This is a genomic window from Sphingobacterium hotanense (assembly GCF_008274825.1).
In the GTDB taxonomy this organism is placed as follows: domain Bacteria; phylum Bacteroidota; class Bacteroidia; order Sphingobacteriales; family Sphingobacteriaceae; genus Sphingobacterium; species Sphingobacterium hotanense.
The window spans coordinates 3458220-3919592 of record NZ_CP030848.1 but is presented as its reverse complement, the minus strand read 5'-3'; the positions used below and the strand labels follow the sequence as shown (position 1 = coordinate 3919592).

Sequence of the window (461373 nt, the reverse complement as noted above, 5' to 3'; positions counted from 1 at the left end):
TTACTCCAACTTTAGCCGGTTGGATTTTGCTTTGCGCATGGCTCATGCCGATAAACGCAAATACACAAACTAGCAATGTAATTAACTTTTTCATATCTATTTTCGAATAAATTCAAACTTGCCGCTCGCATCGATCTTCATAATTGTAGAAGCCTGATGTTTGCTCATATCCGTTTGACCATATTGCACAACGTAATCCACGCCTTCTTTGATCTCATCAGCGATCTCCGCAAAGTTCTGCGCGGTTGCATCGCCCGAGATATTGGCTGAGGTAGAAACTATTGGCTTTCTGAAACGTTGAATCAACTCCTCGCAAAATGGATGTTGAACCACGCGAATTCCAATACTACCATCTTCAGCAACAACATTTGGCGCTAAGTTCTTCGCCTTGTTATAAATAATGGTCAATGGTTTGTCCGCAACTTCAATCAATTGATAAGCGACTTCGGGTACCTCCTGTACATAGCCCTCGAGCTGATAATCATTCCCTAAAAGAACAATCATGCTCTTCCCCTTATCGCGACCTTTCAATGCAAAGATCTTCTCGACGGCTTCTGGATTCGTCGCATCGCAACCTATACCCCAGATCGTATCAGTCGGATATAAGATGATTCCACCAGCCTTCAAGGTGTCCAAGGCTTGCTTCATATCATCTTTGTCGTACGGAATTCTCATTTCTTATGACCCCAAATCAATTAAACCGCTACGTTATGATCACGTAGAGCGTCGTTCAATGATGTTTTCTTATCTGTTGATTCTTTACGCTGTCCGATAATTAATGCACAAGGAACTTGGTATTCACCTGCAGGGAATTTCTTCGTATAAGAACCTGGAATTACAACCGAGCGCGCAGGAACATAACCTTTGTACTCCTTAGGCTCCGGTCCAGAAACATCGATAATTTTTGTTGAAGCGGTCAAAACTACGTTTGCGCCTAATACGGCTTCTTCCTCTACACGAACGCCTTCTACAACGATTGCTCTCGAACCTACAAATACGTTGTCTTCAATAATAACTGGTGCCGCCTGTACAGGTTCTAAAACTCCACCAATACCAACACCACCACTTAGGTGTACATTTTTACCGATCTGCGCACAAGAACCAACCGTAGCCCACGTATCAACCATAGTTCCTTCGCCTACATAGGCACCGATGTTAACATAGGAAGGCATCATAATCACGCCTTTAGACAGGTAAGCACCATAACGAGCAGAAGCACCAGGAACTACACGAACACCTAGTTCCTTGTAATTAGTCTTCAACTTCATTTTATCGTGGTAAACAAAAGGCTCATTCTTGATTACTTCCATATTGCGGATAGGGAAGTATAAAATCACAGCTTTCTTGATCCAATCATTAACGAACCATGTTTCGCCCATGGGCTCAGCAACGCGAAGTTCACCTTTATCTAAGTGTTGAATCACAAATTCAACAGCTTCATAATATTCTTTATATTCTAATAATTGTCTATTTTCCCAAGCTTCTTCAACTAGTTTCTTAAGGATTGTGCAGTCGATCATAACTATTGTAAACTAAATTTTGTTAATCACAAATATGGAGATTTTTACTGATATGTCGGTCAAAAACAGGCTAAAATTAAGAAGATATGTATATTTTTGTTAAATGGCAGAAGCAGAAAAATTAAGGATCGATAAGTATTTGTGGGCGATTCGTATTTTTAAGACACGTAGTTTAGCTACTGAGGCTTGCAAAGCTGGTCGTGTGAAATTGAATGGACAAAATGTGAAGCCTTCTTATGTGGTTAAAGTCGGCGAGACCTACCAAATACAGAAGGGGATTGAGCGCAAGGTCATCTTAGTGACAGGCTTGTTGGAACGTCGTGTAGACGCAAAGACTGCTGTGCAATTCTACGAAGACCATACACCGATAGAAGAAACCTATGCATTCAAATCAACTTTCCATGCCCCAGTATTGAAGCGTGATCGAGGAACAGGAAGGCCAACGAAGAAAGATCGTCGTGAAATCGATGATCTGAAGAGCGATTGGTGGGATAATGAAAATGAGGATTAAACGTAAGAAATCATACTCATTCTATTTATATAGCTGTCTTTTGATAGTTATGTGCTACTCCCATGCCTTTTCTCAAGGTAATAATCAAAAGTTTCCGCTGGACTCTATCGAGCGAGAACTCAACAAAACCTTAAGCCGGAAGACCGCTTACGATAGCGAAAAGGTCGGAAAGCTGAATCAACTTAAATTACGATTAAAACAGGCGAAGACTGATAGCGAGCGCTATGAACTTCAAAAGGCTTTGTTCCATGCTTACCAATCCTATCAAATCGATTCGGCTATTCGCTATGTTTCTGCAAACGAGCAGCTTGCAAATAGCTTGAAGAATCCGAAGTTACAATATGAATCGTCTATACAATTAGCAGGACTGTATTCCTATGCAGGTCGTTTCATTGAGGCAAATGATATTCTTAAAGCCATTCCCCGTGCAACCCTGTCTGCGGACCAGTTGAGCAATTATTTTAGAACATATTCTGATTTTTATTCACATTACGGTCAGAGCACGAACTTCCATGAATACTTTTACCATAGTGGTCGGTATAGAGATTCCTTAGTAACCACGTTGCACCAAGATTCTTACGAGTACAGGCTATCTGCTGCAACCAAGAACCTTTTTGGAAATGATGAGGAAACCGCTGAAAAACAATTGAAGGAACTTCTGACCGAATTGGATGAAACGAATAGAGAGAGAGCGGTCGTTGCCTATCTGATTGGATTAATTTATAAACAGCGGAACGACCTGGATGGCCAAATCTATTACTTTGGGTTGTCTGCACTCACCGATATTAAGAATAGTATTCGTGATAATGCGTCATTACAAAGCCTAGCGTTGGCTTATTTCGAAAAGGATAATATAGATATGGCCTATATTTTTATCCAAAAGGCCATGGAAGATGCGATTTTCTGTAATGTCCGCTTTCGTACCGTTGAAAATTCCTCCTTCTATCCGATTATCAATTCCGCGTTCCAAGAGAAAGAGGCTCAACGCAAGAATGAATTGAAGACACTTCTCTATATCATCTCCGTGCTCTCTATTTTGCTCTTCGTCGTGTTTGTGATTGTCTACTTACAAATGAAACGCCTGAAGGTTGTCCGTAAAGATCTTAAAAAGGTTAATGAGGAGCTGTTTAGCTTAAACGAGCAATTACTGGGAACCAATAGAGATCTGCAGGAAGCAAATCACCTCAAAGAGGAATATATGGCGCAGTTTTTCGAAATATGTTCGTCCTACATTGATAAACTCGACTCCAGTCGAAAAGGTATGCTGAAGAAATTGTCGAATAAACAGTATGAAGAAATCAGCAAAGAACTGAAGTCGCCAAACTTTATTAAAGGCGAGCTGGAAGACCTTTACCATAACTTTGATATTATTTTCCTAAACCTATACCCAACCTTTATTCAAGATTTCAATAAGTTGCTGAAAGAAGACGAGCGGATAGTGCTGAAGCAAGACGAATTGTTGAACTCTGAACTTCGAATTTTTGCATTAATCCGACTCGGAATTTCAGACTCTACCAAGATTGCTCGCTTCCTTCGATACTCCTTGCGAACGGTTTATAACTACCGCGTAAAGGTTCGAAATAAAGTCGAAGGATCGAAAGAAGACTTCGAAGAAAGTATCAAAAGCATAGGAAATCTTAACCTTTAGCACTAAAATAGGGTTACTTTTATCCATTGTAATTCATCGTTAACAATCTGTTTTTTAATAGGTTAATATTGAAATGGGTTACTTTTTTAGTTTAGCCTCCTTGAAATCGATTGAAGTTGCATAGTTGCTCTCTACTTTTGTCTAAGAGGAGACTCTACCTAAGTTATTTTAAATCAACAAACAATTATAAATCCTATGAGGCTTTTTACAAAAGTAACATTTGGTCTATTCCTGTTCTTGTTTACTGTGCTAGGTTCCTTGGCTTTCGGTCAGGCTAGCAATACGATTCAAGGTCGAGTAATAGATGCAACAACCCAGGAGCCTATCGCTGGGGCAACGGTTGCTGTCATTGGAGGGGATATCAGATCTTCATCAGATGGTGAAGGACGATTCACATTGACAGGCGTACCGAACAACGCAAGACTTCGCGTATCCTATTTAGGGTATGACAATAAGGAAGTCATCGCACAATCTGAAGACATGACAATTAGTATGACAGCCTCAACGAATGCGCTGGAAGATGTAGTCGTTATTGGTTATGGCTCAGTAAAACGTAAGGATGTCACGACCGCAATTGCCTCGGTATCCTTAGAAGATATCAACGAGCGCCCGATTGTCAATGCTGCACAAGCTATCCAAGGTCGTGCCGCAGGGGTTACAGTCACTCAACCGAGTGGTGCTCCCGGAGGCGGGACAGCAATCCGTATTCGCGGTACAACTTCTTTTAACGGTAGTAACAACCCTACCTATGTCGTTGACGGAGTGCCTGTCGATAATATCGATTTCTTAGCTCCAACCGACATTGCAGATATGCAGATCCTTAAAGACGCATCCTCTGCGGCTATTTACGGTTCGATGGGAGCGAACGGCGTGGTACTAATCACTACAAAAAAGGGTCGCGTTGGAGACGCGAAAATTGGTCTGAATCTGCAAACGACCCAAAATAGAATCACCAGTAAGATCGATCCGTTGAATACGGCACAATATAAAGAGTTGATGGACGAGATCGGTTTAGTTGATCTTCCTGTAAACCTTACAGACCAAACAGACTGGTTTAATGAAGCCTTCCGCAAAGGCGTAACCCAGAACTATCAAGTTTCCGTTTCTGATGGTACTGAAAAGCTGCAATATTTCCTATCAGGAGGTTATCTGAATGAGAAAGGGATCTTGAATACCGCTTTCTTCAGACGCTATAGTTTCCGCGCGAACATTGAAAACGATATCCGTAAATGGTTAACGGTCAATGCAAACTTCTCTTATACCGATAATAACCGCAATGGTGTGTCAGAAGGTTTAGGTTCTAACCGTGGCGGTACGGTATTGTCAGTAATCAACACTCCAACTTACGCGCCGATTTGGGATCCTTATGAACCTAATCGCTATTTCAACGAATTCTACGGTATCAATAATATCACGAGCCCATTAGAAAATATGGCTAGAAGCAAGAATAACCGCGACCGCGAGAACCGTTTATTAGCTGCTGGTAGTGCTGTGGTGAAGTTTATGCCGGAATTGCAGTTCAGAACATCTTTCGCCCTAGATAGAAGAAATGGCTTGAATACGCAGTTCTTAGATCCATATTCTACGGCATGGGGTAGAGAGAACCGTGGTTTAGCATTCGACGGCCGCAATATGAATACCGTGTTGACTTTCGATAATGTATTGACGTATAACAAGTCATTCAACTTACATAACCTGGAAGCCATGGTTGGTAGCTCTTGGGTAAGTTCAGACTATACCAATAGCTATATCAACGCCTCACACTTCCGTGATGATATCATCCAAACGTTAAACGCTGCTAACAAGATTATCTGGGACAACACAGGGTCTGGCGCATCAGATTGGGCAACCATGTCTTACTTTAGCCGCCTGTCTTACAACTACGACGGTAAATACCTTGTGACAGCGAACTTCCGTGGTGATGGCTCTTCAAAGTTAAGCCCGGAAAATAGATGGAAATATTTCCCTTCTTTCTCGGCAGCATGGCGCTTGTCATCTGAAGAGTTTATGCAGGATGTATCTTGGATCAACGACTTAAAGATCCGCGGAGGATGGGGTAAAACCGGTAATCAGTCTGGAATCGGTGATTATTCCTACTTGATGCAATACAATATCCGTCGTATCGAATGGTGGCTAGAGAACCAACAAAATGCTTTGGCGACTATCAGTCCGGCGAACTTAAGAACACGCGACTTAACTTGGGAGACCACTACACAAACCAACATAGGTTTAGATTTCACAGCTTTCCAACAACGTCTGACAGTGAACATGGATTACTATTACAAGTACACTACTGACATGTTGACTTATATCAGCCTTCCAGAAGGTCAATCTTTTGCTAATACGATCCGTCGTAACGAAGCAGAGATGAGCAACCGTGGTTTTGAGGTCAATGTGAATAGCAAGAATCTGGTTGGCGATTTTAAATGGAATACCAACTTTAACATCTCATTTAATAAAAACAGACTTGAGCATCTAGATTTCCAACAGATTTATGATGCAGCAAGAACATCAGATGTTGTCAATGCCAATGTTGTTCGTAATACACCGGGACGCTCCATGAGTAATTTCTATGGATATATCAGTGATGGCGTTGATCCGGAAACTGGCGAGCTCAAGTATCGTGATTTAAACAACGATGGTCGACTTTCGGTATCCGATCGTACCTTCATCGGAGATCCTAATCCGAAATTTACTTATGGTTTAACGAACGACTTATCTTACAAAGGGTTCAACTTAAGTTTATTTATCCAAGGTTCTCAGGGCAATGATATCTTCAATGCCTCCCGTATGGAAACGGAAGGTATGTATGATGGCAAGAATCAAACAACAGCGGTTTTACAACGTTGGAGAGTGCCTGGACAGATTACAGAAGTGCCAAAAGCGAATTTCAATATGTTAAACTCTACTTATTTCGTGGAAGATGGTAGTTATCTACGTTTGAAAAACGTATCACTTTCTTACAATATCAAATCTGAGGTATTGAATAGAGCAGGCATCAACAAATTGCAGCCTTTCGTATCGGCGACCAATTTATTCACCCTAACGAAATACAAAGGATTCGATCCTGAGGTAAATCAATGGGGAAATAATGGAGCAATCCAAGGTATTGACTGGGGAACTTATCCGCAGAGCAAATCTTTTGTTGTGGGATTAAGCATGGAGTTTTAAGATTTAAACTTGCTAATGATGAAAAGAAATTTCAAATATATATTGTTAATGCTAGGTGCAGTAGGCTTCATGGCTAGCTGTTCATTGGATAAAGATCCTTTGGGAGATTTCTCTGATGTAACCGAAGGCATCAACGAGGAAGGAAAAACAGTCGTATTCAAAGATAAGGCAGCGGTGGATAACCAGATGACCACTATCTATAACCAATTGCGGGATAGACAAGAACACTGGTATATGGATCAGTTACTGATTGCTGAAGCTCACTCTGATAATGCTTACGCAGGTACAACAGGGGCAGAGGTCGTTCCCTTTGAGAATAATGGCATCGAGGGTTCTAATTCCGTAATCGAGCGTGATTGGAGAAGATTTATGGAGGATATTGGTCGGGCGAATGTATTGATCGTGAATATCGACTCGGTAACCGATCAGTCATTAACAACGACGCTACGCAACCAATATAAGGCTGAGGCAAAGATATTCCGCGCGATGATCATGTTCGATATGGTGAGGTTATGGGGTAATATCCCAGTAACAACAACTGTAGGTGGCGATATTACAGAGGAGACATTGGAAGAGGTTTATGATGACTACTTCCCGGAACAAAAAACAGAGAAAGAAGCCTACGAGCAAATCGTGAAAGACTTGACCGAAGCGATTCCTTACGCGCCATCAAATAATAGCAGCGATAAAACGAAACTTTCGAAATCAGTTGCGAAAGCGATCCTTGCGAAAGTGTATGCCGAGAAGCCTGTACGTGATTACAGTAAAGTAATTCAATATGCAGATGATCTTGCGGCTGATGGTTTCGATTTGGAAGCCGACTACACGGATTTATTTGGCGTTGTAGAAGGGTCTGCAGATCCTAAGAAACGAAACACAAGAGAGGCAATCTTAGAAGCGCACTACTCACAGGGTAATGGAAACTGGGTGACCTGGATGTTCGGACGCGATTTATCAAACTGGGATAGTAATTTTACCTGGGCAAAATGGGTAACTCCATCCCGCGACTTGATCAAAGCTTTCCAAACTGAGAACGATCAGATCCGCTATAGCGAGTCAATCGTCTATTATCAGACCAGCTGGAGCAACTACTACCCATCGAGCAATTATCCATTTATGTACAAAACGCGTTCTGCATTTAGCAATATCATTAAATACCGTTATGCGGATATTCTCTTGCTAAAAGCGGAGGCCCTAATTATGGGAAATACGGCTAACCTAGCAGCGGCAGCGGAAATTATCGATAAGGTAAGAGCTCGTGTTAAGCTTCCTAAGTTGACCAGCAGCGTCCGTGGAAGCAAAGACGCGATGTTAGAAGCGCTATTGAAAGAAAGACGTTTAGAATTGGCATTTGAGGGGCAGCGCTGGTATGATTTGGTACGCTTAGACAAAGTAGAATCTGTGATGAACAGTGTTTTTGCGAAAGATTCAGGACGTAAACCACAGATCTACCCTTTCAATGAAAACTCGTATAAGATGCCTATTCCACAGGCGATTATCGATCAGAACCCTAAAATCAATCAAAACCCAGGTTATTAAAATTGTGAATTATGCTTAATATCAAGAAACTATTATTATTCGGAACTATATATAGCTCAGTGTTGACCGCTTGTGGCAATGATGCCATCAATGTTACGCCGGAGCCGCCAACAGGCCCACAATCGGGGGATGTAAAAATTTATACAACAACGGCATCGCTAAGCCATGATTTCCAAAAAACATTTGTGGACTTCAGCAAAACATCGAATATGTCGCCGAAGACAATCAAATTAGTCGAGGGAACGAAGTTCCAAACGATGGATGGATTTGGCTCGGCGATTACGGGTTCAACAGCGTACAACCTCCTGAAAATGACGGCGGCAGATCGTACGAAGTTCTTAACAGAGACCTTCTCTCCAACAGAGGGCATGGGACAAAGTTATATTCGTATAGCAATTGGTTGTTCGGATTTCTCCTTGAGCGAGTACACCTTGAATGATAAACCAGGCATCGCGAATTTCGCATTGCAGGAGGAGGAGTTAAAATATGTAATCCCGGTATTAAAAGAAATTTTAGCGATCAACCCGAGCTTAAAGATCATGGGTTCTCCATGGACAGCTCCATTGTGGATGAAGGTGAATAACCTGGCTGACCTTGCGCCTTATGAATCATGGACCGGCGGACACTTAAATCCGAAATATTATCAAGATTATGGTACATACTTCGTAAAATGGATTCAAGCGATGGCAGCAGAGGGTATCAAAATTTATTCGATTACGCCTCAGAACGAGCCTTTGAATCATAAGAACTCCGCTTCAATGGTCATGTTCTGGCCAGAGCAACTTGCTTTTGTAAAAACTTCCCTGGGCCCGAAATTAAAGGCGGCAGGATTGACAACGAAAATCTATGCATTCGACCATAACTACAACTATGATGATATGGCCGATCAGCAGGATTATCCGGTTAAGATCTATGAAGATGCGGTAGCAGCAGCATTCTTTGCGGGAGCGGCTTACCACAACTATGGTGGCGATAAAAAAGAACTATTGGATATCCACGATAAAGCGCCAAACAAGGAATTGATCTTTACAGAAACGTCAATCGGTACTTGGAATGATGGCAACAACTTGGCGAAACGTCTGACAGAGGATATGCGCGAGGTTGCTTTAGGCACAGTGAATAACTGGGCTAAAGGCGTAATCGTTTGGAACTTGATGCTTGATACCGATAAAGGGCCTAATCGCGAAGGCGGTTGCCAGACTTGTTATGGCGCTGTTGATATCAGCAAGCATGACTACAAAACTATACGCAAAAATTCACACTACTATATCATAGGGCATCTGTCATCAGTTGTTAAACCGGGGGCGGTTAGAATAGGAACAGAGGGATATTCGGCTAATGGCCTAGTATACTCAGCGTTCAAAAACACTGATGGCAGTTATGCCTTTGTATTGCTGAATGACACAGGCGAGGCAAGTCGCGTAACCTTGAATGATGGTAAGAACCATTTCAGCTATGAAGCACCTGCAAGTTCTGTTGTATCTTATACTTGGAAGCCATGAGAAAATTAATCAATTATTCCTATTTATTGATGCTCTTTTCGATCCTTGTAGGATGTAAAGAAGAGTTCATTGTGCCTACTGGGGGTGGTAGTCCAACCATTGAGATTGTTACTAAACCGAATGCTGCATTCTTTGCGGATAGCATTAGCTATAAAGTGAAGGTCGCGGATCAAGGGGTCGATTTATCGACCTTAAAAGTCGAGCTTTTATACAGTGAGGATGTTGTCGCGAGCCAGACAATCCGCACCAAAGAATACGGAGAATACCAAGGGAAACTATTTGTTCCATTCTTAAAGAATGTTGCAAACGGTACAGCGACCTTACGTTTTACTGTGCAGAACGTGGAGCTTACAAAAACAGAAGCGCTTGCTGATTTACCTTTGACCCGACCGGATTTCCCTTTCTTGAACTTAATTGTTGAAGGTAAAACCTATAAAATGTTGCGTAAAAGAGCGAATCAGTATGAGGTATCTGATAATTTCGCTACTAAAGTGAACGGATATATCGAAGCACCTGCCTTTGGGGCGAACGGCAACACCGTACAATTTGGTTGGGATGGCGAAGCCATAACCCAAGGAGTGACGGCTAATATTCCATTCTCGAATATCATTGAGGGCGTATACCCGATCAGCTTCAATACCATGACTTATCAAGCAAGTCCATTTGTTGCTTACAAATTGAACGGCGAGGATATGACGATGGTTGCAGAAGATGTTTATAGCATCGATATGGATATGGACAAAGATCAGGAGCTGGTTTTCGAAGGTCTTCAGGGCTTAGACACTTGGTGGGTTGACAGCGATTTCTTACGTAAAGACGGTGATAAGTTCTTATTCAACGCCATCAAAGGAAGATACCGCATCACCGCAGATCTGAAGAAGAAGTACTTTATCGTCGAAGCGATGAATGGAAGTAATCTGGCTTCGTTGAATGCTGATGGTACAGGAGCAATCTGGATTATTGGTGAAGGTATTGGTAAACCGAGTGTGGCGAGCAATGAAGTGGGCTGGAACACCGATAAAGCACTTTGCTTAGCACCGATCGGCGGCAAGAAATATCGCGTAACAGTGGTTGCCGGAACGTCGATCAGAGCGAACTCGATCAACTTTAAATTCTTCCATCAAAAAGGATGGGGCGGAGAATTTAAAGACGCGGATATTTCTACGACGAGCGATATTATCTTCGTTGGAAACGGTAGCAATGGACGCGATCCTGGAAACTTAGGTATTGTCAATGGCAAGCAATTAGAAGCAGGAGCAACCTATGTATTGGAAGTCGACCTATCGCAAGGCAACAACAAAGCTGTGTTAACTGTAAACAAACAACAATAGTAATATATTAAACTACGGGGGTTAATTCTCCAACCAAGAAGCTGTCCGAAAGGGCAGCTTTTTTTTGTAGTGGTTAGTAGTAAGTATTTAGTATTTAGACGTTTGTTTTGAACCAGGAAAGGAAGGATGCAAGGGTTGGCAGGATCGTGTATGGCGTTGGGTGATGGGAAGGGCAGCGTTCTATTCATTTTGAAGACGTTTAGTGAAACGTCTCTACGCATTGGCGTCCTGTAGGCTTCTATACAGTTTTGGACTATATAGGTGGTAATTATGACGAACCGCGTAGAGCCCTTTCACTAAAGGGCTCCTGATACGTACATTTTTTACACCATCATCCCACAAATATCTGATCCTGACAACCCTTTTATCCTTCCTTTCCTGGTTCAGAAACGAACCCCATTTTTTCTTTCAACATGATCCTGCCAATCCTAAAATCCTTCCTTTCTTGGTTCAAGACGAGTCTAATGTCTTATATCTAACCTCTAATATCTAATAAACCAACTACTACCCAATCCCCTCGTAAACCCATTGCTCTCCCAATACATAACCAATTCAGAACCATTCTGAAAGGGCTTTGATTTGGGTTTATATTGGGCGATAAAAGGTTTTGACTCTTTTTAGGTCGCTGTTTCTATTTATTCGCATTTATATTAAAAAACTGCTAATTTGGACTTAAATAAACCTCACATGAAAATACGTTCAGCCGTTATGGCGATTTTAATTTTAGGCATTATGACGCTGTCTTCCTCTAGTTTTGCACAGAAAAAAGCACCCACAAAATATATTTTAGTCATCCATGGTGGTGCTGGAACCATCTTGAAGAAAAATATGACCGATTCGCTTGAAAAGGCCTATATAGCGGTTTTGACGCAGGCTTTGGAGACTGGATATAAACAATTGGCGGCGGGTAAATCGAGTTTAGATGCCGTGGAAGCCACGGTACATGTAATGGAAGATTCCCCTTTGTTCAATGCAGGGAAGGGTGCTGTATTTACCAATCAGGGGAAGAACGAAATGGATGCATCGATTATGGAAGGCGCAACGTTGAAGGCAGGTGCTGTTGCGGGGGTTACAACAATTAAGAATCCGATATCGGCAGCTCGTGCTGTGATGGAAAAATCAGAACACGTGATGATGATGGGAGCAGGGGCTGAGGAGTTTGCCAAGCGTGTGGGCCTGACCATCGTCGATCCTTCGTATTTCTGGACAAAATCACGTTATGATGCTTTGCAGAATATCTTGAAACGCGATGCAGAAAAGACGGAATTAGATCATTCAAATCCGCAAACATCGATTGCTCCATTCGTAAAGGATGAGAAATTTGGAACTGTGGGCGCTGTCGCATTAGATAAACAAGGTAATCTAGCCGCTGCAACCTCTACCGGCGGGATGACGAACAAGAAATTTGGGCGCATAGGTGATTCTCCGATTATTGGAGCGGGCACCTATGCTGATAATAACAGTGTTGCGGTGTCATGTACCGGCTGGGGTGAGTTCTTCATTCGTGCAAATGCTGCCTATGATGTTGCTGCCCGAATGAAATATGGGAAAGCTTCCTTGAAGGATGCTTCGCAGCAGGTCATCGATCGTATAGGTAAGATGGGTGGCGATGGAGGTTTGGTCGCCTTGGATAATAAAGGTCAGGTGGCCATGCCATTCAATACCGAAGGCATGTACCGCGGAACGGTGACCGAAGATGGAAAGATAAGTGTAGAGATCTATAAATAGAAAAAGAAATCCCTGAGCTGCTTACTCAGGGATTTTATAATAATTGATATAGCGAACAATGCTATTGGCTCTTCGATTGATATAGGCCGATGGTCTTCTTGCATCCCACTTTTGTGGACTTGGCAAAATGGCAATGATAAGCGCTGCTTCCTTTTTCGTTAAGCTTTTGCCCGATTTGTGGAAGTAGTATTGTGCGGCAGCCTCAGCGCCATAAACGCCTTGCCCCATCTCGATAACATTTAAGTACACCTCCAATATCCGCTTCTTGCTCCAAAATAACTCAATCAAGCCAGTAAAGTATGTCTCCAAACCCTTCCGCAGCCAGGAGCGCTCCGGCCAAAGGAATACGTTCTTCGCCGTCTGCTGGCTGATGGTGCTTCCACCACGCAATTTCTTGCCTTCCTGATTTCTTTCAAAAGCCTTTTTTATCGCATCGGTGTCAAAACCATTGTGCGTCATGAAATGCGCATCCTCGCCAGCGATTGCTGCGCGCTTCAGGTTATCCGACATATCTTCATAGGCGAGCCATTTCCTGTCAATCTTCCATTCCTTACCGGCTTCCTTACGTTCAAAACCGCGTTGAAGCATTAAATATGTAATTGGTGGATTAATAAAGCGTAAGGCAATCACCCAGAGTATGGTAATTGCAAAAAAAGCTAATATCCCCTTGAGAACCCAACTCAGGGTCTTCTTGGATAAAGAGGAATTGGATTTTGGTTTGTTTTGCTTTCTCTTGTTTGTATTCGTAGCACGCTTAATAGCCATCTGCACTAATTTTGATGCAAAGCTACTAGGTATTTTTTAATTTCCATGTCATAAACAATAATCTTCCCGCATTTTTGAACTGCTCTGCACCGCTCGCCTGTCCATCTTCATCCCGCGACTCTCAATCCTGCAAAGTTGTAAAATCTAAAATCTAAAGTCGTACCTCTAATGTCTCACATCTAAAATCTCATATCTAATGTCAGCTCTAAAATCTTTGGCAAATCGGCACAATTCTCCTATTTTTACAGCTTAGATAAATAAAGAGACTACCTTGGCAAAAGAAAAGAAGCAAACCCCTTTAATGCAGCAATATAACACGATTAAGGCGAAGTATCCTGGCGCGTTATTGTTGTTTAGAGTGGGCGATTTTTACGAGACATTTGGAGAGGATGCGATGAAGGCGGCCAAAATATTAGGAATCGTTTTAACGAAGCGTGGGAATGGCTCGGAATCGGAGACTGCTTTGGCGGGATTTCCGCATCACTCATTGGAGACCTATTTGCCGAAGTTGGTGCGTGCAGGACAGCGGGTTGCCATTTGTGATCAATTGGAGGATCCTAAGCAGACCAAGACAATTGTGAAGCGTGGGGTGACAGAATTGGTGACGCCAGGGGTCTCCTACAACGAGAATATCGTTCAACAGAAATCGAATAACTATTTGGCATCCCTGTTTATCGATAAGCAGAGCATTGGCATCTCTTTTTTGGATATTTCAACGGGTGAGTATCTGGTTGCACAGGGCAGTTTTGGCTATATCGATAAATTGCTTCAAGGTTTTAAACCAACGGAAATTATTCTTCCGAAAAAACAATATAAAGAATTTGTGGAGCATTTTGGCTCTTCCTATTATACCTATACGCTAGACGAATGGCCTTATACAGGTGACTATGCAACGGAATGCTTGTTGAAGCATTTCGAAGTCAATTCGATGAAAGGCTTTGGTATAGATCGACTGCCAGTTGGTATCATCGCTGCGGGTGTAGCCCTACATTACTTGAATGAAACGGAGCACCGTAATCTACAGCATATATCGAACATCTCGCGGATCGAGGAGGATCGGTATATGTGGCTGGATCGCTTTACGATTCGGAATCTGGAGTTGATCGGCTCGCAGAATGAAAATGCAACTACGCTTTCGGACGTTTTAGATGAGACCTCCTCACCGATGGGGGCGCGTTTGCTGAAACGCTGGATCGTGATGCCGCTGAAAGATGTAAAGTCGATCAACGAGCGTCTGCAGGTGGTTGAATATTTCCATAAGCACCGCGAATTGCGCGAGCAATTGATCGGCGAGATCAAGCAGGTCGGCGATTTAGAACGTCTGATCAGTAAGATAGGCTTGCAGAAAGCAAACCCACGTGAGATAAGCCAGTTGAAGCGGGCCCTGTACGCGGTAGAGAAATTAAAGACATTATGCGATGTACCGGCATCAGAGTCTTTACGCATTATCTCGGAGCAATTGAATCCTTGCGTTTTGATACGTGAGAAGATTGAGTCGACCATACAAGCCGAACCTCCTGTAGCGCTGAACAAGGGTAATGTAATTGCTGATGGCGTTGATGCGGACTTAGATAAATTGCGTAAGGTGGCTTTTGGAGGTAAGGATTATCTCTTGGAGATCCAAAAGCGCGAATCGGAAGCGACGGGCATTCCATCGTTGAAAATTGCCTTCAATAATGTATTTGGCTATTATTTAGAAGTTACGAATACACATAAAGACAAGGTTCCTGAGGGTTGGATCAGAAAGCAGACTTTAGTGAATGCGGAGCGATACATTACCGAGGAACTTAAAGAATATGAAGAACAGATTCTAGGAGCTGAAGAGAAGATTCAGCAAATAGAAAATAGATTATACGGCGAACTCTTAATTTCAATTGCGGAGTATATCAAGCCGATTCAACTGAATGCGCAATTGATTGCGAAACTGGATGTGTTATTGAATTTCGCGACCATCGCGGAGAAGAATTTCTACGTGAAACCGGAAGTCAATAATAGCAAAGCCTTGGATATTAAGGGCGGTAGACATCCCGTTATTGAGAAGAACCTGCCTATTGGTGAGGATTACATTACTAACGATACCTACCTGGATCCGGAGACACAACAAATCATCATTATCACCGGTCCGAACATGGCGGGTAAGTCTGCCTTGTTGAGACAAACGGGATTAATTGTGCTGATGGCTCAAATTGGATCGTTCGTGCCTGCCAAAGAAGCAGAGCTAGGGGTAGTGGATAAAATCTTCACCCGGGTGGGTGCTTCTGACAACCTGTCCTCGGGCGAGTCGACCTTTATGGTGGAAATGAACGAGACAGCGAGCATCATGAACAATCTTTCGGATCGTAGTCTGATCTTATTGGATGAGATTGGTCGTGGCACAAGTACTTACGATGGTATCTCCATTGCATGGGCTATTGCAGAATATTTACATTCGCATCCTGCGGCGCGCGCAAAAACCTTATTCGCAACGCATTATCATGAGCTAAATGAGCTTTGTAACTCCATGCCTCGTATCAAGAATTACAACGTCAGCGTGAAGGAAGTGAACAATAAGGTCATCTTCCTGCGTAAGTTGGTTCCTGGCGGATCGGAGCATAGCTTCGGTATCCACGTAGCCAAGTTAGCTGGTATGCCGCCAAAGCTTATCGGACGTGCGAGTGAGATTTTGAAACGTTTGGAGCAGGAGCGTACCGGTGGAGAGAAAATCAAGGATAGCATGCGGAAGATTCAGAAGCAGGCGTATCAGCTGCAGATGTTTGCGATAGATGATCCAGTATTGGAGAAGATTCGTGATATGCTGAACAATCTGGATGTCAACACCCTGACACCGGTAGAAGCGTTGATGAAGTTGGATGAGATTCAGCGCTTGCTGAAGAATTAAGGAATCGATCGATGGGAAGTATTTTCCAATTTAAGCAGTTTGCGGTAGATCAACAGGATTGCCCCATGCGCATCAATACGGATGGCGTGATTCTGGGCGCTTATGCGTCTGCAGATTCCCCACAGCATATTTTGGATATTGGAACGGGGACCGGTGTGATTGCTTTAATGTTGGCACAGCGCTTTGAAGACGCTACGGTTACCGGGGTAGAGATCGATGAACTAGCCGCGCATACCGCCAAAGAGAATTTTACGGCATCTCCATTCGTAGATCGTTTAGAATTGGTGAACTCCGATATTTTCCTTTGGAATCCCTCAATTAATTACGACCTGATTGTTTCGAATCCACCTTTTTACATCAATTCCCTGCACAACCCCGATGCTAGACGTAAAACGGCCAAACATACGGATGTTGCGTTCTTCGAAGGTTTATTACGCTTCGTCGCATTACATTTAAAGAGTACTGGGAAACTGCAGATAATCGTTCCTGTGGAGCTTAAAGACTTTCTGGTCAGCATGGCAGCAACTCAGGGTTTACATTTGCTAGAGGAGCTTAAAATACGTTCATTCGACGACGCAGAGCCCATTCGCTTAATCTTAAGCTTCGCGAAAACGCAGATAATAGAAATTTCATCGGAAAATTTTGTGATCTACAGGAATCGGGGCGAGCATTCAGATGCCTATAGACAATTATTAAAACCCTTCTTTTTAGCTTTTTAGAAATGAAGATAGGACTGATATCGGATACACATAGCTACTTGGACCAAGCGGTATTTACCTACTTTGAGCATTGCGATGAGATTTGGCATGCTGGTGATTTCGGAAGTATGGAGGTCATTGAACAACTGCGTGATTTTAAGCCCTTGCGTGGCGTATTTGGTAATATAGACGATAAGGCTATTCGACTAGAATATCCAGAAAACTTGCGCTTCCACTGTGAGGGTGTTGATGTTTGGATGACGCATATCGGTGGTTATCCAGGGAAATATTCGCCTTTGGTTCGTGAGGAGATCAAGAAAAACCCGCCCAAGCTTTTTATATGCGGACATTCCCATATTCTGAAGGTTCAATTTGATCAGAAACTAGGTTTATTGCATCTCAATCCGGGTGCTGCCGGGAAACAAGGCTGGCATCAAGTCAGAACACTGATGCGCTTTGACATTAATGGCGATAAGATTGAAAATTTGGAAGTGATTGAGCTGAATCCGCGTTATTAGACCTATAAGCTATCGCGGACTTCAATTAAGAAACTCTTTAGTTTTTCTAGGGAATCTACCACACGTTGGTTTTCTTTCGCTTCGTTCTTGTTGCTACGTAAGAAGTCGCGCGCACCTTGAAGGGTGTACCCTTTATCTTTTACTAAGTTAAAGATGATCTTGAGATTAGAGATATCATTCTGCGTGAACAGGCGATTTCCTTTTTTGTTCTTCTTAGGTTGTAGGATATCGAACTCACGCTCATAGAATCGGATTTGTGAAGCATTAACGCCGAACATTTCGGTTACCTCTCCCATTGTATAATACAATTTATTAATTTCTCGATCTTTATAAGGCATGTGTTTCCGCGTTGATGATATTAACAAATATACAACCTAGTTTTGAAAATCAAAAAAAGCGAGCCTTTTATAAAGTTGGTACCTATTTTGTAAATTTAACAGCATGAAAGGTAAGGTGATTGTCAGCAGCTTTTGGACTCGTTTTTTTTCCTTCGGAAAAGCACAGGCCATTACGATATTCCCCTTCATCTTTCTGCGCTATCGTATCGATAAAGCGGATAAAATCCTTATAAACCACGAAAGGATACATATTATCCAAGCCCTCGAGCTGCTCGTCATCCCTTTCTATATCTGGTATCTCAGCGAGTTCTTATATCGCTATATTCAACATCGAGACTTTAATACTGCGTATTTCCATATCTCCTTTGAACGTGAGGCTTATAGCAATCAGCACGATATGAACTACCTGAAGAAAAGGAAGCGATTTGGGTTTTTGGCATATTGGCAATAGATATTAGAGAATAGACATTAGATTTTAGACTTTTCCGGTATGGTTTATTTTTTTTACAGGAAAGGAGGGGGCAAGGGGGGATTGTCTTGAACCAGGAAAGGAAGGATGCAAAGATTGACAGGATCCTGCTAATCCTTATATCCTTTTTTTCCTGGTTAAAAACAAACTATCCTTCCTTTCAAAACAAACTACTCCTTCAAATATTGACACCCTTCTACTGTCTTAAATCTAATGTCTTTAATCTTATATCTAATCTAAAATCTAAAACCTAAACGGCGAAACCGGCAATCCTCTGCTGTTAAACAAATTTGGCATAGCTGTCTCGGAGAATCCGAACTTGACAGACACTGGGTTTTTCACTTCTTTGGATTGTACAATCAGCTTATCGCCTTTAATGGTTCCCTTTGCGGGGTAATATTTATTGTCGGCGCCGGCGATTTCCAGTTCGGTGATATCACCCTTGGATTTAAGACCGCCTTCGGCGTAGTAGAAGGATACCTCGATTTGATTCCCTTTGATTTCGTGGGATTTGTATATCGGTGATTTATAGTTTTTGATGGGTTTGTCGTAGACTTCTGCTAATGTCATATCAGATAGGCGTTTTGCAACCTCTTTCTTTTGGTTGGGGTGAATGTTCTTGACATCGTCGACTAAGTCCGTGATGACAACCATTCCAGTTTTTTGGAGTTCGAGGGCAGTTTTTGATTGCAGTTCGCGCAATAGTGCACCTTTTGGTTCACCCTTACTATTGTATGCGTATGGTGCGATCTGAACAAAGTAGAAAGGGAAGTCGTTGTTCCATGCATTTCTCCAGGCGGTTACTAAAGCTTTCATAAGTTTGTCATAGCTAGGGTAGTACCCGACGTTACTTTCGCCCTGGTACCAATACGCTGCAGTCAGGTTGTATCCGGCATAAGGATGGATCATGCTGTTCCATAAAACGCCACCTTCGTGCGGACGATAGGGGTTTACATCCTGCATTTTCGCATATTTCAGTAGAAAAGGGTCATTGACGATCAGGTGGTTTGGCGTCCATACTTCAGCACCCGTTCCACCCCAGCTGGCATTGATGACACCAATTGGGACATTTAATTCCTTATTTAGTTCCTTGGCGATAAAGTATCCGATAGCGGAGAAAGGTTTCAATGTTTCAGCGCTCAGGGTAGTCCAGCTATTGTTGATATCCTCTTGCGGATAATTTGCTGCGATGCGGCTTACTTGTAATAAACGGATATTGGGATTATTGGCCGTCGGCAGCTCGTCCATGATTTCTTTGAGGTTTTGATTCCCGCCCCATTCCATATTAGATTGTCCTGAACATAGGAATACATCACCCAATAGAATATCGTTAAGGCTGATGGTCTCATTATTCGAGATTATTTTTACTTGGTATGGTCCGCCAGCTTGCCCTGCTGGAAGTTTAACCGTCCATTTGCCGTTGTAATCTACTTTAGTCGATACAGTATCTTTAAACCATGATCCGATGACTTTAACAGGTCGATTCGCACCTCCCCATCCCCAGAAATTGATTTCTGTATTACGTTGAAGAACCATGTGGTCGGATAGGAAATGTGGTAAGCGAAGTTGTGCTACAGCAGTTTGCAACATGGCAATGCTGGCAATGAAGCCTAGCGTTAGTGATTTTAGTTTCATTGGGTTTGATATAGGTTTAAGTTATAAAAGTAAGAAAAGTTAGGGATTAGCCATCCTGTGCTATCAGGATATTCTTAAGGTCACGGCTATTGGGAAATCAGTTGATTCAATGTGTGGGAAAGTGGCGTGCAGGAAAAGCTTCTAAAACAACAAAGCCGTCTGAATAGACGGCTTTGTAATATTTTATGCTTCTTGCTTATTTGACTAGCTTCAAGAAGGTAGATACTTTTTCTTTCAATTGTCTTCTGTCAACAATAAAGTCTAAGAATCCGTGCTCTAATACGAACTCTGAAGTTTGGAATCCTTTTGGAAGATCTTTTTTGATGGTTTCTTTGATGACGCGTGGTCCTGCGAAACCGATTAATGCGCCAGGTTCTGCGATATTGATATCACCTAACATGGCGTATGATGCGGTTACACCTCCTGTTGTTGGGTCTGTTAATAAACAGATGTAAGGAAGTTTAGCCTGCGCTAATAAAGCTAGTTTTGCTGATGTTTTCGCCATTTGCATCAATGAGAATGCGGCTTCCATCATACGTGCGCCACCTGATTTCGAAATCAACATAAACGGTAATTTATGCTCGATACAATAATCAATAGAACGTGCTATTTTCTCACCTACTACAGATCCCATAGACCCCCCGATGAAGGAGAAGTCCATACAAGCAACAACAATCTCTTGTCCGTCTAATTTACCTACAGCAGAGCGCAAAGCGTCGTTAAGTCCTGTTTTCGCTTGGCTTTCAACAAGACGGTCTTTGTAAGGTTTTGAATCGACGAAGTTTAAAGGGTCACCAGCTTTAAGATTAGGGAAAAGCTCTGTGTACTCGTTGTTGTCAAATAATATAGAGAAATAGGCGGTAGAACCTATACGGATATGGTAATCGCAGTAATGGCAGACAAACTTGTTTTCTACCTGCTCAACGTTTAAAAGGGGCTTTTTGCAATTGGGACATTTGTTCCACATGCCATCAGGAGCCTCTTTTTTGTTTTCTGTAGCAGTATGAATTCCTGCTTTGTTTCGTTTAAACCAACTCATAGACTATTGTTAATCGGATTACAAATAAACAAAAAATATCTAATATGTAGAGGGTGAAATCGAAATGAAGGATGGTGTGGGTAGGTTATAAATAAAAAATGGGTAAGCCCCCTTTATCGCACCGCTCAACCAAATACCCTTGCTTTGTTCCCAACCTGGGGGAGTCAATGGGAGCTGGTCGTAAAGGACTTACCCACGGCAAAATTAACAAATTTTTAATGTTTCCGAAAACATATTTGCAATGCCGACTTATCCTGCTGACTGTCAGCCAGGAAAAATTACATTTTATCGTTATGATACTCGCCTTTGAGGGCATAATATCCAAATATTCCCAAGCCACAGGATATAATCGGTGTCAGGATAAACAGAATAATAATGCCGAAAACAACATCTTCTTGATGTCCGGATACAATTTTAGGGATACCAAATTTGGCGATACAGAAATATGCGGTTAGAATTGCAAGGACGATCCAAACGATTCCTAATAGTTTTTTTAGTGCTTCCATGTTAATCAAGATCTTTAGCTACCATGTTTTTGTTAATATACAATGCTCCAATAATAAAGCAGACTGCCGATATTATGATCGGATACCACAAGCCTTCTAAATAGAACGTTGGGTTATTTGATAGTTTGGCGTTGCTCGCTAAGTAGGTTGAAACCGCCGGCAACAGGCCACCAAATATTCCGTTTCCGATATGGTATGGCAAGGACATCGAGGTATAGCGGATTTTTACCGGGAATATTTCCACCAAAAAGGCGGCAATTGGTCCATACACCAAAGTGATGTAGATAACTTGGATAAAGATCAGGAATATCAGATAGAAATAATTTGCCCCTTCGATGTGGACTGTGTTTTTAACAACCGTATTGACGCCTTCGCTGTTTTTGCGCTCCACGCCATCCTCGAAGAAGTGCGCTATTTCGGTTGATTTTAATACGGTTCCATCGCTATAGGTCGTTACGCTTGTTGTTGTTTTATCGTATCCTCCTTCCGTCGGTACTTCAACTGGCTCTGACTTTGTCGGTGCGGCAAGTTCTGTTTTGTTTTGCAGATTGGTGACCTGATACATGGCTTCATAAATAGGACGATAGGTCAAGACGGCGAGCAACATTCCTGTTAGCATGACCCATTTTCGACCTACACGGTCAGAAAGCTTACCAAAGACGACAAAGAAAGGTGTAGCAAACAGAAGCGCAATGCCCAGTATCATATCTGCTTGGTCAGAATCCAAGTTCATGACTGTCTTCATATAGCTCATGGAGTAGAATTGGCCGGTGTACCATACGACACCTTGGCCCATCGCTGCACCAAATAGAGCGAGTAATACGAATTTAAGGTTGTATTTGTTACCAAAGCTTTCTTGAAGCGGGTTTTTGGATGTTTTACCTTCTGATTTCGCTTTTTGGAATTCGGGAGATTCATCCATGTTTTTCCGGATCAGGTAAGACACATAAACCATCAAGATGGATAGTAAAAATGGAACACGCCATCCCCAGGTGTCAAACTGCTCCTCACTAAGGAATGCGCGAGTAACTAGGATTACGACGAGGGATATAAAGAGCCCGAAGGTAGCGGTTGTTTGTATCCATGAGGTCCAATAACCTCTTTCGCCTTTAGGAGCATGCTCTGCAACATAGGTTGCTGCCCCCCCGTACTCTCCGCCTAGTGCTAACCCTTGTAATAGTCTCAGAACGAGTACAATGGCGGGTGCAAAGTAGCCTATGCTATCGTAGCTGGGGATACATCCGATGAGGAAGGTGGCACCACCCATCAACACCAAAGTAACCATAAAGGTATATTTACGTCCGATCATATCGCCCAGCCTACCAAAGAATAGTGCGCCAAATGGTCGCACGACGAATCCGGCGGCAAAGGTAGCGAGCGTGGATAAGAACGCTGCTGTGGGGTTGTCTGATGGGAAAAACTTCGTCGAGATGACGATGGATAAACTTCCGAAAATGAAAAAGTCATACCACTCGATGAGTGTTCCTAAGGAGGAGGCGCCGATGACTTTCCAGATTCCTTTCTTACTTACTTGTTCTTGCATTTTAGTTTAGGTTTATTAGGTATTATTCGTTGTTAGTTGTTTTTGTAGACTTTTCCGGGGAGAGCGACGATGTGTCCGGCCATTTCCATTTCGAGTAGCACGATTGCGAGTTTGCTTTGCGGCCAATCGCTGTGGAAGGCAATCTCATCGACACTTGCTTCATCGCTCTCGCGGAGAAACTCATGGACGATTCGTTGGTCGTCGGAGAGGTCGGGCATTAAAGAAAGCTGTATGCCTTTTTCCTTCTTGCCCTCGTCGATATCATGCCATTGCATTAAATCGAGCAGGTCGAGACTATTTCGTATAAGGTGTGCCTGGTTATTTTTGATGAGCTGGTTGCATCCGGCGGAATACAGTTGATCGACGGCTCCCGGATAAGCACAGACATCACGATTATAGTCGTTTGCCAAGCCTGCAGTAATCAGGGCTCCGCCTTTTTCTCCTGCTTCCACCACGACCGTCACATCGGCCATGCCTGCAATAATGCGATTGCGCATGGGGAAGTTATTCTTGTCGGGAATGGTATTGAAGGTGAATTCGGTTAGTAAGGCGCCGTTATTGATGATTTCACGGGAAACATCGCGGTGATGTGCCGGGTAGATTCGACTCAAGCCATGTCCAAGTACCGCTATATTGCTAATATTGCGTTGTACACTGCCCATATGGGCCATGACATCAACCCCCATCGCTAGTCCGCTTACGACCAGAACATCGAGGTCTTTAATACCTTCCAATAGTTCGTCTATGATGCGCTTTCCATAATGTGTGGCATTTCTGGTTCCGACGATGCTGATTACCTTTTGTTTGTTGTAATCTGCATTTCCATAGCTGTAGAGTACAAGCGGGGCATCATCACCATGCCTTAAGCGTTGCGGATAGGCTTTGTCTTCTAACCAAAGTAAATCAATGCCGTGTTTTTCAATATGATGAAGTTCTTCCTCGGCCTCTTGAAAACATGCCTTGGTCTGGATTTGTTGAATTACAGAAGTACTAAGTCCGGGAATAGATTTAAGTTCTTGGGTTGAGCTTGCGAAAAGGTCTGCTACATTGCCGAAATAAGCCAACAACAGTCGGCTATATTTAGGGCCAATGCCCTTTATTTTAGTCAAAGCAATCTTTTCTATTGCACTCATAAACGGTTAGTTCTGTTAAAGATAATTAATCAGCTTCCCTTCTGCAAGCCTCTTATTGAATTTTATAGTTAACTTTGTTTTGGATTAAATAGTTGATTATGGAGTTACAAGAGCCCTTTGATATTGAAGTAGGAGAGATTACTTACTCGGTTTTTCCGGATGAGAAAGACACTTATACGGTTTTTAAAGATGGGAAAGAGTATGTGCAGATTATTAAGGATACTGACACCACTTGGTTGAAGCTAAACCCAGAGACAGGATTGCCGATGTTTGGGATGGACGAGGAGATTAATCTGATCGGAACAGCGATTAGCAAAAATTTAGGGTAGTTTTTTGAGCTCAATCTTGCAGCTTTTTATTAATTCCATTGTTCTTTCTGGAACACCTGATCTATGGGAAACGTCTTTGATTAAATCAAGTTTCTTTTCAATATAGATTCCTGACAATAGCTGCGGAGTCTTATTTTGATTATGCTTGGATTTATTAATTTTCATTTCGTACAATATCTAAGTTTATATCTAAAGGTATCTCAAACGTCTTTTCTTTCATATTTAAATTTGAACAAAAAGACGTTAAGTAATTTTTAAGAAAAAACTTTTATGATACTTTGTGAAAATCAGAAGTTTTAAAACAACTTACATTGGAACATAGACTACATACTTTGTATCAAAGAACTCGTCTTTAAAATATGTAGATAGTGGGTGTAATTCTGCCTTTACTCTGGCTTCTTTGATCTCTTCTTTCAAGTCTCCACCTTTTAGATATAATATTCCGTTCGGAATACCATTCTTATCCTGTTTTTCGAATTTATTTCTGATCCAAGGTATAAACTCAGCAAGTCTTGTAACTGCTCTGGAAACCACGAAATCATATTTATAATCGATTTGTTCAGCACGCATATGGTCAGCTTCCACATTGGTTAACCCGATAGCTTCAGCCACGCCACGTACAACCTTTATTTTCTTACCTATCGAATCGACTAAGTGAAACTGCACCTGCGGAAACATGATAGCTAAAGGAATCCCTGGGAAGCCTCCGCCTGTACCCACATCTAGAATGCGCGTTCCAGGGGTAAATTCAGTGACAAACTTGGCTATACCTAGTGAATGCAGTACATGCTTTAGATATAAGCTTTCAATATCTTTTCTGGAAACAACATTGATTTGATCATTCCAGAATGGGTATACTTCCGCGAGCTTAGCGAATTGCTCTTTTTGAGTTTCAGTAAGGTTTGGAAAATGCTGATAGATTATGTCGACTGTTGGATTCACGTTATTTCAATTTGGTTATTATTTCCAACTTACCTGTTGCTTTGAACGATTGAACAGGCCGTTGAAACATATGTAAAAATAATAATATATATCAAGTATTGGGAGCCATATCAAGATGTCTAATACGGCTAGTTTCTTGTAGATAGGATAGAATACGAGGAACTGGCAGATCAGACGAAGTAGGTATGCACTTAGACTGATATACCATAAACTCGGAAATACAGCAAGACACACAAATAGAGCAATATAAAACAAAAGCGCAGTAATCAGTTGGGTCGCCAGCATACGCTTATGCCTTCCCTTGTAAAGTACCGACGCGCCTGCGTGTCTAGCTTTCTGCTTGTAATAGCTTTTCCATGTTAATTTCGGCGCAGAATAAATATGCGCGTCCGGGTGTATGGCAATTTCTACGTTGGATTTCGTCGCATTCTGGTTGACAAACAAATCATCGTCGCCAGACTTGATATGCATATGTGCATTGAAGCCCTTGCCTTTGAAAAATAAAGCTTTCAAATACGCTAAGTTCCTTCCTACGCCCATATAGGCATCCTTTTTCAAGGCATAAGAAAGATAGCTCATTGCTGTATGCGTGGTTTCAAAACGAATGAGTTTATTCAGGAAACCTTTATGTTTAAAGTATGGTGAATAGCCCAATACGACTTCTTTCTTATTCTTGAAGGCCCCTGCCATCTCTTTTATCCAATTGGGACTGTTCGGCTGGCAATCTGCATCACACATGAGTAAAGTTTCATGTTTAGCACCTTTGATTCCTATCGTCAGAGCAAACTTCTTGCTGTGTTTCAATTGCACATGTTCTTTGATCTCTACGACCCGCAATTGCGGATATTGTTCACATAAATCCTTTAATACCCATTTGGTGTCATCTTCAGAGCAATCATTCACTACGATGACCTCAAAATCAGGATAATCTTGCTCCAGAATGCTGGGTAGATATTCTTTGAGATTCTCTTGCTCATTATGCGCACAGATGATGACCGATACGGCCGGATATTCTTCTTGCTCTTGATAAGATTTTACAGTATACCGAGCTAATTTGCTGTAGACAAATAGAATGAAGTATAACTGAAATAATAGAAGGATTGCTAAAATTCCGAAAGGAAAGTAGCTCATTATGATGTTTATGTACAGTTCGGTGTCCATAGAATTGGGGCAAAGATACGGTATATCCGTGCAATTCTGTCGACTGTATGTTAATAAATGCGAATTAAATGAGGCAAATGCGCCACGCTCGAAATTTTATAGTATTTTTGCGCTTGATTAAGGATTAGTATGAAATTTACGCTTCAAGCACAAGATAAACTCTCGAGAGCCAGGGCAGGAGAGATCGAGACCGCCCATGGAACAATAAAAACACCGATTTTCATGCCAGTTGGTACAGCTGGAACCGTCAAAGCCGTGCATCAGCATGAGCTCGTAAATGATATTCAAGCGCAGATTATCTTGGGGAATACTTACCATTTGTATTTACGCCCGGGATTAGATGTGTTGAATAAGGCAGGAGGTTTACATAAGTTCATTAACTGGGACAGACCAATTCTAACAGATTCTGGTGGCTATCAAGTTTACTCATTAACTGAAGTTCGTAAAATTCGCGAGGAGGGTGTTACTTTCCGATCGCACATCGACGGCTCAAAACATTTATTCACTCCGGAGAATGTGATGGATACTCAGCGCGTAATTGGAGCTGATATCATCATGGCTTTTGATGAATGTACGCCTTATCCATGCGACTATCGCTATGCTCGTCGTTCGCTAGATATGACGCATCGCTGGTTGAAACGTTGTTGCGATCGCTTTGATTCAACGGAACCATTGTATGGTTATGATCAGACGCTTTTCCCAATTGTTCAAGGGTCGGTATATAAAGATCTTCGTGAGAAGTCTGCAGAAACCATTGCTTCTTTCAATAGAGAAGGAAATGCAATCGGCGGACTTTCGGTAGGTGAGCCTGCAGAAGAAATGTATGCCATGACTGAAGTCGTAACGAATATCCTACCTAAAGAAAAACCACGATATTTAATGGGCGTCGGAACTCCTGTGAATATCCTGGAGAATATTGCGTTGGGTATTGACATGTTCGACTGCGTTATGCCGACTAGAAATGCCCGTAATGGTATGTTATTTACACAGAACGGTATCATCAATATCAAAAACGAGAAGTGGAAAGACGATTTTAGTCCGATTGAAGCAGAAAGTGATTTATTAGTCGATCAGATTCATACCAAAGCATACCTTCGCCATTTAATCCGTTCTCAAGAAATCTTAGGAGCGCAGATTGCTTCGCTTCATAACTTGCATTTCTACCTATGGTTAGTAGATCAAGCGCGTGAGAAAATCATCGATGGCACGTTCTATGATTGGAAAAATAAAATGGTTAAAATCTTAGGCCAACGCTTGTAATATTGAAATGAACATCATCGATCGTTATATCATAAAGAAATATCTGTCAACATTTGCGTTTACAGTAGCCATCTTTTGTGTGGTTATTGTGATCTTCGATGTTTCAGAGAAGATTGATGATTTCAACAAGTATAAGGCCCCTATGTCGCGCGTATTTCTTGAATACTACGCACTCGGCAGCTTGCCTTTCTTTATCAATATGCTGACGCCGCTGTTCAATTTCATTGCCGTAATCTTCTTTACATCGAAGATGGCGGATCAAACAGAGATTGTTCCAATCCTAAGTGGTGGCATGAGCTTTAACCGCATGCTTCGTCCGTACATGTTTTGCGCGGGGATAATCTTTGCGCTGACATTAGTCTCCAATATCTACATTATTCCATTTACCAACACGATCAAAGTAAATTTTGAGAATGTCTATGTCAAGCCTGATAAGGTCAGCACCTCGTCTACCTCGACCCACATGCAAATCGATTCAAATACCTACGTTTATATGGGTTCTTTTGATACGCAGGGTAAGGTGGGCTATAACTTCTCGCTCGAACGATTCGATGGTGATAAAATGGTTGAGAAACTGATGGCTGATCGGATATCTTGGGATTCTGTTGCTAACAAATGGAGCGTTCATGCCTATACCAATCGTGTGATTGATGGCTTTAAGGAAACGATGGAGTCCGGAGAGAAAAGAGATACCACATTAGACATGCGACCTCAGGATTTCGAAGTGTATGAAAATATCTTCACAACGATGAATCAACTCGACTTGGAGGAGCGTATCGCCAAAGAAGAGATTCGAGGTACTGGAATGATGAACGACCTCTTGTTGGAGAAATATAAGCGACTTATCAACCCTTTTTCAGCGTTTATTCTTACACTTATCGGTGTTTCCCTTTCTTCAAAAAAGGTGAGAGGTGGTATTGGACTAAGCTTAGGACTTGGTATTGGATTAAGCTGTATCTATATCGTTCTAGAGCGTTTCTCCAGTATGTTCTCCTTGAAGGGGGGGCTAGATCCACTAATTTCCGTATTAATACCAAACGTTATTTTCTTATTATTGAGCTTTTATCTACTGAAAAAAGCCCCTAAATAGTTTCTTCGTACATGTCAAAATTGGCAACCAATCGCAATATCCTGATATTGCATTTCACTGTGTTGATTTGGGGATTCACTGGTGTACTAGGTGAATTGATTTCTGTATCCGCGATGCACCTCGTTTGGTACAGGGTACTCATTGCTGCCATCTCCCTATGGGTTTACTTTTTGATTGCGAAGAAGCCTATTCTAGTCTCTAAATCACAATTGATTCAATACCTAGCCGTAGGCATGCTAGTTGGGCTGCATTGGGTGCTGTTCTTTCATGCGATAAAGATCTCGACAGTATCCGTGACACTGGTCACCTTGTCGTCCGTTACGCTCTTTACAGCAATTCTCGAACCTATCATTAATCGGAAGAAGATATCGATTGCCGATATACTCATCGGGCTGGTTATTATTTTCGGAATCTATCTCATCTTTAAATTTGAATTCCAATACTTTTGGGGGATAGTCTATGGGCTATCTTGTGCCTTTTGCGCAAGTATTTTCTCCATCTTCAATGCGCGTATGGTAAAAAAGGGGAGTCCTACGTCCATTACTTTTTATGAAATGATTGGTGCATGGATCGGGGTTTCTATAATCATGCTTATATCGGGACAGTTTGACGAGCAGATGATCTTAAGCCAATCAGATTTAATGTATCTATTAGTCCTTGGTGTTGGATGTACCGCAATAGCCTATGTTCTTGGAGTTGCAGTGATGAGGGAGCTATCCGCCTTCACAGTAGCACTAACCACCAATATGGAACCTGTTTATGGGATTATTCTCGCTTTACTGATCTTTGGACAAAAAGAAGCGATGAGTACAGGGTTTTACTTCGGGGCAATTATTGTTCTTGTAGCGGTGTTTATTTATCCTTATCTTAAAACAAAGTTAAAGTTCTAAACGTCGATTCCTCTTCATTTTTACCAACCCTTTCAATAATTTTGATGAAATAGGGCGATGCGCTCGGGAAATTTAAGCCGGAGCTCCCGATATATTCTACTGCCTTTTAAATTATTTAATTTTTCTTAACCAATGTAAGTGTCGATGTAATACTACAATTAGTTAATAATATCCTATCGCTTACTCTACGAAATCGATTTCGTAATCTTTTCTTCTTGTCGGGTAAGTGATTTCACTGTATCTTTTTCAAAAAATTTACAAGAGTTATTTTTTAAGGTTAAAAAAATAAGTAAAGACTACCTTGTAAATTTAAAAATGCTAGTGTTGCTGGATTTACGCTGGATTATAAAAATGACTTGCGTCATTTTTCCGCACTTAATATTTTCAACAAATAATTTCCAGTGAATTAATAACACTATTATTACCATCACTCGCTAAAACTTGCACGAAAGTTGCAATTAGTTTAGGAGAGTTTAAAAATGCAAACTATAAAAACGGTTAATTTTTAAATCAACGGTTTTTATTCAATAGAATCTCTAACTATTAATTTTCAAAACGAGAAATGAGGCTGCTTTTCACACAAGCAGCCTCTCTTTCTTTATGCTTTTACCGTTCTGTCATCTCTGAATAAATATTCCATTGATTTTGGTATTGTATCACCAAGATGTTCGATTAAATCGTAACTTTGTACCTTTACAAAAAGCTGAAATAATAAGTTGCCGAGAGGGTAACGAATCAATAGAATAATATGGCAAATATCGTAGCAATTGTTGGAAGACCGAATGTTGGTAAATCTACCTTATACAATCGATTAACAGAAAGTCGTAAGGCTATCGTGGATGACTTCAGTGGAGTAACCCGCGATCGTCATTATGGACAAGCCGAGTGGATCGGCAAGAAATTTACAGTAATAGATACTGGTGGTTTTGTACATGGTTCAGACGACGTATTCGAAGCGGCAATTCGTGAGCAGGTTCATATCGCTATCGAAGAAGCTTCTGTCATCTTGTTTGTCGTTGATGTAACAACAGGTGTAACAGACTTAGATGATGAGATTGCCGATATCCTACGCCGTAGTAAAAAGCCGGTATACATTGTCGCTAACAAAGTAGACAGTGCGAAGCAGGCGAATGACTCGGCAGAGTTCTATTCGTTCGGACTTGGCGAACCTTATGATATCTCATCAATGACCGGATCCGGAACGGGTGAGTTATTAGACGAGGTGGTTAGCCATTTCGAATTGGAAGACGAAGAAGAATCCACGCTACCTAAGTTTACAATCGTTGGTCGTCCAAACGTGGGAAAATCCTCGCTAACAAATGCGCTATTAGGTAAGGAGCGTAACATCGTTACGCCAATCGCTGGTACTACACGTGATGCCATCCGCATCCATTACAATCAGTTCGGACATGAATTCTTGTTAGTGGATACTGCAGGTCTTCGCCGTAAGTCGAAGGTGAATGAGAACATCGAGTTCTACTCCGTAATGCGTACAATCAAGGCCTTAGAGGATTCTGATGTTGTTATCTTGATGATTGATGCCAAGGACGGTATTGAAGCACAAGATATCAATATCTTTCACCTGGCAGAGAAAAACAAAAAAGGTATTGTGATTCTTGTTAACAAATGGGATACCATTGAGAAAGATCATAAAACAGCGAAGCAATTCGAAGACACCATCCGTAAGAAGATTGCTCCATTCTCCGACGTCCCTATCTTATTTACTTCCGTAACAGAGAAGCAACGTATCTTCAAGACTGTTGAAACGGCGATGGAAGTGTATAATAATAAGACGAAAAAAATCCCTACGTCGAAACTAAACGACGTGATGTTGGATATCATTGAAAACTTTCCTCCACCATCCACAAAAGGGAAATATATTAAGATTAAGTATGTAACACAGTTGCCAGGCAGATCTCCAATGTTTGCTTTCTTCTGTAATCTTCCTCAGTATATCAAAGATCCATATAAGCGTTTCGTTGAAAACAAACTGCGCGAGAACTTTGATTTCTCAGGAGTTCCTATTCAAATATTCTTTAGACAAAAATAAGCTACCGCCAATCGTATGCAGCACAACTTAGTATTGTACAATACCCTGACTCGTAAAAAGGAGAAATTCGAACCTATACACCCCAACTTGGTTGGTATGTATGTTTGTGGTCCGACTGTTTACAGTGATGTACATTTAGGGAACTGTAGAACCTTCGTGTCGTTTGATCTTATCTTTCGCTACCTGCTTCATCTAGGGTATAAGGTGCGTTATGTACGCAATATCACAGATGCGGGACACTTAGAAGGAGACAATGACGAGGGCGATGATAAGTTTGCAAAGAAGGCGAAATTAGAGCAGCTGGAACCCATGGAAATTGTACAAAAGTACACCATAGGCTTTCATGATGTTTTGCGCTTATTCAATACCATACCACCGAGCATTGAACCAACGGCAACGGGACATATTTCCGAGCAGATCGAAATGGTTCAACAGATCATAGCAAACGGATATGCTTATGAGGTGGATGGCACAGTTTATTTTGATGTAGAAAAATACGTTAAAGAACATAACTATACGATCCTAACGAATCGTAATCTAGAAGATCTGTTAAATAACACGCGCGAGTTGGGCGGACAAGATGAGAAGCGCGGTCGTCTAGACTTTGCATTATGGATTAAGGCTAAACCAGAACATATTATGCGCTGGCCATCGCCTTGGGGCATAGGGTTCCCCGGTTGGCATATCGAATGTTCCGCCATGAGCAGAAAATACTTAGGCGATCAGTTCGATATCCATGGCGGCGGAATGGACTTGGCGGCTACTCACCACACCAATGAAATCGCACAATCGCAAGCTTGTAACCACACGACTCCAGCGAAATACTGGATGCATACCAATATGCTTACCGTCAATGGAGCGAGAATGTCGAAATCCGCAGGGAATGGCTTCTTGCCGGGCGAGCTGTTTACAGGAGATCATCCTCTATTGAATAGAGGCTATTCGCCGATGGCAGTGCGCTTTTTTATGCTGCAAGCCCATTACAGAAGCACTTTAGATTTTTCAAACGAAGCTTTGGACGCTGCTGATAAAGGATTTAAGCGCCTAATGACGGCGATCAGCTTGCTCGATAAGATTACGGTATCCGCTAAATCTAACTTTGCAGATCTAAAAGCAATTAAAGAGAAATGCTACGCCGCGATGGACGATGACTTCAACAGCCCGGTACTTATTGCGGAGTTATTTGAAGTGGTTCGTATCATCAACTCGATTTACGATGGTAAGCTAACAATCAACCAGGCTGATCTGGAAGACTTAAAAAGCTTTATTCACGCCTTCGTATTCGACATCCTAGGATTGAAGGATGATCAATTAGAAAACACAGACAACGTCGATGATTTGATGCAAATCATCATTGACTTGCGTAACGACGCTAAGAAAAATAAAGACTTTGTTACCTCAGATCGTATCCGCGAACATCTAACTGCTATCGGTATTCAGTTGAAGGACAGCAAGGATGGAACACTTTGGAATAAGATTTGATTAGTAAGGTAAAATTTGTACAATGATTAAAAAAAAGGCCTTTACTGTATTAACAACTGCATTAATAGCCTTATCAAGTTATGGTCAATTACCAGACAAGATAGGCGGACTGTTAACAGTAGATAGAACGGCAGCAAATCTTTCAAAAACTGAAAATCCACATACCGGATTAAAATACATGGTAGACAAACAGTCTACTTTCTTCGTGCCATCACCGGTAAACGCGGTAAACTATTTAGATAATCGTCCGAATATTCCAGATGTATTGACCTGGAACCCCAACTTCGTATTGGTATCCCGAAGCTTAGATTGGGGCGTAACGTCAGGACCTTTAGAGTTTCAAAAAGTTGGCGCCATCAAACGCTACGGCCAGTACTTAACCGTATGGAGAAGAGATAAAAAAGGAAACTGGAAAGCGCATATCCGTGCGGAAGTAGAAAACTTCGGAAAGGGCAAAGCAAGCCCATTAGAATATTACGAGCCGGATGATAAGGCTTATCTTAAGCATCGCTCGGATAAGCGATTGGCACAGCGTGAAGAAGTCGTTCTACAAACGGACGAATTGTTCTCCACAATCTTAAAAGCGGACACCAGAACGGGCTATAACGAGTTTATGGCAGATGACGCACGCTTTTACTTTCCTTGGCAATCAGAAATCGAAGGCAGAGACAAAATATTAGCATTCCTGAAGAAAGAACGTATTGAGATCGATACGGACCCTACTGGGGTAGGACGAGCGTATAGCGGTGAATTTGCCTATACGAACGGAACGGCAACAGTCGGCATGAAAGATAAAGTCGTTAAGTTTAATTATGTGCGTATCTGGCAATTGAAAGAAGACTTCCAGTGGAAGGTGATCTTAGAAATGATGTTCGAGAGATAATCGACAAAAGAGACATAAAAAGAAAAGCGAACCAATCGGTTCGCTTTTTCTTTTTATCTATTAGCCGTCTACTTCGCGGCGATATCATTATCGGTAGGAGTAAGCCATACTTTTAGTTCTTCACATTGCTGGAAATCATCGCTCACGTGTACAAAAGTTGCTTTGGTCTTTTTCTCAAACCACTCGCTCAGCTTTCTACGGGTCTTATCCTCTTGAGCAGCCTCTTGTATCTTGGCAAAATCTTGCTCCAAGCTTGCTTTATGTGGGGGAATACGGGTTTTTAAGTAATTGAACTTGTAAGCCACTTGTCCTGTTCTATCCGTAAATTGGAACGGCTTCGAGTATTCTCCAGGTTGTAATGGATCAATCGCTACGAACAATTCCTTCTCTAACATATCCACCGGGATAAGTGTCGTTCTGGATTGCGACTGTTCATTGATTACCATACCCCCGTTAAATTTTGTCTCTTTATTATCAGAGTATAACGAAGCAGCTGTATGGAATGGAAGTTTCCCTGAAGATACTTTATCATAGATACTATCGATCTTCGCTTTCGTGCGCTCTAAGCTAGCTGTGGTTGGCTTAGTTTTGATCAAGACGTGTCTTACATTCACCTCTTCACCACGGCGCTCTAGCACCTGTAGGAAGTGAAATCCGAACTGTGTCTCAAACACCGGTGAAACTTCACCTTCTTTTAATTTGAAAGCCATTGCCGAGAATTCTTTTACATAGGCATCACGTGTTGCGAAACCTAACTCACCACCGTAAGGGGCAGAACCATCTTCAGAGTAGAAACGCGCAACAGTACCGAAGTCTGTTCCGTCGATTACTTGCTTTCTATATCCCTCCGCTTTCTCACGGAATACATTTTTCTCTTCTTTTGTCAATACCGGATTAACCACGATCTCGCCAATCTCGACCTCTGTATTGAAACTAGGTAAGCTATCCTGATTCAAAGCCTCGAAGTAGCGTTTTACTTCTTGTGGTGTAATCGTGATTTTCTGAACGATTGTACCCTGAAGCTTATTAGCCTTCAATTGTTCAGAAAGAATAGGTCTCATCTCTTCTTTGTACTGTAACAAAGAACGTTTTAAGAACCCTTCTAAGCGCTCTTGACTTCCTGCGCGACGAACCATTTCCCGCATACGAGCGTTCAATTGATCATCAACCTCCGATTCCGTTACTTCAACTGAGTCGATTACCGCTTGCTGAGCAAGCAATTTTGTCATAATCAATTGTTGTAATGCCGTACATTTGAAATCGTCGTCCGGTGTTCCGCCGTTTGCAAGATACTGCATGTACTGGTTATCAATATCGGATTGTAAGATAATCCCCGAGCCCACAGTTGCAACCACACGGTCAATAAGCCTTTCCTGAGCATTCACTCCGATGGAACAGAACGTCAGTAAAAGTGTTATTATAGTAAAAAGGTTCTTCATTCTTTTATAGTCAATCTAAATGAGATAGTCTAGGGGCAAAATTATTAAATATTATGCCTTTTTTCTACATTTATACCATAATAAATAATATAAATAAAAAACGCTATCCTCACGCTGGCGCTAAAATACCTATTTGAAGATAAACTTACTGTGTTTTAACCATATTTAACAGATGAAAAAGACTTGCCTGATAATACTAATTTCGATGATGACCGCACATTTAACACATGCACAAAACCAACTTGTTCCCATGTTCGTTGGAACCTATACCTCCGAGGGCGGAAGCCGAGGAATTTATTCTTATTTGTTCGATCAGGTCACTGGGAATTCAGATTTGATAAGTGAAGTAGAAACACCAAGTCCATCATTTTTAGCACGAACAGATAAGTTTTTAGTGGCAGTAAATGAGTCGGGCGATGGCAACCAATCGATTTCATCCTTTAACCTGGCTGATGAAACCCTGACCTTCGAAAATAAAGTCTCGACCAAGGGAGGAGCACCCTGCCATGTGCTATTGGGGGATAATGGCCGCTATGCCGTCGTTTCCAATTACTCCGGAGGATCCTTAGCATTATATAGCATTGATGAAAACGGACATATATCCGAAATGGACGATTATCGTGAGTTTAAGGGAAGCAGCGTCGACCCTAAACGACAAACCAAATCGCACATCCACTCGGCGTTTATGGGACCCGACAAATCAATCTATGTCTCTGATTTAGGTGCAGATATGATCTACGTCTTTGACGTCGTAAAAGATGGAACAAAGTACCAATTCAAAGAAAAAGAATTAATTACTGTTACAAAGGGAGGTGGACCAAGACATATTGCATTCCATCCTAAAGGAAAAACGATGTATTCCTTGCAAGAACTAACCGGAGATATCGTAGTTTTTAACAAAGAAAAGAATGGCTGGAAGCAATCGCAGATCATCAATATGATTACCGCAGAATTCGAAGGCCAACATGGCGCTGCAGACTTGAAAATATCACCTGATGGCAAATTCCTGTATAGTACCAATCGTGCTGATGCAAATACGGTATCGGTCTTTGCAATCAAAAAAGACGGTTCCTTAGAATTAAAGCAATTGGTATCTGCCTTAGGGACAGGTCCTAGAAACTTAAATTTAACACCAAACGGGAAGTTTGTCTTGGTTGCCAATCAAGTGACGGATCAAATCGTGGTGTTTGCGAGAGATGCTAAAACAGGCTTGCTGACGGATCACGGTAGAAGAATCGTGCTGTCCAAACCGGTCTGTATTATCTTTTAATCCGTAGCATCTTCCGTATCGGCAATATTATCATCTTCCGTTTTATCTGCTTTATTAGGGTCGCTCTCTAGTATATTCTTTTCGTGATTATACATGCCTTGCAGTTGATCGATGATGGTACCTTTCCATAGTGGCGTGTCCGTTGTATAAGCTGCACGCCCAATCATATGTGCGGCGATCGGAGCCGTCAGAATTAAAAAGAATATGATGGCAATAGACTTCGTGGTTACCGAAACATCATCAGGGAACATAATGGCCGCGCAGATCAATAATAAACCTACGCCCAAGGTCGATGCTTTGACCGTAACAGATAGGCGAAGGTAAAAATCAGGCATCCGGAGCACACCAATGGATGCAAAGAGGATGGATAGTGCACCTACCGTACTTAATACTGCTAAAATAATATCAATCATCGCGTTGTTTTTCTATGTAATACGAAAAGGCGATAGTACCCAAAAAGGCAATAAGCGCCAAAATAATAGCTACATCCAACAGCACTTCCTGCTCTTGTCGGATACTATAAACCGTGATAATACCAATACCAATAGTGATGATAAGATCCAGTGCAATCACGCGATCTACCACCGTCGGCCCTTTGAACAAACGGATAAAGACCAGCAACACCGAAATGGTCAAGATGGGTAAAATCACAAAATCAAAATACGCTTCTAAACTCATCTTATGATCTCTAATAATCTTCGTTCAACCCCTGTTTTTAACTGACGGATAAATTGCTGCTCATCCTTTAGATACATCACGTGGATATAAATAGCCTTTTTGTCATCGCTAATGTCGATAATCAACGTCCCTGGCGTCAGGGAAATAAAGGTAGATAGCAAATTGATCTCAAAATCTGTCTTGGTATTCACCGGATAGCGCACGATGCCAGGCTTGAAGAAATACTTCGGCGTAACAACGTCATAGGCTACCTGAATATTCGCTTTGAGCAACTCGTAAAGGAAATAGAAAAAGAAGGAAATAATCTTCGGTACACGATAGAAGTAGCGCTGATCCGTCTCATTCCTATTCATGATCCACAGCACGCCAAACCCTAATAAATAGCCAAACAAAAAGTTTGAATATAAAAGGGAGCCCGATAATGCTACCCAGATAAAGGATAGCAATAAGTTCATCAAGAAAAACTTAATCATTTCTCAAAAACTTTATCACCCAATACGGTACGTATGTATGAGCTTGTATCCAACAATTCGTTACTTATGCGATCTACAGCAATGACAATGTTCTCTGCATTTAAGCCGATGTATAAAGTTACCGAACATAAAAGTAGGATTGGCATCACTAGCAATACTTTCTTAAAAGGAGGAAGCTCCATAAACTTATCCTCCATCACGCTCTCATCAGGGCATTTCTTCCAGAATACGTCCGCCCACATCTTCGCGATGACGTACATGGTCACTAGACTACCCACAATCAATGCGCCAACAAAAAAGTAGTGCTTGCCCACGAATGCTTCCTGAAAAAGGTAGATCTTAGGCCAAAAACCTGATAATGGAGGCACCCCAACTAAGGAGAAGAGCACCAAAGCGATAATCAATGATATCAGCGGATAGGAAGCATATAATCCCCCTAATCGATTCATGTCCATCGTTCCTCTCACTTGGCGGATGTATCCGGCAATCAAGAACATATTCGTCTTGACCATAATATCATGAATCAAGTAGAATACCGCGCCCATTAATGCCGCTTTGGTAAACATCGCAATCCCGCCCAGCATAAAACCGATATGACAGACAATCAAATAGGAAAACAATCGGCGGATATTGGTTTTGATCAGGGCGCCAAAGGCTCCCGTCAAGATGGTTAAAACCGCCATCACCATCAGCAAATTCTTCGTAAACTCATCAGGGATGAACATCAAACTGAACACCCGTAAGATAGCATAGACCCCGACTTTCGTCAATAAGCCACCAAAGGTTGCTGCAACTGCGGAAGGCGGCGTATGATAGGATGAAGGCAGCCAATAGTAAAGCGGGAACACTGCAGACTTAATACCGAAGCCTAATAGAAAGAAGATTGCCGCAATATCAATTAAAGACTGATTATGGAATTCACGAATGCGAATCGAAAGATCAGCCATATTCAATGAACCCGTGATACCGTAGAGAATACCAATACCGGTTAAAAAGAATGTCGACGCTAGAATATTCATCGCCATATACTTTACGGCACCTTCCAGCTGTGCTTTACGGCCTCCCAGCGTCATCAACACAAATGAGGAAATAATGATGACTTCGAACCAAACATAGAGGTTGAAGATATCGCCCGTTAAAAATGCACCATTCAACCCCATCAAGAGGAAGTGGAAAATAGGGAAGTAGCCATACAGCATCCTTTGACGAGCAATTCCAACCGATGAAAATATCGAAACAGCGAATCCTGCAATAGAGGTTAGCAAGACCATACTGACCGCCAATAAGTCGGCAACAAAGACAATCCCAAATGGTGCTTCCCAATTGGAAGCATTCATCGATAAAGTTCCTTCTGTGTAGACCTTTGCAAAAAGACGGATTGCAATCAACAACCCGATAAAGGCTCCCCCGACGCTAATAAAGCGCTGCGTCACGGTCTTCCGCCAGGCAATAAGCTGCAGAATAGCCGTAAACAAGTGGATAAAAACGGGAGCTAAAATGTGGTTATCAATCATATATCTTCTTCTTCCGGCGTATTTAAATCATCTAAATCGTCTGAATCAACCAAGGCGTACACCCTTTTCAACAATACAATCGCAAAAGCCGTTAAAGCGAAACTGATGACAATCGCCGTCAGGATTAAGGATTGTGGAATCGGGTCTGCATAAATATCTTCGAAAACATTGTGGTTCGGATCGATTACAGGGGGCTTTCCCTTCGTAATGGTTCCTAAAAGGAAAATCAGGATGTTCGTACCATTGCCTAAGAGCATAATCCCTAAGAGCAATTTCACCATACTGCGCCGTAGAATCAAAAAGATCCCCGCAGCATATAGAAAGCCTAAAACAACGACTAATAATAACTCCATATGCTTAGTCCTTGGTTAATGAAATGGTGAACAATATCGTAAGAACCACACCGACGACGACCAGATAAACCCCCAGGTCAAAGAACAGCGCGGAACCAATGGAGCCGATAACAGGAATTTTTTCCTCAAACCATAAGCCCGTCATTGGTGGAAGACCAAAAAAGGTAGGCGAAATAACAGCCAATGAGGCCACGCCAAGGCCGATAGGAATCAATGATAAAGGCTTTCTGCCTAATAATTTCATCGTTTCTTCGGTCCCATGTGCAAAACTATGTAACACAAAGGCAATTGACGCAACTAGCCCCCCAACGAAGCCTCCTCCAGGGAAATAATGCCCTCTTAACAGTAAAAAGAAAGAGAACAGCAATAAGATCGGTAGCAGATACCGAGTAGCGGTCTGTAAGATAATACTCTTCATAAACTTATTCTTTCTCCGACGACTTTAATCTTAATTTTAATAAACTATACACTCCGACTGCGGCAATACTCAATACAACCGTTTCGAACATCGTATCGATACCCCTAAAGTCTGCCAAGATTACATTGACCACATTCTTGCCTTTTGCTAGGATATAGGCATTCTCGCCATAGAAATTCGTCGTATCCTTAGACACCGGTTCGTAAAGCACCTTCAAAGCGATAATAGAAAGTATGGTTCCGAAGCCAAGAGCAACGAACATATCTCTGATCTTTTGCCGTGGGGATGCTAAACTCAAGAAAGTTGGTAATTTATAGAGAACCAATACAAAAAGTACGGTCGTCAAGGTGTCGATAGTAAATTGCGTCATTGCCAAATCCGGCGCACTGTAGAATACGAACATCAAACAGATACAATAGCCGATGACACTCATGGAAACAACGGAAGTCAGTCTAGATGGGGTAATGATGACGATCAGTAGGGCGCCAAGCAGGATAATAGCCACAGCTACCTCATATATCGTTAGTGGAGAAAGATTATCGAAATTGATCTGAATAGGTCCGCTGAGCCATAACCTATAGATCAAAAGAGCCTCCGCGAATAATATAATCTTTAAGTGATACGATCGCAGGTAGCCATTATGAAGGCTGTTGGTATACCAGGTCGAAAACTTGAATATATCGTTGCTGTAACGCGTAAAAAACGTTTGTGCAGAGAAAGTATTCCATTTCTCTACCAGTCTCACTTTCGCTTCACTTGGTTTATTGATCAGGTATAGGATCGTACCAACGACTAACGTAATCCCACTTAACAATAATACCGTATTGAAACCATGCCAGATCGCCAGATGCATTTCCGTATCCTGCCCAAAAATCGCATTAGCGGTTTGATAACTCAGCAAGTCGCCTACAATACCCGGGAATACCCCAAAAAGTACACTCAAGATGCCCAGTATCAGTGCTGGAAGCCACATCGAAATATAAGGTAAATGCAGTTTACTATATTTCTCCGGAAGCTCGCCAAAGAAGGGGTTGAAACCCGCCATAAAACCTGCAGCAAGCAAACAAATATTCGTCACTAAGGCTAATCCCGTCAATATAATGCTCAAATGAGGCACGGCATGCAATGTAGACTCATAGATTAAGTCCTTTCCGATAAATCCAAAAGTCAGCGGCACACCAGCGCTGGAAAGTGCAGCTAAACCTGCAGCAATACCAACAGGTAAGAGTACCTTCCGTAGTCCCGATAATACGGTAATATCCCGAGTCCCGGTTTCATGGTCAATAATACCCGTAACAAGGAATAATGTCGCTTTGTATAAAGCATGCACCAATATGAAGACACTGGCAGCAATAATTGCTTCCTTCGTTCCAACGCCTAGCAGAAACACCAATATACCGAGTGCTGATATCGTCGTATAAGCCAATATAGATTTTAGGTCGATGCGGAATAAGGAATGTACGGCTGCAAACAGCATGGTGAAACCTCCGACAATCATCAATGGATAAGACCACATCTCGGTACCTCCCAAAATAGGGAAGAAGCGAGCAAGTAGGTAAATACCCGCCTTCACCATTGTCGCTGAGTGTAGATAAGCCGATACCGGTGTCGGTGCCTTCATCGCTCCCGGCAACCAGAAATGGAATGGGAACTGTGCAGATTTGGTAAAAGCACCAATAAAAAGAAAACCTAATATCAATGGATACAGCTCATGCTGTATAATCATATCCCGCTCATTGATCAAAGCAGAAATAGAATATGTACCTGCAATATTGCCAATCAATACTAATCCCGCAACCAAGAAGAACCCGCCCATACCGGTTATTGTGAGGGCGGTCAATGCGCTTTTTCTAGATTCTGCCTGCTCGTTGTTAAAACCGATCAGGAAAAATGAGCTGATGCTCGTCAGCTCCCAAAAAATAAATAGCAACAGCAGGTTGTCCGAAAGAACAAGCCCCAACATCGCCGACATGAAGAGTAACAAGTAACCGAAAAAACGATCAAAATAGGGATGCCCCTTCAGGTAAGTCCGCGCATAAAAAAAGATCCCTGTACCGATCCCAGTAATCAATAAGCTAAAAAGTAAGGAAAGACCGTCCAGGCGAAAATCAAAATTGATATTTAAGGATGGAACCCAGTCTAAATGTTGGATAAATGTACTGCCAGCCGATATTATTGGAATGTATCCTAGGTAGTATGCAAATAAACATGCGGGCACAATTGGTAGGATAATACTCCATTTCGATTTGATTTTTTTGCCGAACGGCACAAGAAATAAAGCAGTTATTAAACCAAATAAAATTGTAAAAAGCATGAATATTATTATAGTTAATTTGGGAATCGCCCTAAAAATAGTAAAAAACTACGATTTTTCCATGTTAAATTCATGTGAAAGATCAATTAAACTCGGAAAAACATACATTTATTGTTAGCTTTAAACAATCAATTACTCGAATTGTTATGAATAAACTACCTAGACCTATGCTTGGCCTCATTCTGGGCCTTTTAATCTTTGCATTGCCAACTTTCGCACAGCAAGCCTATGTAAAACCGAAGCTTTCAAATCCCGACTCTTGGTCATTTGTCTTGATCCCGGATCCACAAACCTATATGAAGTTTGAACGAAACCTCGGAACCTTTCATACCATGATTTCCTGGATTAAGGAAAATAAGGACTCTTTGAATACGCAATTCGTCCTATGTACCGGTGATCTCGTGGAGCAAAACGATTTGCTGAACCCTAACGGCAAGCAAGCAAATCAGACAAGCAAGCAGCAGTGGACAAGCATCAGCTCTGCCTTCCATCGCTTGAATGGACTGGTACCTTATGTTCTCGCTACAGGAAATCATGACTACGGACATGTGAGCGCCGAATATCGCGCTACCCAATACGATAAATATTTCTCCGTGGAACAAAATCCACTTAATGCAGCCGCAATCCGCGAGGTGGGACCAAATCTTAATGGAGCATCAACCGGGGTGAATGCTGTTTACGAATTTAAGACCCCACATCAGCAAAAGTTATTGGTCATGGTCCTGGAGTTCGCTCCTCGAAACGAAGTCGTTGAATGGGCTAAAAAGACCTTAGATCAACCAAAATACGCCGACCATAGCGTTTTCCTATTGACCCACACCTATCTAAACAGAGATAGCAAACATATGCCTAGAGAAGGCTACAAGATTGAAGACGCAAATTACGGCGAAGCCCTTTTCGAGAAACTTGTAAAACCTTCTAAAAACATTCGTATGGTATTCTCAGGGCATATCGGCGCACCAGATAACTGGGGCGGCCACTTGGGCTTCCGCGAAGACAAGAATGCCGCAGGCAAGTCGGTCGTACAGATGGCATTTAACGCCCAAGCAATGGGTGGCGGATGGCATGGCAACGGCGGCGACGGCTGGCTTCGTTATCTTGAATTCCTCCCAGACGGCAAAACCGTAAAAGTGAAAACATTCTCGCCACTCTTCGCCATTTCCCCCGCAACAAGACACCTAGCTTTCGAAAGAAGCGCAACACAGGAGTTTGAGTTTAAACTGTGAGGTAGTAGTTAGTATTTAGACCTAGGGCGGGGAGGAAGTTTTGTCTTGAACCAGGAAAGGAAGGATTTTAGGATTGTCAGGATCTGATATTGTGACATATGAAGGGATGGATTGTATTTTTTATATGAGCCGTTTCAAACTATCTCAGCATTAGCTAGTACGAACCCCGTAGAACCCTTTCACTAAAGGGCTCAAACTATATAGGTTCAAACTACACAGGTCAAAACTATACCGACGCAAATTATACAGGTTCTATTAATACAAGAAACCCATAACGACAAATATCCGCTATCCTGTATGTCGGAGCCCTTTAGTGAAAGGGCTCTACGCATTGGCGTCATATATAGCGCCAATAAATTCCGATCAAACTATATAGGCATATCGTCCACCCGATCCTGCCAATCCTTGCATCCTTCCTTTCCTGGTTCAGAACTAGTATTTAGTAGTTAGTATTTAGTATAAAGACCTATGGCGTCCGATCCTGTCCATCCTTTTTAAAATCTATCGCCCGCCCTAGGTCTAAACTGATATATGAATTTGTAGAATTATAACTGCGTGGAATAAAAATCAAGAAGACCACAACTTTGTTTCCATTATAGTATTAATTATAGAACATAATTATGGAAAAATTTTGTGGTCTTGATGTACATAAAGATAGTGTTTTTATGTGCATTCTAAGTGAAAACAACGAAAAGTATGAAGAGGTTTTTAAGACTTTAACCCCTGACCTTGAACGGCTTCGTGACACGCTTGTTGATCATGGTGTCGGACTTGTTGCCATGGAGAGCACCAGTATCTATTGGTACCCGTTATGGAATATTCTAGAATCGGATTTTGATGTTAAATTGGTCAATCCACTGTTCATCAAGCAGGTTCCTGGAAGGAAGTCCGATGTCAAGGATGCCGAGTGGATCGCTACGGTTTTGATGAAGGATCTGATTAAAGGGAGCTTTGTTCCTCCTAGCATCATCCAACAATTGCGGCTTTACAACCGTAAGATTACCAAGCTCAACAAACAATTGCGTCGCAGTGAACAGGAAATGGATGAGATGCTTCAAAGATGCAACATCCGTTTGAGTAATTACGTCTCTGATATCGGCTGCAAGTCCATGAAGAAAGTTGTTCAGGCTATCGCTAAGAATCATTTGAACCCGGATTATTTATTGAGCTTGGTCCATGCTCGGATTGTTAGGAAAAGCGGCGCGGAAACGATCCGAGCTTCGCTTACAGGAACATTCACTTCAGTAGACATCGAGATATTGAGGATGATCGTGGAGGATATCAATTTCCACCATGATCAGCTCGAATTCTGCAAGAAAGAGTTACTGAAGCTATGCTATCAGCATTTCAATCTTCAAATGGAACTATTGGTGACCATACCTGGAGTGAAAGAGCACGCAGCTGCCTGTATCATTTCTGAAATAGGGACGGACATGAAATTCTTTACATCGGCAACAGCCTTAGTAGGCTGGACCGGTCTTAGACCGCGGAACGACCAAAGTGCGGGTAAGATTAAAGGAAGAAAGACCCTACACGGAAATAAATATCTTCGCTTGATGCTCGTACAATGTGCTTGGGGAGCATCCAGAACAAAGGGAAGCGCTTTTATGGCGCGATATCAACGATTCAGAAAAAGAATGCACCACAACAAAGCGCTTATAGCAAATGCTAGAAAGCTGTTGGTGATAATTTGGAACATATTAGCCAAAAAGGAACCCTATTTTGCCCAAGCAATCTAGCAGGCCTTTTAAAGGAAAGTACCAAGGCCCTAGTATTTATGGTGGACTATACCCCGATTTCTAAACTGGCATAATAAGGAACTTTCTGGCAAGAAATTGCGTGTGAGCTAAAAGCTCGTAGAGGAAATTATTATTATTTAAAAGCGGACTAGGCAAATGCCTGGTAAAGCAAGACTATGCCTAATCAAATAGAAACAAGCCTTTAGATGATCTTTAAAGGCTGGTTCGATTAGTATTTATAGAGGAAATACTAACTACTAAATACTAAATACTACCCCAATCAAATCCCAATCAAACCCGCTTCCAAGCGGGTTTGATTGGGATTTGATTAGGGTTTGAAAGGGCTTTGAAAGGGTTTTAAGCAAAAGCAGGCTGGTACAAAAAAACATTCATGATACTCGGGTATCACCAACAGCCATGAAAGTCACGGGCTCATAGTCCCAATAGGCATTTAGCCAAAACGGTATCTTAGTACCAATAAATATAAGACCTATGGCTGTCAGCGGATTACCCTTTATTCTTGATCGTGGCTGTGGACTGGATGTCCATAAAGACACAGTAGTTGCTACCATTAAAGGTAGTGATTTTGATACAGAGACAAAAACCTTCTTAACTTTTACGGATGACCTGTATGATTTAGTGCAATGGCTTCAATCCCATTCCATTACACAGGTTGCCATGGAGAGCACCGGTGTTTACTGGCGACCGGTTTACGCGGTTTTGGAAGATTACTTTCACATTTTGTTGGTCAATGCCCGCCACATCAAGAATGTTCCGGGGCAGAAGACCGATAAGAAGGATAGCGAATGGATCTCCAAACTGCTTCTTTCCGGTCTACTGAAGGGTAGCTTCATTCCAGCACAACATATCCGGGAGCTCAGGGAGCTCTACCGACATAGACGCAAGCTGATCGCGATGCGGACTGCAGAAAAGAACCGGTTGCAGAACATCCTTGAATCTGCCAACGTCAAACTGCGGAGCGTGGTCAGCGACGTATTCGGTGTAAGCGCCATGGAAATGGTCCGATCCATGGCTAAAGGTCAGAGCGATCCTTTGCTGTTGGCAAGCATGGCCAAGGGTTCACTGGTCAAGAAACACGCAGAACTGATTAAAGCACTTACTGGCAAGGTCACAGATCACCACCGCTTCATGTTGACCCTTATACTGCAATCCATCGATCATATCAATCTACAAATAGCACAATCAGAGGCTCAGATGGAACAGTACGCAAGGATCATGTATCGGGAGCTGGAACTACTGGAGACTATTCCGGGAGTGTCTTCCAAAGTAGCATTAGGAATCGTCTCAGAGATCGGTACGGACATGACCCAATTTGCAACACATCAGAACCTTTCCTCATGGGCTGGTGTTTGCCCGGGCAACAATGAGAGTGCAGGAAAAAAGTATTCCTCCAGAACAACACATGGAAATAAGTATCTCAAGACGACGCTCGTAGAGGCCGCATGGGTAGCTTCTAGATCCAAGGCCAATCCCTTACTTGCAGTCAAGCATCACCAGATCGCTGCCCGAAGAGGACATAAGAAGGCGACAATAGCCATTGCACATAAGATATTGACCGCTGCATACCATGTGCTGAGGGACATGGAACCCTATCAATTACATCCCCAGGATATAAAAATACTGGAAAATAGAAGACTTAAAAGAATTGACAGATTACAGAAACAATTGAGTACCCTGAAGAACACGTCTTATAAATAAAAGATCGACCTTTTTTTGGTGGTTAGACTCCCCGTGAAAAAAACTGATAACAGACGTTTAAGAACCAACAGTTGATGCCTTTAGAGCTCGAAGAAAAAATTATACTCTTGTTTTTAGTAATAAAGTCCTTTTTTTGATCAAGAAGAATACTTAAGAAACAGAAACAAAATATTCCAGACAAAAAAATAGACCCTTGAACACTGGTCTGATTTTTTATTGGTTTAGATTGAAAAAACAACAATAACTTTCAGAAAAAAGAGGCTAACCATTGGTTAGCCTCTGCTGTATCTCTTCGTAGTTTTTACTTACGATTGCGATCTGAATTCTTCTGCTCCTTTGATAATCGCGTCCACTACGGTTGGATCTTGTAGGGTCGATGTATCTCCGAGGTTGTTCAATTCGCCTTCGGCGATTTTTCTCAGGATTCGGCGCATAATCTTGCCGGATCTTGTTTTTGGTAAGTCTTGCACGAATTGGATGATATCTGGTTTTGCGATCGCTCCGATAATACGTTGAACGGTCTGTAAGATATCTTGACGTGTTTTTTCGGCGTCGATATGGTGGTTCGCGATGACGTAAGCGTAGATGCCTTGGCCTTTAACAGGGTGCGGATAGCCTACGATTGCTGATTCTACTACGTCGGCGTGCATGTTGATGGCGTTTTCAACTTCGGCAGTACCGATACGGTGTCCCGATACGTTCAATACATCATCCACACGGCCCGTAATACGGTAATAACCTTCCGGGCTGCGGTAACAGCCATCCCCGGTGAAGTACATATTCTCGTAGGTTGAGAAATAAGTCTGTTTACAACGCTCGTGGTCTCCCCAAGTGGTGCGTAGCATACCTGGCCATGGGAACTTGATACATAAGTTACCCGACACATCATTGCCTTGAATTTCTTCACCGTTTTCATCCATCAAGGTAGGTTGTACTCCCGGCAATGGCAACATTGCATAACCTGGAATTTCAGGGGTAATACCTGCAATAGGAGTGATCAAATGACCGCCATTCTCCGTTTGCCACCAAGTATCGGCAATCGGACATTTACCTTTGCCGACTTTGTTATGATACCATTCCCACGCTTCTTGGTTGATAGGCTCACCAACGGATCCTAAGACACGCAGCGAAGAAAGGTCTTTATTTTCTACATACTCATCGCCAAATGCCATTAACGAACGTAGGGCAGTTGGTGCGGTATAAATAATATTTACTTTATGCTTATCGACGATATCCCAGTAGCGACCAGCGTCAGGGAAGGTCGGAATACCTTCAAACATTAATGAAGTTGCTCCTTGCGATAATGGACCGTAGACAATGTAGCTATGACCGGTGATCCATCCGATATCTGCTGTACAGAAATAAACTTCGCCTGGTTGGTACTGGAAAGTATTAGCAAAAGTATAGCCGGTATAGACCATATATCCTGCAGTCGTATGCACCACACCTTTTGGTTTTCCGGTCGATCCGGATGTGTAAAGAATGAACAATACATCCTCTGCATCCATTTCTTCTGCCGGACAAGCAGGATTGCCTTGCGTTTCTACTTTTTTGATCTCATCTTCCCACCATACATCACGTCCTTTAATCATGGAGATAGGCGTGCGTGAGCGAGTCAATACGATTACTTTTTCTACAGACTTGCATTGCATCAAGGCGTCATCTACGATAGTTTTCAGTTCCAACACTTTCTTGCCACGGAAACCGCCATCTGCAGTGATCACCAATTTACATTCCGCATCGTTGATACGGTCGGCGATTGACTGTGCGGAGAATCCACCGAATACCACCGAATGGATGGCGCCTATACGTGCACAAGCAAGGACAGCAATAACAAGCTCAGGAACCATCGGTAAGTAGATACATACACGATCACCTTTGCGGATGTTGTTGTTCTTCAGTACATTCGCAAACTGCTCTACCTTCTGTAGCAATTGCTTGTAAGATAATATACGGTGTGCTTCGTTCGGGTCGTTAGGTTCCCAAATAATAGCAGGCTTATCACCGTTCAAATAGATATGACGATCTAAACAGTTCTCGGTGATGTTTAATTTTCCACCTTCGAACCATTTGATCTTTGGCTCATTGAAATTCCAGTCAAGAACATTCGTCCATTTTCTCTTCCAAAAGAAGTTGTCGGCAATCTCTGCCCAGAATGCTTCAGGTTGTTCTACACTCTTCTTATAGGCATCTTGATACGCCTCAAAAGATTTAATTTGAAAACTCATTTTTAATAAAAAAATATTATAGGTCTACATTATCTTTATAGAAGGTTTTATTATTTTCGGTCAAATTGTTATTAAAAACGAAAAAATAATACCTCTTTAGCACTAATCTAGCGATTTTTGTGAAGATTTGCTAATTTTTGTGTTCGCGAATCAAAGCAGCATTGTCAATTGTTTGCAAGAAAGAGCATTGAAATACATCCGAGCGACATATCATTTTTTCGTCCACAGCAATCTTTTGATTGCCCTTGCTGCGGTGGCTCAATGCGCGCTGACGTATTACGTGCTGGACTTCGATATTAACCCGGCTATTCTATGGATAGAAGGGACCACTACGCTCTTGCTGTATAACTTGAGTTTATATCTTTCGAAACCGGCGAATCCTCAGCAATCGCCATATTTAAGAACACGTTGGGTATTTAAGTATGAGTGGTTATTGTGGTTGAACAGTATATTGGCTGTTTTCTTACTTATCTATGCTCTTTTACAAATCCATCCTTATACCTTTTACTATTTAGCCTTCGTCGGCTTGGTCAGTATGGCTTATGCAGTTCCGTTTCTTCGGATCAATGGACAGCGGCGCGGCCTGCGTTCGGTGCCAGGGCTCAAGCTCTTCTACATTGCATTGGTATGGTCGCTCAGCAGTGTGGGCTTGCCCGTCGTCGAGCTTTACGTGGAAGGAGCGACAATAGACTGGTTTATGGCGAATTATTTGGGCTTGGTGAAGATACTATTTCTCCTGATCTGCACCCTTCCATTTGATATTCGCGATATGGAACAGGATACCCATTATAATCTAAAGACCGTGCCCACGATGTTAGGCGAACCTGCTGCAATTAATCTAGCCTATATTCTTGGGATTGCACACTTATTTTTGATCGCCTTTTCGCCATACAGCATTCCGGTAAAGGCAGGGATGTTACTTACCACGCTGCTAATATTGGTGCTGATGAAATCTGTTGTTTTTACAAGTAAACGCAACTACCATACGGTCTATTTATTGGATTTAGCACTTATTGTGCAATGGTTTTTGGTTTTTCTGTTTCGACTGTCCTAGATTTTTATTGTAATAATTGTTTGATGTTGTAGGAATTTTTGTAATACAAAAATATTTTCCCTCCTTTTGTTAAATAATTATTAATAATATCCTAAAATACATCTATCGTTTTAGCGAATCACTTATCAATGCGGATCTGTATTAGTTTCTAAAGCTGATATTAACGGTTTTTAGTGATTTTTTTGAGTTATGATTGAGATTGACTTATGGAATTTACTGCAAGAGGGAGATGAAGAAGCTTTTGCGTAAGTGTACCAACAACATGTTGACGCACTATATTCCTATGGTCTGAACCTTGGATACAGTCCGGATGATGTTCAGGATAGTATTCACGATTTATTTGTTAATATTTATAATAAGCGCGGTCGTTACACGGCCGTAAAAAATGTAAAGGTTTATCTCTTCATTGCTTTAAAGAACACGTTGTTGAATCGAAGCCCTAAGATGGCGACAGTTACCTTGAATCCGGAGGAACATGACAGCGGTGAAGCAAGCGTTGAAGAATTCTGGATTGCCTCGGAATCGGAAGGCGATTCGCGCGAAATGCTGAAACGAGGTATTGCACAATTGAGCAGACGGCAGAAACAAGTGTTATATTTTCGGTATTATAAAACCATGAGTTTTAAAGAAATTGCTGAACATCTGCATATCAACCCCCAATCTGCAAAGAACCTGGCCCAGTCGGCGGTCAAGAAATTAAGAGCATTTTTGATGATGATCTTGATTTTAGCCTTCCTCATAGAACCCGAGTGGCGGCTATAAGATGCTTGCCAAGTTTAAAGAAGGTAAGGTGGAATTAGCATCTGAGCTGACTACAAATAAAGTGAACGCGGGGACTTCCCAAACTTCGACTTACACTTTTGTTTCTGACAATGGTCCAGTTTTGAGTTTTGATAGTTAACCCTATTCTTCATTATTATTCAGAGGCTTCACCATCCTCTCCGGATGGACTAGGTGGAGATTATGAATTTATTATGGAGTCCGTAACGGCGGAAAAAATTGTAATGCGTGGCAAGAAATTCGGCAATACCATCGTAATGCGTCCTCTTGGTGAGGAGAAGGACTTCGTAGCGTATGTGAATGAAGTTAAAGAATTGAAAAACATCTTCAGCAAATTGATGCGTTTTGATATTCAAACTGCTGGTGGAACTACTGGTGGAGCAATTAACTTGGATCAAAGCAAGTGGTACAACACGGAGAGTCCAGATGAAGTAACATATTATGCAGTTTCTGACGAAGGTATTGATTTGCAATTCTCGGTGACTCTAGATGGTAAAGAGTACGATAGTTTTATCTTCAATAAGGATACAAAAACCTTCCAAGCTAGGGGAAATAGTGCTATCACAATTAAAAGTGTCCGCTTAGAATATGCAGATATTCCAGGTAGTTACAAGTTAACTTATATCAGTAATCGTGGTTCAAAGAGCGAGATTGTTACTATAGCAGCAAAAGAAGAGGGTAAGTCCTATACGCTGACGTCTGAGACATTTATTCGCCCTATTCAGTTAGACTATGAAAATGGTAACTTAATTTTCAAGCCACAAAATTTAGGTAGAACGCCAGATGGTTCTTCGGGTAACTTGTGGTTGACGGTGGGTTACGAGATGAATCTATTAGGTTACATCAGCCAAACTTACCAAAACACTCCAGAACACATTATGGGAGGTTTATGGATGCAAGGTACGCGTGAGAAACCGTCATTAACGGTTATGTCTCAATATACTAAGCCAGGTATTTTTGGTGCATCGCCGATGAAATTTTTAGGCTTACATAAGATCGTTGGAAGCACAAAAACATTTTATGATAATAAGGATGGGGTAAACTTCCTTTACAATATTAAACTCGTTAAGCAATAAGAATAATGACGATGAGAAATTTATTTAAATACATTTTCTTTTTAGGCGTCATGGCTACGGTCATGGTATCCTGCAAGAAGGATAATTCTGCCCCTGAATTGTCTGTTGTTGAGACAAAATTGGGAACTGGGCCCCTAGAAAATAAAGGGACGATTCAGCTAAGTTCAGCAGATTACACGGCAAGTGTCGAAGATGCTTGGTGTAAAATTCAGCAAGATGGAAACATCATTCACATCACAGTTGAACAGAACGACGATAAGACCAATCGATCAACGCTGATACACATCACATCGAATGATGGCAAAAAGCTAGTTGTTCCGATTACTCAGAGAGGGCTATTGTTCGACATCAACTCACCGATTAAAGATTTGAATTATTCATTCAAAGGAGGGGTTAAGAAAATCAATATCATCAGTAACGTCGATTATAAGGTGGAATTTGATCAGGATTGGTTAAGCTATAAGGTGGAAGGAGATACCCTCTATATCACAGCGGATAGCTATCAGCCTGCTGACAAAAACACGAAACGTACGGCGAAAGCGACAATCATCTACGGTACTGACGAGGCCGTTTTAGATCTTACACAGCTGAATATTTTGTCTTATGAAGAATTCCTCGGCCCTGGTCGTTTATCATTTATCGATAACGCCACGGTCAATGAAACTTATCGTAAAACTTTGTCGGTAAATATTGTCGAGAAAGTTAATGGTTCTGTGTTTACGGTATTGACCGGACCAATAGCAACGCTTAGCAACAGATCTATTAAGATTGACGTCACGTATAATCCAGATGGGTCGATTCAGATTAATTCGGGTCAATTGCTGTTTGAAGACTACTATGATGAAAGATCGAAAGAGATTAACACGAACAAATTAGTTCGAGTTTATGGTATGATGTATAATATTGCTGCTAAGGCGTATAGCTCAAATTTTGACCCTTTGTTGAAGGCAATAGCTGAATCTTCACCTACGGCTATGGTTTATAGTTTTAATGCATTCAATAAATGGAACAATGGTTCTCCACTTGAGATTTTATACAGAGAATACGCTGCAGACGGCATGGCGTTTCCAGCTTATAAGTTGAATACAACAACGATCAGTAGGTTTACCAACATCCCTCCATATGTTTATATGCTAGGGATGCGTTTAGAAAAGTAATTTCATTGTTTAGTTAATAATTGCTTAGAAGCTGTCCCTAGGGGCAGCTTCTTTTTTTATGGGCGTGTCTCTTTTCAGAGGCCATCAAGAACTTTCATCCCTGTTGGTGTTTCAAAGGAAACATGAAAGGTTTTGTGTCTAATGTTACATGTTGGTAAGATATTTTTATATCAGTTGGGTACACAAGAAAGATAGAATCCTGGTATCAGATATTTAATATTTGGTTAATACTGTTTGGTGTAAAATTGAGTTAGTTTTGAAATATAAGAGGGATAAAATTGATGGGGAATAATATAGAGCTTGCTGTATGTCGTTCCGGGAGGAATTGGCAAAACACGTTCTTTGACAGCATAATAGGGGACAAGTCGGATGTCTCCTTCGTTTCAAATGAGCGGAGATTAAATCTTTTAGTTTTTTATAGGATCGCTTACTTTTTGATGTAAGCGATCATTTTTTCTGCCAAGACGCTCGAAAGCTTATAATAGCTTTCGAATGTCCAGCCTGCGACATGCGGACTTAACAATACATTGTCTCGGCTGATAAGATCTTTGTACCAAGCTTGTTCGGCTAGCGAGGGGAATTTTTCAATCGGCAATACGTCGAATGCTGCTCCTAATATTTTGCCTTGATCTAAATATTTCAATACCGCCGGTATCTGTGCTATGCCACCACGTGCTCCCATGAGGAAGAAGATTGGCTTACGGAAATGGAACAAGTATTCCTCGTCTACCATGCCTTTTGTTTCTCTTGTTAAGGGGATGTGGAAGCTCAGGACATCGGCCAATTTAACTACTTCCTCCATAGAGACCTCGCGGGCATATTGGTCGGAGAAGCCAGTTTTGTATTTATCGTAGGCAATGACATTGACCTCAAAGCCGGATAGTTTCTTTGCCATGGCCTGTCCGTTATGTCCATATCCTATGATCGCGACTGTACGTCCTTTGAGTTCATATCCACGATTTTCTTCACGCAACCATTTTTCCGAACGAACTTCCTGGTCGCCACGGCGGAAGTTATTCATTAATGATAGTAACATACCGATCATGTGCTCACCTACAGCATCCTTATTGCCGTCGTTGGCACTGAACAAAGCGATGCTTTTGCTGCCGGCATATGCTTCGTCGATATTATCCATCCCGGCTCCGGCGCGGCCAATAAGCTTGAGCCTGCTGCCTAGGTCGATAAAATCAGCATCTACCTGAAACTTCGAGCGGATGACTAATCCCTCGTATTCGGGAATCAGCTGCTCGGCTTTTTCGCGGGTAATATCAGGTTGATAGTTATAAGGAATCTTTGCTTGGTCTAATTTTTCTAAGAAGACTTCATGAAGGTCATCGACGATTAGAATATTCATTTGTAATTAGGTGTTAAGAGTCATGAAATCTTGTTTAAAAAGCTTCTCTAGGGCTTTTTGATTTGCTTTGGCGGGCAGCATTTTCATCATCGTGTTTCGGACACTGATCATGATCGGATTTTCCCACTGCGACACCTGTCCGATCATCTTGGAGGTGTCGGTAATATATTTCGTTCGTGCCAGCCTTCTGTGTTCAAAGGACTTGAAGGCCGCAACAACATCGTTTTTCTTTTTCAGTTCATCTTGTAGCACAACGACATCCTCTAAGGCTTGGCAGGCACCTTGTCCCATGTTTGGGGTCGTGGCGTGTCCAGCATCGCCTATCAGCAAGATATGGCCATAGGCGAGGTTTTTCAGCGGAGCTATATCGATGATGTCGCTCCATATGAGGTCTTCATCGCGTGTATTTGCAAGGAGGGTTGGAATAGGATGGTGGTACTCTGCAAATTGCTTTTGCAGATCCGCCACGCGGTATTTGCTAAATTCAGGATGATTGCGCGGCCCATTGATACATGCATACCAATAGATGCGGTTGTTTACGAGCGGTGTCATCCCGAATCTACCGTCTTTCCCCCACGTCTCCGTTCCTAAGCTCAGCTGGATTTCACTGTTGTCGATCGTTGCACGCCAGCAACTGTATCCGGCATAGCGAGGGGTAGAAGAAGGGACTAGCTGTTGACGAAGTGGCGACTTCACGCCATCGGCAATGATAAGGTATTTGCATTCGTGCTTGCTGCCGTCGGCAAAGGATAATAGGATACTCTCGGATTTTTGTTCTAGCTCGATGGCTTGTTTCCCGAGCTGCAAACGTTCGGGTTGCAGTTTGCTCAATAGAAAGAGATGAAGATCGGCTCGATGTATGGCGAAGTTCTGCTGTTTATACTTATCCGAAAGCGTGCTTGTATTGGGATTGACGAGGATATCTCCCTGTTGATCTAAAATGGCAAAGGACCCGAGGTAATAGCCTATTTTCTCTACTTCAGGGCGTAGGCCTAATATTTCCAAAGCTCGCATGGCGTTGGCGGCTAATCCGAAGCCGGCACCTATTCCCTTTACTTCTTTGGTTTGTTCAAAAAGGCTGAAGTCGCGCCCCAGTTGTTCGAGTGCAATACCAGCGGTTAAGCCGGCGACTCCTCCTCCTACGATCGCAAACTCACTTTTTGTTATCATATCATTTGGTATTCGAGATCTCGTTTGTTAGCAATTCAAAATCAGCAACGCTTAATCGCTCCGCACGAAGCTCATATAGTGGATTATCGCTCATTTTGTCTTTCGGTACAACAGCGGATAGGGCATTCCTCAAGGTTTTGCGACGCTGGTTAAAGCCTGCTTTTACAACACGCCAGAACAGCTTCTCATCGCAGTCCAAAGTTTCGCGATTGTTTCTAACCATGCGCATAACGCCCGATAGTACTTTAGGCGGCGGGTTAAAAGCGCCAGCTTTGACCGTGAAGAGGTAGGAGACATCGTAATACGCTTGCAGGAATACGGAAAGTATACCGTATTCTTTGTTGCCTGGTTTTGCGACGCAACGTTCGGCGACTTCTTTTTGAAACATACCGACCATCTCGACAACGCGATTGCGTTCTTCCAATATCTTGAATAAGATTTGTGAAGAGATATTGTAAGGGAAGTTTCCAATAACCGCCATCTTTTCATCGAAATACTTGCTGAAATCCAGCTCTAGGAAGTCTCCATGGATCAATCGCTCGCCTAATTGCGGGTATTTATCGGCAAGGAATTCGATGGATTCATCATCGACATCGATTAAGAAAGTTTCGTATTGCTCGTTCTGCAGCAAGAAATCGGATAGTACGCCCATTCCTGGTCCTACTTCCAATACCTGTTTAAAGCCTAAACTCGGTGTTAGAGCATCTACAATGCGTTGGGCTGCATTCTTATCATTTAGAAAGTGTTGACCTAGGTGTTTCTTTGCGCGTACTGAACTCATACTGTAAATTTATCAACAAAGATACTATTTTATGTCGGCTACTGTGTTAGGTTACAAATAAGTATTTAAATAGGATTAGAAACTGCTCTTTTAGGTTTTTTTGTTATTTTTGACATACTAAAGAGCTATTAAGATGAGTGAAAAGTTAAAAATTGGTATTTCAATAGGTGATATTAATGGGATTGGTTTAGAGGTGATTATTAAGTCTTTGCTGGATAATCGCATTCTGGACTTCTTTACGCCGATTGTTTATGGAAATACGAAAGTTGCTTCTTTTCACCGTAAAGCAATCGGAGTGAACGACTTTAGCTTTAATGTCATTAACTCTGCGGATCAGGCGAATGCTAAGCGTCCGAATATGATCAACTGTTGGCAAGAGGATGTGAAGATCACCTTAGGCGAACAGAACGAGATCGGCGGTAAATACGCGTTCCTTTCCTTGCAAAGAGCGACGGAGGATTTAAAGGCCGGCTTGATCGATGCTTTAGTAACAGCTCCTATCAATAAGCATAATATTCAGCAAGAAGGTTTCAATTTTCCAGGGCATACCGAGTATCTGCAGGCCGCGTTTGAGGCCAAGGATGTTTTGATGTTTATGGTGAGTGAAGATCTTCGCGTAGGTGTGGTGACCGGGCATATTCCAGTCAAGGATGTTGCTGCCGCAATTACTGTAGACAGCATCTTGCATAAGCTACGCATGATGAATGATAGTTTAAAAGCCGACTTCTGGATTCAGAAACCGAAAATTGCAGTTCTAGGCCTGAACCCACATGCTGGAGATGACGGACTGATCGGAACGGAAGACCTGGAGATTATCCGTCCTGCTATTGAAAAAGCGAATGAAGAGGGTATTTTCTGCTTTGGACCTTATCCGGCCGATGGCTTCTTTGCGGCAGATGCTTATACGAAGTTTGATGCGGTATTAGCGATGTACCATGACCAAGGCTTGATACCATTTAAGCATATCGCTTCCAGAACGGGAATTAACTTTACAGCTGGATTGCCAGTCGTTCGTACCTCTCCGGATCACGGAACAGGTTATGATATTGCTGGACAGAATCTTGCGTCGCATACTTCTTTTGTTGAAGCGATGTTTGAAGCTGTACATATCGTTAATCGCCGTAGAGAACAGGCTGTATTAACGGAGAATCCACTTTCTTTCCGTCGATTATCGAAAGATAGAGATTAAGAGATCGTTGTTTCCTGCTTATCGCAATAAGCATTTTCTTTTATTTTTCCTTACTTTTGCACTTTGTTGCTATGAGTGAAGATTTAACACATCCCATATTTCCCATTATCAAAGATTTGGCCGAGGAGCTACATGTTGCTTGCTATGTCATTGGTGGCTATGTGCGGGATAGATTGATGGGGCGTCCCTTCAAAGATGATGTCGATATATTGGTGCTGGGGAGTGGTATCGAGTTTGCTACGGCCCTGGGCGAGAGACTGCATACGAAGGTGGCAGTTTTTAAATCCTTTGGCACGGCTATGTTGATGTATCAAGGCCTTCAGGTGGAATTCGTAGGAGCTCGTAAAGAGTCGTACCGATCGGAATCCAGAAAGCCTATTGTGGAGGATGGCACCTTGGCCGATGACCAGAATCGTCGCGACTTCACCATCAATGCGATGGCTTTCTCCTTGAATGAGGCTAGCTATGGCGAACTCGTTGATCCTTTCCAAGGACAAGAAGATATTGCGAACCGCATTATCCGCACGCCGCTAGAACCGGGGATTACCTTCTCAGATGATCCTTTAAGGATGATGCGTGCGATCCGCTTTGCGACTCAATTGAACTTTAAGATTGACGCTGTTGCCTTGAATGCTATTCATGAGCAAGTGGAACGAATTAAGATCATCTCCAAAGAACGTATTGCCGACGAGCTTAATAAAATTATCCTTTCAGACAAACCATCTATTGGCTTTAAGTATTTATTTGATACCGGTTTGCTGGAACATATATTTCCTGCGATGCAGCAATTGCATGGCGTTGAATACATTGATGGCAAGGGACATAAGGACAACTTCTATCATACCTTAGAAGTGCTGGACAATGTAGCAGAGCTGTCAAACGACTTGTGGCTTCGCTGGGCTGCTATTATGCATGACATTGCTAAACCTGCTACAAAGCGTTTTGACAAGAAAAGCGGATGGACCTTCCACGGGCATGAGGATAAGGGTGCGAAGATGGTACCTAAGCTTTTTGCCGAGTTGAAGCTTCCGTTGAACGAGAAGATGAAGTTTGTTCAGAAGTTAGTGCTGCTTCATTTACGTCCTATTGTATTAGCAAAGGATATCGTAACGGATTCAGCAGTTAGAAGACTTTTGTTTGAGGCGGGCGATGATATCGATGCGCTGATGATGCTTTGCCATGCGGATGTAACGACGAAGAACGAGTTCAAGAAGAAGAAGTATAGGGAGAACTTCGAACTGGTGAAGCAAAAGTTAAAAGATGTGGAGGAGCGAGATCATCTACGTAATTGGCAGCCACCAGTCGATGGCGACGACATCATGAAGACCTTTAATATCGGGCCGGGCAGACATGTCGGTATGATTAAAAATGCCATCCGTGAAGCCATCCTAGAAGGTGAGATCTCAAATACGAGAGACGCTGCTTTTGCGTTTATGATTGAGAAAGGCATAAGCTTAGGGCTACAGCAAGTAGAGAAAGCGTAAAAGCAAAAAAATTATTAACTTTAGCGGTTGAATTTAAACCACAGACAACTTTATATAAGAAATGGCAATTTATAGATTTAGAGTAACCTTTGAGGATTATGAGGATGTATATAGGGAGATAGATATGCCTTCGAAGAGCACATTCCTAGAATTACATCACGCAATACATACCGCTACAGGTTACGACGTAGAGCGTTCATCTTCATTCTATGTGAGTAATGATCAATGGAAAAAAGGAACGGAGATCGCTTATCAACCGAATGACCGTAAGAAAGCCGCCGGCGTATTGGAGATGGAACTTATCAAAATGAGCAAGTTCATCGACGATCCGCATCAGAAATTCTATTATATCTATAATTTTGACCGCCCTTACGATTTCCATGTGGAACTAATCAAAATCCTGAAAGAGGAAGACGGTAAAACCTATCCGGCAATCTTTAAATCTGTTGGTGAAGTTCCTAAGAACATAACTGCTGCGAATTTCCCTGTAGCAGGTGCTGACGACGATGATGATGACGATTATGTAGATGAATCCGGTGAAGAGTATGGTGTAGATGAGGAGGATGACTACGATATGTTCGATGATGAAGAAGAGGGTGGAGAGGAAGACGGACAAAGCGAAAAAGGCATGAGCGACGATTATTAGTCGATAATAAAATAAAGATCTACTTGAGGAACTAGCGACTTTAATCTTTAGCTGCTAGTTCCTTATTTTTTCTAATAGTGTTTGTATTCCATGCCATCAAGAACTTTCGTTCCTGTGGATGTTGAAGTAGAAACATATATATACCCCCATTAAAGCATGGAGTTTCCTAAATCCCTGATTGTTGTTGTTGGTCCTACGGCTGTTGGTAAAACAGCAATGGCTATTGCTTTAGCAAAGCATTATCAAACATCCATTATTTCAGCGGATTCAAGACAATTCTATTCAGAGATGAGTATCGGCACAGCCAAGCCTTCCGCTCAAGAACTTCATGAGGCACCACATTATTTTATCAATTCGCATTCTATCTCGGATGATTACTCGGCGGGCGACTTCGAAAGAGAAGCGCTTATGCAGGTGGACAAGCTCTTCGTGCATACGGATAAAGTTGTCGTAGTCGGAGGCTCAGGCTTATTTGTCAGAGCATTATGCGAAGGATTGGATGATCTTCCTAAAGCTCCGGATGAGATCAGGGAAGCTTTGAATGCTGCTTTAGAGCGAGATGGCCTGCCTGCACTACAAGATCGCCTGCGTGCGATAGATCCAGATAACTATGATCAAATGGATCATGATAACCCGCAACGTGTCGTTCGTGCCTTAGAAGTCTATGAGGCTACGGGAAAACCAATTTCCTATTATCAGAAAAATCAAAAGAGCAAACGCGATTTCAATATTATAACTGTAGGATTAAACACCGACAGAGCATTGCTGTACGACAGAATCAACAAACGTGTAGATCTGATGATGCAAGAAGGATTATTGGAAGAGGTGAAGAACCTTATTCCTTATCGTAATAAACCCGCGCTGCTCACGGTTGGATATGCTGAGCTCTTTGATTATTTGGATGGCAAAATCAGCTTAGAGCAAGCTGTCGATAGTATTAAGCAAAACTCGAGACGCTATGCCAAGCGACAGATAACCTGGTTCAAAAAATATGGCGACACAACTTGGTTTGAACCCAATCAACGGGAAGATATTATCAAATTTATTGATAGCAAGACGAACAAATAAGTCTTAGGAGAATCTCCCAATTGGCAGCGTCCAGTCTCATCATTCTTTGTTGAATTCCGCCCAATGCCTATTTTCAAACAATCAAAAGAACTAAACTTCGCTTGTCTATTGTTAAAATTCTTTACACGATAGTATAAAACGTTAAGTGAAAAACGATTTCGTAGATTGTGCAATCGATTGAATTCCTTTAGGCTCAATTAAATGTTTATTTTAGAAGATTATAACCCAAATAATCTATGAACAAATTTACTAGCCTGTTTGCGGTAGCAGCTGCACTCTTACTAGGTAATCAATGTATCGCCCAATCTCGTGTAGTACAGTCGTTTAACGACGATTGGAAGTTCTATAAAGCAAATAACTCAACATTCTTTACTGATTTTGAGAATGGTCAGAAATACTTCGAAAGTCAAAGCCAATGGACGAAGCTTGAGGTTTGGGAGGACGTGACGCTTCCGCATACCTACAACCGTACGGATATGCAAACCGACCGAAACTTCTTTGAAGGCAAAGCAGTCTATACCAAAACCTTTTCCGTGAATCCTGCATCCAAAGATAAACGCACGTTCATTAAGTTCGAAGGCGTTGGAGCGATCGCTAAATTATATATCAATGACAACTTTATTGGCGAGCATAAAGGCGGATATAGCATGTTCACTTACGAGATTACTAATTCGGTGAACTATGATAAACCTAATACCATCACTGTTATTGCAGACAACGCCTCTCGCAAAGATATCATTCCAATCAATCAGTTCTTATTTCCAGTATATGGTGGGATATACAGACCTGTACACTTGATCACGACCAATAAGACCAACTTTGTAGTTACAGACCGTGCTGCTCCAGGTATACAAATTCGCCAGCAGAATGTGTCTGCAAAGAATGCTGATATCGAAGTTTCCGCAAAACTGGAGACCAAAGAGAAGACAGCACAACAGGCGGAGCTATGGGTAGAAATCAGAGATTATGATGGCAAGCTCGTTCAAACCGAAAAGCAGCCCGTGAAGATCAGCCCTCAGGGAGTTACCTATGTGAAGCAAGCGGTAAAAATGAAATCGCCACGATTATGGGACGGTATCCGCGATCCTTATTTGTATTCCGTAACGGCTAAAATTATGTCGGGTGGGAAAGAACTGGATGTTGTAAAACAACCTTTAGGAGTCCGTAAGGTAGAAATCAACGGTGGTCAGAACGTGTTGTTGAATGGAAAGCCGTATCCTATGTATGGTGTTTGTAGACATCAGGACCGTGAGGGTTTCGGATCAGCATTGAGTTTCGCTCAACATAAGGAAGACATGCTGATGATCAAAGAAATGGGCGCAACGACTATTCGCTTGGCGCATTACCAGCAATCGCCAGAAGTATATTCCCTTGCAGATACACTAGGTTTCCTGACATGGGCGGAAATCCCATTCGTTAATCGCGTGTCCTACTATGAAAACGATAATGCGAAGCAACAGATGACCGAACTTGTGAAGCAAAATATGAACCATCCCTCCATCTATATCTGGGGAGTTCATAATGAGGTTTATTCTAAAACAGCAGACGAACAAGTACCGGTGCTTTCGCGCGAATTAAATGATATTGCAAAGACATTAGATCCTGATCGCTATACGGTAGCAGTGACAGGCTACAACGTCGTGGACAGACAAGAGAACTTATCTACAGATGTTCAAGGAATCAACCATTATTTCGGTTGGTATGGTGGCAAGATCGAAGATCTTGGACCATGGGCAAAGAAAGTGCAACAAGACTTCCAGGGATACAAAATCATGCTTTCCGAATACGGGGCGGATGGAAATATGGATATAGGCCAGGAAGAGTTGAAGATGCCGGATAATGTCGTTTCCGGAAAGTCATTCCCAGAAAACTATCAGACAGAAACACATATTCAGCAGTGGGCTGCGATCCAGCAGAACCCTATTATTGTGGCGTCATATGTTTGGAATATGTTTGAATTTGCCGTGCCTGCATGGAATCGCGGCGGTGTGAATGCTCGAAATCTAAAAGGATTGGTGAGCTTCGACCGTAAGCGTAAGAAAGATTCCTTCTACTGGTATAAAGCGAACTGGAATCCGGAGCCGATGATTTACCTAGCAAATAGGAGAGATAATGAGCGTACGAAGGCACAAAGCAAAGTACAGGTATTCTCCAATCTAAATGATGTGAAGTTAGAAGTCAATGGCAAGAGCTACACAGCGAAACAGGGCGTAAATGATAAACACTGGGTTGTGGAGCAGGTTGATCTTAAGCAAGGTCAAAATACGATAGTTGCTGTTGGAAAAGATGGTTCAAAGGAACTCAGAGATGAAATGGTTTGGAACTTAAAATAAGTTAAGTAATGAAAGTATTAAAATATTCAATGCTCACCCTTTTAGGAATGGGTTTAGCGTCGGGACAAGTGTCAGCGCAATGGACGGGACCAAAGCAGAAACCCGCAGAACGCAAAGAAGTGAAATACGGGCCGATTACACCGAAGAATCGAACCGATGCAAATATGGAAGCTTTCCGTAATTATGGTCTAGGTCAGTTCATTCACTGGGGATTATATGCTATTCCTGGTAATGAGTGGGAGGGAGTTTCTGCACGCAAAGGAGCGGCAGCATCTGAGTGGATCCGCACTTGGTCTGGACCTAATGCCCCTAAAAACTGGAAAGAAACTTACGATAACCTGTATAAGCAGTTTGATCCAAAGTCATTCGATGCCAAAGCTTGGGCAAAGCAAGCTAAGGATATGGGCGCGAAGTATATGATCTTTACCACCAAACATCATGACGGATTTGCTTTATGGCCGACACAGTATTCTGATTATGATATCATGGCATCGCCTTATAAAAAGGATATTGTAAAGGAAGTTGTCGATGCTTATACCGCAGAAGGTATTGACGTGTATTTATACTTCTCGGTTTTGGAATGGAATAATCCGGACTACTTAACAAAAGCACCAGTAACGGCTGAAGAAAAAGCGAAATACAATAAATTCTTACAATACACGAAGAACCAGTTAATGGAATTATTGACCAATTACCCACAGATCAAGGGCTTTTGGTTCGACGGTACTTGGGATCAGTCTTGGGTACAGTCCTATGATTTCACTTACAACCTAGAAAAAGAACTAAGAGAAAAACATCCCGGATTAATCATCGGTTCCCGTTTTCGGAATGATGAATTCGGCAAGCGCCATTTCGATAGCAACGGCGATATCCTAGGCGATTACGAGCAAGGTTGGGAACGAAAGCTGCCTCAGGCTTACGAGTGGCTGGACGGCAATGATTGGGATGCGGTTATGACGATTCCTCCAAACGGTTGGGGCTATATGAAAGACTGGTCTGGCTTGTACACCAAAACGACAGACGATCTATTGGATATGTTGATGCAGTCCGTTTCACTGAATGGAAACTTTGTATTGAACTTTGGACCTGATGGACAAGGAAAGATGCACCCAGGAGAAGACAAGATTGCAAAAGAGTTGGGCGCATGGATGAAAGTCAACGGCGAGGCGGTACACGGCGCGCGTCATGCCGACCTTCCGGTCTCGAAGTTAGGCTACTATACAGAGAAAGGAAATACGCTTTATCTATCCGTATTCAACCGCCCTGTCAATAATATCGCACGCATCGCTGTACCAAAGAAGAGCAATCGTGTTCCTGTATCTGCTCAGATATTAGGGAATAAAGCACAGTTGAAAGTCGTTCATTCGGATATAGGTCTAGACTTAGATAAGAATACATATTACGATGTCATTATTCCTAAGGGTTATAAAAGCCACAGAGCTTTTGTAATCAAGATGGAATTAGGCGAGCCAAGAAAAGCTACAGACAACCTGATGGATGCTAAGATGTAATAGCTGAACCTTAAAATAAATTAAGAAGCCACCGCTCTTTTTTAGAGCGGTGGCTTTTTTTTGTGATATAAATTATTGTTTTTTAGTAAGCTAGATAGACCAAAATAGTCTATCTAGCTCAATAGCTATTAGCGATTTTACTGTGTCACATTGACAACATACCATACTTGTAGGTTGCCCAATTTGATAACAACCGTATCCTTGCCTACACTAACGCCAGTTACCAAACCTGAGTTAGAGAAGGTAGAGATTTCCGGATGCTTATTCGAATATGTCGCGTCTGTAACGGTTCTATTGCCCGGTGTAACAGCGAGATTTAATTGCAATGGTGTACCAATTTTTACCGGAATCTGCATATTACCCCCAGAATTGACAGCCTCTCTTACCGTTAAACTCTCTCCAAAATCCACATTGTCCTTTTTGCAAGAGTAAAGTAACGACATCCCGATTCCCGCAACGAGGAATAAGCGTGTTATATATTTAGTTTTCATGATCTTTCTATTAATTGATAAATAAATTACTCACCTAACCATCCTGGATTCTGCTTCAACTGACTGCCTTCCAACGAAAGTTCAAACAACGGAAGCGGCCAATAGTAACGGTAGTCTGACCAAAGGGCTTTCCCTTGAACAATATTAGGGCTTCTTGGATAAGCAATGATAAAGCCTTCGCTATCCACAAATACATCCTTGTCAAGTTGTTCTTTCAATGCGATGATCGGTTTTTGTAGCTTAGTACCATCATATAACTTCTGTTTTTCGGCAGTAAACTTCATACCACGGTAAGGGATAGTTAAAAATTTACCTGCTTTCCAACGCATTAAATCTTCATAACGACGGTCTTCCAATACCATTTCTACTCGACGCTCACGTCTGATCTCGCGCAGAATAGGGCTTATGTCGTATTCTAACAATTCCGCATTGATTGCATCCATACGTGGGTCTTGAGGCACGTTTGCTAATTGTAAACGGCTATTCGGATAAGCAGCGAAATCAAAGCCCGCACGCTGTCTAAGCGCGTTGATTGTACGATCTAGGTCATTTTGAGTCAGTGTACCTAAGATTGCTTTTGCTTCCGCTAACATCAATAAAACCTCGCCATAGCGAAACTCGATAGCGGTCTGCTGTCCACTTGTTGTTGCGTCATGTTCTTTCTTATCGCCCATCCAATGTTTAATCGCCATGTACCCGGTAACCGTGGTTCTGTCAGCTACATTATAAGACAATCTAGGATAAGTTACTCCATTCTCCGCCGCACTGGTCAAATCATTATTCACATTGTATATCGAACGGTTTTCTCCAGGATAGTTGATCGTTTGTTTCAGACGTGGATCTCTGTTCTCCAATTCTGTCCACATACCATCATATCCTTTAAATAGAGGATTCGCTGTATAGTTACCCTCCGAACCAGATAGATAGATCGGGCGTCCATCAATACATAGGTATTCATCCACTAAATTACGTGTTGCTCCACCCGCTGGACGCGCACCGCTGATACTGTTGTTCTGCTGCCAATAACGCTGCGTAGCATGTCCAACTTTAACACCGTCATAAACACGCGCTAAAATTGCTTCTTTGTTCTGATCGGCCTCGGGATTGTTCTTAAACGTAAAGAGCTTCCGGTATGGGTTTGTTCCCGCGCTGTACAATTGATATTTTCCCGAGCTGATGATTTTCTCACAAGCATCAACACAAGCCTCTAAGAAAGGAGCTGCGGTACTCTTCAATTGCAATTCGCTATGGTATGTTCTGAATGAACCTTCAAACAAAGCAATTCTTGCTTTTAGGAATAAGGCCATGTTCTGGTTAATGCGTCCGTCTGCGCGTCCGCTTACTCCCTCCAGCTTGGTGATTGATGAATTAATGGTGCTCATCAATGAATCAACTACCAACGTTCGCTTGTCGCGTGCTTTGTATAAGTCTTCATTGTCAATATTCATTGTCGAATTATACCATGGCACATCGCCGAATAGCATCAATTTTCTGTAATAGTCCCAGGACTTGAAGAATAAAGCCTCACCAACATATTTATCAAGTTTGCTAGCATCATTGTTAACCGACGGTAATGCATTCTTATAGTTTTCTAAGAAATAATGTACAGAGCGAAGATCCTCCCATACCCAACCCACATCAGTTCCGTTGGTTGGTGTTTTGTAAGTCTGGTCTAAGATACTATGTATATTCCCATACTTCACCATATTGTCCGTCATAAAGTCTCCTGCCAATAAGTGGCTACCGCCAGTGATGGAAGGATTTAATCTTGTATCTGCCCAACCATCAAAATGCCCCTTGATATAGCGTCCGTAAAGGTTGTTTAAGTATAGCGTTAATTCTGTTTCTGATTGTAAGGAATTACCGACCGCAAGTTCCGTTTCCGGATTAAGATCTAAGAAGTCTTTCTTACAAGACTGTAGCAAACTAACCGCTACAACTCCTGATAATATATATTTAAATGTTCTTTTCATGATGTAGAAGGTTAAAAAGTAATCTGTGCACCGAAAGCAACCGAACGTTTTTGCGGGTATGCTGATGATATTTGATCAACATCAAAAACATTAGGGATTTCTGAGATTTCGAATAAATTAAATCCAGAAAGCGTAAAGCGCAAGCGGTCTATTTTTAGTTTTTCAGTAACCGTAGAAGGTAAAGTATATCCTAGTACAGCTTGTTTTAAACGTAAATAAGCACCGTTGATCATATATTGATCATTAACTGATGGAGCTGCACCATACATCGGAAACTCTGCATCTGTACGCTCTGGCGTCCATGAACGTTCCAGCATCCAGCGCCATCCGGCACCTCCGCCCCAATATGCAGAACTACCTGTCCATACATCACGTTTTATCACACCTTGCACCAATACGTCTAAGTCAAAGTTTTTGAATGCTACATTTCCAGTAATACCAAAACGATAGCGTGGTGTAGAATTGCCTAGTACGACTCTGTCTCCGGTGTTGCCGATTTTGTTTAAGCCAGCATCAATTTTTCCGTCAGGGATACCATCAGGTCCACCGATATCCTGATACCGCAAGTAGCCTGGGTATAAGTTACCTTGGTATGGCCCCGAATAAATCCAATTGCCGTTTGCAGGGTTTTTACCGTTGAAATCCGATTCCTGTAAAATTCCGCCGCTCTTGTATCCCCAGATCTCGCCAATGGTTTTTCCATCATACATGATTTCTCTGTTGTCGGCATTAGTAATGAGCAATCCTGAGTTTCCGGCATAATGCACCACTTTGGTCAAGTAGTCGGATAGATTAACGCCTACGCGATAGCGAAGACCATTGTCTAAAGTTTCTTTCCAGCCAATAGCCAATTCCAAACCTTTCGTTTCCAGTATTCCAGAGTTAACGTATGGTGCCAGCGTACCTAGCGTATTCGGGAATGTCGCATCTCCTCTCGTTAGAATATCCGTTGTTTTTCTGTTGTAGTACTCAAATGTCACATCAAGTTTGTTTTGCAGGAATGCTGCATCCACACCAATGTTCCATGTTCTTGCCTTCTCAAAAGTTAAATGTGGAGAAACTAAATTAGGAGGGTTAATGTAGACAATTTGTTGTCCGTTAATCAGGAAGGCCGCACGACCGGAACCTAAAGTCGCCTGAAACGGATAGGCTTCACCTGGTTGGTTACCTAGCTTACCCCAGCTTCCACGAAGTTTTAGCTCGTTAACCCACTCGCGAATACCGTCCATAAAGGATTCTTGAGAGATTCTCCAACCCGCTGAGAATGATGGGAAAGCAACGAAACGCTCGTCTTTCGTGAATTTTGCATTTCCATCGTAACGTAAATTGCTCTCTAGAAAATATTTCTCCGCGTAATTATATGCGATCCTACCAAATACTGCTCTACCCGCTAGTGTCTCGGCATATCGAGTAGATTCATTTAACGTAGGGTCTTCTACTGCATTCGGATTCTGAACATTCGGGTTGATCAACCGACGATACGTGTTCGTCAGCTGCTCATAAGTCGTTTGCTCTTGGTTGTAACCTAAGATTGCAGAGAAATTATGCTTTTCTGCCCATGTCTGCTGATAATCCGCATAGATGTTGATCAAGTAATTATCACGCTTATTATTGTCAAGATAGGCTCTGTTTTCCTGTGCCTCTGTTTGGTTGGTTCCTAAACTGCTCCAAGACTCCAGCACCTGCGCCATTTTTGGACTATACCTGTTCAAACTATAGCTCTGTGGTTGGTACGCCAAATCAGCTTTTACCTTCAATTTATTTGGAAGAATGATAAATTCTGGCGATGCTAATAAAGACATACGTCTATTCACCGATCTATTTCTTGCACCATAGCTAATCCAAGATAGAATGTTGTCTGTATATGCATTTGGAAGCGGATCATTTGGTCCGGTCATCAACGGTGTGTTGATGTTTCGCGCAGGATCGGTCATCATGGCTTCCCAAAGATTTCCTTTTCCGCCCACTAAATAAGGAGTTTCGTAATGTGTTTGATCGAAACTTACCTTTCCAAATAAATTGAACCAGCTAGTAATTTTCGCATTTACATTGATCAATGCATTATAACGCTTGAACTCATCGGTGTTAATTTTATACATCCCAGACTGATTTTGCAGACCTGTCGATATATAATAATTTACCGCTTCGCCACCACCGCTGAAGTTCAAGGTATGCTTCTGCATAGGTGTCCATTTTTTTACTGCCGTTTCATAAGGATTCACATTGCCTACCCAAATAACTCTTCCACCCTCCTCGTACCAAGCATTCTCAGGAACTGGGTTATCCAGATATTTTTGGATCATGTTCAATTTGTTCTCTTCCGAATTGCTCACCGAGCCATTCGTCCATAAGGTACGATCCATCGATGCACGCTGGATTTGATACGAATTTAGTACGTCAGGTAATGCAGTAGGCGTGTCAAAGTTGGCATCGAAGTTATAAGATATCCTGCCTTTTTGGTTGAATTCACCAGTTTTCGTGCGAACCAAAATAACGCCATATGCTGCCTTCGTACCATAAATAGCACCTGCAGAAGCATCTTTGATGAACGACATGTCTCTGATATCATTCGGATTCAGCTGATTCAAAGCAGCAGTCGTATTTTCAACACCGTCAATAATGACTAAAGGGTCACCATTAACCGTTTCGAATTCTTTGGTGTTTGCATTATAAGCCATCGACGTTCCACCACGTAAGTTGAAACCTGGCGTCGTATTTGGCGCTCCATTTCCGAAGCTGATGTTTAAGTTGGGAACTAAGCCCTGTAAGGCTTGACCAATATTGGCAACCGGACGGTTCTCGAAAGCCTCTTTACCAACATGCGCAATCGCACCGGTTAGATTTACTTTCTTCTGCGTCCCGAAACCCACGACTACAACTTCCTCAATCTGATCTTCCGCTGCTTGTAAGCTAATAGATGAAGCTTCCATCGCTGGAACCTCTTTTTGTCCAAAACCAATCGAGCTAACGACTAGAATAGAACTGCGTGATGACACTTGAAGCGTAAATGTACCATCTTCCGCACTTTGTGTTGACTGATTCGTGTTTTTCTCGCGGATCGTGGCTCCTGAAATAGGAGTGCCCTGTTCGTCGACAATCTTACCCTTGACCTCTTCTTGGAAGCGACCCAGGTAGGAATCATTTAAAAACAGCGGCGATTCCGCGATTGGACTATGACCGATCGTTTTTGTTTCGGCATAGGAGGGAAGGGAACTCAAAAATGCTAGGCTATAACATAGGGGTATCCACTTCATCCTGGAATTTGTAAAGAAAATTCGCATGATTCGATGTATTAATAGTTATGATAGATGTACCTATTGGTTATCGATGCGAATGTGATGAAAAAAGCGTCAGGTTGCATGTAGAAATGCAACGCAATCGTTTGAGTAATCTACGAAAACGATGTAATTTTATATACTATGAGGAATTTATAAAGAAACTATCGGTTTAAAATTGTAACTAGTGATACGTTGGTCCAAGAGGGTATTTTTGGATGCGTGCAATGCTTTTCGGATCGGTATTATAGTTGTATGTTGCTGATTGTAAGTAAATTAGTCTTTTAATAAGGTGGATTCAATAAGAATAACAAAGGGGCTTTTTTTCAAGAAAAAAGCCCCTTTGTTAAAATTCTTTATGACTATGGTAAATTACTTTACAATTAAGTTCCAGCCATGTGTATCTTCACTCTTTCCGTATCGTAAATCGTTCAAGTACGAAAGTACTTTCAACGAGAACTCTCTACCTTCAACAGGAGGAAGCGTATAGTCCTGTCCTTCAAATCCGATACGGTCAATATGTGTAATCGTAGCGGCAGTTCCTGCTGCGAAAGCTTCCGTTACTGTTCCTGCTTTGATACCGTCAATTAACTCTTGAACAGATACTTTGCGTTGTTCAGCTTTGTAGCCCCACTCTTCTGCCAATTCCATGATCGTACGACGCGTAACACCATGTAGAATCGTGTCACCATGTGGCGTAATAATCGTATCACCAATACGGAAGATTAAGTTTGCCGTACCTGCCTCCTCAATGTATTTATGTTCGTTGGCATCAGTCCACATAATTTGGTCATAGCCTTCGTTATTTGCCAATTGCGTTGGGTATAAAGAGAGCGCATAGTTACCTGCGTTTTTCGAGAAACCTACACCACCTTCGGCAGCACGTGTATAATGTGTCTCCACTTTCAGACTGATTGGTTTGCTATAGTAAGCACCAACCGGACAAGTGATGATAATAAACTTATAAGAGATTGATGGGTGAACGCCTAAGGCTGCTTCTGTCGCAAACATAAACGGACGGATATATAATGCAGTACCTTCGATAGATGGGATCCATTCACGGTCAACATCCAATAACTTCGTCAAACCATCCATGAAGATCTCTTCCGGAACTTCCGGCATCTGTAAACGAGCTGCTGATTTGTTAAAACGCTCCCAGTTTTTATCCGGACGGAAGATACTAACCGTACCATCTGCAAATTTGTAACCTTTAATTCCCTCAAAAATTGCCTGTCCATAATGTAGTGCAGACATCGAAGGGCTCAATGTCAAATCGCCGTAAGGGACGATAGCTACGTCTGTCCATTGTCCGTTCTCATAATTAGCGACCAGCATATGGTCCGACATGATCTGTCCAAATTTTAAGTTGTTGAAATCTACTTGCGAGAGTCTTGATGTTTTTGTTGGCTCTACGCGAATTGAGATTTGTTCTGTCGCGCTCATATCAATTGATTGTTTTTATGCCCGCAAGTTAGCAAAAAAATAAAACCTAAGCTTTATAACCCGCTAAAATTTATTAGCAACTAGACCTTCAAAACATAGCTATTGTTAACGTAATATTATGTGTTTCAACATATAATATTATGCTTTATATCTCTTTTTTTACAATCTGTATGTTTTCCTATGCAATACTGTCTACTGTTTGCTATAGTGAAAAAATCGGGATATCAGTTAATACCATTGTTGGCAAGGATTCTAGTTCTCGGTATTGTTATTGTATATAGGTCAATGAATTTGTGGCAAGCTGTCTACAGATTCTTAATTTAAATATTGAAGCAAGTCGTAGAAGTTTATTGATGATGTGGTTGACTTTGAAGGAATCAAATAGCCTAATGCTTTATTCCGATTCAGATTAGCGTACTACAACTTGTCAATCAGTTTTTAAGTCAACCAAAGAAATAACTTATGGAAAGAGAATTAGCAAATATCAATACGCCAGAGACCAAAGAGGTCGGCGTTTTTAAGTTCATCATCGGTTTTATCGTATTCTTGTATAAAACTGCTATCCGCCCATAAGGGTAGCATTCCTCCAAAAAGGTTTTTCCAAATTGACGCTCTCCGAGGGTCAAATCCGCACTATTATGACTTGATGAGCATTTCTAAATGCCCTATGTCATCCTACTTATACTTCAATATTTTCGATTAACAATAGAGCAGTCTTCCTTTTTGTTGGGAAGTATAGCTTTCGCTCTAGGGTCTATATTAAGTAGAGGCATTCTCCTTCTACTTAAACCCCTTTCAAAGCCCTTTCAAACCCAATGTAAAACCCAATCAGAGCCGCTCGGAATGGGCTATGATTGGTTTATGAAATGTCTATGATTTAGGTTTGACTGCACGCAGGTATTTGCCACTACCTTGTCCGGATAGCAGAATAGAAATAACATTAAAATAGAAGTGTATATTACGAAAGTAGCTTTAGGATTGGGTCCAAGTATTCTCTACTGTTTGCCAAACGCGGAACCTTGTTCTGTCCACCTAATTTCCCTCTAGACTTCATCCATTGATAGAAGGTATCTGTTGGGGCATTGTGTATGATCGGTGCAGAGAGCGCCATGTTTTTATAGCGTTTTGCATCGTAGTCAGAATTAATTTCGCGAAGAGTTTGGTCTAGTATTTCGCAAAATCTGTTGAAGTCTTGTGGTTGTTTATCGAATTCGATGACCCATTCATGGGCCCCGGCGCCTTTGTCTTTAAAATAGACTGGCCCGGCAGTATAATCTTTGATGCTTGCTTCAGTTGCTTTACAGGCCGCTTCCAGTGCGTGATCGGCATTGTCGACAATAACTTCCTCACCAAAGGTATTGATATATTGTTTTGTGCGTCCTGAGATCTGAAAACGGTATGGGGATAGGGAAGTGAATTTAATCGTGTCTCCGATTTTGTAGCGCCATAGCCCTGCATTGGTGGTAATGATTAAGGCATAGTTCTTTCCAATTTCCACTTCATGCAGACCCAAGGTTTTTGGATGCTCTTCATGAAGGCTCTCCATCGGTAGAAATTCATAGTAGATTCCATAATCCAACATCAACAATAGATCATCCGAGTCGGAGCGATCCTGCAGACCAAAATAGCCTTCTGAAGCATTGTAATTCTCCAGATAGTACATATTGTCCGTTGGAATTAGTTTTTTGAATTGCTCACGGTATGGCTTAAAGCTAACGCCGCCATGGCTATAGAATTCTAGGTTAGGCCAAACTTCCAAGAGGTTGTCCTTGCCTGTTATTTCTAAGATACGATTGGCCATGACCATGTTCCAGGTCGGAACACCAGCAAGGCTCGTTACGTTTTCTTTTAAAGTGATCTGGCAAATCTGCTCGATCTTCTCCTCAAAATTAGGGTTCAAGGTTACCTCAATATTTGGCGTTCTTTTGAACTCTGCCCAAAAGGGAAGATTACGAATCAGGATGGATGATAAATCGCCGTAATAGGAGTCAGGGCTGAAGTTGTTGATCTGCGATGAGCCGCCGATCACGACTGATTTTCCAGTAAATACTTTGTTTTCGGGCTTATTGTGGCAATAGATGGAAAGCATGTCTTTACCGCCCTGGTAGTGACATTCTTCGAGCGCTTCGATACTAACAGGAATAAATTTGCTACGGTCGGCTGTTGTCCCCGAGGATTTTGCAAACCATTTGATATCCGATGGCCAGAGAATGTTTTGTTCGCCTTTGATCATCCGATCGATATAGCCTTTTAGGCTATCATAGTCCTGGATGGGTACTCTTTCTTTATATTGCTCGGGAGTCAGTATGCTATTGTAGTCATATTTCTTGCCCCATTCGGTTGCTTCAGCTGCAGATATAAGACTTTGGAACCACTCTTCTTGTACGTCGTGTGGATACTTCATGAAAAGGTCGATTTGGTGCATTCGCTTTTTCATGATCCACGTAAAGAGAGAATTTAGTAAGGCCATATGATGTGTAAAAACCTAAATTTAAAACTTTTTACGTCTTAATTCAAAATGTCGACCTAGATAAAACTTACGTGCAAGCTCATTATTGGCAATTTCCTCTGGCGTTCCTGTCAACATGATCTTTCCTTCGGTCAACAAGTATGCACGATCGGTAATGGATAAAGTTTCCTGTACGTTGTGGTCGGTGATTAGAATTCCGATGTTGCGAGTTTTAAGTTTGGCAACGATGGTTTGGATTTCCTCTACCGCAATAGGGTCTACCCCGGCAAAGGGTTCATCTAATAGAATAAAGTGTGGGTTTGCAGCGAGCGCACGTGCAATTTCTGTACGGCGTCTTTCACCTCCGGACAATAAGTCGCCACGGTTCTTGCGAACGCGGTGTAAACTAAATTCCGTTAATAGCTCTTCCAGCTTTTCTTTACGTTCTGCTTTGTTCGGATAATGGATTTCAAGTACCGAAAGGATATTATTTTCTACGGAAAGCTTCCTAAAAACAGAGGCTTCCTGTGCGAGATAACCGATTCCGCGTTGTGCGCGACGATACATGGGGTCTGCCGTAATTTCCAGATCATCTAAATAGACGTTGCCTTCATTAGGTTTAATCAATCCTACGATCATATAGAAAGAGGTCGTTTTACCGGCACCATTCGGGCCGAGCAATCCTACAATCTCTCCTTGTTCCACATGAAATGATACGTCGTTAACAACAGTACGTTGTTTATATTTCTTGATTAGATGTTCTGCTTTAAGAATCATGGGCTTAACCTTTCCTTGCAAAGATATTTTTAAAATCGAATTGCTTTTATATTTAATTGCAAATTCTTCTTGCCGCGCCAGTTATTTTCCTCTATGCTATAGCATATGTCGAATGGCTTTCCTTCGTTTATCACATTGACATGCTCTCCAAGGCCAAATCCTATACACTCGAAGGCATATGAATCTTCCTGCTTCACGCTGAATTTAAGATGCGTAGAACCGACAATATAAGCCGTTCCTGCAGCTGTTACGCGTTTAGTCATGAAAATTGGCGCTTCATTTTGTGGGCCAAAGGGCTCAAACTGTTTTAATATACGGTAGAATTTACTGTCGATGTCCATGAGGTTGATGTCTTTTTCTATCAAAACCTCCTGTTGCAACATCTCCGGTTTGATTGTTTTGCTGACAACCTCTTCAAAACGCTCCTGGAAGAGGGCGACGTTACTATGTTGCATGGTGAGGCCGGCAGCATATTTATGCCCACCATATTGGTCCAATAGATCGCTGCATTCGCTCAAGGCTTCGTATAAGTCAAAACCTATTACTGAACGTGCCGATCCGGCAATATGTCCGTTGGTTTCCGTCAGGATAATCGTGGGACGGTAGTAGCGTTCCGTCAGGCGCGACGCGACAATGCCGATTACGCCTTTATGCCAATCGGATTTATACAGTACGGTTGTTTTCTTGCTGTGCTGCAATACATCATTATCCAACAGGGATAAGGCTTCTTCCGTAATGCGCAGGTCGAAATCCTTACGGACATTATTTTGATCGTCTATATTGACAGAAAACTCCTTGGCATCGGACAGGGATTTGGCGATCAATAGCTGTACCGCGTCTTTAGCGTGGTCAATTCGTCCGGCCGCATTGATGCGAGGGCCGATTTGAAAAACAATATCATTTACGGAGAACTGTCCGGTTTTGTGCGATGATAGGTTGATTAATGCTTGAAGTCCGCAGCTTGCATTGCCGTTGAGCTTAATTAAACCAAAGTGTGCAAGAATGCGGTTTTCACCCGTGATAGGAACAATATCAGAAGCGATACTGACCGCTACTAGATCCAAATATTGATATGCAAGCTCCATATCCATACTATTCTGCTTGATAAAGGCTTGTATAATCTTGAATCCAATACCGCAGCCTGAAAGTTCTTTGTAGGGATATGGACAATCGGAACGCTTCGGGTCAAGAACTGCGACTGCATCCGGGAGTTCATCACCCGGTAGGTGATGGTCGCCGATGATAAAGTCGATATTCTTGGAATTTGCATAAGCAATCTTATCGTTGGCCTTGATACCGCAGTCTAATGCAATGATTAGTGAGAATCCGTTCTCGTGGGCATAATCGATTCCGGCTGTAGAAATTCCGTAACCTTCTTTGTAACGGTCGGGGATATAATACTCGATTCTAGAATGGAAATCGCGGAAAAAACTATAGACTACCGCAACGGCTGTTGTACCGTCCACGTCATAGTCACCGTAAATCAAGATCTTTTCGTTATTGCCGATTGCTTTTTCGATTCGAGCAATGGCAACATCCATTCCTTTCATCAGAAATGGATCGTGCAGATAGTCTAAAGAAGGTCTAAAAAAAATGCGTGCCTGCTCAAAAGTTTCAACGTCGCGATTTAATAATAACTCTGCAATAATACTATTGACGCCCAACTCATCCCTCAGTTTATTAATCTTCCCGACATCTTTTTTTGGTTTCAGCACCCACCTTTTTTGCATATCTTTGCATTAATTTTAACGTGTAAATATACATTTTATAGCGCTACTAACCTAATTGGAGCGGGGCTATATATGGGCACACTTACTTAACTCGCAAGTAAACAAATAAATAGATATGGTTAGAGCATATTCCCTTTACGAGGGCTCTTATTCTGTAGATAAATCCAAGAAATTCATTCCGTTTGATCCGAAAAAAGATGATCCGAAGGATCGTCCGGGCTCTTTGTTTATCCATGTTCACCCCTTTTTGGTAGAGACAAAGGGAGGTTTGGTTTTGTTAGATACGGGGCTGGGCCGTCGCACGGAGGACGATGAATTGATGATTCACGCGAACATTAAAAAGTTGGGATTTGATATTGAGGATGTACGTTATGTATTGATGTCGCACCTGCATAAGGATCATGCCAATGGGATGGTTGATTTTAAAGACGGTTCTAAGCGTGTCGCTTTCCCGAATGCCGAATATGTGATTCAAGAGCAGGAGTGGGAAGCCGCTTTCAGCACCGAGTCACCTTCTTACCGTACCGATGTTTTTGAAGTGTTACAGCGTAGCGGAAACTTATTGTTTGTCAATGGTGATGGTCGCTTGAACGATGAGATCCGTTATGAACTGTCGGGTGGTCACTCGGAGTTTCACCAAGTGTTTCACATCGGAACTGCTGATGAGCATTTTTTCTTCGGTGGGGATGAATTGCCGGAGCCTGAGGAGATTTTCCGTAATTTTATTGCGAAGTATGACTACGATGGTCGTCGTGCGAAGCAACTACGGGAAGAATACTGGGCTGCTGGAGCACCAGAAGGCTGGGTTTTCATGTTCTACCACTCGAAAAGCATTGCGATCGGTCGCCCGGAGCAACGCGAAGATGGTACTTACAAGATCGTCGATGCCACGAAATAAAAGGAGAATCCTTATATTTGGTAGAGCCGAGTTTTAATATTCTTAAGTTTTATTTTAAATAGAAAGTTAACATGTCGATAGTTAGAGAAAGTGATCTAATAGGCATTGGGAAAAAATATCAAATTGAAACCGAAGCTGGTGACAATATGGTTGTTGTTATTCATGACGATGGTCGTCGCGAGTTATACCGCCACGAAGATGAAGACAACGAAACCCATTGTGTAATGACTTTGTCCGATGAAGAATCTAGACAGGTAGCCGGTATTTTAGGCGGATTGTCCTACAAACCGAAAGCGCTAGAAACCATTGAAGTTGCTTTAGACGATTTACGTATTGAATGGTATAAAGTAGAGTCATCGAATGATGGAGTCAACAAGAGCATCGGAGAGCTGGAAGTTAGACAGCGTACCGGAGCATCAATCATCGCCGCTATTCGCGAGGATGAAACCATTATTAACCCAGGTCCAGACTATGTTATCCAACCTGGAGCGACACTAGTAATCGCTGGTAAGCTAAAAAATATCAAACTTTTAAAAGAAATCCTTCTGTAATATTCGCCTATGCCTAATACTATTATTATTGAAATTGGAATTGCCGTTCTACTGGTAGCCTTGGTTGGCTTGCTAGCCAACAGACTTCGTTTTTCTGTTATTCCCTTTTTTATCGTAATAGGTATGGTTCTGGGCAATGAATCCTACCCGGGGTTTGTTGCTGATGGGCTAGCGAGCATTGGAAACGAGGGATTTACCCAAGCTGTCAACTCCGTATGGAAGTTCTTTACTTTTACCGAAAGTAAGCCTTTCATCGACTTTATGGGTAGGCTAGGGGTCTTGTTCTTGCTGTTTTACTTAGGCTTGGAGTTTTCGGTTGGCCGATTGATCAAGTCTGGGAAATCCATCGTTGCGGGGGGAAGCTTTTATGTAGCCTTAAACTTTGTATCGGGCCTTTTGGTAGGCTGGATGATGGATCTGCCTTTTAAAGAGACCATGGTGCTATGTGGTATCATGACCAGTTCTTCTACCGCTATCGTGGCGAAGGTATTGACGGATCTGAAACGTACCGCCAATCCGGAAACGGAAGTGATCATGGGGATGATCATGTTCGACGATTTATTCATCGCGATGCATATCTCGTTCCTATCTGGTTTGATCCTCACGGGAAGTAGCTCATTTTGGGCAGTCGCGGGTACCTCATTGTTGGCGCTAGGTTTTATACTGACCTTCCTCATTCTGGGTCGAAAACTGATTCCTTTTATTGATAAGATACTACAGGAGAAGTCTTCCGAGCTATTCATTCTGATTATTTTCAGTTTGCTATTTACTATTGCAGGCTTTTCGGAGACTATCCACGTCGCTGAAGCTATTGGGGCTTTAATGGCGGGATTGGTATTTGCAGACTCCAAGTATCTAAAAAAGATTGAGGGAATGGTTTTGCCATTTAAGGATTTCTTTGGGGCCATGTTCTTCTTTAGTTTCGGGCTTTCTATTGATATGTATTCCCTAGGCGGAGCAGTAGGCTGGGCAGCCTTTGCAGCCTTGATTACGATTATCGGTAATGTGGCGTCGGGTTATTTTGCGACAAGGTTCTCGAACGTAAAGCCGAAGAATTCGGTGGATATTGGATTTACCCTTTCGGCACGAGGTGAGTTTTCCATTATTATGGCAAACATCGGTAAGGCAGGCAAGCTGTTGCCGGTTATACAATCCTTCGTCGTAGTCTATGTATTGATCTTATCGATCGTTTCGCCGCTTCTAACGAAAGAATCTAGAAATATATGGAATAAGCTGTCGGGACAAAAAGAAGCTCCTAAGCGGGCTAAGAAAAAGCTTAGCGACTTAGAAGCTGCTGTTCAGGAACCATAGGTTCTATGTTTAGTTTAATTTCGCGTATTGCGAATAACTTAATCGTCGTATCCGAAACGTTTTAAGTAGTTTTTCTTACTTCGCCAATCTGGTAACACTTTGACGAACATTTCTAAGAATACTTTTCCGCCGATAAATTCTTCAATATCCTGGCGGGCATAAGTTCCTACCTTTTTGATCATCGCTCCGGCTTTACCGATAATAATGTTTTTCTGAGAATCGCGCTCTACAATAATCTCTGCTGCAATGCGCGTAATCTTTGGCTCTTCCTTAAAGGAAGTGATAATGACCTCTGTACTATATGGAATTTCTTTGTCGTATAATTTGAATACTTTCTCACGAATGATCTCCGATACGAAGAAGCGCATAGATTTGTCGGTCAACTCATCTTTTTCGTAATAAGCCGCATGCTCCGGTAATTTCTCTTTGATGTATGCCATAACGGATTCTACGTTATAACCCAATAAAGCAGAAATTGGGAAGATAACATCGGGATTGATTTTCTCTTTCCAGAATTCGATCTTCGCTTTTACTTCTTCTTCTGAAGATTTATCCACTTTGTTGATGACAACTGCAACCGGCGAGCTGGTATTACGAAGTTTTTCTAACACATCGTTTTCATCGTATTTCTCGTTGATGTCTGTAACAAATAAAAGAATGTCGGCGTCAATAATGGATCCCATAACGAAATTCATCATCGATTCTTGTAAGGAATAGTTCGGTTTGATAACACCCGGAGTATCCGAAAAGACGATTTGATGGTCTTCATCATTGACAATTCCGATAATTCGGTGTCTGGTAGTTTGTGCCTTCGGCGTGATGATTGACATCTTTTCTCCCACTAACGCGTTCATTAGGGTAGATTTACCCGCGTTAGGTTTCCCTATTATACTTACGAATCCAGCTTTATGCGACATTATTTTCTTTTTTATTTGTTTTACAAAGAAACAAATAATATCTTTGTGCTCCAATTCGGAGATAATATAATCTGCATCTACGACGCAACGAGGTCAGATTTCATAAAATATATTGCGGGGTGGAGCAGTTGGTAGCTCGTCGGGCTCATAACCCGAAGGTCATCAGTTCGAGTCTGGTCCCCGCTACTAAACGGATTAAGCGCGAGGCTTAATCCAAAGACATTCAAAAATATATTGCGGGGTGGAGCAGTTGGTAGCTCGTCGGGCTCATAACCCGAAGGTCATCAGTTCGAGTCTGGTCCCCGCTACTATTTAAGGTTTCAATCGAAAGATTGGAACCTTTTTTTGTGTCTAGATATTAGACGTAAGATTTTAGATATTAGAGTATGGCGCTGGATAGGCGCCTTTTTTGTTGGTGGAATAGTTGTTTTGGATCAGGAGAGGAAGGAGGACTTGTCTTTGAACGGGATAGGAAGAGATGCTTTGTCTGGATCATACCGAAAGTTTGGGGGGAATAGATTTTTAAGCATACAATTTCATCACTCTGTACAGGAAGAATGTTGTGTCCCTAACGCCACGGAAGACGCTTCTGAAAGCTTTGAGTTTTGCATTGAATGATTCTGCGGAAGCATTAGTACTTCTGTTGTCGAAGTAATGGAGAATGTATTGATGATGAGCTGCAATGGATCTTGCTACGCTCTCAAAGGAAGCAATGCCCGCATTCTCAACCTGATTATGCCACAGGCCTAGTTTGGTAAATGCGACCTTTTTGTCCCGGCATTTGTTGAAGATGTCTCCTAAGGCAATTCCAAGATCATAAGCCTGTTTTAGCTTAGGAAACCGCATGAACAGCAATTCAGCCCGGTTTTTCTGGCTTTCTGACCATCGGCTGGGATGCTTGAACAAGAGGTGTCTGGATCTAGCCAATAGCTGTTTGAGCGTATCGCCATTGGGCAATAACTCGGGTTCATATGGGGTTCCTCGCTTTCGCGATTCCATAATCTTCTTGCTTTCTGCATCCAAGACTTCCCAACGATATTTGATACGGAGTTCCTGAACGGCATCGTAAGCTAACTTTTGGACATGGAACCGATCGACCACACGCCTGGCATTCCTGAAACATCTACGGATTGCCTTGGCCATGTTGGGAGCCATATCCATGGTCACCTCCTTTACCTTATTCCTGGATCGCAAGGGTATTCGCTCGAGAACAGCCATGATATCCTCAGCCTGGGTACCCTTTATAGTTGCTAAAATCGTTCCTTTACGCCCTTTTGCCGATTTACTGCTAACAATGGTATATAATTCACCGTTGCTGAAGCTGGTCTCATCGATGCTCAGGTGTTCCGAAATGTTTTCAGGAAACAATGTCCAGCTCTCAGCATGAGGTTTTTGGTCCCAGTCATGGAAATCACTGAGGTGGTTCTTGTACTGATCCTGTAGTTGCTTGCCGTCCATTTGGAAGAATAATCCTACCAATTGGGCGCTTACAGGATAGCTATCCAAATATCTTCTTTAAAAAAAGCCCGAATTCCGTAGTCATTCGAGCGCCCTCACGCACTAGGTTCCAATCTCTTGTGATGATATCTCCGGTATCCAAGACTGTCCAGCGACGACGGCGGATATGTAGCGTAACTTTCTGGCCTCGAATAGGAAAGTCTGAAATTTCAGTAGAAGGCATAAACCCCTTTGACTCCAACTTGCTGTTCTCATAGCCTGTCGGAGCAATATTAAGTTCATCTAAATAAATATGGAGTTGATTGTCGACCTGATCGACTTCTAAAATCTGGAAGTATTCCAAAAGCCCTTCGGGCATCAATAGGGATAGTAATTTACGTTCGGCTTCTTGCAAGGGATATCTGTATTAAGGACGCTAAACTAAGAAATTTTTAACATTCCCCCCAAGAATTCAGCTTGATCCCTTTGTCTTTGAACCAGGAAAGGAAGGGTGCAAGGATTATCAGGATCGTGTGGAAAGGAAGAAGGGTTTTGTCTTTGAACCAGGAAAGGAAGGATGCGAGGATAAGCAGGATCGTGTGGAAAGGAAGAAGGGGCTTGTCTTTGAACCAAGAAAGGAAGGATGCAAGGATAAGCAGGATTTTTCGTCGTAGGTCTTTATACTAAGTACTAGCTACTAAATACTATTTCTGGTTTAAGACAAACGTTCATGTTTCCATTGAGACACCAACAGAGATGAAAGTTCTTGATGACCTTTGAAAACAGAAACTTTGAGAAGAAAATAGGCGCCATAGTCTTGTGGTGCCAGCGAAGTGAACTTACAACTGATAATAATCCGTATTTATTTTTCTAGGATAGAAATACCCCTTTATACAATTTGGATTCCTGATACAGAGCTGGATATGGTCTTTCTCACGGAATCCCGCGTTGGGGTATAACTCAGCGCCTTCCCAGAAAACACCTCGCACGCTATCAAACTCCCTTAACGACTCTTCTCTTCGCACTTGATGTATCGTTTGTATAACTGCGCAATCCAGCTTACGAACCATAAGTTCATTCAATTTTCCAATAGCAATATTTTTAGGGAGTTTGTCCGTTGTAGCTTTTAGAAGCTCAAAACCAGCTTTTAAGATTTTAAGGTTTTCATAATCCAGTAGATCCAAGCAATTTCCCAGATGAAGAATAGCACCTATTATACAAGGATCCTTAATAGGTTGTTTCGCTTGCCTAGGGTTTTCCTTTAGGTTCTCAGCATACTCAAGTGCTCGCGAAGGACTATTTTCCCAAAAATACATGCCATTTCCCAGCCAGTCATATTCGTTTTTACTATTTTTGAGTGTTAATTTTTGGTTTATAATTTTTTTACCGAAAGACCGGTCACATCCGTGAAATCTGTATACTATCCCTGTTCCTGCGGAATACATAGATTTTTATATTTTTTTTCCAGTTTTCCACTCTTATCAATAATTCCCACTTTAGTCAAAAATATCTTCGAAGACTCTTCGGTCTTAGATACCTTCTTCTTATATTTTTTAAGAATCGCAACAAAAGAATTTGTATCAATCTCTTTTCTATTCACTTTATTGTTCTTCATGATCTAAAATCTTATACAACAAATATATGAAAATGTTGCTTTAAGGCTTGATATTTAGCGTCTTACAGATTGATGGTGGAGGAGCTTTTATGGGTTCTGATATCTAATGTCTAATTTCTAGTCTGAAGACTGAAAGAATTATCAGGATCTTACGTCATGGGGCTTTAGACTAAGTACTATTTCTGAAAAAAGGATCAGCGGTCCGGTAAAAGTTGGAGACGTTTAGTGAAACGTCTCCTATAAAACATGCTCTCCCCCCTTCATTCAGCACCTTATATGATCCTGCCAATCCTTGTCTCCTTCCTTTCATGGTTCAGAAAAGTAGTTAGTATTTAGTACTTAGTATAAAGACCTATGACTGCCAATATTGACGATAAAAATATGTCGTGCGAAAGATCCTGCTTATCCTTACATCCTTCCTTTCCTGGTTCAAAGATTAAACACCAATAAAAAAGGCGCCTATGCGGCGCCATACTCTAATATCTAAAATCTAATGTCTATTCTCTAATTCCGATTTCCCCATCAAAAACTCATCTACCTTTCGGGCGCATTCGCGGCCTTCGGAGATTGCCCATACGACGAGGGACTGTCCTCTGCGCATATCGCCGGCGGTGAATACGTTGCTGAGGTTTGTTTTATATTCTGCTTCGCTTGCCAGGACATTGCCTCTCGGGTCAAGATCGACGCCAAGTTGTTGCAATAAGCCTTCGTGTTGCGGATTCAGGAATCCCATGGCTAGTGTTACAAGTTCGCAAGGGATTTCACGCTCGGAACCTTCGACCTCGGCAAATTTGGTTGGGCGTCCGTTCTCATCGGTCTCCCAAGATAGGTCTACCACCTTTGCAGCGCGGAGGTTCCCATTTTCATCACCTAAGAATTCTTTGGTGCTGATGCTCCAATGTCTTTGACAGCCTTCTTCGTGCGAGGTTGTTGTTTTTAATAACATGGGGTATGTAGGCCATGGCATCGCGTCTGTACGGGATTGTGGCGGCGTCGGCATTAATTCGAACTGTGTTACGGATATTGCGCCATGACGGTTGGAAGTTCCCACACAGTCAGAGCCCGTATCACCACCGCCGATAACCAATACATTTTTGCCGGCTGCGTGGATCTCTTCCACTTCGATAGGGGAATTGCCCACCCTTTTGTTCTGTTGTTTTAAGAAGTCCATCGCAAAATGCACACCCTTCAATTCGCGACCCGGAATCTTTAAGTCGCGGGGGATAGTTGATCCGCCCGCAAGAACGATAGCATCGTATGCTTTTAGCTCCTGTGCCGGCACGTTCTTGCCAACTTCTGCATTAGTTCTGAACTCTACACCCGACTGTTCCATGATTGAGATTCGGCGATCAATGACCGATTTATCTAGCTTGAAATCAGGGATGCCGTATCGTAATAATCCGCCAACCTTATCGTCACGCTCATACACGACAACATCATGTCCTGCTTTGTTGAGCTGTGCAGCAGCAGCCAAGCCCGAAGGGCCGGAACCAACAACAGCCACGCGTTTTCCTGTTTTTAAATAGCTTTTATTCGGTTGTACATAGCCTTTTTTGTAGGCTATTTCGATGATATGTTTCTCAATTTCTTCGATAGCAACCGGCGATTTGTTGATTCCAAGTACACATGCCGACTCACAAGGAGCAGGACATATACGGCCGGTGAACTCCGGAAAGTTGTTGGTAGAGGAAAGAATCTGATAGGCTTCTTCCCATTTACCATCATAAACAGCATCGTTGAATTCGGGAATAACATTCCCTAGTGGACATCCTGAGTGGCAGAATGGTATTCCACAGTTCATACAACGCGCTGCCTGATTATTTAATTGATCGTCCGTATAAGGTTGTACGAACTCTTGATAATTCTGTCTTCTGCTTTCCACAGCATCTTTCTGAGGAAGCGTTCTTTCATATTCTAAAAATCCTGTTGCTTTTCCCATGATAATTTTCCTCCTTGATTATGCTGTTACTAACTTTACCTGAATCACTTGTTTGTACTCTCTTGGGAATACCTTGATGAACTTGCTCTTTTCTGCAGCCCAGTTCGTAAGAATGGTATTTGCCCTTTCGCTCTTCGTTAGTAATATGTGTCTTTTCAGCAGGTTGATAATTGCCGTTTCGTCCTCTGCATCCAATGGGTCCAAGTCGACCATTTCTTTATTGCAGTTTTCGCGGAAGTTGCCATCTAGATCATATACCCATGCGATACCACCACTCATTCCGGCGGCGAAGTTTCTACCTGTTTCGCCAAGAATAAGGGCTCTACCACCGGTCATGTATTCACATCCATGATCGCCAATGCCCTCAACTACTGCTGTTGCACCTGAATTCCGTACGGCGAAGCGCTCACCAGCACGACCATTGATAAACAAATGTCCGGAAGTCGCGCCATAGAGCGCCACATTACCGATGATGATATTTTCATCAGGCACTAAGCTACTTTCGGCAGCAGGGTAGATCGCCAATTGCGCTCCTGAAAGACCTTTGCCCACATAATCATTTGCTTCACCCTCCAGCTCGAAGGAGATTCCCTTGGTGTTGAAAGCACCGAAGGATTGGCCAGCGGATCCTTTAAATTTAAAGTTGATGCTGTTGTCTGGCAAACCTTCCGATCCATATATTTTTGAAATCTCATTGGAAAGTAGGGTACCGATCGTTCTATCCGTATTCTTCACATGGAAGGTTCCGAACACTGGTGTTTTGCTTTCCAATGCAGGTTTCGCCTGTGTTAGTAGTCCCCAGTCTAAGATCATGCTCATGCCATGATCTTGTTCTTCTGTATTGTATAGGGTCTGTCCGCTAGCGTTTGCAGCCACATGTAAGATTCCTGAGAAATCAATTTTGGACGCTTTCCAATGTGGTAAATCTTCCCTTTTCTTCAAGAATTGAGCTCTACCGACCATTTCGTTGATGGTGCGGAAGCCTAATTGCGCCATAATCTCGCGCATTTCTTCAGCAAGGAATCTAAACAGATTGACTACATCTTCCGGTTTTCCGGAGAATAGTTTTCTTAATTCAGGATCTTGTGTAGCAACACCTACAGGGCAGGTATTGAGGTGACACTTGCGCATCATGATACAGCCGCCAGCCACTAAAGCTGCCGTTGCTACGCCCCATTCTTCAGCGCCTAAGAGCGTCGCGATGACTAAATCCCTACCGGTTTTCATTTGTCCGTCAGCCTGTAGTACAACGCGGCTACGGAGTTTGTTTTGTACTAATGTCTGATGTGCTTCAGCGAGTCCGAGTTCCCAAGGGAGACCCGCATGCTTGATAGAGCTGATGGGGGAAGCACCAGTCCCCCCGTCATAACCAGCGATTAAGATTACGTCAGCATGCGCCTTTGCCACACCTGCAGCGATGGTACCAACGCCGGCCTTGGAAACCAGTTTTACGTTGATACGGGCGTCTCTATTAGCATTTTTCAAATCGAAGATAAGCTGTGCCAAATCTTCGATAGAATAAATATCGTGATGTGGAGGTGGCGAAATTAAGCCCACTCCAGGTGTGGAGTGTCTTACTTTTGCAATCCAATCGTCCACTTTATGTCCCGGTAATTGTCCGCCTTCACCAGGTTTAGCACCCTGTGCCATTTTGATCTGTATTTCATCTGCCTGGGTTAGGTAGTTTGACGTTACTCCAAAGCGTGCAGATGCCACCTGCTTGATGGCAGAACGCATGGAGTCGCCGTTTGGCAATTTCGCATAGCGGATTTCGTCTTCACCACCCTCTCCGGTATTTGATTTACCACCGATGCGGTTCATGGCAATTGCCAAAGTGCTATGTGCTTCGTGGGATATCGAACCGAATGACATGGCGCCGGTCGCAAATCTTTTCATGATATCGCTCGCCGGCTCGACCTGGTCGATAGAAATTGGCGTGCGATGTTTAGCGAATTCTAACAGTCCACGAAGAGTAAACATATGCTCTTTTTGGTTGTTGATCAGGCTCGCATATTTCTTATAGGTATCAAAACTATCCGTGCGACAAGCTTGCTGAAGCAAATGTACTGTTTGTGGGTTCCATAGGTGTCCTTCGCCACGACGTTTCCATTGGTATAATCCACCCTCAGGAAGTAAAGTCGACGTCACTCGGCTATGCTCAAATCCTCGCCAATGTTTTGCTAACGCTTCTTTGGCGATGTCATCTAATGTTAATCCTCCAATACGTGAAACAGCGCCACAGAAGTACTTGTCGACAACCGAAGAGTCTATTCCCAACACTTCAAAGATTTGGGCACCATGGTAGGATTGCAGCGTCGAGATACCCATCTTTGAGAATATCTTCAATAGGCCATTGCAAACAGCCTTCACATAGTTTTTCTTAAGGTCGTCCCACGTTAAATCAGTATCTAGTTGACCTTGCTCGCGCATAGTACGGATGCTTGCCAGCGCCATATAAGGGTTGATTGCTGTAGCACCGAAAGCCAGTAGACAAGCAAAATGGTGAACTTCCCAAGCATCTCCGGCTTCAACAACTAAGCCTACTGCACCGCGGTTTCCAGTTTTGATTAAATGGTGATGAACGGCAGAAACGGCAAGTAGGGAAGGAATCGCGCAGTGTTGCGAGTCGATCGCTCTATCTGAGAGAATGATAACTTCAAAACCGTCCTTTACAGCATCGTCGGCATAGCGGCAAAGTCTTTCCAGACCGGCTTCTAAGGAGCCGGATTTGCCATCTGCACGAAAATAACTTTGTATGGTTTTCGCTTGGAATACCCCCGTATCAATTGATCGCAGTTTCTCGAGTTCGCTAGAAGTTAAGATAGGGTGTTCCAGGGTAACACAATGACAGAATTTTTTGTCCTCAATCAATATGTTGCCGGCATTTCCAATAAAGGTTGCTAAACTCATCACTAAACGTTCGCGTATAGGGTCGATCGGTGGATTGGTTACCTGTGCAAAGAATTGTTTAAAATAGCTAGAGATATGTTGCGGTTGATCGGATAGGACTGCCAAGGGCACATCTGTACCCATTGAGCCAATGGGCTCATAGCCGGTCAGAGCCATCGGTGTAAGAATGGTTTCGATATCCTCGCGAGAATAACCAAAGGATTGCTGATACTTGAATACCGACTCTTTAGATAGGTATGTAAAAGTAACGCGGGGGTCTGCGAGCTCTTCTAGTTTGATTTTATAATTATTGATCCACTCGCCATAAGGTTGCTGACGAACTAATGCGCCTTTCACCTCTTCATCTGAACGAATCTTTCCCGCTTCCATATCCACGACGAATATTTTACCAGGTTGTTGTCTTCCTTTTTTAATAATGGTAGCTTCATCGATTGGCAATGCACCAGCTTCTGAGGCTACAACAACGCGATCGTCGTTGGTGATGGCATAGCGTAGCGGGCGAAGACCATTGCGATCTAATGTTGCACCAATAATATTACCATCGGTAAAGCAAAGTGCTGCCGGTCCATCCCATGGCTCCATTAAAGTTGCATGATATTCATAAAATGCTTTCTTCAGCGGATCCATTTGATCATTTCCATCCCATGCTTCCGGCACGAGCATCAGCATTACATGTGGTAGGCTTCTGCCACTGTGCAACAATAACTCAACAACGTTATCTAAGCAAGCTGAATCCGATTGTCCACGATCTACAACCGGCAATAAGATCTCCATCTCCTCATCTGTAAAATACGGTGAGGATAGGGCACGAACGCCCGCATAGAACCAGTTCAAGTTTCCGGTCAATGTATTGATCTCGCCATTATGGGCAATCATCCGGAAAGGTTGCGCGAGCGACCAAGATGGAAATGTATTGGTTGAGAAGCGCGAGTGCACTAATCCGAAAGCGGACACTACACGCGGGTCATGTAAATCTTTGAAGTATGAACCTACCTGATAAGTGGTCAGCTGACCTTTGTAGACTATTGTTTTGCAAGAAAGTGAGGCAATATAAAGTGGTAGAGGGTAGGCTTGGTGAGTTTTTATTTTCTGGATGATTAAGCGTCGGAGGACATATAACTTCCGTTCAAAATCTTCGGTGTTTCCTACGCCTTCCGGTCTGGAGATAAAGAACTGTACGATTTCCGGTTCTGCACTCAAGGCTGTTGGGCCAATTCCGGCACGATCCACTGGCACTGGACGGTAGCCCAATAGTTCCATATTGCGCTCGGCTGCAGCTTCTGCGATTACTTGTCGGCAAATAGCATTCATCTCTCCTTCCTTCGGAAGGAACAGCATGCCGACGCCATAATAGCCAGGCTCCTGTAGTTGAATTCCTAGATTAATACATTCTTCCCAAAGAAATTCATGCGGTAACTGGATCATGATACCCGCTCCGTCTCCCGACTCCGGGTCGCATCCGCATGCCCCGCGGTGCTCCATGTTCTCTAACATCGTCAGTGCATCTTGCACTTGTCGATGTGATTTTTGTCCTTTTATATGGGCTACAAAACCTACCCCACAGGCATCATGTTCAAACGCTGGATTGTATAGTCCTTCTTGCTGCATCGTGTTGTGAATATTTTATATTTTAACAATAGGTTTGCTAATATACGAATAAAATTAACAGTTTATTGAAAAACTAATAAAAAATAAACTAAAACGTTGAGTATAATATAAAATTATACGTTTTTATTATTGAAATTGTATTTGATTCGCTAAACGATTGTAAAAATGGAATATCATTCGCTAAATTTGATGATATAACAAACGAAGTCATGACCATAACCGAAATTGAAATCTATAGACTCAGTATTCCGATGGAGCCTTTTGTGATTGCCACAGGGACAATGGATTACGCCCAGAATACTTTTATTCGTGTAAGAACCGATAGCGAGCACTTCGGTGTTGGGGAATGTTCTGCTTTTCCGATGATCGTTGGGGAAACGCAAAATACCTGTATTGCGCTGGCTAAAGATTTCGCGAAAATATGGTTAGGGAAAGACCCCTTGCAGATAGCAGAACGGATGGCGGAACTGCATCTATATATCGCTGGCAATGCGACGATCAAGTCGGCCTTTGACATGGCTTTATATGACTTGGCAGCAAAAGCTGCAGGGCAGCCGCTGTATCAGTTTTTAGGCGGAAAAGTCCGTGACATCGTTACGGATATAACCTTAGGTATTGCTTCCCCGGAAGAAATGGCTGCCAAAGCACTGAAACTTCATGAAGGCGGCGCTGTTGCCTTAAAAGTAAAGCTTGGGAAGAAGCCTCAGGATGATGTTGCACGAATCAAAGCGATTCGACAAGTGGTCGGCTTTGATATTCCGATTCGTATCGACGCTAATCAGGGTTGGACTTATGAAGAGGCGGTGGAAGCATTGCAAGGCTTAGAGCCTCTAAAGATACAGTTCTGTGAGCAACCTATGCGTACTTATAATGATCATTTATTGGCCCAATTGCGTAGTGAAACCATAGTGCCGATTATGGCTGATGAATCTGTTTATAATCATCATGATGCCGAGCGCTTATGTCGTACGGATAGTTGCGATTATATCAACATCAAATTTTCTAAATCATCGGGGATTACCGAGTCGTTGAAAATTCAAGCTGTAGCGCAGGAATACAATATCCCTTGTATGATCGGCGGTATGTTGGAAAGCCGTTTGGCATTAGCTGCAAAGGCGCATTTTGCTTATGCCGCGCCAAATGTGAAGTTCTTTGATCTGGACACCTGTATGGTGGGGCATCTGGAAGATCCTGTAATTGGCGGGATTCGATACGATGGCTACCAGATTCATATCGGAGAGGGATTCGGTATTGGAGCAGACATGGATCCTGCATTTTTGGAGACCTGCGATAAATGGGTGATCTCTTAAAATCCTAGGATTCGGTACATCAGGATATAAATACATCGTCGAAGATTGACAGATATAAAATTTTAATAAATAAAATATCATATGTTAAATAATGATACTTGGAGTTTAGGCTTAACGGAGATACTGATATTGGCCATTTTGGTTATTATATTGGCTTTTTTCGCTTATATTTTCAAAAAATTGCTACGTAGAAAGTAAATCGCTAGGCTTGGACTGTTTAGGGAATAAATCAGTACCTTTGTCCCCAATATCAGATATAAAAAAACATGAGCACACAACGCGGACCTATTTCTCAATTTATCGAGAAGAATTATCTTCATTTTAACGCGGCTTCTTTAGTAGACGCGGCAAAAGGATATGAAACGCACCTTGCTGAAGGTGGTAAAATGTTGGTTTCTTTAGCAGGAGCAATGAGTACTGCTGAATTGGGTATTTCATTAGCTGAAATGATCCGTCAAGATAAAGTCGCTATCATTTCTTGTACTGGAGCGAACTTAGAGGAAGACGTGATGAACTTGGTAGCACACTCTCACTATAAGCGTGTTCCTCACTACCGTGATTTGACTCCTCAGGATGAGTGGGAATTGTTAGAAAACCATTACAACCGTGTAACGGATACTTGTATTCCTGAAGAAGAGGCGTTCAGACGTTTACAATCGCATTTAGAAAAAGCGTGGAAAGACGCAGAAGCAGCAGGCGAGCGTTACTTCCCGCACGAATTTTTATACAAAGTAGTGTTGTCTGGTGATTTAGAGCAATACTATGAAATCGATCCTAAAAACTCATGGATCCTTGCAGCTGCAGAAAAGAATATTCCAATCATCTGTCCAGGATGGGAAGATTCAACGACAGGTAATATCTTCGCTTCATACGTTATCAAAGGTGAGTTGAATGTACATACCGTTAAAACTGGTATTGAGTACATGATTTACTTAACAGAATGGTACCGTGCGAACTCAGGAGGTAAAGGTGTAGGATTCTTCCAAATTGGTGGTGGTATCGCTGGTGACTTCCCGATCTGTGTTGTTCCGATGATGTACCAAGATTTAGAATGGCATGATGTTCCTTTCTGGTCATATTTCTGCCAGATCTCTGATTCAACGACTTCTTACGGTTCATACTCTGGAGCAGTTCCAAATGAGAAAATTACCTGGGGTAAGCTAGATACAGAATCTCCGAAATTTATCGTTGAATCTGATGCAACAATCGTTGCACCGTTGATCTTTGCTTGGGTATTAGGTCAATAAGATAATTACAGAACAATAGGATTGTACATTGGAATCGAATTTAACCACAGATAATGTTGCGGCCTTGCAGGCATTGATGTCTGAGACCATCTTTACGATGGGCGAGGAGACTGCCTTGCCTGGCGGTTCGATCCATAACTATCCTAATCAAGATATTCCTCAGGCTGCTGCTGCTGAAACAGCAGCTGAGGAATTTATTTTTCAGGGCGATAAGTCGACGGGCGTACTGTTCATCCTTCGTTATCCTGAATATCCGTATTTCTCGCCAGCAGCAGAGGAGGCGTTCTTAAAAACTATCGGCGCCTTGCAACTCAATGCAAGCAATGTTGCCGTTGTTAATTTGGCCAATCCGCATAACCCCAACGATTGGACCCGCATCATGAAGTTCTTTCAACCGAAGAAGATTACCTTGCTCGGTGTAGAGCCTACTTCGCTGAAGCTTCCTACGATTGCGCATAATTCTTACATGAAGGGCAAAATCGCTACGGTATTCAATACCTTCAGTTTTGAGGAGATGTTTGCCGATGTGCAGAAGAAGAAACTCTTCTGGGGCGAATTCAAAACCTTTATAGGCTCGTAATTCCTGATTTTTTTTATGTTTTTACCTATCCATATTGCTATTTTTGGCAATTATAGATAGACTATGGAATTAATATTCGCGACAAACAACGCACATAAATTAGAAGAGGTACAACAGATGGTTGGGGAGCAATTTACTCTTAAATCATTGGCAGATATTGGCTGTGAGGATGATATCCCCGAAACTGGAGTTACCTTTCAAGAAAATGCTCAACAGAAGACGGACTATTTGATTGCCAAATATGGAGTGAACTGCTTTGGGGATGATTCAGGGTTGGAGATCGACGCTTTAAATGGTGAGCCTGGCGTGTACTCTGCACGTTATTCTGGTTCTCGCGATATGGAAAAGAATATCGATTTGGTATTGGAGCGTTTGGGCGATACTGAAAATAGATCAGCGCGCTTTAAAACAGTGATTTCGCTCTTCTTAAATGGCGAGCAGCACTTTTTCGAAGGCACGGTAGAAGGAAATATCATTAAAGAAAGAATAGGGACAGCAGGTTTTGGCTATGATCCAATCTTTATTCCTCACGGTTATGAGCATACCTTCGCTGAGATGAGCATGGAAGAGAAGAACAGAATCAGCCACCGCGCGCAGGCTATTGCCAAGCTAGTTGAATTTTTAAAAGGCTAAGCGGAGGGTGAGAAAGTCACTTCTTTCAAAGCTCTTGCCTCGTAATGTTACATTCGTTGGAAGGCATCGATAAAAAGACAGGTACACATTTTCTTTAAAATAGATTTCAAGAATAAATCAATTTGTTAATTATTCTTTTCGAGTATGTAGCTATAGATTTAGATGCAGTTATTAGCCATGTGAGAATAATTGTATGTAGAATAATTAGCTTGTCATACCGTGAGGAATTGGCAGATAGTGTTCTTTGACATCTTGTGTGTAGGGGTTCAAGATATTTGGGTAAATAAAAAGCAACCTTTAATTTTCGGTTGCTTCTTCTAATATTTTCTCGGTCTGTTCAGCTTTTTTAGTGTCTATGGACTTTGTTGCTTCCGTTTTTATTTCCCCAGTGTTTTCATCGCCTTCATCTTCATCGTCCGGTTCAGAAATTAGGGATTGCCCAGCCCGCTTCCGATTTAACATGTCCTCGACAGACTTTGGCCGGTCTTCGGGTTTCCATTGGAAACCAGGCAGTACTTCCAGTTCCTGCGTGACTAGCTTGAAAGGATATATTTTCTGGTCGATCTTTCGAATCGAAACATAATCAATAATCTTATTGTTTTCCATGGTAATTTTAATCCGACTGCTGCGGTCATGGAACATCTCTGTGATGGTATTGGTCTTGTCGTTTGTCGAGAAAACTAGGTTTTCTGCATTTCCATCGACAAACAGGCGCTCTATAGCATTATTAGCGAAGAATGCAGTAATCTTTCTGCCCTTGAGCTGATTGAACTTGAGCGTGTCTAGAACAGCATTTACCATAAAGGCATTCTGTTTTAACAAAGCATTATCCATCTTGCCGTTTTTAATCTGCATAAAAATGGTGTCTGCTGAGATTTGCGATCCGTCGGACCAGATCATCGGTTTGCCCATAAAGCGGAACATGGAATCGACCATGCCGTAATAAACGGAGTCTGCCACGGCTTGTAAATCCGATTTGAATACTCTAACATTATAGTTTGCTCGCACGATACGGGTTCTCGCCGTATCGGCAAAGATCTGTGTGGAGTCCTTTAATAGGGTATCCGCCGTTTGAGCAGTTTTCAGTGCATCGGACAATAGGTCGTCGTGCTCTGTTCCTGTTGGCATTTCAGCCTTCCTCCGTAGAACACTGTCGGCTTTTGTGGTGACTTCAATATTCATGGAGTCAGGCACTTTGGCTTTTGCGGGAGCTTTCTTCGCAGGTGTAACCGGTTTCACCGTTTCTGATTTTTTGAGAATTTTAGGCTCGGCGGTTTCCAATGTCTTTTCTAGAATCGGCTCGCCGATACTAAGGCTGTCAGTATCATCAAACGAGGTTGAGTCATCCATATCGCCATAGTCTACTTCCGTAGATTCCTCAATCTGTCCGCCGTTGCGGTCGAGTTTGAGGTCTAAGGGTTTATAATCCCTTACAAAAATCACCTTGGAATAGAGGGTGTCTGCGGTCATATAGGCCGTATCCACTTTGGGAGGTTCTTTGATCGGGACAACCGCCTTATTTTCTGTAGAATCGGTCGTGCTGCTAATATCTTTTTCTGTAAGCTGCTTTTCTTGCGCTTTGAGTTCTTTCTCTTTTTCTTTTTCCAGCTTTCTGATTTCTCGTTTCGATAGATTTTTATTGGCCTGTAGGCTGTCTGTACTTAACGAGTCTGCTGCCTGTTTTGTGGTGTCATTCTGAATGACGTATTTGACAAGAGGTTTGTCTGTCATGAGGATGGACTGGTCGGCTTCAATATATTTTCCATAGCCTCCGTTCGAATAGAATTTATCCAGCGTATCCACGAACACAACATTACGGAAGGCTTCGCCAATCCCTCTGTTTCGATCATAGAACAAACTATCGCCTTTTAAGAAGCGGCTGCCTTCGGTATAGAGGTTGTTTTTGTTGAATTTAGCAATCCCGAAAGCGGTATTATACGTTCCTTTTTCGGTGTACAAGTTTTCCCCTTTACGTCCTTTGATATTTGTTGGCCCGAAGAAGAAGGCATCTCTATACATGGTGTTATACTGCATCGTATCGGTATAGATAATGACATTGGGCGATCTCACAACGACTTTGTTGTTGAAGTAAGCATCTTTGGAGGTTTCGAAATAATAAGCGTTTTGGGAAGTGATGGTGTCGCCCTGTCCTTCAATACGACCTCCATTGCGGTATGTTCCGCGTTGGCTGCGCATGTTGTAGGTGAGGTAATTCGTAGTAAGGGTTGTCTGCCCGTCTACCATACGTACATTCTTAGTCAAAACGGCTTGCTGTGAGGCGGCGTCATAATGTAAATGGGTGCCGTAGATTACCGACCCGGAAGTTTGCGTGATTACAATATTGCCATGGGCTTCAAAGAATTCACGTCCGATATCGTCCTTATACAGATCTCCGCTATCGGCAGAAAGCGTAGACCCTTTATGTTCGTAGACCGGATGATAACTGCGTAGGATTTTTTGATTGATGAATCTACTGCTCGAAGAGGATAATAAACGCATTTCGCTGCCGGTAGGGGCAGGTGTAAGTGTTGTTTGTCCATAGCCGGAAATACAGCACAGAAGCGTTAGAAGAATGAATAGATACCTCACAAGCGCAAAAATATATAAATAATTAGCAAAAAATTGTTAAAGGCTAAATTTTAATCTACAAATCAACATATTGTAGATATTAGCGAAAAGCAGACCAATTTTCGTGATGAAATTAGTGCTCAAGAAATGGATTGCGTATTTTTGATGTATGGCTACCATCAATAAGTTAAAAAGCTTTATCAAAGAGAAGCAACTGCTGTCTACGGCAGACAAGGTTCTATTGGCCGTGAGCGGGGGTAAAGACTCCATGTTGATGGCTTGTTTATTTCACGATTTGGGTTATCAGTGCATTATTGCACACTGCAATTTCCAGTTGCGAGGCGAAGATTCTGATCTGGACGAGGCGCTGGTTCGACAGTACGCCGATGAACTGGGGTATCCGTGTTTTGTAAAGCGTTTCGATACGGAGAAATATGCTAAAAAGCATAAGGAATCCATTCAAATGGCTGCAAGGACGCTACGTTATGCTTGGTTCGAGGAATTGAAGGCCGCGGAACGATGCACCGTTATCTGCATTGCCCAACATCTGAACGACCATATTGAAACTGCTCTGTTGAATTTAACGCGCTCTACGGGCCTGCAAGGTTTGCTAGGTATATCGCCTCGACGTGAGGATATCGTCCGACCACTACTCTGTTTAACGGCTGAGGAGGTGGAAAAAACCGTAGGTGAGTATAATGTTAGGTATCGGGACGATCAGTCCAACTTTTCGACTAAGTATGCAAGGAATAAAGTACGCTTGGAGATAATCCCGAAGTTTAAGGAAATACAGCCCGAATTTGAAGCTATCATGATACAGAATATCAAGCATTTTGAAGATAGCTATAACTTTATAAAAAAACAGGTGGAGGCTATTCGTGCGCAAGTATTTCAGGAAGAAGAGAGTCGTACTGTCATAACAATGGAATCACTGGCGCCGTATATAAATGATAGCTACCTCTTGTTTGAACTTTTTAAACCTTATAATTTCAACAAAGAGATACTGATCGATTTGCAGGATTGCTTTGACAGAGGGATGGGGCAGCTGTTTGAATCCAATAGCCATGAACTGTTACTGGATCGCGATAAGTTGATTCTTCGATCTAGAGGAGATGTGGGAAAGCTAGAAATTAAGATCGAGAAGGGGATGAAGGTTGTGGATCTTGGGAATGCGAAATTGAAGTTGAAGAAGGGGAGTATTGATCTTCTCCATAAAGAAAAGCATCAGGTGGATGTGGATGCCGATCTCTTAATTTATCCACTAGAGATCAGGAATTGGCGCGAGGGCGATGTCTTTGTGCCTTTAGGTATGAAGGGGAGAAAGAAGCTGAGCGATTTTTTCATTCAGCAGAAAATAGATCGCTTCGAAAAGAACCGTGTGCCAATATTGCTGAATGGAAATGGGGAGATTATTTGGATTATCAACCATCGCCTAGATAATCGGTACAAAGTGACTGAAAATACAAAGAAAGTACTTACTTTAGTGTACAAATAGGAAGTATGGAGGAACAATTACTTTTTAAAGAGAAGCAATATTTAGGTAGAGATATGACATGGATCAGTGTTCGTTTGATCCTCGCCTTGTTCTGCTTCATTGCCTACTACATCAATTTAGAGCATATGCTTTCCCGGCAATTGTTCTTCATCGTTGGTGGTGGTATTTTGATTGTATCCATCATCATGCTTTACATGATTAGTTATAGAACTAAGGTTTTCCCCACCCATGTATTGTTAAGCGGCTTATGGACAACCTCTGTTGTTAAGATTGATTTGAGTTCTATCGTTAAAGTCGAGAAGAAACGTTATTCCAGCTTTATTTTCAACAATCCGGTCTACAACTTGCACAAGAATGGGAAGATTCGTTTTTATTCCGGTGGCAAGGATGCCGTATGGTTAACCGATCGCGATGGACTCATTTATGTAATTGGCTCACAGCATCCTCAAGAGTTATTTAACGCGATTGAAGAGGCTAGAGGCAAATCGTAAAAATTTGTTAACTGATATTTGCCTGACAATAGAATTTAGTTTGAAACCAATATTTTTTTAAATTTGGTAAAAAGCATTAAAAATGACATTTATCTATTTCCTTATATCCATTATTTTATTTTACTACCTTTTTAAGTTTGGTATGCGTCTGCTCATGCCGTTCTTTATGCGTAAGCTAACAGAGCGTTTGATGAACAAACAGCAACAATATGCCAACGAAGGTCCCTTCCAACAATCTTATGGCGATCCGTTTAGAGAATACAATCAACGTGAGACGCGTCATGATGGAAAAGTAAAAGTCGAGTTTACTCCGCCAAAGCAATCTCCGAAAAAAGGTACTGCTACTGCGGGTGAGTTCATCGATTTTGAAGAGGTAAAATAAGATAGAGCAACATAAAAAGCCTATCTTTGTGTTGCTATGTGGCTCAAACACCTTTCGGTATTAAACTTTAAAAACTATACGGAATCTACATTAGAGTTTCTTCCTGATACCAATGCCTTCACAGGGCAGAACGGTGCAGGGAAGACTAACTTGTTAGATGCTATCCATTATCTTTCTCTTTGTAAATCCTATTTCAATCCTATTGATTCTCAACATATCAAGAAGGGGGAAGATTGGTTTATGGTGCAGGGTGAGTTCGATAGGGAGCTGATGGCCGATCAGGTTTCCTGTAGTTTAAAGCGGAACCAAAAGAAGCAATTTAAGAAGAATAAGAAAGAGTATGGCCGCTTAGCAGATCATATCGGACAATTCCCCTTGGTGATGATATCGCCTAATGATTCTTTTATTATCATGGATGGCAGTGAGGAGCGTCGTAAGTTTATTGATAACGTCATCTCGCAAACGGATAACCATTATCTGGACTATCTCATCAATTACAACAGAATCTTGTTACAACGAAATACAGTGTTGAAAAACATTCGTGAAACCGGTGTCTTTGATGTTGGATTGTTGGAGGTTCTTAACCTGCAGTTGGTGGAGAGCGGTGAGCGAATCTTTAAAAGACGACGTGAGTTTATGGAGGCTTTCCTTCCGGAGTTTCAGCGGTATTATCAGTTTCTATCCGACGACTCAGAGCAGGTGAGCCTCATCTATGAATCGCAATTGCTGAGTAATGATTTTCTGCAACTATTGAGTTCTCAACTTGATAAAGATCGTGCGCTAGAGCGGACAACCGTTGGAATCCATAAAGATGATTTACTGTTCAGTATACATGAAGGGATGCCATTAAAGAAATTTGGGTCGCAGGGACAACAAAAGTCTTTCTTAATTGCACTAAAGCTTGCCCAGTACTCATTCTTAAAGAATAAAAAGCATTTCAAGCCGCTATTATTACTGGACGATATCTTTGATAAGCTTGATGATCAGCGGACTAAGAAGCTGATGCAATTAGTTTCGGAGGATGAGTTCGGACAGATTTTTTTAACCGATACGGATTCCTCAAGAATCGAGCGCATTTTTAAAGAAATTGAAAAACCTATTCGTATCTTTGAAGTAGAAGGAGGACAGGTTCATGGCGAAATATAGCGACGATGCATTTAGACGAAGTGACGATATCACGATTAAACAAGCCGTGGATAAGTTACTTGATGTGTACCGTCTGCGCCGTAAATTCGACGAAACTTCTATTATATCTGCATGGCCTGAGTTAATTGGCTCAGCCATCGCCAACCGAACCCAACAAATTTATATTCGCGATAGAAAGTTGTTTGTAAAAGTAGAGTCTGCAGTTATCAAGAATGAGCTAGCCATTATGCGCCGTCAGATAATAGGGCGTGTTAATGAATATGTGGGTCAGGTAGTGATCGAAGAATTCGTTATCCTTTAGTTCTTTTTATACTGTTTTTCTCTATCTATGAAGTACTATACATCAGCATTGCTGGGGTTTATTATTTGGGGTACTTTCGCCTTAGTACTAAAACCCCTCAGTGCGTTCGGAGCGCTTGACATCCTTATTCATCGTGTTATCTTTGCTGCAATTTCTATTGTCATCGCTTGCTTCTTATTCAGGAGAAAGCAAACACTCGCTAGCATTCATTATATAAAAACACTAGATAGAAAAGGGCAATTGAAATTGATTGCCAATGTTGTTTCTTCAGCCGTATTTCTTGCATTCAATTGGTTTTCCTTTATCTACGTCATGAACGCTATTAGCGTCAATGCCACGTCGCTAGCATACTTAATTTGCCCCATTCTAACCACTATTTTAGCCAGCATATTTTTGAACGAGAAGTTGAATAACGGACAATGGTTAGCTGTTGTTTTGGCGGCCCTTAGTTGTGTCATTTTAGCTTATGGACATTTCATGGACTTGTTCTACAGCATGATCATCGCATTGTCTTATGCATTCTATCTAATCTTACAAAAGAATAGCTTCCAAATTGATAAGTTCTTTTCTTTGACAATTCACATCGTGGTCAGCATGTTCCTTCTTTTGCCGCTATTAAGTATTGTAGATACAGCTACTGTGAAAACAAATGAGTTTTATTGGCTTGTACTTATTATTGCCGTTGGTTATACCATCATCCCTTTGTTCATGAATATCTTTGCTTTGAAAGGCTTGGATTCTTCTGTCGTTGGGATTCTAATGTATCTAAACCCCATAATTAGTTTCTTTTTAGCCGTTTTTTATTATCATGAACCAATCAACACACAACAGATTATCGCTTTTTCCATGATTATGTTGGCTATATTAGTATTCAATATAGCCTATATATATGAGCGGAAGCGAAAGTTAGGTGTGCAAACCATAAAACATGAACTTTAAGGAGTCTTTATTTCAGATGTTTGAAGTGTCGGATGATCAGGCCGACTTAATCTTATCTAACTTCAAAGAGGAACATTTAGATAAGAATGCCATGTTCTTGTCGGAAGGTAAGCAATGTGAGAAGTTAAGCTTTGTAAGTTCAGGCTATTGTCGAGTGTTTAAGATAACACCAAATAAGGAAGTTACTCAATGGATTGGTGGCAACGGATATTTTATAACTGACTTGGCATCCTTTCTTTTTGACCAGAAGGCTATCTGGAGTATTGATGCTCTAACACCAGTAACTCTTTGGACACTAAACAAGCAGGATTACCTAACATTAGAAAATGAGATTCCAGATTGGAATGTATTAGAAAAACGTTTTATTGCCAAATGCTTTATGGCTTTAGAGCAACGTATTTTTAATTTCATTGCACTATCCGCAGAGGAGCGATATCAGCAGTATTTTGAGCAACAAAAAGATCTGTTCAATCAGGTTCCTTTACAGTATATCGCTTCAGTATTAGGTATGAGTCCTGAAACGCTATCTAGGATACGGAGTAAGGGCTAATAGTCAAAATCCTAATAGAAAGAGATTAAATTCTGCACATCGGCTAACAAGACCTCTAACATGCCGATACTTGGACTGTCCTGCTCATATAATCTTCCAAATATTTCATTAATCCGTTCTTCATACTTACTTGGAGCGAACTCAAAGCGATCAATACGTTGAATCGCTTTTTTTTCGTTTAAAAAGTACACTTTATTCTTAGCGAAAATGACTTGATTTAATGCAGATACCATCCTGAAGATATGTCCACTGAGATAATACCGATCCGCTGAGGAAATAGCCTTCTTAGCAAGCATCAAGGAAAAGTCGGCTTCGAATAAGTAGAATTGTATTACCGAAGCCTGTAGATTGTCCGGATACTGCTGTGCTAATGCTTTAAGATCTCGAAAGCTATGGTCTTTGGCATATTGTATTTTACTCGCTGCCAATTCCCCACGATACATAAAACTGAGGTAGGCGTGTGGATGTCCTAAATGGTAATTGTTAGAAAATATACCAGCATTAGTCTGATCGATAACATTTTCTACCCGCCCTAAATCTCTAAAAATAAGATCTACCGCCTTTCCATCTATCTGCAACCACCCTCCAAAATTTACCCATTGCCCCCAATCGCCTTCCTTTCCTATTAAATGATTCCGATGTTGATCATCTAGGGATTTCGCTATACTATTCAGCTCATCATAATCAAGACAGTGAGGTTTGTAATACAAACCAATGTCAATATCAGAGTCTTGGTTAAAGCTTGCTGTTGCTCTAGAACCTCCGAGGACTATACCTTCGATGCACGATAAAGCTGAGAATGCCGATGTTACTTTCTGTAGAATGTTATCCTCCATAGAGATCTCATATTGATTATCCAGCTTTAATTTACAAAAAAATCTTCTTGATAAATGTCAAGTGGCTTTGGAGTTTCTGCCACTACCTTTGGAGTATGAAAGAAATACTAGAAACTCAGGTGATGATTAATGCGCCAGCAGCAGCTGTTTGGGATGTATTGAGCAATTTTAAAGCATATCCGGAATGGAGCCCCAGCGTTCGCGAATTTGAGGGAACTCCAATTGTAGGGAAAAGAACGAAGGTTCTTTTGCAACAACCCGGAGGCACTTCCATCAAGATGAATCCTATTTTCTTGAAAATCGACAAAGATAAAGAATTGCGTTGGAAGGGTAGGTTAGGTATCAGTGGTATCTTCGATGGTGAACATTATTTTTTCCTCGAGGAAATTTCGGCGGAGCAAACTAGACTAATACAAGGCGAGATATTCTCGGGTATCCTTGTGCCATTCCTGAAAAAAATGATACATGGAAACACATTAGCCGGCTTCGAGGCCTTCAACGCCGCTATAAAGAACAGGGTAGAGGAGCAGGGACTATAAATATAAGTCCAAGTCGCCTTTTCCTTCCCTGATAATCTCAAATTCGCCGGAAGTCACATCAACAACCGTGGATGCAACGTTGTCACCATATCCGCCATCAATAACAAGATCTACTTTCTCCTGATACTTCTCATAGATCAATTCGGGATCAGTGGAGTACTCGATGATTTCGTCTTCATCGTGGATGGATGTCGTTACGATAGGATTACCTAAAGCTTTCACGATATCCCTCACGATATTATTATCGGGAACACGAATACCTACCGTCTTTTTCTTCGAGCTCAATAGTTTCGGAACCTGTGAACTCGCATTGAAAATAAAGGTAAATGGGCCAGGAAGAGCTTTCTTCAACACCCGGAACACCGTCGTGTCAAAAGGCTTCGTGTATTGAGAGATATCCGTTAGGTCATAACAGATAAATGAAAGGTTAGACTTGTCTGGCTTTAAACCGCGGATAGCACAAACCCTTTCAATTGCCTTCTGATTCGTAATATCGCATCCCATACCATAAACTGTATCCGTAGGATAGATGATTACCCCACCTTTGCGCAGGATTTCTACCGCCTGATCAATAGATTTAGGATTCGGGTTGTCGTTGTATATTTTTACTAGCATAGCCATGTCTAATCGTAATGTGTTTCTTAGGATAAACAAAAACCGTCAAAATTAGTTTGTTTTGACGGTTTTTGTGTTTATATGCAATGCGGTTTAAAACTCCGCATTATTAGGTGTTCTTGGGAAAGGAATTACATCCCGTATGTTCGTCATTCCTGTAGTAAACAATACTAAGCGTTCGAAGCCGACTCCAAAACCAGAGTGAGGAACTGAACCAAAGCGACGTGTATCTAGGAACCATTCCATCTCTTCCGTTGGAATACCAACTTCGCCCATTCTGGTAATTAGTTTTTCTAGGTTTTCCTCACGTTGTGAACCCCCAACCATCTCGCCAATACCCGGGAACAAGATATCCATCGCACGAACAGTATTTCTACCTTCCGCATCTACCGGATTCTGTTTCATATAGAAAGACTTAATCTCTCTAGGATAGTCTGTAAGAATTACCGGCTTCTTAAAATGTTTTTCCACCAAATAACGCTCATGCTCAGACTGTAAGTCTGCTCCCCATCCTTCAATCAAGTATTTAAATTGTTTCTTTTGATTTGGCTTGCTCTTCTGCAAGATCTCTACCGCTTCCGTATAAGTTACGCGTTCGAAGTCATTGCCGATTACGAAGTTCAACTTCTCTACTAAGTTTAATTCAGAACGTTCTGCTTGAGGTTTTGATTTCTCTTCTTCCAACAAACGGTTCTTCAAGAATTCAATCTCCTCCGGGCAAGTGTCAAGGGCATAACGGATAACATATTTCAATAAGTCTTCCGCCAAATCCATATTATCTTCCAACTCGTAGAAAGCCATCTCCGGCTCAATCATCCAGAATTCCGCTAAGTGACGTGTCGTATTCGAGTTCTCGGCACGGAACGTAGGACCGAAGGTATAGATATTACCAAAGGCCATAGCCGCTAATTCTCCCTCTAACTGGCCAGATACGGTTAAGTTAGTTGCTTTACCGAAGAAATCTTCTTTAAAGTCTATCGCACCAGACTCTGTGCGCGGAGGATTATTCAAGTCTAAGGTAGTCACTTGGAACATTTCACCAGCACCTTCAGCATCCGAACCCGTAATAATAGGCGTATGCATATAAACGAAATCTCTTTCGTTGAAGAATTTGTGCACAGCGAATGCTAGCGCATTACGAACTTTAAAAACCGCATTGAACGTTCCTGTGCGGAAGCGTAGGTGCGCAATCTCACGTAAGAACTCCAAGCTATGTTTTTTCGGTTGCAAAGGATATTTCTCAGGATCAGAATCCCCAATAATAGAAACTTCCGTAGCTTTTACCTCTACGCGCTGTCCCTTTCCTTGCGACTCTACCAAAGTGCCTTTCACACGTACCGCCGCACCAGTAGTAATACGTTTTAAGATCTCATCTGCTGTATTCTCAAAGTCAACAACAGCCTGTATATTATTGATGGTCGAACCATCGTTGATAGCAATAAATTGATTATTACGGAAAGTACGAACCCAACCCTTTACGATTACTTCTTTTCCGAATTCTTCCGATTTTAATAAGTCTTTAATTCTAGTATGTTCCATTGTATTCAAAAGAATGATAGTAGGCTAATTTGTAAGCCCTACAAAAATAGCCATTTAATTGATTTATCAGCTATTTCACCCAGCCTTTTTCGATCACTTCCTTCGCATGATAGGTCAGGATAGAAGTTGCTCCGGCGCGTTTAAAGCTCAATAGCGTCTCCAAAATAACCTGCTCACTCAACCATCCGTTAGCGATAGCAGCCTTTAACATAGCATATTCACCAGAAACGTTATACGCAGCAATCGGTAAATCAAAGTTGTCGTGAAGTAATTTAATCACATCTAAGTATGGAAGACCAGGCTTCACCATTAAGAAGTCTGCACCTTCTTCCATATCCAATTGCGCTTCAATTAGTGCCTCGCGGCTATTCGCCGGATTCATTTGATAAGTTTTCTTATCACCTTTTTTCGGAGCCGAACCCAAGGCGTCGCGGAAAGGACCATAATATGCCGATGCGTATTTCGCTGTATAAGACATCAGTGAAACATTTGTGAATCCATTCGTATCCAAAACATCACGTAAATAACCAATACGGCCATCCATCATGTCCGAAGGCGCGATAATATCAGCACCCGACTCAGCATGTGCTAACGCCATCTTTCCTAATACCTCTAAGGTTTCATCATTCAAGATTTCACCATTCTCTACGATTCCATCATGACCGTCGGAACTGTACGGATCCATAGCCACGTCAGTAACTACACAAGCCTCCGGAAAGCGCTGTTTTACGGCTTCTATTGCACGTAAATATAAGGTGCCCTTACGGTAGCTTTCTGTAGCATATTTATCTTTTAAAGACTCCTCAACAGCCGGGAATAGGTCGAATGCCTTCAACCCGATATCCATACAGCTTTCAACCTCACGCAGAAGGTTGTCAACAGAATAACGGTAAATACCAGGCATGGAGGATACTTCAACCTTTTGGTTTTCTCCATCTACAATAAACAAGGGGAAAATCAAATTAGCAGCAAACAAGTGATTCTCTTGAATCATATCTCTCACAACTGCTGATTTTCTGTTTCTTCTAGGACGGTGTATCATGATAATTATTTAAAATGAAAGGGGGCATGCCCCCTTATATAGTGTTTTTAATAGTCTAATCCAAATATAGCTTCTGCTAATCCAATCTCATCTGGGGAATATGGAAGGGTATATTTTAATCCCATTTCGCTGATTACTTTGGCAGTGCTGTTTCCGATACAGATGATTTTCTGCCCCGGATCAACCAAGTTCTCACGGAAATAAGCCTCCACATTGCTAGGGCTTGTAAAGATCAATACATCAGCATTGCTCTTGTCCACCTCTTCTTCAATGACCGTCTCATAGATCGGCATATCGATAATCTTGGTATTCTCGGTCAATGCCTTACGGATTGTTTGTAAAGAGCCTTCGGCACGAGGGAATAGAACCGTCTGCCCATCTACCAATTTCGCAAACTCCGAACCGATACCTTCGGTATTGATACCAAGGTGGTCGCCAGTGAAATCAGCCGTTCTATTGAACTTCCGTAGCGTCTCTTCAGATCCTCTCCCTAAAACTGCAATCTTTGTCTTCTTCAAAATTAGAGGTTCTAATTTGAAGAAGTGCTCAATGGCATTTCTACTGTTGAAGAAAATCCAGTCTGCACGCTTCAAGATAAATGAATCCAGCTTATTGATGGTAGGGAAGATACGGATCAATGAACGATCGTCAACCGCGATATTATGTTTCTTTAAAGATCGCGCTAAGTAGGAGTTCTCATCCAAATCGCGTGTAATGAAAATCGAAGAAGGCAACTTTCTATCCTTGCTGTATTTCGAAAAGATCTTCTCGGCCATACCTTCCGAAGTTTCTGCTTCTAAGAATACGCGATCCGGGAAGTCTTCGTTATCATCCGCAATGGAAGTCCAAGATTGGAATTTTCCATCGACTTTACGGCAGTAGCTACCTAGTGGCGCATGGCATCCGGCATCAAACAGGTTCAATACCTTACGTTCAACGGCGATTGTTTCCGCAACATCTGCATCATTGATGCCTTGAAGAACATCGAAAAGTTCCTTATCATCTTCACGGATCTGAATAGCCAACACCCCTTGCGCAGGTGCAGGGACTAACATAATCGGAGATAACTCCTCAATATGAAAATCGGAAAGATCCATGTTGATACGGCTTACGCCAGCCTTCGCCAACATAATCGCATCATATTTCTCATCTCTTAATTTCTGAACGCGTGTTTGTAAGTTACCACGTAAGTCGTCGAACTCCAGATCCGGACGGATAGAAAGTAATTGTGCTTTACGACGATTAGAAGAGGTACCGATGGTTGCTGCATGCTTTACCGAAAGTCGCTTGCTGATATCCACACAGTCTTTATGAATAATCAGTACTTCCGAAGGATCCTCACGGTCTGATACCGCTGCGATAATCAATCCCGGAGGATTTACTGTAGGAAGGTCTTTATGTGAATGCACAGCTAGATCAATCTGTCCAGATAGCAACTCTTCTTCCAATTCTTTGGTAAAGAATCCCTTTCCTTCCAGCTTATCCAAACGTAAATGTTGGATGATATCGCCTTGGGTTTTAATAATTTTAAGTTCGGCTTCAACACCAATCTCTGCTAATCGATCCTTCACAAAGTTAGCTTGCCATAATGCCAATTCACTGCCTCGTGTACCGATGGTAAGTTTTCTATTCACGTTCAAAGATTTACAAATGAATGATTCGGTTGCAAAGTTAAGGAAATAGGGAATTAGTTCCGCCCTTTTAATGTCAGATTACCGAATAATTTATGAAATTTTAAGACTAATTGCTATCTGATTCTGCAGATTTCACTAGAATCTCTTTCGCCATTACCATAGGTACTTTGATGTATTTTTTCTCCATGTAATTAATGACTTTATTCAGAATCTCACGAGACTGAGGATCAAGCTGTTCTACCTCATTCGCGAACACTTCGGTCATCGCCATCGAACGTATTTCCTTGATTTTCTCAGGAACTTGTTTCATAGCGACTTCAACGCGACGTTGCTTCAATATAGGTAAGAACTCCTTAATGTTCTGTGCGATAATCTCCTCGGCATTTTCCAATTCATCATATCGCTCTTGGATATTCTTTTCTGCAATCTGTTGTAAACTGCTTACTTCGATGTATTGAATAGGATATTTAGCAATAACTGCCGCATCGATATCATTAGGAACCGCTAAGTCTACAATTACCTTTCTATCATCCTCGCCATTAAGCAATGAAGTATAAAGCTCTTCGTTAATGATCGCTTCAGGCGCACCTGTACAGGTAATCATCACATCGAAACCTTTTTTATAGTTCTTCAGTTCGCTCAATGGATAAGCTTGCCCTTGCAATTCCTTTGCTAAAGGTTCTGCGTTGGCAACTGTTCTATTGAAGATGGTAAAGTTACTGTATTTATGTTTTCTTAGGTATTTCGCTAAATTTTGATTGGTCTCACCAGAACCGATAACCAGAATTCTTGGGTTTTCTGATAATTTAACCTCACGAAGCTTGCGGTATGCTAGAGAAACAACCGAAATTGGGTTGCGTGAGATATTGGTATAGGTATAAACTTCTTTTGCTGTTTTTACTAAACGATCCATCATTAAACGAAGGAAGTCGCCCGTGAAGCCTGCAGCTCTACAACGGTCGTATGCACGACGAATCTGCGCTAAGATTTCTTTCTCCCCAACGACCAAGCTCTCCAGAGAACATGATGTGCGGAACAAATGGTTCAAAGCGTCTAAGCCTTCATATCTGTCGACTTGACCCAGGTAGCATTGCATGCGTTCAGCAGGAACGCAGAAGTTCATCTTGTCTAGAAACTGTACTACAAAATCATCGTTCAATTCATGCGCACCATAGAACACAAACTCTACGCGGTTACAAGTACCGATGTAAAATATTTCCGAGATGTCTAAACTGTTTTTTAGGTTAATAAGGCGGCTATCCAACTCCTCATTGCATATAACCAAACTCCCCAAATCTTTTAGATCGACATGTTTATGGGTAAACGCTATAACTTTTAAATTCTTCAAAGCCTAATATTTCGCCAATAATTTTGTTATGCAAATGTAGATTAAAACAACATGCTAAATGTCAAAAATCTGTCAATACAGTGAATTTAGAACGATTATAAATAGTGTTAAAGAAATGTTAAAACGCTGAAATAAAGCCTCTTCTGAAATGTTTTCTAAAAAAATGTGATTACAATCATAAACGCGAATAACAATAAATGACGAACAACACAGTTTTAAACTAAGAATTTTCAGCAATTACGGCATCCAAACGCCCAAAAACCGTACTTATTCGCATAGATTTTTCGTAGTTAATAAGCATTAAATGCTCATATTTGTTTAAAATTAACTTATGAAAGTTTTATTGAAACCACTCGCACTGATAGGATTCGTCGTTGTTTTCCTATCCTCCATATTTTGTCCATTTCTAAACATTCCATTGAAGAAGGATTGGAACCTATATCAAGTCGACACCGCCCTATTTCTAATCACCATGGGTATCCTCGGCTTAAATGTGCTCCTCTTCTTTATGCGAAAATTAAGAGCCTTCCAGATTTCAAGTATCGCATTACTAGCCTGGCTTGCCTTAGCGCTCGCAGCAGTGTACTTTCAAATCAATAATTACTTCGGCATGAAGCTTATCGACGGGTTGATTTCCAAAGCCGTTACCCTAAGCTGGGGATGGATAGTAATCTTCGTAGGTGCTGTATTGATTTCCTTGAGTGTAAGAACGAAGGGGGAAGGCTAGGGGTAGTTTAGATATGAGATATTAGTCTAGATATGAGATATTAGACATCAGATATTAGAGTAAGGCGCCGTATAGGCGCCATTTTTATTGGAGATTGTATCTTTGAATCAGGAAAGAAAGGGAAACAGCCACTTTTTTTCTTTCAACGTGATCCTGCCAATCCTTGCATCCTTCCTTTCCTGGTTCAAGACAAAACCCATATCCCGTTCAAAACGATCCTGATAATCCTAGCATCCTTCCTTTCCTGGTTCAAGACAATCTTCTCCTTCTAAATCAGAGTTTCAAGACAATTTATTCATCACATGATAGCTCGGAGATAATAGCTCGATCTGTTCGCGTAGGAAGACCTCCTGAATATTTTCTAATAGATTGCTGTAGATTAAAGCCTGTTTGCTTGGCTGTTTCGTGTATGCATTGATGGTATAGGAAATATTGAAGTCATTTAAGTTTGTTTGCAAAACGAAGGGTTCGGGATGTGGTTCAATATGGATGGTTTGCGATGCGGCCTCTTTCAATAAGGTGTACACTTTCTGCCAAGGCACATCATAGCCAATGGTAATACTATAATGAACAATCAATCCGGCTTGTTCTTTCTTCGTTTGATTTGAATAATTGACGGTCGTGCTGGAGAGTACCATTGAATTAGGGACGGTAATCTCCTCATTCTTGATGGTCTTTATTCGGGTTACTAGCATGGACTTCTCTAAAACATCCCCAACCGCTTCTCCAATCTTTACGCGATCGCCAATCTGAAAGGGACGCATGTAGGTAATGACTAAGCCGGCTACGACATTGGCAATCGCGTTGGATGATCCCAAGGAAACGAGTATACCAATGAATACGGTAACCCCTTGAAATGCCGGTGAGCTTGAACCGGGCAAATAAGGGAAGATCAATACCATCATAAATGCATAAAGGACAAAGCGCAGGATATTGAATGTGGGCAAGGCCCAATCGGCATGAAAACCACTTAAATGGATATTTCCACGCTGCAACTCATGAAAAACATAGCGCGTAAATTTTACCAGATACTTAAAGATCAAGAATATCACCGCTACGCGGAACAAGTTTGGAAGGTAATCGATGATGGCAAGCAGAACCGCTTTAAGTGGGCTCAGAATCCAACCTAATAGCATTCCCGTCCAAGACTCCGTTTCCGGAAATATACTGAACAGCAAAGGCAAGGTCAGGTAGATACTGAGGAACAAGATAAGGACACGTAGTACCGTATTCATCCGCAACATGGCCTGTTCTATATGCTCAGCTTTGATGATTTTTAATTTGCGCATTCGTCGTGCAGAAAGCACCCGATCTTTCCCAACACTTATCTTGCCTGCCAGAAATTTGAAAAAGCGGTTGATCAGGATTACCATACCCGTCATCAGGAGAAGAACAAGTAAGGCGAGACCAATTCGTTTTGCGAGATTGAGCAGGCTATGTGCCTCGCGCTGTTTAACGACGCTTTCTCTGATCTTAGCGATATATGATTCTGCGAGTTCATTACTGCTTTTGTTTACCCAAAGGGCATCCAGCAGTCCAACACTGATAATGATGTTTTCACCATTATACACGATATCATAGCTCTCTTCGTTCTCGACGATGTTTAAGAAGTCCGGGTTGAAATCGGGCGCATCAAATAGCTGATAGATTTTATGCGATATGGCAGCTGCGCGATCCTTGGCATCGAATGAGCCTATTCTCGTATATATTGAAAATAGGGTGTCTTGATACAACTGCACCGGATAGCCGGGCGTTGTACTTCTTAAATTGTTTATTTTGGACAGCAGCGACGCTCGCTTTAAGGAATCTGATTTTCTAGCTCGGCTGCCGGTTGCCGGTTCCGCCTCAGCCTCTGCAGCTCGCGCGCGTATATCTGCTATGGCTTTCAATAGTTCCGCCTGTGCTGTCGAATCGCGCTGCGTTTGTATTTTCGATTCTTTTAACAACAGATCTTCACTGTTCGAGCTTGAAGTAATAGAATCCGCTGTCTGAGCAAATGTAGAAAACGTGAAGAGGACTATTTGTAAAGCACAAATAGAGAGACAGGTTAATATTCGCATTATTTTGGCAATAGTAAATTGCTAAAATAAGGAAAAATATTTCTCTAAACGAGTTTTAAGAAAATAATAAGAAAATTTACTATATCCTTCGTTACTTTGGACGGTGTGAAATAAAATGTGCTTTCAATTTGTCCAAGCCGATATTTTCTTCAATTTTATCCAACTCCCATAACCAAGCTTTATCCGGCAGTACTTCCGACCGTTCTTTAGAGTTAATAAGGTCTAACGCCTTCACCTTAATTGTTTTCTCAATTGGTGGCACTTCGTTGTGCTGACGTCTAGAGGTACGCAAGATCTGAAACTCCAGGTTTGGCCATTTATGAATGTTAGCGAAATTCGCAGTATATATCTGATGGTATTCGCGTGCAGGAATAATATTGTTGTAAATACCGGTGCATTTATTGCCATTGACCTCTTTAACGGCAACCAAAAGCTCATAGCTTGTTTCATTAGCGATGAAAAACTTCACTAAGCCTTCTTTCTGCTCGCCGGTCAGTGCTAAGAAGATACCTTTCTCGATAAACTTCGCGGTAGTATTAACTTGCTGCGGTTCCTCATCTTCTTCCATGCGCATATTGCCATGAACCAAAGTAATCTTATCTTGCATAACGGGTATCTCAAAGCCTGTATCGTCGGTTACCCCGACTAAGCCGTTCGCCATAAAAGCGGTAATATGTCCTTCAATCGGTTCGTCTACAAACCGCACTAAATCGCCTATCTTAAAATTCATCTCAATTTATCTATAGTAGCTATTAATCTGTGTATATCTTCGAGCTCATTGTATAAATGTAGCCCAATTCGAATGCCTGTTCCACGTGGGAAGCATTTTATGCCCTCTGTCATAAGTTTTGGATAGAGCGATTGATCCAGCTGAATATTGATCAAAGCAGATCGAAGCGGTCGACGTGCAATCTCTGGCAATAGCAGGTCGCGCTCAGCAAGTAAGCGATAAGCTTCATCGCAAAGTGTCGCTATGTGTTCGCCAATTGCCTCCAATCCTAATTCTTCAAATAGCAGCAAGGATTCTTTCAGTGTACCCTGGCTCACCGTATCTACATGTCCTGGCTGAAAGAAAGTATCCAGCACACTTTTATTGCTCCAGAAATCGGTCGTCGGTCTGGGTATATCTTTTAACCCTAGCTCCAATGCCGCTTGTAGTTTTTGGTGCAACAAGAGAAAGCCGTTTCCAAAACCCGAACATAGCCACTTATAGCCGCTACAAGACAAGGCATCGATTCCTGAACGATCGAATGCGAAATCCTCGGTACCCAAATATTGCGAACCGTCAGCAATAATCCAGATATCAGGGTGTTCCTCTTTCAAGCGTCTAAAAAATCGCGGGTCTATCTTTAATCCACTGACATATTGTACGATGCTGATCAACAAAACATTTGGCTTATAGTCCGCAATTGCTTCCAGGATATTTTCTTCAACCTGTTCGTCCACCTTAACGGTTTTATAAGCTAAGTTTCTCGAAATGATAGGGTAGAGGATCGATGGATACTCGCCCTCCAATGCCAGATAGCGATAATCCTTAGGCAATAAGTCAATGAGCGTAGAATAACCGAAAGAGAAATTTGGTGTCAAATAGACAGTATGTTCAGCGGCATGAAAAACTCTAGCGATGGTATCCTTTACAGTTTCCAGAAAAGCTGTTTGCTGATTACGTAGATCCGTATCCGCCGCGAAGAATTGCTCTTCCCAGGTTCTTCGCCATTCCAAGCTGCGCTTGGGAATTAAACCATCTCCCGAACTATTGACATAACAAATATCTGCTGAAAGGTTAAAGTACTCGCTGAAAGTCATAAGCTTTGATTTCTTGTTGTTGTATGATTGCTAAAAACTCTTCCTGCGAAATTAAACACGCACCCATGCTTTCCAAATGCACTGAATGGACCTGACAGTCGATCATGGAGATTCCAAAATCTTCCGCTAGGCTTATCAGGGCTACCTTCGATGCATTGGAAACTTTGGAAAACATGCTTTCCCCGCCGAAAACATTTCCAACTTTAATACCGTACAAGCCACCTACTAGCTGACCTTGTTCCCATACCTCAACACTATGTGCATAACCATGCTTGTGGAGCGAGATATAGGCGGCTTTCATCTCCGGTAAGATCCACGTTCCTTGCTGGCCCTCGCGCGCAATCCTCGCACATTGATCGATTACCTGCTCGAATGCTTGATTGTAGGTGACCTTAAACCGCTTAGATCGCAGCACCTGTCGCATGCTTTTGGAAATCTTCAACTTTCCTTTATGTATTACAAAGCGTTCATGTGGCGAATACCATAGAATGGGCGTGTCTTCGTCATACCAAGGAAAAATTCCGTTTTGGTAGGCTAGCAACAAGCGCTCTGCCGATAAATCGCCTCCGATTGCTAATAATCCGTCTTCATCCGCCAAGCGGGGATGTGGAAAAGCCAATTGTGCTTCATCCAATAAATAGGGCATGCGTTAGGCTAAACTATTCTTCCGGTTGACGAGGCTCTTTGCTGATTTCCTCAAATATTTTATCCATATGTTCCACGTACTCGTTGGTATCGTCTAAGAAGAACTCCAACTGCGGAACAATACGCGCTTGATTTTTGATGCGCGCACCAAGTTTATATCGTATCTCGCTAGTTTTTGAACGAATGCTTTCAATATCAGCTTTCGCAGTATTTGTGTTTAAAAAACTTAGAAATACGCGAGCAATGGAGAGGTCAGGCGTTACACGCACTTTTGTTACGGTAATAAAGGCACCAGGAGCCCACGAATTCCCCTCTCTCTGAAACATCTCCGCTAAATCCTGCTGAATTACGCCGGCAAATCGTTGCTGTCTTTTACTTTCTGTTCCCATAATGATATTGAATGAGAAAACGTTTCATTACGTTTCCAATAACACAAATATAAGGATTTTTAAAAAGATGCTTTGTTATCTCAGTTCAATATTATGAGGAGTTTGATGGAAAAAGAACGTATGGACAAGGCTGGAATAGTCGTGGGGCGGAGCTGGATTAGGTCTTGCTTTTAGTAAAACCTATCGATAACCAAATCATAACCCTTTCAGAGCGGTTGTGATTGGGGTATACATTGGGTTTACATTGGGTTTGAAAGGGGAGTGTGGAGAAGAAGGTAGCAAGGGGGCATAAAAAAAGACTTGTCGTGGGCATAGTGACAAGTCTTCAAATCAAAATTAGTTTATAATTGGATAGAATAATATTTTTCAAGTTTTAAGACTTTTTGGGTCTATCATGTTTAGTATTTCTAGGTGGTTATTAACGTGAGTTGCTACTCACTAATTGTTTTTTCATTCCCCTTTACATCACAAACATAGGGCTTTAATTCAGACCCTACAAGATGTTTTTTAAAAAAAAGTAAGTGGTTACTTAATTTAGTTTAACAATTTTTAACTCTATTTGATTAGTAGATTTTATGAGAATTCCATGCTTAATGTTATTAAGTTTTTGTTGTTTTTAGATTAAAAAACGGCGTTTTTGAATAGCTGAACAGGATATGTTAGCGAACGCAAGTGTAGTTGATTAATTGAAAAACAATGCGAAAAACTACCTGTTTTTGTCTGTTTAATTGGTATTTTTGTTTCACAAAATATTGATCATGAAGATTTGGCAAAAAAATATTGATGTGGATTCTTTTGTAGAATCCTTTACCGTTGGGCGCGATCGTGAGATGGACTTGCAGCTTGCGGGTGCTGATGTTTTGGGTTCATTAGCGCATACAAAGATGCTTGCTAGCATTGGTTTGATGAGCGAGGAGGATCTTGTTGCGGTACAGAAGGAGCTGAAAAACATCTACCAGGAGGTATTGGATGCTAAATTTCAGATCGAGGATTCGGTAGAGGATGTTCACTCGCAAGTGGAGATGATGCTGACGCAGCGCATCGGTGAGGCGGGGAAGAAAATTCACTCCGGCAGATCGAGAAATGATCAGGTTTTAGTAGACCTTAAGCTGTATTTCCGTTCAGAAATCGAGAGTATCTTTAAGAATACAGAAGTTTTGTTTGAGCAATTAATAAGCTTGAGCAATCAATATAAGTCGGTTCTAATGCCAGGATATACGCACCTGCAGATTGCCATGCCGTCCTCTTTTGGATTATGGTTTGGAGCATATGCAGAAAGTTTAGTAGACGATTTGCAATTGTTGAAGGCTGCCTGGGCCGTTTGTAATAAAAATCCGCTAGGCTCGGCGGCGGGCTATGGTTCTTCGTTTCCGTTGAACCGTTCCATGACCACCCAATTATTAGGGTTCGAGGATTTGAACTACAATGTGGTCTATGCACAAATGGGACGAGGCAAGACGGAAAGGATATTAGCGCAGGCGATGAGTTCCATTGCAGCGACATTAGCGAAGTTTGCCATGGATGTCACCTTATTCATCAATCAAAACTTTGGCTTTATTTCCTTCCCGGCCCATCTAACAACGGGGTCCAGCATTATGCCGCATAAGAAGAACCCGGATGTTTTTGAATTGATTCGTTCTCGCTGCAATAAAATTCAGGCATTGCCAAACGAAATTGCTATGATGACGTCGAACCTACCGGTTGGCTATCACCGTGACTTGCAGTTGTTGAAGGAAAATCTTTTCCCGGCATTCCAATCATTAAACGATTGCTTGGCGATTGCAACCTACATGCTACAGAATATTACGATCAAGGATAACATCTTGGATGACCCAAAATACGATTACCTATTCAGTGTAGAGGTAGTAAACAACGAGGTGCTAAAAGGCGTACCGTTCCGCGAGGCATATAAGAATATTGGCTTAGCCATTGAAGAGGGTAATTTTAATCCTTCAAAAGAGGTGCAACATACACATGAAGGTAGTATCGGCAATCTATGCAATGATCAGATAGAAAGAATGTTTTCGGAAGTGAAGCAGTCCTTCGGTTTTGAGAAGGTTCATCAGGCTTTAGAGGATTTGCTGAAAGCTTAACAGCTTGATAATCTGATAGTGATAATTTATTCTTATTTTTGATTAATTGAAAATCGTAATGGGAATAGTTGAGACATCGAGCAAAAAGTTTAAAAAAAATCAGAATGAATTTTTTGAGCTAGCGGATCTTGGTCAACAGATAATTATTAAGCGAGGGAAAAAGCAAGCTTACCTTTTAACTCCTGTTTCTGAAGAAGACTTATCCTTCGGCCAAGAAATGAGTGAAAGACTCCGATTGTCTGAACAGCAATTTAAAGATGGTGATTTCGTGAGAATAAAATCTAAAAATGAATTGAAAGCTTTTTTAGAAAGAATATAGATACAAAGGAGGTTTTTAAACCTCCTTTTTTATGCTGAATTTATATTTAATCGTGCTTTGGTATTCTTTTCCTGGCTGTAGGACTACAGAAGGGAAGTTTGCATGGTTTGGGCTATCCGGATAATGTTGCGCTTCGAAACAAAGCCCACCATATCTTAAATATTTATGTCCTGATTTTCCTTCATCGTCAGCTAAGAAATTGCCCGCGTAGAGATGTATCCCCGGCTCCGTTGTAAATACTTCTAATAGTACACCACTTTCTTTGGAATATGCAGACGCAACGGCAATCGTTGGAGGTTGATTGTTGACGAAGGTATGGTCAAAGCCGCCCGCATTCTTCAACTGCGCTTCCTTACTATCGATATAATCAACAATTTTTTTGGGTTGTCTAAAATCCAATGCAGTGCCTTCCACAGGGAATATCTCGCCCGTAGGAACTTGGTTCTCATCAATAGGAACAAACTCTTCCGAATTGATGAATATTTCATGGTTCAGGACATCTCCATTACCTTCACCATTCAGGTTGAAAAAGGCATGATTGGTAAAGTTGATGATTGTAGGGGCATCAGTAGATGCTCTGAAATGGATTACTATCTCATTTTCATTGGTCAACTCATACGAAACGGTAGTCTTGAGCTCTCCTGGAAAACCTTCTTCACCATCTGGAGAGGTGTAATAAAAATCGACCACCTTGTTGAAGCTCACCTGTCGATCCCATACGCGGTTGTGGAAGCCTTCCGGGCCACCGTGCAAGCAATTGTTGCCATTATTCTTTGCCAAGGTATATTCTTGCTCATTCAGTGTGAACTTCCCATTCGCAATTCTGTTACAAAAGCGGCCTATGGTAGCACCGTGATAAGGTTCTTGCGCTTTCAGATAGCCATTGATACTCGAGAAACCTAGTACGACATCAATCAGGTTACCGAACTTGTCGGGCACCAAAGCACTTACCAATCGGGCGCCGTAGTCCGTAAGGGCTACCTGCATGCCTGCACGGTTGGTAAGCGTTATCAGATGGGTGTTCTTACCTTGTATACGGCTTTCAAAATCTTTTTTCTCGGGGAGTTTATAAACAGTCATTGTAGGATGCATTTCTATCTCTAAAGATAGCAATTAAGCGATGCTTAGCCAAAAGAAAAACTTGAGCATTCGCGCTGTATTTTGTAAATTAATGGAAAATAAGCGTAATGAAACCCATATATACTTATTTCATCACGATAGCCATTCTCTTACTGCTGATTGGCTTTTTTTCCGTCGCGCCGGATTCATCCTTTATTATTGAGCCGCGGGTGGGCTGGGTGCTCGCAGTTCCGTTGAAGGAAACGGTTTTTGCGCTTGCCTTCTTTGCAGTTTTGTTCAGTGTGCTTTATCGCTATACGGAGCATCTGCTCTATTCCCACCGTTGGTCGATTATGCATTTCATCTGTTTTGTTTGCTTGGCACTTAATTTCTATACCTGGAATGCGCTGTCCAATCGTTTTGTCATGCGCTTTGAAGAGCTGAAGGAAAATGCCCAACAGGTGAAGCAGTTAGGTGAGATGTTCATGCGCGTGGAGGGCTTTTACAGTATTTCATTTTTTGTTCTTATCCTAATGCAAGGGCTGTATTTGTTGAATTTATCTGTGGGGATGATTTATCAAAAAAGGGGTGATCTGTCCTAAGCTCCCGTTTTTAAAATGTATATTTGCCTAGCAAAATCTGATATTTTTAATGAATTGGAATCAGTTAATATCGGCAAAGCGCTGGGGATATGAGCATCGGGAGCCAAGCGAACATTTTGACGCCCGTTCGGAATTTCAACGCGATTACGATCGCCTAATCTTTTCCTCACCTTTTCGTCGTTTACAAAATAAAACCCAGGTTTTTCCGCTTCCTGGCGTGGTGTTCGTTCATAACCGATTGACCCATAGTTTGGAGGTTGCTTCGGTTGGGCGCTCGCTTGGTCGTTTGGTTTATAATCTGTTGAAGAAGAAACACCCGAACATTGATCAGGAAGCACCATTCTTACAAGAGGTTGGGAATATTATTTCGGCAGCCTGTCTATCGCACGACTTGGGCAACCCTGCCTTCGGTCACTCCGGCGAGGCGGCGATTTCTACGTTTTTTACCGACGGTAAAGGCGTAAAATATCAGGAAATGGTTTCTAAAGAGCAGTGGGCAGACCTGACACATTTTGAAGGGAATGCCAATGCCCTGCGTATTTTGACACATGCCTTCAACGGGAAAGATCCGAAAGGTTTCGCATTGACATATACTAGCCTTGCTTCCATCGTAAAGTATCCATGTGCAGCTATTGATGGCCATGTCAAAGGTTCGCATCACCGCAAAAAGTATGGTTTCTTCGATTCAGAGAAAGCAGCTTTCGAGCAGATCGCGGCTGAGCTTGGCATTGCCAAGGATCCGCAGAACCCGAAAGGCTATATGCGCCATCCTCTGGTCTATCTGGTAGAAGCGGCAGATGATATCTGTTATAATATCATTGATTTGGAGGATGCACACCATCTGAAGATTTTAGCTTATCAGGAAGTTGAAGATCTCTTGTTGCCATTATGTGCTGGCGAAGATCTGCGTGCGCGTTTGGATAGTCTTGCCGATACGGCCAGTAAGGTATCCCTATTGCGGGCAAAAGCAATCAATACACTCATTAACGGCTGTGCGCAAGTATTTGTCGACCGCGAGGAAGATTTCCTTGCCGGCACCTTCGACAAAGCATTGATGGACGCCCTAAATCCAGATATCGTCGCGCATATGCAGAAGATATCTGATATCTCGGTCAAGCGTATTTACAATGCGCCAACCGTAGTACAAATTGAAATAGCAGGTTTTAAAGTGATGAACGCTCTTTTAGAAGAATTTGTTCCCGCTTACCTTAAAACAAATAAATCCATGTTCGATAAAAAGTTGGTGGCGATGATGCCCGAGCAGTTCCACTCTGAAAAAGAGGACACCTACTCGAAAATTAGAGCCGTACTCGACTTCGTATCTGGCATGACGGATGTCTACGCTGTAGACCTATATAGGAAGATAAAAGGGATTTCTATAGCCTCATTGGATTAGATATTAGATGTTAGACATTAGATTTTAGATACTAGTCTGTCTCAGATCAAAGTTGATTGATTTTTTATAAAATGAGATCAAATTGACTGAGCGAGATTGTTCCATATAGTATATCAGATGTCTTACATCTAACATCTCAAATCTATCATCTAATTCATATGAAAGTAGTAATAGCAGAGAAACCCTCCGTTGCGCGTGATTTGGCAAGAGTTATGGGCGCCAAGGAGGTTAAAGATGGATATATTGCCGGGAATGGGTATGCGTTTACCTATGCTTTTGGGCATTTGGTGCAGTTGTGTACTCCGCAGGCTTATGGATTTCACAATTGGTCGATGAAGAATCTGCCGATTATTCCGGCGCAGTTTGCATTGGAGGTGAAGAAGGTCCGTAAGGATGGGAAGCAGATGGATGATGCGGGTGCTTTGAAGCAGCTGAACACCATCAAGTGGTTATTAGAGCAGGCGGAAGAGATTATTGTGGCGACGGATGCCGGGCGCGAAGGGGAATTGATCTTTCGCAACATCTACTATTATTTAAAATCGAATATACCGTTCAAGCGTTTGTGGATTTCCTCCCAAACGGATAAGGCTATTAAGGAAGGTTTTGCCAACCTGAAGGAGGGCACTGAGTATGACAGCCTTTATATGTCGGCTCGTTCGCGCTCGGAATCGGATTGGTTGATCGGTATCAACGCTACGCAAGCATTGACCTTAGCCGCCGGCAATAAGGGACTGCTCTCTCTCGGTCGGGTGCAGACGCCTACTTTGGCGATGATCTGTTCTCGATATTTGGAGAATAAGGATTTTAAGCCGCAAGCTTTTTATAAAATTCAGGCGGGCTTCGAGAAGGAGGGCATACAATTTAAGGCGACTTCTAACAAAATCGACAAGAAGGATGTCGCGGAAGAGACCATTGCGAAGATTCAGGTTGGTAGCAATGCGAAGGTTGTGAATGTGGAAGCGAAGGAGACCAAAGAACAGCCACCCTTACTTTTCGATTTGACTTCCTTGCAACAGGACGCGAATAAAAAGTGGGGCTATTCTGCGGATCAAACCCTAAGTATCGCACAGACCCTTTATGAGAAGAAGGTGATTACCTATCCTCGTACGGGTTCTCGCTATATCGGTGAGGACGTTTTTGAGAAGATCGACGAGTTGTTCCAACATTTAGCAGATACCGCGCAGGAGAGCATTGCATTAATCTCCAAGAATTTAATTGGAGCTAAGCTGAACAAGCGCTCTGTGGATGATAAGAAGGTAACAGATCACCATGCCCTCTTGGTTACGGATGAGAAACCGGGGCCTATGCCTATGGATCAGCAGAACATCTATAATATGATTGCCAAGCGGATGGTGGAGAGTTTTTCGGAGGTCTGCTTGAAAGATATTACGACGGTGACCATCGATGCTGCCGGCGTGGAATTGATTGCGAAGGGGACTGTGATCCGACAATATGGATGGCGCCTATCTGCTGATCAGATTGATGCGCCCGATGAGGATAAAAATACGGATGATCAGGATAATGAGAATGCGCAATTACCGAAGCTGACGGCGGAGGAATTGTTGGAGATATTGACGTTGGAGTTGGCGGAGCGTTTCACGAAAGCAAGGCCAATTCATACGGAGGCTTCCTTACTGAAGGCCATGGAAACCTCGGGTAAGGAGATTGAAGACGATGAGATGCGCCAGGCGATGAAGGACTGCGGTTTGGGAACTCCGGCTACTCGCGCAGCGACTATAGAGACTTTATTTCAACGGGATTATATCAAGCGTGATAAGAAGAAGCTGATTCCGACGGAAAAAGGATTGGCGGTTTATTTCTTGGTAAAAGATCGTTCGATTGCGAAAGTTACGTTGACTGGAAAGTGGGAGCAGAAGCTGGAAGAGATGCGCGCTAATAAGGTGAGCTATGATGTGTTTATGAAGCACATCAAAGACTATACGGTGAAGATTACTTCGGAGTTGATGCAGTTGCGGGTAGCGATTGCTCATGAAGAATTGAAGCCACAGCAAAAAGGTAAGATTAAGTGTCCGAAATGTTCGGCGGGTCAGGTGCAATTATATGATAAGGTGGCACAATGTGACCATTATGCCAGAGGATGTGATTTTAAGATATGGCGAACGCTGCACGGGGTATTCCTGGATGAGAAGGAGATGAAGAGTCTTTTGGAGAAAGGGAAAACTTCGGAGCTAAAGGGGCTGAGGAATACGGATGGATCCATGGTGAATGCTTCCTTATTGTTGGAAAATTTTAAGGCGGTTATTGGATAGATTCATTAACTTGAGATAATGAAAACCATTTATCTGTTCTCCGGCTTAGGTGCGGATTATCGAGTCTTTTCGAATCTTGATTTGTCTGGATTTCAGCCTGTACATATTGAATGGTTGAAACCTAGAGCTTCTGAAAGCTTGGAAAGCTATCTATTTCGTTTAGCTGAATATCACCAAATTCCAAAACAAGGCGCGCTGGTCTTAGGGGTATCATTTGGAGGTTTATGTATTTCAGAACTCGCCAAGTACTATGATTTCGAAAAAATGATTCTTGTATCTTCCGTGAAAAATAAATTTGAGATTCCCGCCTTCATAAAACTTGCTAGATTGTTTTCACTATATAAGTTAATGCCTAGAAAGCCTTCAGGGATGATGGCTAGAAAAGCGATACATTGGGCGTTTGGGGTGAAGACAAAAGAAGAAGGCGGCTTATTGGATGTTATTATTCAGGATACAGATCCTGATTTCTTTAAATGGGCAACGGATCAAATTATGCAATGGGAAAGCGTCTATAATCCTACTAATTGTTTACACATTCATGGGGAAAGGGATCGAATTTTTCCAATTAACAATGTAGTTTGGGATATAAAAATTAAGGATGGGGGACATTTTATGATATACAATCGAGGGAAAGAGATATCATTTCCAATTCGTAATTTTATCTTTTAATCTCCGAATTTTAAGGTCATTCGACCGTAATATGTTTTTTCCTATACCTTTCCAATAATCATTTCTATTAACTTTGCGGGCTATGGCAACAAAACTCTACAATCCCTTTTTAGATTTTAAGTTTGATAACAAAACCTGTTTCTTGACAGGGGAGACATTGCAGTCTGAGGATGAGCAGATTCAGGTGTTTCCGATGTGGATGATGCGTGCTTTTGATCTGGAGGAGAAGCCTTTCAAGATGCTAGACGAGAGCTTTAGTACCTACAAAAAGTTGCAGCTTCCCTGTTCGACAAGGGCTGCCGCGGCTGTCGCAGCGGTGGATGGTTTGGTCGAGCATGCTGTAGAGAAGGGCTATGAAGCTGTTCGTGAATTGGAACAGGAAGTTTTGTTCCAATGGATTGGAAAGATACTCTATGGGGTAGTTTTTAACGAGATACAGGCGGGTATCCGTCATGCGGTAATGACCGGTGAGGAGCTGAACTTCTCGCAAGCCTTGGTTCAGAAATTCAGGAACCTGCATGCCATGTTGCAATCTATGGTAATCCCGATGGAGTTTGAACATAAAAATCCATTTACCATTGAGGTTTTTCATGTTGATAATGCGGAGGACACTTTCCTATATCGTGATGAAATCAATACCTTGATTTTCTCCTTGCGGATGAAAGACTTCGGTTTGATTGCTACGCTACAAGATAACGGAACAAACGCTATCTATCATGAGGAAGCCTTGGCTTTAACAAAAGGCGAAAAGTTACATCCCGTTCAATTTGAAGAGATTGGTGCTAAGTATTTTTATACGGCCTATTTATTTAATCGATTGCCGGAATACACCTATATGGAGGTTGGCGACAAGGTATTTGTAGAACCGATGCCGCTAAATGATTGGACGATGAAGCCGATATTTGATAATTGGCAAGCGAAGACCTATGGTCAGGTTTTGGAGAATTTCTGGAAACCATGGGGTTATACCTTGTTTGAGATTATTAAGGATCCTGAAAACCCGATGAGCTTTATTAAGGATGAAGAAGGTAACTTTAAAACTGTTGAAGGTCTTCCTCGTTAATTTTTTGTAAATTTAAAGATGATGCGTGTTATCTTAGCTTTCATTGGCTTATTATTTGCGTCCTCAGCAATCGCTCAGGAGCGTGTTGACAGTGTGAAGCTAGATACTGCGATTGTACGCAATGTGGACAAGGTTCCGGAGTTTGTTGGTGGCGTATCGGCATGGTCGAGTTTCATAAGCCGAAGCTTTGATGCTTATGATGTAATATCGCGTTTAGATAGTACAGATTACGTTGATTTTGGAATTCGACAGACTGCGATCATGGAATTTACCGTTTGCGAGGATGGATCTATTTGTGATATCCGCGTAGCAAATAAAGACAAAATTAGTCCTGCTTTCGCGAAGGAAGTGTTAAGAGTCATGAAGCGCTCGCCGAAGTGGCATCCGGGATTGAAAAATGATAAAGCCGTAAGGACAAGAATTCGACAGAATATCGTTGGAGATTTTGAATTAAAATAAGAAATACCCTTAGCGATTTGCTAAGGGTATTTTTTTATACTTATGGTTGAGGATGCTATCCTTTCATTTCCAGCTTAAGGAATCTTCCGGTTTCGGAGTTCTTTTGTTTGATCAAGCCTTCCGGCGTTCCCTGGAATAGTACAGTTCCACCATTCTTTCCGCCCTCCGGTCCCATATCGATTACCCAGTCTGCCGCTTTGATGACGTCTAAGTTGTGCTCAATGATGAGGATGGAGTTTCCGCGGTCGACCAAACGATTGATAACACCCAATAGGACATTGACATCTTCGAAATGCAAACCTGTAGTAGGTTCGTCCAGGATGTAGAACGTCTTTCCGGTATCCTTCTTAGACAGTTCGGTCGCAAGCTTTACACGTTGTGCTTCACCACCCGATAGGGTTGTAGACGACTGTCCTAAGGTAATATATCCTAATCCGACATCTTGCAAGGTTTTGATCTTACGGTAGATGGAAGGGATGTTCTCAAAGAAGGTCACGGCATCGTCTATACTCATGTCTAATACATCAGCGATCGATTTTCCGCGATAGCGAACTTCCAGGGTTTCCCGGTTATAGCGTTTGCCATGGCAGGTTTCACAAGGAACTTGAACGTCCGGAAGGAAGTTCATTTCAATGATCTTCATGCCGGCTCCCTGACAGGTTTCGCAACGTCCGCCTTTCACGTTAAAAGAGAAGCGGCCCGGCTTATAACCTCTAATCTTCGATTCAGGAAGCTGTACATATAATGACCTGATATCTGAAAATACACCGGTATAAGTTGATGGGTTCGATCGTGGCGTACGTCCAATTGGCGACTGGTCGATTTCGATCACCTTATCGATATGCTCTAATCCTTCAATTTTCTTGTACGGAAGGGGCTTTGCCTTTGCCCTAAAGAAATGATGGTTTAAGATAGGGTATAGGGTATTGGTAATTACCGATGACTTGCCAGAGCCTGATACACCCGTTACAAGAACTAATTTCCCAAGTGGGATATCAATATCAACATTCTTTAAGTTATGGCCTGTAGCGCCCTTTAAAGATAGGCTATGTCCATTCCCTTCGCGACGTTTCTCAGGTACTGTGACTTCTTTTTTGCCATTTAGATAGGCTGCGGTCAAGGAGTCTGCTTTCAAGATATCTTCGGCAGTACCTTCTGCTACGACTCTCCCACCGTAAAGCCCTGCTGCTGGCCCCATATCGATTACATAATCCGCATTGAGGATCATGTCTTTGTCGTGCTCCACAACCAATACGGAGTTTCCGATATCGCGTAAGTTCTTTAAAGCATTGATGAGTCTTTCGTTGTCCCTTTGGTGTAGACCGATACTTGGCTCATCCAGAATATACAATACATTGACCAATTGCGAGCCAATCTGTGTTGCCAATCGGATACGCTGGGCCTCTCCACCGGATAGACTTTTGGAGCTACGATTAAGTGTTAGGTAGTTCAAACCGACATCTAATAAGAAGCCTAATCGGGTTCTGATTTCCTTGATGATTTCTGTTGCAATGACGACCTGACGCTCATTCAGTCTTTCTTCTAAGCCATCAAACCAGTCATTTAAAGCAACAATATCTAATGCTGAAAGCTCAGCGATGTTCTTGTTGTCAATCTTAAAATGTAATGACTCCACTTTCAGACGATCGCCATGGCAGGAAGGACAAACCACCTGCGTACGGAAGTCTTCCAAGGCGGGACTTTCATCGGAGTATTTTCCGCTCATCTCTTCAAGCATTTTGAAGATACCAGCGAATTGAATCTTATATTCACGGGCTCCGTACGAGCCATAGGATACGGTTAGTGAGATAGGTTCTTCCTCTCCAAACAGCAACATATCGATGATCTCATCAGACAGCTTTTCTACTGGCGTTGTCAGCGAGAAGTCGTATTTCTTTGCTACGGCCTTTAGTACGGCGAAGTTCCAGGACTCACGAAGGGGGCCTAAAGGTACAATAGCACCTTTTTGTATGCTGAGTGACTTATCCGGGATGACGATATTCTTATCGATTTCGAAGATATAGCCTAGGCCATCACACTTTGGACAAGCTCCATATGGAGAGTTAAAGGAGAAGGTGTTGGGCTGCGGTTCGTCATAAGAGATTCCGGACTCAGCATCCATTAAATATCGGCTGAAGAACTGTTCTTTGTTCTCTTTGTTGGCAATCTTGATAATACCTTTTGCAGTCTTCAAGGCTTGACCAATCGAGGTGTAAAGACGCTTTCTGGAATCTTTTTCAACCAAGATGCGATCCACGACGATCTCAATATCATGTATCTTATATCGATCGACCTGCATCTTAGCAACTAAATCTAAGATTTCTCCATCTACGCGAACTTTGGTGTAGCCTTGTTTTCTGATCTGCTCAAAGAGTTCGCGATAATGTCCTTTACGACCTTTTACGACAGGCGCAAGAATGTAGATCCCCTCGCCATCAAATTCTTTTAAGATACGGTCTGTGATTTCATCATCAGACATTCGTTCCATCTTCTTGCCCGATACGTAGGAGAAAGCCTCACTAACGCGTGCATAGAATAAGCGCAGAAAGTCGTAGATCTCGGTAATAGTTCCAACGGTTGATCTCGGGTTCTTAGAGGTCGTCTTTTGTTCAATGGAGATCACAGGGCTCAATCCGGATATCTTATCAACATCTGGACGCTCCATGCCGCCCAAGAACTGTCGGCTATATGCAGAGAAAGTCTCCATATAACGGCGCTGTCCCTCCGCATAGATGGTGTCGAAGGCTAGCGATGATTTACCACTGCCACTTAATCCTGTAATTACAACAAGTTGATTTCTCGGAAAGGATACATCTATGTTTTTCAGGTTGTGCTCGCGTGCTCCAAATACTTCAACTTCGCTCTGATCTCCTAGGTCTACTACTTTATGCTGGGCCATTAATATCTCCGTGTTTTGCAAGATGCAAAGTTACAGATTTTTATAGGAACATTATTAGGAGCGTTCCTTAAATATGAGTTATAAGCGGTTCCTAAAAAAGTATTACCTTTATTTAACAATACGAAAGTACACTATCAGAAAAATAGAGCCACTTGAAGAAATTAGATGTAAGTAAAAACGAACGCGAGATTATTGAAGACGCTTTGTCACATTGGCAATCGCAATCGCTGTTGGATGATGATAAAGTTAAGCAGCTAAAAGATAATCTGGACGATAAGGGATTTGAATGGGGGGTACTGGCGCGTTATGCGTTTTGGGTCGCATTAGCGTCACTGATATTTTCGGTCGTGTCGCTCTTTTCGGATGATTATCTCAATACGCTCATTGAGAAATTTTATGACACCCCCAATGTGGTGTTTTGTTTAGTGTTTGCTGGATTGGCCGTGCTGTTCTATATGCTGGGCTTCCGAAATAAGCAAAAGAATCCCGAAAAGACTTTTTCCAATGAAACACTAATGTTGGCAGGTTCTTTTTCTACAGCAGCTTGTATTGGTTTCTTGGGACAGATCTTAGATCGGACAGATCATTATTTCACGATTTTATTCTTGCTCTCCATTATTATTTATGGCTTTCTTTCTGTCAAACTAGGCTCGAAGCTTATTTGGGTTTTCACCTTAGTAGCATTGGGAATTTGGTTCGCGACGGAAACAGCCTTGCATAGCAATTGGGGATTCAAATTCTGGGGAATGAACTATCCATTACGCTTCACGATCTTCGGTGCGCTGCTAACGGCCTTCGCAGTCTTTGCGCAAGATAAGATAAAGCCACTAGCCATCTTCCGATCTACTTCCTATGTGATTGGCCTTTTATACACGATGATTGCGCTTTGGCTGCTTTCCATCTTCGGAAATTACAGTGACCTCGAAAAATGGTCTTCCGTTCGTCAATATGAAATTTTCTATTGGGGATTGTTGGGGATTGGTGTATCTCTAGGGCTTGCTCTATATGGGATGAAAGCTAAAGATAATGTGTCCAGAGATATTGGCTTTGTCTTTTTTATCCTGAACCTCTACACGCGCTTCGTTGAGTATCTATGGGATAACATCAACCGCACGGTATTCTTCTTAATTCTAGCTGTTTCCTTTTGGTTTGTCGGAAGATGGGCCGAGAAAATTTGGAAGAAGAAAGATAGTCGATAGGCTATAATCGTAAGACATTCTCCATAGATTAGGGATAAAAATCTTTCATGTTTACATGGAAACAAAAACAGGGATAAAAGTTCCTGATGGCCTTTGAAAGCAGACACTTTCAGAAAAAATCTTTCATGTTTCCTTTGAAACAGCAACAGGGATGAAAGTTCTTGATGGCCTTTGAAAACAGACACTTTCAGAAAAAATAAGACGCCATATAGGCGTCTTATATCTAAAATCTTATATCTATTAGTCTAACGACTATAGGTGGATTACTTCGCCGTAAGCATCAGCTACCGCTTCCATAATCGCTTCACTCATTGTTGGGTGAGGGTGGACAGCTTTTAATACTTCGTGTCCTGTAGTTTCTAATTTACGAGCAACTACAACTTCAGCAATCATTTCTGTCACATTCGCACCGATCAAGTGTGCTCCTAAGAACTCACCATATTTCGCGTCGAAGATAACTTTCACAAATCCATCTTTTGCGCCCGCAGCAGATGCTTTACCTGATGCAGAGAATGGGAATTTACCAACTTTAACTTCGTATCCAGCGTCTTTAGCTGCTTTCTCCGTGAAACCAACCGAAGCAATTTCTGGCGAACAGTATGTACATCCAGGGATGTTGTTATAATCAATCGGATCTACATGTAATCCTTTGATCTTCTCAACACATGTAATACCTTCTGCGGAAGCAACGTGTGCTAAAGCTTGTCCTTTAACGATATCACCAATAGCATAAACGCCATCAATGTTTGTCTTATAATAATCATCAACTAGAACACGACCTTTATCGGTTTTTACACCAACTTCTTCAAGGCCTAATTTTTCGATGTTAGGCGTAATACCAACAGCAGATAAAACAACCTCAGCTTCGATTACCTCTTCGCCTTTAGCGGTTTTAATATGCACTTTAGAAAGGTCACCTTTCGTATCTACCGAAGTTACTTCTGATTTAGTTAAGATATTGATACCTGCTTTTTTCAAAGATTTCTCTAATTGTTTTGAGATTTCTTCATCCTCCACAGGAACGATACGATCCATGAACTCCACTATAGTAACTTGTGTTCCGATTGCATTATAGAAATAAGCAAACTCAACACCAATAGCACCAGAACCAACAACTACGATTGATTTAGGTTGCTTAGGAAGATTCATTGCTTGACGGTATCCAATAATTTTAGTTCCGTCTTGAGGTAGGTTAGGTAATTCTCTTGAACGAGCACCTGTAGCTAAGATGGTGTGTTTTGCTGTATACTCTTTGGTTGTCCCGTCAGCAGCTTTAACATCAATTTTACCACCTTTTTTAATTTTTGCAGTACCCATAATCACATCGATTTTGTTCTTCTTCATTAAGAACTGGATACCTTTGCTCATACCGTCTGCGACGCCACGACTTCTTTTAACGATTGCACCAAAATCAGCTTCTCCGCCATTTACTTTGATACCGTATTCTTCTGCATGATTTAAATATTCGAATACTTGCGCACTTTTGAGAAGTGCCTTTGTAGGAATACAACCCCAGTTAAGGCAAATTCCTCCTAATGCTTCACGTTCGATAATGGCCGTTTTAAACCCCAATTGAGAGGCTCTGATGGCAGCTACATATCCACCAGGTCCACTACCAATAACAATAATGTCGTAATTCATAAATATTAAGTGTCGTTATGTTATGCTTATACAATTATCCAAAAATACATATTTTTTATTTAGTCTCTCCATTTCTTTACCCTAAATGGTTGGAAAAAGGCATAGAAGTGTCATAAACTAGAAAGATAGGACAAGCCGCTTCGAAAACTCCGCCAAATCAATTAATTTGCGCCAAATTAAGATTCACAGTATGTTACGTATTTTTCAACAAGTAGCCCTTTGGGAAGCAATTTCTACTATTTTACTCTTCTTCGTTGCCATGCCGTTAAAGTATTTCGCAGGGATTCCTGAGGCCGTACGAGTGGCAGGTTCAATTCACGGATTCTTAGTAGTGATTTTTGTTGTTCTCCTCGTAGCTTGTTGGCAGACTTATAACTGGTCGTTTGGACGCGTTGTAAAATACTTCTTCTTAAGCTTAATCCCTGTTGTTTCTTTCTGGGTAGAGAAAGATCTTAAGCGTGAAATTCAAGCGCAAAAGGCAGCTTAATCACGTCGATTCACGTCTCTATCAACCCCCATGTAGGCATAGGTAATCTCCGTTCTACCATGTGGAACAGGATTCCCCTGTGGGTCTAAATTTACGAATACTAGCTTATCAATCGATAGGATAGTCTTTCTACTGATCTTATTTCGGACCTCGCAACGCATGGTTAGAGAGGTATTTCCGAAGTTAATTGCTTCGATTCCCAGTTCGATGATATCTCCTTGTTTTGCGGAGGATACGAAGTTGATTTCGGAGATAAACTTCGTCACCACATGTGGATTGCCCAGCTGTACAATAGCGTAGATAACGGCTTCTTCGTCTATCCAACGAAGCAAAGTTCCTCCGAATAGGGAGCCGTTAGGGTTTAGGTCTTCAGGTTTAACCCATTTTCTAGTATAAAAGTTCATGGAGCAAATTTAAAACAAAACTTTCATGTCTCCATTGAGATACCAATAGAAATGGAAGTTCTAAATATTTATTGGAATCAGAGCACTCACAAAAAAAGGCAAGCCGATGCTTGCCTTTTCTAAATATTATATTCCTGCTTAAGCGTGGATCGCTCTATTTGCAGTTGCTGCTAATGCAGCTTCTTTTAATGCTTCCGTAAATGTTGGGTGAGCATGGCAGATTCTACCGATATCTTCTGCAGATGCGCGGTATTCCATTGCTACCACAGCTTCAGCGATCATATCTGCGGCACGTGGACCAATCATGTGAACACCTAAGATCTCATCAGTATCTGCGTCTGCTAATACCTTGATAAATCCATCCGTGTCACCAGATGCTTTCGCACGGCCTGATGCTTTGAATGAGAAACTTCCTGATTTGTATTTCTTACCAGCTTCTTTCAATTGCTCTTCAGTTTGACCAACAGATGCAACTTCTGGCCATGTGTAAACTACACCAGGAATTAAGTTATAATCAATATGAGGTTTTTGACCTACAATGCGTTCCGCAACATAGATACCTTCATCTTCTGCTTTGTGAGCTAACATAGCACCACGAACAACATCACCAATTGCATAAACTCCTTCTACTGAAGTTTCCATATGCTCATTAACTGTGATTTTGTTTCCGCGTTCTTCCGTCTTGATACCGATATTTTCTAAGCCCAAGCCTTCAGTGTAAGCCGTTCTACCGACAGCTACAATACAGTAATCGCCTTCTAAAACAACTTCTTGTCCTTTTGAGTCCTCTGCAGTAACCGTTACTTTTTTGCCTTTAGCAACAGCACCAGTAACTTTGTGGCTCATGAAAAACTCCATACCTAAGTTTTTCTTCAAGACACGTTGTAATTCTTTACCTAATCCACCATCCATAGTTGCGATGATTGACTTCGCGTATTCCACAACGGAAACCTTAGCTCCCAAACGTGCATATACGGAACCTAACTCTAGACCGATAACACCACCACCAATTACGATCAGGTGCTTAGGTACTTCTGTTAAGTTTAAAGCTTCTGTTGAAGTGATGATACGACTCTTGTCAACTGGCAAGAAAGGTAATGCTGTTGGTTTCGAACCTGTAGCAATAATGATGTTCTTACCTTTGATTTCTTCCGTAGAACCATCGTTCTTAGTGATTTTAATCGTGTTCTTATCCACAAATGAACCAACGCCTTCGAAGCTATCGATTTTGTTTTTCTTGAATAAGAAAGTAATACCAGCCGTATTTTGAGTAATGACGTCGTTTTTACGAGCGATCATTTTCTTCATATCAATTTTTAAGCTGCTCAAAGAGATACCATGTTGATCAAAATTATGAGCGGCATTATGATAGTGCTCCGAAGAGTCCAATAAGGCTTTTGAAGGAATACAACCTACATTTAAACAGGTACCACCAAATGTGCTATATTTTTCGATAACAGCAGTTTTCAAACCAAGTTGAGCACAACGGATAGCGGCAACATATCCACCTGGACCACTACCGATTACAATTACGTCGTATTGCATAGAGTTTTTATTTGTTTAACGGCCTCAAATTTACTATTTATCTATGGAACTAACGAACGTAAATCAATATTTACTATAGCAAACGTATGCATAAACTACGTTGAAATGACAGGCATACAGGATACTTCGATATAGAAACAAAACTTTCATGTTTCCATGGAAACACCAACTGGCATGAAAGTTCTTGATGGACTTTGAAAACAGACACTTTCAGAAATAAAAAAGCCCCGAACAAGTCGAGGCTAATTTTATGAATGGAGCTAAATAAGATTATTCAGCTACGATTTTTCCTTGCATGATACCGAAGTGACCAGGGAAACTACATAGGTAAGGATAAACTCCTTTTTCCAATGTGAAAGTGATTTTATCAGACTCACCTGGACCTAATAATTTCGTGTGTGCTACGATAGAAGTAAGTGATGATTTAGGGATGTACTCGCTGTCAGCAGCAGCTGCAGCTTCGCCACCGAATGTAGGGATATCAACACCTGGTTTCAAAACTACAAAGTTGTGACCCATAGACTCTTTAGGCATTGATCCAACGTTTTTCAACGTCAATTCAACTGGCTCACCCGCTTTAACGCGAATTAAGTTGATGTTAAACTGCATTTGATCATTTCCTTCAACTGTCCAAGTTTGTGAAGATGTTACATTTTCGATTCCTGGTACTGTTTCTTCTGTAGTTGAAGCAGGAGCCTCAGTAGTCGGTGTGGATTCCGTAGAAGTAGTCTCCTCTTTCTTCTCTGCATTATTTCCGCAAGAAGAAACCGCAATAGCTAGAGCCAATGCAGGAGCTAAAATTAATTTTTTCATAACTAAATATTAAATTTAATATTTCGAATTTACTATAAATAATTCATTTTAACGAGTGTAACGTTACGAAATGAAAGATAATTTAAGAATTAATCTTTGCCGTGACAGAAACAATCTTTTGATAGAGTTCAATCGGGTCAAAAGGTTTCCCAATCACACCGTCTGCACCCGCCTGGAAGGCTGCAGCCTGCTCATGCTCCAATACAGAAGCGGAGATCGTGATGATAGGAATACCATGTTTTTCCGGTATAATATGATTTTTTATCTCTTTAATAGCCTCGAAGCCGCTCATGATTGGCATATGGGTATCCATAAGGATCAAATCATAATGATTTGCTTCTACGTTTTCTAAAGCCAAGCGGCCATTGCGAACGATATCTACTTCACAATTCCAGCTGCGCAACATGTGAGCAAGCATAAAGGAGTTTAAATCATTATCCTCTGCTACCAAGACGCGCATATTGCTAAACTTCGGAAAGGTATTATAAGAAGGCGCATTCGTCTCATTTTTCTGCTCGTCATGGTCCGATGCCTCAAACCAGCCTTCAAAATAGAATTCCGAACCCTTACCATATTCACTCTTTGCACCCACCTGACCATTTAACAACTTCGCTAGACGTTTTACAATCGCAAGTCCAAGTCCAGTACCACCGAATTTCTTCGTAATACCATCATCAGCCTGTTCGAAAGCCATAAAGATTTTCTCTACAGAATCCGCTTTGATACCGATCCCCGTATCCTTGACAATAAAGCGCAGCAGAAAGTTATTAGCACGCTGTTCCAACAAATTCACCGTTAGAATGATAGAACCCGATTCGGTGAACTTTAAACTGTTCGAAATGAAATTGCTGATAATTTGCTGTAAGCGCAGGGAGTCGTAGCGAATATATTGAGGAACACCTTCGTCAACTTCAATTTCAAAATTTAGATTCTTATGGGTTGCCTTTATCTTAAATATTCGATCGATATCCTCAATCATCTTCAGCAAGCTAAAGTCTTCGAATTCGATCTTCAACATTCCCGAATCAATCTTGGAGAGGTCGAGGATATCATTGATAATAAGCAGGAGCGATTGCGAAGCATTATCCAATCGCTTTAACCAATCGCGTTGCTCTGCGGTGAGCTCCGAACTTTTGAACATATGCATAATCCCCATAATACCATTGATAGGCGTTCGGATCTCATGGCTCATGTTCGCCAGGAAAATCTCCTTAGATTTTCTGGCCTGTACGGCCTCTTCTTTTGTTTTTAATAACTCCTGTCGAGAAAGTTCCAATTCGCGATTCTTCTCTTTCAGCTCTTGTTGTACCAAAATCTGCTGTACAAAAGAACGCACTTTCGCAACGGTAATTTCGGGGTTCAGCGGTTTGTAGAGGTAATCGACAGCGCCACTTTCAAGCCCTTGTAATAAATACTTATCCTCCTTGGAAATCGCAGTAACCATGATCGCCATAATATGGCTCGTCTTTGGATTGGATTTAAGAATTGAAACAAACTCAAATCCATTGATCTTGGGCATTTGGACATCAACTAAAGCAATAGAAATGTCCTCTTTCCAACAGATTTTCAATGCGTCATTGGGATCTGTTGAGGAAATAAGATTAACATGGTCAACATCTTCCAATAATGCGCTCAAACTGATGATATTTTCTTCCTTATCATCAAGAAGCAAAATGTTGATAGTCTTCATTTTAGCAATTATGTTAATAGGCTAAAATAGGTAATTATTTTAGCATTAGTAAGTGTTGTAACATTTTTTGATACTTTCTGACCGCTTTTCGGCATCGTATCGATTTTCGCCTCTTCGGGCGATTGCACATAACAGGTTGCACCCAGCTCAGCCAAGCGTTTCAAACCGTTCGCTCCGTCAGTATTTGCTCCTGACAACAAAAATGCCGTCGTGTTTGTTTTGTACACGTCAGCGACAGACTCAAAGAATACGTCGATAGATGGTCTTGAGAACTGAACAGGTTCCGAAATATCTAACGAAAATCGATGGTCTGGCTCTACCATTAAATGATAACCCGGAGGTGCGAAGTAAATGTTGTCGGCCAGAATGGGCAACTTGTCTTTCACGGAAGTGACCTTCCTGTTCAGGCGTCGCGATAAACTTGACTCTACTTTCGTTTCATATTTAGAATTACGATGTAAAACCACTACGATCGCCGCAGAAAAGTATGCCGGAAGGTGATCTAAAATATCCACGATGACTTCATAAGCCCCCGCGGACCCACCAACCACAATGATATTTTTTGCCAATTCTTCCATTTATTTAATCTTTTGGTAGATATTATATTCCTTGTCTACCACTTTGAAATTCTTCATGACCTCATGGCGCAACAAGGTTTCCTTAGTACCCAAGCATAAAAAGCCAAATAGCGCAAGAGATTCGTAGAACAGATTCATGACCCGCTCTTGAAGCTTCAAATCAAAATAAATCAATACATTTCGACAGGTTATCAAATGAAATTCATTAAAAACTTGATCCGTTGCCAAATTATGTGTAGAAAATAAAATATTCTGTCTTAAATCATGATTGATGATAGCCGCATCGTAACGTGCGGTATAATAGGACGCAAAATGCTCTTTGGAATCGAAGGCATTGAAATTCTCGGTATATTCTTTGAACTTCTTCAACGGGTAGATTCCTTTTTTCGCAATATCTAATACCTTACTGTTGATATCCGTTCCATAGATAAAAGAGCGATCGCTAAGTCCATGTTCTTTTAGCAGGATGGCGAGGGAATAAACCTCTTCGCCTGTAGAACATCCGGCACTCCAAATCTTAATTCTTGGAAAGGTTGATAAATAGGGGATAATGTCGTTAACCAGCTTATTATAAAAACCCGGATCACGGAACATCTCCGTCACGTTGACTGTCACTTCCTCAACAAAATATGTCTGAAAGCCTGGTACATTGACCAAGGCGTTCTTGAGGTCGACGATGTCCATCTGCTCTAAACCCATAATCCGTTGAATTCTGCGCTTCAACGACGAACGAGTATAGCCAGAAAGGTCAAAATCGGAAATATTCTTCAATAGAAAAATCAGATCTTCGATTTCTGTAAAACTCAATTCGTAAGAATCCTCTAACTTAGCCATACTTGCATTAATGATACCAACTTGTCGATATCGATTGGTTTGCTTACGTAATCACTAGCCCCCAAATCGATAGACTTCTCTCTATCTCCCTTCATTGCCTTCGCTGTAACGGCTATAATCGGTAGATTATTATTCTTTTTCTCTTTACGTATTAACTGTATAGCCTCATAGCCATCCATCTCAGGCATCATGATGTCCATGAGCACAATATCAATATGGTTTGCAGGGTCATTGACCATCTCCACAGCTTCGCGACCATTATTAGCAATCTCAATTTGCATATTGTATTCCTGCAGCGATGAAGTCAATGCAAAAACATTCCGCATATCATCATCCGCAATCAACACACACTTACCGTCCAAATTACTGGTTCCGTAATTTTCCTTATTGGCAATCTTATCTAGATTCTTGACAGGATTATACGTCGGCTCTGTCAACTTGTTCAGGAACAAATTCACCTCATCCGTTAAACGGGTGTTCGATTTGCTCGATTTCAGAACCATGGATTGGGTGTGGCGCATAATGCGCTCCGTTTGTTCGGTCGATAGATCGTATGCTGTATTGATGATCACCGGAAGCTTCTCGTATTTTTTATCCGATTTAATCTTGTCGAGCATCTCTAATCCACTACCGTCAGGAAGCTTGATGTCAAGTATTATACAATCGAAGTTTCCTTCCTGTTCTAATTTCTTTAGTCCCGATTCTACGGTGAATGCTTGGATCACATTGATCTGCTGTTCTGCAAAAGCTTTCTTGATTAAATCACTTTGGAACTCTTGATCCTCGATCAGCAAAATTTTCTTCACGCCTTTGTTCAAGTTCAAATTGATGTTCTCAAATGCGGATTCTATACTTGCTTCGCTTACAGGTTTAGACATAAACCCGATTGCTCCATCTTCTAAGAACTCTTTTTTATCAAAACTTGCTGCCGACATCATATGAATAGGGATATGCTTCGTCTCCTCCGCATTTTTTAGCGTGCGCAATACTTCCCAGCCGTCGGCAATCGGAAGCATCACATCGAGGATAATGGCGTCCGGAAGCTTCGACTTCGCTAGTTGAATACCGGTTTCCCCATCATAAGCTTGAAGGGCCGTAAAACCGTATCCCTCTGCGAAGCTTTTTAATATCTCGGAAAAATTAATATCATCTTCAATGATCAGAATAGCCTTTTCGCCAGCAACTTCAGCATTGTTCATTGGTTTTTCTTCGGCTGGTTTAGGGGTGATATGTGCCTTCGGCTTCTCGATCTCTCTTACAGGCGCTTGTTCCTCTTGAGTTTTTGGCGATTCGTCTAGCGATAGGGCAGAAGGTGCGACATAAGGGATGATCAGTGTGAACTTACTTCCAACACTTGGTTCGCTTTCAAGAACAATGCGCCCACCTAATAGGGAAGCTATTTCCTTGGAGATGGATAATCCCAAACCGGTTCCGCCATATTTACGACTCGTAGAGCCATCTTCCTGTCGGAAGGCTTCAAAAATCAACGTCTGTTTTTCTGCCGAAATACCAATGCCCGAGTCGGTAACGGCGAAATTAAGATTATTCTGATTCAAGCTAATCTTCAAGCTGACCTGTCCATTCCGCTCCGTAAACTTGAATGCGTTAGAAAGAAAGTTCTTTGTCACCTGCTCTAAACGATATTCGTCGGAAACGAATTCTGCAGGAGCCTCGGAGATATCCACTTTAAAGTCAATCTTCTTATCATCCGCAATTTCTTTAAACAATGATTCGATATTATGGGCAAATCCTGCAACCGGAATGACTTCGTTATTTAATTCAACTTTACCTGATTCAATCTTAGCCAAATCGAGCAGCTCATTGATCAATTGCAATAAATCCGAGCCGGCATTATAGATAACGGATGAATATTTGATCTGATCTTCCGATAGATTCTTTTGTTTATTGTCCTGAAGTAACTTCGCCAAAATCAATATACTGTTCAATGGCGTTCTTAGCTCATGGCTCATATTAGCCATGAACTCCGATTTATATTTGCTGGCTTGCTCTACCTCGGTAATTTTCTGCTCGACAACTTGCTGCGCATCTTTCAAATCCACGTTGCGTTTCTCCAGTTCTGCCGCCTTTTGGTTAAGTTCTTTATTCGCTTGCGAAAGTTCCTCTTGCTGTACCCGCAGTTCCTCTTCCGAGGCTTCTAACAAATTCGTCTTATAAACAAGCTCCTCATTGGTGATGCGTAGTTCCTCTTGCTGCGCTTCCAACTCTTCGGTCTGATGTTGCGTTTCAGCCAATAGATCTTCTACTAGACTCTGATCTTGTCTGGATTTGATCGCAGAACCAATTGCGCGACCGGCGCGCGTAAGGAAATTTAAGATATTCTCTTCACGTTCCTTGCTGAAGGAACCAAAAACTTCAAGTACGCCAATACAGTATTCTTCGAACACGATAGGGAAGATAATAACTTTTGCAGGAAGTGCCGAAACAATCCCTGAACTCAATTTAACTTGATTGAGCTCAGTGATATCGAATACCTTTGGCAGTTTTGACTCGGCAACATGGCCGACGATTCCTTCACCAATCAATATGTTGCTCAAAAGCTGTTTGGAATCTAATCCATAAGAGTCCTTTAAAGTCAGCTCGTACGAATCAATTTTTCGAATATAAATCGCAGCAGCATGTCCCTCCAATACATCTCGGACAATGGATAAAGCATTCTTGGCGATTTGGTGTTCTGAAAGGTTGCCATTGACAATATTGTAGACTTTTGCCGAATTCTGCAAAACCCAGTTTAGTTCCTCCAGTTTATCTGTCGTACGTTGAAACTCATCGTTGAGCTTACGCTCTGCTTCCGACGTTTTTGTCAAATAAACCGAAAGCTTCATGATCTGATAGATAACATATAGGATAACCAACAAGGAGACAATTCCTAGTGCTAGCGTAATCGAACGCGTAGTTTCTAAAAACTTTAGCTTTTGTTCGGTCTTTGTAGCACGCTTCGCGATAATCTCATTGGTCATCATGTTGCTCGCCGCCGATATCATATCCTGCTCATCAGACAGGTTATTAGAAATCGTGTTTAAGCTGTTGCTGGATTTCATAGCGCTTCGGCTCAGAATGCTATCGCTGACTGCTTGAATCTTCGCTATACTGTGCGGAACAGTGTCGATTAAAACGTTCGTCGATGCCAGCTTGCTGATGGTTGCATTAATATTCGTACGCGCACGCTCTCTGGAATAAGCGTCTACATTATGTTCCAAGGAATTGAATTTAGAAATCTGCTGAATTTCTACCTCCCAATCCTGGATCAAATAGAATTTCTCCTGCGCTAAATCCATATATTCCTTCATCGCACCGGTATATTCCTTCTGCTTGGCAGTAAAATACCAGTAAGAGAATATGATGACCAAAGTCGCCACTATGATGCTTACCATAGCCTGTAATCGCGCTGACTTGAGTTTGAACATGTCTAATGACATAATATCCTTGTTAAAATGTTAATCGATACGTACAATGTGTTTTATAGCGTTCTGCTCCGATGGACTCGACAACGGCAATCATTTTTCTGTTGAAGCTCCCAATCCAGTTCATTTGTATCTCCTGATATGTCGGGGGACGCAATTGAGAAACGGAATTTGCAAAATTCACTATGAAGGCGCTTTCGACACCTCTCCCTTGGTAGTCCGGATGAATTCCAAAAACCATCCCTACCATTGTTGTACACTTTCTTGTTGTTTTTCGGTACAAAAATCGAATTTTTTGGCAAATGTTTAAACTTCCGTTACGTAAAAATTTCACTAACAGCTGGTTTAGGTCTGGCAAATTGATGAAAAAGCCTATCGGTTGTTGTTTAAAGTAAGAAAACCAAATTATTTTCTTGTCCATCGCTGGACGCATATGTGCAATTAATTGCGCTACTTCGGCTCTGCTCAGTGCATTAACACCATCAAAATCTTTCCATGCGGCATTATAAACTTCCATAAAAGAAGTAATTATTTCCTTTTCGGAAAGTTTACTGATGTCTTCGAAGCGATAGTTCGGATCTTGTTGAATCCTACTCGCCCGATGTAGGACGGCGGGACTGAATGCTACCGATATTTTCCGGCGATAAGTATATTGTTCAAATAGGGCTTCGAAAGAATATTGTCGAAACAGCGATTGATAGTAGGGGGGATGGTAGAACATGCCATAAACCGGCGGGTAGAATCCAGCAATCAGCAAACCCCACCATTGATCGCGTGTGCCAAAATTAATGGGACCGTCCATTTGTTTCAAGCCATGCTCTTGAAGCCAGCTCTTTGCCTGATCGAACAGTAAGTTTGCAGCTTCTTGTTGGTTGATACATTCAAAAAAGCCGAATCCACCTTGGTTCTCTCCAAGTTTATCATCGAAATGATAAAATGCGGCAATCCGTCCGATAACCTCGTCCTTAACATCATAAAGATTCCAGCGCATGAGGTCACCCTTCTCAAAATATGAGTTCTTCGATCGGTCAAAGACCGACTCGATATCGCTGTTCAGCGGGTGAATATAATTTCGGTTAGCTCGGTTTATTATGGCCGGCAATTCAAGGAATTGTTTTGAATCAGCGGCATTTACCACTTCCTTTAAATACATTATCTAAAATCATGATATAAGAATTAAATATAGCGAATAAACTTGCATTAAACCGCGAAAAACTGAAATAACGACCGACTCTTCTAAATAAAATTTATATCTTTAGTAAATTGAAACTTTTATTAATCGACAATTAAATGGATCCAGCAATTCAACTCGTACTCATTATTATCGGAGCGGTAATCGCCATATTCTTCCTACTTTATCTACTTCCTGTCAATCTGTGGTTTACAGCACAGCTGTCCAATGTTAAGATCAGTTTACTGAATCTTGTATTGATGCGCCTAAGGAAAGTGTCGCCAGCATTGGTCACCAATGCCATGATCACTTCTACCAAAGCAGGTTTAAAGATTAGTTCTAATGAAATAGAAACGCACTACTTAGCGGGTGGGAATGTAAATAAAGTAATCAAAGCACTGATCTCTGCTGACAAAGCTAATATCCCGCTCGATTTTAAACTAGCAACTGCTATTGACTTAGCAGGTCGTGACGTGTTTGATGCGGTACAGCTCTCTGTAAATCCGCAGGTAATTAATACACCTCCGGTGGCTGCCGTAGCAAAGGACGGTATTCAACTAATCGCAAAAGCGCGGGTGACGGTTCGTGCAAACATCAACCAATTAGTTGGTGGTGCCGGTGAAGAAACAATCCTAGCGCGTGTTGGTGAAGGGATCGTTACGACGATCGGTTCTTCTAGCAATCATAAAGAAGTATTGGAGAATCCCGATAGAATCTCAAAAACGGTACTATCAAAAGGACTAGACTCGGGAACAGCCTTTGAAATCCTTTCTATTGATATCGCAGATATCGATATCGGTGAAAACGTAGGAGCGAAGTTACAAACAGACCAAGCGGAAGCCGATCTAAAGGTAGCCAATGCAAGAGCAGAAGAGCGTCGCGCGATGGCCGTAGCAACTGAGCAAGAGATGCGCGCGAAAGCACAAGAAGCGAAGGCAAAAGTAATTGAAGCCGAATCTCAAGTACCAATGGCTTTAGCAGAGGCATTTAGAAATGGTAATCTAGGTATTATGGATTATTATAAAATGCAGAATATCCAAGCAGATACCGATATGAGAACTTCAATCGCTAAACCAAACGGACCAGAGAAAAAATAGTAATCAACGGATTAGTTGAAATAAACAACAAGGGCTGTACATGATAAGATGATACAGCCCTTGTTGTTTATGACGCACTTTGAAACCGATCTGCATGAAGCGATCTAACGGTGATTTGACGAATTTAAGGGATTTCACTTCTGGACGCTTATCGCCCATTTTTCACTGAAAATAGTTTTGATTAGATAGATTTTCTCTAAAAAATAAACCCTGACGATGGGCGCCAGGGTTTGATACTAACCAATTATAAACCTAAATTATGAAAAGACAAATTTTAACTAATAATTCTACTATTCCTTCGAATTATGATACAAAGGTAAAGCAAGAATTTAATTCTGCAAAGCGTTTCCAAAAAAAAGTTTCCTCTGCAACTACTTTCTGACAATTCTCTGATTTATGTGTTTTAACAAATAAAGTTTTGGCATTAATTGATTAATCTTACATATTAATAACTCTTAAAGTTTGTCTAATTTTGGGGATAATTTAAAAATATGATCTTTCAGAAGTTTACACAGATAAAGGCAGTTGTATTAGATGTTGATGGTGTATTGACCGATGGCACCCTGCAAGTCAATGAATCGGGCGATCAGTTACGGACCTTCTATGTGAAGGATGGTTATGCCATGCAATTAGCAGAGAAAATGGGCCTGATGTTATGGGTGATATCCGGCGGAAGATCGGAGGGCGTACGATTGCGTCTGCAAGGACTCGGTGTCAAAGAAATACACTTAGGCGTGAGCCAAAAGATGGACGTTCTGAACGAGCTGTTGACTAAATATGAATTAACCGCCGATCAGCTAATGTATGTTGGCGATGATATGCCAGACTACGAGGTGATGCAGGTCGTTGGTATCGCAGCATGCCCGGTTGATGCCGTAGAGGATATCAAAACCATCTCCCACTATATGTCGCCATTTAAAGGTGGACGAGGTGTTGTGCGAGATATCTTAGAAAAGATATTAAAGCTACAGGGAAAATGGGGCGTACAGACTCATATAAAGAGCGTTTAATGATCCAGCATAAGTTGAAAAATATTTCGATCATCCTCGGGTCGAAATCGCCTAGACGAAAAGAGTTGCTAGCTTCAATGGATATTGCTTTTGAAGTTGAAGTCAAAGAAACAGATGAATCTTACGACCCAGCGCTTTCAGCCGTAGAAATCGTGAAGTATATCGCCGAAACGAAACTTAGCGCATTTGATCGCCAGCGCTACTTTGATAAGCTATTAATCTGCGCAGATACCATTGTTGTAGACGAGCAGGGCGATGTACTCGGAAAACCTGCCGATCTGGAAGAAGCAAAAGCCGTAATTAAACGCTTAGCTGGCAAATCACATCGTGTTTACACAGCAGTCGCCTTAGCCTACCAAGACCAAAAAGTAAGCTTCGTCGAAGAAACAACCGTTTGGTTAAATCATCTGTCAGATGAAGAAATCGACTACTACGTCGAGCGTTTTAAACCATTGGATAAAGCCGGTTCTTACGGCATCCAAGAATGGATCGGTAGAGTAGGGATTAATAAAATCATCGGCTCCTACGAAAATGTAATCGGACTACCAACAGCACGGTTGCAGCAAGAACTTAAGCGAGTATTTTATTAGATATCAGATATTAGATTTTAGACATTAGAGTTGTCTGAACCAGGAAAGGAAGGATTTTAAGATAAGCAGGATCCTGCCCATCCTTTCATCCTTCCTTTCCTGGTTCAAAGACAAAGCATCCTGTCAATCCTTACATTCTTCCTTTCCCGCTTCAAACGAAGGCAATACGCCGGATCCTGTCAATCTTTACATCCTTCCTTTCCTGGTTCAAAGACAAAGCGCCCTGTCAATCCTTACGTTCTTCTTTTCCCGCCTCAAACGAAGGCAATACGCCAGATCCTGCCCATCTTTACATCCTTCCTTTCCTGGTTCAAAGACAATCTCAATCCTTACATCATTCTTTCTTGTTTAAATCAAAGGCGCCTAATCGGCGTCCTATATTTCTAAAATCTAATGTCTTATTTCAAATGTCTAAAATCCACTGCCGCCATAGGTCTAAATACTAACTACTAACTACTATTCAAACCCAATGTAAACCCAATACAAACCCCTATCAAAGCCGCTTCAGAAGGGATTTGATAGGGGTTAATATTGGGTCATGAAAGGTTTTTACTCCTTTCAGGTCACTCGTATTTCTATTTGATATGGTATCGGATACCGGTATAGAACATTCGGCCGGTAATTGGTCCCCATACGAGATTGGTATCGAAGTTCTGGCCAAACGGATTGTCGAACGCTAAGATTGGATCTTTCTGGTAGAAGTTTGTTAGGTTCTCTCCACCGATATAGATATCAAAGTTTTTGTTCTTGCCGAATGTACGGCTTACTTGAGCATTCATCGTTACGTAAGCATCAGAGCGTGTATCTAGTTGGTATTCAATAGGGTTACTAGCAGTGCTCGGTAAACGTTTTTTGCCCACCACGTTTAGGGTATAGTCAAATGCCCAACCGGAGTGCAGGTTGTATGCTAGGTTCAGGAACCCACGATGCTTCGCATTCATTGGTTTCTCTAATCTTCCAGACTGATAATCTGTCTGTACGTCTAATAAGCGGTACGCCATACGTGCTTCAAAATGTTGAAGTGGCATAAAGCGGAACTCCGCCTGAATACTGTTTGAGAATGATTTGCCATCTAAATTATAGAAGCTAACCTGGCGTGGATCTTCATAGTCGATTACGACTTGATTTTGGAAACGGTTGTGGAACAACTCGACCGATATACCTGACTCTCTGCCGAACAATTGGAAATTTTGGTCGAAAGTGAATCCGGTATTCCAGGATACCTCAGGCTTCAGGCCATAAGCATTGGCACCATTGATGAGACCTGCCATATTGTTGATCGTACGGCTGGAAGCAAAAATACCTAAGTTTTCTGCAAAGATGTTCGCTGTGCGCTGTCCTCTTCCTGAACTTAAGCGAAGGGTGGTGTTGAGGGTTGGCTGATAGCGTAACACCGCGCGTGGCGTAGTAAACCAACCATATAGGTTGTTATAATCCTGGCGTAAGCCTAAAACAGCGTCGAAGTTTTCCGACGGACTAAAGGTGTACTCTGCAAATGCGCCTGCAGTGGTTTCTTTACGACCGAAATCATATTGATAAGCGGTTTGTCCTGCCTGATAGCGCGCTAAATCCTCATCATAATTATCATGTTGTACGGATGCCCCAACTTTATATTTATGAGCAACCGAACCTAATATGTCCTGATACAATAAGTTTGCATATAGGGATTTCTGCTCATTGTCGTATGCGTTCAATCCAAAGAAGCTCTCTTGTTTAAAGCGACTTGCTGATAATTGCAGTCCGATACTACGGTGTTTATTTGTCGGGAAAACATAACCCAACTTACCAAAACCTTCGATACGCTGGTTTTTAAAACCTAAGCCATAAAGGTCAGTTCCATATTTATCGGTTTTCTCGTTGAAATCGATCTGTCCACCGATACGGTCATCATGGAGGAATTTAATGCCAAATTGAGCGATAACTCCTTTTCCGTTTTCATAATGCCATCTGTTGATCCCGGAAAATAGATTGCCGACCGGCATATCACGGAAACCGTTATCACTGAAGTTCATGGATTTGTTATACATGAAGTTGTCATGTAGCAATAATCCAACAGACCATTTCTCGTTGATATGATGAGAAACATTTAGGTTCACATCCGTACGTCCCATGTTGTTAGCATAAGCATTGAAAAACAACTTGTCGGAGTTATGTGGCTTCTTTAGTTCCACATTAATTTGTCCGGCCATATTTTCAAAACCGTTCGCTACAGAACCGATTCCTTTACTGATATTGATGGCTTCAATCCATGTTCCGGCAATAGAGTTTAAGCCGAGAGGTGCAGAAAATCCGCGAGGTCCCGGTAGGCCCTCTACCGTAATTTGCGTATAGATGCCGCTAAGACCTAGCATTTGAATCTGCTTACTGCCTGTCACTGCATCGCTGCTAACAACATCTACAGATGCCGTTGTGGTAAAACTTTCACTTAAATCACAACATGCCGCCTTGAAAAGTTCCTTAGCAGTTAATGTCTCTACTCTGTTTGGAGTAAGCTTCGAGATATAGTTCGACTTCTGTCTTCTCGAGATAACAATCTCTTTTAATACATTATTCTTCGCTTGGATTACGATGACCTCGTGCAGGTTTTTCACCTCTACCGTATCACTTTGCATACTTGCATGTGAAATAACAAGGTTTCGGAAAGGCTTTTTGTGCATAATTTTGAATACGCCATTCTCATTGGTCTTAACCTTTTTCGCAGGTTCATCCGCCCAGAATACAGTAACTTCTGTAATAGGGTTCAGATCGCCTTTGTCGTTTTCATTCACTACGACACCGGTCACTTCGTGATCATGATCGTGATTGTGTCCACCATCTTCCTCAGGTTTCATCGCATGCTCATGCCCTTCGTGGTCATGTCCCTCATGATCGTGATCGGCATGGTCGTGACCTTCATGGCTTTCCTCATGTTCTTCGCCTAAACGATCATACAAACAGCATTCATGGAGTTTTTCATAAACTTCATCATCAGCTTTAAACTCTCCAGCATCATGACCAATGGCAGCGATCTGCTTCTTGATATGATCAACTTTAACTTTATTGGTATCTAGTTTAACGGTTGCCAAATGGCTGTTTTGGCTCCACTCGATCTCGGTCGCACCAGCATCTAATCCTGCTTTCTCGATGCGCTTTTTACACATGCCGCAATTGCCGGCAACTTCAAAACTTACGGTCGTAAGATTGCTTTGAGCAAATAAAACTTGCCCACAAAATAATAATATGATTAATGGTAATAATCTTTGTAAATGCATAATAAATCTAATATTGAATCAATTGTCTTAATAAATAATCCGGATTGAAATCAATATTAAATCAAATTCTGAAGTTGCAGTTTAGCAGATATACAGGATTGGTATAGGAGAGCTGAAGCTCTTCGCTATGAGGATTCCACTTCAGATCTTGCTCTATCCATTGTTCTAGATAGGGTAATAACCACGGGATGACTACTACTGCGGGGCTGAAGTTGAAAAGTTGTTGAATGGATGATTGTAGTTGTTCTGACTCGCTTTTGAGTTCAAGTTGAACATCTTTACACATGTCTTTATCCTTACAACAGTTAGCGTTTGGGTCGCTATGTTGTTGATTGTGATGGTGTTCTACGCACATGGGGCAGCGGTCGTGTGATACTTTTTCCTCGTCTAAAACAGAGATTAAAGTACGTTTTCCACAATGATGCATATAGACAGTTGCTCCTGTACTGCATACAGAATAAATCGTCAAAAGCAATATGGCAACTATTTTTCTCATGTGATGTTTCAAATATAGAAACAAATAAAACATTTGTGGATAAAAAATATTAAAAATTACTTGCGAAAGAGAAAGTGCGGCTTTATATTAGTCTAACTTAATAGTATAAACCTAGTAAAATTATGGAACAATTAGCTGCACATCCAAGCTTGCTGTTTATTGGCGTCGGAGGACTTACCTTGGCGGCAGGTGCGGTAATTTTTTTATTTAACAAAGTTCTTAACCGAGTTAACTAAATAACAAAAGGGGATTTGCTGAATCCCCTTTTTTATTGTCTTTAATATTTACGATTTGATAGACTGTATAAATGCAGGTATGCGGTCTAAGTAGTCATCTTCCGCCAATAGCTTGACGAACGCTGTACCTACGATTGCGCCATTGGCATAACTCGTAGCTTTTGAAAAGGTATGGCTATCATGTATCCCAAACCCTATGATGAATGGGTTTTTCAGGTCCATATCCTTTATTCGTTGGAAGTAACTTGCTGCTTGGTCTTGGATATCTAATTGTTTTCCCGTCGTGGCGTTTGACGATAATAGATAAATAAAGCTTGTCGATAAATCATCGATCTTGCGGATTCGGGATTCCGAAGTCTGTGGCGTAACTAAAAAGATGTTGCTAATTCCGTTCTCCTCAAAAATAGGTTGGTATAGCTCCTCATATTCATACATCGGTAGGTCTGGGATGATGGTTCCATTGACACCAACTTCCTTACATGCTTTGCAGAATGCTTCTACGCCAAATTGAATAACCGGATTGACATACCCCATCAAAAATACGGGGATCTGTACATGCTCTCGCAAATCTTTAAGCTGCTCGAACAATACCTTAAGCGTCATTCCGTTTTTTAATGCAACTTCCGAGCTATGTTGGATGGTAGGGCCATCCGCCACAGGGTCGGAATAGGGAAATCCGATTTCTAGAAAATCTGCCCCTGCGGCCTCTAGAGCCTTAGCGATTTCTAGGGTACTATTAATGTGCGGGTATCCTGCGGTGAAGTAAATGGACAATAATCCATTTGCGTGTTTTGTTATTTGCATGGTCTTAAAATCCAAAATATTTCATGTAATTATCTAAATCCTTGTCTCCGCGGCCTGATAAACAGATGACAACGGTTTCATCGCCTTTAAAGTTCATCTTCTCCAGATGTGCAAGTGCGTGGGAACTTTCAATTGCCGGGATGATACCTTCAAGCTTCGTTAATTGCAAGCCTGCTTGCATCGCTTCATCATCTGTCGCACTAACATATGTTCCACGACCCGACTTGAATAACCAGGCGTGCTGCGGTCCGATACCCGGGTAGTCTAACCCAGCCGAGATAGAATAAGGTTCGATTACTTGGCCATCCTCCGTTTGCATCAGGATGGAGCGGCTACCGTGTAATACTCCTTCGTTACCAAGAATCGTCGTTGCAGCAGATTCACCGCTGTCTACACCATGTCCGGCCGCTTCAACTGCGATCAATTGAACATCTTCGTCGTCTAAGAAATGATAGAACATTCCTGCTGCATTTGAACCTCCACCTACACAGGCCATCACAATATCCGGAGTTTCTTTGCCGGTCTTCTCTAATAGCTGCTTCTTCGTTTCTTCGGATATAATCGATTGAAAGCGAGCAACCATATCGGGATAAGGATGTGGTCCTACGACAGAACCTATGATATAATGCGTATCCACTGGATTATTTATCCAATCTCTAAGCGCTTCGTTGGTTGCATCCTTCAATGTTTTGCTGCCTGATTTAGCCGCCACAACAGTTGCTCCCATCATCTTCATACGGGCAACGTTTGGTGCCTGGCGCTCAATATCGATTTCACCCATGTAAACAACACATTCTAATCCCTTTAATGCGCATACCGTTGCGGTAGCAACCCCATGTTGTCCGGCTCCGGTCTCTGCAATGATTCGTTTCTTTCCGAGTTTTTCTGCTAATAGGATTTGTCCTATCGTGTTGTTGATCTTATGTGCTCCTGTATGATTCAGATCTTCGCGTTTTAAGAAGATATTAGCATTATATTTTTCCGATAAGCGATTAGCACGGTAAAGAGGAGAGGGGCGTCCTACGTAATCCTTTAATAATTGTTCGAACTCCGCTTTAAAACTTGGATCTTCTAGGATCGCTAAGTATTGCTCCTGCAACTCTTCCACATTAGGATACAGCATCTCCGGGATGTATGCACCACCAAAAGGGCCGTAATATCCTTTGTTATTTACTTGATATTTGCTCATGTTCAATTATTTTCAGTGCTTTATTTATTTTATCTAAGTCTTTGAGACCTGCAGATATTTCAAATTTTGAATTTAAGTCCAAGCCGATTAGTCTTTCGTCATCGAATTGGTAGGCTTCAGCCAGATTTTCTAATGATAATCCACCACTTAAGAAATAGGGCTTGGCGTAAGGATAGGTCTTCAGCTTATCCCAGTTGAATGTTTTTCCAGTGCCACCATATGCTTCGCTCTTGCTATCAAATAGGAAATAATCGACTGCAGCGAGATAGGCTTCTAGCTCATTCCATTGGAAATCATCGTCCACACCAAAGGCTTTGATAAGCTCTACACCCAAATCTTTGATTTCCTGGCACAGGGCTACCGATTCATTTCCGTGTAATTGAACAGCCTCTAGCTGCTGATCAAGGATCGTTTGCTTGATGGTAGCTCTATCTGCATTAACGAAAACTCCTGTCCTTTTAATAGTCTTTGGAATGGGAAGATCAATGACCTCCGAAACATAGCGTGGCGACTTCTCATAAAAGATATGCCCGATATAGTTTATTGGAAGTTTTACCAGTCCTGCGATATTCTCAGGCTCCCGCATACCGCATACTTTGATGAGGATTTCCTTAGCCATTGATTAGCTTATTAAAACTGTTTAATGCTTTTAATCCCAACAAGGAAGACTCCGCTTCGTAATAACAATCGCCAAAGCTCTTTTCCGGATGGAAGGTTTTGATTCCGAAAGCCGCGTTTGTCAATACGGTATTATTCTGTTCGTTGGTTCCTTCGCCTTCAATTATTTTTCTGAATATGCTCGCAGCGTCCTCTACCGTATCTCCACCCGCAAGATCAGCGGGATTGATTGGGCTAAAGCCGATTTCTTCGGTCGTATAATAGTTCTCGCCGGCGTTGGTAATGATCTTGAAATCTCCGGTCAACGATATTTCATCATAACCATCTAAAGCATGCATGATGCTGTATTGCTTGTCTGTCCCTTGGTACAGGTAGGCGTATAAGCGGGCTAGCTCTAAGCTGAAAACGCCTACCGATTGGAATTTCGGATTGGCAGGATTGGTCAGTGGGCCGAGCATATTAAAGAAAGTCTTCACCGATAATGCTCTGCGGATGGGAGCTACAGTTTTCATTGCCGGATGGAAGAGCGGAGCATGAAGAAAGCAGATGTTTGATCGTTCCAACTGCGCTTGTAATTCGTTCTGATCATTAGTGAACTGATACCCCAGATATTCCATCACATTAGAAGAACCGCATCCAGAAGATACCCCCACGTTTCCATGTTTAGCAACATGGTACCCGGCACCAGCCACAACGAAGGATGCTATCGTTGATATATTGAATGTGTTTTTGCCATCACCGCCGGTGCCACACATATCGATCAAATCGTATCCTTTAAACTCGACCTTATTGCACAGATCGTACATGGCATCGCGAAATCCGCCCAGTTCTTCCACGCGGATGCTCCGCATGCCGTAGATCGTCATAAAGGCTGCAATCTGGTGGCTATCGTATTTGCCGGTAGCAATGTTCGTAAGGATGTCGTATGCTTCCTTTCTTGTAAACGACTTGTATTCAAATAAATGTGCTAGTATCTCTTTCATAAAATTCAATAAAAAGGGCTTGCCGAAAAGGCAAGCCCGCTATTTTTTGTTTCGCTAAATTAAACTAATAGGTTATTGCCACAACATTATATGCTGTGCCACCACCAAGTTTTATTTGCTACTGCTGTATTCATTAGTTATTGAACAAATATCAAAGATACTTTTGAGAATTGCAAGAATTCTATTAAAAAAATGTCTTTTTGTTAATAGGTGACGAAATGCGCCATCTCATTTCCTTTTGATACCAGGGTAAAAGAGGCGATTTTTCCGTCTTCAACGTATAGGGAAGTCAATAGTCTGTTTTTGTAGTAAAGAAAAACCATGTTATCAATGTTCATGCCTTCCGGGTCGATATCGCGTACTTCTTTGCGCGGTAGCTCATGAAAAGTTTTATATTGAATCTCATCCACATTTTTCAACGATAGGTTGATTCTTATTTCTTGTAGACTAGCCTCCAAGTAGTCGTAAAGCTCATCATTGGGATTATTAACAATCACCCTTTCACTCAGGATAACATCCAATGGCGTGTCAAAGTTGGCTAATTCATTGATAAAGCCACGTGCGACGTTCATACTCTTGCCGTCGCCGGTAGAGCCTTTAGCGGATTGAGCCATTGACATAAAAGGAAGTATGATTGTTAGTAAAAAAAGTAATTGCTTTCCCATATTCATTCTGTTTAAGCCTTTGACAAATATTTCTATAAAAGGATTAAATAAAAAGCGCCTTTTTTAAAAAGGCGCTTTCTATCATGATGTTAATATTCGTCTTCGTTGAAAAAGAAGTCATCTTTAGTCGGATAATCTGGCCAAATCTCCTCGATGTTCTCGTAAGGTTCACCGTCGTCTTCTAAAGCTTGAAGGTTTTCAATTACTTCAACAGGTGCTCCTGAACGAATAGCGTAGTCAATTAATTCATCTTTTGTCGCTGGCCATGGAGCGTCTTCTAAATGCGAAGCTAATTCAAGTGTCCAATACATATCTCTTTAATTAAGTTTTACATTTTCGCAAAAATAATATTTAATTTAACTAATGCAAGTAAAATATGTGTAAATCTTTCATTAATAATATAACTAATAGAATATCAGTTATTTAATTACTTGAATGCAAGGCTAAACATTAATATTTGGCGAGATTTTCTAACCAGAATTTATTCATTTTTTCATAAACCTCGTTCTCCACCGTGTTAGTTTTTGCGTTTTCAGTTTCAGCATACTGAATGGGCTTTAGCACAGAGATGTGAATAACACCGGGAGCAGATCCGAATTCTCGGCCATCATCCCACATAACCTTCCACGCATTGTGGATAATCACAGGAAGAATTGCAGTTCGATTCTCCTGCGCCATTTTAAAGGCGCCTGCTTTAAATTTGTGAAGTTTGGGTGGATATTCATCTTCAATAGCACCTTCCGGAAATATCACCAGAGATTTGCCTAATCCCAGCAGTTCCAAACCACGCTTAAAAGCTTTGAATGAGGATATCTTGCTCTCACGTTTCACCGGTATATCGATCGACTTAAAGAAAATACGTGTTACAGGGTTCTTTAACAGTTCTATTTTACCCATAAAGGAGAACTGCTGTGGACAAAGGTAGGTGAGCGCTGTGATATCTAAAATAGAGGTATGGTTGGGACAAAGAATATAGGGCTGAGACCAATCGATAGGCTCCTCGTAATGTATTTTAAAGCGAATACCAACCAAATGAACACTAAGAATAGAAATCCACTTGCGAAACCAAACGATAGCAGCATAGTTCTTAATCGGATTCCTAGAAAGTAAAAAAAGAAGGGGATAAGAAAGGATAAAAAAGAATAATACAGCAAAGAAATAAAGAAGCCTGTGTATTTTTCTTAATAATAATAACATTATCTGCGATCAGTTAGCCGAAGATAAAAAAAATGCTTCACAAGCGTGAAGCATTTTTATGTTATTTGCTTAATTCAGCGTAATATTTATGGAAAAGTGGAATTGTCTCTATACCCTTCAGGTAGTTTTCAATGCCATATTTTTCATTTGGAGAGTGTAAGTTATCACTGTCCAATCCAAAACCTAACAATACCGTTTTGATTCCTAATTCTTGTTCGAATAAAGCAACGATTGGAATAGAACCACCGCCGCGTGTAGGTACTGGTTTCTTGTTGAAGGTTTCTTCTAAAGCTTTCTCAGCAGCTTTGTAAGCGATACTGTCTGTAGGAGTTACTACAGGCTCGCCACCATGATGAGGTTTAACTTCGATTTTAATATAATCAGGAGCAATACCTTCGAAGTGCTTCTTGAATAATTCTGTAATGCGTTCTGAGTTTTGGTTAGGAACTAAACGCATGGATATCTTAGCAAATGCTTTAGAAGGTAATACAGTCTTCGCACCTTCACCGATATATCCACCCCAAATACCATTTACTTCTAATGTTGGGCGAATACCCGTACGTTCAATTGTCGTATATCCTTTTTCTCCCCAAACATCTGCAACGCCTAAGTCCGTTTTGTATTCTTCGATATCGAAAGGTGCTTCGTTCAACGCTTTGCGTTCTTCTGCAGTTAATTCAATAACGTCATCGTAGAATCCTGGGATAGCGATATGGTTGTTCTCATCGTGCAATGAAGCAATCATCTTCGCTAGGATGGTAGCAGGGTTTGCTACAGCACCACCATAAACTCCTGAGTGCAGATCGCGGTTAGGACCTGTAACTTCTACTTCAACATAAGAAAGACCACGTAAGCCTGTTTCTAATGAAGGAGTCTCTAAGCTGATCATTGAAGTATCGGAAATAACGATTACATCTGCTTTCAAGCGCTCTTTGTTCTCGCGAACAAAGATTCCTAAGTTAGCTGAACCTACTTCTTCTTCGCCTTCGATCATGAATTTGATGTTACAAGCTAGCTCATTGTTTTTAACCATATATTCAAATGCCTTAACATGCATATAGAATTGGCCTTTATCATCAGCGGCACCACGTGCATAGATTTTACCATCGCGAACGGTAGGTTCGAATGGAGGGGTATCCCACAATTCCAATGGATCTGCAGGCTGCACATCGTAGTGACCATAAACTAATACAGTTGGTAAAGATGGATCGAAGATCTTCTCTCCATATACAATTGGGTAGCCAGCAGTCGGGCAGACTTCAACATTATCCGCGCCAGCATCTTTTAATTTTTGAGCGACAAACTCTGCAGTGTTTAAGACACCTTCTTTAAATTGTGGATCTGCACTTACAGAGGGAAAGCGCAATAATTCAAATAATTCGTCCAAGAAGCGATCCTTATTCGCTTCTACATAGTCTTTGATTTTTTGCATTTCAAATGGTTTTTACAAAGGTAGTGAAATAAATTTTACTAAACCTGTAACTTTTCACTCTGTTAGGCTACCAATAGATGGTTCTGATGAAGTCCCTAGCGTATTTGTATTTATCTGTTAATCTATGTTAAACTCAAACGTTTGGACTGCTTATATCACGTAATTGTGATATTTTCGTAGAACCTAACGAATCGCATTATTTTTTAATATTACTTATGAAATTACTAACCACTGTCTTGCTAAGCCTTGTCCTCGGTTTTATTTCGCTACAGACTTCTGCCCAGAGTAAAATCTCAGGTTCTATTGTCGATGAGTCTGATAAGACTAAGCTAGCCAACGCCACAGTCATGCTTCTTCAAGCTAAAGACTCTATCCTCGTTGATTTTACACGTGTAAATGCTGATGGAAAGTTCGCCATCAACAATCCGGATAATCAGGATTACTTGTTGATTATTAGCTATCCAAAGTTTGGAGATTACTTCCAAACGATAAAAAAAGGAGCTGGGAATGTCGCATTAGGAGAGATTGAGCTGCAAAGTGCTGCCAATCTAATTGAAGAAGTCTTGATTACAGGGAAAATACCGGTGGTGATAAAAGGGGATACAACAGAATATGATGCCTCGAGCTTTGTGACGGAGAAGAATGCGAAGGTAGAAGACTTGCTGAAAGTGCTACCGGGTATCTCTGTCGATGCCTCAGGTAAGATTACTGCGCAAGGAAAGACCGTAGAGAAGGTCTTGGTCGATGGTGAGGAGTTCTTTGGCGATGACCCGACTTTGGTGACACGAAATATCCGTTCGGATATGGTGGATAAAGTTCAAGTTTACGAGAAGAAGTCGGAACAGGCGGAACGAACGGGAGTAGATGATGGAACCCGCATACAGACCATCAACGTGAAGTTGAAGGAAGATGCGAAGAACGGCTCTTTTGGTAAGGCGGAACTTGCGGGAGGATTAGGAAACGATAAGGAATATTACATGGGCAAGTTAGCCTACAATAAATTCAAAGGGAGTTTTAAATTAGGAGCTTATTTAATGGGCTCTACGGATGGGAAGTTTAGCCTCAGTTGGCAGGAGCAGGAGAAATTCAACATGTCGGATACGGAATCTGGAATGACAGGTGATGGTGGATTTTTTATGGTACGCAATAGCGACGAGTTTTCGAACTGGGACGGCAAGGGTCATCCAAAAGCGATTTCTCTAGGAGCTTCAGTGATGGATGCTTGGAAGGATAAGAAACATAAACTGAATGCGAGCTACAAGTTTGCTAGGATCGAAAATGATGTGTATGAAAATACTTTGCGTCAAAATGCGACCAATGAGGGGGTCATCAATACCGAGGAAAACAAGAATATCGGTTCGGATGCAAATAAACATCGTGTGAATGCGAAGTATGACCTAGCAATCGACTCCCTTTCCACGTTAACTTTTAAAGTATCGGCTGATCGTACGCATGCGGATCGCGCAACGAATGTGGATGCAAGTACCTGGAGAGATGGCACGCTTGCCTCTGACAATACGAGTAATCAGCAGGAAATGTCTAACATAACTAATGTGACCTACAATGCTTTCTATACGAAGAAATTCAAGAAGGAAGGTCGGTCAATTTCCTTAACTTTTGCAGGTAGCAATGCGGAAAACAACAACGAATTGCAGGTGAAATCGGAACTGAATAACCGTATTACCGCAGCACGCGACACCGTAGACCAATTTAAGGATGGCAATTCGAAGACTGACAATCTAAGCACGTCGATCGTTTACTCAGAGCCGCTTTCAAAACGTTGGAGATCATCGATTGGTTATGACTTTAGCCAGTCTAAAGCGCATTCTGTATTGAGTTCCTTCAACAAGAGTGCTTCCGGAGAATACAACGACTTCGATCGGGAGTTCAGTAATGATTTCAACTTCAACACAAGGACGAATTCAGCAAACCTGACTTTCGGATACAAGTCGGATAAAATAGATTTCAACGTGACGAATACCCTTCGTCATGATGATATGAATATGTTCAATAACTTGGATACTGTCGACCTGAAGCGTGATTATTTGACATTTACGCCGAATGCGCGCTTACGTTATTCTTTCACGAAGACTAAAGCATTGGGATTGGGCTATAGACGCTACACTCAACTGCCTTCTTTAACGCAGATTCAGCCATTGCGCCAGAATACGGATCAATTGAATCAAACCATTGGTAATGAAAATCTGAAGCCTTCTATCAACAACTCGTTTTCATTAGATGGCGGATCATACGAAATGATGAAGGGTAGATACTTTTATCTAGGAACGAATGTTACGCAGACAAAAAGAGCGATACAGATGAATGAGACGGTTTTTCCTGATGGGTCTAGAATCCTGATGTATGATAATGCCGATAAAGATGCCTACTCGGCTTTTGCGTATGCTGGAAGCGGATTCAACGTGATTGCCAAGCATCAGATTAAAGCTGACATTAACTTAGGAGCGAACTATAGCAGCTCCTACAATTTGATTAGAGATGTTCCGCGTCAAAACTATGAGGACATCCCTTACGACGAAAACAAATCAACGACCTATGATTATAATATCCGTTTTGGATTAGAAAAGAATACCACGAAGGGCGTTGACTTTGAAGTGGGTGCAAGACCAGGATGGCGTGTCATGAGATCTACATTTACACCGGATCGCAACTCCGAAGGCTTCACTTTAATCGGGGATGCTAGAGTAAGAGCGTACCTGCCGGCAAAATTCCAATTGTATGCTGATTTAGCTTACACATACGAGGCGCCAACTAAAACCTACGCTGAGAAATTCGAACGCGCCATCTTTACGCCAGGCGTGAGCAAGAAATTCTTAAAAGGGGAGAACTTGGTGGTAGACTTCTATGTCAACGACATCTTGAATCAAAACAAAGGATTTAGCCGTAGACAAACGGTAAACTCTTTTACCCAAGAAACGTTTAACACTATTTCCAGATATTTTATGCTAAAAGTTAGCTGGGATTTTACATCAATGAAAGGAGCTGAATAATCATGAAAATGAAACTATATATTGCCATACTATTTCTGTTTGTCTTAGGCTTTCAACAAGCAAATGCACAATATGCCTTCTTCCCAGAACAAGGCGTTATTACTTACGATAAGACAGTACACGTGAAGAATATGCTGAGACGACAAATCAGCATGATGAAGGAGACTGATTTCCAAAGGAAGTTTTTCGAAGATATGTTAACAAAGGTGCCGGAAACAGCGGTATTACAACGGAAACTTACTTTTTCTGGAAGTGAATCCATCTTGGAACCCCTAGCCAAGGACCAACCTGCTATGGTTGCACAGCTGTTGCGTTTCGGATTCTTAGACTATGGAACAAAAATCTATCAGAACCTCGCTACCAAGCAGACTTCTATGACCTTAGAAGTTGGGGGCTCGCCAATAGCGATTTCAGACTCCCTAACGAACGTTAAATGGAAGATCACTAATGAGTATCGCAATATCGCAGGATACGATTGTAGACGCGCAAATGGCGTTACATTAGACTCAGTGTATGTCGTTGCATTCTACACCGACCAAATTCCATTAGCCAGTAGCCCCAGCACGCTGCACGGCCTACCTGGAATGATACTAGGACTCGTTGTACCCGAGCAGAATTTCAATATCTATGCCTCCAAAGTCGAAATGACCGGAACAACAGTTACAGATAACCTAATCAAGAAAAAAGCTTCTGCTTTCACAAGAGAACAGACACGCAACAAAATGCGGGAGATCCTTGGGCAATGGCTATCAGAAAAGCAATTTGGGCTGTTCTTTGCGGCTATGATGCTTTAGAGGTAGGGGGATTAGATTTTAGACATTAGATATAAGATATTAGATTTATGGCGCCGATTAGGCGCCTTTATTTTGTCAGGATATTTGGTTTTTTGCCAAAAAAAGTAAGGGAGGTTTGTCTTTAAGCAGGGAAGGAAGGAAATTTTGTCTTGAACCAGGAAAGGAAGGATTTAAGGAGCAACAGGATCGGGCATAACGTCATTTGAAAGGGTGTTTTGAACCAAGAAAGGAAGGATGCAAGGATTATCAGGATCGTGTTAAACGGATTAGACACTTACCACTAATTATGATACGAAGATGAGCAAGATCCTGCTGTTCCATAAATCCTTCCTTTCCTGGTTCAAGACAAAATTCTCTTTCTTTCTTGGTTCAAGACTAGACAAAAAAAACCTGGACCATTAAGATCCAGGTTTTTATTTTGTAAACGGGGTTACTTATTTTTTACCGTCGTTTTTCTTAGCAGTGATCTCGTTACGGATATCTTGTGCTAAAGTTTTGATGTCTTGTAAGCCTTTACGAACGCGAGTTCCTGCTGCTGAATTTCCGTTGTTGAAGAATTTTTCTGCATCAGCTTCGATTGAAGCTACTAGCTCTTTTAATTTAGTGTAGTTTTCCATTTTTTTAATTAATATAATTTTAGTTTTTCTTAATTAATTCTCTAAGATATCATAAATATACAAAAGGAATGCAAACAAAGCTAATTTCAGCGCTTTTTTTTGTGTTTAAAACCCTTTTGAATAGATATTACTCTACAATTTTTAACTCGTCAATGATGTTTTGCGCACCGGCAAATTTATCAATTACGAAAAGAACGTAGCGGATATCAACAGAGATAGTTCTTTGCAATTTAGGATCAAAGATTACATCCCCAGCCATAGCCTCGATGTTACCATCAAAAGCCAAGCCAATTAATTCGCCTTTTCCATTTAAAACCGGCGATCCGGAGTTACCACCCGTGATATCTTGATCACTTAGGAAATTTACAGGAAGGTATCCTGCTTTATCAGCATAGCGTCCGTAGTCCTTCGCTTCGTATAGTTCCATTAAACGTTTTGGAAGATCAAATTCCTCATCGTTTGGTTTGTATTTCGCAATTGTTCCTTGCAAAGTCGTGTAGTTATTCACCTTCGCATCGTTACGTTTGTCTTTTGGTAATGCTCTGATTGTACCGTAAGTTAAACGTAATGTGGAGTTTGCATCCGGGTAGTATTTACCGTTAGGATCCATTTCTAAAACACCAGCAATATACTTGCGCGAGGCTGCTTGGAAGTCATTTACTAGTTTCTCAGACTCTGGAGTAGACTCGCGGTACTTGTTCATTAATGCTGTAGAGATCGCTAATAAAGGATCATTTTCTACAACTTTCGCATTTGGATTTTCTAAATAAGCTTCAATTTTTTCTTTTGAAGCGAATACGCTGTTATCGAATGCTTTCTGAATATCCGCTTGGAAATTACCACCATTTTTATCAGCCATCTGACGGATATAAGTAGCAATTTGTCCGCCTTTCGCTGCGTAAAGATTTAATTCATCTGCTAATACATCAACTTCTAGCGGTAAATAAAGACCCTCATAGTTATCATTGACATAAGCATCTAAGCGAGGTTTCATCTCTTTGCGTTTTGCCTCGTTCTCATTTGCATATTGAATCAATCCGCCACCAAGGCTATATGGCAATGCTGCAAACGTCGATGAGCGTAACATTCCCATTAAATAATTATCGTGTCTTGCTTTTTCGTTGGTCGCTGCATAATAAGCATTGATCGTCGAAATTACATCACCATATTTTTCTTTATTTGCTGCTTTGTTAGCCCATTTATTGAATTTTTTCTCTTGTTTTGCTTTAGCCTTCGCTGTTTTGTGCTTGCTCAAAGCATCGATCATACCTTGTCTGTTTTTCCAATAGTTGGCAACACCCGAGTATTTCGAAGCATAGTTAATACGAACAGCCTGATCTTGGTCCATGTGTTTTTTCATGGCATCCATACCAGTTTTCGAAGCTTCTACCCATGCAGGATATGCGAATTCTACGTTTTGATCGATACCCGCAGCGTTCATCCAACGGTTTGTGCGACCAGGATATCCTAAGATCATCGAGAAATCACCTTCTTTAACTCCCTTGATGCTGATCGGAAGGAAGTACTTTGGTTTCAACGGTACGTTGTTCTTCGAGTACTCTGCAGGGTTTCCGTCTTTATCGCCATATACGCGGAAGATTGAGAAGTCACCAGTATGACGAGGCCATTCCCAGTTGTCTGTATCTCCACCGAATTTACCGATGCTGTTTGGAGGCGTACCTACCAAGCGAACGTCTGTATAGTCTTGGTAAACGAAGTAGTAATATTCATTTCCATTGTAGAAAGGACGTACTGAAACAACGTATTTGCCATTCTCACTATTCTCAGCTTGGATCTTAGCAATCTCTTGGTTGATTACTTTTTCACGTTCTTTTTCTGACATCTTATCGTTTACTAAACCTAAGATACGTTTAGAAACATCGTCCATACGAACGAAGAAACGAACAGAAAGAGACTTCGGTTTCAACTCTTCAGCGTAGTTTTTAGCCCAGAATCCGTTAGTTAAGTAATCGTGCTCCGGAGTAGACAATTCAGCGATAGCATCATAACCACAGTGGTGGTTGGTGAATACTAAGCCAGATCCTGAAACGATTTCTGCGGTACATCCGCCATTGAATTGTACAATCGCATCTTTTAAGCTAGAGTTATTGATGCTGTAAATTTCTTCTGCAGTAAGTTGTAGACCTTTCTTCTGCATGTCGGCCTCGTTAAGTCGCTTCAGGTGCATTAAAAACCACATGCCCTCGTCAGCGAACGAGAAGGTACTGACGAACGCCAGTACGATTAGTAATCCTATTTTTTTCATATCAACCTTGTTTGTAATTGACAAATTTGCTGGAATTTGGTCGCAAATCAAAATGATTTGTCAGGAAATCCATACATAAGCATGTGCTAGCTTTTACCTATCTTTGCGGTAATGGCATCATTCGAGGACTTTAAATTAAACAGACAGCTATTAAATGCGATAGCAGAAGCAGGCTACACTACAGCTACCGAAATACAGCAAAAAGCAATTACCCCCATCCTTGCCGGACAAGATGTAATGGGTATTGCACAAACGGGTACCGGGAAGACCGCAGCCTTTGTATTGCCGATGCTGATGAAGCTGAAGTATGCGCAAGGAAATGATCCTAGAGCGTTGATTTTGAGCCCGACACGCGAGTTGGCCATGCAGATTGAAGAGCATATCCGCCTTTTCTCAACCTACCTAGATCTACGCACAGTTTTATTATACGGAGGATTAGGGCCGAAGACCCAAAAAGAGCTTTTGGCAAAGGGATGCGACATTATTGTAGCTACCCCCGGACGTTTCCTTGACCTTTACCTAGAGGGTGATATCAACGTGAAATCACTGAAGTTCTTGGTGCTAGATGAAGCGGATAAGATGATGGATATGGGGTTCATCGGAAAGATACATCGAATCCTAGAAGTGGTACCTCGCAAGCGTCAAAACCTATTGTTCTCAGCAACAATGAGCGAATTGGTAAGGAAGATTGCCGGAGATTTCCTCGCCTTCCCAACGATTATTGAAGTCAGCGAGCAGGCGACACCGGCGGCAACCGTCGCACAGTCATTGTACTTTGTGCCCAATCTTAAAACCAAGTTAAATCTACTGCAACACTTCTTCAAAGACGATGAGGCATTTAGCCGTGTCATTGTTTTTTGTAAGACCAAAGTGGTCGCAGACCGTATATTTTCATTCCTAGAGCGTAAGTATGCTCAAGATGAGGTTCGCGTGATCCATGCCAATAAAGGGCAAAATACCCGTATCAATTCCATCAATGCCTTTAAAGAAGGGAATGTTCGCATTCTCGTGGCTACCGATGTTGCAGCTCGTGGATTGGACGTTTCGCAGGTTTCGCATGTAATCAACTTTGACGTGCCTATCGTTATTGAGGACTATGTACACCGTATCGGTCGTACGGGCCGCGCATTCAATACAGGCGATGCGATTACGTTCTGTAACCCTGCAGAGGAACATAACATCAGAAAGATTGAAAAGTTAATCCGTCAATCTATCCCTGTTTATGATATTCCTGAAGATGTGGTGATTGAAAAGACACCATTTGATGAGAAACAGGCAATCGCGAGGGAAATAGACAATCAGAAGAAAAAGGATGATCCGGACTTCAAAGGAGCATTCCACGAAAAGAAATACGCTATTAAGGCAGCAAATGCACGTGCTTCTGGCGCTAGACCTAGTAATAAAGGCAAGGCAAAGCCGGGCAAGAAAAGCACGGGCAAACCAGGGAAGAGAAAATGAAACTAACGCCACTCAATATCGCGCTAGCTTGTGTGCTGGTATGGGCTATCTCCGAAATGGGAAACGAAGGGGAGCCTTTATTTTCCTGGGTATGGCTTGTCGTATTGTCGGTGTTGTTAGTGTTTGTGGATATTTTATTCCGCGTTTGGGTTAGAGATATTCAACGATTATGGGTGATGCAGATAGGCTTCATGATCATCGTTGGGATAGTGACAGTTTTGATAAAAATACAGTTTTAGATATGAAAAAAGCAGAAATAAAGCTTAATGTGACGTTGGATGATGCAAACGTGCCTGAGAGTATTCAATGGACATCTTCAGATGGGGAGAACTCCGAAGAACTGCCAGCAAAGGCTATGTTCTTAGCATTGTGGGACGCGCAATATAAAAACACACTCCGTATTGATTTATGGACTAAAGACATGCCGTATGACGAGATGAAGCGTTTCTTCTATGAAACTCTACAGACCATGGCAGACTCCTTTATCCGCTCTTCTGGAGGCGATCCGATGGCAGAGAAAGTAATAGCAGACCTACGCGATTACTGTGCGCATTACGCCGATAAAATGGAAATCTTAGAACAACAAAACTAAATCTTAAAGCTTCATGAACTATTTTTTAGTAAAATCTGAACCCTTCAAATACAGCTGGGAACAATTTAATAAAGATGGGGAGACCTTTTGGGATGGCGTGCGTAACTATCAGGCTAGAAATAACCTGAAAGCAATGAAAAAAGGCGACTTAGTTCTTTTTTACCATAGCAATGAAGGCAAAGAGGTAGTAGGAATCGCCAAAGTAGTAAAGGAATTCTATCAAGACCCTACTACAGACGATGAACGTTGGGTAGTAGTCGACCTAGCGCCCGTAGAAACTTTTAAGAATCCAGTAACGCTAGAAACCGTAAAAGCTGATCCATTACTGCAGGATATCGCCTTAGTAAAACAAGGCCGCTTATCTGTTATGCCCCTAAAAGCTGAAGAGTTCGACCGTTTGGTGGAACTGGGGGCTTAGTACTTAGTATTTAGTACTTAGTATTTAGACCTATTGCGGGTTTAGATATTACACAATGGATTTTAGACATTAGCGTATTGTCTGAACCAGGAAAGGAAGGATTTTAGGATATTCAGGATCCTTTCAATCCTTACATCCTACCTTTCCTGGTTCAAGACTAGATATTAGATATCAGACATTAGATATTAGACCCGATCCTGTTCATCCTTACATCCTTCCTTTCCTGGTTCAGACAACGCCGCTCCCAAACCCTTACCCGACGCAAACGCCAGATCCTGCCAACCCTTACATCCTTCCTTTCCGGGTTTAAGACAAAGTCTAAAATCTCACATCTCCCATCTTATATCTAATTCCCAATCTCCCTTTACACATTCAAATCCCGTGCTCACTCATTGAAAACATTTTATTTCATTGATTGATTTATCTTTAGGATTAGGTATTTTTAAATAAACTAGCTAACCAATTATGATAAGGGCCGTGATATTAGATGATGAGGTAAAGGGGAGCAACCTTTTACAGCATAAGCTTCAGGTATTTTCTGATGTTTTGGAAGTCGTCAGCATCTTTAATGATCCTAAAAAGGCTTTGCTACCAATTCAAGAATTGCAAGCCGATGTCTTGTTCTTGGATGTGGAGATGCCTATCATGAATGGCTTTCAGTTTCTGGAGGCATTGGGGCAGTTTGAGTTTGAAGTTATTTTCGTAACGGCTTATAACATCTATACTTTGGATGCGCTTCGCGCTAATGCCTTAGACTATCTGCTGAAACCTGTCGATCCCGACGAATTGGAAAAGGCGATAGAAAAGCTTCGAAAGCGAATTCATGGGAAGGAAGCGATGCGAAAAATGGATATTCAGGATGTAAAGAGCACATGTTCGCGAATCGCATTGCCTACCGCCGAGGGAATACATCTCATCAAAAGAGAAGATATTCTGCGGATTGAGGCCATGAGCAATTATTCCGTATTTTATCTGATTAGCCAGTCCAAGATCATCGTTTCGAAGACCCTGAAGGAATATGAAAACCTATTAGAAGATCGAAACTTCTTACGTATCAATCGCAGTGTTATTGTCAATCTGGATTATGTCGTGAAATATAAGAAAGGCGATGGTGGACAGGTAGAGACGATCGACGGTGCCGAATTGGAGGTCTCGTCAAGTAAAAAGCTGGTATTGATGGAACGTTTATTTTCATAGAGGCGGATATGCATACAGTGAGACTCATTTTTGGATTGATTTGTTTTGCTGTAATATCAGCCGGCAAAAGCTTGGCACAACAACGCATCTATAATTACATCCAATTTACGGAGAAAGAAGGTCTCCCTAGCAATGCCATCAATGGACTAGCCTTGGATAGCTCGGGTGTACTGTGGCTTACCAGCAAACATGGCCTGTCCTACTTCGACGGAGCACGCTTCACGCATGTCCCATTTCAACAGGGAACCAGTGCCTATTCCAATTACCTTGGGAAATTAGCCATCGATAATAAAAACAGAATATGGATTACAACCAACGATCGAGGGCTCCTGTGCTACGATCGTTCTAAACCAGTAAACAATTCGCTGAAACAATTTCACGCTCTTGTGGGGCCTGATAGCCTGATTAAAACAAATCTCTATGAGGTTCTCCGATCTTCAACGGGTCTGATCTATTTTGCAGGTCAGGAAACCGACTTGCAGGTCCTGAATCCAGAGACGGGCAAGGTCAGGCAACTTAAGATGCCGGGGATTAACACAAAGGAACCATTAAGCATCTATAATATTCAGGAAGATAGGGAAGGGATGCTCTGGATAGGGACGCGGTACCATGGCGTTATCCGTTATAATCCGAAGACCAAAGAACCGAAACAGATCGACTTCAAAAATATTGGAGAGAATGGTGCAACGGGTATTTCCTTTGTTAACAACAAGGTGTTCTTGGGGTATTATGATTACGATTTGGTTTCTTATGATGCGCAGTCGGGCGCAGTTCAGCATTCTATTTTAGGATTAGGGAAAAACAAAGATTATTACGACAATTTTATTTCCTCCATGGCCTATTGGCCCGAAGAAAACAGCTTACTGATTGGACATAACGTTAGAGGACTATGGAGTATGAACCTGGACTCGAACAAAGCAGACTTAATCAGCTGGGATAATTTAATGCCTAGCGTTCCGCAGCCTTCCCGAATACAAGCTTTGCTGCCGACGAAAGATGGCTATTGGATTGGCACCGAATCGGGCTTGTTCTACTACGCGAAGTCATGGAACCGTGTGAATAGCCTAATTCCCTTAGGACAGCATGAAGAACCCATATTGAAGTTAATAAAGTGGGATAATGAGGTATGGTATAGAACGGAACATTCTTTCGGACAGCTGAATGCAAACTATGAGCGGATTTCCAAATTCCCCATCCAAAATTTCCGGGTCAGCATGATGACTGCTCATGCCGATAATCTATATTTCTCTACTTTCGAAGATGGTGTTTATGTGTTCAATCGAAAGCAGCAGCAGTTACAGGCCTTGCCGATACAAGGTGAACTGCATAACTTTCGAAAGGCCGATTGTAATAACATCATCCCCGACACGATTAATGGCGAAGCTGTACTATGGATTGGTTCTTGGAATTCGGGACTTTATAAATATACCCTGAAGGACAAGCGCATGGAGCTTTTCGATAAAGAAGATGGTCTGCCGGATCGAAAAGTAACGACGATTGCAAAAGATGCAAAAGGGCGTATTTGGTTGGGAATGGATGGCTTTGGTATGCTGCGCCTGCTCAATAAGGTGCGACCAAGTTTTCAGTCATTTGTGCAGGGAGGTGATACCGGCGCTTTGATGTCGAATACGATACTCTCGTTTTACACGGCTCAAAATGGCGATTTTTGGTTCTCTAGCGCTAGCTCAGGCATAGGCAGGGTCATTGAAAAAGATGAAGGGAGATTTGAGTTTGCCCAGTTCTACGATCGGAATCCTTTCCCTTGGCTGTATGCGGTTGAAATGAAAGAGGATGGTAAGGGCTTTGTGTGGATTAAAGCACTTGATGGGGTCATGCTTTTCGATCAACGAAAGCAGGTATTCCGACATTTGCTGGCGGGAAAAGGAGTGTATCCACCTAAATCCTATCAGACTACAGGCTATTTCCTGGATAAACAAAAACTGATATGGACAACGGCAAGGGGGCTTGTGGTAGGAGATTTGGCGCAGGTTAATCAAGGTATCAACATTCATGCAAAGCCAATCATCAGTAAGTTTAGCATCCACAACCTGGACCAAAGCTACAGGCTAAGAGCTGCTACTTTATCGCTGCGCGCGAAGGAGAGCAGTTTTGCATTTGCATTTTCATCAGATCGACAAGTTCTTGGCTATCCACTTCGATATGCATACCAGCTTGTCGGGTTTGATGGCGATTGGGTCATGGCCGGAGAGGATTTGCAAGCATACTACAGTAATTTGCCCGGTGGTCAATATAGATTCCGCGTGAAAGTTGCCGATGGTTTGGGCAACTGGTCTCCTGATATCGCGGAGATCCCTATTAGCTTAAAATCATATTGGTATGCGACTTGGTGGTTTAAAACGCTTATCGTCTTAGCGGTATTAAGTACCATTATCTTTTTTTTCCTCTACCGAATCAGACAGCAGAAAATAGTAAATAGAATGCAGCTGTCCTACAATGAGAAATTAGAGGCTGAGCTGGCGTTAAAAGTAAAGACAATACAGGACCAGGCTGCGGATATTGAGCGCGAGAAGCAAGAGAAGATTGCCAAGGATTTTAAACAAAAACTCTACGAAAGCGAGTTGAAAGCCATACGCTCGCAGATGAATCCACACTTTATCTTCAATGTGCTGAATTCCATTGAGGCCTATGTCGTAGAAAACGATAGTGAGAATGCATCCAAACTGATACAGAAATTTTCTAGTCTCAGCCGAATCGTCTTAGAGAATTCCCAGTTCTCTATTGTCAGTATCCGATCCGAACTGCAGCTTGTAAAGCTTTATCTAGAGTTAGAAAGGGCTCGTTTTGACAATGCATTTGACTTTCGCATTGATGTTGAGGGACAGATCAACGTGGAAGAGATTAGAGTGCCCTCTTTGTTAATTCAACCGCTCGTGGAGAATGCCGTGCATCATGGTGTTCGGCATCTTGAAAACCGAAAGGGAAAAATCCACATTAAAGTATTTGAAGAAAATAGCGAAGTGATCATCGATATATTGGATAATGGAATTGGCTTTTCTCAGTCGCATCAGGAAAACAAGCCAATTTTCAAGAACAGCTCCTTCGGAATAAAAGGCATTGAGGAACGCCTCAAGATGATCAACGAGAATTACAATTCGCCCATTGCCCATCTCTATATCAGCGATCTGGATGTAGAGGAAACAGGCTTTAGAACCTTATTGCGGATTATTCTTCCTAAAACTTTCATGTTTCCCTAGAAATCTCGACAGGCTGAAAATTCGGGAGTGCTTTAGAAAGTAACGCTCAAGGGAAAAAGAGGATAATAGGAGGGGACTTGCCCCTCTATATCGCGTGGTTGAATAACTTTACTAGGGTCTTGATACCTTTAGCATTCTCAGGTTTCAATTTACCACCTAGTAATAGGCGCAGTTCTCTACGTTGAAGTGCTTCTTCAAACAGTTTCTTCTCGCTGTCCGACTCTGGAATAAGTCCCGGTATAGGCTTCGGTTTTCCTTGCTCGTCGATAGATACAAAGGTATAGTAAGCCTCATTTGATTTTACTTTCGTTCCTTCAGGTAGGTTTTGAGCAAAGATTTCCATACGAACTTCAACGGATGTGTTGAAAGCACGCGTCACTTGCGCCTGTATAGTCACAACTTCGCCTAACTTAATCGAGCGTTTGAAAGAAACGTTGTCTACTGACACGGTTACCACTTGATTCTTGCAATGCTTTTGTGCAGCCATTGCCGAGCAAATGTCCATCCAATAGAGTAAACGGCCTCCCATTAAATTACCAAATGTATTTGTATCGTTGGGAAGTACCAACTCATTCATCTCCGTATAGGATTCTCTTGCGAATTTATCGTTCATTTTGTTTTTCAAGTTCTTTAATTTGTTGCTCGATACGCTCGAACGAGGCGCGCAAAGGCGTCGGGTTATAGCCCAGTTCTGCTTTTGCTTTATCTAATACAAACCCCGTTTTGCGCGGACGGTTTGTAGCTTGTCCAATTTCTGCTGCCGTGACCGACCCAACGAGATTGCGGTCCAGATTCCAATAGTCAGCAACCTGTTCTACGACTTCCTTCACTGAGAATAGGGTATCGCTGGATATATGATAGATGCCTTCCGCATTTTTTTCTACCGCCAGTAAACAAGCCGCAGCAAGATCATCGACCCAGGTCGGCATTCGCCATTGATCAGAAACAGCTTTGATAGCTTCTCCAGCCTCTAGCTTATTTTTTGCCCACAGTACTAAGTTCGATCGCTTCTTATCCGCAATAACACCATAAACTAATATCGTGCGAAGGATCGCTGCCGAACAACCTGAGGCGCGTATTTCCTGCTCTGCATCTAATTTACTTTGTCCATAGGCGTTGACAGGGCTACATGCATCTTCCTCTTTATAGGGACCATGCTGCCCATCGAACACGAAATCTGTAGAAAGAAAAGTCAGGTGAATATCCTGCTCCTTGCAACGCTGTGCAAGCAATGTAGCAGAGTCCACATTGATCGCTTTACACAAGACCGGGTCATTCTCGCATACTTCTACGCTGCTCAATGCGGCGCTATGGATAATATGCGTTGGTTGAAACTCATCAATCAAACGACCTAGGCCTTCCAGGTCTATCAAATTTAATTGTTGAAATTTATAGCCTTCATTTTGCGGATTTCGATTCACAGAAGCCGATGTACAACAGAGTTCGTAATCCGTGTTCTTTAAGATCAACTCCGTTAATTTATGGCCTAAGAAGCCATTCGATCCGGTTACTAATATGCGCTTTTTATCCATCTTAGTTCGTCCATTGAAAGTCCATTTTCGGTTGTTTCATCGAATTATCGATCACGTCAATCTCTAATTGTAAGATTGCTTCCAATGATTTATAATCTATCTTGAACTCGTCGTCCGTTGGTTTATGGTAATCATCGTGTCCACCGGTATGAAAAAACAGTACAGGAATATTCTTACGATAAAAAGATGTTTGATCCGACCCTCCGTTTCCGTCTTTGCTCAGGTTGAATTTAATGGAGCTTGTCAATCCGTCGAATATCTTCGGAAAAGCTGTACTAGTGCCATAACCGATGATGGCCAATCCATTTTGCTCCTGATATCTGCCAATCATATCCATGTTCAACATCCAATGTATGTTGGATAAAGGCAGGGTAGGATTTTCCGTAAAATAGCGCGAACCTACTAATCCCAACTCTTCGGCACCAAAACCGATAAACAGAAAATTAAACGCTTCTTTTTCTTTATTTGTCGCGTAATGCCTCGCCAGTTCTAATAGACCGGCTACGCCGGAAGCATTGTCGTCGGCACCGTTGTGCAGTTTGCCGACACCTAAGGAATCGCGACTGCCACCGAACTCCCCATAGCCTAGATGATCATAATGTGCTCCAACAACAATGGTGTAAGGCGCGTCGTTATCAAGATAGCCGATCACATTATCCGATTGTCGAATGGAGTCCACGAGTTTCACGCGTCTTATCTTAGCATCGAAAGACTGTCGGTATCCCTTTTCTCCCATTGCTTGCAGACCATATTTCTTGAAGTATTTTTCTACATAATCTGCAGCCTTATGCGATCCCGCACGACCGGTTTCTCGACCCTTCATCTTATCGGAAGCGAGGAACTTAATATGTTTTTTCAGGTTTTTAGGATTAACCTGTGCCATTGCGTGCTGCGATAGGCAAGAAAAACATAGGCAGATTAATGTAGCATATAGAATTCCAATCATTCTCATGCTGCAAATATACACTAATTGGTAAAACTGTTAGCCCGGAATGGGTTAACTTTCAGTTATTTTAATCCGCTTAGTCTTCTACTACTTCGTCGTTAACATCATGTTTTTCAACATGTTCTTCTTTGAAGTAGCGGTTGTTGAAGATTAGAATTAAAAATACACCGATAGAAATTGCCGAGTCAGCAACGTTGAAGATGGGACGGAAGAATACAAATTCTTCGCCCGACCAAATCGGGAACCATGTCGGAAATGTGCCTTTCCACATTGGAAGATGGAACATATCGACTACATAACCATGAAGGAAGGTCGCATAGCCACCGCCCTCCGGAAATAGCACTGCCTTTTGGTAGGGTGTGCTCTCGCTGAAGATCATGCCATAAAATGCACTATCAATAATATTTCCCAAAGCGCCCGCAAAAATCAATGCGACGTTAAGAATAAATCCTCGGTTGTACTTGTTTTTAACCATGTAAACGAGGCCATATCCAATACCGATCACAGCGATAATACGGAATACACTCAAAAACAATTTACCATATTCGCCACCGAATTCCATGCCATATGCCATGCCCGGATTTTCGATGAATTGGATCATCACTTTATCGCTTATCACTTTAAAGCTTTGACCAATGGTCATGTTTAACTTCACCCAAATCTTTGAAATTTGGTCAACCAACAAAATAATCGTAATGAGTAATAAGGGCTTGGTATATCCTTTCATAATACATAAAAATGGTCTTTGTGAATACAAAGACCATTGGAGCTAATCTTTTGCTTAATATTGTTTGTTTTTCGCCTCAATACTCAATGTCGTATGAGGTACTGCTTTTAATCTTTCTTTCTGGATAAGCTTTCCAGTTTCTCTACAAACACCGTAGGTCTTGTTCTCGATGCGCACTAACGCCGCCTCAAGGTTGTCCATAAATTTTTTCTGACGTGCAGCCAATTGGTTGATTTGCTCTTTCTCCAAGGTTGCTGATCCGTCTTCTAATGTTTTGTAAGTACCTGCTGTATCGTCCGTTCCGTTTGCATTGCTATTACTTAATGATTTTGTCAATGATGACAACTCTTCACGCGCAATACGTAACTTCTCAAGAATTATTGCTTTGAACTCTTGTAATTCAGCATCGCTGTACCTAGTTTTTTCTGTGTTTCCCATACTTTAATTTTTTTCGATTAATAGCAATAAATTCTTACCATCGACTTCAATAGGTTCCCCTATTACCAGCGAATTGTCGATTTTAAGGGCGTCAGCCAAAATTTCCGTACAAATATACGAGAAATTATTTTCTACAGCTTGTTGAATTTCAGTATTTTGACTTAAGGTAACTGCAATACGGTCGGTAACTTCAAATCCCTTGTCTTTACGCAAGTTTTGAATACGGTTAATTAGTTCGCGAGCCAAACCTTCGTCTTTCAACTCCGGTGTGATATGAACGTCTAACGCAACTGTTAAACGACCTAAATTGGCTACCTGCCACCCCTCAACATCCTCTGCGATGATTTCTACATCTTCACTGCTAATAACATATTCCGTGCCAGTTAACGCGATATTTCCATTTATTTCAAGCTCGCTAATTTGCTCCGCACTCATCGCTTGGATAGCCGCAGCAACAGTTTTCATGTCTTTACCAACTTTTGCACCGAGCGCCTTGAAATTAGGCTTGATCTTCTTTTTAATGATTCCCGTTGTATCCGTGATAAACTCAATATCCTTGATGTTGGTCTCCGAAAGTATCAAATCTTTTACTTTCTCTACCTTCTCTTGGAAAGAACTATCTAATACCGGAACTAGGATTTTACTCAACGGTTGACGAACATTGATACCCGATTTCTTACGTAATGATAACGCTAATGATGAGATATCCTGAGCTAAGGCCATGCGTTCTTCCAATGCCTTGTCGACCAATTCGGAATGGTAAGCAGGGAAGTCAGCTAAATGTACAGACTCGAACTGTTCTTTCTTCGTTGCCGCATTTAGATCTAAATACAGCTGATCTGCAAAGAATGGAGAAATTGGAGATATCAATTTCGCAATCGTATCCAAACAAGTATAGAGCGTTTGGTATGCGGAAATCTTGTCCGTAGAGTATTCGCCTTTCCAGAAACGACGGCGACACAAGCGAACATACCAGTTGCTTAAATGCTCATCCACGAAATTCTGGATGGCGCGAGCAGCTTTCGTAGGCTCGTAATCCGCGTAGTACTCATCAACCTCTTTGCTCAAGCTGTTCAACAAGGAAATAATCCATCTATCGATTTCCGGACGCTCCTCAATAGCGATATCTGGCTCTGCATAGCTGAATTTATCTATGTTCGCGTAAAGAGCGAAGAAAGCATAAGTATTATATAACGTACCGAAGAACTTACGACGAACCTCGTCTAATCCTTCTTCGTTGAATTTCAAGTTATCCCAAGGAGCGGCATTGCTGATCATATACCAACGTGTTGCATCCGCCGAGTACTTCTCGATCGTTGCAAACGGATCGACACCATTGCCCAAACGTTTGGACATCTTGTTGCCGTTCTTGTCTAATACCAGACCGTTAGAAACAACGTTTTTGAAGGCCACAGAACCACGGACCATCGTAGAGATCGCATGCAATGTGAAGAACCATCCACGTGTTTGGTCTACGCCCTCAGCAATAAAATCCGCCGGGAATGCAGAGAAGTATTCTTCTTTGAATGGTAATGCTTCGCCGCGCTCTAATTTATCGTAATCTAAGCCCCACTGCGCATATGGCATGGCGCCCGAATCGAACCAAACGTCGATCAAATCAGGTTCACGATATAGCTTCTGACCACCCTCAGATACCAAGATGATATCATCTACATATGGACGGTGAAGATCTAGCTGATCGGTTCCGAATTTATCTAAATAAGATTGGTTCACCGCTTTTTCTTCTGCTGTTAAGGCATCCGATTGAACAGCTGCTTCTAATAAAGCTTTTAATTCTGGCATCGAGCCCACGCAGATTTCTTCGTTTTCGTCTTCTGAACGCCAGATTGGAAGCGGAGTACCCCAGTAGCGAGAACGCGAAAGGTTCCAGTCTACCAAGTTTTCAAGCCAGTTTCCAAAACGGCCCGATCCTGTAGCTTCCGGTTTCCAGTTGATTGTTTTATTTAAAGCTACCAACTCGTCTTTCAACGCCGTTGTGCGGATAAACCAGCTATCTAACGGATAGTATAATACCGGTTTGTCAGTACGCCAACAGTGTGGGTAGGTGTGTTCGTATTTCTTAACGTCAAACGCTTTGTTCTCTTCTTTTAATTTGATAGCAATCAATACATCGGTCGGACGGAAATCCTTATCTGCGCGCTCTTCGGCAGAGTAGTATTCCTCTTTCACGAAACGTCCTGCGAAATCGGTAATCTCTTTCACAAAACGACCTGTACGATCTACTGTAGGAACATCTTTGCCGTTTTCATCTTTCACCAAAATTGCTGGTACGCCGTTTTCACGAGCTACTTTAAAGTCATCTCCACCATAGGTCGGCGCCGCATGCACGATACCTGTACCGTCCTCCGTAGTCACGAAGTCGCCGATGATGACGCGGAATGCTTTATCCATCAATTCATCTGAAGTGATGTAAGGCATCAGTTGATGATAGCGCAATCCTGCTAATTCCTCGCCTTTGAATTCCGAAGCTACTTCCCAAGGGATAACTTTGTCGCCAAGTTTATAGTCTTGGAAAGACACTTGCTGTCCTTCAGCTTTGAAATGTTTAGAGATTAAGGCTTTTGCTAATACAACAGAAACCGGAGCTCCCGTATATTGGTTGAATGTCTTGATCTTAACATAGTCGATATTCTTGCCGACTACTAATGCCGTGTTGCTCGGAAGCGTCCATGGTGTAGTTGTCCAAGCGATAAATGCTACATCCTCGATGTCGTTATCAACAAGGCGGTCCATCAGGGGATGGATTTGCGCTTTATCCAAGCGGAACTCAGCCACAATGGTTGTGTCCTTCACGTCTTTGTAAGTGCCGGGTTGGTTCAGTTCGTGCGAACTCAAACCTGTTCCTGCAGCTGGCGAATAAGGTTGGATTGTATAGCCCTTATAAAGTAAGCCTTTTTTGTAAAGGTCTTTTAAAAGGTACCATAGGGTTTCGATGTACTCGTTTTCGTAAGTGATGTAAGGATGCTCAAGGTCGACCCAGTAACCCATCTTTTCAGTAAGGTCGTTCCAAACATCGGTGTACTTCATTACCTCTTTACGACAGGCATCATTGTATTCCTCTACCGAGATTTTCTTGCCGATATCCTCTTTAGTAATGCCTAAGGTTTTTTCAACAGCCAACTCAATCGGCAGACCGTGGGTATCCCAACCGCCCTTACGTTTTACCTGAAATCCCTTTAAGGTTTTGTAGCGACAGAAAATATCTTTGATAGCGCGCGCCATCACGTGGTGAATACCTGGCATACCGTTCGCCGAAGGCGGACCTTCGTAGAATGTGTATGGCTTACTCGCCGGACGGTTAACAATACTTTTCTCAAAGATGTTCTCCGCACCCCAACGTTTCAATACTTCTTTGCCGATTTCTGGTAAGTTTAACTGCTTATATTCCTTATACATCACGAGTTCTTATTCTATTTTTAAAGGTCGCTAATTTAGTGATTTTAAAGGAAAGGAAAAATAGCAACAGGTAACTCCTATGTACTATTTTTTTCCAATAAACACAGATTGAATGCTAGGTAGGTCGAGACTGCATGCTACTTCGCTTAACTCATAACCCTTTCATAACCCTTTCAAATCCCTTTCATAACCCAATCAAACCCGCTCCCAATTGGGTTTGATTGGGGTTATGTTAGTAGTTAGTATTTAGTAGTTAGTATTAAGACCTATTGCGGAATTAGATTTTAGATATCAGACGTTAGATATTAGAGCAAGGCGCTTATTAGGCGCCTTTTGCTATTTGAGTTGTCTGAACTAGGAAAGGAAGGATGCAAGGATTTGCAGGATGTTTTGTTTTGAGCCGGGAAAGGAACGATGCAAGGATTTGCAGGATGTTTTGTTTTAAGCCGGGAAAGGAACGATGCAAGGATTTGCAGGAGGTTGTTTCTTGAGCCGGGAAAGGAAGGATGCAAGGATTATCAGGATGTTTTGTTCTGAACCAGGAAAGGAAGGATGCAAGGATTGTCAGGATCGGGCATGTTGGATATTGGTATGCACTTAGCATATTTTTTTGATATTATTCGTTAAAGGAGACGATTCACTAAACGTCTCCTTTAACGCACGAAGCCCATACCATCATCCAAAACTCTACATGATCCTGCTCATCCTTAAATCCTTCCTTTCCTGGTTCCAAACAAACGGCCCTTTCGAAACCAAATGTTCAAAACAAAACATCCTTATAATCCTTGCATCCGTCCCTTCCTATTTCAAGACAGGGTCTAACTACTAAACTGATATATGAATTTGTAGAATTATAACTGCGTGGAATAAAAATCAAGAAGACCACAACTTTGTTTCCATTATAGTATTAATTATAGAACATAATTATGGAAAAATTTTGTGGTCTTGATGTACATAAAGATAGTGTTTTTATGTGCATTCTAAGTGAAAACAACGAAAAGTATGAAGAGGTTTTTAAGACTTTAACCCCTGACCTTGAACGGCTTCGTGACACGCTTGTTGATCATGGTGTCGGACTTGTTGCCATGGAGAGCACCAGTATCTATTGGTACCCGTTATGGAATATTCTAGAATCGGATTTTGATGTTAAATTGGTCAATCCACTGTTCATCAAGCAGGTTCCTGGAAGGAAGTCCGATGTCAAGGATGCCGAGTGGATCGCTACGGTTTTGATGAAGGATCTGATTAAAGGGAGCTTTGTTCCTCCTAGCATCATCCAACAATTGCGGCTTTACAACCGTAAGATTACCAAGCTCAACAAACAATTGCGTCGCAGTGAACAGGAAATGGATGAGATGCTTCAAAGATGCAACATCCGTTTGAGTAATTACGTCTCTGATATCGGCTGCAAGTCCATGAAGAAAGTTGTTCAGGCTATCGCTAAGAATCATTTGAACCCGGATTATTTATTGAGCTTGGTCCATGCTCGGATTGTTAGGAAAAGCGGCGCGGAAACGATCCGAGCTTCGCTTACAGGAACATTCACTTCAGTAGACATCGAGATATTGAGGATGATCGTGGAGGATATCAATTTCCACCATGATCAGCTCGAATTCTGCAAGAAAGAGTTACTGAAGCTATGCTATCAGCATTTCAATCTTCAAATGGAACTATTGGTGACCATACCTGGAGTGAAAGAGCACGCAGCTGCCTGTATCATTTCTGAAATAGGGACGGACATGAAATTCTTTACATCGGCAACAGCCTTAGTAGGCTGGACCGGTCTTAGACCGCGGAACGACCAAAGTGCGGGTAAGATTAAAGGAAGAAAGACCCTACACGGAAATAAATATCTTCGCTTGATGCTCGTACAATGTGCTTGGGGAGCATCCAGAACAAAGGGAAGCGCTTTTATGGCGCGATATCAACGATTCAGAAAAAGAATGCACCACAACAAAGCGCTTATAGCAAATGCTAGAAAGCTGTTGGTGATAATTTGGAACATATTAGCCAAAAAGGAACCCTATTTTGCCCAAGCAATCTAGCAGGCCTTTTAAAGGAAAGTACCAAGGCCCTAGTATTTATGGTGGACTATACCCCGATTTCTAAACTGGCATAATAAGGAACTTTCTGGCAAGAAATTGCGTGTGAGCTAAAAGCTCGTAGAGGAAATTATTATTATTTAAAAGCGGACTAGGCAAATGCCTGGTAAAGCAAGACTATGCCTAATCAAATAGAAACAAGCCTTTAGATGATCTTTAAAGGCTGGTTCGATTAGTATTTATAGAGGAAATACTAACTACTAATGCGAATTAAGGCTTGAAAATAGGCTTTATGAAACAGGCTGTTAATTTACCGAACACATGTACTAATAGTCCTTTGGTAGATCTGACCTTACTTGCGTTTTGTATCTGTGTTTTTTCATTTATCCAATTAAAAAAGGATTCGATTGGTTGTCTTACCCTAGATACTGCTCTTGAAAACAGATCATTATAAGCACGATCCCTGTTTTTTAAACAATCCGGCTTTCCTTGGGTTTCCCTTATCGGGGTATACATAATTGATTTCTTTTCTTTATAAAACCACTCGAAGAATGGGGCGTCACGGTATATCTTGTCACCAAAGAACGTCCTACCTGCGATGGATGCCCAATTCTCCTTAAATATGTTCAGGTCACTTTCAGATGCCTTGCTTATTACTATGCTTTCCGGACGAGGCAGCGTGGATTTGTTATAGCTGTTGAGCGCATGAAGTTTTAATCCAAAATACCAAAGCCTCTTCGTTGAGCAGAAGCTTTTATCCGTTATCTCCAGAGCTACCTTTGCTCTTCTAGTCCCACTGCAGGTTATGATGGGCATAGAGTCCAGTAGGGAAAATTCTCTGGAGCACTCTTCTGGAGCAAAGTCCTCTATAACTGACTGACAGAGAGATCTCAAAACATCAAAAAGGCGGTTGATACGGGTGTTGAATGCTACGTACGAAGTTAGCTTGGGAAACCAATCCATCAGATAATCCGAGGCGAATTTATGAATCTGCTTGATCCTTAGCCGCTGTTCCTCGTGCACACTGAATAAATAGATGGTCAAAACCTCCTGATCAGTAAAGTCAGGTTTGTTATTGTTTGAAAATCGCTGACAGTAATATTGCAGTTCACTGTCATATTTATCACACACATACTGGTATAATTTTATTAATTTTAGAGCCTTGGCCTGATTGATCATGTTCTTTTATAATGCTTAAGGAACATTATAAATATACTGATAATCAGGCTTTTATACAAGTTTTCGACCCTCTTTTTAAGAAGCTTTTTCCAATATATTTCAACCCTTAATTCGCATTACTAAATACTTACTACTAACTACTATTTCAAAAAAAAAGGCGTCCTTTCGGCGCCCTGTAATTCTAATATCTAAAATCTAATGTCTAATATCTAAAAAATGTTATGCTGAGAAGCTACTTCCGCATCCGCAGGTGCTAGTTGCGTTTGGGTTATTGAACGTAAATCCTCGAGCATCGAGACCGTTTTTGAAGTCGATTTCCATACCTGCAAGATAAAGGCCATGCGCTTTGTTCATAAATAAACGGATGCCATGGATTTCATATTCGGTGTCGCCATCTTTCTTTTGATCGAAGCCTAATATATAGCTCATTCCCGAACAGCCACCTCCTTCAACGCCAACACGAAGTCCGAAATCTTCACTGATTTCCTGTTGGTCGATCAACTTTTTTAGTTCTTTTAGCGCCCCTTCAGTAAGTGTTACTGGCGCTACTGCTGTTAAATTATCTGATGCCATATCCTTTCCTCGTATAAATTGTTTAACAAAATTACATATTTTTAGGCATTATTTAACATTTAGGACATTTTTGACAATCAGGTAACAGTATGAGTTTGAGCCCGGAATTAATTGATTTTTTTAAATCATTGTTTGTTGTTGCATTTGGCGTTTTTGCAGGTCTGCTGCTTGCTTTTAGGCTAGCATGGCCAAAAATAGAGCGCTTTTTTGTGAAGCTAAACGTCATGAAGCGACCAAAAGCTGTGGGCAAGGAAACCTTGAGAACCTCCGCTTATGAAAGGCTTTTGTTATTAGTGCATCGTATGGATGTGCAACAGGTAATGCAGCGTAATTATTCGAGCGATTTGACGGTAGAGCAGTTTCAGCAGACGTTAATTGGCGATATTGAGGCGGAGTTTGAACATAATTATACCCAACAATTATACGTTAGCGATGCGGCTTGGTTGGCGGTATTGCAATTGAAGAAATATACGGTCGATTTGATTCGAAATACCGGTGCTAAAGTTGGGTCGATTGATGCTTTTGTGGAGGAAGTATTGGCTTATTCTAACCAGAAGGGCGAAAATGTGAACCTGCAAACGCAAGTTTTGTTGAAAAAAGAGCTAAATGCTTAGCAATATCATAATAAAGCAAAATATCTGATAAAAGTTAAGTAATTGATAGTCCAATTCTTTGATATTATCTATATTTGCCGATAATTCTAAATTTGTAAAAATTCCCAAACATGGAAAGAGATCAATCCATTTTTAATCTTATTAACGAGGAGCTTAAACGCCAAGAAGAAGGTATTGAGTTAATCGCATCGGAAAACTTTGTAAGTAAGCAGGTTATGGAAGCTGCTGGTTCAGTATTAACGAACAAATATGCTGAAGGACTTCCAGGAAAACGTTACTATGGTGGTTGTGAAGTAGTCGATAAAATCGAGACAATTGCAATCGATCGCGCTAAAGAATTATTTGGCGCTGAATGGGTAAACGTTCAGCCACACTCAGGAGCGCAAGCGAATGCGGCAGTATTCTTAGCGATCTTGAAACCAGGTGATAAGATTTTAGGATTCGACCTTTCTCATGGTGGTCACTTAACTCACGGTTCTCCGGCAAACTTCTCGGGTAAACTTTACCAACCGTTATTCTACGGTGTAAAAGAAGATACTGGATTAATCGATTACGAAAAATTAGAAGAAACTGCGCGCGCAGAGAAACCAAAGGTTATTATCTGTGGTGCGTCAGCATACTCACGCGATTGGGATTACGCTCGTATCCGTAAGGTAGCTGATGAAATCGGTGCTCTAGTTGTTGCTGATATTTCTCACCCTGCAGGTTTAATCGCTCGCGGATTATTGAACGATCCACTTCCTCACTGTCATATCGTAACGACTACGACGCACAAGACGTTACGTGGTCCTCGTGGTGGTATGATCATGGTGGGTAAGGATTTCGAAAACCCTTGGGGCATCAAAACTCCAAAAGGCGAGATCCGTACGATCACGCAGTTATTAGACTTAGCGGTATTCCCAGGTACGCAAGGTGGTCCATTGGAACATACTATTGCGGCTAAAGCTATTGCTTATGGCGAAGCGCTTTCTGATGACTATTTGACATACATCAAACAAGTAAAACAAAATGCTGCAGCGTTAGCTCAGTTCTTTGTAGAGAAAGATTACAAGATTATTTCTGGCGGAACAGACAACCACTTGATGTTGGTTGACCTACGCAATAAGGATATTTCAGGTAAAGAGGCAGAAGCAGTCTTAGGCTTAGCCGGAATTACGACCAACAAAAACATGGTTCCATTTGATACACGTTCACCGTTCGTTACATCGGGTGTTCGTTTCGGAACTGCTGCGATCACGACTCGTGGTATCGGTGAAACAGAGATTGTACAGATCGGTGAGCTTATCGATGAGGCCCTAACTAGTAGAAACGACGAAGCTGCGCTAAATCGTATACATGGAAAGGTTAAAGAGATGATGGCTCAATTCCCTTTATATAAATAGTGTAGAGGTATATTTTACATAAAAATGGCTTCAAATGATAAATTTGGAGCCATTTTTGTTGTTTAGTATAATGTGAAGAAATGTTAAAATCAACCGTAACTTTTTGAATACTCAGAATTTTTAATTCTCTTTGATTTAGTATAAATAATAACAAATCGCCTATCGAAACACGAATACGCTTTAAAAAATCATTACAAGTACATAGCAGATACTCTAGCATTTTTGTGGAGGAATAATTATGAAACTATTGAATAAGAAAAGTGACCAACAACTGGTTCAAGCGTACGTCAAAGGCGAAGAAAGAGCAATACAGGTTTTATTAGAACGATATAAAACTAAAATCTATACCTCTATTTACCACCAGGTAAAGGATCAATACCTTGCAGAGGATATCTTTCAAGAGACTTTTATTAAAGTGATCAATACCTTAAAGGCTGGTCGCTATAATGATGAGGGTAAATTCTTGCCTTGGGTGATGCGTATTGCACATAATATGGTCATTGACCATTTCCGCCGCGAGAAAAGAGCCCCTAATATTGTCAATAACGATGGATTCGATATCTTCGAAGTCCTACAGTTCTCCGATGACAGCGTTGAAACTAAAATGCTGAAAACCCAAAGAGACATAGATCTCAAAAAAATCATACAATTGCTTCCTGATGATCAGAAAGAGGTGTTAATCATGCGCCTGTTCTGTGATATGAGCTTTAAAGATATCGCCGATATCACCGAAGTCAGCATCAATACCGCTTTAGGCAGAATGCGCTACGCATTGACCAACCTGCGCAAGATGATCGAAGAGAATAATTTGATGTTTCAATTGAATTAGATACTAGACATAAGACATTAGACTTTGGCGGGTTAGCAAGCAGTATTTTGTGGTCTTGTTAATATCATATATGCAGAGTCTAATGTCTTATGTCTAATGTCTAACATCTTTTAAAATGCCATTTTGTCTTTTACTTCCGAAAATCAAGGTTTGGAATTAGATTTGATGGGTATTAGTAAATTAGAAAATTAAAGAAATACAATAGATGTACTGGATTATTTTTATTGGAATTATGTTAGTGAGCTGGATAGTCCAGTTCCGTTTCAAGAGTAAGTTTAAGAAGTATTCGGAGATGCCGTTATCGTCGGGGTTGTCTGGTGCGGAGATTGCGCAAAAGATGTTGAACGAGAATGGTATTAATGATGTACAGATTATTTCCGTGGAAGGTCAATTAACTGACCACTATAACCCTGGAAATAGAACTGTTAATTTAAGTCCTGAGGTTTATCATGGACGTTCTGTCGCTGCGGCGGCGGTTGCTGCACACGAGTGTGGCCACGCAGTGCAACATGCGACAGCATATAATTGGTTACAGTTCCGTTCGGCGATGGTGCCGTTGGTAAGTGTGGCCTCGCGCTTGACTTCATGGGTATTGTTGATCGGTGTGATGATGATGGCATTTTCAGGTAATTACATTGTTCTTGCTGTTGGGGTAGGGGCATTGTTCTTAACAACCCTATTCAGTTTCATTACGCTGCCGGTAGAGTTTGATGCTTCGGCAAGAGCTTTAGCGTGGTTAGATCGTTCTGGAGTGACACACAACACTGCCGAGCATGATGGTGCGAAAGATGCGTTAAAGTGGGCAGCGATGACTTATGTTGTGGCAGCTTTGTCAGCATTGGTGACTTTGTTGTACTACGCTTCGATTTTGTTTGGAAGAAGAGACTAATCAGATTAGTCAAAGAATATAGCGATGGGATGGAAGCAATTTCATCCCATTTTTTCTGAATTGTCTATTTAGAGCGTTCATCAAGAACTTTCATCGCCGTTGATGTTTCAATGGAAACATTAAAGTTTTTTCTGAATAGGTGATAAGGGAAGATATTCAACAGGATTACGCTATTTCAGGGATTCGACCTAATCATTAAAGTTTATTGCGGATGGATTTCCTTTCAATAGGATTTCGTACATTTGCACAATTAGCAACAGGATTTCAAGAGATTAAACGATGTTTTCAAATCTACAGGATAAATTAGACAGAGCCTTTAAAGTACTTAAAGGGCAAGGTAATATTACGGAAATTAACGTAGCAGAGACGATGAAGGAAATTCGCAAGGCCTTATTAGATGCCGATGTGAATTACAAGACTGCTAAGACTTTTACAGATGACGTTAAGCAAAAGGCTTTAGGGCAAAATGTATTAACTAGTATCTCTCCGGGTCAGTTATTGACGAAGATCATGAACGACGAGCTGACCGAGTTAATGGGCGGTACAGTTACGGAGCTTGAGATTACAAAGAATCCTACTGTCATCTTGATCGCTGGTCTGAACGGTGCGGGTAAAACGACCTTCTCCGGAAAATTGGCGAACTTCTTGAAAACGCAGAAGAACAAGAAACCTTTATTGGTTGCAGGCGACGTTTATCGTCCTGCCGCTATTGATCAATTGGAGGTATTAGGCCAACAAGTTGGTGTTCCGGTTTTTGTGAATAGAGAATCTACCGATCCAATCGGTATTGCCGTTGCGGGTGTTGAAGAAGCTAAACGCAATGGAAATAATGTAGTCATCATAGATACTGCCGGTCGCTTAGCTATTGACGAGGCGTTGATGCAAGAGATCACAGCGGTTAAGGATGCTACGCAACCACATGAGATTTTATTCGTTGTTGACTCGATGACGGGTCAGGATGCAGTAAACACGGCTAAAGCATTTAACGATCACTTAGACTTTACCGGGGTTGTATTAACGAAATTAGACGGTGATACGCGTGGTGGTGCTGCGCTTTCGATTAAGTCGGTTGTTAACAAACCTATTAAGTTTATCGGTACGGGTGAGAAGATGGAAGCATTGGATGTTTTCCACCCAGATCGTATGGCTTCTCGTATTTTAGGGATGGGTGACGTTGTTTCCCTTGTGGAGCGTGCTCAGCAACAATTTGACGAGAAACAAGCGGCAGAGTTGCAGAAGAAAATCCGTAAGAATAAATTCGACTTCAACGACTTCAAGTCCCAGATTCAACAAATCAAGAAGATGGGTAATATGAAGGATTTGATGGGGATGATTCCGGGGGTTGGAAAAGCGATCAAAGACGTGGAGATTGATGATGATGCGTTCAAACCTATCGAAGCGATCATCGATTCAATGACTCCTTTTGAGCGCGAAAATCCGGATGCAATCGATCAACGTAGGAGAATGCGTATTGCGAAAGGTTCCGGAACAGATGTCAATGAGGTTAACAAGTTGATGAAGCAATTTGGCGATATGCGTAAGGTGATGAAACAAATGTCGAACCCTGCCATGGCTGCCAAAATGATGAGAAACATGCCTAAGATGCCTGGAAAGCCATTCTAGAAAATGATGAAAAAGGAGCGGCAAGTTTAGCGTCGCTCTCCTGATATAAGAAAAGGGCATTCAGCAGGATGCCCTTTTTTATGTTTCTAAAGCTTTGAGGCTACTAAATGCTAGAATTAATTCTTAGTTTTGTAAAATGGACGACCCCGCACAGATATCGGAATATGGCAAAATCCTACTAATGGCTATAGTAGGGATGCTATTGGTATGTGCTACAATCTTCCTGGCATTCGTCCTTTCGCCTAAAAATCCTAATCCAGTAAAATTAAGTACCTACGAATGTGGTGAGGAAAGTGTTGGAACGTCTTGGATTCAATTCAATCCACGCTTCTATGTCATTGCGCTGATCTTTCTGCTCTTTGATGTGGAACTGATCTTCATCTTCCCTTGGGCTACCGTGTTTGGCAATGCTGACTTTATTGCTGCCGATGCGCGCTGGGGCTGGTTTACACTGGTTGAGATGGCTATCTTTATCGGTATCTTGATCGTAGGATTAATCTACGTTTGGAAAAGTGGGGATATCAGCTGGATCAAGCCACAGCATAAAACGCCTAGCGTTTCTGTTAATATCCCAAGTTCAGCCTATGACAAACTTAATCAGCAAACGTATGCGGTGAGGGATTATAAGGAGCCTTTAATTGAAGAAGTAGAAAACGTTGTTAGCACTACAGCTACAGCGCCTAAAATAGGATTTAAACCTAAATTCAAGAAACCAAGTTCAGAATCATGAGTCTAGACCAGCGTCTGCAACAAAATAATGGCGTCATTATCGCTAAGATGGACGATCTATTGAATTGGGCCAGGTTGTCATCCATGTGGCCTATCAGTTTCGGTATTGCATGCTGTGCGATCGAAATGATGGGGGCTATGGCGGCTACATATGATTTAGACCGCTTAGGGGTTTTTCCACGCCCTTCGCCAAGACAGTCCGACGTGATGATTATTGCCGGAACGGTTACTTTCAAGATGGCAGATCGCATCAAGAAGCTTTATGAGCAGATGCCCGATCCAAAGTATGTGATTTCGATGGGTTCTTGCTCTAACTGTGGAGGACCTTATTGGCAACATGGTTATCATGTGGTTAAAGGTGTGGATAAGATTATTCCTGTTGATGTGTATGTGCAAGGCTGTCCGCCTAGACCGGAGGCTTTGATTGGAGCTTTCTTAGAATTACAAAAGAAAATTGATGAACAGTCTTTACTGAAAGGGGATATTTTTCCCGTTGCAGTAGAGCAATAGAATAAAATATGGCAAAAGATTTTTATGGGGATTTACGCTTAGGGATTCTAGGTGGCGGACAATTGGGCCGTATGTTGATCCAAGAAGCAATAAATTTTAATGTAAACATCCATGTGCTAGATCCAGATCCTAATGCACCATGTAAGCGCCTTTGTAACCAGTTTGAAGTTGGTTCGTTGGGAGACTATGATACCGTGTATAACTTCGGTAAGGATTTGGACATGATTACGATTGAGATCGAGAAAGTTAATGTTGATGCATTGGAAGCTCTGGAATCGGAAGGCGTCATTGTTTACCCGCAAGCGCGTGTAATTCGTTTGATCCAAGATAAAGGGCTTCAGAAACAATTCTTCAAACAGAATGATATTCCAACATCAGCATTTCAGTTTATATCGAATAAAGATGGCTTAGCGCAATCACATCTTCCGTTGCCTTTTATCCAAAAGCTTAGAAAAGATGGATATGATGGTAAAGGCGTAAAGAAAATCAATTCTTCAGCTGATTTTGAAGCGGCTTTTGAGGAACCAAGCATTGTAGAGGAGTTGGTTGACTTTGAAAAAGAAATTGCTGTGATTGTTGCTAGAAACGACCGTGGTGATATTTCGACCTTCCCAATGGTGGAGATGGAGTTCAATCCGCAAGCGAATCTTGTTGAGTTTTTGATATCTCCGTCGACTTATTCGGCAGATGTTCAAGAAAAGGCAGAGCAAATCGCGAAGAAAATTGCTAATGATTTACAGATTGTTGGTCTATTAGCTGTGGAGATGTTCTTGACGAAAGATGGCGAGATTCTCGTGAATGAGCTAGCGCCAAGACCGCACAACTCTGGACACCAAACCATTGAAGGAAACTACGTTTCCCAATTCGGTCAGCACTTGCGCGCGATCTTTAATCTTCCATTAGCCAATACAGAAGCTCGAGGAAATGCCATCATGATTAATCTTCTGGGAGAAGAAGGCTACGAGGGATTAGCAGAATATGAAGGGCTAGAAGAGGCATTGGCAATAGACGGTGTCTATATTCACTTATATGGTAAGAAATATACGAAACCGTTCCGTAAGATGGGACACGTTACGATTGTGCATGAAGACCGTGCAACAGCCATTGATAATGCGCGTAAAGTTCAGAATTTAATTAAAGTTATTGCTTAAAAATAAGATATAATGAGTAATCCAAAGATTGGAATTATCATGGGCAGCAAGTCGGACTTGCCTGTGATGCAAGATGCGGTTGAAGTATTAAAATATTTAGGAGTCGATGCTGAAGTAACGATTGTATCAGCACATCGTACGCCAAAGCGTATGTTTGATTATGCGGAACAAGCAGCTAGCAGAGGACTTAAAGTTATTATTGCCGGCGCTGGCGGTGCAGCACACTTACCAGGTATGGTTGCTTCGATCACGCACCTTCCAGTAATTGGTGTACCGGTAAAATCATCAAACTCTATTGATGGTTGGGACTCCGTATTGTCTATCCTTCAGATGCCGAATGGTATTCCTGTTGCGACAGTAGCTTTGAATGCCGCAAAGAATGCAGGTATCCTTGCAGCACAGATATTAGGAACGCAAGACGACACTGTAGCGCAGGCGCTCATTAAGTTTAAAGAAGAGTTGAGAGATAAGGTCGAAGAGACTGCGAGAGAAGTAGAACAATTAAAATTTTAAATAGAAAAGGCGGGTTATCCCGCCTTTTCTATTTAAATGTCTTTTGCATATAGTCATAGCTTTTCTTGACACTCGCGTATTTATCATCCGAGTAAATGTCATCTTGCTCAATGAAAGCATACTTGAGTCCGCTCTCATTGGCGAACGACGCCAAGTTTGGAAAGTTGATACTGCCAGAACCAACCTCAGTATATCGAATGGTCTTCATGACCTCTTCAAAGTTTAAGGTATCACGTTTGCCGGTCTTCGGGTCGAACTTGTTTTGTTCAATAGGGTTCGAGAATTGTCTGTCCATATCTTTCACATGCCATAGCGGAAAGCGCCCTGGGTATTTCGTGAAATAAGTCTGCGGGTTTTCTCCCGCTTTATTGATCCAGTATAAATCGAGTTCAAAGCATACGAGGTCAGGCTCTGTGAAGGCTAGGATAATATCCAGCCCTTTTGTACCATTGCCGAATTCTTTGAATTCCCAGAAGTGGTTGTGATAGCCAATTTTGATACCTGCCTTTTTCGCCATCTCGCCTGCCTTATTTAACTGTTCAGCGATATATTGGTAAGCAGCAACATCTAATTTATTGAGGTTGTCCATCGGTGGAACCGGGGCAATGACATACTCTTGCCCTAGGTTATGTGCAATCTCGATGTACTTCTCGATGTTTTCTTTGTCGTTATGGTCTTTACTTAGGTATTTACCCATATCGTAATGACCACTATGTGTGATGAGGTCATTGTCATTTAATACCTTCTTGAAGTCATCGATCGAGAGTCCCCAGAACGAGTTGTTCGCCAGATCCACTCCAAAGGTTTCTACATGCGTATATCCGAGCTTAGAAACGTTCTTAAGGACCTCTTTCGGGTCTTTCGCTAAAAGATCACGAAGTGTAAAAAGTTGAAGTCCTATATTTTTAAGTGGCGATCCTGATGCAATGTTGGTTCCTTTGCAGGAAAAAAGATGAGGGGCAAGAAGTCCTCCCATGACTCCTAAGCTAGCTTGCTTAAGGAAATTACGTCTTGACTGTGTCATACTTACAATAAGTTTGTTGATTGAAGATAAGTATTATTTTAATAAAAACTTCATGTTTCTATGTAAACAGCAAAAGGTATGAGAGTTCTTGAAGACATTTGAAAGCTGATGCGCATCGAAAAAAAAGAGGGATTCCTATTAGAAATCCCTCTTCATGTATGTTAAAGGTATATCCTGAGACTATACAGTCATGATATCTTTTTCTTTTAATTCAGCTAGCTGATCAACTTTTACAATATATGCATCAGTTAATTTTTGTACTTCGCCTTCACCAGCTTTGATTTCATCTTCAGAAGCGCCGTCGTTTTTCAATTTCTTGATTGCTTCGTTAGATTCTTTACGGATGTTACGAACTGTAACACGACCTTTCTCTGCTTCTTCCTTTACTTTTTTCACTAGATCGCGACGACGTTCTTCTGTCAATGGTGGAACCACCAAGCGAATGATATTACCGTCGTTTTGAGGATTCAAACCGATGTTTGAGTCCATAATTGCTTTCTCGATCGCAGAAAGTAAGGACTTTTCCCATGGCTGGATAACGATTGTTCTAGCATCAGTAGTATTGATGTTACTCACCTGCGACAATGCTGTTGCAGATCCGTAGTAATCTACGAAGATTCCATCAAGCATGCCTGGGCTAGCTTTTCCAGCGCGTATTTTTGTAAGTTCAGACTCGGTATGCGCGACTGCTTTAATCATTCCTTCTTTGCAATCGTCCAACTGAAGTGAAATTAATTCGTTCATATCTTGAATATAATTTATCGTAAAAAATAGATTAGCTTACAATAGTACCAACGTGCTCGCCATTTGCTAGCTTCATTAAGTTGCCAGGCTTATTCATGTCGAATACGATGATTGGTAAGTTGTTTTCTTGACATAATGTGAAAGCTGTCATGTCCATTACGTTTAATCCTTTTTCATACACTTCTGTGAATGAAATATGATCAAATTTCTGAGCATTCGGGTCTTTCTCAGGATCTGCAGTGTAGATTCCATCTACGCGTGTTCCTTTCAATACAGCATCTGCGTTGATTTCGATAGCACGTAATGAAGCAGCTGTATCAGTAGTGAAATAAGGGTTTCCTGTTCCGGCACCGAAGATAACGATACGTCCTTTTTCTAAGTGACGGACCGCTCTTCTACGAATAAATGGTTCGCAAATCTGCTCCATTTTAATCGCGGTTAGTAAACGGGTTTTCATTCCTTCTTTTTCCAAAGCATCTTGCAAAGCCATACTGTTGATTACGGTTGCTAACATGCCCATATAATCAGCTTGTACACGATCCATTCCTGCTTTTTCAGCGCTTAAGCCACGGTAAATATTACCACCACCGATTACGATAGCGATTTCCATGCCTAGACTATGAAGTTCTTGAATGTCTTTTGCGTATTGCTGAACGCGATTAATGTCGATTCCGTAGCTTTGTTCACCCATCAAAGCTTCTCCGCTGAGTTTTAGTAGGATGCGTTTGTATTTCATATTTGATTTTTGGAGTATTTCCAAAAGCCAAAGATAGGATTTTTTAACATCGGTTAAACAGTTTTATTCTGATTTTTTGACGATTCGATTACTTGACGGTAAAATTCCTCATACTTTGGAACTATTTTACTAAGTTCAAAATCCTGTGCCCTCACCAAGGCATTCGCCTTAAATTCAGCAAGAGTCGCATCGTTTTCAAGAATATGAATCGCATTTTTTGCCATATCATCGATATCTCCGATATCGCTTAGGAATCCGCTGAAGCCCTGCTTATTTAATTCCGGCAAACCGCCAGTATTTGAAGAAATAACAGGAACTTTGCAGGCCATAGCCTCTAATGCAGCTAGTCCGAAACTCTCTGAACCAGAAGGCATCAAAAACAAATCGGAGATCGATAAGATCTCTTCGATAGCATCTTGTTTCCCTAAGAAACGGATCACATCGCAGATCCCGAGGTCGCGGGCTAATTCCTCTGCATTACGACGCTCCGGACCATCCCCAACCATCAATAATTTACTTGGGATAACCTTGTTCACTTTCTCAAAAATGCGCACGACATCTTCCACACGCTTTACTTTCCGGAAATTGGAGGTATGCACCAATATCCGTTCGTTGTTCGGCGCTATGGCTTTCTTGAAATGCTCATGATTCTTATTGCTGAAGCGTTTAAGATCGATAAAGTTGGGTATTACTTGGATATCTTGTGTGACGTCGAAGTACTGCAGGGTCTGTTCTTTAAGATTATCTGAAACGGTCGTCACGCCATCCGATTGATTGATCGAGAAAGTGACAACCGGGCTAAAGCTCTTGTCCTTGCCTACCAGCGTTATATCTGTGCCGTGCAATGTCGTTACGACAGGTATATCGATTCCATAGGTCTTTAGGATCTGTTTTGCAAGGAAAGCAACTGATGCATGTGGAATTGCATAGTGCACATGCAATAGGTCTAATTTTTCAAAACGAACAACATCAACCATCTTGCTGGCCAGTGCTGTTTCGTAGGGAGGGAAGTCAAATAATGGATATTGCGCCATAGAGACTTCGTGATAAAAAAGGTTTTCGGAGAAGAAATCCAAACGGGCAGGTTGGCTATATGTGATGAAATGTACCTGATGCCCTTCGTTGGCTAATGCTTTTCCTAATTCTGTGGCAACCACCCCACTTCCACCAAATGTTGGATAACAGACAATTCCTATCTTCATACGTTTCGTTTTCTTCCATAAAGATAATGATGCTTTTATAAATCCGCATTAATATTTTTTCGACAGGCAGAAATATTCTATTTTTATTACAAATGGATGAACAAACAACAAAACTGATCGAGGAGCTTCAATTTAAAACATCAAGAGCGGGCGGAAAAGGAGGGCAGCATGTCAATAAAGTTTCTTCTAAGGTTATGCTTATTTGGAATGTTGATGCTTCTTCTATTTTTACCGACGAACAAAAGACCTTGCTCAAAGAGCGTTTAGCTAATCGAATCAATAAAGAAGGCGAACTATTGCTTGATGCTTCAAGTGATCGAAGCCAAATCAAGAACAAAGAAATCGTAATTGAACGATTTCTGAATATTCTGGATGAAGCATTAAAGGTAGATAAACCTCGTATTCCGACAAAGATTCCCAAATCTAAAATCATAGCCCGACTAGATCGTAAAAAAATGCAATCCGATAAAAAAGCGGATAGGCGATGGCGGCATGAGTAGCAAATTCCAATCATTCAAAACTCACATTTCTCTCCCTTGGAATAAGCTGTTACAGACTTAATATGTCTTTTTGATGAATTTATAGTCTTTATTTACAGCATGTTATTCTTAAATCTTCCTTTTATAACTAATAATTTAGTTGTATAACTAAATTATTAGTTATACCTTAGTCTTATAATCGATTATAGGCAATATTGTCTTTTTATAATTTATCAATACCAGTATGGACGAATTAAAAGAACTTACGAAGGCTGAGGAGCAAATCATGCAAGCGTTGTGGGATCGTGATGGTGGATTTGTGAAAGAGATCATCGACATGCTTCCGGAGCCGAAACCTGCTTATAATACTGTTTCAACCATCATTCGGATTCTTGAGACCAAGGGTTTTGTGGATCACGAGTCTTTTGGGAAGAGCCATCGCTATTTTCCGAAGATCCAAAAAGAAGAATACAAGAAGTTAATCACAGGAAAACTCTTGCAAGGTTATTTTGAGAATTCAGCCAGCAGCATGTTGTCTTTTTTTCTAGAAGAAAAGAAGCTCGACGTCAAGGACATGGACGAAATCTTGAAATTAATACAGAAGCATAAATCTTAAACCCAAATACTTGAGCCATGCTATACTTAATCCTTTCAAATATAGCGCTGATCGTCTTTTTCCTAATCTACTGGTTAGGACTACGAAAGCTAACATTTTTCCAATGGAATCGTTGGTTCCTATTGGGCAGCTTGTTCGCCGCATATCTTATTCCCATGGGACTTTACGTACAAGTACCTATGCCCGAGATGATGATTGTAGAGATCCCCGAAATAACGATCGGGGCAAATCAACAAGCTATTGAAGCCGATATAGTATCAGCTGATCAATGGGATATTCTGAGCTTCCAAACATTAAATGCAATGTATTGGCTTGGGGTTGCTATGTTCAGCGCTTGGTTTCTCTACCGAATTGTGGCATTATTGAGAACGATAGGGGCAGGGTCTGCCAAAGGCAGTTTTTCATTCTTTGGAAAGATTGTGCTAAGCAAGGAATTACAAGACGAAGATTTACAACAAGTGCGCAATCATGAGCTTGAACATGTCAAACAAGGGCATTCGCTGGATATTATCCTATTAGAAATCTTTAGGCTTTTCAATTGGTTTAATCCGATCTATCCTATGTTGATTCGGGAGATGAAATTTGTTCATGAATGTATTGTCGACGAAAAGAATGCCGACAATAAAGTTGCCTATGCAGAGCTTTTGCTGGCCCAGGCAATGAATACCAAAAGCGCCTTGCTACAACATGAGTTTTCCAATAATTCATTATTGAAAAATAGAATCACTATGTTATTTAAAGAAAAAACAGCCTATAAATTTAAGGCGATATACCTATTAACCCTACCTGCAACCCTATTTATGCTTTTCCTTGTGGTAAACTGTAAACAGGAAGAACAGAAAACAGAACCTCCGGTTGAAGAGATCACTTTGCTGGATTTACCAGAGGAAGAAAAATTTGAGGGGTCACTTATCGACAATCCCGAGATATTAGCTGATTATCCCGGTGGCATCGATAATTTCCGGAAATTTGTACAAGAAAAGTATACTTATACGCAGGCTGCGATTGATGCCGGTGTAAAAGGAAAAATAGTCGCAAATTTTATCATTGGTTCAGATGGAGCGATTTCTAATATTATCATCACAGAAGATTTAGGGCATGGAACCGGTGAGGCATTGATTGCTGCGATTGAGAAAGCGGAGAAATGGAAACCTGCTATTCAAGACGGAAAACCCGTAGCCTCCCGCTTTATGATCCCGTTAAGATTAGATCTTACCCAACAATAGTAGACTAACCCTTTTGGCTTGGTTTGACTCTAGAACCTTTCTTGTGCCTATTTTAGGTCTTTGAATAACAATTAGAAGACCTAAAATAGGATTATAATATGAATATTGGTATTTTAGTATCAAACCATTTAAATTATGAAAGGGAGTATATTAACTTATTTATTATTTTTTGGATTGGCATTCACTCATGAAGTTAAATCTCAGGAGGTCGACACATCGATTATGATCGTTGACGCCATTGATCCCAACGTTGTTTTTGATCAACAGTCGGCGCCCCTAAAGGGAGAAAAGGCGTTTAGAAGAGATGTCAATTCAAGCTTTACAATTCCAAAAGCAGTCATTAACTCGGGAAGAAGCGGGAAAATTGAAGCCGCTTTTTTAGTTGATACGGCGGGCGTAATTACCGATGTGGTTATTTTGCAAGATATCGGTAGTGGTAGTGGTGAGGCGCTTGTTAGAGCTATTAGTAAAGCGGGGAAAAGGCATAAATGGGTTCCAGCGGTTGTGGATGGAAAGAAAGTGAAGGTAAGACACACTATTCCAGTGACTGTTAATCTTAATTCTCAATCGAGAACACAATCAAATCAAAGCAGTATTAGAAATATGTCTGGCAACTTTTAAATGAGTACTAGCATCATTGCTATTTCTTCAATAAATCGAAAATACTGAAGAGCCGTTTAAAGGGCTCTTCAGTATTTCTCTACGCTGATCAAGCCCCCCCTTTTAAAAACCTAACCTCTCGTTGTAATTTCTCGATACGATCGATCAAATTCTGTACGACTTCGATACCCTGCACGTTAAGTTCTAATTCATAATGCCAGTTTGAGAAGCGTTCTATCTGTGGTATTTGCTCCTCTTCAATAAACTCCGTTTCCTCTTCGATGATAATTTCAATCAGGCCATTCTGGTGCAATTCCTGAATAAAAGTCCGTTCAATCTTATTCGATCGGCAGATATCAATCACCTTAAATAATGTCTTTTCCATAGCTTACTTTGTTGAGTCTGCAAATTGTTGAACAAGTTTCTTTTGTTCATCAGTCAAATTTGTCGGAAGTTTCACGTGAACCTCAGCATATAAATCGCCAAATTCACCATCCTTTTTATAAACCGGATATCCCTTACCTTTTAAACGGATCTTTGCTCCGTTTTGTGTTTCTGCCTTAATCTTTACGTTGATTTTGCCCGTCAGGGTATTTACGATGGTCTCTCCACCTAATAGCGCCGTCGCTAAATCAATGGATATATTGGTATAAAGATCATTCCCCTTCCGTTGGAAATTAGGGTCCGCTTTAATGCTGAACGTGATGTATAAGTCGCCGTTTGGCCCGCCATTCATTCCTTCGCCGCCCTGACCTTTCAACCGAATCTTCTGTCCGTCTTCCACGCCCGCCGGGATCGTGATACGAATATTCTTTCCATTCACAGTGAAGGTCTGCTGATGCGTCTGCGAAGCTTGCAAAAGAGTCAATTCTAAACTTGTGTTATAGTCTTGCCCCCTAAAGCCCGCAGATCTGCGATTGGAGCTGCGCCCCGAAAAGCGACTGCCAAAAAGTTCTTCAAAGAAATCCGAATACTCGCCCGTATCATAGTTTCCGTCGTAGTTGAAATCATAGCCCTGGAACGGATTCTGTCCCCCTCGTCCGGCATTAGAACGGCCATACTGTTGCTGCGCCTTTTCATACTCTTCACCATGCTTCCAATTTTCGCCATACTGATCGTATTTCTTACGCTTGTCCGGATCGGTCAGCACTTCGTTGGCCTCATTGATTTCCTGAAATTTCTTCTTAGCCTCCTCGTCATTTGGATTCAAATCAGGATGAAACTTGCGGGCAAGTTTTCTATATGCTTTTTTGATGTCCTCCTGGCTGGCTGTTTTATCCAATCCTAATACTTTATAGTAATCTAAAAACGCCATATATCTAATTGATTTATTTTATAACTTTCATGTTTCCATCGCAATACCAGCAAGTTTGAGTTCCTTGATGGCCATTGAAAACAGACGCTCTCTTAAAAAACAAGTAGTCTGTGCAATTGTTTCTTTGGGTTGAAATCAAATTTACAACCTTCGTAGGGATTAAAAAAGTCTAAAAAATGAAACAATATAAGATGCCTACTGTTGATTAATAAAAAGCTGAAGCTATGAACACGAATAGACTTTCAAAGGCGATGGAAACATCGCTGATTAAACAGATGACAAAAGAAAACCAAGCCTCACAGATTTATTTGGCTTTGGGGATTTGGGCCGATACAAAAGGTTATGGTGGTATTGCAAATTTTCTTTTCCGTCATGCGCAGGAAGAGCGGAATCATATGATCAAGATTATGATGTACATTCTGGAGCGTGGGGGAGAGCCAAAGGTGGAAGCGGTCGAGGCACCAAGCAAATTGCCGAAAACAATTACCGAATGCTTCGATATGGTTTTCGAGCATGAGGTGGATAATACCAATGCTATCTACAATCTGGTTAATCAGTCGATGGACGAGAAGGATTGGGCAACTTGGAACTTTGCGCAGTGGTTTGTGAAGGAGCAGATTGAAGAAGAAAAACTAGCGCTTCAATTAATCGATAAGTTGAAGATTGCGGGTGGCGATCGCGCAACAGATGAGTCGCTATTCTCTTTGGATAAATTCTTAGAAAGCGCACCGGATGAAGTGACTTTGTCCAGAGAGTCGACTGCTGATAACCCAGAATAAAGAAGTTCTCTATTAATCTTAATAATAGGGTTGGGCGCTTGCGTCCAACCCTATGCTTTTTAAAGACTATTAAACAAATTTATCAATCTACTGATAAGTCGGATGATAAGATGAGGGTTCATAGCTATTGTTTTTTGACGTTTCGCTCGTTGTAGTAATCCGTATTTCCGGTCAACGTAAGTTTTCCGAAGGTCTTCAATCCTGCGGGGTGAATAATATTACTGCGACCCTCCAATGCTATATTCGCCGTATCGGCAACATTTGATTCTATCAAATCTAAGCGTGCGTTATTAAGAGTAGCGTTGAATGTAGCGAATGATAGACCTTCCAAACGAATAATAGATTTTTCCATCCCTAGCAGTTGGAACTTTGGGTCTAAAGTCTCTCGATTTTCGGTCGCTCCCCGAAGATCTACCTGAGCGCCTTTGCCCACGGTTACTTTGCTGAGTCCGTAGAATACGCTGTCTGCCGAATGGATAGAAAGGGTGCCCCTGATATTGTTTAACGCAATGGTTTTGATGGATAAACTATCCACATCAATCTCAAAATTATCTGTAGTCAGACCGCTTAGCGTGATCATCATCGTGTTTCCTTTGACAACAGAGTTTATTTCTTTTTTATAATAATAATTTGATCTAGAAATCTCGTTTCTCCCGTTCTCTGTGACACGCACGAAGGTGTGGTTTTTCAAGCCCTTACCATTGATCACAATATGTTCAATGTTGTCAAGGGAAACTGGTTTTGCTGTTTCAGGCTCACTAAAGCCCATCATAAAGGCAGATATTGGATCCGCCGGTTCCTTTGTAATCTTGTCTTTAACAAGGATGCGACCTGTTATCGGGCGAAAAATAAAAAAGCAAAGGAATAAGGTTAACCCTGTGACGATAATTATAATGGTGGACTTTTTCATAATTCTATAGCGTTATATAAGTCGGTTATTTCATCGATTGATATGTTTAACAATTTTGCTGTCTGCAAAAATCGTGGCGCTTCTTGTTCCAAAAAGCTTTCTTTCCGTAGGCCGATAATTCGGTCTTGAGCGTCTTCTGCAACAAAAAAACCTAAGCCTCTTTTATTGAAGATGATTTCATCCTGTTGCAGTTTTTCGTAAGACCGCATGATGGTATTCGGGTTTACCTCCAAAGTTGCGCCCAGGTCGCGAACTGAGAGGATTTTTTCCCCAGCGGCCCATTCCTTTTTCAGAATCTTTTCCATCACTAGATCGATGATCTGTTGATAGATGGGTTTATCATTTGTAAACTGCATTTAAACCTCCTTCTCTTTTAATAAAAAATAAAAACCCACGTAACATGCTATTGATGCTAATAAATAAAGGACAATCGGGAATAGTTCTACATAGGATTCGTTATTGATATAGTACGGATGGGCGGACCATACCTTGTTCAGGAAGTAGATACCGATAGTCATTAAGACCGTGATAATTCCTATAAATTTCAGTAGGCTATATTTTCTGAAATAGAGAAGAGCATATAGATGCAGTGGCAACAAGACAAAAAAGAATAACCCAATCTTCATTAAGGGGTAATTAATGTTGGCGTTATTTAGTATGCTGTTTTCACGTATTCCTTCGTATAGATAACCCAATTTATCAAACGCTTCTGTACATACCTCTAGATAGCGACTTTGAAAATAAACTTGTGTCAAATAGTTTAGCAAAATAATGATCAATAGGTTCGCTACGTAAATGATTGCCGCTGTAATCAAATACGATAAAAACCGTTGAGCAGGACTTACCGGAAGGGACAGTTCATAGAATCTATAGTACAATTTCTGAAGTAATAGTAAATGTACTAACGGTAATACGAATACAAGGACAATGCTGGGTTCGAAATAAGAATAGCCTGCCAATTGCATAGCAGCATTGTAATCTACAATTCCCGCGTCGCTGATTGTAGCTTCCATCAACTCAAATGAATGGTTCCAGGTCAGCAAGAATAACCCAACAAATCCAATTATTGCAAGCAATGGAATGGAGATTAGCAAGTACCGATTACCTAATAAGATGGTTTTTGTATATAATAGGGAGGTTCTCATAGTTCTACAGTTTGGTTTGATTTAGTAAAAGCATTAAACAGGAATTCAATATCGAGTTTTGCCTCGTTTGGCGCCGTCGTTTTAACAAGATGGACTGCTCCATCAAATTCCTGTTGGCTATAGACAATTTCATCTTCCGGTTCCGGGGTTCTTGTGATGCTATATTCTTTTGATAAGTCAAATAGGTTCGCATCGATAAGTAGCTTGCCTTCGTTTAAGATCAGCAGATGGTCGAACAGATTATCGACGTCTCGAATTTGGTGGGTAGCGATCACAAAGATCTTATCAGTCGACATTGACTTGGCCAACAATTTTCTGAAGATTCCCTTAGAAGGAATATCAAGGCCATTGCTTGGTTCGTCCATAAGCAATACTGACGTGTTGCAGGCTAATGCAAAGGCGAGATGCACTTTGCGATGTTGGCCTAAAGACAGTTCTCGTAAACCATTTTCGATAGGAATATTGAATGACTTCAGGTTGTTGATATATTCCTGATGGTCATATCTGGTATAGAAAGCTCCATATATCTTTCCGAAAGCTTCAATATTCATATCAGGTAGCTTGCTGCTGTCAGATAAGTAGAACACCTCGTTATAATATGCCGCAGAACGATCAGCGCTCTTCAATGTTCCGAAAAACACATTCCCCTCTTTTGGCAGTAATAAACCGACCATCAATTTTAACAAAGTTGTTTTGCCTTCGCCGTTCAAACCTAAAAGTCCGTAGATATGACCGGGTTTTAGCGTTGTGCTGATTTCCTCTAGCACCCGCTTCCTCTTTTTGTAGGAATAAGATAGTGATTTGATGCTCAACATAATTTAAGTTTTAGTGTATTAATGAACTAATACACTACAAATGTAAAAATTGATTTTGAAAATGCAAGTAGAAAATAAAAATAATGTAGTGAAACAGCTTGTGTTTCAGGATGAAAGGACGCATCTAACTATCAACGTCCAGTTAATGACCTTTAAATGCCAATATAAAGCCCAATCAAACCCAATTCCGAGCGCTTATGATTTGGGTTTGAAAGGGTTTTGAAAGGGCTTTATGTCGAAGAAGTTTCGAGAAGGTGCTATACAAAATGGATTAAATATATGGGCTTAATGAAAACAATTATGCAATCAACTATTTAGGCAGTAAATATGACGAACTGCGTAGAGCCCATTCACTAAAGGGCTCCAACCACGTATTCCACATTGTATTACAAAACGTAATTCCTCTACCGATTCCTCGATGAATTCCATAGTGTACTCCATATTGAATCCAACGACGGCTCCAACCACGCATTCCACATAGCATTCCCCTTTGCAATAAAATTATAGGCAAAAAAAATCCAGCATGATTGCATGCTGGACTGTATCGTTATAAAGATTTTCCTATCGCGAGTCTAAAGACAACCCAACAGGTGTTGATGCGCCATTGCGATAAGAGAATTCGCTATCTGGTTCGGCATCTCCTTCGGCCGTTTTTAAGAAACGATATACTTTCTTGGCTCCCGGATCGGCAACATACAGATATTTAGAGTTTTCTTTGAAATCTAGGGCGACATCTGACGGACGTATCAATCCAGTATTTGGACCGGTGATGATGCGCGTAGGGGTAATATTGCCTCCATTTTTTGCTAACTCAGAAAAGTTTTCAAATAGAAGGATTCTCCCGGTTGATGTGGTTCCTGATGTCGTATAGTCGGTTAATGCTAGGGTATTGTTTACCGTGTCAAGCGACATCCCTTGAATATTGTGCGTATCCGCAATACGAAGGGATCTCGTAGGTTTAACATCGTTGTAGAGTGTATCTGTTCTGCGAGAAATTAGTCCTTCATAAATATCGACCCCACCATTTGTTCCGTTTCGAGATACATACATGATGTTGTTGTGAATGGCAAGTGCCCACGGCAAGAGCTCGTCTTCAATGATGAAACGGCGCGACACTTTCATATACCCCGTTCTATTCTTTGGAATATCGTATGATATGATTGTCGATGTAGAAACATCTATACCGAATAGTACATCTACGCTGGGATAATATACTAAACCTGTTACTTTATTGGCATGTTTGTTATCGATCTTTCCATTATTAGCTAGGTTGCCTTCGGGGCCTACCATAAAGATCTGTAAGCTCGTGTCGGATACAACTTGATTAATAGAGCTCATAAATACACGCTGCGCGGCAGGACTGAAGCTGATCGCATTGCCTCCGAAAGTACGGGATTGAAATGGCTGAAAGTTATTAACATCGGCAAAATTTGTCGAGTCTGCTCGTTTGATCACGCCAATGTTGGTAGGGCTCGCTACTTGCGGATTGGTAGAATAATCAGAGAATGAGATATACAATCTAGAAAAATCTCTATTTACAAAAGGTTCGTCATCATCACGCTCGCAAGCAACAATTCCGATTAGTGTTGTTATCATAGCTAGCGCGAAAATCCATCTTAAGTTCATGTTTTTTTATTTTATTACAAATGTAAAAATTTATCGCTATTCAGGCGCAGATGGAAGCGTCAAGAAATGTTAATTTGATTAAATAAAGGTATTTATGTAACATTGCATGATTGAATTGAATGCAATGGATAATAAAGAATTTGTAAGGGAGAAGTTGGAATTGCCCAACGAAGGGAAGAAACTATTGCTACATTCCTGCTGTGCACCATGTTCGGGGGAAGTGATGGAAGCGCTGGTTGCTTCGGACATCGAATTTACGATCTATTTTTACAACCCCAACATCCATCCACGCAAGGAATATGATTTACGCAAGGAAGAGAACATTCGATTTGCGGAAAAGCATAATATTCCCTTTATCGACGCGGACTATGATGTAGACCATTGGTTTGAACTTGCTAAAGGTATGGAAAACGAGCCGGAGCGCGGTATTCGTTGCACGATGTGCTTTGATATGCGCTTTGAGAAGACTGCGGAGTATGCCGCGGCGCATGGCTTCGATGTTATTTCCAGTTCCTTAGGTATTTCGCGTTGGAAAACGATGAGCCAGATTAATGATTGTGGGGTTCGTGCAGCGTCGCGTTATCCTGACATGGAATACTGGACCTTTAATTGGCGTAAAAAGGGAGGCTCGGCGCGTATGCTAGAAATCAGCAAGCGCGAACGCTTCTATATGCAGGAATACTGCGGTTGTGCCTACTCGCTTCGCGACACGAATAAGTGGCGTATGGCGAATAATCGCGATAAAATAGAATTAGGAAAAAACTATTACGAATAGGTATAAGGATTTTTTAAAATAAATTTCGTTTATACTTTATTAATCGTTATTTTTGCAGGCTCAAATGCAGGATTGTGAAGTATCTAAAAAAATATAGAATACCATTTTCAGGTCTTTCGACAGGTAAACACAGTTTTGACTTTGAAGTAGATGAGAAGTTCTTTGCTTGTTACGAACATTCCTTGATAAAGGAAGGAGACCTAAAAGTTGTAGTTGAACTACAGAAACAGGAGAATATGCTGATTGCCAATTTTGATATCAAAGGCAGCATGAAGCTTACTTGTGACGTTTGTTTATCTCAATTTGACGCTCCGATTCATATTCAAGAGCGCGCTCTGATTAAGTTTTCGGAAGAAGATTGGCAAGACGATACCGAAGAGGTCGTTATGTTATCTAAAAACGATTACGAACTAGACATTGCTCCGTTGCTATATGAATATATCAATGTTGCTGTTCCGCCATACACTAAATGTAGTGAGCAGGGCGAAAACATCAGCTGCGATCCGGAGATGTTGAATATGATTCAAAACGAGCAAGACGAAGAATCATCAATAGCGGACGATGAGAACATCGATCCACGTTGGGAAGCATTAAAAAATATTAAGAATAACTAAAACGAGAAATACGAGATGGCACATCCAAAACGTAAAACTTCTAAATCTAGAAGAGACAAAAGAAGAACACACTATAAAGCTGAGTTACCTAGCTTAACAGTTTGTAAAGAAACTGGCGCGGTTCATACACCACACCGTGCTTACACAGTAGACGGTAATTTATACTACAACGGTAAATTAATTATCGAAAATACTGCTACTGTCTAACGACATCATTCAGAATAAACATCCCAAAAAAGTGTAATATTTTATATTATTCACTTTACTTTGGGATGTTTTTTGCGTATTATTGAATATTCTAAATAATTACGAATGAAGATTGGATTAGACGTATTGGGGGGAGATTATGCACCGGACTCAAATATCAAAGGTGCTATCGAAGCTCAACAATTGCTAGACGAATCTCAACGCATAGTGTTATTTGGCGACGAAGAAGCCACCAAAAAAGCTATTGAAGCGGCGGGATCCGACCCCTCAAAATTTGATTATGTTCATGCTCCTGAAAATATCAGCATGCACGAACATCCAACCAAAGCTATCACACAAAAACCCGATTCATCCATTGCAAAAGGTTTTGAATTATTAAAAAACGGTGAGATAGACTCTTTCTCTTCAGCTGGAAATACCGGAGCCATGTTAGTTGGCGCTATGTTCAGTGTCAAGACCATCCCGGGAGTGCTACGCCCCGCAATTGCTACCAATGTTCCTAAATTAAAAGAAGGATTCGGAATCCTGCTTGATGTTGGTGCAAACGCAGACTGTAAGCCTGAAATGTTGAATCAATTTGCATTGCTTGGTAGTTTATATGCCGAGCATGTATATGGCATCCCAAGCCCGAAAGTTGGTTTACTAAACATTGGCGAAGAAGAGGAAAAAGGAAATAACCTAACTGTTGCAACTTACCCATTATTAAAAGCAAACAATAAGATCAATTTTATTGGAAACGCAGAAGGCCGTGACTTGTTCACTGATCATGCGGACGTTGTCGTTTGTGATGGTTATACCGGGAATGTGGTTCTAAAACTTGCTGAGTCGTTTTATGTGGTTACCTTGAAAAAAGGGATGAAAGATCCTTTTTTCGACCGCTTTAACTACGAGCAATATGGAGGAAGCCCTATTCTAGGTGTAAATGCTCCAGTTATTATTGGCCATGGTATATCAACTCCTGAGGCTATTAAAAATATGGTTTTATTGTCAAGAGATATGATTGCTTCTCAATTTATCGAGAAGATCAGATCAGCTTTTAATTAATTGATATGTCGAAAATTCATGCGGCGATAACCGCTGTAAATGGTTATGTTCCGGATTATATCCTTACCAACAAAGAGTTGGAAACCATGGTTGATACCAACGACGAGTGGATTGTAAGCCGCACAGGTATCAGCGAGAGAAGAATTCTAAAAGATCCGAATAAAGCGACTTCTGATTTAGCCGTTCCTGCAGTAAAGGGTCTTCTAGAAAAAAGAGGAATCTCTGCAGAGGATATCGAATTGATTATTTTCTGTACCAGTACACCAGATATGTTGTTTCCAGCTACTGCGAATATCCTCGCAGATAAGATTGGAGCAAAAAATGCGTGGGGATATGACCTACAAGCAGCATGTTCGGGTTTCTTATTTGGATTAACTACCGGTGCTCAGTTCATCGAGTCGGGCAAACACAAAAAAGTATTAGTTGTTGGTGGTGATAAGATGTCATCGGTTGTCAACTATACCGATAGAAATACCTGTATCTTATTTGGCGATGGATGTGGATGTGTGTTATTAGAGCCGGATACAGAAGGAAATGGACTTCAGGATTCTATCCTGCGTACTGATGGTTCGGGAGGACAATACCTGAATATTAAAGGAGGCGGTTCATTACACCCTGCGAGCCACGAAACGGTGGATGCAGGATTGCACTATGCTTACCAAGAGGGACGCACAGTATTTAAGTTTGCCGTTACAAATATGGCTGATGTTGCTGCTGAAATTATGGATCGTAACAACCTAACTGCGAACGATGTAGCTTGGTTAGTTCCACATCAGGCAAACAAGCGTATTATTGATGCGACAGCAGAGCGCGCTGGACTGCCAGAAGAAAAAGTAATGGTGAATATCCAGAAATACGGAAATACAACAAGCGCAACGATTCCTATGTGTTTATGGGAATGGGAGAGCAAGTTGAAAAAAGGCGATAATTTAATCCTAGCGGCCTTTGGCGGTGGATTTACTTGGGGTTCCGTTTATTTAAAATGGGCATACTAATCTCCGGGATTTTATTACCTTTACAGTTAACAATTTTTTCACATTAAATAAACTAACCTACTAGCATATGAGTATGGATATTAAACAAATTCAAGATTTAATCAAATTTGTTTCGAAATCGGGTGTTAATGAAGTTTCTATCGAAGAGAAAGATTTCAAGATCACTATTAAAACAAATCAAGAACCAACTTACGTTACAGCTTCAGTTCCTGCAGTAGCGCCAGTTGCGGCTCCAGTAGCGGCAGCACCTGCAGCGGCTCCGGCAGCGGCAGCGCCAGTTGCAGCAGCACCAGTAGCTGATGATGAATCGAAGTATATCACGGTTAAGTCTCCTATCATCGGTACTTTCTACCGTTCTCCAGGTCCGGATAAAGGGTCATTTGTGAATGTTGGTGATGAAATCGCTCCTGGTAAAGTATTGTGTATTGTAGAAGCGATGAAACTTTTCAATGAGATTGAGTCGGAGGTTTCTGGTAAAATCGTGAAAATCTTAGTTAATGATGCACAACCTGTGGAATACGATCAACCATTATTCTTGGTAGATCCTAGCTAATCTGTCGTCTGCTCGCAGACATTATTGCTCAGGATTAAAGTATTACATCATTCAGAACTATGTTTAAAAAAATATTAATTGCCAATAGGGGCGAGATCGCATTAAGAATTATCCGAACGTGTAAAGAGATGGGTATTCAAAGTGTTGCGGTATATTCTACCGCAGACCGCGATAGTCTGCATGTACGTTTTGCAGATGAAGCAGTTTGTATCGGTCCGCCAGCAAGTAAAGATTCCTATTTAAATATTCCTAATATCATTGCAGCTGCAGAATTAACAAATGCAGATGCTATTCACCCAGGCTACGGTTTCCTTTCGGAAAACGCGAAGTTCTCTGCTATCTGTGCGGAATACGGTATCAAATTTATTGGTGCTACTGCGGAGCAGATCGAAAAAATGGGTGATAAGGCTTCGGCAAAAGAAACGATGAAGCAAGCAGGTGTTCCAACGGTTCCGGGTTCGGATGGTTTGGTGCCTGATGTGAAAACGGGACTTAAGCTTGCCAACGACATGGGCTATCCTATCATTTTGAAAGCTACTGCCGGTGGTGGTGGTCGTGGTATGCGCATCGTATGGAAAGATGAAGAGTTTGAACCAGCATGGGATTCAGCTCGTCAAGAAGCTGGTGCCGCATTCGGAAACGACGGTATCTATTTGGAGAAATATGTGGAAGACCCACGTCATATCGAGATCCAGGTGATCGGAGATCAATATGGAACAGTATGTCACCTTTCGGAGCGTGACTGTTCTATCCAACGTCGTCACCAAAAATTGGTAGAGGAAGCTCCATCTCCATTTATTACGCCAGAGTTGCGTGCTAAAATGGGCGAAGCAGCTATCAAAGGTGCAATGGCAGTGAAGTATGAGGGAGCGGGTACTATCGAGTTTTTGGTAGACAAGCACCGTAATTTCTACTTTATGGAAATGAATACGCGTATTCAAGTAGAGCACCCGGTAACTGAAGAAGTAATCAACTTCGATCTAATTAAAGAACAAATTAAGGTAGCAGCAGGTATTCCTATTTCAGGAAAGAGCTATGAGCCAACCATGCATGCTATCGAGTGTCGTATCAATGCGGAAGATCCTTTTAATAATTTCCGTCCGTCGCCAGGGAAGATTACGAACTTCCACTCTCCAGGAGGTCATGGCGTTCGTGTAGATACGCACGTATATTCTGGATATACCATTCCACCGAACTACGATTCGATGATTGCGAAATTAATTTGTGTGGCACAGACTCGCGAAGAGGCGCTTAACACAATGGAACGCGCATTGAGCGAATTTGTAATCGAGGGTGTGAAAACAACAATTCCACTTCACCTACGTCTAATGCGTGATCCTAACTTTAGAGCTGGTAATTTTACCACTAAATTTATGGAGACTTTCGACCTGACGCAGTATCCTGATGAGGAAGTTGTATAAAATTTATTTTACATAAGCAAAAATGCCATTCTTCTTGCGAAGAATGGTATTTTTTGTTTTCTTACGAACAATTTACACGTACATAAACTTACATGTCCAAGAATCTAAAATTAATCGAAGCTATAAAGAACAAAGGCAAGAATATTGAATCGGAGATGTCTTTCTTTGATCATCTTGAGGTACTTCGTTGGCATATTATCCGTGCGGTAATCGCGGTTACTATTTTTGCTATTTTATCTTTCACCTTTTATGATTTTGTCTTCAACGAAATCATCATGGGGCCAAAGAATCTGAATTTCTGGACGTATCGTATGATGTGTAAAGTAGGGGATGCGCTTAACTTAGCCGGTTTCTGCGTGGAAAAAATTCCCTTCAATATCATTAACACCGAGTTAGCCGGGCAGTTTATGCTTCAGATCAACTCCTGTTTACTAATGGCGGTAGCCTTGGGCTTCCCTTATTTATTGTTTGAGGTTTGGCTTTTTATCAAACCCGCATTGACGGATATTGAGCGTAAATCGGCGCGTGGTTTCGTATTCTATGCGACGATACTTTTTATTATCGGAGCTTTATTTGGATACTATATCGTAGTTCCTTTATCGGTAAACTTCTTAGCAAACGTATCCTTAAGTGAGGAAATCACGAATCAAATTACGATTGACTCCTATCTATCTACTATCGCGACTTTAACTTTGGGCTGTGGGATTATCTTCCTTCTTCCCATCTTAATATTTATTTTATCGAAGATTGGTATCATGACTCCAGAGTTCATGCGTGCTAGTCGTCGTTACGCTATTGTGATTATCTTAGTTATTGCTGCAATCATTACTCCAACGGCAGATGTCATTACCCTATTGACGGTTTCTGCGCCTATGTTCATTTTATATGAATTGAGTATTATGGTTTCGGCGAATGTAAAACGAGCGAGAGAACAAGCGGAAAAAGAATTCTATAACAGTTAATAACATATCATGTCAAAAAAAATTGCAATTGGTGGAGATCATGCTGGTTTTGAATATAAAGCAGCGATCATTGAATTTTTACAGGAATTAGGTTATACCGTTCAAGACTTCGGTACCTATTCTACAGATTCAGTTGATTACCCTGATTTTGCTCACCCTGTGGCGAGCAGCGTTGAAGATCAGTCGAATGATATGGGTATCCTGATTTGCGGTTCGGCGAATGGCGTTGCTATCACAGCAAACAAACACCAAGGAATTCGTGCAGCAATCTGTTGGTTGGAGGAAATCTCTGCATTAGCACGTCAGCATAACAATGCAAACGTTGTTTGTGTTCCAGCACGTTTCATTGATTTAGATCTTGCGAAGCGCATCGTAAAAACGTTTTTAACTACCGACTTTGAAGGCGGTCGTCATGAGAACCGAGTGAACAAAATCGCTTGTTCCTAATCCATTATTTAAATCATAGATTATGAGGAAATATTTAGTACTGTCATTCTTGCTACCAGCAATGTTCAGTTGCTCGATGGCACAGAATCCTACACAAAGTAAATATGCTGAGCTATTAACTGTAGAATCGGCAAAAGCCCATTTGACGACGCTGACGTCTAAAGAATATGCAGGACGTGGCACCGGACAAGAGGGTGGTCAGAAAGCAGCAGAATATATTGCTAACACCTTCAAAGAACTTGGTTTAAAGCCTGCAGTGAATGGTTCATATTTTCAACCTGTCGCTTTAGAAAAGTCTTCGTATGCTGTTGAGCAATTCAAGATCAATACGCACGAATTCACCAATGGAAAAGATTTCTTCGTTCAAGGGTCGAATGATCTAGCGAGCTTTGATGCTAATGAGATTGTATTTGTAGGCTATGGTATTCAATCGGAGAAGTACAATGATTTAAAAGGTCTTGACATTGCTGGAAAGATAGTGATGTTCATAAGCGATGGAGAGCCAACGGATAATAATGGAAACTCGCTCATAACTGGTACTAAAAACCAATCGGACTGGGCTACAAGCCGCTTTAAGAAAGCACAAGAATTGATGAAGTTGCAGCCGAAGCTTATTATTGCTACCGGCAAACAGACTTCTGATATGATTGCTCGCTTTGGAGGTCGCTTAACAGGTGGTCGCTTCATGTTGCGCTCTGAGGAAAAGAAGAGTCAATCTACAGGCAGCACAGCAGCTCCAGTAGTGAATATCACATTAGAGACAGCGAACCAGGTCTTAGCAACAAAGAAAACTACGGTTGAGAAGGCGCTTGCAAAGATCAACACTTCTAAGAAACCGAACTCTTTCGTTGTCAAAGCTGATGTTAAAGCGAAGATGGGCGTAAAGGCAGAAGAGTTCAATGATCCAAACGTATTGGGCGTAATTGAGGGAACAGATAAGAAGGATGAGATTGTAATTATCTCTGGCCACTACGATCACGATGGTATTCTACCTGACGGAACGTTCTTCCCTGGTGCTGATGATAACGGTTCAGGTACTGTAGGTGTATTAGAGTTAGCGAAAGCTTTCGCTGCGGCTAAAAAAGATGGACATGGACCTAGAAGAACGATTCTTTTCATGGGCTTTGCGGCTGAAGAAAAAGGCTTGTTAGGTTCTAGCTACTATTCAGAGCACCCTATATTCCCATTAGCAAATACCGTTACTTGTTTGAATATGGATATGATCGGTCGTATCGATGACAAGCACCTAGCAGGAAATCACAATTATATCCATGCCATTGGTTCGGATATGTTGAGCAGCGAGCTGAAAGCGATCAACGAGGAAGCTAATAAGACTTATACGCAAATGGAATTGGATTACATGTATGATGATCCTAAGGATCCAATGCGTATTTACTACCGCTCAGATCAATATAACTTAGCAAAGCACGGTATTCCTGTAATCTTCTTCTTCTCGGGCTTGCACCCAGATTATCATACACCAAACGATACAGTTGATCGTATCGATTTCAATATGATGACCAAACGTGAGAAACTAGTATTCCACACAGCATGGGAAATCGCAAACCGTGATAACAGACTAGTAGTTGATAAAAAGCCAGAGGCTTTATAAATGAGATGTTAGACATTAGATTTTAGATATTAGAGTAGGGCGCCGATAAGGTGCCCTTTTTTTATGTGGATTTTTCTTGTTTGAAACGGTAGGAAAGGGAGGAAAGTTTGTTTGAATCAGTAGAGGAAGGAAGCTTAAAGGGCATAGACATATTGTCTTTGAACGATTAAAGGAAGAATTTAAGGATAGTCAGGATCGGATCTGAAGTCTAATATCTTAAGTCTGATATCTAATTTCTGTTCTGAACCTGGAAAGAAAAGATTAAGCGATGACCATGATCCTACTCATCCTAAAATCCTTCCTTTCCTGGTTCAAGACAATGCTCTAATATCTAAAATCTTATATCTAAAGTCTAGTATCTAATCTTCAAGTAAACCCAGCAATAGCTCGATGTCCATGCGTTTTTCAGCGTTATCGATATGTTCGTATGCAGCGACGAGGTTCCGTAGCACACGCTTGACGATGGCTAAGTTGTCGCAGGGTAGGGTGTATTCTTCAGAAAGGGGAAGATTTAGCTGTCTTAGGAAGGCAAATATATCTTCTTCGCGCATGATTTGCCCGCGATTGAATACATTGATGTAAAAAGCTACCTTATCATTGTCTTGGCTATCCATAAAGGCGAGGACAAAATGCTTCGGTAAGTTTACTCCATAAATTGGTATATCTAATTTCTGAGCAACAAGGGCATAGATACAAGCAAGGCTAATTGGATTGCCTTTTTTAGTTTCGAGCACCTTGTGGATAAAAGAATTCTGAGGGTCATGGTAACTAGAGGTATTTCCTGACAGTCCGAATTCGCGGAAGATGATATTATTTAGGAGTTTGACCTGTTCCAATGGGCTCATGTCGTACATCAAGTGGTACCAGGCATTGCGTCGTAATTCTGCCAGCTGGTAGTACACCTGATCTTCGTTGAGATTGGGATATTGGTAGCGGTTGATAATCAATAGACCTTCAAGAAGATCTTCCTGATTGTTTAATTTCCAGAGTTGTAAATCGTTCTTAACCTGATCGAATTGTATTTTATGGATGATATTTTCGATTCGGCTTTGCGAGAGTGGGTCGAATGAGGATTCCCATGAGCTTTCCAATAAAGGAATTACTTCCGGTCCACAGGTAATGAGTTTATGTTCAATTTCCTGAAAGATTCCTTTATCCGGGTCATCCAATAAGGATATAAGTGCCTTTATTTCCTTCTCATTCACAATTAAATTTAAGGAAATAAAGACATATATACAAGAATGGCTTAACGCTTTACGATCTGACCGTCGAGTAAGTCGATTATCCTTTTACCATATTCGGCGTTTTTCTCTGAGTGTGTAACTTGGATAATCGTCACGCCATCATTATTCAACTGCTTGAACAATTCCATAATTTCTTCGCCTTGTTTGGAGTTTAGATTTCCCGTAGGCTCATCTGCTAGGAGCAATTTGGGTGAGCCAGCTAATGCACGTGCAATACCTACAATCTGTTGCTGACCACCGGATAGCTGTGCTGGAAACAGGTCTTTCTTGCCAACGATGTTGAAGCGATCCAGCATGTCGCTGACGATGGCTTTACGTTCCGAAGAGGACATGTTTTTATATATAAGTGGGGTTTCAATATTCTCATAAACTGTTAATTCATCGATTAGATGGTACGATTGAAAGACATAGCCAATATGTGATTGAAATAGCTGATTACGCTTCTTGGCTTTCATTGCCAAAACATCTTCGTCCATAAAGAAGTACTTTCCTTCATTAGGCTCGTCGAGCATGCCGATGACATTTAATAGTGTCGATTTTCCAGATCCTGAAGGTCCCATAATGGAGATAAAATCGCCCTCTTCGATCTCTAAATTGATGTCTTTGAGTACAAAAGATTTTGTACTTCCTAGGTTATACCATTTGAATATGTTTTCTAGACGAATCATTTTGTAGTAGTTAGTATTTAGTACTTAGTAGTCAGACCTATGTTTGTTATTTTTTTATTTTGTTCTCTTTATTTGTCCTGTTTCGAACAGTCTCAATCCAATTTTGAACAATTGATACTTGCTCTCCCACTTTGCTATGTCTTAGATCTAAAATCTAAGTTATTCATCTCTTAAGCTGTCTACCGGGTTTGCCTTTGCGGCTTTAATAGCATGGGATCCTATCGTCAGGAATGACACAAACAGCGTCATGAGACCAGCTAAAACGAATACCCACCAGTCCATGTTGGTATGATAAGCGAAGTTTCCTAACCATTTATTCATTGCCAGAAATCCTAAAGGTACGGCTATTAGAAATGCAATGCAGATTAGGCTGATGAAATCGCTGGTCAACATTCTGACAATTTTGCCAATTGAGGCACCTAATACCTTGCGTATGCCGATCTCTTTAACGCGTTTTTGTGTTGCATATGCTGATAATGCGAATAATCCGATGCAGGCAATACTGATGGTAATGAAGGCGAATAGCTGCATGATCTTAGTGGTTTGCTGCTCCTGCTGATATAATTTAGCATAATCATCGTCTAAGAAATGGTATTCAAATGTGCTATTCGGTTTCATTGATTTCCATACGGTTTCCATTTCTGCGAGCGCTTGTCTGCTGTCGGCTTGATCCTGTATTTTAACGAATATATTTCCAAAGTAGTTGTATTCAGGGAATAATACGACAGGCTTTACCTCGTCGCGGAGCGATGCAAAGTTGAAGTTGTCGACCACTGTTTTGATATTTCCTTTTCGACCGTTGAGGACTAATCTTTTTCCGATAGCCTGTTCTGGAGTCCAGCCTAAGTTCTGCGCTGCAAGCTTATTGATTACAAATGCTACCGAACGGTTGTCGGATGTATCTCTTGCTTTCAGAATATCGGCATCCGTTAGGGTTTCTCCAGCTAATACCGGTATCTCGAATACCGACAAGAAATCCTTTTCAATAGGAATAGCAGTAATACTTAATGAGAAATCATTGGCCTTTCCTTCGGCTTCAGTAATGGTATATCCACCCTGTATGTCTACAGGGGAATCATAGGACGCAGATACCGATTTTATTGTATTCTTTCCGAGCAACATCGTCTTCATCGTTTCCCTTTCTTGCTGGCTCCATACGTCTCCATCCAATACAACAATGCGCTCTCGGTTCAAGCCCGTATCCGTATTTTGCAGGAACTGCATCTGTTTGTAAGCGAAGAATGTACAGATGACCAAAAAGATGGAGACGGTATATTGGATAGTTATCAGAACATTGCCAATGTTGAATTTTGAAGATCGCGTAGAGAGTTTAGCCTTCAGTGCTTTTATAGGTCTGTATTGTGCTATCAACCATGCCGGCCATCCGCTAGCTAATAGCGATAGCGTGATGAAGAATACAATGATTGCGACAAAGAATAATGGTTCTTTCCATACTTGCAACTGCATTTCCGAACCTAGGTATTTGGCAAAAAATGGAAACAATAAATAGGCCAGTACAAATCCGATCACTAGACTGATGAATACCATCAAACTACCTTCAAAAAGGAACTGTTTGAAGATTGTGTCTTTACGAGCACCTAATACTTTTTTTACTCCAATTTCTTTTGCTCTTTCGGGCGCCTGAGCGAGAGAGAGGTTCATGAAGTTAATGCAGGAGATTAGCAATAGGGCGAGGGCAAGACAGGCAAATACGTAGATATAGACTATCTGTCCAGAACCCGCAGCCTTAGAATGCAAATGTAACCTCGGCAGGCTTTCCATATTCATTTTGATGGAAAATCCGTTGGTGAAAGCCTCTTTGAACATTTCCCCGATGCGGGTGTTGAATTTCTTTTCAAGTGCGCTAAGTTGGCTCGGATCTTTTAATAGAATAAATGTAACATCATTTGCGGCTCCCCAATCTTCCTTCTTATAGCGTTCTAGCCCAACGTTAGATAAAAGGCCAGAGAACTGGACTTCCGAGTAGGTAGGAGGATTGTCAATCACTGCTGTCACAATTCGGTCGGTATCATCAATTCGCAGTGTTTTGCCAATGGGATCTGCATTCTGGAAATATTTATCGGCCAGATCTTTAGTTAGAATAATAGCATTTGGGTTAACAAGTGGAGTATTGGCATCTCCGGCGATAACAGGATAGTCGAATACTTCCAGAAATTCACGGTCTACAAACTTAAGTTTGCTTTCCTTCAGCCAGTCATTTCCTTTTCTAACCAATGCTGCATCGTTATACTGATAAACACGCACGGCTTTTTCGACCTCCGGAAACTCACGCATCAATAAGGGTGCTACGGCTGTAGGAGTAACACTGCTTTGTTGGAATTCGTTACTTTCTCCCGATTTAAATGCCGCACTCACCAAGGCTATCCGCTCTGAGTTCCCCAAGAACCTGTCGTAGTTAGCCTCATGATAGATATATCCTGCTAATAATAAGAAGCATGTTATTCCTAAGCTAAATCCAAGGATGTTGATCAATGAAAAACCTCTGTTTTTCCTGATATTTCGGAATGCTGTTTTTAGATACATCTATGTTAGATATTAGACATAAGATACTAGACTTTAGAGCTTGAAGACGGTATTATCCGAGTTGCAATGGCTTTGCCAATATTGTAATGTGTTGGTTTATAGTGTTTTTGTTTTATTTTGTTCCCTTTGTTCGTTCATTTTCGAACAGTCTCAGTCCAATTTCGAACACTAGATACTTGCTGTTTCACTATGCTCTAATGTCTAATGTCTTAGATCTAAAGTCTAAATTATTCATCCCTCAAGCTATCCACCGGATTGACGCGCGCCGCTTTATAGGTTTGCCAAGCGATGGTAAGCATAGCGAAAGCTAGTGCGATTAGCCCTGCTAGGGCAGGCATCCACCATTCGATTTCTATACGGAAGGCGAAGCTTTGCAACCATTTGTTCATCGCTATCCAAGCGATAGGTGCGGCGATTAGGAAGGCGATACTGATCAGCTTGATAAAGTTTTTGGACAGCAATAGAATGATATTGCTGATCGAGGATCCTAATACTTTCCGTATTCCGATCTCTTTGATCTTTCCATTGATCAGAAGCACGGTCAAAGCGAATAAACCAAGGCAAGAGATAACGATAGCTACCGATGCTCCAGTAATCACTATTTTCCCAAAACGTCGGTCGTTCTTATATAGATTTTGCGTATTCTCGTCGAGATAACTTGCGTCAATATTGGAGCGTGGATTGACTTTTTTCCAGATGGACTCAACATCTTCCAGTGTTTTGGCGAGATCATTAGTCTCCACGCGAACAAAGATATATTGCACAGGGAATATATTGGGATTGACAGACATGGTCAAGGGGCCGACTTGTTGTTTTAAGTCTTGAAAGTTGAAGTTATCGACAATGCCGATTACTGTCGGCGATCCATCCATTCCTAATGGTTTCCCTAATATTGCATCTTCTCCGCCAACAGCTAATGCCATTTCTTTGTTGATAAGCACAGCATTGGTATCAGTTCCAAAGCTTTTGTTAAAATCTCTACCGGCAATGAGTTTGATATCCAAGGTTTTCAGATAATCATAATCTATCCTTAGGAAGTTCGTGATAATCTCTTTGCCTTCATGATCGAATCCGAATCTGCTCGTCGATGTACTATTGTCCCGTCCTCGACCCAGGTTAATATCGGATCCGCTGACACTTTTTGCCCAAGGATGAGCAGCTAGTTCAATACGCATGCGTTCTAATGCTTGTTGACCATCAATACTATTGCCAATAGGAATGCTGACTACCTCGCTCTTGTTAAAGCCCAAAGGTCGGTTCGTAAGGTAGTGCAATTGAAAGCTGATTACAATGGTCGCAATACATAGGATGATAGCGATAGCGAATTGCAATACCGTCAAACTATTCTGCATTGGAGTTGATTTTATCTTTCCCGTGCCTTTGAGACTTTGGATGATATTGGCGCGAGCCATACGGAGGGCAGGATAGCCTCCGGTAATCAATGTCAAAATAAGGAAAGCAGTAAGAAATACAGCGATATTCACAGGGTCAAAGAGCTGCGCTATCTTAAAGTGGTAACCTAGCGTCGCATTGTATTCCGGTAATAGTAGCGTGGCGAATAGAATTCCTAGAATCAATCCGATTACACAAATGATAAACGATTCTAACCACAGTTGTTTGAAAAGTTGGAAGGTAGTGCCTCCAATTGTTTTTCTTGTACCAATTTCTTTAATGCGACTTAAGGAGTTCGCTAAAGACAGATTGACAAAGTTAGAACCCGCGATAAACAGGATGAGTCCGGAGATCAAAAGGAGTATCCATGGGAATGGCGTTTTTTCTATCGACCCATATTCAACACTCGTTAAATGCAAATCCGACAGCGGGAGCAAATGAATATTGATATAGGCGCCATGTTCATCAGGCTTTGCGCCATCTCTTTTCAGCTTGGTAATCTCATCGTTGTAATGTACTTGAGCAAAGGATCTCGTAGCGTCTGCAAATTTCCGATCATCCAATTTGGAAGACTTTACTTTCACTAATAACGTATGGTCTTTGTGGGTCCACTCATTCATCCGCTCTTGGTATTGCGGTGATTTCTCAAAGCGCGTTAAACTGTTAAATTGTATGCTAGAATTCGCTGGAACAGATTTTGTCACGGCGGTGACAACATTGTTTTCCCAGGTTCCAGTTTGATTAAATTCGACAGTTTTGCCGACAACATCGGTCGTTCCAAACAGCGCTGTTGCGGTGTTTTCGTCAATGACAAGTCCATCAAGATTATCAAGTGCTGTTTTATTCCCAGCGATCAGTTCGAAATCAAACATCGAAAAGAAAGACTGGTCAACATATTTATTATTGCTTCGGAGTTCTTTGTCCCCATTTCGCAATAAGATATTGCCGTTTAAAAGCCTGCTGACTTCTTCTACATTAGGAAGCTCTTTTTTCATTAATGGTGCTAATGGCGCAGCAACACTGGTGTTATAGTTAGTACCATTAGCTGTATTGGTCTCTATGTAGACAACACCAATTCGGTCAATATCCTTATGGAATTTGTCAAAGGATAGCTCAAACATGGCCGTTAAGAATAGAATGGTAGCTGTCGCTATCGCGATAGAGAACCCGAAGATCTGAACAAAAGTCAAAGACTTTGTTTTTAATATAGTGCGAAAGGCTATTTTTAACATTTTGTAGTATTTAGTATTTAGTAGTTAGTATTAAGACCTATAGTTGATGAAACTTATTCATTATTAACCTGCTTAATATTCAGTGCTGGTCTAATGTCTAAAATCTAATATCTCATATCTAAAACATTATTCATCTCTCATGCTGCTCACTGGATTTGCTATTGCAGCTTTAATGGACTGCCAGCTAATGGTCAGCATGGTAATAATGACTGCCAATCCGCCCGTTATTGCAAATACCCACCAAGAAATCTCGGTTCTATAGCTGTAATCAGATAACCAGTTTTTCATGGCATACCAAGCAATTGGAGAAGCTATTAGGAATGCGATAAAGATCAACACGATAAACTCTTTTGATAATAAGCTCGTCACTTGCAGGACCGAGGCTCCCAACACCTTGCGGATTCCGATCTCTTTCGTTCTGTTCTCCGCCATATACGCTGCAAGGCCAAACAACCCGAGACAAGAAATCAAGATAGTTAATCCTGCAAAGAGGGTTACTAATTTGCCCGTGCGTTCGGCAGAGGCAACTTTGTAAGCATAGTCTTCATCGGTGAAATCATAAACAAACTCATAATCCGGATTTAACTTCTTCAAGACCTGTTCAATCTTCGACAGACTTTCTTTCGTCTCAAATTTATCCGACAGTTTCATATGTATGGTCGTCGCATAATACGCACGCGGTCCACAGATCATCATAGGTTCAATCTTATCGACAAAAGGCGATCCAAACACAAAGTCGTTTACAATGCCGACGATTTTATAGTTCGCTTCTTTATAACCCACATGATTGATCAGTTTACCGATAGGGTCCTTTATACGCATCGCCTTAATGGCCGCCTCATTCAGTAATATAGCACTAGTATCCGTTGGGAATTTATTGACGTCAATATCGCGACCTTCGACAATCTTCAAGCCCATCGTCTTCGCAAAGTCGGCATCCGTTCCAAATTTTACGAATACGGTCTGCTCGTCCTGTTTCGTGCTGCCATCCCATTCTAGCCCCCATTGATCGCTCCATTTTTGTGTTATAGGGCTCAGACTCTTGGTCATCGAGCTAACTGCTCCAGTATTTAATATTTCATTTTTTATCAAATCATAATTCGAACGTATTTTCCCTTCCATCGGTACAGCAATTAACTGCTCCCTGTCATATCCCGCATCGCGGTCTAGTGCATAGCGTATTTGATTGTAAATGATAATCGTAGAAATAATCAATGTGATAGCAAAGGTAAATTGGATAACAACCAAGACTTTCCGCGCAGAGACAGTACTTCTTGCTGACTTAAATGTACCTTTCAATACTTTAACAGGATTAAAGGAGGATAGGAAGAAGGCTGGATAGCTACCGGCCAAAAGTCCGGTAAACAAAATGAAAGCAATACTAAGCAACCAAAACCCTGGCTCTTGTATTGGTACAATCAGTTTCCCGCCAACTAATTGGCTATAATGTGGAAGGGCCAAATAAACTAGTCCCAGTGCAATGAGGAAGGACACGAAGCTTAGGAACACACTCTCGAAGATAAACTGTAGTATCAATCCCATTTTCGTCACGCCTACTACCTTGCGGATCCCCACTTCTTTCGCACGCTTTTCACTCTTAGCTGTACTCAAGTTCATAAAGTTGATGCATGCAATTAGCAGTATGAAGCCGGCAATGGCGGTAAACAATCGAATCTTACTAATCTCGCCAGCGACGAGCTGCCCATTCACATCTTTATTATACAAGTACTTCTTGTCTATTGGATGTAGAAAGGGCTCTGCCGTAATCGGAAGGCCAGCACTTTTGGTGTTATCCTTTGCCAGGTTCTTAATCTTGTTTTCTAAAGCGGTCTGCGAGGCTCCTTCTTTCAATAATACATAGCTTGTTGTCGAAAATGCTCCCCATCCATCTTGGTCTGGATTTATGCGTTTGGCATAAGAACGAGGGATCAAGTATTTGAAACCAAACTTGGTATTGTTTGGTAGATCTTGGAGCACAGCGGTCACTGTAAACTGCGATGCAGAGTCGACAGTTAATGTCTTTCCAACCGGATTCTCATTCCCAAATAAGGTTTTCACAAAGGAGGCTGTCAACACGATATGGCTAGGGTCTGCCAACGCTGTATTCGCATCGCCTTCCAGTAGAGGAAAGCTGAACATATTTAGAAACACACTGTCTACGACTGCACCATAACCTTTTATTTTCTTGTCGCCAATTCGGAAGAGATTCGAGCTCCCATTATATATAGTTGCGCCCTCAACCTCAGGATAATCCGATTGTAAAGTCGTCGTCAATATTTTCTGGGTATTATTGTTTACCCATGTTTCGATTCCATCCGTATCACGATTATAGACTACATATAGACGATCAGATTTCTCATGAAACTTATCCATACTGTATTCTCGCTGAATCCAGAGCGTAATTAGGATAGCTGCAGCCATACCGATCGACAATCCGATAATATTGATAAAGGAAAACACTTTGTTCTTTGCAAGACTGCGAGCTAGGATATTAAAGTAATTACGAATCATCGATGAAGTATTTAGTATTTAGTACTTAGTATTTAGACCCTTAGGGGCTATTTTATTCGACAACTATTGGATAGCTACTAGGATGCCATTGTTTTAATGTTCTGAAATTCAGTTGTTTGTGTGTTAATCTCATTTGTTTATTGTTCGAATTCGAACAGTATTTGTGCGTATGCGAACAATCATTATTTGTTTTCAATTTACATGTTTAGAACTTATATATCAGCGTCTTAACAAGCTATTCTCTCTTAGAAGCATATCGAAGAAATGGCAAGATAATTGTATCCTATCTTGATACACAACTATAATAAAACCCTATGAAATCAACAATTAAACTTGCTGTCCTAGCCTTGTTAGCAGTCAGCACAACAGCACATTCTTCTTGCAGTAAAGATGAAGAAGCAGGTCCGTCGATTGATGTGGCGACAGGCTCCTTCAAAGGGACGCTAAAATCCAGACTTCCCGGAAAAGCATTTAATACGACTGCCAACGCCATCGTAACGGTGAGTAAACAAAATGGTTCGGAAATGAAAATTACCATGCCGTTTCCGGAAGGAGCTTACACCCGAGTAATCAAAGTAGCAAGTTTGGACGGCGATATTATGAGCGAAGATCCTCAAGATCCTGCAGGAATCTTTATTTATTACACGGCGACATCTCAGTTATCTATAAGTAGCCAGCCCCTAGCAGCGGATGCTGTTCAGTTTAGCTTTCAGGGACCGAAACAATAGTTTAGATATTAGATATAAGATATTAGGATTTTAGAGCAGGGCGCCGATTAGGCGCTTTTTTTGGGATGCGTTGTTTTTTTCTTTGGTTTAGAAAGGAAAATTTTTCTGAATCAAGAAAGGAAGGATTTAAGGATTGGCAGGATCAATCGTCTACCTTTCTTTCCAATCCTGATAATCATTTCATCCTTTTTTTCCTGGTTCAAGACAATTCAATCCCGTCACTCCACACATCCTGAACATTTGTTTTAAACAAGAAAGGAAAGTTTGTTTTTGAAGAAAGGAAGGATTGTTAGGATATTTTGTCTTTGAACTAGGAACGAAAGTATCTAGGGATTGTCAGGATATTTTGTCTGAACCAGGAAAGGAAGGATTTAAGGATTGACAGGATCAGGTTTAACCTTTAAATACCTATGTTATATTTTATTGTTCCCTTTTTAGTAACCCAAAGGTAAGTCAGTCTACTTACACCCATTTCAAACCCAATGTAAACCCAATTCAAACCCCAATCATAAGCGCTCGGAATTGGCTATAATATGGTTAAGAATGAGGTGTAAAATGTTATTCAGTAATAGTAGGTGTATCCAGATCCTGTTCATCCTTGCATCCTTCCTTTCCTGGTTCAGAAAACTCCTCAAACAGCAAAAGGCGCCTAGTCGGCGCCCTGCTCTAAAATCTAATGTCTAAAATCTTATATCCAAATCTCATATCCGCCATAGGTCTAAATACTAACTACTAAATACTAACTACTACTCTTACTCATCCCTCAAACTATCCACAGGATTAGTCTTTGCCGCCTTGATAGCCTGATAGCTCACGGTTAATAGGGCTGCCACTAAGGCGAATAATCCGCCCAAAACAAACGGAATCCATGATAGCTCGATGCGGTAAACGAAGTCTTGCAACCACTTGTTACACGCCCACCAGATGATAGGGCTTGCGATGAGGATTGCAAGGATAACCATCTTCACGAAGTCTTTGGAAAGCATGCCGACAATTCCCGACACGGTTGCACCCAATACTTTACGGATGCCGATTTCTTTGCTGCGTTGAAATGCGGTTATAGTTGCAAGTCCGAATAGACCCAGGCAGCTGATGATAATCGCGATGCCCGTGCTGATGTTCGTCAGTTTGTATAGGTTTTGTTCCTTTTTGTACATCGCGAGAATCGACTCGTCATAGAACTTATATGTAAATGTATCTTCCGGGAAGAACTTTGCCCAGGTAGACTTCACTTGTTCGATGATTTGCGGCCATTCTTTTCTATTCGTTGAGCTTAGTCGGATACCATAATCCCCTAACTGTTCCTTTGAGTGGAGAAGTGCTAAAGGCTCAATGTTTGAATAAAAGTCTCTGGTATGGAAATCTTTCATAACGCCTACAATTCGCTGCTCATATCCTTTCTGTCCAATTATTTCGCCTATCGCATCTTGTGGATTCTTAAATCCATATCCTCTAGCTGCGGTTTCATTGATAATATAGCCGTTGGTTGTGTCAGATGGTAAAAGGGGAGCACCAGCAGTGAGCTTCAAATCGTAAAAGGAGAAGTACTCCTGATCGATTACTTTAGTGAATATGTTTTGTGAGATAGGCTCCAACTGTCCCTTCGGATAGTAGTTCATGTGAGAAGAACTATAGTCCGGCGATAATGGAGCAGTCCCCATCGTTACAGCCTCAACACCTGGAATCTGACGTAGTTCATTGCTGAGGGTTATCTTCTTCGTTTCGAAATTAGGGTCTTCGAAAAGCTTGTAAGGTATTTCAGAAAGAATCACGGCATCTTTGTTGAAACCCATATCTTTTTCCACCAGATATTTTAATTGCTGCCCAACAATCAATGCTCCAACAATAAATATCTGCGCAATGATAAATTGGAAAACGATAAGTGCCTTACGAAGGTTTATTCTGTTCTGACCGACGGCAACTGTTCCTTTATTTCTAAAGATATCCACAGCATTGACCTTGCTGATGATCCACGAGGGATAAAATCCTGCCAATACACTAGTCGTTAATAATACAAAAGCGATGAAGACTATAAAGAGTAGCGGATTGGAATTGGTCTTGGCACCTTCGGATAGTAAGTCGCCAAGGAACAGCATGGCAATCTGGACAACGAAAGCCGATAAGACGGTCGCTAATCCAACGATGATTGCTGTTTCTGTCATCATCTGCAGTACTAGCGATTTGTTAGATCCACCAAGCGTTTTGCGAATCCCAATTTCTTTATAACGTTGCGGTAACTGTGCGGTGGTCAGGTTGATGTAATTGATGCAAGCCAACAATAGCAAGAAAATTCCAACACCAATTAAACCATAGATCACCTGTAAGCTGGTTTTATCAGCGTCGCGCTCGTTCATGTGCGACGCAAAATGCGAGTCTTTGATCGGCATGAAGTTAATGCTTCTCGTATATTCATAAGTCGGCTTGGTCTCTGCTTTAAATTCTTCCCATTTACTTTTGACGGTAGCCTGTATTTCCGTAAGAGCTTTATCAGCGGCGGCTTTATCCTTGACTAAAATATAAACCTTGTCCGCACCGTTGCTGTTTGTCCAACTGGCTAGTCTTTTATCTTCCGCTCGTTCCTTCAGTAGGAGAAATTCTTGACCAATAAATTCAGACGGGAATGGTAGATTCTCTACAATGCCGGAAACTGTTTTCTTCAACGAATCATTATATACAATCGTTTTTCCTACAATCTCCTGCGGGCTTAAGGTTGGAAAGTAATACTTTGCGCGTTTCTCCGTCAGCACGAGTTGAAACGGGTCGTTCAACGCGGTCCTCTTATCTCCCGCGAGCCACTTATAGGGTAGCATATCAAAATAACTAGGAACCGTATTAATCACTGCAGTCTCCAAATAATCAGGCTCTTCCTGCTTTGCGTCCTGACCGGCGATAGCAGGTATATCGATCTTTGCAACAAACATCCGGAAGCTCGGAACAACATTTTCAAGACCATCCATCTCCTGCTTCATATGGAAGTAGATCGGTCGCGACAAGCCACCAAATAGCTCATCCTGGCCATCGCGCTTAAAATTCGATAATACTCGATAAATGTTCTCTTTATCTGGAATGCCCTGCTCATAACTGAGCTCATAACTTACAAATCGGTAAATCAACCAGCAGGAGCTAATCCCGATAGTTAATCCCAGGATATTCAAAAAGCTGAATAGCTTATTTCTTTTTAAGTGGCGTAGACTGTTAAACATTTTTGTAGTATTTAGTAGTTAGTATTTAGTAATGCGAATTAAGGGTTGAAAATAGGCTTTATGAAACAGGCTGTTAATTTACCGAACACATGTACTAATAGTCCTTTGGTAGATCTGACCTTACTTGCGTTTTGTATCTGTGTTTTTTCATTTATCCAATTAAAAAAGGATTCGATTGGTTGTCTTACCTTAGATACTGCTCTTGAAAACAGGTCATTATAAGCACGATCCCTGTTTTTTAAACAATCTGGTTTTCCTTGGGTTTCCCTTATCGGAGTATACATAATTGATTTTTTTTCTTTATAAAACCACTCGAAGAACGGGGCGTCACGGTATATCTTGTCACCAAAGAACGTCCTACCTGCGATGGATGCCCAATTCTCCTTAAATATGTTCAGGTCACTTTCAGATGCCTTGCTTATTACAATGCTTTCCGGACGAGGCAGCGTGGATTTGTTATAGCTGTTGAGCGCATGAAGCTTTAATCCAAAATACCAAAGCCTCTTCGTTGAGCAGAAGCTTTTATCCGTTATCTCCAGAGCTACCTTTGCCCTTCTAGTCCCACTGCAGGTTATGATGGGCATAGAGTCCAGTAGGGAAAATTCTCTGGAGCACTCCTCTGGTGTAAAGTCCTCTATAACTGACTGACAAAGAGATCTCAAAACATCAAAAAGGCGGTTGATACGGGTGTTGAATGCTACGTATGAAGTTAGCTTGGGAAACCAATCCATCAGATAATCCGAGGCGAATTTATGGATCTGCTTGATCCTTAGCCGCTGTTCCTCGTGCACACTGAATAAATAGATGGTCAAAACCTCCTGATCAGTAAAGTCAGGTTTGTTATTGTTTGAAAATCGCTGACAGTAATATTGCAGTTCACTGTCATATTTATCACAAACATACTGGTATAATTTTATTAATTTTAGAGCCTTGGCCTGATTGATCATGTTGTTTAATAATGCGTAAGGAACATTATAAATATACTGATAATCAGGCTTTTATGCAAGTTTTCACCCCTCTTTTTAAGAAGCTTTTTCCAATATATTTCAACCCTTAATTCGCATTAGTAGTTAGTATTTAGTAGTTAGTATTTAGACCTATGGCGTCTTGTTTTGCTGGTATTTATATATTTTTTATATCGTTTGTCTGAACCAGGAAAGGAAGGATTTTAAGATATACAGGATCCTGCAAATCCTATAATCCTTTTTTTCCTGGTTCAAAGACAACACTTTTTCCTTTATTTCAAGCCAATAATCTATTTCCTGATTCAAAATAGTATTTAGTATCAAGACCCGATCCTGCCAATTCTATAATCCTTTTTTTCCTGGTTCAAGAATATGTGCTGCTATACCAAGCCAGCATAGGTCTAAATACTAACTATTAAATACTAACTACTAATCTTACTCATCCCTCAAACTATTCACTGGATTTGCTATTGCGGCTTTTATCGACTGATAGCTTACCGTAAATATGGCAATCAAAATAGCCGTTATTGCTGTTATCAAAAATATCTCCCAGCTTACCGATATGCGGTAGGCATAAGTGCTCAGGTAGCTGTTCATTGCCCAGTAAGCCAATGGGAATGCGACGATGCAAGCGATGATTACAAGCAGTACAAACTCTTTGGAAAGCATTCGGGTAACTGAAAATACAGATGCACCCAATACTTTGCGGATACCGATTTCTTTCGTTCTGTTCTCTGCCATGAACGCCGAAAGTCCGAATAGTCCCAAACAAGAGATAAAGATGGTTAGCCCGGCGAATAGAGAAGCTAGTTGTCCGGTTTTTTCTGACTCGTTAAACTTCTTCGCATAGTCTTCATCAACGAAGGTGTACTCGAAAGGGTATAGCGGATTGTATTTCTTTAGAATTGCTTCCGTTTTGTCTAGGGCCTCACGCGTATGAATATTCGGTTGGAACTTGATATGTGTGGTCGCTAGATAGCCATGGGCACCCTCGATGATCAGCGGTGCTATAGGATCATATGGCGACTCTTGTATAAAGTCTTTGATCACACCGATGATTTGGTAAGACTGACTGCCGTCCTTGATAATCTGTCCGATAGGATCCGCAAACCCAATTTCCTTTGCCGCAGATTCATTGATTATCGCCGCTGCCGAGTCTGTAGGGAATTTGCTGAGGTCAAAATCACGACCCTTCACTAACTCTAAACCTGTTGTTTCTATCAACTTATCGTCGGCTGCTGTTCTATTAAAGATCACGGTATTGTCTTTGGATTTCCCTGCCCACTCAAAACCGTTGCTGTTGCTCCATCGGAGGGTAATTGGCGACATAGTGCGGGTCACGCTGCTAGCGATACCTTGTTCCAATAACTCCTGTTTAATCGATTTGAAATTCTTCTCAACATCCCCATTTTCATACAAGAAAATCAAACGTTCTTTGTTGTAACCAACCTCACGGTCTTGCGCATGTTGTATTTGCTTGCGGATAGTGATGGTACTGACGATTAATACAATAGCGATAATAAACTGACTCACGACTAAGACCTTTCTTGTGCTAAAGCTATTCACCTTGAATACAAACTTGCCTTTAAGCACACGGATTGGTTTGAACGAGGATAAAAAGAAAGCGGGATAGCTGCCGGCCACTAAACCCGTAAAGATGGTGAATGCCATAAACGCAATCCAAAAAGCAATGCTATCGTATGGCAATGTTAGTGCCCGATCTACTAATTTGGAATAACTCGGAAGCGCGACGATCACAATTAGGAGCGCGGCAAGTCCCGCAAAAATAGCCAGCAAAATGGACTCCGATAGAAACTGTTTGATCAAGGATGATTTTCCCGCACCAACTACTTTTCGGATACCAACTTCCTTCGCTCTTTTTTCGCTCTGCGCTGTACTCAGATTCATAAAGTTGATACAGGCGATAAGCAGGATAAAGCAAGCGATCACAAGAAAAACACGTACCGTATCAATTCTACCACCAGCGACCACACCGTTCTCGTATTTATCATACAAATGCATGTCGGCCAAAGGCTTGATTAGATTGTCAGCGTTTGTTTCGGTGTGTCTTTGTACAAGTCCTTTGATGTTCTTGCTCAGCAATTCAACGTTTGCTCCTTCTTTCAATAAGATGTAGGTCTGCAATGTATTGTTGTTCCACTGTGTATCGCCGGGGTTTTTGCTATCATGATACTTCATCGGAAGCAGATAACTCGTTCTATTGTAGGTGCTATTGGCTGGCAGATCTTTCAATACAGCCGATACAGCGAACTGCTCCTCATTATTTCGTTGAACGAATTTCCCGACAACATCTGTCGAATTGAATAATTTCTTCGCTAATGATTCCGTCAAGACGATACTATTCACATTGGAGAGCGCAGTTTTCGTATCACCAGCGAGAACCTCGAAATCAAAGATGTCAAAAAAGTGCTCATCTGCAAAAATGCCAGTTTCCTTATTCAACTTGTTCTCTCCGACAGAAAGTAAATCATTGCCACCACCTTCAACGCGCACAGCATGCTCGATCTCCGGAAATTCCGTTTCCAGCGTTCTTGCCATCACACGAGGGGTCCAGAACCATACCTGAATCTTATCGCCCCAGATTGCTTTATTCCCGACAACATAGGTCCGGTCGAGATTGCTGTACTGACGATCAAAAGTCACTTCACTCCGAATCCATAATATAATCAGTATCGCGGCCGCCATACCAATAGCTAAACCAATAATATTGATCGCCGTGAATCCCTTATTCTTCTTGAGGTTGCGAAAGGCTATTTTAAACATGTGGTTGTATTTAGTGTTTTTTAGATTTTAGACATTAGATTTTAGAGTAGGACGCCGATTAGGAGCCTTTCTTTCAGACTAGATATTAGACAGTAGATAATAGATATTAGAGTTGTGTCTTGAACCAGGAAAGGAAGGAAAAAAACGATATGCAGGATCCTGTCAATCCTAAAATCCTTCCTTTCAGACTAGATATTAGACAGTAGATAATAGATATTAGAGTTGTGTTTTGAACCAGGAAAGGAAGGAAAAAAACGATAAGGAGGATCCTGTTAATCCTAAAATCCTTCCTTTCCTGGTTCAAGACAAATGTTCCTTTCTTTCTTTCGAGACAACTGCCCATCTATCCTGATTCAAACGCCATTCTAATGTCTAAAATCTTATATCTAATGTCTAACATCTCATATCTTATATCTAATGTCTAACATCTTATATCTAATTTCTAGCATCTCATATCTATAAATTAATTTCTTACATCTTCCAATATCACCTGTCCGTCGAGCATTCTGATTACACGGTCGGCGAACTTGGCGTCGTATTCAGAGTGTGTTACCATGACGATGGTTGTTCCGGCTTCGTTGAGTTCGGTTAGTAATTGCATAACTTCATTACCGTTGCTCGAATCTAAGTTACCTGTGGGCTCGTCGGCTAGGATCAATTTAGGGTTGTTGACTACGGCGCGCGCTACGGCGACACGTTGTTGCTGACCACCAGACAGCTGCTGTGGAAAGTGATTGCGGCGGTGCATGATCTGCACTTTTTCCAACACTTCCTCCACGCGTTTCTTACGTTCGGCAGCAGGCACATTGGTGTAAACAAGCGGAAGTTCCACGTTTTCAAAAACCGTTAGCTCGTCGATTAGGTTAAACGACTGGAAGACAAAGCCGATGTTATGCTTGCGCAAATCCGAACGCTTATTCTCCTTAAATTTTGCTACTTCGATACTGTTGAATAGATAACTGCCCTCGTCTAAATCGTCCAACAGACCAACTATATTTAATAGGGTCGACTTCCCACATCCAGAGGGGCCCATTACGGCAACAAATTCTCCCTCTTTCACATGTATATTAACATCGTTGAGCGCAACAGTCTCCACCTCTTCGGTGCGATAGAATTTCTGTAGGTTGGTTATCTTGATCATATGGTATCTATAATTTCTTTGTTTATCTTTTCATCATTTGCGACCTACTACTTCGGTTAGGGGGTGAAGCAGCAGGCGCAATGACTTCTACTGTTTTATGCTCAATTCTTGAATCTTATCGTAGGTTTCATAGCTTGAAATAACGACTTTATCGCCGGGTTTCAAGCCTCCTAATACCTCATAATATTCCGGGTTCTGACGGCCTAATTGAATATCCGTACGATAAGCTGTATTTCCTGATTTATCTAATTTAAAAATCCAGTTTCCGCCCGTTTGTTGATTAAAGCCTCCCTTTGCGAGTAACACCGCTTTGGTCTTATCGCTCAATGCTAAACGTATTGGCAGGGTCTGTCCGCGACGGATACTCTCCGGTCGTGCTCCGATAAACTCCATGTCTACCAAGAAGCGACCATCTTTCACCTGGGTGTACACTTTTTTAATGCGCAGCTCATAGGACTTGTCGTCAATGCTGAACTGCCCCTTCAAATCAGGAAAGATGCGGTTGATATAGTGCTCATCGATTTCTGCACGCACTTTAAAACCTGTCAATACATCAATCTGTCCTAGACGCTCGCCAGCCGTTTTATTCTGTCCGATCTCGGCGTCAAAGGAAGTCAGTTGCCCATCCACAGGGGCTCTTAATATTAGATCCCCCACTTTTTGGCGCATCAGCTGCAAAGCGCTCTGCGTACGTTTATAGGTTTCGCGGTCCTGATTTAGTTTCTGTGCATTCGAAACCTCATCTTGTCTCACGATCTGATTCGTTAACCCGATACGTTCTTTCTGGTAATTGTACTCATTCAGCGACTTTTGATATTCCTGCGAACCAATCGCCTTTTCCGCCAGCAACTTTTTGTTCAAGGTATAAACGCGCTCCGCTTCCTTCAGCGCTTGTTCCACATCCGCCATTTGATTACGATTGTTGATGGTAGCCTGCTGTGCACTGGTCTGCGCAATTTGAGCCTGTGTCAAGAGGTTCAAAACCTGCGTTTCCTGATTGATAAGGCTCAGCTCCAAATCCGTATTCGAAAGACGCATGATAGGGTCTCCTTTTCTCAAATGCGCCCCATCTTCTACATATTTCTCCTCCACACGACCACCAACCGAAGCATCCAGATAAATACTGCTGATAGGAAGTACGGTTCCATTGATAGGTATAAACTCTTGAAAGGTATCTTCTTTTACTTCAAAGATAGCAATACGCTCCGCTTCTACATTGAGTTTGCTATTGCCGCTCGTGAAATAATAACTCGCGCCGATCAAGCCAACCAAGGCAACCACGCCGCCAACCGTTAAGAGCCGCTTCGTATTCCATGTCTTCTGTTTAATTGGTCTGTCCATTTATTTTATTCTTTACGATAAATGCATAGATAAGGTTGTGCCAAAGTTGTAAACTATTGTAAATCAGTGTTATTTTGTGTTTGGCTACTTGGCTACTGTTCGTTAGCGAACAGTAGATGTTCGCTTATGTCCATGTTAGATGTTAGATATGAGATTTTAGATGTTAGACTTTGGACGAGTGGGAGTGGTGGGGTGAGGGGATTTTTGTCTGAAACTTTGGTTTAGAACGGGAATTTTGTTTTGAACCTTTGGTTTAAACTAGAAAGGAAGGATATTTTGTTTCGAACCAGGAAAGGAAGGATGCAAGGATTGGCAGGATCAGGTATAGCGGCGAAAGATGGTATGGGTTATATACATTTTAGGAGACGTTTAGTGAAACGTCTCTACGTATTGGCGTCCAATTGGCTTCCATATAATTTTGAAATATATAGGCGGTAATCATGACGAACCGCGTAGAGACGTTTCACTAAACGTCTCCAACTTTAACAGATCACTGATCCTGCCCATCCTTGCATCCTTTTTTTCCTGGTTCAGACTAGACACTAGACACTAGATATTAGATATGAGACATTAGACCCGATCCTGCCCATCCTTGCATCCTTCCTTTCCTGGTTCAAGACTAATGTTCCCTTCCTTTCCTGGTTCAAGACAACGGTCTAATATCTAAAATCTGATATCTAATGTCTAATCCCAATTGTCCACTACCGAACACTTTGTTGTTCGTCTCCGAACATCCCTTTCTTTTTCGGTGTTTTAAATCACTGATAATCAATAATTAGTATAATTGGCATAGGCTATGGAATGCCATAGGAAATTGCATACATGAAATACTTAACCATCTATTTATATATCGTAACAATTTGTTGTTGTTTAGTTAGCAATCTTAAGGGGCAAACTCGCACCTTGTCCCTTTCGGATTGCATTCGTATGGCGGTAGCTAATAATCCGACGTTATTACGTTCGGAACTTAATATCGACCGGGCGGATCTTCAGTATAAGCAGGCGCGCTACGATCGGTTGCCGGAGGTGAGCGGCGGATTGGCACATGAGCTTAGTCAAGGTCGAAGTATTGACCCGACGACCAACCAGTATGTAGACCGCTATAACAGCTATGGCAATCAATACCTCAATGCGAATGTCCCGATCTTCAACGGCTTTGCCATCTTACACAATATTCGTCGTCGTGCGAATGCGAAGGAGGCCGGAAAGCTAGAATTTGAAGGTGCTAGAAATGAATTGAAACTGGATGTCATTGAGGCATACCTGAAAGTCTTAACAGCGCAGGATATGCTAACCCAGATTGAGGGGCAGATCGCTGTAACAAAGGAACAATTACATAGACATGAGGTACTGAATAGAGAAGGTGCGGTTGCTCCGGGCGATCTTTACGATATCAAAGGACAGTATAATAGCGATCTGAATTTGTTGGAACAAACGAAGCAATCTTTAAATGATGCGAAGCTGACATTAGCAACGTTTTTGAATATCAATATTGCAGAACTACCCGCATTAGAAAAATTGGAGACAGAGCAAGCGAGCACTGCTTATAGCGCTGATGATCTTTTTCGTTCTTCATTGACGGTGCTACCTGAGTATCGTGCATTGGACTGGCGGATGAAGGAGATGGAGCAGCATATTAAATTGATGAAGTCAGAATATTATCCTTCCTTATCCTTTGGCGCAGGCTTAGGATCCAACTATAGCAAGGATGGGGGAGAGGCTTTCAACCAGATGAAGAATAATCTTCGGAAAAGCCTTTCTTTAAGCCTAACCATTCCCATATTCAATAGATTTGCGACGCGTACGAATGTGCGTTTGGCGCAGGTTGATTTTAACGAGGCAGTGCTGAATAAAAGTATTCGTGAAAACGAACTCCGTATGAACACGGCTAAAGCCGTATTTGACTTGCGAACAGCACAGACGCATGTACAGAACTTGAAGGAGCAGGAACAGAGCTATCAAGAGGCTTTTCGTATCGCCAATGTACATTTTGAAGCGGGTAATAGCAATTCGGTCATTTACTTGACGGCGAAAAACAAATTAGACAATACGCGTAGTCAGTTGGTAATCAAACAATATGAGTGGTTGCTTCAAAAATATATTAACGATTACTATGCAGGGGCATTAAATTTATAATTAACTTAGACCTAGCATGAAGAAAGCAACCGTACTTGTTGTAGATGATGATCAGGATTTATTAACCGCCACCCGTATCCTGTTAAGACCTAAAGTTAAAGAGGTTATTGTTGAACATAACCCAGAGAAATTACTGAATATTCTAGAGAAGCATTCGGTTGATATCCTCTTGTTGGATATGAACTTTAAGAGTGCGATAAACACCGGTAATGAGGGCTTATACTGGTTGGGGAAAGTAAAGGAGAATTTTCCTGCCGTTCAGGTCGTGATGATTACGGCCTATGGTGCGGTTGATTTAGCCGTTAAATCTTTGAAGCAAGGGGCAGCGGACTTTATCGTTAAGCCTTGGCAGAATGAACAGTTGCTGAGTACGCTGCAGGGGTTGATGGACGAGCATAAACCGGCGCAGGCGAATGTGAAGTCGAAGCCAATGGTTTCGGATCAGGGCATTGTAGGCAAGTCGGCAATTATGAACGATCTGTTTTACAAACTCGACAAGGTATCACCTACGGAAGCCAATATTCTTATTCTCGGAGAAAACGGAACAGGGAAAGATTTGATAGCAAACGCTATTCATCAGCGCTCTTTGCGCAATAAAAATCCATTTATTAAAGTCGATGTAGGTTCACTGACCGAAACACTTTTCGAGAGTGAACTATTCGGCTATAAGAAAGGTGCATTTACTGACGCCAGGGAAGATCGAAAAGGCCGTTTTGAGAATGCCGACAGTGGTACTCTTTTTCTGGATGAGGTCGGGAATATCAATCTGCAACAACAGGCGAAGCTATTGAGTGTATTGCAAAACCGCGCTGTCGTTCCTTTGGGTTCTAGCCAGCCCGTTGCAGTGGATATGCGCTTAATTTCCGCAACCAATGTTCCATTGAAGGCATTGGCGGATGAGTCGAGATTCCGAAAGGACTTAATCTACAGAATAAACACCCTAGAAATTCAGGTACCGGCATTGCGTGAGCGAACAGATGATATCCCCCTTTTAGCTAACCATTTTCTTGATTTCTACAACAGGAAATATCATAAGAATATCGCCGGTTTAGAAGCAGACGCGCTACATAAGCTGAAGCAGTATCATTTTCCGGGGAATGTCCGCGAATTACAATACAGCATCGAAAGGGCGGTTATCATGTCTGATCAATCTAGTTTGCGCGCCGAGGATATCCTATTTTCTCCCATTGAGTCTGTTCCTGAAGCGACAAGCTCAAGTACCGACTTTTCTTCCCATAACCTAGAAGAGATGGAACGTAAGGCGATTAAATCAGCAATTGAACGCTATAATGGGAACATCAGCAAGGCAGCGAAGGAATTAGGACTGACGCGAGCAGCCTTGTATAGACGCCTGGAAAAATACAATTTGTAAATATGTCGAGATTAGCGATTGCTGATTTTTTTAAAGTGCTGGCACTCTTGTCGCTTGCTGTTGGAATCGCCTACTTGATTTTCTTAGGCTACTACAGCTATGCGCTTTTGTTATTTCTGATCACTTTTTATCTAGCCTATCGCTTTGTTGCCAGCCATCGGTTTCTAGTGAAACAAATGCTAGAGTTTTCCGAAGCCGTAAAATATAGAGATTTCACGCGCCGTTTTGTGGTAAAGAATAACCAGTCGACCGAGGGCAAATTGTACCAGGCTTTCAACCAGATCAACGAAATTTATAAAAATATAAGCATCGATCAAGCCCTTCAGCATCAGTACCTCAATAAGGTAATCAATATGCTGGATACCGCCATCTTGTTTTTCCATGCCGATACCGGTAAAGTCATCTGGGTAAACGATGCCTTCAAATCGCTTTTTCAGGTTCCTCATCTTGGGAATATTGCAGGCTTACAGCGCAGAAATGCAGATCTGTATGAGAAGACCATGCAGCTGAAGGTAGGGAAGCAGCAAATGGAGACCACCAATTCTGCCTCCGGTAAGATCAAGGTACTCTTGCAATGCTCGGAGTTTGAGACGCAGGACGGACAGTTTCGCATCGTGGTCTATCAAAACATCAACGAAGCAATCGATGAAACGGAAACAAAAGCTTGGCATAAGCTGCTCCGCGTGCTGACCCATGAAATCATGAACTCCATTGGTCCGATCAGCTCCTTGGCAGAAACCCTGCATAGCCGCTTGGAACAATGGGAAGGCGATCAGGATATCGAAGACCTCAAAGTGGGAATATTCACCATTAAACGTCGAAGCGAAGGGCTGTTGCAGTTTGCGAAGAGTTATCGCCTGATTAATAAGGTCGATCAGCCACAAGTGGCGGAGATTCTGCTCGTGCAGCTTTTCGAAAATATTTATCAACTTCTCGAACCAACGCTCCTCCAAAAGAATATCGATGTGGATATCATCATCAAAAATACCCGGATGGTACTCTTGGCAGATATCAACTTAGTCGAGCAGGTCCTCATCAATTTATTGCTTAACGCCATTGAAGCCGTCAAGGATCAAGAAGACCCCTATATCAGCCTATCTGGCATCGAAAGCAACGGCCGAATACAGATCAAAATTCAAGACAACGGCGTCGGCATGTCGCCCGAAATCCAAGAGCAGATCTTTACCCCATTCTTTACCACCAAAAAAACCGGAACAGGCGTCGGACTTACCCTTAGTAAGCAGATTATGCTGATGCACAACGGAAACCTCTTAGTCGACAGCCAAGAAGGCGAGGGGAGTGTTTTTACTTTGCAGTTTTGAGAGTAGATATTAGATATTAGACGTTAGACATAAGAGTAGGGCTGGAATTAGATTTTAGAAATTAGACGTTAGATATTAGAGTAGGTTGTCGATTAGGCGCCTTTTTTGTGTTTGAGTTGTTTGGGAAAGGGGGAAGTTTGTTTTGAACCAAGAAAGGAAGGATTTAAGGATTGGCAGGATCATGTTGAAAGAAAAAAAGGATTTCTGAACCAGGAAAGGAAGGATGAAACGATTTGCAGGATCCTGACCATCCTTGTATCCTTCCTTTCCTGGTTCAGAAAACTCGAAACAGCAAAAGGCGCCTAATGGGCGCCCTGCTCTAATATTTAGCGTCTAATTTCTAAAATCTAATTCCACCCTAGGTCTAAATACTAAATACTAACTACTAAATACTAACATCTCCCTAAAACGCTTCACTTATACTCAAATAAAATCCTGATTGTCTTTTCTCGCCGGGGCGTTGTTCGCCGAAGGCGTAGTCGAAGCGGATGCTGCTATTATGTTCTAAGCTGAAGAAGTAGCGAAGTCCTGCGCCGTAGCTAGGGAGCAAGCGGATGTCGTTTTCCTTGGAGAATGTGCTTCCGGTTCCGAGGAATCCGTTGATTCCGATGCGGGGGTGGAATCTATAGCGTATTTCAGCCTGGGCTGTCGCGTAATTGTTGTCTTTGTATCGGCCGAGGTAATATCCGCGCATGGTCATATCGCCTCCAAGATCACGTAGCACATAGAATGGGACATTATCACCGTAAGTTCCGCGGAATAATCCTTGGGCAGCGATCGTCAGGGTGTTGTTGATGGGGTAAAAACCGCGAACATCGACCTCCACTTGTGAGCCGATGAAGTTGTCTTTGCCAAAGAAGTTGGGAGCATAGCTGTATTTGGCGCGGCCATAGAAACCACGCGTAGTATAAGTGGTATTATTTCTGTTGTCGTATAATGCCGATGCACCGATGGCGAGGTATTGTCCTCCAGATTTTCCGTAAACGGTTGGCTCTTCGAAAATACCGCCAGCTTCCATGTCTTTGAATTTTAAATGCTCGTAGTTTACATTTAATCCGGCGTAGAAGTTTGGAGCGAAGCGTTTCTCGCCGTCAAGTTTGATGCGGTATAGCTTTTGGTCGAGGTAATCCTCATCTGCCTTCCAAGTATCATTGCCGATGCCATAGAAATTGAATGGCCAATCGCGATAGCGAAGTTCGGAGAGGATGTGGTATTCATTTCCTTTGGTCCAGATATCGGAAATTAGCTTAATGTTTTTTTGTTTTTTCGTCGTCAGGGTACCGATTAGGGTTAGGTTGGACGTTCGGCTATTTAGATCTTGTTTATCGATATAGAAGTTATACGTACTTGCAATTCCGTATTCGAAACCTGTTTCTTGAGCATACCCTACTGCCGGGAGCACCATAAAGCTTGCCGATCGCGTGGAATCTTTCTCGGAGGAGACGAATTTTTTGATGATTTTTTTAATGAAGTTTGTACTGTCAGGGCTAGTTTCCTGCGCTGTTGCATTCAGATGCAAACCTAATGTTAAGGCTGCAAGAGGTAGAATTTTGAATAATCTGGTATTAAACATGCGCAAATATAGGGGTTCTATAGAATTGAAAATAAAAATTATTTACTTGCGTATCAGGTAAATGGTTTTTGAAGCGCAAAAAAAAGGATAAATATATTTTGTAATGTGCTTTCAGTAGCTATCTTTGCATCATCAAAACGGGGAAATAACGAACGAAGTTTTGATGAGTTCTTTAAGTGAAAAAAAATGAAAATAAAACTTGCAGAAGTCAAAATAATATCAGATTTTTGCACTCGCTATCTACAGGTAGCCGTTCTTTAAGAAAGTTTTATTAAATTTATATACGCCTCCTTAGCTCAGCTGGTAGAGCAACTGACTTGTAATCAGTAGGTCATTGGTTCGATTCCGATAGGAGGCTCAAACGTAACTTCGGTTACAGGTCTGGAGGGGTTCCAGAGCGGTCAAATGGGACGGACTGTAAATCCGTTGCTTCGGCTTCGAAGGTTCGAATCCTTCTCCCTCCACACACACTCTTTGTTTACGCTTTAGCTGCTTGCAGTTTTCTCAAAGCGTAAACAAAAAAAAGCGGAAGTAGCTCAGTTGGTAGAGCGATAGCCTTCCAAGCTATAGGTCGCGAGTTCGAACCTCGTCTTCCGCTCAATTTATAAAACAAAACAAGTCTCTGTCTTCTTTGATATTTTTATGTAAAGACTAGAGGCTTATAGCTGTAAATAAGGTTTTTGTAAGCCGAAGTAGCTCAGGGGTAGAGCACTTCCTTGGTAAGGAAGAGGTCGTGGGTTCAAATCCCATCTTTGGCTCGACACAAAAGTTTTTTTAACTTTGTAACATAATTAAAAGAAATATTTTATAATTACTAATTCGCATAAACATGGCAAAAGAGAAATTTGACCGTAGTAAACCGCACTTAAATATTGGTACTATTGGTCACGTTGACCACGGTAAAACGACTACAACAGCTGCTATCACTAAAGTATTAGCTGATAAAGGTTTGTCAGAAGTTCGTTCATTTGATTCAATTGACTCAGCTCCTGAAGAAAAAGAGCGTGGTATCACAATCAACACTTCACACGTAGAATACCAAACAGCTAACCGTCACTATGCACACGTTGACTGTCCAGGTCACGCCGATTACGTTAAGAACATGGTAACTGGTGCTGCTCAAATGGACGGTGCTATCATCGTTGTTGCTGCTACAGATGGTCCTATGCCTCAAACTCGCGAGCACATCCTTTTAGCTCGTCAGGTAGGTGTTCCTGCGTTAGTAGTATTCTTGAACAAAGTTGACTTAGTTGATGACACTGAGTTATTAGACTTAGTTGAGATGGAAGTTCGTGAATTATTATCATTCTACGAATTCCCAGGTGATGATATTCCAGTAATCAAAGGTTCTGCATTAGGTGCATTGAACGGTGAAGAGAAATGGGTTGATTCAATCATGGAACTAATGGACGCTGTAGATAACTACATTCCAATTCCTCCACGTTTGACAGACTTACCTTTCTTAATGCCTATCGAAGACGTATTCTCGATCACAGGTCGTGGTACAGTTGCAACTGGTCGTATCGAAAGAGGTGTAATCAACTCTGGTGATCCAGTTGAGATCTTAGGTATGGGTGCTGAGAACTTGAAATCTACAGTAACAGGTGTTGAGATGTTCCGTAAAATCTTAGATTACGGTGAAGCTGGTGATAACGTAGGTTTATTGTTACGTGGTATTGAGAAAACTGATATCCGTCGTGGTATGGTTATCTGTAAACCAGGTTCAGTAACTCCTCACACAGATTTCAAAGCTGAGGTTTACGTATTATCAAAAGCTGAAGGTGGTCGTCACACTCCATTCTTCAACAAATACCGTCCTCAATTCTATTTCCGTACAACAGACGTAACTGGAGAAATCACTCTAGAAGCAGGTACTGAGATGGTTATGCCAGGTGATAACGTAACAATCACTGTTAAGTTGATCAACGCTATCGCTATGGAAAAAGGTCTACGTTTCGCTATCCGTGAGGGTGGTCGTACAGTAGGTGCTGGTCAGGTAACTGAAATCTTAGCGTAATCTCGAAAGAGATTATCTCTAAAACATAGAAATTAAGCTAACCGATGCAAGTCGGTTAGCTTATTTTTTCAAAACCATCTGATTTCTAGATGGTCAGAGGATGAACTTTTTCTTTATTGTATTTCAATAGATTCGGTTTGGTTCTTTGTATCAAAAGAAGGTTGTTTTTTTTGATAATAAATTGAAATAATATTTGTTGTAATGGGGTTGAAAACCTATATTTGCAACGTTAAATAAAAAGCTACACGGGCATAGTTCAAAGGTAGAATAGAGGTCTCCAAAACCTTCGATCTGGGTTCGAATCCTAGTGCCCGTGCAATTAACTTAGAAAAATTATAAATGGCAAAAGTACTTGATTTTATTAAAGACTCTTATACAGAGATTACTGAAAAAGTGACTTGGCCTACTTGGTCTCAATTGCAAAGTCACGCTGTAGTCGTGCTTGTTGCGTCCTTAATTATTGCGATCGTTATCCTAATTATGGACAAGGCTTCAAGTAACGTTATGGAGTTGTTGTACGGTACGGGAGCTTAATTTTCTAATCCAATATTAGTATGGCAGATCAAAGTTTAAAATGGTACGTGGTACGTGCTGTAAGCGGGAAAGAGAAGAAAGTAAAACAATATCTTGAGGCAGAAATCAATCGCTTAGGCATTCAACACCTTGTTACGCAAGTATTAATCCCTATGGAGAAATACTACCAGATGCGTGATGGTAAAAAGGTGGCTAAAGAACGTAACTATTACCCTGGATACGTTTTGATCGAAGCAGCATTGGATGGTGAGATTGAACACGCAATCAAAAATGTAAATAGCGTAATTGGTTTCTTAGGTGATAAAGCCGGAAATGCAATTCCTTTACGTCCGTCAGAAGTTAACCGTATCTTAGGTAAGGTTGATGAAATGGCTGAGCAAGGTGAAAGTATCAATGTTCCTTACTATGTAGGTGAAACTGTAAAAGTAAGTGACGGTCCTTTCAACGGATTTACAGGTGAAATTGAAGAGGTACATGAAGATAAGAAGAAGTTAACTGTAATGGTTAAAGTATTCGGTCGTAAGACTCCTCTTGAATTGAACTACATGCAAGTAGAAAAAGAATAATCTAGTAGTTAGTACTTAGTATTTAGTATAAAGACCTTAGGCGTTGCAATTGCAGCGCCTTTTTTGTGTTGCATATCGGGGGATAGGAGGAGATTTGTTGATCTTGTGTTGAACAAAAACGTTACTTGCTGTTATTTGCTGGGAATTATTTATTGCATATCTTACTGTATAATTTTCAACCTAACCACTATGCAAATTTACCGCACCATTCTAGTCACATTCTTTGTCTGCGCTTCTTTGTTGTTGCACGCACAACAAAAACCTTTTATTATTTCATATGTCACCGCTGGGACAAAGGCATTGCCGGACCCGAACTTGATCACGCATATTAATTATGCGTTTGGTCAGGTGAATAAGACGTTCAATGGAGTCGTAATTTCTAATGAATCTCGTTTGCGCGAGGTTGTCGCCATGAAGAAGAAGAGTCCACATTTGAAAGTATTACTTTCTATTGGCGGATGGGGGAGCGGTCGCTTCAGCGAGATGGCCGCAACGGCCGAAAACAGGGAAGCTTTTGCCAAGGACTGCCAACGTATCGTACAGGCTTTTGATTTGGATGGTATTGATTTGGACTGGGAATATCCGAGCAGCAGCGAATCGGGAATTTCCTCTTCGCCGGATGATGTCGATAATTTCACACAACTTATGAGGGATATCAGAAAGACGATTGGAAAAAAGAAACTGTTGACACTTGCTACGATTGCTGATGCCAAGTATATAGATTTTAAGGGGATCGATCCTTACATTGACTTTGTGAATGTGATGATGTATGATGTGACTTTGCCGCCATTTCTACATAATAGCTTGTATAGATCGGAGCGATCTGGCCGGGTAACCTTGGTTGAAGCCATGGAAGCTCACATGAATGCTGGAGTGAAGAAAGAGAAATTGGTCATGGGTATTCCGTTTTATGGTCGAGGCGATAAAAAGGAAACGCCGGATTATGTCATGTTTAAGGACTATGCTAAGTTAGCGGGTTTTGAGGAAAAATGGGATGATGTGGCGAAGGTTCCTTATTTGTTGAATGAGGATGGTACTTTGGTTTTTACATTTGAGAACGTGGAATCCTTGAAATTAAAAGCTGCCTATATTAAATCGCAAGGTTTATTGGGAGCGATGTATTGGGAGTTTTATGGTGATGACGAGCAGTTGTCGATGAGTAAGGCGCTTTTTGAATCTTTAAATTAATGTTATATTTGCCAGGAATTAAATCGGGAGATATTCATTGTTTTATTTAATCGTAGTATACTCAAGTCTAGGTCTAACTACTAACTAGTAAGTACTAACTACTAAATACTCACTTCTAAGTACTTATTCAGATAAAAAGTAAAAATTCTTTTAGTTTCTCGGAATTTATATATATCTTTGCACCTCGTTTGTATGCAAAACTCCGTTTTGTTGCGGCGAGAAAAAGTAAATGTTACGTTATTGCTTCCAACTTACTAACAAACATTTAACAAATTAAATAACAAAACAAAATGGCAAAAGAAGTCAGTGCGTTAGTAAAATTACAAGTGAAGGGCGGTGCTGCGAATCCATCTCCTCCAGTAGGACCTGCATTAGGTGCTAAAGGTGTGAACATCATGGATTTCTGTAAGCAATTTAACGCTCGTACGCAAGATAAACCAGGTCAAGTATTACCTGTTGTTATCACTGTATATGCCGACAAATCTTTTGATTTTATCATCAAAACTCCTCCAGTTGCAGTTCAATTAAAAGATGCTGCTAAGCTAAAAAGTGGATCTGGAGAGCCAAACCGTAAGAAGGTAGCTTCAATTACTTGGGATCAAGTAAAGACTATCGCGGAAGATAAAATGCCAGATTTGAATGCATTTACAGTAGAATCTGCTATGAAAATGGTAGCAGGTACTGCGCGTAGTATGGGTATCACTGTATCCGGTGATGCTCCTTGGAAAAATTAATTAACGAAATCAGTTTAAGAAAGTGGCTAGATTAACAAAAAATCAAAAAGCGGCACTATCCAAAATTGAAGCTGGTAAAGCGTACTCTTTGAAAGAAGCTGCGGCTTTAGTAAAAGAGATTACAACAGCCAAATTTGATGCTTCAGTGGATATCGACGTTCGTTTGGGCGTAGATCCTCGTAAAGCAAATCAAATGGTTCGTGGTATTGCAACATTACCTCACGGAACTGGTAAAACTGTTCGCGTTTTAGTATTGTGTACTCCTGATAAGGAAGAAGAAGCTAAAGCAGCAGGTGCCGATTTCGTAGGTCTTGACGACTACATCAGCAAAATCGAAGGTGGTTGGACTGACGTTGACATCATCATCACTATGCCTAGTGTTATGGCGAAAGTAGGTAAATTGGGTCGTATTTTAGGTCCAAGAAACTTAATGCCTAACCCTAAAACTGGTACAGTTACTACTGAGGTAGGTAAAGCTGTAACAGAGGTTAAAGGTGGTAAGATCGATTTCAAAGTTGATAAAACCGGTATCATCCATACTTCAGTTGGTAAAGTGTCTTTCGACGCAGACAAGATTTATGACAACGCATTAGAGGTATTACAAACTATCTCTCGTTTGAAACCGTCTGCAGCAAAAGGAACGTACTTCAAGAGTATTCACATCTCTTCAACCATGAGTCCTGGTATTCATGTGGAGACTAAATCAGTAGCGGGAATTTAATCATGAGAAAAGAACTAAAACAAGACATTGTTCAAGCTTTAGCAGAGCAGATTAAATCCTACGGTAATTTCTACATTACTGATACTGCTGATTTAACTGTTGAAAAAGTGAACAACATTCGTCGCAAATGTTTCGAGCAAGGCATCGAGATCCAAGTGGTTAAGAACACTTTGATTAAGAAAGCTTTATTAGAAGCAGGTGTTGATTCAGAAGAACTTTTCGGCGTGTTAAAGGGTGCATCTACGATGATGTTCTCAGAGACCGGAAATGCTCCAGCGAAATTAATTAAGCAATTACGTAAAGAAGGTGACAAACCTGTATTGAAAGCAGCTTACATTCAAGAAACTGCATTCGTAGGTGACAACCAACTTGAAGCATTAGTAACTCTTAAATCTAAAGAAGAACTTATCGCAGACGTTATCGCTTTATTACAATCTCCTGCGAAGAATGTTATCTCTGCTCTTCAATCGGGTGGAAATACAATTTCAGGCTTAGTAAAAGCATTAGAAGAAAGAGGCTAACGAACCCTCGACTAAATTATCGTTCGTTACAATTTAATTAACAATATTTTTTAAAGAACATTCAAAAATTCAAAATAAAATGGCAGATTTAAAACAACTTGCTGAACAGTTAGTGAACTTAACAGTAAAAGAAGTTAAAGAATTAGCTGACATCTTAAAAGATGAGTACGGTATCGAGCCTGCTGCTGCTGCTGTAGCTGTTGCTGCTGCACCTGCTGGTGACGGCGCTGCTGCTGCTGAAGAAAAAACTTCTTTCGACGTAATCTTGAAAGAAGCTGGTGGTCAGAAATTAGCAGTAGTTAAATTAGTTAAAGACTTAGCTGGTTTAGGTTTGAAAGAAGCTAAAGATTTAGTTGACGGAGCACCTAAAGAATTAAAAGCTGGTGTTTCTAAAGACGAAGCTGAAGCTTTGAAAAAACAATTAGAAGAAGCTGGAGCTGTTGTTGAGATTAAATAATCTCGCATAACGCACCAAAAACTTAGACTCTGATAGGTATAATCTATCAGAGTCTATTCCTGTTTATAACAAATACCACGGATCACACGCCTGTTGAGGTGTGATCGGAAGAAGAAATCAACAGACGTTAGCTCAGTTTTTTTAAACTAAATTCTTATTCCCTTGGCAAACAATAATATGCAAAAAGAAAGAGTAAATTTTGCGACAAGTAAGAAGGTAATTGATTACCCAGATTTCTTGGATGTGCAATTGGAGTCTTTCAAGGAGTTTTTTCAACTAGAAACTACTTCTGACAACCGCCATCAGGAGGGGCTTTATCAGGTTTTCGCCGAAAACTTCCCTATTTCTGATTCAAGAAACATCTTTGTGCTAGAGTTTTTGGATTATTTCATTGATCCGCCGCGTTACGATATCCAAGAGTGTATAGAGCGTGGTTTGACTTATAGCGTACCTTTGAAGGCTAAATTGAAGTTGTCTTGTAATGATGAGGAACACGAAGATTTCGAAACCATAGTACAAGACGTGTACTTAGGAACAATTCCATACATGACTCCAAAAGGTACTTTCGTGATCAATGGAGCAGAGCGTGTAATCGTTTCTCAGCTACACCGTTCACCTGGTGTGTTCTTCGGTCAAAGTAGACATACAAACGGTACTAAACTTTATTCTGCTAGGGTTATTCCTTTTAAAGGATCTTGGATCGAGTTTGCAACAGACGTAAATAACGTGATGTATGCTTATATCGACCGTAAGAAAAAATTCCCGGTTACTACGTTATTACGTGCTATCGGATTTGATTCAGATAAAGATATCTTAGAATTGTTCGACCTTTCTGACGAAGTTAAAGTTAGCAAGTCGGGCTTGAAAAAATACGTTGGTCGTCGTTTAGCGGCTAGGGTATTAAATAAATGGACAGAGGATTTCGTAGATGAGGATACTGGTGAAGTAGTATCTATCGATCGTAACGAGATCATCTTTGAACGTGAAACAGTTTTAGAAGAAGACCACATTGACTTAATCATTGAAGCAGGTGTTAAATCTATTATCCTTGCTAAAGAAGATGAGTCTAACAATGCGGACTATTCAATTATATACAATACTTTACAAAAGGATACTTCTAACTCTGAGAAAGAAGCGGTGGAGCACATCTATCGTCAATTACGTAACGCTGAACCACCTGATGAGGAAACTGCACGTGGTATCATCGATCGTTTATTCTTCTCAGACAAGCGTTATGATTTAGGTGATGTGGGTAGATACCGTATCAACCGTAAATTGAAACTTGGTACTGATTCAGATACGAAAGTTTTAACGCGCGAAGATATTATCGCTATCGTGAAGTACTTGATCAATTTAATCAACTCTAAAGCAGAGGTGGATGATATCGACCACTTGTCAAACCGTCGTGTTCGTACTGTTGGTGAACAATTGTACGCTCAGTTTGGTGTTGGTTTGGCTCGTATGGCACGTACTATCCGCGAGCGCATGAACATTCGTGATAACGAGGTGTTCACTCCAACAGATTTGATCAATGCTCGTACATTATCATCTGTTATCAACTCGTTCTTCGGAACAAACCAGTTGTCACAGTTTATGGACCAGACAAACCCATTGGCGGAGATTACGCACAAGCGTCGTCTTTCAGCTTTAGGTCCTGGTGGTCTTTCTCGTGAGCGTGCTGGTTTCGAGGTTCGTGACGTTCACTACACGCATTACGGTCGTTTGTGTACTATCGAAACTCCTGAGGGACCAAACATCGGTTTGATTTCTTCATTATCTGTTCACGCGAAGATCAACAACTTAGGTTTCATCGAAACACCTTATCGTCAAGTTAAAGATGGTAAAGTAGTCGTTGACCAACCGGTTGTTTACTTGTCGGCAGAGGACGAAGACGGTAAAACGATCGCACAAGCGAATGCGCTTTATGATGATAAAGGTAATTTCTTAGATCCTAAGGTTAAAGCTAGATACGAGGGTGACTTCCCGATTATCGAGCCTGAGAAATTAGACTATATGGACGTTGCTCCTAACCAGATTACATCAATTGCGGCTTCATTGATTCCTTTCTTGGAGCATGATGATGCCAACCGTGCGTTGATGGGATCGAACATGCAACGTCAAGCTGTGCCATTGTTGCGTCCGCAAGCACCTGTTGTAGGTACTGGTTTGGAAGCACGTGTTGCCAGCGACTCGCGTACATTAATTAATGCCGAAGGTTCGGGTACTGTAGAGTATGTAGATGCACAAGAAATCCACATCCGCTACGACCGTAACGAGAATGAGCGTTTAGTTTCATTTGACGACGACATTAAAGTGTACAAATTAACGAAGTTCAAAAAGACCAACCAGAATACTTGTATCAACTTGAAGCCTATCGTAAGAAAAGGTCAAAAAGTACAAAAAGGTGAAGTATTGTGTGAGGGTTATGCAACTGAAGATGGAGAATTAGCATTAGGCCGTAACTTAAAAGTAGCATTCATGCCTTGGCAAGGATACAACTTTGAGGATGCGATCGTAATTTCTGAGCGTGTTGTATCACAAGACTTGTTTACCTCATTACATATTGAGGAATTCGAGTTAGAGGTTCGTGATACAAAACGTGGTGAAGAGGAATTAACTGCAGATATCCCTAACGTTTCTGAGGAAGCGACTAAAGACCTTGACGAAAACGGTATTATCCGTATCGGTGCTGAGGTTGGCGAAGGTGATATCTTGATCGGTAAGATTACTCCAAAAGGAGAGTCTGATCCTTCACCAGAAGAGAAGTTATTACGTGCTATCTTCGGTGATAAAGCAGGTGATGTTAAAGATGCGTCTTTAAAAACTCCTCCTTCAATCAAAGGTGTAGTTATTGATACAAAATTATTCTCTCGTGCGAAGAAAATGTCCAAAGAAGTTGAGCGTAAAGCTTTAGAGAAATTGGAAACAGCACATGAGAAGAACCTTAGAGGTCTTAAAGAGCGCTTAGTTGACAAATTGTTCAACATCGTTAACGGAAAGACTAGTCAAGGTGTTTACAATATCTACAAAGAGTTATTCGTAGCTAAGGGTGCAAAATTCACGCAGAAGATTCTTACAGATATCGACTATAACAACGTAAATCCAACTGGATGGACGACTGACGAAGATAAGAACGAATTGATCAAGTATGCATTACATAACTACAGCATTAAAGTTAATGAGGAGTTAGGTGCATTCAAACGTGAGAAATTTGCTATCTCTGTGGGTGATGAGCTTCCATCAGGAATTGTTCAAATGGCTAAAGTTTACGTGGCGAAGAAACGTAAATTGAAAGTTGGTGACAAGATGGCGGGTCGTCACGGTAACAAAGGTATCGTGGCACGTATCGTACGTGATGAAGATATGCCATTCTTAGAAGATGGAACTCCTGTTGATATCGTGTTAAACCCACTTGGTGTACCTTCGCGTATGAACCTTGGACAGATCTATGAAACTGTTTTAGGATGGGCAGGTCAGAAATTAGGTGTGAAATTTGCTACTCCAATCTTCGACGGTGCAGAGATGGATCAAGTGGAAGAATGGGTAGAAAAAGCAGCATTGCCTAAGTCTGGACGTACTTACCTATACAATGGTTTGACAGGTGAGCGTTTCGACCAACCTACTACTGTAGGTGTGATCTATATGTTGAAATTAGGTCACATGGTTGATGATAAAATGCACGCACGTTCTATCGGTCCTTACTCGTTGATTACTCAACAGCCATTAGGTGGTAAGGCACAGTTCGGTGGTCAGCGTTTTGGTGAGATGGAGGTTTGGGCGTTAGAGGCATTCGGTGCTTCCAACATCCTACAAGAGATCTTGACCGTGAAATCGGATGACGTTGTCGGACGTGCTAAAACTTACGAAGCGATCGTTAAAGGTAATAACTTACCAACTCCATCCGTACCAGAATCGTTCAACGTATTGGTACATGAGTTACGCGGCTTAGGTTTAGATATCACATTGGATTAATCAAGCAATACAGAGCTTAAGAGGACTCGTTCCTCTTAAGCTTTTACATACAGCTATAACTTTTTACGAAGTATGTCTTACAAAAAAGATAATAAAATCAAAAGTAACTTTACATCGATTACGATCAGCTTAGCTTCTCCAGAGACTATTTTGGAGCGCTCAAGTGGTGAGGTTACTAAACCAGAAACTATCAACTACCGTACGTATAAACCGGAACGTGATGGTCTATTCTGCGAGCGTATTTTCGGTCCAGTAAAAGACTACGAATGTCACTGTGGTAAATACAAACGTATCCGTTATAAAGGTATTGTTTGTGACCGTTGTGGTGTTGAAGTAACGGAAAAGAAAGTACGTCGTGAGCGTATGGGACACATCAACTTGGTGGTTCCTGTTGCTCATATTTGGTATTTCCGTTCATTACCTAACAAAATTGGTTACTTATTAGGTCTTCCTACGAAGAAATTAGATATGATCATCTACTACGAAAGATATGTGGTTATCCAACCAGGTATCAAAGAAGATGATGGTATCTCTTACATGGATTTCTTAACAGAAGAAGAATACTTAGATATTCTTGATACGCTTCCAAAAGAAAACCAATACCTAGATGATACTGATCCTCAGAAATTCGTTGCTAAGATGGGTGCTGAGGCTCTAGAAGATTTATTAAAACGTCTAGACCTAGATCAGTTATCATACGATTTACGTCATCAGGCAGCTAATGAGACTTCGCAACAACGTAAAAACGAAGCGTTAAAACGCTTACACGTTGTAGAAGCTTTCCGTGGTGCTAATGATCACATCGAGAACCGTCCGGAATGGATGATCGTGAAAATCGTTCCTATTATTCCACCAGAGTTACGTCCTTTAGTTCCTTTGGATGGTGGTCGTTTCGCGACTTCCGATTTGAACGACTTATACCGCCGTGTTATCATCCGTAACAACCGTTTGAAGCGTTTGATCGAAATCAAAGCTCCTGAAGTTATCTTACGTAACGAAAAACGTATGCTTCAAGAGGCTGTTGACTCTTTGTTTGATAACTCACGTAAGGTAAATGCAGTGAAAACTGAAGGTAACCGTGCGTTGAAATCACTTTCAGATATTTTGAAAGGTAAGCAAGGTCGTTTCCGTCAGAACTTATTAGGTAAACGTGTTGACTACTCTGCTCGTTCGGTAATCGTCGTTGGTCCTCACTTGAAATTACACGAGTGTGGTCTTCCGAAAGACATGGCGGCTGAGTTATACAAACCGTTCATCATCCGTAAGATGATTGAAAGAGGTATTGTTAAGACAGTAAAATCTGCTAAGAAAATCGTTGATCGTAAAGATCCTGTAGTATGGGATATCCTTGAGAATGTATTGAAAGGCCACCCTGTATTACTAAACCGTGCTCCTACGCTTCACCGTTTGGGTATTCAGGCTTTCCAACCTACATTAGTAGAAGGTAAAGCGATCCAATTACACCCATTAGTGTGTACAGCGTTCAACGCCGATTTCGACGGTGACCAGATGGCGGTTCACTTACCTTTAGGTAATGCTGCAATCTTGGAAGCCCAAATCTTAATGTTGGCAGCACACAACATTCTTAACCCTGCAAACGGATCACCAGTTACAGTACCATCTCAAGACATGGTATTGGGTCTTTACTATATTACTAAAGGCCGTAAATCTGATGACAGCCGTAAAATGCACGGTGAAGGAAGTACATTCTACTCAGCTGAAGAGGTTATCATCGCTTTAAATGAGAAGAAAGTTGATCTTCACTCGTTCATCAAGGTTAAGACTAACATCAGAACAAAAGAAGGTGAAATCAAAGAAGCAATCATCGATACTACTGTTGGGCGTGTAATCTTTAACCAGATTGTACCAGAAGAAGTAGGTTACATCAATGAATTGTTGACTAAGAAGTCATTGCGTAATGTCATTGGAGAAATCGTGAAGAGCACAGGTATGGCTCGTGCAGCGAAGTTCTTAGATGATATGAAAGAGTTAGGATTCCAAACGGCTTTCAAAGGTGGTTTGTCATTCAACTTGCAAGACTTAAATATTCCTGCTGCTAAAGCAGACCTTATTACTCAAGCTACGAACGAAGTTGAGGAAGTAATGAACAACTATAACATGGGTTTCATTACAAACAACGAGCGTTACAACCAGATTATCGATATCTGGACTCGTATCAACAACCGTTTGACAGCACACGTAATGGATATCCTTTCGAACGACAACCAAGGTTTCAACTCTGTTTACATGATGTTGGATTCAGGAGCTCGTGGTTCTAAGGAGCAGATCCGTCAGTTATGTGGTATGCGTGGTTTGATGGCGAAGCCTCAGAAGTCTGGTACTTCAGGTGGTGAGATTATCGAAAACCCAATCTTATCTAACTTTAAAGAAGGATTATCGGTATTAGAGTACTTTATCTCTACCCACGGTGCGCGTAAAGGTCTTGCGGATACGGCATTGAAAACGGCGGATGCGGGTTACTTAACTCGTCGTTTACATGACGTAGCACAAGATATGATTGTTGTAGAACAAGATTGTAACGGTTTACGTGGTATCTACACTACAGCACTTAAAGATAACGACGATATCGTTGAGCCATTATATGACCGTATCTTAGGTCGTACGCCGTTGAACGATGTTATTGATCCTGTTACTAACGAAGTTATTGTTGCTGCAAATGAAGATATCACAGAGGAAGTTGCGGAAGCAATTGAGAATGCAGGTATCGAAGGCGTAGAAATTCGTTCGGTATTGACATGTGAGTCTAAGCGTGGAGTATGTGCTTGTTGTTACGGTCGTAACTTAGCATCAGGTAAGCGTGTTCAATTAGGTGAGGCTGTTGGTGTAATTGCTGCACAGTCCATCGGTGAGCCAGGTACGCAGTTGACACTTCGTACGTTCCACGTCGGTGGTACGGCTTCGAACATTGCTGCTGAGTCTACTATCATCGCTAAATACGACGGACGTATCGAATTTGAAAACGTTCGTACAGTAGAAAAAGAAGGTGAAGATGGTCCATACCAAGTCGTATTAGGTCGTTCAGGTGAGATTAAAGTTGTAAATGCTGATAACAAAGTACTTTACCAACAAATCATCCCTTACGGTTCGAACTTATTCGTTAAAGAAGGTGAGAACGTAGAGAAAGGCACTAAACTAGTTGACTGGGATCCATATAACGCGGTAATTATTTCTGAGTTTGCGGGTAAGGTAGAATTCGATGCAATCATCGAAGGTGTAACTTTCCGTGAAGAGTCTGATGAACAAACAGGTCACAAAGAAAAAGTAATTATCGAAACTCGTGATAAAACGAAAAACCCTACTATCAAGGTATTGGATAACAAAGGCGAAATCATTCGTTCATACAATATTCCGGTAGGAGCTCACGTATCAGTTTCTGATGGACAGAAAGTTAAAGAAGGTGCGGTATTAGTTAAGATCCCTCGTTCTACAGGTAAGACCCGAGATATTACGGGTGGTCTTCCTCGTGTAACTGAGTTGTTCGAGGCTCGTAATCCTTCAAATCCAGCTGTTGTAACTGAAATTGATGGTGTTGTTTCTTTAGGTGGTGTTAAACGTGGTAACCGTGAGATCTCTATCGAGTCTCGTGACGGTCAAGTTAAGAAATACTTAGTACCACTTTCTAAGCACATCTTAGTTCAAGATAACGACTTTATTAAAGCAGGTATGCCATTATCTGACGGTCAGATTTCTCCTTCAGACATCTTATCGATCAAAGGTCCTGCGGCAGTACAAGAATATATCGTAAATGGTATCCAAGAGGTTTACCGCCTGCAAGGGGTAAAAATCAACGATAAACACTTTGAAACTATCGTTCACCAAATGATGCAGAAAGTGAATATCGAGGATCCAGGAGATACACGTTTCTTAGAAAAAGAAGCAGTAAACAAATGGGACTTCATGGAAGAAAACGATTCATTATACGACAAAAAAGTTGTTGTTGAAGCGGGTGATTCTAAAACTCTACGTCCAGGTCAGATTGTTACTTTACGTAAATTACGTGAGGAGAACTCTAGCCTAAGACGTCAGGATATGAAGTTAGTGGAAGTACGTGATGCTATCCCTGCAACATCAAGTCCTTTATTACAAGGTATCACTAGAGCGTCCCTAGGTACTAAATCATTCATCTCCGCAGCTTCCTTCCAGGAAACTACGAAAGTATTGAATGAGGCAGCGATCGCAGGTAAACGCGATAACTTGTTAGGCTTGAAAGAAAACGTAATTGTTGGTCACTTGATTCCTTCAGGTACCGGTTTACGTCAGTACAGCAACATCATCGTAGGTTCTCGCGAAGAGTACGATCAATTATTAGCTTCGAAAGAAGAAGACTAGTAATTAACGATAGACATGCCTAAGGCATGGCAAGAAATAATGGTCTGGATTCCTTTTGGAGTCCAGACCATTTTCTTTTATAAAAAAATCACCACCAAATCGAGATTATATAGAACAATATGTAGTTAATATTTATTTAATGTTAAGTAGATTTGGGTTTAAATTGAAGGGTAAGACTAAATATGAATATTGAAATGATAACAGATCAATTTATTTTTGACTGGAATGATTTGTTCAAAGCATTTTTATCGCTAGGGGCCGGCTTCCTATTGGGCTTTGAGCGAGAATGGAAAGATAAATCCGCAGGATTCAAAACCATCTCGATTATTTGTTTGGGAAGTACCTTGTTTTCGATCTTATCGATGAAACTCGGAGCTGGGGAGTCTGAAGATGCGACTCGGATTGCTTCTTACGTCGTATCCGGTATTGGTTTCTTAGGTGCAGGTGTCATCTTCAAAGATGGCGTCAATGTGAATGGATTGACTACGGCAAGTATTATCTGGATGTCGGCCGCTGTGGGGATGGCTATAGGATTCGGTATGTTCATCACGGCGATCCTGTTTTTAGGAGCCTGTTTTTTGATTATTATCTCCGGCCCGATCTTAAATCGATACGTATTACGGAATTTAGTGAAGGTTGTGACCGTTAGGTTTGATACCCATAAACTCTCCGAGAAAGATAGCTTTATCAACGATATTCGTCCGTTGACCAAACAAGTGAAGATCAAGACGCAGACGTTGAATAAGGAAGGATTGGTATTGGTTTTGGAGGTCTTGCTCGATAAGGGCAATATTAGAGACTTCGAAAACAAAATCATGGCTCACCATTCTATTTCCGAAGTATCTTTATAAGTTTTAGGCTGTTGCCCAGCCTAAAACCTTTCTACAGTTAGCACTGATTTCTTCTAGATTATATTGTCCATCCTGTTGTTTAAACAATTTGGAGCCCATGCCTACGGACGTCACACCAGCAGCGAACCAGTTTTTGATGTTATTCTCTTCCACATCCACACCACCGGTCGGCATAAACTTCATGTTCGGGAATAGCGGCTTAATTCCTTTTAAGAATCCTGTTCCGAGCGTTTCTCCTGGAAATAGCTTTACAAATCCACAACCTGCGAACATAGCATTTGCAATTTCTGTAGGTGTCATACAGCCGGGAATCCATAAGCAATTGTTTGCCTTGGCCGTTTTCGCAAGTTCAGCAACGAAGATAGGACTCACTAAGAACTCGGTACCTAGCGCTAGAAAGCTTTCTGCAGCCGCACGGTCTAGAATAGTGCCAATGCCCAATGTCAATTCCGGCATCGCTTCTTTCTTGTAGTCTACCAAAGCTTTAAAATTAGCCTCAGCGTTCTTCCCTCGGTTAACAAATTCGAATACGCGAATACCGCCATCATAACAAGCTTTGAGTACCTGTTTACATACTTCCACATCATCGTGATAAAATACCGGGATCACGGGATAAGCCTTAATTTTCTCTATAATTTGATCGATCTGCATCTTGTTAGTATTTTCCATTTCCAAAATCGCCCTCTACGAACAGCTTCTCATATCCTGCGCCCGTTGCGATATCTATTATTTCCTGTGCCTGTTGGGTTTTTCGTAAGGCATGAATCAACCCCGCCATAAAGGCATCGCCACTGCCGATACGATCGACAATCTCATTGGTTTCATATGTATGCGAAACTGCATTCTCGGTTCTGGAATGATAAGTTCCGAAAAATAGATTATGCGTGGGATTATCCATAAATCGAAAAGTATTGGCGATATGTTCTAATCTCGGATATTTTTCAAACAAGGCAGCTGCGGATACCGTTGCTGCTTCGACCAAAACCTCCTTCTCTGTATTCCTATCTAACCCCTCGGGAACGGCGATTCCAATCATGGTATGCGCAGCCCAAATATTTCCCATGATGACATGGCAATAAGCCAACAGGTCTGGCATAATCTCCAAGGGATTTTTACCATACTGCCAAAGTCTATTGCGGTAGTTTAGATCGACAGAAATATAGATGTTACGTTTGCTTGCCGCTTGCAATACTTTTAACATTACGTTGGCCATCTCCTGGTTCAACGCAGGAGTCAATGCCGTCCAATGCAACCAATCTACATCTTCAAACAGCACATCGAAGTTTAGGTCTTCCGGACTTAATTGCGAAAAACTAGAGTATTTACGGTCGTAAATTACTTCTCCCTTCGTCAATCCATTTGCCGAAAGCAGAAAATAGGAACCAATACGGTCGCCAATTTGAAGACATTTAGACGTGTCGACCTGATGACCGTTCAAAACTGCCAATATCTCTTCACTTAGCTTATTGTTCGGAAAAGCGCTGGCATATTGTACCGGGGTTCCCATTTGTCCAAGCGAACAAGCGACATTGGCTTCTGATCCTCCGGGATAAATCCGTAATAAATTCTCTTGACTTCCAAAGAAACTATCTCCGACACTCTGCTGTCTGATTAGTATTTCTCCAAATGATAAAACGTGTGGCATAGGTTGTTAAATAATGCAATATAATGCTTTTAAGTGGCTTCTCAAGGATAATCTTCGCAAACGATTACGTAATTATACTCCATGAAATACCTATATTTTATTGATAAATTGCTTATCATTGAAAATATAATCTAACCAAAAACTATGAGTATTCTAGACAAATTTTCCCTAAAAGATAAGGTTATTGTAATCACTGGTGGTACCGGTATCTTGGGTAAATCCTTTGTCCATGCCGTTGCAGAAGCCGGCGCTAAGGTTTGCGTCATTGGTCGCAATCAAGAAAAAATCGATGAGCGTGTTGCACAAGCAAAAGCATTAGGTGCGGAAGCATTAGGTGTTGTTGCTGACGTGATGGACGAGCAGTCTGTAAAAGAGGCGAAGGATAGCATCGTGGAAGCCTTCGGAACCATTGATGGCCTTGTCAACGCAGTTGGTGGTAACATTCCAGGCGCGACAATCGGCGATGACCAAAATATATTTGACAATAAGATTCAAGACACGATCAAAGCGATCGAGTTGAACCTATATGGCACGATTATCCCGACCATGATACTAGGTCAGGTGATTGCTGAGAAAGGTGCAGGAGCGATTATCAACATCTCTTCACTAGCTGCGAGTCGCCCATTGACACGCGTGCTAGGCTATACGGTAGCAAAACATGGTATCGATGGATTTACCAAATGGATGTCTACCGAGTTGGCGCTTCGTTATGGCGATAAGGTGCGCGTGAATGCGATTGCACCGGGCGTATTCCTGACCGAACAAAATAGAACTTTGTTGACCAACCCTGATGGCAGCTATAGCCCACGGGCGCAGAAATTCATCAACGGAACACCTTACCAGCGTCTAGGCGATCCTAGCGAACTTGAGGGAACCTTGGTGTATCTGCTTAGCGATGCGTCTGCATTTGTGTCTGGAGAGACCGTATTTGTGGATGGAGGATTTAATACATGGTGTGGCGTTTAATTTAAAGGCGTATATGCAATTTTTAGAACAAACATGGAGATGGTATGGCCCGAACGATTCGGTGTCCTTACAAGACGTAAAACAGGCTGGTGCGACGGGCATTGTTTCCGCACTACATCATATAGCACATGGCGAAGTATGGCCGTTGGAAGATATTCAGGAACGCAAGCGCATTATTGAGGAAGCAGGACTGACTTGGTCGGTGGTGGAAAGTGTGCCCGTTCATGAGGCAATCAAGACAGGAGCAGCAAACGCCGACGAATATTTAGAACGCTATAAAGAGTCGCTGAAAAATCTGGCAGCATGCGGCATCAAAACGGTATGCTATAATTTTATGCCTGTTTTGGATTGGACGCGTACGCAATTGGATTTAACCATGAAGGATGGCTCCAAGGCCTTATATTTTGATTGGATCGACTTGGCGATTTTTGATATTTATATCCTAAAGCGTCAGGATGCGAAAGCTGAGTATCCGGCAAACGTTCAACAAGCGGCAGAAGAGAAGTTTGGAACCTTAGATCAGGATGCGTTGAACGAATTGGAGCGTGTGGTATTGATGGGTATTCCGGGCGAAAGCGATATTACGCTGGATTCTTTGCAAAACAGTATTTCAGTTTACAAAGAAATTGGCTTTGATGGCTTGCGCAAAAACTTGCTTTACTTCTTAAATAGCATTGCTGAGGTTTGTGAGGAAAACGGCATTTTGATGACCATTCACCCCGACGATCCTCCTTACCCGATTCTAGGACTTCCGCGTATTGTAAGCAACGCCGAAGATCTGAACTACATTATCAGCGAACAAGAAAAACAATTCAACGGAATTTGTTTCTGTACAGGTTCGCTAGGAGCGGGGCCAAAGAACGATCTTCCCGCAATATTTGATCAGGTAAAACATCGTGTCAACTTTGTGCACCTACGCAACGTGAAGCGCGACGAGATCGGAAGTTTCTACGAAGCCGACCACTTGGATGGCGATGTGGATATGTTCAAGGTGATGGAAGCCTTAGTTGCAGAAAATCAAAAAAGAGAGCAACCTATTCCTTTCCGTCCAGATCATGGCCACCAAATGTTAGACGATTTGAATAAAGTGACTAATCCTGGATATTCTGCCATCGGACGCTTGAGAGGCCTGGCAGAACTTCGCGGTCTAGAGCTGGGGATTATCCGTTCGAATAGATTTTAGATAATAGACATTAGATATTAGAGTATGGCGCCGGATAGGCGCCTTTTTTTGTTGTCTTGAGCTGGGAAAGGAAGGATGCAAGGATGGCTGGGATCAGACGTGTTGTCTTGAACCAGGAAAGGAAGGATGAAAAGATTAGCGGGATCCTGTTCATCCTTGTATCCTTTTTTTCCTGGTTCAGAAACGAACCCCTCTTTTTTCTTTCGACATGATCCTGCCAATCGTTGCATCCTTCCTTTCCTGGTTCAAAACAACCTTTCCTTTTTAAAGCAAAGGTTCAAAACAGAGCTCAGTAATGTGTCTCTCCATACAAACCAAATGCTCTCCCAATATAAACCCCTATCAATCCCAATTGGTAAGGGTTATGATAGGGCTTTATATTGGGTTTGTATTGGGTTTGAAAGGGCTTTAGGCCAAGCTAGTCTTAAACATGAAATTACGGTACTCAAATAGAGTGCAATAAAAAAGAAGCTGTCCTTTTCGGGACAGCTTCTCCAATTCTAAAATCTAATGTCTTATGTCTAATATCTAACGTCCTATCTCAAATCCACCACTTCGAAGCCGGCGTAATTGGCTTTCTGGAATTGGAAGGTGCTTGCAGGAATAGGATTGTTAACATACAGCGTATTGATGGTATAGGTATAACGAGATCCTGATTTGTCGAAGATTGTCACATCATGGATGTGGTTATTCTTGTTGATGCGCAATTTGATCTTAAAGTAGTTGCGTTTTGTATCTTCAGGAGATAGCTCAATTACTTTCAGTTTACCGGCGCCTGATACGCTTTCATCGTCCATGCTGATGTATTTAAAGCCGGTGCGATAGAAAGTGAAGATATTGTTGGGGCCGATAGATTCATTGCTGTTATCGGCTTCCGATACTTGCACTTCCTTATCTTCTTTTAAGACCGACCATACGGATTTACCATCGGAAATCAAATCTTGTTCCGGCAGTACAATTTTGTACTGCTGAGCAGGTTTGTTCATAAACATTTCGCCCTTGTCCGAATAGTTTTCGCCTTTTGCCTGCACGGCTTTAAAAGTAAAATTGGACTGGATTGTTCTGTAGCTATCGTATTTTTTTGATACCTCGTCTAATAATGATTTAGCATAACGGTCTTGCGCAAAAGCTGTGCTCACCGAGAAGAATGCTAATAATACATACAAAAATCTAATCATCTTTAATTGTCTTTTCTTAACGTTTCCAAATACTGTTCCAACGAATAATCATCAGGGTATAGCACCTCGCGTGCCTTACTGCCTTCAAATGGACCTACGATACCTGCAGCTTCCAGTTGATCGATAATTCGTCCAGCGCGGTTATAACCTAATTTTAACTTGCGCTGTATTAAAGATGTTGAGCCTTGTTGATGCATAACGATCAGGCGTGCAGCCTCTTCGAATAGCTGATCTCTGTCAGCCGGGTCGAAGTCGGATATTCCTTCGCCATCGCCATTCGGATCTACATACTCCGGGAGGTAATGGGCAGATGGGTATCCGCGTTGGGAGCCAATAAATTCAGAAACCTCATCGACCTCCGGTGTATCCACAAATGCACATTGAATACGAATTAGGTCAGATCCTGTGGCAAGTAGCATATCTCCGCGACCAATTAACTGGTCTGCACCACCGCTGTCGAGGATCGTTCGTGAATCGACCTTAGACAATACGCGGAATGCTAGTCGCGCCGGGAAGTTAGCTTTGATCGTACCGGTAATGATATTTACTGAAGGTCTTTGCGTAGCAATAACCAAGTGAATACCTACCGCACGGGCTAACTGCGCCAAACGAGCAATCGGAGTTTCTACTTCTTTCCCTGCCGTCATCATCAAATCGGCAAACTCATCAATAATAAGAACTATAAACGGTAAGAATCGATGACCCTCCTCAGGGTTTAATCGACGATTGATAAATTTTGCATTATATTCCTTCAAATTCCTTACTTGGGCGTTCTTCAATAGATCATAACGCTGATCCATCTCGATACATAGGGAATTGAGGGTGTTGATTACTTTTTTAGTGTCGGTTATAATTGCTTCGTCCTCATTCGGCAATTTTGCTAAGAAGTGTCTTTCGATCTTCTTAAATAGCGAGAGCTCTACTTTTTTCGGATCGACCAATACGAATTTTAGCTCTGCCGGGTGCTTTTTGAATAGGAGGGAAGTCAAGATGGCATTGATTCCGACTGATTTACCCTGTCCGGTCGCACCAGCCACGAGTAAGTGCGGCATTTTCGCTAAGTCGGCTATATATACCTCGTTAGAGATTGTTTTACCTAAAGCGATAGGCAAATCCATCTCTGTCTTTTGGAACTTCTCTGTCGCCAAAATAGAGCGCATGGATACCATTTCCGGGCTACTGTTCGGTACTTCGATACCAATCGTACCTTTACCCGGCATTGGGGCAATGATACGAATACCTAAAGCTGCTAAGCTTAATGCGATATCGTCTTCCAGATTCTTGATCTTCGAAATACGAACCCCCGGTTTCGGGATGATTTCGTAAAGCGTTACGGTCGGACCGATAGTCGCTTTGATATGTTCGATTTCGATGCTATAGTTACGTAGCGTTTCAACAATTCTGTTTTTGTTCGCCTCTAGCTCTTGCTGGTTGATGGTGATCTTTCCAGTGCCGTATTCTTTTAATAGGTCTAAAGTCGGGTATTTATAGCCCGAAAGATCAAGCTTAGGGTCGTATTCTCCGAATTTTTCAACCAGATCATTGGCAGAGATTGCTTTTTCCTCCACCACTTTCGCTACCGTCAGGTCAGGCCCAACTACGGTTTCCTCTGGCTCCTCAAATTCCGGCTCTTCGATACTGAACTCAATCTCATCAGAATTTACTACTGGAGCAACTGGCGTCGGTTTAGGCGTGTTGACAGAAAGAGGGAGGGATACGGTCAAATCTTCCGGCTCTTCGATCTCTTCCTTCTCCGTGAAATTATTTCGAGCGTTTGGCTCTTCAACGGGATGCGAATACGTATGGGTCGCAACTTCGTTCGTTTTTTGCTTATTGATCGTATTGCTGTGGCTAACTAGGCTGTCTTCGATAAATTCTTCGTCCTCCTCCTCATCTTCTTCCATTTCGCCTTTATTGCTTTGGAAAGACCATTTCAAGTCCAAGTTATAGATAAGTACCAAAGCGGTTAAAAGGATGAAAATCAATAAGCCGGCTGTTCCTACAACACCAACTTGCGATTTTAAGATTTGATTGGTCCAGAAGCCAAATTTACCTTCCAAGATATGTGGAGTATCGTATATGAAGTCTTGGATAAATCCGAAGGTCACCGATAAGAATAAAATAGCCACCGCTGAGTACAACAGGGTCTTCCATACGGGAAGGATAGATCTTTTGTATAGGAATTTGTAGCCGATAACGAATAACACGACGATAAAAAGGAAGGATGCTACGCCAAACCATTCATAGATAAACTGGTTTGCCAATAGTGCACCAAACTTTCCAAGTTTATTTTCGACCAAAGGTATTTCTGTATTTTCATCGTGGAGCTCATCTGCCGTATTGAGGAGTGTGCTCCAACCGCCATTGGTGGCAGCGATGTAGCTTTGGTCTGCTTTCCAAGTAAATAAATAGGATATAAAAGCGACTGCGAAAAGTCCAGCAAGTAACAAAAGAAATAATCCTAGGATTTTCAACGCTTTACGCTGTCCCTCAGAGAAGTTTATTTGGTCAAATGATTTTCGTGCGCTTCGTTTTTGATAGGATAAAGTAGTATTCTTAGCCTTCTTTGTCCCTGTCGATCCACTACCGTTTTTAAATGTATTTAATTTAGCCATGTAAATGACGCTATTTTTCTTCTACAAACTTAAAAAAAAATGACAGAATTGTTTGTGTTGATTGATTTGATTTATCTATCCTTGTAGCAATAAGCTTTCCAAACTCGTTAGATAGAATAAATAATAATTCTTTTTTGTTGATATGAATTTTCTAAGAAACGCAAAGCTATTTTCCATCGCTCTATTGTCGGCATTCTTCCTGATCAGTTGTCAGAAAGATAGCGTGGGAGACCTTGCACTGGATGCGCCGTCATTTTCGGGTATTGCAGGATTTAATGCAGTCTATCGCAGCTTGGGGCTGGATTTGAAGATCGACGATCGGGTAATCAATTCCGATGAATATTTTGATATGGGGGGCGCTGTGAAGCATAAGAGCGTTTTTCCGGGCAGAAGAAGCATCAGCCTGTATGATAAGGATAAAAAAGTGGAGGTATTCCGTGGTGAGCATCTGGTTGATCCCGGAAAGGTATATTCCGCGTTTTTCTATGGGAAGGATAATGTGCAGATGAAAGTAGTGGAAGATAATATGATCGCGCCATCAGCAGGGAAAGCAAAGATAAGAATAGCAAATTTCGCGAATAATCGTCGTATTGACTTCAAAGTGAAAGAGGGGCAGACGGCAACAGCAGGAGATAAGGTGCTTTCTGCCCAGGAGGTTACTACTTTCTATGAATTCAACGCAGAAAAGGTGAGATTTCAGTTTGAAAATGAAAGTGAATTCTCACAAATGTCAATCGAATTCAAACCCAAAGATAGAGGTGTTTATACGGTGTTTTTAATACCAAGAATTGTCTCCAATGTGGAAGGAATATCGATGCCGGATTATGAAATCCAGGTCATTGAGCATAATTAGACAGATATAAGAAAGGGTCGATCATCGATCGGCCCTTTTCTATTTGCTTTATGTTGACTAAGCAACAGTTACCAAGTAGTAGTTTTTCTTACCACGTTGTATAACCAAATACTTGTTATTAATCAAGTTTGACTCATTGACAACTTGCTCGATATCGCTAAGTTTTTCTCTGTTCAAAGATACTCCACCGCCCTGTAGCATTTTACGAGCCTCTCCTTTTGAAGGGAATACAGCCGTATCTACTGCTAACAGATCTAATACATTGATGCCTGCAGCTAATTTGTCTTTCGCTAGATCGAACTGAGGAACTCCGTCGAATACTTCTAATACAGCCTCATGATCTAGGTCTGCTAGGAATTCTAATGATCCGTTTCCGAATAAGAATTCTGAAGTTTTCACAGCAGTTTCATAGTCTTTCTCCGAGTGCGTTCTGATCGTGATATCTTTTGCTAATGCTTTCTGAACAACACGTAGGTGCGGAGCAGCATCGTGCTCTGTAATGATTGCATCGATTTCTTCCTTAGGAAGTAACGTAAAGATCTTGATCCAGTTTTTAGCATCATCATCAGATGTGTTCAACCAGAATTGATAATACTTGTATGGCGATGTTTTCTTAGCATCTAACCACACAGCACCCGATTCTGTTTTACCAAACTTCTGACCATCTGCTTTCTTGATCAATTGCGTAGTCAATGCAAAGGCAGTTCCCTGATCCTGACGACGGATCATTTCGCTACCTGTTACAATATTACCCCATTGATCGGAACCACCCATTTGGATTTTACAATTGTGGTGTTTCCATAGATAATAGAAATCATAACCTTGAATTAGTTGATAGGTAAATTCGGTAAAAGATAGACCATTGTCACCCTCCAAACGTTTCTTTACAGAATCTTTGGACATCATGTAATTCACGGTAATCAGCTTACCAACATCACGAATAAAATCTAAGAATTTGAAATCCTTAAACCAGTCGTAGTTGTTTACCATCTTTGCGTCGGTTTCACCGTCACCAAAGTTTAAGAACTTCGCGAGCTGTTTTTTCAAACATGCTACGTTGTGATTCAGTGTTGCTTCGTCTAAAAGATTTCTTTCAGCTGATTTAAATGAAGGGTCGCCAATCATACCCGTTGCACCACCAACAAGCGCTACTGGTTTGTGTCCAGCATGTTGGAAGTGGATTAAGGTCATGATTTGGGTTAAATGGCCTACGTGTAGTGAATCTCCTGTAGGATCGAATCCTATATAGCCAGAAACTGTTTCTTTATTCAACAATTCCTCTGTGCCTGGCATGATGTCTTGGAGCATGCCTCTCCAACGTAATTCTTCTACAAAGCTCATAGTTTAGCCCTTAATATTTTTTAATTAAGTTGCAAAGATACGAGATATTACTGTATCTTACGGATAATTTATAGGATAATGACCAGGATAGGATGAACTTTCTTTCTCATTTCTATTTCGAACGATATGCCACTCAATCGGAACGTGTGCTGGGATCTTTGCTTCCAGATTTACTGAAGAATGTTGATAAAACATATGTATTCCATCCGCAGCGTTTCGAAGAAGAGCTTTTTATACACCCGCTTAGTATGGCGATATCCGAAGGTTGGTATCGGCATGTTGAAGTAGATAAGCTTTTCCATAGTAGTGAGTTCTTTCTGGAGCATTGTCATATTTTGCGCAAGAAGCTGGAGCCTGTGCTGGAGGGCCTTCCAATCCGAGCTTCTTTCCTAGCGCATATAGCAATAGAGCTATTACTTGACCATTTGTTGATCAAGCATAACTTGGTCAATGCAGGGCGCTTGTATGAGCATTTAGAGCATGTGAATAGAGCTGTTCTGAAGAATTATCTATTGACTATCGGTGTAACCGACATTGAGGGCTTTTATCATTTTTACGATCGATTTATAGAATCACGCTATATTTTCGACTACAAATATATAGAGCATATCTCCAAGCCGCTTTTCAATATTTCTAAGCGCATTTGGGATTTTCAAACCACACCTGAATATCATCAGAATTTGAGCAAAGTGCTAATGGAATACGAGGCTGATCATCTTCAGAACTTTAGAGATATCTATGTATATATTCAGGATAATATGACATATTTATCATAATTTTTTAGACTTTTGTTTTCTCACTCCAATAATTTACTAAATATGGCAAATAGACTGTTCCGCAAGAAAAGCGTAGATCAGATTCTTTCCGATGCTGAACATGGCGGTTCAGGCCTAGCGAAAATACTAGGCGTTCGAGATTTAATTTCATTAGGCATTGCGGCGATAGTAGGAGCTGGAATCTTCTCTACTATCGGCTTAGCAAGTTATAACGGAGGCCCTGCGGTCTCTCTTCTTTTTGTATTCGTTGCATTTGCATGTGTTTTTACAGCATTGTCTTATGCACAATTTGCGAGTACAGTTCCCGTATCTGGTAGTGCTTACACCTATGCTTATGTTGCTTTCGGCGAGCTTTTCGCTTGGATCATCGGGTGGGCGTTGGTGCTCGAATATGCGGTTTCTAACATGGTGGTGGCCATTTCCTGGTCGCAGTATTTTGTTTCTATGCTGGAAGGATTTGGGGTGCATCTCCCCAAATGGATGACGATGGCGCCGGGCTATGCCCTGGATGCGCATGCGAAATCCCTTGAAGTAGGGGCGGCTCAGTTGGAAAATATTGAAAAAGTAGCCCTACAGGCATACGAAACAGCTCCACGATTCTTCGATATTCCTATCATTTTTGATATGCCGGCAGGCCTCATCACGGTATTAGTGACGGCTTTGGTTTATATCGGAATCAAGGAGTCGCAGCGCGCTAGTAATATCATGGTATTGATTAAAGTGGGGATTATTCTTGCTGTAATCTTTGGTGGTATCTTCTTCGTTAAACCGGAGAACTGGACACCTTTTGCGCCGAATGGCTTGGCAGGTGTCATGAGCGGCGTTGCGGCGGTGTTCTTTGCGTTCATTGGTTTTGACTCCATCTCAACAACGGCGGAGGAGTGTAAGAATCCTCAACGCGATCTTCCTCGTGCAATGATCTATTGTTTGGTCATCTGTGCGGTGCTTTATGTGGCGATTACTTTGGTGTTGACGGGGATGGTGAATTACAAAGAACTAAATGTTAAAGATCCTTTGGCTTATGTGTTTTCTTATGTAGGATTCGATCATATGGCGGGTATTATCTCTGTAACTTCGGTTATTGCGATTACTTCCGCGCTGTTGGTTTTCCAATTAGCTCAACCAAGAATTTGGATGACCATGAGTAGAGACGGTTTGCTATGGAAGAAGTTTTCTACGATCCACCCAAAATACAAGACGCCTTCCTTTGCGACCATTGTAACAGGTTTTGTGGTGGCTATCCCGGCATTATTTTTCAAGATGGACTTCTTCGTGGACTTAACTAGTGTGGGTACATTCTTTGCGTTTATCCTGGTTTGTGCCGGTGTATTGTACATGGACCACTCGGGAATCTCAAAGAAGTCGAAATTCAAAGTGCCTTATATCAATGGGAAGTATATAGTAGGGTTGGGGATGATTGTCGCATTGATTTTAACCTATAAATACAGCGATGAAAACCTTTCGCATTGGTTAGAAATGGGGTCGGCAAAGATTTTGATTCATAAGTCCCTTGTTATCATCTTTTGGTTAACATGGGCGGTAATGAGCGTGATGAGCTTTAAGTATAATTTCTCCTTATTACCTGTTATCGGCGTTTTGATCAATCTTTACCTGATGTCCGAACTGGGCGCAAGTAACTGGATTATCTTTGTGATTTGGTTGTTGATAGGTTTGATTATTTATTTTGCTTATGGTTATAAGCATTCGAAATTGAACAAGAGAGCGACGGAAAGTTAATCTCTCGATATAATAAAAAAAGCCCTTCGTGATAGGGCTTTTTTTATTGTTATTATAGTCGTTTTAGCTTGACATCCTCTGTATTTGGAATCGTCAGCGGGACGCGTTCCAGGGTGACGAAACTGCTATCTAGTCCAAAACCTTTCTCTTCGGATAGACTGAATTTCTTCAAGATCTTATAGATTTCTAGAATTACTTTTTCATTCCACTTCAGGAAATGTGTTTTGGAAATTACTTTCTCCAGTACGACAAAGTTGAAGTCGCCAGGAATATTATGTTTTCTTAACGTATCGTAATGGCTGGTGATATCGATTTCTCCGTTTTTAACCATCTCTTCGACTACTTTGCGGAATAGCAGACTGATCTTCTGTTCCACGCGGAACCCTAAATGGAAGTCAATACGGATCAATTTTCCAGGGATCAATTGCGTTACTTTATACTCTCGCGTATGCGGATTGTCCATTACATCAACGTGTGCTAACCAATACACATCAGCACGCTTAGGCTTCTTATTGATAATGGAGTAGGTAATCTTCGACTCCACCTCATGTATATTATTTGCCGAAGTTAAATAAACAAGATGCGATGAAAACTGCGGAACAGATTTATCTTCGCTAAGCTCAGCAAGGATGTCGTAGTAATCTTTCACATTGACAAACTTAACAAAGCGATTCTTGATCTTCCTAGCACCAAACCAAGCATACATAACAATAAATAACGATGCTGCCAATAATAGAGTCAACCAACCTCCATGTGCAATCTTACTAATATTACCGATCAGGAATGCAAACTCTATGATCATATAAACGCCGGTAAACAACGCGACTAGCGCAACGTTGATTTTCTTGCGGAGCATGAAAACAGCCATTAGAATAGTCGTCATGATGAACGTCATATTGATTGCTAATCCATAGGCGGCCTCCATGTTGCTCGATTCTCGGAAGATAACGATGATAAGCATACAGCCGAGATAGAGTATCAGGTTGACTGAAGGAACGTAGATTTGTCCCTTATGATCGCTAGGATATCGAATAGTGACCTTCGGCCATATATTCAAGCGAACAGCCTCTGCAATTAGGGTAAATGAACCTGAGATCATTGCCTGACTGGCAATAACCGCCGCAATCGTAGCGATCGTTACTCCCCAAACGACAAACCAATCTGGCATAATCGCATAGAAAGGGTTGATCTCGCCTAGAACAAGCCCCTTGTTTTCTAACAACCATGCACCCTGTCCGAAGTAATTGAAAATCAACATCAGTTTAACAAAGATCCAACTGATGCGGATGTTGTTCTTTCCACAATGCCCCATGTCAGAATACAAAGCTTCCGCACCGGTAGTACAAAGGAAGATTGCACCCACAATAAACCATGCATTCGGGTAGTTTGCTAATAGCTGATAGGCATAGTACGGATTTAAAGACTTCCAGATTTCAGGCGAATGCCCCAAATAAGAGAGTCCTAAGATCCCTATGGTACTGAACCAGATAAACATCAATGGTCCGAATACACGACCCACGATGTTTGTTCCAAAACGTTGGATAAGGAACAGCAATGAGATAATCAATACAACGATGGGGATAGTCGGCAAGCCTGGGTTCTTAATAGCTAATCCTTCGACAGCCGAGGATATGGTAATTGCCGGGGTGATCATACCATCAGCGAGCAGAGTGCTCGCTCCGATAATGGCAGGGATGATGAGCCATTTCGCTCTTTTTCGAACAAGCGAAAACAGAGAAAGAATTCCACCCTCACCTTTATTATCTGCATTTAACACAATCAATACATATTTGATTGTCGTTTGTAAAGTCAGGGTCCAGAAAATACAAGAAAGCCCCCCATAAACCATTAGTTCTTGGACTTCACCTTTATTGAAAATTGCCTTGAAAACGTAAAGAGGAGAGGTCCCGATGTCGCCGAATATGATCCCTAAACTTATTAATAAACCGCCCATGCTGACCCTGTGAAGGGCGTGTTTGTGATCTGTGGACATAGCTTTTATTTATGTGATCTAATGATTAAAAAACGTTCGAAATTACAACTTTTTAAGCGACAACGTAATTTCCTGTTAAAAATTGTTAAACGCTGTAGTTTTCGCCTGTCAAAAAATGAAAAAAGATGTACTTTTGTAATAGGAAGTATGGAATTAATTATTACATTTGATTAAACCATAACCTAGCGTTAATAATCCAAAGGATAGAATGAAGTTTGAATGGAGTAAAATAGCACGTATTAGCATCATGAATACCCTGGTATTATGGATGTTTATTGGCTTTGCCCAAGCAAATACATTCCAAGCCGATACGACTAAAGCTAGCGCAAGTAAGCAAAGTTTAATCTCTGCTAAGAATAGAAACGCTAATCGTGTAGCAGTTATTGCCGAAGAGTCGGATAAATTAATCAATAACGTTAAAGTTTATTACAATCCTATCGCGGATCAAGTCACTGTAAACTTCAAATTAAGTAAAAACAGCCATGTATCAATAAAGGTAATGGACGCGCTTGGTAATGAAGTATTAGCTCTACATAACGGTGATTTAGACGCAGGAACACAAAACCTGAACTTCGACTCCAGTGCCAAACTAAAAGAAGGCATATACTTCGTAAGAGTAATGAGCGGCTCGGAAACAGTCGTGAAGCGAATATCTGTTAGATAGTAGTATTTAGTAGTTAGTATTTAGTATAAAGACCTTGGGCGCCAATAAATGGACGCCTTTTTTTGTGCGTAATGTTTTTTCGATTATCACTCTTGAAGGTAATAGGTAAAGAACCTCTCTTAATAGACTTATGATTCCATCATAGGTCTAACTACTAAGTACTAAATACTAACTACTAAAAAAGGGATAGCCAATGTTACTCGACTATCCCTTTCCTTATAAAATTGAAAAGTGTTTTCTTATCTGTCTTTGATACTTACGTATGGGCGTAATGTTTCGCCGGTGTATACTTGTCTTGGACGACCGATAGGTTCTTTATTATCGCGCATCTCTTTCCATTGTGCAATCCATCCTGGAAGACGTCCTAAAGCGAACAATACAGTAAACATATCAGAATTGAATCCTAATGCGCGGTAGATAATACCTGAGTAGAAGTCAACGTTTGGATATAATTTACGGTCGATAAAGTATTGGTCGTTCAATGCTGCTTCTTCTAATTTCTTAGCGATATCTAAAACAGGGTCATTAACTCCTAATTTCTCTAATACGTCATCACAAGCTTTCTTGATGATTTTCGCACGTGGGTCGAAGTTCTTGTATACACGGTGACCGAATCCCATCAAACGGAAAGGATCGTTCTTGTCTTTTGCTTTTGCTAAGTATTTCTCAGCATCGCCGCCATCCTCTTTAATTGCTTCCAACATTTCGATTACCGCTTGGTTAGCACCACCGTGAAGAGGTCCCCACAATGCATTGATACCAGCTGAGATAGAAGCATACATATTCGCATTTGATGATCCTACGATACGTACAGTTGATGTCGAACAGTTCTGCTCGTGGTCTGCGTGTAGAATCAATAATTTGTGCATTGCTTCGATTACTAATGGATCGAATGTTTTCTCTTGATTAACTTCTCCAAAAATCATGTTCAAGAAGTTCTCAATATAACCGAAGTTGTTTTTAGGATAAACAACCGGATGACCTAAAGATTTCTTTTGAATCCAAGAAACTATCGTTGGCATTTTAGCCAATAAATTGATGATCATTTTATCCTCTTCTTCATCGGATTGGTTCGGGTTCAGTGATTCCGGATAGAAAGATGATAAAACACCAACTAAACACGACAACTGACCCATTGGGTGAGATTTTGATGGAAATCCGGTGAAGAAGTTTTTCATATCTTCATGGATCATCATTTGCGCACGGATATCAGCGCGGAATTTCTCTAATACGTCTTTCGAAGGAAGTTCGCCGTAAATCAATAAATAGGCAACCTCTAGGAAAGTTGACTTTTCTGCTAATTCTTCAATAGCATATCCTCTATAATGAAGGATACCTTTTTCACCATCTAAGAAGGTAATGGCACTCTTCGTCGCGCCTGTATTTTTATAACCTGGGTCTAATGTGATGTAACCCGATTGATCTCTTAATTTTGAAATATCAATTGCTTTCTCATTTTCAGTCCCCGTAATTACTGGGAACTCATAAGAAGAGCCATTTAAGTTAATAGATGCTGTTTCAGACATAGTCAATTTCTTGTATTAATTGTAGTATTACTAAAAGTCGTATACACAAATGTATGAAATTGATTTATAAAATCTAACTGACTAGGGTATCAAAATGACACAATCTCGTCATTTTAGGAACGATTTATTGACTTATTCACGCAAAAAGTCATTTCAATTTAAATGTTTTCTTTTTTGGAAAATATAAAGATGATTATCTATCATAAAACGAGCCCTTTAACCTAAGAAAAACAACAAAAAATGTTAAAATATTTTGACATCTACGAAAAACTCGTAAATTAGTGAAAAATCAGTAGATGTATGGAGAAGTTAACAATACAAGAAGAAGAAGCAATGCTATCTATTTGGCAATTAGGGGGTGGCTTTATTCGCGACATCCTAGATAACTTAAAATCGGATGATATGCCTTACACGACATTGGCATCAACCATCCGTAATTTAGAAAAGAAAGGCTATGTGAAAGCGGTCAAGTATGCTAACGCGAAACGCTACGAACCTCTAATCACTTCTGAGGAGTATAAGGCGAAATTCATGAACTCTTTTGTAGGCGATTATTTCAAGAATTCCTATAAGGAAATGGTTTCATTTTTTGTCAAAGAAGAGAAACTTAGCCCGAATGAACTTGAAGAGATCATGGATATGATCCGAAACAATAAATCATAGACCTATGGAAAGCTTACTGACCTATTTGTTGCAAGTAAACCTGCTTATCATTATCATCTTTCTGGGGTATCAATTACTATTGAAAGGGCTAACCTTTTATATGCTTAATCGGGTCTATTTCCTTGTAGCTACCCTATATGCATTTATCTATCCTTTTTTAGATATCAAATCATGGTTCGCAAAGCGAGTCGAACTTCCGATAGGCGAAGTATTCAACTATATCCCTTTCGTATTCGAGGAGAAGGCAAGCTATTTCTCGCTGAGTGACTTATTGCTGATGATTGCATCTGTAGGAGCAATCGCGTTCTTTACAAAATTGCTGATTCAGCTGTTTAGTCTCTTGCGGATACATTTACACTCCGAACCATCCGCATGGCGGGAATACCTTTTCCGCAATGTCATTTTTCCTATCGCACCATTCTCTTTTTTCAACAAGATATACGTTCATAAAGAGCAACATCTGGAAAAAGAACTTCACGATATTTTTAAACACGAACATGTCCATGTTGAGGGCCATCATACCTGGGATGTCTTGTTGTTTGAAATAGTATTGGTAAGCTGTTGGTATAATCCTTTCGTATGGTTAATGCGCAAAGCCGTACGTCAAAATCTTGAATACTTGACCGATCAACAAGTGTTAGATAAAGGTGTCGACCGCCAGACTTATCAATACTCTTTGCTGCATGTCACCAAGCAGGGTGCTTCGGTGGGCATCAGCAATCAGTTTAATTTTAAAACCTTAAAAAAGCGCATTATGATGATGAACAAGAAACGCTCATCCAAATTGGAACTCAGTAAATATGCATTCCTATTGCCGGTCTTCATTCTGGCCGGAGCAACTTTCACCTTGAACAAGGCGGAAGCAAAGATCGAAACGGTTGTAATTAAAGCCGCTGAAACGAATGTTTCAGAAATTGGACACAAACTATCGGAAAACATTATTCAGCAAGATACAACGAAGAAAAAGGCAAGTACGCAACAGACAGAGGAAGTTGTAGTCACTGGATTCCACTCTAACAACGCGAACGTCAAAGAATTATCCGGATTAACCTTCAGTGCAGAGCAAAGCGATACGTTGAAAGGAAAAATTAATAACGTCAAAGTAGTACGAGGCTTCAAGGCGCGCTCATTTGATCAACTTATCGATCAGGGCACCAATAAAGACAAGATCATTGTTATCGACGGCAAAGTAATGCCTAAGGACTTTGACCTCTCTTTAATTGATGATCGCCGTGTTGACAACGTCGAGATCTTGACCGGTAAAGACGCTCTTGCAATTGATCCAAAAGCGAAAGACGGAATAATCTCCATCACAACCAGAAAAGAAGGAGATCCCGTGTCTAGAGTTTGGAGGATTGAAAAAAACAGCATGTCGCCAACAAAGAATGATCTACGATTGACTGGGAGAGGAGTATCCGTATTAGGGTTATCTCATGAAGGTAAGAATATGAGTTACGAAATCGACGGGAAGAAGGTAAGCGAAGAAGACGTTAAAAAAATAAAACATGAGGATATCCATTCGATCGACATGAAGTTAGAGACGGGCAAAACGGAAGACGGAAAAGAAAAGAAAACCAATCTCATAAAGGTTTTCACGAAGTCTTACGCGAAGGAGCATAATCTACCCATGCAGGATTCATTAAAAGGTCGTCTTAGCGGAGTAAGGATTAGATCAAATTCAAATGGAGAGAACCGAAAGCTTACCTTCAGGTCTAATGCGGAAAAAGGAAAGATTGTGTGGGTCGTAAATGAGAAAGTAGTAGAAAGCGAGGAAGCCGACAAACTGGATCCAAACAATATCTTCTCAGTCGATGTGCTAAAAGGCAAAACTACAACAGCAACCTACGGCGATGATGTTGAAGGAGTAATCAAGATTATTACAAAAGACTCTCCGCTAGCGGTCAATCGTCCGAAAACAAATCAGGACGTCACGATCTCTACCTCGGCAAAAGATCTTCCAAATAATGCGATTTATTTTATCGATGATAAACAAGCCACTAAAAAGGAGGTTGATAACTTAAAAAGCGAAAAGATCAAAACGGTGAAAGTCATCAAGGGAGACAAAGCCGTGAAAGACTATGGTGATAAAGGTAAGAACGGTGTGATACTGATTACGACCCGTAAAGCCAAAGATTAAATTGAAACTTTAAAGTTTGTTGTTTAGATAATAGAAAAAGCATCTCTCCGATGCTTTTTCTTATTTAATATCTTCATAGTTTCCAACAGAAACCTATTTGGTATTCAGATTGGTCATCGTCAGTTCAATACCAATATTGATGAAGCTATTCACCATCTTCACCGAATGCTCTATCAATGCTGGCAATTCACGTTGTTCCTCTTTATCAAATGGGCCCAATACATAATCCACCTGCCGACCTTTGGAGAAGTTATCACCAATACCAAAGCGCAATCTAGGATACTGCTGCCCCCCAATAGAAGCTTCGATGGAGCGCAAACCATTATGTCCTGCCGCAGAGCCCTTCGGCTTTACGCGCAAAGACCCAAACGGAATCGCCAGATCATCAACAATAACCAGAATATTCTGAACCGGAACCTTTAACTCCTGCATCCAATAGTTAACAGCCTTGCCACTTAAGTTCATAAAGGTAGTCGGTTTGATCACATAAACATTATGTCCGCGTTGCTTATACTCCGTATAATAAGCGTGTTTCAATGTCGACCAAGTTGTCCCAGCCTGATTAGCAAGCTCATCCGCAACCATAAATCCTATGTTATGTCGTGTATCGGCGTATTCCTTGCCAATATTCCCTAATCCAACAATTAAAAAATTCATAAAGGCAAAAATAGTGTTTAGATTTTAGATGTGAGACATTAGATTTTAGAACTGCAGCAATGCAGGTTTTTGTCTTGAAGCAGGAAAGGAAGGATGTAAGGATGGTATTGTTTTGAACCAGGAAAAAAAGGATGTAAGGATGAACAGGATCTTGCTAATCTTTTTATCCTTTTTTTCCTGGTTCAAAACAACCTTTCCTTCCTTTAATGGTTCAGACAACGGCATAACACCCGATCCTGACAATCTTTTCATCCTTCCTTTCCTGGTTCAGACAACTTTTCCTTTCGAAACCAGAGAAAGATAACTTTTCCTTCCGAAGCCAAAGAAAAACAACCTTTCTCTTTTTTTAACTACTATAAAACCCCATACTCTAATGTCTAAAATCTAATGTCTCACATCTAACCCCCATATCATCACTTAAAAAAATGCGTTCCATCATTTTTTTTGCAATCTATTTACGACACTTTTGTCTTAAATAGAAACACATAATCATGAAAACAGTAAATACCTTCGGAATCTTAGCTTTATCTTTTGGCCTTTTCGCTGCTTCTTGTGGCAACTCAAGCCAATCTAACAATGAAACAGTAGATCACAGTGCTCATCAAACAGAAACGCCTGCGACGAGTGAGGCTCCTGCTCCGGCAACTGAGCCAGCGGGTTCTGCTGCTGCTAGCAACGAGGTTGTCATCGAAAGTAATGACCAAATGAAGTATAACCTGAGCGAGATCAATGTCAATGCTGCTGAGCCCGTTAAATTAACGCTGAAGCATGTCGGAACCATGAAGAAGGATGTAATGGGACACAATGTTGTGGTATTGAAGGCAGGAGCGGACGTAGCAGCTTTTACAACAGCGGCAATGAATGCTAAGGATACAGACTATATCCCGGAATCGAAAGATGTGATTGCGCATACCAAAGTAATCGGCGGCGGTGAACAAGATGCGATCGAGTTTACTCTTCCAGGTCCTGGCACCTACGACTTCATTTGTTCTTTTCCAGGACATGCTGGTATTATGAAAGGTAAAATCATTGCGCAATAAATAGTAAGAATAACAGATAATACGGCATCGGGATCAACTGCGATATAGGTCTCGATGCTTTAATCCAAAACACATGAGTAGAGAACGAAAATTATGGTGGTCCTTTATACTGGTAGTAGCTATCTCCTTTAGCGTGCTGCTGTACTATGGCTACGAAATATACCAAGTGTCGCCACCTGTACCTGAACAGGTTGTCGATGCCGATGGAAAAGTATTATTCACCGGCCAAGAGATCAAAGATGGTCAGAACGTTTGGCAAAGTATCGGTGGTCAGGAAGTTGGAACAATATGGGGTCACGGCGCGTACGTGGCTCCTGATTGGACTGCAGACTGGCTGCACCGGGAAGCTCTCATCATGCTCGACAGCTATGCGCAGCAGGAATTCGCCAGTGCATATGCCGACTTAAGCGATGAAGATCAAGCGAAGCTACAAACACGCTTGAAGAACAATATTCGTAAGAATACTTTCAATGAAGAGACGAATACCCTAACTATAGACGCGGACCGAGTAAAGGCGGTAAACGAATTATCTGCCTATTACGCTGGTCTTTTTACAGACGATCCTCAGTTCGACCAATTGCGTAAAGATTACGCAATTCCAAAGAACTCCATTAAAGACCCTGAACGTTTGCACAAGTTAAATGCCTTTTTCTTTTGGGCAACTTGGGCAACCGTAACTGAGCGCCCCGGCGACCAAGTATCCTATACCCATAACTGGCCAAATGAAAAACTAGTCGGTAATGAGATGACAATGGACTTGCTTGCCTGGTCTGGCGTAAGTATTATCCTATTGATCTTCTGTGTGGGCGCATTAGTGCTATGGCAAGTAAAATCGGGCGAAGATGACGAGCTGCTCTACCCGGCTCAAGACCCTTTGCTACGCCAAGGCATAACCCCATCCATGCGCTTAACGAAGAAGTATTTCTGGATTGTTAGCTTGTTGATGCTCGTTCAGGTCGGATTGGGGATTGTTACTGCCCACTATGGAGTCGAAGGCGATGGCCTTTATGGTATTCCGCTCGATCAATTCCTGCCTTATTCCGTAACGCGTACTTGGCATACCCAGCTTGCCATCTTCTGGATCGCCACAGCTTGGTTGGCAACCGGACTCTACATTGCACCGGCAGTAGGCGGAAAGGACCCTAAATTCCAATGCTTCGGTGTCAACTTCCTGTTCATTGCCCTGCTTATCATCGTTGTGGGCTCCATGGTTGGACAATGGTTTGGCGTTATGCAAAAATTAGACTTGGTACAGAACTTCTGGTTCGGACATCAGGGCTATGAATATGTAGACCTAGGACGCTTCTGGCAGTTATTCCTATTCGTTGGTCTCTTTGTTTGGCTGGCATTGATGGTGCGTCCGCTGATCCCGGTATTGAAAAAAGGAGGCGAGGAGAAAAACCTCATCATTATGTTCCTGATTTCCTGCTCCGCAATTGCATTATTCTATGGTGCAGGGTTGATGTGGGGAAGACAAACGAATCTAGCGATTGCCGAATATTGGAGATGGTGGGTGGTGCACCTATGGGTGGAAGGATTTTTCGAGGTGTTTGCAACGGTGGTTATGGCCTTCTTATTCGTACGCTTAGGTCTGTTGAAACCGAAGTCGGCAACGGCAAGCGTATTGTTCTCGACGATTATCTTCCTTTCGGGAGGTATCCTCGGAACATTCCACCACCTGTATTTCTCTGGAACTCCAACCGCCGTGATGGCTTTGGGAGCAACCTTCAGCGCGTTGGAAGTCGTACCGTTGACCATCATAGGTTTCGAAGCTTATCATAACTACAAGCTGTCTAAATCGACCAAATGGTTGCAGGATTATAAATGGCCGATCTACTATCTGATATCCGTTGCCTTCTGGAACTTTCTTGGCGCCGGGGTGTTCGGATTTATTATCAATCCTCCAATCGCGTTATACTATGTCCAAGGATTAAACACAACACCGTTGCACGGGCACACCGCCTTATTTGGAGTGTATGGTATGTTGGGAATCGGACTTATGCTGTTTGTATTGCGCAGTCTATACCGCGATGTGCAGTGGAATGAGAAAATCTTAAAGATAGGCTTCTGGAGCCTGAACATCGGCCTCCTGGCGATGGCATTGCTCAGCCTCTTGCCAGTAGGCGTATGGCAAGCGATTGCAAGTATTAAAGAGGGAATGTGGTATGCGCGTTCTGCCGAATTAATGCAACAACCAGGAATGGTATTCTTGAAATGGATGCGCACGCCGGGCGATGTAATCTTCGCCATAGGTGTATTCGCCTGCGCATGGTTCGTATTTGATCTAACATTGAAAAATAAAATTAAAAACTGATATGGAAAATTTAGTAAATGAAAAAATAGGGGATATTGTAGCGAAGAACTTTCATGCTGCAGCAGTATTTAGTAAATATGGTTTAGACTTTTGCTGCGGTGGCGGAAAATCCGTACAAGAAGCAGCAGCAAAGAAATCCGTAGATGTGGAGAAACTAACCGAAGAGCTTAAAACCGTTTTGAGCGAGCCTAATGAAACGCATATTGATTATGCATCATGGCCGGCAGACCTCCTGGCTTCGTATATTGAGAAAACACATCACCGCTATGTGCGCGAGAAAGCACCAGTGATATTAGCATACCTGAACAAGCTGTGCCAAGTACACGGAGGGCGCCACCCCGAACTGTTAGAGGTGAACAAACTATTCCAGGAATGTGCAAAAGAACTCGGACAGCACCTCGTAAAAGAAGAAAAAATCTTGTTCCCTTACATTGTCCAAATGATCAATTCAGAAATCGATCATACCCAATTGGCAGCGGCCCCATTCGGCTCCATCGAGAATCCAATCCACCTGATGGAACATGAACACGATGCCGAAGGTGAACGCTTCGAAAAGATTGCGAAGCTAACCGACAACTATGCGGTCCCTGCCGATGGTTGCAGCACCTACCGCGTAACCTATGAGATGTTGAAAGAATTTGAAGACGACCTGCATAAACATATCCATCTAGAGAATAATATTTTATTCCCAAAATCTATTGCGTTGCAGCAAGCGTTGAATTAGATATTAGATTTTAGACATTAGACATTAGATTTTAGACTTGTCTTGAACCAGGAAAGGAAGGATTTTAGGATTGATAGGATCCTGCATATCTTTTCATCCTTCCTTTCCTGGTATTCTAGGTTTTTGACATATGCAAATTTTCTTTAATATTTTTTCTATCACGCTGCATAATGATAATCTTCCCGATACATCTCCTGTCGTCCGATCAAGGAAAACATGATCAGAATCAGCTTGAATTTCACATTGTTCAAGACCAACGGGTAAGCTTTGGTTGTGAGCTTCCGTTGCGCATATTCTCGGAGCGTCTTGTCATGTGTAATGGCAATCTTTGCCGCTTGGTTCAACTCCTGCTTTATGGCCTTGTTGGCCATATGCGAGACTCGCTTTCGACCGCGAATACTGGTCCCGGAAGTGTGCTCAAATGGTATCACACCGGCATAGACTGCGTATTTTCGGGGATCGGTAAAAGCCTTGAAATTCTCCGTATAAACGATCGTCATCCAGGCATTGACCGGGCCTATCCCTTTGACGCTTTTGAGGATCTGATAGTTCCTGTTGAGCGATTCATCGCTTTCGATGAGCTGTAAGATTTCTCGTTCTACTCTGTAGATCTCTTTCTTATAAACATCTATCATTGTTTTACTGACCTTCAGGATCACCTTCCCTGCGTCTTTCCCGTACATCGCCTTGCGCTCAGAGCTGCTCGCTTTGTAACCGGCCATCGCTCTCACTAGACGTTTACGAAAGGAGATCAGCTGTTTAAGATCAAATATTGTAGAATTCAATTTACCGCTTGGTTCGAGCATATAAGCCTTTTCTTCCCCATACTGGGCAATCCTAAAGGAGTCTTGCTTATCGCTCTTGCCACGGACCATGCCCATCGACTTCTTGATCTCTAGACCAGATTTGCGTGTATACGAAAGACCTTTTGACTCGCAATACTGCAGGAATCTGTATTCATATCCACCAGTATATTCCATGATAAAGAAGACTTGGCTTGATACAAAACCTTTCCCTCGCATCCACTTTGCCAATTGCTTAAATCCCGAACTGTTGTTCTCGATCTTAATGAAATCATGTGTGCCCCAATGGCAGATGTCCATTGTCTTCTTAGAAACGTCGACACCTAAGGTAATACGATCTTTTTTCATGATCTAAACTTTTTAATGTAAATGATTGAAAAATTGCCCGTTACCTAGTACCTTTGAAGTACCTTTGATAATAAAACTATTCTAGTTTGGCCTTAGGCAATGAATAAGGTAGGCACAGATACCAGGAAAAGTCCTTAACGACTACTTCAAAATAATGTTCAACCTGCCTTATTCATCCTAACGCTTCCGTTAGGTAATACCTTATATCTTCTATTAAGTATTTATTCATCAATTACTCTCTGTTTAAACCAAAGGTTCAAAGACAATTGTGCCCTCATTCAACGCCATACTCGATCCTGCCAATCATTAAATCCTTCCTTTCCTGGTTCAGAGACAATAGTGCCCATTAATCCGCTATACCCAATCTTGTCAATCCTTTCATCCTTCCTTTCCTGGTTCAGAAATAGTAGTTAGTAATAAGTATTTAGTACTTAGACCCGATCCTGTTAATCCTTTCATCCTTCCTTTCCTGGTTCAGAAATAGTAGTTAGTAATAAGTATTTAGTACTTAGACCCGATCCTGCCAATCCTTTCATCCTTCCTTTCCTGGTTCAGACAAGTCTAAAATCTAATGTCTCACATCTAATATCTAAGACAAAAAAAAGAGGTAATCTTTCGATTACCTCTCTTTTTTGTCTTGGAATTGTGTATTCCTTATTTTTTACCGCCTTTAGCTGCTTTAGCTGCTTCTTGCTCTGCTTGACGTAAAGCACGAGACATGATTACAGAAACGATAGTATCGTCAGCGTTGTTTAATACAACAGCGTTTTCTAATTTCACTTGTCCTACGCGGAATGATTTACCAACTTCTAAACCTTCCATAGGAACTTCTACTTCTTGAGGTAAGTTGTTAGGTAATGCTTTAACACGTAAGCTACGTAATTTTTGAACTAATTTACCCCCCATTTTAACACCTGGAGAAGTACCAGTTAATTTAACTGGGATATTGATAGACACTTCTTTGTCATCAAATAACTCTAAAAAGTCAACGTGAGTAACTAAATCTGTTAATGGGTGGAATTGAGCATCTTGAACGATAGCTTTTGTTTTCTTGCCGTTGATATCCAATTCTACGAAGATCACCTCTGGAGTGTATAGAACAGATTTCAAATCAGCTGCGGATACCGAAAGATGTGTTTGTTCTTTACCACCGTAAAGAACTGCAGGGATTTGACCCTCGTAACGCAATTCTCTCGAATCTCTTTTCCCTACGTTCTGTCTTGCAGAACCGCTAATAGCAATTGATTTCATGTTATGAATTTATTATAAATTGAGGTGCAAAGATAATTACTTTGTTTTATAAAACAAAGTAGTATTTAGTAGTTAGTATTTAGACCTTTGGCGGGAATAGATGTTAGAAATTAGAAATTAGAGGTTAGTGTTTTTTCTGAACCAGGAAAGGAAGGATGCAAGGATGGTCAGGAATAAGCAAGAAATGCCTTTTGTCTGAACCATGAAAGGAAGGATGCAAGGATTAACAGGATAGGCAAGGAATGCCTTTTGTCTGAACCAGGAAAGGAAGGATGCAATGATTAACAGGATCCTGCTCATCTTCTCTATCCTTCCTTTCCTGGTTCAGAAGAAATTTTCCCTTCTTGGTTAAACAAAGGTTCAAAACAGTATTAACTAGTTAGAAAAAATATGGACAAAAAAATGGCGACCAAATTGGCCGCCATAGGTCTTTATACTAACTACTAAATACTAACTACTAAATACTCCTAATCCACATTAAACAAATCCGAAATTGAACCATGTTCATTTACGTTTTTGATAGCGTTAGCGAAAAGTTTATCAGTAGATAACACTCTAATTTTGCTGCATGTTGCTGCTTTCTCAGGGTTAAGCTGAATAGTGTCAGTTACGATCATTTCTGATAATACCGAGTTTTCGATTGTTTCGTATGCTTTCCCGGATAACACCGCGTGTGTACAAACTGCGCGTACCGATCTAGCACCATTTTCCATGATCAAGGCTGCTGCTTTTGATAGGGTACCGGCAGTATCACAGATGTCATCGATCAATACCACATCCTGACCTGTTACATCACCGATAATCGACATCGATTCGATTTCGTTAGCACGTTTACGGCGTTTATCACAGATAACAACCTCTGCATTGAAGAACTTCGCGAACGTACGAGCACGGTATGAACCGCCCATATCTGGCGAAGCAATCATTAAGTTTTCTAGGTTCAATGACTTGATGTAAGGAACGAAGATAATTGCACCATCTAAGTGGTCAACAGGGATATCGAAGAATCCTTGGATTTGTGCAGCGTGTAAGTCCATCGTCATGATGCGGCTAGCACCAGCAGCAGTGATCAGGTTAGCGATCATTTTAGCGCCGATTGCCACGCGAGGCTTATCCTTACGGTCTTGACGTGCGAAACCAAAATAAGGAACTACAGCAGTGATGTAGTGTGCAGAAGCACGCTTTGCAGCATCAATCATCAATAACAACTCCAACAGATTGTCTGTAGGTTGATTGGTAGACTGAATAAGGAAAACGTCGCTACCACGAACAGATTCGTTGTAGAAAGGTTGGATTTCTCCGTCTGAAAATTTAGAAAGAGTCTTGTCGCCAAGGGGTTTTCCGTATGCTTTCGAAATTTTGTCTGCTAATTCTAGGGTGCCAGAACCAGCAAATAGTTTTACCGTGTTGAATTGCAAAGGCATGGTGAGGTATTTTTTGGGGTTTTTATTTAAAGAATTTTCAATTACTGTTTTCCTTACTCCAACATTAGCTAGCGTTTAACCTAATGTTGCCGCAAAGTTAGGTAAATGTTTGAGAATTTAAAACAATATATAAACTGCTGTTTCATAAGTCTACGTTCTAACTCTTGATTTCTGGTAATAGCTTCGAAATCAATCTATAAAAGTGAAGATATACCTGGGTAACACTTCTTAAGAGCTGAATCTGCTCAATGCTTTTAATCTCTATAATCAAACCCAATGTATAGCCCTTTCCGAACGGCTCTGAAAGGGTTATACATTGGGTTTGAAAGGGGAGTGAAAGGGGATTGAGCAATAGTTGGTACTAAGGTGTCATTGTTGAGCCTATTTGAAGTTGAATTGGATGCTCTTTTTAGGTTTTGTTGTGTTGGTTTACAGTAACGAATCCCTAAATAGTTTAATGGAACTGGCTTCTGAAGATTGTGAATCTTTGGGCCAGTTTCTTCAGTATACTAAGCTGATATTTTTAGCATTCGTATACTGAGTTAAAATCAAAAAGACCTTCAAGAATTTATACATCCCTGAAGGTCTTTTATTTATGATACAATTTCTAGAAAGAATATCGCAATCCCAGTTGTACTTGGAATGGATTTCCGTTTAAGGTAGATACCCCAACGTTAGAAGTCATATTATATAAGTATTGCAGTTTCTGAGCATCGAAGCTCTTGATGCTATAAAGCTCTTGTTTGCCAAGATTATTCCCAACGCCCCAATCCTTGTTGAAAAGGTTAGCCACATTGAAGATATCCACAGATGCTTCGATGCCATGTGTTTTGTAGAATTTGAATTCCTTGGCAAGGTGCAAGTCGAATACCCCATAAAAGCCGTTTACTCCGCCATTACGCTCGGCAATTCTTCCAGCATTGTTTCGGATATAATCTTTGATGCTCTGTTCAGCCTTTGGATTGTCGAGAATTTTCTGGATGCCTTCGCGTAGATTCTGAGGGACATTATTGTCATCCGGGTTATATACAAAGGCAAGGTCATTGGAAGCTACAAAGTCTCCATTCACATTTCCTTTTACGGATAATGAATAGCGTGTTCCGGCGATGCCGCTATAGCGCAATCCCATCGAGATACCCCAGATTGATGGCAATGTTCCGTAAAACACAACTTTATGACGGAATTGATTATCTGAATAAGTCATTCGACTTAGATCGCGAGGGTCATCCTGCACCATAAGGGATAAGGTCGCTGAGTTTGCCACATTTCCATTATATGAGGTATTGTCTTTAGCATCGTTCCAGGTATATGACATGCTTACCTGACCATCTTTCCAATAACGGTATGTTCCGTCAACCACGACCGTATAAGTGTTGTTCTTTCCTTCGCTGTTCATCTCCAATACGCGTCCAATCTGGTCAGTTTTACGACTGTGAACCCAATTGGCGGCGCCATTGTTCGCATTGATTTTGTCTGCTGGGATATACACGCCACGATTGCCCTCTGCAGCAAGGCGGAAGTAAGGTTCATCCACCATGTTGCGGTCTACATACATATAGTTGTTTCTTGCCCATGTCGCATAAGCACTCAATCCGATGCGTAGTGAAGGCGAGAAGAAATGGTTGATTGAAAAGTTTGCCTTGTAAACCGTCGGCACTTTAACATCTTTATGGTTCGTGTTGATCGTAATCAGTTTTTCGACCCCCGGTTGGTTCAACAAGTCCCGACCAGGTGCACTATTAGGGTCGTTTCGGTATCCAGGGAAATTGGGAGTAGGAATGAGCGCAGGGTCGGTAATATCTACGCCGGCAATTTTTGTACCGTCGAATAGCACATTGTTCAGCATCGAATAGGGGTTAAGTGCCGATCCGAATATACCAGCACCAAAACGGATAATGTCTTTTCGCTCCTCATTAACATCCCAGGTAAACTGCACACGTGGTTGAAACTGGAAGGTATTGATCCCGTTGTCGGTAGAAATCCCTAATTCATCGTATACTACTTGATTAAAATTAGCTTTGCGCAGGTACTGTGTATTGTCCAAGCGTACGCCTAAAACCATGTCTAAGCCTCTGGCAACCTTGGTTTCTAACTGTCCATAGATACCAATGGCCAGGTTGTTTACTTTGGTATTCTCCTGGTCGGTCATATAGACGTCGCGAGCATAACGATACGGTTTTAAGTCGGCGAAGTTTTTCATACCCGTAAAGTAGTAACGGCCATTCATTTCACTACCATAGCGGAAGTTCATGTCGGTGTACATCGCATCAATACCGAACGTATATTTTATTTTCTCCGTGTTGTAATAAACGTTGTTAACGAGTTGAAACATATCGCCATGGAACCATTCCGGAGCGAAACGCTGTCCACCGATCTGAATAGAGCGATAATATTTGTCGTTTCCATCGATAGATTCCACTTCTTCAACGATTGCACGTGGAATACTTTGGTCCTGTCCGAATCCTTCAACATTGTGCAATGCTTCAGATCGTTCTAAAAAGTATTGCAGCTTGAAGTCGTTCGTAATTTTGGGATTGATGGATGTACGTAAGGAAGCCATCAAACTGTTGGTGATGTATTTACGGTTCGTATAAGACTCGTAAGCGTTGATGTTGGAGTTGTCGCCCTCTTGTTGATCATCCATATCGTAAATAAAATTGTTACGGATGGTCAATAGGTTTTTATCGTTTATCTGCCAGTCGATACGAGCGAATGCAGCGTCGGTGTTTTTCTTTTTGTTGAATTCGCCGAATAATCTGTCGGGATTAGCACCATATTTTTGTTCAGCGATCTGCGCAAACTCATCCAATGTTGCTTGTGTTACCTTGTAACGGGCAACATCCTCAGGACTTACAATATTGGCAATTTGTAACGGACGAGCATCTCTTTGACGGTCTAATGCGACAAAGAAATGTGCTTTATCCTTTACGATTGGACCACCCAATGAAAAACCAGTTTGATAGGTGGAGAATTCCTGTGAACGTGGGGTTCCATTTAAATTATATTGGCTCGATAACCAATCGGTTCTTCCGAAGGTGAATACGGATCCCTTGAAGGTGTTAGTACCGGCCTTTGTAACCGTAGTAACACTTCCGCCACCGCTTCGGCCATAGGTAACATCGTAATCGTTGGTAACCACTTTAAATTCTTGAATAGCTTCCATGGATATGGCGTAGGCACCAGAAGCATTACCACCCGCAACTGTACTACGGGAGTTCATCCCATCTACGGTAAAATTCGTCGATGAAGCACGTTGTCCGGCAAGATTGTTCCCATTGCTGACAGGGGAAAGGTCGATTAAAGAACTGAAATTACGACCATTGACAGGCATTTTCTTCAATTCATTTGCGGTAATCGCTGTAGATGCGCCGAGCGTCTTTATTTTGTCTTTTAAATCGCCGCCGTTAATGACGATTTCATCGATCTCATTCGATTGATCGGCGAGTTCGAAATCGATAACCAATTCGTCTCCATAGCTCAATTTGTAGCCGCTTTTTTTCTGCCCGGTATAACCAATATGGTTAGCCGAAACGCTATAAGGCGAACCTAAGGGCAATTGTAGAAAGGTAAAAACACCATTTTGATTGGTTAAGGTTGTTTGCTTAAATCCGGTGGATTCATTGTGGATCGTAATGGACGTTCCTTTTACCGGACCATTGGCATCCATCACTTTACCTGTAATGGTTGCATCTGTACTTTGTGCGAAAAGGTTTGAGTTGCACAGGAGTAGATTGATTAGCAGCACGGCTACTATACCTGAGAGTTTTCTTAGCATGATTTTTTTATAAGACGTAGATGTTTTATGCTGCGAAAATATTCTACCCGGATTTTCAAATGGTTAATGAAATATTATGAAATTTTTAAATTTCAAAAAATGGGGGAGTTGGGAGATGTGTTGTTATTGCAGGTACGATTAGAGAATACTGATGTTTAATGCTTAAACAACCATTTAGGAATTTCATCCCCCGATAAAAAAGGAATGGTTATGGTAGCATGATTGAGGTAATCATAGGTTTTCAAGATTAATCTTTTATTACCTTTTAATCTTTCAAATTGCGCTACACTTCCTTCGTAAGGATTTTCTAAATCCATTTGCCCATGAATTAGTAAGGTGGGTTTTCTTTTAAAAGCGTTTAAATTACTCAAATCAGGAACTGCAGCAATGGAAACTAGGGCTCTAAATTCTTTCGGAGCCATGGCCATTAGATTTTGTGCAGTAGATGCTCCCATAGAATATCCAATTAGATAGATTTTGTTGTCATCTATGTTTGGATAACGTTTTTGCAATTCTTTTATTAAACTCAACACCAGTTTGGCCTGCTGGCTCGGACGGGATTCCAAAAAGCCTTCTTCCGATTTTGAATAATTTGAAGATCGTTCATTGAATTGAGGAGCGAGAACATAGCAAGGATATGTAGCTCTTATGTCAGGTTTTAACCACGTTTTTGTTAAGTGCTCCAATTGTTTTTCATTGTCATTGCCAATCCTCGAGGAATTATGGAAGGCGATCACCAATGGATATCTCTTCTTTAGGAATGTTTCTTTAGGTTCTAAGAATCGATAGGGGATTGTATCCGTTTCAATTGTAAATATACCTTTCTTAAAATCCTGGGTCATGTACAAAAGTTGTGGAGGGGATAAAAAATAATTAGATATTTGTGTTTTGATATTTATACAGATGCACGAATCTTTCAACGCGTTAATGCCCTTAATTATTCCCGAAGGAGTTTCCGATTATTTTGAGATGACCCACTATTCCAAAGAAGAAAAAAGACTGGATATCTTTCTGGAGGAACTCAATAATAGACCTGAAGAATATCAAGGCCAGAAGTTGATTTCCAAGGGGTTTTTCGAACCCGTTACCCTTCAAGATTTTCCTATCCGTGGCATGCAGGTCTATCTTCATGTCAAGCGCCGCAGGTGGCTCAATCAGGATACCGATAAAGTAGTCTACAGAAATTGGGAACTAGTAGCCAAAGGGACGCGCATCACACAGGATTTCGCAGCTTTTTTAAAAGGTATCAGCGGACAACCAGGCTCATAGCATTCAGACCATCAGTTCATTCTATGGGATATCAGCCAGTAAACTAAGGAGATACTACCGCAATAAACTGAGCGGTTTCCAGGATTGGGAGCATCGCGAAAATGCGCGAGATGGATTGATCTTCCCACAGAATGTCAGCGGCCATCTTTCTATTGACGAGACCTGCCTATCCCATGGCGAGCTCTATACCGTTGTCACCAATAAAGAAGCACGGGGCAAAAAAGGGACTATTGTAGCCATACTGAACGGGACAAAATCAGAGAACATTATCCCGATCCTTCAAAAGATCCCACAGAGATTACGAAATAAAGTTCAAGAGATAACGCTTGATCTAGCCGGTAATATGGGATTGATAGCCAAAAGATGCTTTCCCAATGCTGTTCAGGTAATAGACCGTTTCCATGTTCAGCAACTTGCTACCGAAGCGCTTCAGGAAATAAGGATAAAGCACCGCTGGCAGGCCATTGACGATGAAAATCAGGCAATTGACCAAGCACGAAAGAATAAGGAAACCTATTTTCCGGAAGTCCTATCCAACAGTGAAACCATCAAACAGTTACTTGCAAGAAGCCGATACCTGCTTTATAAAAGTGAACATAAATGGACTTACGAGCAAAGAGAAAGGGCTGCTGTACTCTTTGAGCGATATCCTGATATTGAAAAGGCGTACAGGCTATCCCAAGAACTCTCTTGGATATTCAACACCACCATAGATAAGATCTACGCCTTTACAAGGTTGGCAAAATGGGCGGATAAAGTGGAACAGGCTGGCTTCAAGTCATTCAACACCGTCTCCAGAACCATAAATATCCATCACAAAAAAATATTGAACTACTTCGACAACAAGAGTACAAATGCTTCAGCAGAATCTTTCAATGCAAAGATAAAAGCTTTCAGAAGTCAGTTTAGAGGTGTAGGTGACATCAATTTCTTCCTGTTCAGATTGACCAAATTATTTGCGTAGTCCACAGGTTTTGAAACTGATCCTTTTGAAACTGATCCGATTAATCAATTTCGTATTGAAAAAAGGGTATAAAAAAGGACTGAATTTCTTCAGTCCTTCTATTTTGGAGAGTTGCCCAACCTGGATTCGAACCAAGACAAACGGCACCAAAAACCGTCGTACTACCATTATACTATTGGGCAATCTTTCAGTTTGTCATCTGGTTTTGTTCCCTTTTGACGATGCAAATATACGTCGACTTTTCGATTCTGCAAATAAAAAATGACGTTTATTATTAAATATACTGATTTTCAGTGTAATATTTTTTTGGAGAATCTTGCTCTAGGCGTTCTGTTAAGGGGAATCGTGAAAATCTGCTTGTAAAAAGCGAAACTATTTGTTTGAATGTACTCAGGAATCCTTATTTTCGAAGCAGATTTTTGAAAACCTTATCATTTAGTATGAATTATACGAAACTGAATAATCTGTTGGGATGGGCCTGTGGTATAATAGCAACCTTGGTTTATGTTTTAACGGCAGAGAAGACCACGAGTTGGTGGGATACGGGTGAGTTTATTGCATCTGCTTACAAGATGCAAATTGTTCACCAACCGGGAGCTCCATTATTCTTAATGATCCAGAACGTGTTCTCGAACCTAGCGATGGGCGATAGAACACAGATAGCTTATTGGATGAATATAGGTTCTGCGGTATGTAGCGGTATGACGATTTTGTTCTTGTTCTGGACGATTACTGCATTAGCTCGCAAGGCTTATGTGAAGTTTTCCCGCACGGCAGAGGTTTCTCAAACGGCCTTAATCAACATTATGGGTGCTGGTGTTGTAGGTGCTTTAGCTTACACATTTACCGACACATTTTGGTTTTCGGCAGTAGAATCAGAGGTTTATGCGATGTCGTCTTTATGTACGGCGGTGGTATTCTGGGCAATATTGAAATGGGAGGTTCGTGCAGACGAGCCTGGTTCCGATAAATGGTTACTGTTGATCGCCTATGTAATGGGATTATCCATTGGAGTCCACTTATTGAACTTATTGGTTATTCCGGCGATTGCTTTAGTTGTTTATTTCCGTAGAGCGCAAACCGTGACTTCAGCCGGTGTTTTAAAAGCATTGGCTATCGGGGTTGTGGTTTTAGGTTTGGTATTGTGGGGTATCATCCAATACTTGATCAAGTTTGCTGCTTATACTGATTTATTCTTTGTGAATACATTAGGGTTAGGCTTCGGAACAGGTGTTACTTTCTTTGCATTATTAGTTGTTGGCGGACTGTTATTCGGGTTGTGGTATTCGATCAAACATGTGAAGCCAATCCTAAATATAGCCTTGTTGAGTGTTTCTTTCATTATCTTCGGTTATAGTTCATTCTCGATGATCTTGATCCGTGCGAAGGCAAACCCAACTTTGAACAACTCTGACCCGGACAATGCTTTTACATTCTTAAGCTATTTGAACCGTGAGCAATATGGGGATGAACCTTTATTGAGCGGTCGTTACTTCGATGCGAAACCTACGGACATTTTTGAAACGGGAAATGTTTATCGTAAGGATGGTAATAAATATGTAGTTGCTAAAAAGAAATACGATTATACGTTTGATCATACGACGTTATTCCCTCGTGTTTACTCGGATAAGCATGAAGGATTTTATCGTGATTGGTTAAGCATGGGAGCGGGGGATAAGCCTTCGATGGGCAATAACCTGAACTTCTTCTTTACTTATCAGATCGGGCATATGTATAGCCGTTATTTCATGTGGAACTTTGTAGGTCGCCAAAACGATCAGCAGGGGCATGGATCATTTACCGAAGGCAACTGGATTTCGGGAATCAAACCTTTAGATAATATTCGATTAGGTGGTCAGGATGTATTGCCTACCAGCGAGAAAGAGAATGCAGGTCGCAATACCTATTTCTTCTTGCCTTTGATATTGGGAGTTTTAGGAGCTTTATGGCAGTTTAAGAAGCAGAATCGCGATGCTGCGGTTGTCGCTTTATTGTTCTTCTTTACAGGTTTGGCGATCGTATTATATTTGAATCAGACGCCTATGCAGCCGCGCGAGCGTGATTATGCATATGTAGGTTCCTTCTATGCCTTTAGTATTTGGATCGGTCTGGGGGTGATATGGATTGCAGAGAAACTAAGCGGGAAGATCAATGCGAAGAATGCGGCGATCGGTGCTACTGCAGTTTCGTTCTTAGCGGGACCAGTATTGCTGGCAAGTCAGAACTGGGACGATCATGATCGTTCCGAGAAATTCTTGGCTCGTGATATGGCGAAGAACTATTTGGAGTCATGTGCACCGAATGCCATCTTGTTCAGTTATGGGGATAATGATACATATCCATTATGGTATGTACAGGAGGTCGAAAACTTCCGTCCAGACGTGCGTGTAGTAAATTTGAGTTTATTAAGCGCAGATTGGTACATGAAGCAAATGATGCATAAAGTGAATGAGGCTGATGCATTGCCAATCAACATCGATCCAGAGAAAATTAAAGATGGGGTCCGCGATGTCATCTATTATAATGACTTCAACGTTCCTGAAAATATCGAAATCAAGACTTTGTTAGATATCATGTTGTCGGACAACCAACAGAACATGGTGCAATTGCAAAGTGGTGAATATGCAAACGTATTGCCAACGAAGAAAATGCAGTATACGGTAGATAAAGCTGCGGTTATTGCGAATAAGGTTGTTCCTAAAGAGTGGGAAGACGCTATCGTTGATACCATGAAATGGAATTACAGTATGAACATTGTTAGCCGTGCGGAATTATCATTGCTTTCGATCTTAGCGAATAATAACTGGAAGCGTCCTATCTATTTCACGACGACTACGCCAGATGAGAACATGATCGGCTTGAACAAGTATATGGTTTCTGAAGGTTTTGCTTTGCGTTTGATGCCGGTTGCCTTGGCTGCTGACTCAGCAAGCAACAATGAGCCTATCTCGGATGTGGAAGGTACTTATAATAATATTGTGAATAAGTTCCAGTGGGGCAATATTGCTAACTCTAAATACTTAGATCCAGATTCGTATCGCTATATTTCTATGTACGTGGGTTCATTATTTGGCGAAACAGCACAGAACTTATTAGCGATGGGCAAGACAACGGAGGCGAAGAAATTAGTGAACAATGCTTACGAAAATATGCCTAAGCGTGTTTATCAGATGGCTGAGGTATTTAGCTATGCGAGCTTAATCGACGCGATGTATAAGGTAGGAGAGAAGGATAAAGCCAATGAGATTACAAAACGTAATCTGCAGTATTTACGCGAGAATATGGCATACTATACGGCGATTGCAGAGAAGAAGCCTAACCTAGAATATAGGAATATGCGTTTCGGCTTGGCTTCAATCCAAAACTATCAACGTGTTTTAACAGAAGCAAACCAGAAAGAATTGCTGGATGAGGTAAACAAGATTTTCGAAGTTTACCGACCTCTATTCGAAGGGAATTAAATATTTGATAAAAAGCAGCTTAGATTTTAAGCTGCTTTTTTTTATGAATTGTTTGTTTTCAGAGGCCATCATAAACTTTCGTCCAAGTTGCTGTTTCAATGGAGCCACGAAAGTTTTTATGTGCTAAGTTGGGGCCTGATGATTACGATTTTTGGAAAAAATCCCTTAAGTTTGCCTAAATAAATCCATAAATGAAACAATCGATATTATTAGATGGACCCAAGTTTCAGATTACGCTCAAGCGATTGTCTCAACAATTAATTGAAAATCATGGGGATTTCAGTAATGCCGTAATCATTGGTATTCAACCCCGCGGGACTTACCTGGCGGAGCGTTTGATACAGGAGATTAAGGAGATGACTGGAGTCGAAGTACCGCTCGGTATTTTGGATATAACTTTTTATCGTGATGATTTCCGTATGAAAGGTCAATCGCCATTATTAGCGAACAGTACGCATATTGATTTTATTGTAGACGACAAGGATGTCATCTTTGTGGATGATGTGCTTTGGACTGGACGTACCATCCGATCTGCAATGGATGCTATCCAAGCATTCGGTAGAGCAAAGCGCATTGAATTGATGGTTTTGGTGGATCGTCGATTCTCCAGACAAATTCCTATCCAACCGGATTACATCGGTATTCAGGTCGATTCAATCGACTCGCAGAAAGTGATCGTAAGCTGGAAAGAAGTAGATGACAGCGATAGCATTGTGCTGATCACCGAGAAGAAATAGTGATTTTTTATTGTTTAACATTTAACAAATGTCAACATCCGAACAACTTAGTACCCGCCATCTGTTAGGTATCAAGGATTTAAATAGCAACGACATCCAATTGATCTTGGATACGGCTGCAAATTTCAAAGATGTATTGAACCGCCCGATTAAAAAGGTGCCTTCTTTGAGAGATATTACCATCGCGAATGTATTCTTTGAAAACTCGACGCGTACGCGATTATCATTCGAATTAGCAGAAAAGCGACTTTCTGCAGATATCATCAATTTCGCGGCATCATCATCATCGGTAAGTAAGGGTGAGACCTTGATCGATACGGTCAACAATATCCTGGCGATGAAGGTGGATATGATCGTGATGCGCCATCCGTATGCAGGAGCTGGAGTTTTCTTGAGCCGTCACGTGGATGCGCAGATTGTGAATGCTGGTGACGGCGCCCATGAGCACCCAACACAGGCTCTCTTAGATTCTTTCTCGATTCGCGAACGCCTAGGCGATGTGGCTGGAAAGAAAGTTGCGATTATTGGCGATATTCTTCACTCGCGTGTAGCCCTGTCCAATATTCTATGTTTGCAAAAGCAAGGTGCGGAGGTGATGGTTTGTGGACCGACGACATTAATTCCAAAATATATCCGTTCATTGGGCGTGAAAGTTGAGCATGATCTGATAAAAGCTTTAAACTGGTGTGATGTGGCAAATATGCTTCGCATACAACTGGAGCGTCAGGATATCGCTTATTTCCCATCTCTTCGCGAATATTCGATGTTGTATGGTTTGAATAAAGAGATTTTAGACTCACTAGATAAAGAGATTGTCATCATGCACCCAGGACCTATTAACAGAGGGGTGGAGATTACTTCGGATGTAGCCGACAGTAGTCATTCCATTATCCTGGATCAGGTGGAAAATGGAGTAGCCGTGCGTATGGCGGTGCTGTATTTGTTAGCTGGACAAAGAGGAAGCTGATCGAATCGCATTAGTTAAAAATATAGGAAAGGGCTGTCTGTTTAGGCAGCCCTTTGCCGTTGGAGAATATATCATAAAAGGTTCATAAATGCCTAACATTCTATTGTTATATTTTTGAGATATTGATAATGTTAAACATTGTTAAAATAGTGCGGTTATTAACAGGTGTTAACAACTTTTGAGGAAAACATTGAAGTTATCTTTTAATTTCGTAGGTTGAAGATATTGTATCACAAAGCGAAGGTTTTTGACACATGTTTTTATAATTGGAAAGCATATAAAAAAGGAGTAATCGATCGTATGTATAAAAAAATTTACCAGGTAGGTGTGGCTTTGACCTTATTGAGTACACCTGTATTCGCGCAGCATTCAGCTTGGCAGGAGGTGAATAAGGCATATAAAGAGGGCTTAGAGCTTTATGAGCGCGGGAAATACAGTTCAGCGGCAAAGCAGTTTGATAAAGTAGAGGAAATCAGAACGAAGTCTACCTTGCAATTGGATGAAACCGAAGAGTTAAGTTTATTGAAAGAGAACGTTCGTTTCTTTCAAGCGGTTTGCGCTTTAGAGCTTGGTGAATCGGATGCTGAAAACAGGTTCTTAAAATACATTCGCGACTATCCGGCTTCGGCAAACTCGAAGGCGGCCTATTTCCAAATCGGTAAATCATACTACGCGAAGCAAGATTACGCGAAAGCCATTGAATGGTTTGAAAAGATCGATAGCAAAAACTTAGCGGGAGCAGAGAATACGGAGTACCGTTTTAAGCTTGCCTACGCTAAATTTATGACTGGTGATTATGAGGCTTCGAAGCCGGTTTTCACTGAGTTGAAAGATAAATCAGGGCAATATCAAGAAGCATCGATCTATTACTATGCTTACTTAAGCTACTTAGACCAGGAATACAAGACGGCGTTAAATGAATTTGAACGCTTAGAAGGTTCAAAAACATACGAAAATTCTTACCCATATTATATCACAGCGTTGTATTTCTTAGATAAGCGCTATGATGATGTTTTGGCTTATGCGCTTCCTAAGTTGCAAAGTACGAAGCAAGAGAGCGAAACTGAGATGTTCCGTATTGTTGCGGCGACCTACTTTATCAAAGGTGATTTAGTAAAGTCGAAAGAATACTACGATAAATTCCAAGCGCAGGATCAAGGTAAAACGCAGAATAATCAAGATAGCTACCAAATTGGTTATATCAATTATAAGTTAGGTAACTACGAAAAAGCAATTCAAGAGTTAGAGAAATTGGAAGAGCCGGATGCGTACTTCCAAAGTGCGATGATTACGCTTGGTGATTCATTCTTGAAAACCGGCAATAAGCAAAGCGCTAGAAATGCATTCTTCCGTGCTTCGAAATTGGATTTCGATCCGCAATTAAAAGAAGAAGGTTTATTCAACTATGCGAAGCTTTCGTATGATTTGGAATTCCACCAAGTGGCATTGGATGCGGTTCAGGAATATATCAAAACATATCCAAGATCGAAGCGTAATGAAGAGGCGAAGACGCTTTTAGCGGAGGTGTTGTTAAGCACGAAAAACTACCGTGCGGCGGTCGACGTTTTAGAAGACCTTGACAGAAGAAGTAAGGAGGCGAATGCAGCATACCAAAAGGTGACTTACTATCGCGGTTTAGAATATTATAACGAACGTGCATTTGAGAACGCAATTTCCATGTTCATGCGCTCTGAGGCGAGTCGCCACGACGAGGAGATTTATGCGTTAGCAACCTATTGGAAAGCAGAAGCAATGTATGAAGTTCGTAAGTATAAAGAAGCGGTTGCAAACTTCAATAAGTTCTTACAATTGCCGGCGGCTCGTAAGACTGATGTTTACAACTATGCAAACTATGCTTTAGCATATGCGGCTTTCCGTGCGGATAACTACAGCACAGCGGCAAACTATTTCGAACGTTTCTTATCAGGTGGTGGTAAAGATGGCATCGATTTGAATACTAGAAACGATGCGATGGCACGTGCGGCTGACTCCTACTTGGCGATCAAAAACTACAGCAAGGCAGCGAATTATTATGACCGTTTAATTGCTTCAGGAGCACAGAGTCAGGACTACGCTTTATTCCAAAAAGGTATCTTGTTAGGCCTTCAAGGAAACAACCAAGGGAAGATCGAGACCTTGAATTCGGTGATGTCGAAATACCCGAAATCAAATTATGCGGATGATGTGGCGTTCGAAGTGCCATATACGTATTTCTTGATGGGTCAACATGATCTTGCTATCACCGGTCTTCAGAAGATGGTGGAGCAATACCCAAGAAGTTCATATGTGCCAAGAGCACTGACGACAATCGGTTTGGTGCAGTACAATAAAGATGATAACGATGCCGCGCTAGCGACATTCCAGCGCGTTGTTAATCAATATCCAACAACCGATGAGGCGAAACAAGCATTGGCATCTATCGAGAATATTTATTTGGATAAAGGTGATGCATCGGGATATATCCGTTATGCGACTAGCACAAATATTGGTGACTTAAGTACTGCGGAGCAGGATGCCCATGCATTCTCCGTAGCACGTACATTATTTGACCGTGGAAACCACCAAGCGACTGTTGAGGCGGTAAATGCTTATTTCGATAAGTTCCCTAAGCCTATTCAGGAGAAACATGCTCGTTTCTTACGCGCGGAGTCCAATGCTGCTTTAGGGAAAGATAAGGAAGCGATGCATGACTTCAACATCATTATGAACGACTGGACCTCGGCTTATACGGAGCGCACGTTGGTGTCTGTTGCGAAGTTGCACCTACGCAATAAAGCTTACAATGAAGCTGTTCAAGTATTGAAGAAGTTAGAGCTGACGTCAGAATATAAAGAGAATTATGGCTGGGCAGTGAACAACTTGCTGGTTAGTTATTTCAATATCGGCGATTATACAGAGACCTTAACTTATGCGAATATCATCAAGAAGTATGAGAAAGCTTCGGAAGAGGATATCGCCAAAGCGCATTTGTATGCAGCGAAAGCTTATCTATCTACGAGCAAAGGCTCGGAGGGTATGAAGGAGCTTAATCTTGCTGCTTTAAAATCGAAGACAGAAACTGGCGCGGAAGCACGTTATCTTGTTGCTGAACAACAAGTGAAGAACAAGAACTACGACGGTGCGATCAAGTCGGCAATGGATATTTCAGATTCTTTCTCATCATACGATTACTGGGTTGCTAAAGGATTTATCTTGATGGCCAAGGCTTATATTGGCAAAGACGATAAATTCCAAGCGAAGTCGACCCTAGAAAGTATTATTGATAACTACGAAAACACAACGGATGGTGTGTTGGATGAAGCAAAGAAACTATTAGCAACAATTAAATAAGAATAGGAAAAGATGAAGTTGAATACTATAGTAAAACAGTCTGGACTACTAGCCCTGTTATTGGCCATGGGATCACAAGCATATGCGCAGCGTGACACCACGAATCGCCCAGTAACCTTGGATTCATTTGATATTGTTCGTGACTATCGTCCTATTCTTGCTGATGCGGTGAAGATTCGTCGTAGCCCTGATATGGCAAACAAACGTGAATATATGCCGAAGTTGAATTATGGCAATGTTCCGGATAAGAAATTAGATATCAATACAGGATTAAGTGAGTTGAAAATTATGGAAACTCCTTTTTCTAGAATTGTAGATCATAGCAGTAACTATGTGAAGTTGGGCGTGGGTAATCTAGGTACTATCCTTGGCGAGGCTTATTTCGCGGTGGAAGATTATGAGGATATCCGTTTTGGAGGTTTTGTAAAACACCTGAACCAAAAGGGTAATTTAGACGATCAGAAGTTCTCAAGACAAGAGGTTGGTGTTTTCGGTCGCCGTATATTCCCTATGTTTACTGTGAATGGATTGATTGGTTACAACGGTTTTGGAACTCGTTTTTACGGAATCCCAATGGATGTTGATAATAATAATCTTAATCCAACACGCGAAGCACAACGCTTTAATGATATCTACTTCTCAGGAGAGTTGACAAGCAACTTTGACCCGGCTAATGAAGATGCATTAAGCTACTCTGTTAAAGCGGATGCTTATACCTATAGAGATAAGTTTGAAGGTAAAGAGAATTCGATTGCCCTTTCAGGTTACTTAAATAAACGCCTTCGTACTTTCAATATCGGTGCTAATGTGGCCTTAGATTTCAATAGCATCGGCGGTGTGAATACACCTGATGGTAATTTGAACAACTCGCTTGTCAATGCGAATCCTTATATCAAATTCAAAGGGGATAACTACAATATTACCTTAGGAGCAAATATCGTATCAGAATTTGGAGATAGTTCAAGATTTAATATTTTCCCAGTTGCCGAGATAGACTTCTCGCTTGTGCCGGGCTATTTCTATATCTTCGGTGGTGTGAAAGGTGGTGTGGAGAAAGGATCATTCCGTAGCTTCACGAAAACTAATCCATATTTAGGATTGACTCCAAACATCATGAATACGGTAGAACGTATGAATATCTATGGTGGTATCAAAGGAAATGCGGGAGCTACATTTGGGTATAAGGTAAAAGCATTCTACAGACAGATCGAAGGATTACCAATGTTTGTTAACAATGTGGATCGTCCGTTCCAATTTGACTTAGTATATGATGGTGATGGCGATAAGGCATTGAAACATGTAGGAATCGAAGGAGAGATCAACGTTCGTTTATCAGAATTGGTTAATTTAGGAGGTCGCTTGAATATTGATAACTACACGACTGTATCCCAAGAAGAAGCTTGGCATTTGCCAAAAATGCGATTAGCTGCTAATGCTCGATTTAATATTTCGGAGAAATTATACATCGATGCTGAAGCGCTCTTCCATGGAAATGCTACTGCTCGTGAATATACTTATACAACAGACCAGGCTACGAACGTGACTTCACCATCAGCGACTTACTCGAAGACTTCGATTCCATCGTTCTTTGATTTAAGTGCCGGTGCAGAATATAAAGCGACTAAACAATTGGGTATTTTTGTGAAAGCAAATAACATATTCAATACAGAATACTCTCGCTACTTATACTATCCGAAGCTAGGATTTAATATATTAGGCGGTATTAATTTTTCGTTTTAAGCAGACAAACTTTAACTTTGCAGCTTTAGTGCAATAATGGATTTAGGAAAATACATTCATCAACTTTTAAAACGCAGGAACGAAGTCTATGTGAAGGGCTTAGGTACCTTTAAGCGTATTCATACCTCTTCGGTCTATGACGAGAGGAGAGCAATGTATCTTCCGCCCGTTACTTACTTGGAGTTTGATGCAAAGTCTAATGAGGGTGTTGATTTTGCAGACTATGTTCAGCAATCGCTTCAACTATCAAGGACTGAGGCAGAGCAAAAGGTAGAAGAACAGGTTATTCAGCTGCTTGAAGAAATAAAGGATCATGGCGTAGGTGTTTTGAATCATTTAGGTCAATTCATCAAGCATGGGAATTCTTTAGTCTTCAAGGCCGAAGATCTTTCAGGATTCCATTTGCAACCGGTAGAAGGTGTACAAGAGGAAGTTGCTGAAGTTCCTATCGCTGCGGAAATAGTGGTTGAAGAACCGATCCGCGAAGAAGAACTAGTAGAAGAAGAGCCTGTAGAAGCAGTAGTACCGGAGGTGGAAGCTCCAATTGTTGAAGAGCCAATACAAGCCGAGGAACAAGCAACTCTTGTCGAGCCGGAAGTGAAATCCTCGAATAAGACTGCTTGGTATATGGTTGCCGCAATAGTCGCATTAGCAATTATTGGAAGCTTGTTCTATCTCAATCGTGCGGGACAAACAACAGCAGAGGCGCCATCTACTGATACAATAGCGAATGCTCCTGTAACGGATATTGATACTGCAGTAACCCAGAGTTTGGACACATTGAATCAAGTTGCAGATACGACTGTTGTTGATACAACACAGCGTACTGTTCCTACAGATAATAAACCATTAATTCCGGCAAATCATAATTATCAAGTCGTAATTGGTTCACATCGAACTTTGGCGCAAGCTTATGAGCAAGCGGAATCTTTTAATAAAGCAGGGATTACTTCTGTTCGGGTAATTCCAAGTAAGTTGGCTAAAAACCTTAAAAAGGTTATTTGGGATTCTTACGAAACAAAAGAACAAGCAGACTCTGCACTCCGTTATGTGCAGAAAAGATATGTTTCTGACGCATGGTCGGGACCTATAAATAAGTAAAATCAATCAAAACAGCATACATACTATTTAATTATGTCATTAGTACAGAACCCTATTACCGTTGATACCTTAAATCAAGTTCAACAACAAACCGTAGCCTTAGCTACTCAGGAGGATTTAAACCTAATTCAGCTATTGATGAAAGGTGGATGGATCATGATTCCCATCATATTACTATTCTTCTTAGGATTAGTAATCTTCTTCGAACGCTACATCACCATTAGTAAGGCTGGAAAGTCTGAAGGAGGCTTATTAGCACAAGTGAAGAGCAATGTGCTTTCAGGTAAACTGGATGCAGCAATGGCAGTATGTCGCTCATCGAACTCTGCATTAGCTCGCATGTTGCAAAAAGGTTTGACTCGTGTTGGTCGTCCGATCAAGGATATCGAAGGTGCTATCGAGAACCAAGGTAAACTTGAAGTATCTCGTTTGGAAAAGAACATCAATATCTTAGGTATTATCGCAGGTATTGCACCGATGCTTGGTTTCGTAGGAACGATCTTCGGGGTAATCCAGATCTTCCGTGATGTTGAAATTGCGGGCGGTATTGATATTGGCTCGGTATCTGGAGGTCTTTATGTAAAAATGATTGCATCGGCATCAGGTTTAACAATCGGTATCTTAGCTTATATTGGATACCACATTTTAAACATGATGGTGGAGCGCTTAATCCTTCGCATCGAGACTGATGCTATCGAGTTTATCGATCTATTGGATGAGCCAAGTATGTAATCCTTTTGGAAAACCCTTGAAAGACAAAAAATGAATTTACGCAATAGAAGAAATAAACCTTCTGCAGAAGTACATACAGCAGCGCTGAATGACATCATGTTCTTCCTGATGTTGTTCTTCTTGTTGGCTTCAGCAGTATCTAACCCGCAGGTGGTAAAATTGCTTTTACCCAAGTCAAGTGCTGGTGAGCAATCTGTAGCGAAGAAAACAATGACCATCTCTATCACAAGCGATCTATTATATCACGTCGATAAACAAGCAGTACCGTTAGAATCATTGGAACAGATGATACAATCAAGTATGGCAACCGGTGAGGAATTAACGATCATGCTTTACGCGGATAGCACTGTGCCTATTCAGAACGTTATCTCTGTTATGGATATCGCGAACAGACTTAAAGTGAAGATGGTTTTGGCGACAGAACCTAAGAAAGACTAAAATAACCCGACCTATTTAAACGTTTCTAGTTTAAAAGGGTCGAAAAAGGACAGCATTAAGGATATGTATTACAATCAGTATCAAGAAGAAAATAATCTACCGAAGGCTTTAGGGATATCGTCTTTGGTTATGGCGGGGCTTCTCGCTATCGGATTCTTCATTGTATTTACACAAGACCTTCCTGAATATGGGATGGGAGGGATTATTGTAAACTATGGTACTTCTCCGGAGGGTATGGGCGATGACTACATGAGTGTCGATGAGCCTTCGATGGATGAAAATGCCAACAATGTCCGTCCAGATAAAATAGATCCTACCTCAACTCCAATTCCGACGCCTTCTCAACAAACAGCAGACAAAGCTGTTGCTACGCAGGATGTAGAAGATGCTCCTGTTGTAAACAAAGCGGAGAAGCCTGTAAAGGCTGTGGCTGAGCAAACTACTGCGGAGAAGAAGAATGCAACACCTGCAGTTAATCCAAATGCTTTGTACAAAGGCAAGAAGAATAACGCTCAGGGTACAGGAGATGGTACAGGATCAACGCCGGGTAACCAAGGTTCTAATCTAGGTGATCCATTGGCGAGCAACTACGGTGAAGGCGGATCCGGATTTGGTAATATGATGCTCTCTTTAGAAAACAGAAGATTTACTGTCCCTCCAAAGATTGAAGATAATGGCCAGCAGACGGGCGTTGTCAAGATCGAATTTACTGTAGACAATAAAGGCAATATCCTTAGAGCGCGCCAAGCGAAGGGCACTACCATTGCCGATTATCGATTAATCCAGAAGTGTATAAACGCCGTACAGAATGCGCGTTTGAATGAGCTGCCAAACGCTCCAAATTCTCAAACTGGATTACTTACCTTCAGATTCAGAGTTAGATAATAATTCATTATTTATATGAAAACATTTGCAGAGGTAATCGAGTATCTATATGCTCGATTACCTATGTTTACTCGTGATGGCGCTTCTGCCATCAATCCCGATGTAGATAAGACCTTGCTATTCTGCGAGGCGCTAGGGAATCCTCATCAACAATTTAAGTCTATTCATATTGCCGGCACAAATGGGAAGGGTTCTACTTCGCATATGATGGCTTCGGTATTTGCTGCCTCAGGTTATAAGACGGGGCTATACACATCTCCACATCTCGTTGACTTCAGAGAACGAATTCGTATCGATGGGCAAATGATACCCGAGCAAAGGGTGATAGACTTTATCAATGACCATAACGATTTGATCGAAGAGATCAAACCTTCATTCTTCGAGGTAACAGTCGCAATGGCATTTGATTTCTTTGCGAATGAAAAAGTTGATATAGCGATTATTGAGGTAGGTTTGGGTGGCCGCCTGGATAGTACCAATATTATCAATCCAGAGCTTTGTATGATTACCAATATCGGTATGGATCATATGAATATTTTGGGAGATACCTTAGAAGAAATAGCAGGGGAGAAGGCTGGTATTATTAAGCCTAACACGCCAGTGGTTAACTCCGAACGCCAAGAGTCCATACAGCATGTATTTGTCGAGAAGGCTAAGGAGAATAATGCTCTGCTTTATTTCGCCAATGATTACTATCAGGTCAACGGTCTGGAAAGAAAAGCAGATGGCCTACATTTAAGCATAAACAATAAAGAAGATAATAGTACGAAAGCTTGGCATCTTGACCTTGCCGGAGGATATCAGCAAAAGAATATCTTAGGTGTATTATGTGCTATCGATCAGCTTCGCGCGATGGGTTTCAATCTGCCCGAAGAGCAGGTTGCTTATGGATTGAGTCATGTGCAGGAGTCTACAGGTCTTCGTGGAAGATGGCAAACTTTAAGTACTAATCCTTGGATTATCTGTGATACCGGACATAATGAGGATGGTATCCGAGAGGTGCTAGCCAACCTAGCAACCCTATCCTACGAGCAACTTCACTTCGTATTTGGTGCCATGCGGGATAAAGATTTATCCCATATCTTGCCGCAGCTACCAAAAGATGCGATATACTACTTTGCCGCTCCGGATATGCCGCGTGCCATGCCTGCAGATCAGCTAAAAGAGCTCGCAGCAACCTTCGGTTTGCAAGGCCAATGCTATGCTAGTATCTCCGAAGCGTTTCTCGCAGCTAAAGATGCATCAAAAGAAAAGGAATTGATATTTATAGGTGGAAGTACCTTTGTAGTCGCTGATGTGCTAACTAATCATTTTTAGTTAGCTCACCACGAATACTTTGCTGCACCCAGTAGGCAACTTCTTCCTGACTTTCCAATTCGCCCTGTAAATACATTAACTTGGTTACAGCGGTTTCAAAAGTCATGTCATAGCCATTGAGTATACCAATGCTTTGAAGGCCTTGAGAAGTCTCATAACGGCCTAATTCTACAGACCCTACTTTACATTGAGAAATATCAAGGATATTCTTGCCGCTATCGACGGCATTTTTCAACAGATTCAAGAACCACTCATCGGTCATCGTATTGCCGGACCCAAAGGTCTCCATCACAATACTACGTACATCCGAGTTTAATACAGCCTCGATTGTCGTCTTATTGATACCTGGGAATAACTTCAATACGCCTACGCGATCATCTATTTTATGGTGGCTAATAAATTCTTTTCCGGTATTATCCTGCAGCACCTCTTCGTTATAACGAATGTGGATTCCAGCTTCTGCTAGTACGGGATAGTTTGGCGATCTAAAAGCCTCAAATTTATCCGAATTGTATTTAAAAGATCGATTCCCACGGAATAGCTTATTATCAAACAGAATACAAACCTCTTGGATGATCGAGCGGCCGTTCTTCTTTGCCGATGCGATTTCCAAAGCGGTCATCAAGTTCTCTCGAGCATCAGTTCTGATTTCACCAATCGGTAGCTGCGATCCGGATAGAACGACCGGTTTTTGCAAGCCTTCTAACAAGAAGCTCAACATCGAAGCCGAATAGGCCATCGTGTCCGAACCGTGCAGAATAACAAAGCCATCATATAATTCATAATTATCTCTAATCAGCTCTGCCATTTCTAACCAAATGCTAGGACGCATATTGGAAGAGTCGATAATAGGCTCGAACGAATGCACCGTCAACTTATAATTAAGGCGACTTAAATCAGGAAGATTTTTCTCGATAAGCTCAAAATTGAAGGGAATAAAGGTGCCCGATTCAGGGTCTTTCACCATACCAATTGTTCCCCCAGTGTAGATGATAAAGATATTATGCATGGATTATTATATACTAAATAAATCTTTTGAATTCTGTGTTGTGATTTCAGCAATCTCTGCCAATGGACGCTCGTAAATATCGGCGACTTTTTCTGCAACATGCAGTAGATAGCTGCTCTCGTTTTCTTTACCGCGGTAAGGAACAGGAGCTAAATAGGGCGCATCTGTTTCTAGGATAATGTGTTCTAGCGCAACATTCTTCAAGACCTGGTCCAAGCCTGCCTTCTTAAACGTCACGACGCCACCTATCCCTAATTTGAAGCCAAGTTCAATTGCGCGGTTTGCTTGTTGTAAGTCTCCTGTAAAGCAGTGGAATACGCCAAACAGACGCTCGTCTTTATGGCTATCCAATACTTCGAAGACCTCGTCGAATGCTTCTCGACAATGTATGCTGATTGGTAAGCCTAATTCCTTAGCCCAGTCAATCTGCTGCCCGAAAGCGTCTTGCTGAATAGCAAACGTTGATTTATCCCAATAAAGGTCAATACCGATTTCGCCAATCGCATATATTTTGTGTTCCTTGATCGCCTCACGAATCGTCGCAAGCTCATCAAGGTAATTCTCTTTCACGCTGCAGGGATGCAATCCCAGCATAGCAAAACAGTTTTCTGGATATTCCATCGTCGTATTGATAACTTGAGGAATAGACTCCACCTCCACATTCGGCAGGAACAAACGACTAACGCCGTTGGCGAGGCAACGTTGCATCTGCTGCGCTAAAACTTCAGTTCCTTGATGATAGTAAATGTGAGTATGTGTGTCGGTTAAAATAAGCTGTTTTGCTTCATTATTTCCATCCATGGGGCCTAAGTTAAGATATTGTCAGCTAAACTACCTTATACGCATAAAAAAAAGCGGTTTTTTAAATAAAAACCGCTTTTTGTTGAAAATATATTAATATTTTATCTTATTTAATTCACAGGTGCTTGTGCTGGCACTTGACCAGGGATTTGCATTTGTGGCATTGTTGGAGCCGCAGGCTCACCTTTCGGTCCAGCAATGATATCAACGATCTCTACATCAAACACTAATGGTGCGTATGCAGGGATTTCGCTTTGTTGCTGGCGTTCGCCATATCCTAAAGCAGAAGGGATGATCAAAGTTGCTTTGCTACCTTTTTTCAATAACTGAAGACCTTCAGTCCATCCTGGGATAACCGGTGTATGACCAACGCGAACACGTAATGGCTCGTAAGGACGCATAGCGTTGAATTTGTTGTTTTTCTTAGCTAATTCTACGTCGTTCGTGTCGAAGATTTTACCGTTTGTTAATGCTCCAGTGTAGTTGATTACTACTGTATCACCGATAACTGGGTTAGCACCTTTACCTTCTTCTTTGATTACGTATTGTAAACCAGAAGCAGTTTTCTTAGGTTGCAATTTGTTTTTCTCGATGTATGAAGCGATTTTACCTTCTTCAGCTTTTTTCAAACCTTCCATTTGCGCTAAGTAGTATTGGTTTACTTGCTCAAATAAAGCTGAATCTGTTAAGTTTCCTCTTTTGAAAAGTTTCTTAACCTTAATTGTGTACTCGATGTATTTATCAGCAAACTCAGGCTTAGGTTGACCAGTTCTAGCAGCCATTGTATCTAAGTTTAATTTAAATACAGCGCTATCTCCTTCTCCTAACATTTTCAAAATTGTGTTGTTGTCACCTGGGTATGCACCTGCTTGTTGCATTAATGAGTCAGGCATAATAGGAGCGATTTGAGGTAATCCTAAATCATATGTACTTGCTAAAAGTGAATCACGGTCAGTTTTAACAACAATGTCCATCGCAATAACATCTCCACCAACAGCTTTCTCTCCGCCATTATCTTTAAGGAATTTGTATTCTAGACCACCTTCTCCTTTTTTGAAATTCTGGCATGATGCAAGTGCTAAACTCGCTACTGCTGTCAATAATAAAATTGATTTTTTCATTTTTCTATTTATAACGCTTAAAATATGCTTATGTTAAATAATTCTTATACTCTGGCAATACTGCCTTAAATCTTTCTACAACGCTGTGTAGATCTTCCGATGAATTCCCACCGGCAGCATTCAAGTGTCCTCCACCATTGAAATGCTTTCTAGCAATCTCATTACAAGGGATATCGCCGATAGAACGCAAAGATAGTTTAATTAATTCAGTTCTGTCAACAAATAATCCTGCCAATCGAATGCCTTTTATCGATAATGCATAATTCACCAAACCCTCTGTGTCTCCGGTTGTTACGTTGAATTTCTCCAAGTCGTCCTTTGTCAGGGCGAATAATGCAGTATGGTATTCAGGAATTACTTCTAGGCAATTCATCAGGCAATAGCCTAAGAAACGCAATCTGTTTTCCGTGGAACTATTGTAGATATGCTCATGGATTTCCCAGTTTCTAGCCCCTGCATCCAACAAATGCGCGATGATGCGGTGAACATCTGAAGTCGTCGAACGGAAGCGGAAAGAACCCGTATCGGTCATGATGCCGGTGTACAAACAAGTAGCAATTTTTTCGTCAACTTGATCTTGCTTGTGGCATACATCGGCAATAAAGGAATAAACTAACTGCGCTGTGGCTGCCGCATTGGAATCCCAATACGAAAGTGTCGAGAAGTCCTCCGGATCCAAATGATGATCGATCATCCATTTTTGTCCTTTTGCTTCGCGAATCACCGGCTCAAGAATATTCGTTCTGGAAAGCGCACTGTAATCTAAACAGAAAACAATATCTGCTTGATCAAATAACTGCTGTGCAATAGCCGGTTGTTCTGGATATATAATTAAAGAGTCACGACCAGGCATCCAGTCTAGAAAAGTCGGGAAATCCGAAGATAACACAATGTTTACCTCGTGTCCGTTTTTCTGCAACCAGTAATATAAGCCTAAGGATGAGCCTAATGCATCACCATCAGGTTTATGGTGCGTGGTAATAATGATCTTTTTAGGTTCGGTTAATAAATGTAAATTTTCTTCTCCTTTTAACATATGTAATTTGTGATTGCAAACCTACTGAAAAAAAGTTGGCTTTTGAAAAAAAACTATCCCCCTTTAACAAGCTTTTAACAGTGCTTGTAGCGTGGGGAAGGCCTTGATGATAAGTTGTTTAGTGCCTGTAGGCATAGAGTTTGAAATCTCTACGCGTACAGATTAAATAGTTTGAAGAATTGTAGTTTATCTTTCCATAATAAAATAGCGGCTGCGCTTCGAGAGGGAAACCATCGACTAGCGTACCATTCTCCGCAAAGAGATAAATTAGATTGGTCCCTTGCGCAGCAATTCCCAAACTCATCAGACCGCCAGAGCCCGAAGCGAAATAATAAGGCCTGTTGTCCACGTCTTGGGTAAACGTATGTTCATATACTTTTTGTAAGGTGTCGCCAAGCTGGTAAACCTGTAATTGTGGACCATCTAAAACAATGAGTTCCGGCGCAGAAGTACCATTTACATTCTCAAAATCTACTATGTACTTATTGTTCCAACGTCCTTCGAAAACTTTGCTGCTCTGTCCGTCAGCGGTTATTCTATATACATCGCCAATATCATCCGTCGCGTAGTATAATGTCTGATTTTCGCGTACAACGATACCTACGTTGCTCACAAAGCTAATGTCTCCGGGAACATCGATCTCCTGTATTTTGTTCCCGCCGGCATCAAAGAAGTAAACACGGCCGTAGCTGGTTGTTACGATGGCTTTGTTATCATGAAACTGCACCGGCCCCAGAATCTCGCCATCAACCTGCACATTGTCCCAACCATCGATCGGACCACCCTCCATATTGTAAGCCATTACTCTGTTTTTTCCAGGAATCAACAACATTTGCTGACCTCCCCAGTCGACATGAGTAGGATGGCTAATCGGCTCGTCTTTAATGCTCGTTGAAAAACCGCGCAAAGTCTTTCCGTTGCTGTCAAAGCGATATAAGCGGCGGCGGTCGGTTACTGCCAATAGGGAGCGGTCTTGTAACTGCTGCACCTTGCCGACGATGCGCCCCGCAAATAGCGTAGTCCATAACTTATTACCAGACGGATGTACGGCATGCACTGTATGATCCTGTTCTTGAGCGAAGATAAACTGCGAGGTATCGGAATGCTCGAATACAAATGGACCCGTAATCAAGCGGCTACCCATGCTATATGTCCACTCTGGCGTAGCGCCCAAGGTATTCTTGCTCTTGTAAATTGCATATAATCGGCTCAGGAAGTTGCCCGAGTTACCGGTCAGCTGCAGCGACCAGGAGTAAAACTCTTGCAGCTCATATTCTTTATTGTTCCTAAAGTTCTTGCTGTACGTTGTTTCCAGGTTGTTGATCAAAAAACTGCTAGCGTTCTTGGTATTTAAAAATACAGTCACATTAGCCTCATTGCCCTGAATTTTCTCATAGTTTTTGAACCCTAAAGTACCGATCAATAGATCCTTTCTACGCCATTTCTGCGCATATTCCTGAAGTGTAGATTGATGGTTCGCCATCACGATAAGGCCATCGATTCGTTTAAAATAAGGTCTGCTGAATGCTTTTAAACCTTCGCCATAAAAACGATAGGGGATATTGGAATAGCGGAACCGGTAAGTACTATCGCCAACAGATTCTGCGACATCGCTAAGCACGTCCAGAAATTTGCTGCTATCTTGAATGCTGATAAAACCTAGATAATCGGAGTTGTTCTGCTCTACTACCGCGAAATCACCGCCCATCGCTGCCTGAAAATTAGTCAGTAGATCTGCACGGTTTTTCTCAATTTCTTTGGTCTGTCCCTCCAATTGTTTCGAATCCTCGGTGATGGCATGCCATGCATTTAAATCATTCTGCCATGCCTTGGCATCACTAAAAGAATACTCAATGAACATGGCGCTATTCGAAGGGAAGTAGTTATAGAGCCTTTGCGTTGTTTTGCGCTGATTAGCAAACAAGGCAATATAATGCCCCTTCGTCTCTTCCAGTTCGCTCTCGCCGGACAACATAAGCGCGTCCTGCTTATAATTGATATTCCAAGCGGTTTGTCCCTTGATATTGATAAACTGACGAAGGAAATCGCCGGGTCTGTTTCTTCTGAATTTATCAACGATTGCCGGAAGGTTTTGCTGTGCTAAATAAACAGTAAAGGGAGCATTCCGACTATTGTTTTTATTGAAGAATTCAACTTGTTTTTCGTCGAATTTAGGCGTCTTTTTATCCAAGGTTTTCAACAGCAATTCCTTGCTGTACGTAGCGAAAAATATATCATCCAAATAGCTTACGTAGAAGGTTGAGTCCGATTTTGCAGCTTTATAGCTAAAGAGCTGCATCCCTAAGGTATCCTGCTGCTGCACCTGATAATCTGTTCCTATTTTTGGAAGTATCTCAATAATCGTTTCTTTGTCGATCTTCTCGGTCGTCGGGATGCTGAACAAAGTTGCGATACCCTCCTTTTCGGGGTGGAAGGATACGAACATCTCCTGATCGGTCAGGTAGCTTGCGATATCTTTATTGCGCAATAGTTGTTGCTTCAATTGCGATATATGGTCTTGGAAGGAATGGCCTAAAACGGCCTCGAATATCTCAAAATCTTTAAAGATATTGTCTGTGGTGGCGTCGTTTACAAAGGAGGTAATTAAATACGTGTCACTCGGTAGATAGTTGATGGGCTTAACGGATTTTTTCTCCTCCTTATTTAAATCTCCAAAATAAAACACCGACGCTACGACAACCGCAATAAATAGGAGTATTGAAACAATAATTGTATTTCTCATGAACGCTAAACCTGATACTTCAAAGGTAATAAATCTTCAAGATAGACAAAATTGTAAAAAGTGAAGGCTTTTGAGATTTATTTTATACATTTATAAACGAAAATTTACAAGCAGGTATTTTAGTTTATTATGAACAAACAAATCATTTTAACAGCATCATTTTTCGGTCTGTTAGCCGTGATACTTGGAGCTTTCGGCGCACATGGCCTGGAAGGAAAGATCTCCGACAAACAATTAGAAACTTGGGGAACTGCAAATCAATACCACTTTTACCACACATTAGCTCTACTCTTTTTATCCACATTCTCTAGAGCAAAGAGCCAGTCTATACGCGTATCTTTCATCATGTTTACTCTCGGTATCCTCTTGTTCTCAGGTTCGCTATACCTACTGAGCACCAGGAATTTACTAGGTCTAGAAAACCTATCCGTTATCGGCCCAATTACACCGATTGGTGGTGTATGCTTTATGGTCGGCTGGATAGCACTCTTTGTGGCTGCAATTAAGCATAGAGCGTGAGGTAGTAGTTAGTATTTAGTAGTTAGTATTTAGACCTATGGCTGCTATTAGATTTTAGACAATAGATATTAGATATTAGAGTATGGCGCCGACTAGGCGCTTTTTTTGTGGCTGTTATTTTGTTTAGAGCGGAATTTTTGTCTTGAACCAGGAAAGGAAGGTTGAAAGGGTGTTCAGGATCAAGCGTTTACCTTTCTTTCCAATCCTGATCATCTTTTCATCCTTTTTTTCTTGGTTCAGACAATACTCTATTCTCTAACATCTAATAGCCGTCATAGGTCTAAATACTAACTACTAAATACTAACTACTATTCAAACCCCTTTCACTCCCAATTCACTCCCAATTCAAACCCGCTCCGGAAGGGTTTTGATTGGGTTATGAAAAGGCTTTAAAAGATTAATAACCTGAATCAGGTACTTATTTAATACGACAAATACAGCCTGATAATCCTTTATTTCTATATTTTTGTAGTATGTCTGAATTGGAATTGTTGCCCCGAAACCGGAAAACACTTTTTGTTGAAGTCGTATTGCCATTGGCAATCGCAAAGACCTATACTTATCGCGTTCCTTACGAGTTGAATGAGCGGGTGGAGATTGGTGTGCGCGTCATTGTGCAGTTCGGGAAAAACAAGATTTATTCGGGTATCGTGAAATCCATAACGGAGGAGGCACCTTCCAAATACGAGGCAAAATATATTTTAGACGTTGCGGATGACGAACCTATCGTTAATGAGCGACAACTGCAACTGTGGGACTGGATGGCCGATTACTATATGTGCCATACGGGGGATGTGATGCAAGCGGCTTTGCCGGCAGCATTGAAAATGGCGTCAGAGACGAAGATTGTCGCGTCTGATAATCCAGATTTGGATCGATCGTTATTATCCGATAAGGGCTATATGGTGTTGGATGCGCTAGATGTGGCGGGGGAGCTGTCGGTCAATGATGTGATGAAGATCTTAGGGCAGAAGTCCGTTTTCCCCTTGCTGCGCAGTTTATTTGAACATGGTTATATCTTGATTTCCGAAGAGATCAAGGAGAAATATAAGCCCAAGACGAAGGTTTTCCTCAAGCTGTCGAAGGTGTTCTTTGACGATGATAGCAAGCGAGCGTTGTTGGATGAATTGAACCGAGCGCCAAAACAACAGGATGCTATTTTAGCTTATTTTCAACTTCGTAAGACCAAATCAGACATCTCTCGTCAGGATTTGATGGAGGCAAGTGGCTGTGGTACCTCCGCGATTACCGGCTTAATTGATAAGGGCGTGCTGGAAGTGGAGGAAAAAGTGGTTAGCCGCTTTGAAGGAACGGATATACTTTTATCTCCTGATTTTAAGTTCAGCGAGGCTCAGCAAAGGGCCTATGATGAGATTAAAAGCTATTTCAATGAAAAAGATGTGGTGTTATTGCATGGAGTTACGGCTTCGGGTAAAACACAACTTTATATACGATTAATCGAAGAGACGCTTGCGCAAGGTAAGAATGCGCTTTACTTATTGCCGGAAATTGCTTTGACAGCGCAAATTACAGAGCGTCTCAAGTTGCATTTTGGTGATAAGCTAGGTGTTTATCATTCGAAGTTCAATGATAATGAGCGCGCCGAAGTGTGGCACAAAGTCCGCAAAGGCGAGTTCCAGGTGATTATTGGTGCGCGTTCGTCAATCTTCTTGCCGTTCAAAGATTTGGGTTTGCTGATCGTCGATGAGGAGCATGAAAACTCTTACAAACAGTATGATCCGGCACCAAGATATCATGCGCGTGATACGGCTATTTATCTTGCGCATCAGCATCAGGCGAAAGTATTACTAGGTTCTGCTACGCCTTCTGTCGAGTCGTACTATAATGCGAAAGCTGGGAAATACGGTTTAGTGAAATTGCTAGAACGCTTTGGCGATGCTAAGCTGCCTGGTATTCAGGTTGTCGATGTTACGGAAGCCTCTCGGAAAGATGAGATGAGTTCGTATTTCAGCAAGGCACTATTGACGGCGATCCAAGAAGCGATTGAACGAAAAGAGCAAATTATCCTATTCCAGAATAGAAGAGGACATACGCCGTTTCTGCAATGTGGTACCTGTGGTTATGTAGCCAAATGTGTCAATTGCGATGTGAGCTTGACGTATCATAAGACCAGCAATCTGTTGCATTGCCATTATTGTGGCTTCTCGGAAGATACCTTGAATGTATGTCCGGCCTGTGGCATGCCGAATATGCAGAGCAAGGGATTCGGTACCGAAAGAGTGGAAGAGGAACTGGAATTGCTGATGCCGGATCTGAGGATCGGTCGTTTAGACTTGGATTCTACCAAAGGAAAATATGGTTTCGACCGTGTGATATCGGCGTTTGATAATCAGGAGTTTGATGTGCTGATCGGAACACAAATGATCACAAAGGGCTTAGATTTTGGAAATGTCAGCCTGATCGGTATCATCAATGCCGATGGCATGATCAATTTTCCCGATTTCAGAGCCTATGAGCGTGCATTCTCCCTATTCTCGCAGGTTGCGGGCCGCGCCGGTCGCCGACAAGCGGAAGGTACCGTGATCATCCAGACCTATACGCCAAATCACCGTATCCTGGAGCAGGTAAGAAATCACGATTATGAGGATATGTTCATGACGGAAGTTACCGAGCGTAAAAACTATCAATATCCTCCATTCTATAGACTAATTAAATTGGATGTAAAGCATCCCGATAAAGATTTGGTGCATGCCGCAGCAAGTCATCTAGCATCCCTTTTGCGACAGACCCTCGGCCAGCGCGTGCTGGGCCCCGAACCTCCATTGGTCGCTAGAGTACGTAATAATTTTATCCAAACCATCACCCTCAAAATCGAACGCAAAGATATCTCCATCGTCAAAGTGAAGGAACTGATTCGACAAGCAATCCTACACTTCGAACTCGACAAAAAGAATAAAGGCGTTCGAGTGCAGATTGATGTTGATCCCTATTAGAGGGAAGTATTTAGTAGTTAGTATTAAGACCCCAAAAGAATTCGTGCGTGTCAATCTAACGGATTAAGATTTTGTAGTAATAGTTTGATGAGTAATGTTATCCTATTTTACTATCTTAGGTTCGTAAAATTTATTAACTATCGATTATGAGTATTATCCGTAAAAACTTAGTTGAACATTATAATTGGGGGGATAAATGCGATGGTTGGCACATGCTGAAAACAGCGGGATTGAGTGTGATTGAAGAGCGGATGCCAGCCGGTGCGGCGGAGGCTATGCACTATCATGAATGTGCGCAGCAATTCTTTTATATTTTGAAAGGCGAGGCCGTTTTCGAAAAGGAAGGAAAGCAATTTGAAGTAAAAGCTAAGCAAGGTTTTGTGATCAAACCTTTCGAGAAGCATAGAATATTAAATAACTCGAAGGAAGACTTGGAGTTTCTTGTTATTTCTGAACCTTTAGCACACGGAGATAGAATAGAGATATAACCTACATAGCATAAATTATATCTCTATTTTCTTGAAAATTTTCAGTTTTAATTAGCGGATTTAAGTAAGTAGCACGTCCTAGGTCTTAATACTAACTACTAAATACTAACTACTTCCTTATTTTAGATACTTTAAACGGCTTCTTAACGGCTTTCTGTGCTGCTTCTTTGGCAATCTTTGCTTGCAGATCAGTTAGTTTTTCGGGTTTGTAGGTGTTCTTTCTGGGGTCGAGATTAAATAATTTTGCGTACCAAGTTGCGGCTGCGGTGAAGCGTCCGTAGTCAAGGTCGAGATGGTATCCGTCGCGGGTGAAGGTGTCGCCGATGCTGCTTGTTCTAGCATTTTGAATGGCTGTTCCTGCAGGTACGATAAAGCTAAAGTCGCCGGATTTATCGATCTGGGATGTGGCATTTACAATGCTGTCGTACATCACGAGTTGATTTTGGTTATAATTCTTAAACCCTTCGTGCTTGGAATCTGCTTGGTATGCCCATGTCTGATGATAGACCAGTTTGGTGTCAGGGTTGACATGTGCAAAAACATAGGTCCATACATCTGGAAGAGTTTCCATAATTACGCTGTACTTCCCCGAAAGAGGGCTTGCCTGCTGCAGGCTGACGAAGTCCCAGTTCTCGTCTTCAATTGCTTCTGCTATACTTACCTTGTCGGTTTTCGTCTTTGTGCCCTCGAGGCTTATTTTGCGGTAATTGTATACCTTGTTGTTGTTATGGGCGTTTTTAAGGTGCAGCGACAGCGGTGCCCCACCGATATAGGTTTCCGATGACCATCTTTTTGTTGGCTGCTTTCGCCATATCATATAAGTAGTTCTCCAAAGCATCCTCCGAGAAGCTGTTTCCTATGGCCAAGACTTTGATGACATCATCATCTTTGGGCGACGTCTGTTGCTCTTGAGCGGCTAGTGGATTGATTTGGAAAAGTGCGATCAGAATAATTGTGAATAGTTGCCTCATGGGAATAATATTTAGCGCTTGTGTTGGAAATATATAGTTTATATTCATTTTGAATAGACCTTAATAGCTTGTCGCAATCGGCTATATTTTGCAACAATGTGCGGTGCAATAAGATAGCGTGAATCGATGTTCTAATTTACAAAAATAATAGTTGTTTTACTTGCATTTAACCAAAATTGGACATGCTTCTGACCTTTAATGAATTGCATTTAAACATTAAAAATGTAATAAATTAAGGGTATTTTTGAGCGATATGGCATACAAGTTTGTAGATAATTATCGGGAGCAAGGCGCTAGGAAGCAACTGGTGAGACACCTGGAGAAGCGGGGGATTGATGATAAGCGGGTGTTGAATGCAATAGGGAAAGTTCCTAGACATTTCTTTTTCGATGAGACTTTTTGGAATCAAGCTTATCGGGATATCGCTTTTCCAATCGGCGATGGGCAGACCATATCACAACCTTATACCGTAGCATACCAAAGTCAGCTTTTGCATATCAATAAAGGCGATAAGGTATTGGAAATAGGTACGGGTTCGGGCTATCAGACCTGTATTCTATTGGAATTGGGAGCAAACGTGTACACCATAGAACGCCAAGAGAATCTTTACCAACGAACGATACAGGTATTGCCGTATATGGGCTATAAGGCTAATTTTTTCTTGGGGGATGGATCTAAGGGGATTCCTGAACATGGTCCTTACGATAAAATCATTGTTACGGCCGGTGCGCCTTTTGTGCCGGAGAAAATGCTTAAACAACTGCGCCTAGGCGGATTGATGGTTATTCCGGTCGGCGATGAGAAGTTTCAAAAGATGGTGACCATTCTACGAGTGGGCGAGAATGACTTCGAGCGTATCGAGCTAGATACCTTCCGTTTTGTGCCGCTTGTCGGCGATCAAGCCTGGTAAGGAAATTCAAGATTAATTTTATTCAATAAATATAATGCTCGGTTTTGCCGGGCTTTTTATATTTTTAGCGCATGAGTCAAGTATTTTACCACAACAACATAAAAGCAGTTAGGGAAACGATTAGTAGCCTGGAGAAGCAGATAACGCGGAATTCGTTTCTGCGATTGGCCATAATGATCGGCGGAGGGATTTTAGTGTTCCAGCTTTTTAAGACCAATAATATCTTCTTGGTGGTGGGCACTATTATCGGGATTATTCTTCTCTTTGCTTACTTGGTATTTCGGCATAGTAAGATTGAGCGTAAGCTGCAGGAAGCTAAGGTTTTCCTACAGATCAATGAGAATGAGATCAAAATGATTGAGGAGCATCAAAATATGTATGCCAATGGGTCGGAATTTGAAGATCCGAAGCATCCCTATACTGGTGATTTGGATGTATTTGGTCAGCATTCTTTATTTGAGAAGATCAACCGCTGCGCTACTAAAGATGGTATTTCTTCGCTTGCTTCCTGGTTGCTGAAGGCTTCGCAGCGCGAGGATATATTGGCTCGGCAATCGGCATCAGCGGAGTTAAGTCAAGATCCCGAACATCTGCAGTTATTCCAAACGAAGATGCTTTTTAACTTGGGCTCTAAGGTTAATTTAAGGACCTATATTCAAAGTTATTTCCACGACAAGTCAATGGCTTTTGGGAATGCTTTTATGCGCTTGTATGTGCCTATTGCGCCGTGGATCTTCCTTGCGGGCATCCTAGTATCCTTGTTTGTATATAATATCGCTTCCTATTTGATTGCTTTAGCGATTGTTCATTTGCTATGGACGATGAGTCAGGGCGGAAAGGTGAGTCAGTTTTCGAATAAGATTGACAAGATTGGTGTTTCGCTAATAGCTTTTGCGGATGCGATTAAGCTGATGGAAGATAGAAACTATCAGAGTGAGCTCAATAAAGAATTACAAGCACAGCTGCAATTGAAGGATGGGGATAAGAAGCTTTCTTCGGTTATCCGTGAGCTAGGGCAATTGATCGATAAGCTAGATGCTCGAAACAATATGCTGGTCGGTGCAATCTTGAATATGTTGTTCCTATGGGATTTTAAGCAGGTGATGGCAATCAATAAATGGAAGGATAACTATCAGGATACGATAATCTCAGGATTTGATGCGATCAGTACCTACGAAGCTTTAATTTCTTTGGCGATTCTATGCTATAACTTCCCGGAATGGATTCAACCGGAGATCAAAGAAGATTTTCTAGCAGACAAATTGAATGCAAAAGACGTGAATCATCCTTTAATCGATGCGGAGAAAGCGGTTGCTAATGATTACCGTGCTGAGGATCACCAGATAGCTTTGATTACAGGTTCCAACATGGCTGGGAAAAGTACGTTCTTGCGTACAGTAGGGATAAACGCTGTTTTAGCTTATGCTGGAGGGGTGGTTTGCGCTAGGGAGTTTTCTATCCCGATCTACGAATTGGTGACTTATATGCGTATCAAAGATTCGCTGAACGAGAGTACGTCGACCTTCAAGGCGGAGTTGGATCGCATGAAGTTTATTCTGGAACGTGTGGAACAGATTCCTGCGAGTTATTTTCTGATTGATGAAATGCTACGTGGAACAAACTCGGTCGATAAATACTTAGGATCGAAAGCAATTATTAAAAAGTTTATCGGCTTGAACGGTAAAGGGATGTTGGCTACGCATGACCTGCAATTGGCGGAGATGTCGAAAGACTATCCAAATGCTTTAAAGAACTACCATTTTGATATACAGGTCCAGGGTTCGGAGATGTTGTTCGACTATAAGTTGAAGGACGGTCCATGTACCATTTTTAATGCTTCCCTGCTATTAAAGGGTATCGGGGTAGTTGTCGAAAATGAAAATTAGTTCCTACCTTTGCGGTCTCAAATAAGATAATGACAGTTCAAGAACGTATTGACGCTAGTGAAACACGCATTGCGATGACCGTGTTTCCTTTCCACACAAACCACCATGACACTCTTTTTGGTGGTAAAGCATTGGCAATGATGGATGAGGTTACTTTTATGTGTGGTACCCGCTTTTGCCGTAAACAATTAGTTACCGTTTCGACGGATAAGATCGATTTTCATAAAGCTATTCCTTCTGGAAGTATTGTCGAAGCGATTGCAAAAGTAGAGTCTATTGGTCGTACCAGCTTAAAGGTTTTCGTAGAGATCTATGTAGAGAATATGTACCATGACGGCCGAGAGTTGGCTATTCAGGGACGTTTTACGCTAGTAGCACTCGACGATAATAAGAAGCCTATCCCGGTGTTGGAAGGGCTGGATGTGACGGATTAAGTTATTGTTATTCAATCTTTGCGCGCTCATATTGAGGCGCCCAAGCTAAGTCGATAGATAAATCTTTAGCCCATTGATATACGAGATGCGGATCTCTTAAGAAAGCTCTCGCGATTAATACAAAGTCAGCATGTTCATCTTCAATAATTTGATTTGCCTGCTGAGCAGAGTTGATAAGCCCTACGGAACCGGTTATTAGGCCGGTTTCTTTTTTGATATGGCTCGCGAAGGGAACCTGATACCCGGGCTCTACGGGGATCTTTTGCCAGTGTACAGCTCCACCGGTAGAAACATCGATTACTTCCACTCCAGCTTCTTTTAATCGCTTCGCCAATGCGGTAGATTGTTCTAAATCCCAACCGCCCTCCGCCCAATCTTTGGCAGAGATCCTGATCCATAGCGAATGCTCATCGCCAAGTGTAGTCTTAATCGCTTCCACGATTTCCATCAACAATCGGATGCGATTTTCAAAACTTCCGCCGTACTCGTCATGACGTTTATTAACCAACGGGGATAAAAATTGATGGATCAAGTAGCCATGTGCTGCGTGGATTTCGATAATCTGGTAACCCGCCTGCACCGCCCGTTCGGCAGCATCAGCGAAGTCTTTCACAACCTGTTGTATCTCCGCTGCGCTTAAAGCTTTCGGAGGATGATCGTTTTCATGATAAGGGATTGCACTGGAAGAGACCGTCTGCCAGCCATGCTCATCGTCGGGAGCAAACTGATTTCTACTGATCCAAGGCTTATCCGTGCTGGCCTTTCTGCCGGCATGCGCAAGTTGTATCCCCGGAATACTTCCCTGCTCTTTAACGAACGCCGTAATCTCGCTGTATTTTTCAACATGCTCATCTTTCCAAATCCCTAAATCACCGTAGGAAATCCTTCCCTCCGGACTGACTGCAGTAGCCTCCTGAATAACAGCGCCCGCCTTCCCAATAGCAAACTGCCCTAAATGCACCAAGTGCCAGTTATTAGCATAGCCGTCCTCCGCAGAATACTGACACATCGGCGATACGACAATACGATTGGAAATTGTGATGTTTTTTAGGGGTAAAGTCTTAAAAAGCATAGTTGGAGTAGATATTAGATTTTAAACATTAGATGTAAGATGCATGCGTTAGCTAGTTTCGTTGCATAAGAGGCTTTAAAGCTCTTTTTAGTGAATTTGACGCATTCTCACTTCAGCTAAAGATAATAATATATAACAAAAGTGAGTCGTGCTAATTAAAAACAAATGTAAAGTACGGCTTTACGACGCCCAATATCTATTGGATCGGCTCTGAAGTCTAAAATCTACTGTCTAATATCTAAACTAGTATCTGACCACCGGTTCCAAATTCTTCAGTTCTTCCTCGGAGAACAGTTTGTAGTGGATCTTGAAAGTTTTGCCAAGGGGAGTTTCTAGTGAGAATCCTCCTGGTCCAAATCCGTCGAGTACATCGAGGGTAAAGTGGGAGTACTGCCAATATTCGAAGAGGTCTCTATCAATCCAGAATTCATATCCTTCGACGAGTCCGATCATAGCGTCGTTCATGCGCGGGTAGAATCCGCCTTTTTCGAAGCACTGCGGTTGTGTTCCTTCGCAGCAGCCCCCTGCTTGGTAGAACATTAAGGGGCCATGCTTTTCACTTAATTCCTTGATTAGTTCCTTGGCTTTGTCTGTTGCGTCTATTCTTGAAATCATGTCGTATAGTATAAAAAAGGGGTTACCTAAATAACCCCTTACCCGATTGTATGTTTGATTTTTAAAAAAATCCTAGTTTTTCTTTGCTGTATGAAATCAGCATGTTTTTCGCCTGACGGTAGTGTGCTAACATCATTTTGTGGTTCTCGCGGCCTATACCAGACTGCTTGTAGCCCCCAAATGGCGCGCCTGCAGGGTAGGAGTGATATTGATTTACCCAGACACGTCCGGCTTGGATAGCGCGCGGCACCTGATAAAGCTCATGGGCGTCGCGTGTCCAAACGCCGGCACCTAAGCCGTAGATTGTGTCGTTTGCAATGGCGATCGCTTCGTCTACGTCTTTAAAAGTCGTCACAGCCAACACTGGTCCGAAGATCTCTTCTTGGAAGATGCGCATCTTGTTGTGTCCTTTGAAAAGGGTTGGTTTGATGTAGTAACCTTCTTCCAGTCCTTCGCCCACATTATTCTCATCACCTCCTGTCAATACCTCAGCGCCCTCTTCCTTACCCAATTTGATGTAGGACATAATCTTATCTTTTTGGATTTTCGAAGCCTGAGCACCCATCATTACTGTAGGGTCTAATGGATCACCTACTTTAATCTGATTAACACGCGCTACCACGCGTTCGATGAACTTATCATAGATGTCTTCCTGAATCAATAATCTCGACGGACAAGTACAGATTTCACCTTGGTTCAAAGCGAAGAGGACAGCGCCCTCGATGGCTTTATCCAAATAGGAATCATCTTCATCCATGACCGAAGAGAAAAAGATGTTTGGTGATTTACCACCCAGTTCAAGTGTTACAGGAATAATATTCTCTGTCGCATATTGCATAACTAGGCGACCAGTTGCCGTAGATCCTGTAAATGCTGCCTTGTTAATATCCGGATGGGTAACTAAATGGCGACCTAACTCTGAGCCAAATCCGTTCACGATGTTTATGACACCTGCAGGGATTAGGTCTCCAATTAGTTCCATTAAAACGAGGATAGATGTAGGGGTGCTTTCTGCCGGTTTTAGAACCACTGTACAGCCAGCTGCGAGTGCTGGAGCTAGTTTCCAAACCGCCATTAAAATTGGGAAGTTCCAAGGGATAATCTGCGCAACGACGCCTACCGGTTCATTAACAATCAGCGATACAGTATTCGCATCCAATTCGGATAATGATCCCTCTTCGGCACGGATAACACCCGCAAAATAGCGGAAGTGATCAATGGCCAATGGGATATCCGCGTTCAGCGTCTCGCGAACTGCTTTTCCGTTATCAATCGTCTCGACGATTGCTATTTTCTCTAAGTTCTCTTCGATACGGTCAGCAATCTTGTTCAAGATGATGCTGCGCTCTGTTGCAGAGGTTTTACCCCAAGTTTCAAAAGCTTTTTTCGCCGCAGCAACTGCCTTGTCGATGTCTTCTTTGGTTGAATGAGCAACCTGTGTAAACGGCTTGCCATCTAAGGGAGAAATATTGTCAAAATACTTTCCTTGAGAGGGTGCCTCAAATTTTCCATTAATGTAATTGTCATATCGTTCTTTGAACGATGGTCTTGCTAGTGCACTCATATTATCGTTTTTTCAAGTTTACTTTTTGGTACTATCCCAAATTTAAGGGAATCGAAATTTTGACAATAGCATTATCCTCGCAGACAATAGCATTATTCTATCATGCCGTTTTATTATTCATATCTGTCTACTATAATACGTATTCGATAAGCTATGGTTTTAGAATTTCGATAGATTTTATATATTTGATAAGCAGCCAATTATAAAATGTGTATGATATGAGCGGAAAAAATCTAATTCGTGCTCTTCCCTTTTCCAAAGAAAAGGAGTTGAGTACTTTGGTTGAAAACAGACGAGCATTTACCCTTGATAATTTCGAATTGAATATTTACGAAACTTATCAAGCAAGCAGTCTTGTGCCGCTGCAGTTCAGTGATATGGTTATTATCAATATGCTGAAGGGCAAGAAAGTCATGCATGTAAATGATATGCCTGCTTTCGATTATTTTCCTGGAGAGACGATTGTATTGCCGGCATCAAAGCCAATGGAGATCGACTTCCCGGAGGCTGCACTGCAGGATCCCACGCAATGCACGGCTTTGGTGGTGTCGGCCGATAAGATCGAACAAACGCTAAATTATCTTAACGAAAGCTATCCGAAAGAGAATAAGAATATCCAATGGAATCTATCTTGGGAGAATGTGCATTTCGCGAATACAAGCGAAATTGCCTCGCTTACAGATCGATTGTTCAGCACGATGACAAGCTCAGATCCGTTAAAGGATGTCTTATCGGATTTGTTGTTTAAGGAGCTTCTAGTGCGTATCATTCAGCAACAGAAGCTTTCAACCGTAGCGGTTTCAACGAAGGAGCAGGGGAGTAGCGTACTAGCACATTTACGAAATTACATTACATCAAATATAAACGATAAACTAACTATTGATCAGCTTAGCCAGCATGTAAATATGAGTAAGGCTAGCTTATTTCGTGTCTTTAAGGAAGAGGTAGGCATTACACCTATGGAGATGGTTATTCAAGAACGTCTGAACAAAGCGAAGGAATTACTACGAACGAAACTCTCTGTGAAAGAAGTCTGTTATGCATGCGGATTTTCCGACGTCAATTACTTCGTACGTATATTCCGCAAGCGGGAAAATATGACTCCTGGGAATTATCAGCGTCGCGCAGAAACTATCGTTTCATAGCGCGGTCGAGCTCTCTTTTGGACTCGCGTTCTTTAATGCTATCGCGTTTGTCGAAGTCTTTTTTACCCTGCGCCAATGCAATCTCTATCTTAGCATAACCGCGTTCATTTACGAAAATGCGAAGAGGAACGATCGTAAAACCTTTTTCCTCGCCCTTTTCGCGAAGCTTTTTAAGCTCTTTCTTGGTTAACAGAAGCTTCCTGTCGCGTTTAGCTTCGTGATTATAGAAGGATCCGAAAGAATATTCGGCAATATGCATGTTACGAATGTAAAGACCGTCTTCGAAAAATGCGCAAAAACTGTCGTTAATATTGGCTTTACCTTGACGTATGGATTTAATCTCAGTTCCCAATAATGCAATACCTGCGACATAGCGATCCAACAAGTGGAATTCGAAAGAGGCGCGTTTGTTTTTTATATTAACTGTTGATGAAATTGCCATTTTGTCCGTTTCGTTTGAAGCACAAAGGTAAGAATTTAGGAAAATTAGCAAAACAATCGCTGTTTTAATACTAAACAATCTGTTAATATTAATTTAATTTTATGATATTTATATGTCAAATTAAAACTAAATTGAGGTTTAAGTTTTGTATGTTTGCGACGATTTTTTGTATCAGAAGGTAAAAGTTACACTTATATTATTTGTAGTTAGGAGTAGTTTTGTACCTTTGTGGGATTTTTGACGTTTTTTGTTAAAAGTTCAAAAAGTAAATATTATTGAGAATATAGATACCTGACGAATGAGCAAGGGAAAATTAAACGAAAGAACCGCACGGTTTCTAAATGGCGAATTAGGGGATATTAAATCTAAAAACTTATACGCTTATTTTAGACCTATACAATCTAAGCAGGACACTGAGGTTATTATTGATGGCCAAAGAGTTTTAATGTTTGGATCTAATTCCTACCTAGGTTTAACGACTGATCCTCGTATCATTCAAGCTTCGCAGGATGCTCTTGCGAAATACGGTACGGGATGTGCTGGCTCTAGATTTCTTAATGGTACCCTAGATATTCACGTGGAACTGGAAGAGAAATTGGCAGATTACGTTGGTAAAGATGCTGCTATTCTTTTCAGTACCGGATTCCAGTCGAACTTAGGCCCATTGTCATGCTTGACTGGCCGTAATGACTATATTCTTTTGGACGAACGCGACCATGCATCTATCATCGACGGTAGCCGTTTGTCTTTCTCTAAAGTAATTAAGTACGCACATAATAACATTGACGATCTTCGTGATAAGATGTCTCGCCTTCCGGAAGAAAGTTTTAAGCTGATCGCTACGGACGGTATCTTCAGTATGGAAGGTGACATCGTTAAATTACCTGAACTTGTTCAAGTAGCTAACGAATTCGATGCTGCGATATTGTGTGACGATGCACATAGTTTGGGAGTAATTGGTGAAAAAGGAGCAGGTACTGCTTCGCATTTCGGACTTACTGAAGACGTTGATTTAATCATGGGAACATTCAGTAAATCCCTAGCTTCACTTGGTGGATTTGTTGCCGCAGATAAAGATACCATTGAGTATTTGAAACATAGAGCGCGTTCTTTGATGTTCAGTGCAAGTATGACGCCGGCTTCTGTCGCTTCTACTCTTAAAGCTTTGGAAATCATCCAAACAGAACCTGAACACATCGAGAAACTATGGGCGAATACAAATTACGCTAAGAAATTATTATTAGATAGCGGATTTGACTTAGGAGCTACTGAGAGCCCTATTCTACCTGTTTTTGTTAGAAATAACGAAAAAACTTATATTGTTACCAAAATGTTGCAAGACGACGGCGTATTTGTTAATCCAGTCGTTGCTCCTGCAGTTCCAGCTGAAGAATCTTTAATCCGCTTCTCGTTGATGGCAACTCATACTTTCGATCAGATTGATGAAGCTGTTGAGAAGTTGGCAAAGGTATTCAAAGCGCTGGAAGTTGAAACTTTTATAGGATAATAAAGCTTTAAACCTGTGATTACGATTGTTCCTGTAGAAACGAAGAGTCAGCGCGCGAGTTTCATTGATTTCCCGCACGACCTCTATGAGGCTGACCCTAACTACGTTCCTGAGTTATTCTTAGGACAGGATGATATGCTTAATCCAAAGAAACATCCTTTCTACAAACATTCACAAGCACAGCCCTTTTTAGCCTATCAAGACGGTAAAATCGTGGGGCGCGTGCTTGCTATCTACAACGTAAATCACAATAACTTTAACCATGTTAATGAAGGGCAGTTCGGTTTTTTTGATTGCATTAACGATCAGGAAGTAGCCAATAAATTGCTTGAAACAGCAACAGCATGGGTAAAAGCTAAAGGCGCCACCAATATTGTGGGGCCCATCAATTTATCGACAAACGACACTTGTGGTCTGTTGGTTGAAGGTTTCGACCGACCTCCAATGGCCATGATGCCTTATAATTTCCCCTATTACATCGACTTGATTTCGAACGCAGGCTTTGAAAAGAAAGAAGACCTTAGGGCCTATCTTGTTAATAAAGCCGGTGCTAGTCATCGTTCGGTGCTACTTTTGGATAAACTCGAAGCTCGTTTAGAGCGTTCGGGGATTATCCTTCGGCAGATCAATCTGAAAGATTTTAAAAACGAGGCTGAACGCATCAAGGTGGTTTACAACAAGGCTTGGGATAAGAACCTGGGTTTTGTACCGATGACCGATGATGAGTTTTTCTATGTTGCGAAAGATTTAAAGATGATCGTCGATCCAAAGTACTGTATCCTCGCTCAAAAAGGAGATGAGATCGTGGGCTTTGCTCTTGGTGTTCCGAATATCAATGAGATTTTGATCAATATCAAGCGAGGTAGATTATTTCCGACCGGAATATTCAAATTGCTCTTCGGTAAAAAGAATATTAAGTCGCTTAGAGTGCTCATGCTAGGGGTATTGGATAACTACCGTAAGCTAGGAATTGAAGCCTGTTTATACGGTCGTATCATCAAAAATGCGATGCCCTCGGGTATTGTAGAGGCAGAATGCTCCTGGATGCTGGATCACAATTACATGATGAATCACGCTATTGAGCAAATCAATGCAGATTTCTACAAACGGTATCGTCTGTACGAAAAAGCGATATGAAAAAGAAAATCTTCATTACCGGTGCGAGCGGCTTTGTAGGTTCTCACCTGGTAGAGGCTGCCCAAAACTTGGGACTTGAGGTGCATGCTGCGGTAAGATCTAGCAGTATAACAGACCAAATAGCACCTTTTGTCGATAAATTCGTCTACCCAAACCTGGGGGATGCGCAAAATCTTAAAACGTTATTCGAAGAAGAGCAGTATCACTACATCATCCATGCCGCGGCAATGACCAAAGCAAAGGATGAGAAGCAGATGAATACCGTGAATGTGGACTACACGGAAGCCATTATCGAAGCGGCTACAACGGCTCAGATTCCATTGGAACGTGTCGTGTATGTGAGTAGTCTGGCTGCGGTAGGACCTATTGCCTTCAACAGTGAAAAATTGATCGATGAATCCTTTCCTTACCGCCCTGTCACAGTTTACGGACGCAGTAAGCGCGCTTCGGAATTGATGATTCGAGAAAAATTTGCCGACAAGCCTGTCTCTGTATTTCGGCCGACGGCAGTATATGGCCCACGCGAAAAGGATATTTTCATCTTGTTTGATACGATGAATAAGGGGCTCGATCCATATATCGGACGAAACCCGCAGAAGTTGAGCTTCATTTATGTCAAAGACTTATGCGAGGTGCTATTGCAGGGCTGTATCGTGAAACAGGATGGTTTGCAGTTTTACAATATCTCCGATGGTTTAGTTTATTCACGCTACGCCATGGCGGACATCTTTAAATCGACATTGAAGAAACGTCTGTTTAGGATTCATGTGCCATTGGCACTGATTAGATTGGTGGCGCAGCTGTCTCAAAGGCTCTATAAGAATTCGAGCAAAACACCGGTGATTTATCCGGAAAGGCTAGGGGAACTAACGGCAGAAAACTGGGGTTGTAATATCAATCACGCTGTCGAAACCCTTGGTTTCAACCCGAAATATGACTTGGAACGGGGGCTAACAGAGAGTTTAAATTGGTACAAAAGCCATAAATGGCTATAAAAAATATAAATAATGAGCGACGAGAAAATCAATAAAAAGTTGTTTCAAGATAGAAAACGCACAAATATCTTAAGCAATCCAGAACAAAGACTGATAACCTATTTAGTGCCACGCATACCCAATTGGATATCCTCTGATGGGTTGACGGCAATAGGCTTGTTTGGATCTTTGATGATATTGGGCAGCTTTTTATTGGCAGAATATGTTCACATTAACTACCTGCTCTTAGGTATTGTCGGCTTTTTCGTGCAATGGTTCGGCGATTCGTTAGATGGTCGAATTGCGTTCTACCGAAATAAATCGCGGAAGTGGTACGGATTCGCGCTAGACATCGTAATGGATTGGGTTAGTACGGTGTTTATCGGGTTGGGCTATGTTTTTTATGCGCCTGGCGACTTTAAATATCTCGGCTTTACATTGGTGGCTCTGTATGGCTGGGCGATGATTATTTCGCAGTTAAGATATCGCATCACTGATAAATACACGATTGACGCAGGACTTTTGGGCCCGACAGAGATTCGTGTGATCATTTCAGCAGTACTCGCGCTCGAGGTTTTTATCCCCGGATCGATCAATTATAGCGTGTTAGGAATCTGTATTATCTTATTCTTCATCAATCTGGGTGATACCAAGAAACTACTGGATCTTGGAGATATCAAAGATGCGGAAGAAAAAGCAGCAAAATTAAAGGAAGGTCAAGAGGCCTAAGATCGTAGCGGATGACAGCAAAAGTTAGAGAATTTCTGAAGGTTCAGCTGTCTGCCTTTATCGGCGGCCTGTCTGACTTTGGTATCTACACATTCTGTTATACTGTGCTAAAATATACGGCACCTTTCTCAAACGTCGTCAGCGGTAGCTTAGGCGCAATTGTCAATTTTACCATTAATCGCTATTGGTCATTCAATAGCCGCGCACAATCTATCGGCAGCCAGCTCTGGAAGTTTATCATCGTAGTGCTGGGAAGCATAGGGCTGAAATCATTGGGAATACACATATTCGTCGATTTGATGCATTGGCATTTCCTGCTCTCGAAGCTAATTGTAGAGATTGTTGTTTCCCTAGGCTTTAATTTCACTTTACAGAAATATTGGGTGTTCAGAAAATAGAATAGATATATTTTGAAAGATAATCCGAAAAGTTAGCAATTGATATTGCTAGCTTTTTGTTATTAGGAATGAATCGGTTGTTTACTGTATTTGTCTTGAACCAGGGAGGGAAGGATTTAAGGATTGACAGGATCGGGCGTACGTTTCCTAAAAGATATATAATCGATCGCGTTATCCACCGCCATACCCGATCCTGCTCATCCCTGCATCCTTCCTTTCCTGGTTCAGACAAACGCCGAAAAATCAAAACTTCCTTTCTCCCCTCCTTCAAAGACCAACCCGAAAAAACAAAATCCCCCTTCTAAAACAAAGTTTCAAAGACAGCTCCCCAAGCCCCGCCACACAGCTCCGACGACTCAGAACCCTTGTTCTCCCAATACAGACCCCATACAGAACCCAATCAAGCCCGCTCGGCAAGGGCTCTGATAGGGGAGAGCAAGGTTCCTGCAAAAGCTCTGCCCCGAAGCAGGCCCCTTCCGGCACCCTTCCAATCCCCAATTTCTCCCCTGAGTCCCCCGCAACCGCCCTTTTAGCATCGTCTTTCGATAAATTATTGCTCACATTGCTAGCGAGTTACGCTGTCCCGCTAAAAATATTCGTTTGCAGGTCTTGGAAGTATGGCTATTTTGTCCCTATCTTTGCACCACTCCGCAAGGGAGGGACGGCCGAAACGGCCATGACATCGGGAAGGAAAGAGCAAGGAATCTGCTGCTGAAAAGCAAGAGATTTGGACCTCAAAAAAAGCCTCAAAAAATATTTTAAAATAAATTTTGGGAATTAAAAAAAAACCTTCTACCTTTGCAGTCCCAACTACGGGGAACGGCTGAGAGCGCAAGGCTCGAAGCTGATAAAACTGAAAGCTTGAGCGCCACGGAAACAAGGCGCACAACATAAGAAAAGCGGAAGCGAGATGCGGAAGCGAAAAGTTCTTTAAGAAATAATGATCATGTAGCGCAGCGAGTAGACGCAAGTCGAAAGTTGAACAAGAAGATTTTTTAAATCAATTCAACCAGATCGGAACCAGGGAAACAGATATTTAAATAAAGACAATTCTATTTATTATAAATAGTCTTGATCTTACACTTCATTTTACAATGGAGAGTTTGATCCTGGCTCAGGATGAACGCTAGCGGCAGGCCTAATACATGCAAGTCGAACGGGATCCATTTGTTAGCTTGCTAACAGATGGTGAGAGTGGCGCACGGGTGCGTAACGCGTGAGCAACCTACCCATATCAGGGGGATAGCCCGAAGAAATTCGGATTAACACCGCATAAGACTACGAGATGGCATCATCAAGTAGTTAAATATTTATAGGATATGGATGGGCTCGCGTGACATTAGCTAGTTGGTGAGGTAACGGCTCACCAAGGCGACGATGTCTAGGGGCTCTGAGAGGAGAATCCCCCACACTGGTACTGAGACACGGACCAGACTCCTACGGGAGGCAGCAGTAAGGAATATTGGTCAATGGACGGAAGTCTGAACCAGCCATGCCGCGTGCAGGATGACTGCCCTATGGGTTGTAAACTGCTTTTGTCGAGGAATAAACCTATCTACGTGTAGATAGCTGAATGTACTCGAAGAATAAGGATCGGCTAACTCCGTGCCAGCAGCCGCGGTAATACGGAGGATCCGAGCGTTATCCGGATTTATTGGGTTTAAAGGGTGCGTAGGCGGCACTTTAAGTCAGGGGTGAAAGACGGCAGCTTAACTGTCGCAGTGCCTTTGATACTGAAGTGCTTGAATGCGGTTGAAGACGGCGGAATGAGACAAGTAGCGGTGAAATGCATAGATATGTCTCAGAACACCGATTGCGAAGGCAGCTGTCTAAGCCGTTATTGACGCTGATGCACGAAAGCGTGGGGATCGAACAGGATTAGATACCCTGGTAGTCCACGCCCTAAACGATGATAACTCGATGTTTGCGATATACAGTAAGCGTCCAAGCGAAAGCGTTAAGTTATCCACCTGGGGAGTACGCCCGCAAGGGTGAAACTCAAAGGAATTGACGGGGGCCCGCACAAGCGGAGGAGCATGTGGTTTAATTCGATGATACGCGAGGAACCTTACCCGGGCTTGAAAGTTACTGAAGGATGCAGAGACGCATCCGTCCTTCGGGACAGGAAACTAGGTGCTGCATGGCTGTCGTCAGCTCGTGCCGTGAGGTGTTGGGTTAAGTCCCGCAACGAGCGCAACCCCTATGTTTAGTTGCCAGCATTTAAGGTGGGGACTCTAAACAGACTGCCTGCGCAAGCAGAGAGGAAGGCGGGGACGACGTCAAGTCATCATGGCCCTTACGTCCGGGGCTACACACGTGCTACAATGGATGGTACAGCGGGCAGCTACATAGCAATATGATGCCAATCTCGAAAAGCCATTCACAGTTCGGATCGGGGTCTGCAACTCGACCCCGTGAAGTTGGATTCGCTAGTAATCGCGTATCAGCAATGACGCGGTGAATACGTTCCCGGGCCTTGTACACACCGCCCGTCAAGCCATGAAAGCTGGGGGTACCTAAAGCATGTAACCGCAAGGAGCGTGTTAGGGTAAAACCGGTAATTGGGGCTAAGTCGTAACAAGGTAGCCGTACCGGAAGGTGCGGCTGGAATACCTCCTTTCTAGAGCCTGATTCCGGCTCGTCTGCGCAACATTTGATCGTTAAAACAAGAAACACATTAGAAGAAAGTACCTGCCCAGCGTAAGTTGGCATGGTATCTTGAGAAGATGAGAATTAAGCTAGTCCCGTAGCTCAGTTGGTTAGAGCACTACACTGATAATGTAGGGGTCAGCAGTTCAAATCTGCTCGGGACTACCATAAGACACACGATGGGGAATTAGCTCAGCTGGCTAGAGCACCTGCCTTGCACGCAGGGGGTCAACGGTTCGAATCCGTTATTCTCCACAAGTCATCGAAGATGACAGATGTGAGACATCAGACAACAGACAATAGAGCCCTTTACGGCGCCCTAGGTCTACGATCTAATATCTGACATCTATTATCTAGCGAAGACAAAGAGTTCTTTGACATATTGGAAGAAAAGAGACACAAGAGAAGACAACAGAAGCTTTTTCTACTTGTAGAACAAGCGAAAGCAACCTATCACTTAGCAAAAGGGGTGATAGTGTGAAGAAAGTAAATAAGGGCACACGGGGGATGCCTAGGCTCTCAGAGGCGATGAAGGACGTGATAAGCTGCGATAAGCTGCGGGGATTGGCAAATGCGATTCGATCCGCAGATTTCCGAATGGGGCAACCTAATATACTGAAGGTATATTGTATAATACGCGAACGCGCCGAACTGAAACATCTAAGTAAGCGTAGGAGGAGAAAATAATAATGATTTCCCAAGTAGTGGCGAGCGAACGGGAAAGAGCCCAAACCTATATTGTTACGGCAATATGGGGGTTGTAGGACCACGACATTGTACTGTGCTATGAACTGGAAGCAGGTGGGAAACTGCGCGATATGGGTGATAGCCCCGTACAGGTAAAGAATACAGGCATAGTGGTATCCTGAGTACCGCGGGACCGGAGAAATCCTGTGGGAATCTGCCAGCACCATCTGGTAAGGCTAAATACTCCTGAGAGACCGATAGTGAACCAGTACCGTGAGGGAAAGGTGAAAAGAACCTCGAACAGAGGAGTGAAAAGAACCTGAAACCGTGTGCTTACAAGCGGTCGGAGCGGAGCGATTCCGTGACGGCGTGCCTTTTGCATAATGAGCCTACGAGTTACTCTTGTCCGGCAAGGTTAATTGATTAAGTCAAGGAGCCGAAGCGAAAGCGAGTCTGAATAGGGCGCATAGTCGGATGAGGTAGACGCGAAACCTTGTGATCTACCCTTGGGCAGGTTGAAGGTGCGGTAACACGTACTGGAGGACCGAACCGATAAACGTTGAAAAGTTTCCGGATGACCTGAGGGTAGGGGTGAAAGGCCAATCAAACTGGGAAATAGCTCGTACTCCCCGAAATGTTTTTAGGAACAGCGTCGGCATTGAGTCTAGCAGAGGTAGAGCTACCGATTGGGTGCGGGGGAGTCAAATCCTACCAAATCCAGACGAACTCCGAATGCTGTTAGATATGGCCGGCAGTGAGGCTTTGGGTGCTAAGGTCCAAGGCCGAGAGGGAAAGAACCCAGACCATCAGCTAAGGTCCCTAAATGTAGTCTAAGTTGAACTAACGAGGTCCGGTTGCCCAGACAGCTAGGATGTTGGCTTGGAAGCAGCCATTCATTTAAAGAGTGCGTAACAGCTCACTAGTCGAGCGACCGGGCGTGGATAATAAACGGGCATCAAGATTACTACCGAAGCTATGGATTGCAATTTATTGCACTGGTAGGGGAGCATTCTATAGGGGGCGAATCCGCAAGGTGACTTGTGGTGGACTTTATAGAAAAGCAAATGTAGGCATAAGTAACGATAAGGCGGGTGAGAAACCCGCCCACCGAAAGACCCAGGTTTCCTGATCAACGCTAATCGGATCAGGGTTAGTCGGGGCCTAAGGCTCATCCGAAAGGAGAACGCCGATGGACAACGGGTTAATATTCCCGTACTGTTGATGACTGCGATGTGGTGACGGAGTAGTGACACTGCCGCGAACTGACGGAATAGTTCGTTGAAGGACGTAGGTATTGGACCGGTAGGCAAATCCGCCGGTCTAGCTGAAATCTGATAGTACAGCAAACCCTCGGGGGCGCTGATAGTGCAGGTAAGCAGACTTCCAAGAAAACCCGCTAAGCTTCAGGTTATCAACACCCGTACCGCAAACCGACACAGGTGGTCGAGGAGAGAATCCTAAGGTGCTCGAGTGAATCATGGCTAAGGAACTCGGCAAAATGGCCCTGTAACTTCGGGAGAAGGGGCGCTTCCTCCAGTGATGGAGAAGCCGCAGTGAAAAGGCCCAGGCGACTGTTTAGCAAAAACATATGGCTTTGCGAAATCGAAAGATGAAGTATAAGGCCTGACACCTGCCCGGTGCTGGAAGGTTAAGAGGGGATGTCATCCGCAAGGAGAAGCATTGAATCGAAGCCCCAGTAAACGGCGGCCGTAACTATAACGGTCCTAAGGTAGCGAAATTCCTTGTCGGGTAAGTTCCGACCTGCACGAATGGTGTAACGATCTGGGCGCTGTCTCAGCCATGAGCTCGGTGAAATTGTGGTATCGGTGAAGACGCCGGTTACCCGCAACGGGACGGAAAGACCCCATGAACCTTCACTATAGCTTAACATTGAAATTGGGTACAGGATGTGTAGGATAGGCGGGAGTATGTGAAGCGGTTTCGCCAGGAATCGTGGATACAACCTTGAAATACCGCCCTTTCTGTATTCGGTTTCTAACTCGGCTGTGCCGAGGACATTGTTTGGTGGGTAGTTTGACTGGGGTGGTCGCCTCCAAAAAGGTAACGGAGGCTTTCAAAGGTAAGCTCAGTACGCTTGGTAACCGTACGAGGAGTGCAATGGCATAAGCTTGCTTGACTGTGAGACCTACAAGTCGACCAGGGTCGAAAGACGGACATAGTGATCCGGTGGTTCTGTATGGAAGGGCCATCGCTCAAAGGATAAAAGGTACTCTGGGGATAACAGGCTGATCTCCCCCAAGAGCTCATATCGACGGGGAGGTTTGGCACCTCGATGTCGGCTCGTCACATCCTGGGGCTGGAGAAGGTCCCAAGGGTTGGGCTGTTCGCCCATTAAAGTGGCACGCGAGCTGGGTTCAGAACGTCGCGAGACAGTTCGGTCCCTATCTGTTGTGGGCGTTGGAAGTTTGAGTGGATCTGACCTTAGTACGAGAGGACCGGGTTGGACGGACCGCTGGTGAACCTGTTATGCCGCCAGGTGTACGGCAGGGTAGCTACGTCCGGGATAGATAAGCGCTGAAAGCATCTAAGTGCGAAACTAGCCACGAGATGAGACTTCCTTATAGGGTCGTTGTAGATGACGACGTTGATAGGTCATAGGTGTAAAGGTTGAGAGACCAAAGCCAAGTGATACTAATAGCCCGAAGCTTTCCAATGCAGATAGTCTGTTGTCCTCTCTCTTTTTGAATCTTTTCTTCCAATAACATGTCAATGTTGGTACTTGCAAAGTGCAGGTTCAACAATAAGATATTCAGGTGCCTATATCGGCGGTGTCCACCTCTTCCCATTCCGAACAGAGAAGTTAAGCCCGCCAGAGCCGATGGTATTGCCGTAACAGGTGGGAGAGTAGGTCGGCGCCTATTTTTATACGAAAAGCTCGTTATCGAAAGATGACGGGCTTTTTTGTTGGTCTAGATTTTAGATGTTAGACATGAGATATTAGAGTAGGGCGCGGATATGGCGCCTTTTTTTTGTGGGTTGTTTTTGCTTGAAAGACGGATTGATAAGGAAAGATGATCTTTTGAGTTGTTTTTGCTTGAAAGGGAAGGAGTAGTAAAGAAAGATGATCTTTTGATCTTTTGATGTTTGTCTTGAACCAGGAAAGGAAGGATTTAAGGATTGGCAGGATCATGGTAATCTTTCAATCCTTCCTTTCCTGGTATTCAGACAGCTCTACCCAGTATCTATGTCTAATATCTGACGTCTTGAGCCGCCATACTCTAATGTCTTATTTCTAATGTCTATTATCTAATAGGAATTTTTGAAATGCAATTTTCCTCTTATACTAAATTATCCAATTCTTTACCTATTCTGACTATTTCGTCCAATTAAGCGTTGGTTTTTAATGATTGAGGTATATTTTCAATATATTGTATCCTGATTGAATTGGATATTTTTTGATATAGTAAAAGCCATTTTTGCGACGGCGACAACTCTAGTTGTTAATCCTACGTATTGACTGGAAGATGCTTTTTCTTCATATCTATTAAACCTATATTGCTCTTTATGAAAAACCTATTATTCCTTTTAGCATTGTTTATTTGTGTGGCCGAAACTTATGCCCAACGTCTCCCGCTCGCAGATTCCGCATTCGTTACCAAGCATCAAATTACTGCAAACGGGCAAAAATTTCCCTATTCCGCAAAAACGGGTACACAGCCTGTATGGGATGCCAATGGGAAAGTATTAGCGACTGTTCATTATACCTACTACACCCGTGATGATATCAGCAATAAAAGCAAACGACCGTTAGTTATTTCGTTTAATGGTGGTCCAGGGTCGGGGTCGGTATGGATGCATTTAGCATATACCGGCCCACGTTTACTCAATATTGATGATGAGGGATACCCATTGCAGCCATATGGTGTTAAAGAGAATCCATATACTATTCTTGATGTTGCTGATATCGTGTATGTTGATCCTATCAATACTGGCTACTCACGCATCTTAGATGAGAAAGCAGACCGTTCCTTATTTTTCGGAGTTAATGCTGATATCAAATACCTCGCTGAATGGATTAATACCTTTGTGACACGCAATAACCGTTGGGCATCCCCTAAATACTTGATTGGAGAAAGCTACGGTACTACTCGTGTTTCTGGATTGGCTTTAGAGTTGCAAAATGCACAATGGATGTATCTCAATGGTGTTATCTTAGTATCACCGACAGACCTAGGCTTAAAACGCGAAGGAGCTGTTGCTAAAGCGAATGTATGGCCTTATTACACTGCCGCGGCATGGTTCCATAAGCGCCTTTCTCCGGATCTTCAGAACAGAGACTTGGAAGAGTTATTACCCGAAGTGGAGAAATTTACACTCGATGAATTATTGCCGGCAATTGCAAGAGGCTCCAGTTTATCGGCCAATGATAAAAATGCTTTAGTTAAGAAAATGGCGAGATACTCCGGACTTTCCGAAACCATTATTGCTCAGAACAATCTGGATATCCCAACATCCTTGTTTTGGAAAGAGTTACTGCGTGATAAGGGACAAACAATAGGCCGATTAGACTCTCGATATTTAGGAATAGATCTACGTGATGGAGGCGAACGACCTGACTATAATGCGGAGTTGACATCCTGGCTACATTCCTTCACGCCAGCCATAAATTACTATTACGCTAATGAGTTAAAGTACAACACCGATGTGAAGTACAATATGTTTGGTCCTGTACATCCTTGGGATCGTAGTAACGATAATACGGGCTTGAACTTACGACAAGCCATGGCAGCAAATCCATATCTTCATTTGATGGTGCAATCCGGATACTATGATGGTGCGACGGACTACTTCAATGCGAAATATAATATGTGGCAGATGGATCCTTCGGGAAAGCTTTCCTACCGTATGAGCTTTGTAGGCTATCGTAGCGGCCACATGATGTATCTTCGAAAAGAAGACCTGATTAAAGCGAATGAAGATATTCGCCAATTTATTAAAAAATCACTCCCAGCTGCAGATAAAGCTGCAAAATACTAGATATTATATAACTACCAGCCACTTATGGGGCTGGTTATTTTAATTTATATGATGCGTTATCAATATATTCTACTGTCCTTTTTTCTTCTCATCGGACATGCATATGCCCAAGACCTGCTCAATGATCATAAAGCTGTTTTGGAATTGCTTAAACAGGAAAAAGATAAAGCTGTTAAATCAGTGAAAGGAAGCTCTAAAGCATCCTTTAATGATTTAGGCAAGCTTTTAGATTTAGGAGAATGGAAGTTGGTTAATACGCACCTAAACAACAAGAGCGGCTTGTCCAAAGTCGAAGCAGCCCTGCTATTGGCAAAATATCACTGGCTCAATAATGACTTCGCGGCTAGCGAAAAGGCCGTGAAATCGCTTTCTAAGAAAGAGCAACAAGATTATCGGGTACAGCGAACTTTTGCACTCTTGGAAATCGAAGCTTGGGATTTAGAACAAGCCGAGAAGCAATGTTTAAGTCTCCTAAAAAGCCATCCTGAAGATGTTGAAACGAAGCTGATCCTAGGTCGTGCTTATATGCTCCAGAAGAAATATAAGGAAGCACTAGCTTTAGCGGACGACATGATCGCTAAACAACCAAAGGACGCCGCCGGATATTTCTTGAAAGCGGACGTATTCTTCTGGGATCAAAACCCTGAGGAGGCTGAGAAGGTACTTGTGCAGGGGCTAGCATTAAACCCTTTAAACGCTGATGCCCGTTTCTATTATGGCTACGCTATTTGGCGTCGTATCGATGCTCGACAGTTGAACGCGATGGTCGCTCAATGGGACATCGCATTAGCCATCAACCCCCTTCATTTCCAAACACATTGGCATCTGGGTAATGGACATACCAATCTAACCTTTGCTGACTATGTTGATGCTGATGAAAAAGCCATACGTGCGGCCCTAACTGCTGCTGAAGAGGATTTCACCGCAAATAGAATTGATCAGGCCTTACATACCATAAATAAAGTAAAAGAAGAGTATCCGACCTCCGTGCTTCCTCAAATGCACGAAGCATCACTATTGTATGGAGATTTCGACGCTGCAGATCGTTTTCAACGTTTGGAAAAGGCAGAGGACTTATTTCTCGATATTCTGAAGCGCAAAAAACATTATGGGCCTGCTCATAATGGTCTGGCGGCAGTCATCAAATCAAAGCGCATTCCATTTCTGAAAAGCTATCCGACGATCATGCAGGCGCTAAAAGCGCCGAAGATTTCCAATATGGAGGACTTCTTGGAGATATTCCCAGATGTTGCTTATTACCCTGGCGATGTGGCAAAAGGCATGGCATGGAATCAACTTTATACCTCGGTGGTTTACTTCCCATTCCTAGTCAAGCAACATCGGTTATTTGTTATTCCACCACTGCATGTTGATTTAGCACTGGCGATGAAAGCACCATACTTCCGTTTCAACTCAACGTTCGACAACCGACAATGGATGGATATCCGAGGAGTAGGCTCCGGTGCGGCGGCCATTGAATATGTAGAACGTGGAGCATTTGAAGAACGCAACGTCCTTCTGCATGAATATGTCCATCTTTTTCATGGAAGAGTATTGACCGACGAACAGAACAGACGTATCAAAGCGCTCTATTATCAAGCCATGGAGAAAGGGCTGACCTTGGATTATTATTCTCAAAATAATGAGTCTGAATATCTAGCGCAAACCTATCCTGCCTATTTTGAAAAAGTCAAAGTACACCCGTTAGACTTCAAGTCGATGAACACCCTATCAGACTTGCAGCAAAAAGATCCAGATATGTACAGTTTTTTGGATGATTTGATTGGCAGGGAAAGGGCATATCTGGCAGGCGATAAACAGGCAATGGCTTCCAATTGGTCGCAAGTCTATCTTAATCTTGCGGAAGAAGCCGCGAAGAACGATTATCGAGAAGCCTACAGGTTGCTTGATACAGCATTGCACTACGACAACAAATATCTTCCAGCTATTTTGGCTTATGCCAAGTTCCATACTGCAGAAGGAGAATTTGAAGCAGCCAAGAGCCGGATTGCACAAGCGAATGAGATAAATCCTAACTATGCACCGATCTATATGCTGACGGGGGATTTATTGATCGCTAGCCAACCTGAAGATTTGGAAGCACAAGCTGCCGCTTATACTCAGGGCTTCGATTTGGAGCAGGACTATATGGAAAAATCAAAGAATGCAGCCATTCTTCGAGAATTCTATTTCTCGCGCGGCGATTTAAACAAGGCTATACAAGTTGCCAAGACCTACGTCGCTAGCGGTTCTCAAATCTCCACATATTTACGAGATCGATTGAACGATCAGCGATCTTTTTACCATTGGCAATTGTCGCTGTTGGGATATCAGGATGCTGTGGATTCCTTAGCGTATTTATCATCACAGAGACCTCAGCATTACCCGCTTCGTATCCAGTATGCAGAAGCTCTATTAGCCAACGGAAAAGAAGATGAAGCAGTCAAGAACTTAAATGAGGTATATCGCACACTGCAGGCGTCACAGGTCAGTCGTCCCGAATTTGAATTGTTATTGGCGGAAGCTTTTTTCCAAAAGGGAGATCTAGTCAATACCGAACTTTATCTGGAGAAACTTATGGTTCGTGATGGCGATCCTGCGCGCCTTGATTATAACTACAATTTACGACTAGTAAGATTGCTAGCGAAAGCCGATAAGACAGCGAAGGCAGCCTTATTCTATCAAAAACTGCCGAAAGAAAACGGTTTATTATCGCAGAGTGCAGACTTCGCGACACAAGCCTGGCTTGCTTTTCATCAGAACGAATTAGAAAAAGCAATTAGCTATGCTACGCAAGCGCTGGACCTGTATGCCTACAATATAGAAGCCTTCAAACTTTTGACACAAATCAGTAAAAAACAATCAAAAGTGGAAAATATTTTAACGAAATACCGGAGCAATATGGTAATTCAACCAAAATTATAGCATTTTTATCTTTTTAACTTATTTATATGAATATATACGAATTAATATCTATAGGATTATATATGTTACTGATGATTCTCATCGGTCTTTATTCCTATAAAAAATCAACCAGTAACTCCGACGAGTTCCTTATCGGTGGGCGTAAAATGGGAGCTGCCGTAACGGCACTTTCAGCTGGTGCTGCTGATATGAGCGGCTGGTTGTTAATGGGGCTGCCTGGCGCAATGTATCTCTCCGGTCTGTCTGCCTCCTGGATAGCCATTGGGTTAACTATTGGTGCCTTCCTGAACTATGTTATTGTTGCACCTAGGTTGCGCGTGTACACCGAAGTCGCTAAAAATGCGATCACATTGCCGGTCTTCTTCGAAAATAGATTCCATGACAAAACACAATTACTGAAGATCGCTTCATCCGTGTTAATCTTAGTGTTCTTCACCTTGTACACCTCTGCAGGAATGGTGTCTGGTGGGCGTTTGTTCGAGTCGGCTTTCAATATGGACTATTATACAGGTCTGTTCGTTACTAGCTCTGTCGTCGTGCTCTATACATTCTTAGGAGGCTTCCTAGCGGTAAGTTTAACAGATTTTGTACAGGGCACTATTATGGTGCTTGCGCTGGTTATTCTTCCTATTGTCGTTATCACGCAGATCGGTGGATTGTCTGATACTCTCGATATTATAGAGAATAAGAATAGCAATTACCTTGATCTATTTAAAGGAACAACAACCATATCGATACTATCCTTAATGGCATGGGGCTTAGGCTATTTCGGTCAACCCCATATCCTGGTTCGCTTCATGGCCATCGAGCATGTCAAAGATATACCGAAGGCACGTAATATTGGTATCAGCTGGATGATCTTTACGGTTGGAGGTGCCATGTTGGTTGGTCTTTTCGGAATTGCCTACTTGCAGAAGTTTGACCTCGCAGCCATGCAGCGGTTCGACGGTTCGAAAGAAGTAGCAGAAACAATCTTTATCCATTTGTCCAGAGTCCTGTTCCACCCCTTAATCGGAGGTTTTCTATTGTCAGCTATATTGGCCGCTGTGATGAGTACCATATCCTCGCAATTGTTGGTGACATCGAGTTCGATGACGGAGGATATCTACAAAACCTTTATCAATAAAAACGCGACGCCAAAGAGCATGCTCATCATGAGCCGTATTTCGGTTTTGATCGTCGCTATCATTGCCTTATTGCTATCGTTAAATCCAAAGGACAGCATCCTTAATCTTGTGGGTAATGCGTGGGCCGGATTTGGAGCAGCATTTGGACCATTAATTATCCTTTCACTATTATGGAAAAGAACAACAGCTATAGGCGGATTGGCGGGCATGTTAGTCGGTGGTGCCGTCGTATTAGCATGGGTTTATGTTCCGCATAATTACAAAGAAGTATATGAAATGATACCAGGATTTATTCTTAGCTTCTTAACCATCATCGTGGTATCCCTGCTAACGAAACCTGTGAGCAAAGAAATCGAAAAGGAATTTGATGAGGTTGCTAGTATAGTAAAGAATAACTAATCAAATAACAAATATCCGCTAAGGTATATTCGGTTCGATTGTGAAATCTTCTTTAAGAAGGTTCATCAACGAATCTTTCGAATAGCCCTTAGCGGATCTCATTTCAATATCGATATATTCGTCGTCGACTTGGTATCGGTTTGGACCATAAAGGGAATCAATGACCTGGCTTAGCGGATACTGCCGTACATTTAGGTTAAAAAGACTATCTGAATTCTCCCGAACAAAGAAAAGGGCTTGCGTAGTATCCCTGAATTGGGAAACATTGATCTCTAAGTCAATGTTGTCATTATGAATCTTGGTTACCGGATTTTTAAGCAATATGATCGTGCCGATAAGCGAGAAGATGAATAAATTCCAAATTCCATAGAAAGCCCAACTGTAAACAAAACCTAAGCGAACCCTGATAAAAGAAAATACTAAGCCATCCACGAGATTGGAGGATACAAGCAATACCCCTAAAAAGTAAAATAGCAGATTGGCGTTTTCAAAGTTGAAAAGATGGGCAAGCCCGTATAAGAATACCGAACTATAGAGCAACCATCGATAATTCTTTCTATACGTATTATGGGAGATAACAAAGCGGTAGTACCGCTTATATTTCAGAAAATAACGGAAGATAAATTCTTCGATTAAAGGAGCAAAGACAACTGCTGAAATCATGTAAAAGATTGCCTGTTCATCCGTATCGCTCTTCTTGGTAAAGACAGGGTCCAAATATTGCACTAGATATTGCAAGGGCAGGATGATCGCTAGGATCAGAACCTTGAATAAAAATAAAGTGGAAAATACCTTGCTATAGGTGTCACTATGATAGGCTATTAACTTCCTGTCGGAAGGGTGTAATACGAAACTCCAAAAATGTTGAAGTATCTTCAGCATGCAGTTCTTTGTTTTTCTGGTTTGGTATCGCAAAGATATCAAAAAAATCAGCCCGCTAATCATAAAATGACCCAAATATTTACCTAGTAGTAAATATTTGGGTCTAATTTATTTAGTTTTTACCGACTGAGAAAGTTAAAAACTGATGCTGTTAGTTTCGCAGAGGAGTTACCTTGTATCCTTTTTTCTTCAATAAATTGATCACACCTTTCTCCCCAACTAAATGGCCAGCACCAACTGAAAACAAACTCGCCTTTTCATTCATGATGGTTGGCATCTTTTCTACCCAAGCTTCGTTGCGTTTGTCCAGCAATTCGACTAATTTCTCTTGGCTCATATAGTTTGAAGTTTCTTTAAATAGATTGCCTAGGGTCTGTAAATCCTCTTTAAAGTAGGCGTCAAACATGGTTTTTGCCATCGCTTTTTGCTGGTCCATTGTTAATAAGAATTGATATATTCCCTCTGCGTCGATCATGGAATTCATCAAACCGAACTGAAAATCTACCGTTTCTAACTCTGCAACAGGCTTTCCTTTTGCTTCTTCCAATTTCAGTAGTTCGGTTTCCATACCTTTCACGGCTGTTGGATCGGAACATGAAAAAGTGTATAAGGTCAAAAGCGAAATCACGCCCGCCGGCGACATGGCATCCAAGTACAGCGGCGGCAAATTTCGAGAAGTCAATATACTATCCATCACATGTCTTTTTGCCGGGTCGAAGCCTTCGAAGTAGCTAGGATCTGGCTTTAGGTAATTTCCCATGGCAGCGAGGTTCTCCTGCTTGCTGATGTCTAGCTCGAACACCAACTGCTCGACTTTGCCAAGCGCTGCTTTTGCGTTTTCATTCATTCGAAAATCCTCCTCACAAGCCATATGGATGGTGCCGAATAAATAAGAGTCTTTTTTTAATCCATTGCCGGATACTTTCCATACCAAACTGTTCGTCTGTGCAGATAGGGGTAGTAAGTAAAAACAAGCAATTAATAGGGTTAGAATTCTATACATATAAAAATAGTTTTTGTGTGCTTAATTATAATTTCTCAAAGACGAGCTTGCTTGCTTTTCCTTTTTCAAAATACAGGCGATGCGTATTTTTAACGAAATCACTCTCTTTGGCTTGATAAATATCCATGAAATTATTCGGATTTCGATCTACTAATGGAAACCAGCTGTGCTGTATTTGCACCATAACCTTATGACCTTTCTTAAACGTATGGGCTACATCCGGAAGATTAACTTTTACCTGCGTTACTTGATTCGGCGTGAAAGGCTCAGGCTCACTAAATGAATTTCTGAATTTTCCGCGCAATACCTCGCCACGGACTAACATTTGATAGTTTGGCATGACCACATCCTTGCTGATGGGAGAACTAACCGAACTGGTATCCGGATAAACATCAATGACCTTCACGATAAAGTCTGCGTCCGTTCCTGTCATCGAAACCCATAGATCCGCGGTCACCGGCCCCGCCATGGTTAGATCTTCTTGGAGTACCTCTGTTTCAAAAACCATCACATCCGGACGGTTGGCTGCAAAGCGTTGATCAGCGATCATATATTCGCGCGTGCGGCTCACGATGATTCCCTCTTGCGATGGGACAGGCTTGTTTGGATCGCTATGGTATTCGATAAAAGGATCGCCTTGTTGCGGACTGTCGGACAGTTTACCATCTGCAGACAGGTAGAGTTCATCCTTCACCACATCTTTTGGTGGCCATTGCGAAAAATGCTGCCATTCATTCGATCCTGAAAAATAGATATTCGCTTCTGCGGGATCGAACGATCCGATACCCTTGAGATGGTATTCAAAGAACGGTTTTTCAAACTTCTGCTGATAGGTAAGGCTTGTTTTTTCACCGAATCTTATATCTCCAAACGAATCGCCCTCCGACCGTACCCAACCTCCGTGGAACCACGGTCCCATCACCAAAATATTGTTGTTCTTCTTATTTCTTTGCTCAATCTGCTTGTAGGTTTCGAACGCTCCATAGGTATCCTCCGCATCGTATAATCCACCCACAACCATAACGGCAGGTTTAACGCTATTTAGATGCTGTGTAATCGTACGACTCATCCAAAAGGTATCCAAGGTGCTGTGCTTGGCTAAATTGTCCCAGAACTTCACGGTATGGCTTAAGTACTTTTCTTTCAAACCCGATAGCGTCGGGTTGTCCATGAAGAATTTATACATATCCTTTGAGGGTAGCTCAAATCCTTCCGGACCTTCTTTATCCGTAATGGGTTTCGGACGCGGCGCGTCGAAAATATACATAAAGCGAAACGCATCCGCAAGGAACAGCGCCCCGCCATGGTGGAAGTCATCTCCGATGAACCAATCGGTTACTGGCGCTTGTGGCGATACAGCCTTTAGGGCAGGGTGCGAACCGATCAAGCTTGCCGTGGCATAGAATCCCGGATAGGAAATGCCATACATACCGACCTTCCCATTGTTTCCTTTTACATTTTTCACCAACCAATCGATCGTGTCCCAGGTGTCGGTGCTCTCATCGATTTGATGTCCGTTTTCTTTCGTTCTGGTTGGGCGGATATCTTCAAACTCGCCTTCGCTCATCCACTTGCCGCGCACATCTTGATACACGAAAATATAGCCGAGTTCCGCCATTTCCGGGAAACTGCCTAAACTCTTTTTGTATTCATTCTCGCCGTAAGGAGCAACGGTATAGGGCGTGCGGTTGATCAGAATAGGGTATTTCTTCGATTTATCCTTCGGCGTATAGATGGCGGTGAACAGTCGCTTTCCATCGCGCATCGTGATGTATTTTTCCGTCTTATCGTAGTGTTGTTTTACATAGTCTGCAGTTTTCTCCTGAGCGATGGCAGTGATAGCCACAAATAGCCAAAGAAAACAGCATAGTAAGGCATTTTTCATTTTTCGGTATAATTTGTTGTTAGCGTGAAAATAGCTATTTTTTATGTCTTTTATTGATTAATTTCGGAGATAACAAAAACATATCCTATGAGTATTAAAGATGGATTTCTAGTAGAACTAGAACGCGAAACCAATAGTACCCGTCGTATTATCGATCGTTTGAAAGATGAAGATCTTGCATTTAGACCGCATGAAAAGTCTATGTCCTTGGGCGCATTAATAGGGCATGTCGTGGAGCTGCACAACTGGGTTGCAACAGCATTGACCAAGAATGATTTCAACCTGCAAACAGATTATAAGCCTTTCAAGCCGTCGACCGTAGCAGAGCTTAAACAGGCGTTGGACGAAGGTTACAAAGCGAATGAGCAAACGCTTAATACTTTCCCAGAAGATGAATGGTTCAAAACTTGGACTATGCGTGTTGGGGATTATGTGATCGGCGAAATGCCTAAACTAGGTGCCCTTCGTTTTGTTATCAACAACCACCTGATCCACCACCGCGGTCAGTTGACCGTATATCTACGTTTGTTAGATATTCCGGTACCGGGACTTTATGGCCCGTCTGCAGACGAACAAAAATAAAACGAGAGACTAGTCTACGATAAGGTAGCTTCAATCTACTACCAAATTAAACCCCTATCATAGCCCTTTCCAAGCGGTTCTGATAGGGGTTTGTATTGGGTTTGAAAGGGCTAAGTGTAAAACGAGTCTCGAAAAGAGATGGATGTACTACCATACTTTTGTATCATGAAGGCAGAGGCTGGGTTTTCATCAACTTCTGTTTTTCGTATGTGCTTCACTTCTAGACCCATCAAAAACGCGCATCCCTCTTGCCGCTTCGATAGAAGTTTGAAAGTTTTTATGATCCGAACTTACATATTATTTATAAATTATCTCTTTGTAAACCAAATGATTAGAATGTTATTTCATTTTTCATGGATTTTTCATGTAATGAAAGGGCCGTTCATCTTGTCTTGTATATAAACGCTACGAAAATTATGAATCAAGAAACCTTTAAAAATACAGTATTCGTCCTTAAGGATAAGCTGTATCGCTTTGCGAATAGGTTTCTTGCCCATGAAGAGGATGCGTTTGACTTAGTACAGGAACTGATGTTAAAGCTATGGGAAAAGCGATCAGATTTGAGTCATGTCGATAATATGGAAGCATTTGCGATGAGCACGCTGAGAAACATGGCCTTGAACAAGATTGAAAGAGCAGGCAGGCAAGCGAAATACTTAAATGAGGTGCCCGCTGATATTCAAGTTGAGCGATACCCGGCGCTAACACAGGAACTTATATTGAAATACATTGATGCTCTGCCCGAGAAGCAACGCATGGTCATGTATTTAAGAGATGTAGAGGAATATGAAATATCGGATATTTCCAAACTCTGCCAAATAGATGAAAACGCCGTTCGCGTGAATCTGTCTAGAGCGAGACAGTCTGTGCGAGCGAGCTTAACAAAGGTATTCGATTATGAAGAAAGAAGAATTGGATCAATTAAGAGCTAAATATCTGCAAGGGGAAACATCGCTGGAGGAAGAGCGCTTATTGAAGGAGCATGCTGATGATGCTTTCTTTGGAGGACTTAAGGAGCCATCCGGAAAGATGGATTGGGATTTCGAGGCCTTTATGGAAGCTACGACTGTGGAAGAGGGGGTGAAGGACGCGCGGGTAGTCAATTTGCCAAAACGTATCATCACGATCACGAGCATAGCGGCTTCGTTGCTGATTGGCTTCCTGATTTTCCGCCCGAAAGATGATGTCGTGCAGCCAATTAATCAGAAGCAGATCGCGGAGCATAGCGTAGCTGATAATACGACAGCAAATGCTGAAACTCTGCAGCAAGTTCAGCCAGAGACAATAGAAGTTACGGAGCCGAAGCGAGAAAAAGCTGTTGTTGCATCTGTTCCTGTGTCGAAGAGACGCCCGCAAAGCTCGTCCAGGAGATCAGTAAAAATGGAAATGGATAAATCCTCGACAGAAGTAGAAGAGGGGCTGTACGTGGAGGTAAATGGTGTAAGAATCTACGATGAGCAGAAGGCACTAGAGATTACGGAAACGGCATTGAGTTTAGCAACCAGCAATCTGAAACGTGGTGTTGCGGGGCTGGAGAAAATAAAGCATTTGAATATAGAAATCTAAGAAAGTGAAGATATGAAAACGATCATGTTAATCTGCGCCCTGCTTTTCGCGGGCATCGCACAGGCACAGGTCTCAAAACTGGATGATATTTTTGAGCAATACAAAGAACAGAAGGGGGTAACCAGCATCAAGATCGGTAAGCCGATGTTTAAGATGTTGAACAAAATGAACATCGACGATGCGGATCTGGAAACGATCAGACCTTTATTCAGCAAAATAAATTCGATCAAGATGCTGATTGTTGAGGGTTCTCAACCGACGTTGAAAAACGCTGTCAATAATGCGGTCGACAATCTTAAGTTTGAAGAGCTGATGGTGGTGAATTCGGAGGGCAATAAGATTAAGTTCCTGGCGAAATCTGTAGAAGGCGATTTATTGAATAACCTGCTCTTAAGCATTGTTTCTGATGAGGATACCATCTTTATGATTCTAGACGGTGCCATGAGTTATGACGATATCAACAACCTAGTGAATAAAAACGATTAAAAAACCACGCATTATGAAAAGAGGAATAGGATTTATTGTAGCCGTTTGCATAGGATTATTATTGCAAAGCTGTTTTGTGAAAACCAGCCCGAATATGGCCTTTATCCATAAAGGTGATATCAGTCGCGATGCGGAAGTCGTATCCGTCAAAGTTCCGGGCATTTTAATGCGGACGTTTATCCTCGGCGAGCTGCGGGAGATGAAGGAGGAGGACCCGATGTTGGCGATGGCTTTAAAGAAAATAAAAAGCATCAAGCTTACAGCGATCGAAGGGGAGAAGGGACATCGCTTGCATGAGCGGTTCACGAACTACCTTGCCGATCAGCAATTCGAGGAACTGATGAGTATCTACAGCGACGGCGCTAAAGTGAGCATCAATACCTTGACTAAAGGCGACCGTATTAAAAAGATTATGCTGGGAGTTGTTGATAATGAAGATCAGGTTTTTATTGAACTCAAATCGAATATGAGCCTTAGCGAGCTGAATCAATTGGTCGATCATTACGAGACGACCAAAGGCAAGGAGAAAAAAGATAAAAAGAAATCTAAATCGGAAGATTTAGCATTTGCAAAATAGATATTGTTTCAATGTTTAGTTAAGAAGAGGTCGTTCGCCAGAGCGGCCTCTTCTTTTTAACTAAATCTAGCTAGTCTCTTGGGCAGATATAGCTTATACGAAAAAAGGAGCGACCTCATGCGATCGCTCCTTTTTCAATATTGTTTGGCTTTGGAATTATTTAGCTAATTCTTCAGCGATTGCTTTTCCAATTTCAGCAGGAGATTCTACTACACGGATTCCGCACTCACGCATGATTTGCATTTTTGCAGCAGCAGTATCATCCGCACCACCAACGATTGCACCAGCGTGTCCCATACGGCGTCCCGGAGGCGCTGTTTGACCTGCGATGAAACCTACAACTGGCTTAGTACCGTTTTCTTTAATCCAACGTGCAGCCTCAGCTTCCATGCCACCACCGATCTCACCAATCATGATGATACCTTCAGTTTCTGGATCGTTCATTAATAATTCTACAGCTTCTTTAGTAGTTGTACCAATGATAGGGTCACCACCAATACCGATCGCTGTTGTGATTCCTAATCCTGCTTTCACAGTTTGATCTACGGCTTCGTATGTTAACGTTCCTGATTTAGAAACAACACCTACTTTACCTTTTTTGAAGATAAAGCCTGGCATGATACCAATCTTCGCTTCTTCAGCAGTGATGATTCCAGGACAGTTAGGGCCAATTAAACGAGAGTTTTTGTCGCTCAAGTAAGATTTTACTTGAATCATATCTTTAGTAGGGATACCTTCAGTGATACAAACGATCAATGCGATTCCTGCAGCAGCAGCTTCCATGATTGCGTCCGCAGCGAATGCTGGTGGAACAAAAATAATAGATACGTTAGCACCTGTGGCATCAACAGCGTCTTGTACGGTGTTGAATACCGGACGGTCTAAATGAGATTGACCACCTTTTCCTGGTGTAACACCACCAACTACGTTTGTACCGTACTCAATCATTTGAGATGCATGATAAGTACCCTCGTTACCGGTGAAACCTTGAACGATTACTTTAGAATCTTTATTTACTAATACACTCATTTTGTCTTATTTTTTGCAACGCAAATCTACTATTTTGAACTGACTTCTAAAAATCAACTCGCTATCTATTTTGCTATTTCTTAATAAAGTTTAGTTTATTTACTAAATCCCACAAGACAATTCCTATCGTTACAGAAACATTGAAGGAATGTTTGGTGCCAAATTGTGGTATTTCCAGGCATCCGTCGGATGCAGCAATTACTTCCTCTTCGACGCCATGCACCTCATTTCCAAATACAATAGCAATCTTTTCGTTTTCTGCGGGCTGGAAGGTTTCCAGGGAGATAGACTTGTCCACTTGTTCGATAGAATACACTTTATAGCCTTCTGACTGCAGCGTTTTGATAGCGTCTAGGGTTTGTTTGTGATATTCCCATACGACCGACTGTGTGGCTCCTAGTGCTGTTTTTTCGATTTCGCGGTGTGGGGGAGTCCCCGTAATTCCACATAGAAGAATTTTTTCTACAGCGAAGGCATCTCCGGTTCTGAAAGCCGAGCCGACGTTGTGCATGCTGCGAACACTGTCTAAAACGATAACCAAAGGGGTTTTATCTTGATTCTTAAATGTTTCTACGTCAACTCGATTGAGCTGATCCATCGATAATTTTTGCATGTACAAAGATAAGGATTTGGAAAACTTTAAAAATGATTTTGAATATTAGTTTTTAGATGTTATTTTTGCAGTCCGAAATTAAATATAAAAAGATTAAAATATATAGCTAAGAGAAATGGCAAATCATAAATCAGCGATCAAAAGAATTAGAGCTAACGCTGCGAAGCGTCTAAGAAACCGTTACCAAGCAAAAACAACTCGTAACGCGATCAAAAAATTACGTCTTACAACAGATCCAGAAGAGGCGAAAGCATTATATCCACGCGTGGTTTCTATGCTAGATCGTTTGGCAAAGAAAAATGTAATTCACAAGAAAAAAGCAAACAACAACAAATCTAAATTAGCGAAGTTCGTTAATAAGTTAGGTTAATCTGTAGCTTTTTCCTAAAAGATATATAGGGATGTGAAAACATCCCTTTTCTTGTTGGATAGGATTTAGAGGTTAGATATTAGATTTAAGACATTAGATATTAGACTTAAGACGTTAGAGTATGGTCTGAATACGCTAATGTCTTTTTTATTTAGGGGTGTTAAGATCCTGCTCATCTTATTATCCTTTTTTTCCTGGTTCAGATGTTTCTGTTGTGAAAGGGGGGGTGTGTGGAGTAGGAAAGGGAGGAAAGTTTGTTTTGAACCAGGAAAGGAAGGATGCAAGGATTGACAGGATTTTACGTCATTGGTCTAACTACTAAATACTAGCTACTAACTACTAAAAAAAGAGTATGCAGGTAGCCCGCATACTCTAATGTCTAATGTCTAAAATCTAATATCTAACGCGAAGTGTTCAATATTTGCTTCACTGCTGTTTCCAGCTTGCTTTTATCTCCTTTGTAGTTGCTTAAATCAAATAATTCTACTTTTCTGAAGTCGATAGGGTGGCTTTCGCTTTGTAGATAGATAAATCCTCCGTCTAGCAATTTGCCGTCAACTTTTTGTTTAGGGTCGTAGTTGTCTACATTCTTGCCGCCGATTTGCGGTTTGTTGTATTCTAATACGACTTTGCCATCTAGTACGTGTTGGATTAGAGAGTCGCCTAATACCACGAACTCTGCTGTTACCCATTGGTCGCCATGGTAGGTTTTTGATGTTGAGCTAAGGCAATGTGGGGTGAATAGTTTTTCTTTGATGACGACATTGGTGCCGGGAGTACATAGATTGGAGTTCGTTCTTTCGTTCTTGCCGTCTCCACCTAATAGTTGTCCTTCGATAGAAATAGGGAAATCCTGATCTTTTAGCATGGTCTTAGGATCTTGACCGTGCAGCATTGCGCCACTGTTTCGCCATGCCCAGCCTTCGCCACCTTTAGTTTGCTCGTCTACAAAACGATATTCTAGGCGTAATACATAATAGCTGAAAGGCTTGTTATAAGCGAGGTGGCCGTATTGCTGATTGAAATTGTCGTATCCGTCGTATCTTACTTTTAATAGACCGTCTTCGACACGGAAAGTACTGGCATAGTTGTCTCCAACTTCGTGCAATCTTATTTTCGGCGTCCAGTCCTTCATGTCTTTTCCGTTGAACAACTGTATCGCTTTTGGCGTTTTAACTGGCTTGTTGCTTATCTGAGCTTGGCTTCCACATGCGCATAGCAGCCCTAATGCTAAGCCTAGGGTTAGGGATCTTAACTTCATCTTTATTCGGGATTATAATAGTAAGTTTCTATTTTTTACATACTCGCTTGGGCGCACGCCGATTACCTTATTGAAGGTATTGCTGAAGGTCGGAAGACTATTATAGCCAACGCGTAGAGCCACTTCATTAACGCTCAGTTTTTCGTCTAGCAATAGTTTTAAGGAGGTCAGCATGCGTAATATCGTAAAATACTGGATGTACGACATGTTTAGTTCTTTCTGGAACAATCGCGCCAGCGTACGCTCGCTGATATCGAAATGCTCCGCTAAAGATTTAAAACTGATGTTCTCGGAGATGTTCTGCTCGAGGTAATTTACGATCTGCTTTAGCTTGTCGTTTTTCGGATAGGGAAGTGCTAGTGGGAGTTCTGCCGGAGAGATCTCGGGTAGAATCAGCTTGAATGCCTTCGCTATCGAAAACTTAGGTTCCTCTTCCGGGAAGATATTGCCATTCCATCGGTTCGTAAACATGATCAGCTCGTTCAATAAGTCGCTAACAGGATAGATATTGATCTTCTCGAAGAATGCTGTATCTGTTTCGAAGGGAGGGAAGTATAGGTTTCGCATTACGACTTGAGGTCCGCTCGGGTGAATGCTATGTTTTACACCGGCAGGAATCCAGATATAATGGCGTGCTGGAAGAAAGTACGATTTGTCAGGAGTTTTTAAGAATACGACACCACCTTCAGTGTATAGAAATTGTCCTTTTTTGTGGTAATGTTCCGTAACGTGGTGTTCGCCCATTACGGCATGATGACAGTAGATGCTATGGTCAAAGGTGTCTACTTCTGTCAAGTAATATTTGTCAACATATTCTTTATGCATCCAGGGAAATGTATTTATGAGATATAAATTTCAAGTTTTTTATTGATATATGCAAAAGATGGAGTGTTGAAGCCTTTAAATGTGAGTGTAAACCCACTGAAATTTATGATTTGCGTCATGAACATATCCTGATTTCCTTCGTATATTTACTGCGTAAAGCTTCCGCGTTCTAGTCGCCTATGTTAATAATCGTTTGTTTATTAGGAATTTACTGTGGTTTTATGCGTTCTGATATACTGGTTAGTAATTGGTTACTTTTTTTGTGTACCAAATAATTAACTGTCTAATATGGATAATTTTAAAAATAAAATATTGATTAATATTGCCACGCCTTGACAATAGGCGTCTAATTGTAAAGAAATGTTAGAAAGAATTCGTTTAGAAAGACTAAAAGACAAAGTTACTACGGCCGAAGAGGCGGTGAAACTTATTGAGGATGGCATGGTTGTCGGATCGAGCGGTTTCACAAAAGCTGGAGATAGTAAGGTCGTTCTTCCTGCATTGGCAGAGCGAGCAAAGACTGAAAATATAAAGATTACCCTAATGACCGGCGCGTCTTTAGGTCACGGTACGGATGGTAAGTTGGCGGAAGCTGGCGCATTGAAGAAACGCATGCCTTTCCAGGTAGATCCTGTACTTCGTAGCAAGATTAATTCAGGTGAGGTTCTTTTTATCGATCAGCACCTTAGCGAGAGTGCGGAGTTGTTGCACAATAAAAACCTTCCGGATGTTGATATTGCTGTTATTGAGGTGGCATATATCGATAGAGACGGTAGTATCATTCCGACCACTTCGGTAGGTAACTCAGTGACCTTTGCTTCTTTGGCAAAGAAGGTCATTTTGGAGATCAATACATCCATTCCTGAAGATGTATATGGTATTCATGATATCTATCAGGCTGAAGATTACCCACATCGTAATGTTATTCCAATTGTTGCTCCGTGGAACAAGATTGGTCGCAAGACTATCCCATTGAATCCGGATAAAGTTGCTGCCATCGTATTTACTGATAAACATGATAGCCCGGCGGATATTGCGGAGCCTGATGCTAAAACATCGGCTATCGCAAAACATATTCTCGAGTTCTTCGAAGAAGAGGTTCGTCTAGGACACTTAACAGATCGTTTATTGCCGATCCAAGCCGGAATTGGTAAAGTAGCGAATGCGGTGTTGACCGGCTTTAAACATAGCAATTTCTACGACTTGACGATGTTCTCGGAAGTGTTGCAGGATAGTACATTCGACTTGATCGATGCTGGTAAGCTATGTTTTGCATCAGCGTCTTCTGTAACAGTATCTCAGGCTTGTTATGAGCACGTATTCGGAAACTTGCAACGCTATAGAGATAAGTTTGTATTGCGTCCGCAGAATATCTCGAACACACCGGGGCTTATTCGTCGTTTAGGAATTATTGCCATCAACACAGCGATTGAGTTTGATATCTATGGAAATGTCAACTCGACGCACATCGGCGGTACGAAGATTATGAACGGTATTGGTGGTTCCGGAGACTTTGCTAGAAATGCTTACTTGAGTATTTTCGTGACACAGGCTGCTTCTAAAGAGAATAAGATCTCGCATATCTTGCCGATGGTGTCTCATACAGACCATACAGAGCACGATGTCGATATTCTAGTTACCGATATAGGTTTGGCAGACTTAAGAGGCCTAGCGCCTCGCGAACGCGCGCAAAAGATTATTGATAATTGTGTGCATCCTGATTATAAGGAAGAACTTCAATCCTACTTTGATAGAGCTTGTCAAAGAGGAGGACATACGCCTCATTTATTAGAGGAATCTTTCAGCTGGCACATCCGTTTCAACGAAACGGGTAGCATGAAGAAAGCATAAGACTTTATTTTTTGTTTATATTTTTGCAAAGAGGTAGCTGTCCCCAAAAAGGACAGCTTCTTTTTTCTGAAACTGTCTGTTTTCAAATGCCATCAAGAACTTTCATTCCTGTTGTAGTTTCAACGGAAACATGAAAGTTTTTTAAACCTTGCCGTATTTTCTTTTGCGGAGCCACTGCTGCGCCCCTGCAAATAGGAATAACAGGAGAATTGGAACTCCTACATTAATGACTTGCCAAAATAGCTTATCCGATTTTACCTGCGCCTGATCTAATAACCTCAACTTCACTTCGCGACCACGCAATGCGATCAGACTTTCATCATACAGCATGTAATCTACCAGATTATTCAATAGCGTTTTATTAGCAAATTGCTGTTGTGTATATCGATCCCAACCCAGAGGAAATGGAGATTGATCGGCTTGGTTGACTTGATTAATCAGCCAATCGCCATCGGAAATAACGAACATTTTTGCGTCTTTGGAAACTTGCGTTAAGTCTTTCCCTTCAGCAATTCCTTCCGGAGTAGGACGGTTCTCATAGAGGTATGGGAATTTTCCTTCCAACATAACAGCTACCGGAAATGGCTTTGATTTAAATTTATTAGGATCAGGTTGTTCGTCCAATAGCTGTAATCCGATTTGGCTAGGTGGGGTGACCACTCTACTGAATGGGGAGGAGGTTAGAATAACCTCTTTTCGTATGCCATGACTAGCGACGGTATCCAATGTACTGATAAATTCCGTACGGATTCCATCGAGGTTTTTTACTAAACTTGATTTGCTGGTGGGGACTAGGATAGGGAAGAAATACCAAGGTGCAAGCTCGATCTGCGGCTGTCCCGATATATTGCCTATTGTTACTGGAATCTGGCCGCAGTTTAGATCAGCGATCAAATCATAGTTAATCCGGACGCCATAAGTAAACAGCTGGTCTTCCAAATTCAGTTGCCGCGTTACGAGGGGCTGGCTACCAGATTGCCTGATATGGTCTAAGCTCGCATCAATTGGGTCAATAGCCCAGATAATGCGGCCTCCGTTTCTAACAAAATAGTCTATCTTATATTTCTCCGCTTCGCTGAAAGCTTGCTGTGGCTTCGCTACAATCATTAGTGATAGCTGATCTAACGATTGGTAATTTGTCGAATCTAAGTTTACACGGCCCACCTGTCCGCTTGACATCAACGACTGCATCGCATCATATAATTCTAGATCGCTAGGCTCGCCATGACCTTCGGTGAAACCGATGAAAGGAGTCTCGCCGCTGTTCAACTTCTTCAAGGCGCTAGCAAAAGCATATTCTAAGTTCTGAACAGAATTGTTAAGCACATCCTCTGGGGCAGCGCCCATCTTCGTCTGCAATAAATTGACAGCAATCTCCTGTTCACCATCGCCTACGATAGCCCAAGGAAAGATCGCTTTTTGCGACATTCCGCCATCGCTTTTAACATTGAGATTTGTAGGATATAGTCCGCGTTGTATAAGCGCATTGCTAAATTCGCTTCTTTCTTTTTCACTGCCTTCCAATGGATTGATTACGTTGAAGCTTATTTTACCGCTGTTGTAAGAACGAAGATTGTTCAGCATTTCGACAGCGCTATTCTTCAAACGAGAAAAACCATTGGGAAGATCGCCATCTAGAAATATGGTAACCTGTATATCTTTCTTTATTGATTTTGCCAACTCCTTACTTGTGTCCGACAGCGTAAAGCGCTTGTCGGCAGTAAAGTCTATCCGGCCCAAATGAGAAGTAATAAAGGATTGATTAAGGACTAAAACCAATACAATAGCACCCGCATACATGCTCATCGTCTTCCGTGTCGCTGTGAAAAAGCGATTCAGATGACCGATTGTAAAGACAATAAAGATAAACGCAATTGATATGAAATAGATCAAGTCAGCACCCGTTAATACACCGCGGCTGATATTGAAATAGTGTTCCTGAATCCCGAACTGTTTAATCCCGTATTCGAAAGCATAGAATGCGGAGAAACCGCTGATTGCATCGAAAGCATAATAGAAAAAGAAACATGCAAAGACTGCAATCAGGAAAGCCACAATAGGGTTCTTGCTGATACTGGAACTAAAGATGCTGATAGCGATAAAGGCTATTCCCAAGAATAGCAATCCAACGTACGAGCCAATAATAGCACCAGTGTCTATATTACCGACGGGATTGGCTAGAAAGTATAAACTAATCGGATATACAAGCGTGGGAGCAATAGCTAAAACAAGAATTATCAAAGCACCGAAGAACTTCCCTAAGACAAGCTGGCTTATCGATATCGGGCGACTTAGCAGTAAGTCATAAGTGCCATCGGCTTTTTCGCCTGCAATACTGCGCATGCAGATAGCAGGGATAAGAAATAGTAATACGTAAGGAGCAAGGTTAAAGAAGCTATCCATGTTAGCATAGCCTGCTTCAAGAATAGCGGTATCCGGGAAAATCCAACATAACAAGCCCGTTATCAATAGGAACAGCGCAATCGCCAGGTATCCTGTATAGGCGTTGAAATAATTTGCAATCTCTTTTTTGAAAATACTGTACAAAGGGTCTTTATTTTGGTCTCTAAATTAGAAAATTACCCGTTGGGAACAAAACGTTCATTTTTTTCATGATGATACCGAAAGTGATAAAAACGCATTGATTTCCTTTGAAAGCAGAGACAGACAGGTAAACTGTTCTGCGACTGTCGGTTTTAATACGAAAAAACGCGAGAGATATCTATCCCTCGCGCCCAAAGTCTTTTAGTTTTTGCTCTTAACGTCTTCCCGGTAAGTAGATTTGGAAACCTACAGAAACACCAAGTCCAGATTGTTTATTCGCAGCATCAATATTTGCTTTCGAATAGTTATATCCGAACATAGCTTCTAATGCAACAGTCTGCGTGATAAAATGCGCATAACCAACATTAGCACCAAGGTTTAACGATACATCGCTACCTGCAGAAGATCCGCCGATACCAATATCACCTTGACCGAAGAAACGACCTGTTGCTGAGGCACCACCTGGGAAGTAGTAACGAACGAATGGTGAAATTCCATATCCCCATTCATTGTCAGCATCTTTTACAGAAGTAAAGCCTAAGTTTGCTTGAGCTCCGATTGCTAAACCATCGGTCACAAAATAACCAGCACGTGGGTTAACATTAATATTGAATGATTTGCCTTCAAAGCTATAACCTAAACTTCCTATAGAACCACCTACCATCCAATTTCCTTGTTTGATTGGATCCATACCAACATCTGCTGATGTTTGTGGCCTTGTTTCAATTTCTACTTGTGCATTGCTGTAGCTTAAACAGCCAACGGATAGAGCTAGGGTAAGTAATAAATTTTTCATATGCTATTGTGTTTATATATAATGAACAGTTGTACTGATAAATTGTTTAGGTATTTGTTAAAATTCAACAAAAATAGAGTCTGCGATATTGATATTATTATAACATCGTAGAAACATTTGTTGTTTATTCTGTAAACGAATAAACTATCAGTAACATTATATAGAAACTTTGAAGAGAAATATTAAAAAAGAAAGCGTAGAGAAACAACCACAAGCCTAGTTGCTGTGCTGCACGAATATCTCCTCCATACTCATGCCCGGAAACTGAGAAGCAAGTTCTGCCTTAGCAATCTGTAGTCTCAATTCACCCTTATTGATGATGATGATTTCATCGCAGATGGCCTCCACTTCCTGCATGATGTGGGTAGAGAGCAATACTGTTTTTTCTTTCCCTAGGGTTTTTATCAGATTCCGAATCTCAATGATCTGTTTGGGATCTAAGCCGGTCGTAGGCTCATCCAGAATAAGAACTTCCGGGTCATGGATAATTGCCATTGCCAGTCCGACGCGCTGTTTGTAGCCTTTAGAAAGCTGATGTATTTTCTTATGCTGTTCGGCTTGTAGGCCTGTAAGTTCGATAACCTCTCGGATACGTTGTTGTTTATTCGCAATCATATGCAGATCTGCCTCAAAAGACAGCGCCTCCTGCACATACATATCAAGATATAAAGGATTGTTCTCCGGGAGATAGCCTATTCTCTTCTTCAATGCGAGCGCCTGATTAGACACATCCATGCCTAGAACCTTGACAGACCCGGCTTCGAAAGGGAGAATGCCCGTCAATACCTTCATGCAGGTTGATTTACCCGCACCATTGGGACCAAGAAAGCCAATAATCCTACCAATGCTCGTTTGAAAGCTAATGCTATTTAATGCGCGTTGCTTCCCATAAAGTTTCGTAAGCTTGTCAACCTCAATCGCCATGTTATTGAATGTATTTAGAACGGATATTACGCTTCTTGATATAATAATCTAATGCTTTGGCTGCCTCATAAGGACGGTCGGTAGAAAGGATATCAGCACCGCGATCCACATATTCAGCATAGACTTGATAGCCCGCTTTTTCTGCCGATCGGTCTAAGTTGCCGATAGTTCCCAAGATAGACTTGATACCATGCAAACGAAGTGCTTTGTACAAGCTCGAGTCAGGTTCGCTCGTGCCTACGAAGGCAACCAATCTATTATCAGGAATATCTAAATTGCTTAGGCGTGTTAAGTCATCAGGTTTTTTGATACTGGCCGATATCATTAAGTCTGGAGCCAAACGGTTGACAACCGCTGCCTGATTAGCAGAATAAGTAATAATAATCGTGTTTGTCTCTGTCTGCGTCTTGCGGATCAGATCAACCACTAATTCGCAAGGAACTTCTTTCTTTACATCTAAGGTATAGATCACAGCATTCTTACCCCAAATAAGCGCTTGCTCCAATGTAGGGATGCCATAACGCGTAACTTGTCCTTCGGAGTCTTTTAGTTTCAGATCCTTTAGCTCAGCGTATGTCTTATTGATAACTTTGCCTTTCCCAGTTGAAGTGCGGTTCAGCGTTTCGTCATGCATCAAGACGAGTACAGAGTCTTTTGTAATACGCACATCGCACTCGATGATAGCCGGCATTTCTCTTGCTAATTCCGCAAAAGATGCAATGCAGTTTTCGGGATAGTCTGGGAAACCGCCACCACGATGCGCACTGATCAAAGGATAGGAATTTTCAGAATAGGTTAGAAAGTCGTAAAACTCTTCAACGCTGTTGATATTGAAACGTTGAGAAACTTTTGGATACATTTCTACATTATCAGGTGCAGTTCCACGGAAACAGCCCGTGGCACCGATTAAAAGGAAAGCGGCTAAACCAATAATCTTACTAACTCTATTCAGCATCGTTCTTTTGGTATTCTTCAATAATTGAAATAAGTTTTTCTAAAGGAGTGTTGATCTGATCAACATGTATATGCGCTCTGTCGTAATATGGCGCTCGCTCAGCTAATTTCTCTTCAATGAATGCTAATAGTTCTTCACCTGAGAATCCCTTCAATGCAGGGCGTTTATTAACGTCGGATTGACTTAGTCTATTCCATAACGACTTCGCACTATGCTTCAAGTATAACACTGTGCCATTCGTCAGCAACCAATCCATATTGTCAAAATAACAAGGGGTGCCACCGCCGGTAGAAATAATGCCCGAGCGCCCTTCTTGCTCCTGCATCACCAGTTGTTCCACTTTACGGAAAGCTTCTTCGCCATGCTGCTGAAAGTATTCCGGAATGCTCATCCCGATTTTCTCCACAATGACATGATCCATATCGATAAACGGAACTCCCAAAGCATTCGACAACTTCTTTCCCCAAGTCGTCTTTCCGCTGCCCATAAACCCAATCAAAAATACCGGCTTACCCATTATTGCATCTTGTCGAAATAGTTTTTAATCAACTCTTCTTTCGATGGGAAATTGTATTGCGACCATTTCTTGACCACAACGCCATTCAGCATCAACATCACACCTGGATTCGAACGGACCATGCTTTTCAAAGGCACAGCATCCACATAGAAAGTTTCCAATACCAGGTCCATCTGATCATTCAGATAGTTCACATCCTCAGTAGAAGATGCGGTCGCTAAGATTGCACGAATATTATAGTCCTCAGAAAGTTCTCGAATGGTCGTATTGATGCGATCCAAAGCTTTAAAATCAAATGGTGAAAGCTTGGTCAAATCTCTGCTCACGACGATAAAGTTAAAGTATGGGTTGCTGATCACTTCCTCTGTACGATCAGTACCTTCGATATCCGTAATGATTAAATCAGGAATAGGCAATTCGAAACCCTTCTTGATCAGCTTGCTTTCCGGATCGCCAATAACCTCTAAATTCTCATCTTCCCACAACTTTTCGCCCAAATATTCTTTATCGGTCACCTTCTTGATCTCGCCCGTAGTTTTGTTCTTCAGCTGATAAATATGCTCATAAACATCAGGTTCAGCACCTTCCGGAATCTTGCGAAGTTCGACCAAGTTATTTCCCTCTTTGTATGGTAGGAAATCAACGAACGGAAGGAAATATAAGGTGTAGATGCCGATTCCAAAAGAAGCGATAATAATAAAGAGCGTCAATAAATTGCGCGTAAATAAGCTTCTGATAAACGGCTTGATACGGTCTCTATAAATAAAAAGAGGGATAATCAATGCTAATAATACAATATCCTTAATAAAAGACTCCCAAGGGGTTAATGGAATAGCATCGCCAAAACAACCGCATGATTTCACTACTTCGAAGAAAGCAGAGTAAAACGTCAAGAAAGTAAAGAAGATGATCAGTAACAATAATCCCCAAGCGACTTTTCTGCCGGCAATTCCCAAGATCAGCAAAGCACCTAGGATGATCTCTAGAGCACATAGTGCAATAGCAATCCAATGGGCATAATCGTTGAGGAAGTTAAGGCCGAAAACATGGAAATATTCCTGAAGTTTATATCCAAATCCGAGTGGATCGTTCGCTTTTATTAATCCGGAAAAGATGAATAATATCCCGACGATAAGTCTAGGAATCCATAGCCATAAAACTGGTTTTTCTTTTTTTTGCGTGTTGAAACTGCCTGTATATGTCATTATTCTGCTTTTTCTGCCAAACCCAATTTAATCAATGCGAAGACCGCATAGTTTAGCATATCTTGGTAATTAGCGTTTAGACCTTCTGATACTAAGGTCTCGCCGTTGTTGTCTTCAATTTGTTTTACACGATGCAACTTCGTCAGGATCATATCTGTCAATGAGGAAACTCGCATATCGCGCCACGCTTCGCCATAATCATGATTCTTCGCTAACATCAAGTCGCGCGTCAGATTCACTTTCTCCGTGTATTTCGCCTCAACGTATGCCGGGTCTAGATTATCTTCTCCATCCTCGCCGAGTTCCAACTGCATCATCGCAATAACGCAGTAATTGATGATACCGATATACTCGTCGATTACTCCTTCGCCCACCTTAGAAACCTTCTTCACTTCCAATGTACGGATGCGCTGTGCTTTGATATAAAGCTGATCGGTAATCGAAGTCAGGCGCATAATGCGCCAAGCCGTACCATAATCTTTTGTCTTTTTGATAAATAAATCTTGACATTGAGCGATGACACGGTTGTATTCAGAGATGGTATCCATATAATATTGCGTACTTTTTTGATGCTAATTTTCACAAATATAACGAGAATTAACTAGACCTTATGGTCAAGCCAGTGTACATTTTTAGGTTTAGTTCCGAATTTTTGCTGTTTTCCGCTACCTTTGAAGATACAGCAGGAAAAATCTGTTGCTATAGACTTTCAGTAGCCTATCAAATTTAAACAATCTACAATGGAAATAAAGAGTCCTGAAATTAGGGAGGTAAATATTATCCGCTATATACAGCCATTCCGTGAAGGGGGGTCTCTACCGGGCTTGGTCGACGCGGATGACGGTTTCAGCTATGTCATTAAATTCCGAGGAGCAGGGCAGGGGAAGAAAGCATTGGTCGCAGAATTTATCGGTGGCGAATTGGCGCGTTTTCTGGGGCTGCGCGTCCCGGAGATGGTGTTTGCACATCTGGATGTAGGCTTCGGAAGGACCGAACCGGATGAAGAGATCCAAGATCTGCTTAAATTCTCCGAAGGCAAGAATCTTGGTGTACATTTCCTAAATGGCTCCATAACTTTTGATGCCAATGTAGATACTATCGGCGCGGAAGAAGCATCGAAAATTGTGTGGTTAGATGCATTACTGATGAATGTAGATCGTACTGCTAAGAACACCAATATGCTTGTTTGGCATAAAGAGCTTTGGATGATCGACTACGGAGCGGCGTTGTACTTCCATCACAGCTGGGACAATTGGGAGGAACAGATCGAGAAGCCATTTGTACAGATTAAGGATCATGTTTTGCTAAAGCAGGCATCCGAAGTGGCAAAGATCGATCAGGAATATAAAAGTTTGTTTACTCGCGAGAACATCGCGAAGGTGCTTTCCGCGATTCCCGACGAATGGCTTATCGACGAGGTCAGAAATCTAACGGCAGCCGAAGTGCTCGAAGTTTATGTCGAATTTATCGCTCGACGCGCTGAACAATCTGAAATTTTTGTAAATCAAATCCAAGATGCACGATAGAACCCTATATGAATATGCCGTGGTTAGGCTGGTTCCTCGTGTGGAAAGAGAGGAATTCTTGAATATTGGCGTGTTGTTGTATTGCCGAAAACAACGTTATGCGGAAATCCTGTATCATGTCGATCAGGAACGATGTTGTCACTTGGCGAAGGATATAGACTTTGAACAGATTGAAGCCCATTTACATTCAATGCGCCAGGTTTGCCAGGGATCAAAAGATGGAGGCACATTAGCCCAACTGGATCAAACCGAACGCTTCCGATGGTTAACAGCCAACCGGAGCACCCTTATCCAGTGCTCGCCTGTTCACCCGGGCTTATGTATCGATGCTGCAACAACGCATCAAGAATTATTCGAAAAATTAGTGCTATAAAACCCGTAAATTAGCATTAGAACGCATACTTATGAATATGAAAGACTTTTACGAGCATATCTTCCAAAAGCAACAAGCCGTTCAAGATATGCCCAGCAATAAACAGATTGCGCAGTGGGCAGTCGCATTGATGCACCTGCTCTTCCCAGAGCGCAATTCGCACACCTACCATGAGCAAGCCGATGTAGAGGCTGCCTTTCAGGTGTCTGAAGCCGAGCTGTACCAGCTATTGCTCAAAACAAAGGCCTGCGCAGAATGCGATGTGAAGAAGGTGGCAGCGACTTTCTTTGAAAAACTGCCGCAGAACTATCAGGTGATGCTGACCGACGCGCAGGCGATCCTCGACGGCGACCCGGCGGCAAAGAGCTTGAACGAAGTCATACGCACCTATCCAGGCTTTCTGGCGATCTGCATCTACCGCATTGCGCACGAACTATTGATTCAAGGCATCCCTTTGATTCCACGAATTCTGACGGAGTACGCACATTCCAAAACAGGAATCGATATACACCCAGGCGCACGGATAGACGAATACTTGCATATTGACCATGGAACAGGTGTCGTAATTGGAGAAACTTGTATCATTGGAAAGCACGTGAAACTTTATCAGGGCGTAACGCTGGGAGCTTTAAGCGTAGACAAGAGCTTATCCAATACTCAGCGTCACCCTATTATCGAAGATCATGTAATTATCTACGCCGGAGCAACCATCCTCGGAGGGGAAACCATCGTCGGACATCACTCGGTCATCGGCGGAAATGTATGGCTAACTGCAAGCGTCGCACCATACACGACTGTTTATCATCAACCGAATTCTAAATTTATCGACTCTAAACCGCTAGCATAATGGGAAACATAATAGAAACAATAGGAAACACGCCTTTGGTCGAAATCACTCGATTTCACAACAACCCAAAGGTTAAGATATACGCCAAACTAGAAGGAAACAATCCTGGAGGTTCCGTGAAGGATCGCGCAGCCTTGAATATGATCCGCTCGGCAATGGAACGTGGGGAAATTAACAAGGATACCAAGCTGATTGAGGCAACTAGCGGTAATACCGGAATTGCCTTGGCGATGATTGCAAGTATGTTTGGTTTATCTATGGAGCTAGTGATGCCTTCCACATCGACGCGCGAGCGCACCTTGACGATGGAAGCCTTTGGTGCTAAAGTAACCTTATTGGAAACCATGGAAATTTGTCGCGACTATGCTGAAGAGAAAGCTGCGACAGGCGAATATTTTATCTTAAATCAGTTTGCGAATCCAGACAACTATGCGGCACACATCAAGACCACCGCGCCGGAAATTTGGCGAGATACGGATGGAAAGATTACGCACTTCGTGAGTGCCATGGGAACAACAGGTACCATTATGGGCTGTTCAATGTTCTTAAAAGAGCAAAACCCGGAAATACAGATCGTAGGCTGCCAGCCAACGGAAGAATCTTCCATTCCCGGAATCCGAAGATGGCCAAAAGAATATCTACCTAAGATTTTCGATGCCTCACGTGTAGACCGAGTAATTGATATTGCGCAGTCAGATGCTACGCAAAAGGCAAGAGAACTAGCGCGCCTAGAGGGGGTTTTCGCCGGCATGAGCTCCGGCGGAGCGTTCCACGCTGCCCTTCAAGTTGCCAATGAAATCGAAGAAGGCGTCATTGTCTTTATCGTTTGCGACAGAGGAGATCGATACCTAAGCTCCGATTTATTCGGATAGCCTATAAATAGCTGCGCCAGTAAACTCCTTTACTGGCGCAACTTATTCAAGTTCCGAAACGGGATTACCTTCCGTCCAAAGACCACAGCTCATAGATTGGATCTCCCTTCGACGAGAGTCCCGAGTGATGCCAATCCTTATCTTTTATCTCCCCCTTAAAAGTTAATTTTGCGCCAACACGGCTATTGTCTCTTGAGAAGAATACTATCTCTTCTACATAATCGTTATTGTTGAAACTGTATTTACCACCACCAGTACCATAGAAGCCTTTCTCTGCCGGATTAATGGCGATCCATTGGAAGTAGCCATCGACAAGCAACTTGATTGTTTTACGATCGCCGCGAGCAATGGTCGACATCTTATTATCCTGTTGGCGCCCGGTGATGCGCCAAAGGCCATCAAGCCCTTGTTTTTTCGCATCTTGCTTTTTGAAATCGAGTCCATCGATTTGCACATTTTGAGCGCTCAGTTTGGTTCTTAACGTCTTTTCAGAACCTACCTCTGCCGGATTAGCATCGCTGTATTCTATTTTAACGGTTAGACCATTTGCGTCGCTTGTATAGGGGCCACCCCAAGTAGAGAGGTATTTGTTTTCTTCATATTTAATGTAAGATAAATAGCCATCGATCAACAACATCAAATGATTGGTTTGACCATCTTTCGCCAAATAGGCGCCGCTTGCTGCTGCCTTTTCCTGGGCATAAAGGCTCGTGGAAAGTAAAATGACAAGGAAGATTGAGAGAATTCTTTTCATGTTGTTTGTCGTTTTGGTTATCACTAAATATAATTAAAACCATTTAAGTATCAAACTGTTTGCTTTTCTTGAGAGTTTCTGCGGCCGGGATATAGTCATTCGAATGTAGCATCCACGATGAAATTTATATCTCTCACGGAAAAGAATTAAATTTGCAGATATTTTAAATCATTGATACCATTGCGACACTTTATTATTACGCTCTTCACTTCGCTCGTTGTACTCTTTACTTGCCAATCAAGCTTGGCGCAATCCGACTCCCTACAAATTAGCACAGCGGATTCCCTTCGTTTTAAGGATCCTGCTTTTCTGAAAGATACGTTGACCTGGAACTTAAACCCCAAAAGAGAGAAAAAGTTCTGGCGCGCAGGGGCGGAGTGGTTCCTAGCGCAGGCATTACCTGCTTCCTTCAATCGCTTTATTACACGCGACCCCTATTCCTATATCACGTTTAAGAATTTTATAGATCACCAGCGATTTAGTGCTTGGGATTGGGATGATAATCAATTTACCACCAATCAGATCGACCATCCCTTTCACGGACAGATTTATTTCAACGCTTTTCGTAGCAACGGCTATAATTTCTATGAATCGAGTATAGCTACCGTGGCGGGAAGCTATATTTGGGAAACTGCCGGCGAAACGCAACATCCTTCAATCAACGACCTCGTGAACACAACATTCGGGGGGATCCTTTTAGGTGAGATGATGCATCGCGTATCCCGAAACATTCTCGCAAGAAACAAACATCATCATAACCGCATCGGAAATGAAATTGTCGCCAGCATAGTCAATCCGGTAAGTGGCTTAAACCGCCTACTCGACGGTAAATGGAGCAAGACTGTGGAAGATTACTTTCTGGTAGACTCATCTGTCATCGCTGCAGAAGTCGACATGGGTTTCCGTCGGTTCGATGCGAAGGAGGGCGACTTCCTGGCAAAGGGAAAGAACGCTTTCTACGGACGCCTCCGTTTCCGCTATTCCAATGGTGACCACAATTACAAAAGACCATTTGATCAGTTCTCCGTGAACTTAGAATTGGGAAGCGGCGATAGCTCGTTCATCAATGCCGTCAATGTGCATGCGCTCCTCTATGGCGCCAAATTCTTTAAGTCGCAAAAAGGCGAACACTTCGGAACCCTCAATGCACATTATGATTTCTACAACAACGATGCATTCTTCTATGGTGCACAAAGTATCAACTACAATTGGGTATCGGAGTTTCGCTATAAGAAGAATAATCGTTTAAACCTGAGCGTCGGTGCCGGTGCGGTAGTATTAGCGGCGGTTCCTGATCCCTACCTATTGTACGGAGCAAGCAGAAACTACAACTATGGCCCGGGAGCATCCTACCGCTTCCGCGGAGAGCTCAGCCTCCTGAATAGACTCATGATCTCAGCAGATTATAATGGTGGCGTGTTCTTCACCATCTCAGGTAATGATTCCTATTATATCCTCCACGGACTTAATACCGAAGCCAGCCTGCGCTTATACAAGCGCTGGTCCATTAATTTAAGCTCCGGTTACTTCAACCTACAAGGTCACTTTAAAGACGAGCAATACCCAGATTTCAATAGGGAGTATCCTTATGGAAGGCTTTCTATTGGTTATAATATTTTTTTCTAAGCGGGCTTAGATATTAGATGTTAGACATTAGACATTAGACCTGTGGCGTCCTGTTTTGGTGGTATTTTCAAGGATATGCAGGATGTTTTGTCTTTGAACCAGGAAAGGAAGGATGCAAGGATATGCAGGATCCTGTCAATCCTTCCATCCTTTTTTTCCTGGTTCAAAACAAATTTCCCTTCCTTTCCTGGTTCAAAACAAAATTTCCTTTTTTTCCTCGTTCAAGACGAATTTCCCTTCCTTTCTTGGTTCAGACAAAAAAAATATAGCTGCAATGAATCAATCCCCTTATAAAGCCCTTTCAGAACTCTTTCAAACCCAAATCAAACCCCTTCTGAAAGGGCTTTGATTTGGGTCTGAAAGGATATTCATGGAGGTTTGATTGCTCGCAATCCCTTCTCGCTCATTAACGATTATTTAGTCTCTATTATGAGAAATAATATTAAATATTCTTATGTTTATTGCTTGGAAACTATTTAATATTATATGAAAAAAAACTACTCCTTATTGAGCAAGGCTATCTTTGCTTTTCTTCTTTCGATTGCAGCATCCGGTAATTTCGCATTTGCGCAAAGCGAGGATTCACACTTGCAAAAATTGCATGCAGTCGAACTTTCACCGGCAACTCCCGGAGTTCGATACATCTATGAGACACCAATTTCTCCAAAGTCAACCTTCGAGTTTACAGCGGGTCTAGATGCCAGTTTGATTTTTGCCTACTCAAATTCTTATGTCAAGATTAATCAAGATCGGATTGAAGAGAAAGAGAGGCGATTTCAGCTTTACCTGACTCCGAATATTGGCCTGGCGTATAAATACTATTATAACATGAATAAGCGTGTTGAGGCAGGCAAGAATGTGAACAATAATGCGGGGAACTACATTGGATTGCGACTGATCAATGGTTTGGAAGGTTGGACAACGGAAAAGGTAAAAACCGAAACATATACCATGGAAAGTCAGGGATTTTCTAAAAATTACATCGGATTCGCCTCAGCAGTTTGGGGGATGAATAGAAATCTGGGTAAGAACTTTGTATTTAATTTTGAAGTAGGTCCGGGAGTTGTGTTTGGGGAGGACAGGGAGACGGAATTCTCTTTACGATTGAATACGGGTTTCAAAAAAGTATTCTAATCCGAAATAAAACTTTCATGTTTTCATTGAAATACCAACAGGAATGAAAGTTCTTGATGGCCTTTGAAAACAGACACTTTCAGAAAAAAACATTCATGATACTCGGGTATCACCAACAGCCATGAAAGTCACGGGCTCATAGTCCCAATAGGCATTTAGCCAAAACGGTATCTTAGTACCAATAAATATAAGACCTATGGCTGTCAGCGGATTACCCTTTATTCTTGATCGTGGCTGTGGACTGGATGTCCATAAAGACACAGTAGTTGCTACCATTAAAGGTAGTGATTTTGATACAGAGACAAAAACCTTCTTAACTTTTACGGATGACCTGTATGATTTAGTGCAATGGCTTCAATCCCATTCCATTACACAGGTTGCCATGGAGAGCACCGGTGTTTACTGGCGACCGGTTTACGCGGTTTTGGAAGATTACTTTCACATTTTGTTGGTCAATGCCCGCCACATCAAGAATGTTCCGGGGCAGAAGACCGATAAGAAGGATAGCGAATGGATCTCCAAACTGCTTCTTTCCGGTCTACTGAAGGGTAGCTTCATTCCAGCACAACATATCCGGGAGCTCAGGGAGCTCTACCGACATAGACGCAAGCTGATCGCGATGCGGACTGCAGAAAAGAACCGGTTGCAGAACATCCTTGAATCTGCCAACGTCAAACTGCGGAGCGTGGTCAGCGACGTATTCGGTGTAAGCGCCATGGAAATGGTCCGATCCATGGCTAAAGGTCAGAGCGATCCTTTGCTGTTGGCAAGCATGCCAAGGGTTCACTGGTCAAGAAACACGCAGAACTGATTAAAGCACTTACTGGCAAGGTCACAGATCACCACCGCTTCATGTTGACCCTTATACTGCAATCCATCGATCATATCAATCTACAAATAGCACAATCAGAGGCTCAGATGGAACAGTACGCAAGGATCATGTATCGGGAGCTGGAACTACTGGAGACTATTCCGGGAGTGTCTTCCAAAGTAGCATTAGGAATCGTCTCAGAGATCGGTACGGACATGACCCAATTTGCAACACATCAGAACCTTTCCTCATGGGCTGGTGTTTGCCCGGGCAACAATGAGAGTGCAGGAAAAAAGTATTCCTCCAGAACAACACATGGAAATAAGTATCTCAAGACGACGCTCGTAGAGGCCGCATGGGTAGCCTCTAGATCCAAGGCCAATCCCTTACTTGCAGTCAAGCATCACCAGATCGCTGCCCGAAGAGGACATAAGAAGGCGACAATAGCCATTGCACATAAGATATTGACCGCTGCATACCATGTGCTGAGGGACATGGAACCCTATCAATTACATCCCCAGGATATAAAAATACTGGAAAATAGAAGACTTAAAAGAATTGACAGATTACAGAAACAATTGAGTACCCTGAAGAACACGTCTTATAAATAAAAGATCGACCTTTTTTTGGTGGTTAGACTCCCCGTGAAAAAAACTGATAACAGACGTTTAAGAACCAACAGTTGATGCCTTTAGAGCTCGAAGAAAAAATTATACTCTTGTTTTTAGTAATAAAGTCCTTTTTTTGATCAAGAAGAATACTTAAGAAACAGAAACAAAATATTCCAGACAAAAAAATAGACCCTTGAACAATCACTGGTCTGATTTTTTATTGGTTTAAATTGAAAAAACAACAATAACTTTCAGAAAAAAAAGGTTAACAGTCGCCTGTTAACCTTTTAATATTACTAATTCTTAATTCTTCTATTTGTCTAGTTTTTCGAATTTATCGAAATCAATCTTTTTAGATTTTAACTTCACAGTTGATTTCAATTGATCGAATACTTTAAGCGCTTTTACCTCTTCGAATAAGCGGTTTGCTTGTTCTCTGTCAGATAATAACTGCATTGCGAATTGTTGTAATTGCTCGTCAGTTGGCTCTTCGTTGATGTTGTACATCTTGATTTGTGCGTAGATACGCTCTTTAGCTAACTCAACAACTTCGTCATATTTTACTTCAAGGTTGTTTGCTGTAACGATTCTGTTTTCGATAATCGTCCATTTCAGGTTGCTAATGAAATCTGCGAATCCTTCTTCGATTTCTTCTGTAGATAAGTTCGGGTTAGTTGCTTTTAACCATCTTTTCAAGAATTCCTCAGGGAATTTTGCTTCAACTTTATCCATACCAAAAGTGTACATATCGTTACGTAACTTTTGTGCAGAGTTTTGTTTGAATAGGTTTTCAACTTCTTCCGTTACTTTTTCGTTGAATTGCTCTTCTGTTGTTACTTCACCTGCAGGGAAAAGTTTGTCAAAGAACTCTTGGTTCAAATCAGACTCTTCTAATCTGTTGATGTTTTTAACAGTCAATTCGAATTTTGTAACGTCTAAAGCTTCTGCTTCATCTTCTGTAATACCTAAGATGCGCGCTAAGTCAGCAACTTTGAAAGCTTTCTTCACGTCGATTTTTACAGTATCATCTTTTTTCAAGCCTACCAAAGATTTCTTGATCTTAGCATCCTCGATGATGTCTGTACGAACAGAAGTAGTTTTTTCAATACCTTCTTCTTTATCTTGTTTCAAAGCAGCGTATAATACATCACCTTCCTCAGAAACTTCTGGGTTAGTCATTTTACCGTAGCTACGACGTAAGTTTTTGATACGCTCTGCTAAAGTAGCTTCGTCAGCTTTGATATCGTATTCTGTGAATTCCGTTTCTGCAGTGAAAGGAACTTCAAATTCAGGTGCTAAACCAATTTCGTATTTGAAATTGAATGTATCGTTGAAATCCCAGTTGTATTTTGTGTCTTGATCCTCATCTAGGGGTAGAGGCTGACCGAGTACTTCTAATTTTTGCTCGCCAATGTATTCAGCAATCTTATCGTTGATCATTCTATTGATCTCATCAAATAAGATTGATTTACCGTACATACGTTTGATATGTCCTACTGGAACCATCCCTGGACGGAATCCTGGTAACTTAGCTTTTTTTGCTTGGTCTTTAATTGCTTTATCAACTTGTGGGTTGTAATCCGCTGGAGCAATCTCCACTTGGATACTTGCGTTGATGTCGTCAATGTTTTGGTGTGAAATATTCATACTCTTCTTTTAGCTTTTCGCAATAATAAAAAAAATCCTCCCGAGAGATTACTTACGGGAGGATATCAAGTGCGGAAGAAGGGACTCGAACCCCCACGCCTCGCGGCGCCAGATCCTAAGTCTGGTGCGGCTACCAATTACGCCACTTCCGCAGTTAGGATTTTATTGAGCCACAAAGATAGAAACCAAACCTATACATGTCAAGACTTTTCTACTCTTTTTTTTACTCCTTTTTTGTAACTCTTTGTTTAGTAACCTAGTAAATTTTTAGAGCATAGCATTTATTTTATCCAGCAATAGGGTTTTTAGGTAATTATCAACAGATAGGGGCGTAAATAGGACGAAAATTGATTAACAATTCTTGATAAACTGGATCCTTTAAGATGTTTTTTATAGAGAAAGTATGGAATTCGGGACCCATTCATTATTCCAATATGGTGGAATTTCCTTGAATTATTTTTGAAAAAATATTTGGCAATGCGGTTTTTTCTACTTTACTTTGAAAAACAAAGTACTTTTATGAATCAGCAAGATCTACTAAAGGATATCGGACAAATTCGCGCTATGATGGAGCGCTCCTCGAAGTTTATGTCGATCAATGGACTTTCTGGGGTATTGATTGGTTGCTTCGCTTTAATAGGGGCGGCTGCAGGGTATTATACGGTATATGGTACGAAGAGCGAGTTTGGGTATCGCGATCACTATGTATTGGAAGAGCAGGTGCTTTGGAAACTTGTTGCTATCGCGCTTCTCGTATTGATTGTTTCTATCGTAACGGGCGTGACGATGGCGAAAGCCAAGGCTAAGAAAATTGGACAGACGATTTGGAACCCGACGAGCAAGGCCTTAGCTAAAGCCATGGCGATCCCTTTACTAACCGGTGGACTGTTTAGTCTGATTTTGATTTTTCGCGGAGATTATTCTTTTGTTGCATCCAGCTTGTTGATATTTTATGGACTGTCTTTGACGGCAGCGTCGGTATTCACTTTTGCTGAAGTTAGAGTACTTGGAATTTTGGAAATTCTTTTAGGCTTATTAGCTTTGGCGTTTCCTGGCTATGGCGTCTGGTTTTGGGGGCTTGGCTTTGGGGTATTGCACATTGTTTATGGTCTAATCGTACATAAAAAATACGAAAAGTGAGTTTGGATTTAACGTTATATGATAAAGTATTAGAGAATCGAGTACGCCTACAGATTATGAGTATTCTGATGGCCAACGAGTCGTATGACTTTAATTCATTTAAAGAATTGCTGGAAGTGACCGACGGGAATCTCGCTTCGAACTTAAAGAGTTTGGAGAAGGAGGGCTATATCACCGTGACCAAAACTTTCATCGATAGGAAGCCCAACACGAGGTATAGTAAAACCGATAAGGGACAGAAAGCGTTCGAAAACCACTTAATTGCGTTGGAGCAATTGATAAAACAACAGTATCTATAATTTTTTTTGTTCAACAACTTTGAAATTCAAAGTACTTTTTAATAAAAATAGAAAATATGAGAGGACTTCGTTTAAAATTTATGCTTCACCTCTATAACTGGTCGAGCAGGGTCTATGCGGAGCTGTTTAAAACCCATAAACAAGCATGGGGGATAAGCAAGCAAGAGTTTGCCGAATTTGCGGATGGAAGTTTGGGAGCGGCTCTAGGGCAGTTTTATCGAGATAAGGGCTTCGATGTGATGCCTAAACTGGAGAATCATGATGTCTTTCATCTGGTTACACAGACAGGAACCAATATTGAGGATGAAATCGCTATGCAATATCTGTTGCTAGGGAATGGAAAGATATCCTTATATCTATTGGGGATGGTCGCTATCGGAGGATTTGTATTTCCGGAATATACAAAATACTATTGGCGGTCTTTCCAAAAAGGAAAGGAAATGTGGCCCTTTCATCATCTGGAGTTCAAAGACTATTTAAACGAACCGCTTTATAACTTACAACGTGCATTTGCTCAAAAAACTAATATTCTAATCTTAAAATAATCTATCATGGAAAATATAGAACAAAACAATCCGCAAGACGAACAGCCGACGAAGTCACTTTACGACCGTGTTACAGGATCCGTAGTCATAAAGTTTGGGGTGGTCTTCTTTCTGACGCTCATTTTATTAATTCCGATGAACCTAATTACAGATCTGATTTCCGAACGTAAATACCGGGAGCAAAGTGTATCGAATGAGATTGCTGTCAAATGGGGCAAGGAGCAAGTTATTGCGAGCCCGATTGTCGTAGTGCCCTATGATGACGTTCGGGAGGTCGTGGAAGAATCATCCGAAGGCGTGAAGCAGGTTGTGAAAACTGTGGTCAACCGTTGGGCACAACTGCTTCCGGATGAAGTACAAGCAACAGCGGAGGTAAGCCCCGAACCCCTGAAACGCGGTATCTACCAAGCCGTAGTCTACAGTTCCAAGATCAAGTTGAAAGGAAAATTCGTTGGCTTCGACATGGAAAAGCTCGATGTCTCAGCGGAAAAGTTGAAATGGAACGAAGCAAAACTGATTTTCGGGGTCCACGACGTAAAGGGATTGACCGCAAATCCAACCTTGAACTGGGGCGGAGCGATGATGGAACTTGGAAAATCAAATTACGAAATGAGACCTTATCAGGAAAATCTGATCGTCGATTTACCATTGTCGGGCAATGAGGACTTAAAGCAAGGCTTTGAGCTAGACTTTGATATTCGTGGGTCTCGCTCCTTGAATTTCCTTCCCTTAGCAAAGCAAACAGATATCGATGTGAAGGGGAATTGGTCTAACCCTAGTTTCAATGGTGGGCACCTTCCGGAGAGCCGTGACGTAACGGATCAGGCATTTGCAGCCAAATGGAGCATTCCTTCTTTCAGCCGCAAGCTCCCACAACAGTGGACAGGCGGGCAGCAAAATATATACGATTTCCTAGGCGTAGATCTGAATAGCGAGAATGGGGAACCTTCTGCCAATCCTTATGATGCTATTCCTGCAACAGCAACGGTCGCTGGTGTAGGTGGAAGTGCAGAAATGATTAGCTCAGATTACGATATGGTTCAAATAAATTTCTTACCTTCAATAAACAATTATCAAAAGACTACGCGCGTAACGAAATACGGGATCTTAGTCATAGCATTAACCTTTGTTTCGCTACTTTTCATGGAAATTATCAAAAAGCAGCGCGTGCATATTATCCAATATGTGTTGATCGGTTTTGCAATGGTATTGTTCTATGCTTTACTTCTTGCCATCTCCGAGCACCTGGGATTCAATATTGCATATCTGCTGGCGGCATTAGCGACCATCTTATTGATAGCTTCCTTTGTTAGAGCGATTACGAAGAATATGAAATCGGCGCTTATATTTGGCGCTATACTATCCCTATTTTACGTATTCATCTATATTTTGATGCAGCTGCGCGATTATTCTTTAATAGTAGGAACGATAGGTGTATTTATCATTCTGGCAGCATTGATGCGCTTATCGACAAAGATTGACTGGTACCAATTCGATAAACGATGATTAAGCTTAAAAAGGAATCATTCCTCATGTATTTAACCAGTATATGGTTATTGATGACGTCGGCGAGGCACTGAAAACGATGTGGAATTTCTTAATACCTCGCAACTTTAGTAAATTGGCTCAAAAAAGAGAATAATATGTTGAGATTATCATGTATTGGAGCACTCTTATTGATCAATAATATGGCTGTTGCACAGAGTAAAGAAGTTCCACAAAAAGTGAAGAGACCGCAGGTTGAAAATCAGGTCAAAACCATCAACGGAGGTACTCCGCTAAGTCCAAAAACACTTTGGGAGCTGGGAAGAGTGAGTGCTGAAGGGTTGTCAGCAGATGGTACCCAATTGATATATGGTGTTTCGAACTATCAATTTGACGATAATAAATCTGAGAAAAATTTATTCGTTATTCCGGTAAAGGGCGGAGAAGCGAAGCAATTTACCAGCGAAGCGGGTGGAGAGTCTGTTTTATCTGTTCAAGAGAATGGCGATGTATTGTATATGTTCAAGGGCCAGATATGGCAGAAGAGCTTAAATGGTGGCGATGCGAAGCAGTTGACGGACATTGAAGGAGGATTGGAGAATGTGAAGATTTCGCCGGATGGAAAGTCGATCTTATTCAGCAAAGCGGTTCTGCTGAAAGACTATCATTCTGTAGATAAATATGCTGACCTACCGAAGTCGAATGTCTATATCTATGATAACTTAGATTACAGACATTGGGATACCTGGAACGACGGACGCTTTAATCACCCATTTGTAGCGAGCTATGAAAACGGGAAGCTTGGCAAGCCAAAGGATATTATGGAAGGCGAGCCTTTCTATTCGCCGCAAATGCCTTTTGGAGGTGCGGAGGACTTTACTTGGGCGCCGGACAGCAAATCCGTTATCTATGTCGCGAAGAAGCGATTTGGGAAAGACTATGCGCAAAGCACAAATACCGACTTGTATCAGTATGATATTGCATCCGGTAAAACCAACAACCTCACGGAAGGGATGATCGGCTATGATACGAATCCAACTTATAGTAAAGACGGTAAGCTATTGAGCTGGCTGAGCATGAAAACGGATGGATATGAAGCTGATAAAAATGATATTATTCTTTTAGAACCTGCCTCCGGAAGGAAGGTGAACTTAACAGCTCATTGGGATGGTACGGTAAACTCATTCGTATGGAGCAAAGACAATAAGAAAATCTACTTCGTCGCACCGACCAAAGGTACGGTACAGCTTTTCGAAATCAATGTGGCAAAAGGGGTATGGTCGAAAATGCTCCCTAAGATTACACAGATATCTGAGGGCGACTTTGATATTACTGGAATCGTCGGTGAAACGGCTACCGGCCTTATTGTGACCTCTACGAAGATGACGAGAGCAACCGAGGTTTTCGATTATAACTTTAAATCTAAAGCGATCAAGCCGATTACCACGGTGAACGATGCGATGTATAGTCAGATAGCCGATACCAAGGTAGAAGGCAGGATGACGAAAGCGTCTGATGGTTTAGATCTTTTTTCATGGGTAATCTATCCGCCGGACTTTGATGCGAGCAAGAAATATCCAGTACTATTGTTCTGTCAGGGAGGACCACAATCCGCAACCACGCAGTCCTACTCGTTCCGCTGGAATTTCCAATTGATGGCATCTCAAGGTTATATTGTTATTGCTCCAAATCGTCGCGGTATGCCTGGTTGGGGCGTAAAGTGGAATGAGCAAATTTCGAAAGACTGGGGTGGACAATCAATTCAAGATTACTTATCGGCAATCGATGATCTTTCTAAAGAGTCGTACGTAGATAAAGAGAATATCGCTGCGGTGGGTGCTAGTTATGGTGGTTATTCGGTATTTATGCTAGCAGGAGTTCATGAAGGAAGATTCAAGTCTTTGATATCACATTGCGGATTGTTTGACATGACTTCTTGGTATGGCACGACGGAAGAGCTATTCTTCGCTAATCATGATATCGGTCCTTACTGGGACAAGAACAATGCAAAGTCGTATAATGAGTTCAACCCGATCAAACATATCGACAAATGGAATACGCCGATTTTGATTTTTCAAGGCGGTAAAGATTATAGAGTTCCGATTGGACAGGGATTAGAGGCTTTCCAAGCGGCTCAATTGAAAGGCATAAAGAGCAGATTAGTGTATCTTCCTGAAGAGAATCACTGGGTTCTTTCAGGACATAATGCACAGGTATGGCAACGTGAGTTCTTCGGATGGTTGTCGGAAACCTTGAAATAAATTAAGAAGCTTATCAAATAAGAAGAGCGACCGATAAGGGGTCGCTCTTTTTATTTGCAATAAAGTGAGGCTATGTTCTGAACTTTGCCGCGCTCTATACTATTTCGTATCCTTCTTGCCGAAGATGGATATCTTCAAGTATTTACCAGGGTTGGTCTTCAAATCATTCACCAACTCATCTAAGCTTTTCGATGCGTTATTCAGGTTGTTATACAGCTTCTCGTCGTGAATTAACAAACCGATTGAGCCCTCTCCAGAGTTGATCTTATTCGTGATAGCCTGAACATCGCGCATCGCTTGATTCGCATTGTCGATAGTCGCCTTGATTTCAGTTTTCGAAAGATCTGAAGATAGGCTATCTAAGTTGCCAAGGATGTTGTTGATCTTCGCGTTATTGTTTTTGAAGTTGTTGGTGATAGACTCTAAGTTAGCCATGATGTTAGCCAGTCTGTTCTTTTCCGAACCCATTAAGCCGTCAACATCGCTGGTAATTTTCTCCAGGTTTTTCAGTGACACAGAAATACTATGCACACTGCTTTTGAAATCTCGTTGGAAACCATCATCTAATACGGAGTTCACTCCAGACAATACCGAGTCTAGTTTTTCCACCAGATTTTCGATTTTCTTCTGCAAAGGCTCTACCTTTTCCATCAGGTTTGCCTGAACATCTGATAGAAGGGGATCGCCACTTCTGGCCATCGTTGTGCTGTTGCCAAGTTCGAAAACAATAGCCTTGCTGCCTAATAAATCAGCACTTACAATTCTCGCAACGGTGTTCGAAGGAATATCATAATCGTTGTTGATCTTAAACTCTGTGCGGATTTTGCCATTCGGCTGCAACGTTAATTTTGATACACGCCCAATTTGAAATCCAGATACGAGCACCGGTTTTGAAACTGCTAATCCGTCTACATTGTCGTATTCTGTATAAAATGTGTTTTCGCTACTAAAGACGTTGTTGCCCTTTAAAAAACTATAGCCGATAAATAAAATTGCAATGGCAATACTGGTTAATGCGCCGACCTTGGTTTCGTTAGATATCTTCAAAATATTCTTAATTAAGTTATTCTACTCTCCTATATAATCCCCAATTTAAGAAAAAGTTTATCTTTCTACGTTTTTTCTATAGGTATTTATGGCATTGAACAAGTCGTTGACTATGGATTCTTGACCAGCTGCAGACATCATGAAGCGTTCTTCGTCAGGGTTAGAGATAAAGCCGATTTCGGTTAATACCGCCGGCATCCCTGCTGTTGCTAATACTGCTAATGACTGCTCCTTCACTCCGCGATCAACACGACTTGATCCCGCAAATTGATCCTGCATATAAGATGCCAATCTGATGCTTTGCTCTCTAAATTTACGTTTCATTAACGAAAATACGATATAAGAGGATGGGTCTTTCGGGTCAAAACCACCATAGTTCTGTTCGTAGTTATCCTCCAATAGGATAGAAGCATTCTCACGGATCGCAACATCTTGATCACCGGTACGGCTAAAACCGAGTACTAGAGTTTCCGTTCCTTTAGCCGAGGTATTCAACACTTTCTGCGTCACATAACGACCTCTACTGTTTTTCACGCGGCGAGTTGATGCTCCTCCGGAGTTACAGTGTATAGAGATAAATAAGTCAGCATGGTTTTTGTTGGCGAGGGCCGGGCGTTCATATAATTTTGGGTAAACATCTGTAGTGCGTGTGTACACTACTTTAACTCCTGGTAGATCTTTTTGGATTTTCTTTCCAAGTTTCAAAGCAACCTGAAGGGCGATGTCTTTTTCTTTTGACTGTCTTCCTACGGCTCCGGAGTCATTTCCTCCATGCCCAGGGTCAAGCACTATTGTTTTTATTTTTTTGTTTCCACCGTTTTGACCTTGGTCGTCGGCGGGTTTAAAACTTGCTAAGGCTAATACAACAAGACAAAGTGCTAACTGCATTCCCTTTGTCCAAAATTGATTGTTCTTGATCGTGTCTTTCAAAATAAAATAATCTTCTTTTGCTTTTTCTATTTAAAACTAACGTTGTGCGATCGCTTCGTGTCCATGCTTGTACCGCTTGATGGCATCTACCAAGTTGGTTACTATTTCACCTTGACCTACAGAAGATAACATGTAGTTTTCCTCATCGGGGTTACTAATAAAGCCAATTTCAGTAAGGACAGCCGGCATACTTGCGCCAGCTAAAACAGCTAGTGATAATTCCTGTACGCCGCGGTTCGCACGCCCTTTGCTGACGTACTCATTTTGAACATACGTTGCAAACTTAATGCTTTTTTCTCGATATGTTCTTTTCAATAGCGAGAAGATGATGTAAGAGGAAGGATCGTTCGGGTCGAAACCATTGTATTTTTCCTGATAGTTGTCCTCCATCAAGATATCGGCGTTTTCGCGTGTTGCTACGTCCGACTCGCCACGTTGAAGCCTATTATAACCACATACAAAGGTCTCTGTGCCGCTCACTCCGGGGCGATAGATTGTACGAGTCGTATAACGACCGTTCTTCCCTTTTACGCGCTGGTCGGAATTTGCTGAGTTGCAATGGATGGAGATAAATAAATCGGCATGATTGCGGTTGGCAATATTAGAGCGTTCATGAAATGGAACGTCAATATCCGTTTCACGGGTCAAAATAGCTTTAACACCGGGAATGTTCTTTTCAATAGAGTCCTTTAATTTCTTTGCAACTTGCAATACAATGTCCTTTTCAGCGGATATCTTTCCATAAGCACCGGGAAGTTTTCCGCCATGCCCTGGGTCAATAACGACTAACTTAAAAGTTTTATTGTTAGTCTGTACCTGAGGGGTAACATCAGACTTGGAATAACCTGAATAATTTCCAATTAAAAATAGAGGGGCTGCAATTCCGATAATTGCTAAGACTAATTTGGTTGATTTCCTAAGATTCATCACTATTTTCAAATTATTATATCTATCAACGCGTTTCAAACTCACAAATTGTTAAATATGATTAAGATTGTCGAAAACCTCATATATGTAATAGATTTTTGACTATTTTTGCCATCAAGAGTTTAAAATTAGCACAAAAATAACATTCATAATTCATTTTGAAGGCTTTAAGTTGTTTTTTCCATATCCTGTTTTTCCTTTTAGCCGGAGTGGCCTCATTGCAGGCACAGGAAGAAACTACATTGAGACGTCCTCCCGTTACACAAGATACCACAAAAAAGCTACAAGATTCGACTTTAATAACACAAGATAGCGCGAAAAATAACTTCCGTGAGGTCACTGGTCAGGATACTGTAGTCATGCAGGATAGTTCAGGCCTAGAGACTACGGTTAGTATTGTAGCCAATGACTCGTCTTGGAATGAAGTAAGTAAGAATATTCTCCACTTATTTAAAGGAGCGAAGGTAAAATACCAAGGTTTTGAATTAGCGGCCGACTATATCCGCTTGGATCGAAATACCAATGTGTTGTTTGCCTCGGGTGTTGTTGACCATAATGGAAAATATGTTGGTCGACCGGTCGTGATCATGCCGGGCGAAGCGCCAATTGCGGTAGACTCCTTGCTATATAACTACAAAAGTCAGATTCCGAAGACTTTCGGGGTTATGACAGAGGTGGACGGTGGTTTTATCCAGGCGCGCGAGGTGCGAAAGAATATTTACGATGAAACCTCGATTTATCAAGGTCTATATAGTACTTGTAATTTGCCGTATCCGCATACCCACTTTGGTATTCAGATTACGAAGGGTGTCATCACAGAGAAACAGATTATTGCCGGACCTTCCTATTTGGTCGTTGAAAATATTCCTTTAAAGTTCCTGGCCATCCCATTTGGCTTCTTCCCAAAACAGGATAAGAAGAGCTCTGGGTTTTTATTCCCTTCTTTCGGGGAAGATGCCGCAAGAGGGTTCTCGATGCGCGACCTAGGTTGGTACCTAACGTTCAACGATTACTGGGATACCGAATTCCGTGGAAACTTATATTCTAAGGGCTCTTGGGAGGCGAGCATGCGGACGCAATACTTAGTGAACTACAAGTTCAATGGTAACTTTGCTCTACGCTATGGATCGACGGTAACCGGGGTAGAAGGTACGCCGAGTTTCGGAAGAAATAAAGACTTCAACGTCACTTGGAACCATACACAACGACAGGAAGCAAATCCTGGAACGTCTTTTACGGCATCGGTAAACTTCGGTACGACTTCTTATTTCAGAAATACAGCAGCCAACGGTACTTACGATATCAATCAGATTACGAACAACCGCATGGGATCTTCTATTGCATACGGTAAAGTGTTTGCGGATGGAAAAGTGAATTTCACTTCCAGCTTACGCCATGAGCAGGATATGCGAAATGGTGATATTCGTTTGGAACTTCCTCAAATCAGTTTGAACGTTTCTACATTCAATCCTTTCGATTCTAAAAATCGTATAGGTGAGCAGAAATGGTATCAACGCATTACTGTAGGGTATAGCTTGCAAGGAAGAAACTTCGTAAATACGAAAGACTCTATTCTTTTCAAAGGGAACTTCTTAAACCAATTTACGAATGGTTTCCAACATAACATTCCAGTAAGTTTAAGCTTAAACGTATTGAAGTACTTCCAGTTCAATACCTCGATGAACTATACCGAGCGCTGGTATTTCCAATCTGTCGAGAACAAACTATTAAACGAGATCAACGGTTACTCGACTGTAAAGGATACGATTCAAGGCTTCAAGCGTGCGTATGATTACAACATTTCTAGTGGTTTATCGACCAAGATTTATGGTAATTTCAAGCGAGGGATTGGCAAGATTGAGGCCATGCGACATGTCATGACGCCTTCCATCAATGTCAACTACAGACCTGATTTTGGTGCGGAACGCTACGGCTTTTACAAGGATTTTGTTGATCATAACGGTGCATACAGACGTTATTCTATTTTTGAAAATGCAGTGTATGGAACACCGTCTCAGGGTAAATCGATGGGTATAGGGTTTTCCATCGACAACACTTTAGAAGCGAAAATACGAGACGACAAAGACTCGACAGGCACTGGTATCAAGAAAATTCCAATTATTCAAGGTTTGACTTTTAGTGGTAACTACAATGCTGTTGCCGACTCACTCAAATTGTCACCTATCAGCTTCTCCGGAAGGACATCGCTTTTCGACCAGAAAATCAATATCAACTTTAATGGTAGTTTCGATCCATATAGCTATGATAAATTCTCAGGACGACGTATCGACCGTTTTGCAGTGAAGGATGGTCAACTAGCACGCCTGACGAACTTTGGTTTATCGTTCGACTATAGCTTTAATCCTAAAGCGTCGAAGAGCAGAAATGATAATATCGATTCCCTGAGAAACAGTATGCCGGCAATGACCGACGAGCAGACACAAGCGCTAGCTCGTATCAGTACAGATCCGAACGCCTTTGTAGATTTTAATATTCCATGGAATTTATCAGGTTCCTTCAGTTTCAACTACGCATCAGTTTTTGATCCGGAATTGAGGGAGATGAAACCGAATATTACCAGTACGGTCAACCTACATGGTGATTTCAATATGACACCGAAATGGAAAGTACAGTTCAATACCGGTTTTGACTTTGTACGGATGGAGTCTTCGATGTCGCAAATCAGTATTTATCGTGATCTCCATTGTTGGGATATGTCCGTTGGCTGGGTGCCATTTGGACGATATAAGAGTTTTAACGTGACGATCAGAGCAAAGGCTTCTATCCTTCAGGATTTGAAACTAACCAAGCGCAACAGTCACTTTACCTATTAACAAGCATATAAACCAAATATGCCATGAAAGCAGAAATTATTACCATTGGTGATGAAATTTTGCTAGGGCAAATTGTCGATACCAATTCGGCATGGATGGCACAAGCCTTATTGTCCTTGCAAATCCAAATAGAGCAAATTACTTCCATTTCTGACCGCGAGGAGCATATTCTTGAAGCTTTGCACAATGCTTCCAAACGTGCCGATCTGATTATCTGTACGGGCGGATTAGGTCCGACAAAGGATGATGTGACCAAGTTCACGGCTGCGAAATTCTTTAACACTAGTTTAGTTCGTAATGAGGCCGTCTTAGATCATGTACGCGGAATATTTGCGCGCATGAATCGTTCCATGCCCGACATCAACCATGGGCAAGCAGATGTTCTAGCGAACGGAGAAGTCTTATTCAACGATTGGGGGACAGCGCCCGGGATTTGGGTGTCGCATGAGGAAAAAGTATTTGTGTTCTTACCGGGCGTACCGTTCGAGATGAAAAGTCTGATGACTCATCGTGTTTTACCCAAGCTTAAGGAGTTCAAGAGCGAGGAGAAAATAGCTATTCGCTACATCTTAACCGTAGGAATTGGAGAGTCGCATTTAGCAACACAGATCGCTGATATTGAAGATTCTTTTCCAGCACATTTACACCTTGCCTATCTTCCTAAGATTGGCCTTGTACGCTTGCGCGTTTCGGCATCCGGACGTGACTTAGAAGAATTGGAGAAAGATGTAGAGCATTACACTGATCTACTTGCAGATCGGATTGGCGATGCGGTCGTCGCTCGTGAAGACCTGAGTTTCGAGGAGGTAATCGTTCGTTCGTTTGTCGAATCTAAAGCGACCTTATCTACCGCAGAGAGCTGTACAGGTGGCAATGTTGCCAAGCAGATTACCGAAGTGGCAGGAGCTAGCGAAATGTTTATTGGAGGCATAATAGCCTATGCTAACCAAGTGAAAGAAGCTTTGTTGCATGTGGAACACGCAACACTAGAAGCCTACGGAGCAGTTAGTGAAGAGACAGCAATTCAAATGGCTAAAGGTGCGCAAAAGCAATTAGGTACTACCTACGCCATTGCGACCACTGGAATTGCAGGACCAGGTGGCGGAACTCCGGACAAGCCTGTAGGAACCGTATGGGTTGCGATAGCTGGCCGCTCGGAAGTGAAAACAAAGTTGTTCCAGTTTCACCAAGACCGTGTGTTGAATATCGAAAGAACCACCTCTCAAGCACTTCTGATGTTGTGGAATCTATTTCAAAAAGAAAAAGGCTTTTAACAAAATTATATTCCTGATATTTTAAGTTGCAAAATATTTAATTTTGTTTACTTGTTAGTTGAGTATTAATAATTAACTTAGTATTTCAAACAATCGAAATAATAATAGATGGCTATTTATAAACTTTTACTCCCAAAAATGGGGGAAAGCGTATCTGAAGCTACGTTGACCAATTGGTTAAAACAAGTTGGAGATCAAATCAATGAAGACGACGCCGTTGCAGAAATTGCCACGGATAAAGTTGATTCTGAGGTTCCTTCGCCGGTATCAGGCAGATTGAAAGAGCGATTGTTCGAAGAGAATCAAGTAGTACAGGTAGGGGATGCGATTGCCTTGATAGAGGTGGATGGCGATGATGAAGAAGACGCTCCTGAGACCAATCATGTAGCAGAAACAATATCAACCGAGATTCCTCAGCCAACCGATGAAGAATTGGCGGAAGCTAATTCTAATATCGAAGAACCAATCCCAGGTATTGCCCAAGTTGAACAGTCCAAAAACCATGATACCTTGCACAGCGAACCTATGCAACATGGTATCCGTTTTTATTCTCCCTTAGTGAGAAATATTGCACAGCACGAAGGAATCAGTCAAGCTGAATTGGACACTATTCCGGGTACAGGTGCCGAAGGCCGCGTAACGAAAGAGGATGTATTGAAGTTTATTCAACAACGTTCGAATACAGGTCAGAGCCAAGCTGCGCCTGTTGAGTATGCTAAGCCTGCAGAAGAGACTCGTTCAACCGTAGCAGCTCCTGCATCTCAGACTTCAAATACGCAAACTGCTTCGGCTCAAGTGGTGAAAGCTAGCAACGGAGATGAGATCATAGAAATGGACCGCATGCGCCGTCTGATATCTGACCACATGGTCATCAGTGTTAAGACTTCACCGCATGTTTTCTCGGTTGTAGAAGCAGACGTCACAGGACTAGTCAATTGGCGAAATAAAGTAAAGGATGAATACAAGAAACGTGAGGGCGAGAATATCACCTTTACGCCGCTTATAATCGAAGCCATTGCAAAAGCGATAAAAGACTTCCCGATGATTAATGTTTCGGTGGATGGTTATAATATCATTCGCAAGAAGAATATCAACATTGGTATGGCAGCAGCTCTTCCGACAGGAAACTTAATTGTACCTGTTATCAAGAATGTAGATCAGTTGAGTTTGTCAGGAATCAGTCGTTCGGTAAACGATCTTGCAAACCGTGCTAGAGGAAATAAGCTGAAACCAGATGACACTCAAGGAGGAACATTTACCTTCACTAATATCGGTGCATTCGGTAATATCCTAGGGATGCCGATCATCAATCAACCGCAAGCTGCAATCCTTGCTGTGGGTACCATCAAGAAGAAGCCGGCGGTTTTAGAAACAGAACAAGGTGATGTGATTGCAATTAGACATATGATGTATCTTTCCATGTCCTATGATCACCGCGTCATTGACGGGGCCCTAGGTGGACAATTCATTCGTCGAGTAGCGGATTATCTAGAGAACTGGGATATTAACCGTGTGGTTTAGATTTAGATATTAGATCTTAGACATAAGATTTTAGAATATTAAAGGCGTCATGTAAGTGCTATTAAAAGGTACTTTACATGACGCCTTTCTCGTTTAAGGGGCAACAGCCTAATTCTATTGAACTTTTGAATTAGGAGGCTACTTGCCTCCCCATATCCTTTTCCCGCTTTTTGATAATATGTTTATAACGGAAGTACAATAGAATAGAGGACGTCAAAAGACCTAGTGTTAAACCATACCAGATACCTTTAACTCCAACGCCAGTTTTTACGCCTAGGAAATATGCGATCGGTAATCCTACGATCCAGTAAGCGAAGAATGTGATAAATGTCGGGATATTGACGTCACCCATTCCACGAAGGATACCTAATCCAACCACTTGCGTTCCATCGAATAATTGGAACATACCCGCGATGATCAGTAACTGTGCTGCGAGCGCTATCACCTCTGCATCTTTAGAAATGATGTAAGGAAGATATTGGTTGAATACCGCGAATATAATAGCACAAACAATCATAAAGACCAGTACCAAATGATAGGATACCGTTGCGAATTTTTCTAATCGGAAGAAGTTCTTGTTGCCATAGCTATTGCCGACTTTGATGGTGGCAGCCGACGCTATCCCGCTAGCCATCATATAGGTCATTGCAGCAAGTGTAATCGCTGTTTGATGTGCTGCTTGTTCTAATGCCCCGATCTTACCTGCAATTAATGCAGCGCCAGCAAATGCCCCGATTTCAAACACATATTGCATGGCTACTGGAGCTCCTATTTTAAGAATCTTTTTCATGCGATCCGAATCGATGAAGCGGATAGAGAAATGTTGTATATAGCGCTTGAAATTGCTCGACTTGAGTACATACCATGCCATTACGATCATCATCAGTATGCGGTCGACCAGGGTCGCAATACCGACACCGGCAACACCCATAGGTTTGATGCCGAACATCCCTTTTACTAGAATTACCGCAAGGATCACATTCAGTACATTTCCCCAGATAGTAATATTCATCGCCTGTTTCGTGAAGCCTAAGCCTTCGGCAAATTGCTTGAAGGTGTTAAACATCATCAAGGGAAGGATGGACAAACTCAGAATCAACAGATAGGGCTTCGCGGTTTCAACAACCAGCGGATCTTGATCGGCATGCTGCATCGCATACATGGAACCGAAATACACAAACAAGAAGAGTAAAATGGCTGAAATAAAGTTTAGCCAAAAACTATTGGATAGCAACTTTGCACATTCCTGATAGTTCGATCGACCGTTTTCTTGCGCGATGAGCGGAGTCAATCCATACGCTATCCCCAATCCAATGACTAAGACAACCATGAAGACAGAGTGTACAAGCGATACAGCGGCAAGGGAAATCGTGCCGGCAAATTGTCCGACAATAATCGTATCGGCTGTTTGTACGAGCGTGTGTCCTAGCTGAGAAATAACAACAGGGCCTGCCAATGCCATGCTGCTTAGGTAATACCTTTTGTTGGCTTTGTACTTTTGGAACATATCTGCAAATAATAAGAACCGCAAAGGTACAAAGAGTATTTGGGGAAAAATGTCTTGCTGACGTTATCTTTTAGTTTCGATATGATTAGTCGATTTTTTTTTATCCGCTATAGTTCATAGGAAACCACTGTCGTAATTAATCTACTTTTTCTGGAAAAGCGGGGTTACCTTTGTCTACCTTTTTTAAATGAACATCAGCGCTGATTTGCCCTCTACTGGGATATTTTGGTAACTATCGTAGTAAATGTTCTACAACTTTTTCAATAGCGCTTTTCCATAGGCTAAAATACTATCTCAAAGACCCGAAGATTTGTACTTTTGCATTGTTCTTGATCTCTATCAACAACACACACACAACACACTATTAATGAAATTTACGTCACTAAGAGATTTCACTAATTAATTTTTAGGTGCCTTTTTTTCGAGAAAAGGTGATTCAAAAGTTATATCTGAACTCGCACGTATCTTTCCTTTTAAACTATTAAGTAAAAATGAAAACACCTACCTAACTCCTGTTATCCGGGTTACATACGTCGAGATGGAATCGGATATTGCTGCTGGCTCAGCTGTAGTTCGTCCTGAGAACAGGGACCATTTGGTTCAAGAAGAATGGATGAAAGACGATGATGACGTAAGAACGCTAGACTGGTAATTCCTTCACACTAAGACAGAAAAACATGAATAAAGTAAATAAAACATTATTTCTAAGCGTTATTGCTTTTTTAACCTTCGGAATTTCATCTTGCCAAAAGGATGTTATCAACGAAAACATTGAACCCGGAAAAGCATATATAGAACTTAATCTAGCCGAAGATTTTCTTGCAGGTGATGATTTCCAATTTGAAACCAAGGCGAGCACTAGAGCAACGGCTATCAATCCTGTTGTAAGCGATACGACCATGAAGTTTGGGGAACATATGGTCGATGTACAATTGATTGACACGAAATTGGAAGATATGAAATTGAATCGTCCAGGATCGGGAAGCGGCGGCGGGATCAAAGCAGCAGCTGTTTCTCAAATCAATAGAATTGCGATAGGAACCCATTATCGTATGATTGCCTTTGATAATAATGGAAATTATGTAACGGAACGTGCCTATGTACACGGAAGTGAAGCTATCCAAGATAGTATGAAGTTGGATGCGGGTAAAACCTACAGTTTTATTGTGTATTCTTTCGGTAGCACTACAACCGAACCCGCTACGGTAACTTACGAAAATGGTGTAAAGACATTCGATAATGTGCAGCTGACAAATGTAAACCAGGATTTGATGGTCTATGTGCTTAAGAATAAAACGTTGGTTTACGGTACGAACAGACTTGACGTGGTTATGAAACATAAATTTAGCTTGATTACGACGACGATTGAAATGGGAAGTAATATGAATGGTTTCATAACAGCCTTAGGCAATGTCAAATTTAATAATGTGAGCAGCAGTGCTAACTATAAATTTGCTACGGGTGGTATCTCCTACAATAATCAGAATTATGGTTCGGCGCCAGTTTCTTTTCCAGACCTTGGAGCGGGTTTGAGAACCGTTACGAGCCATTCCACATTAGTAATTAATCCGGCTGCTACCGATAAGAGTTTGAGCTTTGGAACCTTCGCCATGGACGATGAATCCAAAACAAACTACTCCGTTCCGAATATCAAAGTTACTCCAGGACACAAGTATAACCTAATTCTGAAGTTCAGAACATGTACACAGGAAGTAAAAATAGCAGACGACGTTTTAAATTGGAATTATAAGGAAAATAGTAACCAGACCGGTGTGATTGGTCCAGGGAATGTCACGATTCCAAATGGTCAATTGCTGACCAAATCATTTACTGCACCTGCGTCAAACTATGGTTTCACGTTCGATTTCCTTCAGTTAGACAATGCCTTTAACATGAAGATTAACGGGCAATGGATGGTATTAGATGAGGACGAGCAACAGATACAATTCCAAACGTACAACAATACTGCAAATAATGAAGGGATTATCACTAGAAATATTGAGTTTATCGATGGTTCGGAGTACTCGGATAAAAGTGGGTCAGCGAACTGGAACAAATGGAAAATCCCACCGATTTGGGATTTAAAAGCTACATCCTATGCTACACCGATTATTCGCGTGTCGATCAGTAAAGCTGGTGCAATCTCCATATTGGGAAGTAAGAGCAGTAATGGGCCGTTGGTACAATTACGGTTAAGAAATAAGGCTCGATTTAACCCAGCTATTGTGTGGAATGCTACAGGAAATAACGTGATCGAAATCAACCAGAAAGTTTCCAACAATACGATCGTTATTGGACGTGGTTATGGAAAGGCCAAGATTTCTTGTACACAATAAGGTTTGAAACTTAAAATATGAATTCAGATAGCCTCCTCATCGGGAGGCTATCTTTGTTTGTGTGCCCAGCATGGGCAATAACTTTAGGGTGTAAGTCCCGAACACGCCTTTACAGTGGGAAGTGTTAGCTTAGGACAAGGGTGTCCACCGCGAGGTGGAATCTGAAGGAAGTCTGAGGCAAAACCTCGGTCCGACGAACAGAAACTACATACAAGGCCGCAAGTGTTGGGTGAGGCTGCAAAACAAGCCAAAGCCCCAAACTGTACGGAAACACTATGGTAAATGTAGCGGATATATGAGGTGAAAGTTATTGTTCTTACCTGGGGAGATCTGACTAAACTCTGTCAAAGGTATACGCGAATGCCCGCGAAGAAACATATAGCAGAATAATGATGCTAGTATGCTTTAGTCAGAAGTCAGCAGAGGACAGTGTGTCACGAACAAAGCATGATATTGCTTTGGTGCTGTTTAAATGATGAGGGTAGGCCCCTCGAAGTCGACGTTCAGGCGCAGGCTTCAAACCACCTTTATGTTGCTGGGTTAAAGAGATCTGGTGAGAAGCGATAAAGGAAAAGGCATAGTTAAAGATGTCAGGTATGTAATAGAGAGACGAACGAAAGAGAACCATCGATGAAGCGTCGAAAGCTGAATAGATGATATCGAAACCAGAGTCTTGACCTTGCTCTGGGACAAACGGAAGGGAAACCTGATTACTGCTTCCGTGATATCCGGCGTAAAGATGGCGTGAAGCTATTATAGGCATTTAGGCGGAACGTGAGAACGTGTCGTTTCGATGTTAAGGGAAACCCTCAAGTGGTAGCCCCACAAGAGCAAAAGTACCGATGCGAAGCACACGGGCGGAACATCTCGTAGTAGTGATGAAGTCTCTGTAATGGAGATGGAGCGAAGGGGGTGTATTATCCAGTTCTTATCACAAAGAAAACTATGGTACAAACCATAGGAGGTACAGGAATGATTAAGACAAAACCATTTATTATTTCTCAGTCCATAGTACTGGAAGCCTACCAGCGGGTACAACAAAACCGTGGTAGTGCTGGAGTAGATGGCATGAGCTTAGAGGATTTCAAAGCAGATAGCTGGAAACACCTCTATCGACTATGGAATCGGATGAGTTCTGGCAGCTATATGCCCATGCCAGTTCTACTAGTAGAAATTCCCAAGAAAGGAGGGGGGACACGTCCACTTGGAGTACCCACGATAACAGATCGCATTGCTCAAACGGTGGTCACACTGTTTCTGGAACCAAAGTTGGATAAGATATTTCATAAGGACTCTTATGGCTATCGCCCCAACAAAAGTGCAAAGGAGGCGGTGGGAACAGCTAGAGAGCGATGTTGGAAGTATGATTGGGTTCTGGATCTTGATATCAAAGGTTTCTTCGACAACATACCACACGAGCTGCTTATGAGAGCAGTTCGTAAGCACACAGATTGCCCATGGATCTTGCTGTATATTGAAAGGTGGCTTAAAACACCGGTACAGCAATCCAATGGGATTCTTACAGAGAGATCAAAAGGGACGCCGCAAGGAGCAGTTATCAGTCCGCTGCTCGCTAACCTCTTTTTACACTACTGTATGGATGAATGGTTACGAATTAACTATCCGGACTGTCCGTTTGAACGATATGCTGATGATAGTGTGATACACTGTAAAACAGAAATACAAACAGTGGAACTGAAGAAAGCATTAGAACACAGACTAAAAGCCTGTGGACTTGAACTGCATCCAGAGAAAACCAAGATCGTGTATTGTGGCAGAAAAGAACGACAGAAATCCTATCCCATAATTGCCTTCGACTTTCTAGGGTATACGTTCAAAAGACGAAAAGCTCAGACCAAACAGGGATTGAACTTTACCAGTTTTCTTCCTGCAGTCAGCAATAAAGCTAAAGTTTCCATACGAGAAAAGATGCGGACATGGCAATTGCACAGAAGAGGAGGCAGTGACTTAGAAACGTTGTCCCGGTATATAAATCCAGTCCTCAGAGGATGGATCAATTACTACGGAGCTTTCTACAAAACAGAGCTACACAAAGTACTTCAGCACATGAACAGGTTACTGGTAAGATGGGCTATGCGGAAATATAAAAGGCTACGGAACCGAAAAGTCAGAGCCATAAAATGGATGTCAGAGATTTCCGAAAGAAGTCCGCATCTGTTTGAACACTGGTATATAGGGATAAAGTTGTCGGTTGGATAATAAGAGCCGTGTAAAGGGAGATCTTTACGCACGGTTCTGTGAGAGGTTTGGACTGAAATGTCCTTATCTACTCGACTAGTACCCTGTTTCTCTATTTTCTACAGGGGAAGGTCTGAATGTTAGAATGGCAAAGGAACCAAGAAGTTTATGACGAAGCGCTAAAAGCCGAACCACTTAAGAGAACTGCTTACATGAGGGTAGGTCGGAAACCGATAGTAGAATGTAAGAGGAGCTTAGCCTAGTTGTGCAACCAACGGACACAATGCCTGAGGAATTTTTTTTTTTTTAGTAATACTATGCTGGAAGAGATATTACACATCCGAAATGTCAAACACGCAGTTGATCGTGTCATCTCTAATGGAGGTGCCAGCGGGATTGATGGTATGCAGATCGATAACCTTCGTGACTACCTCAATACGAATTGGAAAACCCTTCGGTCGGATATTCTCTCTGGCACTTACCGCCCACAAGCTGTTCGGAAAGTAGAGATTCCCAAAGCAAGTGGCGGCAAGCGTATGCTGGGTATTCCAACGGTCATCGACCGAGTTATTCAGCAAAGCATTTCCCAATGGCTTGGGTTAAAGTATGAGGGTGATTTTCACGATAACAGCTACGGCTTCCGTGCGAATCGTAATGCTCATCAGGCCGTCAGTAAAGCGCAAGAGTATCTGAACTTGGGCTACACGTGGGTCGTTGAACTTGATTTGGAACAATTCTTCGATCAAGTGAACCACGACAAACTGATGCACCTTTTGAGCAAGAAGATTACGGATCGTCGAGTCCTAGCCCTGATCGGGAAATACCTTCGTTGTGGGATTATGGATCATGGTCTTGAACAAAAGCGAACCAAGGGCACACCACAGGGCAGTCCTTTAAGTCCACTTTTGTCAAACATCATCCTGAACGAACTGGATACGGAACTCAGCTCCCGTGGACATCGATTTGTACGCTATGCGGATGACTGTAGTATCTACACGAAGAGCAATAAATCCGCCACTCGTATTATGCGCAACATCACCAGCTACATCGAATCTACACTAAAGCTGAAAGTGAACCGTGAAAAGAGTAAGTTAAGCAGACCTTCCCAAAGTAGTTTACTCGGCTTTAGTTTCTTCAAAACTCAAGGAGATTGGCAGATTCGTATCTCTGCAAAGAGTATCGAACGAATCCGAGAGAAGTTACGTCAAAATACTCGACGTAATACAGTCACTCCTATGCATGAGCGACTGACTAAACTACGGTAAATTATTCACGGCTGGGTGGATTACTTTCGTATAGCAACGAATAAGAAGGTGATGGTAGCACTAGATAAACTAGTGCGAAGACGCTTGCGTGTTCTGCTTTGGAAACAATGGAAGACGGCAGGTAATCGAATTCGGAACTTAATGAAACTGGGAGCCCAACGCTGGCTTGCCTACCAACATGCGAACACCCGTAAATCCTATACTCGGACAGGGACAAGTCCTATCGTTCAAACAACGCTAACAAACTCATACTTTACTAAATTAGGTTACGAAGGATTTGCAGACTACTATTACTGGAGAACAACGCATCAAACGACGTTATTCTAACAAACCGCCTTGGTACGGATCCGTATGCCGGGTGGTGTGAGAGGACAGATAGGGAAATAATCCCTATCTTCCTACTCGATTATATCCCAATCTCTCCCTTATTTTTTCCTTCTTTCCCTTGATTTTGTTTCGAAATAATTACAGCGAGATATTGATATAAAACGATAATAAACTTACCTTAGCTTTCTACTAGAAAAAGGAATAGAGATGAATTTAGCGTTTTTGAACATAGGTACTCAAGAGATGATGTTGATCGTTTTGGTGGCCTTGTTGTTGTTTGGTGGTAAGAAATTACCAGAGTTAGCTAGAGGATTGGGACGTGGAATCCGTGAGTTTAAAGATGCCTCAGAAGGGATTAAGCGCGAGATATCCGATCAGATCAATAATTTTGAAAAGGAGATAGAGGATGTTAAAGCTGATATAGAGAAGGAGCCTGAGACGCGCGTGGCGGAGCAGAAGCCTGAGGAGACCAGCGAGGTGACTGGAGAGAACGGCGAAGGACTAGCGAAGAAAGAGAAGAAGGCGCCTCAATTTACAGCACCATCGGGTACATACGAACATCAGCCTTATCAAACACCTACTGCTGATGATTATTACAGTTATGGCTACAATGATCATTTTGCAAATAATGATAGTCCAGAAACACCTTCAGATGAAGCTGCTGAGACGAATACAGAGGATACTCCTTCCACTGATAATAATCCTTCGAAAGAAGAGCCTACAAAAAATGCCTAACAATATTATTTTATTATATGCCTAAGCTGTTGAAATCCTTCAACAGCTTTGTTTTTCATTTTAATTTTTATGATGACATCACACGAAATGATCGTTTCGCAAGAATTATCTCTTGCTGAGAAACAAGTTCGTACAACAATCGCATTATTGGATGAGGGCGCGACCATCCCGTTTATTTCTCGTTACAGAAAAGAGTTGACGGGTAGTCTTGATGAGGTGCAGATTACGGCTATTCGCGATAGAATTCAACAGCTACGTGATTTAGATAAACGTAAGGAAGCTGTCTTAAAATCTATTACCGATCAGGGCAAGTTAACACCTGCCTTAGAAGAGCAAGTGAAAGCGGCCGAGACGATGGCGATATTGGAAGATATTTATCTACCATACAAACCTAAGCGCAAAACGCGTGCTTCCGTAGCTCGCGAAAAAGGACTTGCCCCTTTAGCAGAGCTAATTTTAGCTCAAAATAATATCGATTTAGAAAATGAAGCTGCTGCCTATCTAGATGAAGAGAAAGGCGTTTCTTCCCTAGAAGAAGCATTGGCAGGGGCTAGAGATATCATTGCCGAGCAAATTGCTGAGGATGCGGAAGTGAGAGCAAATACCCGTCAGGTATTCTTGAATAAAGGCGAATTTGTTTCACGTGTCGTGCCGGGCAAAGAGGAGGCAGCCTTGAAGTTCAAAGACTATTACGAATGGTCTGAGTCCTTAAAAGATGCGCCTTCGCATCGTGTTTTGGCGATGCGCCGCGGTGAGAAAGAGGAATTGCTTTACCTGGATATTGAAGTGGCAGAGGAAAATGTACTTCCTAAAATTGCTAAGCAATTTGTGAAGGGAAATAACGAGGCTTCAAAGCAGGTGGAATTAGCAATGATGGATAGTTACAAGCGTCTTCTGAAACCATCCATGGAAACAGAAATTCGCGTATTGACCAGACAAAAGGCCGATGAGGAAGCTATCAAAGTTTTTGCAGATAATGTGCGCCAATTGTTATTAGCGGCTCCGCTTGGTCAAAAGCGCTTACTAGCTTTAGACCCTGGTTTCCGCACGGGCTGTAAGACCGTAGTTTTAGACGCTCAGGGCAATCTTTTAGAAAATACAGCAGTGTATCCCCATAGTGGAGCAAATGCTGCCCTGGAAGCTGAAAAGGCAATCAAACACCTAGTTTCGAAGTACGATGTCGAAGCGATTGCTATTGGTAATGGTACAGCAGGCCGAGAAACGGAAGATTTTGTTCGTAAGATGAAGTTAGCGAATGTGGTCATCGTAATGGTCAATGAGAGCGGTGCATCGATTTACTCTGCATCCGAGACCGCACGTGAGGAATTCCCGGATCAGGATGTTACGGTGCGTGGCGCTGTATCTATCGGTAGACGTTTGATGGATCCTTTGGCAGAACTCGTAAAAATCGATCCTAAATCTATCGGTGTTGGTCAATACCAGCATGATGTCGATCAGAATAAGTTGCAGTCTGCATTGGACGACACGGTGATTTCATGTGTAAATGCCGTAGGTGTCGAATTAAATACAGCTTCTAAGCAAATCCTATCTTATATTTCTGGCTTAGGACCAGCACTTGCACAGCAAATTGTTAACTTCCGCAAAGAGAACGGCCCATTCACTTCGCGCCGCGAATTGAAGAAGGTTCCACGTTTAGGGGAGAAGGCATTCGAGCAAGCAGCAGGATTCCTTCGCATCAGAAACGCCGAACATCCTTTAGACGCTTCAGCCGTTCACCCAGAGCGCTATGCATTGGTAGAACAAATGGCGAAAGACCTGAATGTTTCCATCCCGGAACTTATGAAGGACGAGAAGCTAAGAAAGAGCTTAGACCTAAAGAAATACATGAGTGATGAGGTCGGTTTGCCAACATTGAATGATATTCTTGCCGAATTGGCGAAACCAGGACTGGATCCGCGTGAGCAGTTCGAAGCCTTCTCCTTTACAGAAGGGGTAAATAGTGTAAGCGATTTACGCGTTGGAATGAAACTTCCAGGAATCGTAACAAATATTACCAACTTCGGTGCATTTGTCGATATCGGTGTGCACCAAGATGGTTTGGTACACTTAAGTCAGCTTGCAAATCATTTTGTAAGCGATCCGCACGAAGTGGTAAAAGTACAGCAAGCTGTAATGGTTACTGTGACGGAGGTTGATGAAAAACGTAATCGCATCAGCTTGACCATGAAGACGGAAGAGAAAGCGCCTAGAAAACGGACAGAGCGAAAAGAAAACCGTGCGCCGGAAACGGATATGGCAAGTAAACTGGCAGCTTTGGCTAGTAAGTTTAAATAGACTTTAGATATAAGAGCATGGCGGGATAGCCATGCTCTTTTTTAATGGTGGGGGATGATCTCGTGACCTTGTATCTAAACCATTACAACAAAAAAGACCAGGATAATCTTCCTGGCCTTCATATCTTTATTTTGAGAATTTATCTATTTGCATTCGCGATTACATCGCTTCTGCTACAACTTCTTCTACTTCTGGAACCATACGTTTCAACAAACCTTCGATACCGGCTTTCAACGTAATCGTAGAGGAAGGACAGCCTGAGCATGATCCTCTCAATTCTACTGTTACTACACCGTTCTCGAATGCTTTGTAGGCAATTGCCCCACCGTCTTGTTCCACGGCTGGACGTACATAGTCGTGCAATACTTGTTGTATTTTCACTTCTACGTCTGATCCTTCGAAAACTACATCCTCAGAGTGTTCTTCTGGCTTTACCGCCAATTCTGATTCCACAGCACCTTTCACGAATTCTTTTAATAAAGCCTCGATATCCGACCATTCTGCATCGTCAGTTTTTGTAACTGTTACGAAGTTGCTTGCGAAGAATACGCCATTTACGAAATTGAACTTAAATAACTCACGTGCAAAAGCCGACTCCTGCGCCTTCTCTCTATCCGAGTAATCTAAGCTTCCGTTGATTAAAAGCTTGTTCACCAAAAACTTCATCGTTGATGGGTTCGGCGTGCTCTCTGTATATACGTTTATTGTTGCCATGTTGTAATCGTTCTAAAATAATGGACAAATATAACTCATTCCGCAAATGACAGCGTCATTACTGCGTAAAAGCTTATAACTGTACGCCGGTGTAATTGCTTGGAGAAATTGCTTTGATCTCCGCCTTAATTTCATCAGAAACATTCAAGTTGTCTACAAATTCAGCAATCGTTGCTTGCGTAACGTGCGTATTTGTACGGGTCAGATCTTTCAATGCCTCGTATGGTTTTGGATACCCCTCGCGACGTAAAATCGTTTGAATTGCTTCTGCTACTACCGCCCAATTGTTCTCTAGGTCTGCTTGGAAAGCCGCTTCATTTAAGATCAACTTGCGCAATCCGCGTAATGTCGATTTGAAAGCGATTAACGTATGTGCGAATGGTACACCAATATTACGTAATACCGTAGAGTCTGTTAAATCGCGTTGAAGTCTGGAAATAGGAAGCTTAGCTGCCAAGTGCTCGAAAATTGCATTCGCGATACCCAAATTGCCTTCTGCATTTTCAAAGTCGATTGGATTAACTTTATGCGGCATAGCTGATGAACCGATTTGTCCAGCAGTAATCTTTTGCTTAAAGTAATCCATGGAGATATATGTCCAGATATCACGACATAGGTCGATGATGATATTGTTGATGCGTTTCAGGCTATCGCAACTTGCAGCAAAGTTATCGTAGTGCTCAATCTGCGTAGTAGTCTGCGAGCGGTTTAAACCAAGTTTTTCATTAACGAAGTTGTTTCCGAATGCAACCCAGTCGTTCGCAGGATAAGCAACGTGGTGTGCGTTGAAGTTACCCGTTGCACCGCCGAACTTTGCTGAATAGGGAACCTGTGCTAACAAATCTAATTGTCTTTCGATACGCTCGATAAAAACCTTGATCTCTTTTCCTAAACGTGTAGGAGAGGCCGGCTGACCATGCGTACGTGCTAACATGGAAACCTCGTTCCATTCTGCAGACAATAATCTTAATTCGCCCAACAATTCATTGATGCCCGGCGAGTACACCTGTTGAATAGCCTCTTTCCATGACAATGGAATAGCGGTATTGTTAATGTCCTGTGATGTTAACCCGAAGTGGATGAATTCTAAAGAGTCCGTAAGACCTAATTTCTCAAATTCATTTTTCAAAAAGTATTCCACGGCCTTAACGTCATGGTTAGTTACTCTCTCGGTATCCTTTATCCATTGCGCATCCTCTTCCGTAAAGTTGCGGTATATATCACGCAATTTATCGTTCAACGAACCATCAAAATGTGCTAATTGAGGAATACCCGATTCTGATAAAGCGATAAAATATTCCACTTCTACCAAAACACGATACTTGATCAGCGCAAATTCTGAAAAGTAATTAGCAAGCTCTTTGGTGTTATTGTAGTACCTCCCGTCGATAGGTGTAACGGCAGTTAAGGATGATAATGTCATGGTATAAAATCTTTTGTGAGGCAAAAATAAGAAATTCGTAGACCTATACCAACCCAAAGGTTATAAAACAACAAAAGCCTGTTTCTAAAACAGGCTTTTGAAGTATTTTTAATTTAGTTCGGATTATTGAACGTTTTTCAAAGAATCAGCGATAGAATCACCAGTTGCTTTTACTGAATCAGCAACGTTTTCTAATGAATCAGCGATTGAATCAGTTGTAGCTTCTACTTGGTCAGCGATTGAATCAGCAGCAGCTTCAGTTTTAGTTTCAGCGTTGTTACAAGATGCAACTGCTACAGTTAAAGCTAATCCTAAGAATCCGAATTTGAATAAATTTTTCATTTTTTTAATTTTCTATTTAGTTGAAACAAATTTGTTTATTTAATCTTTAATACCAGTAACCTAAAAAGGTAACCCAAAAAATAACTTTTTTTTAAAAATTTATTAAACCGGCTGAATTTCAGTTGTTTAATATTCGTTATTTGCTTTGAGCAGCGCAAATATACTACTGTTTTGTTGATTTGCAACAATAAAAAACATTTTTTGTTATATTTCTGTTAAGATTTTAAAGAAAGAATATGATAGATAAACTGAAGAATATGGTAAAGCTCTTTAAATCAGTTGATTTGGAGCAATTAGAAAAGATATCAAAGAAGGTCGATTTAGCCGAAGTTTTAGGCGCTGTATCAAAGATGGACGAAAATCAGCTTAAAATGGCGATGAAAATGTTGACCGGAAGTAAAAAGAAAAAGGATCCGCCACCCATCGATGCCGATTTTTACGATATAAGCGCTAAGCTTTCACCAGAAGATCGAGCACTGCAATTAAAGGTGCGCGCATTTTTAGAAGCCGAAATAAAGCCTGTAGTCAATAAATATTGGTTGCATGATGAATTCCCTTTTGAAATTATACCGAAGCTAGCTGAGCTTAATGTATGCGGTTATGTATATGAGGGCTACGGCTGTGCAGGGGGGACTTCCCTTATGGATGGTATCATCGCTAGTGAGTTCGGACGTGTCGACCCTTCCATCGCAACGTTCTTGGGTGTTCAAAGTGGCTTAGCGATGGGGTCCATTTACCTTTGTGGCTCTGAAGAACAGAAAGCGGAATGGCTCCCGGCTATGCAGCAATTGAAGAAGATCGGCGCATTCGGCCTGACGGAGCCATTGGTAGGCTCCGGAACAGCAGGCGGATTAACAACGACCTGTAAACGCGAGGGTGACAAATGGATTTTGAATGGTCAGAAAAAATGGATAGGAAATTCTACTTTCTCCGACATGACGGTTATCTGGGCTCGAGATTTAGACGATCAGCAGGTGAAAGGATTTATCGTCCGTAAAGAGAATCCAGGGTTCTCGGTTGAAAAGATTAAAGGAAAGATGGCATTACGAATCGTCCAAAACGGCTTGATCACTTTAACGAATTGCGAAGTGCCAGAGTCTGACCGCTTGGTAAATGCAAATTCGTTCAGAGATACTGCGAAAGTATTGCAGATGACGAGGGCAGGGGTGGCCTGGATGGCGGTAGGATGTGCACGCGGAGCCTATGAAAATGCTTTGGAGTACACCCTGCAGCGAGAACAATTTGGAAAACCTATCGCATCCTTCCAGCTGATACAAAATCACTTGGTCGAGATGCTGTCCAACCTGACCGCCATGCAAACACTCGTGTTTAGACTTTCTGAGCTTCAAGACGACGATAAACTGAAAGATGAGCACGCATCCCTAGCCAAGGTATTCTGTACGCTTAGAACGCGCGATATCGTGTCGCGAGCACGCGAAGTGATGGGCGGTAATGGTATTCTGCTAGAATACAATGTAGCCCGCTTCCTCGCCGACGCCGAATCAATTTACTCCTATGAAGGAACCAAAGAGATTAACTCCCTGATCGTCGGTAGAAGTATTACCGGATTTAGTGCTTTTGTTTAGGTCTAGATTTTAGATATTAGACATTAGATATAAGAGCCTGCAAAGGCTCTTTTTTATTGCCGGATTTTTAAATGCTTGAGAACAGCTTCGACTGCTGTTCTTTTTATTACCAATGTATGACCCAATCAAAGCCCTTTCGGAAGGGTTTGATTGGGTTATGCATTGGGTTTGCATTGGGTTTGAAAGGGGACTGAGTCCTACTTATTAGGAAGGATATGTTTTGAACTAGGAAGGAAGGATGCGAGGATGTTTTTTCTTTGAACCAGGAAAGGAAGGATGCAAGGATGGGCAGGATGTTTTTTCTTTGAACCAGGAAAGCAAGGATTCAAGAATGGGCAGGATGTTTTTTCTTTGAACCAGGAAAGGAAGGATTCAAGGATGGGCAGGATATTTGTCTTTGAATCAGGAAAGAAAGGATTCAAGGATGTTCAGGATATTTTGTCTTTGAACCAGGAAAGAAAGGATTCAAGGATAATCAGGATCTTGTGGAAAGGGAAATTTGTCTGCACCAGAAATAGCAGTTAAACCTGATCCTGTTAATCCTAAAATCCTTCCTTTCCTGGTTCAAAACAAACTTTCCTTCCTTTCCTGGTTCAAGACAAATTTCAAAACCGAAGGTTCAGAAAAAAACGCTATCAAATGTCAAAAATCTCACCTCCAACATCTTAAATGAAAAAAGAGCCCGCTAGGCAGGCTCTTATATCTAATGTCTAAAATCTAATATCTAATATCTAAACCCTAGTTTTTCTTATTTTGTTGAGCTGCTTGTTGTGCTCTCATCATATCTTCCATTTTCTTTTGGAAGGATGATTTTTTCTTTTCTGCTTGGGGTTTGCTTTTCTTTTCTTCGATTTTCGCTAAGATTTTATCATCGTCGATAAATTGACGGATAATTACCTGCGTTAAGAAAGTAAGAACGGCAGAAAGGAAATAGTAGTAGTTCAGACCTGCAGGGAAGCTGTTCAACACGAAGAAGAATACTAATGGCATGATATAACCAATGTATTTCATCTGGTTGTTTGCAGCTCCTGATGTTGCGTTGTTGTACCAAGTCGTTAACAAAGTAGTCAATGTCATCAACACACACATTAAGGAAATGTGGTCTACATTGATTACGGGGATGTTCGCGAATGTAATTGGCGCATCATAGGTTGAAAGGTCTTTGATCCAAAGGAAGCTTTCTCCGCGCAGTTCGAACAAGTTCGGGAAGAAGAAGAAGAAGGCTAGCGTGAAAGGCATTTGCAATAATAAAGGCAAACATCCTCCAAGCGGGTTTACGCCTGCTTGCTTGTACAGCTTCATTTGCTCCTGCTGCAATAGCATAGGGTTGTCTTCACCAACTTTCTCTTTGATCTCATCTAACTGTGGTTTTAACACACGCATCTTCGCCATAGACTGGTAAGATTTGAATGTTAATGGGAACATGATGAACTTTAGGAATAAAGTTAAGATCAAGATCACAATCCCGTAACCCATATGGAAACCATCTAAGAAATCAAAGATCGGCACGGTGATGAATTTGTTGATCCATCCCATTGGTCCCCATCCCATATTGATAATCTTATCAAAGTCGTTTCCTTCAGCTTTCAGGGTTTTGTATTTGTTAGGTCCAAAGAAAAAGCTAAAGCCATATTGGTTTTCTTTTTGGCCTGTATAAGCTAAGTCTGCTGTTGTTTGGTAAGTTTTTACCAAACCTTGCTCGTTTAAGAAAACAGAGTTTAAGTTGACATTGCTTAATCCTTCTTTACTCGTCAATACGGTCGAGAAGAAGTGTTGTTTGTAGGCGATCCAGCTTAGTTTATTTTCAACAGTTTCTTTTTCGTCGCTAGTTTCAGAAAGGTGATCTACTTCGCCTTCTACATCGCGGAAGAAGATCGCAGATTTCTCACGCTCTGATTTTACGTTACGCTCTTTTTGTGTTAATGTCGTTTCCCAGTTTAAAAGAAGACTTTTGTTCTTAACATCGATCAGGTCGTTCAAACCTACCGTGCGGATGTCTAACTTTAAGTTATAGTCGTTTCCGGCAAGGGTATAGATATAATCGATGTACTGGTCTGCGCTATAAGAAAGGCGCATAGTTACCGATTTAGATTCTTCGCCTGAAACAGTGAAGCTAGATCCTTGCGGTTGAAAGTAAAGGTCGTTGGTCTTTACTGCTTTTCCAGGAACGTTAAATTCTAATCCAAAGCGGTTATTATCGCCGTCGAATAAGATCAGTTTAGAATCGTCGTAATTTTTCTCTTCTTTCAGTTCTACTGATTTTACGCGACCACCTTTGCTGCTTAAGTTTACAGCGATGCGTTCGTTTTGTAAGGTAATCACTTGTTCGGTACCAACCGATGCAACGCCGAAAGGTTGCTTCGCCAATACAGAATCTGCTACGGCTTCTGCAGGGCTAGTGATTCTTGTGGAGTCTTTTGTAACAACCACTCCTTCTTTTACTCTTTTTATCGAGTCTTGGAGCTGCTGTTCCTTTTTGATTTCCTCTTGAGATGGCTTCATTAAGTAGAAGGAGCCCCCCAGGATGGCAAAGATTAAGATGAATCCTATTAGATTGTTTCTATCCATTTTATAATATTTACTGTATCTCGCGTAGTGTGTTTTAACTACTGTGATTTCTTGTGCGCTAAAGAAGCGGCTACAAAGCTAACAAAAAGTGGGTGAGGATTTACTACCGTTGACTTTAATTCTGGATGAAATTGTCCAGCGACGAAGAAAGGATGGTCTTTCAATTCTACGATTTCAACTAATCCAGTATCCGGATTGAAGCCTGAGGCAATCATTCCTGCAGCTTCGTAATCTTTTAAATACGCGTTGTTGAATTCATAACGATGACGGTGTCTTTCGGAGATTTTAGCTTTCCCATAGATACCAAACGCTTTTGTTCCTTTTTTGATTTCACAATCATAAGCTCCTAAGCGCATCGTTCCGCCCATGTTGGTAATGTTCTTTTGCTCTTCCATCAAGTTGATTACCGGATGCGGTGTTGTTTCGTCCATTTCGAAGCTGTTTGCTCCTTTAAGTCCTAAAACATTGCGACCAAACTCGATTACCGAACATTGCATACCTAAACAGATACCAAAGAAGGGAACCTTGTTCTCACGAACATATTTAATAGTGGTTAGTTTTCCTTCTAAGCCGCGTTCGCCGAAGCCTGGAGCAACTAAAACACCATCAAGGCCTTTTAATTTCTCAGCAACATTGTCGTCGCTTACGCTTTCTGCAGCGATATATTTAACTTTTACTTTGGTTTCGTTGGTTGCACCCGCGTGGATGAAGGCTTCTGCAATAGATTTGTAGGCGTCTGGTAATTCTACATACTTACCCACAAGACCAATGCATACCTCGTTGGTTGGGTTTTTCAAACGACCTAAGAAGGCTTTCCAGTTCTCAAGATCTGGTTCGTTCTTCGTCGATAGTTTTAATTTTGCTAATACTGTTTTATCCAATTGCTCTTTTAGCATGTTCAAAGGAACATCATAGATCGTAGGCGCATCGATCGACTCTACTACCGCATTGATATTCACATTGCAGAATAATGCTAATTTCTTACGAATATCATTATTCAACTTATGCTCGGTTCTACAAACTAAAATATCAGGTTGTACACCATATTCCAATAAGGTTTTTACGGAGTGCTGCGTAGGTTTTGTTTTCAACTCGCCGGCCGCAGCTAAGTAAGGAACAAGGGTTAGGTGGATAACTAGGCAGTCGTTGTTGCCTAATTCCCAACGTAATTGACGTACGGCCTCAATGAAAGGAAGGGACTCGATATCGCCAACAGTACCACCAAGCTCGGTGATAACGATATCGTATTCGCCTGTCTGACCAAGAAGCAACATACGACGTTTGATTTCATCGGTGATGTGGGGAACTACTTGAACTGTTTTTCCTAAGTATGCACCTGCACGCTCTTGCTCGATAACATGGCTGTAGATACGACCTGTTGTAACGTTGTTAGCTTGAGAAGTGGGAACATTTAGGAATCGTTCGTAGTGACCAAGGTCCAAGTCGGTTTCAGCACCGTCTTCTGTAACATAACATTCGCCATGTTCATAAGGGTTTAACGTTCCTGGATCGATATTGATGTACGGGTCAAACTTTTGGATGGTTACTTTTAAACCGCGCGCCTGAAGTAGTTTGGCAAGGGAAGCAGCAATAATTCCTTTCCCTAACGACGAAGTTACGCCGCCCGTAACAAAGATATATTTAGTCATAGCAATAATGGATTTCTAATATAGAATGAGGTCTTTTTATACCGCCTCATCTGCTCTATGTACGGGATACGAAGGTACAAATTTTTTCTTCAATCTGCTCTAAAAAAAATCGTTTAGGGTAATCTTCGATGGATTGATTTGAAGATTAATTGATTGGCAGGTTTTCCACACTGTCATAGCCTAAATAATTGCTGAAATTTTACACTTTTAGTGGAAAATAAAATACAGAAATAGCCTTGAATGGAGTAACTTTAATAAAAAATCTACAGAATGGAATACAGAAGAATGGGTAAAACCGGCCTACAGTTGAGTGCGCTTTCCTTTGGGTCTTGGGTAACCTTTGCTAGACAAACAGATGATCATACGAACGAACGATTGATGATGCAGGCATACGATGCCGGTGTGAATTTTTTTGATAATGCGGAGGTGTATTCTGCGGGATTATCAGAAGAAATGATGGGTCGTGTATTAAAGAAAGTGAACTGGGATCGATCTTCCTATGTTTTGTCGAGCAAGGCTTATTTCGGCTGGAAGGGCGAGGATAAGAAACCTAATCAGCATGGTCTGAGCAGAAAGCACTTGATGGAGGCTTGTGAGGAGGCTTTGCAGCGCCTTCAAGTTGAATATTTGGACTTATATTATTGTCATCGTCCTGATCGTAATGTTCCAATTGAGGAAGTGGTACGTACGATGAATACATTGATTCAGCAAGGCAAGATCTTTTACTGGGGAACCAGCGAATGGTCAGCTGCCGAGATTATGGAAGCGCACATGGTCGCTAGGGATTTGGGGTTGGAAGGTCCGTCCGTCGAGCAGCCCGAATACAATTTATTCAACCGCATGAAAATGGAGGTGGACTATGAGCCTATCTTTAGAAATGTCGGGATGGGAACGACGATTTGGAGTCCCTTAGCATCCGGAATATTGACAGGTAAGTATAACGATGGAATTCCCGAAGGATCTAGAATGTCTTTGGAAGGTTATGAGTGGCTGAAAGAACGAGCAGTTGTAGAAGATAAGTTGAGCCGGGTAAAGGCTTTAGGTGATTTCGCACATGAGCTGGGTGTATCATTGCCAACATTGAGTATTGCATGGTGCTTAAGTAACCCGAATGTAACGACTGCTATCTTGGGTGCAACACGCGAGAGCCAGTTGACTGAAAATTTAAAAGCATTGGAAGTTCTTCCATTAATTACGGCAGAGGTTAAGGAGCGTATTGATGTGATCATGGGAACTAAGCCTGTTGTTATCCGGAACTAATTCGAATGGCTGGTTGATCGGGCATAAAAAAAGGGACTTACAATTTGTAAGTCCCTTTTCTTCTTTAAAAGAAATATCGTAATTAAACTCTTTTCGCTTTGATGCGAGCAGCTTTACCAGTAAGTCCGCGTAAATAGAATAATTTTGCGCGACGAACTTTACCTACTGAGTTAACGTCAATTTTCTCGATGTTAGGAGAGTTTACAGGGAAAATACGTTCAACACCTACACCGTTAGAGATTTTACGAACGGTAAAAGTTGCGTTAGCACCTTCGCTGTTTAATTGAATTACCACCCCTTGGTACACCTGTACACGCTCTTTATTTCCTTCGCGAATTTTATAATGAACGCTGATGGTATCTCCTGCTTTGAAAGCGGGAATTTCATTTTTTACTACCGCTTGTTCTTCTACAAATTTTACTAAATCCATGATTCTGTGTAATTAAAAACGATTTATATCCTGTAAAAATCGGAATGCAATATTACAGCTTTTATCTGATATAAAAAAATACTTTTTTTAAAAATTATGTTCCTCTATTTGAGGTGGGTGCAAAGATAGGAAAACAGCTTGATTATATGAAAGTTATTGTGAAAATATTTTTAAAAAATTATTTTTCGAGGATTGCTAAAACTGTAAAGTGCGTTGTATGAGTGTTTTAGCATGTTTTTTAAAATTTATCTTGACAAATATATTTTTCGCCGTATATTTGTGCCACACAAAAACAAAGGTGATACCTTTTCGGGGTGTAGCGTAGCCCGGTATCGCGCCACATTTGGGATGTGGAGGTCGTAGGTTCGAATCCTGCCACCCCGACAGAAAATAAAGCTCTAACGAAAGTTAGGGCTTTTTTTGTGTTCGGGTGTGGGAGATTCGAGCCGCGGTTCGATCCGTAGGAGCTTCAGGGTTGAGTTTGGGGCTGTGGGGCTGAAGCAATCCTGCCACACATGAAGGATTTGAAGCGGCTCATTCTAGAATCTCTTGTTAGCGATTCGTTGTTCTTGATTTCAGTTTTGCGTGGCTATTATTATAGGTTTTTCCTTTTTTGGGGTGCGTAAATTTTAAAGCGGACCAAACATTATTGATGCTCAAACAAGTGCTTTCTATCAATCCGAATTCATAGCCTATTTTGACAACTTTTGGTAGGGTAAGGTTGCTGTTCAACTGTCCGCCTTTCGGCCACGATACCCAGAGCATTCCATCTAATTTTAAATGCGCTTTCAGTTTTGGGAACAGCTCTGTCTGTTCCGCCTGAGTTTTTGCAAAAAAATGAATATAATCAAATTCTCCTTCTAATATTTTTGATATCTCTATTTCAGGAAGATGCATGTTTTCGATAGCTTCTTTCGGAGCGTTTGCAAAGTATGCACACGCTTTTTCCTTGAGGCCCATTTTTTCAGCTACATTTTTCATTACTTCATCGGTTTTAGAATTGCCAAATAATGAGGATTGTAAATTAAACTAGCCATATCTAGAAAACGATTTACATATAATAATTGTTTTCTCCATATGGATAACGATATTTAATGTTGTGTCAACCCGTTAAAATATAGATTATTATATTGTCTTTGAATTTGTAAGGCGAGGTACATTAATAGATCCTGATCGGTGAAATATTTGTATGTTAGCTTCGCTAAACAGTATGTTATAGACAGTTATTAACAATCTATGAGTGTAAAAAAGAGTGTTTTAGAAACTAAAACTGACAGAGAACTAGAAGAATATATTAAGGAAGGAAATAGATTTGTTCCTGAAGCGAATATATTAGCATTTGAAATTCTTAAATCAAGAGGTAGAGAATTTACCGAATTAGAAACGCAAAGATTAACATCTTTGATATCTGAAAAGAATAAAGAAAATGCAAAAATAATCCATCCAAATCACAAAAAAGCAGCTAATTTAATTTATTTATCAGCAGGATTAGGTATAATTAATGTAATTCTAAGTCCTGCGATATTCAACAATAGTTTCGGAATTAAAGTTGCAATACTCACGTTAGGAATGTTAATTGGTATTGGCTACTTAGTAAGTAAAGGTGATGACTGGATAAAATATGTTTTGTTAGTTTTTATGATTTTAGGGTTAATTGGAATTCCAACTATTATTATGAACATATTATTGAATCCGATAGTCGGTATTATTAATGTTGTCCAAGCGGCTTTACAGATTTATTCAATTGTTCTACTTTTTAAAGTACCAAAATCAAACTCCCTATAACATCGGTTTTGGGATATGCTGGTTAAGGAAATATTGAAAGATCGTGCATTTTGTCCGCCTCTAGGGATATTAAATAATAGCATCTACATATTTATTATTAGGTTTATACTTCATCTACATAAATGTCCATTGTAATTGTTAACCTCCTAACAGCAACAGAATAAATTATGAGAAAAGTTATCGCAGCATTCAATACCACAATCGACGGAAATTGTGACCACACTGCTGGAATTGCAGACCAAGAGTTGCATAAACACTATACTAGTCTTTTGGAAAATGCAGGCAAAATCCTTTACGGACGAATTACTTTTGAATTGATGCAATATTGGCAGACAATGCTACTACATCCATCCGATGAACAAGAATTGAACGAATTCGCTAAATCAATAGACAAAATTCCAAAAATCGTTTTTTCTCAAACGCTCAAAAAGACAAATTGGGAGACTGCTGAAATTGCAACTAAGCCACTAGTGGAAGTAATTAATGAGCTAATGAAGGAAGAAGGAAAAGACATCCTGATTGGAAGCCGCAGTTTGATAGTTCAGTTAATGAACTTGAATTTAATCGATGAACTACAACTTTGTATCCAGCCGGTTATTGCAGGACCAGGAATCTCATTATTTGAGGATATAGAAAATCGGACCGTCTTTCAACTCAAAAGGGCGAAAGTTTTCAACAACGGAGCAATTATACTTTATTACTCGCCAACGAAATAGAAACCTGAATACATCCTTAAATCTATTATTATAGATAATAGATTAGCTGATACACTTACTAATAACGAGTTTATTAATACAGCGGGACGTCTTTCGAGCGCCCTGCTGTACAAAATATGAATTGTTATTACGCTGCCATCTTTTCGCACTCCTGCGCACATTTACGGCATACTTCAGCACATTCTTTACAGTGATCCATGCCCATTTTTGCGTGTTTTTCACATTCCTCGGCGCAGGCATTACAGATATCTGCACAAAGTCTACAAATTTCAGCACTAAACTGACCGTTTAAACTTAGCACATTAGCTGCGGCTTGACAGATTGCTGCACATTCAAGGTCGAGTTGAATACACTTCCGAAGATGGTCCACATCTTTTTCATTAAGACATGCCGTAGCACACAAGTTACATGTTGCTACGCATTCTAAACAAGCTTCTATACAGGATTGAAATTTTGAACTAATCATTTTTATCGTTTTTAGTGTGACTATATAATAAACATTTGGCGCTTTAATAAGTTCTGTCTAAAATTTTTTAACTCTTCAAAACCCTCTTTTCGTGTTTGCTATGGTGGTTTTTCAATAGTAATTCATATGCTTTTTTACTTCGTTATAAATTTTTTTAACTTTTTTTCTAAGGTTTTCCAGAGTCGTTCGTATTAATAACAGTCGATCTGATCGACGAATAAAACAAGCCAACATCTATAACCATGAATAGCAACGCTGAGATAGTGTCTTTAATAAGAAAGCGGATGGAAGGAACCATCACTGAGCAAGAGCTACGCATGCTTGAGAGCTGGGGGGCTTCCGATCCTTTGTTTTCGGATCTTTTGAAGAAAGTAGAGGATGAGGAACTTTTATTATCAGAATTGAAAAATAGACTGGCCATTAAATCTGATCATTCAAAATCAGACTGGCTGATGAAATTCGAGGAAAAGACCTTAGCAAAAGTGCGCGATGCAGAAGGTGAACATCCTCCGCGGAAGAAAACAAATTGGGGATGGTATTTATCGTGTGCTGCGCTACTGATTTCAGTACTAGGAATTGGTTTGATATTATACAGAAGTCAAATCAATCAGACAAAAGCTATTTCGATTAGTGATTTAGCGCCAGGCGGCAATAAAGCCAAAATCACGTTGGCAGATGGTCGCGTAATTGAATTAAATGAGAATCAGGACGCTGTCGTTATGGGGGATGAACTCGCTTATGCGGATGGCACATTGATTCAAGATCTGAACAATGATGAGGATAGCTACGCGACGATTTCTACGCCGAGAGGCGGCCAGTATCAGATAACCTTGTCGGATGGGACAAAGGTATGGTTAAATGCAGACTCTAAATTGACCTATCCATTAACGATGCGAGGAAAAGAACGCGTCGTAGAATTGGACGGTGAGGCATATTTCGATGTAGAAAGTAAGATTGTCGGCGGGAAAAAGATCCCATTTAAAATCAAAACGTCTGAACAAGTGGTGGAAGTGACTGGAACTCAGTTTAATTTAAAAGCATATGCTGACGAGCAATATGAGAATCGTACGACGCTGGTGGAAGGATCTGTCGTGTTGCACGCAGCGGGGAAGATACTGCCTCTAAAAGCGGGTGAACAGGGATTTATTGATCAACGAGGTCTACATAAAAAGCAGGTGGATATAGGTCAATACGTCGCTTGGAAGGATAATCAATTTGTATTTGAAGAAGTGGAGTTGGGCGAAGCGATGAGAATACTTAGTAGATGGTACGATTTCGATTTTGAAATTGATGATCGCGTTAAGCGAACATATCTCTACGCAAGTATTAGCCGTGGAAAGAATTTAAAGGAGGTGCTAAAGATAATTGAAGGCAGCGGGTTTAAGTTTAAACTCGAACGCATAGGGGAAAGGAACAAACTATCAATTTTTAACTAAACAGGAATAAGGAATGAGGAAACGGAACTATTAAGGAAAGGATAGATAATAAGGAAACGGACAGTGCTCCAACACTGCCCGCCAATTCTTTAGATGTCTATCGCATTACAATCTCTCGGCTAAGAGAAAATTTTGAATTTAATAATTACAATATGATCTAATCAGTACAAATGTATGAATTTTAAAAAAAATCTGGAAGACCGGCACTGGTCTTCTATAAACCGATGTTCCCTAATTATGAAATGGATCGTTGTACTCATACTGCTCAATATCACGACGGTTATGGCCGATGGTATGGCGCAGAACGTGACATTGAAAGCTGATGGTATTTCATTGCTGAAAGTGATGAAGACTATTCAACAACAAACAAAATATGAATTCTTCATCAAGAGCAAAGTATTGGCTGATATGAAGATTCATGCGGACATTAAAGACTTGCCAATAGAGGGGACTATGCGCAAGTTGCTGCAAGATAAATCCGCAGAGTGGTTGCTTCAAGGCAATACCATTGTAATAAAACCACAGGCACGCGTTGCCTCGAAAAATGTCGCTTCAGTACCTGTTAGGGAAGGAGTGCCAATACAGCCGGTGCGACAACAGAACATGGTGACAGGTAAAGTTACGGATGCCATTGATGATTCAGCGATGGCGGGTGTAAGTGTTTTTGTGAAAGGAACAGCAGTCGGCACTCGTACCGATGGTGATGGTGTCTACGAATTAGCGGTAAATGAAGGCGACTCGTTGATCTTCTCAATGGTCGGTTATTCGACTCAGCGTATCTTGGTGGGCAGTGCAAAGGTTATCAATATTCGGCTCTCGAAAGATAATCGTGAGCTGGAAGAGACAGTAGTTGTTGCTTTCGGTAGACAAGCGAAAGAAAGTATTGTTTCGTCGATTACGACGGTAAATGTCAGGGATCTGAGAACTCCGGCGAGTAACTTAACAACAGCATTGGCTGGTCGCATGGCGGGTTTAGTTGCGTATCAATCAACTGGAGCTCCAGGAGAGGAAGATGCGCAATTCTTTGTGCGAAGTGTGACTTCATTCGGTAGTGGTTTAACAGCTCCCTTAATATTGATCGATAATATTGAGATGTCATCAAGGGATCTAGCTCGATTAAACCCCGACGATATCGCAAGTTTCTCTATTCTGAAAGATGCGTCGGCAACAGCGCTCTATGGAGCGCGCGGTGCAAATGGGGTGGTGTTAGTGACAACCAAAGAAGGGGAGAAGGGAAATGTAAAAGTTTCTTTCAGACATGAATCTTCCGTATCCACTCCGACTACCAAAGTTGATTTAGCAGATCCGGTTAGTTATATGGAGTATGCCAATATCGCACAGATGACGCGCTTTGGCGAATTGGTCTATCCGCAAAGTAAGATCAACTTTACTAAAGATCCAAACCGCAATCCCAATGTGTATCCCGCGGTCGATTGGAAAGAAATGTTAACCAGAGACCATTCCTTAAACCATCGTACGAACATAAACTTGACGGGGGGTGGAAATGCCGCGACCTATTATTTAGCAGGCTCTTTTTCTCAAGATAACGGTATATTGAAAGTTGATGAGAAGAATCCATTCAACTCCAATATCAATCTAAAGAAGTATTCAGTTCGTTCGAACGTGAACTTGTTTCTCCATAAAACCTTGGAAGCGAAGGTTCGTTTGAGTGCGACTTTCGACGATTATACAGGTCCTATCGGTGAGTCTGGCAGTGGAGGAGCAAACACCTACGGCAAGACTTTATTAGCCAATCCTGTATTATTCCCAGCATATTATCAACCTGACCACGCCACGGAATTTGTTGACCGTATTTTGTTCGGTAACTACTCTGGAGATGATTACGGAAATGGAGAACCAGGCTATATCAACCCATATGCGGATATCATGAAAGGCTATGAGGATGTAAGAAATAGTACGTTATTGACTCAGTTAGAATTGCATCAGAACTTAGAGTCCATCACGCCGGGCTTAAAAGCTCGCTTTATAGGAAGTATTACGCGATATTCGGGATTCAATATTCAGCGTAGCTATAATCCGTTCTATTATCAGTATATCAAAGGGACATATGATCCGACTAATGCATATCCTTATCAGTTATCAGTATTAAATCCTGAAAAAGGCTCAGACCATATTGATTATACCGCAGGTAACAAGTTTGTGGAAGCTAGGGGTTATGCCGAAGGTGCGGTGTTGTATAATCGTCGTTTCGGGACACATGACTTAGGAGGTTTATTAGTGGGGTCTATCAAAGATCGATTGGATGGCAGTCCGCAGAACTTAGACTCTTCGTTGCCTTCGCGTAACGTTTCGTTAGCCGGAAGATTTACATACGGTTATTCTAATAAGTACTTCGCGGAATTAAACTTTGGACTCAACGGTTCCGAACGATTCGATCCAAGGTTTCGTTGGGGTTTCTTCCCGTCAGTAGGGTTGGGCTGGCAAGTGTCTGACGAGCCATTTTTTGAAAGCCTAAAACCTACGTTTTCTAAGCTCAGACTACGCGGTACATACGGTCTAGTCGGAAATGACATTATTGTTGATGATATCGATCGCTTTTTCTTTACCTCGAATATCAATCTGAACGGGCCGCAGGCTGGATATTTCGGAAATAATGTAAACTCGACCTTCACCAGACCGACCATTGATATTTTACGCTATGCGAATCCAAACATTACTTGGGAGGTTTCTTATAAAACAAACTTAGCGGTGGAGCTGGGTTTTCTAAATGATGATCTATCCTTGATTGCTGAGGTTTACTTAGAGAACCGGACGAATATTGTACAAGAACGACAGGATATTCCATCTGTTGTAGGATTGACTTCAAGCGTTAAAACAAACTACGGTGAAGCGAAAGGAAAAGGTCTTGACTTGACTTTAAACTATAACAAGTCTCTAGCCAACGGAATGTGGTATATCGTTCGGGGTAATTTTACCTATGGTACATCTAAGATCACAGTCTATGATGAGCTAGACTATTCAGGCTTCGCTCCATGGAAATCTGTTGTGGGCCGGAAAGTGGGACAGTCACAGGGCTATGTTGCGGAGCGTCTATTTATCGATGATAACGAAGTGTTGAACTCACCGGTTCAAATGGTTAACGGGAATTCGGTTGTGTATCAGGCAGGCGATATTAAGTACCGTGATATCAATGGCGATGGCGTGATCAATACTTTCGATATCGTACCGATTGGCTACCCTACCAATCCCGAAATTCAATATGGTATCGGAGGGTCATTTGGTTATAAGAATTTTGATGTTTCTGTTTTCGTTCAAGGCTCCTCGCGTTTCTCTTTTTTCTTGGATGCAAATAAAATGGCACCATTTGTCAATGTAACTCTAGTAGAAAAGGGAGTTGAAAGGAGAGGGAACAGAGCGATGCTGAACTTCATCAAAGAAAGTTTATGGACAGAAACGAATAGAGACCTATACGCTCACTGGCCACGATTATCACCAGAGGCTGGAAATAGCGCGGTGGGCAATGCGAACAATTTTGTTCGTAGTAACTACTGGATGCGTTCTGCAAGTTTTATTCGATTGAAATCCGTTGAAATGGGGTATAAGTTCAAGGAATTCCGAGGAATTAGTCCTCGTATCTATGCAAGCGGAACAAACCTCTTTACGCTTTCCGATTTCAAATTATGGGATCCGGAAATGCGTGGGAATGGCTTGGCTTATCCACTGCAAAAAGTGTTCAATTTAGGTATGCAGGTTAATTTCTAATCTGGAATCGAAATGTTAATGATTAATCATAAAGATATGAAGCGTATAATTTTTATATCAATGGGTGTCCTTATCATGGCACTCTCAGGATGTAATAAATATCTAGATATTTTACCAGACGACAAACCGGTGCTGGAGGACGCGTTCAAAGATCGCTTTAACGCCGAGAAATATCTTTTCACCTGTTACTCGGCTCTTCCAAATGTTGCTAATCCGGATAATACCTTAGGACTTACAGCTGGAGGTGATGTTGTCTCGGATCCTCGGAATATGCCGGGTGGTAATCCGGCAAACGTCCCGAATACTGTTTTACTATTCTTCAACGGTAATAACGCAGTACGTCCATATATGAATTTCTGGGATGGTAAGAATGGAGCGAGCCGAAACATTTGGCAAGGAATCCGCAACTGTAATGTCTTCTTAGAACATATCAAACTAGAGGATGGCGGTCCAAGAGACATGGATGAGATGGAACGCGCCAAATGGATTGCTGAAGTCAAAACGATTAAGGCCTACCTCAATTTCTATTTGTTCCAACTTTACGGACCGATACCCATTGTTGATAAGGTTATTCCTATCGCAGCGAAGGGGGAGGAACTTGATTTCCATCGCGAACCGGTTGATAAAGTGACAGACTACATTGTCAACCTATTGGATGAAGCGATCGAAGCATTGCCAACAACGGCTGAATTGGACCCCTCTACGGAATACGGACGTTTCACGAAGACTATTGCACGCTCAATTAAAGCAAAGACACTAGTCCTAGCAGCTAGTCCAATTTTTAATAACAATAATTATTATACAGGATTTAAAGATAAACGAGGTATTGATCTATTTCCGGTCGGTGATAGTAAGCAAAGATGGGAGCGGGCATTGTTGGCTTGTGATGAGGCTGTTCGTTCTGCGGAGGAAGACGGAAACCATTTATTGATTACTGCAGATGCTGGCGCCGGTGCCATCCCGGATGTAAATACGACCAATATCAGTCCAGAGACGAAGGCGATGGTAAGCTTAAGACAAGCTGTTACTTCACCATGGAATCCAGAGCTTATCTGGGCAACCAATGAGGCAACAAGACAGCTTCAACGTTTTTCCAGTATGCTCAGTAATTCAGAGTGGGAGAATATTGCAGGCTCCGGTGCTCCCGATATTGGACAACGCCACTCTCCGACGTTGAATATCGTTGAATCATTTTATTCTTCCAATGGCGTTCCGATTGAAGAGGACCAGGAATGGGAAACGAACGGGTGGTATCAGAATAGATATACAACGCAGCTACCAGATGAAAATCATACGAAGTACTTCATAAAAAGTGGACAGGAGACCGCATTACTTCATCACCACCGCTCTTTACGCTTCTACGCATCGGTGGGATTCGACGGCGGAATTTGGGAAGGTCGTTCGCAGCAATTGTCAAACCCTGCTTTTCCAAACTTTATGAGACATATGGGTAGCGGATTTAAATATGGAGAGACTTATGGCTATTATCCCCTGTCTGGTTATTTAGCAAAAAAGCTGACCCATTTAAAAACAACCTATACTGCAACGCGCGTTGAATTGGTTTATGAACGTTATTCCTTTCCAATTATTCGTTTAGCCGATTTGTATTTGCTATTAGCCGAATCATTAAACGAAGCAGGTGGCCCGGGCAAGACGGATTCTAGAGGTAATAATGCTTACTACTATTTAGATCAGATTCGACAACGTTCTGGAATGGAAGGTGTGGTTGTGAGTTGGGCGAAATATGCTTCTCCAGCATTTAAATCTAAGCCTGAAAGTCAAGCAGGCTTAAGAAAGATTGTGCAGCAGGAACGCATCAATGAATTAGCGTTTGAAGGCCATTACTACTACGATGTTCGTCGATGGTTAATTGGCGAATTAGTTTATAACAAACCAATTATGGGTTGGAATAAAGAAGGCGAGAATAAAAAAGATTTCTTCACCTTGAAGGTTCTTGTGCAGCCGAGGTTTTCAATGAAAGATTATTTGATGCCAATTGAGACCAATACCTTGCTTCAAAATAGAAACTTAGTTCAAAATCCAGGCTGGTAATTAATTGATAAAACGATGAAAAGATATATTATATACTTGTTCTTATGTTTGGTAAGTAGCTTATCGCTTCTTTCTTGCATGGATTCCTACTTAGGGATTGAACAATTGGATTTAGGCGGTGGCAAGCCTGAAAAATTAACCGTCGACAAAGTGGTTTCGAAGCCAGGTGCATTAGAGATTCACTTTAGTCTGCCGGCCGGCAACCCTAAACATTCACAAGTTATTGCAACCTATATAAATAAAGCCGGCAATGAAGTGGAATTTAAAGTTTCTCGCTATAGCCATATCATTTTAGTTGAAGGCTTTACAGGAACCAATGAGGTATCCGTGGAATTAGCGGTTGTGGATGAGGGCGGTAATAAATCCGACATAACTCAAGTTAGGGAAAAGCCATTGTTATCACCTGTTGAAATTGCACGTCAAAGTTTGTTGGCTACTCCCGCATTTGGAGGTGTTAAGCTAGAATGGGAAAATAAAGAGGCACAGCCCTTCGCGATTCACATATTGACGGAAGATCAAATTCAAATGGGCGAAAAGACACTTATAGAGGATCCTTCTAAGACAATTTACAGCTCAGACTCATTGAATACGGCAACTTATATCAGACAGTATGATAATGTGGAGCAGAAATTTGGATTTGTATTATCAGATAAGTGGGGAAATAGGACGGACACACTGATTGAATTGATTACACCATTCAAAGAACAGCTGATTGATTTCAATACAGTGAAACCTGTTGCTTACTTCAACCCATCATATGGAACCTCGGGTAAAGACTATGCGCTGTTTGGATATAATTTAGAGACGGGGGTACAAAATGATGGGATAGCACACAGTGCCAACTTTGGTCCTCAAACGATGTTCAATGGTATCACAGCTGCTAACAACTTCTTAGCCTATAAGTTCTTTAAGATCCCGGAAGGCCAGCCAACTCAGCGGACCTACGTACATGACTTATATGTCACTTTTGACTTAAATCAAGATTTACGATTGAGTAGAGTACAAATCTATCCTCGTCCATCCGCCAGTTATCTGTATGCGCGTTCTAGTGTGAAGAGATTCAGGATTTGGGGAACGAATGATGCAAATACTACCCGATGGTCGAAGTTCCCGGAAGGATGGATTTTAATCGGGGAGTACGAAGGAAAGATGCCTGCAAATATGGCTAGTATCACACAAGAAGAAACAGATTATTTCTACAATAAACAGGAGTACGCAGTTTCCGAAGACAATAAGAATCCTGATGCAAAACCGACGGAGTCCTTCCGTTACATGAGATTGCAGCTGATGGAGTCCTACACACCAACCGAAACGTTTTACACGATCAATGAATTCAAGATGTTCGGAGAAGTGCTTAAATCATATTAGCAGAATATATAGATTAAAGTATTTAAAGATGAAGAAGTTAATATATATACTAGGAGCGATTTTTTCCTTTTTGCAGGTCGGCTGTGATAATGCGGACGATCTATTAAATCAGTATGTTAAAGATGGTCCTATTGTTTATGCAGCGCGTATCGCTGATATAAACGTTAAGTCCGGATTTAATAAAGTGGCCGTAGTTGTGGTGCCAGCAGAAGATGTGAATAAATCATTCTTTATGTTGCGGTGGAATACCGCCGCGGGCTCAAGAGATTCACTGAAAGTGGATTACATCGACAGTAATTATCATGAAGAGTTTGGCGGTTACTTCGCGACGTTAGAGATGCCCGACATTGAGGGCAATATTCTGATCGAAGCTTGGAATGTAGATACCTTTGGTAATAAATCCCTAATGACGGATAAGGGGGGCTATGTTTATGGTGATAATTACATCAACACGCTGTTGCCATCAACGGTCAGATTTACTCAAGATAATGGAGTCATTAATTTTGATAACAGGGTGGGAGCCGTTGATAATTTGGTAAGTTACGAACAAAACGATGGAACGTTTACCAAAGAAGAATTAGTCGTTAGAACTCTAACAATGGTCAACCCTAAAAAAGGTGGATTAGTTAGAAGTAAAACGAGGTATTTGATCAATGCAAATGATATTGATACCTTAATAACTCCGAATTATTTGGAGACAGTTATTCCTTAAAGGACCCTATATTAGGAGTTATCCAATGAGAAATATTATTCTTCCTAGTCATTCTAATTAGGCGACTAGGAAGAATAATTTTGTTTATTACTATTACCTATATAAATCAAAAACCTAAAACTAAGTTTATCCTATGAAAAGATTGTTATTATCCCTCTCCATGTACCTTTTGGTGTTTGTTTCATCCGGACAAGGTCTCGTTCAGGAGAGCAGCATAAAAAGTGAAATTAATGAAGCGATCAAAACTTGGAAAAGCCTAGAGAAAACAACCGCCTTCGATCTAAGTCCAAACAGAATTGAATTGCTAAAAACGATAGAACGATATTCGGATAGCTTTCCTCCCGATGAATTCAAGGCTTATTTGGCAATGTCTGAAGATGACGCAGTGGAAATGGAGCGGAAAGTTCCCATTCTTTATGCTTATAGAAAAGGCTTTGACAAGGTTCTGAATGAAGTGAAGAATAATAAAGTTAAAAAAGGTACTGCGCAAGTTTGGTTGCTTTATAATATGGGTTTTATCGTTAAAACACCTTCAGCTTGCTTCGGTATTGATGTAGATCATAGACTAGCTTGGCAATTTGCCCCATATCTTGATTTCCTGTACATAACACACAATCATGGTGACCATGCGAATGTTAAGTTGATGGAGGCGATGACAAACCTAGGTAAACCCGTTATTTCCAACTTCTATAAGCCGGGCTCGGCTTATCATTCTGTAGTACCAACCAGCTATCAAATTGGGAATGTTACGATTCGCACTGATATGGACGACCACCTTGCTAATCCGAAGTTTCCAAAGTTCATATCCATGGCACGAATCGACTGTGGAACTGATGCTGGATCATTCTCTTTGTTACATTGCGGAGATGCAGGCTTTACTCCTGCAAATTTTACAAAGATTCAAGGACCGGTTAATTTATTAGTTATGCGATGGGGAGAGAAGCGAGAAAACAATCTTTTGGGAACGGCCGAAGGGCAAGTTCAACCGGATTATGCGGTATTGACCCATTTAATTGAACTGAGACATAAGCCATATCCGCATGGACAAGCCTCAATTACGAAAACAATGGAACATTTGCCCGCTGTAAAATGTGATAAAACGATGATTCCTTTTTGGGGTGAAAGACTCACTTGGAAGGATGGAATGTTAAAATAATCATATGACAAATTTGGCTACATATAGTTAACAAAAAAATAACGATATTAGGTAACCTTACTAGGTTTGTTATAGCTACTTTTACGCTCATTGTGAAACAGTTCAACCAAAAATCTACCCTAGATAGCCAATATCTTGAAAAGTTGCAACTCGGAGACGAGCTGGGGCTTCGTTATTTTATGAGCCAATACGCTGAGCAATTATTTGTATTTGCATATAGGATTACCAAAAACCGCGAAGCAGCTGAAGAAATTGTATCCGAATCGTTTTGCAAACTGTGGTTTAATCGAGCTAATGCATCTTCATTACAAGCTATTAAGTCTTTCCTTTTTCTTATTACACGAAATGCATGTTATGATCATGTAGGTTCTGCTTTTCGGAAGACGGTGGATCTAGGAGAGGAGCTGTTGTGGGATAAAATCGAAAATCGATCTGATGTTCTAACTGATATCATTTATTCAGAACTTATTGAGCAAATTATATTGGAACTGGATAAGCTGCCGAAATATCAAGCTGAAGTATTTCGAATGACTTATTTAGAAGGAATGGATACCAATGAAATCTGTACGACACTAGGTACAACGGCAAATAACATATACTTTGCTCGTTCGAAAGCAATGGCAGCTTTGAAACTAGTATTTAAAAAGAAAGATATAAGCCTATATGGCATCATTGCCGTATTTAGCATGTTTTAATCAAAAACGTTTGAGGTTTAATTAAGTAGCCAAAAACGCTTTATTTTCCCAAAAAATAAAGTCGTATATTCAATAAAGACAATTAACAGTTTCTATCCATGGCTCAGGCATTCTTTATTTAGGTTTACTTCTCTACTATAATTTTTAGAAGGCTCTTAATAAAATCTCTATCCAAGGAACTGCTGTCACTGGCGGGAAAGTAATGATATATAAAACTATGGCGAATTCAAGACAAAACGTAAATAATATGCGACGCAAACAATTTGTAATTAGGATCATGCTAATGATACCAATGCTCATTTATGCGTTCCTGTATTCACAGGCACAGTCCGTTTCAGACACTGCGGTAGTTACGGTAAAACGTGATATAAGGTATGCTGCAGCGCCGGAGGGGATTGCCCAGGATACGTCTTCAGATCGATTATTAGATCTATATCTCCCCAATTTGAAGTCTGCGAATAGGCTGCCAGTGTTAGTTTTTATCCATGGAGGAGGTTTTTCTGGTGGCGACAAGAGTGCAAAAGGGAATGTGGCGTTATGCAAAAAAATTGCGATCAAAGGCTATGCGGTAGTCTCTATAAATTACTATCTCTATTTAAAGCAAAATAAGATTCAAGGGGCATCTGCAGGTGCCAATATGAAGGACGGACTTCCAAAAGCTGGAAAGTTCCATGACGGTTTAGAAACGGCGGTAAAAATAGCGTCTGCTGATACCGAATTAGCATTGCAATGGATCAAAGAAAACGCAGGAACCTATGCGTTGGATACTAACAGAGTTGCTATTTCTGGTGGTTCTGCCGGGGCGATGACAGCGCTATATACGGCTTATCGCTCCAAGCAAAAAGTAATGCCCATTCGCTGCGTTGTTAATTTTTGGGGAGGACTATCAAATACAGATGATATCCAACAGAATGCTTCCCCATTGCTAACGTTTCATGGGGAACAAGATGAATTAATAAATGTCGCGTACGCCTATGCGCTTCATAAAAAAATGAAGGACCTGGGTATTCAACAATCTGAGATTCATATACTAAAAAATATGGGACACGCCATTTACAATTATATAACCATGAATGAAATCAATACCATAGATAAGTTTTTAACCTCAAACATGTCTGTTAATGAATAATCTGCTTAACAGGAAAAGGGATGTGTTGATCTTCTCGAGGTCTTTCTCCTAATGAAAATTCCTTCCCTTATGAAAAGCCTCTTCACTATGCTGATCTTCTGTTAAATCCTTCAATAAACCCGTAACATCAAAACAACGTTGCGCAATCACATGGATGACATCCCCTTCTTTCTGTACTTTGCCAGACACCATGAAGAGTTTTGCCCGCAGCACCTCTCGTCTATATTTCTCAAAAACAGTACCCCAGATAACCAAGTTAGCAAAACCCGTTTCATCCTCAATCGTCACAAAGAGAACCCCCTTTGCTGTTCCCGGGCGCTGCCTCACCGTGATCAATCCACATACCTTGACAGGCATATCATTCCTTACCTCAGATAGCTTAGCAGTTGGGATTACATGCAATAAATCCAATTTCCTGCGTAAAAAACTAACAGGATGTGCTTTGATGGATAAGGCCGTAGCAGCGTAGTCCTGCACAACATGCTCGCTTTGGCTCATCAATGGCAGTTCAATTTGTCCTTCCTGTGTGCTTTCCGAGGCCTGTCCCTCAAATAGCGCAATAGGAGTATCTGCAAGTGCCGATATCTCCCATAAGGCTTGCCGACGATCCAGACCTAGGGAGCCAAAAGCATCCGCATCCGCTAATCGCTCCAATAATGCAGTCGTGAGCCCTGCGTCAATTAAACTGTTGATCGACTGATAAGGCTTTATCCGACCGGCAAGCAAGCGCTCCGCATCCTCAGCTTGTAAACCCTTAACCTGGCGCAATCCCAATCGGATAGCATGCCATTTACTGCCGGTTTTTCCTTCTAAAGTATTGTCCCAAGAGGAGAGGTTGACGTCAATAGGAAGAATCTGGATGCCATGTTTCTGCGCATCGATGATAATCTGTGCAGGCTGGTAAAAGCCCATAGGTTGACTGTTCAGTAGAGACGCTGCAAAAATATCCGGATAATGGCATTTGATCCAGGAAGATATATATACCAACAGAGCAAAAGAAGCAGCATGGCTCTCCGGAAAACCATAGCTCCCGAATCCCTCCAGCTGTCGGAATACCCGTTCTGCAAACTCTTGCGTATACCCACGGCTGACCATGCCATCAATCATCTTTTTATGGAAAGCAGATACTTTGCCCTTCGCTTTAAAGGTCGCCATACTGCGACGAAGTTCATCCGCCTCTGCCGGCGTAAATCCCGCAGCAACAATAGCAATCTCCATCGCCTGTTCCTGAAATAGAGGAACGCCCTTTGTCCTTTCCAATACGCCCCGTAGCTCCTCCTTCGGATATTCCTCCGGCTCCTCACCATTCCTGCGACGCAGGTAAGGGTGTACCATATCGCCCTGTATAGGCCCCGGACGAACAATAGCAACCTCAATAACCAAGTCATAGAACTTCCGCGGCCGCAATCGCGGAAGCATAGACATCTGCGCGCGACTCTCAATCTGAAAGACCCCTAAGGTGTCGGCCTTACAGATCATATCATAAACTTTGGGGTCATCCTGCTTGATATTAGCTAGCGTAAAATCTTCCTTATAATGCTTTTTCGCTAGGTCAAATGCCTTACGTACGCAGGTCAGCATACCCAAGGCCAGCACATCTACCTTTAAGAATCCCAAGGCTTCCAGATCGTCCTTGTTCCATTCCAAATTAGTTCGCCCCTCCATCCGCGCATTGATCAATGGGCATAGCTCATGCAGATTCCCTTGCGTAATCACGAAACCGCCCGTATGCTGCCCCAATTGTCGAGGGAAACCCATATACTGATAAGCGAGTGCCAAGACCTTTTGCAGATTCGGATCCTCAGGATTAAAACCCTGTTCAATCAAGCGTTCCTGATCCACATGGTTATCCCAATAGCTGCTGATAACCCCAGACAAGCGACCTACGGCATCCAATGATAAGCCCATCGCCTTTGCCACGTCCCGTAATGCGCCCTTCGAACGAACTTGGGTAACCGTCGCTACTATAGCGGCGCGATTGCGCCCATACTTCTCATAAATGTATTGTATGACCTCCTCACGGCGCTCATGCTCAAAATCAACATCAATATCGGGTGGTTCATCCCGCGCATCCGACATAAAACGTGCAAACAGCAGTTTGATCTTCGAGGGGTCAACCGAGGTAATGCCTAAACAAAAGCAAACCGTTGAGTTGGCCGCCGAACCGCGACCCTGACAAAGGATGCCACGCTCACGCGCAAAACGAACATAGTCATGCACCGTTAGAAAATAAGAAGCATAATTCTTACGCTCAATAAATTCCAGCTCCATATGTATCGTGTCGAGAATATGCTTCGGGATATCTTCTCCAAATTTAGCCCTTGCGCCCTCCCAGGTTAAACGAACGAGCTCTTCCTGAGGCGTACGGCCGTCAGGTGCTAACTCGGTCGGGTAGACATATTCTAGGCTGTCTAAAGAGAAATTGCAAGCCTGAGCTATTTCCTCCGTATGGGCGATAGCGTCCGGATACTGTCGAAATAAACGTTCCATCTCTTCAGCAGGCTTTAAATAACGCTCCGCATTCGCATGCAGCTTAAAACCGGCATTGTGTATCGTACATTTCTCCCGTATGCAGGTCAGGACATCCTGTAGCTCACGCCGCTCCGGACTATGGTAATAGACATCGCCCAAGGCGACCAACTTCACGTTCAGCTCTTTCGCTAATTGATGTAGGCGGAAAATCATCTTCGCATCATCTCCTCGATACAGTTTGTTGATGCCGAGATAAAGATCTGAACCTAGATTATCCCGATAATCGCGAATATCCTGCATATAGGCAATGTCCAAACAGAAAGCTGCATCCAGCTTCTCCGGCGGTAATACCACAAACTTGAGCCCTTCGGCATGTTCATACACATCCTTTCTATACAGATGACATTGTCCTTTTTCTGCACGTAGGTTCCCCACGCTCAACAAGGTGGATAAACGCCCATAAGCTGCTCGATCTGTAGGGTAAGCTAGCAAGCTAGGTCCATCCAATAAATCTAAGCGACAGGAGGGAATCAGACGGATGCCATGTTTCTTGGCTGCAACATGCGCACGGACAATCCCCGCAAAAGTATTACGATCGTTGATAGCAAGAACTTGATAGCCCAAAAGCGCAGCCTGCTCCATCAATTCATCCGGATGGGAGGCTCCGCGGAGGAAGCTGAAATTGCTCGTCACCTGTAATTCTATATAACCCATCGTTTATGCAAAAAATCCATGTATAAACCACTCATCCGACTCCTTATCCCCATAATGCCCCGAACGGTATAACCAATATCGCTGCCCCTGATCATCTTCTACCGCATAGTAATCCCGGTGCTCCCCCGGGTCGATCCACCACTCTCTTTCAATGCGCTCCGGTCCGTCCGCCTTCCGAATCGGATGACGGACACCTTTGTATTGAAAAACCATAGGCGGATAATCCGGGATGGGAGCTGTTACATGGATGCGCTCAGGACGGGCCAATAGCCGAGTCGGACGAGGCCGGTCCAAAGGCCAGTCGAAGCCAGCCTTTTCTATGATGGAAGAAACTTGACGCATGGAGCGTTCCGGCCAATAATGCTGATCCGGGAAGTAACGAAAGATCTCGCAGGCCGTATCCCTGTTCTTCAAGCGGTCCAATAGCTCCGTCAGATTGCTGTCCTCCAGTCCCGTGCGGGTATCCCATAAAATTTCCTGATTCGCTTCCGCATCTTCTACCTTATGGGCTTGTAAGATAAAGAGCTCAATCCCTAAGGCAGGCTCAATCTGCGATATCTTCAACGCAAATAACTTGAAAAGATGCGGGATATGGGCGGTCGAACGGCTGGTGCCGATGCTGATCTGCTCCACTTTGCCATCCAGGCGGTGCCCAATCAGACTGGCTTCCCGAATGCCCTTGCCCTCATTTGCCAGTCGCCCACAAAGCGCCTCCAACAATTTCTCGATAGCAATTTCAATCCCCTTGTCGGTATTGATAGGTTCTAAGCAGGGAAGTCGCTCCTCATAAGGCGCAATAGGTTTTAGGGGAAGGATAAACTCCTCCTCAGAGCCTATGGCTTGCGCTAATCTTAAAACCGTATGATCGCCAAAGCGCCTCCGCAGTACGGAACGTGGCATGCCCGCAAAGCTTTTGATTTTCTTTAAGCCCAAGCGGTACATCCGCTCCACAATAGGTACCTCCAGACGTAGAGCCATAGGAGGGAGGTTTAATAGTGCCTCCAGTTGGGTGTTGCTCTCAACAATAGAATTGCTCTTTCCGTAGCGGGTTACTGCCCAGGCAGCTCCTATGCTGTCGGCGATAGCCATGCGAGCCTGATAACCGTATTGTGCAAAACGTGAAATAATATGTTGTAGGTATTTTTTTTCGCCGCCCCAAAGATGCGCACAGCCGCTGATATCAAGGATAAGTCCATCAGGCTCGTCTAAGGCAACAATAGGAGTGAAGCGAATACACCAAAGACCTATAGCTTTCAATAATTTCTCCTGAAGCCCGAGGCGCTCATCCAGCACCTCCAACGAAGGAAGAAAGGCTTTCGCATCGGCCACAACCATCCCTTGTACCACGGCGTGCTTCTCTGCAGCAGCATTAGCAGCACTGATCAACATACGCCCATGTACAGGATGGGCAAACACAAAAGGGGTATCTCGCAAAGCGGGTTGACGCTTGCTTTGCCAATCTGTTGTCAGATAGGGAAACCAGATGGAAGCATATCTCTTTTTCATGACGCATTAACCTGTCTGCTGTGTTTTGCTGCATAAAACAGATGTATTCGATTTTTGAAAAATAGGACGTAGACCTAAATTGGAAAACTCCATTTCCCAACGCCCGGGGTTACCATTTCGAACCTTGAGGAGTTCTACATCCCAGCGTGGAAAGCCGATGCCCGGCAAACCCTCCTCGGCATAGCTCGCCAAAGGCTTAATCTGCCAACGTGCTGTGCAGGCAGTGGCCGCCAAACTGCGCGGATTATGACGTAAAATAAAACCAACACCTTGGGTCTTTTCTGCAGCAAGCTGTAATTTGCGCGTCTGTGTATAATCCAGTTGGTGCACCTCCGCAATAACCCCGGCAATGCCCGGACATTTTAATGCCTCCTCCATCGCCCAAAGCACATCTTTCTCCCTTTGCATGCAGATGAAAACAACACGCTCAGGCTCAACACCAAAACTCTTTATAGAAATAGGAAATAAAGATTTAAAGCTGCTGATCCACAGACAGACACCCTTGCTCTTCATTAGCTTCCCAAGCAAAACACTCATGAAACCACAGGAACTAGCACCCTCTTCTCGACCTCTACTGATAAACTCATGAATGCTGCCCTTAGGAAAGATACCATTGGGAAAAGCTTCCTCAATAGGTCCTAAACCAAGACGCTCCTCTTGGCTGTCCCGAGGTTTTACCCCCTGCCAAAGCAACATGTCGTTTTTTAGCTGACTGATTAATGCTTCTCTGTTTCTTAACATCATACCTCCTTGTTCAAGGCTTTCAAAACAAAATTAATACTAAAATAATTAGCAAACAAGGAATGTTTAAAACTAAAATTATTAGCAAAAATAAAACAGATAATAAGAGCATTAACTATTCATACATCGAAACATTCTATAAAATATACTTTGGACTGTATTGTTGGAGCCCTTTAGTGAAAGGGCTCTACGCATTGGCGACATATTTAACACCTATAAATTTGAATCTATATAGGGATTAGCCAGGACGAACCGCGTAGAGCCCTTTCACTAAAGGGCTCCGCTAGCACGTTTTTCGGCATAGGATAGCACGTCTTTTCACAATAAAATCGGCGGTCTTTCAACAACGAAATAGACCATCTTCAAAAGCAAATTAAAACATCTTCCCATATAACGATAGACAGCCATCCCGTAACAGATACGAAAGCCATTCTAATCCATAACATTCTCGAATCTAAGTCCATAAAAACCTGTAATAAATTAAATAAAGAGTGTAAACCATTGCTAAAATTATAATTGTTTGTATTATTTTTTATACAAAACAGAAAGTATATTAATTAAGAGGATATAAGCACGTCATAATTAATATATTCGCAATGATTTCATTGAAAATATAAACAAGAACAATAAACCAAATTAAAAACGAATGAAAGCCCCATTTAAATTATCCATTTTAGCCGTGTTGTTCGTCTTGAACGTGCAGGCACAACAAAAAAAAGTAGATCATATCTTCCACGACAATCAAGCATACTTCGATTTAATGGAAAAGGAAGCAACAGCAAATATGTCCACAGCCAAATTCTTGACACCACAAGATGCCGTTGCGCAATTGAAAGCGAATGCAAATAAAAAAGTGAAAGTGCAATCTGTCAAGCCGGCTACAAAGGAGCTTAGCGCTGAAGCGATCGCTGAACGTGCTTTAGAATCAACCGTTGTTGTCAGTGAAGCCTACCTATGCGGTAAATGTGATAAAACACACGTGAATGCTGCTTCTGGCTATGTAATTGATGAAGACGGCTTGATCGTAACTAACCACCACGTGGTGGAAGCCTATGCAGACACTGCGGGAAACAAATTATTGCTACAGATCATGACAGCGAAGGGCAAAGTCTACCCTGTCATGGAGGTATTGACCAACTCCAAAGAAAATGACTTAGCAATTCTACGAGTAGATACCAAAGGAGACAAACTCACACCATTTGGATTAGGAAATACCGCAAAATTAGGTGCTGACGTCTTTGTATTAAGCAACCCAAACAATATGTTGTTCTACTTCTCAAAAGGTATTGTTGCTAGAAACTACATGAAGAGCGATCGTTCGGGAAATAGCACGAAATATCCAGAGATGGAAATCACAGCAGATTATGCCGCAGGATCCAGTGGAGCACCTGTCGTTGATAATAAAGGAAACCTTATCGGAACCGTATCAACAACATCTTCTATCTATTACAACCCACATCAGCAAAGAGACTTGCAGATGGTAGTAAAAGGTACAAAACCAGTGATTACCCTCAAGGAATTAATCAACTAAATTCAATAGAACATTTTCAGTATAAAAAGAGGCCCTCGAGGCCTCTTTTTTTAGATAATAGACCCCCATTGTCTGAACCGGAAAAAAGGATTTAGGATGGGCGCATTGTCTTTGAACCAGGAAAGGAAGGAAAAAAAACGATAAACAGGATCTTGTCTATCCTTGCATCCTTCCTTTCCTGGTTCAGAATATTTAAAAAAGTCTAATGTCTCACCTCTAATGTCTCACATCTAATATCTAACATCTAAACCTCAATTCCCTTTCAACCCCAATTCAAACCCAATACATAACCGTATCAGAACCGCTCCGAAAGGGTTATACATGGGGTTTGAATTGGGTAAGAATAAAAGCAGACCTTAAGCGGCATAGTGTTTGATTAAATTTTTTATCACACACACATAAATCACACACTATGAAAAAACTAATCTATGCTTTCCTATTGCTATCTATTACCTTATTTTCTTGCAGCAAGGATGACGACTCGACTGAGACCGAAGTGATCAATTTGGTTGATACTAAATGGGAAGGAAGAGGGACGTTTGGAGGGCTGCCGGAACCCGTTAAAATTACCCTAGAATTTAAGACCGGCGGAAAAGTTGAAGGATACAATCAGCCTAACGACTGGGAAGGGACATACACGTTCGATACGAAGACCAATAAGGGCGTAATCGTTGAGGACGGATCGTTTAAAATGCCGTTTGAAGTCAGTGGGTCAACTCTAAAATTTGAGATAGAACCAAAGAACTGGATCTCCTTAAAAAAACAGTAAAGAAGGTCGCATTTAGGATTGATCTTTTGAAGGACAGCTTTTTTTGTAGATAAGCGGCGCATATTGACGTCAAAACTCTTACAAAAATCGTAACTTAAGTTCAATCAAAAAATCAATCCTACCATGAACCTGAACAATGCAATCTTAACTTGCTTTACATCTCTATTTCTATATCATGCAAGTCTGACGCCAGTGGATTATGCTAAAACGCATTTGGAAACTGCTGCCAGTCACACTTTAGTCGATTCGCTCGAAAAGGACAAGCGTGCGATCGCCGAGATGCTTAAAAGCAAGACGCCTATCACCTGGTTATTTACAGGGAACAGTATTACCCAAGGGGCGAAACATACCCACGGTATGCGGATCTATTCGGAGATATTCTTTGAGCGCGTGCGTTACGAGATGGGACGATCACGCGATTTGATCGTTAATACCGCAGTAAGTGGAAATACAACTAAAAATATTCTAGACGATTTTGATTGGCGCGTTGCGCATAGCAAACCGCAGGTAGTTTTTCTAATGATCGGAACTAACGATGCGGCAAGTGATAAATCTATCTCTGTGGAGCAATACGGAAAAAATCTAGAGAATTTGATTAGAAAGATCCGTGCTATCGGTGCTATTCCGGTAGTACTCAGTCCGACTCCTATTTTAGAATCCCATGCGCCTGAGCGTGCAAACCTGAAGGCCTATGTTGTTAAGATGGTAGCGTTGGTCAAGAAGGAACAGGTTATTTTCGTCAATCAGTGGGAAATTTGGAACGGGGAGTTGAAGGAAAAGTATAAAGAGCAATGGTCTAGGAAGCTGTTGAATGATCCCTTGCATCCAAATGGACAAGGACATAAGGAGATGGCGATCTCCTTATTTAAAACACTTTCGATATTCGATCCAAAACAACCCACCTGCGGAGGGGAATACTACGAAGGTTACCATTAGCCTAAAACGCAGCTCCCCCGAGCGGGGGAGCTTTGTAAAGCAATAGTCAATTTTCCATAGGTAAATGGAAAGCTAACATGAAAAAACAATTATAAATTGAAACCTTTATGTATAAAAAAAATGTTTTCTCAACGTTGTTTGTACTTGCTTAATTGTTTTTTACGCAACGGACTGGTAGTCGATAAGTAGTCGATAAATGCGTCACCCACGCTTTTCTACAAGTTGGTTCGATTTCCAAAATATAGGCGTAGCAGCTTGATTTTTGGGTGCTCGACCAAATCTTTCCATATCCAGTGCATGATGCTGTGCAATAATTGCCACACATGATTCCGTGCGTCATCAAGTACATAAATTTATTTGGGCTTTGGTCATCTGGGTACGCGACATAGTTAGATCCGCCAGCTAATTTAGTGCCCGCCATTTTAGTGATCTCCGCATGTGTCGGCATCCGCCAGTTACCTTCTGGATAAACCTTCAAACAAGGGTCTCCGCTACCTGGTTTACCTTTTGGAGTAGTCGATTTCCAGTTCCAGTAGAATTCGCAGTCGCGATATCCTATGTATTTCTGGTCCGCACGGAATCGGTAACTTCCATCAGAATGGATATATAAATAGCCCGGAGACCATTTAATTCCGCGTACGAGGTAGTAGCCTCCTGTAACCATCAATTTCGCTTTAAGCGTTTTTGAAGCTCCTGGGTTTGTAAAAGGGAATTTTACCAATTGTGCTACTCCAGCATTTGTCAATCCGGAGCGGATTTCACCACTTTCATCAAGTTTCACCTGAATTTCTGAAAAAATAACGCCTATTTGAGTAAGTCTTTCCGGTTCGATCGTATAGTAGGAAGCGTATTTTGTTGCCCCTTCTACGTCATCATAGAATGTCAAATCGCTGATATTAGCACTTTGGACATTCTCCATTTTTCCTGTCCTCAAATTTAGGGTTCCAGTTTTGATATAGTCAGTTTTATCGAACTTCGCTTTTACAGAAACCAATTTGCCGTACATTTGAGTCGCGTTCAACTCCACAACTACTTGTGCCTGTAGGTATTTAAATTGGATATCAAGCGTGACTTGGCCGCCTTCTACTTCGATTTCACCACTTGAATACAACAATGGTTTATTGATGGAAGAAGTGATTTTTGGGTTTTGCACATCACTTGGTACGGCGATGTCCTTATTCTCGTTGTGTGAATAGGCGACCCAAGTAAAAGTGTTATAGCTTGGAAGTTCCAATTTCGCCAACTCATCGGCGTTCATCATCATTGATTTATAGAATTTTCCGCTATCCTTGTAGTATAACATCAAGCGATATTTTGCACCCTTTTCGGCATTTGTTGCTGCTTTTAACCCCGTGGCAGTAGAACGCTTTGACGAGCTGATCAAATTTGATTGACTAGAGATAAATCCATTTTCAACACTTGATTCCGCTGTAATCTGTACTTGGGCGTTCTCGGCGTTATCACTTTTGATATCTACATCAAAAGCTTTTACTTGAGGAAGCGTAGTGGATGCTTCATTTGTTTTTGACCCCACTACCTTTACCAATACGGTGGTATTTCCGTCATTGTCGGCTGCTGTTTCACTTTTCTCACAACCTTGTAGCAAGAATAGGCCCAGCGTTAGGCAAACAGCCGTACATTGTTTAATGAAATTAAATGTTTTCATTTTTTTTGTTTCTCAATTAATTTAAATTTCTCCTAATTAGATTTCGATAATAACTTCTTCTTCCGGTGGTTCTTCAATTCCCGGAGGACCAACCGTGACGGTTCCGGTAGATTCCGCCGCAATTCCACATTCTAGCTCGATGACTTCCAAGTTAATTCTTGGGGTTTGGTAATTTGTTTTTTTCATGCGTTTAATGATTTTTAGCTTATTACGGATGCAAACATAAGCCGAAAGAAATGATGAAAAAGAAGCGTTTGCTACAACAAAAGTTCTGTTGAGATACGCAAAAGCTACTTTTTATACTGTTTGTGCCAGAGATACTGGTATAAACTACTTAATCTATGGATTTTTTAATCCTCGACAGTAGAGTGAACGGGAAAAGGTATGTTTTCGCTAATTTCGGATACCCAGACATAGAGGTTTTTTTGCGAAGGGATATTGAACGTTTTCCTCAAGCGACTTTTTTTCGTCTGTACAGTTCGAATTGAGAGATGGTTGAAATGAGCAATTTCTTTCGTATTGAAACCTAATTTTATGTAGGCACATAATTTAAATTCTTCTTGCCCGAAACTGGGGTTTATTTCAGAAAGAGCGTCGCGAAGTCCAGGGAAAATATATTGGAATAAGGAAAGGAATCCGGGATCGCCTGATTTTGCTAAGTCGAGCAGTTCTTCCATATTGTTGATTTGGGTATCTTCGACGACAGCTTTTAACGCAATAAGCTCTTCATTGCTGTTTTGATAATTGTTATTTAATGACATCAGCTTAACGTTTTTTTCAAACACATAAAAACTATTGAATCCAGTAAGTATCAAAACCTCTAAAATACTGTTGAGTCTAATGTTCTGTTGGATCTGATCTTGAATGGTAATACCAAAGTACCACGGCTCGAATTGGAATCTATGAAGCCCCAGTATCATTAGGAAAGTGATGCTATATAGCAGAATAGTATATTTGATGTTGTCTCTGTCGTTGAAAATTAAGCTGAAACTTCCTAAATAAGGGAAAAAGTAAAGATAAAAGCAACTTTGCAAGCCATAATGGAGACTCATAACAAATATTAGAGCGCCGATGATAACGTAGATAATGAATTGAAAAAGGCTTTTGAAGCGAGCTTTGAAATGAAAAAAGCAGTATAGTAAAAAAGCGCTTAGAATGATTCTTGCACTGTATAGCCAGTTCCAACTGAAATCAAAAATAAAATAATCACGTAAGACATGAACAAAGATGCTGATTGAAATCCCAAGGGTTAGCCGATTAATGATTTTAAGTTGTATCAGTCTTGGCTGATTTGGATTTTGTTGTGTAAGATGTCGATTAGAGATTAAATCCCAGATTTTAAGAAGCATGGCACAAATAATTAAAACGAGATCGTAGATGGTCACCCGAAAGGATTATCCCGATGTTCGTTGAGGTAGAATCATTTTTCACAATATGATATTGTAGTAATATTAGTTAAAAATAGAAAATAAAAATGCTTCATATGTGGTAAAAACTCTTTTTATAGAAAAACTTCTACAGTAGCGTTTTTTATTACCAGATTTATAAAAATTGCGAGACTTTTTTTGCATGATTATTGTAATTCTAAGCATGAATGGTGCTTGGAGATACCGTTTAAGGTTGCATTCAAATAGCGAAAACGTTTATGGACAACTTAAAGGAGATTAACCAGTTCGATATACAGGTACAGAGTACTAGTTTCGGGCTAATAACGACTTTAAAATCACAGCAGAAGCAATCTGTAAAAGACGCTGTTGTTTTCGAAGAGAAGGTACTTTTTGCAAGCGATGTAGAGGATGCTAGTTAGGGCAAGGATACAGTCGTCGTACTGCAACGGAATCTTCTATAGCTGTGCCTCTGATAATTTTCTACTAGTTAGATGTAGTGGTTTTCGCTAGATCACATTTGATATTGTCGCCCTTTAGCCAACCTAGTTTTAGATACTATAAGTTAAAACTTGTTAAGAACGCCGTCGCTGTTATTGATTATCAGCCTTTTTCAATATTTTTAAGAATGCCTATCCAATTCAAACATATCAAACCTATTTATGTTCCTGCATTGATTATCAATCTCTTTATTACGGCATTCTTTAACATGTCAACTTGGAGTTTGGCTTTTTCATTTCTACTGTTTGGATTTGGTATTTCGATGCTGCTTTCGGAGTTGTTCTTAATACGCTTCACCTACCTTTTTCGAAATTTAGGATATTCGCGTGCTAAACTTTGGTTTCACTGTTGGATTCTTAATTGTGTGCCCGCATTTTTTATTTTATTAATCAGTATGCTATGGAAGAGGTGATGAAGGAGTTTTACGCCGACTCGATTGCATTCGAGTATATCTACAATCAGAGATTAATAAATGGGGCAGTTATCATTATGCATCCCGGAATTATTTACGGATTGTTGGGTCGCAATGGTTGTGGTAAATCGACCTTGATGAAAATCTTATTCGGTACGCTCAAGCCTTCGGAGGCCTTTGTTAGACTAAATGGCAAGCGCGTAAAAACAGCCTACTTAACAAAAGATGTTTGTTATCTACCACAAGATTCGTTCTTGCCCACATGGTTTACGGTAGAAAAAGCGATCGATATGATGATTGGTGACAAGCAATCTATTCAACAAGTAAAAGATAACGCGGTCATTCGCCTATTGTTAGGTGAACGGGTTGCCAATATCTCAGGCGGTGAGTTGCGATATTTGGAGATATTATTGCTGCTTAATCAAAAAGCTACTTTCCTCATGTTGGACGAGCCCTTCTCGGGGCTTTCGCCGTTGCTAAAGGAAAATGTTCAGGAATTGATTCTCAATTTTCGCAATTCGAAGAGCATTTTAATTTCCGATCATGATTATCACAATGTTTTGGAGATTAGCGATCAAATCATTCTCATGGACAATGGCGCTTGTAGAAAGTTGGCGAAAAAAGAAGAGTTGGAAATGTTTTATGTTCCGGAAGGGACATTTGAACCATAATCCGCAATTAATCCGCTTTAGGAATTCCTATTTAGTATATTTGTTTATCCTAAAAATAAATATACATGTCTACAATACTTATCAAAAATGCGCAGGTCGTAAATGAAGGGGAGGTCAAGGCGCAAGATCTATGGATTAAAAATGGTCGTATAGAAAAAATCGCTGGGACGATTGATATTTCTGCTGATAAAGAGATAAATGCGGAGGGGCTTCATCTTTTTCCAGGATTGATTGACGATCAGGTTCATTTTCGCGAGCCAGGACTAACGCATAAGGCGAATATCTATACTGAGAGTCGCGCTGCTGTTGCCGGCGGGACGACCTCTTTTATGGAGATGCCCAACACCGTTCCTAATACATTAACGCAGAAATTATTGCAAGATAAGTATGATATCGCACAGGATAGCTCTTTAGCCAACTACTCATTTTTTATGGGGGCGGCAAACGATAATCTGGATGAGGTATTGAAAACTAATCCACGCGATGTTTGTGGCATTAAGATATTTATGGGTTCTTCGACGGGAAATATGCTTGTCGATAATGAACAATCGCTGGAGGCAATTTTCAGTCAGGCACCAACATTGATTGCAACGCACTGCGAAGATGAGGCTACGATTCAAGCAAATTTAGCGGCCTATAAGGAAAAGTATGGCGACAACGTAACGATAGAGATGCACCCACTGATTCGTTCGGCAGAGGCTTGTTATCTTTCTTCTTCCAAAGCGGTGGAATTGGCTAAGAAAAATAATACGCGATTACATATTCTTCATATTTCAACGGCCAGAGAAACCGGTTTATTCGATAATTCCATTCCCTTAGAGCAGAAGCGCATCACGGCAGAAGCGTGCATACACCATCTTTGGTTTTCGGATGCCGACTATAAAACGAAAGGGAATTTTATTAAATGGAATCCTGCCGTAAAGACAGCTGATGACCGCGACGCCATCTTAAAAGCGGTATTGGATGGGCATATCGATGTGATCGCAACGGATCACGCGCCTCATACCATTGAAGAGAAGTCACAAGGTTATTTACAGGCGCCATCAGGTGGGCCATTGGTACAGCATGCTTTACAAGCATTGATCGACCTAGTAAAGCAAGGCAAGATGACCTTGGAACAATTAGTTCAAAAGTCGGCGCATAATACAGCGACTTTATTCCAAATTGAGCAACGCGGCTATATACGCGAAGATTATTGGGCCGATTTAGTTTTGGTTGACTTGAATAAACCTTATACGGTAAATAAATCGAATATACTTTCTAAATGTGGCTGGTCGCCATTTGAGGATTATACATTCTCTTCTACGATCGAACATACTTTGGTTTCAGGAAATATTGCCTATAGCAATGGTGCTATCGTCGAAGTTGGTTCTGGACATCGTTTACTTTTTAATAGATAATAATGGATAAACGTTCATTCTTAAAATCTTTAGGGTTGGGGATGGCTGCCATCCCATTTGCGGGCAGTTCGGATGCCTTAGCCATGGCAGCGCAGGTAAGACCTTTATTGAAAGGAAAAGTGTTGAAAGCGGGAGATACCATTGGTATCATTACTCCTGCTAGTGCATTAGGTGACGAGGATGCTATCACTTTGACGAAAGAAGTGCTAACTTATTTCGGTTTCAAAGTGAAAGAAGGAAAATATATACGCGAGCGTTATGGGAATTTGGCAGGTACTGACGCACAGCGTCTGGAAGATCTGCATACCATGTTTGCGGATAAATCTGTTGCGGGAATTCTTTGTATTCGCGGAGGCGCCGGAGCGTCCCGATTACTTTCGAAAATAGATTATCAACTTATCGCAAATAATCCAAAGGTGTTACTGGGCTACAGCGATATCACGGCTTTGATCATGGCGTTCCAAGCGAAAGTAGGTTTAGTTACTTTCCATGGGCCTGTTGGTACATCGAACTGGAGCAATTTCGTAGCGAAGACGTTTAATGATCAGTTTATTGATAATAAACTCGTGACTTTTTCGAACCCTGATAAAAAAGGCGATAACATCGTACAATATAAGGATCGTATAACGACGATTAATCCAGGCGTGGTTGAAGGTAAACTACTTGGTGGTAACTTAACACTGATTTCCGGCCTTTGCGGTTCTCCATATCTTCCAGATTTTAAAGACAGCATTTTGTTCCTGGAAGAGATTAATGAGACCCCCGAGAAGGTGGATCGTATGTTCTGCCAATTAATGAATGCAGGTATACTTTCACAGATCAAAGGCTTCGTTTTCGGTAAATGCACAGGTTGCTCACCGTCGGCAGGATACGGCTCCTTAAATCTCGACCAAATCCTTCGCGATTTTATCAAACCCCTAAACATCCCGGCTTATACTGGGGCAGTTATTGGCCATATTGATGATCAGTTTCTGTTGCCGGTGGGCGTGAAAGTTCGCTTAGATGCGACAAAGGGAACAATAGAAATCCTAGAAAAAGCGTTGATTTAATATGAAGTTATTCTTAGTTTCCTTAGGTCTATTGGCCGCGACAACTTGTAGTAATCCATTTAGCAGTTCAAAACAAACTTTAAAAATGGGAATGCAGGTGGATAGTAGCCAATGGAATTCCATGCATGCATCATACAAAGAGTCTGCTCTGTTTCACAGGCGGTTTAAACACAAAGATGTCGACTCACTTATCCAAGTGCATCGCAACAGCGGGTTGTTTAATATTTCGCAAATTGGAAAATCTGTCGAGGGGAGAGCAATTTATGAGATTGCCTATGGCAAAGGAGACAAGAAGGTTATGCTATGGTCTCAAATGCACGGCGATGAGCCTACTGCAACCATGGCGCTGTTTGATATATTCAACTTTCTGGAAGGCAAGGGGGATGGCTTTGATAGCATTCGGAACCTGCTTCAAGAAAATCTAAGTATTCGATTTATACCTATGCTAAACCCGGACGGCGCAGAGCGCTTCTTACGTCGAAATGCCCAAAGCATAGACTTGAATAGAGATGCGCGCGCGAATCAAACGGTAGAGGGAGCATTGCTAAAATCACGGGCAAAGGAGTTTAATCCTCGTTATGGATTCAATCTTCATGATCAGAATATTTATTACAATGTGCCGGATACCAAGAATCCAGTAACGATATCTTTGCTGGCGCCGGCTTATAATACGGAGCGAGATGTCAACGAAGTGCGGGAAGGAGCGATGCAGATTATTGTAGGGATGAATAAAATTTTACAGCAATATGTTCCTGATGCTGTTGCTAAATACGACGATACATATACGCCTCGGGGCTTTGGAGATAATTTCCAATCTTGGGGAGCGAGCACCGTTTTAATTGAATCGGGTGGACTGAAAGGTGATCCGGAAAAACAGCAGATTCGGAAACTCAATTTTATAATTATCCTTAATGCTTTGATGGAGATTGCGCAAGGCACTTATGAGAACTATGATGCAAAGGGTTATGAGGAGATTCCATTCAATGCGAGCCAGATGCATGATATCGTTATCCGTGGACTTTCCTTCGGTAATGACTCCATTCCGCTAAAGAGCGATATTGCAATCCGCAGAGGAGAGACAACAGTAGCTGGTGATTATTTTGTCCGCGGTCGCGTTGAAGATATTGGCGATTTGCCGGAATCTTATGGTTACGATGAAGTGGAAGCTGATGGTTTAAGATTTATTGCAGGAAAAATAGCACCGCAAGCTATCCCGGATTTATCAATACTAACGCCAGAAGTTGCCTATGATCTACTGAAAAAGGGGTATATGGGCGTGCAGGTGGCTAAGCTTTTGCCTGCTGAAGAAGGGATGCTACATAGTCTACCGATTCAGGTTTTTAGCAAAACCGCTTTTGCAGCAACGCCTTTTATTGACTTAGGTGGAACGACTAATTTCTATATTGGGGATTCTACAGGAAACTTGAAATATGCGATCTTAAATGGTTATTTGATTGATTTGTCAAAGTCGGTGAAAGATATAGGATTGCTGAAGAATAGAATACAATAAAACTTTTATGTTTCCATTGAAACACCAACAGGAATGAAAGTTCTTGATGGCCTTTGAAAACAGATACTTCAAAATAATAAGAGCTGGCATTTGCCAGCTCTTATTATTTAAGGGAGTTAATATCCCGAGTTTTGTTGTTTTTCAAGTTCCGGGTTGGCATCGATTTCAACCTGTGGAATTGGAAGGATTGTTTTGTAGAAGCTGCGGTTGATGGTCTTCTGTCTATGTTGAAGAGAGACACCCACGTGCTCATCATTGAAGGTGATTGTCTTATTGTTACGTATCATGTCCCAATAGCGTTGTCCTTCACCGTAAAGCTCTTTACTTTTCTCGTTCAGGATCATGTCTTCAGTAACTGTCGCTGCGGTCGCTGCTACTAAATTCGGTGATCGCTTGCGGATCTCATTCAAGTATGTTGCCGCTTTGGCAGCATCGGGGCCCGCTTTTTTCAACGCTGCCTCTGCCGCAATTAAGTAAATCTCTGACAAGCGAATAACTTTGATGTTTACTGCAGTAAATACGTCTTTACCGTCGCCTTTAAAAGGTTGACTGATGCCACCAACATACTTATAAACTGCAGCTTTCCTTTCTAACTCATCCTCGGTTATTACGCCCCAACGCACATCATCAGCGTCTTCGCCTAAACGGTTTACATAATAATCCGATGCTGTGAAGTTTCCAAGGGCATTATTTTGTTTACTTTTCAGATAATAGAAACCTAATGAACCCGAACCTAAGTCGCCTTGATCTTTAGCGATAGCAATTTCGAAAATAGACTCCTTACCGAACTGCGCTGCCCAAGAACTTACCCATTCGGAATTACTGTATAGAGAGTAAACTTTCGAGTTTATTACTTCTTCCGCAGCAGCAAATGCATTCGTAAAGTCGCCCATAGTCAAATACACGCGTGCCTGAATGGCTTTATTGGCGTAGTAATTCACATAACCATTTGTTTTTGTTTTCGGCAATAAGGCTTCAGCATCTTTTAAATCCTCTAAGATTTGCTTGTAAACGTCTGTTACGGAATTTCTTAGTAATCTAGCGTCGTGCTTCAGTTTCTCGGTTACAATTGGCACACCAAAGGAAGCTGGATCATCTGTATAGGTTTTGCCGTAGAGGCGAACCAGATCGAAGTGAACTAATGCACGCAAGGTTAATGCTTGCCCCTTATAGGTATTGAAATCCAATGTAGAGCCATTGGCAACGATGTCATCGATACTTTGTATAATATTGTTTGCTTGTAATATAGCGTTGTATCCGTCAGCCCAAAAGCCGCTGTAGTTATTGTTCGTGACGCTATGGTTGAATACATAAAGAGCATCTAGTCCACGACCCTGTGAAACGATCGTTGCATCCCCCCCCTTTGCGTCGCCATATATCATAAAGTTGCGGCCATAATAACTTGTTGTGACCAAGCTGCGTAATAAGCCGTTTGTCATCACCTTGGCATCAGCTACCGTTGTGATCGTTTCTCCGGAATCAATGGAGTTTGTCGGTTTTACATCGAGGAAATCCTTGCATGAGAATAATGATATACTTGCAAGTGCTATGATGAATATTGATTTCTTTTTCATGATTGATAATAATTGATAGGTTATAAACTAAATTCTAAACCAAATGAATAAGTCTTTCCGAATGGGGTTTCCCATCCACGTGTTCCGTACTGATTAACTTCGGGATCCGCTAGCTTAAATTTGGAGAAGGTCAATAGATTTGTACCATTGAAAAAGATTCTAGCATTACTGATTCTCGCTTTTTCGGTGATTGATGCAGGAATTCGATAAGCTAAATTAATTTGTTTTAAACGTAAGAATGAAGCATCATAAAGGTGACGCGTTGAATTGGTAATTCCGTCTTCCGGGTCATTTCCGCTAACTTTAGGTAATAATGCGTCGGTATAGTCTGGTCTCCACACTTCTTTGATCCCATGCTCCGAGCGAATTCTTTCCCAGTAATAACCGTCTTCTGCTACATCTTTAGATCCTGCATCATAAAGTTTACCTCCGATTTTGTAGGTAAAGGTCATGCCTAAGCTAATACCTTTATATTCCAGTTCGGTTCCAAAACCACCATATGCTTTCGGGATCGGACTTCCAGCAATAATTTGCTTCGCCTTAGATACTGAGTTAGATGCGCCTCTGCCGTTATATAGGAAGTCGCCATCTGGATTTTCAGGATCATTAACATACCACACTGGTTTACCGTTTGTTTTATCTACTCCCGCCCACTCTCTGATATAGAAGGAATAGACAGGTTCGTTTTCACGGTAAATAAAAGGAACGCGGGCATCTCCGCCAGTAGGGTCAGACCAAAGGATGTCCTGACCTGCATACAAAGACTTCACTTTTGATGTCAATAATGAGGTGTTTGCATTAGCAGACCAACGGAAATTGTCATTTCTCATGATATCTCCGCTCAACGCGATTTCCACTCCACTATTATTGATTTTACCGATGTTTCTCAAAGTACTTGGGAAACCTGTAACGAGTGAAATATTTACGGCTTGTAATAGATCTTTGGAAGTTCTCGAGAAATATTCGATCGAACCGTTAAGTCGGCTATTGAATAATCCGAATTCCGTTCCTACGTTAAAGTTTAAGTTTTGCTCCCAACGTAAGTTTTCATCGGCAATCGTGTTGATGGATCCTCCAGGTTGGTTCATATAATTCATGCCAAAACCTGCAAGCGATCGCCAACCGAAGTTAGAATCTGCAAGGGTTCCGTTTGTTCCATAGGACGCTTTAAGTTTCAGGAAGCTCACTTCATTAACATCCGTTAAAAAAGCTGTATTTTTCAAGTTCACAGCCCCCGATAAAGACCAGAAGTTTGCCCAGCGATCTTTTGGTCCTACTCTTGATGAACCATCACGACGGATAGATCCTGATAGGTAGTAGGTATCTAAATAGTTGTACTCCATTCTAGAGAATACAGACAGCATATTGTGTCCCCAAGAATAGGCATTAGCATCTTTTACCCCTGCCGTTGCTACAGTATGTAGCGCAGAGTTTGGAAGATTCGAACCTGCAGCATACTGATAATCGGTTTCATTTTTTTGCGCTTCAAAACCCAATAATGCGTTTAAATTATGGTTGTTGAACTTCTTGTCGTAGGTTAAAGTCGAGGAAGAAACCAAAATACGGTAGTTGGTGCTGTATTCGAAAACAGAACCATTAGCTGTCGCTCCATAAGTCGTATGATAGTGCAGTGGGCTATAGTACAAATGATCTTTGACTTCAGCGTTATCATAAGAGAATATTGTCTTTCCTGTTAGTTCCGGCAAGATGTTTACCGTCAATGAAGGCGATGCGATCACACGGAAAGTTTTAGAATTGTTTTCCCATTGTTTATCGTAGAATAAGGGGTTATATCCTAAAGAACTATAACGGGTGCTATATTCCTGTCCTGTCTTGTAATCCGTAGGCCAATAGAAAGGAAACAGTAAGTTGTTCGCCAGATAGAAATAGTTTGTTCCGGTATTTCTAGTGTCGTTGTATCCCTCTTTATTATTGTGCGTGACGTTGATATTAGCACCGAATTCCACAATATCATGCAGCTTTTGGGAGATATTTACTCGCCCGCTGATTCGCTCGAACTCGTTGGTGATAGCTCTACCAAGTTCTTTGGTATAGTTTAACGAAGAATAGTATCTTGTTTTTTCGTTAGCTCCAGAAAAGGAGAGGTCGTTGGCTTGATGTCTTCCCGTGCGGAATAAAGCATCATTCCAGTCGAAGTATTTACCATCTCTATTTTCCACACCATCGGTCTTTCCGGTAATAATAATTTTATCATAGAGACCTGTGCCTTCACTTGAGAAGCTATAACCATGTATCCCAAAACGAGTATTCATGCGATCTAATGCATATTTATTTGCCTCGGCCTCTGTTTTTCCGTTGGAAGTTCTATAGTCGTGGAAAATCTGATAGAAATATTGGATTTGATCTTGTACACTTCCCGGTTTATAATTGTCTACCGCCCAGTCTGGCGTGGTTGCCAAAGAGGTGCGGAAGTCGATTTTTGGTTTTCCTGCTTTTCCAGATTTTGTCGTAATCAAAACGACACCATTTGCTGCACGGGATCCATAAAGTGATGAAGCCGCAGCGTCTTTTAATACCGTAATGGATTCAATATCGTTCGGGTTGATGGTCGCCATGATATTGTTGGACGTACCTGCTAATGCGGACTGCATTTGGCCAGAGTTTCCACTGTGTGCCGGAATACCGTCGACAACATACAAAGGTTCTGTTCCGGCATTCATCGATCCGATACCACGAACCTGTATGCTGGATGTTGCTCCCGCCTGTCCCGTTGTGGTATTGATCTGAACGCCCGGAAGCTTCCCAACCAATGCTTGTTCAAAAGAGTTTACCGGGACGTCGCCCGCCTCTTTTCCAAAGTCAACTTGTGTTGCTGATCCGGTGAAAGCACTTTTCTTGGCAGTACCGTAAGCGACTACAATAACTTCGTCGATCGCCTCATCGGCGCTGGTCAGATTGATGTTGATTGTTTTTCTGCCTGCCAAAGGGATTTCTTGGCGTTGATAACCGATTGCCGAAATAATTAATGTGGCGTTGTGATCCGCATTTAAAGTAAAGAGACCATTTTCGTTCGTAGAGGTACTGATGGAAGTACCTTTTACAGTTACTGTGACGCCCGCTATCGAAGCGCCATTTTGGTCTGAAACTTTTCCGGCTACTGCAATCTGTTGCGCATTAACGACTTGTAGGCTACTACAGGCCATGACGCACAGTGAAGTGAGTAAATGATGTTTCATAATCTAGGTGTTTAAAATGTTTCTAGGTATTTTTTGTTTTTTAAGCTTTTATAATACCGATTCCCGGTCGGTCGGGTAGTCTGCAGAGTCCATTCTCCACATACATCCCCTCGTATATGTCATTTCCAATCAGTAATGCTCCGTCAAGATCCGCCCAATCCACTAACGGCGCTAATTGCGCAGCAGCCGAAATGGCGCAGGATGTCTCCGTCATACATCCTAGCATGACTTTCATATCCAATGCTCTCGCTAATTCAGCCATTTGTTTTGCTTCACGCATGCCTGTGCATTTCATCAGCTTAATGTTAATCCCCGTATATACCCCCTGTAATGCGGTTACATCAGCTAGACGTTGGCAGCCCTCATCAGCGATCGTTGGAATTGGCGAGTGCTCGGTAAGCCAGGCATTCTCGTCAATCATTTCTTTTGGCATGGGTTGCTCTAAAAACACAACGTTGCGTTCATGAAGCCAGTTCGCCATCTCTAAGGCCTCTTCTTTATTTTTCCATCCTTGGTTCACGTCAGCACATAGTGGCACATCAGTCACCGAACGAATGGTGTCAATAATCATCTTATCGGTATCTAGGCCCAGCTTTACTTTTAATATCTTAAACTGTTCGGCTTCCTCTACTTTCTTTCGGATCATATCCTCCGTATCAATACCTATGGTATAAGATGTTGCTGGGATAAGATCAGGGTTTAAGCCCCAGATTTTGTAGAAAGGTTGCTGCATGATTTTTCCCAATAGATCATGCAAGGCGATGTCTAGAGCGGCCTTTGCTGCTGTGTTTTTGCTGTCGACCTGATCGACATAGCTCAGAATTTCTGCAGTTTCAAAAGGTGAAGAAAAGGCAGAAAGATCTAACTTGCTTAGAAAGTTGATTACGCTTTCCTGCGTCTCGCCTAAATAGGGGGGCATGCTTGCCTCGCCGTATCCGATTATTCCATCATATTCAAGTTCGGTCAGCACAACTGGTGTTGTTGAACGGCTGAAGGATGCTACAGTAAAAACATGACGTAACTCTAACGTGTAAGGTCTGTAGCGTAGGGTGAATTTCCCCATTTTTTTTGATTGCCAAGCTGCACTCATTGGTTTGTTAATTATAATACGGATTGTTCTTTATGGTTTGTATCTGTGGATCGTCGACCCCGATATAGCGTTTTGCAGCAACTACCGTACGGGTTTGGAAATCGTCGTAGTTTGCCGCGTCTTTTAGCATAGAGTTGATTCGAACTGTTCCTGCTGAGTGAATGAATTCGCCATTGCCAATATACAACGCGACGTGTGTTACGCGTGCATTTGGGTTGCTGTTTTTTCCAGAAGCAAAGAATAATAAGTCGGCAGGTTTTAAGTTTTTCAATGCTTTTGTAGGTTCGAAATGCCCTTCAGCGTCTAGTATATCGACTTTTTCTCCAGCCAATACTTGTTGAGAAGCATCGCGAGGAATGACCACGCCATTCATATAGAAAGCAGTCTTTGTAAATCCGCTACAATCCACACCTTTTACAGACGTGCCGCCCCAAAGATAGGGAAGACCCATCATCGTTTTCGCACTTTCTAAAACATTATCGGATGTCAGTTTTCTAGTCGATATCCATTGATCGAAGCTAATAGCTTCGGAAGTGGGGATATAGGCAATACGGTTGTCGGGGTAAGCTACTTTATAGAATCCTTTTTCCTTCCCGAGCAAGCTAAGAATATTGCCATAAACTAAGTCTGATACACGTATGCTCTGATTATCGGGTTTAGAATACGATTTTCCGAAATCCTGGGTATAGATAATCTTCTGCTGTTTTTTCCATTTTTCGAAAGTAGCTTTGTCCATAGGTACAACCGATGAAGCAGGAATCCAAGAAATATAGCCTTCAGGTGTTCTCACGCGAAACTCGCCCTTATCTTTTTGGAGTATATCGACCTGAGTTCCTAATATGGCTTGAGTTGCCATTTCAGAAGCATGTCCGGGCTGCGTACGTAGATTCGCCACCGACAAATTTATCACTCCATGCGTTTTGTCGGCAACTGAACTATCCGGCAGATTGTTGATCTTAACTTCTGCTTTCAATTCTTTTACCTGCTGCAGAATATAGTCGTTCGCTGCAGGTTCCGTTGATTCAATAAAGTACTGGTTATTATTGGCGTCTGCTTTTGTGATAGCAACTATTTTCGTCCGCTTGTCAGGAGCAAAGTTTTGTTTTGCTTGTGCTACAACCGCTTGTATTTTTTTAAAAGTTGTGGAATCGCTTTGTGCGTAACTGAATTGTACAGCGAATAGGGATAAACAAACAATATGAATAATTTTCTTGTTCATTGGTATCGATTAAAATTGCTAAAACTGAGGTAAATGTGCATAAATATGCGAATAAATATGGTGATAACCTCGATTTCCCTAGCTTTTTTATCCACAATCGTAAAAAAGTATGCAATTTCTTGCAAGATTATTTTAGAATTACTGCATTAATTGACATTTTACTAAAACGTTTAATTTCGGTCGAAACCTCTATATTTGTTGTTTAAGTAACCATTATGAATAATAAAAAATTTATGCATTCCAGAAGAACATTCATTAAACAGGGCGTCCTCAGTGCTGCGAGTTTAGGCACGTTGGCATCGGCTGTATCTTGCGCTCAGCCGAGTCCATCCAAATCTAAAGGAAAAAAACCTATTGTCATTTCAACTTGGGACTTTGGCGTTGCTGCAAATCAAGCTGCATGGGAGGTTCTAGGGAAGAATGGACGGGCGTTAGATGCCGTTGAACAGGGCGTAAAAGTTGCGGAAGCAGATTTATCAAATCATACGGTTGGAAAAGGGGGATATCCTGATCGGGACGGACATGTCACGCTAGACGCGTGTATCATGGATGAGTTTGGAAATTGTGGTTCAGTAGCCGCGATGGAGCATATCGCCCATCCTATATCTGTTGCGCGCTTAGTGATGGAAAAAACGCCGCACGTTATGCTAGTAGGTGAGGGGGCAATGCAATTTGCCTTGGAGAGTGGATTTCAGAAGGATAATTTATTGACACCTGAGGCTGATAAGGCTTGGAAAGAATGGTTAAAAGAGAAGAAATATGAACCGGTAATGAATATTGAGAATAAGTCGTTTGCGACGGATCGTTTACCCGGGAACCAATATAATCATGATACCATTGGTATGTTGGCCTTAGATGCTAATGGAAATTTGTCTGGTGCTTGTACAACAAGCGGAATGGCATTCAAAATGCATGGTCGTGTGGGTGATAGCCCGATTATCGGAGCAGGACTGTATGTAGATAATGAGATTGGTGGTGCAACTTCTACTGGAGTCGGCGAGGAGGTCATTCGTACAGTGGGGAGTTTTTTGGTCGTTGAATTGATGCGACAAGGTTATTCTCCAGAGGATGCCTGCAAAGAGGCGGTGCTCCGTATTGTTAAGAAAAAACCAGAGATTGCTAAGGATATACAGGTTGGTTTTCTGGCACTGAATAAGCAGGGTGAGTATGGATCTTATGCGCTGCAGGATGGGTTTACTTTTGCAGTTTGCGATACGGAAAAGCAAGATCTCATTGAAAAAGGAAAGTTCCATTACAAAAGCGAGACGGCTAAGTAGGCAATTCTTTGTAAATTTGTATGTAAAAATAAAGGAAAAGAAATGAAGGCAACATTCGGAGGGGGATGCTTTTGGTGTACAGAAGTTATCTTTCAAAATACAGCAGGGGTTAATTCGGTACGTCCGGGCTATATGGGCGGAGAGCGTGAAAATCCGACTTACGAGCAGGTTTGTTCAGGTGCGACAGGTCATGTGGAGGTTATTGAAATAGACTTTGATGAGAGCCAGATTGGTTTTCAGAAGTTATTGGAAGTGTTTTTTAAGACGCATGATCCTACTACGTTAAACCGTCAGGGCGCAGATGTAGGTACGCAATATCGTTCGGTAGTATTCTATCACGATGAAGCGCAAAAACTAGCAGCAATGGATTTTATTCAGGCATTAGAGTCTGAGAAAGTATTTGATAGTCCTATCGTTACTGCAGTTGAACCTGCTTCGAGATTTTGGGAGGCCGAAGCATATCATCATGATTACTTCAATCAGAATCCTCAGAATCAGTTTTGTCAGGTCGTCATCGCGCCGAAGCTCAACAAATACCTAAAGAGTTTAAATCACTAGAAATAGTGATTTTTTTTTGCCTTAATCTTTCTGAATTCTGTCCTTACGCAATCTGATTGTTTTCGCAGACCATTGAGCATTTTTATTGTTTTGCTGTTGTCGAAGGAAACATGGGAGTTTTTTCGTTAAGCTAGTCTCTCTACGTTAAGAAAATATAGCCAGCGGTTTCTCGGTTCTTCCTACTGTTTGTACTCCAACATTTTTATTCTACCCTGTTAAATCCTTGAAAACTTTAGATTAATAACAATTGCTTAATAAGCAAGATATTTAAAGTTATTATTTCATTTTTAATTTAGCATCGAGCGCTCAAAACAGCTAAATATAGTTTTATGCGCCTGTACAATAGAATAGCTAAGAAATAATGAAAAGAGTCGGATTAATTTATTTATTTTTAATTTTAACTATAACGCAATCTTGTCGAAAGGAGGCGAACCTTTCCGACGTCATAGAACAGGATTCTTCTGTTCTTTTCAGTAGTAAAATCTCGGGAGAGAGCATCACGCGCGTGTCTGGTAATGTATGGGATACTGAGGACTCGCTGAGTATATATATGTATGAAACGGATAAGTTCACAAGCGGAAGCATCCTCCCCCAGGCTTTCAATAAAAAGTTTATCGCTTCTAGAGGCGGGAATTTGCGCCCTGCCGATGTCAACGAATCATTTCAGTTTCCCAAAGATAAAGAAGTTCGTTTTTTAGCTTTCCATCCTTTTCAGCGCGTTCCGTTGCTGACACGTTTATTAGATATTGAGAACCAGCAGAATCAATCAGCGCTTGACTTTTTACATGGGCAGAGCGAGGCAGGTCCCATATCTAAACAGGACCCTGTTTCCTTGGTATTCGAGCGATTGATGGTTAAGTTTCAGATTACGCTAAGTAATACTTCAAGATCAAATTTGAAGGCAACCCTAAAACAGGTTCCAACGAGGGCGACTTATGACCTAGCAAATAAGGATCTTGATCTATATGACGTTCTAAAGGATGTAGAGGGATTTGTTTCGAAGAATAATAAGCAGGAAACGACAGTGGAATGGATGCTATTTCCTAGACAGTTACCTCGCTCATCACAACTGGTAATCCATGATGCGAATGGAGGTACTTATACATGGAATATTGGTGAGATGAACCTTCCACTTATGGCAGGTAATCGTTATCAGTATGAGCTCACGTTGCGTGGAGGAGAAGTACTTCCTGAGGTAAAGACTAGTTATCTAGAAGTGCCGAGGATCGAAGCCAATGCAAATCTAGAATATAAGTTCCGAATGACACCTGATGGGTCGAAGCGAAACTTTTCGATGCTATATGATAAGGTAAATAGGTTAGCTCATTGGGTTGCTTATCCGCTGAGTCGCGACTATGTAGGTTCTCAGCGACGCACGAATGCTTGGAGCTACGATCCTCTATTTCCTCAAAATACACAACCATTTCTTTCCAGTGGTTTTGGTATAACGGGCATTGATCGCGGCCACCAATTACCGAGCGCGGACCGCACGAAGAACTTCGCTGAAAATGCGACGACATTTTATTATACCAATATGACGGCTCAGGAGTCATTCTTGAATCAAGGCCTATGGATGCGTTTGGAAGACAAGATACGCAATTGGACTTTTCAGTCGGCTGTTGATACGATGTATGTCGTTACAGGCGCTGTCATTCAAACGAAAGACGACCAAACGATCGACTATGTTATGGATAGGGGGAGGAACAGAATTGCACGTCCAAAGTATTATTACAAGGCTTTGGCGGTCAAACGAGGTAGCAATTACTACGCCATCGGCTTTAAGATGGATAATAAATACTTCCCGACAGACAATAATTTTATGAGCCACCGATTAAGTGTGGCGGACCTAGAAGAGTTAACAGGCTTGACATTTTTTCCAGGCTTGGATCCTTCGGTCAAACGGACAATAGACAATCAAATCTGGCGATAAATTTTTTACTTTTTTTACAAATAATTACTCATTCAATGAACACAAAAAAAATATTGAGCGTGGCTTTCTTGGCCTTATTGCTAGGAAGCTCGTGTAAGAACGATGCCTACCGTGATCTAGAAGAAACGGCAGAAAATGGAGTACAATTCACATCTACGATAGCAGGAAATAGCACAACTCGCGTATCCGGAAATTCTTGGGACAAGGACGATGCGATCGGTGTTTTTATGAAGCAAGGTACAGGTTTAAGTAATGTAATTGCGGGAAATAAAAAATATAGCACTGCTGGGAATGGTAATTTTACTGCCACAGGAGACGATATTATCAACTACCCTAATGAAGGTACTGTAGACTTTGTTGCATACTATCCTTTTAAGGCAGATCTTCGAGATAAAAGCGTAGCAATCAATGTTGCTGATCAGAGCAATCAGTCTGCCATCGACGTCCTTTATTCTAATAATGCGACAGGTTTTAGCAAGGACTCTGAAATTGCAAAGCTGAATTTCAAGCATAGCTTATCGAAAGTAGAGATTACAGTTAAAGCAGGCCCTGGTGTTACTAATTTAGATGGTTTAGCTGTTACTTACCAGAACATACTATCACAGACTTCACTAGATTTAGCGAGCGGGAATTTAACAGCGCCGACCACTGCGACAAACATTTCGACAAAAGTTACTGCTGGAACAACAGGTTCAACAGTTGAAGCGATTTTGATTCCGGAAGTTTATGGCGGAAAAGACGTTGTATTCACGATCGGCACTAATTCCTTCACTTGGAAATTGCCTACTACCTACAATTTAGAAGCTGGAAAAAAATACAATCACACCATCGAATTACGTACGGAAGCGGGAATAACAAAAGCTGTTGAGATCGGTGAAACAACGATTACGGATTGGGTGATTGTGCCTGGTAGCAGCGTTATTTTGGATAAAGACAAAGAGCCTATCAAACCGATCGACCCGGTTGGCGTTGAACAAGTTTTTTTTGAAGAAGATTTTGGTGAACAAGGGCCTAGATCAAATCCTCGTGGTAGATTTGCAACCTATTCAGACTTTAAAAATAAAACGGTTAAATATAGTGATTTGTACACCGACAGTTGGGCAGATATTCGCCAAACATCAACCATGGATACACATGTTTGGTTTCCGGCCAACAGAACGACGGGTAGGAAGATTGAAAATATCAATGCTGCGGGCTATACGAAGTTAAGAATGACCTATGAGCAAGCTGCTAATGGAAATAACGCTGACATTGCTGCACTGAAGGTTAAGATCAATGGAGTAGATTATCCAACGAGTGGAACCTTAGGGGGGCAGAACCAGTTTAGCGAGGTTGCAATCAACGGTATTGCGAGTGCTGCAAACTTAACTGTAGAGATTTCAGCCCAAGCTGCAGAGAATAAGGCTGGATATCGTATCGATAACATCAAAATATTCGGAACCAAATAGGGTTAACACCCAGATTTGATTCTATGAGTGAGGCTAATTCTCTAGCCTCATTCTTTCAGTTTTCAATGATTAATATAATTGCGTATGTGTAGAAAGCTACTCATCATAATATTCTTTCTCTTTTGGAGAAGCATGCTACTTATTGCTCAAGAGAAAGCACAGGTCAGTGGTGTGGTTCTGGAAGCAGGAACGCAGGCTCCATTGGTTGGCATACAGATAGACCTAGCCAATAATCAGCAATCAACAATCAGCAATGAGAATGGTCAGTTCCTGTTTGTGAATTTAGAAGCAGGATCTGAACAGCTTAGTATCCGAGCAGCAGGTTATCGACCTTTTCAGTTAGAGCTGATTATTAAGGAAGGTGATACTTTACGCTTAGACCCAATAGAGCTTGTGCTAGAACCGAAAGTTGACTACCAAATGCTGTTGGGCGTTATTGACGAAGATATTCTTGGCGATGCTGATATCTCGAATCAAGAGGTTCAATCCTCTGTCATCTTATCGAATGATATTTATCTGAATAAAGTTGGCTTTAAGCTGTCTCCATTTCGATATCGTGTTCGAGGCTATGATCCAATCTACGAACAGACTTTTATCAATGGGGTATTGGCAAATGACCAATACCGTCGAGTATTTAATTATGCATCCATTGGTGCATTGAATGACCTGACGCGTAATGGTGATGTGGTCAATTACAATAATAGCGGAACTTTCACTTTTGGATCCATAGGTGGGTCTGAAAATATCAATATGCGGGCAGGGTCATATGCCCCCGGAGCCAGGGTTACTCTATCTTATACAAATAGGAATTACTATGCTCGTAGTATTCTAAGCTATGCGACGGGGATGTCTGATCGCGGCTGGGCATTTGTAGGTGCTTTAGGTGGGCGATTTTCCGACCGTGGCTATATCGAAGGAACGTCTTATGAAAATGTTTCTTATGCGCTGTCTGTCGAAAGACAATGGGCTGAGGGACAACATTCCCTATCTCTTGTTACCTATGGTTCACCGGTCGTCCGCGGACAACAGGGGTCGTCATTTCAGGAAGCCTACGACTTGACCAAGAATAATCTCTACAATCCAAATTGGGGTTATCAAAATGGGAAGGTTCGGAATTCAAGAATCGTGAAGGCTTTTGATCCTACGGCTATTCTATCACACATTTGGCGTGTAGACGAGCGAACGTCGTTAAGCAGTGGAGCGATGGTACATTATGGGCGTTATAGCAATTCAGCCTTGAACTGGTATGATGCGATGGATCCTAGACCAGACTATTACAGGAAATTACCGTCCTTTCAATTACAGGATAGCTCCCGTACATCCTTAGACATTAGTGGATTAACGAATAGATGGATTTCTGGAGATTCAAAAATCACCCAAATCGACTGGGATGATCTCTATGCGCAAAACCGAAATCCGGAGCATCGGAGGAAATATGCAGGCGAGGCACTCTACATGGTCGAGCGTCGGCATTTTGATTTATTAGAGGGCACCATGAATGTTAATTTCCATAAGCTTTATGACAATAACATGTCCATTACGGCGGGTGTAGAGGCTCGAAAATCGACTTCATTTCAATATAAAACAGTTAATGACTTGTTGGGTGCAGATTTCGTAACAGACTACGATAAGTTCGCCGAACGCGAGAAAGAGTTTGCAGATTTCGAAACTCGAAAGCAGAACGATTTATTGTTTCCAGATCGTAAAGTGTATGTCGGTGATATTTTTGGTTATGACTTTGAAATCGGAATACAGTCGGCAAGTATTTGGTTTAATAATCAGCATAAGACGAAGTCTTTCGATTTCTATTATGGGAGTAAGTTCTCTTATGTTGATTTCAGACGAAGCGGAAAGATGAAAAATGGTCGATTTCCAAACTCTTCATATGGCAAGGGAACAAAACATCAGTTTTTTGATTTTGCACTAAAAGGAGGTATGAACTATAAGTTTTCGGGTCGACATTTTCTATCTGTGAACGTGGGCTTGCTAACGGAGGCCCCTGTTCCGGACCGCGCTTACATCATGTCTCGATCGACCGATCAAACGGCTTTAAACCTCAAAAGTGCTCGTGTTTTTCAGAGTGATTTGAACTACATTTTCTCCACGCCGAAAATAGCCGGTCGAATTAGTCTATTCCAAACGAATTTTAATGATCAGGTTGAGCGGATGCAGTACTACCATGATTCGGAGCGAACTTTTGTGTTCCACCAATTATCGGGTGTATCGAAGGTGCATCGTGGTTTAGAAGCAGCAGCGACACTGACGCCTGATCGGCATTGGAGCATCGATGCTATATTGAATCTGGGTGAGTATTTTTATTCCGCAAATCCAATGGGGACTATGAATTCTGAAAATGGAAAATTGGTAAATGTACAGGAGAAGGTGTACTTAAAACATGTATATGTTTCGGGAACACCTCAGTTCGCCGGAATTTTGGCGGCACGATATTTTTATGATTTCTGGTTTTTCGAACTAAGCGGCAATTATGCAGGGAGAATGTATTTATCTGCAGTCCCTCTACGCCGCATTGCATCTAATTATGCTAATATCAATCCCAATGATACTCAGAGTTATAATGCATATCTACAGTTAAGCGCGCAGGAGCGCTTAACGGACGCTATTACGTTTGACGCGTCGATTGGCAAATTGCTCTACCTGAAAAATAGAAAGTCGTTAAGTGTTAACTTTTCTATCGTCAACTTTCTGAACGATAAGAAAATTCGTACCGGAGGATTCGAGCAGGGTCGGTTGAGCACGAAGTGGCCGAATCAATTTGCGCCTAGATACTTCTATATGCAGGGTTTGAATGTGTTTCTCAACACAAGTTATAGATTCTAAAAAATAAAAACGATGAAGAAGATCTACATCATATTATCGCTGTTAGTTGCTTTAGTTATTGCTGCTTGCGAACGCGATTATACTCCGCCACCTTTAACGGAGCCTAAATACAGTGGAAAACTGAATAATATCAGCATTAAGCAACTTAAGACGCAATTCAAAAACATTACAGCCCCAACGGAAGTTACCGACGAATTTATTATTAAAGGTACGGTTGTGGGAAATGATGAGTCTGGGAATATCTATAAACAGATCTATATACAAGATGAGACAGCGGGTTTGAATATCGGCATCGATCAGAATGCGATCTATGGCTCTTATCAAGTAGGGCAGGAGCTCTTCGTGCATTTGAAAGGTTTATATATGTTGAAATATGGCGATGAGTTGCAGTTAGGTATGGCGAAAACACAGGCAAACCGCATTCGCTGGGATGATTTTCAGACTCGTGCCTTCGCCAATTCTTGGCCGAATATGAAGAACGTTGAGGCAAAGAAAATCTCGATTTCGGATATGTCTGAGGAGTATTTGCATCAATTGGTTGAATTGAATGATATCCGCTTCATCAACGGTGGAAAGAACGCGTTTATTACCGGAGATCGAACGACGAATGAAAGCATCAAAGACGCCTCTGGAAAAACGCTAGATGTTCGAACGAGTAATTATGCAGATTTCTCTCGTGAGCCCTTGCCAAAAGGCAAGGGGAAATTGTTCGGGGTGTTGGGGCGCTTTAATGGTGCTTGGCAATTGGTCTTAAGAACGAAATCAGATATTGGCAATTTTGACGGGACGGAAGAAGAGACCGTTGAACCGAATACAGCAATATTCTTTAGAGAGACTTTTGGTAACCAGCGTTACGGGTCGGGCAACAGGCCAAAGATCAATGATTTTACCGACTTCGATATGAAAGCACCAGTGAAATATGAGGATGACAGTAAAAATGCGGATATACGAAGTATCTCCAGTGGAAGCGGTGCCCATATCTGGTTGCCGGCAAATCGAGATGCAACGGTTAAAATTTCCGGAATCAACAGTCTGAATAAGGGCACTATTAACCTTAAATATGAATTAACAGCGAATTTATTTGATGCGGGTTCGACGGCAAATCTTGATCAGATTCAGATTCGTGTTAATGGCAATATGATGGCGGTTCCGAGCAAAGTTATTTCTAACGCTGCTGGTGATAATGGAAAATTCTATCCTATTGAGTTGAAAGGTTTGCCTCAAAGCGCTAATCTTATCATTGAGTTCATCTCGTCATCGCAATCGAATAAGATTGGATTCCGACTGGATAATATCGAATTAAGTGGCAGTGCGGTAGAAAAGAAGGAAGAAGTGATTGTATTAAACAGTAAAACCAGTAACTGATGAAGCGAGTATTCATTCTTACCCTGTTTTTCTTTTTTTATCTTCACTTGTCGTGTCTTCTACTGGCCCAAAAGAAACAGTTTCAGGTTTTTCCTCTTGCTTTTTATAATTTGGAAAACTTATTTGATGCCATCGCCGACACGTCGGGTAATGACGCAGAATTTACACCGATGGGCCCGTTGCAATGGACGGAGGAAAAGTATGCTAAGAAAATAAGACGACTGGGACAGGTGTTATCCCAACTGGGCAGACAGTACAGTCCCTCGGGACCAGTTCTCATTGGAGTCTGCGAAGTCGAAAATCAACAAGTTTTAAAAGATTTGGTTGCCGATCCAGGGATACGAGATAATAAATATCAAATTGTGCATTTCGATTCTCCAGATCGTAGGGGGATCGATGTTGGCTTGCTTTACGATGCTAGACAGTTTGAGCTAATTGAGTCAAAAGCAATTCCCTTTAGGATGCCTGAAAACGCTGATTATGTCACAAGGGATATTCTGTTGGTGAAAGGACGATTATCGAACGAGATAATCTATATCTATGTAAACCACTGGCCTTCTCGTTTTACCGCAGACTCATGGAAGCTTAGAGGACATGCTGCGAACATTCTAAAAACGAGTATCGATTCGATCCAACGCGTAGATAAGGATGCTAAGATTGTCATTATGGGCGATTTTAATGATGATCCAGTCGATAAGAGCTTAACTAAAGTGTTGAAAGCTCAAGTAAAAAAAGAACATGTTGCTCCGGGTGGATTGTTTAATACGATGTACGGCTATTATCAACGTGGTATTGGAACCTTAGGGTATTTAGGCAAATGGAATTTATTTGATCAATTGATCATTTCATCAGCATTGCTTGATGCGGATCGAGGCGCTTTAAAATTTTGGAAATCTGAGATCTTCAATCCCGACTTTTTGATCAGTAAGGAAGGTCGTTATAAGGGTTATCCCTTTCGCACGTTTTCAGGTAATATGTTTCAAAATGGTTATTCTGACCATTTCCCTGTTCTTATTTACCTAATTAAGGAAATAATCAATTGACGAATTTGATAAATACGAGCATGTTTAATATTTGGTTATATCGACTATTTGCAGTTTTCATTTTAGCTGTATTATTTTCTTGTAAGAAGGAACCCCATGAGATTTTAGCAGAACGGACCATCTTTCTTTACATGGCTGCAAACAATAATCTCGCAGGAAATGCTTATGACAACATAAATCAAATGGAAGAGGGTTTTCGGAATATTGATGGCACGTTAATCGTCTATGCAAAGATTTTTGGTCAATCTCCTCGTATATATCGCATTAGTTATGATAATTCCCGTGAAATAAAGAGCGCCGTTCTGAAAAGCTATCCTGACCATGATTCTTCCGATCCAAAAATCATGAAAATGGTGATGGATGATATGCAGAAATTAGCCCCGGCGAAGTCTTATGGATTGGTGCTTTGGTCACATGCCTCGAACTGGTTGCCGGGGACTTCGAAACTGAAAACACGATCCTTTGGCGATGATGACGGTAGGACAATGGATATCAAGGCGCTGAAAAAAGCACTGCCCACTAATTTAGATTTTCTTGTTTTTGATGCTTGTTCAATGGCATCTGTAGAGGTCCTGTATGAACTGAAGGATATAACGCCACTCGTTTTAGCTTCTCCGACAGAGATAATCAACACAGGAATGCCCTACCATCAAGTTTTGAATGGGTTGTTTCACCAGGATATACCTTCTGGGCTAATGGAAGTCGCGCGAGCCACTTATAAGTATTATAACGAAAAGGACGGCATCTTGCGTTCTGCAACATTTTCCCTCATTGACATGGAGCAATTAGAAACGTTAGCAGAAACTACAAGGTTGTTGATATCGGAGATGAATGTTAAAAGGGTTCGTCGAGATGGTATTCAGCGACTAGATTTGGACCGAACGTCGCCAATTTCCGCATTTGATTTTCTAGATTTTGGACAGTGACACTTGAATTTCGAAGCTGCTAAAAAATTAGAGGAAGCGATTGATAAAGTCGTTCTCTTTAAGATTTATACGACTCATTTTTTGGGTGTTCCGTTAAAGAAGTTTTCGGGGTTATCATGTTATATTCCGGATCAACATCAATATAACTATTCACGTTATTATAAATCTTTAAATTGGACGAAGAAGTCGGGATTTAATCAATTATTTTGGTGGGAAAGATAAAAAGCCATCAGGGTTCCTTTGAGTCAGCGATGGGGATGAAAAGTGCTTGATAGCCTTTGAAAACAGAAACGTTCATAAGAAATAGAAGGGGGCTTTGAATGCCCCCTCATTATTTATATGATGTCTAGAACAATCCCATTTGTCCAGAGTCATCGATCTGAATATCGTCTGGATTAGTTATCTCTAACGAAATATCAGATGCGTCATTCTTTTCTGTATTCTCTGTGTTTTCAGCCGGACTTTCAACATTTTCAGTAGAGCGAACCTCCGTCGCTTCTTCCTTTATAGGTTCGGGAGCTGTCGAAAGGTCTTTTTCTTCACTCAACAATTTAATCTTTTTGACTGTATGGAACGACAGCCTATTTCCTTGAGCTTTCATTCCCTTCACATCAACGATTTCATTTAAAGGTTGATCGATATGCTCTTTTGTCTGAGATTTACCCTTAAGGATATCCAAAGAAACCATCGGCTCATCATTGTTGGTAAGAAGAATAAGCTTACTATCTTCGCCAATAAACTTCATACGTTTTCCAACTGGCAAGTCATCAAAATTAAAACGCTTCACGTAATAAGTTCCTTTGTTATCTTGGTGGATAGCAGTATAAACCTGTTGCGGGTGGAACTTCTCCATTCGCGTCATTTTATCATCGAAGTGATTGCTAAGGTCAAAGTTTGAAAGTTCATAACTTCCATCGCTCATGGTCAATAATATCTTATCATCACCATCGAACTCACCTAGATATCGTCCTCTTTCATCTGCATTTAGACGTTTTAAAACATCGTCATACCAGATTTTGCGTCCAGCAAGAGTGGAAACCCCGGCACTTTTGAACAACACTTTCTTAACCGGATATTTGCTTACAATATTTCCTTGCGAGGCTCTACCCTTAATTGCGATTTCAGCAAAATCCATATCAAAAGTTAGCTTACGAAGTTTTGAATGCGGTTTTAGTTGGATGTTTACTACCTCAGCTTCGCCATTAGAATTTGCTGTAAAATACAGAATTTTAGAGCCTTTCGTCGCTTTGCCAATATCATAATCTTTATCACGCGTCACACCTGTTACTGCGAATCGTTTGATATAACTTGTTCCAGTACCACCATCTTTGTATATCACGTTATAAACGGTGCGATCATCACCTTTTTTGAATACCGCGACGTGTATAATATCTTTTCCGACAAAGACCTTATCTTGAACTTTGACAACAGAATATTTTCCATCTGCACGGAAAACGATGATATCGTCGATATCAGAACAATCGCCCACAAGCTCGTCTTTCTTCATGTTCGTTCCTATGAATCCTTCTTCACGGTTGACATATAGTTTAGCATTGGCTAATGCTACCTGGGTAGCTTCTACACGATCGAAAACACGTAGTTCAGTTTTGCGGCCGCGATCTTTCCCGTACTTGCCGCGAATATATTCGAACCATTCAATGGTGTATTCTGTCAGGTTTCTTAAATTCTTACGAACTTCCTTGATGTCGTCTTCAAGAGATTTCATTTGTTCGTCAGCCTTTTTAACGTCAAATCTGGTAATACTGCTCATCGGCTTATCGATCAGACGTTTATAGTCTTCTGGCTCAATTGCTCGATAGAACTGCGGGAAGAAAGGTTCGAAAAGGCGGTTCAAAACGGTGACAACAGTGTCGAAATCGCCGGCATTCTCATAGTCTGGATGCTTGTACATCCCTTCCTGAATGAAAATCTTTAAAAGTGAGCTAAAGAAGATTTTTTCCTGTAACTCATGCAAACGGATTTCTAACTCCTGTTTTATGAGACTTTTTGTCTGTTTTGTGTTTTCGATCAAGATATCATTGACACTCATAAAGAGCGGCTTGTTATTCTTGATTACGCAGGTGTTTGGAGAGATGGAGCTTTCACAGCCTGTAAATGCATAAAGGGCATCAATCGTTACATCCGGAGAGATTCCAGGTGCAAGATGAACCATAATTTCAACCGTTCCGGCTGTATTATCTTCAATCTTTTTTATTTTGATCTTACCCTTTTCGTTCGCCGTTACAATACTGTCGATCAAGCTTCCGGTCGTTGTTCCGTAGGGTATTTCTGTTATGGCTAAGGTTTTCTTATCACGCTCTTCAATCTTCGCTCTCACGCGGATTTTGCCTCCACGTCTTCCTTCATTATAACCCGAAACATCGGCGAGACCTCCAGTAGGGAAGTCAGGATAAATAGACGGACGTTCGCCCCGTAAAACTTGTATAGAGCCTTCAATCAATTCATTGAAGTTATGCGGCATAATCTTCGTTGCAAGACCTACCGCAATTCCTTCGGCACCCTGCGCAAGCAGAAGCGGGAATTTGACAGGAAGTGTTACGGGCTCTTTATTACGACCGTCATAGCTCAATTGCCAATCTGTAGTATCCGGATTGAAGACAACTTCGTTTGCAAATTTGGATAATCGTCCTTCGATATAACGAGGTGCAGCAGCGGAGTCACCCGTAATAGGGTCTCCCCAGTTACCCTGGCAATCAATCAACAGGTCCTTTTGCCCAATTTGTACCATAGCATCTCCGATAGAGGCATCCCCATGGGGGTGGTATTTCATGGTATTACCGATGACGTTTGCAGCCTTATTATACCGTCCATCATCCATTTCCTTTAGGGAATGCAGGATGCGTCGTTGAACAGGTTTGAAACCGTCATTGATATGTGGCACGGCACGATCTAAAATAACATACGATGCATAATCTAGGAACCAATTCTCATATAAACCAGAAAGGGCAACGGTGCTGCTTTGTTGGTCTGGGTTCTGGGTCGATTCGTTGTTGTCGTCTATGTTGTTGATTTCGTCACTCATTTACTAATCCGTCAATTTTAATGCTGTTTGTGATATGCTCACAAACCTTGTAAAAATACAAAAATGATTTTACTTATAAGCATGGAGCAATACCGTTGAAGGTCCTGTGTTGATTAAAGAGGAGGAGTATGGACGAACGATTTGAAGTTTATCAAATAGAAATAGATTATAGCAGCAAGGCTTTAGACAATATGTGGTAACAAGTTAGCATACAATTCAACTTGACAATGCTTTATACTTTGCTAAGACTTACATTTTTTAGGTCTATGTAGGATAATTGGTCTTCTTTAACGAGTTCCTGAAAAACGTCCCAATAATTGCATGCCATCTTCTCCCAACTATAATGTGCTCGCGAATAAGCCTGATAACTCTTTTTTAAGTCGTTGAAGGCAGTTGGGTCTTCAAGCATTTGGATGATCATAGTTTTCCACGCTTCTTTGTCTGCAGAAGGCAGGAGAATACCGTTTTTCCGATCATGAATTGCATCGGTAATTCCCTCGGTCGCAGAGGCAAGCACCAGCGTCCCAGCTAGAGATGCTTCCAAACAGACTAAACCAAACCCCTCCATATCACCAGGTACATGAATGTTTGGCATGAGAAAAGCTGCACTATTCGCGAGTAGGGCTTGCAAATCATGAAATGGAACTTTTCCTAGGTGCACGACCTTTGACGCTATTTCAGGATCTTTCAATAATTGTCTTATTTGCGCTTCGTCGGATGGATAGCCGAGAAATAGTGTAAACAAATGATATAACTTTCTTGGCAGCAGCCTTAGCAATTTCTCTGTCCACTTTGGTTCTGTGTTAAAGGGACCAACCATCAGTAATTGAAAGTCTTTTGGTAAATCTCGTACAATCTGATTCAGCAACCATGAAAAGCCCTTTCTTTTGACTGGACGACCTAAAGTGATTAGATAATTGGGTTTTGATAGAAGGGTAGGGTATTTTGTTTGAAGTTGTTCCAGTTTCATCTCGCTTTGATCTGCGATTTTATGATCGACGCCATTGGCAATGATCCTTATCTTATTCTCCGAGATACCTCGATATACGGCTTCTTTTGCTGTTGCATGACTTACGGTGATGAGTAAATCGTACTTATTGAACTGGGGAATAATTTTTTGTTGAAAATATTGCAATGGGAAAACGACATCTAAACCATGTAGGGTGACAACTCTTTTGATATGCTCATAGCCTTTATGATAAAGTGCCAGCGAGGCGATCAATCCATCATTAAAGTGTATAACCTGTATCCCCGGATTATCCCTTAGCATTTGAAGAATTTTTCGATTCAGCCCCAAAAAGAATGTAATCAGATTCTGCTCTCCTTTTTTGTAAACTAATGAATGCACCTTCGTGTGCTTAGCAACGCCCTGAATAAGTTCGTAGCTTTGTTTTTCCATACCTCCAGTCGCTGGAGGATATTTATGGCTAACGAAGAGGATTTCAGGTTTAAGCAATTGCATATCGTTGAATTTTATGTGAGAACTAGAATTATTGACTATCGAGCATTTTTATGTCTGATGTTGACTTCGCGGCACGCTGAACATCCTTTTTGATAAAAAAATATAGCATGAAGCCGATTCCTATCCAGACGATCTGCCTTGCTCTTCGCAGTATAGAAACTGTAATCCACACAGTTGTGGAACTTATACCCACTAAAGTCAACATAAGTTTGTTCCCAAGTTCTTCTATGCCAAGTTGCCCGGGAATGAATGCTCCAAAGCTCTTGAATACAATCACGCTCATATCAAGCAATAGTCCATCTAGGATACTAATGTCAAAGCCCAATAAAATGAGGATTAGATAGAATTCTAAACTTCCAATGATCCAATGGATTGCCGCAAGAAAATAGGAATACCAGAACATTTTTCTGTCGTTCTTATAAAAGATCCTTATATCAATAGTCAAGTTTTGAATTCGATTTTTTAGTTTTCGAATAAAGGATGCATCCGCTGAACTTTGCAGTCTTTCTAGGTCGTGGCTCTTTGATATCCAAATAATAAACAGGACTTGAATTAATAATAGCAAAAATATAAGTGCGGCAAACCCAAATCCCCAGTTGGCGACCCATGCGAGATGCTTATTATTAAACACCAGAAACAGACAGGCTATCAAAAACAGAAGTATTTGTGAAAGCACTGCTGTTATTCGAGAAGCTGCAACAGTACTTAATGCTTTGGCCTTGTCTATTTGATAAGGCTGAAGAAGTTTGGCTTTTAGGATATCTCCTCCAACGACACTAGTCGGATTGAATTGTCCAACAGTTTCACCGATTTGTCGTACAGAGAATAATTGAAATAGCGATATTTTCTTTCTTTCTTTGCCCAAACAAGCATGCCAAGACCATGTGCCGAAAAAATAGGCTACATAAGTTATAATCAGTAAATAGATAAATTTGAAACCAACTGAACGTAAGGCTTGCTTGGTACTATCGATATCTGTATTTACGAGGAAGATGACGATAAAGCTGATGACGATGCATAGAACCAACAGCTTAACCCAGTTTCGATTGACTAGCTTGCCGCCCATATTACATCGTTCGATGAATGTCCAGCCAAGCTATCGATTTCGGCGAAATAGATGTCTGCAAGACTGTTCCAGTCTAACCGTTTAACATATTGCAGTCCAGCGTCCGCGATCTCGTGATGTAGAATTTTATTGTTTAGTATTTTATGTAAGTAGTGAACATATTCTTTCGCATTATTTGGCGTGCATTTAAATCCTGTTCGACCATGATCCACTAAACTTCCACTTCCTCCTCCATTGGCAATTACAGAAGGCAAGCCGGAAGCCATAGCTTCAATAACCACATTCCCGTAGGTTTCTGAGGTAGAGGTAAAGACAAATGCATCCGAGGAAGCATATAACATAGAAAGCTCCTCATGAGACAATTTTCCTAAGAATATGGCCTGAGGCATATGTTCCATTGCATCATTCTTTGCTGCGCCATCACCTGCCACGACGAGATTGTAAGGCATGCCTTCGTGTTCTAAGTGACGGTATATGGCAATCAAAGTTTCAATGTTTTTTTCCCAAACCAAACGACTTGCAAAAAGAATAGTTGGTTTATTGTTTCGTGTCAAACGCTCTAGATAAGCAGTGTTTTTCTTTGCAGGACTGAAAAGTTCACAATCAATACCCCTCTGCCATATCGCTAATCTTTCCTGTTCGATTCCAAGCTGATGAAGTTCCTGCATTATATTGACTGTAGGAACATAGACTCGCTGGCAATTGTTGTAGAAACGTTGCATCGTTTTCTTCATCCATTGTTCTGTAGGACGAATCAAGGCGTTTAAGTTTCGAAGGTAATAAGCAATATAGGATATGAAATGCGTGTGGTAGATGCTGATAACAGGGATATTTCTTCTTCTCGCATATTTCAATGCAAAAAAGCCAAGCATGGAAGGCGTGGCGATATGAATAACATCCGGTTGAAATTTATCTAAAGCTTGTTCAATTTTATTTTTTGCGAGTTGCGGTACAGCAATAGAGTAATCATCGTTTATTGGAATTCTGAGTGTTGGCACTTTAAGACTTTTGAAATTTCGGAATTCCTCCGGACCAACCCCATAGATGAAAAAGTAGGAATATGAAAACTGATCGATTCGATTAATCAGCTGAAACATAGTTCTTGCGGCACCATCGAAATCTTCAATAAGCATTTCTGAGAAAAAAGCAACCTTTTTCATATCGTAGTGTTTAAAGGGTTCTGATAAAGGTAAGAGCCTCATATTTAGTCTTTGAGAAGAATTTATTAAGGAATTATAAAGATGATATTGCCGGGATGTTATGAGTTAATCTTTTCCTTTATTTCAATAAACAAATGTTTAATCTTAACTAAAGGAATAGGTTACAATGCCCTTCTAATTTTGTAATAGAGCAAAGTTTAGATACATATGCTAATCAATCTTCCTTATCCACGAAAAAGTAGAGCTTGGAATTTCAGGTTGCTTGGTTTACTCACCTTACTTTTTTGCAGCCTTAGTTTCATACTCAGTTTTAAACCCAACAAGAATTCCCAGCAGCTTGTTTCCGTCCCTACTGCAAACCTTAGTGAAGCAATGTCAGGAGAGCTAAAGGTCTTGACTTACAATGTTGCGGGTTTGCCCCAAATCATATCCTCGGCGAAAACACCACGAGCAAGCAGTATACGAAGCATAGGGCAGC

At 41.6% G+C, this 461373-nt stretch carries 374 protein-coding genes, 12 tRNA genes, 3 rRNA genes, 1 other RNA gene and 1 pseudogene (2 of these 391 running past the window's edge); 219 read left to right on the top strand and 172 right to left on the bottom strand.

Going from position 1 to position 461373, the window contains the following annotated elements; all coding sequences use genetic code 11:
- The 3 genes in view from DSM08_RS16545 to DSM08_RS16535 are tightly spaced (at most 20 nt apart) and all read right to left on the bottom strand, a layout consistent with a single transcriptional unit that may run on beyond the window.
- A protein-coding gene (locus tag DSM08_RS16545) for a DUF4920 domain-containing protein (protein WP_149527181.1) crosses the window boundary here: on the bottom strand, window positions 1–94 show its 5' end (the start). Its footprint begins 386 nt before the window's first position; only the first 94 of its 480 coding nucleotides appear in the window; its start codon is at window positions 92–94; the stop codon falls past the left edge of the window.
- Window positions 95–96: 2 nt separating this feature from the next.
- Window positions 97–675 carry an L-threonylcarbamoyladenylate synthase gene (locus tag DSM08_RS16540; RefSeq protein WP_149527180.1) on the bottom strand — a complete coding sequence of 193 codons (579 nt, stop codon included), beginning with the start codon at window positions 673–675 and terminating at the stop codon, window positions 97–99.
- 20 nt (window positions 676–695) lie between these two features.
- Window positions 696–1520 carry a 2,3,4,5-tetrahydropyridine-2,6-dicarboxylate N-succinyltransferase gene (locus tag DSM08_RS16535; RefSeq protein WP_187773893.1) on the bottom strand — a complete coding sequence of 275 codons (825 nt, stop codon included), beginning with the start codon at window positions 1518–1520 and terminating at the stop codon, window positions 696–698.
- Between the two features lie 103 nt (window positions 1521–1623).
- Here DSM08_RS16535 and DSM08_RS16530 point away from each other — a divergent pair, with 103 nt between their 5' ends.
- The 7 genes from DSM08_RS16530 to DSM08_RS16500 all read left to right on the top strand — a co-directional run bounded on the left by DSM08_RS16530 (window position 1624) and on the right by DSM08_RS16500 (window position 12950).
- Window positions 1624–2031: an RNA-binding S4 domain-containing protein gene (locus tag DSM08_RS16530; RefSeq protein WP_149527179.1), complete on the top strand. Its 408-nt coding sequence runs from the start codon at window positions 1624–1626 to the stop codon at window positions 2029–2031.
- A 49-nt stretch (window positions 2032–2080) separates the two neighbouring features.
- Window positions 2081–3679 (top strand): DUF6377 domain-containing protein, encoded by a 1599-nt coding sequence (locus DSM08_RS16525; protein ID WP_149527178.1) that lies wholly within the window; start codon window positions 2081–2083, stop codon window positions 3677–3679.
- 195 nt (window positions 3680–3874) lie between these two features.
- Window positions 3875–6850 carry a SusC/RagA family TonB-linked outer membrane protein gene (locus DSM08_RS16520; protein WP_149527177.1) on the top strand — a complete coding sequence of 992 codons (2976 nt, stop codon included), beginning with the start codon at window positions 3875–3877 and terminating at the stop codon, window positions 6848–6850.
- Between the two features lie 15 nt (window positions 6851–6865).
- The gene (locus DSM08_RS16515) at window positions 6866–8389 is read left to right on the top strand and encodes a RagB/SusD family nutrient uptake outer membrane protein (protein ID WP_223110831.1); all 1524 of its coding nucleotides are present in this window, start codon (window positions 6866–6868) and stop codon (window positions 8387–8389) included.
- 11 nt (window positions 8390–8400) lie between these two features.
- Window positions 8401–9891, top strand: coding sequence for a glycoside hydrolase family 30 protein (locus DSM08_RS16510; RefSeq protein ID WP_149527176.1), 1491 nt, complete (start codon window positions 8401–8403; stop codon window positions 9889–9891).
- Entirely contained in the window at window positions 9888–11222 is a 1335-nt protein-coding gene (locus DSM08_RS16505; protein ID WP_149527175.1) for a DUF5125 domain-containing protein, read from the top strand. Before DSM08_RS16510 ends, DSM08_RS16505 begins: the two co-directional genes overlap by 4 nt.
- 687 nt (window positions 11223–11909) lie before the next feature.
- A complete protein-coding gene (locus DSM08_RS16500; RefSeq protein ID WP_149527174.1) occupies window positions 11910–12950 on the top strand; it encodes an isoaspartyl peptidase/L-asparaginase family protein in 1041 nt (346 codons plus the stop codon).
- 21 nt (window positions 12951–12971) lie between these two features.
- Here the strand turns inward: DSM08_RS16500 and mtgA are convergent, their stop codons facing one another.
- The gene (mtgA, locus tag DSM08_RS16495; protein ID WP_149527173.1) at window positions 12972–13715 is read right to left on the bottom strand and encodes a monofunctional biosynthetic peptidoglycan transglycosylase; all 744 of its coding nucleotides are present in this window, start codon (window positions 13713–13715) and stop codon (window positions 12972–12974) included.
- Between the two features lie 301 nt (window positions 13716–14016).
- Between mtgA and mutS the strand changes: the two genes are divergently transcribed.
- The 3 genes from mutS to DSM08_RS16480 are packed head-to-tail and all read left to right on the top strand — an operon-like array spanning window position 14017 to window position 17809.
- Window positions 14017–16593 carry a DNA mismatch repair protein MutS gene (gene mutS, locus DSM08_RS16490; RefSeq protein WP_187773892.1) on the top strand — a complete coding sequence of 859 codons (2577 nt, stop codon included), beginning with the start codon at window positions 14017–14019 and terminating at the stop codon, window positions 16591–16593.
- Between the two features lie 11 nt (window positions 16594–16604).
- On the top strand, window positions 16605–17312 hold the full coding sequence (locus DSM08_RS16485) for a tRNA1(Val) (adenine(37)-N6)-methyltransferase (protein ID WP_149527171.1): 708 nt from the start codon (window positions 16605–16607) through the stop codon (window positions 17310–17312).
- A gap of 2 nt (window positions 17313–17314) precedes the next feature.
- The gene (locus tag DSM08_RS16480) at window positions 17315–17809 is read left to right on the top strand and encodes a metallophosphoesterase family protein (protein WP_149527170.1); all 495 of its coding nucleotides are present in this window, start codon (window positions 17315–17317) and stop codon (window positions 17807–17809) included.
- 2 nt (window positions 17810–17811) lie between these two features.
- Here the strand turns inward: DSM08_RS16480 and DSM08_RS16475 are convergent, their stop codons facing one another.
- Window positions 17812–18147 (bottom strand): MerR family transcriptional regulator, encoded by a 336-nt coding sequence (locus DSM08_RS16475; protein WP_149527169.1) that lies wholly within the window; start codon window positions 18145–18147, stop codon window positions 17812–17814.
- A gap of 103 nt (window positions 18148–18250) precedes the next feature.
- On the opposite strand from DSM08_RS16475, the gene DSM08_RS16470 reads away from it, so the two are divergent.
- Window positions 18251–18598 (top strand): hypothetical protein, encoded by a 348-nt coding sequence (locus DSM08_RS16470; RefSeq protein WP_149527168.1) that lies wholly within the window; start codon window positions 18251–18253, stop codon window positions 18596–18598.
- A gap of 261 nt (window positions 18599–18859) precedes the next feature.
- Here the strand turns inward: DSM08_RS16470 and DSM08_RS16465 are convergent, their stop codons facing one another.
- The 6 genes from DSM08_RS16465 to dprA form a co-directional block, all read right to left on the bottom strand.
- Window positions 18860–20251 (bottom strand): sialate O-acetylesterase, encoded by a 1392-nt coding sequence (locus DSM08_RS16465; protein ID WP_246172313.1) that lies wholly within the window; start codon window positions 20249–20251, stop codon window positions 18860–18862.
- A gap of 196 nt (window positions 20252–20447) precedes the next feature.
- Window positions 20448–21290 (bottom strand): acetyl-CoA carboxylase, carboxyltransferase subunit beta, encoded by an 843-nt coding sequence (gene accD, locus DSM08_RS16460; RefSeq protein ID WP_149527167.1) that lies wholly within the window; start codon window positions 21288–21290, stop codon window positions 20448–20450.
- A gap of 97 nt (window positions 21291–21387) precedes the next feature.
- An RNA gene (gene ffs / locus DSM08_RS16455) (signal recognition particle sRNA small type) lies at window positions 21388–21485 on the bottom strand.
- Between the two features lie 83 nt (window positions 21486–21568).
- A complete protein-coding gene (locus DSM08_RS16450) occupies window positions 21569–21796 on the bottom strand; it encodes a DUF6814 family protein (RefSeq protein ID WP_149527166.1) in 228 nt (75 codons plus the stop codon).
- 1 nt (window position 21797) lies between these two features.
- Window positions 21798–23339: an MFS transporter gene (locus DSM08_RS16445; protein WP_149527165.1), complete on the bottom strand. Its 1542-nt coding sequence runs from the start codon at window positions 23337–23339 to the stop codon at window positions 21798–21800.
- Between the two features lie 32 nt (window positions 23340–23371).
- Window positions 23372–24472: a DNA-processing protein DprA gene (dprA, locus tag DSM08_RS16440; RefSeq protein WP_149527164.1), complete on the bottom strand. Its 1101-nt coding sequence runs from the start codon at window positions 24470–24472 to the stop codon at window positions 23372–23374.
- A 98-nt stretch (window positions 24473–24570) separates the two neighbouring features.
- Between dprA and DSM08_RS16435 the strand changes: the two genes are divergently transcribed.
- The gene (locus tag DSM08_RS16435; RefSeq protein WP_149527163.1) at window positions 24571–24801 is read left to right on the top strand and encodes a hypothetical protein; all 231 of its coding nucleotides are present in this window, start codon (window positions 24571–24573) and stop codon (window positions 24799–24801) included.
- Between the two features lie 306 nt (window positions 24802–25107).
- Here DSM08_RS16435 and rsmG read toward each other — a convergent pair whose 3' ends face one another.
- Both rsmG and DSM08_RS16425 read right to left on the bottom strand, forming a co-directional pair.
- Entirely contained in the window at window positions 25108–25743 is a 636-nt protein-coding gene (gene rsmG, locus DSM08_RS16430) for a 16S rRNA (guanine(527)-N(7))-methyltransferase RsmG (protein ID WP_149527162.1), read from the bottom strand.
- Window positions 25744–25761: 18 nt separating this feature from the next.
- On the bottom strand, window positions 25762–26874 hold the full coding sequence (locus DSM08_RS16425) for a glycosyltransferase (RefSeq protein ID WP_149527161.1): 1113 nt from the start codon (window positions 26872–26874) through the stop codon (window positions 25762–25764).
- Between the two features lie 159 nt (window positions 26875–27033).
- On the opposite strand from DSM08_RS16425, the gene tgt reads away from it, so the two are divergent.
- The 6 genes from tgt (at window position 27034) to DSM08_RS16395 (ending at window position 34559) form a co-directional block, all read left to right on the top strand.
- The gene (gene tgt, locus DSM08_RS16420) at window positions 27034–28164 is read left to right on the top strand and encodes a tRNA guanosine(34) transglycosylase Tgt (RefSeq protein WP_149527160.1); all 1131 of its coding nucleotides are present in this window, start codon (window positions 27034–27036) and stop codon (window positions 28162–28164) included.
- 7 nt (window positions 28165–28171) lie between these two features.
- Window positions 28172–29254 (top strand): LptF/LptG family permease, encoded by a 1083-nt coding sequence (locus DSM08_RS16415; RefSeq protein ID WP_149527159.1) that lies wholly within the window; start codon window positions 28172–28174, stop codon window positions 29252–29254.
- Between the two features lie 11 nt (window positions 29255–29265).
- Entirely contained in the window at window positions 29266–30144 is an 879-nt protein-coding gene (locus DSM08_RS16410; protein ID WP_149527158.1) for a DMT family transporter, read from the top strand.
- Window positions 30145–30892: 748 nt separating this feature from the next.
- Window positions 30893–32194: a ribosome biogenesis GTPase Der gene (gene der, locus DSM08_RS16405; protein ID WP_149527157.1), complete on the top strand. Its 1302-nt coding sequence runs from the start codon at window positions 30893–30895 to the stop codon at window positions 32192–32194.
- 15 nt (window positions 32195–32209) lie between these two features.
- Window positions 32210–33676: a cysteine--tRNA ligase gene (gene cysS / locus DSM08_RS16400; protein WP_149527156.1), complete on the top strand. Its 1467-nt coding sequence runs from the start codon at window positions 32210–32212 to the stop codon at window positions 33674–33676.
- A gap of 22 nt (window positions 33677–33698) precedes the next feature.
- The gene (locus tag DSM08_RS16395) at window positions 33699–34559 is read left to right on the top strand and encodes a YybH family protein (protein ID WP_149527155.1); all 861 of its coding nucleotides are present in this window, start codon (window positions 33699–33701) and stop codon (window positions 34557–34559) included.
- A 68-nt stretch (window positions 34560–34627) separates the two neighbouring features.
- Here the strand turns inward: DSM08_RS16395 and DSM08_RS16390 are convergent, their stop codons facing one another.
- Complete coding sequence (locus DSM08_RS16390; protein ID WP_149527154.1) at window positions 34628–35998, bottom strand: peptidylprolyl isomerase; 1371 nt, start codon at window positions 35996–35998, stop codon at window positions 34628–34630.
- Window positions 35999–36170: 172 nt separating this feature from the next.
- Here DSM08_RS16390 and DSM08_RS16385 point away from each other — a divergent pair, with 172 nt between their 5' ends.
- Window positions 36171–37268 carry a lactonase family protein gene (locus tag DSM08_RS16385; RefSeq protein WP_149527153.1) on the top strand — a complete coding sequence of 366 codons (1098 nt, stop codon included), beginning with the start codon at window positions 36171–36173 and terminating at the stop codon, window positions 37266–37268.
- Here DSM08_RS16385 and mnhG read toward each other — a convergent pair.
- From mnhG to DSM08_RS16350, 7 genes are read right to left on the bottom strand one after another with little or no spacing between them, the layout of a single operon-like run.
- Entirely contained in the window at window positions 37265–37681 is a 417-nt protein-coding gene (gene mnhG / locus DSM08_RS16380; RefSeq protein ID WP_149527152.1) for a monovalent cation/H(+) antiporter subunit G, read from the bottom strand. The genes DSM08_RS16385 and mnhG overlap by 4 nt on opposite strands.
- Window positions 37674–37946 (bottom strand): monovalent cation/H+ antiporter complex subunit F, encoded by a 273-nt coding sequence (locus DSM08_RS16375; RefSeq protein ID WP_149527151.1) that lies wholly within the window; start codon window positions 37944–37946, stop codon window positions 37674–37676. The genes mnhG and DSM08_RS16375 overlap by 8 nt, the downstream gene beginning before the upstream one ends.
- Window positions 37943–38419 carry a Na+/H+ antiporter subunit E gene (locus DSM08_RS16370; RefSeq protein ID WP_149527150.1) on the bottom strand — a complete coding sequence of 159 codons (477 nt, stop codon included), beginning with the start codon at window positions 38417–38419 and terminating at the stop codon, window positions 37943–37945. The genes DSM08_RS16375 and DSM08_RS16370 overlap by 4 nt, the downstream gene beginning before the upstream one ends.
- Complete coding sequence (locus DSM08_RS16365; RefSeq protein WP_149527149.1) at window positions 38416–39933, bottom strand: proton-conducting transporter transmembrane domain-containing protein; 1518 nt, start codon at window positions 39931–39933, stop codon at window positions 38416–38418. Before DSM08_RS16365 ends, DSM08_RS16370 begins: the two co-directional genes overlap by 4 nt.
- Window positions 39930–40286, bottom strand: coding sequence for a Na+/H+ antiporter subunit C (locus DSM08_RS16360; protein ID WP_149527148.1), 357 nt, complete (start codon window positions 40284–40286; stop codon window positions 39930–39932). Before DSM08_RS16360 ends, DSM08_RS16365 begins: the two co-directional genes overlap by 4 nt.
- Window positions 40287–40290: 4 nt before the next feature.
- Window positions 40291–40704, bottom strand: a complete 414-nt coding sequence (locus tag DSM08_RS16355) for a Na+/H+ antiporter subunit B (RefSeq protein WP_149527147.1) — start codon at window positions 40702–40704, stop codon at window positions 40291–40293.
- A 4-nt stretch (window positions 40705–40708) separates the two neighbouring features.
- The gene (locus DSM08_RS16350; RefSeq protein ID WP_149527146.1) at window positions 40709–43018 is read right to left on the bottom strand and encodes a putative monovalent cation/H+ antiporter subunit A; all 2310 of its coding nucleotides are present in this window, start codon (window positions 43016–43018) and stop codon (window positions 40709–40711) included.
- 146 nt (window positions 43019–43164) lie between these two features.
- On the opposite strand from DSM08_RS16350, the gene DSM08_RS16345 reads away from it, so the two are divergent.
- The 3 genes from DSM08_RS16345 to DSM08_RS16335 all read left to right on the top strand — a co-directional run bounded on the left by DSM08_RS16345 (window position 43165) and on the right by DSM08_RS16335 (window position 47702).
- On the top strand, window positions 43165–44244 hold the full coding sequence (locus tag DSM08_RS16345) for a metallophosphoesterase (protein ID WP_246172312.1): 1080 nt from the start codon (window positions 43165–43167) through the stop codon (window positions 44242–44244).
- A 620-nt stretch (window positions 44245–44864) separates the two neighbouring features.
- Window positions 44865–45983 (top strand): IS110 family RNA-guided transposase, encoded by a 1119-nt coding sequence (locus DSM08_RS16340; RefSeq protein WP_149526577.1) that lies wholly within the window; start codon window positions 44865–44867, stop codon window positions 45981–45983.
- A 492-nt stretch (window positions 45984–46475) separates the two neighbouring features.
- Window positions 46476–47702: an IS110 family RNA-guided transposase gene (locus DSM08_RS16335; RefSeq protein WP_149525249.1), complete on the top strand. Its 1227-nt coding sequence runs from the start codon at window positions 46476–46478 to the stop codon at window positions 47700–47702.
- A gap of 305 nt (window positions 47703–48007) precedes the next feature.
- Here the strand turns inward: DSM08_RS16335 and acs are convergent, their stop codons facing one another.
- Window positions 48008–49930 carry an acetate--CoA ligase gene (gene acs / locus DSM08_RS16330; RefSeq protein ID WP_149527145.1) on the bottom strand — a complete coding sequence of 641 codons (1923 nt, stop codon included), beginning with the start codon at window positions 49928–49930 and terminating at the stop codon, window positions 48008–48010.
- A gap of 172 nt (window positions 49931–50102) precedes the next feature.
- Here acs and DSM08_RS16325 point away from each other — a divergent pair, with 172 nt between their 5' ends.
- The 5 genes from DSM08_RS16325 to DSM08_RS16305 all read left to right on the top strand — a co-directional run bounded on the left by DSM08_RS16325 (window position 50103) and on the right by DSM08_RS16305 (window position 53997).
- Entirely contained in the window at window positions 50103–50984 is an 882-nt protein-coding gene (locus tag DSM08_RS16325) for a UbiA prenyltransferase family protein (RefSeq protein ID WP_246172310.1), read from the top strand.
- Between the two features lie 249 nt (window positions 50985–51233).
- A complete protein-coding gene (locus tag DSM08_RS16320) occupies window positions 51234–51746 on the top strand; it encodes an RNA polymerase sigma factor (protein ID WP_149527144.1) in 513 nt (170 codons plus the stop codon).
- A 1-nt stretch (window position 51747) separates the two neighbouring features.
- The gene (locus tag DSM08_RS19485) at window positions 51748–51885 is read left to right on the top strand and encodes a DUF4302 domain-containing protein (protein WP_149527143.1); all 138 of its coding nucleotides are present in this window, start codon (window positions 51748–51750) and stop codon (window positions 51883–51885) included.
- Window positions 51875–52840 (top strand): DUF4302 domain-containing protein, encoded by a 966-nt coding sequence (locus DSM08_RS16310; RefSeq protein ID WP_149527142.1) that lies wholly within the window; start codon window positions 51875–51877, stop codon window positions 52838–52840. The genes DSM08_RS19485 and DSM08_RS16310 overlap by 11 nt, the downstream gene beginning before the upstream one ends.
- 11 nt (window positions 52841–52851) lie before the next feature.
- Complete coding sequence (locus DSM08_RS16305) at window positions 52852–53997, top strand: BACON domain-containing protein (RefSeq protein WP_187773891.1); 1146 nt, start codon at window positions 52852–52854, stop codon at window positions 53995–53997.
- Window positions 53998–54424: 427 nt separating this feature from the next.
- Here DSM08_RS16305 and DSM08_RS16300 read toward each other — a convergent pair whose 3' ends face one another.
- Genes DSM08_RS16300 through rsmA form a run of 3 tightly spaced genes read right to left on the bottom strand, consistent with a single transcriptional unit; the run spans window position 54425 to window position 57302 of the window.
- Window positions 54425–55351, bottom strand: a complete 927-nt coding sequence (locus DSM08_RS16300) for an NAD(P)-dependent oxidoreductase (RefSeq protein WP_149527140.1) — start codon at window positions 55349–55351, stop codon at window positions 54425–54427.
- Window positions 55352–55357: 6 nt separating this feature from the next.
- Entirely contained in the window at window positions 55358–56521 is a 1164-nt protein-coding gene (locus DSM08_RS16295) for an FAD-dependent monooxygenase (RefSeq protein ID WP_149527139.1), read from the bottom strand.
- A gap of 1 nt (window position 56522) precedes the next feature.
- Window positions 56523–57302 (bottom strand): 16S rRNA (adenine(1518)-N(6)/adenine(1519)-N(6))-dimethyltransferase RsmA, encoded by a 780-nt coding sequence (rsmA, locus tag DSM08_RS16290; protein ID WP_149527138.1) that lies wholly within the window; start codon window positions 57300–57302, stop codon window positions 56523–56525.
- Window positions 57303–57435: 133 nt separating this feature from the next.
- Between rsmA and pdxA the strand changes: the two genes are divergently transcribed.
- The 6 genes from pdxA (at window position 57436) to DSM08_RS16260 (ending at window position 65533) form a co-directional block, all read left to right on the top strand.
- On the top strand, window positions 57436–58491 hold the full coding sequence (pdxA, locus tag DSM08_RS16285) for a 4-hydroxythreonine-4-phosphate dehydrogenase PdxA (RefSeq protein WP_149527137.1): 1056 nt from the start codon (window positions 57436–57438) through the stop codon (window positions 58489–58491).
- A 71-nt stretch (window positions 58492–58562) separates the two neighbouring features.
- Complete coding sequence (locus DSM08_RS16280) at window positions 58563–59975, top strand: CCA tRNA nucleotidyltransferase (protein WP_149527136.1); 1413 nt, start codon at window positions 58563–58565, stop codon at window positions 59973–59975.
- Window positions 59976–60036: 61 nt separating this feature from the next.
- Window positions 60037–60621, top strand: a complete 585-nt coding sequence (locus tag DSM08_RS16275; protein ID WP_149527135.1) for an IS1096 element passenger TnpR family protein — start codon at window positions 60037–60039, stop codon at window positions 60619–60621.
- Window positions 60622–60777: 156 nt separating this feature from the next.
- Window positions 60778–61689 (top strand): tRNA (adenosine(37)-N6)-dimethylallyltransferase MiaA, encoded by a 912-nt coding sequence (gene miaA / locus DSM08_RS16270; RefSeq protein WP_149527134.1) that lies wholly within the window; start codon window positions 60778–60780, stop codon window positions 61687–61689.
- Between the two features lie 236 nt (window positions 61690–61925).
- On the top strand, window positions 61926–64022 hold the full coding sequence (locus DSM08_RS16265; RefSeq protein ID WP_149527133.1) for a glycoside hydrolase family 2 protein: 2097 nt from the start codon (window positions 61926–61928) through the stop codon (window positions 64020–64022).
- Window positions 64023–64030: 8 nt separating this feature from the next.
- On the top strand, window positions 64031–65533 hold the full coding sequence (locus DSM08_RS16260) for an alpha-L-fucosidase (RefSeq protein WP_149527132.1): 1503 nt from the start codon (window positions 64031–64033) through the stop codon (window positions 65531–65533).
- Window positions 65534–65670: 137 nt separating this feature from the next.
- On the opposite strand, the gene DSM08_RS16255 is transcribed toward DSM08_RS16260, so the two are convergent.
- From DSM08_RS16255 to recJ, 7 genes are all read right to left on the bottom strand, one after another.
- Complete coding sequence (locus DSM08_RS16255; RefSeq protein ID WP_149527131.1) at window positions 65671–66024, bottom strand: Ig-like domain-containing protein; 354 nt, start codon at window positions 66022–66024, stop codon at window positions 65671–65673.
- A gap of 26 nt (window positions 66025–66050) precedes the next feature.
- Window positions 66051–67997, bottom strand: coding sequence for a RagB/SusD family nutrient uptake outer membrane protein (locus DSM08_RS16250; RefSeq protein ID WP_149527130.1), 1947 nt, complete (start codon window positions 67995–67997; stop codon window positions 66051–66053).
- Between the two features lie 11 nt (window positions 67998–68008).
- A complete protein-coding gene (locus tag DSM08_RS16245) occupies window positions 68009–71251 on the bottom strand; it encodes a SusC/RagA family TonB-linked outer membrane protein (RefSeq protein ID WP_187773890.1) in 3243 nt (1080 codons plus the stop codon).
- A 393-nt stretch (window positions 71252–71644) separates the two neighbouring features.
- Window positions 71645–72715, bottom strand: a complete 1071-nt coding sequence (locus DSM08_RS16240) for a branched-chain amino acid aminotransferase (protein WP_149527128.1) — start codon at window positions 72713–72715, stop codon at window positions 71645–71647.
- A 958-nt stretch (window positions 72716–73673) separates the two neighbouring features.
- Window positions 73674–75185, bottom strand: a complete 1512-nt coding sequence (locus DSM08_RS16235; RefSeq protein WP_149527127.1) for a GH3 auxin-responsive promoter family protein — start codon at window positions 75183–75185, stop codon at window positions 73674–73676.
- Window positions 75186–75206: 21 nt separating this feature from the next.
- Window positions 75207–75941, bottom strand: coding sequence for an LPS export ABC transporter ATP-binding protein (gene lptB, locus DSM08_RS16230; RefSeq protein WP_149527126.1), 735 nt, complete (start codon window positions 75939–75941; stop codon window positions 75207–75209).
- 29 nt (window positions 75942–75970) lie between these two features.
- The gene (recJ, locus tag DSM08_RS16225; RefSeq protein WP_149527125.1) at window positions 75971–77671 is read right to left on the bottom strand and encodes a single-stranded-DNA-specific exonuclease RecJ; all 1701 of its coding nucleotides are present in this window, start codon (window positions 77669–77671) and stop codon (window positions 75971–75973) included.
- Window positions 77672–77786: 115 nt separating this feature from the next.
- Here recJ and DSM08_RS16220 point away from each other — a divergent pair, with 115 nt between their 5' ends.
- From DSM08_RS16220 to DSM08_RS16210, 3 genes are all read left to right on the top strand, one after another.
- Window positions 77787–78569: an MBL fold metallo-hydrolase gene (locus DSM08_RS16220; RefSeq protein ID WP_149527124.1), complete on the top strand. Its 783-nt coding sequence runs from the start codon at window positions 77787–77789 to the stop codon at window positions 78567–78569.
- Between the two features lie 71 nt (window positions 78570–78640).
- Entirely contained in the window at window positions 78641–79120 is a 480-nt protein-coding gene (locus tag DSM08_RS16215; RefSeq protein ID WP_149527123.1) for a cation:proton antiporter regulatory subunit, read from the top strand.
- A gap of 9 nt (window positions 79121–79129) precedes the next feature.
- Window positions 79130–80431 carry a cation:proton antiporter gene (locus tag DSM08_RS16210; protein ID WP_149527122.1) on the top strand — a complete coding sequence of 434 codons (1302 nt, stop codon included), beginning with the start codon at window positions 79130–79132 and terminating at the stop codon, window positions 80429–80431.
- A gap of 38 nt (window positions 80432–80469) precedes the next feature.
- Here the strand turns inward: DSM08_RS16210 and era are convergent, their stop codons facing one another.
- Window positions 80470–81348, bottom strand: a complete 879-nt coding sequence (era, locus tag DSM08_RS16205) for a GTPase Era (RefSeq protein WP_149527121.1) — start codon at window positions 81346–81348, stop codon at window positions 80470–80472.
- 113 nt (window positions 81349–81461) lie between these two features.
- Here era and DSM08_RS16200 point away from each other — a divergent pair.
- Together DSM08_RS16200 and DSM08_RS16195 are read left to right on the top strand one after the other, a co-directional pair.
- A tRNA-Met gene (locus tag DSM08_RS16200) sits at window positions 81462–81534 on the top strand.
- A 49-nt stretch (window positions 81535–81583) separates the two neighbouring features.
- A tRNA-Met gene (locus DSM08_RS16195) sits at window positions 81584–81656 on the top strand.
- 214 nt (window positions 81657–81870) lie between these two features.
- On the opposite strand, the gene DSM08_RS16190 is transcribed toward DSM08_RS16195, so the two are convergent.
- The 6 genes from DSM08_RS16190 to gltB form a co-directional block, all read right to left on the bottom strand.
- On the bottom strand, window positions 81871–82854 hold the full coding sequence (locus DSM08_RS16190) for an ISAon1 family transposase (protein WP_246172308.1): 984 nt from the start codon (window positions 82852–82854) through the stop codon (window positions 81871–81873).
- The gene (locus tag DSM08_RS16185) at window positions 82847–83200 is read right to left on the bottom strand and encodes an ISAon1 family transposase N-terminal region protein (protein ID WP_094258934.1); all 354 of its coding nucleotides are present in this window, start codon (window positions 83198–83200) and stop codon (window positions 82847–82849) included. Before DSM08_RS16185 ends, DSM08_RS16190 begins: the two co-directional genes overlap by 8 nt.
- A gap of 424 nt (window positions 83201–83624) precedes the next feature.
- On the bottom strand, window positions 83625–84230 hold the full coding sequence (locus tag DSM08_RS16180) for a hypothetical protein (RefSeq protein ID WP_187773889.1): 606 nt from the start codon (window positions 84228–84230) through the stop codon (window positions 83625–83627).
- Window positions 84206–84400, bottom strand: a complete 195-nt coding sequence (locus DSM08_RS19090; protein ID WP_187773888.1) for a hypothetical protein — start codon at window positions 84398–84400, stop codon at window positions 84206–84208. The genes DSM08_RS16180 and DSM08_RS19090 overlap by 25 nt, the downstream gene beginning before the upstream one ends.
- A 490-nt stretch (window positions 84401–84890) precedes the next feature.
- Window positions 84891–86339: a glutamate synthase subunit beta gene (locus DSM08_RS16175; RefSeq protein WP_149527120.1), complete on the bottom strand. Its 1449-nt coding sequence runs from the start codon at window positions 86337–86339 to the stop codon at window positions 84891–84893.
- Window positions 86340–86357: 18 nt separating this feature from the next.
- The gene (gene gltB / locus DSM08_RS16170) at window positions 86358–90857 is read right to left on the bottom strand and encodes a glutamate synthase large subunit (RefSeq protein ID WP_149527119.1); all 4500 of its coding nucleotides are present in this window, start codon (window positions 90855–90857) and stop codon (window positions 86358–86360) included.
- 209 nt (window positions 90858–91066) lie between these two features.
- Between gltB and DSM08_RS16165 the strand changes: the two genes are divergently transcribed.
- The 4 genes from DSM08_RS16165 (at window position 91067) to DSM08_RS16150 (ending at window position 94627) form a co-directional block, all read left to right on the top strand.
- Window positions 91067–92167 carry a mandelate racemase/muconate lactonizing enzyme family protein gene (locus DSM08_RS16165; protein ID WP_149527118.1) on the top strand — a complete coding sequence of 367 codons (1101 nt, stop codon included), beginning with the start codon at window positions 91067–91069 and terminating at the stop codon, window positions 92165–92167.
- Window positions 92168–92433: 266 nt separating this feature from the next.
- Window positions 92434–93414 (top strand): deoxyhypusine synthase family protein, encoded by a 981-nt coding sequence (locus DSM08_RS16160; protein ID WP_149527117.1) that lies wholly within the window; start codon window positions 92434–92436, stop codon window positions 93412–93414.
- A 28-nt stretch (window positions 93415–93442) separates the two neighbouring features.
- Window positions 93443–93994: a hypothetical protein gene (locus tag DSM08_RS16155; RefSeq protein ID WP_246172306.1), complete on the top strand. Its 552-nt coding sequence runs from the start codon at window positions 93443–93445 to the stop codon at window positions 93992–93994.
- Between the two features lie 63 nt (window positions 93995–94057).
- On the top strand, window positions 94058–94627 hold the full coding sequence (locus tag DSM08_RS16150) for a non-canonical purine NTP diphosphatase (RefSeq protein ID WP_149527116.1): 570 nt from the start codon (window positions 94058–94060) through the stop codon (window positions 94625–94627).
- 297 nt (window positions 94628–94924) lie between these two features.
- Here DSM08_RS16150 and DSM08_RS16145 read toward each other — a convergent pair whose 3' ends face one another.
- Window positions 94925–97126, bottom strand: coding sequence for an OstA-like protein (locus tag DSM08_RS16145; protein WP_149527758.1), 2202 nt, complete (start codon window positions 97124–97126; stop codon window positions 94925–94927).
- A 238-nt stretch (window positions 97127–97364) separates the two neighbouring features.
- Here DSM08_RS16145 and tilS point away from each other — a divergent pair, with 238 nt between their 5' ends.
- From tilS to DSM08_RS16110, 7 genes are all read left to right on the top strand, one after another.
- Complete coding sequence (gene tilS, locus DSM08_RS16140; RefSeq protein ID WP_149527115.1) at window positions 97365–98690, top strand: tRNA lysidine(34) synthetase TilS; 1326 nt, start codon at window positions 97365–97367, stop codon at window positions 98688–98690.
- A 5-nt stretch (window positions 98691–98695) separates the two neighbouring features.
- Window positions 98696–99181: a hypothetical protein gene (locus DSM08_RS16135; protein WP_149527114.1), complete on the top strand. Its 486-nt coding sequence runs from the start codon at window positions 98696–98698 to the stop codon at window positions 99179–99181.
- Window positions 99182–99263: 82 nt separating this feature from the next.
- The gene (locus DSM08_RS16130) at window positions 99264–99563 is read left to right on the top strand and encodes a DUF4834 family protein (RefSeq protein ID WP_149527113.1); all 300 of its coding nucleotides are present in this window, start codon (window positions 99264–99266) and stop codon (window positions 99561–99563) included.
- 36 nt (window positions 99564–99599) lie between these two features.
- On the top strand, window positions 99600–100709 hold the full coding sequence (gene recF, locus DSM08_RS16125; protein ID WP_149527112.1) for a DNA replication/repair protein RecF: 1110 nt from the start codon (window positions 99600–99602) through the stop codon (window positions 100707–100709).
- The gene (locus DSM08_RS16120) at window positions 100696–101010 is read left to right on the top strand and encodes a DUF721 domain-containing protein (RefSeq protein ID WP_149527111.1); all 315 of its coding nucleotides are present in this window, start codon (window positions 100696–100698) and stop codon (window positions 101008–101010) included. The genes recF and DSM08_RS16120 overlap by 14 nt, the downstream gene beginning before the upstream one ends.
- Window positions 101011–101037: 27 nt before the next feature.
- Complete coding sequence (locus DSM08_RS16115; protein WP_149527110.1) at window positions 101038–101949, top strand: EamA family transporter; 912 nt, start codon at window positions 101038–101040, stop codon at window positions 101947–101949.
- The gene (locus tag DSM08_RS16110; protein ID WP_149527109.1) at window positions 101939–102499 is read left to right on the top strand and encodes a Crp/Fnr family transcriptional regulator; all 561 of its coding nucleotides are present in this window, start codon (window positions 101939–101941) and stop codon (window positions 102497–102499) included. Before DSM08_RS16115 ends, DSM08_RS16110 begins: the two co-directional genes overlap by 11 nt.
- 11 nt (window positions 102500–102510) lie before the next feature.
- Here DSM08_RS16110 and DSM08_RS16105 read toward each other — a convergent pair whose 3' ends face one another.
- Window positions 102511–103335, bottom strand: a complete 825-nt coding sequence (locus tag DSM08_RS16105) for a nucleotidyltransferase domain-containing protein (protein ID WP_149527108.1) — start codon at window positions 103333–103335, stop codon at window positions 102511–102513.
- A gap of 95 nt (window positions 103336–103430) precedes the next feature.
- On the opposite strand from DSM08_RS16105, the gene DSM08_RS16100 reads away from it, so the two are divergent.
- Entirely contained in the window at window positions 103431–103874 is a 444-nt protein-coding gene (locus tag DSM08_RS16100) for an SRPBCC domain-containing protein (protein WP_149527107.1), read from the top strand.
- Here DSM08_RS16100 and DSM08_RS16095 read toward each other — a convergent pair.
- The 5 genes from DSM08_RS16095 to hemA all read right to left on the bottom strand — a co-directional run bounded on the left by DSM08_RS16095 (window position 103869) and on the right by hemA (window position 110052).
- The gene (locus DSM08_RS16095) at window positions 103869–104489 is read right to left on the bottom strand and encodes an L-threonylcarbamoyladenylate synthase (RefSeq protein ID WP_149527757.1); all 621 of its coding nucleotides are present in this window, start codon (window positions 104487–104489) and stop codon (window positions 103869–103871) included. The two genes, DSM08_RS16100 and DSM08_RS16095, sit on opposite strands and share 6 nt — an antisense overlap.
- Window positions 104490–104582: 93 nt before the next feature.
- The gene (gene asnS / locus DSM08_RS16090; protein WP_149527106.1) at window positions 104583–106028 is read right to left on the bottom strand and encodes an asparagine--tRNA ligase; all 1446 of its coding nucleotides are present in this window, start codon (window positions 106026–106028) and stop codon (window positions 104583–104585) included.
- Window positions 106029–106098: 70 nt separating this feature from the next.
- Entirely contained in the window at window positions 106099–107070 is a 972-nt protein-coding gene (gene hemB / locus DSM08_RS16085) for a porphobilinogen synthase (protein WP_149527105.1), read from the bottom strand.
- A 47-nt stretch (window positions 107071–107117) separates the two neighbouring features.
- Entirely contained in the window at window positions 107118–108704 is a 1587-nt protein-coding gene (gene hemC / locus DSM08_RS16080) for a hydroxymethylbilane synthase (protein WP_149527104.1), read from the bottom strand.
- A gap of 106 nt (window positions 108705–108810) precedes the next feature.
- A complete protein-coding gene (gene hemA, locus DSM08_RS16075) occupies window positions 108811–110052 on the bottom strand; it encodes a glutamyl-tRNA reductase (RefSeq protein WP_149527103.1) in 1242 nt (413 codons plus the stop codon).
- 331 nt (window positions 110053–110383) lie between these two features.
- Between hemA and DSM08_RS16070 the strand changes: the two genes are divergently transcribed.
- Window positions 110384–110779: a hypothetical protein gene (locus tag DSM08_RS16070; protein WP_149527102.1), complete on the top strand. Its 396-nt coding sequence runs from the start codon at window positions 110384–110386 to the stop codon at window positions 110777–110779.
- Between the two features lie 281 nt (window positions 110780–111060).
- Here the strand turns inward: DSM08_RS16070 and DSM08_RS16065 are convergent, their stop codons facing one another.
- The 5 genes from DSM08_RS16065 to rbfA form a co-directional block, all read right to left on the bottom strand.
- Complete coding sequence (locus DSM08_RS16065; RefSeq protein WP_149527101.1) at window positions 111061–112839, bottom strand: mechanosensitive ion channel family protein; 1779 nt, start codon at window positions 112837–112839, stop codon at window positions 111061–111063.
- A 91-nt stretch (window positions 112840–112930) separates the two neighbouring features.
- A complete protein-coding gene (locus DSM08_RS16060) occupies window positions 112931–113569 on the bottom strand; it encodes a hypothetical protein (protein ID WP_149527100.1) in 639 nt (212 codons plus the stop codon).
- Window positions 113566–114645, bottom strand: coding sequence for an aminotransferase class V-fold PLP-dependent enzyme (locus tag DSM08_RS16055; RefSeq protein ID WP_149527099.1), 1080 nt, complete (start codon window positions 114643–114645; stop codon window positions 113566–113568). The genes DSM08_RS16060 and DSM08_RS16055 overlap by 4 nt, the downstream gene beginning before the upstream one ends.
- Window positions 114623–115291 (bottom strand): leucyl/phenylalanyl-tRNA--protein transferase, encoded by a 669-nt coding sequence (gene aat / locus DSM08_RS16050; protein WP_149527098.1) that lies wholly within the window; start codon window positions 115289–115291, stop codon window positions 114623–114625. The genes DSM08_RS16055 and aat overlap by 23 nt, the downstream gene beginning before the upstream one ends.
- 13 nt (window positions 115292–115304) lie before the next feature.
- Window positions 115305–115679, bottom strand: a complete 375-nt coding sequence (rbfA, locus tag DSM08_RS16045) for a 30S ribosome-binding factor RbfA (protein ID WP_149527097.1) — start codon at window positions 115677–115679, stop codon at window positions 115305–115307.
- Window positions 115680–116437: 758 nt separating this feature from the next.
- On the opposite strand from rbfA, the gene argH reads away from it, so the two are divergent.
- Complete coding sequence (gene argH / locus DSM08_RS16040; protein WP_149527096.1) at window positions 116438–117772, top strand: argininosuccinate lyase; 1335 nt, start codon at window positions 116438–116440, stop codon at window positions 117770–117772.
- A gap of 58 nt (window positions 117773–117830) precedes the next feature.
- Window positions 117831–118091 carry a prevent-host-death protein gene (locus DSM08_RS16035; RefSeq protein ID WP_149527095.1) on the top strand — a complete coding sequence of 87 codons (261 nt, stop codon included), beginning with the start codon at window positions 117831–117833 and terminating at the stop codon, window positions 118089–118091.
- A 15-nt stretch (window positions 118092–118106) separates the two neighbouring features.
- Here DSM08_RS16035 and DSM08_RS16030 read toward each other — a convergent pair whose 3' ends face one another.
- On the bottom strand, window positions 118107–119171 hold the full coding sequence (locus tag DSM08_RS16030) for an aldose epimerase family protein (RefSeq protein ID WP_149527094.1): 1065 nt from the start codon (window positions 119169–119171) through the stop codon (window positions 118107–118109).
- A 107-nt stretch (window positions 119172–119278) separates the two neighbouring features.
- Between DSM08_RS16030 and DSM08_RS16025 the strand changes: the two genes are divergently transcribed.
- From DSM08_RS16025 to DSM08_RS16000, 6 genes are all read left to right on the top strand, one after another.
- Window positions 119279–119752, top strand: coding sequence for a hypothetical protein (locus DSM08_RS16025; protein ID WP_149527093.1), 474 nt, complete (start codon window positions 119279–119281; stop codon window positions 119750–119752).
- Window positions 119753–119801: 49 nt separating this feature from the next.
- Window positions 119802–121148, top strand: coding sequence for a deoxyguanosinetriphosphate triphosphohydrolase (locus DSM08_RS16020; RefSeq protein WP_149527092.1), 1347 nt, complete (start codon window positions 119802–119804; stop codon window positions 121146–121148).
- A 158-nt stretch (window positions 121149–121306) separates the two neighbouring features.
- A complete protein-coding gene (locus DSM08_RS16015) occupies window positions 121307–123418 on the top strand; it encodes a type IA DNA topoisomerase (RefSeq protein WP_149527091.1) in 2112 nt (703 codons plus the stop codon).
- A gap of 138 nt (window positions 123419–123556) precedes the next feature.
- The gene (locus DSM08_RS16010) at window positions 123557–124087 is read left to right on the top strand and encodes an alpha/beta hydrolase (RefSeq protein ID WP_187773887.1); all 531 of its coding nucleotides are present in this window, start codon (window positions 123557–123559) and stop codon (window positions 124085–124087) included.
- Between the two features lie 82 nt (window positions 124088–124169).
- Complete coding sequence (locus DSM08_RS16005; protein ID WP_149527089.1) at window positions 124170–125150, top strand: hypothetical protein; 981 nt, start codon at window positions 124170–124172, stop codon at window positions 125148–125150.
- An 18-nt stretch (window positions 125151–125168) separates the two neighbouring features.
- Entirely contained in the window at window positions 125169–125609 is a 441-nt protein-coding gene (locus DSM08_RS16000; protein WP_149527088.1) for an energy transducer TonB, read from the top strand.
- 55 nt (window positions 125610–125664) lie between these two features.
- Here the strand turns inward: DSM08_RS16000 and uvrA are convergent, their stop codons facing one another.
- A complete protein-coding gene (gene uvrA / locus DSM08_RS15995; RefSeq protein WP_149527087.1) occupies window positions 125665–128508 on the bottom strand; it encodes an excinuclease ABC subunit UvrA in 2844 nt (947 codons plus the stop codon).
- Window positions 128509–128660: 152 nt separating this feature from the next.
- On the opposite strand from uvrA, the gene DSM08_RS15990 reads away from it, so the two are divergent.
- The gene (locus DSM08_RS15990; RefSeq protein WP_149527086.1) at window positions 128661–129707 is read left to right on the top strand and encodes a DUF2157 domain-containing protein; all 1047 of its coding nucleotides are present in this window, start codon (window positions 128661–128663) and stop codon (window positions 129705–129707) included.
- Between the two features lie 252 nt (window positions 129708–129959).
- Here the strand turns inward: DSM08_RS15990 and lpdA (DSM08_RS15985) are convergent, their stop codons facing one another.
- A complete protein-coding gene (lpdA, locus tag DSM08_RS15985; protein WP_149527085.1) occupies window positions 129960–131348 on the bottom strand; it encodes a dihydrolipoyl dehydrogenase in 1389 nt (462 codons plus the stop codon).
- Between the two features lie 190 nt (window positions 131349–131538).
- Between lpdA (DSM08_RS15985) and DSM08_RS15980 the strand changes: the two genes are divergently transcribed.
- Window positions 131539–131835 (top strand): DUF3817 domain-containing protein, encoded by a 297-nt coding sequence (locus DSM08_RS15980; protein ID WP_149527084.1) that lies wholly within the window; start codon window positions 131539–131541, stop codon window positions 131833–131835.
- On the opposite strand, the gene DSM08_RS15975 is transcribed toward DSM08_RS15980, so the two are convergent.
- The 8 genes from DSM08_RS15975 to DSM08_RS15940 all read right to left on the bottom strand — a co-directional run bounded on the left by DSM08_RS15975 (window position 131832) and on the right by DSM08_RS15940 (window position 142274).
- On the bottom strand, window positions 131832–132239 hold the full coding sequence (locus DSM08_RS15975; protein WP_149527083.1) for an acyl-CoA thioesterase: 408 nt from the start codon (window positions 132237–132239) through the stop codon (window positions 131832–131834). The two genes, DSM08_RS15980 and DSM08_RS15975, sit on opposite strands and share 4 nt — an antisense overlap.
- A gap of 138 nt (window positions 132240–132377) precedes the next feature.
- A complete protein-coding gene (gene lpdA, locus DSM08_RS15970; protein WP_149527082.1) occupies window positions 132378–133784 on the bottom strand; it encodes a dihydrolipoyl dehydrogenase in 1407 nt (468 codons plus the stop codon).
- Window positions 133785–134054: 270 nt separating this feature from the next.
- Window positions 134055–134597, bottom strand: a complete 543-nt coding sequence (locus DSM08_RS15965; protein WP_149527081.1) for a plastocyanin/azurin family copper-binding protein — start codon at window positions 134595–134597, stop codon at window positions 134055–134057.
- Between the two features lie 82 nt (window positions 134598–134679).
- Window positions 134680–136287 (bottom strand): response regulator, encoded by a 1608-nt coding sequence (locus DSM08_RS15960; RefSeq protein ID WP_149527080.1) that lies wholly within the window; start codon window positions 136285–136287, stop codon window positions 134680–134682.
- Window positions 136288–136295: 8 nt separating this feature from the next.
- The gene (locus DSM08_RS15955; protein ID WP_149527079.1) at window positions 136296–136865 is read right to left on the bottom strand and encodes a chemotaxis protein CheB; all 570 of its coding nucleotides are present in this window, start codon (window positions 136863–136865) and stop codon (window positions 136296–136298) included.
- Entirely contained in the window at window positions 136866–137699 is an 834-nt protein-coding gene (locus DSM08_RS15950) for a CheR family methyltransferase (protein WP_149527078.1), read from the bottom strand.
- A complete protein-coding gene (locus tag DSM08_RS15945; RefSeq protein ID WP_149527077.1) occupies window positions 137687–141136 on the bottom strand; it encodes a response regulator in 3450 nt (1149 codons plus the stop codon). Before DSM08_RS15945 ends, DSM08_RS15950 begins: the two co-directional genes overlap by 13 nt.
- 10 nt (window positions 141137–141146) lie before the next feature.
- On the bottom strand, window positions 141147–142274 hold the full coding sequence (locus DSM08_RS15940; RefSeq protein ID WP_149527076.1) for a hypothetical protein: 1128 nt from the start codon (window positions 142272–142274) through the stop codon (window positions 141147–141149).
- Between the two features lie 137 nt (window positions 142275–142411).
- Here DSM08_RS15940 and floA point away from each other — a divergent pair, with 137 nt between their 5' ends.
- The 3 genes from floA to DSM08_RS15925 all read left to right on the top strand — a co-directional run bounded on the left by floA (window position 142412) and on the right by DSM08_RS15925 (window position 144989).
- Entirely contained in the window at window positions 142412–143389 is a 978-nt protein-coding gene (gene floA, locus DSM08_RS15935) for a flotillin-like protein FloA (RefSeq protein WP_149527075.1), read from the top strand.
- A 491-nt stretch (window positions 143390–143880) separates the two neighbouring features.
- Window positions 143881–144399 carry a KdsC family phosphatase gene (locus DSM08_RS15930; protein WP_149527074.1) on the top strand — a complete coding sequence of 173 codons (519 nt, stop codon included), beginning with the start codon at window positions 143881–143883 and terminating at the stop codon, window positions 144397–144399.
- Entirely contained in the window at window positions 144366–144989 is a 624-nt protein-coding gene (locus DSM08_RS15925) for a Maf family protein (protein ID WP_246172304.1), read from the top strand. The genes DSM08_RS15930 and DSM08_RS15925 overlap by 34 nt, the downstream gene beginning before the upstream one ends.
- A gap of 575 nt (window positions 144990–145564) precedes the next feature.
- On the opposite strand, the gene DSM08_RS15920 is transcribed toward DSM08_RS15925, so the two are convergent.
- From DSM08_RS15920 to DSM08_RS15875, 10 genes are all read right to left on the bottom strand, one after another.
- On the bottom strand, window positions 145565–148240 hold the full coding sequence (locus DSM08_RS15920; RefSeq protein WP_149527072.1) for a TonB-dependent receptor domain-containing protein: 2676 nt from the start codon (window positions 148238–148240) through the stop codon (window positions 145565–145567).
- Between the two features lie 61 nt (window positions 148241–148301).
- Window positions 148302–148595, bottom strand: coding sequence for a hypothetical protein (locus tag DSM08_RS15915; protein ID WP_149527071.1), 294 nt, complete (start codon window positions 148593–148595; stop codon window positions 148302–148304).
- Between the two features lie 425 nt (window positions 148596–149020).
- The gene (trpA, locus tag DSM08_RS15910; RefSeq protein WP_149527070.1) at window positions 149021–149776 is read right to left on the bottom strand and encodes a tryptophan synthase subunit alpha; all 756 of its coding nucleotides are present in this window, start codon (window positions 149774–149776) and stop codon (window positions 149021–149023) included.
- Between the two features lie 4 nt (window positions 149777–149780).
- Entirely contained in the window at window positions 149781–150965 is a 1185-nt protein-coding gene (gene trpB / locus DSM08_RS15905) for a tryptophan synthase subunit beta (RefSeq protein ID WP_149527069.1), read from the bottom strand.
- Entirely contained in the window at window positions 150943–151584 is a 642-nt protein-coding gene (locus DSM08_RS15900) for a phosphoribosylanthranilate isomerase (protein ID WP_223110830.1), read from the bottom strand. Before DSM08_RS15900 ends, trpB begins: the two co-directional genes overlap by 23 nt.
- Window positions 151577–152566, bottom strand: coding sequence for an anthranilate phosphoribosyltransferase (trpD, locus tag DSM08_RS15895; RefSeq protein WP_149527068.1), 990 nt, complete (start codon window positions 152564–152566; stop codon window positions 151577–151579). The genes DSM08_RS15900 and trpD overlap by 8 nt, the downstream gene beginning before the upstream one ends.
- Before the next feature lie 203 nt (window positions 152567–152769).
- Window positions 152770–153231, bottom strand: coding sequence for a hypothetical protein (locus tag DSM08_RS15890; protein ID WP_149527067.1), 462 nt, complete (start codon window positions 153229–153231; stop codon window positions 152770–152772).
- Between the two features lie 89 nt (window positions 153232–153320).
- Entirely contained in the window at window positions 153321–153542 is a 222-nt protein-coding gene (locus tag DSM08_RS15885; protein WP_002996718.1) for a DUF2795 domain-containing protein, read from the bottom strand.
- Window positions 153543–153681: 139 nt separating this feature from the next.
- Window positions 153682–154428, bottom strand: a complete 747-nt coding sequence (locus DSM08_RS15880) for a lysophospholipid acyltransferase family protein (RefSeq protein ID WP_149527066.1) — start codon at window positions 154426–154428, stop codon at window positions 153682–153684.
- 61 nt (window positions 154429–154489) lie between these two features.
- Entirely contained in the window at window positions 154490–155860 is a 1371-nt protein-coding gene (locus tag DSM08_RS15875; protein WP_149527065.1) for a dipeptidase, read from the bottom strand.
- Between the two features lie 215 nt (window positions 155861–156075).
- Here DSM08_RS15875 and DSM08_RS15870 point away from each other — a divergent pair, with 215 nt between their 5' ends.
- Both DSM08_RS15870 and DSM08_RS15865 read left to right on the top strand, forming a co-directional pair.
- The gene (locus DSM08_RS15870; protein WP_149527064.1) at window positions 156076–158868 is read left to right on the top strand and encodes an outer membrane beta-barrel protein; all 2793 of its coding nucleotides are present in this window, start codon (window positions 156076–156078) and stop codon (window positions 158866–158868) included.
- Window positions 158869–158870: 2 nt separating this feature from the next.
- A complete protein-coding gene (locus DSM08_RS15865; RefSeq protein WP_149527063.1) occupies window positions 158871–159662 on the top strand; it encodes a GLPGLI family protein in 792 nt (263 codons plus the stop codon).
- A gap of 434 nt (window positions 159663–160096) precedes the next feature.
- Here the strand turns inward: DSM08_RS15865 and DSM08_RS15860 are convergent, their stop codons facing one another.
- On the bottom strand, window positions 160097–160279 hold the full coding sequence (locus DSM08_RS15860; RefSeq protein WP_149527062.1) for a histone H1: 183 nt from the start codon (window positions 160277–160279) through the stop codon (window positions 160097–160099).
- A gap of 127 nt (window positions 160280–160406) precedes the next feature.
- The gene (locus DSM08_RS15855) at window positions 160407–162545 is read right to left on the bottom strand and encodes a S46 family peptidase (RefSeq protein ID WP_149527061.1); all 2139 of its coding nucleotides are present in this window, start codon (window positions 162543–162545) and stop codon (window positions 160407–160409) included.
- A gap of 111 nt (window positions 162546–162656) precedes the next feature.
- Between DSM08_RS15855 and DSM08_RS15850 the strand changes: the two genes are divergently transcribed.
- The 6 genes from DSM08_RS15850 to DSM08_RS15825 all read left to right on the top strand — a co-directional run bounded on the left by DSM08_RS15850 (window position 162657) and on the right by DSM08_RS15825 (window position 169425).
- Window positions 162657–164003, top strand: coding sequence for a DEAD/DEAH box helicase (locus DSM08_RS15850; protein WP_149527060.1), 1347 nt, complete (start codon window positions 162657–162659; stop codon window positions 164001–164003).
- Window positions 164000–164242 carry a hypothetical protein gene (locus DSM08_RS15845; RefSeq protein WP_149527059.1) on the top strand — a complete coding sequence of 81 codons (243 nt, stop codon included), beginning with the start codon at window positions 164000–164002 and terminating at the stop codon, window positions 164240–164242. The genes DSM08_RS15850 and DSM08_RS15845 overlap by 4 nt, the downstream gene beginning before the upstream one ends.
- A 2-nt stretch (window positions 164243–164244) precedes the next feature.
- Window positions 164245–164595 (top strand): gliding motility protein GldC, encoded by a 351-nt coding sequence (gldC, locus tag DSM08_RS15840; RefSeq protein ID WP_149527058.1) that lies wholly within the window; start codon window positions 164245–164247, stop codon window positions 164593–164595.
- A gap of 13 nt (window positions 164596–164608) precedes the next feature.
- Window positions 164609–165013, top strand: a complete 405-nt coding sequence (locus DSM08_RS15835; RefSeq protein ID WP_149527057.1) for an EVE domain-containing protein — start codon at window positions 164609–164611, stop codon at window positions 165011–165013.
- Window positions 165014–165478: 465 nt separating this feature from the next.
- Window positions 165479–166210 (top strand): LytR/AlgR family response regulator transcription factor, encoded by a 732-nt coding sequence (locus DSM08_RS15830; protein WP_149527056.1) that lies wholly within the window; start codon window positions 165479–165481, stop codon window positions 166208–166210.
- Window positions 166211–166281: 71 nt separating this feature from the next.
- Window positions 166282–169425, top strand: coding sequence for a sensor histidine kinase (locus DSM08_RS15825; RefSeq protein WP_187773886.1), 3144 nt, complete (start codon window positions 166282–166284; stop codon window positions 169423–169425).
- An 85-nt stretch (window positions 169426–169510) separates the two neighbouring features.
- Here the strand turns inward: DSM08_RS15825 and DSM08_RS15820 are convergent, their stop codons facing one another.
- The 6 genes from DSM08_RS15820 to ileS all read right to left on the bottom strand — a co-directional run bounded on the left by DSM08_RS15820 (window position 169511) and on the right by ileS (window position 176485).
- A complete protein-coding gene (locus DSM08_RS15820; protein WP_149527054.1) occupies window positions 169511–170038 on the bottom strand; it encodes an acyl-CoA thioesterase in 528 nt (175 codons plus the stop codon).
- Entirely contained in the window at window positions 170028–170957 is a 930-nt protein-coding gene (locus DSM08_RS15815; RefSeq protein WP_149527053.1) for an SDR family oxidoreductase, read from the bottom strand. The genes DSM08_RS15820 and DSM08_RS15815 overlap by 11 nt, the downstream gene beginning before the upstream one ends.
- 1 nt (window position 170958) lies before the next feature.
- Window positions 170959–171840, bottom strand: coding sequence for a M20/M25/M40 family metallo-hydrolase (locus tag DSM08_RS15810; protein WP_246172302.1), 882 nt, complete (start codon window positions 171838–171840; stop codon window positions 170959–170961).
- Window positions 171841–171979: 139 nt separating this feature from the next.
- Window positions 171980–172630 (bottom strand): lipoprotein signal peptidase, encoded by a 651-nt coding sequence (locus tag DSM08_RS15805; RefSeq protein WP_149527052.1) that lies wholly within the window; start codon window positions 172628–172630, stop codon window positions 171980–171982.
- Window positions 172631–172684: 54 nt separating this feature from the next.
- Window positions 172685–173068: a TraR/DksA family transcriptional regulator gene (locus DSM08_RS15800; RefSeq protein ID WP_149527051.1), complete on the bottom strand. Its 384-nt coding sequence runs from the start codon at window positions 173066–173068 to the stop codon at window positions 172685–172687.
- Window positions 173069–173071: 3 nt separating this feature from the next.
- Window positions 173072–176485: an isoleucine--tRNA ligase gene (gene ileS, locus DSM08_RS15795; protein WP_149527050.1), complete on the bottom strand. Its 3414-nt coding sequence runs from the start codon at window positions 176483–176485 to the stop codon at window positions 173072–173074.
- A 926-nt stretch (window positions 176486–177411) separates the two neighbouring features.
- On the opposite strand from ileS, the gene DSM08_RS15790 reads away from it, so the two are divergent.
- Window positions 177412–178530 (top strand): IS110 family RNA-guided transposase, encoded by a 1119-nt coding sequence (locus tag DSM08_RS15790; protein ID WP_149526577.1) that lies wholly within the window; start codon window positions 177412–177414, stop codon window positions 178528–178530.
- Between the two features lie 267 nt (window positions 178531–178797).
- On the opposite strand, the gene DSM08_RS15785 is transcribed toward DSM08_RS15790, so the two are convergent.
- Together DSM08_RS15785 and DSM08_RS15780 are read right to left on the bottom strand one after the other, a co-directional pair.
- Window positions 178798–179706: a transposase gene (locus DSM08_RS15785; protein WP_149527049.1), complete on the bottom strand. Its 909-nt coding sequence runs from the start codon at window positions 179704–179706 to the stop codon at window positions 178798–178800.
- Between the two features lie 219 nt (window positions 179707–179925).
- Window positions 179926–180279: a HesB/IscA family protein gene (locus DSM08_RS15780; protein ID WP_149527048.1), complete on the bottom strand. Its 354-nt coding sequence runs from the start codon at window positions 180277–180279 to the stop codon at window positions 179926–179928.
- A gap of 89 nt (window positions 180280–180368) precedes the next feature.
- On the opposite strand from DSM08_RS15780, the gene DSM08_RS15775 reads away from it, so the two are divergent.
- From DSM08_RS15775 to purE, 9 genes are all read left to right on the top strand, one after another.
- A complete protein-coding gene (locus DSM08_RS15775) occupies window positions 180369–180893 on the top strand; it encodes a DUF7935 family protein (protein WP_187773885.1) in 525 nt (174 codons plus the stop codon).
- A 110-nt stretch (window positions 180894–181003) separates the two neighbouring features.
- Window positions 181004–182275 carry a serine hydroxymethyltransferase gene (locus DSM08_RS15770; RefSeq protein WP_149527046.1) on the top strand — a complete coding sequence of 424 codons (1272 nt, stop codon included), beginning with the start codon at window positions 181004–181006 and terminating at the stop codon, window positions 182273–182275.
- A 238-nt stretch (window positions 182276–182513) separates the two neighbouring features.
- On the top strand, window positions 182514–183104 hold the full coding sequence (locus DSM08_RS15765) for an RNA polymerase sigma factor (RefSeq protein ID WP_149527045.1): 591 nt from the start codon (window positions 182514–182516) through the stop codon (window positions 183102–183104).
- Window positions 183105–183309: 205 nt separating this feature from the next.
- Window positions 183310–183993: a zinc metallopeptidase gene (locus tag DSM08_RS15760; protein ID WP_149527044.1), complete on the top strand. Its 684-nt coding sequence runs from the start codon at window positions 183310–183312 to the stop codon at window positions 183991–183993.
- 279 nt (window positions 183994–184272) lie between these two features.
- Window positions 184273–185616 (top strand): signal recognition particle protein, encoded by a 1344-nt coding sequence (gene ffh / locus DSM08_RS15755; protein WP_149527043.1) that lies wholly within the window; start codon window positions 184273–184275, stop codon window positions 185614–185616.
- A gap of 136 nt (window positions 185617–185752) precedes the next feature.
- Window positions 185753–186346 (top strand): NADH-quinone oxidoreductase subunit A, encoded by a 594-nt coding sequence (locus DSM08_RS15750; protein WP_149527042.1) that lies wholly within the window; start codon window positions 185753–185755, stop codon window positions 186344–186346.
- On the top strand, window positions 186343–186855 hold the full coding sequence (locus DSM08_RS15745) for an NADH-quinone oxidoreductase subunit B (protein ID WP_149527041.1): 513 nt from the start codon (window positions 186343–186345) through the stop codon (window positions 186853–186855). Before DSM08_RS15750 ends, DSM08_RS15745 begins: the two co-directional genes overlap by 4 nt.
- 8 nt (window positions 186856–186863) lie before the next feature.
- Entirely contained in the window at window positions 186864–188006 is a 1143-nt protein-coding gene (locus tag DSM08_RS15740; RefSeq protein WP_149527040.1) for a 5-(carboxyamino)imidazole ribonucleotide synthase, read from the top strand.
- Window positions 188007–188018: 12 nt separating this feature from the next.
- Window positions 188019–188519 carry a 5-(carboxyamino)imidazole ribonucleotide mutase gene (gene purE, locus DSM08_RS15735; protein ID WP_149527039.1) on the top strand — a complete coding sequence of 167 codons (501 nt, stop codon included), beginning with the start codon at window positions 188019–188021 and terminating at the stop codon, window positions 188517–188519.
- A gap of 28 nt (window positions 188520–188547) precedes the next feature.
- Here the strand turns inward: purE and DSM08_RS15730 are convergent, their stop codons facing one another.
- From DSM08_RS15730 to bshA, 4 genes are all read right to left on the bottom strand, one after another.
- On the bottom strand, window positions 188548–189543 hold the full coding sequence (locus DSM08_RS15730) for a sugar phosphate isomerase/epimerase family protein (RefSeq protein ID WP_149527038.1): 996 nt from the start codon (window positions 189541–189543) through the stop codon (window positions 188548–188550).
- A gap of 180 nt (window positions 189544–189723) precedes the next feature.
- Window positions 189724–190287, bottom strand: a complete 564-nt coding sequence (gene frr, locus DSM08_RS15725; protein WP_149527037.1) for a ribosome recycling factor — start codon at window positions 190285–190287, stop codon at window positions 189724–189726.
- A 31-nt stretch (window positions 190288–190318) separates the two neighbouring features.
- Complete coding sequence (pyrH, locus tag DSM08_RS15720) at window positions 190319–191023, bottom strand: UMP kinase (RefSeq protein ID WP_149527036.1); 705 nt, start codon at window positions 191021–191023, stop codon at window positions 190319–190321.
- A 53-nt stretch (window positions 191024–191076) separates the two neighbouring features.
- Entirely contained in the window at window positions 191077–192225 is a 1149-nt protein-coding gene (gene bshA / locus DSM08_RS15715) for an N-acetyl-alpha-D-glucosaminyl L-malate synthase BshA (protein ID WP_149527035.1), read from the bottom strand.
- A gap of 92 nt (window positions 192226–192317) precedes the next feature.
- On the opposite strand from bshA, the gene arfB reads away from it, so the two are divergent.
- The 4 genes from arfB (at window position 192318) to DSM08_RS15695 (ending at window position 195167) form a co-directional block, all read left to right on the top strand.
- Window positions 192318–192725: an alternative ribosome rescue aminoacyl-tRNA hydrolase ArfB gene (gene arfB, locus DSM08_RS15710; RefSeq protein WP_149527034.1), complete on the top strand. Its 408-nt coding sequence runs from the start codon at window positions 192318–192320 to the stop codon at window positions 192723–192725.
- Window positions 192726–192948: 223 nt separating this feature from the next.
- Complete coding sequence (locus DSM08_RS15705) at window positions 192949–193320, top strand: BlaI/MecI/CopY family transcriptional regulator (RefSeq protein WP_149527033.1); 372 nt, start codon at window positions 192949–192951, stop codon at window positions 193318–193320.
- 17 nt (window positions 193321–193337) lie between these two features.
- Window positions 193338–194546: a M56 family metallopeptidase gene (locus DSM08_RS15700; protein ID WP_149527032.1), complete on the top strand. Its 1209-nt coding sequence runs from the start codon at window positions 193338–193340 to the stop codon at window positions 194544–194546.
- A 135-nt stretch (window positions 194547–194681) separates the two neighbouring features.
- Window positions 194682–195167 carry an energy transducer TonB gene (locus tag DSM08_RS15695; RefSeq protein ID WP_149527031.1) on the top strand — a complete coding sequence of 162 codons (486 nt, stop codon included), beginning with the start codon at window positions 194682–194684 and terminating at the stop codon, window positions 195165–195167.
- An 88-nt stretch (window positions 195168–195255) separates the two neighbouring features.
- On the opposite strand, the gene DSM08_RS15690 is transcribed toward DSM08_RS15695, so the two are convergent.
- Window positions 195256–195531, bottom strand: coding sequence for a chaperone modulator CbpM (locus DSM08_RS15690; protein WP_149527030.1), 276 nt, complete (start codon window positions 195529–195531; stop codon window positions 195256–195258).
- 3 nt (window positions 195532–195534) lie between these two features.
- Window positions 195535–196461: a DnaJ C-terminal domain-containing protein gene (locus DSM08_RS15685; protein WP_149527029.1), complete on the bottom strand. Its 927-nt coding sequence runs from the start codon at window positions 196459–196461 to the stop codon at window positions 195535–195537.
- 224 nt (window positions 196462–196685) lie between these two features.
- Here DSM08_RS15685 and DSM08_RS15680 point away from each other — a divergent pair, with 224 nt between their 5' ends.
- Window positions 196686–197240 (top strand): ferritin, encoded by a 555-nt coding sequence (locus tag DSM08_RS15680; protein ID WP_149527028.1) that lies wholly within the window; start codon window positions 196686–196688, stop codon window positions 197238–197240.
- A gap of 124 nt (window positions 197241–197364) precedes the next feature.
- Here the strand turns inward: DSM08_RS15680 and DSM08_RS15675 are convergent, their stop codons facing one another.
- The 5 genes from DSM08_RS15675 to DSM08_RS15655 all read right to left on the bottom strand — a co-directional run bounded on the left by DSM08_RS15675 (window position 197365) and on the right by DSM08_RS15655 (window position 201706).
- Window positions 197365–198150, bottom strand: coding sequence for a hypothetical protein (locus tag DSM08_RS15675; RefSeq protein ID WP_149527027.1), 786 nt, complete (start codon window positions 198148–198150; stop codon window positions 197365–197367).
- Window positions 198147–198506 carry a GntR family transcriptional regulator gene (locus DSM08_RS15670; RefSeq protein ID WP_149527026.1) on the bottom strand — a complete coding sequence of 120 codons (360 nt, stop codon included), beginning with the start codon at window positions 198504–198506 and terminating at the stop codon, window positions 198147–198149. Before DSM08_RS15670 ends, DSM08_RS15675 begins: the two co-directional genes overlap by 4 nt.
- On the bottom strand, window positions 198507–199295 hold the full coding sequence (locus DSM08_RS15665) for a hypothetical protein (protein ID WP_149527025.1): 789 nt from the start codon (window positions 199293–199295) through the stop codon (window positions 198507–198509). It lies immediately after the preceding gene.
- Window positions 199292–200110: an ATP-binding cassette domain-containing protein gene (locus DSM08_RS15660; RefSeq protein ID WP_149527024.1), complete on the bottom strand. Its 819-nt coding sequence runs from the start codon at window positions 200108–200110 to the stop codon at window positions 199292–199294. Before DSM08_RS15660 ends, DSM08_RS15665 begins: the two co-directional genes overlap by 4 nt.
- Before the next feature lie 561 nt (window positions 200111–200671).
- Window positions 200672–201706 carry a hypothetical protein gene (locus tag DSM08_RS15655; protein ID WP_187773884.1) on the bottom strand — a complete coding sequence of 345 codons (1035 nt, stop codon included), beginning with the start codon at window positions 201704–201706 and terminating at the stop codon, window positions 200672–200674.
- Between the two features lie 136 nt (window positions 201707–201842).
- On the opposite strand from DSM08_RS15655, the gene DSM08_RS15650 reads away from it, so the two are divergent.
- The 10 genes from DSM08_RS15650 (at window position 201843) to DSM08_RS15605 (ending at window position 210366) form a co-directional block, all read left to right on the top strand.
- Window positions 201843–202511, top strand: a complete 669-nt coding sequence (locus DSM08_RS15650) for an epoxyqueuosine reductase QueH (protein WP_246172300.1) — start codon at window positions 201843–201845, stop codon at window positions 202509–202511.
- Window positions 202512–202585: 74 nt separating this feature from the next.
- Window positions 202586–203125, top strand: coding sequence for a YceD family protein (locus DSM08_RS15645; RefSeq protein ID WP_149527022.1), 540 nt, complete (start codon window positions 202586–202588; stop codon window positions 203123–203125).
- A 15-nt stretch (window positions 203126–203140) separates the two neighbouring features.
- The gene (rpmF, locus tag DSM08_RS15640; protein WP_149527021.1) at window positions 203141–203332 is read left to right on the top strand and encodes a 50S ribosomal protein L32; all 192 of its coding nucleotides are present in this window, start codon (window positions 203141–203143) and stop codon (window positions 203330–203332) included.
- A gap of 105 nt (window positions 203333–203437) precedes the next feature.
- A complete protein-coding gene (gene plsX, locus DSM08_RS15635) occupies window positions 203438–204376 on the top strand; it encodes a phosphate acyltransferase PlsX (protein ID WP_149527020.1) in 939 nt (312 codons plus the stop codon).
- Between the two features lie 5 nt (window positions 204377–204381).
- Window positions 204382–205371 carry a beta-ketoacyl-ACP synthase III gene (locus tag DSM08_RS15630; RefSeq protein WP_149527019.1) on the top strand — a complete coding sequence of 330 codons (990 nt, stop codon included), beginning with the start codon at window positions 204382–204384 and terminating at the stop codon, window positions 205369–205371.
- Between the two features lie 67 nt (window positions 205372–205438).
- A complete protein-coding gene (accB, locus tag DSM08_RS15625) occupies window positions 205439–205924 on the top strand; it encodes an acetyl-CoA carboxylase biotin carboxyl carrier protein (protein ID WP_149527018.1) in 486 nt (161 codons plus the stop codon).
- A gap of 59 nt (window positions 205925–205983) precedes the next feature.
- Entirely contained in the window at window positions 205984–207345 is a 1362-nt protein-coding gene (gene accC / locus DSM08_RS15620) for an acetyl-CoA carboxylase biotin carboxylase subunit (RefSeq protein WP_149527017.1), read from the top strand.
- Window positions 207346–207437: 92 nt separating this feature from the next.
- Window positions 207438–208307, top strand: coding sequence for a twin-arginine translocase subunit TatC (tatC, locus tag DSM08_RS15615; RefSeq protein WP_149527016.1), 870 nt, complete (start codon window positions 207438–207440; stop codon window positions 208305–208307).
- 9 nt (window positions 208308–208316) lie between these two features.
- Entirely contained in the window at window positions 208317–208754 is a 438-nt protein-coding gene (gene rpiB / locus DSM08_RS15610) for a ribose 5-phosphate isomerase B (protein WP_149527015.1), read from the top strand.
- Window positions 208755–208776: 22 nt separating this feature from the next.
- Window positions 208777–210366, top strand: a complete 1590-nt coding sequence (locus DSM08_RS15605; RefSeq protein WP_149527014.1) for a M28 family peptidase — start codon at window positions 208777–208779, stop codon at window positions 210364–210366.
- A 359-nt stretch (window positions 210367–210725) separates the two neighbouring features.
- Here the strand turns inward: DSM08_RS15605 and DSM08_RS15600 are convergent, their stop codons facing one another.
- From DSM08_RS15600 to DSM08_RS15580, 5 genes are all read right to left on the bottom strand, one after another.
- On the bottom strand, window positions 210726–211574 hold the full coding sequence (locus tag DSM08_RS15600) for a transglutaminase-like domain-containing protein (RefSeq protein WP_375542865.1): 849 nt from the start codon (window positions 211572–211574) through the stop codon (window positions 210726–210728).
- 38 nt (window positions 211575–211612) lie between these two features.
- Window positions 211613–212278: an ABC transporter ATP-binding protein gene (locus DSM08_RS15595; protein ID WP_149527012.1), complete on the bottom strand. Its 666-nt coding sequence runs from the start codon at window positions 212276–212278 to the stop codon at window positions 211613–211615.
- A 159-nt stretch (window positions 212279–212437) separates the two neighbouring features.
- The gene (locus DSM08_RS15590) at window positions 212438–214822 is read right to left on the bottom strand and encodes an ABC transporter permease (protein ID WP_149527011.1); all 2385 of its coding nucleotides are present in this window, start codon (window positions 214820–214822) and stop codon (window positions 212438–212440) included.
- A gap of 227 nt (window positions 214823–215049) precedes the next feature.
- Window positions 215050–217446, bottom strand: a complete 2397-nt coding sequence (locus tag DSM08_RS15585) for an ABC transporter permease (RefSeq protein ID WP_149527010.1) — start codon at window positions 217444–217446, stop codon at window positions 215050–215052.
- A gap of 126 nt (window positions 217447–217572) precedes the next feature.
- Window positions 217573–219957 (bottom strand): ABC transporter permease, encoded by a 2385-nt coding sequence (locus DSM08_RS15580; RefSeq protein WP_149527009.1) that lies wholly within the window; start codon window positions 219955–219957, stop codon window positions 217573–217575.
- A 314-nt stretch (window positions 219958–220271) separates the two neighbouring features.
- Between DSM08_RS15580 and DSM08_RS15575 the strand changes: the two genes are divergently transcribed.
- Window positions 220272–220685 (top strand): hypothetical protein, encoded by a 414-nt coding sequence (locus DSM08_RS15575; protein ID WP_149527008.1) that lies wholly within the window; start codon window positions 220272–220274, stop codon window positions 220683–220685.
- 752 nt (window positions 220686–221437) lie between these two features.
- Here the strand turns inward: DSM08_RS15575 and DSM08_RS15570 are convergent.
- The 5 genes from DSM08_RS15570 to DSM08_RS15550 form a co-directional block, all read right to left on the bottom strand.
- Window positions 221438–223888, bottom strand: a complete 2451-nt coding sequence (locus DSM08_RS15570; protein WP_149527007.1) for an ABC transporter permease — start codon at window positions 223886–223888, stop codon at window positions 221438–221440.
- 38 nt (window positions 223889–223926) lie between these two features.
- Complete coding sequence (locus tag DSM08_RS15565) at window positions 223927–224835, bottom strand: transposase (protein ID WP_149526620.1); 909 nt, start codon at window positions 224833–224835, stop codon at window positions 223927–223929.
- 453 nt (window positions 224836–225288) lie between these two features.
- Complete coding sequence (locus DSM08_RS15560; protein WP_149527006.1) at window positions 225289–227637, bottom strand: ABC transporter permease; 2349 nt, start codon at window positions 227635–227637, stop codon at window positions 225289–225291.
- A 463-nt stretch (window positions 227638–228100) separates the two neighbouring features.
- Window positions 228101–228778 carry an ABC transporter ATP-binding protein gene (locus tag DSM08_RS15555; RefSeq protein WP_149527005.1) on the bottom strand — a complete coding sequence of 226 codons (678 nt, stop codon included), beginning with the start codon at window positions 228776–228778 and terminating at the stop codon, window positions 228101–228103.
- 87 nt (window positions 228779–228865) lie between these two features.
- Entirely contained in the window at window positions 228866–230119 is a 1254-nt protein-coding gene (locus DSM08_RS15550; RefSeq protein ID WP_149527004.1) for an efflux RND transporter periplasmic adaptor subunit, read from the bottom strand.
- A gap of 822 nt (window positions 230120–230941) precedes the next feature.
- Between DSM08_RS15550 and DSM08_RS15545 the strand changes: the two genes are divergently transcribed.
- Genes DSM08_RS15545 through DSM08_RS15535 form a run of 3 tightly spaced genes read left to right on the top strand, consistent with a single transcriptional unit; the run spans window position 230942 to window position 234949 of the window.
- Window positions 230942–232255 (top strand): TolC family protein, encoded by a 1314-nt coding sequence (locus DSM08_RS15545; RefSeq protein ID WP_149527003.1) that lies wholly within the window; start codon window positions 230942–230944, stop codon window positions 232253–232255.
- 16 nt (window positions 232256–232271) lie between these two features.
- Window positions 232272–233627 carry a sigma-54-dependent transcriptional regulator gene (locus DSM08_RS15540; RefSeq protein WP_149527002.1) on the top strand — a complete coding sequence of 452 codons (1356 nt, stop codon included), beginning with the start codon at window positions 232272–232274 and terminating at the stop codon, window positions 233625–233627.
- Between the two features lie 2 nt (window positions 233628–233629).
- A complete protein-coding gene (locus DSM08_RS15535) occupies window positions 233630–234949 on the top strand; it encodes a sensor histidine kinase (protein WP_149527001.1) in 1320 nt (439 codons plus the stop codon).
- A 403-nt stretch (window positions 234950–235352) separates the two neighbouring features.
- On the opposite strand, the gene DSM08_RS15530 is transcribed toward DSM08_RS15535, so the two are convergent.
- A complete protein-coding gene (locus tag DSM08_RS15530; protein ID WP_149527000.1) occupies window positions 235353–236522 on the bottom strand; it encodes a BamA/TamA family outer membrane protein in 1170 nt (389 codons plus the stop codon).
- 285 nt (window positions 236523–236807) lie between these two features.
- Between DSM08_RS15530 and DSM08_RS15525 the strand changes: the two genes are divergently transcribed.
- The 16 genes from DSM08_RS15525 (at window position 236808) to DSM08_RS15450 (ending at window position 252433) form a co-directional block, all read left to right on the top strand.
- Window positions 236808–236880 (top strand) — tRNA-Thr (locus DSM08_RS15525).
- A gap of 25 nt (window positions 236881–236905) precedes the next feature.
- Window positions 236906–236986, top strand: a tRNA-Tyr gene (locus tag DSM08_RS15520).
- A gap of 61 nt (window positions 236987–237047) precedes the next feature.
- Window positions 237048–237120, top strand: a tRNA-Gly gene (locus DSM08_RS15515).
- Between the two features lie 88 nt (window positions 237121–237208).
- Window positions 237209–237280, top strand: a tRNA-Thr gene (locus DSM08_RS15510).
- Window positions 237281–237351: 71 nt separating this feature from the next.
- Window positions 237352–238539, top strand: coding sequence for an elongation factor Tu (tuf, locus tag DSM08_RS15505; protein WP_149526999.1), 1188 nt, complete (start codon window positions 237352–237354; stop codon window positions 238537–238539).
- A 245-nt stretch (window positions 238540–238784) separates the two neighbouring features.
- Window positions 238785–238855: transfer RNA gene (locus tag DSM08_RS15500), tRNA-Trp, on the top strand.
- Between the two features lie 23 nt (window positions 238856–238878).
- Window positions 238879–239073: a preprotein translocase subunit SecE gene (gene secE / locus DSM08_RS15495; RefSeq protein WP_149526998.1), complete on the top strand. Its 195-nt coding sequence runs from the start codon at window positions 238879–238881 to the stop codon at window positions 239071–239073.
- 20 nt (window positions 239074–239093) lie between these two features.
- Window positions 239094–239639, top strand: coding sequence for a transcription termination/antitermination protein NusG (gene nusG, locus DSM08_RS15490; protein WP_149526997.1), 546 nt, complete (start codon window positions 239094–239096; stop codon window positions 239637–239639).
- A gap of 189 nt (window positions 239640–239828) precedes the next feature.
- On the top strand, window positions 239829–240827 hold the full coding sequence (locus DSM08_RS15485; RefSeq protein ID WP_149526996.1) for a glycoside hydrolase family 18 protein: 999 nt from the start codon (window positions 239829–239831) through the stop codon (window positions 240825–240827).
- Between the two features lie 290 nt (window positions 240828–241117).
- Window positions 241118–241561, top strand: coding sequence for a 50S ribosomal protein L11 (gene rplK, locus DSM08_RS15480; RefSeq protein WP_149526995.1), 444 nt, complete (start codon window positions 241118–241120; stop codon window positions 241559–241561).
- A 22-nt stretch (window positions 241562–241583) separates the two neighbouring features.
- Window positions 241584–242282: a 50S ribosomal protein L1 gene (gene rplA / locus DSM08_RS15475; protein WP_149526994.1), complete on the top strand. Its 699-nt coding sequence runs from the start codon at window positions 241584–241586 to the stop codon at window positions 242280–242282.
- A gap of 2 nt (window positions 242283–242284) precedes the next feature.
- On the top strand, window positions 242285–242803 hold the full coding sequence (rplJ, locus tag DSM08_RS15470) for a 50S ribosomal protein L10 (protein WP_149526993.1): 519 nt from the start codon (window positions 242285–242287) through the stop codon (window positions 242801–242803).
- 79 nt (window positions 242804–242882) lie between these two features.
- Window positions 242883–243260, top strand: coding sequence for a 50S ribosomal protein L7/L12 (rplL, locus tag DSM08_RS15465; RefSeq protein WP_099365876.1), 378 nt, complete (start codon window positions 242883–242885; stop codon window positions 243258–243260).
- Between the two features lie 177 nt (window positions 243261–243437).
- A complete protein-coding gene (rpoB, locus tag DSM08_RS15460) occupies window positions 243438–247232 on the top strand; it encodes a DNA-directed RNA polymerase subunit beta (RefSeq protein WP_149526992.1) in 3795 nt (1264 codons plus the stop codon).
- Window positions 247233–247304: 72 nt separating this feature from the next.
- The gene (gene rpoC / locus DSM08_RS15455; RefSeq protein ID WP_149526991.1) at window positions 247305–251582 is read left to right on the top strand and encodes a DNA-directed RNA polymerase subunit beta'; all 4278 of its coding nucleotides are present in this window, start codon (window positions 247305–247307) and stop codon (window positions 251580–251582) included.
- A gap of 194 nt (window positions 251583–251776) precedes the next feature.
- The gene (locus tag DSM08_RS15450; protein ID WP_149526990.1) at window positions 251777–252433 is read left to right on the top strand and encodes an MgtC/SapB family protein; all 657 of its coding nucleotides are present in this window, start codon (window positions 251777–251779) and stop codon (window positions 252431–252433) included.
- A gap of 3 nt (window positions 252434–252436) precedes the next feature.
- Here DSM08_RS15450 and DSM08_RS15445 read toward each other — a convergent pair whose 3' ends face one another.
- Window positions 252437–253102, bottom strand: a complete 666-nt coding sequence (locus DSM08_RS15445; RefSeq protein WP_246172297.1) for a beta/alpha barrel domain-containing protein — start codon at window positions 253100–253102, stop codon at window positions 252437–252439.
- Window positions 253089–254078 carry a sugar kinase gene (locus DSM08_RS15440; protein WP_149526989.1) on the bottom strand — a complete coding sequence of 330 codons (990 nt, stop codon included), beginning with the start codon at window positions 254076–254078 and terminating at the stop codon, window positions 253089–253091. Before DSM08_RS15440 ends, DSM08_RS15445 begins: the two co-directional genes overlap by 14 nt.
- Window positions 254079–254222: 144 nt before the next feature.
- On the opposite strand from DSM08_RS15440, the gene DSM08_RS15435 reads away from it, so the two are divergent.
- Window positions 254223–255044, top strand: coding sequence for an SDR family oxidoreductase (locus DSM08_RS15435; protein WP_149526988.1), 822 nt, complete (start codon window positions 254223–254225; stop codon window positions 255042–255044).
- 13 nt (window positions 255045–255057) lie between these two features.
- Window positions 255058–256227: a mannonate dehydratase gene (gene uxuA, locus DSM08_RS15430; RefSeq protein ID WP_149526987.1), complete on the top strand. Its 1170-nt coding sequence runs from the start codon at window positions 255058–255060 to the stop codon at window positions 256225–256227.
- A 536-nt stretch (window positions 256228–256763) separates the two neighbouring features.
- On the opposite strand, the gene DSM08_RS15425 is transcribed toward uxuA, so the two are convergent.
- Window positions 256764–257405 (bottom strand): LolA family protein, encoded by a 642-nt coding sequence (locus tag DSM08_RS15425; protein ID WP_149526986.1) that lies wholly within the window; start codon window positions 257403–257405, stop codon window positions 256764–256766.
- A gap of 2 nt (window positions 257406–257407) precedes the next feature.
- Window positions 257408–260020, bottom strand: coding sequence for an FtsK/SpoIIIE family DNA translocase (locus DSM08_RS15420; protein ID WP_149526985.1), 2613 nt, complete (start codon window positions 260018–260020; stop codon window positions 257408–257410).
- Between the two features lie 142 nt (window positions 260021–260162).
- Between DSM08_RS15420 and DSM08_RS15415 the strand changes: the two genes are divergently transcribed.
- Window positions 260163–260873 carry a DUF4397 domain-containing protein gene (locus DSM08_RS15415; RefSeq protein WP_149526984.1) on the top strand — a complete coding sequence of 237 codons (711 nt, stop codon included), beginning with the start codon at window positions 260163–260165 and terminating at the stop codon, window positions 260871–260873.
- Window positions 260874–260930: 57 nt separating this feature from the next.
- Here the strand turns inward: DSM08_RS15415 and tyrS are convergent, their stop codons facing one another.
- Window positions 260931–262214, bottom strand: coding sequence for a tyrosine--tRNA ligase (gene tyrS / locus DSM08_RS15410; protein WP_149526983.1), 1284 nt, complete (start codon window positions 262212–262214; stop codon window positions 260931–260933).
- A gap of 92 nt (window positions 262215–262306) precedes the next feature.
- Here tyrS and DSM08_RS15405 point away from each other — a divergent pair, with 92 nt between their 5' ends.
- Both DSM08_RS15405 and DSM08_RS15400 read left to right on the top strand, forming a co-directional pair.
- Window positions 262307–262990 (top strand): ACP phosphodiesterase, encoded by a 684-nt coding sequence (locus DSM08_RS15405; protein WP_149526982.1) that lies wholly within the window; start codon window positions 262307–262309, stop codon window positions 262988–262990.
- Window positions 262991–263032: 42 nt separating this feature from the next.
- Entirely contained in the window at window positions 263033–264727 is a 1695-nt protein-coding gene (locus DSM08_RS15400; protein WP_149526981.1) for an amino acid permease, read from the top strand.
- A gap of 52 nt (window positions 264728–264779) precedes the next feature.
- Here the strand turns inward: DSM08_RS15400 and DSM08_RS15395 are convergent, their stop codons facing one another.
- The gene (locus tag DSM08_RS15395) at window positions 264780–266720 is read right to left on the bottom strand and encodes a KUP/HAK/KT family potassium transporter (protein WP_149526980.1); all 1941 of its coding nucleotides are present in this window, start codon (window positions 266718–266720) and stop codon (window positions 264780–264782) included.
- Window positions 266721–266928: 208 nt separating this feature from the next.
- On the opposite strand from DSM08_RS15395, the gene DSM08_RS15390 reads away from it, so the two are divergent.
- Window positions 266929–267384, top strand: a complete 456-nt coding sequence (locus tag DSM08_RS15390; RefSeq protein WP_149526979.1) for a T9SS type A sorting domain-containing protein — start codon at window positions 266929–266931, stop codon at window positions 267382–267384.
- 239 nt (window positions 267385–267623) lie between these two features.
- Here the strand turns inward: DSM08_RS15390 and DSM08_RS15385 are convergent, their stop codons facing one another.
- Window positions 267624–268910, bottom strand: coding sequence for a citrate synthase (locus DSM08_RS15385; protein WP_149526978.1), 1287 nt, complete (start codon window positions 268908–268910; stop codon window positions 267624–267626).
- A gap of 300 nt (window positions 268911–269210) precedes the next feature.
- Here DSM08_RS15385 and DSM08_RS15380 point away from each other — a divergent pair, with 300 nt between their 5' ends.
- Together DSM08_RS15380 and DSM08_RS15375 are read left to right on the top strand one after the other, a co-directional pair.
- Window positions 269211–269573 carry a BlaI/MecI/CopY family transcriptional regulator gene (locus tag DSM08_RS15380; protein ID WP_149526977.1) on the top strand — a complete coding sequence of 121 codons (363 nt, stop codon included), beginning with the start codon at window positions 269211–269213 and terminating at the stop codon, window positions 269571–269573.
- Between the two features lie 4 nt (window positions 269574–269577).
- A complete protein-coding gene (locus DSM08_RS15375; RefSeq protein WP_149526976.1) occupies window positions 269578–271710 on the top strand; it encodes a M56 family metallopeptidase in 2133 nt (710 codons plus the stop codon).
- A 93-nt stretch (window positions 271711–271803) separates the two neighbouring features.
- On the opposite strand, the gene pth is transcribed toward DSM08_RS15375, so the two are convergent.
- A complete protein-coding gene (gene pth / locus DSM08_RS15370) occupies window positions 271804–272367 on the bottom strand; it encodes an aminoacyl-tRNA hydrolase (protein WP_149526975.1) in 564 nt (187 codons plus the stop codon).
- Between the two features lie 491 nt (window positions 272368–272858).
- Here pth and azu point away from each other — a divergent pair, with 491 nt between their 5' ends.
- From azu to ric, 3 genes are all read left to right on the top strand, one after another.
- Complete coding sequence (gene azu / locus DSM08_RS15365; protein WP_149526974.1) at window positions 272859–273407, top strand: azurin; 549 nt, start codon at window positions 272859–272861, stop codon at window positions 273405–273407.
- 73 nt (window positions 273408–273480) lie between these two features.
- On the top strand, window positions 273481–275721 hold the full coding sequence (locus DSM08_RS15360) for a nitric-oxide reductase large subunit (RefSeq protein ID WP_149526973.1): 2241 nt from the start codon (window positions 273481–273483) through the stop codon (window positions 275719–275721).
- A 1-nt stretch (window position 275722) separates the two neighbouring features.
- The gene (gene ric / locus DSM08_RS15355; RefSeq protein ID WP_149526972.1) at window positions 275723–276445 is read left to right on the top strand and encodes an iron-sulfur cluster repair di-iron protein; all 723 of its coding nucleotides are present in this window, start codon (window positions 275723–275725) and stop codon (window positions 276443–276445) included.
- Between the two features lie 158 nt (window positions 276446–276603).
- Here ric and DSM08_RS15350 read toward each other — a convergent pair whose 3' ends face one another.
- The 5 genes from DSM08_RS15350 to DSM08_RS15330 form a co-directional block, all read right to left on the bottom strand.
- Window positions 276604–277596 (bottom strand): transposase, encoded by a 993-nt coding sequence (locus DSM08_RS15350; RefSeq protein ID WP_149526971.1) that lies wholly within the window; start codon window positions 277594–277596, stop codon window positions 276604–276606.
- A gap of 654 nt (window positions 277597–278250) precedes the next feature.
- Entirely contained in the window at window positions 278251–278847 is a 597-nt protein-coding gene (locus DSM08_RS15345; protein ID WP_149526970.1) for a 50S ribosomal protein L25/general stress protein Ctc, read from the bottom strand.
- 467 nt (window positions 278848–279314) lie between these two features.
- Entirely contained in the window at window positions 279315–280271 is a 957-nt protein-coding gene (locus DSM08_RS15340) for a ribose-phosphate pyrophosphokinase (protein WP_149526969.1), read from the bottom strand.
- A gap of 607 nt (window positions 280272–280878) precedes the next feature.
- The gene (locus DSM08_RS15335) at window positions 280879–284046 is read right to left on the bottom strand and encodes a TonB-dependent receptor (protein ID WP_149526968.1); all 3168 of its coding nucleotides are present in this window, start codon (window positions 284044–284046) and stop codon (window positions 280879–280881) included.
- Window positions 284047–284201: 155 nt separating this feature from the next.
- Entirely contained in the window at window positions 284202–284888 is a 687-nt protein-coding gene (locus DSM08_RS15330) for a carboxylesterase family protein (RefSeq protein WP_149526967.1), read from the bottom strand.
- Window positions 284889–284949: 61 nt separating this feature from the next.
- On the opposite strand from DSM08_RS15330, the gene DSM08_RS15325 reads away from it, so the two are divergent.
- Together DSM08_RS15325 and DSM08_RS15320 are read left to right on the top strand one after the other, a co-directional pair.
- Window positions 284950–285315: an ISAon1 family transposase N-terminal region protein gene (locus tag DSM08_RS15325; protein WP_149526966.1), complete on the top strand. Its 366-nt coding sequence runs from the start codon at window positions 284950–284952 to the stop codon at window positions 285313–285315.
- A gap of 1 nt (window position 285316) precedes the next feature.
- Window positions 285317–286279 (top strand): ISAon1 family transposase, encoded by a 963-nt coding sequence (locus DSM08_RS15320; protein WP_456242926.1) that lies wholly within the window; start codon window positions 285317–285319, stop codon window positions 286277–286279.
- A 111-nt stretch (window positions 286280–286390) separates the two neighbouring features.
- On the opposite strand, the gene DSM08_RS15315 is transcribed toward DSM08_RS15320, so the two are convergent.
- Window positions 286391–286461: transfer RNA gene (locus DSM08_RS15315), tRNA-Gln, on the bottom strand.
- Window positions 286462–286719: 258 nt separating this feature from the next.
- On the opposite strand from DSM08_RS15315, the gene DSM08_RS15310 reads away from it, so the two are divergent.
- The 10 genes from DSM08_RS15310 (at window position 286720) to DSM08_RS15265 (ending at window position 300987) form a co-directional block, all read left to right on the top strand.
- Window positions 286720–289740 (top strand): glycosyltransferase family 117 protein, encoded by a 3021-nt coding sequence (locus tag DSM08_RS15310; protein WP_149526965.1) that lies wholly within the window; start codon window positions 286720–286722, stop codon window positions 289738–289740.
- A gap of 191 nt (window positions 289741–289931) precedes the next feature.
- Entirely contained in the window at window positions 289932–290477 is a 546-nt protein-coding gene (pyrR, locus tag DSM08_RS15305; RefSeq protein WP_149526964.1) for a bifunctional pyr operon transcriptional regulator/uracil phosphoribosyltransferase PyrR, read from the top strand.
- A 28-nt stretch (window positions 290478–290505) separates the two neighbouring features.
- The gene (locus tag DSM08_RS15300; RefSeq protein ID WP_149526963.1) at window positions 290506–291444 is read left to right on the top strand and encodes an aspartate carbamoyltransferase catalytic subunit; all 939 of its coding nucleotides are present in this window, start codon (window positions 290506–290508) and stop codon (window positions 291442–291444) included.
- Between the two features lie 300 nt (window positions 291445–291744).
- Window positions 291745–294774, top strand: a complete 3030-nt coding sequence (locus DSM08_RS15295) for a tetratricopeptide repeat protein (protein ID WP_187773882.1) — start codon at window positions 291745–291747, stop codon at window positions 294772–294774.
- A 66-nt stretch (window positions 294775–294840) separates the two neighbouring features.
- Complete coding sequence (locus DSM08_RS15290) at window positions 294841–296514, top strand: TonB-dependent receptor (RefSeq protein WP_246172294.1); 1674 nt, start codon at window positions 294841–294843, stop codon at window positions 296512–296514.
- Window positions 296515–296550: 36 nt separating this feature from the next.
- Window positions 296551–297615 carry an HU domain-containing protein gene (locus DSM08_RS15285; protein WP_149526961.1) on the top strand — a complete coding sequence of 355 codons (1065 nt, stop codon included), beginning with the start codon at window positions 296551–296553 and terminating at the stop codon, window positions 297613–297615.
- 33 nt (window positions 297616–297648) lie between these two features.
- Window positions 297649–298347, top strand: coding sequence for a MotA/TolQ/ExbB proton channel family protein (locus DSM08_RS15280; protein ID WP_149526960.1), 699 nt, complete (start codon window positions 297649–297651; stop codon window positions 298345–298347).
- 30 nt (window positions 298348–298377) lie between these two features.
- On the top strand, window positions 298378–298785 hold the full coding sequence (locus DSM08_RS15275) for an ExbD/TolR family protein (protein ID WP_149526959.1): 408 nt from the start codon (window positions 298378–298380) through the stop codon (window positions 298783–298785).
- 63 nt (window positions 298786–298848) lie between these two features.
- Complete coding sequence (locus DSM08_RS15270) at window positions 298849–299670, top strand: energy transducer TonB (RefSeq protein WP_149526958.1); 822 nt, start codon at window positions 298849–298851, stop codon at window positions 299668–299670.
- 15 nt (window positions 299671–299685) lie between these two features.
- Window positions 299686–300987 carry a bifunctional folylpolyglutamate synthase/dihydrofolate synthase gene (locus tag DSM08_RS15265; RefSeq protein WP_149526957.1) on the top strand — a complete coding sequence of 434 codons (1302 nt, stop codon included), beginning with the start codon at window positions 299686–299688 and terminating at the stop codon, window positions 300985–300987.
- Here DSM08_RS15265 and DSM08_RS15260 read toward each other — a convergent pair.
- The 5 genes from DSM08_RS15260 to DSM08_RS19085 all read right to left on the bottom strand — a co-directional run bounded on the left by DSM08_RS15260 (window position 300974) and on the right by DSM08_RS19085 (window position 307697).
- The gene (locus DSM08_RS15260; protein ID WP_149526956.1) at window positions 300974–301996 is read right to left on the bottom strand and encodes an asparaginase; all 1023 of its coding nucleotides are present in this window, start codon (window positions 301994–301996) and stop codon (window positions 300974–300976) included. The genes DSM08_RS15265 and DSM08_RS15260 overlap by 14 nt on opposite strands.
- Before the next feature lie 6 nt (window positions 301997–302002).
- Window positions 302003–302797 (bottom strand): TatD family hydrolase, encoded by a 795-nt coding sequence (locus DSM08_RS15255; RefSeq protein ID WP_149526955.1) that lies wholly within the window; start codon window positions 302795–302797, stop codon window positions 302003–302005.
- Between the two features lie 110 nt (window positions 302798–302907).
- Window positions 302908–303918 (bottom strand): FKBP-type peptidyl-prolyl cis-trans isomerase, encoded by a 1011-nt coding sequence (locus DSM08_RS15250; protein WP_149526954.1) that lies wholly within the window; start codon window positions 303916–303918, stop codon window positions 302908–302910.
- A gap of 28 nt (window positions 303919–303946) precedes the next feature.
- Window positions 303947–304954, bottom strand: coding sequence for a DHH family phosphoesterase (locus DSM08_RS15245; protein WP_149526953.1), 1008 nt, complete (start codon window positions 304952–304954; stop codon window positions 303947–303949).
- A 118-nt stretch (window positions 304955–305072) separates the two neighbouring features.
- On the bottom strand, window positions 305073–307697 hold the full coding sequence (locus DSM08_RS19085) for a PQQ-binding-like beta-propeller repeat protein (protein WP_187773881.1): 2625 nt from the start codon (window positions 307695–307697) through the stop codon (window positions 305073–305075).
- Between the two features lie 129 nt (window positions 307698–307826).
- Here DSM08_RS19085 and DSM08_RS15235 point away from each other — a divergent pair, with 129 nt between their 5' ends.
- The 3 genes from DSM08_RS15235 to DSM08_RS15225 all read left to right on the top strand — a co-directional run bounded on the left by DSM08_RS15235 (window position 307827) and on the right by DSM08_RS15225 (window position 311658).
- On the top strand, window positions 307827–308216 hold the full coding sequence (locus DSM08_RS15235) for a DUF423 domain-containing protein (protein ID WP_149526952.1): 390 nt from the start codon (window positions 307827–307829) through the stop codon (window positions 308214–308216).
- A gap of 473 nt (window positions 308217–308689) precedes the next feature.
- Window positions 308690–311170: a replication restart helicase PriA gene (gene priA, locus DSM08_RS15230; protein ID WP_149526951.1), complete on the top strand. Its 2481-nt coding sequence runs from the start codon at window positions 308690–308692 to the stop codon at window positions 311168–311170.
- A gap of 146 nt (window positions 311171–311316) precedes the next feature.
- On the top strand, window positions 311317–311658 hold the full coding sequence (locus DSM08_RS15225; protein WP_149526950.1) for a cupin domain-containing protein: 342 nt from the start codon (window positions 311317–311319) through the stop codon (window positions 311656–311658).
- A 109-nt stretch (window positions 311659–311767) separates the two neighbouring features.
- On the opposite strand, the pseudogene DSM08_RS15220 reads toward DSM08_RS15225, so the two are convergent.
- Window positions 311768–312470: pseudogene (locus DSM08_RS15220) on the bottom strand (DUF4886 domain-containing protein).
- Between the two features lie 412 nt (window positions 312471–312882).
- Here DSM08_RS15220 and DSM08_RS15215 point away from each other — a divergent pair.
- The 3 genes from DSM08_RS15215 to DSM08_RS15205 all read left to right on the top strand — a co-directional run bounded on the left by DSM08_RS15215 (window position 312883) and on the right by DSM08_RS15205 (window position 315859).
- Entirely contained in the window at window positions 312883–313539 is a 657-nt protein-coding gene (locus DSM08_RS15215) for a protein-L-isoaspartate(D-aspartate) O-methyltransferase (protein ID WP_149526949.1), read from the top strand.
- A 71-nt stretch (window positions 313540–313610) separates the two neighbouring features.
- Window positions 313611–315425: a MutS-related protein gene (locus DSM08_RS15210; protein WP_149526948.1), complete on the top strand. Its 1815-nt coding sequence runs from the start codon at window positions 313611–313613 to the stop codon at window positions 315423–315425.
- Between the two features lie 29 nt (window positions 315426–315454).
- Window positions 315455–315859 (top strand): acyl-CoA thioesterase, encoded by a 405-nt coding sequence (locus DSM08_RS15205; RefSeq protein ID WP_149526947.1) that lies wholly within the window; start codon window positions 315455–315457, stop codon window positions 315857–315859.
- Window positions 315860–315866: 7 nt separating this feature from the next.
- Here the strand turns inward: DSM08_RS15205 and DSM08_RS15200 are convergent, their stop codons facing one another.
- The 3 genes from DSM08_RS15200 to DSM08_RS15190 all read right to left on the bottom strand — a co-directional run bounded on the left by DSM08_RS15200 (window position 315867) and on the right by DSM08_RS15190 (window position 319110).
- Window positions 315867–316931 carry an NADH:flavin oxidoreductase/NADH oxidase gene (locus tag DSM08_RS15200; protein ID WP_149526946.1) on the bottom strand — a complete coding sequence of 355 codons (1065 nt, stop codon included), beginning with the start codon at window positions 316929–316931 and terminating at the stop codon, window positions 315867–315869.
- A gap of 243 nt (window positions 316932–317174) precedes the next feature.
- Window positions 317175–317546, bottom strand: coding sequence for a DUF779 domain-containing protein (locus DSM08_RS15195; protein WP_149526945.1), 372 nt, complete (start codon window positions 317544–317546; stop codon window positions 317175–317177).
- A 61-nt stretch (window positions 317547–317607) separates the two neighbouring features.
- Window positions 317608–319110, bottom strand: a complete 1503-nt coding sequence (locus DSM08_RS15190) for an aldehyde dehydrogenase family protein (protein WP_149526944.1) — start codon at window positions 319108–319110, stop codon at window positions 317608–317610.
- Between the two features lie 218 nt (window positions 319111–319328).
- Here DSM08_RS15190 and DSM08_RS15185 point away from each other — a divergent pair, with 218 nt between their 5' ends.
- Window positions 319329–320255 (top strand): helix-turn-helix domain-containing protein, encoded by a 927-nt coding sequence (locus DSM08_RS15185; protein ID WP_149526943.1) that lies wholly within the window; start codon window positions 319329–319331, stop codon window positions 320253–320255.
- On the opposite strand, the gene smpB is transcribed toward DSM08_RS15185, so the two are convergent.
- Window positions 320242–320697, bottom strand: a complete 456-nt coding sequence (smpB, locus tag DSM08_RS15180) for an SsrA-binding protein SmpB (RefSeq protein WP_149526942.1) — start codon at window positions 320695–320697, stop codon at window positions 320242–320244. The genes DSM08_RS15185 and smpB overlap by 14 nt on opposite strands.
- A gap of 298 nt (window positions 320698–320995) precedes the next feature.
- Here smpB and spt point away from each other — a divergent pair, with 298 nt between their 5' ends.
- From spt to putP, 13 genes are all read left to right on the top strand, one after another.
- Complete coding sequence (gene spt / locus DSM08_RS15175; RefSeq protein ID WP_149526941.1) at window positions 320996–322204, top strand: serine palmitoyltransferase; 1209 nt, start codon at window positions 320996–320998, stop codon at window positions 322202–322204.
- Between the two features lie 15 nt (window positions 322205–322219).
- Entirely contained in the window at window positions 322220–323341 is a 1122-nt protein-coding gene (locus DSM08_RS15170; protein ID WP_149526940.1) for a hypothetical protein, read from the top strand.
- Window positions 323338–324336: an NAD-dependent epimerase/dehydratase family protein gene (locus DSM08_RS15165; protein ID WP_149526939.1), complete on the top strand. Its 999-nt coding sequence runs from the start codon at window positions 323338–323340 to the stop codon at window positions 324334–324336. Before DSM08_RS15170 ends, DSM08_RS15165 begins: the two co-directional genes overlap by 4 nt.
- A 12-nt stretch (window positions 324337–324348) precedes the next feature.
- Entirely contained in the window at window positions 324349–325044 is a 696-nt protein-coding gene (locus DSM08_RS15160; protein ID WP_149526938.1) for a CDP-alcohol phosphatidyltransferase family protein, read from the top strand.
- An 11-nt stretch (window positions 325045–325055) separates the two neighbouring features.
- Window positions 325056–325442, top strand: a complete 387-nt coding sequence (locus tag DSM08_RS15155; RefSeq protein ID WP_149526937.1) for a GtrA family protein — start codon at window positions 325056–325058, stop codon at window positions 325440–325442.
- A 1091-nt stretch (window positions 325443–326533) separates the two neighbouring features.
- Window positions 326534–328062: ribosomal RNA gene (locus DSM08_RS15150) — 16S ribosomal RNA — on the top strand.
- A 120-nt stretch (window positions 328063–328182) separates the two neighbouring features.
- A tRNA-Ile gene (locus DSM08_RS15145) sits at window positions 328183–328259 on the top strand.
- A gap of 13 nt (window positions 328260–328272) precedes the next feature.
- Window positions 328273–328346 (top strand) — tRNA-Ala (locus DSM08_RS15140).
- Window positions 328347–328571: 225 nt separating this feature from the next.
- Window positions 328572–331453, top strand: a 23S ribosomal RNA gene (locus DSM08_RS15135).
- Window positions 331454–331548: 95 nt separating this feature from the next.
- Window positions 331549–331660, top strand: a 5S ribosomal RNA gene (gene rrf / locus DSM08_RS15130).
- The 16S, 23S and 5S rRNA genes sit together here with 2 tRNA genes alongside, the layout of an rRNA operon.
- Window positions 331661–332303: 643 nt before the next feature.
- Window positions 332304–333776, top strand: a complete 1473-nt coding sequence (locus DSM08_RS15125) for a S10 family peptidase (RefSeq protein ID WP_149526936.1) — start codon at window positions 332304–332306, stop codon at window positions 333774–333776.
- A 24-nt stretch (window positions 333777–333800) separates the two neighbouring features.
- Window positions 333801–336701, top strand: a complete 2901-nt coding sequence (locus DSM08_RS15120; RefSeq protein WP_149526935.1) for a tetratricopeptide repeat protein — start codon at window positions 333801–333803, stop codon at window positions 336699–336701.
- 26 nt (window positions 336702–336727) lie between these two features.
- A complete protein-coding gene (putP, locus tag DSM08_RS15115) occupies window positions 336728–338227 on the top strand; it encodes a sodium/proline symporter PutP (RefSeq protein ID WP_149526934.1) in 1500 nt (499 codons plus the stop codon).
- Between the two features lie 18 nt (window positions 338228–338245).
- On the opposite strand, the gene DSM08_RS15110 is transcribed toward putP, so the two are convergent.
- The 3 genes from DSM08_RS15110 to DSM08_RS15100 all read right to left on the bottom strand — a co-directional run bounded on the left by DSM08_RS15110 (window position 338246) and on the right by DSM08_RS15100 (window position 341997).
- Window positions 338246–339109 (bottom strand): CPBP family intramembrane glutamic endopeptidase, encoded by an 864-nt coding sequence (locus DSM08_RS15110; RefSeq protein ID WP_187773880.1) that lies wholly within the window; start codon window positions 339107–339109, stop codon window positions 338246–338248.
- A 151-nt stretch (window positions 339110–339260) separates the two neighbouring features.
- Window positions 339261–340112 (bottom strand): TraB/GumN family protein, encoded by an 852-nt coding sequence (locus tag DSM08_RS15105; RefSeq protein WP_149526932.1) that lies wholly within the window; start codon window positions 340110–340112, stop codon window positions 339261–339263.
- A 25-nt stretch (window positions 340113–340137) separates the two neighbouring features.
- On the bottom strand, window positions 340138–341997 hold the full coding sequence (locus DSM08_RS15100; RefSeq protein WP_149526931.1) for a CocE/NonD family hydrolase: 1860 nt from the start codon (window positions 341995–341997) through the stop codon (window positions 340138–340140).
- Between the two features lie 87 nt (window positions 341998–342084).
- On the opposite strand from DSM08_RS15100, the gene DSM08_RS15095 reads away from it, so the two are divergent.
- The 5 genes from DSM08_RS15095 (at window position 342085) to DSM08_RS15075 (ending at window position 345208) form a co-directional block, all read left to right on the top strand.
- Window positions 342085–342579 carry a DinB family protein gene (locus DSM08_RS15095; RefSeq protein ID WP_149526930.1) on the top strand — a complete coding sequence of 165 codons (495 nt, stop codon included), beginning with the start codon at window positions 342085–342087 and terminating at the stop codon, window positions 342577–342579.
- A 416-nt stretch (window positions 342580–342995) separates the two neighbouring features.
- Complete coding sequence (locus DSM08_RS15090) at window positions 342996–343511, top strand: RNA polymerase sigma factor (protein ID WP_187773879.1); 516 nt, start codon at window positions 342996–342998, stop codon at window positions 343509–343511.
- Window positions 343477–344145, top strand: a complete 669-nt coding sequence (locus DSM08_RS15085; protein ID WP_149526928.1) for a hypothetical protein — start codon at window positions 343477–343479, stop codon at window positions 344143–344145. Before DSM08_RS15090 ends, DSM08_RS15085 begins: the two co-directional genes overlap by 35 nt.
- Window positions 344146–344157: 12 nt before the next feature.
- Complete coding sequence (locus DSM08_RS15080; RefSeq protein ID WP_149526927.1) at window positions 344158–344631, top strand: DUF4252 domain-containing protein; 474 nt, start codon at window positions 344158–344160, stop codon at window positions 344629–344631.
- 13 nt (window positions 344632–344644) lie between these two features.
- On the top strand, window positions 344645–345208 hold the full coding sequence (locus DSM08_RS15075) for a DUF4252 domain-containing protein (RefSeq protein WP_149526926.1): 564 nt from the start codon (window positions 344645–344647) through the stop codon (window positions 345206–345208).
- Between the two features lie 156 nt (window positions 345209–345364).
- Here DSM08_RS15075 and sucD read toward each other — a convergent pair whose 3' ends face one another.
- Together sucD and DSM08_RS15065 are read right to left on the bottom strand one after the other, a co-directional pair.
- Window positions 345365–346237: a succinate--CoA ligase subunit alpha gene (gene sucD, locus DSM08_RS15070; RefSeq protein ID WP_149526925.1), complete on the bottom strand. Its 873-nt coding sequence runs from the start codon at window positions 346235–346237 to the stop codon at window positions 345365–345367.
- Window positions 346238–346310: 73 nt separating this feature from the next.
- Window positions 346311–346850 (bottom strand): RNA methyltransferase, encoded by a 540-nt coding sequence (locus tag DSM08_RS15065; RefSeq protein WP_149526924.1) that lies wholly within the window; start codon window positions 346848–346850, stop codon window positions 346311–346313.
- A gap of 115 nt (window positions 346851–346965) precedes the next feature.
- Here DSM08_RS15065 and rpsT point away from each other — a divergent pair, with 115 nt between their 5' ends.
- Window positions 346966–347220, top strand: a complete 255-nt coding sequence (rpsT, locus tag DSM08_RS15060) for a 30S ribosomal protein S20 (RefSeq protein ID WP_149526923.1) — start codon at window positions 346966–346968, stop codon at window positions 347218–347220.
- Window positions 347221–347620: 400 nt separating this feature from the next.
- On the opposite strand, the gene DSM08_RS15055 is transcribed toward rpsT, so the two are convergent.
- A complete protein-coding gene (locus DSM08_RS15055; protein WP_149526922.1) occupies window positions 347621–348481 on the bottom strand; it encodes a 3-keto-disaccharide hydrolase in 861 nt (286 codons plus the stop codon).
- A gap of 12 nt (window positions 348482–348493) precedes the next feature.
- A complete protein-coding gene (locus tag DSM08_RS15050; RefSeq protein WP_149526921.1) occupies window positions 348494–349306 on the bottom strand; it encodes an AraC family transcriptional regulator in 813 nt (270 codons plus the stop codon).
- A gap of 360 nt (window positions 349307–349666) precedes the next feature.
- Here DSM08_RS15050 and DSM08_RS15045 point away from each other — a divergent pair, with 360 nt between their 5' ends.
- The gene (locus DSM08_RS15045; RefSeq protein ID WP_149526920.1) at window positions 349667–351157 is read left to right on the top strand and encodes a succinate CoA transferase; all 1491 of its coding nucleotides are present in this window, start codon (window positions 349667–349669) and stop codon (window positions 351155–351157) included.
- A 141-nt stretch (window positions 351158–351298) separates the two neighbouring features.
- Here DSM08_RS15045 and gldG read toward each other — a convergent pair whose 3' ends face one another.
- The 7 genes from gldG to DSM08_RS15010 all read right to left on the bottom strand — a co-directional run bounded on the left by gldG (window position 351299) and on the right by DSM08_RS15010 (window position 358646).
- On the bottom strand, window positions 351299–353704 hold the full coding sequence (gene gldG / locus DSM08_RS15040; RefSeq protein WP_149526919.1) for a gliding motility-associated ABC transporter substrate-binding protein GldG: 2406 nt from the start codon (window positions 353702–353704) through the stop codon (window positions 351299–351301).
- Window positions 353705–353915: 211 nt separating this feature from the next.
- Complete coding sequence (locus DSM08_RS15035) at window positions 353916–354497, bottom strand: porin family protein (protein ID WP_149526918.1); 582 nt, start codon at window positions 354495–354497, stop codon at window positions 353916–353918.
- 216 nt (window positions 354498–354713) lie between these two features.
- Entirely contained in the window at window positions 354714–355421 is a 708-nt protein-coding gene (locus tag DSM08_RS15030) for an ATP-binding cassette domain-containing protein (protein ID WP_149526917.1), read from the bottom strand.
- Between the two features lies 1 nt (window position 355422).
- Window positions 355423–356376 carry a glycerophosphodiester phosphodiesterase family protein gene (locus DSM08_RS15025; protein WP_246172292.1) on the bottom strand — a complete coding sequence of 318 codons (954 nt, stop codon included), beginning with the start codon at window positions 356374–356376 and terminating at the stop codon, window positions 355423–355425.
- On the bottom strand, window positions 356366–356893 hold the full coding sequence (locus DSM08_RS15020; RefSeq protein WP_149526916.1) for a shikimate kinase: 528 nt from the start codon (window positions 356891–356893) through the stop codon (window positions 356366–356368). Before DSM08_RS15020 ends, DSM08_RS15025 begins: the two co-directional genes overlap by 11 nt.
- Complete coding sequence (locus tag DSM08_RS15015) at window positions 356893–358098, bottom strand: BT_3928 family protein (protein WP_149526915.1); 1206 nt, start codon at window positions 358096–358098, stop codon at window positions 356893–356895. Before DSM08_RS15015 ends, DSM08_RS15020 begins: the two co-directional genes overlap by 1 nt.
- Window positions 358098–358646 (bottom strand): DUF1599 domain-containing protein, encoded by a 549-nt coding sequence (locus tag DSM08_RS15010; protein WP_149526914.1) that lies wholly within the window; start codon window positions 358644–358646, stop codon window positions 358098–358100. Before DSM08_RS15010 ends, DSM08_RS15015 begins: the two co-directional genes overlap by 1 nt.
- Before the next feature lie 192 nt (window positions 358647–358838).
- Here DSM08_RS15010 and DSM08_RS15005 point away from each other — a divergent pair, with 192 nt between their 5' ends.
- Genes DSM08_RS15005 through cysM form a run of 4 tightly spaced genes read left to right on the top strand, consistent with a single transcriptional unit; the run spans window position 358839 to window position 361716 of the window.
- On the top strand, window positions 358839–359624 hold the full coding sequence (locus DSM08_RS15005; protein ID WP_149526913.1) for a HipA family kinase: 786 nt from the start codon (window positions 358839–358841) through the stop codon (window positions 359622–359624).
- Window positions 359614–359997, top strand: a complete 384-nt coding sequence (locus tag DSM08_RS15000) for a DUF3037 domain-containing protein (protein ID WP_149526912.1) — start codon at window positions 359614–359616, stop codon at window positions 359995–359997. The genes DSM08_RS15005 and DSM08_RS15000 overlap by 11 nt, the downstream gene beginning before the upstream one ends.
- Window positions 359998–360034: 37 nt before the next feature.
- Complete coding sequence (locus DSM08_RS14995; RefSeq protein WP_375542871.1) at window positions 360035–360844, top strand: serine O-acetyltransferase; 810 nt, start codon at window positions 360035–360037, stop codon at window positions 360842–360844.
- A complete protein-coding gene (cysM, locus tag DSM08_RS14990) occupies window positions 360844–361716 on the top strand; it encodes a cysteine synthase CysM (RefSeq protein WP_149526910.1) in 873 nt (290 codons plus the stop codon). Before DSM08_RS14995 ends, cysM begins: the two co-directional genes overlap by 1 nt.
- A 64-nt stretch (window positions 361717–361780) precedes the next feature.
- Here the strand turns inward: cysM and DSM08_RS14985 are convergent, their stop codons facing one another.
- On the bottom strand, window positions 361781–362470 hold the full coding sequence (locus DSM08_RS14985) for a hypothetical protein (RefSeq protein WP_149526909.1): 690 nt from the start codon (window positions 362468–362470) through the stop codon (window positions 361781–361783).
- A gap of 180 nt (window positions 362471–362650) precedes the next feature.
- On the opposite strand from DSM08_RS14985, the gene DSM08_RS14980 reads away from it, so the two are divergent.
- From DSM08_RS14980 to DSM08_RS19195, 4 genes are all read left to right on the top strand, one after another.
- Window positions 362651–364096, top strand: a complete 1446-nt coding sequence (locus tag DSM08_RS14980; RefSeq protein ID WP_246172291.1) for a DUF3943 domain-containing protein — start codon at window positions 362651–362653, stop codon at window positions 364094–364096.
- Between the two features lie 486 nt (window positions 364097–364582).
- Window positions 364583–365230 carry a hypothetical protein gene (locus DSM08_RS14975; protein WP_149526907.1) on the top strand — a complete coding sequence of 216 codons (648 nt, stop codon included), beginning with the start codon at window positions 364583–364585 and terminating at the stop codon, window positions 365228–365230.
- Between the two features lie 196 nt (window positions 365231–365426).
- Complete coding sequence (locus DSM08_RS19200; RefSeq protein ID WP_223110795.1) at window positions 365427–366041, top strand: IS110 family RNA-guided transposase; 615 nt, start codon at window positions 365427–365429, stop codon at window positions 366039–366041.
- Window positions 366042–366082: 41 nt separating this feature from the next.
- A complete protein-coding gene (locus DSM08_RS19195; protein ID WP_223110796.1) occupies window positions 366083–366652 on the top strand; it encodes a transposase in 570 nt (189 codons plus the stop codon).
- A 312-nt stretch (window positions 366653–366964) separates the two neighbouring features.
- Here DSM08_RS19195 and DSM08_RS14965 read toward each other — a convergent pair whose 3' ends face one another.
- Both DSM08_RS14965 and DSM08_RS14960 read right to left on the bottom strand, forming a co-directional pair.
- Window positions 366965–368299 carry a trigger factor gene (locus DSM08_RS14965; protein ID WP_149526906.1) on the bottom strand — a complete coding sequence of 445 codons (1335 nt, stop codon included), beginning with the start codon at window positions 368297–368299 and terminating at the stop codon, window positions 366965–366967.
- A gap of 70 nt (window positions 368300–368369) precedes the next feature.
- Window positions 368370–368451, bottom strand: a tRNA-Leu gene (locus DSM08_RS14960).
- 367 nt (window positions 368452–368818) lie between these two features.
- On the opposite strand from DSM08_RS14960, the gene DSM08_RS14955 reads away from it, so the two are divergent.
- The 5 genes from DSM08_RS14955 to DSM08_RS14935 all read left to right on the top strand — a co-directional run bounded on the left by DSM08_RS14955 (window position 368819) and on the right by DSM08_RS14935 (window position 374029).
- Window positions 368819–369439 carry a hypothetical protein gene (locus DSM08_RS14955; RefSeq protein ID WP_149526905.1) on the top strand — a complete coding sequence of 207 codons (621 nt, stop codon included), beginning with the start codon at window positions 368819–368821 and terminating at the stop codon, window positions 369437–369439.
- The gene (locus DSM08_RS14950; protein WP_149526904.1) at window positions 369436–369738 is read left to right on the top strand and encodes a winged helix-turn-helix domain-containing protein; all 303 of its coding nucleotides are present in this window, start codon (window positions 369436–369438) and stop codon (window positions 369736–369738) included. Before DSM08_RS14955 ends, DSM08_RS14950 begins: the two co-directional genes overlap by 4 nt.
- A 56-nt stretch (window positions 369739–369794) precedes the next feature.
- Entirely contained in the window at window positions 369795–370283 is a 489-nt protein-coding gene (locus DSM08_RS14945) for a Coq4 family protein (RefSeq protein ID WP_149526903.1), read from the top strand.
- A 6-nt stretch (window positions 370284–370289) separates the two neighbouring features.
- Window positions 370290–371789, top strand: a complete 1500-nt coding sequence (gene creD, locus DSM08_RS14940; RefSeq protein WP_149526902.1) for a cell envelope integrity protein CreD — start codon at window positions 370290–370292, stop codon at window positions 371787–371789.
- 137 nt (window positions 371790–371926) lie between these two features.
- Complete coding sequence (locus DSM08_RS14935; protein WP_246172289.1) at window positions 371927–374029, top strand: S9 family peptidase; 2103 nt, start codon at window positions 371927–371929, stop codon at window positions 374027–374029.
- Between the two features lie 99 nt (window positions 374030–374128).
- On the opposite strand, the gene DSM08_RS14930 is transcribed toward DSM08_RS14935, so the two are convergent.
- The 3 genes from DSM08_RS14930 to DSM08_RS14920 all read right to left on the bottom strand — a co-directional run bounded on the left by DSM08_RS14930 (window position 374129) and on the right by DSM08_RS14920 (window position 376933).
- Window positions 374129–375076, bottom strand: coding sequence for an MlaD family protein (locus tag DSM08_RS14930; protein WP_149526901.1), 948 nt, complete (start codon window positions 375074–375076; stop codon window positions 374129–374131).
- Window positions 375077–375133: 57 nt separating this feature from the next.
- Complete coding sequence (locus tag DSM08_RS14925; RefSeq protein ID WP_149526900.1) at window positions 375134–375964, bottom strand: N-acetylmuramoyl-L-alanine amidase family protein; 831 nt, start codon at window positions 375962–375964, stop codon at window positions 375134–375136.
- 78 nt (window positions 375965–376042) lie between these two features.
- Window positions 376043–376933: an N-acetylmuramoyl-L-alanine amidase family protein gene (locus DSM08_RS14920; RefSeq protein ID WP_149526899.1), complete on the bottom strand. Its 891-nt coding sequence runs from the start codon at window positions 376931–376933 to the stop codon at window positions 376043–376045.
- A 209-nt stretch (window positions 376934–377142) separates the two neighbouring features.
- Between DSM08_RS14920 and DSM08_RS14915 the strand changes: the two genes are divergently transcribed.
- From DSM08_RS14915 to DSM08_RS14905, 3 genes are all read left to right on the top strand, one after another.
- Window positions 377143–379767 (top strand): putative LPS assembly protein LptD, encoded by a 2625-nt coding sequence (locus DSM08_RS14915; RefSeq protein WP_149527748.1) that lies wholly within the window; start codon window positions 377143–377145, stop codon window positions 379765–379767.
- A 23-nt stretch (window positions 379768–379790) separates the two neighbouring features.
- Window positions 379791–381041 (top strand): competence/damage-inducible protein A, encoded by a 1251-nt coding sequence (locus DSM08_RS14910; RefSeq protein WP_149526898.1) that lies wholly within the window; start codon window positions 379791–379793, stop codon window positions 381039–381041.
- A 108-nt stretch (window positions 381042–381149) separates the two neighbouring features.
- Window positions 381150–382562 (top strand): dihydrolipoamide acetyltransferase family protein, encoded by a 1413-nt coding sequence (locus tag DSM08_RS14905; RefSeq protein WP_149526897.1) that lies wholly within the window; start codon window positions 381150–381152, stop codon window positions 382560–382562.
- A gap of 130 nt (window positions 382563–382692) precedes the next feature.
- Here DSM08_RS14905 and DSM08_RS14900 read toward each other — a convergent pair whose 3' ends face one another.
- Complete coding sequence (locus DSM08_RS14900) at window positions 382693–384069, bottom strand: MATE family efflux transporter (RefSeq protein ID WP_149526896.1); 1377 nt, start codon at window positions 384067–384069, stop codon at window positions 382693–382695.
- Between the two features lie 677 nt (window positions 384070–384746).
- Here DSM08_RS14900 and DSM08_RS14890 point away from each other — a divergent pair.
- Window positions 384747–386405 (top strand): FimB/Mfa2 family fimbrial subunit, encoded by a 1659-nt coding sequence (locus DSM08_RS14890; protein WP_149526894.1) that lies wholly within the window; start codon window positions 384747–384749, stop codon window positions 386403–386405.
- A gap of 409 nt (window positions 386406–386814) precedes the next feature.
- Here DSM08_RS14890 and DSM08_RS14885 read toward each other — a convergent pair whose 3' ends face one another.
- Window positions 386815–387168, bottom strand: a complete 354-nt coding sequence (locus DSM08_RS14885; RefSeq protein ID WP_149526028.1) for a hypothetical protein — start codon at window positions 387166–387168, stop codon at window positions 386815–386817.
- 182 nt (window positions 387169–387350) lie between these two features.
- On the opposite strand from DSM08_RS14885, the gene ltrA (DSM08_RS14880) reads away from it, so the two are divergent.
- The 5 genes from ltrA (DSM08_RS14880) to DSM08_RS14865 all read left to right on the top strand — a co-directional run bounded on the left by ltrA (DSM08_RS14880) (window position 387351) and on the right by DSM08_RS14865 (window position 393226).
- A complete protein-coding gene (ltrA, locus tag DSM08_RS14880; protein WP_246172205.1) occupies window positions 387351–388625 on the top strand; it encodes a group II intron reverse transcriptase/maturase in 1275 nt (424 codons plus the stop codon).
- Between the two features lie 296 nt (window positions 388626–388921).
- Window positions 388922–389869, top strand: a complete 948-nt coding sequence (gene ltrA / locus DSM08_RS14875; protein WP_223110826.1) for a group II intron reverse transcriptase/maturase — start codon at window positions 388922–388924, stop codon at window positions 389867–389869.
- Complete coding sequence (locus DSM08_RS19190) at window positions 389870–390196, top strand: group II intron maturase-specific domain-containing protein (RefSeq protein WP_317131801.1); 327 nt, start codon at window positions 389870–389872, stop codon at window positions 390194–390196.
- A gap of 207 nt (window positions 390197–390403) precedes the next feature.
- Window positions 390404–390931 carry a Sec-independent protein translocase subunit TatA/TatB gene (locus tag DSM08_RS19390; RefSeq protein ID WP_149526893.1) on the top strand — a complete coding sequence of 176 codons (528 nt, stop codon included), beginning with the start codon at window positions 390404–390406 and terminating at the stop codon, window positions 390929–390931.
- 72 nt (window positions 390932–391003) lie between these two features.
- On the top strand, window positions 391004–393226 hold the full coding sequence (locus tag DSM08_RS14865) for a Tex family protein (RefSeq protein WP_187774040.1): 2223 nt from the start codon (window positions 391004–391006) through the stop codon (window positions 393224–393226).
- Between the two features lie 159 nt (window positions 393227–393385).
- Here DSM08_RS14865 and DSM08_RS14860 read toward each other — a convergent pair whose 3' ends face one another.
- From DSM08_RS14860 to DSM08_RS14850, 3 genes are all read right to left on the bottom strand, one after another.
- Entirely contained in the window at window positions 393386–393940 is a 555-nt protein-coding gene (locus DSM08_RS14860) for a NifU family protein (RefSeq protein ID WP_149526892.1), read from the bottom strand.
- 73 nt (window positions 393941–394013) lie between these two features.
- The gene (gene purB / locus DSM08_RS14855) at window positions 394014–395363 is read right to left on the bottom strand and encodes an adenylosuccinate lyase (protein WP_149526891.1); all 1350 of its coding nucleotides are present in this window, start codon (window positions 395361–395363) and stop codon (window positions 394014–394016) included.
- A 123-nt stretch (window positions 395364–395486) separates the two neighbouring features.
- On the bottom strand, window positions 395487–395705 hold the full coding sequence (locus DSM08_RS14850; protein ID WP_149526890.1) for a hypothetical protein: 219 nt from the start codon (window positions 395703–395705) through the stop codon (window positions 395487–395489).
- Between the two features lie 236 nt (window positions 395706–395941).
- Between DSM08_RS14850 and DSM08_RS14845 the strand changes: the two genes are divergently transcribed.
- A complete protein-coding gene (locus DSM08_RS14845; RefSeq protein WP_149526889.1) occupies window positions 395942–397291 on the top strand; it encodes an acyl-CoA dehydrogenase family protein in 1350 nt (449 codons plus the stop codon).
- A gap of 738 nt (window positions 397292–398029) precedes the next feature.
- Here DSM08_RS14845 and yidC read toward each other — a convergent pair.
- Together yidC and DSM08_RS14830 are read right to left on the bottom strand one after the other, a co-directional pair.
- Window positions 398030–399859 (bottom strand): membrane protein insertase YidC, encoded by a 1830-nt coding sequence (yidC, locus tag DSM08_RS14835; RefSeq protein WP_149526887.1) that lies wholly within the window; start codon window positions 399857–399859, stop codon window positions 398030–398032.
- Between the two features lie 38 nt (window positions 399860–399897).
- The gene (locus tag DSM08_RS14830; RefSeq protein ID WP_149526886.1) at window positions 399898–401508 is read right to left on the bottom strand and encodes a CTP synthase; all 1611 of its coding nucleotides are present in this window, start codon (window positions 401506–401508) and stop codon (window positions 399898–399900) included.
- 270 nt (window positions 401509–401778) lie between these two features.
- Between DSM08_RS14830 and DSM08_RS14825 the strand changes: the two genes are divergently transcribed.
- Complete coding sequence (locus DSM08_RS14825) at window positions 401779–402768, top strand: potassium channel beta subunit family protein (RefSeq protein WP_149526885.1); 990 nt, start codon at window positions 401779–401781, stop codon at window positions 402766–402768.
- An 82-nt stretch (window positions 402769–402850) separates the two neighbouring features.
- Here DSM08_RS14825 and rplS read toward each other — a convergent pair whose 3' ends face one another.
- Window positions 402851–403198 carry a 50S ribosomal protein L19 gene (gene rplS / locus DSM08_RS14820; RefSeq protein WP_149526884.1) on the bottom strand — a complete coding sequence of 116 codons (348 nt, stop codon included), beginning with the start codon at window positions 403196–403198 and terminating at the stop codon, window positions 402851–402853.
- A 310-nt stretch (window positions 403199–403508) separates the two neighbouring features.
- On the opposite strand from rplS, the gene DSM08_RS14815 reads away from it, so the two are divergent.
- Window positions 403509–403582: transfer RNA gene (locus DSM08_RS14815), tRNA-Pro, on the top strand.
- A 168-nt stretch (window positions 403583–403750) separates the two neighbouring features.
- Here the strand turns inward: DSM08_RS14815 and DSM08_RS14810 are convergent.
- The gene (locus DSM08_RS14810) at window positions 403751–404179 is read right to left on the bottom strand and encodes a hypothetical protein (RefSeq protein ID WP_149526883.1); all 429 of its coding nucleotides are present in this window, start codon (window positions 404177–404179) and stop codon (window positions 403751–403753) included.
- 255 nt (window positions 404180–404434) lie between these two features.
- Between DSM08_RS14810 and DSM08_RS14805 the strand changes: the two genes are divergently transcribed.
- Window positions 404435–404983: a hypothetical protein gene (locus tag DSM08_RS14805; protein WP_149526882.1), complete on the top strand. Its 549-nt coding sequence runs from the start codon at window positions 404435–404437 to the stop codon at window positions 404981–404983.
- Window positions 404984–405150: 167 nt separating this feature from the next.
- Window positions 405151–405699, top strand: coding sequence for a dihydrofolate reductase family protein (locus DSM08_RS14800; protein WP_149526881.1), 549 nt, complete (start codon window positions 405151–405153; stop codon window positions 405697–405699).
- A gap of 127 nt (window positions 405700–405826) precedes the next feature.
- On the opposite strand, the gene DSM08_RS14795 is transcribed toward DSM08_RS14800, so the two are convergent.
- Complete coding sequence (locus DSM08_RS14795) at window positions 405827–406165, bottom strand: four-helix bundle copper-binding protein (RefSeq protein WP_149526880.1); 339 nt, start codon at window positions 406163–406165, stop codon at window positions 405827–405829.
- 242 nt (window positions 406166–406407) lie between these two features.
- Here DSM08_RS14795 and DSM08_RS14790 point away from each other — a divergent pair, with 242 nt between their 5' ends.
- The 8 genes from DSM08_RS14790 to DSM08_RS14755 all read left to right on the top strand — a co-directional run bounded on the left by DSM08_RS14790 (window position 406408) and on the right by DSM08_RS14755 (window position 418436).
- On the top strand, window positions 406408–407601 hold the full coding sequence (locus tag DSM08_RS14790) for a FecR family protein (RefSeq protein ID WP_149526879.1): 1194 nt from the start codon (window positions 406408–406410) through the stop codon (window positions 407599–407601).
- Window positions 407602–407838: 237 nt separating this feature from the next.
- The gene (locus tag DSM08_RS14785) at window positions 407839–411324 is read left to right on the top strand and encodes a SusC/RagA family TonB-linked outer membrane protein (protein WP_223110824.1); all 3486 of its coding nucleotides are present in this window, start codon (window positions 407839–407841) and stop codon (window positions 411322–411324) included.
- Between the two features lie 36 nt (window positions 411325–411360).
- Window positions 411361–413376 carry a RagB/SusD family nutrient uptake outer membrane protein gene (locus DSM08_RS14780; protein WP_187773878.1) on the top strand — a complete coding sequence of 672 codons (2016 nt, stop codon included), beginning with the start codon at window positions 411361–411363 and terminating at the stop codon, window positions 413374–413376.
- Window positions 413377–413391: 15 nt separating this feature from the next.
- Complete coding sequence (locus tag DSM08_RS14775) at window positions 413392–414744, top strand: DUF5126 domain-containing protein (protein WP_149526877.1); 1353 nt, start codon at window positions 413392–413394, stop codon at window positions 414742–414744.
- A 28-nt stretch (window positions 414745–414772) separates the two neighbouring features.
- Window positions 414773–415456: a DUF4998 domain-containing protein gene (locus DSM08_RS14770; protein WP_187773877.1), complete on the top strand. Its 684-nt coding sequence runs from the start codon at window positions 414773–414775 to the stop codon at window positions 415454–415456.
- A gap of 133 nt (window positions 415457–415589) precedes the next feature.
- Window positions 415590–416612 carry an MBL fold metallo-hydrolase gene (locus DSM08_RS14765; RefSeq protein WP_149526875.1) on the top strand — a complete coding sequence of 341 codons (1023 nt, stop codon included), beginning with the start codon at window positions 415590–415592 and terminating at the stop codon, window positions 416610–416612.
- Window positions 416613–416704: 92 nt separating this feature from the next.
- The gene (locus tag DSM08_RS14760) at window positions 416705–417307 is read left to right on the top strand and encodes an RNA polymerase sigma factor (RefSeq protein ID WP_149526874.1); all 603 of its coding nucleotides are present in this window, start codon (window positions 416705–416707) and stop codon (window positions 417305–417307) included.
- Window positions 417308–417524: 217 nt separating this feature from the next.
- Complete coding sequence (locus DSM08_RS14755) at window positions 417525–418436, top strand: alpha/beta hydrolase (protein WP_246172287.1); 912 nt, start codon at window positions 417525–417527, stop codon at window positions 418434–418436.
- A 48-nt stretch (window positions 418437–418484) separates the two neighbouring features.
- Here the strand turns inward: DSM08_RS14755 and DSM08_RS14750 are convergent, their stop codons facing one another.
- Genes DSM08_RS14750 through DSM08_RS14740 form a run of 3 tightly spaced genes read right to left on the bottom strand, consistent with a single transcriptional unit; the run spans window position 418485 to window position 423872 of the window.
- Window positions 418485–421622 carry an error-prone DNA polymerase gene (locus tag DSM08_RS14750; protein WP_149526872.1) on the bottom strand — a complete coding sequence of 1046 codons (3138 nt, stop codon included), beginning with the start codon at window positions 421620–421622 and terminating at the stop codon, window positions 418485–418487.
- Between the two features lie 3 nt (window positions 421623–421625).
- Window positions 421626–423128: a Y-family DNA polymerase gene (locus DSM08_RS14745; RefSeq protein ID WP_149526871.1), complete on the bottom strand. Its 1503-nt coding sequence runs from the start codon at window positions 423126–423128 to the stop codon at window positions 421626–421628.
- A 6-nt stretch (window positions 423129–423134) separates the two neighbouring features.
- Entirely contained in the window at window positions 423135–423872 is a 738-nt protein-coding gene (locus DSM08_RS14740) for an ImuA family protein (RefSeq protein ID WP_223110823.1), read from the bottom strand.
- 643 nt (window positions 423873–424515) lie between these two features.
- Here DSM08_RS14740 and DSM08_RS14735 point away from each other — a divergent pair.
- From DSM08_RS14735 to DSM08_RS14725, 3 genes are all read left to right on the top strand, one after another.
- On the top strand, window positions 424516–425400 hold the full coding sequence (locus DSM08_RS14735) for a S1 family peptidase (protein WP_149526870.1): 885 nt from the start codon (window positions 424516–424518) through the stop codon (window positions 425398–425400).
- Between the two features lie 412 nt (window positions 425401–425812).
- The gene (locus tag DSM08_RS14730) at window positions 425813–426169 is read left to right on the top strand and encodes a hypothetical protein (RefSeq protein ID WP_149526869.1); all 357 of its coding nucleotides are present in this window, start codon (window positions 425813–425815) and stop codon (window positions 426167–426169) included.
- A 123-nt stretch (window positions 426170–426292) separates the two neighbouring features.
- On the top strand, window positions 426293–427105 hold the full coding sequence (locus DSM08_RS14725; protein ID WP_149526868.1) for an SGNH/GDSL hydrolase family protein: 813 nt from the start codon (window positions 426293–426295) through the stop codon (window positions 427103–427105).
- Window positions 427106–427253: 148 nt separating this feature from the next.
- Here DSM08_RS14725 and DSM08_RS14720 read toward each other — a convergent pair whose 3' ends face one another.
- The 3 genes from DSM08_RS14720 to DSM08_RS14715 form a co-directional block, all read right to left on the bottom strand.
- A complete protein-coding gene (locus DSM08_RS14720; protein WP_149526867.1) occupies window positions 427254–428771 on the bottom strand; it encodes a hypothetical protein in 1518 nt (505 codons plus the stop codon).
- 36 nt (window positions 428772–428807) lie between these two features.
- On the bottom strand, window positions 428808–428957 hold the full coding sequence (locus tag DSM08_RS19080) for a hypothetical protein (RefSeq protein ID WP_187773876.1): 150 nt from the start codon (window positions 428955–428957) through the stop codon (window positions 428808–428810).
- A 164-nt stretch (window positions 428958–429121) separates the two neighbouring features.
- Window positions 429122–429532 (bottom strand): helix-turn-helix domain-containing protein, encoded by a 411-nt coding sequence (locus DSM08_RS14715; RefSeq protein WP_149526866.1) that lies wholly within the window; start codon window positions 429530–429532, stop codon window positions 429122–429124.
- 884 nt (window positions 429533–430416) lie between these two features.
- Here DSM08_RS14715 and DSM08_RS19075 point away from each other — a divergent pair.
- The 5 genes from DSM08_RS19075 to DSM08_RS14695 all read left to right on the top strand — a co-directional run bounded on the left by DSM08_RS19075 (window position 430417) and on the right by DSM08_RS14695 (window position 435699).
- The gene (locus tag DSM08_RS19075; RefSeq protein WP_187773875.1) at window positions 430417–430578 is read left to right on the top strand and encodes a hypothetical protein; all 162 of its coding nucleotides are present in this window, start codon (window positions 430417–430419) and stop codon (window positions 430576–430578) included.
- A gap of 478 nt (window positions 430579–431056) precedes the next feature.
- Window positions 431057–431740 carry an ATP-binding cassette domain-containing protein gene (locus DSM08_RS14710; protein ID WP_149526865.1) on the top strand — a complete coding sequence of 228 codons (684 nt, stop codon included), beginning with the start codon at window positions 431057–431059 and terminating at the stop codon, window positions 431738–431740.
- A 65-nt stretch (window positions 431741–431805) separates the two neighbouring features.
- The gene (locus tag DSM08_RS14705; RefSeq protein WP_149526864.1) at window positions 431806–433140 is read left to right on the top strand and encodes a dihydroorotase; all 1335 of its coding nucleotides are present in this window, start codon (window positions 431806–431808) and stop codon (window positions 433138–433140) included.
- A 2-nt stretch (window positions 433141–433142) separates the two neighbouring features.
- On the top strand, window positions 433143–434189 hold the full coding sequence (locus DSM08_RS14700) for a S66 peptidase family protein (RefSeq protein ID WP_149526863.1): 1047 nt from the start codon (window positions 433143–433145) through the stop codon (window positions 434187–434189).
- Window position 434190: 1 nt separating this feature from the next.
- On the top strand, window positions 434191–435699 hold the full coding sequence (locus DSM08_RS14695) for a M14 family zinc carboxypeptidase (protein ID WP_246172285.1): 1509 nt from the start codon (window positions 434191–434193) through the stop codon (window positions 435697–435699).
- A gap of 116 nt (window positions 435700–435815) precedes the next feature.
- Here the strand turns inward: DSM08_RS14695 and DSM08_RS14690 are convergent, their stop codons facing one another.
- From DSM08_RS14690 to DSM08_RS14675, 4 genes are read right to left on the bottom strand one after another with little or no spacing between them, the layout of a single operon-like run.
- A complete protein-coding gene (locus DSM08_RS14690; RefSeq protein WP_149526862.1) occupies window positions 435816–437273 on the bottom strand; it encodes a RagB/SusD family nutrient uptake outer membrane protein in 1458 nt (485 codons plus the stop codon).
- Window positions 437274–437293: 20 nt separating this feature from the next.
- Complete coding sequence (locus DSM08_RS14685) at window positions 437294–440470, bottom strand: SusC/RagA family TonB-linked outer membrane protein (RefSeq protein ID WP_149526861.1); 3177 nt, start codon at window positions 440468–440470, stop codon at window positions 437294–437296.
- Between the two features lie 40 nt (window positions 440471–440510).
- Window positions 440511–441533, bottom strand: coding sequence for a dipeptide epimerase (locus DSM08_RS14680; RefSeq protein ID WP_246172284.1), 1023 nt, complete (start codon window positions 441531–441533; stop codon window positions 440511–440513).
- A 34-nt stretch (window positions 441534–441567) separates the two neighbouring features.
- The gene (locus DSM08_RS14675) at window positions 441568–442779 is read right to left on the bottom strand and encodes a C40 family peptidase (RefSeq protein ID WP_246172282.1); all 1212 of its coding nucleotides are present in this window, start codon (window positions 442777–442779) and stop codon (window positions 441568–441570) included.
- Window positions 442780–443012: 233 nt separating this feature from the next.
- On the opposite strand from DSM08_RS14675, the gene DSM08_RS14670 reads away from it, so the two are divergent.
- The 8 genes from DSM08_RS14670 to DSM08_RS14635 all read left to right on the top strand — a co-directional run bounded on the left by DSM08_RS14670 (window position 443013) and on the right by DSM08_RS14635 (window position 454164).
- Window positions 443013–444056 carry a N(4)-(beta-N-acetylglucosaminyl)-L-asparaginase gene (locus DSM08_RS14670; protein WP_149527743.1) on the top strand — a complete coding sequence of 348 codons (1044 nt, stop codon included), beginning with the start codon at window positions 443013–443015 and terminating at the stop codon, window positions 444054–444056.
- A 42-nt stretch (window positions 444057–444098) separates the two neighbouring features.
- Complete coding sequence (gene msrA / locus DSM08_RS14665; RefSeq protein ID WP_149526859.1) at window positions 444099–444614, top strand: peptide-methionine (S)-S-oxide reductase MsrA; 516 nt, start codon at window positions 444099–444101, stop codon at window positions 444612–444614.
- Window positions 444615–444975: 361 nt separating this feature from the next.
- Window positions 444976–446544 carry a DNA/RNA non-specific endonuclease gene (locus DSM08_RS14660; protein WP_149526858.1) on the top strand — a complete coding sequence of 523 codons (1569 nt, stop codon included), beginning with the start codon at window positions 444976–444978 and terminating at the stop codon, window positions 446542–446544.
- Between the two features lie 35 nt (window positions 446545–446579).
- Window positions 446580–447992, top strand: a complete 1413-nt coding sequence (locus DSM08_RS14655; protein ID WP_149526857.1) for a fimbrillin family protein — start codon at window positions 446580–446582, stop codon at window positions 447990–447992.
- Window positions 447993–448124: 132 nt separating this feature from the next.
- On the top strand, window positions 448125–450830 hold the full coding sequence (locus DSM08_RS14650; RefSeq protein WP_223110822.1) for a TonB-dependent receptor: 2706 nt from the start codon (window positions 448125–448127) through the stop codon (window positions 450828–450830).
- A gap of 12 nt (window positions 450831–450842) precedes the next feature.
- Window positions 450843–452195, top strand: coding sequence for a DUF5689 domain-containing protein (locus tag DSM08_RS14645; RefSeq protein ID WP_149526855.1), 1353 nt, complete (start codon window positions 450843–450845; stop codon window positions 452193–452195).
- Complete coding sequence (locus DSM08_RS14640; protein ID WP_187773874.1) at window positions 452195–453238, top strand: endonuclease/exonuclease/phosphatase family protein; 1044 nt, start codon at window positions 452195–452197, stop codon at window positions 453236–453238. The genes DSM08_RS14645 and DSM08_RS14640 overlap by 1 nt, the downstream gene beginning before the upstream one ends.
- A 20-nt stretch (window positions 453239–453258) precedes the next feature.
- A complete protein-coding gene (locus tag DSM08_RS14635) occupies window positions 453259–454164 on the top strand; it encodes a clostripain-related cysteine peptidase (protein WP_223110821.1) in 906 nt (301 codons plus the stop codon).
- A 346-nt stretch (window positions 454165–454510) separates the two neighbouring features.
- Here the strand turns inward: DSM08_RS14635 and DSM08_RS14630 are convergent, their stop codons facing one another.
- From DSM08_RS14630 to DSM08_RS14615, 4 genes are all read right to left on the bottom strand, one after another.
- Window positions 454511–457207: a DNA gyrase/topoisomerase IV subunit A gene (locus DSM08_RS14630; RefSeq protein WP_149526853.1), complete on the bottom strand. Its 2697-nt coding sequence runs from the start codon at window positions 457205–457207 to the stop codon at window positions 454511–454513.
- 232 nt (window positions 457208–457439) lie between these two features.
- The gene (locus tag DSM08_RS14625) at window positions 457440–458669 is read right to left on the bottom strand and encodes a glycosyltransferase family 4 protein (protein ID WP_149526852.1); all 1230 of its coding nucleotides are present in this window, start codon (window positions 458667–458669) and stop codon (window positions 457440–457442) included.
- A gap of 28 nt (window positions 458670–458697) precedes the next feature.
- Window positions 458698–459735: a lysylphosphatidylglycerol synthase transmembrane domain-containing protein gene (locus tag DSM08_RS14620; RefSeq protein WP_149526851.1), complete on the bottom strand. Its 1038-nt coding sequence runs from the start codon at window positions 459733–459735 to the stop codon at window positions 458698–458700.
- A complete protein-coding gene (locus DSM08_RS14615) occupies window positions 459720–460895 on the bottom strand; it encodes a glycosyltransferase family 4 protein (protein WP_149526850.1) in 1176 nt (391 codons plus the stop codon). The genes DSM08_RS14620 and DSM08_RS14615 overlap by 16 nt, the downstream gene beginning before the upstream one ends.
- Before the next feature lie 372 nt (window positions 460896–461267).
- On the opposite strand from DSM08_RS14615, the gene DSM08_RS14610 reads away from it, so the two are divergent.
- On the top strand, window positions 461268–461373 hold the beginning of the coding sequence (locus tag DSM08_RS14610; RefSeq protein WP_187773873.1) for an endonuclease/exonuclease/phosphatase family protein. The gene runs 782 nt beyond the window's last position; the window shows 106 of its 888 coding nt (coding positions 1–106); the start codon lies at window positions 461268–461270; the stop codon falls past the right edge of the window.

Bases quoted from the DNA above. Each gene is read 5' to 3' on its own strand.
- DSM08_RS16250 (WP_149527130.1), bottom strand. From the start codon at position 67,997: ATGAAAAGAACATTTAAATATATATTATCAGGAGTTGTAGCGGTTAGT.
- DSM08_RS15110 (WP_187773880.1), bottom strand. From the start codon at position 339,109: ATGCTGAAGATACTTCAACATTTTTGGAGTTTCGTATTACACCCTTCC.
- DSM08_RS15280 (WP_149526960.1), top strand. From the start codon at position 297,649: ATGTCATTAGTACAGAACCCTATTACCGTTGATACCTTAAATCAAGTT.
- DSM08_RS14905 (WP_149526897.1), top strand. From the start codon at position 381,150: ATGGCTATTTATAAACTTTTACTCCCAAAAATGGGGGAAAGCGTATCT.
- DSM08_RS15630 (WP_149527019.1), top strand. From the start codon at position 204,382: ATGTCGAAAATTCATGCGGCGATAACCGCTGTAAATGGTTATGTTCCG.
- DSM08_RS15760 (WP_149527044.1), top strand. From the start codon at position 183,310: ATGTACTGGATTATTTTTATTGGAATTATGTTAGTGAGCTGGATAGTC.
- DSM08_RS15680 (WP_149527028.1), top strand. From the start codon at position 196,686: ATGAACACGAATAGACTTTCAAAGGCGATGGAAACATCGCTGATTAAA.
- DSM08_RS15345 (WP_149526970.1), bottom strand. From the start codon at position 278,847: ATGAAATCAATTGCTATTAGCGGTTCTGCAAGACAGAACGTAGGGAAA.
- DSM08_RS16165 (WP_149527118.1), top strand. From the start codon at position 91,067: ATGACCATAACCGAAATTGAAATCTATAGACTCAGTATTCCGATGGAG.
- DSM08_RS15125 (WP_149526936.1), top strand. From the start codon at position 332,304: ATGAAAAACCTATTATTCCTTTTAGCATTGTTTATTTGTGTGGCCGAA.
- DSM08_RS16425 (WP_149527161.1), bottom strand. From the start codon at position 26,874: ATGAGCTACTTTCCTTTCGGAATTTTAGCAATCCTTCTATTATTTCAG.
- DSM08_RS15835 (WP_149527057.1), top strand. From the start codon at position 164,609: ATGAACTATTTTTTAGTAAAATCTGAACCCTTCAAATACAGCTGGGAA.
- DSM08_RS15965 (WP_149527081.1), bottom strand. From the start codon at position 134,597: ATGAAAAAATTAATTTTAGCTCCTGCATTGGCTCTAGCTATTGCGGTT.
- DSM08_RS15260 (WP_149526956.1), bottom strand. From the start codon at position 301,996: ATGCATAATATCTTTATCATCTACACTGGGGGAACAATTGGTATGGTG.
- DSM08_RS14935 (WP_246172289.1), top strand. From the start codon at position 371,927: ATGTTGAGATTATCATGTATTGGAGCACTCTTATTGATCAATAATATG.
- DSM08_RS15105 (WP_149526932.1), bottom strand. From the start codon at position 340,112: ATGTATAGAATTCTAACCCTATTAATTGCTTGTTTTTACTTACTACCC.
- pyrR (WP_149526964.1), top strand. From the start codon at position 289,932: ATGAAACAATCGATATTATTAGATGGACCCAAGTTTCAGATTACGCTC.
- DSM08_RS16305 (WP_187773891.1), top strand. From the start codon at position 52,852: ATGAGAAATTTATTTAAATACATTTTCTTTTTAGGCGTCATGGCTACG.
- trpA (WP_149527070.1), bottom strand. From the start codon at position 149,776: ATGCAAATAACAAAACACGCAAATGGATTATTGTCCATTTACTTCACC.
- DSM08_RS15955 (WP_149527079.1), bottom strand. From the start codon at position 136,865: ATGGAAGAATTGGCAAAAAATATCATTGTGGTTGGTGGGTCCGCGGGG.
- arfB (WP_149527034.1), top strand. From the start codon at position 192,318: ATGGATGAACAAACAACAAAACTGATCGAGGAGCTTCAATTTAAAACA.
- DSM08_RS15270 (WP_149526958.1), top strand. From the start codon at position 298,849: ATGTATTACAATCAGTATCAAGAAGAAAATAATCTACCGAAGGCTTTA.
- DSM08_RS14705 (WP_149526864.1), top strand. From the start codon at position 431,806: ATGTCTACAATACTTATCAAAAATGCGCAGGTCGTAAATGAAGGGGAG.
- DSM08_RS16105 (WP_149527108.1), bottom strand. From the start codon at position 103,335: ATGGAGGATAACATTCTACAGAAAGTAACATCGGCATTCTCAGCTTTA.
- DSM08_RS14640 (WP_187773874.1), top strand. From the start codon at position 452,195: ATGAAGCGAGTATTCATTCTTACCCTGTTTTTCTTTTTTTATCTTCAC.
- DSM08_RS15235 (WP_149526952.1), top strand. From the start codon at position 307,827: ATGAACAAACAAATCATTTTAACAGCATCATTTTTCGGTCTGTTAGCC.
- DSM08_RS15565 (WP_149526620.1), bottom strand. From the start codon at position 224,835: ATGATCAATCAGGCCAAGGCTCTAAAATTAATAAAATTATACCAGTAT.
- DSM08_RS14995 (WP_375542871.1), top strand. From the start codon at position 360,035: ATGAAAGACTTTTACGAGCATATCTTCCAAAAGCAACAAGCCGTTCAA.
- DSM08_RS16135 (WP_149527114.1), top strand. From the start codon at position 98,696: ATGGAGGAACAATTACTTTTTAAAGAGAAGCAATATTTAGGTAGAGAT.
- rbfA (WP_149527097.1), bottom strand. From the start codon at position 115,679: ATGGGAACAGAAAGTAAAAGACAGCAACGATTTGCCGGCGTAATTCAG.
- DSM08_RS14670 (WP_149527743.1), top strand. From the start codon at position 443,013: ATGCATTCCAGAAGAACATTCATTAAACAGGGCGTCCTCAGTGCTGCG.
- ltrA (WP_223110826.1), top strand. From the start codon at position 388,922: ATGCTGGAAGAGATATTACACATCCGAAATGTCAAACACGCAGTTGAT.
- DSM08_RS14680 (WP_246172284.1), bottom strand. From the start codon at position 441,533: ATGGGGAAATTCACCCTACGCTACAGACCTTACACGTTAGAGTTACGT.
- DSM08_RS15850 (WP_149527060.1), top strand. From the start codon at position 162,657: ATGGCATCATTCGAGGACTTTAAATTAAACAGACAGCTATTAAATGCG.
- DSM08_RS14830 (WP_149526886.1), bottom strand. From the start codon at position 401,508: ATGACTAAATATATCTTTGTTACGGGCGGCGTAACTTCGTCGTTAGGG.
- priA (WP_149526951.1), top strand. From the start codon at position 308,690: ATGTCTGAATTGGAATTGTTGCCCCGAAACCGGAAAACACTTTTTGTT.
- DSM08_RS14730 (WP_149526869.1), top strand. From the start codon at position 425,813: ATGAAAAAACTAATCTATGCTTTCCTATTGCTATCTATTACCTTATTT.
- secE (WP_149526998.1), top strand. From the start codon at position 238,879: ATGGCAAAAGTACTTGATTTTATTAAAGACTCTTATACAGAGATTACT.
- DSM08_RS15570 (WP_149527007.1), bottom strand. From the start codon at position 223,888: ATGTTTAACAGTCTACGCCACTTAAAAAGAAATAAGCTATTCAGCTTT.
- frr (WP_149527037.1), bottom strand. From the start codon at position 190,287: ATGAACGAATTAATTTCACTTCAGTTGGACGATTGCAAAGAAGGAATG.
- DSM08_RS15095 (WP_149526930.1), top strand. From the start codon at position 342,085: ATGAGTATTAAAGATGGATTTCTAGTAGAACTAGAACGCGAAACCAAT.
- DSM08_RS16360 (WP_149527148.1), bottom strand. From the start codon at position 40,286: ATGGAGTTATTATTAGTCGTTGTTTTAGGCTTTCTATATGCTGCGGGG.
- DSM08_RS14920 (WP_149526899.1), bottom strand. From the start codon at position 376,933: ATGAATCTTAGGAAATCAACCAAATTAGTCTTAGCAATTATCGGAATT.
- DSM08_RS15915 (WP_149527071.1), bottom strand. From the start codon at position 148,595: ATGTGCGTAGAACACCATCACAATCAACAACATAGCGACCCAAACGCT.
- DSM08_RS15830 (WP_149527056.1), top strand. From the start codon at position 165,479: ATGATAAGGGCCGTGATATTAGATGATGAGGTAAAGGGGAGCAACCTT.
- pdxA (WP_149527137.1), top strand. From the start codon at position 57,436: ATGAGTGAAAAGTTAAAAATTGGTATTTCAATAGGTGATATTAATGGG.
- DSM08_RS15860 (WP_149527062.1), bottom strand. From the start codon at position 160,279: ATGGAAAACTACACTAAATTAAAAGAGCTAGTAGCTTCAATCGAAGCT.
- rsmA (WP_149527138.1), bottom strand. From the start codon at position 57,302: ATGAGTTCAGTACGCGCAAAGAAACACCTAGGTCAACACTTTCTAAAT.
- DSM08_RS16220 (WP_149527124.1), top strand. From the start codon at position 77,787: ATGGTTAGAGCATATTCCCTTTACGAGGGCTCTTATTCTGTAGATAAA.
- DSM08_RS14660 (WP_149526858.1), top strand. From the start codon at position 444,976: ATGAAAAGAGTCGGATTAATTTATTTATTTTTAATTTTAACTATAACG.
- DSM08_RS15920 (WP_149527072.1), bottom strand. From the start codon at position 148,240: ATGCATTTACAAAGATTATTACCATTAATCATATTATTATTTTGTGGG.
- bshA (WP_149527035.1), bottom strand. From the start codon at position 192,225: ATGAAGATAGGAATTGTCTGTTATCCAACATTTGGTGGAAGTGGGGTG.
- DSM08_RS15215 (WP_149526949.1), top strand. From the start codon at position 312,883: ATGGCATACAAGTTTGTAGATAATTATCGGGAGCAAGGCGCTAGGAAG.
- DSM08_RS15595 (WP_149527012.1), bottom strand. From the start codon at position 212,278: ATGATTCGTCTAGAAAACATATTCAAATGGTATAACCTAGGAAGTACA.
- DSM08_RS14655 (WP_149526857.1), top strand. From the start codon at position 446,580: ATGAACACAAAAAAAATATTGAGCGTGGCTTTCTTGGCCTTATTGCTA.
- DSM08_RS15705 (WP_149527033.1), top strand. From the start codon at position 192,949: ATGGACGAATTAAAAGAACTTACGAAGGCTGAGGAGCAAATCATGCAA.
- DSM08_RS14740 (WP_223110823.1), bottom strand. From the start codon at position 423,872: ATGATGTTAAGAAACAGAGAAGCATTAATCAGTCAGCTAAAAAACGAC.
- era (WP_149527121.1), bottom strand. From the start codon at position 81,348: ATGTCGCATAAAGCTGGATTCGTAAGTATAATAGGGAAACCTAACGCG.
- DSM08_RS16395 (WP_149527155.1), top strand. From the start codon at position 33,699: ATGATTAAAAAAAAGGCCTTTACTGTATTAACAACTGCATTAATAGCC.
- DSM08_RS16530 (WP_149527179.1), top strand. From the start codon at position 1,624: ATGGCAGAAGCAGAAAAATTAAGGATCGATAAGTATTTGTGGGCGATT.
- sucD (WP_149526925.1), bottom strand. From the start codon at position 346,237: ATGAGTGTATTAGTAAATAAAGATTCTAAAGTAATCGTTCAAGGTTTC.
- DSM08_RS15575 (WP_149527008.1), top strand. From the start codon at position 220,272: ATGAAATCAACAATTAAACTTGCTGTCCTAGCCTTGTTAGCAGTCAGC.
- DSM08_RS15660 (WP_149527024.1), bottom strand. From the start codon at position 200,110: ATGTTGAGCATCAAATCACTATCTTATTCCTACAAAAAGAGGAAGCGG.
- DSM08_RS15100 (WP_149526931.1), bottom strand. From the start codon at position 341,997: ATGAAAAATGCCTTACTATGCTGTTTTCTTTGGCTATTTGTGGCTATC.
- DSM08_RS16000 (WP_149527088.1), top strand. From the start codon at position 125,169: ATGATGCGTGTTATCTTAGCTTTCATTGGCTTATTATTTGCGTCCTCA.
- DSM08_RS15560 (WP_149527006.1), bottom strand. From the start codon at position 227,637: ATGTTTAAAATAGCCTTTCGCAACCTCAAGAAGAATAAGGGATTCACG.
- DSM08_RS15980 (WP_149527084.1), top strand. From the start codon at position 131,539: ATGTTACGTATTTTTCAACAAGTAGCCCTTTGGGAAGCAATTTCTACT.
- DSM08_RS14955 (WP_149526905.1), top strand. From the start codon at position 368,819: ATGAATCAGCAAGATCTACTAAAGGATATCGGACAAATTCGCGCTATG.
- DSM08_RS16180 (WP_187773889.1), bottom strand. From the start codon at position 84,230: ATGTATTCCGCAGGAACAGGGATAGTATACAGATTTCACGGATGTGAC.
- DSM08_RS19390 (WP_149526893.1), top strand. From the start codon at position 390,404: ATGAATTTAGCGTTTTTGAACATAGGTACTCAAGAGATGATGTTGATC.
- tuf (WP_149526999.1), top strand. From the start codon at position 237,352: ATGGCAAAAGAGAAATTTGACCGTAGTAAACCGCACTTAAATATTGGT.
- DSM08_RS19200 (WP_223110795.1), top strand. From the start codon at position 365,427: ATGGCTGTCAGCGGATTACCCTTTATTCTTGATCGTGGCTGTGGACTG.
- DSM08_RS16215 (WP_149527123.1), top strand. From the start codon at position 78,641: ATGTCGATAGTTAGAGAAAGTGATCTAATAGGCATTGGGAAAAAATAT.
- DSM08_RS16120 (WP_149527111.1), top strand. From the start codon at position 100,696: ATGGCGAAATATAGCGACGATGCATTTAGACGAAGTGACGATATCACG.
- DSM08_RS15380 (WP_149526977.1), top strand. From the start codon at position 269,211: ATGGAGAAGTTAACAATACAAGAAGAAGAAGCAATGCTATCTATTTGG.
- DSM08_RS16015 (WP_149527091.1), top strand. From the start codon at position 121,307: ATGAAAGTAGTAATAGCAGAGAAACCCTCCGTTGCGCGTGATTTGGCA.
- mutS (WP_187773892.1), top strand. From the start codon at position 14,017: ATGCAGCAATATAACACGATTAAGGCGAAGTATCCTGGCGCGTTATTG.
- DSM08_RS16535 (WP_187773893.1), bottom strand. From the start codon at position 1,520: ATGATCGACTGCACAATCCTTAAGAAACTAGTTGAAGAAGCTTGGGAA.
- DSM08_RS15950 (WP_149527078.1), bottom strand. From the start codon at position 137,699: ATGGCTAAGTTAGAGGATTCTTACGAATTGAGTTTTACAGAAATCGAA.
- DSM08_RS15815 (WP_149527053.1), bottom strand. From the start codon at position 170,957: ATGGATAAAAAGCGCATATTAGTAACCGGATCGAATGGCTTCTTAGGC.
- DSM08_RS15925 (WP_246172304.1), top strand. From the start codon at position 144,366: ATGGGGCGTACAGACTCATATAAAGAGCGTTTAATGATCCAGCATAAG.
- cysM (WP_149526910.1), top strand. From the start codon at position 360,844: ATGGGAAACATAATAGAAACAATAGGAAACACGCCTTTGGTCGAAATC.
- dprA (WP_149527164.1), bottom strand. From the start codon at position 24,472: ATGAGTGCAATAGAAAAGATTGCTTTGACTAAAATAAAGGGCATTGGC.
- DSM08_RS15085 (WP_149526928.1), top strand. From the start codon at position 343,477: ATGAAGAAAGAAGAATTGGATCAATTAAGAGCTAAATATCTGCAAGGG.
- DSM08_RS15025 (WP_246172292.1), bottom strand. From the start codon at position 356,376: ATGCTGAATAGAGTTAGTAAGATTATTGGTTTAGCCGCTTTCCTTTTA.
- DSM08_RS15310 (WP_149526965.1), top strand. From the start codon at position 286,720: ATGAATTATACGAAACTGAATAATCTGTTGGGATGGGCCTGTGGTATA.
- DSM08_RS16005 (WP_149527089.1), top strand. From the start codon at position 124,170: ATGGCAACAAAACTCTACAATCCCTTTTTAGATTTTAAGTTTGATAAC.
- DSM08_RS14690 (WP_149526862.1), bottom strand. From the start codon at position 437,273: ATGAAAAAGAAATCAATATTCATCATAGCACTTGCAAGTATATCATTA.
- rpsT (WP_149526923.1), top strand. From the start codon at position 346,966: ATGGCAAATCATAAATCAGCGATCAAAAGAATTAGAGCTAACGCTGCG.
- DSM08_RS15685 (WP_149527029.1), bottom strand. From the start codon at position 196,461: ATGGCGTTTTTAGATTACTATAAAGTATTAGGATTGGATAAAACAGCC.
- DSM08_RS14710 (WP_149526865.1), top strand. From the start codon at position 431,057: ATGGAAGAGGTGATGAAGGAGTTTTACGCCGACTCGATTGCATTCGAG.
- DSM08_RS15545 (WP_149527003.1), top strand. From the start codon at position 230,942: ATGAAATACTTAACCATCTATTTATATATCGTAACAATTTGTTGTTGT.
- DSM08_RS16375 (WP_149527151.1), bottom strand. From the start codon at position 37,946: ATGAGTTTAGAAGCGTATTTTGATTTTGTGATTTTACCCATCTTGACC.
- DSM08_RS15750 (WP_149527042.1), top strand. From the start codon at position 185,753: ATGGACGACCCCGCACAGATATCGGAATATGGCAAAATCCTACTAATG.
- DSM08_RS16470 (WP_149527168.1), top strand. From the start codon at position 18,251: ATGAAAGGTAAGGTGATTGTCAGCAGCTTTTGGACTCGTTTTTTTTCC.
- ltrA (WP_246172205.1), top strand. From the start codon at position 387,351: ATGGTACAAACCATAGGAGGTACAGGAATGATTAAGACAAAACCATTT.
- DSM08_RS15770 (WP_149527046.1), top strand. From the start codon at position 181,004: ATGGAAAGAGATCAATCCATTTTTAATCTTATTAACGAGGAGCTTAAA.
- DSM08_RS19085 (WP_187773881.1), bottom strand. From the start codon at position 307,697: ATGAGAAATACAATTATTGTTTCAATACTCCTATTTATTGCGGTTGTC.
- DSM08_RS14845 (WP_149526889.1), top strand. From the start codon at position 395,942: ATGATAGATAAACTGAAGAATATGGTAAAGCTCTTTAAATCAGTTGAT.
- DSM08_RS14860 (WP_149526892.1), bottom strand. From the start codon at position 393,940: ATGGCAACAATAAACGTATATACAGAGAGCACGCCGAACCCATCAACG.
- DSM08_RS14675 (WP_246172282.1), bottom strand. From the start codon at position 442,779: ATGAACAAGAAAATTATTCATATTGTTTGTTTATCCCTATTCGCTGTA.
- miaA (WP_149527134.1), top strand. From the start codon at position 60,778: ATGGAGTTTCCTAAATCCCTGATTGTTGTTGTTGGTCCTACGGCTGTT.
- DSM08_RS14795 (WP_149526880.1), bottom strand. From the start codon at position 406,165: ATGATTAGTTCAAAATTTCAATCCTGTATAGAAGCTTGTTTAGAATGC.
- DSM08_RS15555 (WP_149527005.1), bottom strand. From the start codon at position 228,778: ATGATCAAGATAACCAACCTACAGAAATTCTATCGCACCGAAGAGGTG.
- DSM08_RS15655 (WP_187773884.1), bottom strand. From the start codon at position 201,706: ATGATAACAACACTAATCGGAATTGTTGCTTGCGAGCGTGATGATGAC.
- DSM08_RS16445 (WP_149527165.1), bottom strand. From the start codon at position 23,339: ATGCAAGAACAAGTAAGTAAGAAAGGAATCTGGAAAGTCATCGGCGCC.
- DSM08_RS15440 (WP_149526989.1), bottom strand. From the start codon at position 254,078: ATGCCACACGTTTTATCATTTGGAGAAATACTAATCAGACAGCAGAGT.
- gldC (WP_149527058.1), top strand. From the start codon at position 164,245: ATGAAAAAAGCAGAAATAAAGCTTAATGTGACGTTGGATGATGCAAAC.
- DSM08_RS15590 (WP_149527011.1), bottom strand. From the start codon at position 214,822: ATGTATCTAAAAACAGCATTCCGAAATATCAGGAAAAACAGAGGTTTT.
- DSM08_RS14850 (WP_149526890.1), bottom strand. From the start codon at position 395,705: ATGAAAAATTTATTCAAATTCGGATTCTTAGGATTAGCTTTAACTGTA.
- DSM08_RS15975 (WP_149527083.1), bottom strand. From the start codon at position 132,239: ATGAACTTTTATACTAGAAAATGGGTTAAACCTGAAGACCTAAACCCT.
- DSM08_RS14685 (WP_149526861.1), bottom strand. From the start codon at position 440,470: ATGAAACATCATTTACTCACTTCACTGTGCGTCATGGCCTGTAGTAGC.
- DSM08_RS15300 (WP_149526963.1), top strand. From the start codon at position 290,506: ATGTCAACATCCGAACAACTTAGTACCCGCCATCTGTTAGGTATCAAG.
- DSM08_RS15420 (WP_149526985.1), bottom strand. From the start codon at position 260,020: ATGGCTAAATTAAATACATTTAAAAACGGTAGTGGATCGACAGGGACA.
- DSM08_RS15445 (WP_246172297.1), bottom strand. From the start codon at position 253,102: ATGGAAAATACTAACAAGATGCAGATCGATCAAATTATAGAGAAAATT.
- DSM08_RS15535 (WP_149527001.1), top strand. From the start codon at position 233,630: ATGTCGAGATTAGCGATTGCTGATTTTTTTAAAGTGCTGGCACTCTTG.
- DSM08_RS15190 (WP_149526944.1), bottom strand. From the start codon at position 319,110: ATGAGTGCACTAGCAAGACCATCGTTCAAAGAACGATATGACAATTAC.
- DSM08_RS16465 (WP_246172313.1), bottom strand. From the start codon at position 20,251: ATGAAACTAAAATCACTAACGCTAGGCTTCATTGCCAGCATTGCCATG.
- DSM08_RS15885 (WP_002996718.1), bottom strand. From the start codon at position 153,542: ATGTATTGGACACTTGAATTAGCTTCGCATTTAGAAGACGCTCCATGG.
- DSM08_RS14890 (WP_149526894.1), top strand. From the start codon at position 384,747: ATGAATAAAGTAAATAAAACATTATTTCTAAGCGTTATTGCTTTTTTA.
- DSM08_RS16035 (WP_149527095.1), top strand. From the start codon at position 117,831: ATGGGAATAGTTGAGACATCGAGCAAAAAGTTTAAAAAAAATCAGAAT.
- ileS (WP_149527050.1), bottom strand. From the start codon at position 176,485: ATGTATAAGGAATATAAGCAGTTAAACTTACCAGAAATCGGCAAAGAA.
- accC (WP_149527017.1), top strand. From the start codon at position 205,984: ATGTTTAAAAAAATATTAATTGCCAATAGGGGCGAGATCGCATTAAGA.
- DSM08_RS16515 (WP_223110831.1), top strand. From the start codon at position 6,866: ATGATGAAAAGAAATTTCAAATATATATTGTTAATGCTAGGTGCAGTA.
- DSM08_RS15195 (WP_149526945.1), bottom strand. From the start codon at position 317,546: ATGATTTCAAGAATAGACGCAACAGACAAAGCCAAGGAACTAATCAAG.
- DSM08_RS15785 (WP_149527049.1), bottom strand. From the start codon at position 179,706: ATGATCAATCAGGCCAAGGCTCTAAAATTAATAAAATTATACCAGTAT.
- DSM08_RS15405 (WP_149526982.1), top strand. From the start codon at position 262,307: ATGAACTTTCTTTCTCATTTCTATTTCGAACGATATGCCACTCAATCG.
- hemB (WP_149527105.1), bottom strand. From the start codon at position 107,070: ATGATACACCGTCCTAGAAGAAACAGAAAATCAGCAGTTGTGAGAGAT.
- DSM08_RS16130 (WP_149527113.1), top strand. From the start codon at position 99,264: ATGACATTTATCTATTTCCTTATATCCATTATTTTATTTTACTACCTT.
- DSM08_RS16510 (WP_149527176.1), top strand. From the start codon at position 8,401: ATGCTTAATATCAAGAAACTATTATTATTCGGAACTATATATAGCTCA.
- DSM08_RS16410 (WP_149527158.1), top strand. From the start codon at position 29,266: ATGTCAAAATTGGCAACCAATCGCAATATCCTGATATTGCATTTCACT.
- DSM08_RS15395 (WP_149526980.1), bottom strand. From the start codon at position 266,720: ATGTCCACAGATCACAAACACGCCCTTCACAGGGTCAGCATGGGCGGT.
- DSM08_RS14765 (WP_149526875.1), top strand. From the start codon at position 415,590: ATGAAAAGATTGTTATTATCCCTCTCCATGTACCTTTTGGTGTTTGTT.
- accB (WP_149527018.1), top strand. From the start codon at position 205,439: ATGAGTATGGATATTAAACAAATTCAAGATTTAATCAAATTTGTTTCG.
- DSM08_RS15225 (WP_149526950.1), top strand. From the start codon at position 311,317: ATGAGTATTATCCGTAAAAACTTAGTTGAACATTATAATTGGGGGGAT.
- DSM08_RS16260 (WP_149527132.1), top strand. From the start codon at position 64,031: ATGAAAGTATTAAAATATTCAATGCTCACCCTTTTAGGAATGGGTTTA.
- DSM08_RS14770 (WP_187773877.1), top strand. From the start codon at position 414,773: ATGAAGAAGTTAATATATATACTAGGAGCGATTTTTTCCTTTTTGCAG.
- pyrH (WP_149527036.1), bottom strand. From the start codon at position 191,023: ATGAAATACAAACGCATCCTACTAAAACTCAGCGGAGAAGCTTTGATG.
- creD (WP_149526902.1), top strand. From the start codon at position 370,290: ATGGAAAATATAGAACAAAACAATCCGCAAGACGAACAGCCGACGAAG.
- DSM08_RS15875 (WP_149527065.1), bottom strand. From the start codon at position 155,860: ATGCAAAAAATCAAAGACTATGTAGAAGCGAATAAGGATCGCTTCTTG.
- DSM08_RS16020 (WP_149527092.1), top strand. From the start codon at position 119,802: ATGAATTGGAATCAGTTAATATCGGCAAAGCGCTGGGGATATGAGCAT.
- rpmF (WP_149527021.1), top strand. From the start codon at position 203,141: ATGGCACATCCAAAACGTAAAACTTCTAAATCTAGAAGAGACAAAAGA.
- smpB (WP_149526942.1), bottom strand. From the start codon at position 320,697: ATGGCAATTTCATCAACAGTTAATATAAAAAACAAACGCGCCTCTTTC.
- DSM08_RS15000 (WP_149526912.1), top strand. From the start codon at position 359,614: ATGCACGATAGAACCCTATATGAATATGCCGTGGTTAGGCTGGTTCCT.
- DSM08_RS14650 (WP_223110822.1), top strand. From the start codon at position 448,125: ATGCTACTTATTGCTCAAGAGAAAGCACAGGTCAGTGGTGTGGTTCTG.
- DSM08_RS15075 (WP_149526926.1), top strand. From the start codon at position 344,645: ATGAAAAGAGGAATAGGATTTATTGTAGCCGTTTGCATAGGATTATTA.
- DSM08_RS15265 (WP_149526957.1), top strand. From the start codon at position 299,686: ATGAAAACATTTGCAGAGGTAATCGAGTATCTATATGCTCGATTACCT.
- DSM08_RS14800 (WP_149526881.1), top strand. From the start codon at position 405,151: ATGAGAAAAGTTATCGCAGCATTCAATACCACAATCGACGGAAATTGT.
- tgt (WP_149527160.1), top strand. From the start codon at position 27,034: ATGAAATTTACGCTTCAAGCACAAGATAAACTCTCGAGAGCCAGGGCA.
- DSM08_RS15160 (WP_149526938.1), top strand. From the start codon at position 324,349: ATGAGCGACGAGAAAATCAATAAAAAGTTGTTTCAAGATAGAAAACGC.
- DSM08_RS15015 (WP_149526915.1), bottom strand. From the start codon at position 358,098: ATGACATATACAGGCAGTTTCAACACGCAAAAAAAAGAAAAACCAGTT.
- DSM08_RS16275 (WP_149527135.1), top strand. From the start codon at position 60,037: ATGGCAATTTATAGATTTAGAGTAACCTTTGAGGATTATGAGGATGTA.
- DSM08_RS15185 (WP_149526943.1), top strand. From the start codon at position 319,329: ATGAGCGGAAAAAATCTAATTCGTGCTCTTCCCTTTTCCAAAGAAAAG.
- rpoB (WP_149526992.1), top strand. From the start codon at position 243,438: ATGCAAAAAGAAAGAGTAAATTTTGCGACAAGTAAGAAGGTAATTGAT.
- DSM08_RS16350 (WP_149527146.1), bottom strand. From the start codon at position 43,018: ATGCTTTTTACAATTTTATTTGGTTTAATAACTGCTTTATTTCTTGTG.
- DSM08_RS15020 (WP_149526916.1), bottom strand. From the start codon at position 356,893: ATGGGTAAGCCGGTATTTTTGATTGGGTTTATGGGCAGCGGAAAGACG.
- DSM08_RS14755 (WP_246172287.1), top strand. From the start codon at position 417,525: ATGGCGAATTCAAGACAAAACGTAAATAATATGCGACGCAAACAATTT.
- DSM08_RS15730 (WP_149527038.1), bottom strand. From the start codon at position 189,543: ATGACACAGTCAAGACGTAATTTCCTTAAGCAAGCTAGCTTAGGAGTC.
- DSM08_RS19075 (WP_187773875.1), top strand. From the start codon at position 430,417: ATGGACAACTTAAAGGAGATTAACCAGTTCGATATACAGGTACAGAGT.
- DSM08_RS15295 (WP_187773882.1), top strand. From the start codon at position 291,745: ATGTATAAAAAAATTTACCAGGTAGGTGTGGCTTTGACCTTATTGAGT.
- DSM08_RS15960 (WP_149527080.1), bottom strand. From the start codon at position 136,287: ATGAAGACTATCAACATTTTGCTTCTTGATGATAAGGAAGAAAATATC.
- DSM08_RS14745 (WP_149526871.1), bottom strand. From the start codon at position 423,128: ATGAAAAAGAGATATGCTTCCATCTGGTTTCCCTATCTGACAACAGAT.
- tatC (WP_149527016.1), top strand. From the start codon at position 207,438: ATGTCCAAGAATCTAAAATTAATCGAAGCTATAAAGAACAAAGGCAAG.
- DSM08_RS16385 (WP_149527153.1), top strand. From the start codon at position 36,171: ATGAAAAAGACTTGCCTGATAATACTAATTTCGATGATGACCGCACAT.
- DSM08_RS14790 (WP_149526879.1), top strand. From the start codon at position 406,408: ATGAATAGCAACGCTGAGATAGTGTCTTTAATAAGAAAGCGGATGGAA.
- DSM08_RS16485 (WP_149527171.1), top strand. From the start codon at position 16,605: ATGGGAAGTATTTTCCAATTTAAGCAGTTTGCGGTAGATCAACAGGAT.
- DSM08_RS16210 (WP_149527122.1), top strand. From the start codon at position 79,130: ATGCCTAATACTATTATTATTGAAATTGGAATTGCCGTTCTACTGGTA.
- acs (WP_149527145.1), bottom strand. From the start codon at position 49,930: ATGAGTTTTCAAATTAAATCTTTTGAGGCGTATCAAGATGCCTATAAG.
- DSM08_RS15350 (WP_149526971.1), bottom strand. From the start codon at position 277,596: ATGAAAAAAGATCGTATTACCTTAGGTGTCGACGTTTCTAAGAAGACA.
- DSM08_RS15780 (WP_149527048.1), bottom strand. From the start codon at position 180,279: ATGGCATCAGATAATTTAACAGCAGTAGCGCCAGTAACACTTACTGAA.
- mtgA (WP_149527173.1), bottom strand. From the start codon at position 13,715: ATGGCTATTAAGCGTGCTACGAATACAAACAAGAGAAAGCAAAACAAA.
- DSM08_RS14785 (WP_223110824.1), top strand. From the start codon at position 407,839: ATGAAATGGATCGTTGTACTCATACTGCTCAATATCACGACGGTTATG.
- DSM08_RS16175 (WP_149527120.1), bottom strand. From the start codon at position 86,339: ATGGGAAAAGCAACAGGATTTTTAGAATATGAAAGAACGCTTCCTCAG.
- DSM08_RS14965 (WP_149526906.1), bottom strand. From the start codon at position 368,299: ATGAATATTTCACACCAAAACATTGACGACATCAACGCAAGTATCCAA.
- putP (WP_149526934.1), top strand. From the start codon at position 336,728: ATGAATATATACGAATTAATATCTATAGGATTATATATGTTACTGATG.
- DSM08_RS15745 (WP_149527041.1), top strand. From the start codon at position 186,343: ATGAGTCTAGACCAGCGTCTGCAACAAAATAATGGCGTCATTATCGCT.
- trpB (WP_149527069.1), bottom strand. From the start codon at position 150,965: ATGAGCAAATATCAAGTAAATAACAAAGGATATTACGGCCCTTTTGGT.
- DSM08_RS15250 (WP_149526954.1), bottom strand. From the start codon at position 303,918: ATGAAAAAATCAATTTTATTATTGACAGCAGTAGCGAGTTTAGCACTT.
- uxuA (WP_149526987.1), top strand. From the start codon at position 255,058: ATGCAATTTTTAGAACAAACATGGAGATGGTATGGCCCGAACGATTCG.
- DSM08_RS16280 (WP_149527136.1), top strand. From the start codon at position 58,563: ATGAGTGAAGATTTAACACATCCCATATTTCCCATTATCAAAGATTTG.
- DSM08_RS15540 (WP_149527002.1), top strand. From the start codon at position 232,272: ATGAAGAAAGCAACCGTACTTGTTGTAGATGATGATCAGGATTTATTA.
- DSM08_RS14985 (WP_149526909.1), bottom strand. From the start codon at position 362,470: ATGAAAAGAATTCTCTCAATCTTCCTTGTCATTTTACTTTCCACGAGC.
- lpdA (WP_149527085.1), bottom strand. From the start codon at position 131,348: ATGAATTACGACATTATTGTTATTGGTAGTGGACCTGGTGGATATGTA.
- tilS (WP_149527115.1), top strand. From the start codon at position 97,365: ATGGCTACCATCAATAAGTTAAAAAGCTTTATCAAAGAGAAGCAACTG.
- DSM08_RS15435 (WP_149526988.1), top strand. From the start codon at position 254,223: ATGAGTATTCTAGACAAATTTTCCCTAAAAGATAAGGTTATTGTAATC.
- DSM08_RS15065 (WP_149526924.1), bottom strand. From the start codon at position 346,850: ATGCAAAAATTATCGATGGATCAGCTCAATCGAGTTGACGTAGAAACA.
- purE (WP_149527039.1), top strand. From the start codon at position 188,019: ATGAGTAATCCAAAGATTGGAATTATCATGGGCAGCAAGTCGGACTTG.
- DSM08_RS16295 (WP_149527139.1), bottom strand. From the start codon at position 56,521: ATGATAACAAAAAGTGAGTTTGCGATCGTAGGAGGAGGAGTCGCCGGC.
- DSM08_RS15580 (WP_149527009.1), bottom strand. From the start codon at position 219,957: ATGATTCGTAATTACTTTAATATCCTAGCTCGCAGTCTTGCAAAGAAC.
- DSM08_RS16265 (WP_149527133.1), top strand. From the start codon at position 61,926: ATGAACAAATTTACTAGCCTGTTTGCGGTAGCAGCTGCACTCTTACTA.
- ffh (WP_149527043.1), top strand. From the start codon at position 184,273: ATGTTTTCAAATCTACAGGATAAATTAGACAGAGCCTTTAAAGTACTT.
- DSM08_RS16095 (WP_149527757.1), bottom strand. From the start codon at position 104,489: ATGCTAGTAAAAATATACAACGACAACCCGAATCCTAAATCTATTGAT.
- argH (WP_149527096.1), top strand. From the start codon at position 116,438: ATGAAGATTTGGCAAAAAAATATTGATGTGGATTCTTTTGTAGAATCC.
- DSM08_RS15385 (WP_149526978.1), bottom strand. From the start codon at position 268,910: ATGTCTGAAACAGCATCTATTAACTTAAATGGCTCTTCTTATGAGTTC.
- tyrS (WP_149526983.1), bottom strand. From the start codon at position 262,214: ATGAGCTTTGTAGAAGAATTACGTTGGAGAGGCATGCTCCAAGACATC.
- DSM08_RS19080 (WP_187773876.1), bottom strand. From the start codon at position 428,957: ATGAAAAAAACAAATTACCAAACCCCAAGAATTAACTTGGAAGTCATC.
- DSM08_RS15275 (WP_149526959.1), top strand. From the start codon at position 298,378: ATGAATTTACGCAATAGAAGAAATAAACCTTCTGCAGAAGTACATACA.
- DSM08_RS14975 (WP_149526907.1), top strand. From the start codon at position 364,583: ATGAAAAAAAACTACTCCTTATTGAGCAAGGCTATCTTTGCTTTTCTT.
- DSM08_RS16300 (WP_149527140.1), bottom strand. From the start codon at position 55,351: ATGAATATTCTAATCGTCGATGACCTTCATGAAGTCTTCTTAGAAAAA.
- DSM08_RS15690 (WP_149527030.1), bottom strand. From the start codon at position 195,531: ATGGAAAAGACATTATTTAAGGTGATTGATATCTGCCGATCGAATAAG.
- DSM08_RS15605 (WP_149527014.1), top strand. From the start codon at position 208,777: ATGAGGAAATATTTAGTACTGTCATTCTTGCTACCAGCAATGTTCAGT.
- DSM08_RS16145 (WP_149527758.1), bottom strand. From the start codon at position 97,126: ATGCGTTTATTATCCTCTTCGAGCAGTAGATTCATCAATCAAAAAATC.
- DSM08_RS15030 (WP_149526917.1), bottom strand. From the start codon at position 355,421: ATGGCGATTGAGGTTGACAAGCTTACGAAACTTTATGGGAAGCAACGC.
- DSM08_RS14780 (WP_187773878.1), top strand. From the start codon at position 411,361: ATGAAGCGTATAATTTTTATATCAATGGGTGTCCTTATCATGGCACTC.
- DSM08_RS14625 (WP_149526852.1), bottom strand. From the start codon at position 458,669: ATGCAATTGCTTAAACCTGAAATCCTCTTCGTTAGCCATAAATATCCT.
- DSM08_RS15245 (WP_149526953.1), bottom strand. From the start codon at position 304,954: ATGTTAAAAGGAGAAGAAAATTTACATTTATTAACCGAACCTAAAAAG.
- DSM08_RS15550 (WP_149527004.1), bottom strand. From the start codon at position 230,119: ATGGACAGACCAATTAAACAGAAGACATGGAATACGAAGCGGCTCTTA.
- DSM08_RS15120 (WP_149526935.1), top strand. From the start codon at position 333,801: ATGGGGCTGGTTATTTTAATTTATATGATGCGTTATCAATATATTCTA.
- DSM08_RS15805 (WP_149527052.1), bottom strand. From the start codon at position 172,630: ATGAAAGGATATACCAAGCCCTTATTACTCATTACGATTATTTTGTTG.
- msrA (WP_149526859.1), top strand. From the start codon at position 444,099: ATGAAGGCAACATTCGGAGGGGGATGCTTTTGGTGTACAGAAGTTATC.
- DSM08_RS16245 (WP_187773890.1), bottom strand. From the start codon at position 71,251: ATGAAGTGGATACCCCTATGTTATAGCCTAGCATTTTTGAGTTCCCTT.
- DSM08_RS15090 (WP_187773879.1), top strand. From the start codon at position 342,996: ATGAATCAAGAAACCTTTAAAAATACAGTATTCGTCCTTAAGGATAAG.
- DSM08_RS15165 (WP_149526939.1), top strand. From the start codon at position 323,338: ATGAAAAAGAAAATCTTCATTACCGGTGCGAGCGGCTTTGTAGGTTCT.
- DSM08_RS15775 (WP_187773885.1), top strand. From the start codon at position 180,369: ATGAGTTTGAGCCCGGAATTAATTGATTTTTTTAAATCATTGTTTGTT.
- DSM08_RS16025 (WP_149527093.1), top strand. From the start codon at position 119,279: ATGAAACCCATATATACTTATTTCATCACGATAGCCATTCTCTTACTG.
- aat (WP_149527098.1), bottom strand. From the start codon at position 115,291: ATGCCCTATTTATTGGATGAAGCACAATTGGCTTTTCCACATCCCCGC.
- trpD (WP_149527068.1), bottom strand. From the start codon at position 152,566: ATGAAAGAGATACTAGCACATTTATTTGAATACAAGTCGTTTACAAGA.
- DSM08_RS15450 (WP_149526990.1), top strand. From the start codon at position 251,777: ATGATAACAGATCAATTTATTTTTGACTGGAATGATTTGTTCAAAGCA.
- DSM08_RS16505 (WP_149527175.1), top strand. From the start codon at position 9,888: ATGAGAAAATTAATCAATTATTCCTATTTATTGATGCTCTTTTCGATC.
- DSM08_RS14720 (WP_149526867.1), bottom strand. From the start codon at position 428,771: ATGAAAACATTTAATTTCATTAAACAATGTACGGCTGTTTGCCTAACG.
- DSM08_RS15255 (WP_149526955.1), bottom strand. From the start codon at position 302,797: ATGGATGGAAATAATGAAGCAAAACAGCTTATTTTAACCGACACACAT.
- rplJ (WP_149526993.1), top strand. From the start codon at position 242,285: ATGAGAAAAGAACTAAAACAAGACATTGTTCAAGCTTTAGCAGAGCAG.
- DSM08_RS14620 (WP_149526851.1), bottom strand. From the start codon at position 459,735: ATGGGCGGCAAGCTAGTCAATCGAAACTGGGTTAAGCTGTTGGTTCTA.
- spt (WP_149526941.1), top strand. From the start codon at position 320,996: ATGAGCAAGGGAAAATTAAACGAAAGAACCGCACGGTTTCTAAATGGC.
- DSM08_RS15055 (WP_149526922.1), bottom strand. From the start codon at position 348,481: ATGAAGTTAAGATCCCTAACCCTAGGCTTAGCATTAGGGCTGCTATGC.
- rpiB (WP_149527015.1), top strand. From the start codon at position 208,317: ATGTCAAAAAAAATTGCAATTGGTGGAGATCATGCTGGTTTTGAATAT.
- DSM08_RS15790 (WP_149526577.1), top strand. From the start codon at position 177,412: ATGGAAAAATTTTGTGGTCTTGATGTACATAAAGATAGTGTTTTTATG.
- DSM08_RS14925 (WP_149526900.1), bottom strand. From the start codon at position 375,964: ATGCAGTTAGCACTTTGTCTTGTTGTATTAGCCTTAGCAAGTTTTAAA.
- DSM08_RS15290 (WP_246172294.1), top strand. From the start codon at position 294,841: ATGGGATCACAAGCATATGCGCAGCGTGACACCACGAATCGCCCAGTA.
- DSM08_RS15045 (WP_149526920.1), top strand. From the start codon at position 349,667: ATGTTAGAAAGAATTCGTTTAGAAAGACTAAAAGACAAAGTTACTACG.
- DSM08_RS14900 (WP_149526896.1), bottom strand. From the start codon at position 384,069: ATGTTCCAAAAGTACAAAGCCAACAAAAGGTATTACCTAAGCAGCATG.
- DSM08_RS14700 (WP_149526863.1), top strand. From the start codon at position 433,143: ATGGATAAACGTTCATTCTTAAAATCTTTAGGGTTGGGGATGGCTGCC.
- DSM08_RS15845 (WP_149527059.1), top strand. From the start codon at position 164,000: ATGAAACTAACGCCACTCAATATCGCGCTAGCTTGTGTGCTGGTATGG.
- DSM08_RS16345 (WP_246172312.1), top strand. From the start codon at position 43,165: ATGAATAAACTACCTAGACCTATGCTTGGCCTCATTCTGGGCCTTTTA.
- gltB (WP_149527119.1), bottom strand. From the start codon at position 90,857: ATGCAGCAAGAAGGACTATACAATCCAGCGTTTGAACATGATGCCTGT.
- DSM08_RS15155 (WP_149526937.1), top strand. From the start codon at position 325,056: ATGACAGCAAAAGTTAGAGAATTTCTGAAGGTTCAGCTGTCTGCCTTT.
- DSM08_RS15210 (WP_149526948.1), top strand. From the start codon at position 313,611: ATGAGTCAAGTATTTTACCACAACAACATAAAAGCAGTTAGGGAAACG.
- DSM08_RS15050 (WP_149526921.1), bottom strand. From the start codon at position 349,306: ATGCATAAAGAATATGTTGACAAATATTACTTGACAGAAGTAGACACC.
- DSM08_RS14910 (WP_149526898.1), top strand. From the start codon at position 379,791: ATGAAAGCAGAAATTATTACCATTGGTGATGAAATTTTGCTAGGGCAA.
- DSM08_RS16390 (WP_149527154.1), bottom strand. From the start codon at position 35,998: ATGAAGAACCTTTTTACTATAATAACACTTTTACTGACGTTCTGTTCC.
- rplL (WP_099365876.1), top strand. From the start codon at position 242,883: ATGGCAGATTTAAAACAACTTGCTGAACAGTTAGTGAACTTAACAGTA.
- DSM08_RS15880 (WP_149527066.1), bottom strand. From the start codon at position 154,428: ATGTTATTATTATTAAGAAAAATACACAGGCTTCTTTATTTCTTTGCT.
- accD (WP_149527167.1), bottom strand. From the start codon at position 21,290: ATGAGTTGGTTTAAACGAAACAAAGCAGGAATTCATACTGCTACAGAA.
- DSM08_RS14945 (WP_149526903.1), top strand. From the start codon at position 369,795: ATGAGAGGACTTCGTTTAAAATTTATGCTTCACCTCTATAACTGGTCG.
- nusG (WP_149526997.1), top strand. From the start codon at position 239,094: ATGGCAGATCAAAGTTTAAAATGGTACGTGGTACGTGCTGTAAGCGGG.
- cysS (WP_149527156.1), top strand. From the start codon at position 32,210: ATGCAGCACAACTTAGTATTGTACAATACCCTGACTCGTAAAAAGGAG.
- DSM08_RS19195 (WP_223110796.1), top strand. From the start codon at position 366,083: ATGTTGACCCTTATACTGCAATCCATCGATCATATCAATCTACAAATA.
- purB (WP_149526891.1), bottom strand. From the start codon at position 395,363: ATGACATTATCATCCTTAACTGCCGTTACACCTATCGACGGGAGGTAC.
- yidC (WP_149526887.1), bottom strand. From the start codon at position 399,859: ATGGATAGAAACAATCTAATAGGATTCATCTTAATCTTTGCCATCCTG.
- DSM08_RS15940 (WP_149527076.1), bottom strand. From the start codon at position 142,274: ATGTATTTAAAGGAAGTGGTAAATGCCGCTGATTCAAAACAATTCCTT.
- DSM08_RS16340 (WP_149526577.1), top strand. From the start codon at position 44,865: ATGGAAAAATTTTGTGGTCTTGATGTACATAAAGATAGTGTTTTTATG.
- DSM08_RS15080 (WP_149526927.1), top strand. From the start codon at position 344,158: ATGAAAACGATCATGTTAATCTGCGCCCTGCTTTTCGCGGGCATCGCA.
- DSM08_RS15390 (WP_149526979.1), top strand. From the start codon at position 266,929: ATGAAGTTTGAATGGAGTAAAATAGCACGTATTAGCATCATGAATACC.
- DSM08_RS15740 (WP_149527040.1), top strand. From the start codon at position 186,864: ATGGCAAAAGATTTTTATGGGGATTTACGCTTAGGGATTCTAGGTGGC.
- DSM08_RS16415 (WP_149527159.1), top strand. From the start codon at position 28,172: ATGAACATCATCGATCGTTATATCATAAAGAAATATCTGTCAACATTT.
- DSM08_RS14735 (WP_149526870.1), top strand. From the start codon at position 424,516: ATGAAAGCCCCATTTAAATTATCCATTTTAGCCGTGTTGTTCGTCTTG.
- DSM08_RS16160 (WP_149527117.1), top strand. From the start codon at position 92,434: ATGAGCACACAACGCGGACCTATTTCTCAATTTATCGAGAAGAATTAT.
- recF (WP_149527112.1), top strand. From the start codon at position 99,600: ATGTGGCTCAAACACCTTTCGGTATTAAACTTTAAAAACTATACGGAA.
- DSM08_RS16065 (WP_149527101.1), bottom strand. From the start codon at position 112,839: ATGCGAATATTAACCTGTCTCTCTATTTGTGCTTTACAAATAGTCCTC.
- DSM08_RS15800 (WP_149527051.1), bottom strand. From the start codon at position 173,068: ATGGGAAACACAGAAAAAACTAGGTACAGCGATGCTGAATTACAAGAG.
- DSM08_RS15665 (WP_149527025.1), bottom strand. From the start codon at position 199,295: ATGAGAACCTCCCTATTATATACAAAAACCATCTTATTAGGTAATCGG.
- DSM08_RS15765 (WP_149527045.1), top strand. From the start codon at position 182,514: ATGAAACTATTGAATAAGAAAAGTGACCAACAACTGGTTCAAGCGTAC.
- DSM08_RS14810 (WP_149526883.1), bottom strand. From the start codon at position 404,179: ATGAAAAATGTAGCTGAAAAAATGGGCCTCAAGGAAAAAGCGTGTGCA.
- DSM08_RS16060 (WP_149527100.1), bottom strand. From the start codon at position 113,569: ATGAATTTTAAGATAGGCGATTTAGTGCGGTTTGTAGACGAACCGATT.
- DSM08_RS16435 (WP_149527163.1), top strand. From the start codon at position 24,571: ATGGAGTTACAAGAGCCCTTTGATATTGAAGTAGGAGAGATTACTTAC.
- DSM08_RS15650 (WP_246172300.1), top strand. From the start codon at position 201,843: ATGATTGAATTGAATGCAATGGATAATAAAGAATTTGTAAGGGAGAAG.
- DSM08_RS15695 (WP_149527031.1), top strand. From the start codon at position 194,682: ATGAAAGGGAGTATATTAACTTATTTATTATTTTTTGGATTGGCATTC.
- DSM08_RS16520 (WP_149527177.1), top strand. From the start codon at position 3,875: ATGAGGCTTTTTACAAAAGTAACATTTGGTCTATTCCTGTTCTTGTTT.
- DSM08_RS14635 (WP_223110821.1), top strand. From the start codon at position 453,259: ATGTTTAATATTTGGTTATATCGACTATTTGCAGTTTTCATTTTAGCT.
- DSM08_RS15855 (WP_149527061.1), bottom strand. From the start codon at position 162,545: ATGAAAAAAATAGGATTACTAATCGTACTGGCGTTCGTCAGTACCTTC.
- DSM08_RS15335 (WP_149526968.1), bottom strand. From the start codon at position 284,046: ATGCTAAGAAAACTCTCAGGTATAGTAGCCGTGCTGCTAATCAATCTA.
- DSM08_RS15675 (WP_149527027.1), bottom strand. From the start codon at position 198,150: ATGAAAAAGTCCACCATTATAATTATCGTCACAGGGTTAACCTTATTC.
- DSM08_RS16365 (WP_149527149.1), bottom strand. From the start codon at position 39,933: ATGATTGATAACCACATTTTAGCTCCCGTTTTTATCCACTTGTTTACG.
- DSM08_RS14645 (WP_149526855.1), top strand. From the start codon at position 450,843: ATGAAGAAGATCTACATCATATTATCGCTGTTAGTTGCTTTAGTTATT.
- DSM08_RS14725 (WP_149526868.1), top strand. From the start codon at position 426,293: ATGAACCTGAACAATGCAATCTTAACTTGCTTTACATCTCTATTTCTA.
- DSM08_RS15670 (WP_149527026.1), bottom strand. From the start codon at position 198,506: ATGCAGTTTACAAATGATAAACCCATCTATCAACAGATCATCGATCTA.
- DSM08_RS15930 (WP_149527074.1), top strand. From the start codon at position 143,881: ATGATCTTTCAGAAGTTTACACAGATAAAGGCAGTTGTATTAGATGTT.
- DSM08_RS15415 (WP_149526984.1), top strand. From the start codon at position 260,163: ATGAATTTTCTAAGAAACGCAAAGCTATTTTCCATCGCTCTATTGTCG.
- lptB (WP_149527126.1), bottom strand. From the start codon at position 75,941: ATGATTCTTAAAGCAGAACATCTAATCAAGAAATATAAACAACGTACT.
- DSM08_RS15820 (WP_149527054.1), bottom strand. From the start codon at position 170,038: ATGAACGATAAATTCGCAAGAGAATCCTATACGGAGATGAATGAGTTG.
- der (WP_149527157.1), top strand. From the start codon at position 30,893: ATGGCAAATATCGTAGCAATTGTTGGAAGACCGAATGTTGGTAAATCT.
- DSM08_RS14630 (WP_149526853.1), bottom strand. From the start codon at position 457,207: ATGAGTGACGAAATCAACAACATAGACGACAACAACGAATCGACCCAG.
- DSM08_RS15010 (WP_149526914.1), bottom strand. From the start codon at position 358,646: ATGGATACCATCTCTGAATACAACCGTGTCATCGCTCAATGTCAAGAT.
- recJ (WP_149527125.1), bottom strand. From the start codon at position 77,671: ATGCAAAAAAGGTGGGTGCTGAAACCAAAAAAAGATGTCGGGAAGATT.
- DSM08_RS15900 (WP_223110830.1), bottom strand. From the start codon at position 151,584: ATGGCTAAGGAAATCCTCATCAAAGTATGCGGTATGCGGGAGCCTGAG.
- DSM08_RS15485 (WP_149526996.1), top strand. From the start codon at position 239,829: ATGCAAATTTACCGCACCATTCTAGTCACATTCTTTGTCTGCGCTTCT.
- DSM08_RS16480 (WP_149527170.1), top strand. From the start codon at position 17,315: ATGAAGATAGGACTGATATCGGATACACATAGCTACTTGGACCAAGCG.
- DSM08_RS15205 (WP_149526947.1), top strand. From the start codon at position 315,455: ATGACAGTTCAAGAACGTATTGACGCTAGTGAAACACGCATTGCGATG.
- DSM08_RS15330 (WP_149526967.1), bottom strand. From the start codon at position 284,888: ATGACCCAGGATTTTAAGAAAGGTATATTTACAATTGAAACGGATACA.
- mnhG (WP_149527152.1), bottom strand. From the start codon at position 37,681: ATGATTGATATTATTTTAGCAGTATTAAGTACGGTAGGTGCACTATCC.
- asnS (WP_149527106.1), bottom strand. From the start codon at position 106,028: ATGGAACATACTAGAATTAAAGACTTATTAAAATCGGAAGAATTCGGA.
- DSM08_RS16540 (WP_149527180.1), bottom strand. From the start codon at position 675: ATGAGAATTCCGTACGACAAAGATGATATGAAGCAAGCCTTGGACACC.
- lpdA (WP_149527082.1), bottom strand. From the start codon at position 133,784: ATGCAATACGACGTAATTGTAATCGGTAGTGGTCCAGGTGGATATGTT.
- rpoC (WP_149526991.1), top strand. From the start codon at position 247,305: ATGTCTTACAAAAAAGATAATAAAATCAAAAGTAACTTTACATCGATT.
- DSM08_RS14750 (WP_149526872.1), bottom strand. From the start codon at position 421,622: ATGGGTTATATAGAATTACAGGTGACGAGCAATTTCAGCTTCCTCCGC.
- DSM08_RS15530 (WP_149527000.1), bottom strand. From the start codon at position 236,522: ATGTTTAATACCAGATTATTCAAAATTCTACCTCTTGCAGCCTTAACA.
- DSM08_RS16370 (WP_149527150.1), bottom strand. From the start codon at position 38,419: ATGATTAAGTTTTTCTTGATGAACTTATTGCTATCCTTTATCTGGGTA.
- DSM08_RS15890 (WP_149527067.1), bottom strand. From the start codon at position 153,231: ATGGGAAAGCAATTACTTTTTTTACTAACAATCATACTTCCTTTTATG.
- uvrA (WP_149527087.1), bottom strand. From the start codon at position 128,508: ATGGCCCAGCATAAAGTAGTAGACCTAGGAGATCAGAGCGAAGTTGAA.
- DSM08_RS16150 (WP_149527116.1), top strand. From the start codon at position 94,058: ATGGAATTAATATTCGCGACAAACAACGCACATAAATTAGAAGAGGTA.
- azu (WP_149526974.1), top strand. From the start codon at position 272,859: ATGAAAACAGTAAATACCTTCGGAATCTTAGCTTTATCTTTTGGCCTT.
- DSM08_RS15340 (WP_149526969.1), bottom strand. From the start codon at position 280,271: ATGCCTTTGCAATTCAACACGGTAAAACTATTTGCTGGTTCTGGCACC.
- DSM08_RS16070 (WP_149527102.1), top strand. From the start codon at position 110,384: ATGAAAGTTTTATTGAAACCACTCGCACTGATAGGATTCGTCGTTGTT.
- DSM08_RS16500 (WP_149527174.1), top strand. From the start codon at position 11,910: ATGAAAATACGTTCAGCCGTTATGGCGATTTTAATTTTAGGCATTATG.
- DSM08_RS15325 (WP_149526966.1), top strand. From the start codon at position 284,950: ATGCACGAATCTTTCAACGCGTTAATGCCCTTAATTATTCCCGAAGGA.
- DSM08_RS15865 (WP_149527063.1), top strand. From the start codon at position 158,871: ATGAAAATGAAACTATATATTGCCATACTATTTCTGTTTGTCTTAGGC.
- DSM08_RS16110 (WP_149527109.1), top strand. From the start codon at position 101,939: ATGAACTTTAAGGAGTCTTTATTTCAGATGTTTGAAGTGTCGGATGAT.
- DSM08_RS16030 (WP_149527094.1), bottom strand. From the start codon at position 119,171: ATGACTGTTTATAAACTCCCCGAGAAAAAAGATTTTGAAAGCCGTATA.
- DSM08_RS19090 (WP_187773888.1), bottom strand. From the start codon at position 84,400: ATGAAGAACAATAAAGTGAATAGAAAAGAGATTGATACAAATTCTTTT.
- DSM08_RS15200 (WP_149526946.1), bottom strand. From the start codon at position 316,931: ATGCTTTTTAAGACTTTACCCCTAAAAAACATCACAATTTCCAATCGT.
- DSM08_RS16355 (WP_149527147.1), bottom strand. From the start codon at position 40,704: ATGAAGAGTATTATCTTACAGACCGCTACTCGGTATCTGCTACCGATC.
- DSM08_RS15005 (WP_149526913.1), top strand. From the start codon at position 358,839: ATGGAAATAAAGAGTCCTGAAATTAGGGAGGTAAATATTATCCGCTAT.
- DSM08_RS15035 (WP_149526918.1), bottom strand. From the start codon at position 354,497: ATGAAAAATTTATTACTTACCCTAGCTCTATCCGTTGGCTGTTTAAGC.
- ric (WP_149526972.1), top strand. From the start codon at position 275,723: ATGGAAAATTTAGTAAATGAAAAAATAGGGGATATTGTAGCGAAGAAC.
- DSM08_RS16450 (WP_149527166.1), bottom strand. From the start codon at position 21,796: ATGGAAGCACTAAAAAAACTATTAGGAATCGTTTGGATCGTCCTTGCA.
- DSM08_RS14825 (WP_149526885.1), top strand. From the start codon at position 401,779: ATGGAATACAGAAGAATGGGTAAAACCGGCCTACAGTTGAGTGCGCTT.
- DSM08_RS14885 (WP_149526028.1), bottom strand. From the start codon at position 387,168: ATGCCTATAATAGCTTCACGCCATCTTTACGCCGGATATCACGGAAGC.
- DSM08_RS16235 (WP_149527127.1), bottom strand. From the start codon at position 75,185: ATGGCCTTACTAAATTCTCTCTTTACGTGGATCATGAAAAAGCGAATG.
- DSM08_RS15700 (WP_149527032.1), top strand. From the start codon at position 193,338: ATGCTATACTTAATCCTTTCAAATATAGCGCTGATCGTCTTTTTCCTA.
- DSM08_RS15870 (WP_149527064.1), top strand. From the start codon at position 156,076: ATGAAATTACTAACCACTGTCTTGCTAAGCCTTGTCCTCGGTTTTATT.
- DSM08_RS15810 (WP_246172302.1), bottom strand. From the start codon at position 171,840: ATGGCACAGGTTAATCCTAAAAACCTGAAAAAACATATTAAGTTCCTC.
- DSM08_RS15945 (WP_149527077.1), bottom strand. From the start codon at position 141,136: ATGTCATTAGACATGTTCAAACTCAAGTCAGCGCGATTACAGGCTATG.
- DSM08_RS15375 (WP_149526976.1), top strand. From the start codon at position 269,578: ATGGAAAGCTTACTGACCTATTTGTTGCAAGTAAACCTGCTTATCATT.
- DSM08_RS16335 (WP_149525249.1), top strand. From the start codon at position 46,476: ATGGCTGTCAGCGGATTACCCTTTATTCTTGATCGTGGCTGTGGACTG.
- DSM08_RS16255 (WP_149527131.1), bottom strand. From the start codon at position 66,024: ATGAAAACTAAATATATAACACGCTTATTCCTCGTTGCGGGAATCGGG.
- DSM08_RS15360 (WP_149526973.1), top strand. From the start codon at position 273,481: ATGAGTAGAGAACGAAAATTATGGTGGTCCTTTATACTGGTAGTAGCT.
- DSM08_RS14695 (WP_246172285.1), top strand. From the start codon at position 434,191: ATGAAGTTATTCTTAGTTTCCTTAGGTCTATTGGCCGCGACAACTTGT.
- DSM08_RS14865 (WP_187774040.1), top strand. From the start codon at position 391,004: ATGACATCACACGAAATGATCGTTTCGCAAGAATTATCTCTTGCTGAG.
- floA (WP_149527075.1), top strand. From the start codon at position 142,412: ATGGATCCAGCAATTCAACTCGTACTCATTATTATCGGAGCGGTAATC.
- DSM08_RS14715 (WP_149526866.1), bottom strand. From the start codon at position 429,532: ATGTCATTAAATAACAATTATCAAAACAGCAATGAAGAGCTTATTGCG.
- DSM08_RS14775 (WP_149526877.1), top strand. From the start codon at position 413,392: ATGAAAAGATATATTATATACTTGTTCTTATGTTTGGTAAGTAGCTTA.
- rplS (WP_149526884.1), bottom strand. From the start codon at position 403,198: ATGGATTTAGTAAAATTTGTAGAAGAACAAGCGGTAGTAAAAAATGAA.
- DSM08_RS16475 (WP_149527169.1), bottom strand. From the start codon at position 18,147: ATGCCTTATAAAGATCGAGAAATTAATAAATTGTATTATACAATGGGA.
- DSM08_RS15425 (WP_149526986.1), bottom strand. From the start codon at position 257,405: ATGATTAGATTTTTGTATGTATTATTAGCATTCTTCTCGGTGAGCACA.
- DSM08_RS16525 (WP_149527178.1), top strand. From the start codon at position 2,081: ATGTGCTACTCCCATGCCTTTTCTCAAGGTAATAATCAAAAGTTTCCG.
- DSM08_RS16240 (WP_149527128.1), bottom strand. From the start codon at position 72,715: ATGAGCGCGACAGAACAAATCTCAATTCGCGTAGAGCCAACAAAAACA.
- DSM08_RS15400 (WP_149526981.1), top strand. From the start codon at position 263,033: ATGGCAAATAGACTGTTCCGCAAGAAAAGCGTAGATCAGATTCTTTCC.
- DSM08_RS15285 (WP_149526961.1), top strand. From the start codon at position 296,551: ATGGATTTAGGAAAATACATTCATCAACTTTTAAAACGCAGGAACGAA.
- DSM08_RS16100 (WP_149527107.1), top strand. From the start codon at position 103,431: ATGAAAGAAATACTAGAAACTCAGGTGATGATTAATGCGCCAGCAGCA.
- pth (WP_149526975.1), bottom strand. From the start codon at position 272,367: ATGAATTTTTTAATTGTTGGATTAGGGAATATTGGCAAGGAATACGCC.
- DSM08_RS15585 (WP_149527010.1), bottom strand. From the start codon at position 217,446: ATGTTAAAAATAGCCTTTCGCACTATATTAAAAACAAAGTCTTTGACT.
- DSM08_RS14615 (WP_149526850.1), bottom strand. From the start codon at position 460,895: ATGAAAAAGGTTGCTTTTTTCTCAGAAATGCTTATTGAAGATTTCGAT.
- DSM08_RS16115 (WP_149527110.1), top strand. From the start codon at position 101,038: ATGAAGTACTATACATCAGCATTGCTGGGGTTTATTATTTGGGGTACT.
- plsX (WP_149527020.1), top strand. From the start codon at position 203,438: ATGAAGATTGGATTAGACGTATTGGGGGGAGATTATGCACCGGACTCA.
- rplK (WP_149526995.1), top strand. From the start codon at position 241,118: ATGGCAAAAGAAGTCAGTGCGTTAGTAAAATTACAAGTGAAGGGCGGT.
- DSM08_RS19485 (WP_149527143.1), top strand. From the start codon at position 51,748: ATGCTTGCCAAGTTTAAAGAAGGTAAGGTGGAATTAGCATCTGAGCTG.
- DSM08_RS16055 (WP_149527099.1), bottom strand. From the start codon at position 114,645: ATGACTTTCAGCGAGTACTTTAACCTTTCAGCAGATATTTGTTATGTC.
- DSM08_RS14805 (WP_149526882.1), top strand. From the start codon at position 404,435: ATGAGTGTAAAAAAGAGTGTTTTAGAAACTAAAACTGACAGAGAACTA.